The 383,502-nt window shown below is 70.4% G+C and carries 348 protein-coding genes, 11 tRNA genes and 2 other RNA genes (1 of these 361 cut by a window edge); 129 read left to right on the forward strand and 232 right to left on the reverse strand.

From position 1 onward, the window contains the following. The 8 genes in view from gmk to pyrR are tightly spaced (each overlapping or abutting the next) and all read right to left on the reverse strand, a layout consistent with a single transcriptional unit that may run on beyond the window. Positions 1–739, reverse strand: partial view of a guanylate kinase gene (gene gmk / locus N1028_RS08760; protein ID WP_259526668.1) — the 5' portion only. 188 nt of this gene lie to the left of the window's left edge; the window shows 739 of its 927 coding nt (coding positions 1–739); it begins with the start codon at positions 737–739; its stop codon lies beyond the left edge, outside the window. Then, positions 736–1,620 (reverse strand): orotidine-5'-phosphate decarboxylase, encoded by an 885-nt coding sequence (pyrF, locus tag N1028_RS08765; RefSeq protein ID WP_259526669.1) that lies wholly within the window; start codon positions 1,618–1,620, stop codon positions 736–738. The genes gmk and pyrF overlap by 4 nt, the downstream gene beginning before the upstream one ends. Then, entirely contained in the window at positions 1,617–4,898 is a 3,282-nt protein-coding gene (gene carB, locus N1028_RS08770; RefSeq protein ID WP_259526670.1) for a carbamoyl-phosphate synthase large subunit, read from the reverse strand. Before carB ends, pyrF begins: the two co-directional genes overlap by 4 nt. Then, positions 4,898–6,058, reverse strand: coding sequence for a glutamine-hydrolyzing carbamoyl-phosphate synthase small subunit (carA, locus tag N1028_RS08775; protein ID WP_259528060.1), 1,161 nt, complete (start codon positions 6,056–6,058; stop codon positions 4,898–4,900). Before carA ends, carB begins: the two co-directional genes overlap by 1 nt. After that, positions 6,058–6,585: a PH-like domain-containing protein gene (locus tag N1028_RS08780; protein ID WP_259526671.1), complete on the reverse strand. Its 528-nt coding sequence runs from the start codon at positions 6,583–6,585 to the stop codon at positions 6,058–6,060. Before N1028_RS08780 ends, carA begins: the two co-directional genes overlap by 1 nt. After that, positions 6,585–7,910, reverse strand: coding sequence for a dihydroorotase (locus N1028_RS08785; RefSeq protein ID WP_259526672.1), 1,326 nt, complete (start codon positions 7,908–7,910; stop codon positions 6,585–6,587). The genes N1028_RS08780 and N1028_RS08785 overlap by 1 nt, the downstream gene beginning before the upstream one ends. After that, on the reverse strand, positions 7,907–8,863 hold the full coding sequence (locus N1028_RS08790) for an aspartate carbamoyltransferase catalytic subunit (RefSeq protein WP_259526673.1): 957 nt from the start codon (positions 8,861–8,863) through the stop codon (positions 7,907–7,909). The genes N1028_RS08785 and N1028_RS08790 overlap by 4 nt, the downstream gene beginning before the upstream one ends. Next, positions 8,860–9,399: a bifunctional pyr operon transcriptional regulator/uracil phosphoribosyltransferase PyrR gene (gene pyrR / locus N1028_RS08795; protein ID WP_259526674.1), complete on the reverse strand. Its 540-nt coding sequence runs from the start codon at positions 9,397–9,399 to the stop codon at positions 8,860–8,862. The genes N1028_RS08790 and pyrR overlap by 4 nt, the downstream gene beginning before the upstream one ends. Positions 9,400–9,584: 185 nt before the next feature. On the opposite strand from pyrR, the gene N1028_RS08800 reads away from it, so the two are divergent. Next, complete coding sequence (locus N1028_RS08800; RefSeq protein ID WP_259526675.1) at positions 9,585–11,534, forward strand: choice-of-anchor I family protein; 1,950 nt, start codon at positions 9,585–9,587, stop codon at positions 11,532–11,534. A gap of 143 nt (positions 11,535–11,677) precedes the next feature. Here N1028_RS08800 and nusB read toward each other — a convergent pair whose 3' ends face one another. The 14 genes from nusB to N1028_RS08870 all read right to left on the reverse strand — a co-directional run bounded on the left by nusB (position 11,678) and on the right by N1028_RS08870 (position 24,128). Further along, the gene (gene nusB / locus N1028_RS08805) at positions 11,678–12,088 is read right to left on the reverse strand and encodes a transcription antitermination factor NusB (protein WP_259526676.1); all 411 of its coding nucleotides are present in this window, start codon (positions 12,086–12,088) and stop codon (positions 11,678–11,680) included. Positions 12,089–12,097: 9 nt separating this feature from the next. Beyond that, entirely contained in the window at positions 12,098–12,658 is a 561-nt protein-coding gene (efp, locus tag N1028_RS08810) for an elongation factor P (protein ID WP_259526677.1), read from the reverse strand. A gap of 69 nt (positions 12,659–12,727) precedes the next feature. Beyond that, positions 12,728–13,168: a type II 3-dehydroquinate dehydratase gene (locus N1028_RS08815; protein WP_259526678.1), complete on the reverse strand. Its 441-nt coding sequence runs from the start codon at positions 13,166–13,168 to the stop codon at positions 12,728–12,730. An 11-nt stretch (positions 13,169–13,179) separates the two neighbouring features. Next, positions 13,180–14,271: a 3-dehydroquinate synthase gene (aroB, locus tag N1028_RS08820; protein WP_259526679.1), complete on the reverse strand. Its 1,092-nt coding sequence runs from the start codon at positions 14,269–14,271 to the stop codon at positions 13,180–13,182. Then, entirely contained in the window at positions 14,268–14,777 is a 510-nt protein-coding gene (locus tag N1028_RS08825) for a shikimate kinase (RefSeq protein ID WP_259526680.1), read from the reverse strand. Before N1028_RS08825 ends, aroB begins: the two co-directional genes overlap by 4 nt. Beyond that, entirely contained in the window at positions 14,774–15,985 is a 1,212-nt protein-coding gene (gene aroC / locus N1028_RS08830; protein WP_259526681.1) for a chorismate synthase, read from the reverse strand. The genes N1028_RS08825 and aroC overlap by 4 nt, the downstream gene beginning before the upstream one ends. Positions 15,986–16,021: 36 nt before the next feature. Then, entirely contained in the window at positions 16,022–16,885 is an 864-nt protein-coding gene (locus tag N1028_RS08835) for a shikimate dehydrogenase (RefSeq protein WP_259526682.1), read from the reverse strand. A gap of 7 nt (positions 16,886–16,892) precedes the next feature. Further along, entirely contained in the window at positions 16,893–18,143 is a 1,251-nt protein-coding gene (mltG, locus tag N1028_RS08840) for an endolytic transglycosylase MltG (RefSeq protein WP_259526683.1), read from the reverse strand. Beyond that, complete coding sequence (ruvX, locus tag N1028_RS08845; RefSeq protein WP_259526684.1) at positions 18,136–18,609, reverse strand: Holliday junction resolvase RuvX; 474 nt, start codon at positions 18,607–18,609, stop codon at positions 18,136–18,138. The genes mltG and ruvX overlap by 8 nt, the downstream gene beginning before the upstream one ends. Positions 18,610–18,612: 3 nt before the next feature. Then, positions 18,613–21,279, reverse strand: a complete 2,667-nt coding sequence (gene alaS / locus N1028_RS08850) for an alanine--tRNA ligase (protein WP_259526685.1) — start codon at positions 21,277–21,279, stop codon at positions 18,613–18,615. Between the two features lie 8 nt (positions 21,280–21,287). Further along, a complete protein-coding gene (locus N1028_RS08855) occupies positions 21,288–21,482 on the reverse strand; it encodes a hypothetical protein (RefSeq protein ID WP_259526686.1) in 195 nt (64 codons plus the stop codon). Positions 21,483–21,524: 42 nt separating this feature from the next. Further along, positions 21,525–21,881: a DUF948 domain-containing protein gene (locus N1028_RS08860; protein ID WP_259526687.1), complete on the reverse strand. Its 357-nt coding sequence runs from the start codon at positions 21,879–21,881 to the stop codon at positions 21,525–21,527. A gap of 76 nt (positions 21,882–21,957) precedes the next feature. Beyond that, the gene (gene rpsD, locus N1028_RS08865) at positions 21,958–22,587 is read right to left on the reverse strand and encodes a 30S ribosomal protein S4 (protein WP_259526688.1); all 630 of its coding nucleotides are present in this window, start codon (positions 22,585–22,587) and stop codon (positions 21,958–21,960) included. A gap of 191 nt (positions 22,588–22,778) precedes the next feature. Continuing rightward, on the reverse strand, positions 22,779–24,128 hold the full coding sequence (locus N1028_RS08870; protein WP_259526689.1) for a replication-associated recombination protein A: 1,350 nt from the start codon (positions 24,126–24,128) through the stop codon (positions 22,779–22,781). A gap of 72 nt (positions 24,129–24,200) precedes the next feature. On the opposite strand from N1028_RS08870, the gene N1028_RS08875 reads away from it, so the two are divergent. From N1028_RS08875 to N1028_RS08885, 3 genes are all read left to right on the forward strand, one after another. Further along, on the forward strand, positions 24,201–25,007 hold the full coding sequence (locus N1028_RS08875) for a peptidylprolyl isomerase (protein ID WP_259526690.1): 807 nt from the start codon (positions 24,201–24,203) through the stop codon (positions 25,005–25,007). Between the two features lie 81 nt (positions 25,008–25,088). Then, positions 25,089–26,318: a DUF349 domain-containing protein gene (locus N1028_RS08880; protein WP_259526691.1), complete on the forward strand. Its 1,230-nt coding sequence runs from the start codon at positions 25,089–25,091 to the stop codon at positions 26,316–26,318. 97 nt (positions 26,319–26,415) lie between these two features. Further along, on the forward strand, positions 26,416–26,976 hold the full coding sequence (locus N1028_RS08885; protein WP_259526692.1) for a hypothetical protein: 561 nt from the start codon (positions 26,416–26,418) through the stop codon (positions 26,974–26,976). On the opposite strand, the gene N1028_RS08890 is transcribed toward N1028_RS08885, so the two are convergent. The 16 genes from N1028_RS08890 to N1028_RS08965 all read right to left on the reverse strand — a co-directional run bounded on the left by N1028_RS08890 (position 26,963) and on the right by N1028_RS08965 (position 40,656). Beyond that, a complete protein-coding gene (locus tag N1028_RS08890) occupies positions 26,963–29,218 on the reverse strand; it encodes a RelA/SpoT family protein (RefSeq protein WP_259526693.1) in 2,256 nt (751 codons plus the stop codon). The genes N1028_RS08885 and N1028_RS08890 overlap by 14 nt on opposite strands. A 35-nt stretch (positions 29,219–29,253) precedes the next feature. Continuing rightward, positions 29,254–30,255, reverse strand: coding sequence for a protein translocase subunit SecF (secF, locus tag N1028_RS08895; RefSeq protein WP_259526694.1), 1,002 nt, complete (start codon positions 30,253–30,255; stop codon positions 29,254–29,256). Continuing rightward, positions 30,255–31,976, reverse strand: coding sequence for a protein translocase subunit SecD (secD, locus tag N1028_RS08900; RefSeq protein ID WP_259526695.1), 1,722 nt, complete (start codon positions 31,974–31,976; stop codon positions 30,255–30,257). Before secD ends, secF begins: the two co-directional genes overlap by 1 nt. 68 nt (positions 31,977–32,044) lie before the next feature. Next, a complete protein-coding gene (gene yajC / locus N1028_RS08905; RefSeq protein WP_259526696.1) occupies positions 32,045–32,485 on the reverse strand; it encodes a preprotein translocase subunit YajC in 441 nt (146 codons plus the stop codon). 78 nt (positions 32,486–32,563) lie between these two features. Next, entirely contained in the window at positions 32,564–33,598 is a 1,035-nt protein-coding gene (gene ruvB / locus N1028_RS08910) for a Holliday junction branch migration DNA helicase RuvB (protein ID WP_259526697.1), read from the reverse strand. Then, on the reverse strand, positions 33,595–34,218 hold the full coding sequence (ruvA, locus tag N1028_RS08915; RefSeq protein ID WP_259526698.1) for a Holliday junction branch migration protein RuvA: 624 nt from the start codon (positions 34,216–34,218) through the stop codon (positions 33,595–33,597). The genes ruvB and ruvA overlap by 4 nt, the downstream gene beginning before the upstream one ends. Continuing rightward, a complete protein-coding gene (gene ruvC, locus N1028_RS08920; protein ID WP_259526699.1) occupies positions 34,215–34,829 on the reverse strand; it encodes a crossover junction endodeoxyribonuclease RuvC in 615 nt (204 codons plus the stop codon). Before ruvC ends, ruvA begins: the two co-directional genes overlap by 4 nt. A gap of 14 nt (positions 34,830–34,843) precedes the next feature. After that, a complete protein-coding gene (locus tag N1028_RS08925) occupies positions 34,844–35,602 on the reverse strand; it encodes a YebC/PmpR family DNA-binding transcriptional regulator (RefSeq protein WP_259526700.1) in 759 nt (252 codons plus the stop codon). A gap of 46 nt (positions 35,603–35,648) precedes the next feature. After that, the gene (pdxT, locus tag N1028_RS08930) at positions 35,649–36,269 is read right to left on the reverse strand and encodes a pyridoxal 5'-phosphate synthase glutaminase subunit PdxT (protein WP_259526701.1); all 621 of its coding nucleotides are present in this window, start codon (positions 36,267–36,269) and stop codon (positions 35,649–35,651) included. Beyond that, positions 36,259–37,158: a pyridoxal 5'-phosphate synthase lyase subunit PdxS gene (pdxS, locus tag N1028_RS08935; RefSeq protein WP_259526702.1), complete on the reverse strand. Its 900-nt coding sequence runs from the start codon at positions 37,156–37,158 to the stop codon at positions 36,259–36,261. Before pdxS ends, pdxT begins: the two co-directional genes overlap by 11 nt. Before the next feature lie 27 nt (positions 37,159–37,185). Next, positions 37,186–37,740 carry an HIT family protein gene (locus tag N1028_RS08940; RefSeq protein WP_259526703.1) on the reverse strand — a complete coding sequence of 185 codons (555 nt, stop codon included), beginning with the start codon at positions 37,738–37,740 and terminating at the stop codon, positions 37,186–37,188. Beyond that, entirely contained in the window at positions 37,740–39,683 is a 1,944-nt protein-coding gene (gene thrS / locus N1028_RS08945; RefSeq protein ID WP_259528073.1) for a threonine--tRNA ligase, read from the reverse strand. Before thrS ends, N1028_RS08940 begins: the two co-directional genes overlap by 1 nt. Before the next feature lie 102 nt (positions 39,684–39,785). Then, entirely contained in the window at positions 39,786–40,289 is a 504-nt protein-coding gene (locus tag N1028_RS08950) for an alpha/beta fold hydrolase (RefSeq protein ID WP_259526704.1), read from the reverse strand. Between the two features lie 87 nt (positions 40,290–40,376). Next, positions 40,377–40,448: transfer RNA gene (locus N1028_RS08955), tRNA-Val, on the reverse strand. Positions 40,449–40,474: 26 nt separating this feature from the next. Next, a tRNA-Cys gene (locus N1028_RS08960) sits at positions 40,475–40,548 on the reverse strand. Positions 40,549–40,584: 36 nt separating this feature from the next. Continuing rightward, positions 40,585–40,656 (reverse strand) — tRNA-Gly (locus N1028_RS08965). A gap of 141 nt (positions 40,657–40,797) precedes the next feature. Here N1028_RS08965 and N1028_RS08970 point away from each other — a divergent pair. The 4 genes from N1028_RS08970 (at position 40,798) to N1028_RS08985 (ending at position 44,171) form a co-directional block, all read left to right on the forward strand. Next, positions 40,798–40,873 (forward strand) — tRNA-Val (locus tag N1028_RS08970). Position 40,874: 1 nt separating this feature from the next. Further along, positions 40,875–42,038 carry an acyltransferase family protein gene (locus tag N1028_RS08975; protein WP_259526705.1) on the forward strand — a complete coding sequence of 388 codons (1,164 nt, stop codon included), beginning with the start codon at positions 40,875–40,877 and terminating at the stop codon, positions 42,036–42,038. Next, positions 42,031–43,224, forward strand: coding sequence for a hypothetical protein (locus tag N1028_RS08980; RefSeq protein WP_259526706.1), 1,194 nt, complete (start codon positions 42,031–42,033; stop codon positions 43,222–43,224). The genes N1028_RS08975 and N1028_RS08980 overlap by 8 nt, the downstream gene beginning before the upstream one ends. A 164-nt stretch (positions 43,225–43,388) precedes the next feature. After that, positions 43,389–44,171, forward strand: a complete 783-nt coding sequence (locus tag N1028_RS08985) for an EI24 domain-containing protein (protein WP_259526707.1) — start codon at positions 43,389–43,391, stop codon at positions 44,169–44,171. 35 nt (positions 44,172–44,206) lie between these two features. On the opposite strand, the gene N1028_RS08990 is transcribed toward N1028_RS08985, so the two are convergent. Both N1028_RS08990 and zapE read right to left on the reverse strand, forming a co-directional pair. Next, the gene (locus N1028_RS08990) at positions 44,207–45,418 is read right to left on the reverse strand and encodes an ammonium transporter (RefSeq protein WP_259526708.1); all 1,212 of its coding nucleotides are present in this window, start codon (positions 45,416–45,418) and stop codon (positions 44,207–44,209) included. Positions 45,419–45,553: 135 nt separating this feature from the next. Continuing rightward, on the reverse strand, positions 45,554–46,588 hold the full coding sequence (gene zapE, locus N1028_RS08995; RefSeq protein WP_259526709.1) for a cell division protein ZapE: 1,035 nt from the start codon (positions 46,586–46,588) through the stop codon (positions 45,554–45,556). Between the two features lie 103 nt (positions 46,589–46,691). Between zapE and N1028_RS09000 the strand changes: the two genes are divergently transcribed. Continuing rightward, on the forward strand, positions 46,692–47,591 hold the full coding sequence (locus N1028_RS09000) for a sulfurtransferase (protein WP_259526710.1): 900 nt from the start codon (positions 46,692–46,694) through the stop codon (positions 47,589–47,591). A 16-nt stretch (positions 47,592–47,607) separates the two neighbouring features. After that, positions 47,608–48,039, forward strand: coding sequence for a SufE family protein (locus N1028_RS09005; protein WP_259526711.1), 432 nt, complete (start codon positions 47,608–47,610; stop codon positions 48,037–48,039). Here the strand turns inward: N1028_RS09005 and N1028_RS09010 are convergent. Then, positions 48,036–49,241, reverse strand: coding sequence for an alpha/beta hydrolase family protein (locus N1028_RS09010; RefSeq protein ID WP_259526712.1), 1,206 nt, complete (start codon positions 49,239–49,241; stop codon positions 48,036–48,038). The genes N1028_RS09005 and N1028_RS09010 overlap by 4 nt on opposite strands. Positions 49,242–49,309: 68 nt before the next feature. On the opposite strand from N1028_RS09010, the gene N1028_RS09015 reads away from it, so the two are divergent. From N1028_RS09015 to N1028_RS09030, 4 genes are all read left to right on the forward strand, one after another. Next, the gene (locus tag N1028_RS09015; RefSeq protein WP_259526713.1) at positions 49,310–49,906 is read left to right on the forward strand and encodes a DUF3000 domain-containing protein; all 597 of its coding nucleotides are present in this window, start codon (positions 49,310–49,312) and stop codon (positions 49,904–49,906) included. Further along, positions 49,899–51,164: a ribonuclease D gene (locus tag N1028_RS09020; RefSeq protein WP_375163389.1), complete on the forward strand. Its 1,266-nt coding sequence runs from the start codon at positions 49,899–49,901 to the stop codon at positions 51,162–51,164. The genes N1028_RS09015 and N1028_RS09020 overlap by 8 nt, the downstream gene beginning before the upstream one ends. 72 nt (positions 51,165–51,236) lie before the next feature. Beyond that, entirely contained in the window at positions 51,237–52,442 is a 1,206-nt protein-coding gene (locus tag N1028_RS09025; RefSeq protein WP_259526714.1) for a thiolase family protein, read from the forward strand. Beyond that, positions 52,439–54,574, forward strand: coding sequence for a 3-hydroxyacyl-CoA dehydrogenase NAD-binding domain-containing protein (locus N1028_RS09030; RefSeq protein ID WP_259526715.1), 2,136 nt, complete (start codon positions 52,439–52,441; stop codon positions 54,572–54,574). The genes N1028_RS09025 and N1028_RS09030 overlap by 4 nt, the downstream gene beginning before the upstream one ends. 85 nt (positions 54,575–54,659) lie before the next feature. Here N1028_RS09030 and N1028_RS09035 read toward each other — a convergent pair whose 3' ends face one another. After that, a complete protein-coding gene (locus N1028_RS09035; RefSeq protein ID WP_259526716.1) occupies positions 54,660–55,520 on the reverse strand; it encodes a hypothetical protein in 861 nt (286 codons plus the stop codon). A gap of 102 nt (positions 55,521–55,622) precedes the next feature. On the opposite strand from N1028_RS09035, the gene N1028_RS09040 reads away from it, so the two are divergent. Further along, positions 55,623–56,162, forward strand: coding sequence for a dihydrofolate reductase family protein (locus N1028_RS09040; protein WP_259526717.1), 540 nt, complete (start codon positions 55,623–55,625; stop codon positions 56,160–56,162). Here N1028_RS09040 and dxs read toward each other — a convergent pair. From dxs to dut, 6 genes are all read right to left on the reverse strand, one after another. Then, the gene (gene dxs / locus N1028_RS09045) at positions 56,144–58,114 is read right to left on the reverse strand and encodes a 1-deoxy-D-xylulose-5-phosphate synthase (RefSeq protein WP_259526718.1); all 1,971 of its coding nucleotides are present in this window, start codon (positions 58,112–58,114) and stop codon (positions 56,144–56,146) included. The genes N1028_RS09040 and dxs overlap by 19 nt on opposite strands. Before the next feature lie 63 nt (positions 58,115–58,177). Then, complete coding sequence (locus tag N1028_RS09050) at positions 58,178–61,015, reverse strand: aconitate hydratase (protein ID WP_259526719.1); 2,838 nt, start codon at positions 61,013–61,015, stop codon at positions 58,178–58,180. Between the two features lie 139 nt (positions 61,016–61,154). Further along, positions 61,155–63,560 (reverse strand): HAD-IC family P-type ATPase, encoded by a 2,406-nt coding sequence (locus N1028_RS09055; RefSeq protein ID WP_259526720.1) that lies wholly within the window; start codon positions 63,558–63,560, stop codon positions 61,155–61,157. 3 nt (positions 63,561–63,563) lie between these two features. Beyond that, positions 63,564–64,340 (reverse strand): DUF3159 domain-containing protein, encoded by a 777-nt coding sequence (locus N1028_RS09060; RefSeq protein WP_259526721.1) that lies wholly within the window; start codon positions 64,338–64,340, stop codon positions 63,564–63,566. Then, positions 64,340–65,029, reverse strand: a complete 690-nt coding sequence (locus N1028_RS09065; protein WP_259526722.1) for a DUF3710 domain-containing protein — start codon at positions 65,027–65,029, stop codon at positions 64,340–64,342. The genes N1028_RS09060 and N1028_RS09065 overlap by 1 nt, the downstream gene beginning before the upstream one ends. Beyond that, the gene (dut, locus tag N1028_RS09070) at positions 65,026–65,484 is read right to left on the reverse strand and encodes a dUTP diphosphatase (RefSeq protein WP_259526723.1); all 459 of its coding nucleotides are present in this window, start codon (positions 65,482–65,484) and stop codon (positions 65,026–65,028) included. The genes N1028_RS09065 and dut overlap by 4 nt, the downstream gene beginning before the upstream one ends. Positions 65,485–65,523: 39 nt before the next feature. On the opposite strand from dut, the gene N1028_RS09075 reads away from it, so the two are divergent. Beyond that, positions 65,524–65,985 (forward strand): DUF3093 domain-containing protein, encoded by a 462-nt coding sequence (locus N1028_RS09075; RefSeq protein ID WP_259526724.1) that lies wholly within the window; start codon positions 65,524–65,526, stop codon positions 65,983–65,985. Here the strand turns inward: N1028_RS09075 and N1028_RS09080 are convergent. Further along, entirely contained in the window at positions 65,982–66,275 is a 294-nt protein-coding gene (locus N1028_RS09080) for a DUF4193 domain-containing protein (RefSeq protein ID WP_066038695.1), read from the reverse strand. The two genes, N1028_RS09075 and N1028_RS09080, sit on opposite strands and share 4 nt — an antisense overlap. 200 nt (positions 66,276–66,475) lie before the next feature. Here N1028_RS09080 and sepH point away from each other — a divergent pair, with 200 nt between their 5' ends. Continuing rightward, positions 66,476–67,672: a septation protein SepH gene (gene sepH / locus N1028_RS09085; RefSeq protein ID WP_259526725.1), complete on the forward strand. Its 1,197-nt coding sequence runs from the start codon at positions 66,476–66,478 to the stop codon at positions 67,670–67,672. A gap of 34 nt (positions 67,673–67,706) precedes the next feature. On the opposite strand, the gene N1028_RS09090 is transcribed toward sepH, so the two are convergent. Beyond that, positions 67,707–68,786 carry an alkaline phosphatase family protein gene (locus N1028_RS09090; RefSeq protein WP_259526726.1) on the reverse strand — a complete coding sequence of 360 codons (1,080 nt, stop codon included), beginning with the start codon at positions 68,784–68,786 and terminating at the stop codon, positions 67,707–67,709. 145 nt (positions 68,787–68,931) lie between these two features. Between N1028_RS09090 and N1028_RS09095 the strand changes: the two genes are divergently transcribed. Further along, positions 68,932–71,409, forward strand: coding sequence for a DNA gyrase/topoisomerase IV subunit A (locus N1028_RS09095; protein WP_259526727.1), 2,478 nt, complete (start codon positions 68,932–68,934; stop codon positions 71,407–71,409). A 6-nt stretch (positions 71,410–71,415) separates the two neighbouring features. Here the strand turns inward: N1028_RS09095 and N1028_RS09100 are convergent, their stop codons facing one another. Continuing rightward, positions 71,416–71,646, reverse strand: coding sequence for a DUF7455 domain-containing protein (locus N1028_RS09100; protein WP_259526729.1), 231 nt, complete (start codon positions 71,644–71,646; stop codon positions 71,416–71,418). A gap of 215 nt (positions 71,647–71,861) precedes the next feature. Between N1028_RS09100 and N1028_RS09105 the strand changes: the two genes are divergently transcribed. Further along, complete coding sequence (locus N1028_RS09105) at positions 71,862–73,949, forward strand: DNA gyrase/topoisomerase IV subunit B (protein ID WP_259526731.1); 2,088 nt, start codon at positions 71,862–71,864, stop codon at positions 73,947–73,949. A 24-nt stretch (positions 73,950–73,973) separates the two neighbouring features. Here the strand turns inward: N1028_RS09105 and N1028_RS09110 are convergent, their stop codons facing one another. The 5 genes from N1028_RS09110 to N1028_RS09130 form a co-directional block, all read right to left on the reverse strand. After that, positions 73,974–74,714, reverse strand: coding sequence for a type 1 glutamine amidotransferase (locus tag N1028_RS09110; RefSeq protein WP_259526733.1), 741 nt, complete (start codon positions 74,712–74,714; stop codon positions 73,974–73,976). After that, positions 74,711–76,057 carry a MurT ligase domain-containing protein gene (locus N1028_RS09115; protein WP_259526745.1) on the reverse strand — a complete coding sequence of 449 codons (1,347 nt, stop codon included), beginning with the start codon at positions 76,055–76,057 and terminating at the stop codon, positions 74,711–74,713. The genes N1028_RS09110 and N1028_RS09115 overlap by 4 nt, the downstream gene beginning before the upstream one ends. Before the next feature lie 4 nt (positions 76,058–76,061). Next, the gene (locus tag N1028_RS09120; protein WP_259526746.1) at positions 76,062–77,372 is read right to left on the reverse strand and encodes an RNA polymerase sigma factor; all 1,311 of its coding nucleotides are present in this window, start codon (positions 77,370–77,372) and stop codon (positions 76,062–76,064) included. A 200-nt stretch (positions 77,373–77,572) separates the two neighbouring features. Next, positions 77,573–78,886: an MFS transporter gene (locus N1028_RS09125; protein WP_259526755.1), complete on the reverse strand. Its 1,314-nt coding sequence runs from the start codon at positions 78,884–78,886 to the stop codon at positions 77,573–77,575. Positions 78,887–78,922: 36 nt separating this feature from the next. Further along, entirely contained in the window at positions 78,923–79,855 is a 933-nt protein-coding gene (locus N1028_RS09130; protein WP_259526757.1) for a proteasome assembly chaperone family protein, read from the reverse strand. An 85-nt stretch (positions 79,856–79,940) separates the two neighbouring features. On the opposite strand from N1028_RS09130, the gene N1028_RS09135 reads away from it, so the two are divergent. The 3 genes from N1028_RS09135 (at position 79,941) to sucB (ending at position 84,609) form a co-directional block, all read left to right on the forward strand. After that, positions 79,941–81,506 carry a leucyl aminopeptidase gene (locus N1028_RS09135; RefSeq protein WP_259526764.1) on the forward strand — a complete coding sequence of 522 codons (1,566 nt, stop codon included), beginning with the start codon at positions 79,941–79,943 and terminating at the stop codon, positions 81,504–81,506. 91 nt (positions 81,507–81,597) lie between these two features. Continuing rightward, complete coding sequence (gene lpdA, locus N1028_RS09140; RefSeq protein WP_259526766.1) at positions 81,598–82,971, forward strand: dihydrolipoyl dehydrogenase; 1,374 nt, start codon at positions 81,598–81,600, stop codon at positions 82,969–82,971. Between the two features lie 111 nt (positions 82,972–83,082). Continuing rightward, a complete protein-coding gene (sucB, locus tag N1028_RS09145; RefSeq protein ID WP_259526768.1) occupies positions 83,083–84,609 on the forward strand; it encodes a 2-oxoglutarate dehydrogenase, E2 component, dihydrolipoamide succinyltransferase in 1,527 nt (508 codons plus the stop codon). 14 nt (positions 84,610–84,623) lie between these two features. Here sucB and N1028_RS19755 read toward each other — a convergent pair whose 3' ends face one another. Then, a complete protein-coding gene (locus N1028_RS19755; protein ID WP_310795583.1) occupies positions 84,624–86,192 on the reverse strand; it encodes a BUD32 family EKC/KEOPS complex subunit in 1,569 nt (522 codons plus the stop codon). Positions 86,193–86,344: 152 nt separating this feature from the next. Here N1028_RS19755 and N1028_RS09155 point away from each other — a divergent pair, with 152 nt between their 5' ends. The 7 genes from N1028_RS09155 (at position 86,345) to N1028_RS09185 (ending at position 92,797) form a co-directional block, all read left to right on the forward strand. Further along, the gene (locus N1028_RS09155) at positions 86,345–87,058 is read left to right on the forward strand and encodes a DUF4191 domain-containing protein (RefSeq protein ID WP_259526770.1); all 714 of its coding nucleotides are present in this window, start codon (positions 86,345–86,347) and stop codon (positions 87,056–87,058) included. Positions 87,059–87,065: 7 nt separating this feature from the next. Continuing rightward, positions 87,066–87,476 (forward strand): RDD family protein, encoded by a 411-nt coding sequence (locus N1028_RS09160; RefSeq protein ID WP_259526772.1) that lies wholly within the window; start codon positions 87,066–87,068, stop codon positions 87,474–87,476. Positions 87,477–87,591: 115 nt separating this feature from the next. Next, on the forward strand, positions 87,592–89,016 hold the full coding sequence (gene glnA, locus N1028_RS09165; protein ID WP_259526781.1) for a type I glutamate--ammonia ligase: 1,425 nt from the start codon (positions 87,592–87,594) through the stop codon (positions 89,014–89,016). A 72-nt stretch (positions 89,017–89,088) separates the two neighbouring features. After that, on the forward strand, positions 89,089–90,057 hold the full coding sequence (locus N1028_RS09170; protein WP_259526783.1) for an AraC family transcriptional regulator: 969 nt from the start codon (positions 89,089–89,091) through the stop codon (positions 90,055–90,057). Between the two features lie 133 nt (positions 90,058–90,190). Then, positions 90,191–90,967 (forward strand): SDR family oxidoreductase, encoded by a 777-nt coding sequence (locus N1028_RS09175; RefSeq protein ID WP_259526789.1) that lies wholly within the window; start codon positions 90,191–90,193, stop codon positions 90,965–90,967. Between the two features lie 49 nt (positions 90,968–91,016). After that, complete coding sequence (locus N1028_RS09180; RefSeq protein ID WP_259526798.1) at positions 91,017–92,276, forward strand: styrene monooxygenase/indole monooxygenase family protein; 1,260 nt, start codon at positions 91,017–91,019, stop codon at positions 92,274–92,276. Next, positions 92,273–92,797 carry a flavin reductase family protein gene (locus tag N1028_RS09185; RefSeq protein WP_259526800.1) on the forward strand — a complete coding sequence of 175 codons (525 nt, stop codon included), beginning with the start codon at positions 92,273–92,275 and terminating at the stop codon, positions 92,795–92,797. Before N1028_RS09180 ends, N1028_RS09185 begins: the two co-directional genes overlap by 4 nt. 3 nt (positions 92,798–92,800) lie before the next feature. On the opposite strand, the gene N1028_RS09190 is transcribed toward N1028_RS09185, so the two are convergent. The 3 genes from N1028_RS09190 to N1028_RS09200 form a co-directional block, all read right to left on the reverse strand. Next, complete coding sequence (locus tag N1028_RS09190) at positions 92,801–95,794, reverse strand: bifunctional [glutamine synthetase] adenylyltransferase/[glutamine synthetase]-adenylyl-L-tyrosine phosphorylase (protein ID WP_259526802.1); 2,994 nt, start codon at positions 95,792–95,794, stop codon at positions 92,801–92,803. Between the two features lie 16 nt (positions 95,795–95,810). Next, positions 95,811–97,148, reverse strand: a complete 1,338-nt coding sequence (locus N1028_RS09195) for a glutamine synthetase family protein (RefSeq protein ID WP_259526804.1) — start codon at positions 97,146–97,148, stop codon at positions 95,811–95,813. Positions 97,149–97,252: 104 nt separating this feature from the next. Next, positions 97,253–99,190: an alpha/beta hydrolase gene (locus tag N1028_RS09200; RefSeq protein WP_259526824.1), complete on the reverse strand. Its 1,938-nt coding sequence runs from the start codon at positions 99,188–99,190 to the stop codon at positions 97,253–97,255. A gap of 99 nt (positions 99,191–99,289) precedes the next feature. Here N1028_RS09200 and panB point away from each other — a divergent pair, with 99 nt between their 5' ends. The 4 genes from panB (at position 99,290) to rnpB (ending at position 101,527) form a co-directional block, all read left to right on the forward strand. Next, entirely contained in the window at positions 99,290–100,123 is an 834-nt protein-coding gene (gene panB / locus N1028_RS09205; RefSeq protein WP_259526836.1) for a 3-methyl-2-oxobutanoate hydroxymethyltransferase, read from the forward strand. A 42-nt stretch (positions 100,124–100,165) separates the two neighbouring features. Then, complete coding sequence (locus N1028_RS09210) at positions 100,166–100,357, forward strand: SPOR domain-containing protein (RefSeq protein WP_259526838.1); 192 nt, start codon at positions 100,166–100,168, stop codon at positions 100,355–100,357. Then, positions 100,354–101,145: a polyphosphate--glucose phosphotransferase gene (gene ppgK / locus N1028_RS09215; RefSeq protein WP_259526842.1), complete on the forward strand. Its 792-nt coding sequence runs from the start codon at positions 100,354–100,356 to the stop codon at positions 101,143–101,145. Before N1028_RS09210 ends, ppgK begins: the two co-directional genes overlap by 4 nt. Before the next feature lie 14 nt (positions 101,146–101,159). Further along, positions 101,160–101,527: RNase P RNA component class A (gene rnpB / locus N1028_RS09220), an RNA gene on the forward strand. A gap of 15 nt (positions 101,528–101,542) precedes the next feature. Here rnpB and N1028_RS09225 read toward each other — a convergent pair. The 3 genes from N1028_RS09225 to N1028_RS09235 all read right to left on the reverse strand — a co-directional run bounded on the left by N1028_RS09225 (position 101,543) and on the right by N1028_RS09235 (position 104,018). Continuing rightward, positions 101,543–102,277 carry a zinc ribbon domain-containing protein gene (locus N1028_RS09225; protein WP_259526844.1) on the reverse strand — a complete coding sequence of 245 codons (735 nt, stop codon included), beginning with the start codon at positions 102,275–102,277 and terminating at the stop codon, positions 101,543–101,545. A 61-nt stretch (positions 102,278–102,338) separates the two neighbouring features. Continuing rightward, positions 102,339–103,154, reverse strand: coding sequence for a Nif3-like dinuclear metal center hexameric protein (locus N1028_RS09230; protein WP_259526854.1), 816 nt, complete (start codon positions 103,152–103,154; stop codon positions 102,339–102,341). Between the two features lie 9 nt (positions 103,155–103,163). After that, the gene (locus N1028_RS09235; protein ID WP_259526862.1) at positions 103,164–104,018 is read right to left on the reverse strand and encodes an SDR family NAD(P)-dependent oxidoreductase; all 855 of its coding nucleotides are present in this window, start codon (positions 104,016–104,018) and stop codon (positions 103,164–103,166) included. A 129-nt stretch (positions 104,019–104,147) separates the two neighbouring features. Between N1028_RS09235 and N1028_RS09240 the strand changes: the two genes are divergently transcribed. Beyond that, the gene (locus N1028_RS09240) at positions 104,148–104,438 is read left to right on the forward strand and encodes a hypothetical protein (protein ID WP_259526870.1); all 291 of its coding nucleotides are present in this window, start codon (positions 104,148–104,150) and stop codon (positions 104,436–104,438) included. Positions 104,439–104,467: 29 nt separating this feature from the next. Here N1028_RS09240 and secA2 read toward each other — a convergent pair whose 3' ends face one another. Together secA2 and N1028_RS09250 are read right to left on the reverse strand one after the other, a co-directional pair. Further along, complete coding sequence (gene secA2, locus N1028_RS09245; protein WP_259526879.1) at positions 104,468–106,789, reverse strand: accessory Sec system translocase SecA2; 2,322 nt, start codon at positions 106,787–106,789, stop codon at positions 104,468–104,470. Between the two features lie 31 nt (positions 106,790–106,820). Further along, positions 106,821–106,893, reverse strand: a tRNA-Val gene (locus N1028_RS09250). A gap of 46 nt (positions 106,894–106,939) precedes the next feature. Here N1028_RS09250 and N1028_RS09255 point away from each other — a divergent pair. Beyond that, positions 106,940–107,644, forward strand: coding sequence for a hypothetical protein (locus N1028_RS09255; protein WP_259526881.1), 705 nt, complete (start codon positions 106,940–106,942; stop codon positions 107,642–107,644). A gap of 38 nt (positions 107,645–107,682) precedes the next feature. On the opposite strand, the gene N1028_RS09260 is transcribed toward N1028_RS09255, so the two are convergent. From N1028_RS09260 to N1028_RS09270, 3 genes are read right to left on the reverse strand one after another with little or no spacing between them, the layout of a single operon-like run. Beyond that, a complete protein-coding gene (locus N1028_RS09260; RefSeq protein WP_259526883.1) occupies positions 107,683–108,552 on the reverse strand; it encodes a hypothetical protein in 870 nt (289 codons plus the stop codon). Next, entirely contained in the window at positions 108,549–109,187 is a 639-nt protein-coding gene (locus N1028_RS09265) for a SatD family protein (protein ID WP_259526885.1), read from the reverse strand. The genes N1028_RS09260 and N1028_RS09265 overlap by 4 nt, the downstream gene beginning before the upstream one ends. Positions 109,188–109,241: 54 nt before the next feature. Next, positions 109,242–109,715: a peroxiredoxin gene (locus N1028_RS09270; RefSeq protein ID WP_259526887.1), complete on the reverse strand. Its 474-nt coding sequence runs from the start codon at positions 109,713–109,715 to the stop codon at positions 109,242–109,244. A 207-nt stretch (positions 109,716–109,922) separates the two neighbouring features. On the opposite strand from N1028_RS09270, the gene aceE reads away from it, so the two are divergent. The 6 genes from aceE to N1028_RS09300 all read left to right on the forward strand — a co-directional run bounded on the left by aceE (position 109,923) and on the right by N1028_RS09300 (position 117,673). After that, entirely contained in the window at positions 109,923–112,649 is a 2,727-nt protein-coding gene (gene aceE, locus N1028_RS09275) for a pyruvate dehydrogenase (acetyl-transferring), homodimeric type (protein WP_259526895.1), read from the forward strand. A gap of 44 nt (positions 112,650–112,693) precedes the next feature. After that, positions 112,694–113,926, forward strand: a complete 1,233-nt coding sequence (locus tag N1028_RS09280; RefSeq protein ID WP_259526897.1) for a PucR family transcriptional regulator — start codon at positions 112,694–112,696, stop codon at positions 113,924–113,926. A gap of 93 nt (positions 113,927–114,019) precedes the next feature. Continuing rightward, the gene (locus N1028_RS09285) at positions 114,020–114,955 is read left to right on the forward strand and encodes an ACP S-malonyltransferase (protein WP_259526899.1); all 936 of its coding nucleotides are present in this window, start codon (positions 114,020–114,022) and stop codon (positions 114,953–114,955) included. A 47-nt stretch (positions 114,956–115,002) separates the two neighbouring features. After that, positions 115,003–116,007, forward strand: a complete 1,005-nt coding sequence (locus tag N1028_RS09290) for a beta-ketoacyl-ACP synthase III (RefSeq protein ID WP_259526900.1) — start codon at positions 115,003–115,005, stop codon at positions 116,005–116,007. A gap of 53 nt (positions 116,008–116,060) precedes the next feature. Beyond that, the gene (locus N1028_RS09295; protein ID WP_259526901.1) at positions 116,061–116,309 is read left to right on the forward strand and encodes an acyl carrier protein; all 249 of its coding nucleotides are present in this window, start codon (positions 116,061–116,063) and stop codon (positions 116,307–116,309) included. A gap of 125 nt (positions 116,310–116,434) precedes the next feature. Further along, entirely contained in the window at positions 116,435–117,673 is a 1,239-nt protein-coding gene (locus N1028_RS09300) for a beta-ketoacyl-[acyl-carrier-protein] synthase family protein (protein WP_259526908.1), read from the forward strand. Positions 117,674–118,028: 355 nt separating this feature from the next. On the opposite strand, the gene N1028_RS09305 is transcribed toward N1028_RS09300, so the two are convergent. After that, the gene (locus N1028_RS09305; protein ID WP_259526910.1) at positions 118,029–118,532 is read right to left on the reverse strand and encodes a DUF3145 domain-containing protein; all 504 of its coding nucleotides are present in this window, start codon (positions 118,530–118,532) and stop codon (positions 118,029–118,031) included. A gap of 177 nt (positions 118,533–118,709) precedes the next feature. On the opposite strand from N1028_RS09305, the gene N1028_RS09310 reads away from it, so the two are divergent. Then, positions 118,710–119,273 carry a PadR family transcriptional regulator gene (locus N1028_RS09310; RefSeq protein WP_259526911.1) on the forward strand — a complete coding sequence of 188 codons (564 nt, stop codon included), beginning with the start codon at positions 118,710–118,712 and terminating at the stop codon, positions 119,271–119,273. Here N1028_RS09310 and N1028_RS09315 read toward each other — a convergent pair. From N1028_RS09315 to N1028_RS09330, 4 genes are read right to left on the reverse strand one after another with little or no spacing between them, the layout of a single operon-like run. Next, a complete protein-coding gene (locus N1028_RS09315; protein ID WP_259526912.1) occupies positions 119,211–121,532 on the reverse strand; it encodes a transglutaminase TgpA family protein in 2,322 nt (773 codons plus the stop codon). The two genes, N1028_RS09310 and N1028_RS09315, sit on opposite strands and share 63 nt — an antisense overlap. Next, positions 121,529–122,857 (reverse strand): DUF58 domain-containing protein, encoded by a 1,329-nt coding sequence (locus N1028_RS09320; RefSeq protein WP_259526915.1) that lies wholly within the window; start codon positions 122,855–122,857, stop codon positions 121,529–121,531. Before N1028_RS09320 ends, N1028_RS09315 begins: the two co-directional genes overlap by 4 nt. Next, a complete protein-coding gene (locus N1028_RS09325; protein WP_259526923.1) occupies positions 122,854–123,912 on the reverse strand; it encodes an AAA family ATPase in 1,059 nt (352 codons plus the stop codon). The genes N1028_RS09320 and N1028_RS09325 overlap by 4 nt, the downstream gene beginning before the upstream one ends. Then, positions 123,909–124,331 (reverse strand): hypothetical protein, encoded by a 423-nt coding sequence (locus N1028_RS09330; RefSeq protein WP_259526932.1) that lies wholly within the window; start codon positions 124,329–124,331, stop codon positions 123,909–123,911. Before N1028_RS09330 ends, N1028_RS09325 begins: the two co-directional genes overlap by 4 nt. 110 nt (positions 124,332–124,441) lie before the next feature. Between N1028_RS09330 and glsA the strand changes: the two genes are divergently transcribed. Beyond that, positions 124,442–125,374, forward strand: coding sequence for a glutaminase A (gene glsA / locus N1028_RS09335; RefSeq protein WP_259526949.1), 933 nt, complete (start codon positions 124,442–124,444; stop codon positions 125,372–125,374). A 5-nt stretch (positions 125,375–125,379) separates the two neighbouring features. Here the strand turns inward: glsA and N1028_RS09340 are convergent, their stop codons facing one another. The 4 genes from N1028_RS09340 to N1028_RS09355 form a co-directional block, all read right to left on the reverse strand. Next, a complete protein-coding gene (locus tag N1028_RS09340) occupies positions 125,380–125,739 on the reverse strand; it encodes a DUF2200 domain-containing protein (RefSeq protein ID WP_259526951.1) in 360 nt (119 codons plus the stop codon). 26 nt (positions 125,740–125,765) lie between these two features. Next, positions 125,766–125,839: transfer RNA gene (locus N1028_RS09345), tRNA-Ile, on the reverse strand. A 31-nt stretch (positions 125,840–125,870) separates the two neighbouring features. Further along, entirely contained in the window at positions 125,871–127,154 is a 1,284-nt protein-coding gene (locus N1028_RS09350; RefSeq protein WP_375163390.1) for a glycosyltransferase, read from the reverse strand. A gap of 67 nt (positions 127,155–127,221) precedes the next feature. Then, positions 127,222–128,136 (reverse strand): DMT family transporter, encoded by a 915-nt coding sequence (locus tag N1028_RS09355; protein ID WP_259526953.1) that lies wholly within the window; start codon positions 128,134–128,136, stop codon positions 127,222–127,224. A 42-nt stretch (positions 128,137–128,178) separates the two neighbouring features. On the opposite strand from N1028_RS09355, the gene def reads away from it, so the two are divergent. Further along, positions 128,179–128,760 (forward strand): peptide deformylase, encoded by a 582-nt coding sequence (def, locus tag N1028_RS09360; RefSeq protein ID WP_259526965.1) that lies wholly within the window; start codon positions 128,179–128,181, stop codon positions 128,758–128,760. Between the two features lie 27 nt (positions 128,761–128,787). Here the strand turns inward: def and N1028_RS09365 are convergent, their stop codons facing one another. From N1028_RS09365 to dusB, 8 genes are all read right to left on the reverse strand, one after another. Then, on the reverse strand, positions 128,788–129,093 hold the full coding sequence (locus N1028_RS09365) for an AzlD domain-containing protein (RefSeq protein WP_259526973.1): 306 nt from the start codon (positions 129,091–129,093) through the stop codon (positions 128,788–128,790). Further along, complete coding sequence (locus N1028_RS09370; RefSeq protein WP_259526975.1) at positions 129,090–129,788, reverse strand: AzlC family ABC transporter permease; 699 nt, start codon at positions 129,786–129,788, stop codon at positions 129,090–129,092. The genes N1028_RS09365 and N1028_RS09370 overlap by 4 nt, the downstream gene beginning before the upstream one ends. Positions 129,789–130,010: 222 nt before the next feature. Continuing rightward, a tRNA-Asn gene (locus N1028_RS09375) sits at positions 130,011–130,083 on the reverse strand. 86 nt (positions 130,084–130,169) lie between these two features. Then, positions 130,170–131,180: a D-isomer specific 2-hydroxyacid dehydrogenase family protein gene (locus N1028_RS09380; RefSeq protein ID WP_259526977.1), complete on the reverse strand. Its 1,011-nt coding sequence runs from the start codon at positions 131,178–131,180 to the stop codon at positions 130,170–130,172. Next, entirely contained in the window at positions 131,177–132,139 is a 963-nt protein-coding gene (locus N1028_RS09385; protein ID WP_259526984.1) for an ATP-binding cassette domain-containing protein, read from the reverse strand. Before N1028_RS09385 ends, N1028_RS09380 begins: the two co-directional genes overlap by 4 nt. 24 nt (positions 132,140–132,163) lie before the next feature. Continuing rightward, complete coding sequence (gene dnaG, locus N1028_RS09390) at positions 132,164–134,146, reverse strand: DNA primase (RefSeq protein WP_259526986.1); 1,983 nt, start codon at positions 134,144–134,146, stop codon at positions 132,164–132,166. A gap of 4 nt (positions 134,147–134,150) precedes the next feature. After that, a complete protein-coding gene (locus N1028_RS09395) occupies positions 134,151–135,479 on the reverse strand; it encodes a deoxyguanosinetriphosphate triphosphohydrolase (protein WP_259526988.1) in 1,329 nt (442 codons plus the stop codon). After that, on the reverse strand, positions 135,472–136,656 hold the full coding sequence (gene dusB, locus N1028_RS09400; protein WP_259526995.1) for a tRNA dihydrouridine synthase DusB: 1,185 nt from the start codon (positions 136,654–136,656) through the stop codon (positions 135,472–135,474). The genes N1028_RS09395 and dusB overlap by 8 nt, the downstream gene beginning before the upstream one ends. Before the next feature lie 81 nt (positions 136,657–136,737). Here dusB and N1028_RS09405 point away from each other — a divergent pair, with 81 nt between their 5' ends. Then, positions 136,738–137,223, forward strand: coding sequence for an aminoacyl-tRNA deacylase (locus tag N1028_RS09405; protein ID WP_259526997.1), 486 nt, complete (start codon positions 136,738–136,740; stop codon positions 137,221–137,223). Here the strand turns inward: N1028_RS09405 and N1028_RS09410 are convergent. From N1028_RS09410 to leuA, 7 genes are read right to left on the reverse strand one after another with little or no spacing between them, the layout of a single operon-like run. Further along, on the reverse strand, positions 137,210–137,377 hold the full coding sequence (locus tag N1028_RS09410; protein ID WP_259526999.1) for a hypothetical protein: 168 nt from the start codon (positions 137,375–137,377) through the stop codon (positions 137,210–137,212). The genes N1028_RS09405 and N1028_RS09410 overlap by 14 nt on opposite strands. Beyond that, the gene (locus N1028_RS09415) at positions 137,374–138,045 is read right to left on the reverse strand and encodes a DsbA family oxidoreductase (protein WP_259527001.1); all 672 of its coding nucleotides are present in this window, start codon (positions 138,043–138,045) and stop codon (positions 137,374–137,376) included. Before N1028_RS09415 ends, N1028_RS09410 begins: the two co-directional genes overlap by 4 nt. Before the next feature lie 52 nt (positions 138,046–138,097). Beyond that, positions 138,098–138,907, reverse strand: coding sequence for an isoprenyl transferase (locus N1028_RS09420; protein WP_259527002.1), 810 nt, complete (start codon positions 138,905–138,907; stop codon positions 138,098–138,100). A 28-nt stretch (positions 138,908–138,935) separates the two neighbouring features. Then, on the reverse strand, positions 138,936–139,703 hold the full coding sequence (gene recO / locus N1028_RS09425) for a DNA repair protein RecO (RefSeq protein WP_259527016.1): 768 nt from the start codon (positions 139,701–139,703) through the stop codon (positions 138,936–138,938). Between the two features lie 28 nt (positions 139,704–139,731). After that, the gene (locus N1028_RS09430; RefSeq protein WP_259527026.1) at positions 139,732–140,271 is read right to left on the reverse strand and encodes a septum formation family protein; all 540 of its coding nucleotides are present in this window, start codon (positions 140,269–140,271) and stop codon (positions 139,732–139,734) included. Between the two features lie 24 nt (positions 140,272–140,295). Continuing rightward, the gene (locus N1028_RS09435) at positions 140,296–140,967 is read right to left on the reverse strand and encodes a GAP family protein (protein WP_259527028.1); all 672 of its coding nucleotides are present in this window, start codon (positions 140,965–140,967) and stop codon (positions 140,296–140,298) included. A gap of 38 nt (positions 140,968–141,005) precedes the next feature. Further along, entirely contained in the window at positions 141,006–142,772 is a 1,767-nt protein-coding gene (gene leuA, locus N1028_RS09440; protein ID WP_259527029.1) for a 2-isopropylmalate synthase, read from the reverse strand. Positions 142,773–143,003: 231 nt separating this feature from the next. Between leuA and N1028_RS09445 the strand changes: the two genes are divergently transcribed. Then, positions 143,004–143,438, forward strand: a complete 435-nt coding sequence (locus N1028_RS09445) for an OsmC family peroxiredoxin (protein WP_259527032.1) — start codon at positions 143,004–143,006, stop codon at positions 143,436–143,438. After that, complete coding sequence (locus N1028_RS09450; RefSeq protein WP_259527034.1) at positions 143,435–144,322, forward strand: TIGR01777 family oxidoreductase; 888 nt, start codon at positions 143,435–143,437, stop codon at positions 144,320–144,322. Before N1028_RS09445 ends, N1028_RS09450 begins: the two co-directional genes overlap by 4 nt. Positions 144,323–144,347: 25 nt before the next feature. On the opposite strand, the gene N1028_RS09455 is transcribed toward N1028_RS09450, so the two are convergent. The 11 genes from N1028_RS09455 to rpsO form a co-directional block, all read right to left on the reverse strand. Beyond that, entirely contained in the window at positions 144,348–144,800 is a 453-nt protein-coding gene (locus N1028_RS09455) for a tetratricopeptide repeat protein (RefSeq protein ID WP_259527036.1), read from the reverse strand. Continuing rightward, positions 144,797–145,639, reverse strand: coding sequence for a 4-hydroxy-tetrahydrodipicolinate reductase (gene dapB, locus N1028_RS09460; RefSeq protein WP_259527041.1), 843 nt, complete (start codon positions 145,637–145,639; stop codon positions 144,797–144,799). Before dapB ends, N1028_RS09455 begins: the two co-directional genes overlap by 4 nt. 52 nt (positions 145,640–145,691) lie before the next feature. After that, positions 145,692–146,294 (reverse strand): histidine phosphatase family protein, encoded by a 603-nt coding sequence (locus N1028_RS09465; RefSeq protein WP_259527043.1) that lies wholly within the window; start codon positions 146,292–146,294, stop codon positions 145,692–145,694. After that, positions 146,294–147,658 (reverse strand): M16 family metallopeptidase, encoded by a 1,365-nt coding sequence (locus N1028_RS09470; RefSeq protein ID WP_259527045.1) that lies wholly within the window; start codon positions 147,656–147,658, stop codon positions 146,294–146,296. Before N1028_RS09470 ends, N1028_RS09465 begins: the two co-directional genes overlap by 1 nt. A 317-nt stretch (positions 147,659–147,975) precedes the next feature. Next, entirely contained in the window at positions 147,976–150,267 is a 2,292-nt protein-coding gene (locus tag N1028_RS09475) for a polyribonucleotide nucleotidyltransferase (protein WP_259527047.1), read from the reverse strand. Between the two features lie 252 nt (positions 150,268–150,519). Next, positions 150,520–151,125 carry a hypothetical protein gene (locus N1028_RS09480; RefSeq protein WP_259527049.1) on the reverse strand — a complete coding sequence of 202 codons (606 nt, stop codon included), beginning with the start codon at positions 151,123–151,125 and terminating at the stop codon, positions 150,520–150,522. 12 nt (positions 151,126–151,137) lie between these two features. Next, positions 151,138–151,839 carry a class I SAM-dependent methyltransferase gene (locus N1028_RS09485; protein ID WP_259527060.1) on the reverse strand — a complete coding sequence of 234 codons (702 nt, stop codon included), beginning with the start codon at positions 151,837–151,839 and terminating at the stop codon, positions 151,138–151,140. Positions 151,840–151,848: 9 nt separating this feature from the next. After that, the gene (locus tag N1028_RS09490; RefSeq protein WP_259527062.1) at positions 151,849–153,036 is read right to left on the reverse strand and encodes a type III polyketide synthase; all 1,188 of its coding nucleotides are present in this window, start codon (positions 153,034–153,036) and stop codon (positions 151,849–151,851) included. A gap of 26 nt (positions 153,037–153,062) precedes the next feature. Continuing rightward, positions 153,063–153,746 (reverse strand): FMN reductase, encoded by a 684-nt coding sequence (locus N1028_RS09495; RefSeq protein WP_259527071.1) that lies wholly within the window; start codon positions 153,744–153,746, stop codon positions 153,063–153,065. 1 nt (position 153,747) lies between these two features. Beyond that, entirely contained in the window at positions 153,748–154,905 is a 1,158-nt protein-coding gene (locus N1028_RS09500; protein WP_259527074.1) for an LLM class flavin-dependent oxidoreductase, read from the reverse strand. Between the two features lie 113 nt (positions 154,906–155,018). Beyond that, positions 155,019–155,288, reverse strand: coding sequence for a 30S ribosomal protein S15 (gene rpsO, locus N1028_RS09505; protein ID WP_259527083.1), 270 nt, complete (start codon positions 155,286–155,288; stop codon positions 155,019–155,021). A gap of 144 nt (positions 155,289–155,432) precedes the next feature. Here rpsO and N1028_RS09510 point away from each other — a divergent pair, with 144 nt between their 5' ends. Next, on the forward strand, positions 155,433–156,491 hold the full coding sequence (locus N1028_RS09510) for an isopenicillin N synthase family dioxygenase (protein WP_259527085.1): 1,059 nt from the start codon (positions 155,433–155,435) through the stop codon (positions 156,489–156,491). Next, a complete protein-coding gene (locus N1028_RS09515) occupies positions 156,488–157,813 on the forward strand; it encodes an MFS transporter (protein ID WP_259527087.1) in 1,326 nt (441 codons plus the stop codon). The genes N1028_RS09510 and N1028_RS09515 overlap by 4 nt, the downstream gene beginning before the upstream one ends. A 9-nt stretch (positions 157,814–157,822) precedes the next feature. Here N1028_RS09515 and N1028_RS09520 read toward each other — a convergent pair whose 3' ends face one another. The 8 genes from N1028_RS09520 to N1028_RS09555 all read right to left on the reverse strand — a co-directional run bounded on the left by N1028_RS09520 (position 157,823) and on the right by N1028_RS09555 (position 167,544). Then, complete coding sequence (locus tag N1028_RS09520; protein WP_259527091.1) at positions 157,823–160,078, reverse strand: HelD family protein; 2,256 nt, start codon at positions 160,076–160,078, stop codon at positions 157,823–157,825. A 90-nt stretch (positions 160,079–160,168) separates the two neighbouring features. Further along, positions 160,169–160,543 (reverse strand): FKBP-type peptidyl-prolyl cis-trans isomerase, encoded by a 375-nt coding sequence (locus N1028_RS09525; RefSeq protein WP_259527092.1) that lies wholly within the window; start codon positions 160,541–160,543, stop codon positions 160,169–160,171. A 55-nt stretch (positions 160,544–160,598) separates the two neighbouring features. Beyond that, positions 160,599–161,774 carry a PrsW family intramembrane metalloprotease gene (locus N1028_RS09530; RefSeq protein WP_259527094.1) on the reverse strand — a complete coding sequence of 392 codons (1,176 nt, stop codon included), beginning with the start codon at positions 161,772–161,774 and terminating at the stop codon, positions 160,599–160,601. A 63-nt stretch (positions 161,775–161,837) separates the two neighbouring features. Beyond that, positions 161,838–163,202, reverse strand: a complete 1,365-nt coding sequence (locus N1028_RS09535; RefSeq protein WP_259527101.1) for an FAD-binding oxidoreductase — start codon at positions 163,200–163,202, stop codon at positions 161,838–161,840. Next, positions 163,199–164,674, reverse strand: a complete 1,476-nt coding sequence (locus N1028_RS09540) for an aspartate ammonia-lyase (protein ID WP_259527104.1) — start codon at positions 164,672–164,674, stop codon at positions 163,199–163,201. Before N1028_RS09540 ends, N1028_RS09535 begins: the two co-directional genes overlap by 4 nt. A gap of 8 nt (positions 164,675–164,682) precedes the next feature. Then, on the reverse strand, positions 164,683–166,086 hold the full coding sequence (locus tag N1028_RS09545) for an aldehyde dehydrogenase family protein (RefSeq protein ID WP_259527106.1): 1,404 nt from the start codon (positions 166,084–166,086) through the stop codon (positions 164,683–164,685). Positions 166,087–166,109: 23 nt separating this feature from the next. Next, positions 166,110–166,346 (reverse strand): hypothetical protein, encoded by a 237-nt coding sequence (locus N1028_RS09550; RefSeq protein ID WP_259527108.1) that lies wholly within the window; start codon positions 166,344–166,346, stop codon positions 166,110–166,112. Between the two features lie 10 nt (positions 166,347–166,356). After that, the gene (locus tag N1028_RS09555; protein ID WP_259527110.1) at positions 166,357–167,544 is read right to left on the reverse strand and encodes an inorganic phosphate transporter; all 1,188 of its coding nucleotides are present in this window, start codon (positions 167,542–167,544) and stop codon (positions 166,357–166,359) included. A 57-nt stretch (positions 167,545–167,601) separates the two neighbouring features. Here N1028_RS09555 and N1028_RS09560 point away from each other — a divergent pair, with 57 nt between their 5' ends. Further along, on the forward strand, positions 167,602–169,725 hold the full coding sequence (locus N1028_RS09560) for a S9 family peptidase (RefSeq protein WP_259527111.1): 2,124 nt from the start codon (positions 167,602–167,604) through the stop codon (positions 169,723–169,725). Between the two features lie 120 nt (positions 169,726–169,845). On the opposite strand, the gene N1028_RS09565 is transcribed toward N1028_RS09560, so the two are convergent. Continuing rightward, positions 169,846–171,960, reverse strand: coding sequence for a DEAD/DEAH box helicase (locus N1028_RS09565; RefSeq protein ID WP_259527113.1), 2,115 nt, complete (start codon positions 171,958–171,960; stop codon positions 169,846–169,848). Between the two features lie 119 nt (positions 171,961–172,079). Further along, entirely contained in the window at positions 172,080–172,415 is a 336-nt protein-coding gene (locus N1028_RS09570) for a DUF6804 family protein (RefSeq protein ID WP_259527123.1), read from the reverse strand. Between the two features lie 39 nt (positions 172,416–172,454). On the opposite strand from N1028_RS09570, the gene N1028_RS09575 reads away from it, so the two are divergent. Genes N1028_RS09575 through N1028_RS09585 form a run of 3 tightly spaced genes read left to right on the forward strand, consistent with a single transcriptional unit; the run spans position 172,455 to position 175,196 of the window. Beyond that, positions 172,455–172,853, forward strand: a complete 399-nt coding sequence (locus N1028_RS09575) for a hypothetical protein (protein WP_259527126.1) — start codon at positions 172,455–172,457, stop codon at positions 172,851–172,853. A 4-nt stretch (positions 172,854–172,857) separates the two neighbouring features. Continuing rightward, a complete protein-coding gene (locus N1028_RS09580) occupies positions 172,858–173,862 on the forward strand; it encodes a carbohydrate kinase family protein (protein WP_259527135.1) in 1,005 nt (334 codons plus the stop codon). Next, a complete protein-coding gene (locus tag N1028_RS09585; protein WP_259527137.1) occupies positions 173,859–175,196 on the forward strand; it encodes a M20/M25/M40 family metallo-hydrolase in 1,338 nt (445 codons plus the stop codon). The genes N1028_RS09580 and N1028_RS09585 overlap by 4 nt, the downstream gene beginning before the upstream one ends. Before the next feature lie 9 nt (positions 175,197–175,205). On the opposite strand, the gene N1028_RS09590 is transcribed toward N1028_RS09585, so the two are convergent. The 8 genes from N1028_RS09590 to N1028_RS09625 all read right to left on the reverse strand — a co-directional run bounded on the left by N1028_RS09590 (position 175,206) and on the right by N1028_RS09625 (position 182,047). Then, on the reverse strand, positions 175,206–175,790 hold the full coding sequence (locus N1028_RS09590; RefSeq protein WP_259527138.1) for an SGNH/GDSL hydrolase family protein: 585 nt from the start codon (positions 175,788–175,790) through the stop codon (positions 175,206–175,208). A 28-nt stretch (positions 175,791–175,818) separates the two neighbouring features. Next, entirely contained in the window at positions 175,819–177,342 is a 1,524-nt protein-coding gene (locus N1028_RS09595) for an SDR family oxidoreductase (protein WP_259527140.1), read from the reverse strand. A 66-nt stretch (positions 177,343–177,408) separates the two neighbouring features. Continuing rightward, entirely contained in the window at positions 177,409–178,638 is a 1,230-nt protein-coding gene (locus N1028_RS09600; RefSeq protein WP_259527147.1) for an MFS transporter, read from the reverse strand. A gap of 35 nt (positions 178,639–178,673) precedes the next feature. Continuing rightward, on the reverse strand, positions 178,674–179,609 hold the full coding sequence (locus N1028_RS09605) for a bifunctional riboflavin kinase/FAD synthetase (RefSeq protein WP_259527149.1): 936 nt from the start codon (positions 179,607–179,609) through the stop codon (positions 178,674–178,676). Then, complete coding sequence (locus tag N1028_RS09610; RefSeq protein WP_259527150.1) at positions 179,606–180,016, reverse strand: hypothetical protein; 411 nt, start codon at positions 180,014–180,016, stop codon at positions 179,606–179,608. The genes N1028_RS09605 and N1028_RS09610 overlap by 4 nt, the downstream gene beginning before the upstream one ends. Positions 180,017–180,067: 51 nt before the next feature. After that, positions 180,068–180,436, reverse strand: a complete 369-nt coding sequence (locus N1028_RS09615) for a hypothetical protein (RefSeq protein WP_259527152.1) — start codon at positions 180,434–180,436, stop codon at positions 180,068–180,070. Then, positions 180,433–181,407: a tRNA pseudouridine(55) synthase TruB gene (truB, locus tag N1028_RS09620; protein ID WP_259527154.1), complete on the reverse strand. Its 975-nt coding sequence runs from the start codon at positions 181,405–181,407 to the stop codon at positions 180,433–180,435. The genes N1028_RS09615 and truB overlap by 4 nt, the downstream gene beginning before the upstream one ends. A gap of 25 nt (positions 181,408–181,432) precedes the next feature. Then, positions 181,433–182,047: a nucleoside/nucleotide kinase family protein gene (locus N1028_RS09625; protein WP_259527156.1), complete on the reverse strand. Its 615-nt coding sequence runs from the start codon at positions 182,045–182,047 to the stop codon at positions 181,433–181,435. A 53-nt stretch (positions 182,048–182,100) separates the two neighbouring features. On the opposite strand from N1028_RS09625, the gene N1028_RS09630 reads away from it, so the two are divergent. Further along, on the forward strand, positions 182,101–182,976 hold the full coding sequence (locus tag N1028_RS09630; RefSeq protein ID WP_259527157.1) for an iron-sulfur binding domain-containing protein: 876 nt from the start codon (positions 182,101–182,103) through the stop codon (positions 182,974–182,976). Here N1028_RS09630 and rbfA read toward each other — a convergent pair. The 5 genes from rbfA to N1028_RS09655 all read right to left on the reverse strand — a co-directional run bounded on the left by rbfA (position 182,973) and on the right by N1028_RS09655 (position 189,684). Further along, complete coding sequence (rbfA, locus tag N1028_RS09635; protein ID WP_259527168.1) at positions 182,973–183,443, reverse strand: 30S ribosome-binding factor RbfA; 471 nt, start codon at positions 183,441–183,443, stop codon at positions 182,973–182,975. The two genes, N1028_RS09630 and rbfA, sit on opposite strands and share 4 nt — an antisense overlap. A gap of 143 nt (positions 183,444–183,586) precedes the next feature. Beyond that, complete coding sequence (gene infB / locus N1028_RS09640; RefSeq protein WP_259527170.1) at positions 183,587–186,433, reverse strand: translation initiation factor IF-2; 2,847 nt, start codon at positions 186,431–186,433, stop codon at positions 183,587–183,589. Positions 186,434–186,523: 90 nt separating this feature from the next. Next, positions 186,524–186,796 (reverse strand): YlxR family protein, encoded by a 273-nt coding sequence (locus N1028_RS09645; RefSeq protein WP_259527180.1) that lies wholly within the window; start codon positions 186,794–186,796, stop codon positions 186,524–186,526. A 64-nt stretch (positions 186,797–186,860) separates the two neighbouring features. Then, positions 186,861–187,859 (reverse strand): transcription termination factor NusA, encoded by a 999-nt coding sequence (gene nusA, locus N1028_RS09650; protein WP_259527195.1) that lies wholly within the window; start codon positions 187,857–187,859, stop codon positions 186,861–186,863. Between the two features lie 61 nt (positions 187,860–187,920). Beyond that, entirely contained in the window at positions 187,921–189,684 is a 1,764-nt protein-coding gene (locus N1028_RS09655) for a proline--tRNA ligase (protein WP_259527206.1), read from the reverse strand. 106 nt (positions 189,685–189,790) lie between these two features. Here N1028_RS09655 and N1028_RS09660 point away from each other — a divergent pair, with 106 nt between their 5' ends. Then, positions 189,791–190,306 (forward strand): methylated-DNA--[protein]-cysteine S-methyltransferase, encoded by a 516-nt coding sequence (locus tag N1028_RS09660; RefSeq protein WP_259527212.1) that lies wholly within the window; start codon positions 189,791–189,793, stop codon positions 190,304–190,306. A 9-nt stretch (positions 190,307–190,315) separates the two neighbouring features. Here N1028_RS09660 and N1028_RS09665 read toward each other — a convergent pair whose 3' ends face one another. The 23 genes from N1028_RS09665 to N1028_RS09775 all read right to left on the reverse strand — a co-directional run bounded on the left by N1028_RS09665 (position 190,316) and on the right by N1028_RS09775 (position 213,589). Next, positions 190,316–191,053 (reverse strand): YaaA family protein, encoded by a 738-nt coding sequence (locus N1028_RS09665; protein WP_259527214.1) that lies wholly within the window; start codon positions 191,051–191,053, stop codon positions 190,316–190,318. 86 nt (positions 191,054–191,139) lie between these two features. After that, on the reverse strand, positions 191,140–191,406 hold the full coding sequence (locus N1028_RS09670) for a F0F1 ATP synthase subunit epsilon (protein ID WP_259527217.1): 267 nt from the start codon (positions 191,404–191,406) through the stop codon (positions 191,140–191,142). A 2-nt stretch (positions 191,407–191,408) separates the two neighbouring features. Continuing rightward, a complete protein-coding gene (atpD, locus tag N1028_RS09675) occupies positions 191,409–192,869 on the reverse strand; it encodes a F0F1 ATP synthase subunit beta (RefSeq protein ID WP_259527232.1) in 1,461 nt (486 codons plus the stop codon). A gap of 24 nt (positions 192,870–192,893) precedes the next feature. Continuing rightward, entirely contained in the window at positions 192,894–193,796 is a 903-nt protein-coding gene (locus N1028_RS09680) for a F0F1 ATP synthase subunit gamma (RefSeq protein ID WP_259527241.1), read from the reverse strand. 2 nt (positions 193,797–193,798) lie between these two features. Beyond that, entirely contained in the window at positions 193,799–195,436 is a 1,638-nt protein-coding gene (gene atpA / locus N1028_RS09685; protein ID WP_259527253.1) for a F0F1 ATP synthase subunit alpha, read from the reverse strand. A 53-nt stretch (positions 195,437–195,489) separates the two neighbouring features. After that, entirely contained in the window at positions 195,490–196,287 is a 798-nt protein-coding gene (locus tag N1028_RS09690; RefSeq protein WP_259527255.1) for a F0F1 ATP synthase subunit delta, read from the reverse strand. Positions 196,288–196,291: 4 nt separating this feature from the next. Continuing rightward, complete coding sequence (locus N1028_RS09695; protein WP_259527261.1) at positions 196,292–196,843, reverse strand: F0F1 ATP synthase subunit B; 552 nt, start codon at positions 196,841–196,843, stop codon at positions 196,292–196,294. A gap of 31 nt (positions 196,844–196,874) precedes the next feature. Further along, complete coding sequence (atpE, locus tag N1028_RS09700) at positions 196,875–197,063, reverse strand: ATP synthase F0 subunit C (protein ID WP_173181709.1); 189 nt, start codon at positions 197,061–197,063, stop codon at positions 196,875–196,877. Positions 197,064–197,157: 94 nt separating this feature from the next. Continuing rightward, positions 197,158–197,940: a F0F1 ATP synthase subunit A gene (atpB, locus tag N1028_RS09705; protein ID WP_259527274.1), complete on the reverse strand. Its 783-nt coding sequence runs from the start codon at positions 197,938–197,940 to the stop codon at positions 197,158–197,160. A gap of 182 nt (positions 197,941–198,122) precedes the next feature. Further along, positions 198,123–198,593 carry a Cg1360 family ATP-synthase-associated protein gene (locus N1028_RS09710; RefSeq protein WP_259527283.1) on the reverse strand — a complete coding sequence of 157 codons (471 nt, stop codon included), beginning with the start codon at positions 198,591–198,593 and terminating at the stop codon, positions 198,123–198,125. Between the two features lie 3 nt (positions 198,594–198,596). Then, positions 198,597–199,793, reverse strand: coding sequence for an MraY family glycosyltransferase (locus tag N1028_RS09715; protein WP_259527285.1), 1,197 nt, complete (start codon positions 199,791–199,793; stop codon positions 198,597–198,599). A gap of 3 nt (positions 199,794–199,796) precedes the next feature. After that, a complete protein-coding gene (locus tag N1028_RS09720; RefSeq protein WP_259527292.1) occupies positions 199,797–200,447 on the reverse strand; it encodes an L-threonylcarbamoyladenylate synthase in 651 nt (216 codons plus the stop codon). 53 nt (positions 200,448–200,500) lie between these two features. Then, the gene (locus N1028_RS09725; protein ID WP_259527295.1) at positions 200,501–200,689 is read right to left on the reverse strand and encodes a PLDc N-terminal domain-containing protein; all 189 of its coding nucleotides are present in this window, start codon (positions 200,687–200,689) and stop codon (positions 200,501–200,503) included. A gap of 22 nt (positions 200,690–200,711) precedes the next feature. Continuing rightward, positions 200,712–201,638 carry a peptide chain release factor N(5)-glutamine methyltransferase gene (gene prmC / locus N1028_RS09730; RefSeq protein WP_375163403.1) on the reverse strand — a complete coding sequence of 309 codons (927 nt, stop codon included), beginning with the start codon at positions 201,636–201,638 and terminating at the stop codon, positions 200,712–200,714. Beyond that, positions 201,635–202,714: a peptide chain release factor 1 gene (gene prfA / locus N1028_RS09735; RefSeq protein ID WP_259527297.1), complete on the reverse strand. Its 1,080-nt coding sequence runs from the start codon at positions 202,712–202,714 to the stop codon at positions 201,635–201,637. Before prfA ends, prmC begins: the two co-directional genes overlap by 4 nt. After that, complete coding sequence (rho, locus tag N1028_RS09740) at positions 202,714–205,101, reverse strand: transcription termination factor Rho (RefSeq protein ID WP_259527306.1); 2,388 nt, start codon at positions 205,099–205,101, stop codon at positions 202,714–202,716. The genes prfA and rho overlap by 1 nt, the downstream gene beginning before the upstream one ends. Positions 205,102–205,288: 187 nt before the next feature. Then, positions 205,289–206,236: a homoserine kinase gene (thrB, locus tag N1028_RS09745; RefSeq protein WP_259527307.1), complete on the reverse strand. Its 948-nt coding sequence runs from the start codon at positions 206,234–206,236 to the stop codon at positions 205,289–205,291. Continuing rightward, positions 206,233–207,354, reverse strand: a complete 1,122-nt coding sequence (gene thrC / locus N1028_RS09750; RefSeq protein ID WP_259527308.1) for a threonine synthase — start codon at positions 207,352–207,354, stop codon at positions 206,233–206,235. The genes thrB and thrC overlap by 4 nt, the downstream gene beginning before the upstream one ends. Further along, complete coding sequence (locus tag N1028_RS09755; protein WP_259527309.1) at positions 207,354–208,706, reverse strand: homoserine dehydrogenase; 1,353 nt, start codon at positions 208,704–208,706, stop codon at positions 207,354–207,356. The genes thrC and N1028_RS09755 overlap by 1 nt, the downstream gene beginning before the upstream one ends. Continuing rightward, complete coding sequence (lysA, locus tag N1028_RS09760; protein ID WP_259527322.1) at positions 208,703–210,154, reverse strand: diaminopimelate decarboxylase; 1,452 nt, start codon at positions 210,152–210,154, stop codon at positions 208,703–208,705. The genes N1028_RS09755 and lysA overlap by 4 nt, the downstream gene beginning before the upstream one ends. Positions 210,155–210,280: 126 nt before the next feature. Continuing rightward, positions 210,281–211,072 carry an LmeA family phospholipid-binding protein gene (locus N1028_RS09765; protein WP_259527323.1) on the reverse strand — a complete coding sequence of 264 codons (792 nt, stop codon included), beginning with the start codon at positions 211,070–211,072 and terminating at the stop codon, positions 210,281–210,283. Between the two features lie 45 nt (positions 211,073–211,117). Beyond that, a complete protein-coding gene (locus tag N1028_RS09770) occupies positions 211,118–212,776 on the reverse strand; it encodes an arginine--tRNA ligase (RefSeq protein WP_259527325.1) in 1,659 nt (552 codons plus the stop codon). 18 nt (positions 212,777–212,794) lie between these two features. Then, a complete protein-coding gene (locus N1028_RS09775; protein ID WP_259527334.1) occupies positions 212,795–213,589 on the reverse strand; it encodes a transglutaminase-like domain-containing protein in 795 nt (264 codons plus the stop codon). An 81-nt stretch (positions 213,590–213,670) separates the two neighbouring features. Between N1028_RS09775 and N1028_RS09780 the strand changes: the two genes are divergently transcribed. Together N1028_RS09780 and N1028_RS09785 are read left to right on the forward strand one after the other, a co-directional pair. Next, positions 213,671–213,743, forward strand: a tRNA-Arg gene (locus N1028_RS09780). A 96-nt stretch (positions 213,744–213,839) separates the two neighbouring features. Beyond that, positions 213,840–214,049 (forward strand): hypothetical protein, encoded by a 210-nt coding sequence (locus N1028_RS09785; protein ID WP_259527343.1) that lies wholly within the window; start codon positions 213,840–213,842, stop codon positions 214,047–214,049. Here the strand turns inward: N1028_RS09785 and N1028_RS09790 are convergent. Then, positions 214,046–215,335 carry a C40 family peptidase gene (locus tag N1028_RS09790; protein ID WP_259527347.1) on the reverse strand — a complete coding sequence of 430 codons (1,290 nt, stop codon included), beginning with the start codon at positions 215,333–215,335 and terminating at the stop codon, positions 214,046–214,048. The two genes, N1028_RS09785 and N1028_RS09790, sit on opposite strands and share 4 nt — an antisense overlap. A 138-nt stretch (positions 215,336–215,473) precedes the next feature. Continuing rightward, entirely contained in the window at positions 215,474–216,208 is a 735-nt protein-coding gene (locus N1028_RS09795) for a gamma-glutamyl-gamma-aminobutyrate hydrolase family protein (RefSeq protein WP_259527364.1), read from the reverse strand. Between the two features lie 96 nt (positions 216,209–216,304). On the opposite strand from N1028_RS09795, the gene N1028_RS09800 reads away from it, so the two are divergent. The 6 genes from N1028_RS09800 to N1028_RS09825 all read left to right on the forward strand — a co-directional run bounded on the left by N1028_RS09800 (position 216,305) and on the right by N1028_RS09825 (position 223,412). Next, on the forward strand, positions 216,305–218,434 hold the full coding sequence (locus N1028_RS09800; protein ID WP_259527373.1) for a TPM domain-containing protein: 2,130 nt from the start codon (positions 216,305–216,307) through the stop codon (positions 218,432–218,434). Positions 218,435–218,494: 60 nt separating this feature from the next. Further along, entirely contained in the window at positions 218,495–219,238 is a 744-nt protein-coding gene (locus N1028_RS09805) for a PspA/IM30 family protein (RefSeq protein WP_259527381.1), read from the forward strand. Between the two features lie 6 nt (positions 219,239–219,244). Further along, complete coding sequence (locus tag N1028_RS09810) at positions 219,245–220,078, forward strand: arginase family protein (protein ID WP_259527382.1); 834 nt, start codon at positions 219,245–219,247, stop codon at positions 220,076–220,078. Between the two features lie 21 nt (positions 220,079–220,099). Then, complete coding sequence (locus N1028_RS09815; RefSeq protein WP_259527385.1) at positions 220,100–221,545, forward strand: dihydrolipoyl dehydrogenase family protein; 1,446 nt, start codon at positions 220,100–220,102, stop codon at positions 221,543–221,545. Further along, positions 221,545–221,919, forward strand: coding sequence for a Fe-S oxidoreductase (locus N1028_RS09820; RefSeq protein ID WP_259527396.1), 375 nt, complete (start codon positions 221,545–221,547; stop codon positions 221,917–221,919). The genes N1028_RS09815 and N1028_RS09820 overlap by 1 nt, the downstream gene beginning before the upstream one ends. An 89-nt stretch (positions 221,920–222,008) precedes the next feature. Further along, a complete protein-coding gene (locus tag N1028_RS09825) occupies positions 222,009–223,412 on the forward strand; it encodes an HNH endonuclease signature motif containing protein (protein ID WP_259527398.1) in 1,404 nt (467 codons plus the stop codon). A 106-nt stretch (positions 223,413–223,518) separates the two neighbouring features. Here the strand turns inward: N1028_RS09825 and N1028_RS09830 are convergent, their stop codons facing one another. Genes N1028_RS09830 through N1028_RS09855 form a run of 6 tightly spaced genes read right to left on the reverse strand, consistent with a single transcriptional unit; the run spans position 223,519 to position 227,906 of the window. Continuing rightward, the gene (locus N1028_RS09830; protein WP_259527401.1) at positions 223,519–223,899 is read right to left on the reverse strand and encodes an SIP domain-containing protein; all 381 of its coding nucleotides are present in this window, start codon (positions 223,897–223,899) and stop codon (positions 223,519–223,521) included. Positions 223,900–223,924: 25 nt separating this feature from the next. Beyond that, positions 223,925–225,358, reverse strand: coding sequence for an amidase (locus tag N1028_RS09835; protein WP_259527404.1), 1,434 nt, complete (start codon positions 225,356–225,358; stop codon positions 223,925–223,927). Between the two features lie 16 nt (positions 225,359–225,374). Continuing rightward, positions 225,375–225,965: a GNAT family N-acetyltransferase gene (locus N1028_RS09840; protein WP_259527406.1), complete on the reverse strand. Its 591-nt coding sequence runs from the start codon at positions 225,963–225,965 to the stop codon at positions 225,375–225,377. 4 nt (positions 225,966–225,969) lie between these two features. Beyond that, positions 225,970–226,662: a uracil-DNA glycosylase gene (locus N1028_RS09845; RefSeq protein ID WP_259527411.1), complete on the reverse strand. Its 693-nt coding sequence runs from the start codon at positions 226,660–226,662 to the stop codon at positions 225,970–225,972. Between the two features lie 15 nt (positions 226,663–226,677). Further along, on the reverse strand, positions 226,678–227,433 hold the full coding sequence (locus tag N1028_RS09850) for a type 1 glutamine amidotransferase family protein (RefSeq protein ID WP_259527415.1): 756 nt from the start codon (positions 227,431–227,433) through the stop codon (positions 226,678–226,680). After that, positions 227,400–227,906, reverse strand: a complete 507-nt coding sequence (locus N1028_RS09855; RefSeq protein ID WP_259527418.1) for a phosphoribosyltransferase — start codon at positions 227,904–227,906, stop codon at positions 227,400–227,402. Before N1028_RS09855 ends, N1028_RS09850 begins: the two co-directional genes overlap by 34 nt. Here N1028_RS09855 and N1028_RS09860 point away from each other — a divergent pair. Next, positions 227,905–229,374: an MFS transporter gene (locus tag N1028_RS09860; protein WP_259527434.1), complete on the forward strand. Its 1,470-nt coding sequence runs from the start codon at positions 227,905–227,907 to the stop codon at positions 229,372–229,374. The two genes, N1028_RS09855 and N1028_RS09860, sit on opposite strands and share 2 nt — an antisense overlap. Here N1028_RS09860 and N1028_RS09865 read toward each other — a convergent pair. After that, positions 229,346–230,116, reverse strand: coding sequence for an SDR family oxidoreductase (locus N1028_RS09865; RefSeq protein WP_259527436.1), 771 nt, complete (start codon positions 230,114–230,116; stop codon positions 229,346–229,348). The two genes, N1028_RS09860 and N1028_RS09865, sit on opposite strands and share 29 nt — an antisense overlap. A gap of 65 nt (positions 230,117–230,181) precedes the next feature. On the opposite strand from N1028_RS09865, the gene N1028_RS09870 reads away from it, so the two are divergent. The 6 genes from N1028_RS09870 (at position 230,182) to N1028_RS09895 (ending at position 237,529) form a co-directional block, all read left to right on the forward strand. Further along, positions 230,182–231,213 (forward strand): acyltransferase family protein, encoded by a 1,032-nt coding sequence (locus N1028_RS09870; protein WP_259527438.1) that lies wholly within the window; start codon positions 230,182–230,184, stop codon positions 231,211–231,213. 88 nt (positions 231,214–231,301) lie between these two features. Then, positions 231,302–232,627: a bifunctional o-acetylhomoserine/o-acetylserine sulfhydrylase gene (locus N1028_RS09875; RefSeq protein WP_259527441.1), complete on the forward strand. Its 1,326-nt coding sequence runs from the start codon at positions 231,302–231,304 to the stop codon at positions 232,625–232,627. 376 nt (positions 232,628–233,003) lie between these two features. Continuing rightward, positions 233,004–234,209 carry a homoserine O-acetyltransferase MetX gene (gene metX, locus N1028_RS09880; protein WP_259527454.1) on the forward strand — a complete coding sequence of 402 codons (1,206 nt, stop codon included), beginning with the start codon at positions 233,004–233,006 and terminating at the stop codon, positions 234,207–234,209. Between the two features lie 136 nt (positions 234,210–234,345). Continuing rightward, positions 234,346–235,509, forward strand: coding sequence for a sensor histidine kinase (locus tag N1028_RS09885; RefSeq protein ID WP_259527462.1), 1,164 nt, complete (start codon positions 234,346–234,348; stop codon positions 235,507–235,509). Next, positions 235,506–236,801: a hypothetical protein gene (locus tag N1028_RS09890; RefSeq protein WP_259527464.1), complete on the forward strand. Its 1,296-nt coding sequence runs from the start codon at positions 235,506–235,508 to the stop codon at positions 236,799–236,801. The genes N1028_RS09885 and N1028_RS09890 overlap by 4 nt, the downstream gene beginning before the upstream one ends. 20 nt (positions 236,802–236,821) lie before the next feature. Next, positions 236,822–237,529, forward strand: a complete 708-nt coding sequence (locus N1028_RS09895; protein WP_259527467.1) for a response regulator — start codon at positions 236,822–236,824, stop codon at positions 237,527–237,529. Between the two features lie 26 nt (positions 237,530–237,555). On the opposite strand, the gene N1028_RS09900 is transcribed toward N1028_RS09895, so the two are convergent. Then, complete coding sequence (locus tag N1028_RS09900) at positions 237,556–237,876, reverse strand: thiamine-binding protein (protein WP_259527478.1); 321 nt, start codon at positions 237,874–237,876, stop codon at positions 237,556–237,558. After that, positions 237,824–239,107, reverse strand: coding sequence for a glycosyltransferase 87 family protein (locus N1028_RS09905; RefSeq protein WP_259527480.1), 1,284 nt, complete (start codon positions 239,105–239,107; stop codon positions 237,824–237,826). The genes N1028_RS09900 and N1028_RS09905 overlap by 53 nt, the downstream gene beginning before the upstream one ends. A 112-nt stretch (positions 239,108–239,219) precedes the next feature. Between N1028_RS09905 and N1028_RS09910 the strand changes: the two genes are divergently transcribed. Continuing rightward, positions 239,220–239,909, forward strand: a complete 690-nt coding sequence (locus N1028_RS09910; RefSeq protein WP_259527482.1) for a YceI family protein — start codon at positions 239,220–239,222, stop codon at positions 239,907–239,909. A 23-nt stretch (positions 239,910–239,932) separates the two neighbouring features. On the opposite strand, the gene N1028_RS09915 is transcribed toward N1028_RS09910, so the two are convergent. Beyond that, positions 239,933–240,811: an ADP-dependent NAD(P)H-hydrate dehydratase gene (locus N1028_RS09915; protein ID WP_259527484.1), complete on the reverse strand. Its 879-nt coding sequence runs from the start codon at positions 240,809–240,811 to the stop codon at positions 239,933–239,935. An 18-nt stretch (positions 240,812–240,829) separates the two neighbouring features. Here N1028_RS09915 and N1028_RS09920 point away from each other — a divergent pair, with 18 nt between their 5' ends. Continuing rightward, positions 240,830–241,918: an NADH:flavin oxidoreductase/NADH oxidase gene (locus N1028_RS09920; RefSeq protein ID WP_259527493.1), complete on the forward strand. Its 1,089-nt coding sequence runs from the start codon at positions 240,830–240,832 to the stop codon at positions 241,916–241,918. A 39-nt stretch (positions 241,919–241,957) separates the two neighbouring features. On the opposite strand, the gene N1028_RS09925 is transcribed toward N1028_RS09920, so the two are convergent. The 3 genes from N1028_RS09925 to guaB1 are packed head-to-tail and all read right to left on the reverse strand — an operon-like array spanning position 241,958 to position 245,769. After that, positions 241,958–242,992 (reverse strand): hemolysin family protein, encoded by a 1,035-nt coding sequence (locus N1028_RS09925; protein ID WP_259527494.1) that lies wholly within the window; start codon positions 242,990–242,992, stop codon positions 241,958–241,960. After that, the gene (locus tag N1028_RS09930) at positions 242,985–244,280 is read right to left on the reverse strand and encodes a hemolysin family protein (protein WP_259528109.1); all 1,296 of its coding nucleotides are present in this window, start codon (positions 244,278–244,280) and stop codon (positions 242,985–242,987) included. The genes N1028_RS09925 and N1028_RS09930 overlap by 8 nt, the downstream gene beginning before the upstream one ends. 37 nt (positions 244,281–244,317) lie before the next feature. Beyond that, the gene (guaB1, locus tag N1028_RS09935; RefSeq protein ID WP_259527496.1) at positions 244,318–245,769 is read right to left on the reverse strand and encodes a GMP reductase; all 1,452 of its coding nucleotides are present in this window, start codon (positions 245,767–245,769) and stop codon (positions 244,318–244,320) included. A 145-nt stretch (positions 245,770–245,914) separates the two neighbouring features. On the opposite strand from guaB1, the gene N1028_RS09940 reads away from it, so the two are divergent. Next, positions 245,915–249,727, forward strand: a complete 3,813-nt coding sequence (locus N1028_RS09940; RefSeq protein ID WP_259527502.1) for a multifunctional oxoglutarate decarboxylase/oxoglutarate dehydrogenase thiamine pyrophosphate-binding subunit/dihydrolipoyllysine-residue succinyltransferase subunit — start codon at positions 245,915–245,917, stop codon at positions 249,725–249,727. Between the two features lie 77 nt (positions 249,728–249,804). On the opposite strand, the gene N1028_RS09945 is transcribed toward N1028_RS09940, so the two are convergent. After that, positions 249,805–250,047, reverse strand: a complete 243-nt coding sequence (locus tag N1028_RS09945; protein ID WP_259527511.1) for a zf-HC2 domain-containing protein — start codon at positions 250,045–250,047, stop codon at positions 249,805–249,807. Further along, the gene (locus N1028_RS09950; protein ID WP_259527513.1) at positions 250,044–250,646 is read right to left on the reverse strand and encodes a sigma-70 family RNA polymerase sigma factor; all 603 of its coding nucleotides are present in this window, start codon (positions 250,644–250,646) and stop codon (positions 250,044–250,046) included. The genes N1028_RS09945 and N1028_RS09950 overlap by 4 nt, the downstream gene beginning before the upstream one ends. 108 nt (positions 250,647–250,754) lie before the next feature. Between N1028_RS09950 and aroA the strand changes: the two genes are divergently transcribed. From aroA to N1028_RS09970, 4 genes are read left to right on the forward strand one after another with little or no spacing between them, the layout of a single operon-like run. Next, entirely contained in the window at positions 250,755–252,113 is a 1,359-nt protein-coding gene (gene aroA, locus N1028_RS09955; RefSeq protein ID WP_259527521.1) for a 3-phosphoshikimate 1-carboxyvinyltransferase, read from the forward strand. Between the two features lie 10 nt (positions 252,114–252,123). Further along, positions 252,124–253,200 carry a ribosome small subunit-dependent GTPase A gene (rsgA, locus tag N1028_RS09960; RefSeq protein WP_259527529.1) on the forward strand — a complete coding sequence of 359 codons (1,077 nt, stop codon included), beginning with the start codon at positions 252,124–252,126 and terminating at the stop codon, positions 253,198–253,200. 9 nt (positions 253,201–253,209) lie between these two features. Further along, complete coding sequence (locus tag N1028_RS09965) at positions 253,210–254,061, forward strand: inositol monophosphatase family protein (protein ID WP_259527531.1); 852 nt, start codon at positions 253,210–253,212, stop codon at positions 254,059–254,061. Between the two features lie 4 nt (positions 254,062–254,065). Next, positions 254,066–254,587 (forward strand): septum formation family protein, encoded by a 522-nt coding sequence (locus tag N1028_RS09970; protein WP_259527532.1) that lies wholly within the window; start codon positions 254,066–254,068, stop codon positions 254,585–254,587. A gap of 32 nt (positions 254,588–254,619) precedes the next feature. Here N1028_RS09970 and N1028_RS09975 read toward each other — a convergent pair whose 3' ends face one another. Both N1028_RS09975 and N1028_RS09980 read right to left on the reverse strand, forming a co-directional pair. Continuing rightward, a complete protein-coding gene (locus N1028_RS09975; RefSeq protein ID WP_259527533.1) occupies positions 254,620–256,134 on the reverse strand; it encodes a S1C family serine protease in 1,515 nt (504 codons plus the stop codon). A 65-nt stretch (positions 256,135–256,199) separates the two neighbouring features. Continuing rightward, a complete protein-coding gene (locus N1028_RS09980; RefSeq protein ID WP_259527542.1) occupies positions 256,200–256,646 on the reverse strand; it encodes an META domain-containing protein in 447 nt (148 codons plus the stop codon). Between the two features lie 49 nt (positions 256,647–256,695). On the opposite strand from N1028_RS09980, the gene N1028_RS09985 reads away from it, so the two are divergent. Together N1028_RS09985 and N1028_RS09990 are read left to right on the forward strand one after the other, a co-directional pair. Next, complete coding sequence (locus N1028_RS09985) at positions 256,696–257,358, forward strand: histidine phosphatase family protein (protein ID WP_259527545.1); 663 nt, start codon at positions 256,696–256,698, stop codon at positions 257,356–257,358. A 10-nt stretch (positions 257,359–257,368) separates the two neighbouring features. Beyond that, on the forward strand, positions 257,369–257,869 hold the full coding sequence (locus tag N1028_RS09990; protein ID WP_259527547.1) for a MarR family winged helix-turn-helix transcriptional regulator: 501 nt from the start codon (positions 257,369–257,371) through the stop codon (positions 257,867–257,869). Between the two features lie 55 nt (positions 257,870–257,924). Here N1028_RS09990 and ssrA read toward each other — a convergent pair. Further along, positions 257,925–258,322: a transfer-messenger RNA gene (ssrA, locus tag N1028_RS09995) on the reverse strand. A gap of 162 nt (positions 258,323–258,484) precedes the next feature. Between ssrA and N1028_RS10000 the strand changes: the two genes are divergently transcribed. Together N1028_RS10000 and N1028_RS10005 are read left to right on the forward strand one after the other, a co-directional pair. After that, positions 258,485–259,171, forward strand: a complete 687-nt coding sequence (locus N1028_RS10000) for an SIMPL domain-containing protein (protein ID WP_259527549.1) — start codon at positions 258,485–258,487, stop codon at positions 259,169–259,171. Further along, on the forward strand, positions 259,171–260,112 hold the full coding sequence (locus N1028_RS10005) for an SDR family NAD(P)-dependent oxidoreductase (protein WP_259527555.1): 942 nt from the start codon (positions 259,171–259,173) through the stop codon (positions 260,110–260,112). Before N1028_RS10000 ends, N1028_RS10005 begins: the two co-directional genes overlap by 1 nt. Positions 260,113–260,181: 69 nt before the next feature. On the opposite strand, the gene smpB is transcribed toward N1028_RS10005, so the two are convergent. From smpB to prfB, 4 genes are all read right to left on the reverse strand, one after another. Then, on the reverse strand, positions 260,182–260,658 hold the full coding sequence (gene smpB / locus N1028_RS10010; RefSeq protein WP_259527574.1) for an SsrA-binding protein SmpB: 477 nt from the start codon (positions 260,656–260,658) through the stop codon (positions 260,182–260,184). 59 nt (positions 260,659–260,717) lie between these two features. Then, positions 260,718–261,632, reverse strand: coding sequence for a permease-like cell division protein FtsX (ftsX, locus tag N1028_RS10015; protein WP_259527584.1), 915 nt, complete (start codon positions 261,630–261,632; stop codon positions 260,718–260,720). Beyond that, positions 261,629–262,744, reverse strand: a complete 1,116-nt coding sequence (ftsE, locus tag N1028_RS10020) for a cell division ATP-binding protein FtsE (RefSeq protein WP_259527586.1) — start codon at positions 262,742–262,744, stop codon at positions 261,629–261,631. The genes ftsX and ftsE overlap by 4 nt, the downstream gene beginning before the upstream one ends. Before the next feature lie 102 nt (positions 262,745–262,846). Next, complete coding sequence (gene prfB / locus N1028_RS10025; RefSeq protein WP_259527588.1) at positions 262,847–263,956, reverse strand: peptide chain release factor 2; 1,110 nt, start codon at positions 263,954–263,956, stop codon at positions 262,847–262,849. A gap of 71 nt (positions 263,957–264,027) precedes the next feature. Between prfB and N1028_RS10030 the strand changes: the two genes are divergently transcribed. From N1028_RS10030 to N1028_RS10040, 3 genes are all read left to right on the forward strand, one after another. Further along, on the forward strand, positions 264,028–265,272 hold the full coding sequence (locus N1028_RS10030) for an MFS transporter (RefSeq protein WP_259527590.1): 1,245 nt from the start codon (positions 264,028–264,030) through the stop codon (positions 265,270–265,272). 28 nt (positions 265,273–265,300) lie between these two features. Continuing rightward, positions 265,301–265,382 (forward strand) — tRNA-Leu (locus N1028_RS10035). Positions 265,383–265,406: 24 nt separating this feature from the next. Next, a complete protein-coding gene (locus N1028_RS10040; protein WP_375163407.1) occupies positions 265,407–266,168 on the forward strand; it encodes a DedA family protein in 762 nt (253 codons plus the stop codon). A gap of 24 nt (positions 266,169–266,192) precedes the next feature. On the opposite strand, the gene N1028_RS10045 is transcribed toward N1028_RS10040, so the two are convergent. The 4 genes from N1028_RS10045 to murI all read right to left on the reverse strand — a co-directional run bounded on the left by N1028_RS10045 (position 266,193) and on the right by murI (position 269,454). Further along, positions 266,193–267,059, reverse strand: a complete 867-nt coding sequence (locus N1028_RS10045) for a cation diffusion facilitator family transporter (RefSeq protein ID WP_259528112.1) — start codon at positions 267,057–267,059, stop codon at positions 266,193–266,195. Between the two features lie 198 nt (positions 267,060–267,257). After that, entirely contained in the window at positions 267,258–267,854 is a 597-nt protein-coding gene (rdgB, locus tag N1028_RS10050; protein WP_259527605.1) for an RdgB/HAM1 family non-canonical purine NTP pyrophosphatase, read from the reverse strand. 5 nt (positions 267,855–267,859) lie between these two features. Then, a complete protein-coding gene (gene rph / locus N1028_RS10055) occupies positions 267,860–268,612 on the reverse strand; it encodes a ribonuclease PH (protein ID WP_259527611.1) in 753 nt (250 codons plus the stop codon). Next, on the reverse strand, positions 268,609–269,454 hold the full coding sequence (murI, locus tag N1028_RS10060; protein ID WP_259527613.1) for a glutamate racemase: 846 nt from the start codon (positions 269,452–269,454) through the stop codon (positions 268,609–268,611). Before murI ends, rph begins: the two co-directional genes overlap by 4 nt. An 89-nt stretch (positions 269,455–269,543) precedes the next feature. On the opposite strand from murI, the gene N1028_RS10065 reads away from it, so the two are divergent. Further along, a complete protein-coding gene (locus N1028_RS10065) occupies positions 269,544–270,806 on the forward strand; it encodes a nicotinate phosphoribosyltransferase (RefSeq protein ID WP_375163406.1) in 1,263 nt (420 codons plus the stop codon). An 8-nt stretch (positions 270,807–270,814) separates the two neighbouring features. Here the strand turns inward: N1028_RS10065 and N1028_RS10070 are convergent, their stop codons facing one another. Genes N1028_RS10070 through N1028_RS10080 form a run of 3 tightly spaced genes read right to left on the reverse strand, consistent with a single transcriptional unit; the run spans position 270,815 to position 273,923 of the window. Continuing rightward, positions 270,815–271,108, reverse strand: a complete 294-nt coding sequence (locus N1028_RS10070) for a DUF3039 domain-containing protein (RefSeq protein ID WP_259527622.1) — start codon at positions 271,106–271,108, stop codon at positions 270,815–270,817. 35 nt (positions 271,109–271,143) lie between these two features. Continuing rightward, positions 271,144–272,715: an ABC transporter permease gene (locus tag N1028_RS10075; RefSeq protein WP_259527624.1), complete on the reverse strand. Its 1,572-nt coding sequence runs from the start codon at positions 272,713–272,715 to the stop codon at positions 271,144–271,146. Continuing rightward, positions 272,691–273,923: an ABC transporter ATP-binding protein gene (locus N1028_RS10080; RefSeq protein WP_375163402.1), complete on the reverse strand. Its 1,233-nt coding sequence runs from the start codon at positions 273,921–273,923 to the stop codon at positions 272,691–272,693. Before N1028_RS10080 ends, N1028_RS10075 begins: the two co-directional genes overlap by 25 nt. A 183-nt stretch (positions 273,924–274,106) precedes the next feature. Between N1028_RS10080 and N1028_RS10085 the strand changes: the two genes are divergently transcribed. The 4 genes from N1028_RS10085 (at position 274,107) to N1028_RS10100 (ending at position 276,769) form a co-directional block, all read left to right on the forward strand. Beyond that, positions 274,107–274,799, forward strand: coding sequence for a phosphocholine cytidylyltransferase family protein (locus tag N1028_RS10085; protein ID WP_259527626.1), 693 nt, complete (start codon positions 274,107–274,109; stop codon positions 274,797–274,799). A 21-nt stretch (positions 274,800–274,820) separates the two neighbouring features. Then, positions 274,821–275,642, forward strand: coding sequence for an ABC transporter permease (locus tag N1028_RS10090; RefSeq protein ID WP_259527628.1), 822 nt, complete (start codon positions 274,821–274,823; stop codon positions 275,640–275,642). Next, on the forward strand, positions 275,642–276,373 hold the full coding sequence (locus tag N1028_RS10095) for an ABC transporter ATP-binding protein (protein ID WP_259527630.1): 732 nt from the start codon (positions 275,642–275,644) through the stop codon (positions 276,371–276,373). Before N1028_RS10090 ends, N1028_RS10095 begins: the two co-directional genes overlap by 1 nt. Positions 276,374–276,454: 81 nt before the next feature. After that, positions 276,455–276,769: a hypothetical protein gene (locus N1028_RS10100; RefSeq protein ID WP_259527632.1), complete on the forward strand. Its 315-nt coding sequence runs from the start codon at positions 276,455–276,457 to the stop codon at positions 276,767–276,769. An 18-nt stretch (positions 276,770–276,787) separates the two neighbouring features. Here N1028_RS10100 and N1028_RS10105 read toward each other — a convergent pair whose 3' ends face one another. The 3 genes from N1028_RS10105 to N1028_RS10115 form a co-directional block, all read right to left on the reverse strand. Beyond that, positions 276,788–277,096 carry a helix-turn-helix domain-containing protein gene (locus tag N1028_RS10105; protein ID WP_259527634.1) on the reverse strand — a complete coding sequence of 103 codons (309 nt, stop codon included), beginning with the start codon at positions 277,094–277,096 and terminating at the stop codon, positions 276,788–276,790. A 110-nt stretch (positions 277,097–277,206) separates the two neighbouring features. Beyond that, positions 277,207–279,609, reverse strand: coding sequence for a GNAT family N-acetyltransferase (locus tag N1028_RS10110; RefSeq protein ID WP_259527641.1), 2,403 nt, complete (start codon positions 279,607–279,609; stop codon positions 277,207–277,209). After that, positions 279,606–280,118, reverse strand: coding sequence for an SRPBCC family protein (locus N1028_RS10115; RefSeq protein ID WP_259527643.1), 513 nt, complete (start codon positions 280,116–280,118; stop codon positions 279,606–279,608). Before N1028_RS10115 ends, N1028_RS10110 begins: the two co-directional genes overlap by 4 nt. A gap of 90 nt (positions 280,119–280,208) precedes the next feature. On the opposite strand from N1028_RS10115, the gene N1028_RS10120 reads away from it, so the two are divergent. Further along, a complete protein-coding gene (locus tag N1028_RS10120; RefSeq protein WP_259527644.1) occupies positions 280,209–280,499 on the forward strand; it encodes a hypothetical protein in 291 nt (96 codons plus the stop codon). Here the strand turns inward: N1028_RS10120 and N1028_RS10125 are convergent. Further along, positions 280,459–284,190, reverse strand: a complete 3,732-nt coding sequence (locus tag N1028_RS10125) for a TM0106 family RecB-like putative nuclease (RefSeq protein WP_259527646.1) — start codon at positions 284,188–284,190, stop codon at positions 280,459–280,461. The two genes, N1028_RS10120 and N1028_RS10125, sit on opposite strands and share 41 nt — an antisense overlap. Before the next feature lie 92 nt (positions 284,191–284,282). Here N1028_RS10125 and N1028_RS10130 point away from each other — a divergent pair, with 92 nt between their 5' ends. After that, positions 284,283–285,626 (forward strand): M18 family aminopeptidase, encoded by a 1,344-nt coding sequence (locus N1028_RS10130; protein ID WP_259527653.1) that lies wholly within the window; start codon positions 284,283–284,285, stop codon positions 285,624–285,626. A 1-nt stretch (position 285,627) separates the two neighbouring features. Then, positions 285,628–286,422 carry an SGNH/GDSL hydrolase family protein gene (locus N1028_RS10135; protein ID WP_259527655.1) on the forward strand — a complete coding sequence of 265 codons (795 nt, stop codon included), beginning with the start codon at positions 285,628–285,630 and terminating at the stop codon, positions 286,420–286,422. A gap of 18 nt (positions 286,423–286,440) precedes the next feature. On the opposite strand, the gene N1028_RS10140 is transcribed toward N1028_RS10135, so the two are convergent. Next, positions 286,441–287,022, reverse strand: a complete 582-nt coding sequence (locus N1028_RS10140) for a hypothetical protein (protein ID WP_259527658.1) — start codon at positions 287,020–287,022, stop codon at positions 286,441–286,443. Positions 287,023–287,024: 2 nt separating this feature from the next. Next, on the reverse strand, positions 287,025–287,480 hold the full coding sequence (locus N1028_RS10145) for a DUF3817 domain-containing protein (RefSeq protein WP_259527660.1): 456 nt from the start codon (positions 287,478–287,480) through the stop codon (positions 287,025–287,027). Between the two features lie 160 nt (positions 287,481–287,640). On the opposite strand from N1028_RS10145, the gene N1028_RS10150 reads away from it, so the two are divergent. From N1028_RS10150 to N1028_RS10160, 3 genes are read left to right on the forward strand one after another with little or no spacing between them, the layout of a single operon-like run. Further along, positions 287,641–288,102 (forward strand): SRPBCC family protein, encoded by a 462-nt coding sequence (locus N1028_RS10150; RefSeq protein ID WP_259527662.1) that lies wholly within the window; start codon positions 287,641–287,643, stop codon positions 288,100–288,102. Positions 288,103–288,152: 50 nt separating this feature from the next. Then, complete coding sequence (locus N1028_RS10155) at positions 288,153–288,593, forward strand: YybH family protein (RefSeq protein ID WP_259527664.1); 441 nt, start codon at positions 288,153–288,155, stop codon at positions 288,591–288,593. Next, positions 288,590–289,258, forward strand: coding sequence for an HAD family hydrolase (locus N1028_RS10160; protein ID WP_259527666.1), 669 nt, complete (start codon positions 288,590–288,592; stop codon positions 289,256–289,258). The genes N1028_RS10155 and N1028_RS10160 overlap by 4 nt, the downstream gene beginning before the upstream one ends. A 37-nt stretch (positions 289,259–289,295) precedes the next feature. Here N1028_RS10160 and N1028_RS10165 read toward each other — a convergent pair whose 3' ends face one another. Further along, positions 289,296–290,216: a LysR family transcriptional regulator gene (locus N1028_RS10165; protein WP_259527668.1), complete on the reverse strand. Its 921-nt coding sequence runs from the start codon at positions 290,214–290,216 to the stop codon at positions 289,296–289,298. A 102-nt stretch (positions 290,217–290,318) separates the two neighbouring features. Between N1028_RS10165 and N1028_RS10170 the strand changes: the two genes are divergently transcribed. Continuing rightward, positions 290,319–291,683, forward strand: a complete 1,365-nt coding sequence (locus N1028_RS10170) for an MFS transporter (protein WP_259527670.1) — start codon at positions 290,319–290,321, stop codon at positions 291,681–291,683. After that, positions 291,680–292,459 (forward strand): 3-hydroxybutyrate dehydrogenase, encoded by a 780-nt coding sequence (locus tag N1028_RS10175; protein WP_259527677.1) that lies wholly within the window; start codon positions 291,680–291,682, stop codon positions 292,457–292,459. Before N1028_RS10170 ends, N1028_RS10175 begins: the two co-directional genes overlap by 4 nt. Before the next feature lie 317 nt (positions 292,460–292,776). On the opposite strand, the gene N1028_RS10180 is transcribed toward N1028_RS10175, so the two are convergent. Further along, positions 292,777–293,442 carry a GIY-YIG nuclease family protein gene (locus tag N1028_RS10180; protein WP_259527679.1) on the reverse strand — a complete coding sequence of 222 codons (666 nt, stop codon included), beginning with the start codon at positions 293,440–293,442 and terminating at the stop codon, positions 292,777–292,779. A gap of 67 nt (positions 293,443–293,509) precedes the next feature. Between N1028_RS10180 and N1028_RS10185 the strand changes: the two genes are divergently transcribed. Beyond that, entirely contained in the window at positions 293,510–294,520 is a 1,011-nt protein-coding gene (locus tag N1028_RS10185; protein WP_259527681.1) for a putative endonuclease domain-containing protein, read from the forward strand. Then, positions 294,517–295,119 carry a DnaJ family domain-containing protein gene (locus tag N1028_RS10190; RefSeq protein ID WP_259527686.1) on the forward strand — a complete coding sequence of 201 codons (603 nt, stop codon included), beginning with the start codon at positions 294,517–294,519 and terminating at the stop codon, positions 295,117–295,119. Before N1028_RS10185 ends, N1028_RS10190 begins: the two co-directional genes overlap by 4 nt. Positions 295,120–295,232: 113 nt before the next feature. Here N1028_RS10190 and N1028_RS10195 read toward each other — a convergent pair whose 3' ends face one another. The 9 genes from N1028_RS10195 to N1028_RS10235 all read right to left on the reverse strand — a co-directional run bounded on the left by N1028_RS10195 (position 295,233) and on the right by N1028_RS10235 (position 305,812). Continuing rightward, positions 295,233–296,663 carry a hypothetical protein gene (locus N1028_RS10195; RefSeq protein WP_259527691.1) on the reverse strand — a complete coding sequence of 477 codons (1,431 nt, stop codon included), beginning with the start codon at positions 296,661–296,663 and terminating at the stop codon, positions 295,233–295,235. After that, positions 296,653–297,498 (reverse strand): TIGR03943 family putative permease subunit, encoded by an 846-nt coding sequence (locus N1028_RS10200; protein ID WP_259527693.1) that lies wholly within the window; start codon positions 297,496–297,498, stop codon positions 296,653–296,655. The genes N1028_RS10195 and N1028_RS10200 overlap by 11 nt, the downstream gene beginning before the upstream one ends. Further along, complete coding sequence (locus N1028_RS10205) at positions 297,491–298,636, reverse strand: permease (protein WP_259527695.1); 1,146 nt, start codon at positions 298,634–298,636, stop codon at positions 297,491–297,493. Before N1028_RS10205 ends, N1028_RS10200 begins: the two co-directional genes overlap by 8 nt. 19 nt (positions 298,637–298,655) lie before the next feature. Next, complete coding sequence (locus N1028_RS10210) at positions 298,656–299,168, reverse strand: SRPBCC family protein (RefSeq protein WP_259527697.1); 513 nt, start codon at positions 299,166–299,168, stop codon at positions 298,656–298,658. After that, positions 299,165–299,515, reverse strand: coding sequence for an ArsR/SmtB family transcription factor (locus N1028_RS10215; protein WP_259527713.1), 351 nt, complete (start codon positions 299,513–299,515; stop codon positions 299,165–299,167). Before N1028_RS10215 ends, N1028_RS10210 begins: the two co-directional genes overlap by 4 nt. A gap of 55 nt (positions 299,516–299,570) precedes the next feature. After that, complete coding sequence (locus N1028_RS10220) at positions 299,571–301,109, reverse strand: MFS transporter (RefSeq protein WP_259527715.1); 1,539 nt, start codon at positions 301,107–301,109, stop codon at positions 299,571–299,573. Further along, a complete protein-coding gene (locus tag N1028_RS10225) occupies positions 301,106–301,669 on the reverse strand; it encodes a TetR/AcrR family transcriptional regulator (protein ID WP_259527718.1) in 564 nt (187 codons plus the stop codon). The genes N1028_RS10220 and N1028_RS10225 overlap by 4 nt, the downstream gene beginning before the upstream one ends. Before the next feature lie 43 nt (positions 301,670–301,712). Then, the gene (locus N1028_RS10230) at positions 301,713–303,857 is read right to left on the reverse strand and encodes an acyltransferase family protein (protein ID WP_259527720.1); all 2,145 of its coding nucleotides are present in this window, start codon (positions 303,855–303,857) and stop codon (positions 301,713–301,715) included. Between the two features lie 146 nt (positions 303,858–304,003). After that, positions 304,004–305,812 (reverse strand): CYTH and CHAD domain-containing protein, encoded by a 1,809-nt coding sequence (locus N1028_RS10235; protein ID WP_259527722.1) that lies wholly within the window; start codon positions 305,810–305,812, stop codon positions 304,004–304,006. 71 nt (positions 305,813–305,883) lie between these two features. Here N1028_RS10235 and N1028_RS10240 point away from each other — a divergent pair, with 71 nt between their 5' ends. Beyond that, a complete protein-coding gene (locus N1028_RS10240; protein ID WP_259527724.1) occupies positions 305,884–306,807 on the forward strand; it encodes an aminodeoxychorismate lyase in 924 nt (307 codons plus the stop codon). On the opposite strand, the gene N1028_RS10245 is transcribed toward N1028_RS10240, so the two are convergent. Further along, on the reverse strand, positions 306,780–307,163 hold the full coding sequence (locus N1028_RS10245; RefSeq protein ID WP_259527726.1) for a winged helix-turn-helix transcriptional regulator: 384 nt from the start codon (positions 307,161–307,163) through the stop codon (positions 306,780–306,782). The genes N1028_RS10240 and N1028_RS10245 overlap by 28 nt on opposite strands. Positions 307,164–307,269: 106 nt before the next feature. Between N1028_RS10245 and N1028_RS10250 the strand changes: the two genes are divergently transcribed. Further along, complete coding sequence (locus N1028_RS10250) at positions 307,270–308,133, forward strand: SDR family oxidoreductase (protein ID WP_259527728.1); 864 nt, start codon at positions 307,270–307,272, stop codon at positions 308,131–308,133. Between the two features lie 48 nt (positions 308,134–308,181). Here N1028_RS10250 and N1028_RS10255 read toward each other — a convergent pair whose 3' ends face one another. The 3 genes from N1028_RS10255 to budA all read right to left on the reverse strand — a co-directional run bounded on the left by N1028_RS10255 (position 308,182) and on the right by budA (position 310,535). Further along, on the reverse strand, positions 308,182–309,156 hold the full coding sequence (locus tag N1028_RS10255; protein ID WP_259527738.1) for a TIGR03557 family F420-dependent LLM class oxidoreductase: 975 nt from the start codon (positions 309,154–309,156) through the stop codon (positions 308,182–308,184). A 73-nt stretch (positions 309,157–309,229) separates the two neighbouring features. Beyond that, positions 309,230–309,781, reverse strand: coding sequence for an MOSC domain-containing protein (locus N1028_RS10260; protein ID WP_259527747.1), 552 nt, complete (start codon positions 309,779–309,781; stop codon positions 309,230–309,232). Positions 309,782–309,800: 19 nt separating this feature from the next. Continuing rightward, on the reverse strand, positions 309,801–310,535 hold the full coding sequence (gene budA / locus N1028_RS10265) for an acetolactate decarboxylase (RefSeq protein WP_259527749.1): 735 nt from the start codon (positions 310,533–310,535) through the stop codon (positions 309,801–309,803). 48 nt (positions 310,536–310,583) lie between these two features. Here budA and N1028_RS10270 point away from each other — a divergent pair, with 48 nt between their 5' ends. Together N1028_RS10270 and N1028_RS10275 are read left to right on the forward strand one after the other, a co-directional pair. Continuing rightward, the gene (locus tag N1028_RS10270; protein ID WP_259527751.1) at positions 310,584–311,444 is read left to right on the forward strand and encodes a hypothetical protein; all 861 of its coding nucleotides are present in this window, start codon (positions 310,584–310,586) and stop codon (positions 311,442–311,444) included. A gap of 86 nt (positions 311,445–311,530) precedes the next feature. After that, positions 311,531–311,779, forward strand: coding sequence for a hypothetical protein (locus tag N1028_RS10275; RefSeq protein ID WP_259527752.1), 249 nt, complete (start codon positions 311,531–311,533; stop codon positions 311,777–311,779). A 19-nt stretch (positions 311,780–311,798) separates the two neighbouring features. On the opposite strand, the gene N1028_RS10280 is transcribed toward N1028_RS10275, so the two are convergent. The 5 genes from N1028_RS10280 to N1028_RS10300 form a co-directional block, all read right to left on the reverse strand. After that, entirely contained in the window at positions 311,799–313,082 is a 1,284-nt protein-coding gene (locus N1028_RS10280; RefSeq protein ID WP_259527755.1) for a CDP-glycerol glycerophosphotransferase family protein, read from the reverse strand. A gap of 116 nt (positions 313,083–313,198) precedes the next feature. Then, positions 313,199–314,044 carry a glycosyltransferase family 2 protein gene (locus N1028_RS10285; protein ID WP_259527763.1) on the reverse strand — a complete coding sequence of 282 codons (846 nt, stop codon included), beginning with the start codon at positions 314,042–314,044 and terminating at the stop codon, positions 313,199–313,201. A gap of 50 nt (positions 314,045–314,094) precedes the next feature. Next, the gene (locus N1028_RS10290) at positions 314,095–314,931 is read right to left on the reverse strand and encodes a CDP-alcohol phosphatidyltransferase family protein (protein WP_259527766.1); all 837 of its coding nucleotides are present in this window, start codon (positions 314,929–314,931) and stop codon (positions 314,095–314,097) included. A 2-nt stretch (positions 314,932–314,933) separates the two neighbouring features. Continuing rightward, complete coding sequence (locus N1028_RS10295; protein ID WP_259527768.1) at positions 314,934–316,034, reverse strand: glycosyltransferase family 2 protein; 1,101 nt, start codon at positions 316,032–316,034, stop codon at positions 314,934–314,936. A gap of 101 nt (positions 316,035–316,135) precedes the next feature. Next, the gene (locus N1028_RS10300) at positions 316,136–317,938 is read right to left on the reverse strand and encodes a S1C family serine protease (RefSeq protein ID WP_259527778.1); all 1,803 of its coding nucleotides are present in this window, start codon (positions 317,936–317,938) and stop codon (positions 316,136–316,138) included. A 135-nt stretch (positions 317,939–318,073) separates the two neighbouring features. Between N1028_RS10300 and N1028_RS10305 the strand changes: the two genes are divergently transcribed. Next, the gene (locus N1028_RS10305; RefSeq protein ID WP_259527780.1) at positions 318,074–319,270 is read left to right on the forward strand and encodes a pyridoxal phosphate-dependent aminotransferase; all 1,197 of its coding nucleotides are present in this window, start codon (positions 318,074–318,076) and stop codon (positions 319,268–319,270) included. 51 nt (positions 319,271–319,321) lie between these two features. Here N1028_RS10305 and N1028_RS10310 read toward each other — a convergent pair whose 3' ends face one another. The 6 genes from N1028_RS10310 to N1028_RS10335 are packed head-to-tail and all read right to left on the reverse strand — an operon-like array spanning position 319,322 to position 326,000. Next, positions 319,322–320,176 (reverse strand): carbon-nitrogen hydrolase family protein, encoded by an 855-nt coding sequence (locus tag N1028_RS10310; RefSeq protein ID WP_259527782.1) that lies wholly within the window; start codon positions 320,174–320,176, stop codon positions 319,322–319,324. Beyond that, on the reverse strand, positions 320,173–321,210 hold the full coding sequence (locus N1028_RS10315) for a zinc-binding dehydrogenase (protein WP_259527804.1): 1,038 nt from the start codon (positions 321,208–321,210) through the stop codon (positions 320,173–320,175). Before N1028_RS10315 ends, N1028_RS10310 begins: the two co-directional genes overlap by 4 nt. 9 nt (positions 321,211–321,219) lie before the next feature. After that, complete coding sequence (locus N1028_RS10320) at positions 321,220–322,470, reverse strand: cytochrome P450 (protein ID WP_259527806.1); 1,251 nt, start codon at positions 322,468–322,470, stop codon at positions 321,220–321,222. Next, positions 322,467–323,477, reverse strand: a complete 1,011-nt coding sequence (locus tag N1028_RS10325; protein ID WP_259528118.1) for a 3-oxoacyl-ACP synthase III family protein — start codon at positions 323,475–323,477, stop codon at positions 322,467–322,469. The genes N1028_RS10320 and N1028_RS10325 overlap by 4 nt, the downstream gene beginning before the upstream one ends. Further along, positions 323,477–324,586 (reverse strand): NAD-dependent epimerase/dehydratase family protein, encoded by a 1,110-nt coding sequence (locus tag N1028_RS10330; RefSeq protein WP_259527809.1) that lies wholly within the window; start codon positions 324,584–324,586, stop codon positions 323,477–323,479. The genes N1028_RS10325 and N1028_RS10330 overlap by 1 nt, the downstream gene beginning before the upstream one ends. 46 nt (positions 324,587–324,632) lie before the next feature. Continuing rightward, complete coding sequence (locus N1028_RS10335) at positions 324,633–326,000, reverse strand: F390 synthetase-related protein (RefSeq protein ID WP_259527811.1); 1,368 nt, start codon at positions 325,998–326,000, stop codon at positions 324,633–324,635. A gap of 136 nt (positions 326,001–326,136) precedes the next feature. Between N1028_RS10335 and N1028_RS10340 the strand changes: the two genes are divergently transcribed. Further along, on the forward strand, positions 326,137–326,868 hold the full coding sequence (locus N1028_RS10340; RefSeq protein WP_259527813.1) for a GAP family protein: 732 nt from the start codon (positions 326,137–326,139) through the stop codon (positions 326,866–326,868). Positions 326,869–326,947: 79 nt separating this feature from the next. Here the strand turns inward: N1028_RS10340 and N1028_RS10345 are convergent, their stop codons facing one another. Together N1028_RS10345 and N1028_RS10350 are read right to left on the reverse strand one after the other, a co-directional pair. Then, positions 326,948–328,537, reverse strand: coding sequence for a family 14 glycosylhydrolase (locus tag N1028_RS10345; RefSeq protein ID WP_259527815.1), 1,590 nt, complete (start codon positions 328,535–328,537; stop codon positions 326,948–326,950). A 50-nt stretch (positions 328,538–328,587) separates the two neighbouring features. Then, positions 328,588–330,264 (reverse strand): M20/M25/M40 family metallo-hydrolase, encoded by a 1,677-nt coding sequence (locus tag N1028_RS10350; RefSeq protein WP_259527818.1) that lies wholly within the window; start codon positions 330,262–330,264, stop codon positions 328,588–328,590. Between the two features lie 115 nt (positions 330,265–330,379). Between N1028_RS10350 and N1028_RS10355 the strand changes: the two genes are divergently transcribed. Further along, the gene (locus tag N1028_RS10355) at positions 330,380–330,694 is read left to right on the forward strand and encodes a hypothetical protein (protein WP_259527826.1); all 315 of its coding nucleotides are present in this window, start codon (positions 330,380–330,382) and stop codon (positions 330,692–330,694) included. Positions 330,695–330,703: 9 nt separating this feature from the next. After that, positions 330,704–331,750 (forward strand): DMT family transporter, encoded by a 1,047-nt coding sequence (locus tag N1028_RS10360; protein ID WP_259527828.1) that lies wholly within the window; start codon positions 330,704–330,706, stop codon positions 331,748–331,750. On the opposite strand, the gene N1028_RS10365 is transcribed toward N1028_RS10360, so the two are convergent. The 3 genes from N1028_RS10365 to N1028_RS10375 are packed head-to-tail and all read right to left on the reverse strand — an operon-like array spanning position 331,632 to position 336,131. Beyond that, positions 331,632–334,367, reverse strand: a complete 2,736-nt coding sequence (locus N1028_RS10365) for an MGH1-like glycoside hydrolase domain-containing protein (RefSeq protein ID WP_259527836.1) — start codon at positions 334,365–334,367, stop codon at positions 331,632–331,634. The two genes, N1028_RS10360 and N1028_RS10365, sit on opposite strands and share 119 nt — an antisense overlap. 16 nt (positions 334,368–334,383) lie before the next feature. Continuing rightward, positions 334,384–334,836, reverse strand: coding sequence for a Fe-S cluster assembly sulfur transfer protein SufU (gene sufU, locus N1028_RS10370; protein WP_259527849.1), 453 nt, complete (start codon positions 334,834–334,836; stop codon positions 334,384–334,386). Next, positions 334,836–336,131 (reverse strand): cysteine desulfurase, encoded by a 1,296-nt coding sequence (locus N1028_RS10375; RefSeq protein WP_375163405.1) that lies wholly within the window; start codon positions 336,129–336,131, stop codon positions 334,836–334,838. Before N1028_RS10375 ends, sufU begins: the two co-directional genes overlap by 1 nt. Positions 336,132–336,284: 153 nt before the next feature. Between N1028_RS10375 and N1028_RS10380 the strand changes: the two genes are divergently transcribed. The 10 genes from N1028_RS10380 (at position 336,285) to N1028_RS10425 (ending at position 346,547) form a co-directional block, all read left to right on the forward strand. Continuing rightward, complete coding sequence (locus N1028_RS10380; protein ID WP_259527861.1) at positions 336,285–336,626, forward strand: PadR family transcriptional regulator; 342 nt, start codon at positions 336,285–336,287, stop codon at positions 336,624–336,626. A 1-nt stretch (position 336,627) separates the two neighbouring features. Further along, positions 336,628–337,017: a DUF1048 domain-containing protein gene (locus N1028_RS10385; protein WP_259527868.1), complete on the forward strand. Its 390-nt coding sequence runs from the start codon at positions 336,628–336,630 to the stop codon at positions 337,015–337,017. After that, the gene (locus N1028_RS10390; protein ID WP_259527877.1) at positions 337,014–337,784 is read left to right on the forward strand and encodes an ABC transporter ATP-binding protein; all 771 of its coding nucleotides are present in this window, start codon (positions 337,014–337,016) and stop codon (positions 337,782–337,784) included. The genes N1028_RS10385 and N1028_RS10390 overlap by 4 nt, the downstream gene beginning before the upstream one ends. Then, on the forward strand, positions 337,781–338,545 hold the full coding sequence (locus tag N1028_RS10395; RefSeq protein ID WP_259527879.1) for an ABC transporter permease: 765 nt from the start codon (positions 337,781–337,783) through the stop codon (positions 338,543–338,545). The genes N1028_RS10390 and N1028_RS10395 overlap by 4 nt, the downstream gene beginning before the upstream one ends. A gap of 278 nt (positions 338,546–338,823) precedes the next feature. Beyond that, positions 338,824–338,913, forward strand: a complete 90-nt coding sequence (locus N1028_RS10400) for a potassium-transporting ATPase subunit F (RefSeq protein ID WP_259527888.1) — start codon at positions 338,824–338,826, stop codon at positions 338,911–338,913. A 1-nt stretch (position 338,914) separates the two neighbouring features. After that, on the forward strand, positions 338,915–340,591 hold the full coding sequence (kdpA, locus tag N1028_RS10405) for a potassium-transporting ATPase subunit KdpA (protein ID WP_259527898.1): 1,677 nt from the start codon (positions 338,915–338,917) through the stop codon (positions 340,589–340,591). Then, the gene (kdpB, locus tag N1028_RS10410; RefSeq protein ID WP_259527909.1) at positions 340,588–342,717 is read left to right on the forward strand and encodes a potassium-transporting ATPase subunit KdpB; all 2,130 of its coding nucleotides are present in this window, start codon (positions 340,588–340,590) and stop codon (positions 342,715–342,717) included. Before kdpA ends, kdpB begins: the two co-directional genes overlap by 4 nt. A 29-nt stretch (positions 342,718–342,746) precedes the next feature. Continuing rightward, on the forward strand, positions 342,747–343,349 hold the full coding sequence (gene kdpC / locus N1028_RS10415) for a potassium-transporting ATPase subunit KdpC (protein WP_259527921.1): 603 nt from the start codon (positions 342,747–342,749) through the stop codon (positions 343,347–343,349). Between the two features lie 28 nt (positions 343,350–343,377). After that, positions 343,378–345,858 (forward strand): DUF4118 domain-containing protein, encoded by a 2,481-nt coding sequence (locus tag N1028_RS10420; RefSeq protein ID WP_259527925.1) that lies wholly within the window; start codon positions 343,378–343,380, stop codon positions 345,856–345,858. Next, entirely contained in the window at positions 345,855–346,547 is a 693-nt protein-coding gene (locus tag N1028_RS10425) for a response regulator (RefSeq protein ID WP_259527927.1), read from the forward strand. The genes N1028_RS10420 and N1028_RS10425 overlap by 4 nt, the downstream gene beginning before the upstream one ends. Here the strand turns inward: N1028_RS10425 and N1028_RS10430 are convergent. Beyond that, on the reverse strand, positions 346,498–347,289 hold the full coding sequence (locus N1028_RS10430) for a TetR/AcrR family transcriptional regulator (protein ID WP_259527935.1): 792 nt from the start codon (positions 347,287–347,289) through the stop codon (positions 346,498–346,500). The genes N1028_RS10425 and N1028_RS10430 overlap by 50 nt on opposite strands. A gap of 126 nt (positions 347,290–347,415) precedes the next feature. On the opposite strand from N1028_RS10430, the gene N1028_RS10435 reads away from it, so the two are divergent. Continuing rightward, complete coding sequence (locus N1028_RS10435) at positions 347,416–348,330, forward strand: NAD-dependent epimerase/dehydratase family protein (protein WP_259527946.1); 915 nt, start codon at positions 347,416–347,418, stop codon at positions 348,328–348,330. 88 nt (positions 348,331–348,418) lie between these two features. Here N1028_RS10435 and N1028_RS10440 read toward each other — a convergent pair whose 3' ends face one another. Together N1028_RS10440 and N1028_RS10445 are read right to left on the reverse strand one after the other, a co-directional pair. Continuing rightward, the gene (locus N1028_RS10440) at positions 348,419–349,843 is read right to left on the reverse strand and encodes an HNH endonuclease signature motif containing protein (RefSeq protein ID WP_259527948.1); all 1,425 of its coding nucleotides are present in this window, start codon (positions 349,841–349,843) and stop codon (positions 348,419–348,421) included. Between the two features lie 146 nt (positions 349,844–349,989). Then, a tRNA-Met gene (locus N1028_RS10445) sits at positions 349,990–350,066 on the reverse strand. 150 nt (positions 350,067–350,216) lie between these two features. Here N1028_RS10445 and N1028_RS10450 point away from each other — a divergent pair. After that, positions 350,217–351,398 carry a Na+/H+ antiporter NhaA gene (locus tag N1028_RS10450; protein ID WP_259527950.1) on the forward strand — a complete coding sequence of 394 codons (1,182 nt, stop codon included), beginning with the start codon at positions 350,217–350,219 and terminating at the stop codon, positions 351,396–351,398. A 34-nt stretch (positions 351,399–351,432) separates the two neighbouring features. Here the strand turns inward: N1028_RS10450 and N1028_RS10455 are convergent, their stop codons facing one another. After that, positions 351,433–352,026, reverse strand: coding sequence for a hypothetical protein (locus N1028_RS10455; protein ID WP_259527952.1), 594 nt, complete (start codon positions 352,024–352,026; stop codon positions 351,433–351,435). A 35-nt stretch (positions 352,027–352,061) separates the two neighbouring features. Next, entirely contained in the window at positions 352,062–353,327 is a 1,266-nt protein-coding gene (locus tag N1028_RS10460) for an ammonium transporter (protein WP_259527954.1), read from the reverse strand. Positions 353,328–353,517: 190 nt separating this feature from the next. Between N1028_RS10460 and N1028_RS10465 the strand changes: the two genes are divergently transcribed. Together N1028_RS10465 and dacB are read left to right on the forward strand one after the other, a co-directional pair. Next, positions 353,518–354,720, forward strand: coding sequence for a serine hydrolase domain-containing protein (locus N1028_RS10465; RefSeq protein WP_259527956.1), 1,203 nt, complete (start codon positions 353,518–353,520; stop codon positions 354,718–354,720). Next, entirely contained in the window at positions 354,717–356,339 is a 1,623-nt protein-coding gene (gene dacB, locus N1028_RS10470; RefSeq protein WP_259527973.1) for a D-alanyl-D-alanine carboxypeptidase/D-alanyl-D-alanine endopeptidase, read from the forward strand. Before N1028_RS10465 ends, dacB begins: the two co-directional genes overlap by 4 nt. On the opposite strand, the gene N1028_RS10475 is transcribed toward dacB, so the two are convergent. Continuing rightward, positions 356,333–357,040: a response regulator transcription factor gene (locus N1028_RS10475; RefSeq protein ID WP_259527975.1), complete on the reverse strand. Its 708-nt coding sequence runs from the start codon at positions 357,038–357,040 to the stop codon at positions 356,333–356,335. The genes dacB and N1028_RS10475 overlap by 7 nt on opposite strands. Then, a complete protein-coding gene (locus N1028_RS10480) occupies positions 357,028–358,773 on the reverse strand; it encodes a sensor histidine kinase (protein WP_259527991.1) in 1,746 nt (581 codons plus the stop codon). Before N1028_RS10480 ends, N1028_RS10475 begins: the two co-directional genes overlap by 13 nt. 191 nt (positions 358,774–358,964) lie before the next feature. On the opposite strand from N1028_RS10480, the gene phoA reads away from it, so the two are divergent. After that, a complete protein-coding gene (gene phoA / locus N1028_RS10485; protein WP_259527994.1) occupies positions 358,965–360,881 on the forward strand; it encodes an alkaline phosphatase in 1,917 nt (638 codons plus the stop codon). A gap of 210 nt (positions 360,882–361,091) precedes the next feature. Here phoA and N1028_RS10490 read toward each other — a convergent pair. The 3 genes from N1028_RS10490 to N1028_RS10500 all read right to left on the reverse strand — a co-directional run bounded on the left by N1028_RS10490 (position 361,092) and on the right by N1028_RS10500 (position 365,344). Continuing rightward, a tRNA-Met gene (locus N1028_RS10490) sits at positions 361,092–361,165 on the reverse strand. Between the two features lie 48 nt (positions 361,166–361,213). After that, entirely contained in the window at positions 361,214–364,153 is a 2,940-nt protein-coding gene (locus N1028_RS10495; RefSeq protein WP_259573083.1) for a UPF0182 family membrane protein, read from the reverse strand. 114 nt (positions 364,154–364,267) lie between these two features. After that, the gene (locus N1028_RS10500; RefSeq protein WP_375163404.1) at positions 364,268–365,344 is read right to left on the reverse strand and encodes a YlbL family protein; all 1,077 of its coding nucleotides are present in this window, start codon (positions 365,342–365,344) and stop codon (positions 364,268–364,270) included. A gap of 337 nt (positions 365,345–365,681) precedes the next feature. On the opposite strand from N1028_RS10500, the gene N1028_RS10505 reads away from it, so the two are divergent. Both N1028_RS10505 and N1028_RS10510 read left to right on the forward strand, forming a co-directional pair. Further along, the gene (locus N1028_RS10505; RefSeq protein ID WP_259527999.1) at positions 365,682–367,100 is read left to right on the forward strand and encodes a zinc-dependent metalloprotease; all 1,419 of its coding nucleotides are present in this window, start codon (positions 365,682–365,684) and stop codon (positions 367,098–367,100) included. A gap of 96 nt (positions 367,101–367,196) precedes the next feature. Next, positions 367,197–368,060 carry a hypothetical protein gene (locus N1028_RS10510; protein ID WP_259528001.1) on the forward strand — a complete coding sequence of 288 codons (864 nt, stop codon included), beginning with the start codon at positions 367,197–367,199 and terminating at the stop codon, positions 368,058–368,060. Here N1028_RS10510 and N1028_RS10515 read toward each other — a convergent pair. Continuing rightward, positions 368,023–369,777, reverse strand: a complete 1,755-nt coding sequence (locus N1028_RS10515) for an ATP-dependent helicase (protein ID WP_259528129.1) — start codon at positions 369,775–369,777, stop codon at positions 368,023–368,025. The genes N1028_RS10510 and N1028_RS10515 overlap by 38 nt on opposite strands. Positions 369,778–369,836: 59 nt before the next feature. Continuing rightward, positions 369,837–370,967 carry an NAD(+) diphosphatase gene (nudC, locus tag N1028_RS10520; protein ID WP_259528018.1) on the reverse strand — a complete coding sequence of 377 codons (1,131 nt, stop codon included), beginning with the start codon at positions 370,965–370,967 and terminating at the stop codon, positions 369,837–369,839. Positions 370,968–371,027: 60 nt separating this feature from the next. On the opposite strand from nudC, the gene N1028_RS10525 reads away from it, so the two are divergent. After that, positions 371,028–372,089 (forward strand): phosphotransferase, encoded by a 1,062-nt coding sequence (locus N1028_RS10525; protein ID WP_259528028.1) that lies wholly within the window; start codon positions 371,028–371,030, stop codon positions 372,087–372,089. A 62-nt stretch (positions 372,090–372,151) separates the two neighbouring features. On the opposite strand, the gene N1028_RS10530 is transcribed toward N1028_RS10525, so the two are convergent. After that, on the reverse strand, positions 372,152–375,682 hold the full coding sequence (locus N1028_RS10530) for an ATP-dependent DNA helicase (RefSeq protein WP_259528030.1): 3,531 nt from the start codon (positions 375,680–375,682) through the stop codon (positions 372,152–372,154). Further along, positions 375,679–379,179, reverse strand: coding sequence for a UrvD/REP family ATP-dependent DNA helicase (locus tag N1028_RS10535; protein ID WP_259528038.1), 3,501 nt, complete (start codon positions 379,177–379,179; stop codon positions 375,679–375,681). The genes N1028_RS10530 and N1028_RS10535 overlap by 4 nt, the downstream gene beginning before the upstream one ends. A gap of 201 nt (positions 379,180–379,380) precedes the next feature. Here N1028_RS10535 and N1028_RS10540 point away from each other — a divergent pair, with 201 nt between their 5' ends. The 3 genes from N1028_RS10540 to N1028_RS10550 all read left to right on the forward strand — a co-directional run bounded on the left by N1028_RS10540 (position 379,381) and on the right by N1028_RS10550 (position 381,219). After that, positions 379,381–379,605: a DUF3107 domain-containing protein gene (locus N1028_RS10540; protein WP_259528045.1), complete on the forward strand. Its 225-nt coding sequence runs from the start codon at positions 379,381–379,383 to the stop codon at positions 379,603–379,605. 10 nt (positions 379,606–379,615) lie between these two features. Further along, positions 379,616–379,936, forward strand: coding sequence for a hypothetical protein (locus tag N1028_RS10545; protein ID WP_259528047.1), 321 nt, complete (start codon positions 379,616–379,618; stop codon positions 379,934–379,936). Between the two features lie 281 nt (positions 379,937–380,217). Beyond that, positions 380,218–381,219, forward strand: a complete 1,002-nt coding sequence (locus N1028_RS10550) for an IS481 family transposase (RefSeq protein ID WP_259528050.1) — start codon at positions 380,218–380,220, stop codon at positions 381,217–381,219. Here N1028_RS10550 and N1028_RS10555 read toward each other — a convergent pair. Continuing rightward, positions 381,216–381,932, reverse strand: coding sequence for a ferritin-like fold-containing protein (locus N1028_RS10555; protein WP_375163401.1), 717 nt, complete (start codon positions 381,930–381,932; stop codon positions 381,216–381,218). The genes N1028_RS10550 and N1028_RS10555 overlap by 4 nt on opposite strands. 209 nt (positions 381,933–382,141) lie before the next feature. On the opposite strand from N1028_RS10555, the gene N1028_RS10560 reads away from it, so the two are divergent. Then, on the forward strand, positions 382,142–383,502 hold a 1,361-nt coding region (locus tag N1028_RS10560; RefSeq protein ID WP_259528052.1), incomplete at its 3' end, for a DEAD/DEAH box helicase.

The following is a 383,502-nucleotide window of genomic DNA, read 5'->3' on the forward strand; positions in this document are numbered from 1 at the left end:
GGCCGATCAGCCGGCGCACAAGCTCGTCCCAGGTGGGTGGCAGCAGGAAGACGAGCACGGCCTCGGGCATGGCGGCCTTGACCTGTCGCGCGCCCTGGATGTCGATCTCGAGCAGCACGCTCCGCCCGGAGGCGAGCGCATCGTCGATGGGCGGCCGGGGTGTGCCGTAGCGCGACTTGTTGTGCACGACGGCCCATTCGAGGAACTCCCCCGCGTCGACCATGCTGTCGAAGCGCTCGTCGTCGAGGAAGTAGTAGCTCACGCCCTCGACCTCGCCCGGTCGCGGAGCCCGGGTGGTGGCCGAGACCGACAGGCAGACCTCCGGATAGTTCTCCCGGATGTAGGTCGAGACGGTGCCCTTGCCGACGGCCGTGGGGCCGGCGAGCACCACGAGCCGGGTCTCGCCGTCGCGCTCGATCTGCGGAGCGCGCTGCGAGAGGTACTCGCGGAGCCGCTCCTGCTGGTGCACCCCGAGCCCTGCGAGCTTCTTCGTGGGCGCGATGCCGAGGCGTTCCATGATGCGCTCGACCCGCACGGGGCCGAGGCCGGGGATGCTCTGCAGCAGGTCGCGCACGCGCATGGTGGCTTCGACGCTCTCGGTGCTGCGGAGGGCGTTGTCGAGAACCGACACGGCGCTCAGCCGGCGCTCGTTGACGGCCCGCTTGATCGCGGCCCGCGCGCGGCGGGCGGCCACGGCGGCCCGGGAGGCGGCGGCGCGGTCGACCTCGGGCGGATTCACGCGATCACCTCCGCCAGGGCGTCGGCCTCGGCCGTGATGGCGTCGGCGAGTGCTGCGGTGCCGAGCGTGCCGCGCGAGCCCTTCTCCAGGATGGAGCGGGAGACCGCCACGATCACGTCGGGTGCGAGCGGGCCGAACACGTGCGGGATGGCCGAGAATTCCGCGCCCTGGAATCCGAAGCCCGGTGCGAGCACCGGAGTGGTGGAGAGCCCGCGGAGGGACTCTGCCGTGAAGCCGTACTCGTCGAGTCGCTTGGTGGCACCGAGCACGAGCCCGAAGTCGCCGAGGCGGGTGCGGTCGGTGTTGCGCGCGGCGACCTCGTCGGCCACGATCCGCGAGACGGTCGCCCCGGAATCGGACCGGGCCGTCTGAAGCGTGCGCGACTCGGGGTTGGAGGTGGCGCTCAGCACGAACACGCCCTTGCCGGCGGCCTCCGCCTCGTCGAAGAGGCCCGAGAGGGCGCCCACGCCCGTGAACGCCGTCACGGTGAGCGCGTCGACCTCGAGGGGCGAGCCGGCACGCAGCCACGCCGCCGCGTAGCCGTCGTTCGTCGAGCCGATGTCGCCGCGTTTGGCGTCGCCGATCACGAGCAATCCGGCAGCCCTGGCGATCGCGAGCACGTCCTCGAGCGCCCGGAAGCCGGCCGATCCGTGCGCCTCGAAGAACGCGACCTGCGGCTTCACGATGCCGGCGCGGCCGGAGGCCGTCACCGCCTCGATCACCGTCAGGCCGAAGTCGCGCGCGCCCTCGGCGTCGGGCGTGTAGCCCCAGGCCTCGACGAGGTACGGATGCGGATCGATGCCCACGCAGAGGTGACCCTTCGAACCGAAGGCCGCGTCCAGCCTCACCCCGAAGGAGGCGGTCGAGGAGGAGCCGCTCATCCGCGCGCGCTCCGGGCCAGGGCGTACTCCTGAAGCGAGGTCACCTCGAAGCCGTCCTTGAGGGCGTCGAACGAGGCCACGGCGGCGCCGAGCTGCGCGATCGTGGTGAACAGCGGCTTGTCGGCGGCCACGGCGGCGGCGCGGATCTCGTACCCGTCCACGCGGGCCGAGCGGCCGCTCGGGGTGTTGATCACCATGTCGACCGAGCCGTTGTTGATGAGGTCGACGACGGTCTCGCCCTCCCCCTGGTCCGAGAACTTGGCCACGATCCTGGCGTGGATGCCGTTGCGGTTGAGCACCTCGGCGGTGCCCTCGGTGGCGAGGATCTCGAAGCCGAGCTGCTGCAGCCGGAGCACCGGGAGCACGATGGCGCGCTTGTCGCGGTCCGAGACCGAGACGAACACGGTGCCCGAGGTGGGCATCCCGCCGTAGGCGGCATCCTGGCTCTTCGCGAAGGCGCGCGGGAAGTCGCGGTCGATGCCCATGACCTCACCGGTCGAGCGCATCTCCGGCCCGAGCACCGAGTCGACGATGAGCCCCTCCTTGGTGCGGAACCGCTTGAACGGCAGCACGGCCTCCTTCACGGCGACCGGGGAGTCCAACGGCACGACGGAGCCGTCCTGCACGGGGAGCATCCCCTCCTCCTTGAGCGCGGCGATCGAGGTGCCCACCATGAGCCGCGAGGCGGCCTTGGCGAGCGGGATGCCGAGCGCCTTCGAGACGAACGGCACGGTGCGGGAGGCCCGCGGGTTGGCTTCGAGCACGTAGAGGATCCCGGCGCCGATGGCGAACTGCACGTTGAGCAGGCCCCGCACGCCGATGCCCTCTGCGATGGCGAGGGTGGCGTCGCGCACGCGGTCGATCTGCGTGCGGCCGAGGGTCACGGGAGGAAGCGAGCAGCTCGAGTCGCCGGAGTGGATGCCGGCCTCCTCGAGGTGCTCCATGATGCCGCCGATGTAGAGCTCGTGCCCGTCGTAGAGCGCGTCGACGTCGATCTCGATCGCGTCGTCGAGGAACCGGTCGACGAGCAGCGGGTTGGCCTGGCCCACCATGCCCTGACCCGCGATCCGCTCGAAGTAGTCGGCGAGGGAGGGTGCGTCGTAGACGATCTCCATGCCCCGGCCGCCGAGCACGTACGAGGGGCGCACGAGCACGGGGAAGCCGATCTCCTCGGCCACGGCCACGGCCGACTCGTAGTCGGTGGCGGTGCCGTTCTTCGGCGCCAGCAGCCCCGCCGCGTCGAGGATGCCGGAGAACAGTCCCCGCTCCTCGGCGAGGTCGATGGCGGAGGGCGTGGTGCCGAGGATCGGCACGCCAGCCTCCTCGAGGCCCTTCGCGAGCCCGAGCGCGGTCTGTCCGCCGAGCTGCACGACCACGCCCACGAGCTCGCCGGACTGCGACTCGGCATGGATGACCTCGAGCACGTCCTCGAGCGTGAGCGGCTCGAAATAGAGCCGGTCGCTCGTGTCGTAGTCGGTCGAGACCGTTTCGGGGTTGCAGTTGATCATGATCGTCTCGAACCCGGCGTCATGCAGGGCGAACGAGGCGTGCACGCAGGAGTAGTCGAACTCCACGCCCTGGCCGATGCGGTTCGGGCCGGAGCCGAGGATGACGACCTTGCGGGCGTCGGAGGGCTCGACCTCGGTCTCGAGGTCGTAGCTGGAGTAGTGATAGGGCGTGAGGGCGGGGAACTCTCCGGCGCACGTGTCCACGGTCTTGTAGACGGGGCGGATGCCGAGGATGTGGCGGACCTCGCGCACCTCCTTCTCGCCGAACCCGCGCAGGGTGGCGATCTGGGCATCCGAGAAGCCGTGCTCCTTGGCGAGCGTGAACATCGCGTGGTCGGCGTTCTCCGAGGCGGCGATGGCCTCGGCGACCTCGTTGATGAGCACGATCTGGTCGATGAACCAGGGGTCGATCTTGGTGGCCTCGAAGACCTCCTCGTTCGTCGCTCCCGCCCGGAGGGCCTGCTGCACCGTGATGATGCGGCCGTCGGTGGGCACCGCGGCGATCGCGAGCAGCTCGTCCTTGTCGCCGGGCTCGCCCTCCCAGTGGAACGAGGATCCGCGCTTCTCGAGCGAGCGCAGCGACTTCTGCAGCGCCTGCGTGAAGTTGCGGCCGATCGCCATCGCCTCGCCCACCGACTTCATGGTGGTCGTGAGGGTGGGGTCGGCGGCCGGGAACTTCTCGAACGCGAACCGGGGCACCTTCACCACGACGTAGTCGAGCGTGGGCTCGAAGGAGGCCGGGGTCACCTTGGTGATGTCGTTGGGGATCTCGTCGAGCCGGTAGCCGATGGCGAGCTTGGCGGCGATCTTGGCGATCGGGAAGCCCGTGGCCTTCGACGCGAGCGCAGAGGAGCGCGAGACCCGCGGGTTCATCTCGATCACGATGATCCGCCCGTCGGCCGGGTCGACCGCGAACTGGATGTTGCAGCCGCCGGTGTCGACGCCCACGGCCCGGATGATGTCGATGCCGATGTCGCGGAGCTTCTGATATTCGCGGTCGGTCAGGGTGAGCGCCGGCGCCACCGTGATGGAGTCGCCCGTGTGCACGCCGACGGGGTCGACGTTCTCGATCGAGCAGACGACCACCGTGTTGTCTGCGGTGTCGCGCATGAGCTCGAGCTCGTACTCCTTCCAACCGAGGATGGACTCCTCGAGGAGCACCTCGGTGGTGGGGCTCTGGTGCAGGCCATCGCCGACGATGCGGCGGAGCTCCTGCTCGGTGTAGGCGAAGCCCGATCCGAGGCCGCCCATGGTGAACGAAGGGCGCACGACGAGCGGGTAGCCGAGGTCTTCGGCGAAGCCCACGGCCTCCTCGACGGTGCGCGCGATGTGCGAGCGCGCCACGTCGGCGCCCGCGTCGAGCACGAGCTGCTTGAAGATCTGGCGGTCCTCGCCCTTGTTGATGGCCTCGAAGTTCGCGCCGATCAGCTCGACGTCGTACTTCTCCAGGATGCCGTGCTCGTGCAGCTGGATGGCCGCGTTGAGCGCCGTCTGGCCGCCGAGGGTCGGCAGGATCGCATCCGGCTTCTCCTTGGCGATGATGGCCTCGATGACCTGCCAGGTGATGGGCTCGACGTAGGTGGCGTCGGCGAAGTCGGGGTCGGTCATGATCGTGGCCGGGTTCGAGTTCACCAGGATGACGCGCACGCCCTCCTCGCGCAGCACGCGGCAGGCCTGGGTGCCCGAGTAGTCGAACTCGACGGCCTGACCGATGACGATCGGGCCGGATCCGATGACGAGGACACTCGTGATGTCGTCTCTCTTGGGCATTACTGGTCGTCTCCTTCAGAGAGTGCGGGGGTGCTCTTCTTGGCGAGGATCATGTCGCGGAAGCGGTCGAAAAGGTACATGGAGTCGTGCGGGCCGGCCGCGGCCTCGGGGTGGTACTGCACCGAGAACGCGTCGAGGTCGAGGCAGCGGATGCCTTCCACCACGTCGTCGTTGAGGCTCACGTGGCTGACCTCCACCCGGCCGAAGCCGGCGGGCGAGTCGACGACGCCCTCGCGGGGCGCATCGACCGCGAAGCCGTGGTTCTGGCTCGTGATCTCGACCCGGCCGGTGACCTTGTCGAGCACGGGCTGGTTGATTCCCCGATGGCCGAAGGGCAGCTTGTAGGTGCCGAAGCCGAGCGCGCGGCCGAGCAGCTGGTTGCCGAAGCAGATGCCGAAGTAGGGCAGGCCTCCGCGCAGCAGGTCCTGCAGCAGCTCCACGTGGGTCTCGGAGGCCTCCGGGTCGCCGGGGCCGTTGGAGTAGAAGAGCGAGTCGGGCTCGAGGGCGCGCACCTCGTCGGCCGTGATCGACTCGGGCAGCACCTCCACGTCGAAGCCGCGCTCCGCGAGGTAGTTGAGGGTCGAGGTCTTCACTCCGAGGTCGAGCACGGCGACCGAGCCGATCCGCTCGCCGACCGCGGGCACCTGGTAGCGCTCGCGGGTCGACACCACGGTCGAGAGCTTCTGGCCGGCCATCCCGGCGCCCGAGCGCACGGCGTTCAGCTGCTCGGTGGCGCTCAGCTCGTACTCGGCGCCGGAGAAGATGCCGGCGCGCATGGCGCCGAGGCTCCGGAGGTGCCGGGTGACCGCGCGGGTGTCGATGCCCGAGATGCCCACCACGCCGTCGGTCTCGAGGTCGTCGTCGAGGGAGCGCTGGGCCCGGAAGTTCGACACGACGCGCGAGGGGTCGCGCACGACGTAGCCGGCCACCCAGATCTTCGACGACTCCTTGTCGGTGTCGTTGACGCCGGTGTTGCCGATGTGCGGAGCCGTCTGCATGACGATCTGGCCGGCGTAGGAGGGGTCGGTGAGGGTCTCCTGGTAGCCGGTCATGCCGGTGGCGAAGACGGCCTCGCCGAGGGTGCGGCCGCGCGCGCCGTAGGCACGGCCCTCGTAGCGTCGTCCGTCTTCCAGCACGAGTACGGCGGGTTCGGTGGTGATCACGACGAGGGTCCTTCCTGTTGCGGGATGATCGAGTTCGTGGAGTCGATCAGAGTGGTCGAGTCGCCCAGCTGCGTCGGCCGGAGGTAGCTCTCGACGTCGACGGGGCCGGTGGCGGAGTCGTAGGTCCAGTCCAGGCGCACGAGGCCCCCGGATTCGACGACGCGGTCGATGGCCCAGGTGGAGGTGCCGATCGACCGGATGCGAGCTGCCGGGATGAAGGTCTCCGGCTCCCCCGGGATGGCGATCGCGACGCCGCCGCCGAAGACCGAGGCGATGCCGCGACCGCGGAACGCGAGGCCGGGTATGGTCAGCCGTTCGAGCGGCTGGCCGGCGAGGGTGGTGGCGACGTAGAGCACGGCGCTCTGCGCGAGGGCCGTTCCCCGCCCGGCGGCACCGGTGTCGTCGGTCGCGGGAGCCCCGAAGGCGGCCTGTCGGCGCTTCCGCGCGCGCCACGCGAGCACCATGGTGAGGAGGATGGCGAGGCCGAGCGCCGTGACGATGGCACCCCAGAGGAGTCGTTCCATCAGCGCATCCCCTCTGCCGTGTCGCCCGCGGGGGCGAGCACGCCGTCCCGGAGGGTCGGGTAGCCGTGGTGGAAGGTCCAGCGCACCGAGCCCGAGAGCGTCACGCCCTCGTAGGGGGTGTTCGTGCTGCGGCCGTGCAGGCGGTCGAGCGCGAAGCTGCTCGAGGCCGCCGGGTCGACGAGCGTGATGTTGGCGGGAGCGCCGTCTTCGAAGGAGTGGCTGTGGTCGTCGAGCCGGCCGATGCGCGCCGGGGCCGTGGAGAGCACGCGGGCGACGCCCGCCCAGTCGAGGAGGCCGGTGTCGACGAGCGCGGTCTGCACCACGGGCAGAGCGCTCTCGAGTCCGACCATGCCGAACGCCGCGGCATCCCACTCGCACTCCTTGCTCTCGCGCGGGTGCGGTGCGTGGTCGGTCGCGATGATGTCGATCGTGCCGTCGGCGACGCCTTCGCGGAGAGCCTGCACGTCCTCGTCCCGCCGCAGCGGCGGGTTCACCTTGTAGCGCGCGTCGTAGCTCCGGATGAGCTCCTCGGTGAGGAGCAGGTGGTGCGGGGTCGCCTCGGCGGTCACCTGGACGCCGCGGGCCTTCGCCCAGCGCACCACGTCGACCGATCCGGCGGTCGAGAGGTGGCAGATGTGCAGCCGCGCACCCACGTGCTCGGCCAGCAGCACGTCGCGGGCGATGATCGACTCCTCGGCCACGGCGGGCCAGCCCTTGAGGCCGAGCTCGGAACTCAGCGCGCCCTCGTTCATCTGCGCGTTCTCGGTGAGCCGCGGATCCTGGGCGTGCTGCGCGATGACGCCGTCGAAGGTCTTGACGTACTCGAGCGCACGGCGCATGAGCAGCGAGTCGTGCACGCACTTCCCGTCGTCCGAGAACACCCGCACCCCGGCGCGGGACTGCGCCATGGCGCCGATCTCGCTCAGCCGCTCGCCGGCGAGGCCGACCGTCACGGCGCCGATGGGGCGCACGGTCGCGTAGCCCGCGGCACGGCCGAGGGCCTGCACCTGCTCCACCACGCCCGCGGTGTCGGCGACGGGCTGCGTGTTGGCCATCGCGAAGACGGCCGTGAAGCCGCCGGCCGCGGCGGCGCGGGTGCCGGTCAGCACCGTCTCGCTCTGCTCGAAGCCGGGCTCGCGGAGGTGGGTGTGCAGGTCGACGAGGCCGGGGAGGGCCACGAGGCCCTCGGCGTCGACCACCGTGGTGCCGGCGGGAGCCGAGGTGCCGAGGGCGGCCGACATGATCCGGCCGTCCTGCACGAGGATGTCGGCGACCGCGCCGCTGGGAAGGGTCGCGCCCTTCAGCAGGTGGGTGCTGCTCGTCATGCCAGGGCCTCTCGTTCGCCGGACAGCAGGAGGTAGAGCACTGCCATTCGGATGGACACCCCGTTCGCGACCTGCTCGAGCACGGTCGACTGGGCGGAATCCGCCGCGGCGGCCGAGATCTCGAGGCCGCGGTTCATCGGTCCAGGGTGCATCACAATGCTATCCGGGCCGAGGGCCGTGAGGCGCTCGTCGTCGAGGCCCCACTGGCGGGCGTACTCGCGGGCGTTCGGGAAGTACGCGGCGTTCATCCGCTCGCTCTGGATGCGCAGCATCATCAGCACGTCGGGCCTGATGCTGCGGAGCGTCTCGTCGAGGTCGAAGCTCACCGCGGCGGGCCAGCTGCCCACGCCGAAGGGCACGAGGGTGGCCGGGGCCACGAAGGTCACCTCGGCGCCGAGGGTGCGCAGCAGCCACAGGTTCGACCTGGCCACGCGGGAGTGCAGGATGTCGCCGACGATCACGACCCGGACCCCGTCGAGGTCCTTGCCTCGGCTGGATCCCGGGTGCAGTCGCCGGCGCATCGTGAACGCGTCGAGGAGCGCCTGGGTGGGGTGCTCGTGGGTGCCGTCGCCGGCGTTCACGACGCCCGCGTCGATCCAGTCGCTCTGCGCGAGCACCTGCGGGGCGCCCGAGGCGTGGTGCCGGATGACGACGCCGTCGGCGCCCATCGCGGCGAGGGTCTGCGCCGTGTCCTTGAGGCTCTCGCCCTTCGAGACGCTCGAGCCCTTGGCGCTGAAGGTGATGACATCGGCCGAGAGCCGCTTCGCCGCGGCCTCGAACGAGATGCGCGTGCGCGTCGAGTCCTCGAAGAAGAGGTTCACGACGGTCTTGCCCCGGAGGGTGGGGAGCTTCTTGACCTCGCGGGTCTGCACGTCGGCCATGTCCTCGGCCACGTCGAGGATGTGGATGGCCTGGTCGCGCGTGAGGTCGCGGGTCGAGAGGAGGTGTCTCATCCTTCGATCGTCACCTCCTCCGCGCCGTCGATCTCGGTGAGGTGCACGTTGATGCGCTCGTCGCGGGAGGTCGGCAGATTCTTGCCCACGAAGTCGGCGCGGATGGGCAGTTCTCGGTGACCGCGGTCGACGAGCACGGCGAGGCGCACCGCGCGCGGGCGGCCGAGGTCGTTCAACGCGTCGAGAGCGGCCCGGATGGTGCGGCCCGAATAGAGCACGTCGTCGACCAGCACCACCGTGGCGCCGTCGATCCCCCGCCGCGGCACCTGGGTGGGGGCGGGCGTGCGGGTGGGGTGCTTGGCGAGGTCGTCGCGGTACATCGTGATGTCGAGCGAGCCCACCAGATCGGCGGCGCTCGCGGCCGACGGCTCGATCCGGCCGATCTCGGCCCCGATCCGCTCGGCGAGCACGGCTCCTCGCGTGGGGATGCCGAGCAGCACGAGTTCGTCGGCCCCCCGGTTGGACTCCAGGATCTCGTGAGAGATCCGAGTCAACGCCCGGGCTATGTCAGCCTGCTGCAGCACTGTGCGCGCCATGCGACCGACCTCCTTTCCCGTCTCTCGTACGGCCTTTAAAGGATGTCCATGTCTTCGCCCTCCACCCTATCAGCCGCGGTGGGGCCGCCCGTCGCCGCGTTCAGCGCCGCGACACCTCCGGGACACGCCGCGTTCACCCGCGTGCGGTGCGCTGGTCGGATCCCCATCCCGACCTGAGGAGAACCATGCCCCGTCGTCCCGCCCTCGCCGTGCTCGGCACGTGCGCCGGTGCCGCCCTCGTCGCCGGAGCCGCGTTCGGCGCGGCAGCCGCGGTGCAGGCCGCGCCCGTGAGCGAGCCCATCAGCGTCAGCGCCGATGACGCGCGTCTGGCCCTCGACCCGATCTCCGGTTACGAGACCGGGGTGTTCGACGAGAGCGCCGCCGAGATCGTGCAGTTCCACGCCGGCACCGACCGGGCCTTCGTGGTGAACGCGCAGGCAGGAGTCGCCGAGGTCCTCGACTTCTCGGACCCCGCGGCTCCCGTGAAGCTGCACGACCTCGTGACCGCGGGTGTCGTGGCCGGTGACGGCTCCGTGGTGCCGCCGAGCGCCGTCGCCAACTCGGTGGCCGTGCGCGCCGACGGCCTCGTGGCGCTGGCTGTCGAGAACGACCCGAAGACCGACGCCGGCTGGGTCGTCTTCTTCGACGCCGCCGGCGATGGAGCATCCGCCCTCGGCGCCGTCCGCGCCGGTGCGCTGCCGGACATGGTCACCTTCTCCCCCGACGGCACCACGGCGCTCGTGGCGAACGAGGCGGAGCCCGCCGAGGACTACTCGGTCGATCCGGAGGGATCCGTCTCTGTGATCGGACTGCCCGCCGAGCTAGCAGCGCCCCTGCAGGCTGCGGTGCGGACGGCCGACTTCCACGCGTTCGAGGCCGGGGGCACGAAGGCCCTGCCCGAGGGCGTGCGGATCTTCGGCGGCATCGAGGGCTCGGCCTTCCCGGTCTCGGAGAACCTCGAGCCCGAGTACATCACGGTCGCGGGCGACGGGCTCACCGCCTACGTCTCGATCCAGGAGGCGAACGCGCTGGGCGTCGTCGACCTCGCGTCGGCGACGATCACGGACATCCTGCCGCTCGGCACCCAGGACCACCTGAGCGTGCCGATCGACGCCTCGGACCGCGACGACGCGGTGAACATCGCCGCCTGGCCCGTGAAGGGCTTCTTCATGCCCGACGCCATCGGCAGCTTCGAGTCCGAGGGCGAGACCTTCGTGGTCTCGGCCAACGAGGGCGACAGCCGCGACTGGGACGGCTTCAGCGAGGTCGCCAGGGTCAAGGACCTCGGCTCCGACGGCCTTGCACCGGTGTGCGAGCCGCTGGCGTCGTTCGTGACCGATGACCAGCTCGGCCGTCTCAACGTCACCACCGCGAACGGCCTCGACGAGACGACAGGGTGCTATGCGGAGCTGTTCTCCTTCGGCTCGCGCTCATTCTCGATCTGGTCGGCCGACGGCACCCAGGTCTTCGACTCGGGCTCCGACTTCGAGGAGATCACCGCCGAGGCGCTGCCGGAGGGCGTCTTCAACTCGAGCCACACGGATGTCTCGTTCGACAACCGCAGCGATGACAAGGGCCCCGAGCCCGAGGGCCTCGCGATCGGCACGATCGACGACCGCACCTACGCGTTCATCGGCTTCGAGCGTGTGGGTGGCGTGATCGTCTACGACGTGACCGACCCGGCCGACGCGTCGTTCGTCACCTACGTCAACAACCGCGACTTCTCGATCGAGGATCCGTCGGTCTCGCCTGAGGCTCTCTCGGCCTCGGGCGACCTCGGCCCCGAGGGGCTCGACTTCGTGCCGGCCGCGGACTCCCCCACGGGTGAGCCGATGCTCCTCGTGGGCAACGAGGTCTCGGGCACCACCACGGCGTTCGCCGTCGACGTGCTGGTGGAGCCCGTGCCGTCGCCGTCGCCCGAGCCCACCGTCACGCCCGAGCCCACGCCGACCTCCGACCCGACCCCGACGGCGTCGCCGACCCCCTCGGCGCCTGCCTCTCCCACGGGCGCGCCCGGCGCAGGCGGCTCCCTCGCCGCCACCGGCACCGACCCGCTGCCGGGCATCGCGGCCGTGGCAGCGCTCTTCGCCGCGGGCCTCGCCGCCCTCACCCTCACGCGCCGCCGCCGGGCCTGACCCCGAATACGGATACGGGAGCGGCCCGGCAGCGCTGGTCGCTGCCGGGCCGTATCTCTGTACCCGAGGTGGGACGCCGGCCGCGTCGGCGACCGGCGCCCCACATGTCCCGTGCGCCGCAGAGACGGCGGCGCACAGCAGAGTCAGCCCTGCTGGGCTACCTTGGCCAGCACGCCGTTCACGAAGCCGGCCGAGTCGTCCGTCGAGAGCGTCTTCGCGAGCTCGACCGCCTCGTCGATCGCGACCCCGGAGGGCACCTCGTCGTTGTAGAGGATCTCCCACACCCCGATCCGGAGCAGCGCCCGGTCGACCGTCGGCATCCGCGCGATCGACCAGCCTTGCGCGTAGGTCTCGATCGTCTCGTCGATCTCGGCGAAGTTCTCGACCACGCCGTCCACGATGTCACGGGCGTAGAGCCACGACGTCTCGCGGTCGGGCTCCCCCGCCGCGCGGCCCGCCTCGGCGGCGAGCGACTCCGTGATGGGGATCTGCCGCACGTCGGCGGCGAAGAGGATGTCGAGGGCCCGCTTGCGGGCCTTCGTGCGTGCGCTCAACGCGGTCGCCTAGTTGACGCGGCCGAGGTAGTCGCCCGTGCGGGTGTCGACCTTGACCTTGGTGCCGATCTCGAGGAACAGCGGGACCTGGATCTCGTAGCCGGTCTCGACGGTGGCGGGTTTGGTGCCGCCGGTCGAGCGGTCGCCCTGCAGGCCGGGCTCGGTGTAGGTGATCTCGAGCGTGACCGAAGCGGGCAGTTCGACGTAGAGGGGCTCGTCGTCCGTGAGCGCGATGGTGGCCATCTGCTGCTCGAGCATGAAGTTCGCGGCCTCGCCCACGATGGCGCCGGGGATGGTGATCTGGTCGTAGTCCGTCGTGTCCATGAACACGTAGTCGTCGCCGTCCTTGTACAGGTACTGGAAGTCGCGGCGGTCGACGTTGGCCGTCTCGATCTTCGCTCCGGCGTTGAAGGTGCGGTCGACGAGCTTGCCGGTGCGCACGTTCTTGATCTTGGTGCGCACGAACGCGCCGCCCTTGCCCGGCTTGACGTGCTGGAACTCGATGACGTTCCAGAGCTGACCGTCGATGCTCAGCACGGTGCCGTTCTTGATGTCGTTCGTTGAAGCCATGAAAGAAGTGATCCGTTTCGAAGAAGAAGTCGTCAGACCGGCGTTTCGGTCCTCGAAGAGTGTAGCGGCTCAGCCTCCGGGCGTGAGGAGAGCGACGAGGGCGAGGCGGTAGGAGCCGAAGCCGAAGCCCGCGATGACCCCCGTGGCCACCCCTGAGATCACGCTGGTGTGCCGGAAGGTCTCCCGGGCGTGCGGGTTGGAGATGTGCACCTCGATGAGGGGCAGGCCCGCCTTCGTCACGAGTGCCGCCGCATCCCGGAGCCCGTACGAGTAGTGCGTGAACGCGGCCGGGTTCAGGATGACGGGGGTCGCGGTGTCGACGGCCTCGTAGAGCCACGAGATGAGCTCGGCCTCGTCGTTGGTCTGCCTGAGGTCGATCGACACCCGGCCGGCGGCCTCGGCCGTGAGCGCGGCCTCGAGGGCGCCGAGATCCTGCGAGCCGTAGACGTCGGGCTCGCGGCTGCCGAGGCGCCCCAGGTTGGGGCCGTTCAGAACCAGTACGGATGCCATCGGCTGCTCCTTCAGGATGCGATCTCTTGGTACGCGGTGAACAGCATCGAGCTGTCGGGACCCTGCAGCACGGTGGGCCGCGCGAGGTCGTCGAGCACGATGAACCGCAGCATGCTGCCACGCGCCTTCTTGTCGCGCTGCATCGTGGCGAGGAGGGTCGGCCAGCGGCCGGCCGGGTACTCAGTCGGCAGGGTGAGCGAGGTCAGGATGCGACGGTGACGGTCGACCACCTCGTCCGACAGCGAACCGGTCAGTCGGCCGAGCTCGGCCGCGAACATCATGCCCACCGCCACGGCGGCCCCGTGCCGCCACTGGTAGCGCTCGGCGTGCTCGATGGCGTGGCCGAGGGTGTGCCCGTAGTTGAGGATCTCGCGGAGGCCGGCCTCCTTGAAGTCGCTCGAGACCACGCGGGCCTTGACCGTGATCGACAACTCGACGAGCCGGCGGAACTCGGGGGTCGCCGGGTCGGTCGCGGCGTCGAGGTCGGCCTCGATGATGTCCAGGATCTCGGGCTCGGCGATGAAGCCGCACTTCACGACCTCGCCGAAGCCGGCGAGGATCTCGTTGCGGGCGAGCCCTTCGAGCTGGTCGAGGTCGGCCACCACGAGGCTCGGTGCATAGAAGGCGCCCACGAGGTTCTTGCCCTCGTTGGTGTTGATGCCGGTCTTGCCGCCCACGGCCGCGTCGACCATGCCGAGCAGGGTCGTGGGCGCCTGCACGAGCGTCACGCCGCGGAGCCAGGTGGCGGCCACGAAGCCGGCCACGTCGGTGACGGCGCCGCCGCCGAAGCCGATCACGGCATCCGTGCGGGTGAAGTCGGCCTGCCCCATGACCTGCCAGCAGAAGGCGGCGACCTCGACCCGCTTGCCGGCCTCGGCATCCGGGATCTCGGCGAGCAGCACCTCGTAGCGGCCGAGCAGCGACTCGCGGAGGGCCGCGGCGCGGGCCCCGAGGGTGGGCGGGTGCACGATGAGCACCTTCTGCACTGCGGGGCCGAGGCCGTCGGACACACGGTCGAGGATGCCGCGGCCGACGAGCACGTCGTAGGAGTCGACGCCGGTGACAGGGATGACGGTGGTGTCGGGACTGGCGGTGTCGGTCATCGTGCGTTCTCCTGGCTTGCGGTGCGGCTGCGGACCCAGCCGGCGAGATCGGCGGCCACCTGGTCGGTGGGCCGGTCGGAGGTGTCGACCACGTGGTCGGCGAGGCGCTCGTAGAGGTCGCGGCGCTTCTCGTAGAGCGCGATCCATGAGGCGAGGTCGGGCACGAGCGGGCGCTTGCCGTTGCCGAGCCGCGACTCGACGGCGTGCGGCTGCACCGTGAGGAGCACCACAGGGAGAGCCGCGATGTCCCGCTGGGTTTCCGGATCGAGCACCGCTCCCCCTCCGAACGAGACGACGGCCGAGGTGTCGAGAGCTCGCACCACCTCGGCCCGTTCGAGCGAGCGGAAGTGCGGTTCGCCCTTCGACGAGAAGATCTCGGGGATGGGGCCGTGGGCGGCCACGATGAGCTTGTCGGTGTCGACGAACGGCACGCCGAGCAGCCTCGCCACGCGCTTGCCTATGCGGGTCTTGCCGGCGGCCGGCGGGCCGATCAGCACGACCGTCATGCGCGGACGATGCCGGTGCGGAGCGCCTCGGGGATGGCGGCGAGGTACGACTCGAGGTTGCGCCTGGTCTCGCCGACGGAGTCTCCGCCGAACTTCTCCAGCACGGCGTTCGCGAGCACGAGCGCGGTCATGGCCTCGGCGACGACACCCGAGGCGGGCACGGCGCAGACGTCGGAGCGCTGGTGGTGCGCCGCCGCCTCCTCGCCGGTCGCGACGTCGATCGTGTGGAGGGCGTGGGGCACGGTCGCGATGGGCTTCATGCCGGCGCGCACGCGCAGCACGGTGCCGGTGGACATGCCTCCCTCGGTGCCGCCTGCACGGTCCGTCGAACGCGTGATCTCCCTGTTGCCGACGGGGCCTTCGCGGTAGAGCTCGTCGTGCGCCTCGGAACCGCGGCGGCGGGTGGTCTCGAAGCCGTCGCCGACCTCGACGCCCTTGATGGCCTGGATGCCCATGAGCGCCGCGGCCAGCTGCGAGTCGAGCCGGCGGTCCCAGTGCACGTGCGAGCCGAGCCCGGGCGGAAGGCCGTAGGCGAGCACCTCGACGACGCCGCCGAGGGTGTCTCCGTCCTTCCGGGCGTCGTCGATCTCGGCCACCATGAGCGCGCTCGTCGCGGCGTCCCAGCAGCGCACCGGATCGGCGTCGAGGGCGTCGACGTCTGTCGGCAGGGGCAGCGGGCTGCCGTCGGGCACCCGCACCGGTCCGATCGCGAGGGTGTGGCTGACGAGCGTGATGCCGAGCTCGCCGAGAAAAGCCCGGGCCACGGCGCCGAGCGCCACCCGGGCGGCGGTCTCGCGGGCGCTCGCGCGTTCGAGAATGGGGCGCGCCTCGTCGAAGTCGTACTTCTGCATGCCCACGAGGTCGGCGTGACCGGGGCGCGGACGCGTGAGGGGGGCGCTGCGACCCTTCCCGGGGAGCTCCTCGGCGGGGGCCTCGACGGCCATCACGTCGGTCCACTTCGGCCACTCGGTGTTGCCGATGCGCACGGCGACGGGGCTGCCGAGGGTGCGGCCGTGCACGACGCCGCCGGACATCGCCAGCTCGTCCTGCTCGAACTTCATCCGGGCCCCCCGGCCGTAGCCGAGCTTGCGGCGCGCCAGATCGGTGCGCAGGTCATCGAGGGAGACGGGGATGCCGGAGGGGAGTCCTTCGACGATCGCGATGAGTTCTTGACCGTGGGACTCGCCGGCGGTGAGCCAACGGAGCATATTAGAGATCTTCCCACAGACGAGGAAGCCTCTCCGTCAGGGCAGGTCCACGGCTCCCAGGAGCTCTGCCGTGAGGGGCTCCTCATCGGGGAGGGGGACGAGGGGGTCGCCGTTCACGAAGATGCGGACCTGGGCCACCGCCTGGTGGACGAGCATGGCGAGGCCCGGGATGGTGGGGCTGCCCGCGGCCTCCCAGACGCTCGCGAGCTCGCTCGGCCAGGGGTGGTAGGCCACGTCGAGGAGGGTCGACGAGCCGGGCGCCGCCGCGCCCTCGAAGCGGGTGTGGGCGCCCACACCGCCGGGGAGGGTGCTGATCGTGACGTCGGGAGCGAGCGAGAGCACCGCGGGGTCGTCGAGAGCGACGACGGCCGAGGTGAGGCCCGCCGCGCGCGCCGACTCCACGACGTCCGCGGCCTTCGACGGTGTGCGCAGCACGATGTCGACGTGCTCCGCCCCGAGCTGCGCCGCGGCCACGACCGCCGAACGGGCCGTCGCGCCCCCGCCCACGATCACCGCGTGGGTCGCGAGCGAGATGCCACCGCGTCGAACGGCCTCGGTGATGCCGTGCACATCGGTGTTGAATCCCGAGAGCCGCCGCTGGTTGCCGTCATGCTCCAGCAGTACGGTGTTCACGGCCCCCGTGGCTCGCGCCATGGCGTCGACCTCGTCGACGAGCGGCAGCACGGTCTCCTTGAGCGGCATCGTGAGTGACAGCCCGCGCCAGGAGTCGTCCAAGCCTCGCACGAACCCCTCGAGCGAGTCTGCGGGCATCTCGACGGCCTCGTACTCCCACGGCAGCCCGAGGGCGGCGTAGGCCGTGCGGTGCAGCAGGGGCGAGCGGGAGTGCCCGATGGGCGACCCGAGCACCGCGAGGCGACGTGCGGAGCCGAGGTGCGTCATCCGGTGCCTACTCGATCTCGGGGTGCGCCGCCCACCACGCCTGCAGCCGCTCCACGGCCGCCGCGTGCTGGTCGACCGTCTCGGAGAACACCGTCTCGCCGGTGTCGAGGTCGACCGTCACGAAGAAGAACCACGGGCCGTCGGCCGGGTTGAGCGCGGCGTTGATGGCGTCGTCACCGGGGTTGGCGATGGGGCCGGCGGGCAGCCCCGGGTAGAGGTAGGTGTTGTAGATGTTCGCGGGGTCCTCGCGCTCGGCCTGCGTGGTCTCGACGCGGCTGTGGCCGGCGCCGTAGGCGATGGTCGCATCCGACTCCATGTTCCAGCCGGCGTCGAGCCGGTTCTGGAACACGCGGGCCACCTTCGCCATGTCCTCCACGCTGCCCGCCTCCTTCTGGATGAGGGCGGCGAACGAGAGCACACGCAGCCGGTCCTCGGCGGGCACTCCGGCCGCGTCGAGCGACTGGAACGTGCGGTTGACCATCGTCGTGATCATGGTCTCGGGGGTGTCGCCCGGCTCGAAGGTGTAGGTGGCCGGAAAGAGGAAGCCCTCGATGCTCGGCGCCTCGGCCGGCACGCCGAGGGCGGCGTAGTTCGCGCCCACGGCCTGGAACTGCTCGATCGGAAGGCCCGTCACGTCGGCGAGCTCCTGGTAGATGCCGGCGGCACTCGAGCCCTCGGGGATGGTGACGGTGTTGTCGACCTTGTTGGCGGGGTCGAGCAGGGCGTCGAGCGCGGAGCGGGCGCTCATCTGCTCGGCGAGGCGGAACGTGCCGGGATTGAACACCGGCTCGGGTGTGGTGGAGACCAGCTCCTGGTAGAAGGCCGACGAGCTCTTCACGACTCCGGCCGACTCCAGGTTGTCGCCGATGACCTCCCCGACGTCGCCGGAGTTGATGACGAACATCACCTCTCCGGTGCCGGTGCCCTGGTAGTCCTCGACCTCGTTGCCGGCGAGGGCTGTCTGGATCTGCGACCCGAAGGTGTTCCAGACGAAGACGCCGCCCCCCACCAGGAGGCCGACGGCCACGACCGTGAAGATCAATCCGCCGACCCAGCGGCGCGGTTTCTTCTCGCGCCCGCCACCGGCTCCGCCTCCGCCCACCCGGCCACCCCGCCGGCCGCCCGAGGCGGCCTGGGGGGCACGCGCCGCCTCCGACATCCGGGCGTCGCGCCGCGAGCGCGGCACGTTCTGAGGCCTCTCGGGCTCTCGGAAGAACTCGGCGAACGGGTGGTCTTCAGGTGGCTGTCGGTCAGTCACGGCCTTTTCCTTGGCTCGGGGCGATGAGGATGCCGGGCGGGTTTCCCGAGGAACGCTCACTGTCCAGAGCGTGCTGCACGAGTATAACCGCGGCGACCTGATCGATCACGGGGCGGGATGTTCGGGTGTTCCTGCCGCTCCGGTGCAGAGCAGCCTGGGCTGAGACGGTGCTGAGCCGCTCATCGATCATGCGCACAGGGATCCCGCCGTCTGCCAGAAGCACAGCGAAGTCCCGGGCGTCCTGGGTCGAGGCCGTCTCGCCGCCGCTCATCGACAGCGGGAGCCCCACCACGTACTCGAAGGCGTCGAGCTCCGCGGCGATCTCCCGGATGCGTGCCAGGTCGGAGCCGTCGGAGGAACGCGGCACGGTCTCGACCGGGGTCGCGAGCATGCCGTGCAGGTCGGTGCGCGCGACGCCGATGCGGGCCTTGCCCACATCGACGCCGATCCGCACTCCTGACCGCATCCGCTACCCGGCGACCGCGCGCGAGACGGCCTCGAGGGCCGCGCCGATCGCCTGGGTGTCGGTGCCGCCGCCCTGGGCGAGGTCGTCCTTGCCGCCCCCACCGCCGCCGAGCACGCCCGCGGCGAGCTTGGCCAGGGCGCCGGCCTTGGCGCCCGAGGCGCGAGCGGCCTCGGTGGTGGCCACGATCACGACGGGCTTGTCGCCGGCCACGGCGGCCAGTGCCACCACGGCCGCTCCGGTCCCGGATGCAGTGAGCGCCTCGCGCACACCGGTCACGAGCTGGCGCAGCTCGTCGGCCGAGCGGAGCGTGCCGACGTTCTCGGCGACCAGCGTGACCGTTCCCGCGGGCTGCGCCGTGGCGGCTAGATCCGGGATGCGGGTGGCCAGGGCGCCGGCCTCGAAGGCTGCGATCTTCTTCTCGGCGGCCTTGAGGTTGGCGCTGAGATCGGCGATGCGGCCGGCGAGCTCGTCGCGCGGGGCCTTGAGCGACGAGGTGAGCTGCGCCACGAGGGCGCGTTCGGCGGCGAACTCGCGGAACGCCTCGAGGCCCACGAGGGCCTCGACGCGACGGTTGGTCGAGCCGATCGACGACTCGCCCTGCAGGTTGATCATGCCGATCTGGGCGCTCGAGGAGACGTGGGTGCCTGCGCACAGCTCGCGCGACCACGGGCCGCCGATGTCGACCATCCGCACGACGTCGCCGTACTTCTCGCCGAAGAGGGCCATGGCGCCCATCGAGCGCGCCTCGTCGATCGGCAGCTCGCGCGTGACCACCTCGAGGTCGGAGCGGATGGCGATGTTCGCCTTCTCCTCGATCTCGGTGCGGGTCTCGAACGAGAGCGGCTGGTTCCACGAGAAGTCGAGCCGCATGTAGCCGGCCTTGTTGTAGGAGCCGGCCTGGTGCGCCTCGGAGCCGAGGGTCTCGCGGAGCGCCGCGTGGATGAGGTGGGTGGCCGAGTGCGCCTGGGTGGCGCCGCGGCGCCAGTCGCGATCCACGACGCTGCGTGCGGTGTCGCCCACGGCGATCTGGCCGCTCGTGACCTCGGCCCGGTGGCTCACGAGCCCCTTGACCGGCTTCTGCACGTCGAGCACGGTGAGTTCGAAGCCCTGGCCCACGATCGTTCCGGCGTCGGCCTCCTGGCCGCCGGACTCGGCGTAGAGCGCGGTCTCGGCGAGGATGACCTCGACCTGCTCCCCCGCCACGGCGCTCGCGACCGAGACGCCGTCGAGGATCAGGCCGAGCACCGAGCCCTCGGCCTCGAGCTCGTCGTAGCCGCGGAACACCGTCTCGCCGAGGGCGCGGAACTGGCTGTAGACGGTGAGGTCGGTGATGCCGAGCTTCTTGGCCTTGGCGTCGGCCTTGGCGCGCTGCTTCTGCTCGGCCATAAGCGACTCGAAGGCCACTCGGTCGACCGTGATGCCCGACTCCTCGGCGATCTCGAGCGTGAGGTCGATCGGGAAGCCGTAGGTGTCGTGCAGGAGGAACGCGGTGTCACCCGGGAGCTCGGTGGCCCCGCCCTGCTTGGTGGCTCCGACGGCGAGGTCGAGGATCTGGGTGCCGCCCGAGAGAGTGCGCAGGAACGACTCCTCCTCGGCGTAGGCGCCGCGCGAGATGCGGGCGTAGTCGGCCTCCACCTCGGGGTAGGCGGCCTTCATGGCGTCGCGCGAGGCGGTGAGCAGCTCGGGCATGGTGGGGGCGTCGACGCCGAGCAGGCGCATCGAGCGCACCGTGCGGCGGAGGAGGCGGCGCAGGATGTAGCCGCGGCCCTCGTTCGAGGGCGTCACGCCGTCGCTCATGAGCATGAGAGCGGATCGCACGTGGTCGGCGACCACGCGCATCCGCACGTCGTCGTCGTGGTCGGCCCCGTAGCGCCGGCCGGAGATCTCGGCGGCGCGGTCGAGCACCGGGCGCACCTGGTCGATCTCGTAGAGGTTCTCGACGCCCTGCTTGAGGAACGCGACGCGCTCGAGGCCCATGCCGGTGTCGATGTTCTTGCGCGGCAGTTCGCCGAGGATCTCGAACTCGGTCTTGGAGGTGCCCTCGCCACGCAGGTACTGCATGAACACGAGGTTCCAGATCTCGATGTAGCGGCTCTCGTCGGCTGCCGGGCCGCCCTCCACACCGTAGGCGGGGCCGCGGTCGAAGTAGATCTCGGAGCAGGGACCGGCGGGGCCGGGCTGGCCGGTCGACCAGTAGTTGTCCTCTTTGCCGAAGCGTTGGATGCGGGAATCCGGAACCCCCGCCACCCGCTTCCAGATGTCGATCGCTTCGTCGTCGTCCTCGTAGACCGTCACCCACAGGTCGCGCTCCGCGAAGCCGAGGCCGCCGTCGGCCTCGCTCGAGGTGAGCAGCTCCCAGGCGTAGCCGATCGCGCCCTCCTTGAAGTAGTCGCCGAAGGAGAAGTTGCCGTTCATCTGGAAGAACGTGCCGTGCCGGGTGGTCTTGCCGACCTCCTCGATGTCGAGGGTGCGGATGCACTTCTGCACGCTCGTGGCACGCGGGTACGGCGCGGGGACCAAGCCGGAGAGGTAGGGGATGAACGGGACCATGCCCGCCACGGTGAACAGCAGCGATGGGTCGTCGGAGACGAGGGAGGCCGAGGGCACGACGGTGTGCCCCCGATCGCCGAAGAAGGTCAGCCAGCGGGAGCGGATGTCAGCGGTCTGCACCTCGCGGACTACTTGGCGTCGGCGATGGCGGAACGGAGCTCGGCCTCGCGCTCACGGTAGCCGTCGACGAGCGAGTCGCCGAACTCCTTGGTGCGCTTGTCGAGGTCTTTGAAGAACTGCTTGCCGCTCTTCGTCTGGTTGAACTGGTGGGCTGCCAGGAACCCGATGCCGATTCCGGCGATGAGCCACAGGATCTTCTTCATGTCGTTCTCCTCGTGCGAGTCGGTGCGAAAGCTCCGACCAGTTTAGTCCCGGCGGCGGATGCCCACGAGCGCGGTGCGCACGGCGGCGCTGAAGCCGGCGAGCTTGATCAGGGGCCCGCCGACGGAGGCGGCGAACAGCGCCACGAGCGACGAGACGTTGCCCGTGACCTCTTCGACGTTCTTCGTGATCGAGTCGACGCGGGCGAGCTGCCGGTTGGCCTCCTGCACCGTGACGGTCGACTCGGAGAGGATCGGCGTGATGCCGTCGCTGACGTCCTTGATCGAGTCGCGGGTCTGGTCGAAGACTCCCCCGAGCTTGACCAGCGGGATGGCGAGGAGTCCGACGAGCACGGCGAACACGCCCGCTGCGATGAGGCCGGCGATGTCTCCACCAGTCATTGTGAGTGCCCTTCGTTAGACAGAGAAAAGCGGGCCACCCGTGGGTGACCCGCTCTCCAGTATGCCGTGTCCGCTGTTAGCGGGCGGCGTAGTACTCCACGACGAGCTGCACTTCGCAGGTCACGGGGACCTCGGCGCGCTTCGGGCGGCGCTCGAGGCGCGCCTGGAGCTTGTCGAGCTCGACCGAGAGGTAGCCCGGGGTCTTCGGCAGGAGGTCGATGTGACCACCGGCGGCGGCGACCTGGAAGGGCTCGGTGCCCTCGGAGCGGGTCTTGACGTGGATGGTCTGACCCGGCTTCACGCGGAAGGAGGGGCGGTCGACCAGCTGGCCGTCGACCAGGATGTGACGGTGCACGACCATCTGACGGGCCTGAGCGGTGGTGCGGGCGAAGCCCGAGCGCAGCACGAGGGCGTCGAGACGCATCTCGAGGAGCTCGACCAGGTTCTCACCGGTCAGGCCCTTGGCCTTGCGGGCCTCCTCGAACGCGATCTTCAGCTGCTTCTCGCGGATGCCGTACTGGGCGCGCAGACGCTGCTTCTCGCGCAGACGGACGGCGTAGTCGCTGTCCTGCTTGCGCTTGGTGCGGCCGTGCTCGCCAGGAGCGTAGGGGCGCTTCTCGAGGTACTTGGCCGCCTTCGGGGTGAGGGGGATGCCGAGCGCCCGGGAGAGGCGGGTCTTGCTGCGCGTACGCGACTTGGTAGCCACTTACGTCCTTTCGTAGAAACTCTTACAGGATGGATGTGCGCACGGGTGCGCGTGACTCCACAGGAGTCGAAGTAAGAGGGATGTGCCGGGCGGTCCGGCTAAAGGACGCGATCCCGTCATCGAGCATCGATCGGCAGCCGCTCCGAAATGACGCTGATTAGGCGTCTGCAAGATTAGCACAGCAGCGGGCGTCAGTTCGGCTTTCCCCGCGTGATGTCGCGGAGTTTCTGCAGGCGCGCCGAGACCTCGCGCTCGTGGCCGTGGTCGGTGGGGTCGTAGTAGGTCTTGCCCACCAGTTCATCCGGCAGGTACTGCTGCTTCACCACTCCCACGTCGCTGTCGTGCGGGTACTTGTAGCCCTTGCCATGGCCGAGGCGCTTGGCGCCGGCGTAGTGGGCATCCCGCAGGTGCTTGGGCACCCGGCCGAAGTTGCCGGCCTTCACGTCGGCGATGGCGGCGTTGATGCCCATGTAGGAGGCGTTTGACTTGGGGGCGGTGGCCAGGTAGACGACCGCTTCGGCGAGCGGGATGCGCCCCTCGGGCATGCCGATCATCTGCACGGCCTCCGCGGCCGCCACGGCGATCGGCAGCGCCTGCGGGTCGGCGATCCCGATGTCCTCGCTCGCGAGGATGATCACCCGGCGGCAGATGAAGCGCGGATCCTCCCCCGCCTCGAACATGCGCGCCAGGTAGTGCAGGGAGGCGTCGACATCGGAACCCCGCACCGACTTGATGAAGGCGCTGATCACGTCGTAGTGCTCGTCGCCGTTGCGGTCGTAGCGGAGGAGGGCCCGATCGACCGACTGCTCGAGCACGGCGCCGGTGATGAGGGGCACCTCGTCGTCGTCGCCCTCGTCGACCCCGGCCAGGGCCGTGGCGGCCGAGGCCTCGAGGGCGGTGAGCGCCCGACGGGCGTCGCCCGACGCCATCCGGATGATCGCGGCGCGCGCCTCGGGATCGAGGGCCACCCTGTCGTTCAGGCCCCGCGCATCCGTCACGGCCCGGTCGATCAGAACGCCCAGGTCGTCGTCGGTCAGCTGCTCGAGCGTGAGCAGGAGCGAGCGCGAGAGCAGGGGCGAGATGACGGAGAAGGAGGGGTTCTCGGTGGTGGCCGCCACGAGGATGACCCAGCCGTTCTCCACGCCCGGCAGCAGCGCATCCTGCTGGGCCTTGGTGAAGCGGTGGATCTCGTCGAGGAAGAGCACGGTCGACAGTCCGTAGAGGTCGCGGTTGCGGAAGGCCTCCTCCATCACCTGCCGCACGTCTTTCACACCGGCGGTGACGGCAGAGAGCTCCACGAACTTGCGACCCGAGGAGTGCGCGATCGCCTGCGCGAGCGTGGTCTTGCCCGTGCCGGGAGGCCCCCAGAGGATGACGGAGACCGAGCCGCTCGTGCCGCCCGTGTCGGTGGCGAGATTGACGAGGGGCGAACCCGGCCGCAGAAGGTGCTTCTGACCGGCCACTTCGTCGAGACTGCGGGGTCGCATCCTGACAGCGAGCGGGACTGCCCCGGAGTGGAGTCCCGGTTGCTGATGAGCCATACGTCTAGGGTACTGTGATGGGCCGACACGCCCCGTCGTGACGGCGGTACACCAGGACACACAGGAGGACCCGTGGCACCCAGCAATCAGGAGCGAGCTGCTCGTGAGGCACGGACGCGGCTCCGCGACTACCAGGCGCGCCAGCAGGCGCACTCGGAGCGCATCAGCCGCCGCACGCGGGACAACATCGTCGCCGCCGTCGTGGTGGTGCTGCTGATCGCCGGTGTCACGGCGGCGCAGATCTTCTACTTCAGCGGTGGCCCCGGCGCACCTGTGGCCTCGGCCACCCCGACGCCGGGCGCGACCGACGCCCCCGACGACGAGGCGGCCCCGGAGGGCGAGAACACCGGTGACGTGCCGGCGACGACCATCGCCGAGGACCGCACCTGGACCGGCACCCTCACGATCGACGGCGTGCCGCTCGGCATCTCGCTCGACGGCGCCGCAGCCCCGCAGGCCGTCTCGGCATTCGTCGACCAGGCGAAGACCGGCTTCTTCACCGACACGAGCTGCCACCGCCTCACCACGAGCGGCATCTTCGTGCTGCAGTGCGGCGACCCCACCGGCACCGGCACGGGCGGCCCCGGCTACAACTACGGCCCGGTCGAGAACGCCCCCGCCGACGACGTCTACCCCGCCGGGACCCTGGCGATGGCCCGGCAGGGCGGCAACGGCTACAGCATGGGCAGCCAGTTCTTCATCGTCTACGACGACTCCACGATCCCGTCGGACGTCGCGGGCGGCTACACCGTGCTCGGCACGGTCACGAGCGGCCTGGATGCGCTGAAGACCGGTGTGATCGACGAGGGCACCGCAGACGGTGCGGCCGACGGCAAGCCCGCAGCCCCCTCGGTGATCGAGAGCGTCACCGTCGAGTAGCCCGGCCCGCTCTTCAAAGCCCGCGGCGCCGTGCAATAGGCTGGTGGCCGTACTCCAGACATCGTCGACAGGAATGGTTCCGTGACCGATAGCGAACAGCAACCGTGGGGGCGAGTCGACGACGACGGCTCCGTCTACGTCCGTGAAGCCGAAGGCGAGCGCCTCGTCGGGCAGTATCCCGATGGCACGAAGGAAGAGGCCCTGGCCTACTTCGAGCGCAAGTTCACCGACCTCGCCGGCCAGGTGACCCTGCTCGAGCAGCGCGCCAAGCGCGGCGCTCCGGCCGCCGACATCGCCAAGGCCGTCAAGTCGATCAGCGCCTCGGTCGAGTCGGCGAACGCCGTCGGCGACCTCGCCGCCCTCAAGACCCGGCTCGAGGCCCTCTCGTCCACCGTGTCGGAGATCACCGAGAAGCAGACGGCCGAGGCGCAGGCCGAGGTGGCGCAGGCCGTCATCGACCGCACCGCGATCGTGGTGGAGATCGAGACGCTCGCCGCCCACGACCCCGCCAAGGCGCAGTGGAAGGCGGTCACGTCGAAGATCGACGAGCTGTTCGGCCGCTGGCAGAAGCACCAGCAAGAGGGGCCGCGCATTCCACGCGGCGAGGCCCAGGATCTCTGGAAGCGCTTCCGCGAGGCCCGTACGTCGTTGGAGACCCAGCGCAAGGCGTTCTTCTCCGAGCTCGACCAGGTGCACCGCGATGCGCGCACCCGCAAGCAGGCCCTCGTGGAGCGCGCCGAGGCGCTCTCCGAGCGCGGAACCGACGGCATCCCCGCTTACCGCGACCTGCTCACCGAGTGGAAGGCCACCGGTCGTGCCGGCAAGAAGTACGACGACGCGCTCTGGGACAGGTTCAAGGCCGCCGGAGACGTGCTCTACTCGGCTCGCGGCGAGGTCGTCGCGCGCGAGGAGGGCGAGTTCGGCGAGAACCTCACCGCCAAGCTCGCGCTCCTCGAGGAAGCGGAGCCGCTGCTCAAGGAGACCGACCGCCTGAAGGCGCGGGAGGCCCTGACCTCGATCCAGCGGCGCTGGGACGAGATCGGCAAGGTCCCCCGCGACCAGGTCAAGCCGGTCGAGGATCGCCTCCGCAAGGTGGAGGCCGCTGTGCGCAAGCTCGACGAAGACCACTGGCAGCGCAACAACCCCGAGAAGAAGGCCCGCTCTGAGGGCCTCGCCTCGCAGCTGACCGGTGCCATCGAGAAGCTCCAGCGCGAGATCGACGACGCGAAGACGGCGGGCGACAGCCGCAAGGTCAAGGAGCTGCAGGAGGCCCTCGACGCCCGCAAGGTCTGGCTCGACGCGCTCGGTTAGACCACCGGTTGCTCCACAACTCCAGCGGGTCGGGGCAGTTCTCCACAGATGACAGGATCGATGCCGGTCGGGTTCTCCCGGCCGGCATCATTCGTGCATGGCCCCCTCGCTCCCGCTGCTGCTCGATCACCGGTCGCTCCCCCGCCCGGAGCTCGCGGCCGTCGCTCTCGATGGTGAGGTGAGATGCCTCGGCGACGCGTATCTCCCACTCGACGTGGTCGAGACGCCGGGGCTCCGGGCCGAGTCGGTGCGCCGACTCGTGCCAGAGGGGCTCATCCTCGAGCGCCGATCAGCGGCCTGGCTGCTGGGCGCGCATCCGCTCTTCGAGGTGCCGCTCCAGCTCTGCGTGCGGTCGACGCGGCGCATCCGGTTTCCGCCCTCGGCGGAGAACGTGGTGCGTCAGGTGGTGATCTCGGCCGCGGAATGCGTCTCGGTCGGCGGGCTCGTGGCCACCGCTCCACTCCGCACGGCACTCGATCTCGTGCGGTGGGAGGAGGAGTTCGACGGGCGGCTGGCCATGGCCGTCACCACCCTCCTGCTCGCTGCCTCGACGACGCCGCACCACGCAGCGCGCCTCCTCGGGGCCTCTCCGCACCTGCCGCACAAACGCCGGGCGCTCGAGCGGTTGCGGAGGTCCGGTTCGCTCAGCCGCCGGTGACGCGGTAGACGTCGTAGACGGCGTCGATGCGGCGCACCGCGTTGAGCACGCGGTCGAGGTGCGTGGTGTCGCCCATCTCGAAGACGAACCGGCTGATCGCGAGCCGATCGCTCGAGGTGTTCACCGAGGCGCTCAGGATGTTCACGTGGTGCTCCGAGAGCACGCGGGTGACATCGCTCAGGAGGCCCGAGCGGTCGAGGGCCTCGACCTGGATCTGCACGAGGAAGACGCTCTTGGAGGAGGGCGCCCACTCGACGTCGATCATGCGCTCGGGCTCGTTGAGCAGGGAGGCCACGTTGTGGCAGTCGGCCTGGTGCACCGAGACCCCGGAACCTCGCGTCACGAAGCCCACGATGTCGTCGCCCGGCACGGGCGTGCAGCACTTCGCGAGTTTCACGAGGATGTCGGGGGCACCGCGCACGAGCACGCCGGAGTCGCTGTGGGTGACCCGCGGGCGGTTGCCCACGAAGACGTCGAGATCGGAGTCGTCGCTCTCGACCTCGGTCTGCAGCGAGGCGAGCACCTTCTCGATCACCGACTGGGTCGAGATGTGCCCTTCGCCGATGGCCGCGTAGAGCCCTGAGACGTTGTCGTAGTGCAGCTGCGAGGCCACATCGGCGATCGAGTCCTGGTTCATCAGCTTCTGCAGCGGCAGGTTCTGCTTGCGCATCGCCCGGGCGATGGCGTCCCGGCCCTGCTCGATCGCCTCGTCGCGCCGCTCCTTGGTGAACCACTGGCGGATCTTGTTGCGCGCACGGGGGCTCTGCACGAAGCTGAGCCAGTCCTGGGAGGGGCCGGAGTCGGGGTTCTTGGAGGTGAAGACCTCCACCACGTCGCCCGAGCCGAGGGTGGAGTCCAGCGGCACGAGCCGCCCGTTCACCTTCGCGCCCATGGTGCGGTGCCCCACCTCGGTGTGCACGGCGTAGGCGAAGTCGACGGGCGTGGCCCCGGCCGGAAGACCCACGACCTTGCCCTTCGGCGTGAAGACGTAGACCTCCTTGGCGCCGATCTCGAAGCGGAGCGAGTCGAGGAACTCCCCCGGATCGACCGTCTCGGCCTGCCAGTCGGAGATGCGCGCGAGCCACGCCATGTCGGTGTCGGAGGAGGCGGCGGGGGCTGCTGCGGCCTTGCCGCCGTTCATCCGCTCCTTGTACTTCCAGTGCGCGGCCACACCGAACTCGGCGCGCTGGTGCATCTCGTTGGTGCGGATCTGGATCTCGACGGGTCGGCCGCCCGGGCCGATCACGGTCGTGTGGAGCGACTGGTAGAGGTTGAACTTCGGGGTGGCGATGTAGTCCTTGAAGCGGCCGGGGATGGGATTCCAGCGCGCGTGGATGGAACCCAGCACCGCGTAGCAGTCCCGCACCGTGTTGACGAGCACGCGGATGCCCACGAGGTCGTAGATCTCGTCGAACTCGCGCCCGCGCACGATCATCTTCTGGTAGATCGAGTAGTACTGCTTGGGCCGCCCGGCCACCTTGCCGCGGATCTTGCCCGACTTGAGATCGTCGTTGACCGCGTCGATGACCGCCTGCACGTACTCCTCGCGCTGCGGGGTGCGCTGGCGCACGAGATTCTCGATCTCCACGTAGAGCTTGGGGTAGAGCACGGCGAACGAGAGGTCCTCGAGCTCCCACTTGATCGACTGGATGCCCAGCCGGTGCGCGAGCGGCGCGTAGATCTCGAGAGTCTCCTTGGCCTTCCGCTGCGCCGAGTCGGTGGGCACGAAGCCCCAGGTGCGCGCGTTGTGCAGCCGATCGCAGAGTTTGATGATGAGCACGCGGATGTCGCGCGACATCGCCACGATCATCTTGCGCACCGTCTCGGCCTGCGCGCTGTCGCCGTACTTGACCTTGTCGAGCTTGGTGACGCCGTCGACGAGCATCGCGACCTCGTCGCCGAAGTCGTGGCGCACCATGTCGAGGGAGTACTCGGTGTCTTCGACCGTGTCGTGCAGCAGCGCCGCAGCGACGGCCTTCGAGCCCAGGCCGAGCTCGGCGAGGATCTGGGCGACGGCCACCGGGTGCGTGATGTAGGGCTCGCCGCTCCGGCGCTTCTGCCCGTCGTGCGCGCGCTCGGCGGCCGCGTAGGCGCGCTCGAGAACCGTCAGATCGGCCTTGGGGTGGTTCGCCCGCACCGTGCGGATGAGGGTGTCGACCGCGCCGGCGGGCTGGGCGCGCGAGAACAGGCGCGGAACCAGGCGCCGCAGGGTAGCGGTCGACGTGGTGGTGGTTTCCGTCATCTCAGGCCTCCACCTCGATTATCCCCTACGGATGACTAGGCGGTGACCGTCGCCTTCGATGCGCGCTCGCGATCGGTGAGCACCGCGGCGTCGTGCTTCTTGATCTTGGCCTCGCCCTGGCGGAACTGCACGTAGAGCGGCGCCGCCACGAAGATCGTGGAGTAGGTGCCCACGATGATTCCGATGAGCAGGGCGAGCGAGATGTCGCGGAGCGTCGAGGCCCCCAGCACGAACGATCCGATGATGAGGATCGAGGCCACCGGCAGCGCGGCCACGACCGATGTGTTGATCGAGCGCACGAGGGTCTGGTTCACCGCGAGGTTCACCATCTCACCGAACGTCTGCGTGCCCCGCTCGCCGAGCGCCTCGGTGTTCTCGCGGATCTTGTCGAACACCACCACGGTGTCGTAGAGCGAGTAGCCGAGGATCGTGAGGAAGCCGATGACGGCGGCCGGCGTGATCTCGAGGCCCGTGATGCCGAAGACACCGGCCGTGATGATGAGGTCGTGCACGAGCGAGATCAGCGCGGCGGCCGCCATCTTCCAGGTGCGGAAGTAGATGGCCATGAAGATGGCCACGAGCACGAGGAAGATCACGAGCCCCCGGATCGCCTGCCCGGTGATGTCGGCCCCCCAGGTGGCGCCGATGAACGAGACCGTCACATCGCTCGTGGGCACGTCGTACGCGGTGGCGAGGGCCTCCTGCACGGCGGCGGCCTGCTCGTCGTCGAGCTCGTCGGTCTGCACGCGCACGGCATCCTGGCCCAGGGTGCTCACTCGCACCGTGCCGCCCGCTTCGACCTCCTCGACCGCGTCGCTCGCGAGGTTCTGGTCGAGGGTCGAGACCTGCGAGACCGTGAACTCGGAGCCGCCGCGGAACTCGATGCCGAACTCGAACCCGCCGCGCACGAACGGGCCGACGATGGCGATCAGGATGAGGATGGCCGAGATGAGGTACCAGAGCTTGCGCCGGCCGATGAAGTCGATCGAGCGCTTGCCGGTGTAGAGGTCGTTTCCGAAGTCGGAGAAGCTGGCCATCAGGAGTTCTTCCCCTCATCGGTGGGCTTGGTGGAGGAGGTGCCGGCGGTCGCTCCGGAGAGCTCGGCGGCCTTGCGCTCGGCGATGGTCTGCCGCTTCGCGGCCTCCCGGCTCGACGAGCCCTTCTTGTCGGACTTCGCCGCGGCGCTCGGTGCCCGGAACTGGGCCCGGCCGCGGTACACGGCACCGAGGGCGCGGGGGTCGAGGCCGCTGAGCTTGTGCCCGTCGCGGAAGAACGGACGCTCGGAGAGCAGCGTGACGAGCGGATGGGTGAACATGATCACGACGATGATGTCGACGATCGTGGTGAGACCGAGCGTGAAGGCGAAGCCGCGCACGTTGCCGATCGCGAGGATGTAGAGCACGGCGGCGGCGAGGAAGTTCACGGCGTCGGAGGCCGTGATCGTGCGGAGCGCACGCTTCCAGCCCGACTGCACCGACGAGGTCAGAGCCTTGCCGTCTCGCAGTTCGTCTCGTATTCGCTCGAAGTACACGATGAAGGAGTCGGCCGTGATTCCGATCGCCACGATGAGGCCGGCGACACCGGCGAGCGAGAGCCGGAAGTCGATGCGCCAGGACATCAGAGTGACGAGGAGGTAGGTCATCGCGAAGGCGACCACGAGGGAGGCGATCGTGACGGTGCCGAGCGCCCGGTACTGGATGAGCGAGTAGATGATGACCAGGAGCAGGCCGATGGCACCGGCGATGAGGCCGGACAGCAGCTGGGTCGAGCCAAGGGTGGCCGAGATGCGCTCGGACGACTCGGTGTTGAACCCGATCGGCAGGGCGCCGAACTTGAGCTGGTCGGCGAGGGCCTTGGCCGACTCCTGCGTGAACGAGCCCGAGATCTGCGCGCGGCCATCGGTGAACGCGCCACCCGTGGTGGGAGCCGTGATGACCTTGCCGTCGAGCACGATCGCGAACTGGTTCTGCACGCCGGTGAGGCCGAAGAGGCGGGTGGTGACGTCGGCGAACTTGGCGGTCCCCTCGTCGTTGAACGTGAGGTCGACGACCCAGCTGCCCGTCGAGGCGCCGTTGGAGGTCGTGCCGACACCGCTCGTGGCATCCGAGATGTCGGCGCCCTCGATCTCGACCGGGCCGAGGAGGTACTTCACGCCGTTCTCGTCGCACGTCACGAGGGGCTGGTCGGTGGGCGCCTGGCCCGCGTCGTCCGCCTCGGTGGAGGCGCAGTCGAAGCTGTCGTACTGCGCCTGCAGCGCCGGGGTGACCCAGGCGAGGTCGCTCGCGTTGGTGGGGCTCACCGTGGGAGTGGTCTCGAGCGCCGGGTCGGGCGTCGCGCCAGGGGTCGAGGTGGTGGCCGAGGAGGCGACGCCCGCGAGCAGCACCGGCCGGAAGTCGAGCTTGGCCGACGACTCGATGCGGTCGAGGGTCTCCTGATCGGGCTGGCCCGGGATCGACACGACGACGTTGCGGCCGCCCTGCGTGGTGACCTCGGCCTCGGAGACACCGCTTGCGTCGACGCGCTGGCGGATGATGGAGACGGCCTGCTCGAGCTGCTCACCGGAGACCTGATCTCCCGACTCGAGCTGCGGGGTCAGGATGACCTGGGTGCCGCCCTCGAGGTCGAGCGCGAGCTTAGGCGTCCAGGTCGCGTCGCTCCACAGCACACCACCTGCGATCGTTCCGACCAGGACCGCGAACACCACGGCGAGCCAGACAAGAGTCTTCCACGCCTTCTTGACGGCAGTAGATTGTGCCACCTCTGTTACTCAGCTTTCTATACCGCTCGTGCCTCGTCGCGAGAGCGTGGATGGAGGGGACGAGAGTGTTACTCGTCGCCCTTCTTGTCGGACTTGTCGGCGGGCTTGGTGAAATCGATCGCCGGCTTGTCGGCGGACGAGGTGGAAGCGGTGGTGTCGGTCTCGACCTCGTCGAGACGCTCGCCGAACTCGGGCTCGCCGTCGGCGGAGTGGTCGATGACCTCCTGCGACGGGGCGATCGGCGACTCGGTCACGACGCGCGTGACGGTCTGGCGGTGCACCTTTAGGACGGTGCCCGGGGTGGTCTCCAGGAGGACCTGGTTCTCCTCGTCGTCCATCTCGAGGATGGTTCCGTAGAGGCCGAAATTGGTCATGACCTCAGCGCCGACCGCGACCTTGCTCTGCAGCTCACGGGCCTGCGCCTGGCGCTTGCGGCTGTTGCGGAACATGAAGATCACCAGGACGGCGAGGACCGCCAGCATGATGATTGTCAACGGATCGAATGCCATGGAGAAGGCGCCTTCCAGAGGGGTGAGGGGTTGCGGTCGGGCATCATCCTAGGGGGGACGCCTGTAGACCAGCTTGAATTATAGGTCATCGCCGAAGAGCACGTCTGCGTTCCTGCTGAAACCGAAGTGCGCCCAGCCCGCCTTGGTGGCGATGCGCCCCCGTGGGGTGCGCGAGAGCAGCCCGATCCGCACGAGGAAGGGCTCGACGACCGCCTCGATCGTCTCGGCCTCCTCGCCGACCGAGACCGCGAGGGTGTTCAGGCCCACGGGGCCCCCGTCGAAGCGCTCCAGGATGATCGACATGACCGCCCGGTCGAGCCGGTCGAGGCCCAGCTCGTCGACGTCGTAGAGGAGCAGCGCGGCCCGAACGGCCTCGAGGGTGGCGCCGGTGCCTGCCACGAGGGCGTAGTCGCGCACTCGGCGGAGCAGGCGGTTGGCGATGCGGGGCGTGCCGCGTGAACGTGACGCGATCTCCCCGAGCGACTCCTCGTCGATCCGCACCCCGAGCATGTCGGCGGCGCGATGGAGCACGCGCACGAGCTCGTCGGTCTCGTAGAACTCCAGGTGTGCGGTGAAGCCGAAGCGGTCGCGCAGCGGATTCGGCAGCAGGCCCGAGCGGGTCGTGGCGCCCACGAGGGTGAACGGCGCGAGGTCGAGCGGGATGCTCGTGGCGCCGGCCCCCTTGCCCACCATGATGTCGATGCGGAAGTCCTCCATGGCGAGGTAGAGCATCTCCTCGGCCGAGCGCGCCATGCGGTGGATCTCGTCGATGAAGAGCACCTCGCCCGGCACGAGCGAGGACAGCACGGCGGCGAGGTCTCCCGCGTGCTGGATGGCGGGCCCGCTCGTCAGGCGCAGCGGCCGCCCGCTCTCGTGCGCCACGATCATGGCGAGGGTCGTCTTGCCGAGGCCAGGGGGGCCGGCGAGCAGGATGTGGTCGGGGGTGCGGTTCTGCATCGCGGCGGCGTCCAGCAGCAGCTGCAGCTGGCCGCGGACCTTCCGCTGCCCCACGAACTCCTCGAGCGACTTGGGGCGGAGGGCGCCCTCGAAGGCCACCTCGGAGTCGGACTCCACATCGGGCCGCACGGGACTGTCGTCGAAGGCGGGCGTCATCGCGAGTCACCGCTCTTGGGCGAGGGGCCGAGGATGGCGAGCGCAAGGCGCAGCAGCCCCTGCACGTCGGCGGCCTCCTGCGGCGAGGCGCTCTCGAGCGCCTGCTCGAGAGCCGATGACGCACTGCGCTCGGGCCAGCCGAGGCCCACGAGGGCGCGCTCGACGTTGGCGCGCACGTGCGGCGGCGGACCGCTCGGAATCTCTGTGGTCTCCACGGCGCGCGCGGCGATCTTGCCGGTGAGCTGGAGCACGATGAGCTTGGCCGTCTTCGGACCGATGCCGGAGACCTTGCGGAAGACTGAATCGTCCTCCCGGGCCACCGCGGTGGCGACGTCGGACGGCGCGAGCTCGGAGAGCACGCCGAGGGCCGACTTGGGGCCCACTCCCGTGACCCCGGTGAGCAGCGTGAAGATGTCGAGGGAATCCTGGTCCGGGAAGCCGAAGAGCGAGAGGCTGTCCTCCCGCACGATGAGGGAGGTGAGCAGGGTCGTCTCGGTTCCGGTGCGGAGGGTCAGCGCGTGCCGCGCGGTCACCGCCACGGCGAAGCCGACTCCCCCGACGTCGATCACGGCGGTTCCGCCTGCCACGGAGAGGACGGTTCCGCGGAGCGCACTGATCATCGGGCCAGCCTATTGGCCGCCGACCGACGGGCCGTGCCTTGCTCGGCGGCGCGCCACGCCTGCTGGGCCGCGGTGAGTCCGGTTGCTGCGCCGCTGCCCGGCACGCCCTGTGCACCCTGCGCGGCCGATCCGCTGCCGAGCGGCACGCGCCAGGCGTGGCAGATCGCCAGCGCCAGCGCATCCGCCGCGTCGGCCGGCTTCGGCACGCTTTCGAGCCGCAGCACCTTCGCCACCATCGTGCCCACCTGCTTCTTGTCGGCCTGACCGTAGCCCGTGATGGCGGCCTTGACCTCGGACGGGGTGTGCAGTCCCACCGGCAGCGAGCGGCGCGCTGCCGCGAGCAGGGCGATGCCACTGACCTGTGCGGTGCCCATGACGGTGCGCACGTTGTGCTGGGCGAACACGCGCTCCACGGCCACGCTGTGCGGGGAGTGCTCGTCGATCAGCGCCTCGATGCCCGCCGAGACGATCAGCAGACGCTCGGCGAGCGGCATGTCGGGCGGCGTCTGGATGACCGAGACGTGCACGAGCGTTGCGGTGCGCGTGGCCGTGACGTCGACGATGCCCACGCCGCAGCGGGTCAGGCCGGGGTCGATTCCCAGCACCCGCATGGGGCCTCCCCCGCTCAGTCGTTCTCGAGTTCGGCCTGCACCTCGGCGGAGATGTCGAGGTTCGTGTAGACGTTCTGCACGTCGTCCGAATCCTCGAGCGCGTCGATCAGGCGGAACACCTTGCGGGCCGTCTCGGCGTCGGCCTCCACCTGCAGGCTCGCCACGAATTCCACGTCGGCGGAGTCGTAGTCGATCCCGGCCTCCTGCAGCGCGGTGCGCGCGGCGACCATGTGCGAGGGGTCGGTGAGCACCTCGAACGACTCGGCGCGGTCGGTGACCTCTTCGGCCCCCGCGTCGAGCACGGCGAGCAGGATGTCGTCCTCTGTCAGTCCGTCGGCGTGGCCGACGGTGATGACGCCCTTGCGGCTGAAGTTGTAGGCCACGCTGCCCGGGTCGGCCATGGTGCCGCCGTTGCGCGTCATCGCGGTGCGCACGTCGGCCGCGGCGCGGTTCTTGTTGTCGGTGAGGCACTCCACGAGCAGGGCGATGCCGTTCGGGCCGTAGGCCTCGTAGATGATCGTCGTGTACTCGATCGACTCACCGGTGAGTCCGGCACCGCGCTTGATCGCCCGATCGATGTTGTCGTTGGGGACCGAGGTCTTCTTGGCCTTCTGCACCGCGTCCACGAGAGTGGGGTTGCCGGCCATGTCGGCGCCGCCGATCTTGGCGGCGACCTCGATGTTCTTGATCAGCTTGGCGAACGACTTGGCACGGCGCGAGTCGATGATCGCCTTCTTGTGCTTGGTGGTCGCCCATTTAGAGTGTCCGGACACGAAAATCTCCTTCAGGAATCAGGGACGAGTCTACGCGACGGCGCGCTCAGGAGCCGCTGGCCCGCGCCGCGACCTTGTCGAGGAAGTAGCGGTGGAAGCGGTAGTCGGCCGTCATCTCCGGGTGGAACGAGGTGCCGAGGAGGTTGCCCTGCTCGACCGCCACGACCGTGCCGTCCTCGAGCCTGGCGAGCGCCCTCGCCTCGGCCCCCAGCTCGGTCACGACGGGTGCCCGGATGAAGACCGCGTGCATCGGGGGATCTCCGAGCACGGGCACATCCAGATCGGCCTCGAACGACTCGGTCTGCCCGCCGAACGCGTTTCGGCGCACGGCCACGTCGAGCCCGCCGAAGCTCTGCTGACCTCGGATGGCGTCGACCAGGCGATCCGCGATCATGATCAGGCCCGCGCACGTGCCGTAGACCGGCATGCCGTCCGCGATCCGCTCCTTGACGGCATCCGCCACGCCGAAGCTCCGCGAGAGCTTGTCGATCACGCTCGACTCGCCGCCGGGAATGACGAGACCGGAGACCGCCAGGGCCTCCTCGGGCCGACGCACCGCGATGACGTCGGCGCCGAGGTGCGTGAGCACCGCGACATGCTCGCGGAAGTCGCCCTGGAGGGCGAGCACACCGACCGGGCGGGGATCCCTCTCGGCGCTACCAGCCACGCTCGGCGAGGCGGTGCGGCGCGGGCACGTCGGAGACGTTGATGCCCACCATGGCCTCGCCGAGACCGCGCGACACCTCGGCGATCACGCTCGGGTCGTCGAAGAAGGTCGTGGCCTTCACCACGGCGGCCGCGCGCTTCTCGGGGTTGCCCGACTTGAAGATGCCCGAGCCCACGAACACGCCGTCGGCGCCGAGCTGCATCATCATGGCCGCGTCGGCCGGGGTGGCCACGCCGCCCGCGGTGAAGAGCACGACGGGGAGCTTGCCGGTCTCGGCGATCTCGACCACGAGGTCGTAGGGCGCCTGCAGCTCCTTGGCGGCCACGTAGAGCTCGTCCTTCGACATCGACGACAGCGCCGCGATCTCGGACTTGATCTTGCGGATGTGCTTCGTGGCCTCGGAGACGTCGCCCGTGCCCGCCTCGCCCTTGGAGCGCACCATGGCGGCGCCCTCGTTGATCCGGCGGAGGGCCTCACCGAGGTTGGTGGCGCCGCAGACGAAGGGGACCGTGTAGTCCCACTTGTCGATGTGGTTGACGTAGTCCGCCGGCGACAGCACCTCGGACTCGTCGATGTAGTCGACACCGAGCGCCTGCAGCACCTGCGCCTCGACGAAGTGGCCGATGCGGGCCTTCGCCATGACGGGGATGGAGACCTCGGCGATGATCGCCTCGATCAGGTCGGGATCGCTCATGCGGGCGACGCCGCCCTGCGATCGGATGTCGGCGGGGACGCGCTCGAGGGCCATGACGGCGACGGCGCCGGCATCCTCCGCGATGCGGGCCTGCTCGGCGGTCACGACGTCCATGATGACGCCGCCCTTGAGCATCTCCGCCAGACCGCGCTTCACGCGGTTGGATCCGAACTCGTGTGTGGTGCTCTCGCTCATCATGTCCTTTCAGAAACCAGATGAATTCTACTGCTCGGAGGCGTGCTCCTTCGGCCAGGCGGCCTGGATTCCCGCCCGCACGTCGCCGAGCAGCTGCGGCAGCGCCTTCGTGCGGGCGATGATCGGGAAGAAGTTGGAGTCGCTCATCCAGCGCGGCACGATGTGCTGGTGGAGGTGCCCCGCCACCCCGGCACCCGCCACGCGGCCCTGATTCATGCCGATGTTGAATCCATCGCACCGGGAGATCTCGGTGAGCACGCGCATCGCCGTCTGCGTGAGGCTCGCGATCTCGGCGACCTCCTCGGCCGTCGCCAGGTCGTATGTCGCCACATGACGATACGGACACACGAGGAGGTGGCCGGAGTTGTACGGGAAGAGGTTCAGCAGCACATAGGCGTGCTCGCCGCGGGCGACGATGAGCCCCTCCTCGTCCGTCAGCGAGGGTGCCCGGCAGAAGGGGCACTCGTCGATGTGCGGCTGCTCCCCGCCCTGGATGTAGACCATCCGGTGCGGGGTCCACAGGCGCTGGAACTCGTCGGGGATCGCCGCGAAGTCGCCGGAGTCCTCGACCGGTCGGTCCATCAGAGCTGACCCGCTGTGGTCACCTGCTGGTGCGACGCGACGCTCGCCACGATCCGCTCGACGGCCTCGTCGACCGCCACCCCGTTCTCCTGCGAGCCGTCACGGAAGCGGAAGCTCACCGAGCCCGCCGCCGTGTCGTCGGAGCCCGCGATGAGGAGCACAGGCACCTTGTTCTTGGTGTGGGTGCGGATCTTCTTCTGCATGCGTTCGGAGGTGTCGTCGAGCTCGGCACGGATGCCGCGCTTCTTCAGCCGGCGCACGATCTCGGCGAGGTAGTCGGCGTGGTCGTCGGCGATCGGGATGGCGACGACCTGCGTGGGCGCGAGCCACACCGGGAACGCACCTGCGTAGTGCTCGAGCAGGATGGCGAAGAAGCGCTCGATCGAGCCCAGCAGCGCGCGGTGGATCATGACGGGCTGCTGCTTCGTGCCATCCGGAGCCGTGTATTCGAGCTCGAACAGCTCCGGCTGGTTGAAGTCGAGCTGCACGGTCGAGAGCTGCCAGGTGCGGCCGATCGCGTCGCGCGCCTGCACGGAGATCTTCGGGCCGTAGAAAGCGGCTCCCCCGGGGTCGGGGACGAGCTCGAGACCGGAGTCGACCGCCACCTGGCGGAGGGTCTCGGTCGCCTCGTCCCACAGTTCGTCGGCACCCACGTACTTCTCGGGGTCCTTCGTCGAGAGCTCGAGGTAGAAGTCGTCGAGACCGTAGCCGCGGAGCGTTTCCAGCACGAAGTCGAGCTGCCGCGCCAGCTCGTCCTTCACCTGGTCGGGGGTCACGTAGATGTGCGCATCGTCCTGCGTGAGGCCGCGCACGCGGGTGAGGCCCGACAGGGTGCCGCTCTTCTCGTAGCGGTAGACGGTGCCGAACTCCGCGAGGCGCAGCGGCAGCTCGCGGTAGCTGCGCCCGCGGGCACGGAAGATCAGGTTGTGCATCGGGCAGTTCATGGGCTTCAGGTAGTAGTCCTGGCCCTGCCTCGTGATGTTGCCCTCGGCGTCGGTCTCCTCGTCGAGGTGCATGGGCGGGAACATGCCGTCCTTGTACCAGGTGAGGTGCTGGCTGGTCTCGAAGAGGTTCTTCTTCGTGATGTGCGGGGTGTTCACGAGCTCGTACTCGTGCGCGATGAGTTGGCGGCGCAGGTAGTCCTCGATCTCAGAGCGGATGATGCCGCCCTTCGGGTGGAAGACCGCGAGGCCCGACCCGATCTCATCCGGGAACGAGAACAGGTCGAGCTCGCTGCCCAGCTTGCGGTGGTCGCGCTTGGCCGCCTCCTCGAGCCGGGACTGGTAGGCGCGCAGCTCGTCTTTCGTGGGCCAGGCGGTGCCGTAGACCCGCTGCAGCTGCTTGTTCTTCTCCGAACCGCGCCAGTAGGCGGCGGCGAGGCGGGTGAGGGCGAAGCCGTTGCCGATCTGGCGGGTGGAGGGCAGGTGCGGGCCGCGGCAGAGATCTTTCCAGACGGTCTCGCCGGTCTTCGGGTCGACGTTGTCGTAGATCGTGAGTTCGGCGCCGCCGACCTCGACCGACTCGTTGTCGCCGCCCAGGGCGTCGTCACCGTCGGCGGCCGCGGATCCGCCCTTGAGGCCGATGAGCTCGAGCTTGTAGGGCTCGTCGGCGAGCTCGGCGCGTGCCTCGTCTTCGGTGACGACTCGGCGCACGAACCGCTGGCCGGCGCGCACGATGCGCTCCATGGCCTTCTCGATGGCCTTGAGGTCTTCGGGCGTGAAGGGAACGGCCACATCGAAGTCGTAGTAGAAGCCGTCGGTCACGGGCGGGCCGATCCCGAGCCTGGCCTCCGGGTTGATCGACTGCACGGCCTGCGCCGCCACGTGGGCGGCGGAGTGGCGCAGGATGGCGAGCCCGTCGGGGCTCGAGATCTCGACGGCCTCGACGGTGTCGTCGTCGGTCACCGTCGTCGCGAGGTCCTTCAGTTCGCCGTTGACCCGCATGGCCACGACGGCCCGGTCGGTGAAGAGATCGAATCCTGTTGCCACGGGTGAGGGCTCCTGCCTGCGTCGAAGAGAACCACCCAAGCCTACCGGGGGTCGGGGTCAGTCCCAGTCGAGGTAGTCCTCGATGGCCCAGGCGGTCTCGCCGGCGTGCGAGGAGGGGAAGGCGTGCCCGGCGCCCTCGATCGTGACGACGCTCACGAGTCCGGGCGCCGACTCCTTGAGCGACTCGCCGTTCGCCGGCGGCGTCACGTCGTCGGCCGCGCCCTGGATGACGAGCACCGGGATGCCCTCGGCCAGCGCCGGCATGGTCTCGGCCGACTCGACGCCGAGAAGGATGACGCCGTTCACGCGGTCGTGGTGCTCGAGCGCCACGAGACGCGCGAGGGTGCCGCCGTAGCCGTGTCCGCCTATCCAGGCATCCGCCACCTCGAGCTCGTCGAGCACGCTCACCACGTCGTGCACCGACTCGGCGGCGATCCGCACCACGCGGAAGTCCTCCCCGGCGATCGAGTGCGCGAGCCCGGCGAGGGTGGCGATGCCCTCACCCTGCTCGGCCAGCAGCACGACGGCGGGCCCGGAACCCTCTTCAGCAGAAGCGGTCATGACTCGACACCTTTCCTCGTGGGGTGGGGAATGGAAAAAGGCCCCCAAGCATTCTCGGGGGCCTATCTCTGGGGGCCTATTTCTTTGTGGGCGATACTGGGATCGAACCAGTGACCTCTTCCGTGTCAGGGAAGCGCGCTACCGCTGCGCCAATCGCCCAAAGGTGGTGCTTCTGAGAGACCGAGTGGAGGTGGCGACGGGATTTGAACCCGTGTGGACGGCTTTGCAGGCCGCTGCCTCGCCTCTCGGCCACGCCACCGAATGTGGATTTCCCACAGACGAGTAACTTCACTCGAGCGGATGACGAGATTCGAACTCGCGACCCCAACCTTGGCAAGGTTGTGCGCTACCACTGCGCCACATCCGCATTTCCACCCGCATTTCTGCGTGCGGATTAGACATTAGCCGACTCCTCGGGAGATTGCCAAATCGCCGCCGGCACCGCGTGTCGTATCCCGCGGCGTTCACGAGCACCCCTCCGCATCCGCTACTATCGGTAACTGCCCCCGGGCGATTGGCGCAGTTGGTAGCGCGCTTCCTTCACACGGAAGAGGTCATCGGTTCGAGTCCGGTATCGCCCACCAGATGGTCGTTCAGAGCAAGATCCCCTCGCTGGACGGCCTCCGAGCCGCCTCGATCGTGATCGTCCTGATCGGGCACGGTCAGACTCTGGGTGATCCGTGGCCCGGTCACGTGGGCGTGACGGTGTTCTTCTTCCTCAGCGGATTCCTCATCACGACGCTCCTGCGACGGGAGTACGAGGCCAACCAGCGCATCTCGCTCGGCCGCTTCTACCTCAGACGGGCCCTCCGCATCCTGCCACCCGCCTGGATCGCGATCACCCTGTGCGTCATCGTGGGCGCCGCGGGCATCCTGCCCTCGACGATGAACATCTGGGGCACCCTCTCGGAGTACCTCAACTACACGAACTACTACCTGGTCTACGCCGACCAGGTGCACGGCGAGCGGACCTTCGGGCTGCCTCCGGAATCCACGCAGCTGTGGTCGCTCGCGGTCGAAGAGCACTTCTATCTCGTGTTCCCGCTCCTGCTCATCGTGCTCACCGCTCTGCGGATCCGGATGCGCACGATCGGCTGGGCGCTGCTGGCCGCGGGCGGGGCCGTGCTCGTCTGGCGCCTCGTGCTCTCGCTCGAGGGAGCGGGGTTCTACCGGCTCTACGTGAGCACCGACACGAAGTTCGACGGGCTCGTGATCGGAGCGGCGATGGCGCTCCTGTTCAACCCGGCGCTCGGCGACCGTCCGCCGTTCGGCATCCCCGAGTGGATCGTGAACCGGGTGCTGGCGCCGGTGGGCGTCGTGGTCTTCGTGATCGCGGCCATCTCGCCGGAGGCTCCTCGGCTCGCCGTCGCCGACTCGGCCATCTGCCTCGCGCTCATCCCGGTGTTCTGGTTCGTCATCACCCGGCCCACGAGCGTGGCCGGGCGCGTGCTCAACCACAGGTGGGTCGCCCATCTGGGCGTGCTCTCCTTCTCCGTCTACCTGCTGCACCGGCTCGTGCTCGGGCTCGTGCAGCTCGCGGGACTCGAGCCGTGGCTGTCCGACCTCAGCGCCTACCTGCTCGTCCTCATCCCGGCGCAGCTGATGTTCCTCCTGGTGGAGCGGCCGCTCGGTCGCGTGCGCCGCGACTTCGAGGCGCGACTGCGGCCATCAGGGTGCGTCTCGCCGGCGGGGGTCCGGGGCGAGGCTACCGTGGAGAGCATGTCGGCGACCGTGAGGGCTCATGAGTGAACTGGACCGGCTCCTTCTGCTGCGCAGAAGGCGCCGGTGGCCCCTCGTGGTCGCGGTGAGCCTGCTGTGCGCCGGAATCATCGTGGGAACGGGCGCCGGTCTGATCGCCGTGCAGCAGCTGCAGGAGCAGGTGGCCGGACTCGAGGCGGAGCTCGCGACGTCGCGGTTGCAGGATGCTGCGGCGGAATCGGGCGAGACGGCCGGGCCGGGAACCCTCGCTCCGGCACTGGATCCCGAGCAGGTGGTGGTGGAGGAGACCGACGGTGTCACCTCCTTCACCGATCTCTCCACCGGCCTCCGCACGGTGGTGCAGCCCGTCGACCGCTCGAAGCTCACGATCGTGGGCTCGTCGACCATGCGGGAGATGGCCGGCGACTTCGGGGAGTTCGCCGACCGGCACGACGCCGCGCTGATCGATGCCACCGGCGGCGGCCTGCTGGCCGAGCACATGCTCGCCGAACTCGGCTCCCGCCGACTCGTGACCGACGCCGTCGACATCCCCGCCTCGGGGCAGACGACCCTGACCTCGCCGAACGTTCCGGCCGGCATCCAGGGTGCGTTCCGCCTGAGCGGGCACTTCGAAGGCTACGGATCGGCGGCCGGCACGATCTCGAAGACCGAGGGCCCCGCGACCGTGTGGACCTTCGAGCGGGACGAGGACGGGCTGGCCGTCCGCATCCCGGCGGGCACGGAGTTCGTGCCCGACCTCGGCACCCAGGGCCGCGACGGGATCGCCGTGCTCAACATCGGCAAGAACAACCTCGCCGCGAGCGACGGGGTGGGCGCTTCCGACGTGGACGAGCTGGTCTCCTGGACCGAGGACGCCTACAGATACCTTTCGGCCACGGGCAAGTACGTGCTCGTGGTGGGCCACTTCCAGAACTCCGCGACGGCCGCCGACTCCCCCGCCCGGGCCCGCATCCAGCAGTACAACGACGCCCTGCGTGACAGGTTCGGCCCGCGCTTCTTCGACCTCGAGGCGGTCGTGACCTCCGACGACATCTGGAAGGCCACCGGCATCGCTCCCACCGCGGCCGACCTGGCCGAGCAGCGCGCAGGCAACAAGCCGGACGGTCTCTCGCGGCGGGTCGACGGCGCCGTCGATCCCTACCACCTCGACCCTGCGGTGGCGAGCACGATCGCGGGGCTCATGCAGTCGCGCATGATCGATCTCGGCTGGTACTGAAGCGGCACGAGCAGAGCCGACCGGGCTACCGTGGTGCCCATGCCACCGACGCACCGACCAGAGCCCTTCGCCCCCGGACTGAGAGCGGCGAGGTTCATCCCGCCGGTGTCGGTTCACACGGAGTGGATCCGTGTCGTCGGCGCCGCCCTCGAGGAGCACGCGTCATGAGCGCCTCGCCCGTGCGTGAGCTGTTCGGCGGCGCGGGGCTGCTCGGGCGGGGGCTCGGCACCTGGGCGCGTGCGCCACGGCTCATGCTGCTTGGCGCTGTTCCCGCCCTGATCGTGGCCGGCGTCTACACGGTGGGCCTCGTGGTGCTCGCCATCAACGCCCCCGCCATCGCAGACTGGGCCACACCCTTCGCCGACGAGTGGGACGAACCGTGGCGCTCGACCGTGCGCGTCTCCGCCGCCCTCGCGCTCGTGGCGGCCGGAGTGCTGCTCGTGGTGTTCACCTTCACAGCCATCACCCTCGCAGTGGGAGACGCCTTCTACGAGCGGATCTGGCGCGACACCGAGGAGCGCCTGGGCGACGCCCCGGCCGACCCGCAGGCCGGCTTCTGGCGGCTGCTCTGGCGGGGCCTCGTGAACGCTCTGCGGCTCGTGGCGCTCAGCATCGGCATCGGCCTCGGGCTCTTCGTGGTCGGGCTGCTGCCCGTCGTCGGCACCGTCGCGGCCGCCGTGCTCGGCGCGTTCTTCGGCGGCTGGGTGCTCGCCCTCGAGCTCACGGGCTTCGCATTCGACGCCCGCGGACACGCCCTCCGCGACCGGCGCCGGATGCTCGGGGTGCGCCGGGCGCGCACGATCGGGTTCGGCGCCGCCGTCTACCTGCTGTTCCTGCTCCCCCTCGGTGCTGTCTTCGTGATGCCGGCCGCCGTCGTGGGAGCGACCATGCTCGCACGCGATGCGCTCACGGGGAACGCCGAAGCGGGGCGCCACCCTGAAGGATGACGCCCCGCCGATCAGGTGATGGTGAGTGAGCCGACTCAGTCGTTGACGAGGGCGTAGCCCTCTTCCCCGTGCACCGTGGTGTCGACGCCCGCAACCTCGTCCTCGTTCTTGATCCGGAAGCCGATGGTCTTCTGGATGACGAAGCCGATGACGAGCGCTCCGATGAAGGAGTAGAGCAGCACGGCGATCGCCGCGACGGCCTGCGAGGCGAGCTGGCCGAGGTCGCCACCGGTGAAGAGGCCGGTGTCGATGGCGAAGAGGCCGAGGTAGAGCGTGCCGATGAGGCCGCCGACGAGGTGGATGCCCACGACGTCGAGCGAGTCGTCGAAGCCCATCTTGAACTTCAGCTCGATCGCCAGGGCGCAGACGGCCCCGGCGACGACGCCGAGCACGAGGGCCCAGCCGGGAGCGAGGTTGGCGCAGGCCGGGGTGATCGCGACGAGACCAGCGACGGCACCCGAGGCGGCACCCACCGAGGTGGCCTTGCCGTCCTTGATCTTCTCGATGATGAGCCAGCCGATGATCGCCGCAGCGGTCGCACCCAGGGTGTTGATGACGATGAGGCCGGTGTTCTGCAGGTCGTTCAGCCACTCGGCGCCGGCGTTGAAGCCGAACCAGCCGAACCAGAGGATGGCGGCGCCCAGCATGACCAGCGGCACGTTGTGCGGCTTCTGGATGCCCTTCTGGAACCCGATGCGCTTGCCGAGCACGAGTGCGAGCGCGAGGGCCGCCGCACCGGCGTTGATGTGCACCGCGGTGCCACCGGCGTAGTCGATGACGCCGGGGAGACCGGTGAGGTCGCCCCAGCTGAAGATCCAGCCGCCGCCCCAGACCCAGGCCGCGACGGGGAAGTAGACGAGAGTGGCCCAGATGCCGGCGAAGATCATCCACGCGCCGAACTTGGCGCGGTCGGCGATGGCGCCCGAGATGAGGGCGACCGTGATGATCGCGAAGGTCGCACCGTAGGCTGCGCCGACGAGGCCCTCGTTGTCGGTCGCGAGGGCGCTCAGGCCGAAGTCGGCGAACGGGTTGCCGGCGAAGGCCCAGGGCGACTCGACCGCGCTCATGCTGAAGCCGTAGAGGATCCACAGGACGCTCACGAGGCCGAGGGCGCCGAAGCTCATCATCATCATGGAGACGACGCTCTTGGCCTTGACCAGACCGCCGTAGAAGAATGCGACTCCGGGAGTCATGAACAGCACGAGTGCTGTCGCTGTCAGCGCCCAGGCGATGTTTCCGGTATCCATAGGTTCTCATACCTCTCTGTTGTGCAAGCGGCCCCGCGGGCCGGTTACAGCATGCAGCGGTGAGGTTTCAGAACATGCAGGGCTGTGTTTCAGCCGTGTAACGCGAAGGTGTCCCCTGTAACAACCATGTTTCCGTCAGAGCGACGCGGACGCGATGAGGCGGGACACCGCGCGCAGGTACTTCTTGCGGTAGCCGCCCTCCATCATGTCGCCCGCGAAGACGCCGTCGAGCGGCGTTCCCGAGGCGAGCACGCGGATCTGGGCGTCGTAGACGCGGTCGACGAAGGCCACGAAGCGCAGCGCATCCGTCTGGTTGGAGAAGGGTGCCACGTCGCCGAGCGCGATGACGTCGACTCCCTCGATGAGCTTGACGTAGCGGGAGGGGTGGATGGTGCCGAGGTGCTGCACGAGCGATCCGAAGTCGTCGAACGTGATGCTCTCGCCGGCCGCGAGCCGCGCATCGACCGCGTCGGCCAGAGCGGCATCGGTCTCGAAGGCGACCGCGTGCCCCTCGAGGTCGCGGCGCCGGAAGTCGAGGCCGTCGATCCGCACGATGTCGAAGCGGTCGGCGATGGCCTGGATCTCGCGCAGGAAGTCGCTCGCCGCGAACCGGCCCTCGCCGAGCGCGTTCGGCGGGGTGTTCGAGGTGGCGGCGAGGCGCGTGCCCTTGGCCACGAGCTCGCCGAGGAACCTGGTCATGAGCATGGTGTCGCCCGGGTCGTCGAGCTCGAACTCGTCGATGGCGATGAACTTCGCGCCCGAGAACAGTTGTACGGCGTTGGCGTAGCCGAGGGCGCCGATGAGAGCGGTGTACTCGATGAAGGTGCCGAAGTACTTCTGGCCGGGAGCGGCGTGCCAGAGCGCGGCGAGCAGGTGGGTCTTGCCCACGCCGAAGCCGCCGTCGAGGTAGATGCCGGGCTTGGCGACCGGCGTCTTCTTGCCGCGGCCGAAGAAACCGCCCGCCTTGGCCGGCTTCCAGCCCTCGGCGAACGCCCGGATCTTGGCCAGCGCCTCACCCTGCGAGGGGTAGTCCCGGTCCGGCCGGTAGCTGTCGAACGAGGCCGTGTCGAACTGGCGCGGCGGCACGAGCGTGCGAGCTAGCTCCTCCCCCGACATCGAAGGGGTGCGCTCTGTCAGGCGCGGGGCGACGGCCTGCCGCTCATCAGTCATCCGGGGCATCCTGTGTGTAGAAGTGTGACCCGCCGGTGCAGCGGCCAGCTCTGAAGACGTAGATTCGTCTGGGGGTCCTTCTACCCTAACTGGAGGTTGTGTGATGACAGTCGAGATCGATCGCTCGGAGAAGTTCGCCGGCTATGCCCACCCGGAGCGCCTGGTGAGCGGCGACTGGCTCGAGGCGCACCTCGGCGAACCGGGCCTCGTGGTGGTGGAGTCGGATGAGGACGTGCTGCTCTACGAGACCGGCCACATCCCCGGATCCGTCAAGATCGACTGGCACACCGACCTCAACGACCCCGTGCAGCGCGACTACATCGACGGCGAGGCCTTCGCGGCGCTCCTGGGCGCCAAGGGCATCTCGCGCGATTCGACCGTGGTGATCTACGGCGACAAGAGCAACTGGTGGGCCGCCTACGCACTCTGGGTCTTCACCCTCTTCGGTCACGAGGACGTGCGTCTGCTCGACGGCGGGCGCGACAAGTGGATCGCCGACGGGCGCCCGATCACGACCGACCGGCCCTCCCCCGCACCCGTGGAGTACCCGATCATCGACCGCCGCGACGACGAGATCCGCGCCTTCAAGGAGGACGTGCTCGAGCACCTCGGCCGCCCCCTCGTCGACGTGCGCTCGCCGGAGGAGTACAGCGGGGAGCGCACCACCGCGCCCGCCTACCCCGAGGAGGGCGCCCTGCGGGCCGGACACATCCCCACCGCGGCCAACGTGCCGTGGGCGAAGGCGGCCGCCGAAGACGGCACCTTCCGCCCGGTGGCCGAACTCGACGCCGTCTACCGCGAGGGCGCCGGTCTCGCCGAGGGCGAGCCCGTGATCGCCTACTGCCGCATCGGCGAGCGGTCGAGCCACACCTGGTTCGTGCTCACCCACCTCCTCGGCTTCGACGACGTCAAGAACTACGACGGCTCGTGGACCGAGTGGGGCAGCGCCGTGCGCGTGCCGATCGTCACGGGCTCGGAGCCTGGCACCGTCCCCGTCAAGTAGCGGGATACTGGAGGGGATGACTGAGCCGAACCTGCCCCAGGCCCTCGCCGAGATCCGCGACGACTTCCTCGCGCTCGAGCAGCGCGAGCGGCTCGAGATGCTCCTCGAGTTCTCGAACGAGCTGCCCGAGCTCCCCGAGCGCTACAGCGAGCATCCCGATCTGTTCGAACGGGTCGAGGAGTGCCAGTCGCCCGTGTTCATCTTCGTGGAGGTCGAGGGCGGCATCGTGCGGCTGTTCGCCACGGCGCCCAAGGAGGCGCCGACCACGCGCGGCTTCGCGTCCATCCTCGTGCAGGGCATCGACGGCCTCACGGTCGAGGAGGTGCTCGGCATCCCCGACGACTTCCCCAACACGCTCGGACTCACCGCCGCGGTGTCGCCGCTGCGCATCCGGGGCATGACAGCTCTGCTCGGCCGCACCAAGCGCCAGGTGCGCGCCCGCGTCTAGAGCGCGAGCTCCTCGAGGAAGCGCGCGATCGCACGGTTCCAGGCCGCGCGGTCGTAGTTCCAGAGCTTCGTGTGCCTCGCCACCGAGAACGGCACCAAGGTGACGAGGTCGGGCCTCGCCTCGGCGAGCTGGCGGGAGCCCGTGGAGGGCACGTAGCCGTCGTCGTCGCTGTGCAGGATGAGCACCGGCACGTCGACCTCTGCGGAGCGCTTCACGAAGTCGAGGCGATCGAGGTCGAGCGGCTGGTCCTGCCCGGTGACGATCCCGCCCCAGCGGTGCGTGATGGTGGCGAAGGCGGCGTCGCCGATGAGCTCGGGCACGTGGCGAGCGCGACCGTGGAAGCGCAGCACGTCGTGCCAGTCGACCGCGGGCGACTCAAGCACGATCGCGCGCACGATGTCGCGGTGCACAGCTCGCCCCATGGCCTGCAGGGTGATGGCGCCACCCATCGACCAGCCCATGAGCACCACGTCGGTGGCACCGTGGTCGACGGCGTAGGTGAGGGCGGCGTCGAGGTCCTGCCACTCGGTGTCGCCGAGGGCGTACTTGCCGTCGTGCGACCGCGGGGCCTCGCCGTCGTTGCGGTAGGAGATGTGCAGCGAGCTGTAGCCCGCTTCGCGGAACACGGGGACGGCGCGGATGGTCTCGCCGCGGCGGACTCCCCGGCCGTGCACCTGGATGACCCAGCGCGTCGAGGGCGCCCCGGATGCCTCGGGCGCGGGGGGCACGAACCACGCGGGGGCGGGCCCCACCGGCGTGAACACCTCCACCTCGTCGACGGGCACGTCGAACTCGCGTGGGTGGATGAAGAACCAGCCGCTGATGCGCCCGGCCCTGGCCGCGCGCAGGTCGCCGTAGTCGACCTTCAGCACCGTGCGCCGCACGACGCCGTCGGCGACCTCGCGCACCTCGCCGAGGCGGGCGTGCCCGGTGTCGCCCGAGAAGCGCAGGCTGTAGACCCCCGGGAGGATGGAGTCGGCGGTGACGGAGAGCGAGACGACGTCGGCCTCCTCGTCGTAGCCGAGCACCTTCACGTCGTCGACGGGCTCGGAGGGCGTGACGATGGCCTTCGACATGAGTGCCGTCACGATTGCACCGGCGGCCGCGGCGAGGGCGGCTGCGGTTCCCGCGGCCAGGGCGACGACGGTCCAGGCCGGCACGCGGGCCGGTGCGGGGGCGGAACCTCGGTGCTGTGGCGTCACGACCATCCTTCGCGGTGCATCCGGCGTGCCTTCGCCGCGCGGAACCTAAAGAACTCTAGTCTGCACACGTGTCCGATTCCCCCTTCACCCCGGATGTCCCGGCGGCATTCGGTGCGGCCCTCGACTCGCTCCGGCGGGCCGACACGCGCGAGGAGCTCGTCGTGCACGAGATCCCGGCCCCCGCCAAGCTCGCGCCGCACTCGGTGGCTCTCGCGGCCGACGTGAATCCGGCCCGGCACGGGGCCGACTCCGAGCTCGGCACGGGGCGGTTCATCCTGCTCCACGACGCCGAGCGACCGGAGGCCTGGGGTGGCGAGTTCCGGGTGGTGTGCTTCGCTCAGGCCCCGCTGGAGACCGAGATCGGACTCGATCCCTTCCTCGCCGACGTAGCATGGTCGTGGCTCGTCGATGCGCTGGATGCGCGCGGCGCCAACTACACGAACGCATCCGGCACCGCCACGAAGATCATCTCCACCGGCTTCGGCGAGCTGTCCAGTCAAGGCGACGGGGCTCAGATCGAGCTCCGCGCCTCCTGGACTCCCACTGACCACAACCTCCAGGCCCATGTCGAGGGCTGGAGCGAACTCCTCTGCATGCTGGCCGGTCTGCCACCCGTCGTGGATGGTGTGACGATGTTGCAGACCAGACGAGCGCGACGTGACTGACGAGAAGCAGAACCACACCACAGACCAGCCAGGTGGCATCCCGACCCCCGAGCGGCCGGAGGTGCCCGTGCGCACCGTCATCTCGACGGTCGACGACTTCCACGACGCGGTCGAGGCGATCGCGCTCGGCGAGGGCCCTGTGGCCGTCGACGCCGAGAGGGCGAGCGGGTTCCGCTACTCGCAGCGCGCCTACCTCATCCAGCTCTACCGCCGCGGGGCGGGCAGCTTCCTGTTCGATCCGCCCGCGATCGGGGAGTTCGCTCCCCTGCAGTCGGTCATCGGCGACGAGGAGTGGGTGCTGCACGCGGCGAGCCAGGATCTGCCGTGCCTCCGCGAGGTCGGTCTCGATCCCGTGCGGGTCTTCGACACCGAGCTGGGAGCGCGCCTGCTCGGCATCCCACGGGTGGGCCTCGGCTCCGTCGTGGAGGACCTGCTCGGCATCCACCTCGCCAAAGAGCACTCCGCCGCAGACTGGTCGACGCGACCGCTGCCGGCCTCGTGGCTCGAGTACGCGGCCCTCGACGTCGAGCTGCTGATCGACCTGCGCGACTCGATGGCGGTGCTGCTCGAGCAGCAGGGCAAGCTCGAGATCGCCGCGCAGGAGTTCGCGGCCGTGGTGGCGAAGGAGGAGAAAGCACCTCTCGCCGAGCCCTGGCGCCGACTCACCGGGGTGAGTGCCCTGCGGCCCGACAAGCACCTCGCCGCCGCCCGGGAGCTGTGGCTCGCGCGCGACGAGCTCGCGCGCGCCACCGACACCGCGCCGGGTCGCCTCGTGCCGGACGCCTCGCTCATGGTGGCGGCACGTGCTCTGCCCACCTCCCGCCGCGAGCTCGCCGGCCTCAAGCAGTTCTCCGGCCGGGCCAGCCGCAGCGAGATCGACCGCTGGTGGGCCGCCATCGAGCGTGCCCTCGCGACCGACGACATCCCCGTGCACCGGCGGGCGACCGACACGCTGCCGCCGCCGCGGAGCTGGGCCGATCGCAATCCTGAGGCCGACGTGCGGCTGAAGAACGCCAGGGCCGCCCTCACAGCGGTCTCGGAGGAGCGCAGCATCCCGCTCGAGAACCTGCTGACCCCGGATTTCCTCCGTCGCCTGGCCTGGAAGGGCGTCGAGCCGCTCGCCCTCGAGACGGTGCAGGAGGAGCTCGCCGCGCTCGGCGCACGACCCTGGCAGATTGAGCTGAATGCACAGCCGATCCTGCAGGCCTTTGTGGAAGCCCGCCAAACGGGCGAGACGCCGCCGATCGCCGAGTCGTAGAAAGAATCAAACGATTCCTCGCGGTCAGGGGCCTCTTCTAGGATCGAATCCGATCCAATCCCAGGAGGCATAGTGGCCGAAAGATCTGAAGTCGTTTTCGTCGATGGAGTGCGCACCCCGTTCGGGCGCGCGGGCGAGAAGGGCATGTACTGGCAGACCCGAGCGGACGACCTGGTCGTGAAGGCGATGACCGGACTGCTCGAGCGCAACCCGAACGTGCCGAAGGACCGCATCGACGACGTCGCGATCGCGGCGACCACGCAGACCGGTGACCAGGGGCTCACCCTCGGCCGCACAACGGCGCTGCTCGCCGGCCTCCCCCAGTCGGTGCCGGGCTTCGCGATCGACCGCATGTGCGCGGGTGCCATGACGAGCGTGACGACCCTCGCGGGCGGCATCGCATTCGGCGCCTACGACCTCGTGATCGCGGGAGGTGTCGAGCACATGGGCCGGCACCCGATGGGATTCGACGCCGACCCCAATCCCCGGTTCCTCGCGGAGCGGCTCGTCAGCGGAGAGGCGCTCAACATGGGCAACACCGCCGAGCGCATCCACGACCGCTTCCCGCAGCTCACCAAGGAGCGCTCGGACCGCTATGCGCTGCGCAGCCAGCAGAAGGTCGCGGCGGCCTACGAGGCCGGCAAGATCCAGCCCGACCTCGTGCCCGTCGCCGTGCGCAGCGCCGCCGGCTGGGGGCTCGCCACGCGCGACGAGGCGCCTCGCCCCGAGACCACGATGGAGGGCCTCGCCGGCCTCCGCACCCCGTTCCGGCCGCACGGCCGGGTGACCGCGGGCAACTCGTCCGGCCTCAACGACGGCGCGACCGTCTCGCTGCTCGCGAGTGCCGACACCGCCAACGAGCTCGGTCTCTCGGTCAAGATGAAGCTCGTCTCGTTCGCCTTCGCGGGCGTCGAGCCCGAGATCATGGGCATCGGCCCCGTGCCCTCCACCGAGAAGGCGCTGCGCAAGGCGGGGCTCTCGATCGACGACATCGGGCTGTTCGAGCTCAATGAGGCGTTCGCCGTGCAGGTGCTCTCGTTCCTCGACCACTTCGGCATCGACGACGACGACGCACGCGTGAACGAGTACGGCGGGGCCATCGCCATCGGCCACCCACTGGCCTCGTCGGGCGTGCGTCTCATGATCCAGCTCGCCCGGCAGTTCGAGGAGCACCCCGAGGTGCGCTACGGCCTCACCGCGATGTGCGTGGGCCTCGGCCAGGGCGGCACCGTCATCTGGGAGAACCCGAACTGGAACAAGAAGGCGAAGAAGCGATGACCGACTACTCCACGATCGATTTCTCGGACCTCGAGGCGCTCTCGGCCGACGAGGTCGTGACCCACTCGTACGTGCGCGACGTGCCGCTGAAGAGCGGCAAGACCCTCGCGCTCATCACGCTCGACAACGGGCGCGACCACACCCGCCCCTCCACGCTCGGCCCGCTGGGCCTGCTGGAGTACCAGAAGACCCTCGAGAGCCTCAAGGCGCGTGCCGCGGCCGGCGAGATCCACGCGGTGGCCGTCACGGGCAAGCCGTACATCCTCGCGGCCGGAGCCGACCTCAGCCGTGTCGGCGACATCCCGAGCCGTGATGCTGCGAAGAAGATGGCGCAGCTCGGCCACTGGGCCTTCGGCACCATGAAGCAGATCGGCGTGCCGAGCTTCGCGTTCATCAACGGCCTCGCGCTCGGTGGTGGTGTGGAGGTGGCCCTCGCCGCCGACTACCGCACGATCGACTCGTCGGCCGCCGCCGTCGCGCTTCCCGAGGTCTTCCTCGGCATCATCCCGGGCTGGGGCGGCGCCTACCTGCTGCCGAACCTCATCGGCATCGAGAACGCGCTCAAGGTCGTCATCGAGAACCCTCTGAAGAACAACCGCACGCTCAAGGCGAAGGATGCGTTCGAGCTCGGCATCGCCGACGCGATCTTCTCCCCCTCGAACTACCTCGAGGACTCGCTGAACTGGGCAGACGGTGTGCTCTCGGGCGCCGTGAAGGTGAAGCGGTCGAATGAGCCGGGCAAGGTCGAGCGCCTCGTGAAGTGGGACGCCGCGGTGGGCATCGCACGCAAGATGCTCGAGAGCCGCATCGGCACGGTCGCCAAGTCGCCCTACCGGGCCCTCGACCTGCTGAAGGCCGCGAAGTCGGGCACCGCCGAGGAGGGCTTCGAGCGCGAGGACGAGGCTCTCGCCGACCTCATCGCGGGAGACCAGTTCCGGGCAAGCATCTACGCTTTCGATCTCGTGCAGAAGCGTGCCAAGCGGCCCGCCGGGGCGCCCGACAAGGCGCTTGCGAAGCCCGTCACGAAGGTCGGCATCATCGGCGCCGGCCTCATGGCCTCGCAGTTCGCGCTGCTTTTCGTGCGCCGGCTGCAGGTGCCCGTCGTGATCACCGACCTCGACCAGTCGCGCGTCGACAAGGGCCTCGACTACATCCGCGGCGAGATCGCGACGCTGCTCGGCAAGGGCCGCATCTCGCAGGACGAGTCGAACCGCCTCAACGCCCTCGTCTCGGGCACCACCGACAAGGCCGATTTCAACGACGCCGACTGGGTGATCGAGGCTGTATTCGAGGAGCTCAGGGTGAAGCAGGACGTCTTCGCCGAGATCGAGAAGCACGTCTCCGAGACCGCGGTGCTCGCCACGAACACCTCGTCGCTCTCGGTCGAGCAGATCGGTGCGAAGCTCGCGCACCCCGAGCGGCTCGTGGGCTTCCACTTCTTCAACCCGGTGGCCGTGATGCCGCTGATCGAGGTCGTGAACACCCCGGCGACCGATGAGGCGACGCTTTCGACCGCCATGGTCGTGGCCAAGAACCTCAAGAAGAATGCCGTCATCACCCGCGACACCCCCGGGTTCGTGGTCAACCGCATTCTCGCCAAGGTGCTCGGCGAGGCCATGCACGCGGTCGACACCGGCACGCCGTTCGAGGTCATGAACCGCGCGCTCGATCCGTTCGGCCTGCCGATGACGCCGTTCGAGCTGCTCGAGCTCGTGGGGCTCAAGGTGGGGGCGCACGTGCTCGACACCCATCACGCCGCGTTCCCCGAGCGGTTCTTCGAGAGTGCCAACCTGCACGCGCTCGCGGAGCACGGCAAGATCTTCGACCGCGACGGCAAGGGCAAGATCACCGGCTTCGACAAGAAGGCCGTGAAGATCGTCTCGGGCGGCACCACCCCCATGACGGAGGAGGAGATCCTCCGCCGCGTGGAGGACGGCCTCGCCGACGAGGTGCACCGCATGCTGGAGGACGACGTCGTTCACGCGGCGGAAGACATCGACCTCTGCCTCATCCTCGGCGCCGGCTACCCCTTCCAGATGGGCGGCCTCACGCCCTACCTCGACCGCGTGGGAGCTTCCCAGCGAGCCTTCGGCGGCACCTTCCACACCCCGCCGATCGTGGGAGTCGACTGACGTTCGCGCTCTCTCGGACCGAGTGGCCGCCGCAGCTTCTCCGAGTGCGGCGGCCATCTCGTTCTCACCCTTTTCGCAGGGGGGTCTAGAGGATGTCGGCGATTGCTAGGCCGGGCTCCAACGCCGAGAGGGCGCTGACTGCCGAGATGGTCACGGCGGCCACGGCCAGCAGAGCAAGGAACACTCCGACGGCAGCGAGCATCCTGCGTGTCCGTGCAGAGGAGCCTCCGCTCAGGGACCGCCGCCTCCAGCACGTCACGCTCCCCGCACACGTGACCCCGGCCACGGCAAACGCACCCACTGCCAACGCTCCGTGGTACCGGGTAATCTCAGCTAGCAGCACCGTCAGGACCGGCGACTCTCCTGATGGGTTTGTGGGGTCGAGAGCGGCCGCGACGATCGAATCGATGGTGGGTGCGATCGTCGTCTCGGCGCCGCTCCCGGGCAGCACCTGAAGAAGCGACACCAGCGGTGCGGCTGCGGACTGGACGTTTGCGAGGAGCACAACGACCACGAGGGACCCGACGATCATCGCCCCCGTTGCTGCGACGAGGAGGCCTGCAGCACCCTTCCGGGCTCGCAGGTACCGCTGCCAGAGAGCAATCGACATCATTGCGATGACCGTGATCAGCAGCGCGGTGATCACCACCTTGATGAGATGCCACTGGAACCAGTAGCTCATGAGCTCGCTCAGCAAGGCGGGAAAGCCCTTCTCGCCAGCACGCCAGTATTCATCCAAAGCCGTCGCGACGGAGTTCTCCAGTGCGGCGGGCTCGGTGTACGCGCCGTAGCTACCGCGCAGAAGCGCAACCGGTGCGATGACGAATCCGGTCACGAGTGCGACCGTCGCCGCGAGCAGTCCGATGATGGCGGGCCAAGAACGGAGTCGGCCAGGATCGCTGCGTTCTGTTCTCGTGTTCTCACCTGGATTGATTTCACTATTCATGCCGTCATTATGGAACATGATGAACCCTCATGTCGTGGTACGGCGGGACCATAGTGGTCTGCCGAGACGGCTGGTGTCGGTGGGCATTCGTATGCTTCGGGCATGACGACGACGACGCAGTACTACGTGGCCTCGAGTGTGGATGGGTTCATCGCGGATCGGGAGGGGAAGCTCGACTGGCTGATGCAGTTCGGGTTCGAGGAGTTCACGGCGGGATACGAGGCGTTCCTCGCCGAGGTGGCCGTGGTGGTGATGGGGGCGGAGACGTACGAGTTCGTGCGTGCGGAGGGGCACGCCTGGGCCTACCCCGAGCAGACCGCGTGGGTGCTCACGCGACGTGACCTTCCGCGGATGGAAGGCGGCCACATCCGCTTCGCCCAGGGGGATGTCCGCGACCTGCACGCCGAGTGGGTGGAGGCGGCGGCCGGCCGCAACATCTGGATCGTGGGCGGCGGCCAGGTCGCGGCTCAGGTGGCCGACGCCGGGCTGCTCGACGAGATCGTGCTCACCACGATGCCGGTCGTGCTGGGCGCGGGCACTCCCCTCCTGCCCGTCGGCACCGCCACCGGAGCGCTCGAGGTGAGCGGCACCGAGGTGCTGCCGAGCGGGGCGATCGCCTCGCGCTACCGCATCACCCGCTGAAACGGGCCGGTGTCGGCGTCGGAGGCCTTGGGGGCGTCCGGATCTTCGCTGATGGGCCGGGCGATCGGGATCTTGTCACCGCGCACCTGCGCGATCACGTCCTCGGCGATCTGGGCAGGCGTGAGCCCGACCTTCCGCAGGATCTCGTCGCGGCTCGCGTGGTCGATGAACTCGTCGGGCAGGCCGAGCTCGGTCACCGCCGTGTCGACCCCCGCATCGCGGAGATCCTGCCGCACGCGCGTGCCGATGCCCGCCACGCGCACACCGTCCTCGATCGTGATGACGAGCCGGTGCGCATCCGCGAGCTCGATCACCGAGAAGGGCACGGGCACGACCCATCGGGGGTCGACGACGGTCGTGCCGATCCCCTCGGCTGAGAGCAGGTCGGCGACCTCCAGGGCGATGCCCGCCATGGTGCCCACGGCCACGATGAGCACGTCGCCGCGCTCGTCCTCGCGCAGCACGTCGACGCCGTCGCCCGTGCGCCGCACCGCCGGCAGCTCGGGGCCGACTGTGCCCTTGGGGAACCGGATGACGGTGGGTGCGTCGGTGACCCGCACGGCTTCGGCGAGCTCCTCGCGCAGGCGCTCAGCGTCACGCGGGGCGGCGAGGCGAATGCGGGGCACGATCTGCAGCAGCGCGAGATCCCACATGCCGTGGTGGCTCGGCCCGTCGGGCCCGGTGATGCCCGCGCGGTCGAGCACGAAGGTGACACCGGCCTGGTGGAGCCCCACATCCATGAGCACCTGGTCGAAGGCGCGGTTCACGAAGGTGGCGTAGAGCGCGACCACGGGGTGGAGTCCGCCGAAGGCGAGCCCGGCGGCACTCGTGACGGCGTGCTGTTCGGCGATGCCGACGTCGAAGACGCGCTGCGGGAACCGCTCTGCGAACTTGTGCAGGCCCGTGGGCCGGAGCATCGCGGCGGTGATGCCCACGATCGTGTGGTCGTTCTCGGCCTGCACCACGATCTCGTCGGCGAAGACGCTCGTCCACGACGGCGCACCGGAGGGCGCCGAGAGCGGCTCCCCGGTCTCGGGGTCGATCTGGCCGACGGCGTGGAACTGGTCGGCGACGTCGGTGAGAGCGGGCTGGTATCCACGCCCCTTCTCGGTGATCGCGTGCACGATCACGGGAGCCGCGTACTCCTTGGCCTGCCGGAGGGCCTCCTGCATGGCCACGAGATCGTGCCCGTCGACCGGACCGAGGTACTTGATGTCGAGGTTCGCGTAGAGCGCGGAGTTGTTGGTGACCCGGCTCAGGAAGCCGTGCAGTCCGCCGCGTGCTCCGCGATACAGCGCGCGAGCCGGAGCGCCGAGGCGATCGAACAGCTTGCGGCTGGACTGATGCAGGTCGTGGTAGCCCTTCTTCGTGCGCACGCCGTTGAGATAGCGGGCCATGCCGCCGATCGTGGGCGCGTAGGAGCGGCCGTTGTCGTTGACGACGATCACGAGGTTTCGCGAGTTGTCGTCGCTGATGTTGTTGAGGGCCTCCCACGTCATGCCGCCCGTGAGAGCACCGTCGCCCACGACGGCCACGACGTGCCGATCGGTCTGGCCCGTCATCTCGAAGGCGCGGGAGATGCCGTCGGCCCACGAGAGCGAGCTCGACGCGTGTGAGGACTCGACGACGTCGTGCGGGCTCTCCGAGCGCTGCGGATACCCGGCGAGACCACCCGCCTGCCGGAGCAGGGAGAAGTCCTGACGCCCCGTCAGGAGCTTGTGCACGTACGACTGGTGGCCGGTGTCGAAGACGATCGCATCCCGAGGCGAGTCGAACACCCGATGGATGGCGATCGTGGTCTCGACCACACCGAGGTTCGGGCCGAGGTGACCGCCGGTCTTCGAGACCTCCGCCACCAGGAACGCACGGATCTCGGCCGCGAGGACCTCGAGCTCCTCCGGGGAGAGAGCGTCGAGGTCCCGCGGTCCGCCGATCCTCTTGAGCAGGCTCATACTGTCCACCTTCCCATGACGGCGTGATCTTGAAGTCTACGCCGCCAGGGAATCAGGCAACGATCAGACGAGGCTGCGGAGCACGTACTGGAGGATGCCGCCATTGCGGTAGTAGTCGGCCTCACCCGGCGTGTCGATGCGCACCACGGCGTCGAACTCCACGGTCTCCTTGCCGGCGGGCGAGTGCTCGCTCGGCGTGGCGACGACGCGCACGGTCTTCGGGGTGCGGCCCTCGTTGAGCTCCTCGATCCCTGAGATCGAGACGACCTCGGTGCCGTCGAGTCCGAGCGACGCCCAGCTCTCACCGGCCGGGAACTGCAGCGGCACGACGCCCATGCCGATGAGGTTCGAGCGGTGGATGCGCTCGAAGCTCTCGACGATCACGGCCTTCACTCCGAGAAGGGAGGTGCCCTTGGCCGCCCAGTCGCGCGAGGATCCCGAGCCGTACTCCTTGCCGCCGAAGATCACGAGCGGTGTGCCCGCGGCCTGGTAGTTCTGGCTGGCGTCGTAGATGAACGCCTGCGGAGCATCCGGCTGCGTGAAGTCACGGGTGTAGCCGCCCTCGACGCCATCGAGCAGCTGGTTCTTCAGGCGGATGTTCGCGAACGTGCCGCGGATCATGATCTCGTGGTTGCCGCGGCGCGAGCCGTAGGAGTTGTAGTCCTTGCGGGCCACTCCGTGCTCGTCGAGGTACTTGCCTGCGGGGCTGTCGGCCTTGATGTTGCCGGCGGGCGAGATGTGGTCGGTCGTGACCGAGTCGCCGAGCTTCGCGAGCACGCGGGCACCCGCGATGTCGCTGACGGGCGTGGTCTCGATCGTCATGCCGTCGAAGTACGGGGGCTTCCGCACGTAGGTCGACTCGGAGTCCCATTCGAAGGTGGGGCCCGTGGGGGTCGGAAGCGAACGCCAGCGCTCGTCTCCCTCGAACACGCTCGCATACTGGTGGGTGAACATGCCCGTGTTGATCGAGGTGTCGATCGTGGACTGGACCTCGGCCGAGTCGGGCCAGATGTCCTTGAGGAACACGTCGTTCCCGTCCTGGTCCTGACCCAGCGCGTCCTTCTCGAAGTCGAAGTTCATCGACCCGGCCAGCGCGTAGGCGATGACGAGCGGCGGCGAGGCGAGGTAGTTCATCTTCACGTCGGGCGAGATGCGGCCCTCGAAGTTGCGGTTGCCCGAGAGCACGGCCGTCACGGCGAGATCGTTGTCGTTGATGGCGGCGCTGACCTCGTCGATCAGCGGACCGGTGTTGCCGATGCAGACCGTGCAGCCGTAGCCGACCGTGTAGAAGCCGAGGGCCTCGAGGTCGCCCGTGAGGCCGGCCTTCTCGTAGTAGTCGGTGACGACCTTGGAACCCGGCGCCAGCGTGGTCTTGACCCACGGCTTGGCCTTGAGTCCGAGCTTGTTGGCGTTGCGGGCGAGCAGGCCTGCGGCGAGCATGACGCTGGGGTTCGAGGTGTTGGTGCACGAGGTGATCGCGGCGACCGCGACGGCTCCGTGGTCGAGCGTGTACTTGTCGCCGGATGCCGTGGTCACCTTGGTGGGCTTCGAGTACGCCTCGGGGGCATGGCTCACGTGGGTGTGCGAGTACTCGTGGTCGTCTCCGTCGTCTTCGGCGGTGAAGCCGATGGGGTCGGAGGCCGGGAAGGTGCCCTCGAGCGAGGCGTCGACCTTCGAGAGGTCGTGGTCGCTGTTGGCGTAGTTCTCGAGGTCGCGGATGAAGGTCGACTTCGCGACCGACAGCTCCACGCGGTCCTGCGGGCGCTTCGGGCCGGAGATCGAGGGAACGACCGTGGCGAGGTCGAGCTCGAGGTATTCGCTGAAGACCGGCTCCTCGTCGGGGTTGTGCCAGAGCTTCTGCAGCTTGGAGTACGCCTCGACGAGTGCGACCTGCTCCTCGCTCCGGCCGGTGAGGCGCAGGTAGTCGAGGGTGACGTCGTCGATGGGGAACATGGCGGCGGTCGAGCCGAACTCGGGGCTCATGTTGCCGATGGTGGCGCGGTTGGCGAGCGGCACCTGGCCGACGCCCTCTCCGTAGAACTCCACGAACTTGCCGACCACTCCGTGCTTCCGGACCATCTCGGTGATGGTGAGCACGACATCCGTGGCCGTGACGCCTGCGGGGATGGAGCCGTTGAGCTTGAAGCCGACGACCTTCGGGATGAGCATCGAGACGGGCTGGCCGAGCATGGCGGCCTCGGCCTCGATGCCGCCGACGCCCCAGCCGAGCACACCGAGGCCGTTGACCATGGTGGTGTGCGAGTCGGTGCCGACGCAGGTGTCGGGGTAGGCGCGGTTGACGACGTTGCCGAACGCGTCCTTCACCTCGCGGGTGTAGGTGACGCGCGCCAGGTACTCGATGTTGACCTGGTGCACGATGCCGGTTCCGGGCGGAACGACCTTGAAGTCGTCGAACGCCGTCTGGCCCCAGCGGAGGAACTGGTACCGCTCGCCGTTGCGCTCGTACTCGATCTCGACGTTGCGCTCGAGGGCGTTCGCCGTGCCGAAGAGATCGGCGATGACCGAGTGGTCGATCACGAGCTCGGCGGGAGCGAGCGGGTTGATCTTGGTGGGGTCGCCACCGAGCGAGGAGACGGCCTCGCGCATGGTGGCGAGGTCGACGATGCAGGGCACTCCGGTGAAGTCCTGCATCACCACGCGGGCGGGGGTGAACTGGATCTCGGTGTCGGGCTCGGCCTGGGGGACCCAGCCGCCGAGCGCCTTGATGTGGTCGGCGGTGATGTTCGCGCCGTCCTCGGTGCGGAGGAGGTTCTCCAGCAGCACCTTCAGGCTGAAGGGGAGCTTCTCGTGGCCGGGGACCTTGTCGATCCTGAAGACCTCGTAGGACTGATCTCCGACATTCAGAGTGTCTTTCGATCCGAAACTGTTCACTGCCGACACGTCGACCTCACCTTCGCTGACTCACGACAATCTTGGTTCGCGAGAGGGGTGAATGGCTAGCAAGGGCAACCTAAGGCCGCTCTGCCCTGCCGTTCACGCCCGATTGATTTATCTTGACGTCAAGATAAATATAGCACCATCACTCCCGGTCGAAGACCAGGTCGCGCCGTCGGGCCACGCGATACCAGAGCTCGACTCCGGCGGCTCCGACGGCACCCGCCACCAGCGCGATCATCAGGGCGAGCGGATCGCCGAGCTCGAGCTGGAAGAAGTCACGGGCGGTCGGCACCACGAATGCGAGCGCGAAGGCCACGGCGACCGCGAGCACGAGGCCGAGCCGCCACGAGGTGAGGGGCCTCGCCAGCACGCAGAGCACCCAGAGCGACACGATGAAGAGCGAGATCGTGGTGAGACTGCGCGCTTCTGCGAGCGGCACGCGCTCCTGCAGCACGGCGAAGGCGGCCACGACCGCGGCCGAGGCGATGACCCCCGTGGGAATGGAGAAGGCGAGAACGCGCTTCAGCACTCCCGGCCGGTAGCGCCGCCGATTGGGCGCGAGCGCCAGGAAGAAGGAGGGGATGCCGATGGCGAGCGAGGAGACGAGGGTCATCTGTCGCGGCAGGAACGGGAACTTCCAGAGCAGTACCGCCGAGACGAGTGCGAGCACGATGCCGTAGACGGTCTTGGCCAGGAACAGGTTCGAGACCCGCTCGACGTTGGCGATGACGCGCCGAGCGTAGGAGAGCACGGTCGGCAGCCGGTCGAAGCGCCCCTCGAGCAGCACGATGCGGGAGACCGCCCGGGTGGCGGGGGTCGCATTGCCCATCGCGATGCCGAGATCGGCGTCCTTGATGGCCATCGCGTCGTTGACGCCGTCGCCCGTCATGGCGACCGTGCGGCCCTCGGCCTGGAGGGCATGCACCACGCGGCGCTTCTGCTCGGGCGCCACACGGCCGTAGATGCTCGAATCCCGGAGTGCCCGATCGAGTTCGTCGTCGGCCGTCAGCGCGCTCGCGTCGACCGCGTCGTGCTCGAGGCCGAGCTCCCCCGCGATGCGGCCGACGGTGACCGGGTTGTCGCCCGAGAGCACGATGACACGCACGTCCTGCTCGGCGAAGAAGTCGAGGGTGGGTCGCGCGTCCGGTCGCACCGACTCATGGAACACCACGATCGCCGCCGGCCGCACGCCGGCCTCGAGCGGGCCGCCGGCGGGCTCGTCGGCCCAGTCGCCTGCCCGCCCACCGGCTCTGGCCAGAGCGAGGGTGCGTCGGCCGAGCGCGGCGATCCCCTGGGCCGTGCCGAGGGCATCCGGATGCGAGGCGAGCAGACGCTCGGGGGCGCCCAGCAGCCAGGTCTGCTCGGTCCCCGTGGCCTGGTCCACCACGGTGATCGCGCTGCAGGCGCGGCGGGAGCTGAACGGAAGGCGCTCGGCGACGGAGGGACCGGTGCCCTCGGCCGCCTCGGGATAGCGCTCGCGGAGAGCGAGCGCCGTCTGGTTGGCGGCGACGTCGTGGGCGATGAGGCCGAGCACGGTGTCCACGGCTCCCTCGGGCACGGCGTCGTCGACCACCACGAGCCGCTCGAAGCCGATCTCGCCCGTGGTGAGGGTGCCCGTCTTGTCGAGGCAGAGCACGTCGACCCGTGCGAGCACCTCGACGGCCGCGAGCTCCTGCACGAGCACCTTCTGCCGGCCGAGCTGGATGACGGCCACCCCGAACGCGAGGCTCGTGAGCAGCACGAGCCCCTCCGGGATCATGCCCACCACGCTCGCGACGGCGTCGAGACCGGCCTGCCGCCAGGTCTCGACCGGCACGACGGCCAGATCGCCGAGGTCGCCACCGGCGTAGGTGAGCACGCGGCCCACGAGCACGACCACGATCACCGGCACGAGCAGCCAGGTGAGGTAGACGAGGATGCGCGTGGTGGCCGCCCGGAGCTCGGAGTGCACGAGGCTGTGCTTGCGGATCTCGCGGGTGAGGGTGTTGGCGTAGGAGTCGGCGCCCACCGCGGTGACCCGGGCCTCGGCGGTGCCGGAGACGACGAACGAACCCGAGAGCACGGGGTCGCCGGCGCTCTTGGCGATGGGCTCGGACTCCCCCGTGAGCATCGATTCGTCGACGAGGAGGTCGGCCACCTCGCCCAGCCGCGCATCCGCTGTGATCTGGTCGCCCGGTCGCAGCAGCATGAGGTCGCCGAGCACGACCTGCTCGGGCTTCAGCACGACCGTGTCGCCCGCACGCCGCACCGCGGTCTCGGGCGCCGCGAGCAGCGCCAGGCGCTCGAGGCTCGCCTTGGCCCGCAGCTCCTGCACGATGCCGATGAGCGAGTTGGCCACGACGATGCCGAAGAAGAGGCCGTCGCCGAGGTCTCCGAGCAGCAGCACCGCGACGAAGCACACCGTGAGGATGCCGTTGAAGAACGTGAAGACGTTCTCGCGCAGGATGCTGCCGACCGAGCGGGACGTCGTGTCGTCGGCGACGTTGGTCTGCCCTGCGGCGATCCGCGACGCCACCTCCTCGAGGGAGAGGCCGGGATCGCCGGGCACGGCTCAGCCTGCCGGGGTGGCGGTGGGCTGGGGCTTCGAGTACGCGGTGCGCACGAGCAGCCAGGTGACCCAGAGCACGACGGCGTAGAACGGCACGCCGAGGATGAGCTTGACCGATCCGAGGAGCTCGGTCTGGCCTGCGAAGTAGAGCGGCAGCTCGGCGATCAGGCGGATGGCGAACAGCCCCACCCAGCACCAGCTCGCCACGAGCACGACGCGCCCTTTCGCCGTGTCCTTGCGGTAGCCGCCCGGGTCGTTCGCCAGCAGGCTCACGATGATCCCGATGAGCGGCCGCCTCGCGAGGATGGAGATGAGGAAGACGACCAGGCACACGATGTTGATGCCGATGCCGAGCACGAAGTTGTCCTCCGCGCGGCCCGTGAACAGCGCGAGCGCCGCGGAGACGCCCACACCGAGGAGTCCGGCTACCGCCGGCATGACAGCGCTCCGCATGACCAGTCGCGCGATCACGAAGACCACGGAGACCGCGATGGGCGCGATCACGGCGAGCGGCAGGTTCTTGGTGAACGTGTAGAGCACGAGGAAGCCGAGGCCGGGCAGGATCGACTCCACGAGCCCGCGCACGCCGCCGATCGCACGCAGGAGCGAGGCCCCGGTCGGGGTCTCCCCCGGTGCGACCTCGCTGATGCCGGCCTTCCGGGCGGCTTGGGCGAAGGCCTCGTGGAACGTCGGCGGCCGGTCGGTGCCGTCGACCTCGCTCGTGTCGGCGACGGTCTTGTCGACGGCGCTCGGGGTGTTCTCGTGGGCGGGATCCGTCATCAGCTGCCCGCGGGCTGCGCCCCGCCGGTGGCGGCGGTCTTCGGGATGGTGAGGGGGATGAGGTCCCGCGGCGGCATCGGCTGCGAGCCGCGCACCACGACGACGCTGCGGAAGAGCTCCTCGACGGCCGTGCGGGCTGCGGGGTTCTGGATGGCCTCGCCCGCGATGACACCGCGGAGGAGCCAGCGCGGTCCGTCGACGCCGACGAAGCGGGCCACGCGCAGGCCCTGGCTGCCGTCGGGAGCCGTGGCGGGGACGCCGGCCACGAGCTCGGGCCCGAACGGGCCGTTCTGCACCGTGCTCTTGCCACCCTGCTTGAGTATCTGGTCCTCGATCTGCTCGCGGATCTCGTGCCAGAGACCGGTCGAGCGGGGTGCGGCGAACGCCTGCACCTGGAGCGTCGACTTGGCGTAGTCGAGGCCGACCGCGACGACGCGATTGGTCCCCTCCTCGACCTCGAGGCGGAGGTGCAGCCCCTCACGGGGAAGGATCTTGATGCCGCCGAGATCGACGTAGGGGCGGGCGGGGTTGGCCTCGGAGGCGTCGAAGGGCCCGTCGGTGGCGCGGTCGGCGGGTGCGGACTTCGCGTCGCGGTCGATCACGTCGGCGACGTCGGTGCTCTCGACCTCGGTGGCCGGTTCGGTCGCCTCGGAGTCGGGCTTGATGTCTTCGGGCTCGTTGTCGGTCATGACTGGTTTCCGTTCGTGGGCGACGAGTATCCGGTGGAGCCGAACCCGCCTTCGCCCCGATCGCTCCCGGGGAGCGTCTGGACGGGCACGAACACGGCTCGCGTCACCGGCATCACGATCAGTTGCGCGATTCTGTCGCCGACGGCGATATCGTACGGCACCCGGCTGTCGGTGTTCAGGAGGATCACCTTGATCTCCCCGCGGTAGCCCGCGTCGATCGTCCCGGGAGAGTTCACGACGGTGATGCCGTGCTTGGCCGCGAGACCGCTCCTCGGCACCACGAACCCCGCGTGGCCGTCGGGCAGGGCGATCGACACGCCCGTGCCGACGAGCCTCCGCTCACCGGGCTCGAGGGTCACCGCCTCGGCCGAGAGCAGGTCGGCGCCCGCGTCGCCGGGATGCGCGTAGGAGGGCACGTTCGCCGCGGAGATCAGGATCTCGATGGAGGAAGTCACCCGTCGAGGCTAGTGCAGAAAGGATGATCGAATAGAGGCATGTCGCACTATCGGGAGAGACTCTCTCCGTCGCTCTGGGTTCTCGCCTCGACCGCGCTCGTCATCCCGGCGAGCATGATCGTGTTCGCCCCGCTGCCCGGCGTGCCCGGGCTGCTCGTGGGGCTCGTCGTGGGACTCGTGCTCTACGCGGGAGTGCTCGCCCTGCTCATCGGGCTCGCTCCGGTGATCGAGGTCGAGGGCGGCAGACTGCGCGTGGGCCGGGCGGCCATCCCGATCGAACTGCTCGGCGACTGCGAGGCCTTCGCGCGCGAAGAGGCGACGGCCGAGCGCGGCCCCCGGCTCGACGCGAGGGCGTACCTCTGCATCCGCGGGTGGATCGGGCCGGTCGTGAGAATGCGAATCGCCGACCCGCAGGATCCGACACCGTACTGGTTGGTGTCGACCCGGCGGCCCGGCGATCTCGTCGAGGCGCTGAAAGGCGCTGGTCGGAGAGCGGCCTAGGAGGCGCACTCGACGCAGATCGCGCCGAGCTTCTCCTCATGGTCGATCTGCGAGCGGTGCTTCACGAGGAAGCAACTGACGCAGGTGAACTCGTCGGCCTGCGGAGGCAGGACGACGACGTCGAGGTCGAGGTCGGAGAGGTCGGCTCCGGGCAGCTCGAAGCCACCCGGGTTGTCGGCGTCGTCGACGTCTACGACTCCGGACATCTTGTCCGGCACCCGCTCCTTCAGCGCTTCGATCGAATCCGAGTCGTCATCGGTCTTGCGCGGTGCGTCGTAATCAGTCGCCATGCCCATCCACTTCTAGAAAACAGCCCATTAACCAAATCGGCGGCGTTAGTTTGCATCAAACGGGCGGGAATAGCAAACCGTCGCATGAGTAATGAATACTCACGCCGCCTGCAACTTGCGGCACGCCCGGAACATTCCCCGACGGCGCCCCCTCCTCGTGGCATCCTGACAGCGAACGCGACCCTTGGAGGCCTTTCACCATGCAGGATTTGACGGTTGTCGGAGTCGAGAACGGGGCACTGATCGTCTCGAGCGACGGCGGTGAGCGCTATCGCATCGTCATCGACGAGCTGCTCCAGTCGCGGCTGCGACAGGGCATCGCCTCGGCGGAGGGCGGCAAGAAGGTCTCCCCGCGCGAGATCCAGACCCATGTGCGGGCCGGACTCTCGGCCTTCGAGGTCGCCGAGCTCACGGGCGCGTCGGTCGAGTACATCGAGCGATTCGAGGGCCCCGTGCTCGCCGAGCGCCAGTTCATGGTGGATTCCGCTCTGCGCGTACCCGTGCAGCCGACCTCCCCCGCCGACCCCCTCGGCGAGGAACCGCTGTCGACCTTCGGTGACGCGCTCGAGGAACGGCTCGAGGGGCTCACCGCCCAGGACGTCCGCTGGGCGAGCTGGAAGGACGAGACCGGCTGGATCGTCAAGCTCACCTTCACCTCGCGCGAGATCGAGCACGACGCCCGCTGGCAGTTCGATCCCAAGCGCCACGTGCTCACCCCCCTCAACAACGAAGCCACCACCCTCTCCCGGCACGGTGAGCTGGCCGAGGGCCTCATCCCGCGCCTGCGGGCGGTGTCGTCCACCGTCGACGCCGCCGACCCGGCCGACGCGCGCTTCGACAGCGGGGCGTTCTCGCCGCTCGAGCACCCGGCCGCGCAGGCGATCTCCCCGGCCTCCCCGGCCTCCCCGGCCGAGGCTGCCACAGCGGCTCAGCCTGCGGCCGAGCAGCCGCCCGTGCGATCGGATGCCGCTGGGGCAGGTCGCAAGGAGCAGGGCCGACCGTACGACGGCTTCGCGATCAAGCGCACGCCCGACACGGGCGAGACGGCCGACCACAATCAGACCGCCGATCTCCTGGAGGCGCTCCGCCGCCGCCGGGGCGAGCGTGAGTCCGCCGCGTTCGAGCCCGAGGCGCCCGAGATCGCCCAGGCCCGCGACGACGACGAGCGGCAGTCAGAAGCCGGTGTGCACCCCGCGTTCGGTGGCCCGAGGGCCGTCGCCGACGTCCCGGACACGCCGTTGGAAGGGCTCGAGGCCGAACTCGGTTTCTCTTCGTCGTCCGAGCCCGAGGCGCGCCAGCCCTCCCCCAAGCAGGGTTCGGCGAGGCGCCAACGTGCCTCCATGCCCAGCTGGGACGAGATCGTCTTCGGAGCGCGCAGCGAGGACGACCCGGCCTAGGCAGGACACCTAGCCCGAGCGCGGCTCGACCGGGTCAGAGCGCGAAGGCACCGGCCCGCAGGAGCGGCACGAGCGTCTCCTCCGAGGTCAGCGAACCGTGCTGGCCCACCATGGAACGGCCCGTGACATCGCCGTCGCGGCCGTCGTAGTAGGCCACGAGTTTGCGGGCGGCCACCAGAACGTCGCCGATCCGGGGCAGCACCGCGTCGTCGACCTCGCCGAACCAGCCCGCCTGGATCGCCTCCTCACGGGTCGCGATCCAGGCTCGGGAGTCTTCGCGGCGGTGCCAGGCGTCGGCGAGCCGCGTGCGCGCATCCGGAGCCGACCCCTGCTCGAGGTAGAGCTGCACGCAGCGCGGGTCGCCGCCCACGTGGCGAACGCCCTGCACGAGTTCGGGCACGTCGCCGAAGATCACGTGGCTCGAGGCGGGCACATCGACTATGCCGTGGTCGGCGGTGAGCAGCAGGCCCTCGCGCCGGCCAAGGCGTGCCGAGAAGCGGGCGTACTCCGCGTCAAGCGCCTCGAGGGTGGCCAGCCACCGGTCGGACTCCCAGCCCCGCGCGTGCGCGATCTGGTCGAGCTCGGGAACGTAGAGGTAGACGAGGCGTCGCCCGCCCTGGTCGAAGAGGGCACGTGCGGCGTCGAAGCGCTCGGCGATGGATCCGGCCGCCACGTAGTCGGCGCCGCGCAGGATGGCGTGGGTGAGACCGGAGTCGGCGTACTTCGCCGGGCCGATCGTGCTGCTCGGCACGCCTTCTGCGGCGAGCTGCTCGAAGATCGTGGGCAGCCGCTGCCAGGTGGCCGGGCGCATGACGTCGGACCAGCCGGAGAGCTGGTTGACCACGGCGTCGGCCTCCGGCACGAGCGCGGTGTAACCCACGATGCCGTGCTGCCCCGGCCGGCCGCCGGTGGTGAGCGAGCTCAGCGCGGCCGCCGTGGTGGTGGGGAAGCCGCTCGTGATGGTGGTGCGCTTGAAGAGACCGGATGCCATCGCGCGAGCATGGCCGGCCCGGGCGCGGAGGGCGGCGGAGCCCAGCCCGTCGACCAGCACCACGACCACGCGGTCGGCCGCGGGGAGCTCCAGCACGCCGCCGCCGCCCTCCAGAGCGGCCACGCAACTCGGCAACACGTCGGCCAGAGTCGGCTCTGCTGCCTGCCGCGTCGGTAGCATGGTGGACATTCGGCCAAGTCTGGCACACGACCCCCCGACCCCACCCGCCCTTGACGCGGTGTGCGGACGGCCTGCGAGAAAAACAGGAATGACGAGAGCAACGGACGATCCCACCGGAACGAGCGACGAGAAGATCCTCAACGTCGACGTCTCGACGGAGATGCAGGACTCGTTCCTCGAGTACGCCTACTCGGTCATCTACTCCCGGGCACTGCCGGATGCGCGCGACGGCCTGAAGCCCGTGCAGCGCCGCATCCTCTACATGATGAGCGAGATGGGCCTCCGCCCCGAGAAGGGCCACGTCAAGAGCGCCCGCGTGGTGGGCGAGGTGATGGGCAAGCTGCACCCGCACGGTGACACGGCCATCTACGACGCCCTCGTGCGGCTCGCGCAGTCCTGGACCATGCGCATCCCGCTCATCGACGGCCACGGGAACTTCGGCTCCCCCGACGACGGCCCGGCAGCCGCGCGCTACACCGAGGCCCGCCTCGACGCCGTCGCGCTGCTCATGGTCGACCAGCTCGACGAGGACGTCGTCGACTTCGTCCCGAACTACGACAACCAGCTCACCCAGCCCGACGTGCTGCCCGCAGCCATCCCGAACCTGCTCGTCAACGGGGCGAGCGGCATCGCCGTGGGCATGGCCACCAACATGGCTCCGCACAATCTGATCGAGGTCGTCGCGGGCGCGCGGTACCTGATCGAGCATCCGAACGCCACGCTCGACGACCTGATGGCCTTCATCCCGGGCCCCGACCTGCCGGGCGGCGGCACGATCGTGGGGCTCGCCGGCATCCGCGACGCCTACGAGACCGGCCGCGGCGCCTTCAAGACGCGCGCGAAGGTCTCGATCGAGACCCTGGGGCCCCGCAAGACGGGCCTCGTCGTGACCGAGCTCCCCTACCTCGTGGGCCCGGAGAAGGTGATCGCCAAGATCAAGGACGGCGTGACCGCCAAGAAGATCCAGGGCATCAGCGACGTCACCGACCTCACCGACCGCATGAACGGTCTGCGCCTCGTGATCGGCATCAAGACCGGGTTCGACCCCGAGGCCGTGCTCGAGCAGCTCTACAAGCTCACGCCGCTCGAAGACGGCTTCAGCATCAACAACGTCGCGCTCGTCGACGGCGGCCCGCACACGCTCGGACTCCGCGACCTGCTGATCGTCTACGTGAACCACCGCATCGAGGTCGTCACGCGGCGCACGGCCTATCGCCTGGCGCGTCGACGCGAGCGACTGCACCTCGTCGAGGGGCTCCTCATCGCCATCCTCGACATCGACGAGGTCATCCAGGTCATCCGCGCCAGCGACGACACCGACCAGGCCCGCACGCGGCTCATCGACGTGTTCGAGCTCAGCGTGCTGCAGGCCGACTACATCCTCGAACTCCGCCTTCGCCGGCTCACGAAGTTCTCACGCATCGAGCTCGAGGCCGAGCGTGACAAGCTCCGCGAGGAGATCGCCCAGCTCGAGGCCCTCCTCGGCGATCCCGCCCTCATCCGCAAGGCCGTCTCGGACGAGCTCGACGAGGTCGCCGAGAAGCACGGCACGCCCCGCCGCACGCTGCTCACCGAGGCGCGCCCGTCGCTCGCCGGGGCCTCGAAGCGCGCCCAGCCGGTGCTCGAGGTGGCGGATGCCCCGTGCACCGTCTACCTCAGCACCACCGGCCGGGTGGTGCGCGTCGATCGCGAGGAGACCGAGGAGCTCCGCGCCGACGGCCTCACCGCGCCCGTCGTGGCGAGCCGCCGCAGCAAGCACGACGCGATCCGCAGTGAGGTCGTGACCACACGGCGCTCCGAGATCGGCGCCGTCACCGACACCGGGCGACTCATCCGCATGCCGGTCCTCGACCTGCCCGCCGTGCCCGCCAACTCGGTGCAGCTCGGTGCCGGCGTCAAGGCGGGCGACTACCTCTCGCTCGACGCCAAGCGGGAGAAGGTCGTCGGACTCGTCTCCCTCGACTCCACCGTGCCGATCGCCCTCGGCACCGCCCAGGGAATCGTGAAGCGCATCGCCCCCGGCGCCTACCCCGCGCGCCCCGACTTCGAGGTGATCGCTCTGAAGACCGGCGACGCCGTCGTGGGGGTGGCTCAGCACTCGGAGGAGGACGAGCTCGTCTTCATCACCTCGGATGCGCAGCTGCTGCGCTTCTTCCAGGCCAGCGTGCGGCCGCAGGGTGTGGCCGCAGGCGGCATGGCCGGCATCAACCTCGGCGCCGGCGCCTCGGTGATCTGGTTCGGCTCGGTGCCCGACACGGGCGACGCCGTGGTCGTGACCATCGCCGCGAGCACGTCGACCCTCGCAGGAGCGGATGTCGGCACCGGCAAGGTCTCCGAGTTCACCGAGTTCCCGCCCAAGGGCCGGGCGACCGGCGGCGTGCGCGCCCACCGCTTCCTGAAGGGCGAGGACACCTTGACGGTCGCGTGGGCCGGTCCCGCGCCCGCACTCGCCGTCGGACACGACGGCGCCGCCCGGACCCTTCCCGAATCGGGAGCCCGGCGCGATGCGTCCGGGGTGGGTCTGAGCGGCGTCGTGGGTTCGGTGGGAGCGGCCCGGCGCAGCTAGAGCGACCTACTTGTCGTTGAGCTTGGCCGACTCGTCGTGCCAGCCCGTGGCGATCTGGGAGAGCTTCTCCTGGTACTTGCGGCCGTGGTGGGCGCAGAACAGCAGTTCTGCTCCGGACGGCATGTCGACACGCACGTAGGCCTGCGCACCGCAGCTGTCGCAGCGGTCGGCTGCGGAGAGCTGGTAGGCGTTCTCGAGGTCGGAAACGGCGTTGGTCTCTGCGGCGACTGACTGCATGGTCTGCTCCTCTGGCGACTCGGGCGTTCACTGGCTTGGTAGTGCAATCAAAGCACTCTTCTCCGGGAGCAGACCGCCAAACGGGTGTGTTTCGCTCTGCGCGTAGTGAGAACGTGCCCGAGGGTGTGGCGCACGGGGCGGGCGGCCCGGACCGGTTAGCCTTGTGGACTGGGACGCGGAATCCGCTCCCCTGCACGACCTTCTAAGGAGAACCGGTGGCCTCACCGTCCGACTACTCTGCCCGGCACCTCTCGGTGCTCGAAGGCCTCGAGGCCGTGCGCAAGCGGCCCGGCATGTACATCGGCTCCACCGACTCCCGAGGTCTCATGCACTGCCTCTGGGAGATCATCGACAACGCAGTCGACGAGGCCCTCGGCGGCCACGGCACCGAGATCGACATCGTGCTGCACGCCGACGGCAGCGTGACCGTGCGCGACACGGCCCGGGGCATCCCGGTCGACATCGAGCCGAAGACGGGGCTCTCGGGCGTCGAGGTCGTCTTCACCAAGCTGCACGCCGGTGGCAAGTTCGGCTCTGGCTCCTACGCGGCGTCCGGCGGGCTGCACGGTGTGGGCGCCTCCGTGGTGAACGCCCTCTCGGAGCGACTCGACGTGGAGGTCGACCGCGGCGGCAAGACCTGGGCGATGTCATTCCACCGGGGTGAGCCCGGGGTGTTCGACGACAAGGGCGGCGAGCCGAGCCCGGATGCGCCGTTCACACCGTTCGAGAAGCGCAGCGAGCTCCGCGTGGTGGGCAAGACCGCCCGCAACGTCACCGGCACCCGGGTGCGCTACTGGGCCGACCGCCAGATCTTCACGAAGGGCGCGGAGTTCCAGACCGACGACCTCACGGTGCGCGCGCGCCAGACCGCGTTCCTGGTGCCCGGCCTCAAGATCGCCATCGACGACGAGCGCGGCGAGGAGCCCCGCTCGGAGTCGTTCCGGTTCGAGGGCGGCATCTCGGAGTTCGTCGACCACCTCGCGGCCGACGCGCCCGTGACCGACATCTGGCGCATCGAGGGCACGGGCGAGTTCAAGGAGACCGTCCCGGTGCTCTCCGACTCCGGCGCGATGATCCCCACCGAACTCATCCGCGAGTGCGCCGTCGACATCGCGCTGCGCTGGGGCATCGGCTACGACACCTCGTTCAAGAGCTTCGTGAACATCATCTCGACCCCGAAGGGCGGCACGCACCAGGCCGGCTTCGAGACCGGTCTGCTGAAGTTCCTGCGTCAGACCGTCGAGGCGAACGCCCGTCGGCTCAAGGTGGGCAACGACAAGCTGGAGAAGGACGACGTGCTCGCCGGTCTCACCGCGGTGCTCACCGTGCGCATTCCGGAGCCGCAGTTCGAGGGTCAGACCAAAGAGATCCTCGGCACCCCCGCGGTGCGGAACATCGTCTCCCAGGTCGTGACCAAGGGACTCAAGGAGCGCTTCGCCTCCCCCAAGCGCGACGACAAGACGCAGTCGGCGCTCGTGCTCGACAAGGTCGTGGCCGAGATGAAGTCGCGTATCTCCGCGCGGGCGCACAAGGAGACGCAGAGGCGCAAGAACGCGCTCGAGTCGTCGTCGCTGCCCGCGAAGCTCGTCGACTGCCGTTCCTCCGACGTGGTCAACAGCGAGCTCTTCATCGTGGAGGGCGACTCCGCGCTCGGCACCGCCAAGCTCGCTCGCAACAGCGAGTTCCAGGCGCTGCTGCCCATCCGCGGCAAGATCCTCAACGTGCAGAAGGCCTCGGTGGCCGACATGCTCTCGAACACCGAGTGCGCCTCGATCATCCAGGTGATCGGTGCCGGCTCCGGCCGCTCGTTCGATCTCTCGGCGGCGCGCTACGGCAAGATCATCCTCATGAGCGACGCGGATGTCGACGGTGCGCACATCCGCACCCTCTTGCTCACCCTGTTCTTCCGCTACATGCGGCCGCTGATCGAGGACGGCCGGGTCTACGCCGCCGTCCCGCCGCTGCACCGGGTGGTGGCGATCAACCCCGGCTCGAAGCCCAACGAGACCATCTACACCTACTCGGAGGCGGAGCTCGCCGCCGTGCTCGGTGCTCTCAAGAAATCGAACCGCCGCTACCAGGACCCGATCCAGCGCTACAAGGGGCTCGGTGAGATGGACGCCGACCAGCTGGCCTCCACCACGATGGACAAGCGCCAGCGCACCCTCCGCCGCGTGAACGTCTCGGACGCCGCGGCCGCCGAGCGCATGTTCGAACTCCTCATGGGCGACGAGGTGGCCCCGCGCAAGGAGTTCATCATCGCCGGCTCGGGCGACCTGAGCCGCGAGAGAATAGATGTGTAGGCGCGCCGCAGCCTCTGCGGCGCGCTATTCAGACAGCGGCGCCGCCGCGATCGTGCCGCGCGCTTCACGTGCTCTGTCGTCGATCTCCCGGAGGCGCTCCGGGGCCGGGTCCGTGTAGCTGAGGCCTCGGCGGGTGCGGGCCGTGTCGAGGAGGGAGTCGGCCAGGCCCGGGTTGTTGGCGAGGATGGGGCCGTGCATGTGGGTGCCGAGGAGGTTGTCCTCCCAGAAGCCCTCCTCGAAGGGGGTCTCGGTGTTGCCGCGGCCGTAGACCACTCGGCCGAGCGTGCCGTGCGGGCCGACGTCGACGAACGATCCGCGGTTCTCGAAGCCCACGACGGTGCCGAGCCGGGGCGATTCCACCACGAAGTCGCCCACCACACGCGTGCCGCCGTGCCGGGTGGCCACCGGGAAGACACCGGCGCCCTCGAGCACGTCGCCGCCCTCGAGCGCGATGGTCTGGCCGAGCAGCTGGAACCCGGCGCCGATGGCGAGGAAGGGCCGACCATCCGCCGCGAGCTCACGGAGCTCTGCGGCCACGTCGAGCACGAGCGGATGCGCGAGCAGCTGGGCCGAGGTGGGGCCACTGCCGATGAAGACGAGGTCGGCCTCGCCGAAGCCGGCGGAAGCGCCGCCATCGTGCCGCGTGATCTCGACGGGCAGACCGCGCCACTCGGAGCGCAGCCGCAGGATGTCGACGTTCCCGCTTTCACCGTTCAGGCCGAGAAGACGCGGGAACAGGTGCAGGATCTTCAGCGAAGCGCTCATGCCGCTCCCCCGCCCTCGAGCTCCTTGAAACCCAGGATCTTGCGGATCAGCATCATCTGCTCGTAGTTCAGGATCATCACCTTGTGTCCGGTGGCGGGCTTCGGCCGGGCGAGGAACGCCTTCAGCGCGCGGCGCACGTCGAGGTCGACCTCGCCGACCGGGATGCCGAGGTAGCCGAAGCGCACGGCGAACTGCCACGCCTTCGATCCGGTGATTCCGTCGACGTGGTCGAGCGCCGAGAAGTCGATGTCGTAGATCCACGACGGATCGGGCGTGCCCTCGTCGACGGCGAGGAAGACCTGCTCGGGCGCGCCCTCGAGCGAGTCGAGGTTGAGCTGCAGGCTCGCCGGGTTCTTCATCATGATGATCTCGATCTGCTCACCGGCGACCTCGAGCATCTCGCCCCGGCCGTAGACGGTCTCGAGGGTGTCGAGGGCGCGGGTCACGAGCTCGGGCCGGAACCGTTCGCCGAGCACGCTGCGCGCGGTCGCGGCCGCACCGGCGGCATCGAGCGCGTAGTGCATGCCGCGGGCCGGCAGACGGACCTCGATCTCGGTTCGAGAGGGCGCATCTCCTGCGGCGTCGCTGTCGCCGGTCTCGCCGTCCGCGGTCCACGGGTCGATCGCGAGGGTGGCTCGGGCGCCGTCGAGCGCCACGACCTCGACGGCCGCAGCCCGGGAGCCCGGAACGGCCGATCCCTCGTCGAAGCGATCGGCCGAGGCCACACCGTGGCTCGCGTCGTCGACGAGACTCGGCACTCCGCCGAAGAAGCTGACCCGCCGACCGGAGCGGCCGGGGATCCGCGCATCCATGTCGACGAGGAAGTTGTCCTCGCGGTTGAGGATGAGTCCGTCGGTCGAGGCGGTTGCGACCCGTCCGAGCATCGTCGCCACGCGATCCGGTTCGTGGTACCGATTGAGCTGATCGATCTGGATGTTCAGCAGCAGCACCGTGCGCGGCTTCAGCAGTTCGGCGAGCCGCGTGCCGTAGCCTTCGTCGATCTCGAGGATCGCGATGTCCTTGTTCAGCCGCCCGCCCGCCGAGACCTCCGAGAGCAGAGCCGAGGCGATCCCCTGCGGGAGGTTGCCCCCGGAGGGGTTCGTGAAGACGCTCAACCCGTGCGCCCGGATGATGGCCGCGAGCATGTTGGTGGTGGTCGACTTGCCATTGGAGCCGGAGACGGCCACGACGCCGTGCGGGATGCGCGCGATCGTGCGCTCGAGGAAGCCAGGATCGATGCGGAGCGCGATGTTGCCGGGGATGGCCGAGCCGCCGCCGCGAAGGCGCGCGGCGACCCTGACGGCCCGCCCCACGAGGACGGCTGCCGTGGTGCGGAGTGCCATCGGCCTACTCGAGGTAGTCGCGCAGCGACTGCGATCGCGACGGGTGGCGCAGTTTCGCCATCGTCTTGGACTCGATCTGGCGGATGCGCTCACGCGTGACCCCGAAGGTGTCGCCGATCTGGTCGAGGGTCTTCGGCATGCCGTCGCCGAGGCCGAAACGCATGCGGATGACGCCGGCCTCGCGCTCGGAGAGCGAGTCGAGCAGCGACTCGAGCTGCTTCTGCAGCATCGTGAAGCCCACCGCGTCGGCCGGCACGACCGCCTCGGTGTCCTCGATCAGGTCGCCGAACTCGCTGTCGCCGTCTTCACCCAGCGGGGTGTGCAGGGAGATCGGCTCACGACCGTACTTCTGCACCTCCACGACCTTCTCGGGCGTCATGTCGAGCTCTCGGCTGAGTTCTTCGGGCGTGGGCTCGCGGCCGAGATCCTGGAGCATCTGGCGCTGCACGCGGGCGAGTTTGTTGATGACCTCGACCATGTGCACCGGGATGCGGATGGTGCGCGCCTGGTCGGCCATGGCGCGCGTGATCGCCTGGCGGATCCACCAGGTGGCGTAGGTCGAGAACTTGAAGCCCTTTGTGTAGTCGAACTTCTCGACCGCACGGATGAGGCCGAGGTTGCCCTCCTGGATCAGGTCGAGGAACTGCATGCCGCGACCGGTGTAGCGCTTGGCGAGGCTCACGACGAGTCGGAGGTTGGCGCCGAGCAGGTGGCTCTTGGCGCGCTGGCCGTCTTTCGCCACCCACTGCAGCTCGCGCTTGGCCGAGGGGCTGAGGTTGTCGGTGTTCGCCAGCTTGTCCTCGGCGAACAGTCCCGCCTCGATGCGCATGGCGAGCTCGACCTCTTCGGCCGCGTTCAGCAGCGCGACCTTTCCGATCTGCTTGAGGTAGTCCTTGACCGGGTCGGCGGTGGCGCCCGTGATGGTGGTGGAGTAGACGGGGACGTCGTCCTCGTCGTCGACGAGAGAGAGCACGAGTGCGCCCGTGGGCAGCGCCTCCGCGGCGGCGGGGGCCTTGGTCGCGCCCTCCTCGCCCTCTTCGGTCGACTCGGCTGCGGCGTCGTCGGCCACCACCTCGACCTCGTCGGTGGTCTCGTCGACCTCGGCCTCCTCGCCGGGCTCGACCTCGTCCTCCTCGTCGTCGGCGGAGGCCTTGGCCTTCGTGGCACGCTTGGGGGCGGCCTTCGCCTTGGCGGGCGCCTTCGCAGCCGCCTTCTTCGCGGGAGCGCGCTTGGCAGCGGGCTTCGTGGCAGCCGACTCGACCTCGTCAGGCGCCGTTGCCTGCTCGAGAGTGTCTGCGGTCTTGGGGGTGGCCATTAGTTCACCTTTCATGCCACGCGACCGGTGCTGGGATGAGATTCCCCGGCGTGAACGCCGGCCGCATGAAGATGTTTTTGGACAGTACTAAGACCCATGTCAAGTGCCGGATCGCTGCAGCCTCGACTACGACTGCATCCGTACACAGGAACGGGTCTTCATTATCAATTATTGCACGGAAAGAACAGCCCTCTCGCCGTTCACGCCCCCCGGCGCCTCCACGCTCGATACAGTGCAACCCAGATGGGGCCCACGGATATTCCCTCGTCCTCCTCGAGCTTGCGGCGTGTCCGCCGCCTGGCCGAGAGCAGCATCACCACGCCGAACCCGACCACCGCGTACTGCACCGCGAAGGCGAGGCGGAAGGCGTCGAGGTCGTAGAGCTCGTCGCTCCAGCCTGCTGAGAGCTGGGCGTCGAGGATGACGCCGATCAGGAACATCGTCACGAAGCTCGCCAGGAACCCGCCGACGTTGACGATGCCGTTGGCCGAACCGAGCGAGCGGATCGGGTTGAAGGAGCGCGCGAAGTCGAAGCCGATGAGCGATCCCGGCCCGCCCGCACCCATCGTGACCACGAGCACGACGATGAGCCAGGTGGGGGGCACCCCCGGCCAGAGCAGCACGGCGCCCCAGACCAGCCCGAGCAGCGCCGTCACCCCGAGCACGAGGTTGGAGCGACGGAGCGGGAAGCGCGCGGTGAGGATGCCGAGGATGGGGCCCGCGATGAGCCCGGTCACCACGATGGTGACGAGCAGGATCGACGCGGTGGTCTCGGGGATGCCGAGGGCCGAGACCATGAACGGGAATCCCCAGAACAGAGCGAAGACCGTGCCGGAGGACTGCGTGACGTAGTGCGACCAGAAGCCGAGCTGCGTGCCGGGCCGGCGGATCGTCTGGCGGAGTCCATGGAGAGCGTCCTTGATCGACGCAGCGCGCGTCTCGGCCGCTTCCGCCGGTCGATCGGCGAGAAAGGCGATGGTGAGCACGAAGCCCACGAACGAGACCGACGCCGCAGCCGTGAACGCCGTCGTCCAGCCCTGCTCGTGCAGCAGCCAGGCGAAGGGCACGGCCGAGAGGATCTGCCCGATGGCGCCGACGTTGCCCGTCCACTGCGACAGCAGGGGCACGGTGCGGCCGTTGAACCACGAGTTGATGAGCCGGATGAGGGAGATGAAGATGGCGGCGTCACCGGCGCCCACGAGCATCCGGCCGGCGATCGCGAGCTCGATGGCGGGGGCGAACGCCACGACGAGCTGGCCCGCGACCATCACGCCGGAGCCCGCGCAGATAAGCAGCTTCGGGCCGACACGGTCGATCAGGAGCCCGATCGGGATCTGCAGGCCCGCGTAGACGGCCAGCTGGAGCACGGCCAGTGCCGAGAGCAGCGCCGCCGTGGTGTCGAAACGCTCGGCGGCCGAGACCCCCGCGACGCCCAGCGACGAGCGCTGCAGGACGCCGGCCATGTAGGCGAAGACGCCCACGGCGAAGACCAGCCAGGCGCGTCTCGAATTCATCGCTCGGAGTCTACGCCCGCGGCCCCTTGCGGCGACCTACCCCGCGGTGCCGGGCGGGAGGTCGTCGCCCGAGCGGTTGCCGGCGAGGAATCGCTGCAGTTCGTCGGCGATCTCATCGGCCGAGGGCAGTTCGCCGTCGACGTCGGTGAGCGGCGAGCGGATGCTCGTGCCCTCCATGTAGGTGTCGTGGCGCTCTTCGAGGGTGGTGACCAGGCGGGCGAGCTCGGCGTTCGAGTCGACCTGCTCGTCGATCTTCGAGGCGAACAACCGGCCCTCCTCGCGGAGCTGATCGGTGGGGAAGATCAGCCCGGTGGCCGCGCTGATGGACTCGATGGCCACGAGGGCGGTGGCCGGGTACTCGGTGTCGGCGAGGTAGTGCGGCACGAGGAGCACGAAGCCCGCGATGGGGTGACCGAGCTCCTGCAGCCGGTACTCGACGAGGTGCAGCGCGTTGGCCGGTGCCTGGGTGCTCGGCCGCCAGACCGAGAGGGCGTCGATGAGCTCGATCCGGTTGCCGCTCACGGTGACGTTGATGGGCCTCGTGTGCGGCACCGGCATGGGGATGGCGTGCACCCACGTGGTCGTCTTCACCTTGAACGTCTGCACGAGCTCGATCATGGCGGCCGCGAAGCGCTCCCACTGGAAGTCGGGCTCGAACCCGTTGAGGAAGAGGAAGCGGTGGCCGAGCTCGTCGCTCATCAGGTAGAGCCTGAGGGTCTGCGGCTGGTAGTCGCTCAGGTGGTCGTGGTCGAACGTGATGATCGGGCGCCTGGCGCGGTAGTCGAGCAGCACGTCGGCGTCGAACTCCGCGATCACCCGGTTGTCGAGCGTGTCGAGGAGATAGTCGCCGAACTGCGAGACCGCTGCGCCGGCATCCGTGAACCCGGTGAGGCCGGCCACCAGGTCGAGTCCCTCGGGAACGAGGCCGCTCTCGGCGACGATGTCGTACAGCCCACTGGGTCGATCCATGCTCCAACTCTAAACCGGGCTGTCGGAGCGACCTTCCGATGGCGGCATGCCGAGAGCGAACAGGGAGCGGGAATACGATGGCGGGATGACTTCGGCCACGCTCTCGATCCGCTCCTCCGACCAGACCACGACCGACGGCGAGGTGCTCGTGCTCGCGGCGCATGCGCCGACCGAGGGCTCGGGGCTCGTGGTGCTCGGAGCCGCCGACGCGGTGGTGTCGGCCGTCGCCGCCTCCCTCGAGGCCATCGGCTTCGGGGGCAAGAAGGACGAGTTCGTGCGACTGCCTGCTCCGGCGGGGCTGACGGCGGCGAGCATCGCCGTGGTGGGTCTCGGCACCGCCTCGCCCGACGTCGACGCCCTCCGTTACGCCGCAGGAGTCGCGGGCCGTCGCACCACAGCCAAGGACGCCGTGGTGATCTCGTTCGGCCTGGAGTCGTCCGAGCAGCTCGTGGCGGTCGCCGAGGGCGCCGGCCTCGGCTCCTACGACTTCACCGACTACCGGGGCATCGGTGCCGAACCTGCCGACGGTTCGCCCGCCGAGGCGGCCGAGCCCGTGGGAGAGGAGGCGGGGTCTGCGACCTCGTCTCCGCGCGCCCGTTCCATCTCGATCGTGTCGGCCCTCGACAGCCAGGCCGCGGCCGCGGCGCTCGAGCGGGCGCTCGCCTCCGTCGACGCGGTCGCCCTCGTGCGCGACCTCGTGAACATCCCGGCGCTCGACCTCTACCCCTCGGTCTACGCCGACCGCGTGCAGGAGCTCGCGGCTGGCCTCCCGCTCGACGTGACGGTGTGGAACGAGCAGGAGCTCGTGGCCGAGGGCTTCGGCGGCATCGCCGGGGTCGGCCAGGGCTCCACCCGGCCGCCTCGGCTCGTCAAGGTGGCCTACTCCCCCGCCGGCGCCGCCAAGCACCTCGCGTTCGTGGGCAAGGGCATCACCTTCGACACCGGCGGGCTCTCGCTCAAGCCGCCGGTGTCGATGATCGGCATGAAGTACGACATGGCCGGATCCGCCACCGTGCTCGCCGCCGTGCTGGCCGCCGCCCGGCTCGAGCTGCCCGTGCGCATCACGGCCTGGCTGTGCCTCGCCGAGAACATGCCCTCGGGAACCGCCATCCGCCCCGGCGACGTGCTCACGATCAAGGGCGGCCGCACCGTCGAGGTGCTCAACACGGATGCCGAGGGCCGGCTCGTGCTCGCCGACGGCCTCGTCGCCGCGAGTGCCGAGCAGCCCGACGCCATCGTCGACGTGGCAACCCTGACCGGGGCGGCGGTCGTGGCACTCGGCAACCGCTATGTCGCGGCCATGGGCGATGAGGCCCTCGTCGCCGATGTGCTGGGCGCGGCGAAGAAGGCCGGCGAATCGATCTGGCCGATGCCGCTGCCTGCCGAGCTCCGGCCGCTGCTCGCCTCGGACATCGCCGACATCGCGAACGTGAAGCCCGGCAACACGGCGGCGGGGATGCTCGTCGCAGGCGTCTTCCTGCAGGAGTTCGTGGGGAAGCGGGAAGACGGCAAGACGATCCCGTGGGCTCACCTCGACATCGCGGGCCCCGCCCAGAACAAGGACGGCGGCTACGGCTACACCGTGAAGGGACCGACCGGAGTGACCGTGCGAACCCTCCTCGGGCTTGCCGAGTCCTTCTCCCGTGGGTAGTAAGCTCGCAGGGGCGAAAAGATATCGCTCCATTTCCGGTGCACGTCGCACTGACGCTGCACGGATCCTGACGCACGAGGGAGTTGCATAGGTGTCGGACCAGAACTTTGACCTTGTTGTTCTCGGCGGTGGCAGCGGCGGCTACGCGGCCGCACTGCGCGCAAGCCAGCTGGGCTTCTCGGTGGCGATGATCGAGAAGGACAAGGTAGGCGGCACGTGCCTCCACCGTGGCTGCATCCCGACCAAGGCGCTGCTGCACTCGGCCGAGGTGGCCGACGTCTCGCGCGAATCCGCCAAGTACGGCGTGAACACGACCTTCGAGGGCATCGACATCGCCGCCGTCACCGCCTACCGCGAGGGCATCGTCGCCTCGAAGTTCAAGGGCCTCGAGGGTCTCGTGAAGGCGCGCAAGATCACCACCATCGCGGGCGAGGGGCGTCTCACCTCCCCCACGACCGTGCAGGTCGGCGGCGACACCATCACGGGCAAGAAGATCGTGCTGGCCACGGGCTCCTACTCGCGCACGCTCCCGGGCCTCGAGATCGGCGGCCGGGTCATCACCTCCGAGCACGCCCTCGCGCTCGATTTCATCCCCAAGAAGGTCGTCATCCTCGGCGGCGGCGTCATCGGCGTCGAGTTCGCGAGCGTGTGGAAGTCGTTCGGCGTCGACGTCACGATCATCGAGGCGCTCCCCCACCTCGTCCCCAACGAGGACGAGGCCATCTCGAAGCAGTTCGAGCGCGCGTTCCGCAAGCGCGGCATCGCCTTCAACCTCGGCACCCGTTTCTCGGGCGTCACGCAGGACGACAACGGCGTGGTGGTCTCCCTCGAAGACGGCAAGACCTTCGACGGCGATCTGCTGCTCGTGGCCGTCGGACGCGGTCCGGCGACCCAGGGTCTCGGCTTCGAGGAGGCCGGTGTCACGGTCGACCGCGGCTTCGTGATCACGAACGACCGCCTCGAGACGAGCGTTCCCGGCGTCTACGCCGTGGGCGACATCGTGCCCGGCCTGCAGCTGGCCCACCGCGGCTTCCAGCAGGGCATCTTCGTGGCCGAGGAGATCGCGGGGCTCAACCCGCAGGTGGTCGAGGATGTCAACATCCCCAAGGTCACCTACTCCGACCCCGAGGTCGCCTCCGTGGGCCTCACCGAGGCGAAGGCTGCCGAGAAGTACGGCGCCGACAAGATCACGGCCTACGACTACAGCCTCGCGGGCAACGGCAAGAGCCACATCATCGGCACGACCGGATCGGTGAAGGTCGTGCGCGTCAACGACGGCCCCGTCATCGGCATCCACATGATCGGCGCCCGCGTGGGTGAGCTGATCGGCGAGGGCCAGCTGATCGTGAACTGGGAGGCCTACCCCGAGGACGTGGCCTCGCTCGTGCACGCCCACCCCACGCAGAACGAAGCACTCGGCGAAGCGCACCTGGCCCTGGCCGGGAAGCCGCTGCACGCCATCTGATCGGAACCCTCCGCGCGGCGGCTCACACGATGAGGCGCCGCGCGGCCCGAGCAGCACAAGGTCCGGCCCACTAGGCTTGAAAACGAACGGTTCCAAAAGGAGACAAAGGTCATGAGCGAATCCGTCAACCTTCCCGCACTCGGAGAGAGTGTCACTGAAGGAACGGTCACCCGATGGCTCAAGAACGTCGGCGATCGTGTCGAGGTTGACGAGCCCCTTCTCGAGGTGTCGACCGACAAGGTCGACACCGAGATCCCCTCGCCGGTGGCGGGTGTGATCGAGGAGATCCTCGTGCAGGAGGACGAGACGGTCGAGGTCGGGACCGCGCTGGTCACGATCGGCGACGGATCGGGCGGCGGTTCCGCCGCTCCCGAGGCTCCCGCCGAGGAGGCTCCTGCTGCCGAGGCCGAGGCTCCTGCGGCCGAGGCGCCTGCCGAGACCGCTCCCGCTGCTCCGTCCGAGGAGGCCCCGGAAGAGGTCGTGACCTCGTCGGTCGACGCTCCGGCACCCGCCGAGGAGACCCCGGCCGAGGCTCCCGAGCCCGTTCAGGAGGCTCCGGCACCTGCCGCCCCTGCTCCCGCGGCCGCACCGGCTGCTGCTCCCGCTCCCGCTCCTGCCCCCGCTCCGGCCCCGGCTGCTGCTCCGGCCCCCGCTGCTGCTCCGGCTCCTGCCGCTGCTCCTGCTCCGGCCGCCGCGGCGCCCTCGGCTCCCGCAGCCGGTGGCTCGAACGCCGGCTACGTCACCCCGCTCGTGCGAAAGCTCGCCCACGACAAGGGAATCGACCTCTCGACCGTCACGGGCTCGGGCGTCGGAGGCCGCATCCGCAAGGAGGACGTGCTCGCCGCCGTCGAGAAGGCGGCAGCACCTGCGGCCTCGCCCACTTCTGCCGCTCCCGCCAAGCGTGCTCCCCTCGAGGTCTCGGAGCTCCGCGGCACCACGCAGCCGATGTCGCGGCTCCGCAAGGTCGTGGCCGAGCGCGCCGTGGCCTCGATGCAGGCGTCGGCCCAGCTGACCACGGTGGTGAAGGTCGACGTCACGAAGGTCGCCGCCTTCCGCACCGCGGTCAAGGACCGCTTCCTCGAGAAGACCGGCACCAAGCTCTCCTTCCTGCCGTTCTTCGCGCTGGCCGCGACCGAGGCGCTGAAGGCCTACCCGGTCATCAACGCCACCGTCGACGGCGAGTCGATCGTCTACCCCGACCACGAGGGCATCAGCATCGCGGTCGACACCGAGCGCGGTCTCCTCACCCCCGTGGTGAAGAACGCCGGCGACCTCGACATCGCGGGCTTCGCCGCCCAGATCGCCGACCTCGCCGCCCGCACCCGTGACAACAAGCTGAAGCCCGACGAGCTCTCCGGCGGCACCTTCACGCTCACCAACACGGGTTCGCGCGGTGCGCTGTTCGACACCCCGCTGGTGTTCCTGCCGCAGGTGGCCATCCTCGGCACCGGCATCGTCACGAAGGAGCCCACGGTCGTGACCGTCGACGGCGCCGACGCGATCGCGGTGCGCTCGATCGTGTACCTCGCGCTGAGCTACGACCACCGCATCGTCGACGGAGCGGACGCCGCGCGCTTCCTCACCGCCGTGAAGAACCGCCTCGAGGACGGCGACTTCGAGGGCGACCTGGGCATCTAGCCCTCGCCGCCGTCTCACGGGCCCACCGGCCCGTACGATCGCAGTCTCCAGCCGGCCCCGCCCCTCACCACGAGGAGCGGGGCCGCTGCCGTTCCCGCCCCGTCGACCGGCGCGCCCTCCTCCCCGGTCACCTCGACGAGCGCGAAGTCACCCACGCGCTGCACCAGGCGGAGGATCTCGGCCCCGGGTTCGACCGGCAGCTTCCTCCGTTCGCCCGAATCCGGCTGCATCTCCTCCAGGTCGGCCGTCAGCGCCGGCGACCCCCATTGATCCACCCCGTCGAGGCACGCGGCGTCCCCTGCCGCGAAGCACTCAGCCCGCGCCCGCAGCAGCGCCGCTGTCGCCGCCACCGGATCATCGCCGCTCACCGCCGAATCCGCCCCCGAGGTCGGCGCCGCATCCTCCACCGGCCCGTCAGCAGCCCGCTCGCGATCGACGGCCCCGTCGGCCCCACCGTCCCCTCCAGCGCCGCCGTCACCCTCAGCCCCACCGTCCCCTCCAGCTCCACCGTCACCCACGGCCCCATCGTCACCCTCGGCCCCACCGTCGCCCTCAGCACCCCCCTGTGCCACCGCACCGCTCTCCACCGCGCCGCCTCCGCCATTCCCACCCTCAGCGCTCTCACCCCCGGGCAGCAGCACCACGACCGCCGTGACCACCACAACCACCAGCACGGCAGCGAGCCCGGCCTTCGCCAGCACGCGTCGCGGCAGCCGCCGAGCCCAGCCGCCTGGCGCGGCGCGCACGGCACGCAGGAGTTCACCCACTGCTGCCAGCGCAGGATCGACGGTCTCGGCGATCCGCGGCGCGTCACCGGCACCCACCGGTGCGCGGGCGCGCTCATCCGGCCACGCCCACTCCGCCTCGAGCTCGGGTGCGAGCTCGGCGTCGGCGGGCGGCGCGTCGGCGGGTGCGACGCTCGCGACGGCGACGGCGGTCGCGCCTTCCTCGACGACGGGCCGATCCCGATCCCGATCCGGACTTCGATCCCGACCCCGCGCTCGCGCGAGCCGCGAGACCCACGCGACGTCGCGGCCCACGGCGTCGTCGAACCCCGGCGCCCCGTGCGCGACGGCGCGACCGAACCCCACGAGAGTGACCGCTGCGTCGGCTCCGACGAGCACCGATCCGGGATCGAGACCACCGTGCGCCCAGCCGGCCTCGTGCAGCTGCCGCACCGCGGCACCGATCATCCGCACCACGGAGTCGTCGCGGTCGCCGGATGCCCGCAGCACCTCACGCAGCGGCCGGCCCCCGCACCGCATGAGCACGAGAGCGGGTCGCCCCTCCTCGTCGCCCACCACCTCGAGCAGCCGCGGCATCGCCGCGATCGGCCGCGCCGAGAGCACGTCGAGCTCGGCGAGGTGGCTCGCGGTCGCGAAGCGGGCGTGCCGCACCGACGTGCCCGGCCCGCCCAACCGCACCTTCACCACGACGGAGCGGGCCTCGGACGATCCCGGCTGCTCCGCGCCGGCCACGGCGGCGAACACGTTCGCGCGCTCCCCCACAGAGAGCACCTCCGTGAGGGTGTACCCACCCACCACGGGCACCCGGGACTCCGAAGTCGTGTCAGCACGTCGCATCCGCCCAGGGTGCCCCGAAATGCGCAGCAGAGGGTCGCCCAACGCGTTCCGGTGGACGGCCCCACGCGCCGCCGCCGCTGTGCAGGAGCAGACGCACGCCCGCCGCGAACAGGTGGCGCGGGCGGAGGGGCCGACGAAGTATCCTTGGAGGCATGGCACGCAAGACCGACTCCGCACCGAAGAAGCCCAAAGAACCGGGTCGCATCAAGCAGATGTGGCAGGTCTTCAAGATGACCCGCCGCTACGACTCCAACGCGGTCTGGATCATGGCGCTCGGTTTCGCGCTCCCGGTGCTCGCCGGCGTGGCCCTCGCGCTCATCCTCTCGCGCGACAACGTCTTCGGGCTCGTGATGTGGATCCTCGCGGGCGTGCTCGCGGGGCTGCTCGCCGCTCTCATCATCCTCGGCCGCCGTGCGGAGCGCGCCGCCTACAAGCAGATCGAGGGCCAGCCCGGTGCCGTCGGCGCCGTGCTGCGCAGCTCGCTGAAGCGCAGCTGGACAGGCAGCGAGATGCCGATCGCCGTGAACGGCAAGTCGCAGGATGCGGTCTACCGGGCCGTCGGCCGCGGCGGAGTCGTCCTGATCGGGGAGGGCCCCCGCACGCGCACCACCAAGATGCTCGAGGAGGAGCGTCGGAAGGTTCTCCGCATCCTCCCCAACGTGCCCGTGACCTTCCTCACCGTGGGCCCGGATCCCGACGCCGTGCCGCTTCACCGCGTGGCCGCGAAGATGGCCCGCCTGAAGCCCGCTCTCACCAAGCCCGAGGTTCTCGCGGTGTCCAACCGCCTCACCTCGCTCTCGTCGTCCCCCCTGCCCATCCCCAAGGGCATCGACCCGATGCGGATGCGCCCCCAGCGCGGTCGCTGAGACCCGGGTGACCACCACCTCCGGCGGAGCCGCCCCGAGCGACTGGCCGGGCGAGCGCCTGGGCTTCAACCGCGAGGGGCGCGGCTCCGTGGCGCGCCCGGGCCGCCGCATCCTTGCTCTGCTGATCGATTTCGCCTTCTGCTACGTCATCTACGTCGCCTTCTTCTTCGAGAACCCGTGGGCGTCGAGTGTGATCTTCCTGATCGAGCAGGTCGTGCTCATGGCCACGCTCGGCGGCGGTCTCGGTCACCTGCTGCTCGGGATGCGTGTGGTGCGGCTGAACGGGGCGTACGCCGGCTGGTGGCGCCCGATCGTGCGCACCGTCCTCCTCGTGCTCGTCGTCCCCGCCGTGATCTGGGATTCGGATCAGCGAGGCCTGCACGACGTGTTCTCCGGCACCGTCCTGGTGAAGCGCTAGTCGTAACATCCCGGAAACAAGGGTGACACCGACGGGTAACGGCTTACCGCTAGCCTTACCTGTGGCTACATCTTTGTAGTTTTTTCCTGTTCCAAGCCATTTGGAGATCTCTCACATGTTCAGTGATTCTTCCGAGGTGCTCAAGTTCATCAAGGACACCGACGTCAAGTTCCTTGATATCCGCTTCACCGACCTTCCCGGTGTGCAGCAGCACTTCAACATTCCCGCCTCCACCGTCGACGAGGAGTTCTTCGCCGTCGGTCAGCTCTTCGATGGCTCGTCGATCCGCGGCTTCGCGTCGATCCACGAGTCGGACATGCAGCTCATCCCCGATGTCTCCACGGCTTACGTCGACCCCTTCCGGGCCGAGCGCACCCTCATCCTGGTCTTCGACATCTACAACCCCCGGAACGGTGAGATCTACAGCCGCGACCCGCGTCAGGTCGCCAAGAAGGCCGAGAAATACCTGGCATCGACCGGCATCGCCGACACGGCGTTCTTCGCTCCCGAGGCCGAGTTCTACATCTTCGACGACGTGCGCTACGAGGTGAAGCAGAACTCGAGCTTCTACTCCGTGGACTCCGACGAGGCCGCCTGGAACACCGGACGCGTGGAGGAGGGCGGAAACCTCGCCAACAAGACCCCCTACAAGGGCGGCTACTTCCCCGTCTCCCCCGTCGACCAGCACGCCGACCTCCGCGACGACATCTCGCTGAAGCTCATCGACGCCGGTCTCATCCTCGAGCGCGCCCACCACGAGGTCGGCACCGCCGGCCAGGGCGAGATCAACTACCGCTTCGACACCATGGTGCACGCGGCCGACGACATCCTGAAGTTCAAGTACATCGTGAAGAACACGGCGAACCTGTGGGGCAAGACCGCCACGTTCATGCCGAAGCCGCTCTTCGGCGACAACGGCTCGGGCATGCACACCCACCAGTCGCTCTGGAACGACGGCACGCCGCTGTTCTACGACGAGGCCGGCTACGGCGGACTCAGCGACCTCGCCCGCTGGTACATCGGTGGCCTGCTCAAGCACGCTCCCGCGGTGCTCGCCTTCACGAACCCGACGGTGAACTCCTACCACCGCCTCGTGCCCGGCTTCGAGGCCCCCGTGAACCTGGTCTACTCGGCCGGAAACCGGTCGGCGTCGATCCGCATCCCGATCACGGGCACCAACCCCAAGGCCAAGCGCATCGAGTTCCGCGCGCCTGACGCCTCGGGCAACCCGTACCTCGCGTTCGCCGCGCAGCTGATGGCGGGCCTGGACGGCATCCAGAACCGCATCGAGCCGCACGAGCCCGTCGACAAGGACCTGTACGAGCTTCCCCCCGAGGAGGCCAAGAACATCCCGCAGGTCCCCGCATCGCTCGATGCCGCCCTCGACGCTCTCGAGGCCGACCACGAGTTCCTCACCAAGGGCAACGTCTTCACTCCCGACCTGATCGAGACCTGGATCTCGTACAAGCGCGAGAACGAGATCAAGCCCATCGCCCAGCGCCCGCACCCGTTCGAGTTCGAGCTCTACTACGGCGTCTGATCCGCTGATCATGTCGAAGGCCGCATTCTCCTTGGAGGGTGCGGCCTTCTTCGTGTACACATGGCGTGAGAGATGAACACGCCGCTGAAGCACCACAACGTCTTCCAGACCCCGGATCTCGCCGAGGCCAGGAACGAGGTCGCGCGCGTCTTCTGCGACCACAGGCTCACCATGACCGACCCGCGCGGCCGCCTCGACACCGTGCTGAACGGCGCCCTCGTCGGCGAGGTGGGGCTGAACTACCTCCGCTACGGCGACGAGGTGCGCATCTCGCCCGGTCGCCTCGACGACTTCTACCTCGTGCAGATCCCGCTCGCGGGCCGCGCGGCCGTGAAGGTGGGCGACCACACGGTGATGTCGGATCGCCGCCGCGCCTCGCTCATCTCGCCCACCGAAGCGGTCGACATGCTGTGGTCCGACGGTTGCGAGCAGCTCATCGTCTACCTCGACCGGCACGCGGTCGAGCGGATGGCGGGAGCGGGTGATGAACCCGGCCCGGTCGTCTTCGCCCCCGGCGTCGACCTCGACGCGCCGGCGGTGCGCAGCTGGCTGCGGATCGTGCACCTCATGCGCGACGAGATCGAGGCCGGCGACACCGTGCTCACCTCGCCGCTCGCGCACGCCCACTTCGAGCACCTCCTGATCGGCGGGCTGCTCGCGGCGCAGCCCAACAGCGCACTCGTGGAGGAGCGCTCCCCCTCCTGGCGACCGGGCGCACCCAGCCGGGCCGTGCGCCGCGCCACGGAGCTCATCGAGGCCGAGCCCGAACGCGCCTGGCGGGTGGCCGAGCTGGCCTCCGCCTCCGGCACCACCGTGCGTCAGCTGCAGGAGTCGTTCCAGCGCGAACGCGGAGCGAGCCCCATGGAACTGCTCCGCCGCACCCGGCTCGAGCGCGCACGCGCCGAACTGCTCGAGGCGGATGCCACGCGCAGCACGGTCTCCGAAATCGCCACGAAGTGGGGCTTCTTCCACCTCGGCCGGTTCTCGGTGCAGTACCGCGAGACGTTCCAGGAGTCCCCCTCGCAGACCCTCGCCCGCTGACTCCCGGCGTCCGTGACGAAGCGTTAATCGCAATCCGGATAGCCGGCGCTCCGTTCGGATAGTCACCGCCCGCCTTCTTGACGACCATGGGTCCACCGCGCATCCCGCGGCCCCGTCGTCGAGAGGACCAGCAGTGTTCGAAGGCAAGACCGTCATCGTCACAGGCGCCGCCACCATCATCGGAGCGGCGGTCGTGGCCGAGTTCGCCGAGGCCGGTGCGCACGTCGTGGCCGCCGACATCGACCGGGAGGGTGGCGAGGCCGTGGCGGCCGCCCATCCGCGCACCCGGTTCGTCGAGACCGACATCCGCGACGACGCGCAGCTCGAAGCCCTCGTGACCGAGGCCCTCACGGCCACCGGTTCACTCGACACCGTGGTCAACCTCGCCTGCAGCTACGGCGACGACGGCGCCGAGAGCGACCGGGCCACCTGGCTCGACACCCTGAACGTGAACGTGGCCAGCGCGGCGATCCTCGGCGGCATCGCCCGCCCGCACCTGGCCGCCTCCCGCGGCAGCATCGTGAACTTCGGCAGCATCTCGTCGAAGGTCGCGCAGACCGGTCGCTGGCTCTACCCCGTGAGCAAGGCCGCCGTCGTGCAGCTCACCCGCTCGATGGCGATGGACTACGCGCCCGACGGCATCCGGGTCAACAGCGTCTCGCCCGGCTGGACCTGGTCGGCCGTGATGGACCGGCTCTCGGGCGGCGACCGGGTGAAGACGGATGCCGTGGCCGCCGACTTCCACCTGCTGCGCCGCGTCGGCGACCCCGAGGAGGTGGCGGCTGTCGTGGCTTTCCTGGCCTCGGCGAAGGCCGGCTTCGTCACGGGGGCCGACTGGGCCGTCGACGGAGGCTACTCCGCCATGGGGCCCGAGCAGTCGGTGCCCGCCATCCCCCGACTCGCCACCTAGGCGAGCCGGCCCCGCAACTCCCCTTCCACTCGCACACGAAAGGCACTCCATGAGCACGAAGACCTTCACCATCGTCGGAGCCGGTCAGGCCGGCCTCCAGCTCGGCATCGCCCTGCTCGGAGACGGCCACGCCGTCTCCATCGTCTCCAACCGCACCCCCGTCGAGATCGCCGAGGGCAAGGTCACGTCGAGCCAGTGCATGTTCGACACCGCCCAGTCGTACGAGCGCGAGCTGGGGCTGAACTTCTGGGACGAGATCACGCCTCCGGTCGAAGGCATCGCGTTCACCGTTCCCCACCCGGCCGGCGACGGCACCAAGGCCCTCGACTGGGCAGGTCGCCTCGACGCCGTCGCCCGCTCGGTCGATCAGCGGGTGAAGATGCCGCGCTGGATCGACGAGTTCATCGCCCGCGGCGGCGAGTTCGTGATCGGAGACGCCGGTGTCGACGACCTCGAGCGCTACGCAGCGTCGAGCGACCTCGTGCTCGTGGCCGCGGGCAAGGGCGAGATCGCTCGCCTGTTCGAGCGCGACGCCGAGAAGTCGCCTTACGACGCACCGCAGCGCGCCCTCGCCCTCACCTACGTCAACGGGCTCACTCCGAGGGCCGAGCACTCCGCGGTGGCCTTCAACCTCATCCCCGGCGTCGGCGAGTACTTCGTCTTCCCCGCCCTCACCACCACGGGGCCCTGCGAGATCATGGTGTTCGAAGCCGTGCCAGGAGGCCCGATGGACCTCTGGAAGCCCGGCATGACCCCCGAGGAGCACCTCGCCACCTCGCTGCACGTGCTCGAGACGTTCGTGCCGTGGGAGGCCGAGCGCGCGCGCGATGTGACCCTGACCGACGACAACGGAGTGCTCGCCGGCCGATTCCCGCCCACGGTGCGGAGGCCCATCGCGACGCTGCCGAGCGGAGCCACCGTGCTGGGCCTCGCCGACGTCGTGGTGCTGAACGACCCCATCACCGGTCAGGGTTCGAACAACGCCAGCAAGTGCGCCGAGAGCTATCTCACGAGCATCCGCGAGGAGGCCGCCGCCGGTGGAGCGTTCGACGACGCGTTCAAGCAGGGCGCGTTCGACCGGTACTGGGAGAACGCTCAGCACGTCACGCGCTGGACGAACGCACTGCTGGCTCCGCCGCCCCCGTTCGTGCTCGAGGTGCTCGGAGCCGCCGGGCAGTTCCCGGAGATCGCGCACCGCTTCGCGAACGGATTCGACGACCCGCGCGACTACGGAACCTGGTTCCTCGACCCCGAGGGTTCGGCCACGTACGTGCGCGAGGTCGCCGAGCGGGCAGGGGTGGGCGCGTGAGCCCCGCAGAGGGCGGCATCGACGTCGAGGCCTTCAAGCGCGGCATGCAGACCCTCGCCGGCCACGTGACGGTCCTGACCGCGCGGGATGCCGACGGCAGCCCGGTCGGCATCACCGCGACGGCGGTGTGCAGCCTCACCGCCGAACCGCCGTCGCTCTTGGCGAGCATCAACCGCTCGACCTGGCTCGGCACGGTGCTCGACCGCTCCGGATCGTTCGGGGTCAACATCCTCTCGCACAAGCAGGTGCGGGTGGCCGAGGTGTTCGCGGGCATGGATCCGCACCTCACGGGATCGCGCAAGTTCGAGGCCGGCAGCTGGACCGACGGGGTCAACGGGAGCCCGTTGCTCGACGAGGCCCTCGCGGCCTTCGACTGCACCCTCGACCAGCTCGTGGAGCGCTCCACCCACCTCGTGGCCTTCGGGCTGATCTCCGAGAGCCGGGTCTCCGAGGGCCCGGCCGATCCGCTGATCTACCACCGGAGGCTCTTCGGCACGATGGCGACGGCTGCGGCGGGATAGTTCCTATTGTCCGTAGAACAGGCGCTCGAAGACCGCTCGTGAGCGTCGGGTGACACCCAGGTAGTCGTCCTCGAGGCGGGAGGCGGAGCCCGGCGGGTACTCCAGCAGGCGCGCCACCCCCTCGAGTTGGCGACGGTCGGTCGGGAGCACGTCCGAGGTCTTGTTGGTCCAGAGCGTCATGGCCGAGCGCGCACGAGAGGCGAACAGCCAGGCCTGTTCGAGCTTGCGGGCGTCGTCGTGGCCGATGAGCCCGCCCGTGTGCTCGGCGGCGAGGGCCTCGAGGGTCGAGGTGGTGCGGATGGCGGGCTGCGCGGCGGCGTGCTGCAGCTGCAGCAGCTGCACGAGCCACTCGACGTCGCTGAGCGAACCGCGGCCGAGCTTGAGGTGGCGGGCCGGATCGGCACCCTGCGGAAGCCGTTCCTTCTCCACGCGGGCCTTGATCCGCTTGACCTCGCGCACCTCGGTCTCCGAGATGGAGGCCGGGTAGCGCACGGTGTCGGCGAGGGCGTGGAAGTCGTCGATCAGGGCCTGATCGCCCGCGACCCCGTTCGCCCGCAGCAGGGCCTGCGCCTCCCAGGTGAGCGACCAGCGCGCGTAGTAGCTCGCGTAGGAGTCGAGCGAACGCACCGACGGGCCGTTCTTTCCCTCGGGCCGCAGGTCGATGTCGAGGTCGAGCGGCAGTCGGTGGTCCTCGGTGAGGCGCTTGAGCTCGTTCACGATGAACTGGGCCACCGATTGCGCCGTCTGGGCGTCGACCCGCACGGCGCGGTAGACGTAGAGCACGTCGGCGTCGCTCCCGAAGCCGAGCTCCCCGCCGCCGTACCGGCCCATGCCGATGATCGCGAACTCGATGCCGTCTCCCGACGCGGGCGCCGCCCACTGCCGGATGCTCGCGAGCGTGCCGCGGAGGTGGGAGGTCGTCACGTCGGTGAGTCCCGTGCCGAGCTCCTCGACCGTGCAGAGGCCGAGGATGGACGAGATCGCGAGCCGCAGCACTTCGCGGCGCCGCACGGTGCGGAGGGCCTGCGCCGCGGCATCCGGTGTGTCGTGCCGCGCCACGATGGCTCGGGTCTCCTCCTCGAGCAGCGCCCGGGAGCGCGGGCGCAGCTCCTCGTCGTTCTCGAGCCAGGCGGCCGCCTCCGGGATGCGCTCGAGCAGCTCCCCCACGAAGCGCGAGCCCGAGAGAACCTGCGTGAGCCGCGCCGCGGCACCGGATGAGTCGCGCAGCATGCGGAGGTACCAGTACGTCTCGCCGAGGGTGTCGGAGAGCCTGCGGAAGGCGAGCAGCCCGTAATCGGGGTCGGCGCCGTTCGCGAACCACTGCAGCATGACCGGCAGCAGCGTGCGCTGGATCGACGCGCGCCGGGAGACGCCCGAGGTCATCGCCGCGATGTGACCGAGCGCACCGGAGGGGTTCGTGAAGCCGATCGCCGCGAGCCGGGCCTCGGCCTGGGCGCTCGAGAGGGCCAGCTCGTCGGGCGAGAGCGCTGCGACGGCGGCGAGCAGCGGGCGGTAGAACAGCCGCTCGTGCAGGGTGCGCACCCGCACCTTGATCGCGTCCCAGCGCGTGATGAGCTCGCTCGCGCTGGCGGCGAGGCCGCTGCCTCTGGCGAGCACGCGCTGCTCGGTCTCCTCGCGGGGCATGAGGTGGGTGCGGCTGAGCTGACGCAGCTGCAGTCGGTGCTCGAGCAGGCGCAGGATGCGGTAGTCCTGGCCGAACTCGACCGACTCGACGCGCCCGATGTAGCCGGCGTCGGCGAGGGCCTCGAGGGCCTCGAGCGTGCCGCGCTGGCGCACGCTCTCGTCGCCCTGGCCGTGCACGAGCTGCAGCAGCTGCACGGTGAACTCGATGTCGCGGAGTCCGCCGGGACCGAGCTTCAGCTGGTACTCGACGTCGGCCGACTTGATGTGCTCGGTCACGCGCTCGCGCATGCGCTGCACCGACTCCACGAAGTTCTCCCGGGAGGCGCTCGACCACACCTGGGGGGCCACGATGCGGGTGTACTCCTCGCCGAGCGCGAGGTCGCCGGCGAGCGGGCGGGCCTTCAGCAGCGCCTGGAACTCCCAGTTCTTGGCCCAGCGGTCGTAGTAGGCGGCGTGCGACTCGAGCGAGCGCACGAGAGCGCCGGCCTTGCCCTCGGGCCGGAGGTTCGGGTCGACCTCCCAGAGGCCGGGCTCGATGCCCGCCTCGCCGATCCCGCGCATCGTGACCATCGCGAGCCGGGTGGCGATCTCGATCGCCGTGCTGGAGGGCACGATCCCGGAGTCGTCCGGCTCGCCCACGAAGATCACGTCGACGTCGCTCACGTAGTTGAGCTCGCCCGCACCGGCCTTGCCCATGCCGATGATGGCGAGCCTCGTGGCCCGCACCTGCTCCTCGGGGAACTGCCAGAGCCCGTTGCCCTTCGTGACCAGCTGGCGGCGCGCCACGGCGAGAGCGCCCTCGAGGGCGCCCGCGGCGAGGTCGGCGAGGGCTCGGGCCACGAGGCCGAGGCCGGCCACGGGGTTCGGCTGCTCGAGGTCGAACGCGGTCACCTGGGCGAGCAGCACCCGGTAGCGGATGCGCAGGGCGATCCACGCGTCCTCCCCTACGAGCGTGGACAACCCGTCGACCGCACCGACCGACTCGAGGAGCGACGCCTTCGCGGACTGCGCATCCGGAAGCGTCAGGGTCGGCTCCGCGAGAGCCGTGAGCTCGAGCGGGTGCCGGAGGAAGAAGTCGGCGAGCCCCGAGGAGGCGCCGAACACGCGGATCACCCGATCACGGAGCACCGCATCGGCGAGCGTCGCCCGCGCCACCTCCGGAGCGCGCTGCTCGATCCGGATGATGCTCGCGAGGGCCAGATCCGGATCGGCCGCGCGCGAGAACGCCGGCAGCAGGTCGTCGAGCCCCAGCTGTATCCGCTCGGCGAGAGCGCGCAGCTGCTCACCGGACCCGCCCAGATCGGCGAAGCCGGCCCGGGCGAGATCGGTGAGCGTGGTGGTGGAGCGGGGCATCGGAGCGGTCAGCGGCTCAGAGGATCTCCAGGTTGGACTCGAGCTCGTAGGGTGTGACCTGCGCGCGGTAGGCCTTCCACTCCTGCCGCTTGTTCAGCAGCACGTAGTTGAAGACCTGCTCGCCGAGCGTCTCGGCGACCAGCTCGGAGTCCTCCATGAGGCCGATCGCCCGGTCGAGCGAAGCCGGCAGCGCGTTGTAGCCGAGGGCCTTGCGCTCGGAGTCCGTGAGGCTCCACACGTTGTCCTCCGCCTCGGGCGGCAGCTCGTAGTCCTCCTCGATGCCCTTGAGACCCGCCGCGAGCAGCAGGGAGTAGGAGAGGTAGGGGTTGGCGGCGGAGTCGATCGCGCGGTACTCGATGCGCGAGGACTGGCCCTTGTTGGGCTTGTAGAGCGGAACGCGCACGAGGGCGGAGCGGTTGTTGTGGCCCCAGCAGACGAAGCTCGGAGCCTCGTCGCCGCCCCAGAGCCGCTTGTAGGAGTTCACGAACTGGTTGGTGACCGCCGTGATCTCGGGGGCGTGCTTGAGCAGCCCCGCGATGAAGTTGCGGCCGATCTTCGACAGCTGGTACTCGGCACCGGCCTCGTAGAAGGCGTTCGCGTCGCCCTCGAAGAGCGAGAGGTGCGTGTGCATGCCCGAACCGGGGTGGCCCGAGAGCGGCTTCGGCATGAACGTGGCGTAGACACCCTGCTCGATCGCGACCTCCTTGATGACCGTTCGGAAGGTCATGATGTTGTCGGCCGTCGTCAGCGCGTCGGCGTAGCGCAGGTCGATCTCGTTCTGGCCGGGGCCCGCCTCGTGGTGGCTGAACTCCACCGAGATCCCCAGGTCTTCGAGCATGCGCACCGAGCGGCGTCGGAAGTCGTGCGCCGTGCCGCCGGGCACGTTGTCGAAGTAACCGGCCGAGTCGACGGGCTCGGGGCCGCCCGGGCCGTACTGCGACGACTTGAGCAGGTAGAACTCGATCTCAGGATGCGTGTAGAACGTGAAGCCGCGATCGGCCGCCTTCGCGAGGGTGCGCTTCAGCACGTTGCGGGGGTCGGCCACGGCGGGCTGGCCGTCCGGCGTCGTGATGTCGCAGAACATCCGCGCGGTGGGGTCGATCTCGCCCCGCCAGGGCAGGATCTGGAAGGTCGTCGGGTCTGGATGCGCGAGCACGTCGGCCTCGAAGGATCGAGTCAGACCCTCGATCGCGGAGCCGTCGAAGCCGAGACCCTCGGCGAACGCGCCCTCCACCTCGGCGGGCGCGATGGCGACGGATTTCAGGGTGCCCACGACGTCTGTGAACCACAGTCGCACGAACTTGATGCCTCGCTCTTCGATCGTGCGAAGAACGAAGTCCCTTTGCTTATCCATCGGCGCAACAAACCCTCTCTCCGGCACTGGTTCATGCCGCTATCAGGCTAGTGGCTCCGCCGGGACTTCGCTGAGCGTCGGCGGGAAACCGACCCGCCTGTCGGCTAACTCGGGAGGACGACGATCCAGACGAACCAGATGATCATCGCGAGCCACACCAGGGTGGCCAGGGCGGCCAGGGCCGCGGCGGCACGGCTGCCGAGGCGCCACACGGGGATGAGCCCGAAGAACCCCACACCGAGCAGAATGCCGAGCCACGGGGTGACGGGCGGCACGCCCAGCAGGGCGAGGCCGGGCTGGCCGCTCAGAGCCGACGTGACCGTGATCCACACCGCGGCGAGGAAGGCCACTCCGGTGACCGGCGCGATGCCGCTCGCGATGAGCATGCCGATCGGCTCCCGGCGGAGGCCCTGCACCAGGAGGGCGATCAACCAGCCCACGAGCCAGAGGCCCGAGAGGGCGGCGAAGATGAGCGGCACCGTCAGCTCGAAGGCGTTGCGATCCTCCATCGCGCGCACCACGGAGTCGAAGCGGGAGGTCGGGTGCACCTCGTCGGCGGCGATCACCGCCGTGGCGTCGACGGAGGTCGTGCAGGTCGTCTCCACGGGCGTGCCGGGTGCCGCCAGCCAGGTCGCGAGCTGGTCCAGGGCGCACTCGTCGGCCGTGGCACCTGCCCGGCCGCCGGACTGGACGGTCACGACCTGGTTGTTCGGAAAGGAGGCGAGACCGGACTGCGCGGCGCCGACCGAGATGAGCGGATCGGTGTCGCTCGCGAAGATGAGGGTGGGTTGTCCCACCGCTCCCGTCACCCTGTCCTCGGGTGCGGTGGCCGGGAGCCCGAGCGCGGCGCACACCTCGTCGGTCGCCGTGAAGTACGTCAGCACCGGCAGCGGCGTGGGCTCGGCGCCCTCGACTCCCTCCTCGGCCGGCAGCACCGGGTCGGCCGACCAGTACGGCTGCTCGTCGCGGCACGACTCGATCCAGTACTGCCCCAGGTCGGTCTCGCCGAGCTGCTGCAGCACGCGCGCCACGAACGGGTTGATCGCATCCCGCTCGCCGTCGGCGAGGCGCGCGAGGAGCTCCGGCACCGCCGCGGCCGTTCCGGGGTCGTAGAGGGCCTGCTGCACGAGGGTCACGACATCCGACCCCGTGAGCGAGTAGTAGCGCTGCTTGCCCGAGTAGGGATTCGTCATCAGGCCGCCGACAGGGTCATCGCTGAAGAGCCCGGCGGCCTCGGTCAGGTCGGCGTTCAGGTCGGGGTACTCGCCACCGGAGCGCTCGGAGAGCTTCGTCAACGAGTCCGAGAGGGCCAGGTACGCGTCGCCCTTGAGGTCGCGGTCGAGGGGGCTGAAGCCGTCGAGCACCACGGCATCCACGCCTGCGGCGTCGCGGGCGGCCACGAGCTGCATGACCTTCGTCGACCAGCCGTCGCCGTACAGGGTCCAGACCGGGTAGCCGAGTGCCAGCCGCAGGTCGATCACGTCGTTCGCGTGGGCGATCCTGTAGTAGGAGTTGACGGTGCCGGTCTCGCTGAAAGCGGTGACGCAGTCCTTCATGGCGGCGATCACCTCGGTCATCTCCTCGGACGGCGTGTCGTCGGTGGTGAAGGTGTTCACGTACGCGGCCGATGCGGCCGGGCACTCCAGCGGATCGCTCGAGTCGAGCCCGCCGCGCTGAGCGAGCACGACGATGTCGCGGGTCGAGCCGATCCGCTCGTCTGCCGCCAGGGCCTCGGCCACGGCGGTACCCGTCTGTCCGGGGCCGGAGGGCATGGTGACCACCGGCGTGCCGGTCGCGGTTCCGGACGACGCCGGGAAGACCGTGTACGGCAGGTCGATGGTGCGCGAGGCCGGATCGGACCGGTTCTCGAGCACGGTGAGCACGCCGCAGACGGCGGTGGAGGGGAGTTCGGCGGCACAGTCCTGTTCGGCGACCGTGGCCGCCTCGGCTGCACTCGCCGGCAGCAGCACGGTGCTCCCGGCCAGCACCAGGGCGCCCACGGTGGCGCCCAGCACGAACTGCGCAATAGATCGACGGCCCACGTCTTCCTCTCGGCCCGGGGTCTGGAATTCACGCATTCGGGTTACGCGCCCCCAACCTAACGCATCACCCGCCCCCGGCCGCGGAACTAGACTGTCGACATGCCTGAGCTGACGTCGTCGTCCGAGAAACCCGTCGCGAAGCGAGTCAGGACCCGTCACTTCCAGACCGCGAAGGATGCGGGCATCCTCATCACGGGCCTCACCAGCTACGACATGCTCTCGGCGCAGATCTTCGACGAGGCCGGGATCGACTTCCTGCTCGTGGGCGACTCGGCGGGCAACAACGTGCTGGGCTACGACACCACCGTCCCCGTGACCGTCGACGAGCTGATCCCGCTCGCCCGTGGTGTCGCGGGTGCCGTGAAGCGCGCCTTCGTGGTGGCCGACATGCCGTTCGGCTCCTACGAGAACAGCGCAGAGGAGGCCCTGCACACGGCCGTGCGCTTCATGAAGGAGTCCCGCGCCCATGCCGTCAAGCTCGAAGGCGGCGTGCGCAGCGCCGACAAGATCCGTCGGATCGTCGATGCCGGCATCCCGGTCATGGCCCACATCGGCTTCACCCCGCAGAGCGAGCACGGTCTCGGCGGGCACATCATCCAGGGGCGCGGTGAGGGGGAGGCGGCTCTCATCGCCGACGCGCTGGCCGTCGAGGAGGCCGGTGCCTTCGCCGTCGTGCTCGAGATGGTCCCCGCCGAGGCGGCCGGGCGCGTCACCGAGGCGCTGCGCATCCCCACCATCGGAGTCGGCGCAGGCCCGCACGTCGACGGACAGTTGCTCGTCTGGACCGACTTCGCCGGCTTCTCCACCGGGCGCATCCCCAAGTTCGTCAAGCAGTACGCCGATCTCAGGGGCGTGCTGACGGATGCGGTGACCCGCTTCCGCGACGACGTCGCCGAGCGCAGCTACCCCGGCCCCGAGCACAGCTACGACTGACCGACCTGCACGACCCACCACCCCACCATCCACGGAGGAATGATGAGCGACGACCCGTCGACCCAGTACTGGTACAACATGAAGACCGGAGAGGTCGAGAAGGGCTACCAATCCTCCGTCGTCGATCGCGTCGGTCCGTTCAGCACCCACGAGGAGGCGGAGCACGCCCTCGAGAAGCTGCGCGCGAACAGTGCGAAGTGGGCCGAGGACGACGCGGCAGACGACCGCCGATGACCGCGAACACGCCGGACACGGTCGCGGTCGGGATCGACATCGGCGGAACCGGGATCAAGGGCGCCATCGTCGACGTGACGACCGGTGAGCTGCTCACCGACCGCAAGAAGCTCCCGACGCCCGAGGGCGGCGAGCCCGACGCGATCGCGAAGACGGTCCTCGATCTCGTCGACTCGCTCGGCGAGATCCCCGCCTCGGCGTCCGTCGGCGTGTGCTTCCCCGCCGTCGTGCGGAGCGGCGTGACGATGTCGGCGGCCAACGTGTCGAAGAAGTGGATCGGCTTCGAGGCCGAGAAGCTCTTCGAGAAGACGCTCGGGCGCGACATCACCTTCGTGAACGACGCGGATGCGGCGGGCTTCGGTGAGGTGCGCTACGGCGCCGCCAAGGGACGCGGCGGGCTCGTGATCGTGACGACGCTCGGCACCGGCATCGGCACCGCCCTCATCTACGACGGCGTGCTCATCCCGAACGCCGAGCTCGGCCACCTCGAGATCGAGGGTGTGGACTACGAGACGAAGGCCGCCTACTCGGCCAAGGAGCGCGAGGACCTCAGCTGGAAGAAGTGGACCGCGCGGCTCCAGAAGTACTACTCCACCGTGGAGAAGCTCCTCTCGCCCGACCTCTTCATCGTCGGCGGTGGCGTCTCGAAGCACTACGACGAGTTCCTGCCGCAGCTCGACCTGCAGACCGAGATCGTGCCCGCGACACTCCGCAACAACGCGGGCATCCTGGGGTCGGCCTGCCTGTCGACGATCCGGGCGACCGTGCTGAAGGACATCCTGCAATAGACTCGGTGAGGTGAATGGGCCGGCAGACGGTCGCGTCGTCGTGCTCAGGCACGATGCCGAGGAACGTCCGGGCTCCACAGAGCAGGGCGGTGGGTAACACCCACCCGGGGCAACCCGCGAGACAGTGCCACAGAGAACAGACCGCCACGGGCTCCGGCCCGCGGTAAGGGTGAAACGGTGGTGTAAGAGACCACCAGAGGCCGCGGTGACGCGGTCGGCTCGGTAAACCTCGCCCGGAGCAAGGTCAACAGGATGTGCCAACGCTGCTCGCTCAGCATCCGGGTAGACCGCTCGAGGGCTGCGGTGACGCAGCTCCTAGATAGATGGCCGTCACGGGGCTTCGCGCCTCGGACAGAACCCGGCGTACCGCCGGCCCATTCACCTCACAGCGGCGGCCTCAGAGGCCGGACTCCTCCGTGCGCACGAGGATGCAGTTGCTCTCGGGGTCGAACACGACCTCGTCGCCGGGCGCCGAGCGGATGGCGGCGAGATCCGACTCGGTGAGAGCCATGTTGCTGCCGAGGGAGACCCCGCGGGTCAGCAGGGCCGCCCCCACGCCGTAGCGGTCGCGCTGGCGCTCGTAGAGGGCGAGCAGATCGCTCTGGATGCCGCCGGCCACCGCCGAGCGCTCCGAGACGGCCGCGGTGAGCTGGTTGGCCAGTCGCTCCTTCTGCTCGTCGCGGGCCGCCGCGAGCAGACGCTCCTCGGTGGCGATGTCGTCGCGCCTGGCCACGATCGCCGCGAGCCGCTCCTCGATCTCCTCCATGCGCTCCATCACCGCGAGCTCGATGTCCTCGAGGTTCGAGCGCCGCACCTTGAGCGAGGCGATCTCGTGCTCGAGGCCCTGGATGTCCTTCGACGAACTCGACACCTGGAGGCGCTCCTCATCGCGCTTCGCACGCGCCGCGACCGTCTCGATGTCGCCCTCGACGCGCGCGATCTCGGCCTTCGCATCCTCGAGCTCTCCGTTGACGCCCGCCCACTCCTTGCGGGCCGCCGCGGAGTCGCGCTGGAGCTCCGCCAGCCGCGCCTCCTGCGGCAGGGATCGCAGCGCGTGCTGGAGCTGCGCGACGCGGTTGTCGGCGGCCTGGAGGTCGAGCAGCTTGCGCTGCTCGGAAGCGGGAGCCTTCATCGGGGGTCCTTCGTGTGGGGAGGGGTGGAGAGCTGGGCTGAGGGGGGCTGGGCTCTGGCGGTCACTGCGTGACCACGAAATCCCAGGGGTCGGTGCGGAGGTCGCTGACGGTGAACTCGACGCCCGGCAGCGCTTCGGCGAGAGCAAGGGCCGCGCCGTCGAGCCACAGCCACTCGCTCGCCCAGTGCGAGACGTCGATGAGGGCGGGGCCGCCTGCGTGCAGGCTCTGCTCGCGCGACTCGGAGGCGGGGTGGTGGCGGAGGTCGGAGGTGATGTAGAGGTCGGCCGCGCGCACCGCCGGGTGCTCGAGCAGCGAGTCGCCGGCACCGCCGCAGAGGGCGATCGTGGAGACCGGCTGGTCGTACTCTCCCGACACCCGCACGCCGCCCGCGGTGGCGGGCAGGATCTCGCCGAGGGCGAGGGCCACCCTGCCGAGCGTGCTGGGGGCGGGCAGCCGGCCGACCCGGCCGAGTCCCGTCCCGGGGCGGGCGCCGGGCTCGAGGGGGGTCTGCTCCAACAGTCCGAGGCGGTTCGCGAGGGCCGAGGAGGTGCCGTCGTCGACGATGTCGGCGTTGGTGTGCGCGGCGATGAGGCCGCAACGGGCCCGGATGAGCTTCGCGAGCAAGGAGCCCTTGAACCCGGACTCGGCGATGGTGGTGACGCCCCGGAGCAGCAGCGGGTGGTGCACGAGCAGCGCGTCGCAGCCCTCGTCGACGGCCTGGTCGACCGTGGCGGCCACGGCATCGACCGCCAGCAGCACGCGCCGCACGGTGTCGTCGCCCGCGCCGGTGACGGGGCCGGGCGCATCCCACGACTCGGCGAACTCGGTCGGCCAGAGACGCTCGACGGCGGCGTGGAGATCGGAGAGCGTGGTCACCCGACCAGACTAGTCGGCGGGGAGGCCGACCACCTCGGCCGCGCGGTCCCAGAGGGCACGCTGCAACGTGGCATCCGTCGCCTGTTTCGCCGTGCGGCCGTGCGGCTTCAGCCGGTCGAAGTAGGCGCCGGAGTCGGTCGGCACGGGCGACGCCTCGGCCAGCGCGATGAGAGGCGTCGCCCCCACCTCGGCGGTGATCCCCCAGCGGCTCCCGGTGAGGGCGTTGCCGAGCTTGATGAGCGGTGAGGTGGCGCCGAAACCGGTGTTCACGGCACCCGGATGCACGGAGAAGGCCTCGATGCCGGCCGGCGCGCCGCGGCGGGCGAGCTCCTTCGTGAAGAGGATGGCGGCGAGCTTGGCAGTGCCGTACGCGCGCCAGCCGCCTCGCCAGGGATGGTGCGCGTAGTCGAGGTCGTCGATATCGATGCGGCCCCAGCGGTTGGCGACGCTCGCCGTGGTGACCACCCGCCCGCGACCCGGTTCCCCGGTGGCCGCCGCGCGCTCGAGCTCCGGCAAGAGGAGGCGGGTCAGCAGGTAGTGCGAGTAGAGGTTCGTCTGGATCGTGGCGTCGTGGCCATCGACCGTGAGGGTGCGCTCCGAGATGAGGCCGCCGGCGTTGTTGAGGAGCACGTCGATGCTGTCGGTGCGCTCCTGGAGCGCCGCGGCGAGCCCGCGCACCTCGGCGAACGAGGCGAAGTCGGCCACGAGCGCTTCGGCGCCGAGCTCGTCGGCAACGCTGCGCGTGCGTTCGGGGTTCCGGCCGACCACGATGACGCGCTCCCCCGCTTCGGCGAAGTGACGGGCGGTCACGGTGCCGATGCCCGAGCTGGCTCCGGTGATGACGATCGTGCGCTGCTGACTCATCCTCCCGAGCCTAGGCCGCATCAGGGCATCCGGGGCGTGGCCCTCCCGGGACGAGGCGGACCGGCCTACAGTGAAGAGCGCAAGGCCGCACCGCCGACGGCACGGCCGCCCCGACGGAAGGACCGCCCCATGGCACTCGAACTCGACGAGACCACCCTCGATCACCGCGACAACGTCTACACCCTCACCGGTGGCGCGCCCTCGTGGGCGATCACCCGCGACGGCGTCACCCTGGGCCACCTGGTCATCAAGTCGCCCGCCGGTGAGGAGGGCGAGCCCGTCTACGAGATCCGCACCGTAGAGGGCACGCCGGGCAACCTCTTCGGCACCGACTGGGAGCAGATCGTGAAGGCGCACCTCAACGACGCCGATCCCGCCATCGCCGCCCCCTACTCCGGCGAGTCCGGCGCCTCCCAGTAACCCACCTCACACAGCAGTCCGGCCCGGGTTCAGTGCAGGAAGCGCCGGAGGGACGTGGTGGCGCGGTTCCACAGCCGATTCTCCGGTGAGCCGAACGGATCCTCCGACACCATGTAGGTCCAGGTGGAGCCGGGGCGGAGGAACCGCAGCACCGCACCGTCGATGTCGTGCGCGGCCACCGCCTTGGCGAGGGTCGAGCCGATCCCGGATGCCACGGCTGGCAGGAAGGCCGCGAACTCCTGCTGTGCGATCTTCACGAATTCGTCGTGCGGGCTGTCTCGCCCCAGGGAGCGCAGATGGATGCCCTCCCGGGCCTCCGCGAGGAGCGCCGCGTGCCGGCACCACGACTCGTCGAGGTGGAACAGGGCCACCCGGCTGGCGAAGGCGTCGGCCGCCGACTCGCCGAACTCCCGCTCCAGCGTCTCGAGGTCGGCTGCAGATGCAGCGGTGAGCAGGATGCCGGCATCAGGTGCACGAAGGCCCTGTTCGAGCACCTCGGTGCGCAGGCGCAACACCGCCGCGCGCTGCCGTGCCGGCGTCTCGGCGAAGCGGAGGGTGGCGGCGCGCTGCTGCTCGCGCGAGACCTCGCTCATCCGCTGGGCGTGGCCGAGGATGCCGGCGGCCCGGTCGAGGCCACCGGACCGGACGGCGGCGGAGTGCTCGTCGGACACGAGCTCGAGGTTCGTCTGCACCACCGCGTCGTCGAGGCTCGCGAAGAAGCTCGTCGAACCGGGATCGCCCTGCCGGCCGGCGCGCCCGCGGAGCTGGTCGTCGAGCCGGCCGTTGTCGTAGCGCTCGGCGCCGATCACGCAGAGGCCGCCGAGCGCTGTGACCCGGTCGCGGTCGCCCTCATCGGCACCCCCGAGCCGGATGTCGGTGCCACGGCCGGCCATCTGGGTCGAGATCGTGACCCGGCCGAACTCACCCGCCCGCGCGATGATCGCTGCTTCCTCCGCGTCGTTCCTGGCATTGAGCACGGCCGTGGCCACGCCGGCACGCCCGAGGTCGTCGGCGAGCTGTTCCGACGCCGCGACACTGGCCGTGCCGACGAGCACAGGGCGGCCCGTCGCATGTTCCGAGCTGATGTGCTCGAGCAGGGCCGCGTGCTTCTCGTCGCGGGTGCGGAAGAGGCGATCGGGGTGGTCGATGCGGCGCGAGGGCAGTCGGGAGCCGATCTCGCCGGTCGTGAACCCGTAGCCCTCCGCCAGGAGCGGCGCCACGGCCAGTGCCGTGCCGCTCATGCCGCACACCGTGCGGTGGGATGTGATGAGCGCACTCACGGTGATCGAGTCCAGGACCTCGCTCACGGCGCTCGGCCGAAGGCCCTCCTTCACCTCGATGGCCTCGTGCAGCCCGTCCGGCCAGCGCTGCGCGACCGCCACCCGGCCCCGTGCAGCGCTGATCAGCTCGAGTCGACCCTCGCGCACCAGGTAGTCCACATCCCGCTGCACGAGCGCCCGGGCGTGCAGCGCGATGTTCACGGCGGTCAGGTGGTCGTGCGCGGCCGAGTCGAAGAGATTCGCCACGCCGAGTCGGCGTTCCACCTCGGTCGTGCCCGCCTCCGTGAGCGAGACGTTGAGACGATCGGTGTCGACCTCGAAGTGCTCGTGCTCCTCGAGCTCCGCCACCGCGGCCGCGATGCGCGGCGAGTCGATGCGGTGCTCGCCCTCGGCGGTGGCCGCGGCCAGCACGAGCGGGGTGCTCGCTTCGTCGATGAGAACCGCGTCGACCTCGTCGACGATCGCCACATCCGGCCGCACGAGCGGCCCCTCCGCGCGCTCGACGCGGAACCGGTCTCGGAGCGTGTCGAAACCGAGCTCCGCGGCCGACACGTACACCACGTCGGCCGCATAGGCGAGACGCCGCGACTCCTGCTCCTGGTCGGCCGAGACCCACCCGACCGTCGCGCCGAAGGCTCCGAAGAGCGGGCCCATCCACTCGGCGTCCCGACGCGCGAGGTAGTCGTTCACCGAGATCACGTGCACCCGTCGGCCCTGCAGCACGAAGCCGACGGCTGCGATCGCGCCGGCAAGCGTCTTCCCTTCTCCCGTGGCCAGCTGCACCCCGTGGCCGCCGAGCAGGGCGAGGGCCGCGATCAGCTGCGTGGAGAACGGTCGCTGTCCGAGAGTGCGCGCACTCGACTGACCGGCCACGCGGCAGAAGAGCCTCAGCTCGTCGTCGCTCCAGCGCCGCCCGCCCGCCTCCCGCAACGCGGCGACCACGGCCGCGTCGGATGATTCATCAGCGGGCGGCGTCGACGCGACGAGTCGCTCGAAACGATGGAAGCTGGCGACCCCGCCGATCCCGAGAAAGGCCCGGAGGCGGGTGAGCGAGGGCCCCGAGATGAGCATGGGTCATCTTACAACGCGACGCGCCGAGGAGTGGGCCCTACCGGGATCGAACCGATGACATCCACGGTGTAAACGTGGCGCTCTACCAGCTGAGCTAAAGGCCCCCTCGCGCCGAGGCGCCCCAAAAGCATACAGGCCTAGACTGCGGATGTGCCTCAGCAGCCCTCCGCCTCCATCCTCGCGGAGCGCGCCCAGGCCGAGCACCGGTGGCCCGCGGCGATCGGGGTCATCGCCATCCTCGTGAGCTACGCCGTGCTGCCCGACCATCTGTTCGGCGTCATCCGGTACGCGGTGGTCGCCGTGTGCGTGGCGCTGCTGGTGGCCGTGATCGTGATCAATCCGCACCGGATGGTGAAGCAGACCGCCTGGTCGCGGCGTCTCGGGCTCGTGCTGGTGCTGGTGATCGGCGCCACGAACCAGCTGCTGCTGGTGCTCCTGATCTCCCTGCTCGTGCAGAACTCCCAGGACGGCCCGACGCTGCTCCTCGCGGCTCTGCAGATCTGGGTGACCAACGTGATCGGCTTCGCGCTGCTCTACTGGGAGTTCGATCGCGGCGGCCCGGTCGTGCGCACGCAGCGCTCGCGCGGGCACCTGCCTCCCGCCGACTTCCGGTTCCCCCAGGACGAGGATCACGACGCCTCCCCCGAAGTCGCCGCCCACTCGTCGAAGTCGAGCAATTGGCTGCCCGGCTTCGTCGACTACTTCTACTTCTCGCTCTCGAACTCGATGGCATTCAGCCCCACCGACACGATGCCGCTCACGCACCGCGCCAAGCTGTTGATGGGCCTCGAGGCCTTCGCGGGGTTCGTGCTGCTCGCCCTCGTGATCGCGCGCGGCGTCAGCCTGCTCGGCTGATCCCAGATATAAGCTCCCACCTTATATACGCCCTATTATTAGCCCTGAGCTGATATCCAGAGGGCTCCCGCGGCCAGGATCGCGAGCGACCAGCTCACGAGACTGCCCACGAGGAAGTACTCGGCCTTCGATCCGCCCGGTCCGTCCTGCGAGATCTCGGGAAACCGCACGATGCCCTTGGCGGCGAGGATGCCCGCCACGATCGGCAGCGCCCCGGCGAGGGTGAGACCGACGATGAGCAGCCGCTCCAGCGGCCCGATGATGCGCCCGCCCCGCAGATCCTCCACCACGACGGGGGCCGCCTCGCTCTCGGGAGCGGCCCTCCGCGACCACCAGCGCGCCGCTTCCCGCCGGGCAGGGGCGGCAGACTCCGGAGCGCGCGCCTCCGCGACCGCTCGGCCGAGTCGAGCCTCCTCCATGGCCGGCCGGAGCGCCGAGCGGACCACGATGTTCGCGCTCTCGACCAGGAACAGCGCCGCGCCGATCCCGAGCACCACCGTCGTCGGCGGCAACGCGGCCACGGCTCCCGCCGGTGAGCCTGCGAGAGCGTCGGCGAGGAAGCCCGACAGCCCCGACGGCACGGGATCCACGAAGGCGGTGGCGACGAGCGCCACGACGACGACCACCGCGGGGAGTGCCCGGGCCCGCGACACGCGGGACGACCGCGACCGGCGACCGTTCTCGACCGACGGCTCGGTCCGGGTGCTGAGAAGCCAGCCCACGCCGAGCAGCAGCGGCACGGCGAGCCACCACGGAGGCACTCCGAGTCCGGTGGCGGCGAGCACGAGCGCCGCGGCCCAGACGAGCCCGATCGCCAACACCGTGACGGGCATCGGTGTCTGCCGGAGCCCTGCCCGGATGATGTCGGCCGAGCCGATGACGACCAGGATGAGCGCACCGACGATCATGACAGCTCCTTCAGCTGCGCCACCGCGGCCAGCAGGTTCATGCCTCCAGAGCGACGGAGGGCCTGGGACACGGCGCCCTGCGAGATCCCCTCGATCTCGGCGAGCTCGCTCTGCACCCGTCCGCTCATGGTGCCGAAGGTGAGGCGGCGGGCCCGCTCGCTCATGGCGCCGACGACGTGGTCTCGAGCGAGGAGGTACGCGTTCACGGTGGCCTCCAGCGCCTCGTCACCCGGCCCGGCGCGGAACCAGCCCCGCAGGCTCGGTGTGCGCGAATCCTCCCGGTCGTGGGCCTCGTCGATGGCCTCCCGCGCGCGCCACCAGCCCGAGCCGTCCTGGATCGGGCCCGACGCTCCCGCGCCCACCTCATTGACCTCGCCGAGGCCCAGTCCGAACCGGCAGTCGACTCCCTCCGGGAGGGCGAGCCGGGCCGCGAGCGTCGCCTCGAGGGCGATCCCGACCGACGGGTACACCGCCTGGAACTCGTCACCCACCGTGGCGCGGATCGGCGATCCGACCGCGATGAGCTCGTCGACCTCGGCGAAGGCGCCCTGGATTCCCGCTTGGACCACCGGACGGTCGACCATCGTGCGGGATCCGACGATGTCGACGATCACGGCCACGCTCTGACCACTCATGAATATTAGCCTAGCGCTAATAATCGATGAATATAAGCTGTGGGCTGATATCGATCAGACGCGCGCGGGGCTGAGGTCCTCGACAGCGGCGCGGTACGCCTCGATCGAGCGGGCCTCACCCGGTGCAGTAATGAAGCTGGCCCGGATGATCCGGTTCGTGTCGATCAGGAAGGTCGCCCGGTTGGCGAAGCCCTTCTCGTCCAGGAACACCCCGTAGTCCTTCGCCACATCGCCGTGCGGCCAGAAGTCGGCGACGAGCGTGAAGTCGTACCCCTCCTTCTCGGCCCAGGCGCGGAGCGTGGCCTTCGAGTCGACCGAGATGCCGATGAGCTCGACGTTCGCATTCTTGAACATCGAGAGGTTCTCCTCGAGGGCGCAGAGCTCGCTCGTGCAGACGCCCGAGAAGGCGAGGGGGAAGAACACGAGCGCCACGGGCTTCTTGCCCTGGAACTGACTCAGGCGAATCCGCTCGCCGTACTGATTGGGGAGATCGAAATCGGGAGCGAGAGTGTCGTTCTCCAAAGCCATGAGGCTTCCTTTCCACTGCCGGTCGTCGTTCCGGCAAACGCGTCCTCGATACTAGACCCGGCGCGCCGATACACCAAGCAGTCCCGGATCGGCACCGGGCATCGGCGCCGGAATAAGTCACTAGGCTGTTCTGTGGCGTTCGGCTCCACTATCCCGGAGCAGGCGCCCGCCACGTAACGATCTGTACACAACAGAAAGAGGTCGCCGGTGACTGTCAACGACCAGGACCCATACTCGGCCGGACATTCCGATTCGGATCCCGACGAGACCGCCGAGTGGAACGAGTCCCTCGACGCCCTCGTCGAAGCACGTGGCCACGGCCGCGCGCGGGACATCATGCTCAGCCTGCTGAAGCGGTCCAAGGAGCTGCACCTCAACGTTCCGATGGTGCCGACGACCGACTACATCAACACCATCGCTCCGGAGAACGAGCCGGAGTTCCCGGGCGACGAGTCGCTCGAGCGCAAGTACCGCGCGTGGATCCGCTGGAACGCGGCCATGACCGTGCATCGGGCGCAGCGGCCCGGCATCGCGGTCGGCGGCCACATCTCGACCTACGCGTCGAGCGCGGCGCTCTACGAGGTGGGCTTCAACCACTTCTTCCGCGGCCAGGACCACCCGGGCGGTGGCGACCAGATCTTCATCCAGGGCCACGCCTCCCCCGGCACCTACGCCCGCGCCTTCCTCGAGGGCCGCCTCGACACGCACCAGCTCGACGGCTTCCGCCAGGAGAAGTCGCACGCCGGCGGGGGCCTCAGCTCCTACCCGCACCCGCGCCTCATGCCGCACTTCTGGCAGTTCCCGACGGTGTCGATGGGCCTCGGCCCGATCAACGCGATCTACCAGGCGCAGCTGGGCAAGTACATCACCAACCGCGGCATCAAGGATGCGTCGGACCAGCAGGTCTGGGCCTTCCTCGGCGACGGCGAGATGGACGAGGTGGAGAGCCGCGGACAGCTCCAGGTGGCGGCCAACGACGGCCTCGACAACCTCAACTTCGTGATCAACTGCAACCTGCAGCGTCTCGACGGCCCGGTGCGCGGCAACGGCAAGATCGTGCAGGAGCTCGAGAGCTTCTTCCGCGGCGCCGGCTGGAACGTCATCAAGGTGGTCTGGGGGCGTGAGTGGGACGACCTGCTGGGCCGCGACACCGAGGGCGCCCTGCTGAACCTCATGAACACGGTTCCGGACGGCGACTTCCAGACCTACAAGGCCGAGTCCGGCGCCTACGTGCGCGAGAACTTCTTCGGTCGCGACCCGCGCGCGCTCGAGCTCGTCAAGGACTACACCGACGACCAGATCTGGAACCTCAAGCGAGGTGGCCACGACTACCGCAAGGTCTACGCCGCGTTCAAGGCCGCGAGCGAGCACAAAGGCCAGCCCACCGTCATCCTGGCGCACACGATCAAGGGCTATGGCCTCGGCCCGGCCTTCGAGGGCCGCAACGCCACGCACCAGATGAAGAAGATGACGCTCGACAACCTCAAGACGTTCCGCGACCAGATGCACATCCCGGTCACGGATGCGCAGCTCGAGGAGAACCCCTACCTCCCGCCCTACTACCACCCGGGCGAGAACGACGAGGCGATCCAGTACATGCACGAGCGCCGTCGCGCGCTCGGCGGCTACCTGCCCGAGCGCCGCACGAAGCACACGGCCTTCACGATGCCGGACGACTCGAGCTACCAGACCCTGAAGAAGGGTTCCGGCACGCAGGAGATCGCCACCACGATGGCCTTCGTGCGCCTGCTGAAGGACCTCACTCGGGCGAAGGACTTCGGCAACCGCGTCGTGCCGATCATCCCGGACGAGGCGCGCACCTTCGGCATGGACGCCTTCTTCCCGTCGAACAAGATCTACAACCCCAAGGGCCAGACCTACACCTCGGTCGACCGCGAGCTGCTGCTGGCCTACAAGGAGAGCCCCCAGGGCCAGATCATCCACGTGGGCATCAACGAGGCGGGCGCCCTCGCGGCGTTCACCGCGGTGGGCACGAGCTACTCCACCCAGGGCGAGCCGCTCATCCCGATCTACGTGTTCTACTCGATGTTCGGCTTCCAGCGCACGGGCGACGCCCTGTGGGCGGCAGGCGACCAGATGGCGCGCGGCTTCGTGATCGGCGCCACCGCCGGCCGCACCACCCTCACGGGTGAGGGCCTGCAGCACGCCGACGGCCACTCGCTGCTGCTCGCGGCCACGAACCCCGCGGTCGTGACGTACGACCCGGCCTACGGCTACGAGCTCAACCACATCGTGCGGGCCGGTCTCGAGCGGATGTACGGGGGCGAGCACGAGGATCCGAACGTCATGTACTACCTGACGGTCTACAACGAGCCGCACGTGCAGCCGGCCGAGCCCGACGGCCTCGACGTCGAGGGACTGCTCCGCGGCATCTACAAGCTCAAGTCGGGAGGCGACAACGGGCCCAAGGCTCAGATCCTCTCCTCCGGTGTGGCCGTGCCGTGGGCCCTCGAGGCCCAGAAGCTGCTCGCCGACGACTGGGGCGTGTCGGCCGATGTCTGGTCGGTCACGTCGTGGACCGAGCTCCGCCGTGAGGGCCTCAAGGCGGAGGAGCACAACTTCCTCCACCCGAACGACGAGAAGCGCGTGCCCTACCTCACCACGAAGCTCCAGGATGCCGGTGGCCCGTTCGTGGCGGTCACCGATTACATGCACGCGGTGTCGGACCAGATCCGCCAGTTCGTGCCGGGAGACTACGCCACGCTCGGTGCCGACGACTTCGGCTTCTCGGACACGCGTCCGGCTGCGCGACGCTACTTCAAGATCGACGGCCCCTCCGTGGTGGTGCGTGTTCTCGAGCAGCTCGCCGAACGCGGCGAGGTCGACCGGAACGCGCCGTCCTGGGCCATCGAGAAGTACCGTCTCTACGACGTGACAGCCGGCACCTCCGGCTCGGCGGGCGGCGAGAGCTGATCCGCCACCGATGAGCACACGATCGATCGCGGTCGGGAGCGCCGATGGCTAAGACCAAGGCACAGACCCTGGCCTGGCTCCGCACCATCTCGGGCGAGCTCTCGACCGCGACGATCAAGAAGCTCGACGCCACGCTGCCCTGGTACGGCGACATGCCGCCCGGGCGGCGCTCGGCGGTGGGGCTCGTGGCCCAGGCGGGCATCAAGTCGTTCATCCAGTGGTACGACGACCCCACCACCACCACGTGGATCGCGGCCGACGTGTTCGGCTCCGCTCCCCGGGAGCTCCTGCGCTCGGTGAGCCTGCAGCAGACACTGCAGCTCATCCGGGTGGTCGTGGAGGTCGTGGAGGAGCGCGTGGCGGGTTCCGACCCGTCGCTCCGCGAGGCGATGCTGCTCTACTCGCGCGAGATCGCCTTCGCGGCGGCCGACGTCTACGCGAGGGCCGCCGAGGCCCGCGGGCTCTGGGACGCACGGCTCGAGGCGCTCGTGGTCGACTCCATCCTCTCCGGGGAGTACGACGACGAGCTGCCGAGCCGGATCGCCGCACTCGGCTGGCACGGCCACGGTGAGGTGAGCGTGCTCGTGGGCACGACCCCGCGCCAGCTCGACGTCGACCAACTGCGTCGCACGGCTCGTCACCTCAGCGCCGACCTCCTGATCGGCGTGCAGGGCGGGCGGCTCGTGCTCGTGATCGGTCGCGCGTACCCGGCCGACGGCGCCGCGCTCGACGGGGGCGGGCCCGAGGACGACGAACTTCCCGGCAACGCTGCGGGCCCCGACGAGGTGCTCTCGTTCCTCGACATCGCCACCCAGCTCGAGCCCGGCTTCGGTCCGGGTTACCTCGTGCTCGGCCACGAGGTGCCGAGCCTCGTCGACGCCTCGAGGAGCGCCAAGGCGGCCCTCGCCGGCTTCGCGGTGGCGAAGGCCTGGCGGAACGCGCCCCGGCCCATGCTCGCCGACGATCTGCTGCCCGAACGAGCCCTCGCAGGCGATCCGCTCGCGCGCTCCACCCTCGTCAACCGCGTCTATCGCCCGCTGCAGGACCAGTCGCCCGAGCTCATGACGACGCTCTGGTGCTACCTCGACAACGGCCGCTCGCTCGAGGCCACCGCACGCGAGCTCTTCGTGCACCCGAACACCGTGCGCTACCGCCTGAAGCGCGTCACCCAGGTGATCGGCTGGGATGCCACGGGCGCTCGCGAGGCGCTCATCCTGCAGTCGGCGCTCATCCTGGGCTCGATGAACGACCACGACTCCCCCACGCCGCGTCGGTGACGCCCCGCGTGTATGCCTTTCCGACAATGTCTTTCGTGATCTGCTGTATGCGATCGACACAAGCAATCACCGAACCTTTGGGAGACTGAACTGATGATCGTCGTCGTATGCCCGGGCCAGGGCTCGCAGACCCCCGGCTTTCTGGAGCCCTGGATCGCTGAGCCGTCATTCCGCGACACCCTCGAGGAACTGGGCGACGCCGCCCGGGTCGACCTCGTGCAGCACGGCACCGTGAGCGACGCCGACACGATCCGCGACACCGCAGTGGCCCAGCCGCTCATCGTGGCTGCCGGCATCCTGACCCTCGACGCCCTGTTCGACGGTCTCTCCAACACCGCCGGCCGGCGCGAGCGCGTGGGGGGCATCGCCGGTCACTCGGTGGGCGAGATCACCGCCGCCGCCGGCGCCGGCATCCTCACCAAGGGCGACGCCATGCGCATCGTCGGTGAGCGTGGCCGAGCGATGGCCGATGCGGCAGCCGTGACCTCCACCGGGATGAGCGCGGTCGTGGGCGGCGACCAGGCCGAGCTGCTCGCCCTCTTCGAGGAGGTCGGCGTCCTTCCCGCCAACTACAACGGCGGCGGACAGATCGTGGTGGCCGGCGCCCCCGACGCCCTCGCGCGTCTCGCAGAGAGCGTTCCGCGCGGCGTGCGCGTCGTGCCGCTGCAGGTGGCGGGCGCCTTCCACACCCACTTCATGGCCCCCGCCGTCGACCGCCTCGCGGCCGTCGCCGCCTCGGTGCACCCGTCCGATCCGACACTGCCGATCTGGACCAACAACGACGGATCGCGCGTCGACTCGGGCGCCCGCTTCGTCGAGCTCCTCGTGGGCCAGGTCTCCTCCCCCGTGCGCTGGGACCTCGACATGGAGGCCTTCGCCGCCGCCGGGGTCACCGGCCTCATCGAGGTCGCCCCCGCCGGCGCCCTCACCGGTCTTGCCAAGCGCGGCCTCAAGGGCGTGCCCGCCGTCGCCGTCAAGACCCCCGACGACCTCGCGGCCGCCTTCGACCTCCTCGACCAGGCCGCCTGAGCGACCGCCATCTCACCCGACACACGGAAGGCCTCGCGGTAACCCCCATGACGCAGCCCACCCTCAAGCAGAGCTCCGGCCCCCAGTTCACCCGCATCCACGCCATCGGCGCCGCCCGCGGCGACCTCTCGGTCGTCAACGACGACCTCGTCGGCCCGATCGACTCCTCCGACGAGTGGATCCGCCAGCGCACCGGCATCGCCGAGCGCAAACGCGCCTCACACGACGTCTTCGCCGTCGACCTCGCCGAGGCCGCCGCGAAGGAGGCCATCGAGGGCGCCGGCATCCTGCCCTCCCAGATCGGCGCCATCCTCGTCTCCACCATCAGCAACCCCGTCATCACGCCCTCGCTCGCCACGCACGTGGCCGAGCGGATCGGCGCGCCGCTCGCGGCGGCGTACGACATCAGTGCGGCCTGCGCCGGCTACGCCTACGGCATCGGCCAGGCCGACTCGCTCATCCGGGCCGGCCTCGCCGAATACGTGCTCGTGATCGGCGCCGAGAAGCTCTCCGAGTACGTCGACCCGGCCGACCGGTCGATCTCGTTCCTCTTGGGAGACGGCGCGGGCGCCGCGGTCGTGGGCCCGAGCGAGAGCGTGGGCATCGGGCCCACCATTTGGGGCTCGGATGCGACCAAGCGCGACGAGATCTTCATGACCGGCACGAGCATCGGCTTCCGCGACCAGGAGAACGAGTGGCCGACCCTCCGACAGAACGGCCAGGCCGTGTTCCGCTGGGCTGTGTGGGAGATGGTCAAGGTCGCCAAGGAGGCCCTCGAGGCCGCCGGCGTGACCGTGGACGACCTCGCCGCCTTCATCCCGCACCAGGCCAACATGCGCATCATCGACGAGTTCGCCAAGCAGCTGAAGCTTCCGGAGACCGTCGCCATCGGCCGCGACATCGAGACCACCGGCAACACCTCCGCCGCGTCGATCCCGCTCGCCACGCACAAGCTGCTCGCCGAGAACCCCTCGCTGTCCGGAGGGCTGGCGCTGCAGATCGGCTTCGGCGCCGGTCTCGTGTTCGGCGCGCAGGTCGTCGTCCTGCCCTGAATCCACTGACTACACTGAATCTCGGTCAAACCCACACCTCAAGGAGAAGAACAATGGCACTGTCCAACGAAGAAGTACTGGCCGGGCTGGCCGAGCTCATCAACGACGAGACCGGCATCGCGACCGACACTGTCGAGCTGGACAAGTCCTTCACCGACGACCTCGACATCGACTCCATCTCGATGATGACCATCGTCGTGAACGCCGAGGAGAAGTTCGACGTGAAGATCCCCGACGAAGAGGTCAAGAACCTCAAGACGGTCGGCGACGCCGTCACCTTCATCGTCGCCGCCCAGGGCTGACACCGCCCCACCTGCGCCTGGCCGGCAGGATCACGTTCTTCAGATCCGATCCTGCCGGCCTCCCGCGCCCTGCAGCACCCGCCGTTCCCGGCACCCTGGACTGACCACCCACAGAAAGTTTCACCATGAGCACGAAGAAGATCGTCGTCACCGGCATCGGCACGACCTCCCCCCTCGGCGGCACCGCCCCCGAGAGCTGGAAGAACCTGCTCGCAGGCGAATCAGGCGCCAGCACGCTCACCCAGGACTGGGTCGCGGAGCGCGAGCTGCCGGTCACCTTCGCCGCTCAGGCCCGTGTGCCCGCCTCGGAGTCGCTCGAGCGCATCGAGACCAAGCGCCTCGACCCCGGGAGCCAGTTCGCGCTCATCGCCGCCCGTGAGGCGTGGGAGGACGCCGGAGCCCCCGAGGTCGTCCCCGAGCGCTTCGGCGTCGACTGGGCCACCGGCATCGGCGGGGTGTGGACCCTGCTCGACGCCTGGGACACCCTGCGCGAGAAGGGCCCCCGCCGGGTGCTGCCCATGACCGTGCCCATGCTCATGCCCAACGGCCCCGCTGCCGCCATCGAGATGTCTCTCGGCGCCCGGGCCGGTGCCCGCACCGTGGTCTCGGCCTGCGCCTCGAGCACCGAGTCGATCGTGAACGCCTGGGAGCACCTGCAGGCCGGCTACGCCGACATCATCGTCGCGGGAGGCTCCGAGGCCGCCATCCACCCGCTGCCGATCGCCGCCTTCGCCTCCATGCAGGCCCTCTCCAAGCGAAACGACGACCCGGCCACGGCATCCCGCCCCTACGACCTCACCCGCGACGGCTTCGTGCTCGGCGAGGGTGCGGCCGCCCTCGTGCTCGAGACCGAGGAGCACGCCCTCGCTCGCGGCGCCACGATCTACGCCGAGCTGCTCGGTGGCGCCGTCACGAGCGACGCGTACCACATCACGGCTCCCGACCCCGAGGGCTCGGCAGCGGCCCGTGCGATGCTCGCCGCCGTCGCGACCGCCGGCTACTCGCTCGAAGATGTGGCGCACATCAACGCCCACGCCACCTCGACGCCCGTGGGTGACATCGCCGAGTACAAGGCCCTCCTGCAGGTCTTCGGCGACCGCCTGCACGAGATCCCGGTCTCCGCCACGAAGGCCTCCACGGGCCACCTCCTGGGTGGCGCCGGCGCCATCGAGGCCATCTTCACGGTGCTCGCCCTGCACGAGCGCACCGCTCCCCCCACCATCAACCTCTCGGAGCAGGACCCGGAGATCCCCCTCGACGTCGTCCGCGAGCCGCGGCAGCTCCCCGAGGGTGAACTCGTGGCGATCTCGAACTCGTTCGGCTTCGGTGGGCACAACGCGGTAGTGGCATTCAAAACGGCTTAGGGATCGATCCCCTGCTTGTTCGGGGGTGACATGAGCTGTGCTGGTGCTGCGCCGCCGCTTCTGCGGCGCAGGCGACATGCGATGCCGCCGTCGAGTGACGTCGCTGCGCGGCGCCCCTCGGCGACGGTATCGCTCTGGGTCAACGAGTAGGGCCCGCCACCTGGTCACCTCGTGAGAACGACACGGAGACGCGACGGGCCCTACTCGCCACCTGATGAGTCCCTCGGAACGAGACTGAAACGCGACGGGCCGTACTCGACGACCCAGAGCGATACCGGTGCCGGAGGACGCGGCGCAGCCACGTTCTCCGACACCGGCATCGCATGTCGCCCGCGCCGCAGGAGCGGCGGCGCGGCTAACCAACCCGGTGGAGGTACACCACCGGGCTCATGTCGCTGGCGTAGCGGAAGGGCTCGAGCTCGTCGTCCCAGGCCTGGCCGAGGGCGAGGCGGAGTTCGCGGTGGAGTTCGAGGGCGTTGGTGCCGGCGAGTTCCATGGCGTTGCGGATGCGGTCCTCGGGGATGACGGTGTTGCCCGAGGAGTCGACCTGGGCGTAGTGGATGCCGAGGTCGGGCGTGTGCATCCAGCGCCCGCCGTCGTGACCCTCGCTCGGGTCCTCCGTGACCTCGTAGCGGAGGTGCTCCCAGCCGCGCAGGGCCGAGGCGATGGCGGCGCCGGTTCCGGGCGCGCCCTCCCAGAAGAAGTCGGCGCGCTGCGAACCGCGCAGCACGGGCTGCTCGATCCAGTCGAAGTTCACTGCACGACCGATGGCGCGACCTGCGGCCCACTCGACGTGGGGGCAGAGCGCGCGAGGAGCGGAGTGGACGTAGACCACTCCGCGTGCAACGGTTGCCGCCATTTTCATCTCCATTCGTGAGGTACGTCTTCCCCAACGACCTGTGAACGGGATGGAACGGGCTGTGCAGTTGTGCTCACATCTTGCCAGAGCGGATCCGCGAATCACAACCGTGTCATCCCGCCGCGCCGGAACTCTCAGACATATACTCAGTGAATATTTCGAGGAGAGGCGGTGCGGATGTCGGTGCGCTCAGGGATCCTCGCCGTGCTCGGCGAGTCGGAGCTCTACGGACTCCAGCTGCACACCGAGCTCGAGGCACGCACCGGTCGCGTCGGCAGCATCAACGTGGGCCAGATCTACTCGACCCTCGAGCGCCTCGGCACCGCGGGCCTCGTGACGATCACGGGCAGCACCGACGACGGACTCCCCCTCTACGGGCTCACCGCCGAGGGCCGTCGAGCAGCGGATGCCTGGCTCGACGACCCGACCCTCGGCGGGGTCTCGGCGTGGGGCGACATGGTGTTCAAGGTGCTGCTGGCGTCGAGCCTCCGCGGTGCCGACGCCCGCCCCCTGCTGCAGGGCTACCGGGCCGCCTGGCGTGCTCTGCCTGCGCCCGGCGACACCGGCGCCCTCGGGGAGGCCACGGGACTCGCCCGACAGCACCTGGCCGAGGCGGCGCTGTCGTGGCTCGACGACCTCGAGCGGATGCCCGACGGGCTCGCCGGGTTGCGGCGGCCGCTACGGAACGAGCGCCCCCGCCGGGGTCGGCGACCGTCGGCGCCGGAGCAACGAGACCGGTAGCAGCCGTGCGATCGTGCGATCGCGCGCGGTGGCCTCGGCCTCGAGGGCTCCGATCACCGTTCGGAGATCGTCGGCGAGTCCGGAACGGGTCGCGTCGTCGGCCGATCCTGGCCGGGCGTACTGCTCCCACTCCACGCCGCGCCAGAGACGCGCGAGCGGCTCTTCCGGCACGAGGTGGTCGCCGGCGAGCCTGGTCGCGAGGTCGTCCAGGGTGTCCCCCGCCGAGCGCTGCACCCGCAGGTCGTCCAGGGTGTCCTCCAGCTCGATCCACGCGAGGGTCGCGGGCAGTCCGGTCGAGGCCAGCTCGCGCACCCTGCGGGCGCGTCGTGCCCGGCGCAGCAGCAGAGGCGCCAGCACGATCAGAGCGATGCCGCCGAGCACGGCGAGGAAGGTGCCCCAGCCGCGCACCTGGGCGAGCACCGCCTGCTCCGCCGTGGCGGTCGCCGGGGCGTCCTGCTCGGTGTCGGGGCGTTCGGCCGGGTCGGTGGTCTCGGTCTCCGGGGCCTCGGCCGCGGCGCCCGGGTTGCCGGCGTCGGACTGCGCGTAGTCGGGCAGGCTGTAGTCGGGAGGTGTGAAGTCGAGTCCGGGCGTGGGCTCGAACGGCAGCCAGCCCACCCCCTCGAAGTAGAGCTCCGGCCAGGAGTGCAGCTGGTCGGTGTAGACCTCGTAGAGCGCGCGGCCGCCCTCGGAGGTGCGATCTGCCGACTGACCGGGCGCATAGCCGATCGCGATCCGGGAGGGGATCCCGAGGGTGCGCGCCATGACCGCCATCGACGCCGCGTAGTGCACGCAGTAGCCTTCTTTCGCGGCGAGGAAGGCCGGGATCATCTGGGCATTCCCGCCCTCGTAGGCCGTGGCATCCGGGGCGGTGAGCGTGTACGAGAACGCATCGGAGCGGAAGTACTCCTGCAGCGCGACGGCCTGGTCGTAGTTGGTGGCAGCACCCGCCGTGACGGCCGCGGCGGTCTGCGCCACGATCGGGTCGAGGCCCGTGGGCACCTCGAGGAACCGGTCGAAGCCGTCCGGCACGATGCCGCCCGCGTCGGCGAGCTGCTGGGCGGTGGGCTGGATGTCGAGGCCCGTGACCTCGTAGTTGAGGCCCTGGGTGTCTCCCCGCAGCTCCGTGACGGTGAAGCTGCCGGGTGACAGCATCCACGTGCCGATGAGCTCGTCGACCTGCTGGGTGGGATACGGCAGCGGGAGCCAGTCGCTGCGGAGGCCGGCGATCGACACGGTGGTGGCCTGCGCGGTGACCGGCACGTCCGGAGCAAGGCCCTGGGGGGTGCCGAAGGGCCCTCCCCGGTAGCGATCGGCTTGGTAGGGCCGCTCGGGCTGCCAGGTGTCGGTGGAGAAGTCGGCGAGGTTGACCATCTTGAGGTAGAGGCCGTCCTCCGCGTCGGTGGAGTAGGTGAGCGAGAGCATGGGGTCGCTCCGGCGGAGATCGCGGCCCAGCTGGATGGTCGGGTCGACTCCGCTGGAGTAGACCGACGGGAAGCGGCTGGACGACCCGTCGTCGGCGAGCGACTCCGCGGTCAGTCCCGGAACGACGGCCGGGAGCGCGATCATGGCGGCGAGGGCGCCGGCGCCGACCGCGACGGCGAGCCCCGGGTTGCGCCCGCCGCGCCCTGGCCGAGGGGCTCGGCCGATCCGGGAACTGCACCAGATCACGAGGAGGAAGGCCGCGGCGGTCAGCACGTAGAGGAGCAGATCGGGAGTGCCTTCGGTGATCAGCGGGGTGACCGCGAGCAGGGCGAGCGGTCCCACGCCCGCCAGCACCGGCGTGCGCAGTCCGCTCGCGAGCTCGTCGGAGATGATGGCGATGAGTCCGACGGCCATGACGAGCAGCTGTGTGATCGGCCCCTCCGCGATCGCCGGCGACTCCTGCTCGGCGATGGAGAAGCGCGCATCCGCGAGGTCGGCCGCGATGTCGCGGAGCGTGTCGAAGGTCGGCACCACGAACCACAGGGTGTCGACCGCGTACAGGAGGATGACGAGGGCTCCCCAGACGATGGCGGAGACCGCGACGACGGTGATCTCGGGCGCCCCCCTGTCTCGCAGCACGGCCGAGACGCCGAGCACTGCCACGATCATCGCCATGGCGGCGAACCACCAGGTGACGCCTTGGAGGAGCGGGGCGAGCCCGCTGAGGGCGATCCCGAGGCAGAGGGCGACGGCCAGCGTGCTCAGCCACGCACCGCGGCGCTCAGCGGCCCGCGCGCCGAAGCGCGCGGCCATGCCCGGTCGGCCTGTCGCGCTCATCCGAGCCCCCTTGCGTCGCCGAGCGCCTTCCAGAGGGCCGTGAGCCGCTCGTAGGGTCCGGCCTCGACCACGGTCCAGCCTGATCCGCGGAGTTCTGCGGCGACGGCGGGGTCGCGCTGCTCGCCCACCACGAAGGCGACGGCGTGCGACGACATGGTCGCGAGGTCACGGATGCGTGCGGCCGCTCCGGAGGCGCCGGAGACCACGGCGAACACCGGCGGCGCATCGGGTGAGGTGAGTGCGGCCTCCTCGACCGCGATCCTGAACGCGATCGGATCCTCGGCGGTGCCGGGTTCCGCCCAGGCGAGATCCTGCACCACCCGCTGCGCGCCGAAGGGCGCCGTCTGCACTTCGGCGACGTCTGAAGCACCCGTCGCCACCCCCGTGCGGGCGGCGGCTCCGATCATCCGCACGCCGAAGCCCTCGTTCATGAGGTGCAGAGCGATCGACGCGGCGGTGCTCACCGCCCACTCGAACGAGTCGTCGATGAGGGCACGGCGCGCCCGGCGCCCGGCCCCCGCGGTGACCTGCGCGGCGCCCGGCACGGCGAACGAGGCCGGATCGAGCACGATCACCGCATCCTGGTCGTTGCGCTGGTCGTCTTGTCGCACCATGAGCTCGCCGTGCTTCGCGGTAGCGGGCCAGTGCACGCGGCGCATCGAGTCGCCGGGCAGGTACTTGCGGGCGATGACGTCCTGCTCCCCCGCGCCGACGAGGCGCCGCGAGACCTGCTCGGCGCCGTCGCCGGAGGACAGCCGCAGGTCGATCCGCGCGAGCTCGTAGACCGTCGGAGTCACGAGCACGACGTCGCTGCCGCCGAGCTCGGCCCTGCGCACGGCGCAGCCGAAGGGATCGGAGAGCGTCACCTCGAACGGGCCGATGCGGTGCGCACCGCGCACCCGGGTGTCGAGGTCGTAGCGCAGCACGTTCAGCCCGGGCTCGTCGAGGGTGGCGGAGGCGTAGCCGGGCAGCACCGGCAGAGGGGCGGGGCGGGAGGGGCGGAGGGGCGATGCGGCGTGCTCGGTCCAGACGCCCGCCGGGGTGCGAACCCGGCCCCAGTTCTGCAGATAGAGGGCCACGGAGATCCGCTGGTCGACCACGCCCGACTCGGGATCGAATCGGCGGCGCACGGTCACCGCGAGGCGGCGGAGCGCCACCCAGGCGAGCGAGAACACCGGGACCGCGATCAGGAAGCAGGCGAGATACGCGAGCTCCTGGCGCCGCAGCACCTGGGTGAGCACGAAGACGACCACGGCGGCGGCCACGAGACCCCAGCCCCGAGCGGTGAGGCGCGCCCAGCCCCGTCGATGCGGGCGGGCCGTCATGCCGAGCGGGAGCGGGTGAGCGGCACGGGCGTGGCGGCGATGATGCCCCGCAGCGCCTCGGCGATCGCCTGGGTGCCGCCGCCGCGCGCATCCCCGGCCGCGCGCCGGGTGGCGACGATCCGGTGGGCGAGCACGGGCACGACCAGCTGGTTGACGTCGTCTGGCACCACGAACTCCCGGCCGTTCAGGGCGGCGAGCACCTTGGCGGCGCGCACGAGGTGCAGGGTTCCGCGGGGGCTCGCGCCGAGGCGGAACTCGGGGTGGGTGCGGGTGGCCTGCACGAGCGACACGACGTACGACTCCACGGCGCGGCTGACGTAGATGGCACGCGCCGTGGCGATCAGCTCGGCGAGACGGGTCTTGTCGACCACCGCGGTGAGGCGATCGAGCGGGCTCTGGGTCTCGCGGTGGTGCAGCATCGAGAGCTCCGCCGCGGCATCCGGGTAGCCCATCGAGAGCCGGGCCATGAAGCGGTCGCGCTGGGCCTCGGGGAGGGCGTAGGTGCCCTCCATCTCGATCGGGTTCTGGGTGGCCACGACGATGAAGGGCGGCTCGAGCGGATGCGTGGTGCCGTCGACCGAGACCTGGCCCTCCTCCATGCACTCCAGCAGGGCGGACTGGGTCTTCGGCGAAGCGCGGTTGATCTCGTCGGCGATCACGATGTTGGCGAACACGGCGCCGCGCTTGAACTCGAAGGCGTGGTCGCTCTGGTTGTAGATCGAGACACCGGTGACGTCCGAGGGCAGCAGGTCGGGCGTGAACTGGATCCGGCTCACCGTGCAGCCGACGCTCGTGGCGAGGGCCTTGGCGAGGGTGGTCTTGCCGACACCCGGCACGTCCTCCACGAGAAGATGACCTTCGGCGATGAGCACGATCAGGGCGAGGGTGGCCGCCTCGGTCTTGCCGTCGATGACGCTCTCGAGGTTGGCCAGGATGGCCCCGGTGTGCTCACCGAACTCCTCGAGGGTCAGTGGAGCGGTGCGCCCTGGCTGGCCGGGCTGCCCGTGCTGGCCGGTGCGCTCCGGCGCGGGGGCATGGGCTTGTTCGGGGGTCATGGGCGGCGCTCCCAACGTGCGGCGAGGAGGAACAGGGTTCCGATGAGGGCGGCGAGGCCCACGGCGATGAGCCAGGGCGACACCTGGGTCACGATGACCAGGATCAGGTAGTCGGGTGTGATTTCGCTGGATCCGGAGCGGTCGAAGCCGAGCACGAGGCTGTTGATGCCGGCGATGCCGACTGCGAGGAGCAGCACGCTCACGATCCAGATGGTCACGACGAACCGGTCGACGAGAGGGCGCGGGCGCCTCGCAGCCGCGGAGCCCTCGCCTGTCGGCCGCGCGGAGGGCGACACCCCGGGCTCGAGGCCGAGCCGCTGGAGTCCCCCGCCGTCGTCCGCCTCCGTGAACCCCGGCTGGAACGCCGCGTCGAAGCGCGAGTCGAAGCCCTCCTGCATCCTGCCGTCCGAGTTGCGCACCGTGCTCCTGCCGCATCGCGATGAGTCTTCAGCCTATTCGGAGCCCGGCCCGGCTGCGACTGCCCGGCCGCGCCGATCCGCACTCGGGGCGCCTGTGTCAGGCTGAGCGGATGAGCCGATCCGCCGACCCCCGCCGCTACGACCTGCAGCAGCTCCGAGCCCGCGTGCTCTCCGAGCACGGCGGTGAGGTCGACGACAGCATCCCGCAGCTGGCAGACGCCGATCCGGGGCTCTGCGGCATCGCGATCACGCTCCCCGACGGCACCGTGCGGGCCTCCGACGAGGCGGATTCGCTCGTCAGCATCCAATCGGCGGTGAAGCCGTTCCTGTTCGCGCTCGCCCTCGAGGACACCGGAGGCGAGGCGTTCGACCTCGTCGGCATCGAGCCGACCGGCGAGGCCTTCGACGCCCTCAAGCTCGAGACCGGGACCGGCCGGCCGCCGAACCCCATGGTCAACGCCGGAGCGCTGCTGACCGCCGCGCTCGTCGACGGCGATGACGCCGGGTCCAGGAGCCGGCGCATCCTGCACGGACTGTCGGCCTTCGCCGCGCGGCGCCTCGAGACCGACGACGACGTGGCCCGCAGCGAGCACGCGCTCGGCGACCGCAACCACGCCCTCGCGCACCTGATGCGGGCCGAGGGCACGCTCGAGGTGAGCGCCGATGACACCGTGGAGGTCTACGCCCGTGCGTGTGCCGTGCTCGTCGATGCGGTCGCGCTCTCGGTCATGGGAGCGACGCTCGCGCTCGGCGGGGTGAACCCCGTCTCGGGCGAGCGGGTGGTCTCGGCGCGGGTGGCGCGCGACGTCGTCTCGGTGATGGCCACGTGCGGCGTCTACGACGGCTCGGGCCGGTGGATGCGGGCGGTCGGCGTCCCGGCCAAGTCGAGCGTCTCCGGGGCGATCGTGCTGTCCGCTCCCGGGCGCCTGGGCGCGGCCGTCGTCAGTCCGCCGCTCGACGAGCAGGGCACGAGCGTGCGCGGCCGCGTGGCGAGCGAGCTGCTGAGCTCAGCCCTCGGGCTGCACGCCTTCGGCGCGGAGTAGCCGGGTCAGCCCTTCGGCACGCGGAGGATCGACTCCATCTTCTTGCCGCGCCCCACTTCGTCGACGAGCTTGTCCATGTAGCGGATCCTCTGCATCAGCGGGTCGTCGATCTCCTCGACCCGGATGCCGCAGATGAGCCCCGTGATGAGGGTCGCGTTCGGGTTCATGGCCGGCGCGTCGGCGAAGAACGCCTCGAGCGTGACCTCGTCGTCGAGAGCCGCTTGGAGCCCCGCCTCGTCGTAGCCCGTGAGCCACCGGATGACCTCGTCGACCTCGGCGCGGGTGCGGCCCTTGCGCTCGGCCTTCGCGACGTAGTGGGGATGGATGGCGGCGAACGGCGTTCCGAAGATGCGGTGCCCGGCCATGAGCGTCCTCCCTCTGCCTCGAGTCGTAGGGCGGACGGGACTTGAACCCGTGACCGACGGATTATGAGTCCGCTGCTCTGACCAGCTGAGCTACCGCCCCGTGCGGGCACCGCCGGAGCCGTGCCCGAGGACTACGATACCCGGTCCGGTCCGGGCTTGGACCCGGGTGCCGACGGCGGCACCACGGCCGGATCGGTGACGGGCTCACCGCGGTAGAGGTGCTCGAAGGTGGTGAGGGTGCGCTGGATGTCGTGCGCCGCGACCACCGAGAGCGAGGCGTTCTTGAAGGTGTCGAGCTCGTCCTGCGGCAGGCGGAGGATGCGCTCGAGCTTGTCGGCCAGGTCCTGGGCGTCGCCGGGGGTGAAGAGGTAGCCGTTCTCGTCGTCGTGCACGAGGTGCGGCAGTGCCATCGCGTCGGCCGCCACCACCGGGAGGCCGCTCGCGAGCGCCTCCATGGTGGCGATCGACTGCAGCTCGGCGATCGAGGGCATCGCGAACACGCTCGAGCGCGTGTAGGCGCGCCGGAGCTCCTCCTCGGTGACGTAGCCGGTGAAGGTCGTGCGGTCGCCGATGCCGAGCTGCACGGCCATGGCCTGCAGGTTCTTCAGCTGGTCGCCGCCGCCCACGATCTCGAGCTTCACGTCGAGATCGGCCGGAAGCAGCTGCACGGCCTTCAGCAGCACGTCGATCTGCTTCTCGCCCGCCACGCGGCCGACGAACAGGATGCGGTTCTCGCTCCGCGGGGTGAAGTCGGGCACGTAGTTGTCGACGTTGATGCCGCACGAGATGGCGTAGACGTTGCCGATGCCGGTGGCCTTCTCGAAGAAGTCGGCGGCCCGGCGGGTGGGCGCCGAGACGGCCTCGGCGCGGATGAAGGAGCGGCGCGCGGCCGCCCACGCCAGCCCGATCGCCCAGTTCTGCAGGAACTTGGGGATGCCGGTGAAGGCCAGCATGTTCTCGGGCATCACGTGGTTGGTGCCCACGATGCGGATGCCGCGCTTCTTGGCCTCGTCGCTCAGCCCACGGCCGATGATGATGTGCGACTGGAAGTGCACGACGTCGGGCTTCACCTCGTCGATGATGCGGGCGCTGTTCTGCTTGATCCGCCACGGCAGGGCGAAGGTGAGCCAGTCGTGCGGGTACCAGCGCCAGCTGTAGAGCCGGTGCACGGTGATCTCCTGGCCGTCGTAGACCTCGGTGTGCGCCCCGGTGGGGAGCTTCGACGAGGGAGCCACCACGTGCACCTCGTGCCCGCGGGCGGCGAGGCCGGAGGCCAGGTGCTCGGCGAAGCGGGCCGAGCCGTTCACATCGGGCGAGAAGGTGTCGCCGCCGATCAGGATCCGCAGGGGCCGATCCGTGGTGCCCGGCGTCGAGTCGGCGCCGTCCTGGGGATTCGGAACACGGGAGTCTGTCAAACCGTCGTCTTTCTGGGTGTGGATCTGGGTCACCTGGTTGATTCGGGCGTCAGGTGAAGAACTTACCCTAGCGCTTGGCCTGAGGGTGGTAACGGGCCAGTCCGAACACGCCGAGTGTGGCGACCGCACCGAACACGAGGAACAGGATGCCGGCCCACAGCGGCGCCTGCGACGCCTCGCCGAGCACCAGGATGCCGATGCCCACGGCGACCAGCGGATCGACGACGGTCAGACCGGCGATCACCAGATCCGGCGGCCCGGAGGAGTAGGCGTTCTGCACGAAGTAGCCGCCGAGCGCGAACGCGGCGAGCAGCCCGATGAACGCCAGCACGGTGAGCCAGTCGAACTGCCCCTGGAACAGGCGCGAGATGAGCACCTTCGCGAGCGTCGCCACGAAGCCGTAGAGCACGCCCGCGCCGATGATGTAGGCGATCGCCTTGAACCCCTTGCCGAGCACCACGAACGCCGCCGCGAAGACGACCAGCACGATCGCCAGGATGATCAGGATCGTGATGAGGTTGCCCGCCGTCACGGGCTTGTCGACGGCGGTGAACGCGGCCACGAGCACGAACAGTCCCACGCCGCCCACGCACAGCACGATCGAGATCACCGAACTGCGGTTGAGACTGACCTTGCTGATGCGGGAGTTGAGCACGGCCGTGATCACCAGGGCGACCGCACCGAGCGGCTGCACCACGATGATGGGCGAGAAGCCGAGGCTCGTGAGCTGGAACACCACCGCGAGCCCGAGCATGAGGGTGCCGAGCACCCACGAGGGCCGGGCGAGCAGAGCGAACATCTGGCGGGCGTTCAGGCCCTTCGGCGACTCCCCCGTTGCGGCCTCGACCTTGGCGACGCCGCGGTGCTGGAACTGGGCCCCGAGGCTCAGGAAGACGGCGCCCACGAGAGCGATCGGGATGCCGATGAACTGCTTCGGATCGAGAGCGATCGGGTCGCTCAGCACGAGCAGTTCAGGATGCACTCGACGACAGTACCCTCCCGCCGTCGTGGATAGGCTTAGCGAATGGCCGTTCTCCCGATTCGGATCTCCGGTGAGCCGGTTCTGCACTCGCCCGCAGAGCCCGTGCGCGAGATCGACGACACGCTGCGCACCCTCGTCGCCGACATGTACGAGACCATGGACGCAGCTCCCGGGGTCGGCCTCGCCGGACCCCAGGTGGGGGTGCCGCTCCGGCTGTTCGTGTTCAGCTACGTCGAGCCGGGCGACGAGGCAGAGGCCGACGTCGTCTACCGCGGGGTCGCCATCAACCCCGAGCTCTTCATCACGCCGACCTCCACCGAGCCGGCCGATCCCGACACCGAGTCGGAGGGCTGCCTCTCGTTCCCGGGCGAGCGCTTCCCGCTCGTCCGCGGCGACGCCGCCATCCTGCGCGCGGTGGATCTCGACGGGGAGCCGTTCGAGATCGAGGCCGAGGGGTGGCTCGCCCGCATCTTCCAGCACGAGTTCGACCACCTCGAGGGCCGGCTCTACGTCGACCGCCTCGATCGGGTCTACGGCCGCGTGGTGCAGAAGATCGAGCGCAAGCGCGGGTGGGGCGTGCCGGGGAACGCCTGGCTACCGGGCGTCGACGACCTAGACGCGTAGCGCGCTCGAGGCGGCCGGTCTCGCGCTTCAGGTGACGGCGCGGATGGGGGCGGCCACGGCCGCTGCCGCGATCACGACCACGACGAACGGCACCCGCAGCGCGTAGAGCACAGCGGCGACGGCCACAGCCGGCAGCCGGGCGTCGACCTGGATGCTCTGACCCGCTCCCAGGGTCTGCACGGCGATGAGGGCCGCCAGGAGGGCGGCTGTGAGCAGGTTCGCCGTGCGGGCGACCGTGGGGTGCTCGAACGCGCGCGGAGGCACCAGGTAGCCGACGGTCTTGAGCGCGAGGCACACGATCGAGGCCAGGATGACGATCTGCCAGGTGGTCATGCCGTCGTCCCCTTCCGCGCGAAGAGGTTGAAGCCGCCGATCACGATCGCCACGACCGCAGCGACGATCACCGGCAGTCCGGGCATCAGCCACGGCGTCAGGAGGGTCGCCACGACGGCCGCACCCACCGCGACGGCCTGGGTCTGCCGTTCCTTGAGGCGGGGCCACAGGAGCCCCAGGAAGGCCGCTGCGGCGGCGGCGTCGAGCCCGTAGGCGCTCACGTCGCCGAGCAGGTCGCCGATGAGCGCCCCGATCAGGGTGGTGAGGTTCCAGCCGAGGTAGATCACGATCCCGGTCACCCAGAACCCGTACCGCTGCGCCGGGAGGGAGGACTGGGCGCTCGCCACCGCAACGGACTCGTCGATCGTGAGCTGGGCCGCCGCGGCGCGCCGGAAGAAGCCCGGGCCGATGATCGGCGCCATCCGGATCGAATAGAAGACGTTGCGCGTTCCGAGGAGCGCTGCGCTCGTGACGGCCGCTCCCCCGGCTGCCAGGCCGCCGGAGGCCAGCACGCCGATGAGGGCGAACTGCGAGCCGCCCGTGAACATGACGAGGCTGAGGAAGCAGGTCTGCCAGATGTCGAGGCCTGAGACGGTGGCGAGGGCGCCGAACGAGATCCCGTAGGCGGCGGTCGCGAAACCCACCGCGAGGGCGGCTCGCAGAGCTTTCTTCTCGTCTGCACTGCGCTCGCCCACCCGACGATGATGACAGACCCGCCGACCCGGACCCGACCCAGGGTGCCGCTGCGAGGCATCCGGGGGCCATGAATCGCGGATTGGCAACCCCTGAGGGCGGCCGCTCCGCGGGATTGGCCGATGGCCAGGATCTTCGCCGCGAAGGCCGACGAGCTCGTCGATCGCGGTGAGACCGTGTCGGCACACGGAAAAGACCCCGCGGGTGGAGCCGCGGGGCCTTCGCTCCCCGACTTGGACTCGAACCAAGAACCTGCCGGTTAACAGCCGGCTGCTCTGCCAGTTGAGCTATCGAGGAATGCTGCCGAAGAAGCGTCAATTACATTACCACCGTTTTCGACCACCCTCGGACACGGCACCCGGAATCGACCGCTGAGGAGCGACTCAGTACCCCGACGCCGGGTCGACCCGGCCCTGGAAATCGCCCTCCGAGAGGAAGGCGCGCACGTTGTGGCGGAGTCGCTCGGCGAGGAGCAGGGACGTCATCTCCGGCGTGTCGGCGGTGTGCGGGGTGATGATCGCGCCGGGAGCGCTCCAGAGCGGATGCCCGTCCGGCAGCGGCTCCGGATCGGTCACGTCGAGAGCGGCTCCGGCGATCCGGCCGGCCATGAGGGCCTCGACGAGGGCATCCGTCTCGATCAGGCCCCCGCGAGCGATGTTGACGACGTAGGCCGAATCACGCATGAGCTCGAACTCCCGGGCGCCGAGCATCCGGCTCGTGCCCTCGGCGGTGAGTGCCGCCGCCAGGACGACCACGTCGGCCTCGGGGAGCACCTCGTGCAGGAGGTCGCTCGACACCGTGCGGCCGGCCGCGGCGACCGGGTCGCTCGAGCGCCGCACCACCGTCGACCGCACCCCGAACGGCTCCAGCAGCCGCAGGAGCTCGAGCGCGATGCCCCCGGCTCCCACGATCACGACGTTCAGACCGTAGAGGGACGTGCCGGCTTTGGGGCCCCAGCTGCGGGCGCCCACCCGCGTCGGGAGATCGCGCAGCAGCGCGAGCATGAGCGTGAGGGCGTGCTCGGCGACGGGCTGGGCGTAGGCGCCCTTCGCGCTCGTCCAGATCAGGCGAGGGCGCGGCGAGGCCGCCTCACGGGCGAGCACGTCGGCGAAGGCGTCGACCCCGGCCCAGGGCAGCTGCACCCACTCGACACCGGGATGCGCGTCGAACGCGCGCGCGAACTCCTCGGCTCCCGCCTGGTCGAGCCAGACGATGCCGCGGGTCTCGGGCGAGAGCTCGGCGACGGTGCCGCCGGCGGACTCGATCGCCCGGGCGAACAGCGGCGACGGTGTCGGGAGGATGGCGATCGGCCCGGGTGTGGGCCGTTCGTGGTCGGGGACGACCTCCGTGCGCGCTGACAGGACCGCGCGGTGCTGCGCCGGACGAGAAGTCATCGGGCGTCGTCCCCGTCGCCGGCGACTCCCCCGGCGATCCCGTTCTCGCCGGCCGCAGCATCCTCGATGTCGTAGTCGTCCTCGAACCGGTCGTCCTCGAACTCGTCGTCCTCGTCGTCCTCGACTTCGTGGTCGTCCGCGTGCAGCTCCTCGTGGTCGTGGAGCTCCGCGGCGAGACTCGCCACGTAGGGATGACGCGGGTCGTCGAAGACCTCGTCCATGGTCCCGAGACCCACCACGACGCCCTCATGGATGACGGCGACGCGGTCGACCGCCCGCCGCAGCGACTCCAGGTCGTGGCTCACGATCAGGGCGCTCGCGCCTCGCGACCGCTGCAGGCCGGCGATGACGTCGATGACCGCGCCGCGCACCGAGACGTCGACCCCGGCGGTGGGCTCGTCGGCGATCAGCAGCACGGGGTCGAGGATGAGCCCTCTGGCCACGGCGACGCGCTGGCGCTGGCCGCTCGAGAGCTCGTGCGGCTGCTTCAGCATCGTGCCGACCGGAAGCAGGAGCGCGTCGACGAGGGTGGCGGCCCTGAGGCCCGCCTCGTTGCGGTCGAAGCGCTTGTCGCGGAGGAACAGCGGCTCGGCCACGAGCTCGGCGACCGTCATGTTCGAGGTCAGCCGGGAACCGGCGTCCTGGGCCACGTAGCCCACACCGAGGGTGAACTCGGCGAGCTTGCGGCGCTTGAGGCCGCGCATCTCGTAGCCCAGCACCTCGAGGCTGCCGCCGACCACGCGCGGCGAACCGTCGTTGCCGGTGCGCACCGCGGCCTGGCCGGAGGCGACCTGGGCGAGAGTCGACTTGCCCGATCCGCTCGACCCCACGAGCCCCACGATCTCGCCGGGGGCGACCGTGAGGGTGACGCCTCTGACGGCCGTGTGCGCCGCACTCACACTGTGTGCGGGGTACTCGATGGTCACGTCGGAGGCATGGAGGATGTGTCGGTCGGCCATTGCACAGAGCCTAGGCGCTCACCACTATTCCGCCAGGAAGGCGCGTCGGTCGGCCTCGAGTTGCACGAGCTGCACCTGCACCTCGCGGTAGGCCGCGGGGTCGGCCACCGCGTCGGTGCGCTGCAGGCGGCCGAGCAGCAGCTCCTTGCGGCGAAGGATGTCGCGCTCGATGAGGGAGATCGTGATGCGGCGGAGGTAGAGCTCGACCTGCCGCTCGGGGCGCTCGGGGATGGGCGCCACGGCGAGCTGCTCCACGAGCGAGCGGTACTCCTCGGGCACGTCGTTCTGCACCACCGTCATCCAGTCCGGCCGCTCGAAGGAGTCGACGTTCCGGCCCACCGAGTCGCGCACCGCGGCGAGGGCGGGGTGGCTGAAGCCGCAGACGCTCGCCTGCACGAGGAGGTCGCGGCCGATCGCCACCGGTGCCTGCAGGATGGCCATGAGGGCGTCGCGCTCGGTGCGCACGGCCGTGGTGGAAGGCAGCTGGGTGAGCGACACGCTCGGCCGCTGCTCGATCGGTGCGAGGCTCGTGACCGAGTCGATGAGCGGATCGGCCGCCGGCGACGTGGCACCCGGCCCCCCGGACGCACCGGAGCCGCCCGCAGGTAGTGCCGCGCGGTCGCGAGGGTCGACACGACCACTGGGGTTGCCGGCGCGGTCGCCCGACCGGTCTCCCCCGCGCTCGTTGCCGCTGCGGCCTCGCGCCACGGCCGCGTTGACCTCGTCGAGCTCCAGGCCGAGCATCTTCGCGAGCTGCCGCGCGTAGCCCGGCCGCACCGCGGGGTCGCGGATCTCGGCCACGATGGGCGCCGCATCGCGCAGCGCCGCCACCCGCCCCTCGACCGTCTCGAGGTCGTAGGCCGAGAGCTTCTGCTTGATGACGAACTCGAACATCGGCCGCTTGCCCTTGACCAGCCGCCGCACGGCGTCGTCGCCCTTGGCCAGGCGGAGGTCGCACGGGTCGAGACCGTCGGGCGCGACGGCCACATAGGTCTGAGCAGCGAAGCGCTGCTCCTCGCTGAACGCGCGGAGGGCGGCCTTCTGGCCCGCCGCATCCGGATCGAAGGTGAACACGACCTCGCCGAGGCCCGCCGAGTCGTCGGCGAGCACACGGCGCATGATCTTGATGTGGTCGACGCCGAACGAGGTGCCGCAGGTGGCGACGGCGGTGGTGACGCCCGCGAGGTGGCAGGCCATCACGTCGGTGTAGCCCTCGACCACGACCACCTGGCGGCTGCGCGAGATGTCGCGCTTGGCGAGGTCGAGCCCGTAGAGCACCTGGGCCTTGTGGTAGACCGGCGTCTCGGGGGTGTTGAGGTACTTGGGGCCCTTGTCGTCGTCGAAGAGGCGGCGCGCGCCGAAGCCCACGGTCTGACCCGTCTGGTCGCGGATGGGCCAGATCAGCCGGCCACGGAAGCGATCGTAGGTGCCGCGGTCGCCCGCGCTCAGGAGCCCGGCGGCGGTGAGCTCGGCCTCGGTGAAACCGCGGCCCTTGAGATGCTTGCCCAGGTTGTCCCACCCCTGCGGGGCGTAGCCCACGCCGAAACGCGCAGCGGCCTGGGCATCGAAGCCGCGCTCCCCCAGGAAGGCGCGGCCGGCGTCGGCCCCCGGAGCGGTGAGCTGCTCGGCGAAGTACTCCCGGGCGGCCTCGTTGGCGGCGAGAAGGCGCGCTCGGTTGCCCTGGTCGCTCGGCGTGCCGCCGTCTTCGTAGTGCAGCTGGTAGCCGATCTTGGCGGCGAGTCGCTCGACGGCCTCGGAGAAGGTGACGTGGTCCATCTTCTGCAGGAAGGTGAAGACGTCCCCGCCCTCGCCGCAACCGAAGCAGTGGTAGAAGCCCACCTGCGGGCGCACGTGGAAGCTCGGTGAGCGCTCGTCGTGGAACGGGCAGAGCCCCTTCATCGAGCCCACGCCCGCGCTCTTCAAGGTGACGAAGTCGCCCACCACATCGGCGATGTTGGTGCGCGAGCGCACCTCGTCGATGTCGCCGCGGCGGATCAACCCTGCCATCGGGCTACGACGCGTTCCGGCCGGCCAGCGAGGGCGGCAGCGCCGCCCGCCCGGCAGAGGAGCCGCACAGCCGCTCGTGCCAGAGCACGGCGGTCTGGTCCGTGAGGCTCGCGACCTGGTCGACCACGACCCGGCGCCGTGCGGTGTCGTCGTCGGCTCCACGCCAGTCTCCCGCGAACGCCGCGTCGAGCGCGCTGCCACCTGACTCCCAGAGGGCGTCGGCGAGTTCCATCAGCAGCGTGCGCTGGTCGAGGTAGAGCGGCTGCCTGGCGTCGTTCGACATCACGAACACCGACACGATGCCCTTGAGCGTGGCGATCTCGGCGGCGACCCAGTCGGGCACCACGACGTTCGCCTTGTAGCGCGTGATGCTCGGCGTGGGGTAGGCCTCACGGGTGGCCCTCGTGGCCGCCCCGGCGAACCGGCCGATGAGCTGGCTCGTGAGGTTCTTGAGCTTCGCGTGGGCCTGCCGCGAGTCGTCCCACTCCGAGAGCCAGACCTGCAGCGAGTCGAGGCGCTCGAAGGCCTCGGAGAGCTCGTCGAGGGTGAAGCCGCCGCCGGCGCGCGCGTGGACGCTCCGCACGAGCGCCTCGTGGTCGACCCGGGCGCCGAGCACCTCGACCTCGATGTAGCCGTTCAGCACGGCGTCTTCGAAGTCGTGCACCGAGTAGGCGATGTCGTCCGACAGATCCATCACCTGGGCCTCCACACAGAGCGTGCGCTCGGGTGCACCCTGGCGGAGCCACTCGAAGACCTCCACGTCGTCGTCGTAGACGCCGTATTTGAGCCGGCCGCTCGGATCCTCGACCGGGCTCGCCGCGGTCCACGGGTACTTGCAGCTCGCATCGAGACTCGCACGGGTGAGGTTGAGGCCGTAGCTCTGGCCCGTCTCCCCCATGACCTTGGGCTCGAGCCGGCTGAGGATGCGCAGGCTCTGCGCGTTGCCTTCGAAGCCGCCGATCGACCGCGCCCACTCGTTGAGCGCCCTCTCCCCGTTGTGCCCGAACGGCGGATGCCCGAGGTCGTGCGCGAGGCACGCCGAGTCGACCACGTCGGGATCCAGGTCGAGGCTCGCCGCGAGCTCCCGGCCCACCTGCGCCACCTCGAGCGAGTGGGTGAGCCGGTTGCGCGCGAAGTCGGCGACCACGGCGGGGCTCAGCACCTGGGTCTTGGCGGCGAGACGGCGCAGCGACGACGAGTGCAGGATGCGCGCGCGGTCGCGCGCGAAGTCGCTGCGTCGGGTGTAGTGCTCTTCGGGGAGGAGCCGCTCGGCGTCGGCGTCGGCGTAGCCCTTGGTGGGCGCATAGGTCGTGAGGTCGAGGGCGTCAGCCACCGCTGTGTTCCCGTTCTGCCGCGGCGAGGTCGGCCCGTCCGGCCCGTTCGAGGTCTCGGGAGGCCAGCCAGTTCTCGGGCAGCGCCGGCTTCTTCGGGCTGCCGGCACGACCGCGCGGTCCCTCCGCATCGCGGCCCGGGTAGGGCTCGGACCAGTCGAGGGTGGCGAGGATCTCGTCCATCTCGTCGAGCGAGCCGACCGTGCTGAGCGAGGCGCGCACCTCATGACCGGCCGGATAGCCCTTGAGGTACCACGCGACGTGCTTGCGGATGTCACGGCACGCCCTTCCCTCGTCGCCGAAGAACTCCACGAGCAGCTCGGCGTGCCGGCGCAGGGTCTTCACCGCGTCGCCGAGCGAGGGCGCCGCACGGAGCCGCGCCGCCTCCTCCTCCGAGATCTCGCCCGCGCGTGCCCGGAACGCAGCAGCGAGGTCGCCGAACAGCCAGGGGCGCCCGAGGCAACCCCGGCCCACCACGACGCCGTCGCAGCCCGTCTCGTCGACCATGCGCAGAGCATCCTCCCCCGACCAGATGTCGCCGTTGCCGAGCACCGGCACGCTCGAGACGGTCTCCTTGAGGCGGGCGATCGCCGACCAGTCGGCCTGGCCGCTGTAGAAGTCGGCCGCGGTGCGCGCGTGCAGCGCGATGGCCGCGACCCCTGCGCCCTCGGCGGCCTTCGCGGCCTCGAGGTAGGTGAGGTGGTCGGAGTCGATGCCCTTGCGCATCTTGACCGTCACCGGAATGTCTCCGGCCGCGTCGACCACGCGCTCCACGATCTCGCGGAACAGCCCCGTCTTCCACGGCAAGGCGGCTCCCCCGCCCTTGCGGGTGACCTTGGGCACCGGGCAGCCGAAGTTCATGTCGATGTGGTCGGTGCGGTCTTCGGCCACCAGTATGCGGGCGGCCTCGGCCATGGTGGCGGGGTCGACCCCGTAGAGCTGGATCGAGCGCGGTGTCTCGGAGGGGTGGTGCGTGATGAGGCGCATGGTGGCCTCATTGCGCTCGACGAGGGCGCGGCTCGTGATCATCTCGCTGACGTAGAGGCCGGCACCGAACTCCCGGCAGAGCCTGCGGAACGCTGTGTTGGTGATGCCGGCCATGGGCGCGAGCACGACCGGCACGTCGAGCCGGATGGGCCCGATCGAGAGCTTCTGGTCGGTGAGTGCTGAAGTGGACATCGGTATCGATTCTCCCAGACGAGGGCGGTGCTCCGGACGATTCCGGGAATCCTGTGGACGAAGCGGGCGTTGGCTCAGGATGTGAGTGACAAGACGGGGACCGACCGGGTACGCGAGCACGCCGATCAGCTGGGGCTGGAGGTGGAGATCGTGGAGCGCCCGCAGGCCGGTTCGCTGCAGGAGGCGGCGGAACTCCTGGGCCTTTTGCCCTCGGGCATTCTCAAGAGCCTCGTCGTGAAGCGCCACGACGGCGACTTCCTGTTCGCCCTCATCCCGGGAGACCGGCAGATCAGCTGGCCGAAACTGCGCTCCCTCGTGGGCGTCAACCGCCTGGCCATGCCGCACCAGGACGTCGCGCTCGAGGCCACGGGCTACGAGCGGGGCACGATCACCCCGCTCGGCAGCACGACCGCATGGCCGGTCTACCTCGACGAGTCGTTCCGCGGCCGCCGGGTGGCGATGGGCGCGGGAGCGCACGGCCACAGCGCGTTCGTCGAGGCGGATGCCCTCGCGGCGGCCATGGACGCCACGGTCGCCGACATCTCGGAGCCGGTCACTCCGCGCTGACTCCGGCGTGCTCGGGGGTCTGGAAGTCGGCCTCCGTGGTGCCTGAGTCAGCTGCGGGCTCCGTGGTGCCTGAGACAGCTGCGGCCCCCGGGATGGCGCAGCTGTCGCCCTCGCAGTTCATGCCCGCGCCGCCGACCATCGTGAGCCCGGTCATGCCCCCACCTCGGTGCGCTCGCCCGCGACCTGCTCGAGCACCTGCACGAATGCGGCGGCCTCCTGGGCTCCCGAGATGCCGTAGCGCCCGTCGATCACGAAGAACGGCACACCCTGGATGCCGTAGGCCTGGGCCTGCCGCTGGTCGGCGTGCACGTCCTCGAGGAACTCGTCCGAGTTCAGCGACCGCAGCACGTCCTCCCGGTCGAGCCCGATCTCGGCGGCCAGATCGGCGAGGTCCTCCACCCGGCCCACGTGCCGGCCGTCGACGAAGTACGCCTTGAGGAGGCGCTCCTTCGCGGCCAGCTGCACGCCGTGCGCTTTGGCGTAGTGGATGAGCTGGTGCGCCTTCACCGTGTTGGTGTGCTTGACCTCGTCGAAGTCGTAGTCGAGTCCGACGGACGCGGCGATGCCCGTGACGCGCTCGAGCATCTGGGTGACCTGCTCCACCGGCATGCCCTTCCGCGCGGCGAGGTAGTCGGTGGTCGAGCCGTCGAAGTCGACCGGTGTGTCCGGAGAGAGCTCGAAGCTGTGGTACTCGATCTCGACCGGCAGGGCGTCGACGCCGGCGGAGTACTCCTCGAGCCCGTGCTCGAGCTTGCGCTTGCCGATGTAGCACCAGGGGCAGGCGATGTCGGACCAAATGTCGATCTTGATGGAATCACTCACGACAGACCCAACGCGCGAGGCGGCATCCCCATTCCTCGCCGGCCGCCAGCCGTCAACCGTCGGTCTTCGGCGCGTCGACCGCGCCGCCGAAGCGGCGGTTGCGGCCGGCGTAGTGCTCGATGGCCTGCCAGAGGTCGACACGGCTGAAGTCGGGCCAGAGGCGATCGAGGAACACCATCTCGGCGTAGGCCGACTGCCACGGCAGGAAGTTGGAGGTGCGCTGCTCCCCCGAGCTCCGCACGAAGAGGTCGACATCGGGCAGGTCGGGCACGTAGAGGTGCTTCTGGATCAGCTTCTCGGACACGGCAGAGGGCCGGATGCGGCCGGCGGCCACGTCGTCGGCGATCGCGCGCACGGCATCCGCGATCTCGGTGCGGCCGCCGTAGTTGACGCACATCGTGAGGGTGAGGGTGCTGTTGTGGGCCGTCATGCGCTCGGCGAGCTGCAGCTCGTTGATGACGCTCGCCCAGAGCCTCGGCTTGCGGCCGGCCCAGCGGATGCGCACACCCCATTCGTTCAGCTGGTCGCGCCGGCGGTGCAGCACCTCGCGGTTGAAGCCCATCAGGAAGCGCACCTCCTCGGGCGAACGCTTCCAGTTCTCGGTGGAGAAGGCGTAGACGCTCACGTGCTGCACACCGATCTGGATTGCGCCTGCCACGACGTCCAGGAGCGCCGCCTCGCCGGCCCGGTGACCCTCGATGCGGGTGAGGCCGCGATGGTTGGCCCACCGGCCGTTGCCGTCCATGACGATCGCCACGTGCTCGGGCACCGAGGCGAGGGGCACGGCCGGCGGCTGGAGGCCGGTCCAGTCGAGTGCGCGGAACGGCTCGGCAGGCGGCGGGGACTTGCGGACTCGGCTCACGGACACTCTTTCGCCATCGGGGGCACGGTCAGGAGACCGGCCGGGCGGCGCGGGGCCGGTGGTCCGGGCCCTCGATCCGCTCGACGTGCTCGAGCGAGCGGAGACCGCGCTCGAGGTGCCACTGGGTGTACGCCGACACGATACCGCTCGCGCGTGCGCGGGTGCCGGGAGCGGCCGCGTCGACCACCGCCCAGTCGCCCGTGAGGAGCGCGGCGAGCAGCTCGAGGGTGCCCGGATCGAGCCGAGGGGTGCCGGGAGGCGCCACCTGGTCGCTCACGACGCCGCCGAGCTGCACCACGAACGCCGAGTGCGGCCCCGCCTCGCCCGTGACGGCGCAGTCGTGGAAGCTCGGGGCCCAGCCCGCCATCGAGAGCGCCCGCAGCAGGTAGGAGTCGAGGGTCGACGTGACGCCGTGCTCGCGCCGGGCGAGCGAGCGGAGCGCCCCGACCAGCAGCAGGTACTGCTGCAGCGAGGGCTCGTGCTCGGTGACCTTGTCGGCCGTCTCCACCATGGCGCTGGCTGCCGTGTAGCTCGCGTAGTCGGCGGTGATCTCGGCGCCGTACGAACCGATGGTCACGGCCTGGGTGATGCTGTCGAGCGAGCGGCCCTCGTAGAACTGCACGTCGGCCACCATGAACGGCTCGAGCCGCGCCCCGAACTTCGAGGCGGTGCGCCGCACCCCGCGCGCGACGGCGCGCACCTTGCCGTGCTGCCGCGTCAGGAGCGTGACGATCCGGTCGGCCTCACCCAGCTTGTGGGTGCGCAGCACGACGGCTTCATCTCGGTAAACGGGCACCCGTCCAGTATCGCTCCTCGGCTCCCGCTCAGCGCAGCGCCCCGCGCAGAGAGCCCACCGTCTGCACACCGGGATCGCCGATGAGGCACGAAACACGGCGATCACCCAACATCCAGGAGTTCGCAGTGGGATGAAAGGTCATCAGGTCGAGCACCGAGTCATCGAAAGCGAGGCCGACGAACTCCGCATAGGGCCCCTTGCAGGCTTCCTCTGCTTCCGTCTTCGTGCCGATCAGATCGAATTCCGCCGATGTCAGCTCGAGGCTCGCAAAGACCTCGAAGTCGTGTGGTGCCCCGCAGTCCACCTTCGGAACATCTTCGACGAACAGATGACCGTCGTCGTTCAAGCACTCCCCGACGTCGAGCGAGAAAACGCTCTCGGTCGACGTCTCGGTCGACGGCGGCGCAGTCGCCTCAGGCATGGCCGTGTCGGCTGGCGTGGACACAGAAGACGGCGTTGTCTGCGTGGCACCACCGGGCGGTGCGGTCGGATCCGAACACGCTGCGAGACTGCCGGCGACCAAGACGAGACTGAGGACGTTGATGACCAGGAAACGAGATGCTGACATTTCCTCAGTATATCAAGATGTCGCTCAGAGAGCTTCGAGGGCCCGCCCGAGCTGCAGCGCGCCGAGGATGACGAAGAGCACCATCATGATGAGGCTGTTGTGCCGGATCAGCGCCGCCTTCGCCGAGGCGAGGCCGCTCGAGACGGTGCTCGAGTGCGAGGCCCCCACGACGGAGAGCACGATCAGGCCGAGGCACGACAGAAGTGCGAAGACCGCGGAGGCCACGACCACGAGCGGCCACTCGAGATCGGCCGTGCCGATGGCGGCGCCCGCGGCGATCGCGACCGGCACGTTCTTGATGTTCGCCACGCCGAGGAGCACCCCGAGCCCGGCCGCCTTGACCACGCCGAACGAGTCCATCGCCGCGAGCCACTTCGGCTCGGCGGGGGTGGCGCCCTTCCGGGGCCGCTTCTTCCAGCTGCGGTAGGCGAGGTAGAAGAACAGCGCCGCGAAGGCGAAGCCGATCACGATGTGGAACAGCTGCGCGAAGAACGAGTCGTTCTGGGTGGTGCCCTTCGATCCCGAGGCGAGGCCGAGCGTGAGCGCGAAGAAGGCCACGGCGAACGCTGCCGTGAAAGCGACGGCGTTCGCCCGGCCCTTCGGCCCGAGCAGCAGCGTGATCACGGCCACGAGCGGCATCGGCGAGATGATCACCGCGAAGGCGAGCGGGAGGATCTCCCCGAGCACTGTCAGCATGCGCTCATGCTAGTGCCCGGGGAGAACGTCCCGCGGGGTCAGACGGCGGCGAGCTCGCGGTCGGCGTCGCGCACCCGGAGGGCGCGGTTGACGGCCGAGACGACGGCCTTCAACGACGCGGTCGAGATGTCGGCGTCGATGCCCACGCCCCACAGCCGCGTGCCGTCGACCTGCAGCTCCACGTAGGCCGCGGCCAGCGCGTCGCCCGAGGCGCTCAGCGCGTGCTCGACGTAGTCGTAGAGCTTGATCTCGATGCCCTGCTCGCTCATCACGTTGAGGAACGCCGCGATGGGTCCGTTGCCGGTGGCGCCGGTCTCGACGACCTGCTCGCCGTTGCGCAGCTCGACCTCGAGCGAGACGGATCCCGAGAGGTCGCTGGCCGTGCGGGTGCGGGTGAGCTCGAACCGGCCCCACTTCTCCTCGGCGCGGTCGGCGGGAGCCGGCAGGTACTCGTCCTGGAAGATCGTCCAGATCTGGTCGCTCGTGACCTCGCCGCCCTCGGCATCCGTCTTCGCCTGCACGACGCCGGAGAACTCGATCTGCAGCTTCCGCGGCAGGTCGAGCGCGTGGTCGGTCTTCAGCAGGTAGGCCACGCCGCCTTTGCCCGACTGCGAGTTGACCCGGATGACCGCCTCGTAGGAGCGGCCCAGATCCTTCGGGTCGATCGGCAGGTAGGGAACGGCCCAGACCAAGTCGTCGACGTCTTTGCCCTGGGCGGCGGCGTCGGCGGCCATCGCCTCGAAGCCCTTCTTGATCGCATCCTGGTGCGAACCGCTGAAGGCCGTGTAGACCAGGTCTCCCGCCCACGGGCTCCGCTCGTGCACCTTGAGCTGGTTGCAGTACTCGGCGGTGCGGCGCACCTCGTCGAGGTCGCTGAAGTCGATCTGGGGGTCGATCCCCTGGGTGAACAGGTTGATGCCGAGCGCCACCAGGTCGACGTTGCCCGTGCGCTCTCCGTTGCCGAAGAGGCAGCCCTCGATGCGGTCTGCGCCGGCCAGGTAGCCGAGCTCGGCCGCGGCCACGGCCGTGCCGCGATCGTTGTGCGGGTGCAGTGAGATGATGACGTTCTCGCGGTGCGCGAGGTGCCGCCCCATCCACTCGATCGAGTCGGCGTAGACGTTGGGGGTGGCCATCTCGACGGTCGAGGGCAGGTTGATGATGACCTTGCGCTCGGGCGTCGGTTCGAAGACCTCGAGCACCTGGTTGCAGATGTCCACCGCGAACTCCAGCTCGGTGCCCGTGTAGCTCTCGGGAGAGTACTCGTAGTTGACGTCCGTCTCCGGGATCGACTTCTCGGCCTCGCGGCAGAGCCGGGCGCCCTCGAGGGCGATGTCGATGATGCCCTGCTTGTCGGTGCGGAACACGACGTCGCGCTGCAGGATGCTCGTGGAGTTGTAGAGGTGCACGATCGCCTGCTTCGCGCCCTTGATCGACTCGTAGGTGCGGTTGATCAGGTGCTCCCTGGCCTGGGTCAGCACCTGGATGGTCACGTCGTCCGGGATCGCGTTCTCCTCGATGAGGGAGCGCACGAAGTCGAAGTCGGTCTGCGAGGCGCTCGGGAAGCCGACCTCGATCTCCTTGTAGCCCATCTTCACGAGCAGGTCGAACATGATGCGCTTGCGCTCGGGGCTCATCGGGTCGATGAGGGCCTGGTTGCCGTCGCGGAGGTCGACGGCGCACCAGCGCGGCGCCTCGGTGATGCGCTTCGCGGGCCAGGTGCGGTCGGGCAGATCGACGGCGATCTGCTCGTGATAGGGCCGGTACTTGTGGATCGGCATGGCAGAGGCTGCCTGATTGTTCTTCATCGGTGCGTTCCCTCGTGGGTTGTGGTGTGGTCAGCCAATGGCGAACTCCGCGACGAGGGAGGCCTGAGAACTAGGACTCGTCGCGGCAGCTAAGAAGGAACAGACCGAAAAGCACGAGATCAGGCTAGCACGGCAGGTCCGGCGCCCGCGTGCCTGCGGGCCGCGCGGCCCGAGCTCCAGCGGAATCCCGGCCGGGACGCCTAGTCTGGAGCCACCGACAGGAGGCACGACATGGCTGTGACCAGCGAAGCGACCACCGTCTGGCACGGTGACCTGACCAGCGGGGCGGGGACCGTGACCCTCGACAGCTCCGGCGCCGCGAGCATGGCGGTGAACTGGAGAGCGCGGAGTGAGGGCGTCGCCGGCGACGCCGCCGTCTCGACCCCCGAGGAGCTCCTCGGCGCCGCGCACGCCTCGTGTTTCTCGATGGCCTTCGCGAACGCCTTGGCCGAGGCCGGCACTCCCCCGGAGTCGCTGCAGACCACCGCCGCCGTCACCTTCGACGTCGCCTCGGGCATCACCGGCAGCCACCTCCTCGTGAGCGCGATCGTGCCCGGGATCGACGAGGCCGCGTTCCAGCGGATCGCCGAGGAGGCCAAGGCAGGCTGCCCGGTCTCGCGAGCCCTCGCCGGTGTCCCGATCACCCTGGAAGCGAGCCTGGCATGACGAAGACCGTCCTGATCGCCGGTGGCTCCGGCTTCATCGGCACCGAGCTCGCCCGGCAGCTCGAGGCCGAAGGACACACCCCGCTCATCCTCGTGCGCCGGCCCGCGCGCACCGCCACCGAGCGCAGCTGGGATCCCGAGGCGGGCTGGATCAAGACCTCGATCATCGACGGCGTCGACGCCGTCGTCAATCTCTCCGGGGCGTCGATCTCGCGACTGCCGTGGACGCTGCCGTACAAGCGCGAGATCCTGCAGTCGCGGCTCCAGGCCACGGGCACCCTCGCCGAGGCGATCCGGCGTTCCGACTCCCCGCCCGCCGTGTTCCTGAGCGGCTCCGCCGTCGGCTTCTACGGCGACCGCCCCGGTGAGACCCTCACCGAGTCCTCCTCTCAAGGCACCGGATTCCTCGCGAAGGTCACCGACTCCTGGGAGCGCGCCGCCGCCCCGGCGGCGGAGGCGACCAGGGTCGTGACGATGCGCACAGGCCTCGTGATCGGCAAGGGCGGTGGGGCACTCAAGCCGCTGGCCCTGATCGCCAAGGCGGGTCTCGCCGGCCCCCTCGGCTCCGGAGAGCAGATCTGGCCGTGGGTCAGCCTCCGCGACGAGGCAGCCGCCGTCCGGCACCTGCTCGACTCCTCGCTCGAGGGCCCGGTGAACCTCGTGGGGCCCCGGCCCGTGGCCGCCGCCGTGGTCGTGCGTGAGCTCACCGAGAAACTCGGCAAGCCGTACTGGCTGCCGGCTCCCGCGTGGGCGCTCAAGGCGGCGCTGGCCGACGCCGGCCGCGACCTGCTGCTCGCCGATCAGGACGTCTCGAGCCAGAAGCTCATGGCCGACGGCTTCGAGTTCGCCGACGGCACGATCGGTTCGGCGCTCGAACAGCTCTGATTCCCCTCCGGGCCTCAGCCGAGCATCAGCTCCGGGCCCTTGGCGTGCGCTCGAGGGCGATGGCGGTGCGGAGCGCCTGACGGGCGCGCCTCCGATCGCCCGAGGCATCGTAGGCGAGGCCGAGCCTGAACCAGGCGCGCCAGTCGGTCTCGTCCTTCTCCACGGCGTCCCGATAGAGCCCGAACGAGGCGTCGGCCGCGTCGCGCTCGGGGCGACCGCTCGCCCGCCTGGGCAGGTCGTCGACCGGAAGCTCGCCCTCGCGGTCCAGCTGCTCCACGAGCCGCTGGGTGCGGGCACCGAACATGAGTTCGCGCACGAGCGCCCACGCGCCGATGATCGGCAGCACGATGAGCGCCACCCCGATGACGATGCCGATCGGTTCGCCCGTGAGCACGAAGAGCACGGCCCGCTGAGCGACCAGCACGAGGTAGATCGCCAGAAGCACGGCCGTCAGGAGTGCGGCGACACGCCCCTTCACGGGTTCACGCTGGTGGCACCGGCGGCCTGCCCCGAGACGTTCTCGGGACCGGTCGCCGGACCGGCACCGTCGGCCACGGCGCCCTCTCCCGTCGGCGCAACCCCGCGACCGTCGAGATCGATGAGCTTGTCGAGCCCCACGACGACTCCCCGCGCCGAGACCGCGGCTCGGAGCGCCACACCGATCCCCGTGGCGTAGGCCGTGGGCGAGATGGTCTCGTGCGTGATGGTCAGCACCTCCCCCGTGCCGCCGAACACGACGTCCTGCTTCGCGACGACCCCGGCGAGCCGCAGGCTGTGGATCGGTATGCTCGCGACCTGCTGCCCGCGGGCCCGCTGGTCGGTATGTGGAGCGGAGACCGGTCCGATGGCTGCTCGCGCATCGCCCATCAGCTCGGCGGTGCGCACGGCGGTGCCGGAGGGCGAGTCGACCTTCGTGGACGCGTGGGCCTCGATGATCTCGATCGAGTCGTAGAAGCGGGCGGCCATTGCGGCGAAGGAGGTGGCGAGCACCGAGCCGAGCGAGAAGTTGGGCACCACGACGACTCCGGATGCCGGGGGGTCGCCGAGCAGGCGACGAAGCCCCTTGAGACGGTCGGCCGACCAGCCCGAGGTGCCCACGAGCACCTGGCGGCCGTTCGCGACGGCGAACTCGACGACCTTCTGGCTGACGCCGGGCACGGTCACATCGACCACGAGTTCGGCAGCGAGCATCTCCTCGAGTGGGCTGCGGGAATCCAGCGACGCCACGAGCTCGAACTCGGCCGAGTCCTCCACGATGTCGGCGATAAGCCGCCCCAGCTTGCCCGTTGCGCCGACGACGGCGACCTTCGTAGTCATGCCACCAATCTACCCGGCGGGCGTGAACGACCGCCCGGATCGGCGGGTGCGCTCAATAGGGCTGGGGGTCGTTCATGCCCGTGCGCAGCTCGACCGGCAGGTGACCGAGGTCGTTGTAGGCCACGAGCTCCGGCAGGCGCCCCGACTTGAAGCGGATGATCGTGAGCCCGCCGTGCGCCTGGTTGAGCCCCGCCCAGCGCCACTCCGGCGCATCCATCGCCTCGCGCACGAACCAGGCGATCACGAAGTTGTGGGTGATCAGCAGGTCGTGCGTGGTCTCGCGCGCCGGAGTCAGGAACTCGGCCACGGCATCCGACATCTGCGCCTGCCCGGCCTCGAGCTCGGCCTCGGTGACGGAGTTGAAGAAGGCCTCGAAGGCGTGCGGCATCTGCGGCGAGTAGCCGGAGGGCACGCAGTCGAACAGCAGCGCGCTCGGCTGCGGATCGAGCGCCGGCAGGTGCTCGGACATGATGTGCGCGGTCTGCTCTGCCCGCTGAAGAGGCGAGTGCCAGACGTTGTCGAAGGGAACGCCGCCGAGCCGGTCGGCGATCAGCCGGGACTGGCGCTGACCGCGGGGCGAGAGCGGGCCGTCGGCCACGCCGTGCTCGGCGTCGAGCTGCTCGCCGTGCCGCACGAGGTAGAGGGTGTGCGCCATCAGACGGTCACCGCCGGCGAGAAGGCGTCGGCGTCGACGGGGCCCACGGCGGCGATCCCCATCGGGCCGTCCGCGAGCTCGCGGGCGAGACGCTGCACGTCGTCGCGGGAGACGGCGTTCAGGCGCCGCACGCTCTCGTCGAGGTCGACGAACTCGCCGAGCGTGAGCTCGGCACGGCCGAGCCTCGACATGCGGGTGTCGCTGTCCTCGAGGGCGAGGGCGGCCGATCCGGAGAGCTGGCCGTGCGCCCGGTCGAGCTCGTCGGCGGTGATGCCGTCGTCGGCGAGGCGGCGGAGCTCGGCGAGCATGAGCTCGGTGACGGTGCTCTCGCGACCGGGCGTGCAGCCGGCCGCCATCATGAACACGCCCGCATCCGAGTAGGAGGCGGCGTAGGAGTAGACCGAGTAGGCGAGGCCGCGCTTCTCGCGCACCTCCTGGAACAGGCGCGACGACATGCCGCCGCCGAAGACGGAGTTGAGCACGGCCATCGTGGTGCGGCGATCGTCGCCCGCCACGATGCCGGGCATGCCGACCATCACGCTGGCCTGCTCGGTGGGCTTCCGCACGACGGTCACGGGGGCTATCTCCCCCGGGGTCCATGCTGTGGTCGAGCGACGGGGGCGCGGAGCGGCCGGGGTGTCGAGATCCCACGACGAGAGCCGGAGCGAGGCCTCCACCGCACACACGAGCTCGTCGTGGTCGACGGCGCCGGCCGCCGAGACGATGAGGTCGTTCGGGCGGTAGCCGGCGGCATAGTGCTGCCAGACCGCGTCTCGGGTGACGGCGCGGATGGCGTCGGGCGTGCCGCCCACGGGCCGACCGAGCGGATGCCCGGCGAGCACGGCCTCGAAGATCTTCTCGCCGACGAGGTCGCCGCCGTCGTCCTCGGCCATCGCGAGCTCCTCGAGGATGACGCCGCGCTCGTTCTCGAACTCGATCGGGTCGAGGAGCGACGAGGTCACCATGTCGGAGAGCACCGAGACCGCCATCGGCAGGTCGGCGTCACGCACCTTGGCGTAGTAGCAGGTGTACTCCTTGCTCGTGACGGCGTTGTGCTCGCCGCCCACCGAGTCGAAGGAGATGGCGATGTCGAGGGCCGTGCGCGACGGCGTGCCCTTGAACAGCAGGTGCTCGAGGAAGTGCGTCGACCCGTGCCGCGAGGGCAGCCCGTCGACAGCACCGAGCTCGTCCCGCGACCCGGCCCCGATCCAGTAGCCGATCGTCGCGCTCCGGCTGCCGGGCACGTGCTCCGTGAGCACCCGCACCCCGCTCGGAAGGATCGTTCGCCGCACGAGTCCCTCGGCGACAGTGCCGATGGACAGTTCCGGAACATCAAGAGGCAGAGGTACAGCGCCGGTGGTCATTGGAGTGAGTTTAGCTGGCTTTGTTTCCGCGCCGCCGCTCCTGCGGCGCGGGCGACATGCGGTGCCGGTGTCGTTCGACGTCGCTGCGCGGCGCCGCCCGGCACCGGTACCGCCCTGGGTACAAGAAAAAGGCCCGTTGCGTGGTGTGCCACTTCCCTAGTGTTGGGAACGGGAACACCACGCAACGGGCCTTTTTCGATGACCCAGGGTGAGGGCGTGGCCGCGAAGCGACCGCACCCTCACATGTCGCGCGCGCCGGGCAGGGACCGGCGCGCACTGGGGACGGCGCGCGAAGCACGCCGCCCCCAGCAGCAAACTCAGCCTTCGGCCGGAGCCTCCGGGCCCTCGCTGGCGGCCGCGCTGCTGTCGGTGTCGCCGGTCTCGGCGAGCACCGGGGCGAGCGAGAGCTTTCCGCGGTCGTCGATCTTCGTGATCTCCACGAGGATCTTCTGGCCCACGCCGAGCACGTCTTCGACGTTCTCGACACGCTTGCCGCCGGCGAGCTTGCGCACCTCGGAGATGTGCAGCAGGCCGTCCTTGCCCGGAAGGAGCGAGACGAAGGCGCCGAAGGTGGCGATCTTCACGACGGTTCCGAGGAACTGCTCGCCGATCTCCGGGTTCTGCGGATTCGCGATGGCGTTGACCTGGGCGCGGGCGGCCTCGGCCGACGGACCGTCGACAGCGCCGATGTAGACGGTGCCGTCCTCCTCGATGGAGATGTCGGCGCCGGTCTCGTCCTGGATCGCGTTGATCGTCTTGCCCTTCGGGCCGATCAGCTCGCCGATCTTGTCGACGGGGATCTGCACCGAGATCACGCGGGGCGCGGTCGGAGCCATCTCGTCGGGCGCGTCGATGGCGGAGTTCAGCACGGCGAGGATCGCGTCGCGCGCGGCCTTCGCCTGCTTCAGCGCACCGTCGAGCACCGAGGTGGGGATGCCGTCGAGCTTGGTGTCGAGCTGGATCGCGGTGATGAACTCAGCTGTTCCGGCCACCTTGAAGTCCATGTCGCCCAGAGCGTCTTCCGCACCGAGGATGTCGGTGAGCGCCGCGTAGCGGGTCTCTCCGTCGACCTCGTCCGACACCAGGCCCATGGCGATGCCGGCGACGGGTGCGCGAAGCGGCACACCGGCGTTCAGCAGCGACAGGGTCGAGGCGCAGACCGAGCCCATCGAGGTGGATCCGTTGGACCCGAGGGCCTCGGACACCTGACGGATGGCGTAGGGGAACTCGTCGCGCGCGGGCAGCACCGGCACGAGGGCGCGCTCGGCGAGGAAGCCGTGCCCGATCTCGCGACGCTTCGGCGAACCCACGCGGCCGGTCTCACCGGTCGAGTAGGGCGGGAAGTTGTAGTGGTGCAGGTAGCGCTTGTGCGTGATCGGGCTCAGCGAGTCGATCTGCTGCTCCATCTTCAGCATGTTCAGCGTGGTGACGCCCAGGATCTGGGTCTCACCGCGCTGGAAGATGGCGGAGCCGTGCACGCGCGGGATGACCGCGACCTCGGCGTCGAGCGGCCGGATGTCGGCGAGGCCGCGGCCGTCGATGCGAACGCCGTCCTTCAGGATGCGCCCACGTACGACCGTCTTGGTGACCGACTTGTAGGCGGCGGAGACCGTCGGCAGGATGTCGGCGTCGAGCTCGCCCGCTTCGACCTTCGCGGCGATGGCGGCCTTGACGCGGTCCTTCAGTGCGTCGTCGGCGTTCTGGCGCTCGATCTTGTCGGCGACCTGGTAGATGCCCACCAGCTCGTCGTAGGCGAGAGCGGCGACGGCGTCGTATGCGGCCTGGGTGTAGGGCAGGAACACGGGGTACTCGCGCACCGCCTTGTTGGCCTGCTGGGCCATCGAGGCCTGGGCCTCGACGAGCTGCTTGATGAAGGGCTTCGCTGCCTCGAGGCCCTCGGCCACGACGGCCTCGTTGGGCTTCGTGGCTCCGGCCTTGATGAGGTTCCAGGAACCCTCGGTGGCTTCGGCCTCGACCATCATGATGGCGACGTCCTGCGAGCCGTCGGCTGCGGTCACGACGCGACCGGCGACGACGATGTCGAAGACGGCCTCCTCGAGCTGCGAGTGCTTCGGGAACGCGATCCACTGGTCGGGCTCGGTGCCGTAGCCGGGCATGAGCGCGAGGCGCACCGCACCGATCGGGCCCGAGAACGGGATGCCTGAGATCTGCGACGACGCCGAGGCGGCGTTGATCGCGAGCGAGTCGTAGAACTCGTCCGGAGCGATCGAGAGCACGGTGATGACGACCTGGACCTCGTTGCGGAGGCCGTTGACGAACGACGGGCGAAGCGGCCGGTCGATCAGGCGGCAGACGAGGATGGCCTCGGTGGAGGGGCGGCCCTCGCGGCGGAAGAACGAGCCGGGGATCTTGCCGGCGGCGTAGGAGCGCTCCTCGACGTCGATCGTGAGGGGGAAGAAGTCGAAGTTGTCCTTCGGGTTCTTCGAGACGCTCGTGGCGGACAGAAGCATGGTGTCTTCGTCCAGGTAAGCGGCAACGGCGCCCTGAGCCTGCTGCGCGAGGCGGCCGGTCTCGAAGCGGACGGTGCGGGTGCCGTACTTGCCGTTGTCGAGAACGGCTTCGGCGAATTTGATTTCAGGACCTTCCAAGAGGTCTTTCTCCTTTGTTTAGCGTCGCGGCCCCGTGTGGGCGTGCGACTCCTCGCGTGGGAGCAGGCGGAAACAGCAGGGATGTTGAACGTTCCCTGAACTTGTGCGTTGAAGGGCGACGCTGTGACTGAACACATGCTGGCCACCAGTAGAAGAACTCCGGATGCACGACGTGCGCCGGAAACCCACCACCGAGGACCAGCTACCTGCCGGCCTGCTCTCAACCCCTCCACTCTACCAGTGAAGGGGGCGTTAGCCGAGGAACGCTCGCGCCGGCACGTCGATCTCGACCCGGAACGGCCGCTCGGCGCCCACGACACGCACGGGCACGACGGCTGCGGCGCCGCGTGCGGCGAGCGGCCGCACCAGCGCGTCGACCCTGCCGTCGATCTCGGGCGGGAGGAAGCCGGCCCGGTAGACCGCGCCGTCGTCGGCCACGAGGTCGACGGCCACCTGCAGACGCCGGCCGAGCCAGCGACTCGCATCCGGAGTCAGCACGCCCGTCGGCTCTCCCGCCGACTTCGCCCTCGCCGCCTCGATGGCCGTCTGCCTGCGCTCCGACTGCAGCACACGCACGCTCCGGGGGTCGGAGTCGTCTCCATCGAGCGGCACGAGCTCGACCCCCTCGACCGAGCGCAGGGTGTTCTCGCTGTCGCGGCCGTTCGGGCGCAGCAGGGGGACCATCAGCAACCCGGCGGCGGCCACAGCGACGACCAGCAGCGCGACCACGGCGATCGCGCCACCGAGACCCCAGTCGGCGCGCACGAGGAATCCGGAGACGATGGCGAGCAGCAGCACGACGGCGAAGAGGAAGACCTCCCAGCGCCAGAGCGGCTTGCGGCGGGGCGAGGGATGCATCCCCCTAGTCAATCAGTCGGCGACGGGCCCCGTGTACGTGAGCAGATTGCGGTAGGGAGCCTGCGACTCCACCTCCCACTCCCGACGCGCCGCCACGCGGAGCTCGGCCGTGGTGTAGCTCCGGCGGATGGAGATGAGACCGTCCTCACGGATGAAGGAGCCGTGGAACAGCGCGACGGTCACCGCCGAGAACGCGAGATACGCCCCGGGACTCCGCCTGATGTCGCTGTGCAGGGCCACCCGTCGGCAGAGCAGCTCGCAGTCGATCAACAGGTCGGTGAGCTCGGTGGCCGAGAGGTGATGCAGCACGTGGTTGGAGATGACGAAGTCGAAGCGCTGGGCCCGCTCGACGAGCTGGCTGCTGAGGGCGCGCAGGAAGATCACGCCGTCGGGGTTCGGCACCGACTCGGCGTAGTCCATGGCGCGTGGATCCGGATCGATCGCCGCCACCTGCAGCTGCAGCCCGTCCTCGTTCGCCCAGCGGGCGAGAGCTCGGGCGATGTCTCCGCCGCCGCAGCCCACGTCGAGCAGCGTCGACGGCGTCTCGGCGCTCAGCAGGGGCCGGATGCGCTCCTTGTAGGTGTCGTGCCAGCCCGCGATGAGGCGGTTGACCGTGGCGAACTGCTCGTAGGTGCGGGTGAGCAGTGCCGGATCCGCGGCCGGGTCGTCCATCCGCTCACGCAGGTCGACGGCGCGGCGGCGCAGATCGGGCATGCCCAGCACTCAGGCCGCCTCCCCCACGGCGAGCCCCGCCTCGTGCCCCGCCTCGTCTCCTGCCGCAAGGCGGGCGGCGGACCCGGGTCGTGCGGTGAACAGACCCGTCTCGACGGTCAGGCCCGGCCCGAACGCCATGGCGCAGACCCGCTCTCCCCCGGCCACCGGCGCCGCGGCATCGGCGAGGATGCGCTCGAGCACGAAGAGGATGGTGGCGCTCGACATGTTGCCGTAGCGCCGGAGCACGTCGCGGGAGGGCGCGAGCTGCTCATCGCTCAGGCCGAGCTTGGTCTGCACCCGGTCGAGGATGCTGCGCCCCCCGGGATGCACGGCCCAGCGCTCCACCGCAGTCGACGACGTGCCGGCGAGCAACGGCTGGAGCGCACCCGTGATGTGCTCGTCGATGATCTTCGGCACGTAGGAGCTCAGCACCATTTCGAAGCCGTGGTCGCCGATGGTCCAGGCCATCGCGTCCTCGCCCACCGGGGTGAGGGTCGTCGAGAAGGAGTCGAGGTCGAGGACGGCTCTCGGCCCCGCAGCGGCGTCGGCGGGCTCTCGGGCCGTCACGAGCGCGGCCGCCGCGCCGTCGGCGAAGACGGACGACGCCACGATCTGGTCAGGGTCGCTCGACGAGCGCACGTGCAGGGTGCAGAGCTCGACGCTCACGACGAGCACGACGGCCGACGGGTCGGCTTCGCAGAACGCCTTGGCCATCTTGAGTGCGGGGAAGGCGGCATAGCAGCCCATGAAACCGACATGGAATCGCTGCACGCCAGGATCGAGCCCGAGTCGTCGCACGAGCACGTAGTCGGGTCCCGGCGAGAAGAAGCCGGTGCAGGAGACCGTGATGACGTGGGTGACGTCGGCGGCGCCGAACCCGGATCCGTCATCGAGCGCCTCGCGCGCGGCACGCACGGCGAGCTCGGCGGCCTCCACCGTGTAGAGCCCGTTGCGGGCGGCGGTGCCGGGCGTGAGCAGGGTGCGCTCCGCGTCGATGAACGCGCCGTGCCCTCCCTCCTCGAAGTCGGACACCACGGTGTGCCGGGTGTCGATGCCCGAGGCGTCGAACGAGGTCGCGACGAGTCGCTCGCCCAGCCGGCCGAGGCCGGGCTGGGCGGCGAACAGGTCGCGCACCTGCTGCTGCCGGATGACCGTCGCCGGCACGGCGGTCCGGATGGTCCTCACGCTCACAGCCATACCTTCACTGTAGGCATGATCGCCGGCTACTGTGCTCCGAAACCTCCGACGGCGCTCCCGCCGGCCCCGCCCGGGCTGAACCCGGTGGCGAGGGCGAACGGATCGCGCTCCTGACCCGAGCGGGTCGACGCGGCCACGGCGGCCGCCAGCTCACCGGCGGCCCGGTGGATGCGGTCGGGCAGCGTGGGGAAGCCGTCGTCGGCAGAGCCGGAGCCCCAGTCCTCGGCGGCCGCGAACACGCTCGTGGGCAGCACGGGTGCGCGCAGATAGCTGAACAGCGGCCGCAGCGCGTGGTCGAGGGCGAGCGAGTGGCGGGGAGTGCCGCCGGTCGCAGCGATGAGCACCGGGAGCCCTGTGAGGGCGGTGTTGTCGACCACGTCGAAGAACGACTTGAACAGCCCCGAGTAGCTCGCCGTGAAGATGGGGGTCACGGCGATCAGCCCGTCGGCACCTGTGAGGGCGTCGATCGCCTCCTGGAGCTTCGTGCTCGGGAAGCCGGTCACGAGGTTGTTCGTGATGTCGTGCGCGAGGTCGCGCAGCTCGATCACGGTCACTTCGGTCTCGACCCCGCGCTCCCCCAGGTCGCCCACGGCCGCCTCGGTGAGGCGGTCGGCGAGCAGACGGGTGGAGGAGGGCTGGCTGAGGCCGGCGCTCAGCGCGACGATCCTCTTGGTGCCTGCGCTGCTGCTGGTTCCGGTGCTGCCGGTCATATCAGGCTCCCTGGCCGACGCGCGCGGCCTCGGCGGCCACGCTCGACTGGGCCTCGGCATCCTGCACGGCCTTCGCGACGCGACGCGAGGCCATCCGCTCGATCTCCGAGGCGTGCGTGGGGCCGTCCGGAACGTGCGCCGGGCGCTTGGCGTCGAGCTCCTTGCGGAGCACGGGCACCACGAGCTCGCCGAGCATGTCGAGCTGCTCGAGCACGGCCTTCAACGGCAGTCCGGCGTGGTCCATCAGGAACAGCTGGCGCTGGTAGTCGCCGAAGGTCTCGCGGAACGTGAGCGTGCGGTCGATCACCTGCTGCGGGCTGCCGACGGTGAGCGGGGTCTGCTCGGTGAAGTCCTCGAGGCTCGGTCCGTGCCCGTAGACGGGCGCGTTGTCGAAGTACGGGCGGAACTGCTTCACCGCGTCCTGCGAGTTCTTGGCCATGAAGACCTGCCCGCCGAGGCCCACGAAGGCCTGGTCGGCGGCGCCGTGGCCGTAGTGCTCGAAGCGCTGGCGGTAGAAGGCGATCAGGCGCTGGAAGTGCTCCTTGGGCCAGAAGATGTGGTTCGCGAAGAAGCCGTCGCCGTAGTAGGCGGCCTGCTCGGCGATCTCGGGGCTCCGGATGGAGCCGTGCCAGACGAAAGGCGCGACGTCGTCGAGCGGGCGGGGCGTCGACGTGAAGCCCTGCAGCGGCGTGCGGAACTGGCCCTCCCAGTCGACGACCTTCTCGTCCCAGAGCCGGCGCAGCAGCGCGTAGTTCTCGATGGCGAGCGGGATCCCCTGGCGGATGTCCTTGCCGAACCACGGGTAGACGGGGCCGGTGTTGCCGCGGCCCATCATGAGGTCGACGCGGCCGTCGGCCAGGTGCTGGAGCATGGCGTAGTCCTCGGCGATCTTCACCGGGTCGTTCGTGGTGATGAGCGTCGTGGCGGTCGAGAGCAGGAGCTTCTCGGTCTTGGCGGCGACGTAGCCGAGCATCGTCGTGGGGCTGGAGGGCACGAACGGCTCGTTGTGGTGCTCACCGAGGGCGAAGACGTCGAGGCCCACCTCCTCGGCCTTCTGCGCGATGGTCAGGATGGCCTTGATGCGCTCGTTCTCGGTGGGGGTGGTGTTGTTCGTGGGATCCGTGGTGACGTCTCCGACGGTGAAGATTCCGAACTGCATCTCGACTCCTTAGATCAATGCGTTTGCATGGATAACGCGAGAGCCGCGATTCTATTCCCGGAACGCGAAGAGGCCGCCATCCCGAAGGATGACGGCCTCTTGACGTCTGAGAACTAGCGACGAAGGCCGAGACGCTCGATGAGCGAGCGGTAGCGGTCGATGTCGATGTCCTGGAGGTAGCCCAGGAGGCGACGACGCTGGCCCACGAGGAGCAGCAGGCCACGACGCGAGTGGTGGTCGTGCTTGTGCTCCTTGAGGTGCTCGGTGAGATCCTTGATGCGACGGGTCATCATGGCGACCTGCACTTCAGGGGATCCGGTGTCACCGGGGTGGGTCGCGTACTCTTCGATGATCGCCTTCTTGACGTCTGATTCGAGTGCCATAGATGGGATCCCCTTTCTCTCGTTGCGCGGTGCCTGGCAGCCTGATGCTGTGGCTCTCTTGATCCGCGGCCGTTCTCACGGCAACCTGTAGAGCTTACCAGACACACAGACGTAACAATCCTGGGGCGGACGTACGATTTCTGTATGACCGGTTCCACCCTCGCGACTGCCACCCTGCCCGTGCTCGACCTCTCCCGGCTCGGTTCCGGGGGCACGGAGGCCGAGTCCTTCCGACGCGACCTCCGCGAGGCCACCCACGACTACGGCTTCTTCTACCTCGTGGGGCACGGCGTGCCGCACGAGCTGATCGAGCGCGTCATCACCACCGCCCGCCGCTTCTTCGACCTCCCCGAGGCCGACAAGCTCGCCATCGAGAACCTGAGGAGCCCGCACTTCCGCGGCTACACGCGCGTGGGCGGCGAGCTCACGCAGGGGAAGGTCGACTGGCGCGAGCAGATCGACATCGGGGTGGAGCGCGAGCCCGTGCTGCGCACCGCCGACACGCCCGACTACATGCGCCTCGACGGCCCGAACCAGTGGCCGGCGGCCCTGCCCGAGCTCCAGGAGACCGTCGCCGAGTGGTACGACGAGCTCAACCGGGTGGCCCTCACGCTGCTGCGCGCCTGGGCGGTCTCGCTCGGAGCCGACGAGGGGGTCTTCGACGCCGCCTTCGCCGAGCGGCCCTCCACCCTCATCAAGATCGTGCGCTACCCCGGCAGGAGCGATCCGGAGCCGAAACAGGGTGTGGGCGCGCACAAGGACTCCGGGGTGCTCACTCTGCTCCTCGTCGAGCCGGGCAAGGCGGGCCTGCAGGTGGAGAAGGACGGCGAGTGGATCGACGCGCCCCCGCTCGAGGACGCGTTCGTGGTGAACATCGGCGAGCTGCTCGAGGTGGCCACCGACGGCTACCTGAAGGCCACGGTGCACCGCGTGATCTCGCCGCGCATCGGCGACGACCGCATCTCGATCCCGTTCTTCTACGCCCCCGCTCTCGACTCCACGGTGCCGCGCATCACGCTGCCGCCCGAGCTCGCGGCCCTGGCGCGCGGCATCACGGTCGACCCCGGCAATCCGATCTTCACGACCTACGGGGAGAACTCGCTGAAGAGCCGGCTGCGCGCGCACCCTGACGTCGCGGCGATCCACCACGCCGACCTGGTCGAGCAGAACGCCGCCGCCGCCGCTCAGAACAGCCGGGCGTGACGCCCGCGAGCGGGCAGGCCAAGCGCCGCAACCACTTCGCCGACCTCACGCCGCTGAAGGCGAGCCCGGCCTTCGCGCGGTTGTGGGCCGGTCAGGCCATCGCCGGCATCGGCAGCCAGATGACGATCGTGGCGGTGGGTCTCGACGTCTACCGGCTCACCGACTCGACCCTCGCTGTCTCGGGCGTCGCCCTGTTCGCGCTCCTGCCGATGATCGTGGCCGGGCTCTACGGCGGCATGCTCGCGGATGCCTTCGACCGCCGCAAGGTCGCGCTGATCGCAGCGATCGGCGCGTGGGTGGCCACCGGAGTCCTCGCCCTCCTGGCCTGGACCGGGGCCGACAGCGTGCCGGCCCTCTACGCGCTCGCGACGATCAACGCCGTGGCCGCCACGGTCATCCAGGCCACCAGGTCGGCGATCTACCCGCGCATCCTGCCGCGGGAGCTGCTGCCCGCGGCGGCCGCGCTCAACGGCATCACGATCGGCGTGATGGTGACCGTCGGCCCCGCCCTCGCGGGCGTGCTCGTGGCGACCGTCGGCTTCGGCTGGACCTACTCGATCGACGTGATCCTCTTCACCGCCGCCTTCGTGGGCATCGCGAGCCTGCCGAAGATCCTGCCGGAGGGGCAGATCCACAAGCCGGGGCTCGAGTCGCTGCGGGAGGGCTTCGCGTTCCTCAAGCGCGCCCCGAACATCCGGGCCCAGTTCCTCGTCGACATCGCCGCCATGACCTTCGGGCAGCCGCGCGTGCTCTTCCCCGCCATCGGGGCGCTCATCCTGGGCGGCGGGCCGATCACGGTCGGCATCCTCACGGCCGCCTCGGCGGTGGGGACGATGCTCGCGAGCATCTTCTCCGGCCGGCTCGGCGGCGTGCGCTGGCAGGGCCGGGCGATCGCGCGGGCCGTGCAGGCCTACGGCGTGTTCGTGGTGCTGTTCGGTGTCGTGATCCTCGTGGCGACGATCACCGGATCCGCCGACTCGGTGGGCCTGGAGTTCTCGGAGGCGAACCTGCCGGCCCTTCTTCTCGCCTCCCTCGCCCTCGTGGGCACGGGAGCCGCCGACGAGATCAGCGCCATCTTCCGCACCACCATGATGCAGACCGCCGTGCCCGACAACATGCGCGGCCGCCTGCAGGGCGTGTTCACCGTGGTGGTGGCGGGCGGCCCCCGCGTCGGGGACCTCTATGTGGGCGTGCTGTCGGTGTTCGCGGCGCTCTGGTTCCCGCCTCTGCTCGGAGGTCTCGTCATCGTGGCGCTGGCCGCCCTCATCCTGCGGCTCGTGCCCACCTTCCGGGGCTACGACGCCCTCGACCCCCGCCCCTGATCCGAGCGATCAGAGCGCGACGGGAGCCTGTTCGCCGGGAGCGAGGAGCAGCGTGAGGCGCTGGGTGGGGCGCGTCATGGCGACGTAGAGGGCGGAGGCGCCGCGCGTGGATTCGGCGACGATCGCGGCGGGCGCGACCACCAGCACCGAGTCGAACTCGAGGCCCTTCGCGTCGGCCGGCGTGAGCAGGGCCACGGGGCGGGACAGACCCGCGACGCCGACCCCGAGGGTGTCGCCGAGACGGTCGGCGAGCAACCCCGAGAGCTCGGTGAAGCCCGACGCAGGGGCGATCACGGCGGTCGTGCCGCCGGACGCCGTCATGGAGCCGAGCTCGGCGACGAGCAGTTCGCGCTGCTCCGCCTCGTCCGTGGGCGCGAGCGCGAGCACGGGCCAATCGGTCGTGCGCACCGATCGGGATCGGGTGACCACGAGGCCGTTCGCCTCGGCCACCCGCTCCGCGGCGTCCACGATCTGCGACGGCGTGCGGTAGTTGACCGTGAGCTCCTCGAGCCGCCAGGCGTCGCCGATGAGCGGTGACAGCGTCGACTCCCAGCTCGTCGACGACGCGGCGGAGGACGCCTGCGCCACGTCGCCCACGATCGTGAACGACTTCACCGGCGACTTGCGCAGCAGCACCCGCCACTGCATGGGAGAGAGCTCCTGCGCCTCGTCGACCACGATGTGCCCGTAGGTCCAGCTGCGGTCCGAGGCGGCGCGCTCGGCCGTAGTGAGCGAGGCCGTGCTCTCGGCGAAGCCCGCCACCACGTCCTCGGCCGAGACCATGCCCGACACGTCCATGTTGCTGATGGCGCGCTTGGCGTTCTCGAGGTCGCGCTTGTGCTGCGCCTTGGCGGCGCGCTTGGCGGCGGAGTCGGCCACGTCGTACGAGCCGAGCAGCTCGGCGGCCTCGTCGAGCAGCGGAACGTCGGCGAGCGTCAGCTCGGAGCCCCTCGGCCGGCGCAGCAGCTCGCGCTTGGCCTTCGACCAGTGCCCCGTGAGCGACGCGAGCCACTGCGGGCGCGCATAGAGGTCTTCGAGGAGCCTCTCGGGCGTGAGCGGGATCCAGGCGGTGTTGAGCGCCACCCGCACGTCGTACGCCGTGCGGAGGTCTTCGCGGAGGTAGGCCTGGTCGGCGTCGTCGACCGTGCTCCCCCGGCGGCGCAGCTGATCGGCGAGCTGGCGGGTGAGCTGGTTCAGCACGATCTTCACGAAGGTCACCCGGCCCTCGTTGTAGGGCTTGCCGGATTCGCGGGCCTTCGCGATGGCATCCGCGATCACCTGCGGCTGCAGCACGATCCGCTCGCCGTTGACCTCGAGGTCGATCGGCTCGGCGGGCACTCGCTGCCGGGAGCGCATGGCTCGGCGGATGAGCCCCGCCATTTCGGCGGAGCCCTTGAGCGCCGCCACCGCGGGCGCGTCCTCGGCCGTGATGTCGTGGCCCGGGTAGAGCTGGCCGAGGCTGGAGAGCACCACTCCGGTCTCGCCGAGGCTCGGCAGCACGGCGTTGATGTACTGCAGGAAGGCACGGCTCGGGCCCACGACGAGCACGCCGCTGGAGCCCAGGCGATCCCGGTGCGTGTAGAGCAGGTAGGCGGCGCGGTGCAGCGCTACGGCGGTCTTGCCGGTGCCCGGCCCACCCTGCACCACGAGCACGCCCGAGAGGTCGGAGCGGATGACGCGGTCCTGCTCGGCCTGGATGGTCGACACGATGTCGTGCATCTGACCGGTCCGCTGCGCCGAGAGCGCGGCGAGCAGGGCCCCCTCGCCCTGGAGCTGCGTGGTGTCGTCGTCGAGGAGGGTGCTGTCGAAGACCTCGTCCTCGATGCGCACGACGTCGCGGCCGCGAGTGGTGAGGTGGCGCCGGGCTCGAGCCCCGAGCGGGGTCGCGGCGGTGGCCTGGTAGAAGGCGCGAGCCTGGGGCGCCCGCCAGTCGAGCAGCAGAGGCTCGAGGTTCTCGTCGCGAAGGCCCAGCCGGCCGATGTAGCGGAGGGTGGAGGCGGAGCCGCCGGGCGACGCCGGATCGGGCGCCTCGAGCAGTTCGAGCCGGCCGAAGGCGAGCCGCTCGCCCACCTCGCGCAGCTGCGCGATGCGGTCCTCGTAGACCCGCGCGAAGGCGTCCCGTTCCGAACGGGACTGGTGATTGCCGCCCACGCTCTCGCGGCGCACCTGGGCGAGCTCGCGCTCGGCATCGGCCTTCAGACGATCGAGGCGGGCGTAGAGCCCCCCCACGTAGTCGCGTTCGCGATCGAGTTCGCTCTCCGCCACGGCACCTCCCGGAATCCGGCTATCAATCCTACTCGCCGGATCCCGGTCGGATGTCGCGAACGGGTGGTGACCGCCTGGCGGCGAGCCGGGTTACGGGACGGAGATGAGGTCGATCACGAAGATGAGCGTCTTGCCGGCGAGGAAGTGACCGCTGCCGGCGGGGCCGTAGGCAAGGTGCGGCGGGATCGTGAGCTTGCGGCGGCCGCCGGCCTTCATGCCGGGGATGCCGTCCTGCCAGCCCGCGATGAGGCCGTTGAGGGGGAACGAGATGGTCTCGCCGCGCCCCCAGGAGGAGTCGAACTCCTCGCCGGTGTCGTACTCGACACCGAGGTAGTGCACCTCGACGGTTCCGCCGGGAACGGCCTCGGCGCCGTCGCCCTCGATGATGTCGACGATCTCGAGCGTGGTGGGGGCCGGCCCCTCTGGGGCGTCGAGCTCGGGCTTCTGGAGGTTGGAATCAGTCATGCATCCATCCAAGCCCACCCCGTTCCCGAGTGCAAAAGCCGCGGCCGGATGCGGGTCAGCGGTTCGCGGGGAGCGCAATCGCGAGCGCGCGCCGGTCGGCGGCGAGCTGCTCCAGCAGCGCCGCCTCGTCCTGCTCGGCAGGGTGCGCTCGGCCGATGGAGCCGCGGCCCGAGAGCATCCGCTGCCGGGTGAAGGCGAGCCGGGTGGCGGTGCGGATGAACGAGCGCATCGCGGGCCCGCCCGTGCCGCCGGGGAAACCCTTCGCGAAGCGCAGGGCCTGCGCCCGCCCGGCCCCGGTCGAGAGCAGTTCGACCTCCTGCTCGCTGAACCAGCCCGCCGCAGCGTACTCCTCGAGGCGGGCGCGGGTGAGCCTGGTCTCGGCACGTCGCAGCAGCACCACGAAGACGATGGCGAGGGCGAACAGCGGCACCTGCACCACGAAGTAGAGCAGGAAGAAGCCCTCGATGCCCTCGACGATGAACGTCGAGCCGTTCCAGAGCGCGTGCAGCCCGATCGCGAGGGCGAGCCCCGCCACGAAGATCAGGGCGCCGCGCCAGAACCGGCCGCGCACCGCGAAGCCGAGAGCCACGCCCGTGCAGGCGGTGAACATGACGTGGGCGAAGGGCGACATGATCCCGCGGAGCAGGAACGTGAAACCGAGGCCCACCCCGCCGGACTCGATCAGGGCCTGCCCGAAGTAGAGGATGTTCTCGGTGAAGGCGAACCCCGCGGCCACCGTGGCGCCGTAGACGAGGCCGTCGACGGGCCCATCGAACTGGCGCCGGAAGAACAGCAGCAGGATGAGGATGCCCGCGGCCTTCGCCGACTCCTCCACCACGGGCGCCTGGATGACGGATCCCCACAGCTCGCTCGTGGTGGCCGTGCCGTCGCTCGCCACGAGCACGATCACCTGCACGCTGAAATCGGCGATGAGCGCGATGGCCACCGAGGCGGCGGCGCCCCAGAGGAACGCGAACCACAGCGCGGGCCGCGGCTCGGGCTCCCACCGGTCGATCAGGGTGATGGCACCCACGACCACCGCGAGCGGCAGCAGCGCGAGGATGCCGCTGATGACGAACGCCGCGGGCCCGAGCCCCAGCACGAGGTAGCCCGACACGGCGAGGAACACGAAGCCGAGCACGATGAACCCGATGATCGCGAGCACGAGCGTGGTGGTGTTCGAACGGCGGGCGGCGGCCGCCGACGCGGGCGGCAGGTCGATGTACGTCACGAGCAATCCTCACAGTCGGCAGGGCGCCAGCGTAGCGCAGCGCCCCCTCCCATTACACCTTGCTCAGTACACCTTGCCAGGATTCAGGCGCCCCAGAGGATCGAAGGCCGCCTTGATCCGGCGTTGCAGCGCGAGGCCTTCGGTGCCGAGCTCGCCCTCGATCCAGCGCTTCTTCAAGAGCCCCACCCCGTGCTCCCCGGTGAGGGTTCCGCCGAGCTGCACGCAGGCCTCGAACAGCGCGTCGGCCGCGGCCCACACCTCGTCCGGCACGCCGACGGCGCCGGGCGGCAGCACGAAGTTGGGGTGCAGGTTGCCGTCGCCCGCGTGCGAGACGGTGGGGATCGCGATCCGGTGCTCGCGCGAGATGCGCTCGATGGCGGCGAACATGGCGGCCAGGGCCGACCTCGGCACGCAGACGTCTTCGACGAGCACCTCGCCGCGAGCCTCGAGCGCGGGGTGGAAGCTCCGCCGGAACGCCAGGAGCGCCTCACCGGACGCGGCGTCGTGCGAGACCTCGACTCCCCCGCCGCCGGCCTGCTCGATCACCGCGAGCACGCCGGCCGCCTCGGCGGCCGCCCCGGGGCCGTCGGTCTGCACGAGCACGTAGGCGGCTCCCGGATGCGCGGGCGAACGCCCCAGGTAGGCGGAGACGGCGGCGACCGCCTCTGCGTCCATGAGCTCCATCACGGCCGGCCGGAGCCTCGCCGCGGTGATCGCCGCGCAGGCGGCTGCGGCGGCGGTGACGTCGGAGAAGAAGGCCGACACCGTCTCGACCTGGCCGGCGGGAATCGGGCGGATGCGCACGGTCGCCTCCACGATCACGGCGAGCGTGCCCTCCGAGCCGGTCAGCAGGGCGGTCAGGTCGAACCCCGTGACGCCCTTGACGGTGCGCCGGCCGGTGCGCAGCACGCTGCCGTCGGCGAGCACCGCCGTGAGTCCGAGCACCGCCTCTCGGGTCACGCCGTACTTCGCGCAGAGCAGACCGCCGGCGTTCGTGGCGATGTTGCCGCCGATGGTCGAGATGGCCTTGCTCGCCGGGTCGGGCGAGTAAATGTACCCGTGGGGTGCGAGCGCATCACTGAGGTGCTGGTTGATGACGCCCGCCTCGACCACCGCGAGCTCGTCTTCGAGCGAGACCTCGAGGATGCGGTTCATCCGCCCGAGACCGAGCACGACCGATCCCGGTGTGGCCGTGGCACCGCCGGCCAGCCCGGTCCCGGTCCCGCGGGGCACCACGGGAGCACCGTGCTCATGGGCGATCCGCATCGCGGCCTGCACCTCCTCGAGCGACTGCGGCTCCACCAGGGCGAGCGCGCCGCCCTCGGACCACCAGCCCGACTTGTCGGTCGCGAGCATCCGGAGCACCTCCGGATCGGTGACCACCCGGTCGCCGAGCGCCTCCTGCAGAGCGGCTGCGACGCCGCTCATGCCCGCGGATCCGACGGATCCGACGGATCACCCAGGTCTCGGCCATCCACGATCGGGATGGCCGAGGTGACGGCCTCGAGACCGGACAGCCGGGCGGGCGAGATGAGCTTCGTCACGCGCTCCCTCGTCATCAGGTCGGCCTCCACCACGAGGTCGGCGATGTTGCGATGCGTGAGCAGCGCGGTCTTGGCGAGCGCCGAGGCTGCCGCGTAGCCGATGTACGGGGTGAGGGCCGTCACGACTCCCACCGAGGTCGAGACCATCGTGTCGAGCCGGTCGAGGTTGGCGGTGATGCCGTCGACGCAGTTGATCCGGAGCGTGCGCCAGCCGCCCGTCATCCAGGCCAGGCTCTGCAGCAGGGAGTGCGCGATCACGGGCTCGAACGCGTTCAGCTGGAGCTGACCGCCCTCAGCGGCCATCGTGACCGTCACGTCGGCCCCTGCGACCGAGAACGCCACCTGGTTGACCACCTCGGGGATGACCGGATTGACCTTGCCGGGCATGATGCTCGAGCCGGCCTGCCGGGGCGGCAGCGTGATCTCGCCGAGACCGGCCTGCGGACCGCTCGAGAGCAGCCGGAGGTCGTTGCAGATCTTGGAGAGCTTGATCGCGGTGCGCTTGAGCACGCCGGAGAGGGTCATGAACACGCCGGTGTCGCTCGTGGCCTCCACGAGGTCGGCGGCGGTGACGTGCTCGAAGCCCGTGATCTCACGGAGGTGCCGGCAGACCGTGGCGGCGTAGTTCGGGTCGGCCGTGATGCCGGTGCCGATCGCGGTGGCCCCGAGGTTGATCTCGGTCAGAAGCGGCACGGTGTGCCGCAGCCTGTCGTAGTCCTCGGTGAGGGTCGTGGCGAAGCCGTGGAACTCCTGGCCGAGGGTCATCGGCACCGCGTCCTGCAGCTGCGTGCGCCCCACCTTCAGCACGTTCGCGAACTCGACGCCCTTGGCCGCGAAGGAGTCGCGGAGGAGCGCCTGCTCGGCCATCAGCCGCTCGAGCGAGAACACCATCGCGAGCTTCACGGCCGTGGGGTACACGTCGTTGGTGCTCTGACTGCGGTTGACGTCGTCGAGCGGATGCAGAAGGTCGTAGCGGCCGGGAGCGTGGCCCTGGGCCTCGAGGGCCACGTTCGCGATGACCTCGTTGGCGTTCATGTTGGTCGAGGTGCCGGCGCCGCCCTGGATCACGCCCACCACGAACTGGTCGTGGAACTCGCCCGCCCGGATGCGCGTGCAGGCCTCGTCGATCCACGCGGCCTTCTGCGCATCCAGCACCCCGATCTCGAGGTTGGCGCGCGCGGCGGCCTGCTTGACGATGGCGAGGGCGTTCACGAGATCCGGGTAGACCGAGATGGGCCGGCGCGAGATCGGGAAGTTCTCCAGCGCCCGGAAGGTGTGGATGCCCCACAGGGCGTCGGCCGGGATCTCGACCGCGCCGAGCGAGTCGATCTCGGTGCGGGTGGGTGAATCGGTCACGGTGCTCCTCAGCTCAGACGGCGCAGGAGACCCCGGATGAAGCCGTCCTTCTTCTCGGTGAACGGCGGGTACACGAGCCGCATCGTGTCGGGCGCGAGCCGCTTGTGCAGCACGGCCTTCTCGTGGCTGAAGGTCTCGACGCTGCGGCGTCCGTGATAGGCGCCCATGCCACTCTCCCCCACGCCCCCGAACGGGAGACCCGGCACCGAGAGGTGGGCGACGGGGATGCCGAAGCCCACGGCTCCCGAGGAGGTCTCGGTGAGGATGCGCTTCGCCGCCTGCCTGGACGACGTGAACGCGTAGAGCGCGAGCGGCTTCTCGCCCGAGCGGATGAAGCGGATCGCGTCGTCGAGTCCGGTCACCTCCACGATCGGCAGGATCGGTCCGAAGATCTCCTGCTGCATGACGGGGGCGTCGCGGGCGACGTCGCCGAGCACCGTGGGCGCGAGGTAGCGGGTGCGCGTATCGCTCCGGCCGCCGGTGATCACCTTCTCCCCGCGGAGGAGGCCGGTGAGGCGTTCGAAGTGGCGGTCGTTGATGATCCGGCCGTAGCTCGACGACGTGCGGGGATCGCCGTCGTAGAGCTCGGCGATGGCCTGCACGAGGTGGGGCGCCAGCTGCTCGGCGACCTCGCGGGTGGCGAGCAGGTAGTCGGGCGCCACGCAGGTCTGGCCGGCGTTCATGAACTTGCCCCACGCGATCCGCCTCGCCGCCGCGGACAGGTCGACCGTGTCGTCGACGTAGACGGGCGACTTGCCGCCGAGTTCGAGGGTGACCGGTGTGAGGTGCTCGGCCGCGGCCTTCATGACGATGCGGCCGACCGTGCCGTTGCCGGTGTAGAAGATGTGGTCGAAGCGCTCGGCGAGAAGCTCCGTCGTGATGTCGACGCCTCCCTCGATGACCGCGACGGCCCGCTGGTCGAGGTGCAGCGGCACGAGCTCCGCGAGGAGCGCGGAGGTGGCCGGGGCGAGCTCGCTCGGCTTCAGCAGCACGGCGTTGCCGGCGGCGATCGCTCCCACCACGGGGCCGAGCAGGAGCTGGAGCGGGTAGTTCCACGGGGCGATCACGAGCACGACGCCGAGCGGCTCGAGCATGGTCGAGGCCGAGGCGGGTGCGAGCCCGAGCGGCACGGCCACGCGCTTCGGGCGCAGCCAGCTCTTCAGGCGCGAGAGGGTGTGCTCGATCTCGGAGAGCACGACCCCCACCTCGGTGAGCTGGGACTCGGCGGGGTTCTTGCCGAGGTCGGCGAACAGGGCGTCCTCGATCGCCGCCGAGTTCTCCTCGAGCAGGCGCTTCAAGGCTCTGAGCTGGCCGAGTCGCCAGCTCAGCGGGCAGGTGATGCCCTGGGCGAAGCTCTCGCGCAGCACGGGCACCACGGGGGTTCTCGGAACGACCGTCGACTCCAGAGTCATGTCCCCATCGTAGGAGGGCCGCGCTATCCGTGGAAGAAGGGGACGATCAGATAGATGCCGTAGAGCACGGCGCACGCGCTCAGGCCGAAGCAGACGTACGACAGCACGGTCGCGTACGTCGGGCGCACGGGCTCACCCGACTGCGGGTGGGGCCTCGTGAGGCTGCCGAAGCGCAGACCGAAGGAGTACAGGCTCACCACGAGCGCGGTCGCCACGAGCGAGGCCACCGCCACGATGCCGAACGCGGCCCAGTCGATCATGTCGTGCTCCTCATCGCCGGGCTTTCCGCTTGCGCTTCGTGGCCTTGGGCCCACGCACCACGACGCCAGCCTGGTCGACCTCGCTGATGGCGTTGCCCGAGTCGACCTTGTTGCGGCGCGAGATCACGAAGATCCCCACGATGATGACGAGGCCCACCACGAGGTCGATCAGGAGACCGGCGGGGCCGATGCCCGCCACGAACGCGGCGAGGGCGCCCATGAGGGCCGAGGCGGGCAGCGTGAGCATCCAGCCGATGCCGATGCGGCCAGCGGTGCGCCAGCGCACAGAGGAGCCCTTGCGGCCGAGGCCCGATCCGATCACCGAGCCGGAGGCCACCTGGGTGGTGGAGAGGGCGAAGCCGAGGTGGCTCGACGCCAGGATCGTGGCGGCCGTGCTCGTCTCGGCGGCGAAGCCCTGGGCGGGCTTGACCTCGGTGAGCCCGGCCCCCAGGGTGCGGATGATGCGCCAGCCGCCCATGTAGGTGCCGAGTGCGATGGCGACGGCGCACGAGAGGATGACCCAGAACGAGGGCCCGCTGCCGGTCTCCTGAAGGCCGGCGGCGATGAGAGTGAGGGTGATCACGCCCATCGTCTTCTGCGCGTCGTTGGTGCCGTGGGCGAGCGCGACGAGCGAGGAGGAGAAGATCTGGCCGTAGCGGAAGCGCCCGCGCACTCCGCCCTTCGAAGAGGAGGCGGGCATTCGGGTGATGGCGTAGGCCAGGCGCGTGGCGACGAACGCCACGAGACCGGCCACGACCGGGGCCACGAGAGCCGGCAGGATGACCTTGCTCACGAGCACCGAGTAGTCGACGACGCCGAAGCCCGCGCCCACGACCGCGGCGCCGATGAGGCCGCCGAAGAGGGCGTGCGATGAACTCGAGGGCAGGCCGAACAGCCAGGTCACGAGGTTCCAGACGATCGCGCCGATGAGCCCCGCGAAGATCATCTCCGGCATGATCTGCACGCCGCCGTCGCCCTCTTTGATCAGGCCACCCGAGATGGTGCGCGCGACCTCCGTGCTGAGGAACGCTCCGACGAGGTTGAGCACCGCCGCCAGGGCCACCGCGACCTTGGGCTTCAGCGCTCCCGTGGCGATCGGCGTGGCCATCGCGTTGGCCGTGTCGTGGAAGCCGTTCGTGAAGTCGAAGAACAGCGCGAGCACGATGACCAGCACGACGACGGCCACGGCGAGATCCACCGTGCGATGATGTCACCCGCACCGACCCCGGTCAACTCGACGCCGTAGGCTGAACGGATGCGCGACACTGCTCCGAAGGCCCCCCGGATCCCCCTCGAACGCACACATCACGGCGACACGGTGATCGATCCGTTCGAGTGGCTGCGCGACAAGGAGAACCCTGAGGTGATCGCCTACCTCGAGGCCGAGAACGCCTGGACCGAGCAGGAGACGGCGCATCTCGCGGGGCTCCGGCAGACGGTCTTCGACGAGATCAAGGCCCGCACCCAGGAGACCGATCTCTCGGTGCCCGTGCGCGATGGTGCCTACTGGTACTTCACCCGCACCGCCGAGGGCAGCCAGTACGGCGTGCACTGCCGCGCGCCCATCACGGGCGCGGGCGACTGGACCCCGCCGACCGTCGCCCCCCGTCAGACCCTCCCGGGCGAGGAGGTCGTGCTCGACGACAACGCCGAGGCGGCCGGCCACGAGTTCTACTCGCTCGGCTCGTTCGACGTGAGCCCCGACGGGCGCCTGCTCGCCTACGCCGTCGACACCGTGGGCGACGAGCGCTACACGCTCCGGATCCGCGACCTCACGACCGGAGAGGATCTCGCCGACGAGGTGCGCGACACCTTCCCGGGCGCGGTCTTCTCGGGCGACGGCGGCAGCGTCTACTACCCGACGGTCGACGACTCGTGGCGACCCGACACCATCTGGCGGCATCCGCTCGGCGGGGCGGCGGGAGCCGACGAGAAGGTGTTCACCGAGCCCGACGAGCGCTACTGGGTGGGCGTGGGGCTCACCCGCAGCAAGAAGTACCTCGAGATCGCCGTCGGCTCCAAGATCACGAGCGAGGTGCTGCTGCTCGACACGACCGATCCGGATGCCCGGTTCGAGACGGTCTGGCCGCGCGAGGAGGGCGTGGAGTACTCGGTGGAGCACGCCGTCGTGGGCGGCCGCGACCGGCTGCTCGTGCTGCACAACCGCAACGCCCTGGGCTTCGAGCTGCTCGAGGTCGACCCCACGCGACCGGCCGATCCCGAGGGCTGGCACACCGTGCTGGCCCACGATCCGGCGGTGCGGCTGGAGGACGTGGACGCGTTCGCCCACCACCTCACGATCGACTACCGCCGTGACGGCCTCACCCGGGTCGCGGTGCTGCCGCTCGCCCCGGAGGCCGAGCACATCGACGGAGCCGGCTTCGCCGAGCTGACCTTCGACGAGCCGCTCTACTCGGTGGGGACCTCGGGCAACCCCGAGTGGCTGCAGCCGACCATCCGCTACGGCTACACGTCGTTCGTGACCCCGTCGTCGGTGTTCGACTACGACGTCGCCACGGGTGCGTCGACGCTGCTCAAGCAGCAGCCCGTGCAGGGCGGCTACGACCCCGCGGAGTACGAGCAGAGCCGGGAGTGGGCCACCGCCGCCGACGGCACGCGCGTGCCGATCTCGCTCGTGGCACGCACCGGGCTGCTCGGGTCGGGAGAGCCGCAACCGCTCGTGCTCTACGGCTACGGCTCCTACGAGGCGTCAATCGATCCCGGCTTCTCGGTGCCCAGGCTCTCGTTGCTGGACCGGGGCGTCGTCTTCGCGATCGCCCACGTGCGCGGCGGCGGTGAGCTCGGCCGGCACTGGTACGAAGACGGCAAGACGCTCACCAAGCGCAACACCTTCACCGACTTCGTCTCCTCGGCCGAGCACCTCATCGGCACGGGGCTCACCGCTCCGGATCGGCTGGTCGCCCAGGGCGGGAGCGCCGGCGGGCTGCTGATGGGTGCGGTGGCGAACCTCGCGCCGCACCTGTTCGCGGGCATCCTCGCGCAAGTGCCGTTCGTCGACCCGCTCACCTCGATCCTCGACCCGTCGCTGCCGCTCACGGTGATCGAGTGGGACGAGTGGGGCGACCCGCTGCACGATCCAGAGGTCTACGCCTACATGAAGTCGTACTCGCCCTACGAGAACGTCACCGAGCAGGCCTACCCGCGCATCCTCGCCGTCACGAGCCTCAACGACACCCGCGTGCTCTACGTCGAGCCCGCCAAGTGGGTGGCGCGCCTGCGCGAAGTCGACGCCCCCGTGCTCCTCAAGACCGAGATGACGGCGGGCCACGGCGGCGTCTCAGGCCGCTACGCCCGCTGGCACGAGGTGGCTGAAGAATACGCCTGGCTCCTAGATGTGCTGGGGAGAACCACTCCCTGATCCACCCACTTCCACGGAGACACATACGCAACGGGCCCTACTCGTTGACCCAGGGTGAGCGCGTGGCCGCGAAGCGACCGCACGCGAACATGTCGCGCGCGCCGGGCAGGGACCGGCGCGCTAGCCAGCCAGCGCGCTCCTCAGCAGGCTCACCAGCGCATCGAGCTGCACGCTGTCGGTCGAGCCGATCGCCGCATCCGAGCCGTCGAGGGCTCGGGCGGCGAGGCCCTGCTTGGAGTCGATGAGCTCGGCGATGCGGGTGTCGATGGTCTGGGCGGCGATGATGCGCCACGCCGTCACGGGCTCCTCCTGGCCGATGCGGTGCACGCGGTCGATGGCCTGGGTCTGCTCGGCCGCGGTCCACGAGAGCTCGGCGAGCACGACATTGGAGGCGACCTGCAGGTTGAGGCCCACGCCGGCCGCGGTGAGCGAGCAGACGGCCACGGAGACGTCCGGGTCGGTGTTGAAGGCGTCGATCTCGCGCTGACGCAGAGTGGCCGACTGGTCGCCGCGGATCGAGACCGTCTTCAGCTCCCGCTTGGCGAAGAGCTCCTCCGCCGCGTCCATCACGTCGATGTGCTTGGCGAAGAACACCACCTTGCCCACCGAGCGGGCCAGCTGCGCGGCGTAGTCGGCGGCGAGGCCGGCCTTCGCCGTGCCGATCCGGCGCACCATCGTGAACACGTTCAAGCCGTCTTCGGTGCTCTTGGTGTCCTCGAGCTCCTGGCGCGCCACGAGGCGCATGAGGTCGTCGTCCGGCAGGTCGTCGACCTCGTCGCCGCGCGACGCGGCGCGGGCGGCGATGAGACGGCGGTAGCGCGTGACCAGCCGCGCACCGAGCTCGCGCTCCGCCTCGCGGATGGAGCGGCCGAGGTCGTCGTCGAGCTCCACCGGCAGGTCGACCACGCGCTTGGCCGGCAGGTCGGCCGCCACGTCGATCTTGCGGCGGCGCACGATCCCCATGTCGATCACGGCCTCGCGGGCCTCGGCGAAGAAGCCCGTGTCGGCGGGCGTGAGGCCCACCTCCTCGAGGCGCTCCATCAGCACGGGCGTGGGCTTCGCGCCGTCGATCCAGCCGAGGAACTGCCAGATGGCCCGGAAGTCGTCGACGTCGTTGATGAGAGGCGTTCCGGTGAGCGCCATCATGAGCGGGTTGCCGCCGGGGGCGGTGTGCCGGATGCGATCGGCCAGCGCGAGCACGTTGCGCGAGCGCAGCGACGACATGTTCTTGATGAAGTGCGCCTCATCGACCACCATGCCGCGGAAGCCCATGGTGCCGAGCCACGAGAGGTGGCGGTCGAGCACCTCGTAGTTCACGACGACCACGTCGGCGAACGCATCGAGGTTCTCACCGTCTCCGTTCACCACCGTGGCACGGCGGTGCGGAGTCCAGATCTCGACCTCGCGTGCCCAGTTCATCTTCACGACGTTGGGCACGACGGCCAGGAGCGGGTAGGCGTCGGCGACGGATGCGGCCAGCAGCGACTGGGCCGTCTTGCCGAGTCCGGGCTCATCCGCCAGCAGGAACGTGCGGTGCCCTGCCTGCACGCTCTGCAGGAAGCGGGACTGGTGCACCATGAGGTCGCGCCCGGGGGGCGAGAGGCGGTCGATGGTCGGCGCCTCGGGCAGCTCCATGCTCGCGGCGTTGCCGCCGGCGCCGTACTCGAAGGCGCGGTAGAGCGGGCCGAGCAGCTCCCAGTTGCTGAGGCGTCCGACGCCGTGGGGCCGGGCGGGGGTGAGATCCGGAGCCATGAAGGGGTTGGCGAGCTGGCGGGAGCGCACCGAGGTGGGCACGACCTGGCGCTCGGCGAGCTCGGGCGGCACCACGGTCGCCGTGGGGGTGATGACCTCGGGCTCGTCCTCCGGGACGTCGTAGCCGGCGTCTTCGAGGTACTCGCGGCGGAGCTTCTTGGCCGCGGGCGAGAGCGCCGCGTCGTTCTCGAGCAGCGCGATCAGCGAGGTGTCGCGCGCGGCGGTGCGGGCGAGGATGGAGGCGATGCCGTCGAGCCGCTTGAGCTGCTCGGACCGCTCGGAGTCGCTGAGTGCGGTGTCGGACTTCAGCGACGCGCGCTCCTCGCGCATGAGCAGCGCCACCACGAGGAACTTGGTGCGGTTGGAGGGCGCGACCTTCCCGCGCTGGGCGGCGGCCTCGACCTCGCGCACCTTGCGGGCGAGGATCGGGATCAGACCCGTGTTGTCTGCAGTGCGTGTGCGGCGGTTGCCCGACCTTGACATCGTTCTCCTGGGGAGTGAGGCGGAAGACGGGAGCCCCGTGCGCCTGAGCAACGAGACGTGGAGCCTCGGTCGGTGCAGAGAAGGGCGGTGCACATGAGTGGGACGGCCCGTCGAGGCCTTCAGTCTACGCGATGCACCTTGATGAGCAGACCACTGGCCACGAACACGATCGCCCCGGCCACGTGCGCGATCTGCCAGCCGACCAGCGGCAGGTCGATCGGGAGCACCGGGTTCCAGAGCACCGCGATGGCGGCGAGCAGCGGCACCCACCACCACTGCTTCGCCTGCACGGCGAACACGACCATGATGAGCGCCAGGATGGCGACGACGTAGCGCGCGAGGGTGAACCAGTCGCTGTCGACCACGGCGAGGAAGGCGACGAGGGCGATCGCTCCGAGGATGCCGGGGGCGAGGGCGGGGCGGGTGAAATCCGGGGCGGTCTGTCGCGAGCTCATGTCTCGCCAATCCTACGCGGCGGGCGATATGTTGAGAGCATGACTAATCCTCTGGGGTCCTCGAATCCTCCGTTCGCCGGGCCCGAGGGCCTGTGGACGGCCGATCCGGTCGAGCTCGCCGCCCGCCTGTTCACCTCGGTGTTCGCGGGCCAGGGCGCCGTGCCGCTCCCCCAGAAGGACGTCTCTGACGTGTACTCCGCTCTCGCCGCACTCGGCGGCTACTCGCTCCCCGACGTGCGCTCCGGCAACACGCAGCCTCTCGGCCTCACCGTGCAGCTCGCCCAGGAGTGCATCCTCATCTGGGAGCGCGCCACGGTGGCCACCCGCCTCTCCGCCGGCAGCGGGCCGGTCTCGCACACCATCACGATGCTGCGGTTCGGCCCCGGAGTGCTGCAGTCGGCCGATCCGGTGGCCGCCCTCAAGGCCCGCCTGACCTGATCCGATGGGATCCAGAGCCACCGCCCCCGCGTCTCGTTCCCTGACGCCGGGTGGCGTCGTCGTCTTCGGCGACGTGATCGACGACGTGATCGTCACCCCCGCGCACGAGATCCGCCCCGACACCGACACGACCGCGTCGATCGAGCGGAGGCCGGGCGGCTCGGCGGCCAACGCGGCGGCCTGGTTCGCGCACCTGGGCGAGCGCACCGACTTCTTCGGCCGGGTGGGCGTCGCCGAGGTCGAGCAGCATGCGGCACTGCTCGAGCAGCACGGTGTGCGGGCACACCTGGTCGGTGACCCCGAGCGCCCCACGGGCACGATCGTGATCATCCTCGAGCAGGACCGCACCCGCACCATGCTCACCGAGCGCGGCGCCAATGCCCTCACGAGCGGAGCCGACCTCGACCGCGCGCTGATCGGCCCAGGCACGCACCTGCACTTCACGGCCTACACGATCTTCAGCGAGGCGCTCGACGGCAGCGATCCGGCCGAGCGCTACTCCCTCCTCATCCGCGAGATGCAGGCCGCGGGCGCGACCGTCTCGGTGAACCCCGGATCGGCCGGCTTCATCGCCGATCACGGTGCCGGCCGGCTGCGGGCCGCCATGGCGGGCGCCGACGTGCTCATCCCGAACCTCGACGAGGGCCGGATGCTCACGGGCCGGCACGAGCCGGACGCCGTGGTCGAGGCGCTGCTCGCCGAGCACCCGCTCGTGGCCCTCACCCTCGGCCGCGACGGCGTGCTCGCCGCCCGCCGCAGCGGTGAGCGCGTGCGGGTTCCCGCGCTGCAGCTGACCCCCGTCGACACGACGGGCGCCGGCGACGCGTTCAGCGCGGGCTTCGTGTGCGGACTCCGCTCCACCGGCGGAGTGCAGCACGGCGACCTCCGGGCCGCGGCCGAAGCCGGGGTCCGCACCGCCGCCGAGGCCGTCGGCCGGGTGGGAGCGCGCCCGGTGCCCGGGGTCTCGCCCGCGTCGGTGCGCGCGGCGCCCGTTCCGGCGGCGTCGTGACCGAGCGCGACGAGGAGGCCCTCGAGCGGCTGCGATCGCTGCTCGCCCTCCCCACCATGTCGCGGCTCGACATCGCCGAGGTCGACCGCCCGGTCTTCGAGACCTTCCGCGAGCGGGTCGCCGAGCTCTACCCCGCCCTGCACGCCGAGCTCGAGCGCGAGGTCGTGGCCGGCGGCACCCTGCTCTACCGCTGGGCCGGCCGCGAGCCCGGCCCCGCCGCCGTGCTCATGGCGCACTACGACGTCGTGGCTGCGGATGACGAGGGCTGGACGCATCCGCCCTTCGCCGGCGTGGTCACGGGCACCGGATCCGAGCGCCTGCTCTGGGGTCGCGGGACGCTCGACGACAAGGGCTCGGTCGTGGCGATCCTCGAGGCGGTCGAGCGCCGGGTGGCCGAGGGGCATCGGCCCCGGCACGACGTGCACCTGCTCTTCGGTCACGACGAGGAGACCCACGGCACGGGAGCGGCCGCCGCCGCCGACCTGCTCGTGGGCCGTGGCGTCGAGATCGGTCTCGTGCTCGACGAGGGCGGCGCCGTGGTGGAGAAGCTCTTCCCCACGGTCGACGACCCCGTGGCCGTGGTCGGCGTGAGCGAGAAGGGCACGACCAACTTCACCCTCACCGTGGAGCAGCACGGCGGTCACGCCTCGACTCCCCCGCCCCTCACGGCGACGGCCCGATTGGCGCGCGCCATCACGCGGCTCACGGCGCGCCCGCTCCGGGCCCGGATGAACGACGTCACCGTGCAGATGGTGCAGACGCTCGGGGCGCACGGTCGCGGCCCTCTGCGCTTCGTCTTCTCCCGCGCCCGCGTCTTCCGCCCGCTCCTCACCGCGGTGTTCGCCCGGATGAGCGACGAGACGGCCGCGATCGTGCGCACCACCATGGCGGTCACCCAGCTCTCGGGCTCGCTCGCGGCGAACGCCCTGGCCGAGCGCGCGCGGGCCGTCGTGAACGTGCGGATCGCGATCGGCTCGACCGTCGACTCGACCAGGCGCCACATCGAGCGCGCGATCGGCGACCCTCTCGTGCGGGTCGACGTCGAGGACGCCAACGAGCCCGCACGGGTCTCGAGAAGCGAGGGCCCCGTCTGGGAGCTGCTCTCCGACGCCGTCACCGCCGCCTACCCCACGGCAATCGTCACCCCCTACGTGCAGACGGGGGCCACCGACTCGCGTCGCTTCGCGCCGCACAGCAGCACGGTCTACCGTTTCAGCCCGTTCGAGATGTCGGCCGAGGAGCGCGCGACGCTGCACGCCCGCAATGAGCGGATGCACGTGACGACGTGGTTCACCGGCATCCGCTTCTTCGAGGGGCTGCTCGGCCGCCTGTAGCCCGCGGCTCTAAGCGTTGCCGAGCTCGCTGAGGTCGGGCAGCCGGATCGGACGGCTGGCCGGCGGCAGGTCCTGCACCCGCTCGATCGCCGGGCGGAGCTCGGAGAGCCAGGCTTCGTAGCCGGCATCGTTGAGGTGCAGCCTGTCTTCGGTGTAAGCCGGGTTCAGCTCGCCGTCCGGCTCCGCCATGACGGGCCAGAGATCCAGGTAGTGCGCGCGCACGGTGGCAGCGAACTGCCAGACGTGGCGGTTGATCTCCTTCACGAACTCGGCGTACTCGCGCCCGCGTGGCAGCACCGACTGCAGCAGGATGCGCGCATCCGGCAGTTCGTTGCGGAGGGTCACGAGAATCGTCTCGATGTTCCGCACCACGTGCTCCACGGCGCGGCGGTTCGCCACGTCGTTCGTGCCGATCAGCAGCACGACGGTGTCGGGCTGTTCAGCCGCCACCTCGTCGAGCCGCTCGATCAGTCCCTCGGTCGTGTCGCCCCCCACACCGAGGTTCACGGCCTCGAGTTCGGGGAACCATTCCTGCCAGCGGCCTCCCTCGGTGAGGCTGTCGCCCACGAAGACGGTCTTGGAAACTGCGCTCATCAGAACCTCCGGTTGCGTGCGGGCCAGTCTACGCGGCCTCTCCCGCGGCCGCCGCCAGGGCGGTCTCGGTGATGCGATTGGCCATGCCGTTGAAGATGACCCCGTGGAAGGGCAGGATGGCGAACCAGTACAGCCGGCCGCCGAGCCCGCGCGGGAAGAAGATGGCGCGCTGTTCGTAGACCGAGCCGCCTCCGCCGTCGTCGGCGTCGCGCGCCCGCATCTCGAGCCAGGCGCGCCCCGGCACCTTCATCTCGGCCCGGAGCCGCAGGAACTCGCCGCGATCGATCTGCTCCACCCGCCAGAAGTCGAGGGCGTCACCGGTGTTGAGCCTCGTGGCGTTGCGGCGCCCTCGTCTGAGGCCCACGCCGCCCACGACCTTGTCCATCCAGCCGCGCACGGCCCAGGCGAGGGGGAAGGAGTACCAGCCGTTCTCGCCGCCGATGCCCTCGATCACGGTCCAGAGGTCGGCGCGGGTCGCCTTCGTGCGACGCTCCTTCTCGTCGAGGTAGACCGTATGGCCCGCCCAGTCCGGGTCGCTCGGCAGCGGATCGCTCACGGCGCCGTCGACGAGCGCGTCCTGCCAGCTCGTTTCGACCTCGCCTGCCTTCATGCGCTGGAGTGCGAGGCGCACGGCCCGGCGGTAGGGCGTCAGTCCGCCCTCGGGGTCGGGGATGAAGCGGCGGATGTCGTGCTCGTGCGTGACGCAGTCGAATTGGAGCGACGCGATGATGGGCATCGCGAGCGCGCGCGGGATGGGCGTCACGAGGTTGACCCACTGCGACGCGAGCCACGGGGTGAGCACCGGGAGTGCGGCGATCGCCCGCTGCTTCAGACCCGCCTCGAGGGCGTAGCCGTTCATCATCTGGCCGTAGCGCAGCACGTCGGGGCCGCCGATGTCGAAGGTGCGGTTGAGCTCGGCCGGCAGGTCGGCGGAGTGCACGAGGTAGTAGAGCACGTCGCGCACGGCGATCGGCTGGATGCGGTTGCGCACCCACTTGGGCGCGGGCATGTAGGGCAGCACGTCGGTGAGGTGCCGGATCATCTCGAACGAGGTCGATCCCGATCCGATCACGACACCGGCCTGGAGTGCCGCCGTCGGCACGCCGGAGGCCATCAGGATGCGGCCGACCTCGACGCGTGAACGCAGGTGCGGCGACAGGTCGTCGACGGGCTCGCCCGAGCCGGGGTGGGCCTCGGGGTGGAGGCCCCCCAGGTAGACGACGCGCTTCACGCCGGCCGCGGCCACGGCCTTCGCGACGTTCTCGGCCGATTCGCGTTCGACGGTCTCGAAGTCGTGCTTCGCGCCGCCCATCGAGTGCACGAGGTAGTAGAAGACGTCGACGCCCTCGCACGCGGCCGCGAGCGACTCCGGATCGCCGAGGTCGCCCTCGACGACGTCGACGTCACCCGCCCACGGCACGTCGTCGAGCTTCAGCGGCGTGCGCACGAGCACCCGCACGCGGAAGCCGGCCTCCAGCAACCGCGGCACCAGCCGGCCCCCGATGTATCCCGTAGCCCCCGTGACCAGTGCCAGCCGTGCGTCATCCGTCATCTGCCTCACGCTACGCCGGGCCGGCAGGAGCCGCTCGGGGCACCGGCGGATGCTCAGGCGTGAGGGTCAGCGCCGCGGCCTGTGGTCCTCGAGCATGCGGGGCCGCGCCACCACGATTCCCGCGAACCCCATGCCGACCGCGCTCGCGACGAGCAGCAGGAGGGGTGCCGTCCACGCCCCGGTGAGCTCGTGCAGAACGCCGACGAGCAACGGCCCGGTGGCCGAGAGGGCGTAGCCGAGGCTCTGCACGAACGAGCTCAACGCCACCGCGCCCTCGTGGGTGCGCGTGCGCAGGTTGATGAGCACGAGCGCGAGCGGGAACAGCAGGGCACCGAGGCCCGCGAGGGTCACCCACAGCCACACGATGCCCGCTCCGGGTGCGAGCAGCAGACCGCCATAGCCCACGATGTAGGAGGCGACCCCCGCGGCCACGAGCCAGCTCACCTTCTTCAGCCGGACGGCGAGCACGGGCACGACGAGCGACGCCGGAAGGCCCGTGACCGAGTAGAGCGACAGCAGCGCCCCCGCCTGCCCGGCGCTCACGCCGCTGACGTCGACGAGCACAGCCGGAAGCCACGTGAACATCGCGTACGAGTTGATGCCGGTGAGCCCGAACACGAGCATGAGCGACCACGCGAGCGGTGATCGCCACACTCCTCCGAGCGCGCGCGGCTGCGGTTCGTCGACCGGTGCGCGCCTGCCCCTGGCCCGGGCGGCGAGGGTCACGAGCGGTACGAGGGCGAACAGGGCGAGCACAGACCAGACTCCGACCGCGATGCGCCAGCCCGCGCCGTCGGCCACCTGCACGGCCACGAGGGGCGGGATGGTCGCTCCGAGCGCCATCGTGGTGGCGTAGACGGAGGTGACGAGCCCGATGCGATCGGGGAAGTACGTCTTCACGAGCGGCGGCAGGAGCACGTTGGCCACGCCCATTCCCGCGAACGTGACGGCACTCGCCATCGCGAGCACGGCGTAGGAGTCTCCCGCCGCCCGCAGCAGGTGGCCCGCGAGCATCACGACGAGAGCGCCCACCACCACGGGCTCGAGCCCGAACCGGCGATGCAACGCGGGAGCGAACGGCCCCACGGCCGCGAAGCACAGCGGCGGCAGCATCCCGAGCAGGCCGATGCCCACCGAGCCGAGCGGGATGTCGACGGCGATCTCGTCGAAGATCGGCGACAGCGCCGCGACCGCCGTGCGGAGGTTCAGTGCCACGAGCACGATCGTGATGAGGGCGAGAGCGCGGCCTCGCCAGAGCGGAGCCGGCGCCGCCGGACGAGGGCCGGAGCCGCTCACGGACGGCTCATCGCAGCGAGTTGATCACAGCGGGTTCAGCGCCCCGCGAGGATGGAGCGCACCCCGGCGACGTCGTCGTCCATCTGCGCGATCAGCGGCTCGATCCCTGCGAACCGCACCTGGCCGCGGATGCGCGCCACGAACGAGATGTCGACGATGTGGCCGTAGAGGTCGAGCTCCTCGTCGAGCACGTAGGCCTCGACCTGCTTGGGCGGAACGCCCGTGAAGGTCGGGTTGCTGCCCACCGAGATGGCGGCCGGGTAGCGCTTCTCGCCGTCCGTCAGCCATCCGGCGTAGACGCCGTCTGCGGGGATCAGCCCCTCCGACTCGGGCGAGAGGTTGGCCGTGGGGTAGCCGAGCTCGCGGCCGCGGGCGGCGCCGTGCACGACCTCGCCGCGCACGGAGGGCGTGCGGCCGAGCATCTCGCCGGCGCGCTCGACGTCGCCGTCGGCCAGCAGTTCCCGGATCCACGACGACGACACCTTGCGGGCCTCGCCGGGGCGCACCTCGGGGATGAGATCGACCTCGAAGCCGAGCTCCGCACCGAGCGCCCTGAGCATGTGGATGTCGCCCTCGCCCTTGGCCCCGAACCGGAAGTCCTCACCCACCATGACCACCCGCGTTCCGCACACGTCGCGGAGCACCCGGGTGGCGAACTCGCGCGGGGTCATCGAGGCGAGCGCCTCGTCGAAGGAGAGGAAGAGTGTGACGTCGACGCCGGTGCCGGCGAGCAGCTCGAGCCTCTGGGCGTTGGAGACGAGTGCGTGCGGGCGCGCGGCTGGGTCGAGCTGGGCGAGCGGATGCCGGTCGAACGTGATGACGATCGACCGCAGATCCTTCTCCTCCGCCACCCGCAGCAGCTCGCCGATCACGGCGCGGTGCCCGGCGTGCACGCCGTCGAACTTGCCGATCGTGACCGCGGAGGGGCCGAGGTCGCCCTGCACCTCGGAGAGGTCGAAGTACGTTCTCATCGCGACCGCCGCAGCCACAGCATGCCGAGCACGGGGAGCACGAGGGGCACGAACAGGTAGCCCATGCCGTACCACGACCACACGGAGGCCTCGGCGAACAGCTCGGGCAGGAAGAGGCTGAGCGTGCCCACCGTCAGCACGCCCACGAGCTCGAAGGTGATGGCGATCCACGCCACCCGGTACCACACCGGCCCGGGCGCGATGAGGGCGATGGTGGCGACGATGTAGACGACGGCGGCGACCGCCGAGAGCGAGTAGGCGAAGGGGGCCTCGTCGAACTTCGCGATGAACTCGTAGACCGAGCGGCCGGTGGCGGCGAGGGCGAGGATGACGTAGACGAAGATGAGCACCCGGCCCACGCCGCGGGCGCGGGTCGTGGGGGCGGGAGCGAGGGTGTCGTGGGCCATGGCGTTACGAGTTTATGGCACCGGGGAGGTGGTGAGGCCCCGGCCCGGCACTCAGGCGACCTGCACGAACCAGATGGCGTTCATCCGGTAGACCATCACCGCCACGGCGAGGCAGAGGGCGCCCAGGATGACGGTGCTCCAGCGGCTGCGCTCGATCAGCGCCCAGAAGCCTCCGGCGATCGGCAGCAGCACCGCCGACACGAGGTAGATGTAGAACTCGAGCACGTCGCCCGTGGCGTCGTTGCCAAAGGCGGGCGCGGCGATGGCCACCACGAGCTGCACGATCAGCAGCAGCTCCACGAGCGCGGCGATGCCCATCACGAGATCGTTCGGCTTCTTGCCCGCGAGGCCAAGGATGACCGCGAGCAGCCCGCCGACGCTCGCTATGGCGACCTGCACGATCGTGAACCACTCGATCACGGCTGGGCCTCCTGGTACTCGTCGGGCGGGAAGTTCACGACGCTCTTGCCTGTGCTGCCGCGCCTCTCGACGAGGCCGAGAAGCCGACCGGCAGGGGTCACGGCGGCGAGGAGAACCCCGTCCGCCTCCGCGGCCGGCACGCGGCCCTCTGGCAGGGCGATCCGCTGGCCGTGCCCGAGCGCGGTGGCCTCGGCAGCGTCGACGTCGAGGCGCGGGAAGAGCCGGACGGCCACGTCGGCCGCGTCGAGGAGCTCGAGCGCCTCACCGTGTTCACCGCGCTCGAGCAGATCGTCGAGGGTGCGGGCATCGGCCACCGCGAAGGGGCCGATGCGGGTGCGTCGGAGGGCCGTGAGGTGACCGCCCACGCCGAGCAGCTCCCCCACGTCGCGCGCGATGGCGCGGATGTAGGTGCCAGAGGAGCAGACCACGCGCACGTCGACGTCGAGGAACGGACCCTCATCGGTCTCGCCGCGACGGGCCTCACCGAGCAGCTCCACCTCGGAGATCGTGACGGTGCGGCCCTCGAGCACCACGTCCTCCCCCGCCCGCACGCGCGCGTAGGCGCGCTTGCCGTCGACCTTGATGGCGCTCACCGAGCTCGGCACCTGCACGATCGTGCCGTGCTGCGTCTCGAACGCGCGGGCCACGGCATCCGGTGTCAGGTCGCCGAGCGAGCCGGCGGTGGCACCGGGCAGGAGCTCGCCCTCGGCGTCGTCGGTGGTGGTGGCGGCCCCGAGGCGCACGGTGGCGAGGTACTCCTTGTCGAGCCCCACCACGTAGGTGAGCAGCCGGGTTGAGCTGTTCACACCGAGCACGAGGAGGCCCGTGGCCATCGGGTCGAGAGTGCCCGCGTGCCCCACCTTGCGGGTGCCGGCGAGCCGGCGGGTGCGCGCCACGACGTCGTGACTCGTGTGCCCTGCGGGCTTGTCGACGAGCAGGATGCCGCTGGCGGTTGAGGACGGGGATTTCACGCCTGCGACACTAACAGTCGCCGGCTCAGCACGAGTCGGCGAACACGCGGCGCGGATGCGCGGGGTCGGCCAGGTCGATGATCGCCTGGGCGCCGAAACGCGGGCCGGCCTCGGCCTGGTAGAGCCGGTCGGCCTCGCGCACCTCCTCGCCCTGGGCGAACCAGAGGCTCTCGACGTAGGCGGTGTAGTTGAACTGGCCCGAGAGGCCCGGCCGCTGCAGGAACGGCCCGTCGAGCACGAGCACGGCGTCGGCGGGTGCCGTGAGCCAACGGGACTCGGCCGGCACGTCGCGAGCCGCGTCGAAGGCCTGGGTCTGGAAGCCCGCACTGCCGCCGAACCGGAACGGCTCGATCAGCACGCGCTTCAGGGTGTCGGTGTCGTAGCGGTCGAAGTAGTACCCGGCGCCCGAGTCGGTGCCGCGGAGCTCCCGGGCCGCACGCGGCCGCTGGAAGCCCTCGAGCGACGCCCGCACGGAGTGCACGCCGGAGCGCTCGAACGAGCCGGCGAGCTCGTCGGCGAACGCCGCGGTGGAGTCGAGGCCGTCGACGGCCACGATCACCCGGCCCAGGCGGTAGTTGTGCCGGATCTCGGCGCTCAGCGCATCGGTGAACTCGCTCGCGGGCGTGGCTGGCGTGACCATGCTCCGAGTCTAGGCACGAGAGCGGCGCGGCCCGTCGCCCGTAGGCTGGGAGGATGCCCGCCACCGCCTTCGCCGCCGCGGTCGTCGACTGGTTCGCGCTGCACGCGCGCGATCTCCCCTGGCGTCGCCCCGGCTTCCCGCCGTGGGGCACGCTCGTGAGCGAATTCATGCTGCAGCAGACGCCCGTGGTGCGGGTCATTCCGCGTTTGGACGAATGGCTCACGCGCTGGCCGGAGCCCGCCGCCCTAGCGGCGGAGGCCCCCGGCGAGGCCGTCCGCGCCTGGCAGTCGCTCGGCTACCCGCGGCGGGCGCTGCGACTTCACGCCTGCGCGGTCGCCATCACGACAGAGCACGGCGGCGTCGTGCCCCGCGACGTGCCGACGCTTCTCGGTCTCCCGGGCATCGGCGACTACACCGCGCGGGCGATCGCGGTGTTCGCCTACGGCGACCGGCACCCGGTGGTCGACACGAACATCCGCCGCGTCGTCGCCCGGGCCGTCGAGGGGCTCCCGGATGCCGCGGCGCCGAACGCGAAGCGAGACCTGCCGGCCATGACCGCGCTGCTGCCGGCCGACGACGGCGAAGCCGCTCGCTTCAACGCAGGCATGATGGAGCTCGGTGCCCTGATCTGCACGGCCCGGTCGCCGAAGTGCGAGCTCTGCCCGCTCGCGGCGCAGTGCGCCTGGCGGGCCGCAGGCTACCCCGAGACCGAGGTGGCCAGACGGCCGGTGCAGAAGGCCTACGAGGGCTCGGACCGGCAGGCCCGGGGAGCCGTGCTGCGCGTGCTGCGTGCCACGGCGCATCCGGTGCCCGGATCGAGGCTCGGCGAGGCCGTGACCGATCCCGCGCGCTACGGACGCGCCGTGGCGGGGCTCCTCGCCGACGGCCTCATCGTGGCCGTCGGCGACGACGTGTTCGCGCTGCCCTAGGCCCTGTCGGCCTCGGTCTCGTCGGCGTCCTGATCCTCGTCGCCGATCACGCGCGGCTTCACATAGGGATCCTCGTCGCCGGCGTACTGCGCCGACTTCGCGAGCCCCTCGACAGCGGCGTCGCGACTGCGGGCCTCGGCCAGCAGGTCTTCGAGCACCTTCGCGTTCTCGGGCAGAGCATCCGCGATGAACTCGAGCGACGGCGTGAGGCGTGCCGTGATGTTCCGGCCCACCTCGCTCCGCAGCATGCCGGTCGCCGACTTGAGGGCGGCGGCCGAGTCGGCACGCTCCTTCTCGTCGCCGTAGACGGTGTAGAAGATCGAGGCGTGCTGCAGATCCCCGGTCACCCGAACGTCCGTGATCGTCACGAACCCGAGACGCGGATCCCGGATCCCCTTCTCCAGCCGCTTGGCCACGATCACCTTGATACGATCCGCCATCTTGGCGGCCCGAGCCGGATCAGCCATCCCATTTCCTTCTTCCCTACAGAACCATCTATCGAACATGAGGGAGCCCGGGGAGGTCCGGTTTTCCTCTGACGCGCCTTTGGGCGAAGCCCAATCCTAAGCGTCAGAGGGAAACCGGACCTCCCCGGGCTCCCGACCACGAGCTACACCCGCGGCTTCTCCTTCATTTCAATGGTCTCGATCTCATCACCGATCTGGATGTCGTTGAACTTGCCGAGACCGATACCGGCCTCGAAGTCCGTGCGCACCTCGGTGACGTCGTCCTTGAAGCGACGCAGCGATTCGATGGCCAGGTTGTCCCCGACCACGACACCCTCGCGGATGACGCGCGCCTTGGCGTTTCGCGTGATCGTTCCCGACCGCACGATGACACCGGCGATGTTACCGAACTTCGACGAGCGGAAGATCTCGCGGATCTCGGCCACACCCGACTGCACCTCTTCGAACTCGGGCTTGAGCATGCCCTTGAGCGAGGACTCGATGTCGTCGAGAGCGTTGTAGATGACCGAGTAGAAGCGGATGTCCACGCCTTCTCGGGCAGCACGCTCGCGCGCCTTCGTGTCGGGCCGCACGTTGAACCCGATGATGATCGCGTTGTCGACCGTCGCCAGGTTGACGTCGGACTCCGTGACGGCACCCACACCGCGGTGGATGATGCGCAGCTGCACGCTGTCGTCGACCTCGATCTTGAGCAGCGACTCCTCGAGCGCCTCGACGGCACCGGAGACGTCACCCTTGATGATGAGGTTGAGCGCCTCGACCTTGCCTTCTTCGAGGGCACGGGTGAAGTCCTCGAGCGAGATGCGCTTGCGGGCCTTGGCCAGCGAGGCGTTGCGCTCGGCGGCTTCACGCTTCTCGGCGATCTGACGCGCGGTGCGGTCCTCCTCGGTGACGAGGAAGGTGTCGCCGGCACGGGGCACGGACGAGAGTCCCTGCACCTGGACCGGACGGGACGGGGTCGCCTCCGTGACGGTCTCGCCGTTCTCGTCCACCATGGCACGAACCCGCCCGTAGGCGGTTCCGGCCACGATCGCGTCGCCCACGCGGAGCGTTCCCGACTGGATGAGCACGGTCGCGACGGCGCCGCGGCCCTTGTCGAGCTTGGCCTCGATGGCCACACCGCGAGCATCCTTGTTGGGATTCGCGCGCAGGTCGAGCCCGGCGTCGGCGGTGAGGAGCACGGCGTCGAGCAGGTCCTGGATGCCGATGTCGTTGCGCGCCGACACGTCGACGAACATGACGTCTCCGCCGTACTCCTCGGCCACCAGGTTGTACTCGGTGAGCTGCTGGCGCACCTTGGCCGGGTTGGCGTCGGGCTTGTCGATCTTGTTGACCGCGACCACGATCGGCACGTTGGCCGCCTGGGCGTGGTTCAGCGCCTCGATCGTCTGCGGCATGATGCCGTCGTCGGCCGCGACCACGAGGATCGCGATGTCGGTCACCTGCGCACCACGAGCACGCATGGCGGTGAACGCCTCGTGGCCCGGGGTGTCGATGAAGGTGATCGGGCGCTCACGGCCCTCGTGCTCGGTGACGACCTGGTAGGCACCGATGTGCTGCGTGATGCCACCGGCTTCGCCGGCGACCACGTTGGCGTTCCGGATCGCGTCGAGAAGACGCGTCTTTCCGTGGTCGACGTGACCCATGACGGTGACGACGGGGGGCCGGATCTCGAGCTCCTCGTCGGTCTCGTCCTCCAGCTCCTGGTCGAGGTCGATGTCGAAGCCCTCGAGCAGCTCGCGGTCCTCCTCCTCGGGGGAGACGACCATGATCTTGTAGCCGAGCTCTTCGCCGAGCACCTGGAAGGTGGCCTCGTCGAGCGACTCCGTGGCCGTGGCCATCTCACCGAGGTGGAACAGCACGGTCACGAGGTTTCCGGGGCTCGCGTCGATCTTGTCGGCGAAGTCGGTGATCGACGCGCCACGACGCAGGCGGATGACGGTGTTGCCGTCGCCGCGGGGAACACTCACGCCACCCAGCGACGGGGCCTCGCGCAGCTCGAACTCAGCCCTCTTCGTGCGCTTGGACTTGCGGGCCTTGCTCTTGCCGCCACCGCGACCGAACGCACCGGCGGTTCCACCACCGGGACCACGGCCGCGACCACCGGCACCCGGACGCGGCGCGAAGCCGCCGGGGGCGCCACCGGCGCGGAAGCCGGGGCTGCCGGGAGCGGGGCGTGCGCCGCCGCCCTGGGCAGCGCCCGGACGGAAGCCTGCACCGGTGCCCGGACGCTGGAAGCCACCGGGGCCACCGGGGCGGGGAGCACCCGGACGCGGGGAACCGGGGCGGGGAGCACCCGGACGCGGAGCGCCCGGACGAGGAGCACCGGGCCGCGGGATGCCGTTGCCGGCTCCTGCGCCCTGCATGCCCTGCTGGCTCGCGAAGGGGTTGTTGCCGGGGCGCGGGGCACCGGGGCGGGGGCCACCGGGACGCTGCATGCCCTGCTGGCTCGCGAACGGGTTGTTGCCGGGGCGCGGGGCACCGGGGCGCGGCGGGGCGTCGCCGGAGGCCGGGGTCGCCGCCGAAGCGGAGGGTGCGGGAGCCGCGGGAGCACCCGGGGTGGGTGCCTCGGTCGGCGCCGCGGGTGCCTGGGCAGCGGGTGCTGCCGGGGCGGCGGGTGCTGCCGGAGCCGACGCGGCGGGCTTCTCGGCAGGGGCCGGAGCCGCTGCCGGGGCGGCCGGAGCGGCGGCGGCCGGAGCCTCCGGAGCAGCGGGTGCCGCGGGGCCGGGTCGGGCACCGGGGCGAGCGCCACCGGGGCGCGGGCCAGAGGTCTTGGGTGCGGGAGCAGCAGCGGCGGCCGGTGCAGCGGCACCGGTCGAACCGGCGCCCGCCTTGATCAGTGCCTCTTTGAGTCGACGGGCCACGGGGGGCTCGATCGACGACGACGGGCCCTTGACGAACTGGCCCATCTCTTTGAGGGTTGCAAGGGCTACCTTGCTGTCGACACCGAGCTCGGCGGCGACTTCATGTACACGTGGTTTTGCAGCCACAATTCTCCTGTCTGAGGCCTACCCCAGACAGGGCAGGCCGCTAAAAACGGACGGGTCTCATTTCGAGCCGCTCATCGGTCTAGTTGCCACTCATGGGTTCACGGTGCCGTTCAGCCTGTTCTCTAATGTCGATGTGTCGAGGGAGCCCTCGACACGGAGCGCACGCCCGAAAGCACGCCGCGTGACCGCGGTCTGGAAGCATTCGGATGAGGGATGAAGCCAAGCGCCCCGGCCGGGAAGCGAAGCCGTCTCGTCGACGACCAGAACTTTCCCTGTAGGGACGAGGTCCCTGGCCACGACCCTCAGAAGAGAGGATCGCGTGGTGCGCGCGCGACATCCGACGCACGTTCTAACGGGTTCCATCGTACTCCATATTCCCGGGCGGCCGTTCGACGAACCGCCCGGGACTCACCCGGTACCGGGTGGTTCAGTCCTCGTCGAGGATCGAATCCGGTTGGATATCGATCTTCGCGCCGGTCAGTTTGGCCGCGAGACGGGCGTTCTGCCCCTCCTTGCCGATCGCGAGCGACAGCTGGTAGTCGGGCACGAGTGCTCGCACGGCCTTCGTGGCCTGGTCGATCACGAAGGCGCTCGACACCTTGGCCGGCGAGAGGGCGTTGGCCACGAAGGTCGAGAGGTCTTCGGAGTAGTCGACGATGTCGATCTTCTCGGCGCCGAGCTCCGACGTCACGGCGCGCACGCGCTGGCCGAGCTCGCCGATGCAGGCGCCCTTGGCGTTGATGCCGGGCTCGGTCGCGCGCACCGCGATCTTGGTGCGGTGGCCGGCCTCGCGGGCCAGCGACACGATCTCCACGACGCCCGAGGCGATCTCGGGCACCTCGAGCGCGAAGAGCTTGCGCACGAGCGACGGGTGGGTGCGCGACACGGTGATCGCAGGCCCCTTCGGTCCCTTGGCCACACTCGTGACGTAGACCCGGATGCGCGAACCGTGCGCGTAGGTCTCGCCGGGAACCTGCTCCTCGGGGGGCATGATCGCCTCGATCGTGCCAAGGTCGACGTGGATCATCCGCGGGTTCGGGCCCTGCTGGATGACGCCGGCGATGATGTCGCCCTCGCGGCCCTTGAACTCGCCGAGCACCTTGTCGTCGCCGATGTCGCGGAGCCGCTGGTTGATGACCTGTTTGGCCGCGAACGCCGCGATGCGGCCGAAGTCGCTCGGGTTCTCCTCGGCCTCGCCGATCACCACGCCGTCCTCGTCGACCTCGGGCACGAAGATCGAGATGTGCCCGGACTTGCGGTCGAGGTGCACGCGCGCCGAATCGGTGCCGTCTTCTGACGCGGCAGGCCGGTCGGTGTGCTTGAGGTATGCCGTCAGGATCGCCTGCTCGATGATCCCCACGAGTTCCTCGAAGGGAATCTCTCGTTCACGTTCCAGCAAGCGCAAGACGCTGAGGTCGATGTCCACTTCCGGCCTCCTCTGTTCAGATCTGAAGACCGCCGATGACTCCGGCGGTCAAACGTAGAGACTACCCGAAGCTCGCCGCCACGGCATCCAGGGCGACCTGGGTGCGCTCCCCGGTGGCCCGGTCCCAGCGCTCCACCACGCCCTCGGCGACGCCGCGGCCCACGATCACGATCTGCGGCACGCCGATCAGCTCGGCGTCGCCGAACTTCACGCCGGGCGACACCTTGGGCCGGTCGTCGAAGAGCACGTCGAGGCCCTTCGCCTCGAGATCGGCGACGACCCTCTCAGCGGCCTCGTAGACCTCGGCGTCGCGGCCTGTGGCGATCACGTGCACGTCGAAGGGCGCCACGGCGGGGGGCCAGATGAGGCCCTTCTCGTCGTTGTGCAGCTCGGCGATGATGGCGAGGATGCGGGTGATCCCGATCCCGTAGGAGCCCATCGTGACGGTCACGAGCTTGCCGTTCTCGTCGAGCACCTTGAGCCCGAGGGCCTCGGCGTACTTGCGGCCGAGCTGGAAGACGTGGCCGATCTCCATGCCGCGCGCGAGCTCGACGGGTCCTGAGCCGTCCGGAGCGGGGTCGCCCGCACGCACCTCGGCGATCTCGACGGTGCCGTCTGCGGTGAAGTCGCGGCCGGCGACGAGGCCGAACACGTGCTTGCCGTGGCTGTTGGCGCCCGTGATCCAGCCGGATCCATCGACCACCCGAGGGTCGACGACGTAGCGGATGCCTGTGCTGCCCTCCTCGCCGAGCACGGCACCCTCAGGCGACCAGGGCCCGATGTACCCCTTCACGAGGCCGGGGTGCTTGGCGAAGTCGGCCTCGGTGGCCGCCTCGATCTCGGCGGGCGCGAACGCCACCTCGGCGCGCTTGAGGTCGACCTCGCGGTCGCCTGGCAGGCCGATCACCACGAGCTCGCGGGTGCCGCCCGGCTGAGAGAGCGCGAGCACGACGTTCTTCAGCGTGTCGGCGGCGGTCCAGGCCCGGCCGTCGGGTCGCGGATGCGCGCTGTTGGCCCGGTCGACGAGCGTCTGGATGGTCGGGGTGTCGGGGGTGTCGAGCACCTCGGCCGGGGTGAGGCCCTCGAACGAGCGGGACTCGGGCACGAGGGTCGTGAAGGCCTCGACATTGGCCGCGTAGCCGCCGGCCGAGCGCACGAACGTGTCCTCCCCCACGGGGGTGGGGTGCAGGAACTCCTCGCTCTTGGAGCCGCCCATGGCCCCGGCATCCGCCTTCACGATCACGTACTCGAGACCGAGCGCGGTGAAGATCCGCTCGTAGGCATCCCGCTGCGCCTGGTACGACGCGTCGAGGCCGGCGTCGGTGTAGTCGAAGGAGTACGCATCCTTCATCGTGAACTCGCGGCCGCGCAGGAGGCCCGCGCGGGGCCGTGCCTCGTCGCGGTACTTGTCCTGGATCTGGTAGATCGAGAGCGGCAGGTCCTTGTAGCTGTTGTAGAGGTCCTTCACGAGCAGCGTGAAGACCTCCTCGTGCGTGGGCGCGAGCACGAGACCGGCGTCCTTGCGGTCGGCGAGGCGGAACATCGCGGGGCCGTACTCCTCGTAGCGCCCGGTGGCCTCGTAGGGCTCCTTGGGCAACAGGGCCGGGAAATGCACCTCGAAGGCGCCGGCGGCGGCCATCTCCGCCCGGACGATCGCCTCGATCTTCGCCTTCACCCGGAGGCCGAGCGGCAGCCACGCGAAGATGCCCGGCGCCTGGCGCCGGATGTAGCCGGCGCGCACGAGCAGCCGGTGGCTGGTCACCTCCGCGTCGGAGGGATCTTCACGGAGGGTTCTGAGGAAGTACGAAGACAGGCGTGTAGGCACGAGTCGAGTTTAGCGAGTCCTGCACAGCCACCCGGATGCCGCGGGGCCGTCCCCAGAACAGCCCATGACGGACCGGACCTCGCCGTGTGCTCTCTACCGTCGACGCATGGACACTCTCACCCAGCTGCGCTCCGCCTCCCCATACCTGCAGCGCTGCAGCACCCCCATCGGGCGCATCGAGGTCGCGAGCGACGGCGATGCGGTCACCGCGGTGGCCGTGGAGCACAACGGCGTGCTCCCCCACGACGGCCTCGCGTTCGACTCGAACGCGGTGGCCGACGAGGCGGTCGCCCAGCTGCTCGACTACTTCTCCGGGTTCCGCCGACGGTTCACGGTGCCGCTGCTGCACAGGGGCACGCCGTTCCAGGTGGCGGTGTGGCAGGAGCTCGCCGCCATCCCCTGGGGGCACAGCTCCACCTACGGCCTCATCGCCTCCGCCGTGGGCAAGCGCGGATCGGGTCGCGCGGTGGGCGGCGCCATCGCCATGAATCCCACACCGCTCCTCGTCGGCTGCCACCGCGTGCTCTCGGCCGACGGCCGGGCCACCGGGTGGAGCTGGGGGCAGGGGGTGCGCACCAAGTCGTGGCTGCTCGGGCTGGAGGGCATTCCGCACGAGATCTGACGAGGGGCTTCAGACCTCGAGCACGAGCTCCCCGCCCGAGGTCGACAGGCGATGGCCGGCCCCGGCGCCCCACGCGATGAGCGAGTCGACGTCGGCGAAGTCGACCCCGTTCTCCGCAATGGCGCGCACGAGCGTGCCCTTGCCCTTCTTGTTGAAGTGGTTGAGGGCCCGGGCTACGCCATCCGGCCCCCGGCTCACGACCCGCAGGAACCAGCTGCCCGCGGGGGCAGGGCCGAGAGCCACGTACGCCTCGGAGCGGAGGTCGAGGATGAGCTCCCCCTCATGACGCGCGAGCTCCTTCGCCACGGCGGCAGCCCAACGGGTCTTCACCGACGGGGCATCCAGGCGCGAGTCGTGCGAGAGCCGGTAGGCGGGGATGGGATCGCCCGCGCCCACGAGGCCGAAGAGCGCGGAGTGGATCCGCACGTGCAGCTCGGCAAAGGCCCGCGCCTCCGCGGACAGCGACTCGGCACCGAGCGCCTCGTAGAGCACCCCCGTGTAGCGCTCGAGCGCAGGCATGGTCGGCGCCTTGGACAGGGTTCGATTGCGCTCGACCTCGAAGGTGAGCTTCTGACCGAGCTTCAGGCGCTTCATCGTCTCCTCGGGATCGCGAGCGAGCCGCGAGACGTCGCGCACGAGCGCGCGACGCGTCGTCGTGAAAGCCGGATGCGACAGGGCGGCGTAGTCGAGCGGCGCCGGGTCGCCCCCGTCGCGCTTGGTCTCGGAGGGAGGCAGGAGGATCAGCACGAGCAGACCCCTTTCACGTCGAAGACCGCCGCATCCGGCTCACGAGGAGCGGGAGGCGGCGGTCTGGGACCGACGAATCGTGGAGGTTACTTGATCAGTTCGGCGTCTCGCGCCACGATCGTGACGGTGTCATTCTCGACCGAGAGGAACCCGTCGTCGGCGCGCGCCACGAGGCGTTCGCCCGAGGTCGCATTGACCCGCACCTCGCCCGCGGCGAGGATCGCGAGCAGCGGCTCGTGACCGGCCAGGATGCCGATCTCGCCCTCGACCGTCTTGGCGATGACCATCGACGCCTCGCCCGACCAGATCTGCTGATCGGCCGACACGACGCTGACGTTCAGAGGAGAGGCCATGATCAGCCGTTCTCCTTCTGGATCTGAGCCCACTTCTCCTCGACGTCGCTGATCGAACCGACGTTGAAGAACGCCTGCTCGGCCACGCTGTCGAAGTCACCCTTGGTGATCGCGTCGAACGACTCGATGGTGTCCTTCAGCGGAACAGTCGAACCCTCGACGCCCGTGAACTTCTTCGCCATGTAGGTGTTCTGCGAGAGGAACTGCTCGATGCGTCGTGCGCGCGACACGGTCACCTTGTCCTCCTCGGAGAGCTCGTCGACACCGAGGATGGCGATGATCTCCTGCAGCTCCTTGTTCTTCTGGAGGATCTGCTTGACGTTGGTGGCCACGCGGTAGTGCTCGGCACCCAAGTAGCGGGGGTCCATGATCCGGCTGGTGGAGGTCAGCGGGTCGATGGCCGGGTAGAGGCCCTTCGAGGCGATGGCTCGCGAGAGCTCGGTCGTAGCGTCGAGGTGGGCGAACGTCGTGGCCGGCGCGGGGTCGGTGTAGTCGTCGGCCGGCACGTAGATCGCCTGGAGGGAGGTGATCGAGTGACCACGGGTCGAGGTGATGCGCTCCTGGAGCACACCCATCTCGTCGGCGAGGTTCGGCTGGTAGCCCACCGCGGAGGGCATGCGGCCGAGCAGCGTCGACACCTCGGAGCCGGCCTGCGTGAACCGGAAGATGTTGTCGATGAAGAGCAGCACGTCCTGGTTCTGCACATCGCGGAAGTACTCCGCCATGGTCAGGGCCGAGAGGGCCACGCGGAGTCGCGTTCCCGGCGGCTCGTCCATCTGGCCGAAGACGAGGGCGGTCTTGTCGAACACGCCCGCCTCCTCCATCTCGTGGATGAGGTCGTTGCCCTCACGGGTGCGCTCACCGACACCGGCGAACACCGACACACCGCTGTGGTTCTGCGCGACGCGCTGGATCATCTCCTGGATGAGCACGGTCTTGCCGACGCCCGCACCACCGAAGAGGCCGATCTTGCCACCGAGCACGTACGGCGTGAGGAGGTCGATCGACTTGATGCCGGTCTCGAAGAGCTGGGTCTTCGACTCGAGCTGGTCGAACGCCGGCGGGCGGCGGTGGATGGGCCAGCGCTCGGTGATCTCGATGGTCTCGCCGGGCTCCGCGTTCAGCACCTCGCCGATGACGTTGAACACGCGGCCCTTGGTGACGTCGCCCACGGGCACCGTGATGGCGGAGCCGGTGTCGCGCACCTCCTGGCCGCGGACGAGGCCGTCGGTGGGGTTCAGGGCGATGGCGCGCACGAGGTCGTCGCCGAGGTGCTGGGCGACCTCGAGGGTGATCTCGGTCGAGACGCCCGCGACGTTCAGCGTGGTCTTCAGTGCGTTGTAGACCTCGGGAATCGAGTCGTGCGGGAACTCGATGTCGACAACCGGGCCCGTGACGCGCGCAACACGACCGACGCCGGCCGGCGTCGAGGCCACGACTGGCGCGGTAGCAGTGTCAGTCATTGTGCTTTCTCTTTTCTTCGGTGCTTACTTGGCGGTGGCCAGTGCGTCGGCCCCGCCCACGATTTCGGAAATCTGCTGCGTGATCTCACTCTGACGGGCGTTGTTCGCCAGCCGGGTGTAGTCACGGATAAGGTTGTCGGCGTTGTCGCTGGCCGACTTCATCGCCTTCTGACGCGCTGCGTGCTCGGACGCCGCCGACTGCAGCATGGCGTTGTAGATGCGGCTCTCGACGTAGATCGGGAGCAGCTTGTCGAGCACGGTCTCGGCGTCCGGCTCGAACTCGTACAGCGGGTAGACGTCGGTGGACGGCGTCTCGGGGACTTCGCCCTCGACGATCTCGAGCGGCAGCAGGCGAACGACCTCGGGAGCCTGCGTCACCATGCTGACGAACCGGTTGAAGACGAGGTGGATCTCGTCCACGCCGCCCGCCTGGTCGTCCAGGTTGTACGAGCCGACGACGCTCTCGGCGATCTCCTGGGCCGTCTCGATGACCGGCTGGTCGGTGCTGCCGGTCCACGACTTCACGCTGTCGCGCTTGCGGAAGTTGAAGTACGCCACGGCCTTGCGGCCCACCAGGTAGTACGAGACGGTCTTGCCTTCGCTCCGGAGCAGCTCGGCGAGCCGTTCCGCCTCCTTCAGCACCGACGAGGAGAAGGCGCCCGCGAGGCCGCGGTCCGAAGTGAAGATCACGATCGCGGCACTGTCGAGCTTCTCGCGCTCGCTCGTGAGCGGGTGGTCGACGTTCGAGTAGGTGGCGACCGCCGAGACGGCGCGGGTGATGGCCCGCGAGTACGGCTCGGAGGCCTTCACGCGCGACAGCGCCTTCTGGATCCGCGACGCGGAGATGAGCTCCATCGCCCGCGTGATCTTCTTGGTCGTCTGGGCCGACTTGATCTTCGACCGGTAGACCCTGAGCTGTGCACCCATGGTTAGCGGCGACCCTTGACGATCTTCTCCTGGCCGACTTCCTCCGCCTTGGTGGCGTCGAACTTCTCGGTGCCGACCGAGGCGAGGGGCTTGCCCTCACCGGTCTGGAACTCGAGCTTGAACTGGTCGATCGCCTTGTCGAGCGCGGCAGTCGTCTCGTCGTCGAGCTTGTTGGTCTCGCGGAGGGTGGTCAGGATGTCGCTGGTGCGCCCGATGTAGTCGAGCAGCTCGGCCTCGAAGCGCAGGATGTCCTCGACGGGGACCTCGTCGAGCTTGCCCTTGGTGCCGGCCCAGATCGAGACGACCTGCTGCTCCACGGGGAACGGCGAGTACTGCGGCTGCTTGAGCAGCTCGGTGAGGCGGGCGCCTCGGGCGAGCTGACGACGCGAGGCCGCGTCGAGGTCGGACGCGAACATCGCGAAGGCCTCGAGCGAGCGGTACTGCGCGAGCTCGAGCTTCAGCGTTCCGGAGACCGACTTGATCGACTTCACCTGGGCGTCGCCACCGACTCGCGAGACCGAGATTCCCACGTCGACCGCGGGACGCTGGTTGGCGTTGAAGAGGTCGGACTGGAGGAAGATCTGGCCGTCGGTGATCGAGATCACGTTGGTCGGGATGTAGGCCGACACGTCGTTGGCCTTGGTCTCGATGATCGGCAGACCGGTCATCGATCCGGCACCCAGCTCGTCGGAGAGCTTGGCGCAGCGCTCGAGCAGACGCGAGTGCAGGTAGAACACGTCGCCGGGGTACGCCTCGCGTCCCGGCGGACGACGCAGGAGGAGCGACACGGCGCGGTAGGCCTCGGCCTGCTTCGACAGGTCGTCGAAGATGATCAGGACGTGCTTGCCGCCGTACATCCAGTGCTGGCCGATGGCCGAACCGGTGTAGGGGGCGAGGTACTTGAAGCCCGCGGGGTCGGAGGCGGGAGAGGCGACGATGGTGGTGTACTCCATCGCTCCGGCGTCTTCGAGCGCGCCCTTCACCGAGGCGATGGTCGAGCCCTTCTGGCCGATCGCGACGTAGATGCAGCGCACCTGCTTGTCGGTGTCGCCCGACTCCCAGTTGGCCTTCTGGTTGATGATCGTGTCGATCGCGATGGCGGTCTTGCCGGTCTGGCGGTCGCCGATGATCAGCTGGCGCTGGCCGCGGCCGATCGGGATCATGGCGTCGATCGCCTTGATGCCGGTCTGCATGGGCTCGTGCACGCTCTTGCGCGCCATGACGCCAGGCGCCTGGAGCTCGAGCTCGCGGCGGCCCTCCGAGGCGATCTCGCCGAGACCGTCGATCGGGTTGCCCAGCGGGTCGACGACGCGGCCGAGGTAGGCGTCGCCCACGGGGACCGACAGCACCTCGCCGGTGCGGGTGACTTCCTGGCCCTCTTCGATGCCGGTGAACTCACCGAGCACCACGACACCGATCTCGTCCTCGTCGAGGTTCTGGGCGAGGCCCAGGGTTCCATCGGCGAAGCGGATGAGCTCGTTGGCCATCACACCGGGCAGACCCTCGACGTGGGCGATGCCGTCGGCGGCGTCGATGACGTAGCCGACCTCGGTGGTCGAGGTCTTGCCGGGCTCGTAGGCCGCGACGAAGTCCTTGAGAGCGTCGCGGATCTCATCGGGGCGGATCGTAAGTTCAGCCATCGTTTTCCCTTTTCTGGTGGGGTCGTACCCCAGTGTGTTCCTGTGCCCGCGGGTTAGCCAGCGAGCTGAAGTCTCAAATCGTTGATGCGCGTCGCCACGCTGCCGTCGATGACGTCGTCACCGATCTGGATGCGCACGCCGCCCATGACCTTGGGGTCGATGACCTGGTTGAGCTGCACCGAGCGGCCGTACTGCGCCGCCAGGGTCTTCGCCAGACGCTCGCTCTGCGCGGCACCGAGCGGCGTCGCCGTGGTGACGGTCGCCACCGCGGAACCCGACTGGTCGGCCACGATCGACGAGGCGAAGCGCACGAGCTCGCCGATCCGACGACCGCGCGGCTGGGTGACCAGCTGGCGCACGATCGCGACGGTCTGAGCCGAGGCCTTGCCGCTCAGCAGGCGCTCGACGAGTGCCCGCTTCTGATCGGTGGAGCCGAGCTTGGAACCGAGGGCGAGCTCGAGCTCCGCGTCGCTGGACACAGCCCTCGCGAACTCGAACAGCTCCGCGTCGACCGCCGCCGAGGCGGGGGCCGAGCCGGCGACGGCCCGGATCCCGATCTCCTCGATTCCGGCGAGCAGGTCGGAGTGACTCGACCAGCGGCTTTCGGCGATGCTCACGAGGAGCTCGACGGCCTTGGGGTCGTAGCCCGTGCCGAAGAGCTTCCGCACGAGCGCCGCCTTGGCGCTGTTCTCGGCTCCGGGGTCGGAGAGGGCTCCGAGCAGGTGTGACGAATCGCCGATGATCCGACCAGCGGCGAAGAGCTCTTCTCCCGTGGCCAGATCGACCGCGGAGCCGAGGCTCGCGAGGCGAGCCTTGGCGTTCCCGAGGGCTACTCTGGTCGCGCTACCCATGTGCTTACTTCTTTCCCGCGGTGTCGGAGGCCTCGAGGTCGGCGAGGAAGCGGTCGACGAGCGCCGTCGCCTTCGCGTCGTCGGAGAGCGACTCCCCCACCACGCCGGAGGCGAGGTCGATGGCGAGCGAGCCCACCTCGGAGCGCAGCGACACGAGGGCCGCCTGACGGTCGGCCTCGATCGCCACCTGGGCGTTGGCCTTGACGCGTTCGGCGTCGGCCTGGGCCTGAGCGTTGATCTCCGAGCCGATGCGCTGAGCGTCGGCACGGGCCTGCTCACGGATCTTCGCTGCTTCGGAACGAGCCTCGGCCAGCTGAGCGGTGTACTGCTCGAGTGCGGCCTCTGCTTCGCGCTGGGCGACGTCGGCCTTCTCGATGTTGCCCTCGATCGCCGCAGAACGCTCGTCGAGGAGCTTCTTCATGCGAGGCAGAACGAGCCTCCAGAAGAAGAAGAGGATGACGACGAAGCACACCGCGGACCAGATGATGTCATATGGCGCCGGGATGAGCGGGTTCGACGTTTCGCCCTCGGTCGCAGCCAGAACTGCTTGAAGCATTCCAGCCTCCTTATCGATCGAAGATGGGCTACTAGGAGGTGAAGATGAAGTACGTCGCGATACCGATGAACGCGAGCGCCTCGGTGAATGCGATACCGATGTACATCAGCACCTGGAGGCGGCCGGCGAGCTCGGGCTGGCGGGCGACACCCTCGATGGTCTTGCCGACCACGATGCCCACGCCGATGGCGGGGCCGATCGCTGCGAGGCCGTAGCCCATGGTCGCGACGTTGCCGGTGACCTCAGCGAGGATCGATACATCTGCCACGTTTGTTTCCTTCCGTGATGGTGGTTCAGGCGGTCGCCTGGAACCCTTAGTGTTCCTCAGCCAGCGCGAGCTGGATGTAGACAGTGGTGAGTAGGGCGAACACGTACGCCTGGAGCACGGCGACGAGGATCTCGAACAGCGTGAACACGAAGCCGAACGCCAGCGTTCCGACACCGAACAGGGCGTAGAAGCCACCGGCGGTGAAGAAGAAGAACTGCGTGGCCGCGAAGAAGAGCACGAGCAGCAGGTGACCCACGACCATGTTCATGAGCAGTCGCAGCGTGAGCGTGATCGGGCGCAGGATGAAGGTCGAGAGGAACTCGATCGGCGTCACGATGATGTAGAGCGGCTTCGGCACTCCGGGCGGGAACAGCGCGTTCTTGAAGAACGCTCCCGGGTGCTTCTTGAGGCCCGCGTAGATGAACGCGAACCAGGCCACCACGGCCAGCACCAGCGGCATGCCGATGGTCGAGTTCGCCGAGATGTTCAGGAACGGGATGATGCCCGTGATGTTCATGAACAGCACCGCGAAGAAGATCGTTGTGATCAGCGGAAGGAAGCGACGGCCGTCCTTCTTGCCGAGCAGGTCTTCGGCGATGTTCACCCGGGCGAAGTCCAGGCCCATCTCGACGACCGACTGGAACCGGCCGGGCACGATCTTCATGCGGCGCGTGCCGAGCCAGAAGATCAGGATGATCGCCAGCACCGCGAGGATGCGGATGAGGACGATCCGGTTCATTTCGAACGGCGTGCCAGCGAAGAAAATGGCGTCCGGGAAGAACTCCTCGATCGACGGACCGTGGAAACCACCATCGTCGGAGGTTGCCATGGGGGCTAGCAGGTTCACAGCGTTAGCTATCAGCGCTATCTCCTGTTTCGGGGCGTGGAACTCCGAGAGTTCTCGCGACGACGAACGGTGGGGGGTTTTGCTGCGTCATGGCGTAGAACACGCTTCCTGCAGGCAGACTAACCCTATCAAGACAAAGGGTTGCCTGACTAATCGAGATCGGCTCACTCGCCGCTCGGGAGCCGCACGTCGGACGCGTAGGACATCCGGCTGCGCGCCACGACCACGACATCCACCACGAGGGTGCCGAGCACGGCGGTGACGATGCTGAGGAAGAGGACGACGTCGTTCAGCCACGGCTGGCCGCGGAGCACCACGACGAGCACGATGAAGAGCACGAACTTCACGATCCACGAGCCGAGAACGATCACGAAGAACAGCGTCGTGTAGAGCGGTGAGTCGTTGAACCGGTTGGCCACGAGGATGCTGCCGGCCGTGACACCCGCGAACACGAGCACCATGGCGGTGCCGATCAGGGCGCTCCAGGCTCCGGGCCAGCCCACCACGAGGTAGCCGATCACTCCCCCGACCACGGCGATCACGAGCGCGAGGATGGCGTCCCACTTCAGGATGGTCGAGAAGACCGAACTGGAGGCGGGCTTGGGGTAGTTGCCGCGGATGATGGGGTCTGACACGGTCTAGTGCTCCTTGATGTCGTCGGCGGCCGCGTCGAGCGGGTCGTCGCCGGCACGGACCTCGGCCTCGAGGGTGCCCGCGTCGGCGGACTGGGCCTTGATCTCGCGCCGCTTCAGCGGGCTGAGGGGGGCGAGGGTCAGAGCGGCGCAGACCACGATGCCCACGCCGAGGAAGATGAAGGCGATCCAGTAGGGCTGCAGCACGAACAGCAGCAGGCAGCCGACCGAGATCACCGTGGTCCAGGCGTAGAAGATGAGCACAGCCTGCAGGTGCGAGTGCCCCATGTCGAGCAGGCGGTGGTGCAGGTGCTTGCGGTCGGCGCTGAACGGGCTCTTGCCCGCCCGCAGCCGCCGGAAGATCGCGAGGCCGAAGTCGAGCAGCGGGATGACGAGGATCGCGAACGGCAGCAGGATCGGCAGGAACGCCGGGAGCAGCTGGGAGCGGCCGAGCTGCGCGGGGTCGATCTGCCCGGTGACCGCGATGGCGCTCGTGGCCATCAGGAGCCCGACGAGCAGGGCGCCCGCGTCGCCCATGAAGAGCTTGGCCGGGTGGAAGTTCAGGGGCAGGAAGCCCGCGCACGCCCCGATCAGCACCGCCGTGATGAGGGAGGCGAGGTTGAAGTAGTCGGTGGGCGACGTGTCCTGGGCCAGCAGGTAGCTGTAGATGAAAAACACACCGTTGGCGATGAGCGCGACGCCCGCCACGAGGCCGTCGAGGCCGTCGATGAAGTTGATGGCGTTCATGACGAGCACGACCGCGAGGATCGTGATCACGAGCGACATGCCACTCGACCCGATCGTGAGGCCACCGATCGGCAGCGAGACGATCTGCACGCCCTGCCAGGCGAGCAGGAAGGCGGCGATGATCTGGCCGGCGAGCTTGGTGAGCCAGTCCAGGTCCCAGATGTCGTCGGCCACGCCGATCAGCACGATGATGAGGGCGGCGCCGAGGATGGCCCAGACCTTCCCGGGCTCGGCGAAGACGAGCCGGAACCAGCTGATCTGCGAGGCCACGCCGATGGCGATCACCACGCCGAGGAACATCGCGATGCCGCCGAGCCGCGGGGTGGGCCTCGTGTGCACGTCACGTTCGCGGATCTTGGGGTAGAGCCGGTAGCGGTTGCTGAGCTTGTAGATGACGAAGGCGAGGCCGAAGGTCACGACGGCGGAGACGAGGGCGACGAGGAGGTAGAAGCGCATGGGTCAGGCGCCTGCCAGGAGGTCGCCGACGACCTCGCGCAGGGCGTCGTCGCTCACCGCGCCGTGGCGCACGATCCGGAACGAGGCCGGATCGGTGGCGTCGAGGATGGTGGAGGCGCTGCCGCCGTCTCGCGCTCCCCCGTCGAGGTAGACCGAGACGCTGTCACCGAGCATGACCTGGGCCTCCGCCGCGGTCATGGCGGCGGGCTGCCCCGTGAGGTTGGCGCTCGAGACCGCGAGCGGCCCCGTCTCGGCGAGGAGGGCGAGGGCGATCTCGTCGTCGGGCATGCGCAGGGCGACGGTGCCGCCCGTCTCGCCGAGATCCCACGCGAGCGAGGGCGTGGCGCGGAGGATGATGGTGAGCCCGCCCGGCCAGAACGCCTTCACGAGGTCGCGCACGGCATCCGGGATGCCCGTGGCCAACGCGTCGAGGGTGGCGAGGCCCGGGATGAGCACGGGCGGCGGCGACTGCCGGGTGCGGCCCTTGGCGTCGAGCAGGCGCTGCACGGCGGAGGGGGTGAAGGCGTCGGCGGCGAGGCCGTAGACCGTGTCGGTGGGCAGCACCACGAGCTCGCCCTTGGCGATCGCGGCCCGTGAGAGGCGCATCCCGGTGAGGAGCTCCGTCGGCGCGGAGCAGTCGTAAAGTGCAGCCATCTCGCTGTCCATGATAGCCGGAGCCGTCTTCCGCCCTCGGGCGGAGGCGACGGCTACTTGGAGACCCGGCCGCGGCCGAAGATCAGCCAGAGGATGGAGCCGAGGATCGAGAGGAAGAACGCCACCAGGATCCAGACGAACTTGCCGACTCCCCCGTGGTTGGGGTTCTTGACGATCGAGACGACCGTGACGATGAAGATGATGAGGCCGACGACGCCGAACGTGAATGAGATGGGTTCCATGAGTGCCTCCTGGCGTGGGGTTCTAGCGTAGCGCCGTGGTGGCGCGATCACGGCCGGTGAGATCGCGGTGGGTCGCGGTGGCGCGCCAGCCGTCGGCCTCGAGGAGCGCGCGGATCTCGGCGCCCTGGAGCTCGCCGTGCTCGATCACGAGGGTTCCGCCCGCGCGGATGAGTCGCGCGGCGGTCTGCGAGACGCTCCGCACGACGTCGAGCCCGTCCTCGCCGCCGTAGAGGGCGTGCTCGGGGTCGTGCAGCCGCACCTCGGGGTCGCGCGGGATCGCGCCGAGCGGGATGTACGGCGGGTTCGAGACGACGACGTCGAAGCGGCCGCCCTCCTCGGGCAGGGCGTCTGCGAGGTCGATGAAGATCAGGCGGGAGTTCGCTGCTCCGACGCGGCGGAAGTTCTCCTTGGCCCAGATGAAGGCGGCGGTCGAGTTCTCGACGGCCACCACGCGGGCGTGCGGCACCTCGGTGGCGAGGGCGAGCGCGATGGCGCCGCTGCCCGTTCCGAGGTCGACGGCGGCGGGGCCGGCATCCGCCGAGAGCAGTGGGTCCCCCGCGGGCACGACGGCGCGCAGGGCGTCGATGGCGAGGCCGGCCACGAACTCCGTCTCGGGCCGGGGCACGAAGACGCCGGGGCCCACCGAGAGCTCGAGCGAACGGAAGTGCGCGGTGCCCGTGATGTGCTGGAGCGGCTCGCGAGCGGCCCGGCGCTCCACCGCCTCGACGATCGCGAGGGTCTCCTCGGGGCCGATCGGGGCATCCGTCACCGCGAGCGACTGCACGCGGCCGCGGGAGGCGCCGAGCACGTGGCCGATGAGCAGCTCGGCGTCGACCTGCGGGTCGGCGATGCCGCTCGCGGCGAGGATGTCGACCGCGCGCTCGAAGAGCGAACGCACGGTCACGGGACGATCGACACCCGGGCGCTCGGTGATGACGCCCGCCGTCACGAGTCGGTCCCGATGGCCGCGAGCCTCGACTCCTCGTCGGCCGTGATGGCCGACTGGATGATGGGCTCGAGCGCGCCGTCCATCACCTGGTCGAGGTTGTACGCCTTGTATCCGGTGCGGTGGTCGGCGATGCGGTTCTCGGGGTAGTTGTAGGTGCGGATGCGCTCGGAGCGGTCGACCGAGCGGATCTGGCTCTTGCGGGCCGCACTCGCCTCGGCGTCGAGCTCCTCCTGCTGCTTGGCGAGGATGCGGGCGCGGAGCACGCGCATGCCGGCCTCGCGGTTCTGCAGCTGGCTCTTCTCGTTCTGCATCGAGACCACGATGCCGGTGGGGAGGTGGGTGATGCGCACGGCGGAGTCGGTCGTGTTGACCGACTGGCCACCGGGCCCGGAGGAGCGGAACACGTCGATCTTGAGGTCGTTGGGGCTGATCTCGACCTCTTCGGGCTCGTCGACCTCGGGGAAGACGAGCACGCCGGCGGCGGAGGTGTGGATGCGGCCCTGCGACTCGGTCGCGGGCACGCGCTGAACGCGGTGCACTCCGCCCTCGTACTTCAGGTGCGCCCAGACGCCCTCGGCCGGGTCGGCGGAGCGGCCCTTGACCGCGATCTGCACGTCTTTGTAGCCGCCCAGGTCGCTCTCGGTGCGCTCGAGGAGCTCGGTCTTCCAGCCCTTCGACTCGGCGTAGTGCAGATACATGCGCAGGAGGTCGGCCACGAAGAGCATGCTCTCGGCACCGCCCTCACCACCCTTGATCTCCATGATCACGTCGCGGGCGTCATCCGGGTCGCGCGGGATGAGGAGTCGCCGGAGCGTCTCCTCCTTCTCCACGAGCGACTCCTCGAGGCTCGGGATCTCCTCCGCGAACGCCGGATCCTCGTCGGCGAGCTCGCGCGCCGCCTCGAGGTCGTCGACGTTCTGCTGCCACGCGGTGTGCGCGGCCACGATGCGGCTCAGCTCGGCGTAGCGCCGGTTGACCCGCTTCGAGCGCGCCGGATCGCCGTGGAGCGCGGGATCGGACAGCTGCTGCTGCAGGTCGTCGTGCTCGGCCTGCAGGGCCGCGACGGACTCGAACATCAGTCGGCCTTGTGGCCAGCGTGCCCGTTGCCGTTGCTGTGGCCGCCCGCGGGAGCGGGCATCGACTTCTGCACCTGCATGAGGAACTCCACGTTCGAGGAGGTCTCCTTGAGACGGCCGAGGACGATCTCGAGCGCCTGCTGCTGGTCGACGCCCGCGAGGGCACGACGGAGCTTCCACGTGATCTTGGTCTCGTCGGCGCCCATCAGGAGCTCCTCGCGGCGGGTGGACGACGCGTTGACGTCGACGGCCGGGAAGATGCGCTTGTCGGCGAGCTGACGGGAGAGGCGGAGCTCGGAGTTGCCCGTTCCCTTGAACTCCTCGAAGATCACCTCGTCCATCTTCGAGCCGGTCTCCACGAGCGCGGTCGCGAGGATCGTGAGCGATCCGCCGTTCTCGATGTTGCGGGCGGCCCCGAAGAAGCGCTTCGGCGGGTACAGCGCCGAGGCGTCGACACCTCCGGAGAGGATGCGGCCGGACGCCGGCGACGCCAGGTTGTAGGCGCGGCCGAGGCGGGTGATCGAGTCGAGCAGCACGACCACGTCGTGACCGAGCTCGACCAGGCGCTTGGCGCGCTCGATGGCGAGCTCGGCGACCGTGGTGTGGTCTTCGGCCGGACGGTCGAAGGTCGAGGCGATGACCTCGCCCTTGACGGTGCGCTGCATGTCGGTGACCTCTTCGGGCCGCTCGTCGACGAGCACGACCATGAGGTGCACCTCGGGGTTGTTCGTGGAGATCGCGTTGGCGATCTGCTGCAGCACGATCGTCTTGCCCGCCTTCGGGGGCGCCACGATGAGACCGCGCTGGCCCTTTCCGATCGGTGCGACGAGGTCGATGATGCGCTGGGTCAGCTTGCCGGGCTCGGTCTCGAGGCGCAGGCGCTCCTGCGGGTAGAGCGGGGTGAGCTTGCCGAACTCGACGCGGTTCTGCGCCTCCTCGACGGGCAGGCCGTTGATCGACTCGATGCGCACGATCGCGTTGTACTTCTGGCGGCCGTTGGAGTCGTTCTCCCGCGGCTGGCGGATGGAGCCGACGATCGCGTCGCCCTTGCGCAGGTTGTACTTCTTGACCTGGCCGAGCGAGACGTAGACGTCGCTGTTGCCCGGGAGGTAGCCGCTGGTGCGCACGAAGGCGTAGTTGTCGAGGATGTCGAGGATGCCGGCCACGGGGATGAGCACGTCGTCTTCGCTGATCTCGGGCTCGATCTCGTCGCCACCGGTCTGGCCGCGGCGCTTGCGGTCGCGGTAGCGGCTGCGGGCGCCGCGCTCCTCGCCGGCATCGCGGTTGGCGTCACGGTTCGAGTCGCGGTTGCCGTCGCGGTTCTGGTTGCCCTGACCGCGGTCGTCCTGCAGGTCCTGCTTCGGCTCCGCCGCACGAGCGCCGCCGTTCTGGGCGCCGCCGTTCTGGCCATTCGCGTTCTGGCCGTTCGCGTTCTGGCCGGCCCCGCCGTTCTGGGCCCCGCCGTTCTGGCCGCCGCCGTTCTGGTTCTGGCCGCCGTTGCCCTGATTTCCGGCGTCGGCGTTGTTCGAGCCGCCGCGGTTGCGACGATTGCGGCCACGGCCACGGCCCTCGCGGGGCTCCGACTGCTCGCCCTGCTCGTTCTGGCCCTGGTCGCCCTGGTCGCCTCGGCCCTGGTCATTGCGACCCTGATCGTTCCGGCCCTGCTCGTCCTGGCCCTGCTCGTCGTCCTGCGGGGACTCCGCGGCGGGTGCCTCGGTCTGCTCTGCCGCGGAGGCCTCGGCACCGGCACGCTGCGCGGCGATGCGCTGCTCGCGGGTGGGGCGCTCACGACGGTTCGTGCGGCGCTCGGTCGGCTGAGCCGTGGGCTCGGCTTCGGTGCCGGCCTGCGACGACGCTGCAGCTGCAGCATCGGTGCCGGGCTCGGTGGAGACGGCCGCCTCGGGCACCAGCGGCGCCTCGACGCCCTCGGTGTGGTTCACGTGGCCGCCGGCCGGAACGCGGTCGGTCGACACGCGCTCGGTGGTGACGCGACGCGAACGGCGCTTGGGCGACACGGGGCCCTCGGGCAGATCGATGACGATCGGCTCCTTGGGCGCGCTGGCGGCGGGAGCCGAGCGCAGCAGCTCGTCGGGCACGATCGGCCCGTCGAAGAGCGCCGGTGCGGCGGGCTCGGCAGCGGCGGCCTCGACCACGGCGGGCTCGACCACAGCGGCCTCGGCCACAGCAGGCTCTGCCGCGGCGGGGGCCTCGAGGGTGATGGCCTCGGGAAGGGCCTCGACGGCGCCCTCCTGGACCTTGCGGATGGCCTCGACCAGCTCGCCCTTGCGGAGCTTGGAGGCTCCGGCCATGCCCAGCTGCGCGGCGATGGCCTGCAGCTCGGAGACCTTGAGGGTCGAGAGTTCGGGGGTGGTGTTGACGTCAGTCACGGAGATTCGGTGTCCTTCCCCTGTCGGCTGAGAAGAGCCAGGCAGAGAACTGGCGGCGTGAGGGTGAACCTGGGCTGCGCACGATCTCGACGGTGAACCGCCATGGTCGTGCGAGGAGCCGGATACGTTGCTGCACGCGGCAGTAATGAATTGGAAAGCGACCGGGACGGGATTCAGAGCCAGTAGGCTATTCGACTTCGTCCGGGTGCGTTATCACTGTAGCACCTTTGAAGTCCACGGCCAGAACGAGCGAACGCCAGGGTGTCGCGGTGCGCGCGGCCACGAGATCCGCGGCGGCGAGCCGCTGGCCCGGGTCGCTGCAGAGCACGAGGATGCTCGGCCCCGCCCCCGAGACGACGGCCGGGAAGCCCTCGGCCCGGAGCGCCTGGATGAGCCGGTCGGTCTCGGGCATCGCGCTCGCGCGGTAGCTCTGGTGCAGCTTGTCCTCGGTGGCCGCGAGCAGCAGCTCGGGACTCTGGATGAGCGCCGCGATCAGGAGGGTCGAGCGCGAGACGTTGAAGATGGCGTCGGCGTGCGGCACCGACTCCGGCTGGAGGCTCCGGGCGAGCGCCGTCGACATCGTCTCCTCGGGCACGAGCACGAGCGGCGAGACACCGCGGTGCACGATGAGCTTCTTGAACTGCGGGCCCTCGGGCGTGACCCACGCGATCGTGAGTCCGCCGAACAGCGCGGGGGCCACGTTGTCGGGGTGCCCCTCGAGCTCGGTCGCGCGGGCGAGGAGGCCCAGCGGGTCGATCTCGACGATGCCCTCGAGCAGGCCCTTCGCGGCCATGACGCCCGAGACGATCGCGGCGCCGGAGGAGCCGAGGCCCCGCCCGTGCGGGATCACGTTCTTGGCGGTGAGGTGGAGCCCCGGGAGCTCCTGCCCGTAGGCGGCGAAGGTGTGGGCGATCGCGCGCACCACGAGGTTCGTCTCGTCGGTGGGCACCTCGCCGGCGCCCACGCCGTCGACCTCCACGAACGCGCCCGGCTCATCGCGCACGGCGACGGTCAGCTCGTCGTAGATCGCGAGCGCGAGGCCGAGGGTGTCGAACCCGGGGCCGAGGTTGGCCGTGGTGCCCGGAACCCGGACGGTGACCCTCCGGCCCGCGAGCGAGCCGTCGGCGAAGCTCACGAGGCCGCCTTCTGAAGGCCCAGCACTCCGGCGATCTCGGCGGCGTCGACCGACACGACCGTGGGCTTCACGTCGTCGCCGTCGGCGGTGCGGAGGGCCCACTGCGGATCCTTGAGGCCGTGACCGGTGACGGTGATCACCACGGTGGCGCCGGCCGGGATGACTCCGGCCTCGGAGCGCTCGAGGAGACCAGCCACGCCGATGGCGGAGGCGGGCTCGACGAAGATGCCGACCTCGGCCGAGAGCAGGCGGTGGGCGGCGAGGATGTGCTCGTCGGTGATGGCGCCGAAGTAGCCGTCAGTGGCCTCGCGCGCGGCGAGGGCGAGCTCCCACGAGGCGGGGTTGCCGATGCGGATGGCGCTCGCGATCGTGTCGGGGTTCTTCACCGGGTGACCGAGCACGATCGGGGCCGAGCCCGCGGCCTGGAAGCCGAACATGCGGGGCAGCTTCGTGGTGACCCCGCGCTCGAGCTCCTCGGTGTAGCCGCGGGAGTAGGCGGTGTAGTTGCCCGCGTTGCCGACCGGGAGCAGGTGGAAGTCGGGCGCATCCTGGAGCACCTCGACGACCTCGTAGGCCGCGGTCTTCTGGCCGTTGATCCGATCGGGGTTGACCGAGTTGACGAGGTGCACGGGGTAGTTCGCCGAGAGGTCGCGGGCGAGGTCGAGGCAGTCGTCGAAGTTGCCCTGCACCTGGATGAGCTCGGCGTTGTGCGCGATGGCCTGGCTGAGCTTGCCCATCGCGATCTTGCCCTCGGGCACGAGCACGGCGGCCGTGATGCCGGCGTGGGTGGCGTAGGCGGCGGCCGAGGCTGAGGTGTTGCCGGTGGAGGCGCAGATGACGGCCTTGGCGCCGTGCTCGACGGCCTTGGAGATGGCCATCGTCATGCCACGGTCCTTGAAGGAGCCCGTGGGGTTCATGCCCTCGAACTTGATGTAGACGTTCGCACCCGTGCGCGCGGAGAGCGCGGGGGCCGGGACGAGCGGCGTGCCGCCCTCGCCCAGGGTCACGATCGGAGTCGCCTCGGTGATGTCCAGACGGTCGGCGTACTCATGGAGGACACCCCGCCACTGCCGTGAAGGAATGCCGCGGGAGGGGATGCTGGGGGTGCTGTCGGCCACTAGGGCGTGTCTCCTTCAACTCGTAGGACTGATTCCACCCGAACGACGGCGTCGTTCGCGGAAACAGCCGCCACCGTGGCCGAGAGGGCCGCGTCGGTGGCTTCGTGCGTGACAATCACAAGGGTAGCGGTGAGCGGCTCGTCGACCGACCGCGACCCGTCGGCGGCGATGGGCGCGGTGGCGACCGTCTGCTGCACGGCCTCCACCGAGACGCCGTGCTCGCTGAACAGACCGGCGATCTGCGCGAGCACGCCCGGCTTGTCGGTGACCACGAGCGTGAGCTGGTAGCGCGTGGTGACGGCGCCGATGCCGAGCACGGCGAGGTTGGCGTGGGTCGACTCGCCCACACCGGGGCCGCCAGCCACGTGGCGGCGCGCAGCCGACACGAGGTCGCCGAGCACCGCCGAGGCCGTCTCCACTCCCCCGGCGCCGGCGCCGTAGAACATGAGGTCGCCCGCGGCCTCGGCCTGCACGAACACCGCGTTCTTCGCGTCGTGCACAGCGGCGAGCGGATGGCGGCGGCTGATCAGGGCGGGGTGCACCCGCGCCACGACGCCCTCGACGCCCGTCTCGGCATCCGTGAGCCGCTCGCAGATGGCGAGGAGCTTGACGACGTAGCCGGCCTTCTGCGCCGCGTCGACCTGGGCGGCCGTGACGGTCGTCATGCCCTCGCGGTGCACGGATTCCACGGGCACGGCCGTGTGGAAGGCGAGGCTCGCGAGGATGGCCGCCTTCTGGGCCGCGTCGAAGCCCTCGACGTCGGCGGTGGGGTCGGCCTCGGCGTAGCCCAGGTCGGTGGCGATGGCGAGGGCGTTCTCGAAGCTGTCGCCCTCCACGTCCATCCGGTCGAGGATGAAGTTCGTCGTGCCGTTGACGATGCCCATCACGCGCACCACGCGGTCGCCCGCGAGCGAGTCGCGGAGGGGGCGGATGATCGGGATGGCACCGCCCGCGGCGGCCTCGTAGTAGAGCTGCGCGCCGACCTGGTCGGCCGCGGCGAAGAGCTCGGGACCGTAGGTGGCCAGCAGGGCCTTGTTGCCGGTGACGACGTCGGCGCCGGAGGCGATCGCGAGGTGGATGTACTCCCGGGCGGGCTCGAGGCCGCCCATCAGCTCGATCACGATGTCGGCCGACCGGATGAGGGTGTGGGCGTCGGTCGTGAGCAGGTGGCGCGGGATGTCGAAGTCGCGGGGCGCGTCGACGTCGCGCACGGCCACTCCCACGAGCTCGAGGCCGGCGCCCACGCGCGAGGCGAGCTCGTCGCCCTGTTCGAGCAGGAGCCGGGCCACCTGGCTGCCGACGGAGCCGGCGCCGAGCAGGGCGACACGGAGATTGCGGTACTCGATCTTCATCGTTCGTCTCCACGGGTGGTGGCATCGGTGCCGGCTTCTTGAAGGAAGGCCGCGTCGCGGGCCAGGAGGTCGTGCTCGGTCTCGCGGCGGATCAGCACGCGCGCCTCGCCGCCCCCGACCGCCACGACCGCCGGCCGGCCGAGGTAGTTGTAGTTGGACGCGAGGGAGTGGCAGTAGGCGCCGGTGGCGGGCACCGCGAGCAGGTCGCCCGGAGCCACGTCTCCCGGAAGGTACGCGGCGTTCACCACGATGTCGCCGCTCTCGCAGTGCTTGCCGGCCACCCGCACGAGCGCCGGGTCTGCGGAACTCGAGCGCCCGGCGATCCGCACCGTGTAGTCGGCTCCGTAGAGGGCCGGCCGCACGTTGTCGCTCATTCCCCCGTCGACGCTCACATAGCGGCGCACGTGATCGGTGGCGCCACCGTCGACGCCCGGCACCTGCACCAGCACGTCCTTGGTGGTGCCGACCTCGTAGAGCGTGACCCCGGCGGTGCCGATGATCGTGCGGCCTGGCTCGAACGCCAGAGCGGGCACGGTGATGCCGAGGCGCTCGCACTCCGTCGCCACCGCGTCGGCGATGCCGTCGGCGAGCAGCTCGATCTGCTCGGGGTCGTCGGCCTCGGTGTAGGCGATGCCGTAGCCTCCGCCGAGGTTGAGGCCGGGAACGTCGCCGCCCTCGAGCAGCTCCGCGTGCACCTCGAGCAGGCGCGCGGCCGACTCGCTGAAGCCGTCGACGCCGAAGATCTGCGACCCGATGTGGCAGTGCAGGCCGAGGAACTCGAGCGAGGCGTGCGAACGGATGGCGGCCGCGAACTCCACGGCCTGATCGAGCCGCACGCCGAACTTCTGGTCTTCGTGGGCCGTCGCGAGGAAGTCGTGGGTGTGCGCGTGCACGCCGCTGTTGACGCGCAGCCGCACCTTCTGCACGACGCCGTGCCGAGCGGCTGCCGCGGCCACCCGCTCGATCTCGAGGGCGCTGTCGATCACGATCACTCCGACGCCGCTCGCGACCGCGCGCTCGATCTCGGCCACCGACTTGTTGTTGCCGTGCAGCCCCATTCGGGCGGGGTCGACGCCAGCGGCGAGGGCCACGGCGAGCTCTCCGCCGCTGCAGACGTCGATCGAGAGGCCGGCCTCGGCCATCCACCTCGCCACCTCGATGCTGAGGAACGCCTTGGCGGCGTAGTAGACGGTGGCGGTCGTGCCGATGCGGGCGGCTGCGGCGTCGAAGGCGTCGCGCACCTCGACGGCGCGCTCCCGGGCCTCGCGCTCGTCGACCACGTAGAGCGGCGTGCCGAAGCGCCCTGCGAGCTCAGCGGCGGTGACACCACCGATGGCGAGCGCTCCGCCGGCGTCGCGCACGGCGGTGCGCGGCCAGATCGGTGCGACGAGCGCGTTGGCATCGGCCGGATGGCCGAGCCACGCGGGAGCGAGCGGGCTGGAGGTCATGGATCAGATCCCTTAGCTGTGTCGGATGGCACAAGGGGCGAGCGGACCTGGCTTGGTCCCTGAAGCCGGCTCCGAGGTGTGTGCACTCGGATGTACCGATCCTAGCGGGTCGGCGATCCTTGCGAGTCAGGGGCAGGTGCCGAACGTGCTGAGGCTCTCGCCGTCGGCCACGAAGTCCTCGGCCGAGAGCCGCACCGTCGCGGTGCCGCCGTCGATCGCGATCTCGTCGATCTCGGCACCCACGGGCAGGTAGTTCGCCACGCACAGCGGGATGGGGTTGTCGGCCACCGTGCCGAGCAGCTCGTCGAGGTCGATGTCGAGGCTGCCGGCGCCCTGGCTGAGGGTGGCGGCGACCGGCACCACCACGACCTCGGTGCCCGAGCCCTCGACCGTGCCGGTGACGGTGTAGCCGAGCGAGAAACCGAACAGGCTCACCGTGCCGTCGAACGAGACCTGGCCGCCGTCGCCGAGCTTCAGCGTCGCGTCGCCGGGCAGCGTCGCCACCTCGTCGACCGCCGCCTGGTCGAGCGACAGCGTGGCCTTCACATCGTCGATCGGCTGCGAGAGGTCGGTCGGCACGCCGGTCGCCACGACGTGGGCCGAGAGCGGGATGCCGCCGGCCGTGATGGCGGGCGCGTCGAGGTCCACCCGGTCCAGCCGGCCCGTGACGACCTGGGCGAGGAAGGAGGTGCCGCCGATGGTGACGTCGATGTCGCCCTCGACGTTCTCAGGCAGCTGCGACGAGATCTCGTCGGCGGCCCTGCCCTCGGCATAGGAGCGGAGGGCGATGTCGGCGATCACGACCGCCACCACGAGGAGCACGAGCACACCGAGGAGCACCCACGGCCACCGCTTGGCACGGCGCTTCGGCGGCTGGGTGGGAATCGGCTCGTAGGGCAGGATCGGCGCGGTGCTCATGCCGTCATCCTCCCACGCAGGGCTCCACGGCCCAGGCCGGCGTCGTCACATCCGGTCGGGCGCGGAGACGCCGATGAGGTCGAGACCGTTGCGGATGACCTGGCCCGTCGCATCGTTCAGCCACAACCGCGTGCCGTGCACGGGTGCGATCTCCTCGTCGCCGAAGGGGAGCACCCGGGTGGCGTCGTACCAGCGGTGGAAGTGCCCGGCGAGCTCCTCGAGGTAGCGGGCCACGCGGTGCGGCTCGCGGAGCTCGGCGGAGTGCGCCACGATCCGCGGGAACTCCTGCAGGGCGCCGATCAGGGCCGTCTCAGTGGGGTGCACGAGGAGGCCGGGCTCGAAGGCCTCACGGGTGACCCCGGCGGCCTCGGCGTTGCGGGCCACCGAGCGCGTGCGGGCGTGCGCGTACTGCACGTAGAAGACGGGGTTGTCGTTCGAGCGCGAGCGCAGCTGCTCGCCGTCGAGCGAGAGCGGCGAGTCGGCCGGATACCGGGCCAGCCAGTAGCGCAGGGCGTCGGCGCCGAGCCAGGAGAGCAGGTCGTCGAGCTCGATGATGTTTCCGGCGCGCTTGGAGAGCTTCGCGCCGTTGAGGTTCACGAGCTGGCCGATCAGCACGCTGAGGCTCACCGACGGGTCGTCTCCGGCCGCAGCGGCCAGGGCCTTGAGGCGCCCGACGTAGCCGTGGTGGTCGGCGCCCAGTAGGTAGATCTTCTCGGCGAAGCCGCGATCCTTCTTGCTCAGGTAGTAGGCGGCGTCGGCCGCGAAGTAGGTCACCACACCGTTGCCGCGGGTGAGCACGCGGTCCTTGTCGTCGCCGAAGTCGGTCGTGCGCACCCAGACGGCGTCGTCGGCCTCGAACACGTGGCCCTGGGCGCGCAGACGCTCCTCGGCGTCGTCGATGGCCGTGCGGCCGGTCTCCGCATCCGGAGCGTGCAGGGTCTGTTCGGAGAAGAACACGTCGAAGTGCACGCGGAAGCTCTCGAGCGACTGCTTGATCTCGGCCAGCTGGAACTCGTAGGCGAGGTCCCGAGCGAGGGCGACCGCCTCGTCCTGCGGCTTGTCGAGCAGGTCGGGAACGGCCTCGAGCACGCGCTGGGCGAGGGTCTGGATGTAGGGCCCCGGGTAGCCCTTCTCGGGGGTCGGCTCCCCCTTGGCGGCGGCGAGCACCGAGAGGCCGAAGACGTCCATCTGGCTGCCGGCGTCGTTGATGTAGTACTCGGTCGTGACCGCGGCTCCGGATGCCTTGAGCACCCGGGCGATCGAGTCGCCGAGTGCGGCCCACCGGGTGTGGCCGATGTGCAGGGGTCCCGTGGGGTTGGCGGAGACGAACTCCATGTTGATGACGTGGCCGGCGAGCACCGAGTTGTGCCCGTAGGTGTCGCCCGCCTCCACGACCGAACGCGCGATCTCGCCCGCGGCCGCGGTGTCGAGACGGATGTTGATGAAGCCGGGGCCTGCGACCTCCACCGAGGCGACGCCGTCGACGGCCTCGAGCGCCGGCACGAGCTCGAGCGCGAACTCGCGGGGGTTGCGGCCGAGCCGCTTGGCGAGCTTCATGGCGATGTTCGAGGCCCAGTCGCCGTGGTCGCGGTTGCGCGGGCGCTCCACGACCGTGTCGGCCGCCGTGATCGTGACGCCCTCGGCGCCGGCGAGGTGGGGGCTCACGATCGTGAGCAGAGCGGCGGAGAGGGCTTCAGGAGTCACGGCGAACCATCCTACCGCTCACCCCAGCTGCACCAGGTCGCGCACATCGTCGGTGGGCAGCTCGTCGACGACGGCGCCGACCTCGAGCCGGTCCAGCCGCAGGAAGCCTCCGTTGTTGGTGAGGAACGCCGTGTCGGAGGCGTCGCGCCCCGTCGCGATGCGCACGAGGCTCTGCCTGGGTGCGAGGGTCGTGGCGTCGACGACCTGCCAGGCGCCGTCGATGTAGGCCTCGGCCACGGCGTGGAAGTCCATCGGCGACAGGCCGGGCGCATAGACCGAGGCGAGCCGCGCGGGCACGTCGAGCGCCCTGAGCAAGGCGATCACGAGGTGCGCGTAGTCGCGGCAGACGCCCTGGCGGAGCAGCAGGGTCTGCACCGCGCCATCGGTGGGGGCGCTCGAGCCGGGCACATAGCTCAGCTCCGAACCCACCCAGGAGCTCACGGCCTCGAGCAGATCGCGGCCGTGCAGGCCGTGGAACTCCGCCACCGCGGTCGGCAGCAGCGTGTCGGACTCGCAGTAGCGGCTCGGCCGCAGGTAGCGGATGAGGTCCATCGGTTCGACCAGGGCGGGCGCAGCACGCCCTTCGAGCTCGGCCTCGTACCGCACGGCCAGGGTGCCTGCCGGCACGTCGAATGTGTGCAGGCGAGTGCCGTGGGAGTCGAGCACCTCCTGGGCGGTGACGAGCTCGTCGCCCACCCGGAACTCCAGGAGCTCCCGGCGCGGGGCGACGCCCTCGGCGACGGCGACGGAGAAGACGACTGTGGTGGCCTTGTCGACGGTGGCCTCGATGGAGGCGAAGACGGTGCGCAGCATGATCCCGATCCTGACACGGCCGAGAGCGGGACGGTGACCAGGCGGCCGCCAAGATCCTGCTAACCTTGACGAGCACCCCGGGCCCCCATAGCTCAGGGGATAGAGCGTCTGCCTCCGGAGCAGAAGGCCGTAGGTTCAAATCCTACTGGGGGCACCTTCCCTCCATTCCGCGTCCCTCCATTACACTGTGGCCCACGCGGACCACCCATCCGCGTGACCAGGCAATCCGTCGATGGAGAAGGACCCGTTCATGCCCGCTGTAGAGACCTACCGCGCCCACAACATGTGGCACAACCGGATGCAGGGCGAGGAGATCGATCTCTCGTCCCACGTCATCCGCACCCAGGCCATCGCCGAGGGCCGCACCTGGGCCCGCACCCGGCAGTGCGACCACATCGTGCTGAAGGCCGACGGCACGATCGAGTCGGTGACGCCGTTCGCCAGAACGCCCGCGGTCTAGACCAGGCGGACGAAGTAGTAGCTGCCCCAGAGGCCGTTGGCGTGGGTCACGTAGCGGCCCCAGTCGGGCGAATGGATGACGCCGCCGTGGCCGTCGTAGATGCCGATGTGCGAGCCCGGCCAGACCACGAGGTCGCCTGGGGCCGCATCCTGAGCCGACACCCGCACGCCCATGGCCGCCTGACGGCTCACGAGCCGCGGCAGCTGGATCCCGAACTGGCCGTAGACGTACTGCGTGAGACCGTCGCAGCCGAAGCTGTCGCTCGGGTCTGCGCCGTAGCCGTAGGGCACGACGCCCACGAACTGCTCGGCGTAGTCGACGACGGCCTGGCCGCTGTAGGACTGCGAGGGCGGTGCGACGTTGACCGGGGCCGGCTCGGGCGCGGGTGCGGGAGCCGGGCCGCCGCCTCCGCCTCCGCCTGAACCCGAACCGCCCGCGTCGTCGGCGGCCTGGCGCTGACGCTCGGCCTCGGCCGCCGCTTCGGCTCGGGCCTGCTCCTCGGCGAGCTGGCGCTCCCTCTCGACCCGCACACCCTCGTTGAACTGCTCGGTCGTGAGCGCGGTGTTCTGCTTCAGAGCGTTCAGCTGCACGGTGAGCTCGGCCTCGTGCGCCTCCTGCTCGAGCAGCGCGCCCTGCACGTCGGCCTGCGCGTCGCGAGCCGACTGCAGCGAGGCGGCGGCCTCGGCGGCGAGTCCCTCGAGTCGCTGCTTCGCCACGACGGCCTGCTTGCTGAGGGAGTCCGCCGTGTTCGCGTCCTGCTCGGCCTGGTCGAACACGGTCTTGCTGGTCTCGCTGAGCTTCGACATGGCGCCGAGCTGGTAGAGGAGGTCGTCGCTGTCGTCGCCCGAGACCATGAGCTGCGAGGTGAGGTCGTTGCCGGCACTGCGGGCGAACTGGGCGGCCAGCGAGGCGGCGCGCTTGCTCGAGGTCGCGGCCTCGGCCTCCGCCTCGGTGGCCTGGGCCGCGAGGCCGTCGGCCTTGCGCTGGCCCGCCGCGAGGGCGTTCTGTGCCGACTGGTCGACCTGCCACGCGGCGTCGGCCACCGCCTGAGCAGCCTCGACCTCGGCCTGGAGACCTGCGATCAGGCCCTCGATCTCCGCGATCTGCGAGGCCTTGGCGCTCTCGTCGTTCTGCGCCGCCACCACGTCGTCCCAGCTCGGGTAGTCGGTGGCCACCGCGGGCGAGGCCACGAGCAGCGTGGCGGCGAGCACGCCGGCGGAGATCAGGGCACAGGGTCCGGCCAGTCGGCGCGGAGCGCGGAAGGCGGATGATTCGGTGCGGCGCATGGGTCTCCCCCGGTGATCGGATCTGCTGATCGTGAACACTCTCGTCACACGAGTCACAGCAACAACATCGACCACAGTAGCAACACGCCGGGCATCATGACAGCCCGAATCCTGTCGGAGGGGTTATAAGGGGGCGCCTCAGGCGGCGAGAGCGGCCGCGCGCGCGACAGACGCCAGGATCGAGACGAACTGGCCATCGGCCGCCCCCACGTCCTCGGGGTGCCACTGCACGCCCACGATCGGCAGTCGCTCGTGCTCGACGGCCTCGATGATCCCGTCGGCCGCGGTGGCGGCGATCCGGAGACCCGAGCCGAGCCGGTCGACGGCCTGGTGGTGGGCGCTGCGGGTGGCCACCCGGCGGCCGAGTCGGGCGGCGAGCACGGAGCCTGCACTCAGCTCCACGTCGTGATCGCTCATCACGCGATGCACCGGCACGCTCTCGTGGCGGTGCGATGAGCCGTCGCCGAGATCCTGCAGGAGCGTGCCGCCGAGCGCCACGTTGATGATCTGATGGCCCCGGCAGATGCCGACGAGCGGGGTGGAGCGCTCGACCGCGCGGCGCACGAGAGCGAGCTGCGCCTCGTCGGCGTGCTCGAGGTGCAGCCCCTCGCGAGCGTAGCCTCGGGCGGCACCGTAGTACTCGGGCGCGATGTCCTCACCGCCGAGCACCACGAGGGCGTCGGATCCGTCGGTGCGCCGGAGCACCCCGTGCTCACCCTCCACGGCCGCTTCGACCACATCGACGTCCCAGCCCGCCCGGGCGGCATCGCGTGCTGCGCGCTCGAGCAGGAGCTTCGAGTACGCCCCGTACTCGGGTGCGTGGGGCCGCTCGCGCGTCACGACGACGACGCTGAGACGGGTTCCGGTGGGCACACGACCATCCTTCCGGCCCGACGCCACCTGCGCATCCGCCCGCGTCATGAAGAGAAACATGGCGACGACACCCCACCCCCTCCTAGAATCTGGGCAATGAGAGTCCCGCACCGCACCCGCCGAGCGGCCACTCGCCGCCCGTTGTCCGCCGTCTTCGCCGCAGCCGCCGCAGCGGTCGCCGCCACGGCCCTCCTCGTCGTCCCCGGGGCACTGCTCGCTCCCCCGTCGGCCCACGCCGGAGACCCCGTCTCGTTCGACGGCCGCTACGTCGTCGACGAGACCGGCGTCCTCGGATCCGATGAGGGCGAGGTGCAGGATGCCGTGCAGCAGCTCGCCACCGAGCAGGGCGTCAACCTCTTCGTGGTCTTCACCGACAGCTTCGAGAACCCGTCCGACCGGGGGGCCTGGACCGACGAGGTCGCGTCGACCAACCAGTTCGGCACCAACGACGTGCTGCTGGCGGTGGCGGTCGACGATCGTCTCTACCAGCTCTCGGTCGACGGCGGATTCGCGCTCGACGACGATCAGCTCGAGCGGATCGAGACCGAGGACATCATCCCGGCGCTCCGGGTCGACGACTGGGCCGGCGCGGCCGTGGCCGCCGCAGAAGGGATCGATCGCGAGCTCGGCGGATCCGGGGGCGAGGGCGCCGTGACGCCCGGCGGCATCCCTGCGGCGGTCTTCTGGGTCGTCGCGCTGGTCGTGATCGTGCTCGTCGCCGCCCTGGTGATCGCCCTCGTGGTGCGTCGTCGACGCAAGATCGACTCGTCGGTCTCGGCCCAGGCGGCCGAGGCCGGGCCGAGTCTGAAGGAGCTCGAGCAGCGGGTGGGCGCCGTGCTCGTCGACCTCGACGATGCCGTGACCTCGAGCGAGGAGGAGCTCGGTTTCGCCGTGGCGCAGTTCGGCACCGAGGCCACCGCCGCCTACACCCAGGTGCTCGCCGCGGTGAAGAAGAAGCGCAGCGAGGCCTTCGCGCTCAAGCAGCGCCTCGACGACGCCGAGCCCGACACCGACGAGGAGCGCCGCACCTGGTCGGAGCAGATCATCGCGATGTGCGACGAGGCCTCCGACGAGCTCGACGCCCAGGTCGACTCCTTCGCCGCGCTCCGCGAGGTCGAGCGCGATCCGCTCTCCGCCCACACCGCGGCCGCCGCCGAGCTCGCGGCGCTCTCGGCCGAGACCACCGAGGCGAAGACCAGGGCCGCGCGGCTCTCAGAGCGCTACGACGCCCACGCGCTGCAGTCGCTCGACGGCAGCGTGCCGCAGCTCGAGGGCCTGCGCGTGCTCGCCGAGAACGCTCTCGCGGCGGCCCGCACCGAGATCGACGCCGGTCGCACCGCGGAAGCCGCCCTCGGCATCCGCGCCGCCCGTCAGGCGGTGGGCCAGTCGCGCACGATCGTGGCGGCGATCGCCTCGCTCGAGTCCGAGCTCGACCAGGCCGCAGGAACGCTCGCCGCAGTCGTCGCGGACGCCGAACGGGACATCGCGGAGGCCGCGCGCCTTCAGGCCGCGGGCCAGGCCCAGCCCCAGCTGGCCTCCCTCGCCCAGACCGTGAGCGTCGAGCTCGACCGCGCCCGCGGCATCGGGGCGCGCGATCCGCTCACGGCCCGTGCCGCCCTCGAGGCTGCCGACGCGCCCCTCGACGCCGCCCTCGCCTCCGTGCGCGACGAGCAGGAGCGAGCCGCGCGCCTCATCGTGCAGCGCGACCGCGCCATCGCCACCGCGCAGAACGAGGTCGGGCAGGCTCAGAGCTTCCTGCAGACCAGGCGTGGCGCGGTGGGTCCGGATGCCCGAACGCGGCTCTCCGAGGCGCAGCGCCACCTCGACCAGTCGCTCGCGCTCGCCACGACCGACCCCGAGGCGTCGCTCCGCGAGGCCACGACGGCGTCGCAGCTCGCGAGCCGGGCGACCTCGTCGGCTCGGCTCGACGTCTCCAGCACGCTCGACAACTACAGCAACTACGGCACGTCGTACGACGGCGGCGGGCGAGGAGACGACAGCTACGACGGCGGCCTGCTCGGAGGCATCCTCGGCGGCCTCCTCGGCGGAGACGGCGGCGGCAGCAGCTGGTCCGGCGGATCCAGCGGCGGCTGGGGTGGCGGGAGCCGCGGAGGCGGCTACAGCAGCCGATCCTCGAGTCGGCGCAGCTCGAGCTCGAGCTCGGGCTCGCGGCGTTCCAGCGGCGGCCGCTCGTCCGGCCGGCGCGGCGGCGGAGGCCGTTTCTGACCCTCGCGGCACCGGCCGCTTCCCACTCCATCACCTGAACCAGAACAGAAGGAGAACACGATGTCCAACAAGCAGTCGATCTTCGGCCGCATCGCGCAGCTCGCGAAGGCCAACATCAACGCCCTCATCGACCAGGCCGAGGATCCGCAGCTCATGCTCGACCAGCTCGTGCGCGACTACACCACCAACATCGCCGACGCCGAGAGCGCGATCGCCCAGACCATCGGCAACCTCCGCCTGCTCGAGGACGACCACCGGGAAGACGTCGCCGCTGCCGCCGACTGGGGCCGCAAAGCCCTTGCCGCGAGCACGAAGGCCGACGAGTTCCGCGCGGCGGGGAGCGCGGCAGACGCCGACAAGTTCGACGCCCTGGCGAAGGTGGCCCTCACCCGCCAGCTGCAGTCCGAGAACGAGGCGAAGGACGCCGAGCCCTCGATCGCGTCGCAGACCGAGTCTGTCGAGAAGCTCAAGTCGGGTCTCGCCGCCATGAAGGAGAAGCTCAACCAGCTGAAGACCCGCCGCGACAGCCTCGTGGCCCGCGCCAAGACCGCGGAGGCCCAGGGCAAGGTGCAGGATGCGCTGAAGAACATCAACGTGCTCGACCCCACGAGCGACCTCGGCCGCTTCGAGGACAAGATCCGCCGCGAGGAGGCCCGGGTGCGAGGCCAGGAGGAGCTCAACGCCTCGAGCCTCGACTCCCAGTTCGAGAGCCTCGAGGACCTCGGCGAGCTCACCGAGGTGGAGGCCCGGCTCGCGGCGCTCAAAGCGGGCTCCGGCCAGAAGACCGTCACCGACGGCCAGTAGTCGGCGGTGAGCGCGCACTTCGTCGTCGTCCCGGCCTGGCAGGGCTCCGGCTCGAGCCGCGCCATGCGGCTGATCGACGGCGCCGACGCCATCCGGGGCGACCTGCCGGCGGCCTCCACCACGGTGGTGGGGGTGCCGGGGGGCGCGGGCGAGTCCCTCGGCACGGGCGTGCACCGCTACTCCTCCATCGCGCAGATCGCCGAGTCGGTCGCGGCCGCCCTCGAGGAGCTGCCCGCGACGGACGCCCTCCCGATCACCGTGGGGGGCGACTGCGGAGTCGAGTTCGCGGCCATCCGGCATGCCCTCTCCCGCCATCCGGACACGGTGGTGGTGTGGTTCGATGCGCATCCGGATCTCAACACCCCCGAGTCGTCGCCCTCCGGCGCCTTCCACGGCATGGTCGTGCGCACGCTCCTCGGCGGCGGCCCGGCGGAGCTCGCCCCCGAGCCTCTGCTCGAACCGGGCAGGCTTGTGCTCGCGGGCACGAGGTCGCTCGACGACGCCGAGGCCGACCATGTCGCCGAGGCCGGGATCGTGCTGCTCCCGCCCGCCCGGCTCGCCACCCCGGAGGCGCTCGTGGCCGCCGTGCGGGCCACGGGGGCGACCTCGGTCTACCTGCACGTGGACCTCGACGTGATCGATCCCGCCGAGATCACCGGGGTGGCGTTCCCCGAGCCGTTCGGCGTGCGCGTCGCCGAGCTCACCGAGGCGATCCGCGCGGTGCGCGCGGAGTTCCATCTCGTAGGCGCCGGGATCACCGAGTTCGCGCCCGCGGACCCTTCGGCGGCGGTCGACGACCTGCCCGCCATCTTGCGCATCGTCTCAGCCCTCGTACGCTGAGCAACCGGAACAGGAGCCCACATGAGCAGCGAATACGACGTCATCGTGATCGGAGCCGGGGCGGTGGGCGAGAACGTCGCCGATCGGGCCGTGCAGGGCGGCCTCACCGTCGCCCTCGTGGAGGCGGAGCTCGTGGGCGGAGAGTGCTCCTACTGGGCCTGCATGCCCTCGAAGGCTCTTCTCCGAAGCGGGGAGGCCGTGCGCGCGGCTCAGCGGGTCGGTGGCGCCTCGGCCGCCGTCACGGGCGACCTCGATGTGCAGGCCGTGCTGAAGCGCCGTGACTCGTTCACGAGCGAGTGGAACGACTCCGGCCAGGTCGAGTGGGTGCAGGGCGCCGGCATCGACCTCGTGCGCGGCCACGCCGTGTTCACCGGCCCCAGGGAGCTGAGGGTCACCGCGGAGAGCGGGGCCGAGAGCATCCTGCGGGCGCGCCACGCCGTCGTGGTCTCGACGGGTTCGACGGCTCTGCTGCCGGATGTGCCCGGCCTCGCCGACGCGGCGCCCTGGACGAGCCGCGAGGCCACGAGCGCCCAGACGATCCCGGCCCGCCTCACGATCGTCGGCGGAGGGGTCGTCGCTGCCGAGATGGCCACGGCCTACGCCACCCTCGGCGCAGCCGTCGACCTCGTCTCGCGCGGCACCCTGCTCGCCGGTCAGGAGCCCTTCGCGGGAGAGATCGTCGCCGCGTCGCTCGAGGAGCTCGGCGTGACGCTGCACCTCGATCACTCCCCCGCCTCGGTCGAGCGCGGTGCCGACGGCGTCGTGCGCACGACGCTCGACGACGGCTCGGTGCTCGAGGCCGAAGAGATCCTCGTGGCCACGGGGCGGCTCCCCCGCACGGGCGATCTCGGGCTCGAGACCATCGGGCTCACGCCGGGCGACTGGCTCGACACCGACGACAGCCTGCGCGTGCTCGGCTCCGACGGCCGGCCCTTCGACGGCGGCTGGCTCTACGCCACCGGCGACGTCAACCACCGGGCCCTGCTCACGCATCAGGGCAAGTACCAGGCGCGTGCGGCGGGCGACGCGATCGCGGCCCGGGCCGCCGGCGACGAGGTGCACGATGCTCCCTGGGGGCGGCACGCCGCCACAGCCGACCACCGCTCGGTGCCGCAGGTCACGTTCACGGATCCGCCCGTCGCCTCGGTCGGCCTCACCGCTAAGGCGGCCGAGAAGGCCGGCCTCCGCACCCGCGTGGTGGACTACGAGATCGGCAGCGTCGCGGGCGCGAGCGTGCACAGCGACGGCTACACCGGCACCGCGCGCATGGTCGTCGACGAAGATCGGCAGGTGATCGTGGGCGTGACCTTCGTGGGGCCCGACGTGCAGGAGCTCCTGCACTCCGCCACCGTGGCCGTGGTGGGCGAGGTGCCGCTGTCACGGCTCTGGCACGCGGTGCCCTCCTACCCCACCATCAGCGAGGTCTGGCTGCGGCTCCTCGAGGGCTACGGCCGGCAGAGCGCCTGATGGAGCGCGTGCGAGCCGTGCTCTACGCCGCGCCCGTGGCGAGGGCCGGTTACCTCTACGCCACGGGGGTCGGCCTCGTGCTCGGCACCCTCTTCGGCACCGGGAGGTTGCGCCGGGTGGACGGCCTGTTCGTGGCCACCGGGATGCCGCGCTGGGCTTTCCGCAAGGGTGGCACGTGCGTGGGCGGGGTCTACCTCACCGACACGAACGACGCCCCCCACGTGCTCCGGCACGAGGCCGTGCACCGGCAGCAGTGGAAGCAGTACGGGATGGTGTTCCCCCTGCTCTACGCCTTGGCCGGAACGAATCCGCTCACCAACCACTTCGAGATCGAGGCGGGACTCGAGGACGGCAACTACCTGCCGCGGCGCTAGGTAGCTTGCCTCTTCTCTGAACCGCCGCACGACGCCCACCCGCGCAAAATAAACGAGCTTTGATCAGGTATTTCTGATAGAATCTCAGCATGCTGACAGCCGCTCGACTCCGAGAGATTGCGGACGACCTTCGGGTCGTCGCGCGGGAGATCGGCGCGGGGCTGGCCGGGGTTGGTGATGACGAGCTGCTTGAAGTCATGGGGGCGATCGAGGGGGTCGGGCGGGTCGTCGGGGCCGTGCAGGTGCGGGTTGCCGGGGAAGTCGGGGTGCGTTCGCGGCGGGAGCTCGGCGACGAGGGGCTGAGCCGGGCGCAGAACTTCACGAGTGCGGTCAAGCTCGTCGCGAGCGTCACCGGGGCGTCAGCACACGAGTGCAAGGTGCGGCTCGAGATCGGGCGGAAGCTCCGCGGGGCCGTGCTTCTGGGTGGCGGGGAGGGGCCGGCGCCGTTCCCGCTCGTGACGCAAGGGCTCGACGAGGGCGCGCTTGGGGTCGAGACGGCTTCGGTCATCGTTCGGCACTGCGGCGCACTTATGGAGCGCGGGTGCTCCCCCGACCTCGTGGCACGTGCCGAGCAGACGCTCGTCGACGAGACCGTCGCGCTTCGGCTGACTGCAGATCAGACGGCCAAGCTCGCCATCCGCCTGCGCGAGGTCATCGACCCCGACGGTGCTGAGCCTCGGGACGAGGTGCACCGGCTGCAGCGCTCGCTCACCATCGCGCAGGCTCACGACGGCATGATCCGCGGGCGGTTCGCGCTCACGCCCGAGCAAGGCGGGGTCTGGCTGGCGAGCATCCAGGCGATGCAGAGCCCGCGCGTGATCGGTTCTTCGGCCGGCGGACCGCGGTTCGTCAGCGACTCCGAGTTCGTGGCGCAGACCGCCACCGCCGACACCCGCACGCAGGTGCAGAAGAACGCTGACACCGTCACCGAACTCATCGCACGTGCCGCCGGAGCTCCCGACATGCCCCACATCAACGGCGCCACCACCACGGTCAACGTGCACATCTCACTCGACGACCTCGAGGCGGGGCGCGGGGTCGGCTGGATCGACGGCATCGACGAACCCGTCCCCGCCTCCACCGTGGCGCAGCTGCGCTGCCACTCCCCCGTCGCCGCCACCCTCTTCGGCGATCGGGGCGAGGTGCTCCACCACGGCAAGTCGAAACGGCTCTTCACGGCGGCCCAGAACCGGGCCCTCGCGGCGCGGGACGGCGGGTGCGTGTGGCCGGATTGCGATCGGCCTCCGTCGTTCTGCGAGACGCATCATGCGGACGAATGGGTCTCCGACGATCATCCACCGGGGCGCACCGACATCGACAACGGGGTGCTGCTCTGCCACTTCCACCACAGCCACCTGCACCGGTCGGCCTGGAAGCTCGTGATGCTCGGAGGGGTGCCGCACATCGTGCCGCCTCGATGGGTCGACATCGAGCAGGTGCCGATCCCCACCAGCCGCCGACGCACGCGCGGACCACGGCACGAAGCTGCCTGAGCGAAGCCCCGCTGCCCGAGGGCCCCGATCGCGCGCTCCCGGTGGAGGCTGGGTCCAACGCCACCCCTGCCACGTCACACGACGGCGAGGCCCGGCCACACGAAGCCTAGCGCTCGAGAAGAGCCGCGTCCCCCGTGAACCAGACGCACATCTCGTCGCCGTCGAGCTCGGCGTCGCCGGTCGACATCTCACCCATCCAGGCCGAGACGGCGCGCTGCACAGCCTGACCGGGAGCGCAGGCGAGGCCCGAGCCCATCGGGCCGGTGCGCACGTCGCGCGGGAGCCAGGTGACGGTCACGCGCTCGGGCGTGGCGATCGGGTCGATGTCGGCGGCGCTCGGCACCTCGACGAACACCTGCCCGCGGGCCTTCTCCCCGAGGAGGGCGACGACCGTGCGGATCGACTCGAGGTCGGCTTCGGTGCCGGCGATGAGCACGCGGCCGGTGGCGCGGGAGACGTCGGTGGCGTCGGAGGCGATCGTGAACATTGAAGTCAGTATAGGCATACCTAACTTAGGATTGCCACACCTCAGGATGCACGTGCTCCCAGCGCAGCCGGCGCTCGAGCTGGCGGCCCAGTGCGAACAGCGTCGCCTCCCCGCCTGGGCGTCCGATGAGCTGCGCGCCCATCGGCAGTCCGCCCTCCGTGCGGTGCACGGGCAAGGTGATGGCGGGCAGCCCGCTCACGTTCACGAACGACGTGAACGGCGTGTACTGCACCTGCTGTGCGAAGTTGTGCTCGCCGTCCTCCTGGTCGTACCAGCCCACCGGCCGGGGTGTCAGCGCGAGGGTGGGCGTGAGCACGGCGTCGAACCGATCGAACTGGTGGATTATGGAACGCTCGAAGGCGCTGAGGGTGGCGAGCGCCGATGCCAACTGCGATGCGGGCACCGCGCGGCCCCGGTGCATGAGCCAGCGCGTGAGCGGCTCGAGGAGGTGTTCGGTGGAGTCGTCGGCGGGGATGAGTGAAGCACCCACCTGCCAGATGGTGCGGAACGCCCCGGGGTACTCGGGAGCGGGCTCGAGGGAGAACTCCTCCATGCCGTGCCCGAGCTCGACGAGTCCGTCCCGCGCCACAGCCAGGGCCGCGCGCGCCTCGGGCGACACCGTGATGTCGTAGTCGGTCTGCCAGGGCGAGTCCGTCGTGAGCCCGATCTGGAAGCGGCCCTCGCCGCGCACCGCCGCGCCGAGGTACTGCCCGTCGTCGTACTCGGGAGCGCGCAGCGCGAAGTGGTGCCGGATGCGCCCGCCCCGCCGGGCGATCATGCCGTCCAGCAGCAGGGCGGCATCCGTCACCGACCGGGCGATCGGCCCGCCCACCCCGAGGCCGGCGAGGGAGTCGATGCCCGATTGGGCCGGCACGAGGCCGCGCGAGGGCTTCAGTCCCACCAGGCCGCACGCGGCAGCGGGGATGCGGATCGATCCGCCACCGTCGGAGCCGGGAGCGAACGGCAGCAGGCCGGCGGCCACGGCCACGGCTGCTCCCCCGCTCGACCCACCCGCACCGAGTGCGGTGTCGTACGGGTCACGCGCCGGTGGGGCGACGAGGTTCTCGGTGTAGCTCGGAAGGCCGAACTCCGGGGTCGCGGTCTTGCCGAGACTCACGGTTCCCGCGGCGTCGAGCTGCTGCGCGATCTCGTCGCTGGACTCCGGCACGAACTGCTCGAACAGCCGGGAGCCGAACGTCGTGCGCACACCGGCACGGCGGGTCAGATCCTTGTCGGCCGAGGGCAGCCCCCACAGCGGCGCCGTGCGGTCCTCCGACGTGTCGAGCGCATGGGCCCGCCTGCGCGCCCGCTCGGCGGTGACCGTGTGGAACGCTCCGAGCTCGCCGTCGAGCCGCTCGATCCGCTCGAGGTAGTGCTCGGTCACCTCCAGCACGCCGAGGTCGCCGCGCTGCAGCAGGCGGTACTGCTCGAGGGCGCTGAGGTCGTGGATCTCGGTCATGCTCTCGTCCCGCCTCCTACTTCAGCGACTTCTGCAGCAGCACCGTGCCGAGCCAGTGCCCGAACTTGAAGCCGACTCGGCCGAGGCGCCCGACCTCCTTGAAACCGAAGCCCTCGTGCAGTCGGATGGAGGCATCCGCACCCTGGTCGGCGATCACCGCGAGCATCTCCTTGATTCCGGCCTGCTTCGAGCGGTCGATGAGCTCCTTCAGCAGCGCCTTGCCGAGGCCCTTGCCCGTGGCGGCGGGCCCCAGGTAGATCGAGTTCTCGACCGTCCGACGGTAAGCGGCCTTCTGCTTCCAGGCCGAGACGTAGGCGAAGCCGAGGATGGTACCGGCAGGAGATTCGGCCACGAGGAAGGGGTAGTCGAACTTGCGGGTCCAGGTGAACTTCTGCCGCCACTCCTTGAGGGTCATCGCGTCTTCGTCGAACGTGACGACGGTGTTGGCGACGTAGTGGTTGTAGATCTCGCGCACGTACGGCAGATCGGTCTCCACGGCGTCGCGGATGGAGAACTCGAACGGCACCTCGAGCGGCGGCTTCTCGGTGGGGGCCGGCCGGAGCTTCCTCGGCAGAGTGCGACGCGGCTGGTACTCCTCTTCCAACATCCGTTCAGCCTACGCGCCAGTCCACGGGATCCGCGCCCTGCTCGGCCAGCAGCGCGTTCGCCCGACTGAACGGCTTCGATCCGAAGAAGCCGCGCCTGGCCGACAGCGGGCTCGGATGCGCCGAGACGATCGAGGGCACATCGCCGAGCAGCGGCACGAGACCCGCGGCGTCGCGCCCCCAGAGGATCGCGACGAGGGGACCACCGCGGGCGGCGAGGACCTCGATGGCGTGGCCCGTCACCTCCTCCCACCCCTTTCCCCGGTGCGAGCCCGCGACCCCCGGGGTCACCGTCAGCACGCGGTTCAAGAGCATCACGCCGTACGCGCCCCAGGCCGAGAGGTCGCCGTGGTCGGAGGGCGGGATGCCGAGGTCGTCGTCGAGTTCGCGATAGATGTTGCCGAGACTCCGCGGCACGGGCCGCACCTCGCGGGCGGTCGCGAACGAGAGTCCGATCGGGTGCCCGGGGGTCGGATACGGATCCTGCCCCACGATGAGCACCCGCACGCCCGCGAGCGGAGCGCGGAACGCCCGCAGCACATTCTCCCCGGCAGGGAGGTAGCCACGGCCGGAGGCGTTCTCGGCGCGGAGGAAGTCGCCGAGCGCCGCGATCCGCTCAGCGACGGGGGCGAGCGCCTCGGCCCAGCCGGGGTCGATGGCGCCGGAGCGAGCGAGCTCGGGAAGGGACAGGGGTGACACGACGGTGGGATCGCCTCAGGAGGCGCCGGCCGTGGAGACGCGCACGCTGCCGGAGTCGGGCGTGATCTTCCAGACCGAACCGCGGCCGAGCACCTGGAGCGGACCCTCGCCGATCACGAGAGCGGTGTGCTCGTCGATGGCGACTCCCCCGTCGACCACGCCGGCCTCCGTGGCCGCGATCAGGCGCGACACCGAGCCCCACTGCGCCGCGTGCACGTCGACCGCGAGGTCGATCAGGCCGATGCCGGGGGCCACAGTGAGCTGTTCGAGGTCTTCGGCCGCCTCCTCGGCGCCGATCTCGACGGTATCGATCTTCCAGCCGCCCACGACGGCCTTCTCGGCCGCGATCGCGGCTCCCGCGGAGAACCCCAGGTAGGGCACCCCGGAGGCCACGAGCCGCCTGAGCTCGCCGAACGAAGGCTCGAGCGAGGCGCGGTAGGCGGGCGTCAGGCCACCCCAGACGACGATGCCGTCGACCTCGGCGAACGACGCGGGCTCGATGGGCGTTCCCTCGGGCGCAAGCACGGCGACCGCATCGATCTTGCCCAGATGCTCGAACGCGGTCACGAGTTCGGCGAACCGCTCGGGGCCGTCGCCATCGCGCACGAGCACGATCGCGAGCCGAGCGCCCTCGATCTTGCCGGCCGCCTCGGCGTGCGCCGCGAGCTCCTCGAAGAACGGACGGTAGACGGCGCCGTCGTCCTCCATCGGCCAGCCGCCGCCGACGAGGTGGATGCTCACGACGCGCTCACGGGAGGGTGCGCCGACCACGGGAACACGATCCAGCGGTCGGTCGTCTTCCAGTGGAAGTCCGGTGCGATCACGGAGCGCGGCTTGATGAACAGGGTGGCCGACTTCACCGTGATGTCGACCTTCTCGAGCAGCTCCACCACGAGAGCGAGGGTGCGGCCCGAGTCGGCGACGTCGTCGACGAGCAGCACGTTCTTGCCGATCAGGGGCTCGTTGTCGAGCAGGGGCGGCAGGATGATCGGCTCGGGCAGTGTCTCCTCCACGTCGGAGTAGAACTCGACGTTGAGGCTGCCGCAGCTCTTCACCCCGAGCGCGTAGGCGAGGGCGCCGCCCGGGATGAGCCCGCCGCGCGCGATGGCGATCACGAAATCGGGCTCGAAGCCGGACTCGACGATGTCCTGCGCGAGAGCCCGGGAGGCCTCGCCGAACTCGAGCCAGCCGAGCACCTCCCGTTCCGGTGTCGCGGTGTCCTGGAGGTCTACGCTCGGTTCCATGCAGGTCAGGCTACCGGACGCGTCGCGCTCCGCGATCGGGGTCACCGCCTCGCTCATCGGGTTCCTCTTCCTCGTCGAGATCACGAGCGGCATCATCCAGGGCTTCTACGTGCCGCTGATCCCGGATCTGGTCGAGCACCTCGGCATCCGCGATGCCGACTTCAACTGGTTCGAGGCGGCGCAGCTGCTGCTCTCGGCCATCGTCGTGCCCGTGCTCGCGAAGCTCGGCGACATGGTCGGCCACAAGCGCATCCTGCTCATCTCGACCGTGCTCACGGCGGCCGCGAGCTGGTGGCTGGTCGTGGCGGGCGACTTCACGTCGTTCCTCATCGCGTGGGCGCTCCAGGGCTTCTACGTGGTGTGGCTGCCGCTCGAGGTGGCGCTGATCTTCGATCGCGGCCGCCGCACCGGCCGGGCCGCGTCGCAGACCAGGCGGGCGGCGGGCCTGCTCGTGGTCGCGCTCGAGGCCGGAGCCATCATCGGGGCGCTCTCCAGCGGCCAGATCTTCTCCGCCGTGGGCGAGAACGTGCCGCTCACGATGATGCTCCCGGCCGTCGCCGTGACGCTCGTGTTCTTCGCGATCCTGTTCGGGGTGCCCGAGTCGACGCCGAGCACGGGGCGACGGCTCGACCTGGTGGGGTTCACCATCCTCACCCTCGGCCTCCTGCTCGTGACGAGCGGGCTCACCTTCCTGCGCATCAACGGGCCCGAGACCTGGTGGGTGTGGGCGCTCATCGCCGTGGGTGTGCTGTCGTTCCTGCCGTTCGGCGCCTACGAGCTCCGGCAGAAGGATCCGGCCATCGACATCCGGATGCTCGCCAAGCCGCAGATGTGGCCCGTGCAGCTCACCGCGGGCCTCGTGGGCATCAGCCTGCTCGGCGCGCAGGCTCCGCTGGCCACCTTCGCGGGCACCGATCCCGTCAACGGGTACGGGCTCGGGCTCCCGGCCTCGTCGATCTCCTACCTCATCGGCGCCTACCTGATCTCGATGATCGTGGGCGCCCTGCTGTTCCCGCTCGTCTCCCAGCGCACGAGTCCGCGGGTGGCGATGATCGTGGCGACCGTGCTCGTGGCCGTCGGCTACGGGCTGTTCCTGCCCTTCCACACCGAGACCTGGCAGGTGTTCGCGAACATGGCGATCGCCGGTCTCGGATCGGGTGCCCTCGTGGGAGCCCTCCCCGCAGCCGCCGCGGCCGCCGCCCCCGAGGGGCGCACGGGCATCGCCGCGGGCCTCACGAACACCACCAAGACGATCGGCGGATCGTTCGCCTCGGCGGTGTTCGCGCTCGTGCTGCTGCACGGCGCCGCCAGCGCGGTCACCGCGACGGCGTCGAGCCTCAGCGGCTACCTCGTGGTCTGGTCGATCTGCGCGGGCGGCGCGCTCGTGGCAGCCGTGCTCCTCTTCTTCGTGCCGAAGCTCGCCTTCGCCGACCCCACGGTCACCCCTTCACCTTCAGCTCGCCCCTAGCAACCTTGTAGGGGGCCGACTGGGCGACGGGCTTGATCACCACGAGATCGAGGCTGATGTGCGGTGGCAGCTCGAGCATCGCGACCATCGTGGCGGCCACGTCGTCGGCGGTCAGCGGATCGGGGACGTTCGCGTAGACGGAGTCGGCGCGATCCTGGTCGCCCTTGAACCGGTTGAGCGAGAACTCTTCGGTGTGCACCATGCCGGGGGCGATCTCCAGCACGCGGATCGGCTCGCCCGAGAGCTCGAGCCGCAGCACGTCGAGCATGGCGTGCTCGGCGAACTTGGCGGCGTTGTAGCCGCCACCACCCTCGTAGGGCGTGTGGCCGGCGATCGAGGTGACGGTGAGGATGTCGGCCGAGCCGCCCGGCTCGACCGAGGCCCGCAGGAGGGGCAGGAGGGCCTGGGTGACCTGCTGCACGGCGATGACGTTGATCTCGTACATCCAGCGCCAGTCGTCGGCGGAGCCGCCCTCGACCGGATCGAGCCCCATGGCCCCGCCGGCGTTGTTGACGAGGGTCGAGACGCCGCCCGTGGCCTCGAGGAGATCGCGGAGGGCCACGATGTCCTCCGGCTTCGTGAGGTCGGCCACGAAGTACGACGCGCCCGTCTCCTCGGCGAGCTGCTTGAGGCGGTCCTCCCGGCGGGCGACTCCCACCACGTCCCACCCGTGCGCGCGCAACAACCGCACGGCCGCCGCCCCGATCCCCGAACTGGCCCCTGTGACAACCGCGCGCTTCATCTTCAGTCCTTCCGTGGCCGGGGCCGTCCCGGCCCCATCGACACCATCAAAGGTAGTCTGGAACCGTGCCGCCCCCAGCTCAGCGGGTTCCGCTCTGGGACAACGCCCGATTCGTCGCCATCACGCTCGTCGTGGCGGGGCACGCCATCCTCAAGCTCATCTCGGAGTCCGACGTCTCCTACGGCGTCTACCTCTTCATCTACGCCTTCCACGTGCCGGTGTTCGTGGCGGTGGCCGGCTACTTCGCGAAGTCGGACGCGCCGGGACCTGCGCAGTTGAAGCGCCTCGTCACCGACCTCGTGCTGCCGTACCTGATCTTCGAGGCCATCTGGACCGGCATCCACTGGATCCTCGACGGCCGGCCACGGATCGACTTCGTGAGCCCGTCGTGGACCCTGTGGTTCCTGCTCGCCCTCATCCTGTGGCGGGTCGTGCTCCCCTACCTCGCGCTCCTGCGCTTCCCGCTCGTGATCTCGGTGATCGTCTCGGTCGCGAGCGGCTACCTGCCCGCCCTCGGAGGCGTGCTCGCCCTCGACCGGGCCCTCGGGCTGCTGCCGTTCTTCGTGCTCGGCTGGAAGCTCCGACAGCTCCCGCTCGCCGACCTCTGGCTGCGCGCGTCGACGCGCGTGGTCTGGGGTGTGCGGGCCGTGTCGATCGGCCTGTTCACCGCTCTCGCCCTGGTGATCGCGAGCGACATGGGGTTCTGGCGCGACGTGAAGATCCGTCGTGTGCTGCTGTTCCAGGAGGCGTACCCGTCGTTCGGCTACGACGAGTGGTGGGCCGGAGGCCTGAGGCTCGCCGCCATCGTCGTCGCCGGTGTCCTCGTGATCGCGTTCCTCACGCTCATCCCCCGCCGCGGCACCTGGTTCTCCCCGCTCGGCCAGGCCACGATGTACGTCTACCTGCTGCACAGCTTCGTGCTCTACCCGCTGCGGGAGTCGGGCTGGCTCGACGGGGTGCTGCCGTGGTGGGTGCTGCCGGCCATGATCGTGTTCAGCGTGCTGGTCGCCGTGGGGCTCTCCCAGCCCCTCGTGCGGAAGATCTTCCGGCCGCTCGTGGAGCCCCGGGCCGAATGGCTGTTCCGGCGGTCCGCGTAAGGTTACGCCGAGCGTCGGGCGTCGTTGCGCGCGTGGACCCCGCGACCGTACGCTTCCAGCAGTTCCGATCCGACCTTTGGAGACCTCCATGACCGACAACGCTGCGAACTGGAAGTTCGAGACCAAGCAGATCCACACCGGCGCGCAGCCGGACCCCACCACCAACGCCCGCGCGACGCCGATCTACCAGACCACCTCGTACGTCTTCAACAACGCCGACCACGCGAAGAACCTCTTCGCCCTCGCGGAGTTCGGCAACATCTACACGCGCATCCACAACCCCACGCAGGACGTCGTGGAGCAGCGCGTTGCCGCGCTCGAGGGCGGGACAGCAGCGCTGCTGGTCGCCTCGGGCCAGGCCGCTGAGACCTTCGCCGTGCTCAACATCGCCCAGGCCGGCGACCACATCGTCTCGTCGTCGTCGATCTACGGCGGCACCTACAACCTCTTCAAGTACACGCTCGCGAAGCTCGGCATCGAGACCACGTTCGTGGAGGACCAGGACGACGCCGAAGAGTGGCGCCGGGCCGTGCGCCCCAACACGAAGCTCTTCTTCGCCGAGACCATCGGCAACCCCAAGATCAACATCCTCGACATCGGGCTCGTCTCCACCGTCGCCCACGAGTCGGGCGTGCCGCTCATCGTCGACAACACGATCGCGACCCCCTACCTCATCCGCCCGCTCGAGCACGGCGCCGACATCGTGGTGCACTCGGCCACGAAGTTCCTCGGCGGCCACGGCACCGTCATCGGCGGCATCATCGTCGACGGCGGAAAGTTCGAGTGGTCGAAGAACGTCGAGAAGTTCCCCGGCCTCACCGAGCCCGACCCGTCCTACCACGGGGTCAGCTACACCGGTGCCCTGGGCGACCCCATCGCCTACGTCATCAAGGCGCGTGTGCAGCTCCTCCGCGACCTCGGTGCCGCGATCGCCCCGGCCAGCGCCTGGCAGCTCATCCAGGGCATCGAGACGCTCTCGCTCCGGATCGAGCGTCACGTGCAGAACGCCCAGGAGATCGCGGAGTGGCTCGACAACCACGACGACGTCGCGACCGTGTACTACGCGGGGCTCCCCTCGAGCCCCTGGTACGCGGCAGCGAACAAGTACGCCCCGAAGGGCGTCGGCGCCGTGCTGTCGTTCGAGCTCAAGGGCGGCGTGGATGCGGGACGCACCTTCGTGGAGAGCCTCTCGCTCTTCAGCCACCTCGCCAACATCGGCGACGTGCGCTCCCTCGTCATCCACCCCGCCTCCACCACCCACAGCCAGCTCACCCCCGAGCAGCAGCTCACCGCGGGCGTCACCCCCGGCCTCGTGCGCCTCTCGGTGGGCCTCGAGAACATCGACGACCTCAAGGCCGATCTGGAGAGCGGCCTCGCAGCCGCCCGCGACGTGGTCCGGGCCAACGCTGTGTGATCTACCGCGCCGCCGCCTCTGCGGCGCGGGCGACATGTGAGGCCGTCGTCGTTCCGCGTCGCTTCGCGGCGCGGCCCGGCGACGGTCTCACTCCGGGTACAGGAGAAGGGCCCCTTGCGTAACATTCGGCAAGGGGCCTTCCCCATGCGCAAGACTTCCTTCGAGGCCGCCCGCGATGGTCCCACCCCAGGTCCCCTCGCAAGGAGCCCCACCCCAGGTCCCCTCGCAAGGAGCCCTACCCCAGGTCCCCTCGCAAGGGGCCCTACCCACCCGACCCAGAGCGGCACGGTTGCCGCGAAGCGCCGCGCAGCGACGCGTAGCGACAGCCGCGCCGCATGTCGCCTGCGCCGCAGAGGCGGCGGCGCAGAAAGAAAACATGGACTGGCAGACGAACGAAGACACCGTACCCTCCGGCTTCATCACCGATGCGCAGATCAGGTCGGTGCTCGGAAAGCCCCCTGCGTCGGGCGCGTGGCGGGAGGGTGACCCCGTGGGGCGGCGGCTGTTCGCCGATGTCGGTGAGTTCGTGTTCGAGAACGGGGTGCGGCTGCCGCAGACGCGACTGGCGTACCAGACCTATGGCACGCTCTCCCCGGAGCGGGACAACGCGGTGCTCGTGCTGCACGCGCTGACCGGCGACAGCAACCTCAACCATCCGGCCGAGCCGGGACATCCGACCGACGGCTGGTGGCCGGGGCTCGTGGGGCCCGGCCTGCCGATCGACACCGACCGCTGGTTCGTGGTGGCGCCGAACATGCTGGGCGGCTGCCAGGGCTCGACGGGCCCCTCCTCGATCGCCCCCGACGGCGCGGAGTGGGGCGCGCGCTTCCCGTACACCACCATCGCCGACCAGGTGCGGGCGCAGCACGCCCTCTCGGAGGTCCTCGGAATCGATCGCTGGTTCGCGGTGGTCGGCGGTTCGATGGGCGGCATGCAGGTGCTCGAGTGGGGCGTGCGGTATCCGGATGCCATGGACCGCATCGCCGTGATCGCCGCGCCCGCGCTCAGCTCGGCCGATCAGATCGCGCTGAACTCGGTGCAGGTGCAGGCCATCCGTGCCGACGCGGCCTTCCACGGCGGCGACTACTACGACGCGGCCGACGGCGAGGGCCCGCACCAGGGCCTCGCGCTGGCAAGGCGGATGGCGCTCTTGAACTACCGCAGCCCGAGCGAGCTGAACGGCCGGTTCCAGCGCAGCTGGCAGAGCGGCATCAGCCCGCTCGGCGGTGGTGGCCGCTTCGCGGTGGAGTCATATCTCGACTTCCATGGCAACAAGTTCACCCGCCGCTTCGACGCGAACACCTACATCACGCTGGTGGAGGCCATGAACTCGCACGACATCGGCCGGGGACGGGCGGGGATCGTGCCGGCTCTCGAGTCGGTCACGGCGCGGGCGCTCGTGGTGGGCATCGACAGCGACCGGCTGTTCCCGGTGGAGGACCAGGCCCTCATCGCCCGCTACCTGCCGAACACCCTCGACGGCGACGAGCCCGTGGTGATCGAGTCGAAGTTCGGCCACGACGGGTTCCTGATCGAGTTCGACGAGGTGGGCCGGGAGATCGCGCGACTCTTCGCGGAGTGACGAAAATGCGGCCGGGGATCCCACTCGCGTGCGGATCCCCGGCCAATTCCCCCCAGAACTGATTCGAGATTACCGACACCTGTCGAGTTGCTCTCGCCCCAATTCAGGGGGTAGTCCCCGCCGATAGGATGCAGACGTGCCCCGGACCGAGCGCGAACGCCACAAGCTCCTCACGCGTACAGCGCGCAATCTCGGTCTCCTCTTCGCCGGATCGTCCTTCATCACCGTGGTCGTGGCGAACGTCGCCGACCTGGGTCCGGTCGCCCCGGCCCTCGCCCTGATGGTGCTCACGGGGTTCGGCTTCTACCTCGTCGGTTCGACCCGCACCCCCGTGATGCCGGTCGCCACCTATGTGATCTCGCTCGCCACCCTCGCGGCGTTCTGCCTCCCGGGCGCCGCCGTCTCCGACACCGCCACGACGAACGGCATCACCCTCTTCGCCTCCACGGCCATCCCGTCGCTCATCGCCACTCTCGCCGCACACCCGCGGTTCCTCTGGCTCGTCATCCCCGCCTATGTCCCCGTGCTCGTGCTCGTGGTGGCCGCCACCTGGCCCACGGGGCGAGGGGCGTTCGTGATCGCCTCGGTGCTCGTGGGCTGGACCGCTCTGTTCGTGGCGGCGTCGTGGTTGTCGGCGAGCCTTCGGCGAGCCTTCCTCGGCATGGCCCGGCTCGGCCGCGCCCACGCCGTCGAGCGCCAGTCGAGCGAGCTCGAGGCGCAGCGTCGGCACGGTGCACGGCTGCTGCACGACACCGTGCTCGCCACGCTCACCCTGCTGGCCCACTCGGGGATCGGCGTGCAGCCCGAGGCGCTCCGCAACCAGGCGGCGGAAGATGCGCGGCTGCTCCGCCAGCTCCGCCTCGGGGGCACCCCGATGCCGCGCTCCTCCGGCGGCTACACCCTCGAGCGCGTGGAGACGGGCGATCTCGGCCACACCCTCGAATCGGTGAAGCAGCGCTTCGGCAGGATGGGCCTGCAGGTGGCGTGGCACGGATCTGGTCAGATCCTGCTGCAGAGCCACGTGCTCGACGCCTTCCTGCTCTCGCTCTCGGAGTGCCTGGAGAACGTGCGGCGGCACGCCGAGGTCGGTTCGGCCGACGTCACGATCACCGAGGACGACACGACCGTGCGTGCGATGGTGACCGACGCGGGCGTGGGCTTCGACCTCGACGCAGTCGATCTCGAACGACTGGGGCTCGCCGAATCGGTCATGGCGCGCATCCGCGACGTCGGAGGCAAGGTGCGGCTGTTCTCCTCCCCCGGTTCCGGGACGACCGTCGTGCTGGAGGTGCCGAAATGACGGAGCCTCCAGCCCTCCGGCAGCGACCGGGCTCCCGCGGCCGCACGCGATCGGGCCGTGCGGATGCGCCCGCCGACGGCATGCTCACCCAGCTGGTGCGCGCCCGCAGGATGGGCCCGCGCGCGGTCGACGAGGTGCGCCAGAACATCGAGCGCGATTCGCGCCTGGGGCTCGGCTACCTCGGGATCGGCGCCGTGATCGTCGGGCTCATCCTGATCTGCCGCGGTCTCGTGTCGCTCGGCTGGACCTGGCAGGTCAACGACGGGCGGGTGCTGTCGGTCATCGCCTGGGTGATGGTGATCGCCGCCTTCGCCTCCGCCGTGCTGCTCGCCCGCCGCCGCCGGGGCAACCTCCCGCGTTCGGCCTTCGCCCTCGTGCTCGCGGTGGACGTCCTCGCCCTCGTCCTCGACGAGATCGCTCTCCTGCAGAGCGACGGACTCAGCTACGGAACGGTCGGCATCGGCGTGGGCGCCACACTGCTCGCGAGCGTGACCTTCCGGCCGGCCACCGACGTGCTGATCGCCGTGAGCGTGCTGACCGGGCTCTCGCTCGCCTCGATCGTCTGGTTCGCCATCGCCGTGCCGGGCAGCGCGGGTGTCGCGATCGGCCAGCTCATGCTGACGGTCGTGCCGGTCTACGCCGGCATCGTCGTGGTGCGCTCGTTCGGCAACCTGGTGCAGCGCGAACTCGACCGCACGGTCGCCGAGAGCACGATCGGCGCGCCGCGCTACGGGCTCGGCCTCCTCGCCTCGTCGGAGCTCGCCCGCCTCGACCTCGCGGCGGAGGAGCTCCTGCAGGACGTCGCGACCGACCGGGTGCCCCTGCCGCTCGACAAGGAGCTCGCCGGCACCGCCTCGAGCCTCGCCACCGACCTCAGGCGGCTGCTCGTGGCCGGGCGGCGGGAGACCTGGCTGCACCACGCCATCGCGGAATCGGAGTACCTCGGCCCCGTCGTGACCCTGAGCGATCCCGACGGTCTCGCCGGCTACCTCGAGCCCGTGCAGCGCGACGGCCTGCTCTCGGCGATCTGGCTGATCGTCGACGAGTCCGGTCGTTCGACCCCCACCATCGACCTCGAGATCGGCCGACCGGGTTCCGTGGGACAGGCGCGCGTCGACGATAGGATGGTGCTCCCGATAGCCATCTCGATCGGCGGGATATCCCGTCGCCGCATCGATCCGGCCGTCTGGTCTGCTTTGTCCCGAGTCGGACAGTACTCGCTGGAGACCCGCACGGGCCGCCTCCGGGTCAGCGTCGACGCCCATGTCATCGTGCCGGACGCCTCGCGCTGATCCGGCCGGAAGGAGCACCCGTGTCGATCACCCGCGAGCCGATCCGCTTGGCCATCGTCGACGACCACCGCATGCTGCTGGGGGCTCTCACCGAGTGGATCCGCGGCGCCGCCGATGACATCAGCATGGTCGCCGCCGTCACCACGTGGCCCGAGCTGCTCACGCACCCGGAGTTCCCGGTCGACGTGGTGCTGCTCGACCTCGACCTGAAGGACAATCTGCCGGTCTCGGTCAAGCTGCGGGCGCTCAAGTCGGCCGGAGTCAAGACGGTGCTCATGAGCACCTACTCCGAGCCCGTCGTGGTGCGCGAGGCCATCGCGGCCGGAGCACTCGGCTACCTCGTCAAGAGCGAGGAGGCCGACATGATCGTCGAGGCCATCCGCGCGGCCTCGGCCGGCGACAGCTTCATCTCGACCGAGCTCGACCTCGCCCTCGCCGCCGACGACCTCGAGTCGGCCCCTCGCCTGAGCGCGCAGGAGCGTCGGGTGATGGCGCTCTACGGCGGCGGCGAGCCCGTGAAGCAGGTGGCCAAGGCGCTCGACATCTCGGAGGAGACGGCCAAGTCGTACCTCAAGCGCATCCGCGAGAAGTACCGCCTGGTCGGGATCGACGTGGGCACGAAGGTGGCCCTGCGCAAACGCGCCATCCAGGACGGCCTGCTGCCGCGCGACGAGTACCTCGGCAACCAGAGCGCCGACGACTTCGAAGACGACGTGCTGCCGAGCTGAGCTGAGCGGCAGGGCGAGGCCGGGCGCTAGGGCTGGGCCTGGGAGCGCTCGTCGAGCGCCGCCTCGAGCCGCTCGACCTTGCCTGTCAGTTCGCCCGACCGGCCGGGACGGATGTCGGCCTTCAGCACGAGCGACACCCGCGGTCCGTAGGCCTGCACGGCCAGGGTGGCGCGCTTGACGACGTCGAAGACCTCGTCCCACTCCCCTTCGATGGTCGTGAACATCGAGTCGGTGGAGTTCGGAAGCCCGGAGGCCCGCACGACCTCCACGGCCGCGGCCACCGCGTCGTGCACGCTAGCGTCGGGAGAGGTGCCCCCGGAGGGTGCCACCGAAAAGGCCACCAGCATGTTCGTCTCCTCGCGTCGTGGTCCTCCTACTCTTCCACAGCATCCGGATCGCGATCACGAGGAGCGCGACGCTCAGCACGTTGCGGATCGTGAGCACGACGAGCATGAGCGGGTCGAGGTAGAGCAGCCAGTCGTAGGCGATCGGGTAGATCACCTGGGTGAGCCCGCCCATCACGAGCGCCATCAGCGCCGGCAGCTGGAACCGCCTGCCCTGCGTGACCAGGCCCAGGATGACGGGGGCCGCGAGCCACACCATGAACTGCGGCGAGCCCACCTTGTTGAACACGATGAGCGCCATCACGAGGGCGAGCGAGAGCGGCGGCAGCACCGCGGTGGGTGAGGTCCCGGAGGCGACGACGACGACGGCCAGGGCGAGCACCGCCGCGACGGCGACCACGAGCAGCGGCGTCATCACGGCCGCAGCCGCCTCGCTGCCGGGCCCGGTGACCTGGAAGGTGAGGATGTCGAAGTCGTAGTAGACCCGGCTCGGATCGGCGATGCGCGCCATCCACATCCAGATCGTCGACACGGGCGACTCCACCTGGAGCCCGCGCCCCGTCTGCTCGGTCACGAAGCTGAAGACGTTGAGGCCGGAGCCGAACGCGAGGGCGCCGGCAGCGACCGCCACGAGGGTGCTCGCCGCGGCGATCGCGAGCCTCAGCCGGCGGCGCACCGCGACCACGCAGGCGGCGATCAGCACGGCGGGCCACACCTTCACCCAGGTGGCGAGGGCGAGCAGCACGCCGGCGACCACCGGCCGGTTGCGGGCGAGCAGGAGGCCGACGATCGCGAGGTCGACCGTGAACACGTCGATGCGCCCCACCGCGACGGGGCCGACGAGCAGCAGGAAGACGATCCACCACCAGGCGGCCACGATCCGGAGGCCGCCCGCGGCACGGGTGGGCCCGGCACCGGCGAGCAGGAAGGCGAATACCGCGGCGTCGGCCATCGTGACGATGAGCATCCACCCCACCCCGTAGAGCGCAGGTCCCAGCACGAGCGAGGCGAGCATGGGGAGGAAGGCGAGGACGGGATAGACCCAGGGTCCGTCGATACCGAGGCGGTAGCCGTCGAGGGACTGCTGCACCCACGGCAGGTAGACGTTCGTGACGTCTCCGAACGGCAGTCCCGGGTGCGTGAGGCCCACGGCGCCGAGCCAGACGTGCGCGGCGAGGAAGACGATCCACAGGATCACGGGCGAGCCGGCGAGTCGACGCACGTGATTCTGCACGACGGTCATCCTATTGCCCGCTCATTCCCAGCCGGCGACCACCTTGCTTTGTTCTACTGGTGAAGACGCCCCGCCGCGCCCCGATCCGGGCCGCCCCGACAGGAAGATCCGAGTGAACAAGCCTGCCAAGTACGCTGTCGCCCTCGTGGCGGCGGTCGTCGCCGTCGGTGCCGTCGCCGTCGTGGCGGTCCCCATCCTCGCCCGCGGGAGTCTGCAGAGCTCCGCAGCGTCTCAGCGCGTGGTTCCGACCGTCATGGCGGTGCCTGAGAACGCCGTCGCGACCCCCACCGCCACGACCTGGCGGCTCGGTCCAGACTCGAGCGTGGGCTACCGCATGAGCACGGTCGACGGGCTCGAGGTCTCCGGCAGCACCACCGAGATCGAGGGCGTCATCAGCCGCGCGGGCGAGACCGTGACCGACGCCGAGTTCATGCTCGACCTGTCGAGCCTCGTGAGCGAGGGCGACGCCCGCACGATGCTGCTGCAGGCCCTCGTGGCCGCGACCGGCGGCAACTCCACGGCATCGTTCGTGCTCACCGAGCCGATCGACCTCACGAGCGCGACCACCACCGTCGACGGCGAGGAGGTCGTGCCGATCACCGGTGTGCTCACCGTGCGCGGCGTGAGCAACGAGGTGCACGCGGATGCGACGGTCGACTTCGGCGACACCCGCGGCACGGTCACGGCCAGCATCCCCATCGACCTCGCGTCGTACGGGATCTCGCTCGTGGGATTCGGCGTGGTGCAGGTCGAGGACATCGCCTACATCGACATCGATCTCGAGGCGCAGCCCGGGCGCTGACGTCCTGCGCGGGATCGGCCGGCTCAGCCGAGCAGCCTCGCGATGATCCTGGGCACCGCCCTGGCGATGTCGAGCGCGGGCACGGGGCCCCCGTCGGCGGCCAGTTCGGCGGCTCGGGCGTGCACCCAGGCTCCCGTGGCGGCGATGGCCACGAGCCGCGCGGGCTCCTCGAGCACCGCCTCGGACTGCGCGGCCACGAGCGCGCCCACGATGCCTCCCAGCACGTCGCCCGAGCCGGCCGTGGCCGCCCAGCTCGTGGGCGCCTCCACCCGCGCGGCGACCGGCACGTCGCTCGGCGCCGCCATCGAGCTGGGGGCCGCGACGTGGGTGATCCGCCCCTTCAGCAGCACCACGCAGCCCGAGAGGTCAGCGGCGCGCTGGGCGGACGAGGCCGGGTCGACCCGCACGCTCGCGCGGTCGGTCCGCACCCCGAACGCGGCGAGCAGGGTCGTGAGTTCGCCCGCGTGCGGGGTGAGCACGGTCGCCGCCGGCGCCCGAGGCGCGAGATCGAGGGCTCCCGCGTCGAGCACGAGCGGCACGCCGTCGCCGAGGGCGTGCTCGATCCGCTTCCTGGCCGCGTCGTCGCGCTCCGCCGCGTCGGTCCCCGAGCCGATCAGCCAAGCCTGCACACGGCCCGGCTTGGTCACGGCCTCCGGGCGCGCGCTCAGCACGAGGTCGCTCGGCCGCTCGTCACCGAGGTAGCGCACCATACCGGCGCCGGCGCGCACCGCGGCCTCCACGCCGAGAACGGCGGCACCGGGGTAGCTCGCCGATCCGGTGACCACCCCGAGCACACCCCGGGTGTACTTGTCGTCGTCGGCCCGTGGCGCCCGCACCCAGGCCGACGCCTCGAGTTCGTCCCACCCCCGCCAGGACACCGCGGAACCCTCGTCGCTCGCCATGCCCTCAGAATAGAACGCGTGACCGAATCCGCACTCTTCCGCCCGCTCGCCCTCCGCTCCGTCACCCTCCGCAACCGCGTCTGGGTGGCACCGATGTGCCAGTACTCCGCCGACGAGCACGACGGCATGCCGAGCGACTGGCACCTCGTTCACCTCGGCTCGTTCGCCATCGGCGGTGCGGGCCTCGTGCTCACCGAGGCCACCGCCGTCTCGCCCGAGGGCCGGATCTCGCCGGAGGACCTGGGCATCTGGAACAGCGAGCAACAGGCCGTCTTCTCCCGCATCACGGCGTTCATCAGGGCCCAGGGCGCTGCGGCCGGCATCCAGCTCGCCCACGCCGGACGGAAGGCCTCGACCTACCGCACCTGGTCCGAGGTGCAGGGCACCGTTCCGGAGTCGGAGGGCGGGTGGCCCACCGTCGCCCCCTCTGCGGTGGCCTTCGACGGCTACGAGCGGCCCCGCGCCCTCGAAGCCGACGAGCTGCCGGGCATCGTCGACGACTTCCGTGCCGCCGCCCGGCGCGCCGTCGACGCGGGATTCGAGGTGATCGAGGTGCACGCCGCGCACGGCTACCTGCTGCACCAGTTCCTCTCGCCGCTGTCGAACGAGCGCACGGATGCCTACGGCGGATCGCTCGAGAACCGCGCGCGGCTGCTGCTCGAGATCGTGCGCGCCGTGCGCGCCGAGATCGGCGACGACCTCGCCCTGCTCGTGCGCTTCTCGGGCACCGACTGGGTCGAGGGCGGTTGGGACGCCGAGCAGACCGCCACCGTCGCCGGCTGGGCAGCGGAGGCGGGTGCCGACCTCTTCGACATCTCCAGCGGCGGCCTCGTACCGGCCTCGATCCCGGTGGGGCCGCTCTACCAGGTGCCCCTCGCGACCGAGGTCAAGGAGCGCGCCGGCGTCGCCGTCTCGGCCGTGGGCCTCATCACGACCGCTCAGGAGGCGGAGGGCGTCGTGGCCTCCGGGCGGGCCGACGCCGTGATGCTGGCGCGCGAGCTGCTGCGCGATCCGCACTTCCCCCTGCGGGCCGCGGGCGAGCTCGGCGCCGAGATCGACTACTGGCCGGCGCAGTACCTGCGCGCTCGGCCCCGCCGCCCCCGCTAGCGGGGCGGAGCCCGGCGGGGTCGCACGGCCGCAGCGCGGCTAACGCCTGGTGGCGTCCTCGACCTCGCCCACGAGCTCCTCGATGATGTCTTCGAGGAAGAGCACGCCCGTGGTGCGGCCGGATTCCGAGAAGGCCCTGGCGAGGTGCGCACCGCTCTTGCGCATGGCGGCCAGCGCGTCCTCGAGATCGGTCTTCTCATAGAGCGAGGGCAGCTGACGGATGCGCTTGGCCGGGATCGGGTCGTCGAACTCGTCGTCGTCGAGGTCGATCACGTCCTTCAGGTGCACGTAGCCTGCCGGCAGTCCGTCCTGGTCGAGCAGCACGTACCGCGAGAAGCCGTGCTTGGCGACGGCCCGCTCGACATCGGCGGGAGTCGCCCCCGCAGGAAGGCTCACGAGCGACTCGAGCGGCAGCGCGACCTCCTCGACGCGCTTCGAGGTGAACTCGAAGGCGGCGGTGAGTGTGCCCGTCGTGTCCGAGAGCATGCCCTCCCGCTGCGACTGCTCCACGATCGTCGACACCTCGTCGAGCGTGAAGGCGCTGGCGGCCTCGCTCTTGGGCTCCACCCTGAACAGCCTCAGCACGCCGTTCGCCGTCGCGTTCAGCGCCACGATCACGAACCGGAACACGCGGGCGACGCCCACCAAGGGTGTCGCGAGCAGCAGCACCGCGCGGTCGGGCACCGAGAACGAGATGTTCTTCGGCACCATCTCACCGAGCACCACGTGCAGGAACGACACGAGCACGAGCGTGATGATGAAGCCCACCGTTCCCACGGCCTCCTCGGGCAGCCCCGTCAGGTGCAGCGGGCCCTCGAGCAGGTGGTGGATGGCGGGCTCGGAGACGTTGAGGATGAGCAGGGAGCAGACGGTGATGCCCAGCTGGGTGGTGGCGAGCATGAGCGTGGCGTGCTCCATGGCCCAGAGCGCCGTCTTGGCGCTCGCCTTCCCCTGCTCGGCGAGCGGTTCGATCTGCGAGCGGCGCGCCGAGATCACGGCGAACTCCGCGGCCACGAAGAAGGCGTTGCCGGCCAGCAGCACGACGAGCCAGACGATCCCGAGCCAGTCAGACATCTGCGGCCTCCTCCTCGGCGGGGATGTAGCGGAGGCGGTCGATCCGGCGGCCGTCGAGGCGCTCCACGCGGAGCGCACCGCCCGGCAGGCCGACCTGGTCGCCGACGGCGGGGAGGCGGCCGAGCTCGCTCATCACGAAGCCGGCGACGGTCTCGTACGGACCGTCCTCCGGCACCGCGATCCCGGCCTGGTCGGCGAGCTCGTCGGGCCGGAGCATGCCGGGGAAGGTGGTGTCGCCGCGGCTGTGCACCACGCCGGCGCGGGTTCGGTCGTGCTCGTCGACGAGCTCCCCCACGAGCTCCTCCACCAGATCCTCGAGGGTCACGACACCCGCGGTGCCGCCGTACTCGTCCATCACCACGGCCATCTGGTATCCGCGACCGCGGAGTTCTCCGAGCAGCACGTCGAGCGCCATCGTCTCCGGAACCCGGATTGTCTCGGTCATGATCGCGGTCACGGGCACGTCTGCGCGGCGGTCGCGCGGGATCGACACCGCCTGCTTCACGTGCACGAGCCCCACGATGTCATCGATGTCGTCATCGATCACGGGGAAGCGGGAGTGGCCCGTCGAGCGGGCGAGGCCCAGCACGGTCGTCGCGGTGTCGTCGCGCTTGACGCTCACGATGCGGGGTCTCGGCGTCATGGCATCCGAGGCGTCGTGAGAGGCGAACAGCAGTGTGCGGTTGAGCAGGGTGGCGGTGTCGACCTCGAGGGTGCCCTCGAGCGCCGAACGCCTGACGAGCGAGGAGAGCTCCTCGGCGGTGCGCGCTCCTGAGAGCTCCTCCTTCGGCTCGATGCCGATGAGCCGCAGCAGGGCGTTCGCGCTGTTGTTGAGAAGGGCCACGGCCGGCCGGAAGACCATGGTGAAGGCGAGCTGGAACGGCACCACGATGCGGGCGGTCTTCAGCGGCAGGGCGAGTGCGAAGTTCTTGGGCACGAGCTCACCGATGATCATCGACAAGAGGGTCGCGAAGACGATGCCGATCGTGGCGCTGAGCGGAGGCACGAGGCCCTCCGGCAGACCGATCGCGAGGAACGGCTCGCGCAGCAGGCTCGAGATGGCCGGCTCCATGGTGTAGCCCGTGAGGAGGGTGGTGAGGGTGATGCCCAGTTGAGCGCTCGAGAGGTGGGTGGAGGTGTGCTTCAGCGCCGAGATGGTCGGCGTGAGGCCCTTCTCACCGCGAGCGGTGCGCGCCTCGAGATCCGACCGGTCGAGGTTGACGAGCGAGAACTCGCTCGCGACGAAGAGGCCGGTGCCCACTGTGAGCAGGAGACCGACCCCCACCATGATCCACTCGAAGAGCACCCGCTCAGTGTAGCTCCGGTCACCAGCTGACCGGCAGCGCCTTGCCCTCCTCGTAGCCCGCCGCCGACTGGATGCCGACGAGGGCCCGGTCGTGGAAGCTCGCCACGTCGGCAGCCCCGGCGTAGGTGAACGACGAGCGGACGCCGGAGGTGATCATGTCGAGGAGGTCCTCGATCGAGGGCCGCAGCGGATCGAGGTAGATCCGGCTCGACGAGATGCCCTCGGCGAAGAGGGTCTTGCGCGCGAGCTCGTAGGCGTCCAGGCGGCCGAAGCGCTCCTGCACGGCCTTGGTCGAGGCCATCCCCCAGCTCTCCTTGTAGAGCCGGCCCTCCGCATCCGCCGCCAGCCGGCCCGGCGCCTCGACGGTGCCCGCGAACCACGAGCCGATCATGACCGAGGCGGCCCCGGCGGCGAGGGCGAGGGCGACGTCGCGCGGGTAGCGCACTCCCCCGTCGGCCCAGACGTGGGCCCCGCGCTCCTTCGCGGCCGCCGCCGTCTCGAGCACGGCGGAGAACTGCGGCCGGCCGACCGCGGTCATCATGCGGGTCGTGCACATGGCGCCCGGTCCCACGCCCACCTTCAGGATGTCGGCGCCCGCGTCGACGAGGTCGTTCACGGCCCGTGAGGTCACCACGTTGCCGGCCACCACCGGCACGCCGAGCTTCGCCTCGCGGATGGCCTTGAGCGCGCGCAGCATCCCCTCCTGGTGGCCGTGCGCGGTGTCGACCACGAGCACGTCGACGCCTGCCGACACGAGCGCTCGGGCCTTGAGCGCGACGTCGCCGTTGATGCCCACGGCCGCGGCCACGAGGAGGCGGCCGTCGGAGTCGACGGCGGGCCGGTAGATCGTCGCACGCAGCGCGCTCGTGCGGCTGAGGGTTCCGACGACCGCGCCGTGCCGCACGATCGGTGCGAAGTCGAGGTCGGCGGCCACCATGGCGTCGAACGCGTCCCGTGGGCCGTCGATGTCGTCGGCCGAGATGCTCGTGAGCGCCCCGTGGTGCGCCGCACCCTGCAGCAGATCGCCGAGCCGGGCGTCCGGGAGCGCCGTCGCCAGGCGCACGGCCGGGATGCAGCCCTCGTAGTGGTCGCCGTCGTGGATCACGAGTCCCTGGCCCGGCACCGCCGGCACCTGGCGGAGCGCCTCCTCGACGGTCTGGCCTGCCTGGAAGGTGAAGGGCGTGTCGAAGGCCACCGACTGCTCCTTAACCCAGCGGATGGCGGCGTCGAGCTCCTGCAGCGGGAGATCCTGTGGCAGCACCCCCAGACCGCCGCGACGAGCGAGCGATGCCGCGAGCCTGGGCCCGGTGACCGAGTTCATGTTGGCCGACACGATCGGGATCGTGGCTCCGGTGCCGTCGGTCGGCGCGAGCGAGACGTCGAGCCTGCTCGTGACCGCGGAGCGGGAGGGCACGAGGAAGACGTCCGAGTAGGTCAGATCGTCGCGGGAAGGGTCACCGTAGAACTCCATGCGACCCACGCTAAACCCGCCGCCTCTGGTCTCGGGACTCCGCCCGTGGGTTTAGGCTTGAACGTGCACGTGTCCACGCGTGAAAGCAGCGCAGCAGACACCGACACGTGCCATCGTGAGGCAAACGGGAAGTGGGCGATCGGCTTTGGCTAGCCAAGTGACGGGAACGAGCACCGACGACGGCGCATCGGGAGAATTCGGGGCCAACGAGTGGCTCGTCGACGAACTGTACGAGCAGTACGTCGCCGACAAGAACTCGGTCGACAAGTCGTGGTGGCCGGTGCTCGAGAGCTACCGCGCGAACACGGGCGGCGCATCCACCGCCTCCGCCGCTCCCGCGAGCGAGGAGCCCGCGTCGAACGCGCCCGAGGGTGCCACGGGCAGCCCTGAGGCCCCCGTCACCGCGACACCGCCCGCCCAGACCGAGTCCGCGCAGATCGCCGAGGCCTCCTCGGCGCGGCCCGCGACGCAGCCCATCGCGAAGACCACGAGCATCGAGGCGCGCCCCCAGCCGATCCCGGCGGAGGCCCCCTCCACCCGGAGCGTCTCGGCGGAGGACGCCGCGAAGGACGACGCGGCCGCGGCCGAGAAAGACGTCGTGACCCCGCTGCGCGGCATGGCCAAGTCTCTCGCCACGAACATGGACGCGAGTCTCACGGTCCCCACCGCCACGAGCGTTCGCTCGATCCCGGCCAAGCTCATGATCGACAACCGCATCGTGATCAACAACCACCTGCGCCGCGCCCGCGGCGGCAAGGTCTCGTTCACGCACCTCATCGGCTGGGCCCTCGTGCAGGCGCTCAAGGAGTTCCCGAGCCAGAACGTCTACTACGACGAGGTCGACGGCAAGCCCTCCGTGGTGGCTCCCGCCCACGTCGGTCTCGGCATCGCGATCGACATGCCCAAGCCCGACGGCTCGCGCGCCCTCCTCGTTCCCGGCATCAAGCGCGCCGACACCATGGGCTTCAACGAGTTCCTCGCCGCCTACGAGGACCTCGTGCGCCGGGCCCGCGCCAACAAGCTCACCGGAGCCGACTTCCAGGGCACCACCCTCTCGCTCACCAACCCGGGCGGCATCGGCACGGTGCACTCCGTGCCGCGACTCATGAAGGGCCAGGGCTGCATCATCGGCGCCGGCGCCCTCGAGTACCCGGCCGAGTTCCAGGGCGCCTCGCCGCGCGTGCTGAGCGACCTCGGCATCGGCAAGGTCATCACCCTGACCTCCACCTACGACCACCGCGTCATCCAGGGCGCGGGCTCCGGCGAGTTCCTCAAGAAGGTGCACGAGCTGCTGCTCGGGGAGCGCGGATTCTACGAGAACATCTTCGCCGAGCTCCGCATCCCCTACGAGCCCATCCGCTGGGCGGCCGACATCTCGGTCGACGAGGCGAGTGCGATCGACAAGACCGCGCGTGTGCAGGAGCTGATCAACGCGTTCCGCGTGCGCGGCCACCTGATGGCCGACATCGACCCGCTCGAGTACCGCCAGCGCACCCACCCCGACCTCGACATCGCGAGCCACGGCCTCACCTTCTGGGACCTCGACCGCGAGTTCGTGACCGGCGAGTTCGGACTCTCCCGCCAGGCCTACCTCCGCGACATCCTCGGCGTGCTCCGTGACTCCTACTGCCGCAAGATCGGCATCGAGTACATGCACATCCAGGATCCCGCCGAGCGGCGCTGGATCCAGGAGAAGGTCGAACGCCCCTACGCCAAGCCCGGCCACGACGAGCAGATGCGCATCCTCGCCAAGCTCAACGAGGCCGAGGCGTTCGAGACCTTCCTGCAGACCAAGTACGTCGGCCAGAAGCGATTCTCGCTCGAGGGCGGCGAGTCGACGATCGCGCTGCTGGACGCCATCATCCAGGGCGCCGCCGAGGAGGGTCTCGACGAGGTCGCCATCGGCATGGCGCACCGCGGCCGACTGAACGTGCTCACGAACATCGCAGGCAAGACCTACGGCCAGATCTTCCGCGAGTTCGAGGGCACCCAGGATCCGCGCACCGTGCAGGGCTCGGGCGACGTGAAGTACCACCTCGGCACCGAGGGCACCTTCACGGCCTCCGACGGCAAGGAGATCCCGGTCTACCTCGCCGCCAACCCCTCCCACCTCGAGGCCGCCGACGGCGTGCTCGAGGGCATCGTGCGGGCCAAGCAGGACAGGAAGCCGATCGGCACGTTCTCGACCCTGCCCATCCTCATCCACGGCGACGCGGCCCTCGCCGGCCAGGGCATCGTGGTGGAGACCCTGCAGATGTCGCAGCTGCGCGGCTACCGCACGGGCGGCACGATCCACATCAACATCAACAACCAGGTGGGCTTCACGACTCCCCCGTCGGAGTCGCGCTCCTCGGTCTACTCGACCGACGTGGCGAAGACCATCCAGGCGCCCATCTTCCACGTGAACGGCGACGACCCCGAGTCGGTCGTGCGGGTGGCGCAGCTCGCGTTCGAGTTCCGTCAGCAGTTCCACCGCGACGTGTTCATCGACCTCATCTGCTACCGCCGACGCGGGCACAACGAGGGCGACGACCCCTCGATGACCCAGCCGCTGATGTACAACCTGATCGAGGCCAAGCGGTCCGTCCGCAAGCTCTACGTGGAGTCGCTCGTCGGCCGCGGCGACATCACCGAGGAGGAGTACGAGGCCGCGCACCGCGACTTCCAGGACCGCCTCGAGCGCGCCTTCGCCGAGACGCACGCAGCCCAGACCTCCTCGATCCCGGTCATCACGGCCGACACGCAGGCGGTCTCGGACCTCGAGCGCCCCGAGGCGCAGCGCGACGACAGCACGACGGCGCCGTTCGAGACCGCGGTCTCCGAATCGGCCATCCGCCTCGTGGGCGACGCGTTCGACAACAAGCCCGCCGGCTTCACGGTGCACCCGAAGCTGCAGCAGCTTCTCACCAAGCGCGTGGAGATGAGCCGCAACGGCAACATCGACTGGGCGTTCGGCGAGCTGCTCGCCCTGGGCTCCCTCCTGGTCGAGGGCACTCCGGTGCGTCTCGCGGGTCAGGATGCGCGGCGCGGCACGTTCGTGCAGCGCCACGCCGTGCTGCACGACCGTGAGAACGGTCAGGAGTGGCTGCCGCTCGCGAACCTCGCCGACAACCAGGCCCGGTTCTGGATCTACGACTCGCTGCTCTCGGAGTACGCGGCGATGGGCTTCGAGTACGGCTACTCGGTGGAGCGGCCCGATGCCCTCGTGCTCTGGGAGGCGCAGTTCGGCGATTTCGCCAATGGCGCGCAGACCATCATCGACGAGTTCATCTCGTCGGCCGAGCAGAAGTGGGGCCAGCGCTCATCGCTCGTGCTCCTGCTCCCGCACGGTTACGAGGGTCAGGGCCCCGACCACTCGTCGGCCCGCATCGAGCGGTTCCTGCAGCTGTGCGCCGAGAACAACATGACGGTGGCGCGGCCCTCCACGCCGGCGTCGTACTTCCACCTGCTCCGCCGCCAGGCGTACGCCCGGCCGCGGAAGCCTCTCGTGGTGTTCACCCCCAAGGCGATGCTGCGGCTCCGCGGAGCCACGAGCTCGGTGGAGGACCTGACGGCCGGCCGCTTCGAGCCCGTCATCGACGACGCCCGCATCACCGACCGCGACGCGGTGAGGAAGGTGCTGCTGCACTCCGGCAAGATCCACTACGACCTCGCGAGCGAGCTGCAGAAGAACCCGAACGACGCCATCGCCCTCGTGCGCGTGGAGCAGTTCTACCCGCTGCCGCTCGAGGAGATCAACCGGATCATCGCCGGCTACCCGAACGCCGAGCTGGTGTGGGTGCAGGACGAGCCGCAGAACCAGGGCGCCTGGCCCTTCATCTGCACAGAGCTCGCCAGCCGCCTCGACGGCCGCACCATCACCGTGGCCTCACGACCGGCGGCGGCCTCCCCCGCGGCCGGAAGCGCGAAGCGGCATGCGGTAGAGCAGGCAGAGCTCATCGCCAAGGCGCTGAGCTAGCCCCAGCCCTCCGCCGAAACGTCAGAATCCGCACCACACCCTCGCGGGTGGTGCGGATTCTGACGTGTGGGCGGGCGCTAGTGGGACTGGAGGGTGCGCAGCCGGGCCAGCAGCTGGTCGCGGAGTTCCTCCGGGGCCGTCTCCTTGCAGGCGCGCTGGACCGTCTGGGTGAGGACGATGCCCACGTGCAGCTCGGACTGGCAGCCCTCGCAGGTCTCCAGGTGGGCTCGGATGTCGGCCGCGTCGGTGCGGCAGATCTCGTTGCGCAGATACTCCTCGAGCTCGGCCCTGGCCTTGTCGCAACCGCAGTCGTTGGTCATTTCTTGCTCCCTCTGGCGGGCGCGGCGGTGGCCTCGAGGCCCCGCTCTCGCGCGTAATCGGTGAGGAGACCCCGGAGCAGTCGCCGGCCACGGTGCAGGCGGCTCATCACCGTGCCCACAGGGGTCTTCATGATGTCGGCGATCTCCTGGTAGGAGAAGCCCTCGACGTCGGCCAGGTAGACGGCCAGACGGAAGTCTTCGGGGATCGACTGCAGCGCCTCTTTGACATCGCTGTCGGGGAGGTGGTCGATGGCCTCTGCCTCGGCCGATCGGCTCGACAGAGAGGCGGTGACCGACTCGGCGGTGCCGAGCTGCCAGTCCTCCATATCGCTCGTCGAACCCTGGTAGGGGTCACGCTGCTTCTTGCGGTAGAGGTTGATGTAGGTGTTGGTGAGGATGCGGTAGAGCCAGGCCTTGAGGTTGGTGCCCTGCTCGAACTGGCCGAACGCCGCGTAGGCCTTCACGAAGGTCTCCTGCACGAGGTCCTGCGCATCGCTGGGATTGCGGGTCATGCGCAGGGCCGCGCCGTAGAGCTGATCGAGGAAGGGGATGGCCTGTTCCTCGAAGAGGGCGCGGGGATCTGGGGTGGGAGTGCTCATCGAGCCCAAGTCTACGACCGGGGCTGCGAGCTCCGGTGGGTTCAGTACTGCAGTTGCCGTCAAGCGCTGTTCCTCCAAGAATCCGTCGTCCGACTACTCTGATAACCGATGCCTGTTTCGAGATATTCCGTGCCGCAGTTCAACCCGTATGGCGACGACTCCCCGGTGTCGCACGACGAGCACTGGCCGGCTCCCCGTGCCACCGCGCCGATCCACGCGGTCCTCTCCCTGCCCGGTTCGAAGTCGCTCACCAACCGGGAGCTCGTGCTCTCCGCTCTCGCCGACGCGCCGTCGATCCTGCGCGCGCCCCTGCACTCCCGCGACAGCGACCTCATGGTCGAGGCGCTCCGCTCGCTCGGCACCACGATCGAGGAGGTCGACGGCTCAGGCGGCTTCGGTCCCGACCTGCGCATCACCCCCGCCGAGGAGCTCTTCGGCAGCACCACGATCGACTGCGGCCTCGCCGGCACCGTCATGCGGTTCCTTCCCCCCGTGGCCGCTCTCGCCCTGGGCCCCACCACGTTCGACGGAGACGAGGGTGCGCGTCGCCGCCCCATGGCCACGACCATCAGCTCGCTGCGCGATCTCGGTGTCGACATCGGAGACGACGGCCGGGCCGCACTGCCGTTCACCGTGCACGGCAGCGGCCGCATCCGTGGTGGCTCCCTCACCATCGACGCCTCCTCGTCGAGCCAGTTCGTGAGCGGGCTCCTGCTGGCCGCCGCGCGCTTCGACGAGGGCCTGGAGCTCCGGCACCACGGCGACCGCCTGCCGAGCCTGCCGCACATCGAGATGACGCTCGCCGCCATCCGGGCCCGCGGTGTGCGGGCGGTGTCGAACGAGCCCGGCTCCTGGAGCGTCGAGCCAGGCGCCATCGCCGGCGCCGACGTGGCCATCGAGCCCGACCTCTCGAACGCTGCGCCTTTCCTCGCGGCCGCGATCGTCACGGGCGGTTCCGTCGCCATCACGGGCTGGCCGTCGTCGACCACCCAGGTCGGGGCCGACCTCGCGGAGCTGCTGCCGTTGTTCGGCGCCACCGTCGAACTCGAAGGCGACCGCCTGACGGTCACGGCCGGTGACCGCATCCGCGGTGTGTCGATCGACCTCTCGACGGGAGGGGAGCTCGCGCCTCCGCTCGTGGCTCTCGCCGCCCTCGCCGACGAGCCGAGCGAGATCACCGGCATCGGCCACATCCGCCACCACGAGACCGACCGGCTGGCCGCTCTCGCGACCGAGATCAACAACCTGGGCGGTGAGGTCACCGAGCTGCCCGACGGACTGGCGATCACGCCGCGCCCGCTCCACGGCGGCCTGTGGTCGAGCTACGCCGATCACCGGATGGCCACGGCGGGTGCCCTGATCGGCCTCGCGGTCGACGGCGTGCTCGTGGAGGACATCGCGACCACCGCCAAGACCCTCCCCCAGTTCCCGGAGCTCTGGCACGGGCTCCTCACAGCAGGCGCGTGAGGGCTCGCCGATGAGCTGGTGGAGCGACGTCGACGACGAGGACGACGAGGGCGAGTACGGCGACTTCGACGAGTCGTCGATCCGTACGCGTCCGAACCCCAAGGCCAACCGCCCGCGCACGAAGACGAGGCCGAGCCACGACGACGCCGTGGCCGGTCGCGTGATGACCGTCGACCGCGGCCGGTTCACCGTGCTGATCGGCGAGGACACCCCCGAGGAGCACGCCGTCACCGCGTCGCGGGCCCGGGAGCTCGGCCGCACCGCGATCGTGACGGGCGACCACGTCGACGTGGTGGGAGACACGAGCGGCGAGTCGGGGTCGCTGGCGCGGGTCGTGCGGGTGAAGGAGCGCACCACCCTGCTCCGCCGGAGCGCGGACGACTCCGATGACGTGGAGCGCGTGATCGTGGCGAACGCCGACCAGATGCTGATCGTGGTCGCCGCCGCCAACCCCGAGCCGCGGGCCCGCCTGATCGACCGCTACCTCGTGGCGGCGTTCGACGCCGGGGTCACCCCCATCCTCTGCATCACCAAGACAGACCTCGCCGATCCGGCGGAGCTGCTCTCCGAGTTCGCGGCCCTCGACCTCCGCGTCGTCACACTCTCGCGCGACGACGTGCCCGTCGACGAGCTGACCGAACTGCTCGTGGGCAAGAGCACCGTGACGGTGGGGCACTCGGGCGTCGGCAAGTCGACACTCGTGAACGCGCTCGTGCCCGGGGCGGATCGCGCCACCGGGGTGGTCAACACCGTCACCGGCCGCGGTCGCCACACGTCCTCCTCCACCGTCTGCCTCCGGCTGCACTCGGGCGACGGGCGCACGGGCTGGATCATCGACACCCCGGGGGTGCGCTCGTTCGGCCTCGGGCACGTCGATCCCGCCAACATCCTGCGCTCGTTCGTGGCGACAGCCCATCTGCCCGAGACCCCTCCCCCCGGCGGCATCCCGCTGACCGAGGCGCACGACTGGGAGATCGTCGACCGCGTGGAGGCCGGCGAACTCGGCGAGAGCGGACGCGCCCGGCTGCACTCACTGCAGAAGCTGCTCGACACCACGGGGCCCTCGGGCCCGGCGGGCGGGCGCTAGCCTGGATCGGTGACCCAGGACAACGACCACGCCACCGCCCCGCACGTCGCCGACGACCTCGAGCTCGCGCTCCGGCTGGCCGACCACGCCGACTCGATCTCACGGAGCCGTTTCCGGGCCTTCGACCTGCACGTCACCGCGAAACCGGACCGCACGCCGGTGACGGACGCCGATCGTGCCGTCGAGGAGGCCCTCCGCGCCGTTCTCGCCGCCACCCGCCCGGGAGACGGCATCCTGGGCGAGGAGTTCGGGGAGGACGCGGGCGTCGACGGATCCGGATCGTCCCGCCAGTGGATCATCGACCCGATCGACGGCACGGCGAACTTCATGCGCGGCGTGCCGGTCTGGGCCACCCTCATCGCGCTCGCGGTCGACGGCGTGCCCGTGGTGGGTGTCGTGAGCGCGCCCGCCCTCGGCCGGCGTTGGTGGGCCGCCCACGGGCTGGGAGCCTTCACGACCGACGTGCAGGGCGACGGTCCCGACGAGGTGAGGGCGCTCCGGGTCTCGGGCATCGCCGAGCTCGCCGACGCCTCCCTCAGCTACAACAGCTTCAAGGGCTGGGACGAGGCGGGCCGGCTGCCCGAGCTCACCGCGCTCACCCGGGAGGTCTGGCGCACCCGCGCCTACGGCGAGATGTGGTCGTACATGATGGTGGCTGAGGGGCAGCTCGAGATCGCTGCCGAGTTCGACCTGCAGCCCTACGACATGGCGGCCCTCGTGCCGATCATCGAGGAGGCCGGCGGCCGGTTCAGCTCCGTCGACGGCGTGCCGGGGCCGTGGAGCGGCAGTGCCCTCGCGACCAACGGTCATCTGCACGACGCCACCCTGTCGCTCGTCTCCCGCGAACTGGGCCAGGATTGAAGACATGACGAAGCTCTCCGGCACGACGGTCCGCGCCACCACCACGATCCTGTCCTCCGCCGCTCTGCTCGCCCTCGGCCTCGCGCTCGGCGGCTGCTCGGCCCTGTTCCCGCCCTCGGCGCCGCCGGCCACCGACTCCGCCACGGGCGAGGAGATCGATCAGACCGACACCGACGTCTTCACCCTCGCGGTGGGCGACTGCCTGAACGACACCGCGTCCGAGGAGGTCACCGAGGTGCCGATCGTCGATTGCGCCGACGAGCACGACTTCGAGGTCTACGCCGAGTTCGAGGTGTCGGGCGATGAGTTCCCCGGCATGGAGGCCATCGACTCCGAGGCCGAGGAGACGTGTCTCGCGGAGTTCGAACCGTTCGTGGGGATCTCCTACGACGAGTCGATGCTCGGATACACGTACTTCTCCCCCACCGAGGAGTCGTGGACCCAGGGCGACGACCGTCTGGTCTCCTGCATCGTGGGCGACCCCAGCGGCAAGACCACAGGATCGCTCGCCGGCGCCGGGATCTGACCCGGCACCGACGCTGAACCCGCTCGCGCCGATCAGAAGTCGGCCGCGAAGCTGCCCATCACCTGTTCGATCGCGGGCAGGTCGCTCTCGGCGGCGATCGTGACCGTCACCACGATCACGAAGCTGCCGTCGGCGGGCTGGGCGGCCACGACCACGTAGTCGCTCGAACCTCCGCAGGCGGAGAAGTACTGGTAGCGGCCCTCGTAGACCCCGTCCGAATACGCATCCTCCGTCACCGGCGTGCACTGCCCGGTCAGCGAGGTGAGCGATGCGAAGACCGCCTCGGGCGTGAGGTCGGGGGCCGCGGGGGCTGCCGACACCGTGACCCCCGACGTGGCCCAGGACTCCTCGAACTGCGCGAGATCGGTGCTCGCCCTCACGTCGAGGAACTCGTGACCGCCGATTCCCGTGAACGAGCTGCCGTCGACATCGGCCCAGTCGGCGGGGACGTCGACACTCAGCACTCCGGAATCATCGGTGACCGTGACGTATGGCCGGTCGTCGTCGCCCGTCACGCTGCCGATGCCCGGCACTTCCACCGGCTCGAGCGGCTTGCCGTTGAACTGGCCGCGATAGAGGGCGTCCTCCGAGGGCCGGTAGACGTCGACGTCGATCGTGCCGTCGGCGCCCTGGGTGCGGACGACGTCGCAGTACTCCTCGAGCGTGCCCTCCTCGGCGAGGCTCGTGCCCGCCATGCGCAGCAGCAGGTCGCCCGGGAGGATGCCCGCGCCGTCGGCGGCGGAACCGGCCTTCACCGAACTCACCCAGACGCCGACCGCACCGTCCTCCTGCGGGGGCAGCGCCTGCGCGTTCACGCCCAGGCTCTCGACGTCCTCACCGTCGATCAGCCGCTTCAGCACCGCCTGCGCCTCGTCGCGGTGGATGGCGAAGTTCGAGTCGAGCTCGCCGATGCTCGCGTAGTTGATGCCCACGACCTCACCGTCGGCGTTCACGAGCGGGCCGCCGGAGTTGCCGGGGCGGATCTTCGCGTCGTGCTCGATCACGTGGTCGAGCGACGCCCAGGCCGACTCCCCCGCAGTGTCGTTCTTCGACACGATCCCCTGGGTGAGAGTGAAGTCCGGGTCGCCGAGCGGGAAGCCCGCTGCGTAGACCTGCTCACCGGTGGCGATCTCACCCTCCTGCCAGCCGAGGAACGGGAACCCCTCACCGTCGACCCGCACGACGGCGAGGTCGAGGCACTCCGATGATCCGAGGATCTCGGCGTCGTGCGCCGAATCCGCTCCGCCGACCTGCACGCTCATGGTTCCGGCACCGGCCACGACGTGGTTGTTCGTGACGGCGAGGCCGTCCGCCGAGATGAGGAATCCCGATCCGGTGCCCGCCTGCTCGGCGGAGGCGCCGTTCTCCGGGTCGGCGAACGTGCCTTCGGCCTCGATGCGGATGGTGGCCGACTGCACGGCGTCGAAACCGGCCGCGCCCGCCTGCCCGCCGCCCGAGCATCCACTCAGCACGGCGCTCGTGGCGATGAGCACGACGACCGCCGATGTGCGTGAGACGGCCACCCGGGATGTCGAGGGTCGGAACATGGGCTCTCCTCCGATCGAAGCACTGAGAATGCCTCAGCAACGACGATCATACAGAGAGCTGACGATTATTCGATAGATCCTTCTGGCGCCGGCACCAGGGTTACGAGCGTCTCGCCCGCCTCGTCGGCGAGCACGAGGGATTCGCCGTCGAGGTAAGCCGCACGGGAGCTGGTGAGGTACTTCGGCAGCGGAGCCCCCTCGCAGCCGATGAGCGTGCTGAAGCCTGCGGCGGTGGCCGTGATCGCGCCGTCCCCGCCGACGCTCCACGAGCCTGCGCCCCCGTTGCAGCCGTCCGAGCCCTTCCAGGATCCGTCGTCCGAGAAGGTGAGGTAGGGCTCGTTCGGTGCGGTGGTGTAGGTCTCGCCGGTCACCCAGGATCCGACGAGGTCCGATTCGGTAGCGGGGGTGCCTGGGCCGCCGGACGCGCCACTCGACGCGCACGCACTCAGGGCGGTGGCCACGAGGCCGATGCCGATGGCGATCACTGATCTGCGGATGATTCCGGATGTCATGTGGTTCTCCTCTGATCACCGCCCACGCTAGCAACATAGGCTGGACGCAATGCGACTCCTCCTGATCCGTCACGGCCAGACCATCGACAACGTGCGCGGCGCCCTCGGCACCGCTGTCCCCGGCCCCGGCCTCACCGCCCTCGGCCGCACCCAGGCGTCGGCCGTGCCGGCCGTCCTCACCGGCGAGCGGATCGACGCGATCGCCGTCTCGAGCATGCAGCGCACCCACGAGACGGCCGCGCCCCTCGCCGCCGAGCGCGGCCTCGTGCCCACCGAGCATCCGGGACTCCGCGAGATCACCGCGGGAGACCTCGAGCAGCGCACCGACCACGAGGCCGTCTCCACCTACCTCGGCACCCTGATGGGGTGGTGGACCGACCTCTCCGGCCGCTTGCCAGGGGGCGAGAGCGGCGAGGAGTTCTTCGCGCGCTACGACGGCGTCATCCGCGAGCTGGCCGCAGCGCATCCGGGCGGCACCGTGGTGGTGTTCAGCCACGGCGCCGCCATCCGCACCTGGGCATCGTGGTCGTCGTCGAACCTCGACGCCGCCTTCAGCCGCTCGCACGGGCTCGAGAACACCGGCATCGTGGTGCTCGAGGGATCGCCTGGCGAGGGGTGGGTCGCGACGACCTGGCAGGGCGAGCCGCTCGGTGGCGAGGCGCTCGACGACGCCACAGCCCCCGACCCCACCGGGGAGCCGCTCGGGCACTAGAGTCGGAACGATGAACGATTCCGCAGTGTCGCTGGATGCCCGTCAGTTCTCGGTCTGGGCTGACTTCGTGCTCGCGCACACGAGGGTGATGCGGCTGATCGAGCACTCCATCCGCAAGGAGGCCGGGCTCACCTGGGCCCAGTACGACGTGCTCTACAACCTCAACGCCGAACCGGGTTCCGCACTCTCGATCGGCGACCTCACCCGCACGCTCCTCTACAGCAGCGGCTCCGCGTCGAAGCTCGTGGCCGCCATGCAGCGCGGTGGGCTGATCGAGCGGGAGCAGTCCACCGACGACCGCCGCGTCATCCTCGTGCGGCCGACCGCCGAGGGTTCGCAGGCGTTCGAGAGAGCCACCGCCGAGGTGCTCCGTGTGGTGCGCGAGGAGTTCGCGGCACACCTGTCCGACGAGGAGCTGCCGGTCGTGGCGGCGTTCCTGCGGCGCCTGAGGGAACAGGATCCCAAGCTGCGCAGGCCGCCCTACGACCTGCCGGTGGCGCTCGACGCCTGACCGGCGGAGCGGATGCGCGGAGAACCGCGTGGCAAGAGAGTGCGACGACGACCGATGGTGGAGATGGGGGGAATTGAACCCCCGTCCATCGCTGTGATTCCACGCCTTCTACGGGCGTAGCCTGTACAGACGTTCTACTCGGCCCCGACCTTTGCTACAGGCACCTAGGTCGACGGGCCCAGCCACAGTGCAAGTCCCGCGTGACCCTGAGACACAGTCACGCAGCAATCTCTCTGGATAATGCCGGAACCCGGGTAGAGAGCATTCCCGGACCGACAGTTGCTATTTAGCTAGAAGGAAGACCTACGCTGCGAGAGCGAAGGTGGCCTTCTTGGCCGCAACAGTGCTGTTTGAATTGGCACTTATGTTTTGCGGAGGGCGTTAACGAGATAACCCCGCATCCTCGACCCGCTTCTCGTGGTTTCGCAGGCGATGTCGAAACCGATCATCCCCGTGCAGGTCGTCGTCGCACGCTCTTGAGTTACCAAATTCTGATCCGACGATGTGCACCGTGACGATCTGCACCGTGTTGGTGGCCATCTGAACCAGCCCTCTAGTCTACGACGGATTTCGGACGACGGGGGACATGCAGGTGCATGGAATATCGTGGAACCCATGCAGGAGACCATCATCACGGTAGCGGGATCGAGTCGGCTGCGCCGCAATCCCGAGCGCGCCAGGGTGCGCATCGGGATCGGCTTCGAGGGCTCGAAGCGCGACAGCGTGCTGGCGGCCACGAGGGCGGCGCACGAGTCGCTCACCGGTTCACTCGAGACCCTCCTCGACGAGCAGCACGGGCCCGTGATCGTGTGGAGCTCGGAGGAGATCCGGGTGTGGGGTCAGCGGCCGTGGAGCCAGGACGGCACGCGGCTGCCGGTGGAGTTCCACAGCGCTGTGTTCGTCGACGCCGAGTTCGACGACTTCGAGGCCCTGTCGGAATGGATCGACGTGGTCGCCATCCGGGAGGGCATCGCGATCGACGGCATCGACTGGCTGCTCTCGCCCGAGACCGAGCACGAGGTGCAGAGCGAGGCGAGGCGGAGCGCGGTGGTCGACGCGCTCGAGAAGGCGCACGAGTACGCGGAGGCGCTCGGGCTCGGTGAGGTGCGGGCCCTCGCCGTGGCCGACCCCGGCCTGCTCGAGAGCTCCGCGATCGCACCCCTCGGCGCGCCGGAGATGATGGCCCTGGGCCGCGCCATGCCGGCGGCGGGCGGCGGCGGCATGGAACTGCGCCCCAGTGCGATCGCCGTCGAGGCCACCGTGCACATCCGCTTCGCCGCCTCGCCCGCGGCCGCCCTCTGATGGCCGCCGCGCGGCCACTCAGGGGTCTCGCCGGCCGCACCGTCGTGGTGACGGGAGGCACCGGCGGCCTCGGCTACTGGGCCACCGAGCAGCTCGCCGCCGCGGGCGCCTCCGTGGTGATCGCGGCGCGCACGCCCGAGAAGGGCGCGGCAGCCCTCGCCTCGCTTGCTCGGCGCGTTCCGGGTTCGGATGCGCGCTTCGTGCGGCTCGACCTCGCCGACCTCGCGTCGGTGGCCGAAGCGGCCGAGGAGCTCGCCGGGCTCCCCCGCATCGATGCCCTGATCGCGAACGCGGGCGTGCTGTCGTCGAAGGGCCGGCAGCAGACCGCCGACGGTTTCGAGATGATGGTGGGCACGAACCTGCTCGGCCATTTCGCTCTCATCGGCCGCCTGCTGCCCGCCCTGTCAGCGCCCGCCGGTCAGGATCATCCGGCCAGGATCGTGCACCTCGGCAGCATCAGCCACGAGTTCTTCCGGCTCGACCTCGACGACCTCCAGGCCACCTCCGGGCGGTTCCGCGAGTTCCGCACCTACGGCCGCTCGAAGCTCGCGGTCATGACCTACGGCTTCGAGCTCGACCGGCGGCTTCGCCTCGCGGGCTCGACCGTCTCGAGCATCGTGGCGCATCCGGGGTTCGCGGTGGACGAGCTGTCGCCGCATCGCGACATCCTGCCCGCGCCCAAGCAGGGAACGCCCGTGATCCGCGCCGCGTACCGCCTCGTCGGTCAGGGCAAGGACGCGGGCGCCTGGCCGCTCGTGGCCGCCGCCGTCGACGCTCGGGCCGAGGGCGGCCAGTACTGGGGACCTGATGGCTGGCGGCAGCTGAAGGGCGCTCCCTCGGTGGTCGATGCGAAGCCCTACGCCCGCGACCCGGCGATCGGGCGCGCCCTCTGGGCCGCCGCCGAGCACCTCACAGGCGTCTCCCCCGACCTCCCCGGCTGACCCTCTGCCGAAACGTCACTTTCCACGCACAGATGCGCGCGGATGTGTGGGAAGTGACGGTTCGGCAGATCAGTCGCCGAGGTTGCGGCGGCTCGAGATGGCGCGGTCGGCCTCGCGCTTGTCCTGGCGTTCACGGAGCGCCTGGCGCTTGTCGTACTCGCGCTTTCCCTTGGCGACGCCGATCTCGACCTTGGCCCGGCCATCGAGGAAGTACAGGGAGAGCGGCACGAGGGTGTAGCCGCCCTCCTTGGTCTTGTGCGAGATCTTGATGATCTGCTCCTTGTGCAGCAGGAGCTTGCGCTTGCGACGGGGCGGGTGGTTGTTCCAGGTGCCCTCGTTGTATTCCGGGATGTGCACGGCGTCGAGCCACGCCTCTCCCCCGTCGATGAAGGCATAGCCGTCGACGAGCGAGGCCCGCCCGGCCCGCAGCGACTTGACCTCGGTGCCGGTGAGCACGAGACCCGCCTCGTAGGTGTCCTCCACCGTGTAGTCGTGGCGCGCCTTGCGATTGGTCGCGACGACCTTCTGTCCGCGTTCGCGGGGCATGACGCCTCCTGACCTGAGGGGAATGGATGAGCTGCCGCGAATGACGGCAGCCCACCATTCTAGACCTTGAGGTAGCGCGTGATCGCGAACTTCGCCGAGAGCGCCGCGAGCACAGCACCCACCAGGATCAGGATGGGTATCACGATGAACGAATCGGTGTCGCTCACGAACGATGTGAACGGCAGCTCGACCGCCAGATAGCCCTGCACGAAGAACCGCACGATCGCCCAGATCGCGGCTCCCGCGAGCACCGACCCGATCAGCGACGCGATGATGCCCTCGAGAATGAACGGGGTCTGGATGAACCTGTTCGACGCACCCACCAGGCGCATGATGCCGAGCTCTCTTCGGCGCGAGAAGGCGGAGAGGCGGATCGTGGTGGCGATCAGCAGCACGGCCGCCACGAGCATGAGCGCCGCGACGCCGATCGCGGTGAAGCTGGCCGCGTTCAGGATGGAGAAGATCTGCTCGAGATAGCTGCGTTGATCGACCACGCTCTCGACGCCCGCGAGCCCTGAGAGGCTCTCGCTGAGCACGGCCGACTGCTCCGGATCGACGAGGTTGACCCAGTACGTCTGGTTGAGCAGGTCGGCCGTGACGTACTCGGTCACGGCGTTGCCGGCGAACTGCTCCTGGAAGTTCTCGAACGCCTGCTCGTGGGTCTCGAAGTAGTACTGATCGATGAACGGCGCGAGCGTGGGCGAGTCGAGCTGGGCCTGCACGGCCGCGATCTGATCGGGGCTCGCTTCTCCGCCCGCGCAGTTCTCGCCCCCGGAGGTGGCGGTGCACATGTAGATGGCCACCTGGGCGCGGTCGTACCAGAAGCTCTTCATCTGGCCGATCTGCATCTGCAGCAGGATGGCGGCGCCCACGAAGGTGAGCGAGATGAAGGTCACGAGGACGACCGAGACCACCATCGAGACGTTGCGGCGGAGGCCGGTGCCGACCTCGCCGAGGATGAGTGCGAATCTCACGTCGTGGGCCCCACGTTCTGGTCTTTCGCCGGATCCGCCGCGGCGCCGGGGGCGCGGAGGCCGAGTTTCTCGGCGAGGGTGAGCGATTCGGTGGCAGGGTCGTGCGGCTCGGGCTGCACGGGAGCGGTCTGTGCGGGAGCGGCCTGGGCGGTCTGTTCAGGAGCGCGCTCGACGACCTCCTCGACGACGGGAGTCTGGGGACCCGTCGCCTGAGGGGGGTAGCTGTACTGCACCGGCGCATGCTGCTCGAGCGTCTGCACGGGCTGCGACTGCGCGGCCTGGGCCTGCGCCGCCTGGGCGGTCTGCGACTGGACAGCCTGTGCGGCCGCGGGCTGCACGTGCGGCTGAGCGGGGCCGACGGGCCGCACGAGCCCCTCGCCGAGCGCGATCTCGGCGGTGAGGCCCGAGTCCTGGAGGGCGATCTCGGCGGTCATGCCGTAGCCGCCGCGATCCTCGTCGCGCACGATCTGACCGGAGACCAGCTCGATCACGCGGCGCTTCATGTGGTCGACGATGGCGTTGTCGTGGGTGGCCATGACCACCGTGGTGCCGCCCGCGTTGATCCGCTCGAGCACCGTCATGATGCCGGCACTCGTGGAGGGGTCGAGGTTTCCCGTCGGCTCGTCGGCAAGGAGGATGGCGGGCTTGTTGACCACCGCACGGGCGATCGCCACGCGCTGCTGCTCACCACCGGACAGCTCGTGCGGAAGGCGGTTGGCCTTCTCGGCGAGGCCCACCATCTGGAGCACGTCGGGGACGGCCTCCTGGATGAAGCCGCGCGACTTGCCGATCACCTGGAGCGTGAACGCGACGTTGTCGAACACGTTCTTGCCGGGCAGCAGCCGGAAGTCCTGGAACACGACACCGAGGTTGCGGCGGAAGTAGGGCACCTTGCGGTTCGAGATCGCATTGAGATCCTGGCCGAGGACGTGGATGTTGCCGTTCGTCGGGCGATCCTCTTTGAGGATGAGCCGGAGGAAGCTGGACTTGCCGGAGCCCGAGGCTCCGACGAGGAAGACGAATTCGCCGCGCAGGATCTCGAGGTCGACGGCATTGAGCGCCGGCCGCTTGGTCCCGCGGTAGGTCTTGGTTACGTGATCAAACCGAATCATGACGTGATGACTCTAAGCAGGCCCCTGCCGATTCCCCGGCGCGACGCGCGAGAGTCGCCGATTCATAGGATTCACATGAATCAGCGCCTCGACGGATCGGTGTCAGTCGTCGTGCTTGGTCTTGCGCCAGCGGATGCCCGCGTTGATGAAGCCGTCGAGGTCTCCGTCGAACACGGCCGAGGGGTTGTTGACCTCGTGCTCCGTGCGGAGATCCTTGACCATCTGGTAGGGCGCGAGCACGTAGCTGCGCATCTGGTCGCCCCAGCTCGCCGTGATGGTGCCGGCGAGCTCCTTCTTCTGAGCCGCCTCCTGCTCGCGCTGGATGATCAGCAGTCGCGAGGCGAGCACGCGCATGGCCGCCGCCCGGTTCTGGATCTGGCTCTTCTCGTTCTGCATCGACACCACGGTTCCGGTGGGGAGGTGGGTGATGCGCACGGCGGAGTCGGTCGTGTTGACCGACTGGCCACCGGGCCCGGAGGAGCGGAACACATCGACCCGGATGTCGTTCTCCGGGATCTCGATGGCCGCGGCCTCCTCCATCAGCGGGATGACCTCGACGGCCGCGAAGCTCGTCTGGCGCTTGCCGGCAGCACCGAAGGGACTCATCCGCACGAGCCGGTGGGTGCCGGCCTCGACGCTCAGGGTGCCGAAGGCGTAAGGGGCATCGATCTCGAAGGTGGCCGACTTGATGCCCGCCTCCTCCGCGTAGCTCGTGTCCATCACGGTGGTGGAGTAGTTGTGCTTCTCGGCCCAGCGGAGGTACATGCGCATGAGCATCTCGGCGAAGTCGGCGGCGTCGACGCCGCCCGCGCCCGAGCGGATGGTGATGACGGCCGGCCGCGCATCCCACTCGCCGTTCAGCAGGGTCTGCACCTCGAGGTCGCCCAGGACCTTCTGGATGGAGGTGAGCTCGACGCGGGCCTCCTCGGCCGACTCCTCGTCGCCCTCGTCGTTCGCGAGTCCGATGAGCACCTCGAGGTCGTCGAGCCGCGACTCGATCGAGTCGATCTTCGCGAGCTCTCCCTGCCGGTGGCTGAGCGCACTCGTGACCTTCTGCGCCTTCTCGGTGTCGTCCCAGAGGTCGGGAACGCCGGCCTCCTCGCTCAGGCGCGCGATCTCGGCTCGGAGCCCGTCGACGTCGACGACCGATCGGATGTCGCCGAAGGTGGTGCGGAGCTGCTGGATCTGTTCACTGAGGTCTAAGTCGAGCATTATGCAGCCAGTCTAGCGATGCACCGAATCGAGCGGCCGGCCGGATCGTTCATCCGGGTAAAGTAGTCGCAATGACGACAGGCGATGCGGGCGAGGGATCCGGCGACGGATTCCGGTTCCGCTCCATCGCCCTCCCCGCCCTGCTGCCGTCGCTGCTCTTCGGGATCGGCGAAGGCGCCGTCATCCCGATCATCCCCGCCGTGGCCGTGGGCCTCGGCGCCGATCTGGCGGGCGCCGGGCTGATCGCCGCCATGATCGTCGTGGGGCAGCTCGCAGGCGACATCCCGAGCGGCGCCCTCGTGGCCCGGATCGGCGAGAAGCGCTCCATGATCGCCTCGGCCGTGCTCTCGGTCGCCGCCATGACGGTCGCCCTGTTCGCCGCCTCGGCCGCGCTGTTCGGCGTCACGATCTTCGCCCTCGGACTCGCGGCCGCCGTGTTCGCGCTCGCCAGGCAGGCGTTCATGACCACGTTCGTGCCCATCCGCATCCGGGCCCGTGCCCTCTCCACGCTCGGCGGATCGTTCCGCGCGGGCTGGTTCATCGGCCCCTTCCTCGGAGCCGGGGTGATCGCCCTCACCGGCACGGCGAGTGCGGCCTTCGTGGTGCACATCGTCTGCGCGCTCGCGGTGATCGTGGTGCTGCTCGTCATCCGCGACCCCACGGCCGGAGAGCCGAGACCCGACACCGGGGCGCTGCTCGTGGCCGCCGAGACGCACGGGCTGTTCCGCACCATCTGGCAGAACCGGGGCGCCCTCGTGCGGATCGGCAGCGGCGCGAGCGTCGTGGGCGCGCTCCGGGCGAGCCGGATGGCGATCCTCCCCCTGTGGGCCGTGAGCATCGGCCTCCCGGAGGAGACCACCGCGGTCGTGATCGGGATCGGCGCCGCGGCCGACTTCGCCCTCTTCTACACCAGCGGCCAGATCATGGACCGGTTCGGCCGGCTCTGGAGCGTCGTCCCCTCGATGGTGGGGATGGGGCTCGCGCTGATCGTTCTCTCAATCACCCACGACCTCCCGGGGGCCGTGGGTTGGTTCGTGGCCATCGCGATCCTCATGGGGGTGGCCAACGGGGTCGGCAGCGGCATCATCATGACCCTGAGCGCCGACCTCGCGCCACGCGCGAATCCCGCGCCGTTCCTCGGTGCGTTCCGGTTCACCGTCGACGCCGGCGCCGCCCTTGCCCCGGTGGCCGTCTCGGCGATCGTGGTGGTCGCCTCGCTCTCACTCGCGACCGGCATCATGGGTGCGATCGGCCTCCTCGGCGCGGGCATCCTCATCCGGAACGTGCCCCGCTACCTGCCTCACAGGCCGCGCTGAGAAGCTCCCCTACACTGGACTCGTATCTGCGGGAGTGGTGGAATTGGCAGACACGCAGGATTTAGGTTCCTGTGCTTTCGAGCGTGAGGGTTCAAGTCCCTTCTCCCGTACTCGCGAACGACTGGAGAGCCGTGATTTCCGCAGTGCCGCAAGCCCTCATCCCGTGGCTCGACCCCAACACGCTGCTCGGCGGTGTGTTCGGCCCGGTGGCACTGCTCGTGGTGTGCGCCATCGTGTTCGCCGAGACCGGACTGCTCGTGGGCTTCCTCCTCCCGGGCGACACCCTCCTGTTCTTCACGGGTGTGCTGGCCGTCGGCGGCAAGTTCGGCATCGACATCTGGTGGGTCTGCCTGGCGATCTCGCTCGCCGCCTTCCTCGGCGGTGAGGTGGGCTACCTGATCGGGCACAAGCTCGGCCCCAGGGTGTTCGAGCGCAAGGAGTCCGGCCTGTTCAGCGTGCGCAACGTCGAGCGCACCAACGCCTTCTTCGAGCGCTTCGGCGCCCTCGCGGTGATCATGGCGCGCTTCGTGCCGATCGTGCGCACCTTCGCTCCGATCGCCGCGGGCGTCGGTCACATGAACTACAAGAAGTACTCGCTCTACAACGCCGTCGGCGCCCTCATCTGGGGCTCCGGGATCACTCTGCTCGGCTTCGGTCTCGGCCAGATCGAGCCCGTGCGCGAGTTCACCGAGAAGTACCTCGACGTCGTGCTGATCTGCGTGGTCGTGCTGACGATCATCCCCACCGTCTTCCACTACCTCCGCGAGCGCAGCAAGGCCAGGAAGGACACGGAGGCGGCCATCGAGGAGGAGATCGAGATCACCGGTGCCGCCGAGCGCCTGACTCTCGAGCCCGAGGTCTTCGGCGGCGACGTCGACACCCGCCCGAAGCCGTAGTTCCAGCCTCGGCCGCGGCGCTCCTCAGGAGTGCTGGTTCTCTTCGTGCCGCGCGTGCTCCGCGGGTTCGAGCTGGAACGTGGAGTGCTCCACGTCGAAATGAACCGTGAGACAGCGGCCGAGGGCGTCGAGGAGGGGACCGCTCGCGCCCCGCGCGAACACCTCCTGCTCGACCACGACGTGGGCTGAGAAGACGTACTGACCGGGCGTGATGGCCCAGACGTGCACGTCGTGCACCGCCACCACCCCCGGCTCCTCGAGGATGTGGTCGCGGATGCCCTGCACGTCCATCGCCGACGGCGCCGACTGGTTGAGCACCCCCACGACGTCGCGGAGGAGCGAGACCGCCCGCGGCACGATCATCGCGGCGATCAGGAGCGACGCGATCGCGTCGGCCTTCTCGAAGCCGGTGGTGAGGATGACCGCGGCGGCGATGATGACCGCGACCGAGCCGAGCAGGTCGCCGAGCACCTCGAGGTAGGCGCCGCGCATGTTGATGGAGGTCTTGGCGCCACCGCGGAGGATCATCAGCGAGACGAAGTTGGCGACGAGGCCGATCGCGGCCACCGCGAGCATGAGCCCGCCCTGCACCTCGCCACCTTCGGCCGAGACGAGACGCCCGATCCCCTCGACCGTGACGAAGGCGGCCACACCGATGAGGATGAGGCTGTTGATGAGAGCCCCGAAGACCTCTGCCCTCCGGTAGCCGTAGGTGTGCCTGTCGTTCGCCGGCCGGGCCGCCACGATCGTGGCGATGAGGGCGACGATCAGTCCGATGAGGTCCGAGAGCATGTGGCCTGCGTCGGCGAAGAGCGAGAGCGAGCCGGAGAGGAAGGCGCCGACGGCCTCGACCACGAGCACGGTGGCCACGATGGCGATCGCGATGGTCAGACGGGTGCGGTTGGCCCCGGCACCGTGGTCGTGACCGGCGTGGCCGGATTGACCATGCTCGTGGGCGGATGCGCCGTCATCCGGCGCTCCGTGCGAGAGCTCACCTCCGCAGTCGGCGGGGCGGTGCTCCGCTGGGCTCGGGGAATCGCTCACGGTTCCACGGTAGCCGCCCGCGAGAGCGCCCCGCCACCGATCGGTCTAATCAGGAATGAGGGTCGTTCTCAGCAGCGGGATGGCGGCCTCGAAGGCCCGCCCGCGGTGGCTGATGGCGTTCTTCTCGGCGGCCGTGAGCTCGGCCGCCGTGACCTCGTGGCCCACCGGCACGAAGATCGGGTCGTAGCCGAACCCGCCTCCGCCGTGCGCCTCGGTGGCGAGCGCACCCGGCCAGATCCCCTCCACCACGTGCTCGGCACCGGAGGCGGGCACGACGAGCGCGATGGTGCAGGCGAAATGGGCTCCGCGGTGCTCGGGCGCGATGTCGGCCATCTGATCCAGCAGCAGCGCGAGATTCGCCTCGGCGCCCTTGCCGTGCCCTGCCCAGAGCGCAGAGAAGATGCCGGGAGACCCGTTCATCACATCGACGCAGATCCCCGAGTCGTCGGCGAGGGCCGGCAGTCCCGTGTGATGGGCGGCCGTGCGCGCCTTGATCAGGGCGTTCTCGGCGAAGCTCGTGCCGTCCTCCACGGGCTCGGGACCGTCGTAGGCGACGATCTCGAGCTCGGGCAGCACCGATCCCAGGATGGCCTGGAACTCCTCCACCTTGTGGGCGTTGTGGGTGGCGAGCACCACGCGCACGGCGGCTACTCCCCCACCCCGGCAGCGGTCTCGAGTGCCGAGCGCTGCAGCGCCGCGAGCTCCTCGGTGCCCTTGAGTGCGAGGTCGAGCAGCGAGTTCAGCTCGGCGCGGTCGAACGGCGCGCCCTCGGCCGTGCCCTGCACCTCGACGAAGAGACCGCGGCCGGTCACGACGACGTTCATGTCGGTCTCGGCACGCACGTCCTCGACGTAGGCGAGGTCGAGCATCGGAGCGCCGTCGATGATGCCCACCGAGACCGCCGAGACGGTGTCGAGGAGAGGCGTCGACCGCTGGCCGATGAACTTCTTGCCCCTCGCCCACTCGATCGCGTCGGCGAGAGCCACGTAGGCGCCCGTGATGGCGGCCGTCCGGGTTCCGCCGTCGGCCTGCAGCACGTCGCAGTCGATCACGATGGTGTTCTCACCGAGCGCCTTCATGTCGACCACGGCCCGCAGCGACCGGCCGATCAGCCGCGAGATCTCGTGGGTGCGGCCGCCGATCCGGCCCTTCACCGACTCGCGATCCGTGCGGTCGTTCGTGGCTCGCGGAAGCATCGCGTACTCGGCGGTGACCCAGCCCTTGCCCGAGCCCGACTTCCAGCGCGGCACACCGTTGGTGAACGAGGCGGTGCAGAGCACCTTCGTGCGCCCGAACGAGATCAGCGCAGACCCCTCGGCCTGGTCGCTCCAGCCCCGCTCGATGGTGACGGTGCGGAGCTCGTCGACGGTGCGGCCGTCTTTGCGGGTGGCTTCGGTCATGGTGTGCTCCTCGTGTTCGGGGATTTCGGGGCGATGGGGATGGTGCCGGTCTCGACGAGCTCGACCGAGGAGACCTCGGGGCCGAGGAACTGGTCGGCGAGGCGGAGGAACTCGTCGGCGCTGGTGCCGGTGGCCTCGTAGCGGTAGACGGGCCTGGCGGGCGACGTGCGCTCGATGCCGCTCCTCACGAGGGTGCGGTAGACGTCGTTGGCGGTCTCGGTGTCGCTCGAGACGAGCTGCACGCCATCGCCCACCACATAGGAGATCGCGCCCTTCAGGAAAGGGTAGTGAGTGCAGCCGAGCACGAGCGTGTCGATCCCGCTCTCGACCAGTGGCCGCAGGTAGTGCTCAGCGAGGGCCACGAGCTCACGGCTCGTGGTGTCGCCCGCCTCGACGTAGTCGACGAACTCGGGGCAGGCCCGACTGAAGAGCTCGAGGTGCGGGGCCGCCGCGAAGGCGTCGTCGTAGGCGCGCGAGAGGATGGTGCCTGCGGTCGCGATCACGCCGACCCGGTGGTTGCGGGTGACAGACACCGCAGTGCGGACGGCCGGTTGGATGACCTCGATGACGGGCACGCTGTAGCGCTCGCGCGCATCCCGGAGCATGGCCGAGGAGGCCGTGTTGCAGGCGATCACGAGCATCTTCACGTCCTGCTCCACGAGATCGTCGAGAACCTCGAGGGCGAAGCGGCGCACGTCGGCGAGCGGCTTGGGCCCGTAGGGCGAGTGCGCGGTGTCGCCGACGTAGAGGAGCGACTCCCGCGGCAGCTGGTCCCGGATCGCGCGCGCCACCGTGAGCCCGCCGACGCCCGAGTCGAAGATCCCGATCGGCCTGTCACTCACGGTAGACCAGCCTAGCCGCCTAGGCTCGGAGGGTGAACGCGCCTCTCGCCGACTCCACCGCCCTCCTGACGGATCGCTACGAGCTCACGATGGTCGACGCGGCCATCCGGGCCGGTACCCACGACAGGCAGACCGTGTTCGAGGCCTTCGGCCGCTCACTCCCGCACGGCCGCCGCTATGGCGTGGTGGCGGGAACGGGCCGACTGCTCGAGCTCATCTCGGCCTTCCGCTTCGGCGACGCCGAGCTCGACTATCTGCGCGAGAACGACGTGGTGGGCGGAGCCACCCTCGACTGGCTCGCCGACTACCGGTTCACGGGGCAGATTCGCGGCTACCGCGAGGGCGAGGCCTACTTCCCCGACTCCCCGCTGCTCGTGGTGGAGTCGAGCTTCGCCGAGGGCGTGCTGCTCGAGACGCTGATCCTCTCGGTGCTCAACTACGACACCTCGGTGGCAGGAGCGGCCGCCCGCATGGTCTCCGCCGCCCGCGGTCGGCCCGTGGCCGAGATGGGATCGCGCAGGACGGGCGAGCGCTCGGCCGTCGCCGCCGCCCGAGCCGCCTACATCGCGGGCTTCGGCGCCACCTCCAACCTCGAGGCTGGCCGCACCTGGGGTGTGCCCACAATGGGCACGGCGGCGCACGCCTTCACGATGCTGCACGACTCCGAGGAAGAGGCGTTCCGGGCGCAGGTCGCCACCCTCGGCGCCGGCACCACGCTGCTCGTCGACACCTACGACGTGCCGGAGGGCGTGGCCACCGCCGTGCGGGTGGCCGGCACCGGTCTCGGCGCGGTGCGGCTCGACTCCGGCGACCTGCTCACGCTCGTGGGGGCGGTGCGGCAGCAGCTCGACGATCTGGGGGCGACGGGCACGCGGATCACGGTCACCAACGACCTCGACGAGTACGCGATCGCGGCCCTCGCCGCCACGCCCGTCGACTCGTTCGGGGTGGGGACGTCCGTCGTGACCGGCTCCGGGCATCCGGCCGCCGGTCTCGTGTACAAGCTCGTGGCGCGGGAGGACGCGGAGGGCCGCTGGGTCTCGGTGGCCAAGAAGTCGGCCGACAAGGCCACCCACGGCGGGCGCAAGCATCCGGTGCGCATGATCGACAGCTCGGGCACGGCCGTGACCGAGACGGTCTTCGTGGGCGACGCCGCTCCGGATGACGCGCCGGGGCGCCCTCTGCACGTCGAGCTCATGGCCGACGGGGCCGCCGACGAGCGCTATCTCGGTGCGGCCGGAGTCGTGGCGGCACGCGGCCACCGCGAGGTCTCCCTCGCCGAGCTGCCCGACCAGGCGTTCCGGCTGGCGTCGGGCGCACCGGCGATCCCGACCGTGTTCGAGGCCGTCTAGAGCTCGCTCTACTCGTCGAGCAGGCGCTCGTAGATCTCTTTGCAGGTGGGGCAGATCGGGAACTTCTCGGGGTCGCGCCCCGGAGTCCACTTCTTGCCGCAGAGCGCCTTGACGGGCTTGCCGGTCATCGCCGACTCGAGGATCTTCTCCTTCTCGACGTAGTGCGAGAAGCGCTCGTGGTCGCCCGGATCGATGTTCTCGGTGTTCAGGAGCTCCTCGAGCTCCCGGTCGAGAGTGGTGGTTCCGCCGCCGCCGTCGGGAAGGGCTCCGGGCTCGGAGGTGCGATCGAATGCGCCAGTCATGACGTCGATTCTAACCGCGCACAGCGGGCAGTGCGTCAGTTGCGCAGGGCGGCGGCGAGGATCTCGGGACCCCGGCGATTGAAGATCGCGGCGCCCCCGCCCACGCCGACGACGAGCACGAACACGCCGATGCCGAGGCCCGTCCAGAGCGACAGCCAGTAGTACTCCGGATCGACGAAGACCCCGAGCACGGCGAACACGATCGCGGGGGTGGACAGCGCCACCGTGCCGAGGAACGAGAACACCTGGGCCAGCACGCTCGTGGCCCCGGTGGCCTGCGGCTGCGAGAACGCGCTGTCACCCGGCCGGCTGGCCGGATACGGGAAGCGCGCCGAGAAGAGGCTGCCGAGGCCGAGCCCCACGAGCACGAGGCACGTGCTCGTGCCGAGCACCGCCGGCAGCGCGTCCAGCTCGTCGGCGAAGAGCACGCTGAGGAACGACCCGATGCCGATCAGCGGGATGGCGATGAGCACGACCGGGACCATCCGCCCCACCCGGTCGGCGAGGCCCAGGCGGCCGGTCACGACGTGCAGCCAGACCGCGGTGTTGTCGAAGGCCACGTCGTTGTGCACGACCCAGCCGAGGAAGACGCACATGAGGGGCACGGGCAGGAGGGCGGTGTACTCGATCGGCAGTCCCACGAAGACGAACACGATCACGGCGACCAGCGGCACGACGGGAACGATCACGAGCTGGGCGTAGTAGCGCGGGTCGCGGCCCCAGTAGGTGAGCGAACGGGCCGCGATGGCGCCCAGCGGGGTCGTGGGAGTGCGTGCGAACCAGCCGAGCCCCGAGTGCTCGCGCACCTCGACGTCGCGGCCCGGCGTGACCAGCATGAGGGCGACGAGGCCCTTCCAGGCCAGCCACAGCAGAGCGACGGTCGCGACCGCGATGAGGAGCTTGAGCACGGCCGAGACACCCTGGCCCGAGGCGGCGTCGGCGGGCACGGCCCAGACGGCGCCGAGCGGGGTCCAGCCGAGGATGCCCTCGAGGGTGGTGAAGAACCCACCGCCGTCGGCGCCCCAACCGGTCAGCCCGAGCAGCACGAGGCCGGGCACGATGACGACGATCGCGAGCACGGCACCCGCCGCCCCGAGGTCGCGGGCACGGCGGGTCGCGAACACGAAGGCCGAGAGGGAGAGCGAGAGCCGGGCGCCCAGCACGCAGGTCACGGCCGCCACGAGGCCCGCGACGACGGCCAGCAGCGCGGTGCCTGGTGACGCCGACCAGGTTGCCGCCGTGGCGAGCGACACGATCGTGACGACGATCGCCGGGAGGCTCACGAAGGCCACCGCGGCGAGCCCCAGGGCGATGCGGTCGGCCGTCAGCCCCATCAGGGAGAAGGAGCGCGGATCCATGCCGTCGCGGAGCGACAGCAGCAGGGGTGCGAACCAGAAGATCGCGACCACGACGGAGCCGCCGAGCACGACGGCGTTGCGGGCGAGGTCGGCGGAGGCGTCGCGGAGCATCACGAGGGCCACGACGGCCGCCACGGTGACCACCAGGGCCAGCACGGTGCCGATCACGACTCCCGTGAGCTCGGAGGTGCTGCGCTTGAACGTGTTGCCGAGAAGCCTCAGCCTCAGTCGGAGGAACTCAGCAGCCATTCCATCCCCTCAGGGCTCTTGCGGCCGCCGGCCAGCTCCACGAAGCGCTGCTCGAGCGTTCCGTCCTCCCGCACCTCGTCGACGGTGCCCTTGGCGAGCACCCTCCCCTCGACGATGATGGCGACCCGGTCGCAGACCCGCTGGATCATGTCCATGCTGTGGCTCGAGAGCACGACGGTGCCCCCGCCGGTGACGTACTTCTCCAGGATCTCGACGACGTTGGCCGCCGACACCGGATCGACCGACTCGAACGGCTCGTCGAGCACGAGGATGCGCGGCGAGTGGATCATGGAGCAGGCCAGCGCGATCTTCTTCGTCATGCCCGCCGAGTAGTCCGAGACCAGTCGGCCGAGCGCATCCTCGAGCCCGAAGGCCGTGGCGAGATCCTCGCTCCGCTGGCGGACGGTGGCGGAGTCGAGGCCCCGGAGCGATCCGGAGTAGTGCAGCAGCTGCCGGCCGGTGAGCCGGTCGAAGAGGCGCAGCCTGTCCGGAAGCACTCCGATGAGGCGCTTGGCGGCGGCCGGGTCCCGCCAGACGTCCTGCTCGAGCACCGTGACGACGCCGCCGTCGGGGCGCAGGAGGCCCGTGACCATGGAGAGCGTGGTGGTCTTGCCCGCACCGTTGGGGCCGACGATGCCGTAGAACGAGCCCTGCGGCACGTCGATGTCGACACCGGCGACGGCCGTGGTGCTGCCGAACTTCTTCGACAGGCCCGAGATCGACAGGGCGATCTTCGACGGATCGAGATCGCGGACGACCGACGGCGGAAGGATCGGGGTGGTGCGCGGCTTGGCGGGGGTGCGGGGCGTGCGCGGGGTTCGAGGCGCGCGCGCGGGTGCCTCACCTGCCGCGGTGGCTGCGGGCTTCCTGACCGGGGCCTTGCGCTGCACGGGCTTCCGCGGTGCGGCTGGCTTCTTGGCTGGTGCCGCCTTCTGCGCGGCGGAGGCCTCGAGCTCAGCCTCGACCAGATCGTCGACGACCATCTCGTCTGTGCCCGTGGTCTCGGTGCCTGTGGTCTCGACGACCACGTCCTCGACCTTCACGGCGGGCCGTTTGGCCGCCGGCCGGGAGGCGGGCTTGCGGGCGGCCGGCTGCCGCGGCGCAGATGCCTTCGCCGTCGATGCGGAGGCCTTGGCCGGAGTCCGCCTGGGAGTGCGGGGTGCGCTGGAGGCACCCTGCGCTGGTGGAGTGTCGGACTCTGAGCTCACCGGATAAACCTATCAATCCTCTGTCGCGTGCACTGCGCCCCGCGGCGTGCATCACGAAAGAGACACGATACATCCCTTCTGCGTCCGGTAATTTTCGGGTCATAGTACGGTGAGTAGTCGAACGAGGCAATCGCGGGCCAGCAACGACCCGGTGAACATCTCGTTGAACGAAGAGGAGTCAACATGACCACGCAGGTCGTCATTCTTGCCGCGGGCATGGGCAGCCGGCTCGGCCGATCCCTCCCCAAGCCGCTCACCGAGCTGAGCGACGGCCGCACCATCATGGGCCAGCAGTTCGACAACATCCACCACGCCTTCGGCTCCAACGCCAAGGTGACCATCGTGGTGGGTTACAAGCTCGAGCACATCATCGAGGCGTTCCCCGAGGCATCCTTTGTCTACAACGAGGAGTACGACCAGACGAACACCTCCAAGAGCCTCCTCCGCGCCCTGCAGGCCTCCACCTCGGGCGGCGTGCTCTGGATGAACGGCGACGTGGTCTTCGACCCCGCCGTGCTCGACCGCGCGGTCTCGATGATCGCCCGCGACCAGTCGTTCGTGACGGTGAACACCGCGAAGGTCTCCGACGAAGAGGTCAAGTACACGACCACCGCGGAGGGCTACATCGACGAGCTCTCCAAGACCGTCGTCGGCGGTCTCGGCGAAGCGGTGGGCATCAACTACATCTCGGCCCGCGACAAGGCCTCGTTCATCCGCCACCTGCAGCGTGTCGGAGACCAGGACTACTTCGAGCGCGGCCTCGAGCTCGCCATCGAGAAGGACGGCCTGCTCATCGAGCCCGTCGACATCTCAGACCTCTACGCCGTCGAGGTCGACTTCGCAGAAGACCTGGAGCGCGCGAACCTCTTCGTGTGACAGAGTTAGCCTCGATCCATCATGAAGGGGCTTGCACAGGTGAGCGTTGCTACACGTGCGCCGTTGGCCCGTAAGGGCGGCAGCTGGTCGCGCTACCGGCATTCGCTGCTGCTCCTCACCCGGCGAGACCTGCGCGTGCGGTACTCCACCTCCGCGCTGGGCTACCTGTGGTCGATCCTCGATCCGCTCGTCATGGCCGGGATCTACTGGTTCGTCTTCACGCAGGTGTTCCGCCGACCGGTCGGCACGGAGCCCTACATCGTGTTCCTGCTCACGGCATTGCTGGCCTGGATGTGGTTCAACGGCACGGTCTCGGATGCGACGAGGGCGTTCCTGCGCGAGGCGAAGCTGATCCGCTCCACCAAGATCCCGCGCACGATCTGGGTGAACCGGCTCGTGCTCTCGAAGGGGATCGAGTTCCTGGCGAGCCTGCCCGTTCTCGCCGCCTTCGCCGTCTTCGCGGGGGCCACGGTCGACTGGGAGCTGCTGCTGTTCCCGCTCGGCATCCTGCTGCAGGCCACCCTCACGGTGGGGGTCGCGCTCATCGTGGCACCGCTCGTGGTGTTCTTCCGCGACCTCGAGCGGGCGGTCAAGCTGGCTCTGAGGTTCCTCTTCTACGCCTCCCCCATCATCTACGGCACGCACGACCTGCCCGAGGCGCTGCAGCCGCTTGCGGCGTTCAACCCGCTGAGCGGCGTGTTCTCGCTCTACCGGGCCGGCTTCTTCCCGGACCAGCTCGACTGGTACCAGGTGGGGGTGGGGGCCGCGATGTCGGTCGTGCTGCTGGCCATCGGGCTGCTCGTCTTCAAGCGGTCCGAGCGCTCCGTGCTGAAGGAGATCTGATGGCCGTGATCGAGGTGGAGCGCGTGGGGATCCGGTTCAAGCGCAACAAGCGTGCGCGACGCAGCTTCAAGGACCTCTTCGCCGGCAGCACCCGCCGTTCGCGCCCGGGCGAGTTCTGGGCGCTGCGGGACGTGAGCTTCACCGTGCAGCCCGGGGAGGCGATCGGCGTGATCGGCCGCAACGGGCAGGGCAAGTCGACGCTGCTGAAGCTCGTGGCCGAGGTCGTGCTGCCGGACGAGGGCCGCGTGCGGGTGCACGAGGGGGTGGCACCACTGATCGAGATCACGGGCGGTTTCGTCGAGGACCTCTCGGTGCGCGACAACGTGTATCTCACGGCGGGCCTTCACGGCATGACCAGGCGCGAGGTCGACGAGCGGTTCGACGACATCATCTCGTTCGCCGAGATCGGCGACTTCCTCGACACCCCGTACAAGCACCTCTCGAGCGGCATGCGGGTGCGCATCGCGTTCTCCGTGATCTCGCAGCTCGAGGAGCCCGTCATCCTCGTCGACGAAGTGCTCGCGGTGGGCGACAAGGGGTTCCGGGAGAAGTGCTACCGGCGCATCGAGGAGCTGCTCGCCGGCGGGCGCACCCTCTTCTTCGTCTCGCACAACGAGCGCGACCTCCGGCGCTTCTGCACGCGCGGGCTCTACCTCGACGGCGGGAGGCTCGTCTTCGACGGGCCGATCTCCGAGGCGCTCGACCGCTACTCCTCCGACACATCGGGCTGATCGGGACGGGTTGTCCACAGGGGACCCCCGGAGGGGGCTTTTCGGGCCCTGATCGTCGGTGGTGGGGTTTCTACTGTCGGCATGGCAAGCAGTCAGGTCTTCTCCTCCCCCACTCCGCCCTCCGAATCCGTCGCCTATCCCGTGCCGCTGCGGCTCGACCGCAGCGGGGCGCCGGAGTGCTACGGCCTCCGCAACGTCAGCGACGAGCCGCTCCGTGGGCTGTCGTTCAGCCTTCTCGGCAGCGGGCTCATGCGAGCGACACCACCGCTGCTCCTGGCGCCCGGGCACGAGATGACCCTGCGCATCCGGGGCTCGACGCTGCCGGAGTCGGCGATCCTCATCATCCGCTGGTTCCGGCCGAACGGAGACGAGTACCTCTGGCGGGTGAGCTTCTGAGAGCGCCGCCGTCCGCGATCAGAGGGGCTGGTCGCCCTGCTCGCGGGCACGGATGAGGTCGGCCACCGTGACCTTGTGCGGCCGGTCGGGCAGCATGTCGGCCGTCATGCCGTCGAGGAGCACCGCGGGGTTCAGGTCGAGCGCGCCGGCTATGCGGAGGATCGTGTGCAGTGACGGGTTGGCCTGGCCGCGTTCGATCTTGCCGAGGTTCGTGAAATGCAGGCCCGCGAGGTCGGCGAGCTCCATCTGGTTGATGGCGAAGCGCTGGCGCTCTTCACGGATGCGGGAGCCCAGCAGGCGGGAGGCATCGGACGGCGCGGAACTCACCCCTCATGCCTACCTGCCCCATGCTCTCGCTACCAGAGAGCCTGAGCCGCTGGCCTTTGTGCCGCATGTGTGCAGACCGCGCGGCTTCGTTCGCTACGGCGCTCTGGTGTTCACAGGCCGTTGCGCTGCACGAGCGGCACGGCGATGCGGCGCACCACCAGGTCGAGCACGGCCCAGCCGGCACGGCGCGGCCACGGGAGGTGCCGGGTGTAGACGGCTGTGCACTCGAACTCCGCGTCGGCCCCACGGTTGCGCTTGAAGGCGGCCACACCGCTCGAAGCGTGGAGGTCGACTCCCGCCTCGTGGGCGGTGCGGGCGATGGCGTAGCTGAGCATGCGGTAGAGCCCGAGCTCCTGGGGCAGCGCCGTGTCGTAGCCCACGACGGGCGCGGCGAGCAGCCCGTGGGCGATCGTGTAGCCGAACGCGGCGTCGATCCTCCCGCCGCGCTCGAGCAGCACGAAGCGCAGCAGCCCGCTCCGCTCGGCCACGGCGATGAACTCCGGGGTGTATCGGGGGTTGAGCGAGGAGTACTTGTCGACGTAGAGGAGGTCGTAGAGGTCGGCGATGCGGCGGCGGGTTGCTTCGTCGGAGGCGCCGGTGGCGTCTCGAGGTGCCTCTCGCACGCTGTAGCCGGAGGTCTCGAGCAGGGCGCGGTCGCGGCGGGAGTCGCGGAGGCCCTGCCACTCCGTGCCTCGCGTGGGCAGGAAGAGCACGCTGCGGGAGGGGATCAGGCGGTACCCCGCACGGCGGAGGGTGTCGGGGAGCCTGGTCCCGCGACCGTGCACGCTCCGCCAGCCGATGGCGAGGCGCGGGTGGCGGGCCGTGAGCTCGGCGGTGAGGGCTCTGACGGTGGCCTCAGACACGTCGGGCTGCAGATTCGTCGAGACGAGGGCGTTGCCGACGAGCGCGATGTCGTCGAGGCGGGCGGGGCGCGTGACCAGGTCGAGCGCGTCGATCGCTCGGGCAGCGAGGGCTCGCACCACGGGCGAGTCCAGCGCGCCGAGCTCCTCGCGGGCGTAGTGGATGAAGTGGGAGTGGGGTGAGACGACGTAGCTCGGCGGAGCACCGGGGTGGGTGTGGTTCTGCGCGGTGCCGGCGTGCGGCTCGTGAGGCCGCGTCGCGCGCGGCCTCGTGAGCGGGAGCGTCAGACCCCCGGCGTCGACGGTTTCGAACCGCACGGCGATGGTGGGGGCCAGGTGCTCGGAGCCGCCCGCCCGCTGAGCGCCCTCGACGAGACGGGACGCCCACCCGGCGGGAGGGGACGTGCCGTCCGCGGCCATCTGCTCGCCGCGGTCGGGGTCCTCCGGGAGAGGCTCGCCGTTCCACTCGATGTCGTGCGTGGAGGCGGCCAGCAGGCTCACGCCGGAGGCCCGGGCCGCGGCGGCCTGCACGGCGAGCGACCGGAGGAGGGTGCCGATCGGGAGGCGGTCGCGTCGCGGACGCAGCACATCGGGGAACCGGAGCTGCCGGAGGTGGCGGCGGAGGTCGGTGCCGCTGCGGATTCCGGCCGGGCCGTAGAGCGCGTGCGGGATCCCGAGCCGGGCGGAGGGTGAGCTCGGGTGGGTAGGGTTCCGCGACGGGTCGGCGGGAACGAAGGCGGAAGGGAGGTCGTCTGCCGCGGTGAAGAGATGGAGACCGGAGGTGGCGCGCGGGTTGCATTCGAGCACGTGGGGGTCACCGGATCCGGTGGCGATCAGGTCGAGACCGAACTGGCCGGTGATCGCGAGGTGACCCGCGAGCTGCTCGGCGTAGCGCTCGGCCGCCCGCACAGCGCCGGAGAGGGTGGCCGACGTGTCGTGGGCGTCGAGGCGTTCGAAAGCGACGCCCGCCCCGGTGCCGGCGCGCCAGACCGGACGGTAGGCGGAGAACGCGGTGAGGGTACCCCCGACCGCAATCGCGTGCACGCAGAACTCGGTGCCGTCGAGGTGCTCCTGCACGAGCCAGGGATGCTCGGGGGTCGGGGCGGGCACGTCGGGCAGGGGCGCGCCCTCGCGCACACGTCGCGTGAGCGCTCCGAAGCGGGAGTACGCCGGCTTCACCACCACCGCGGTGCCTGGCCGCTCTCGGCGGCCTCTCGCGAGGCGCCGCCACCCGATGCCCGAGTCGACCACGGTGGTGCCGGGGTGCGGGATGCCGAGCTCGGCGAGGAGCGAGGCGAACAGCGCCTTGTCGTGGAGCCGCCGCAGCACGGGCAGCGGTGGCGCGAAGACCCGGCCGCGGAGGCCCGGAACGGTTCCGGTGTCGCGCACGGCGGCGAGGTGGAAGACCTCCTCGCAGGTGGGCACGATGAGGCCGACGGCGTGCCGCTCGGCGATGCCCGCCACCGCGCGGGCGAACTCCCAGGGGGCGAAGCGCGCCGGCGGCACGCGGTAGGCGGCGCCCACAGAGGCCGACGCCGAGGTGAGCGCGGGCTGGCTGTCGGCGACCACCACGAAGTGGCCGGCGTCGTGGAAGCGGCGCGCGAGGTCGAGCGTGACCGGAGCCCGGGATCCGGTGAGCAGGACCGCTGTCATGCGCCCTCGGCGACCCGTGCGCAGACGAGGAGGCTTCGGCGCATGTAGCGGCGCCAGATGGGTCCGATGAGACGCTCGACCACGAAGCGGCGGCGGGGCAGGGGGACGTACTCGTAGGTCCAGCGGATGCGGGACCCGGACGATGTGGGTTCGAAACGCCAGCGCGCCGAGGCCCCGGAGACGAGATGGGAGAGGGCGCCGGTGAAGTCGGTGACGCGGTAGTCGAACTCGCCTGCGGCAGGCGGGGCGGCGGCAGGCGGGGCGGCGCGCTCGGCGGGCGGGGCGTGGCGGAGGAGGTGCTCGCGGAAGGTTCCGCCGTCTGAGAGGTGGACGGTGCGGCGGGAGCCCGGGGTCGTCCAGGCTCCGGTCTGGTCGGAGATGCCGGTGACCGCGGGGAGGACGAGGTAGCCGGTGAAGAGATCGGCATCGTCGCGGGGGACGACTCGGTCGAATGCGAGGCGCGCCGAGACGGCGGTGTCGACGACCTCGGTGAACACGACCGGCTTCATCTGCCCACCGTACTGCGCGCACCGACAGCGCACGCCCGGTCGGCTGCGCGAGACCGGCGCACTGCGGCGCTCGACCCCTACGCTGGTGCCATGCCTTCGTACCGCGTGACCATGATCGTCGGAACGCTCGAGCTCGGCGTCAAGCCCGAGACCGTGCTGCCCACTCTCACCCAGGCCATCGCCGACTTCACCACGGTGGAGTCGTCCGACATCGCGATCGTCTCCGGGCGGCCGCGCGTGACCGTGCGGTTCACGGCCGACACCGACGAGGCCGCGTTCCTCATCGCCGAGCAGGGGATCGACGGTGCCCGGGTGTCGGCCGAGCCGATCGCCTGGCAGGTCAACCGGCAGGTGCACGGTCGGTGGGAACCGCTCGCGTGAGCCGCAGGAAGCCCGAGAGGGTCGCGAGTTCGGCGGCGTTCCCGGGCAGATGGTCGACGAGCGCCGGCGAGTACACCAGGTAGGCCGCCCACTTCGCTCGGGAGATGGCGACGTTGAGCCGGTTCTTCATGAGCAGGAAGCCGATCCCCCTCGGCACCTCGGCCGCCGAGGAGGCCGCGAGCGTCACGATCGCCACCGCCGCCTCGCGGCCCTGGAACTTGTCGACCGTGCCGACGGACACACCGTCGAGCCCGCTCTCGGCGAGCGTCTGCCGCACGAGCTCGACCTGCGCGTTGTAGGGAGCCACGACGATGATGTCGGAGGCCTCGATCGGCCGGCCGGGCGGCTCCTCCCCCGGATCGTGCCACGTCAGCCCGAGAAGACCGCGCACGATCCGCGCGACGAGAGCGGCCTCATCCGGTGACTGGGTCGAGTTGCCGATGTGCTGAACGGGCTCGAGATGCAGGCCCGGCTCGACACCCTCGAGCCGCCTGTCGGTGGTGGCGGGCAGTTTCGAGTGCAGCTCGCCCTCGTAGGACAGGTCGCTCACGGGAGCGCAGACCTCCGGATGCATGCGCCAGCTGACATCGAGGAAGTAGCCGAGGTGATGCGGCAGCACGTCGTGCCCGTCGGTGAGCCAGCCGAGCGCGGAGGAGTCCACGGGCTCCGGGTGCGTGCCCTGGGTGACCTGCGGCAGCTGCTGCGGATCGCCGAGGAGGAGCAGGTTGCGGGCCGCGACACTCACGGCGATCGTGTTGGCGAGCGAGAACTGGCCGGCCTCGTCGATCACGAGGAGGTCGAGACTTCGGCGGCCCACGCGACCCGTGTTCGTGAAGTCCCAGGCGGTGCCGCCGATGACCGCGCCCGCATCGTGCCGTTCCGCGTGCGCGAGGAAGCGGCCGAGCGCATCCCGCCCCGACAACGCCGTGAAGCGAGCGGCCGGCGAGTCGCTCGACTTGCCCACCGCGGCGGGGTCGACTCCGGCGCCGACGATCGCGTCGAGCATGTTCTCGACCACGGCGTGCGACTGCGCCACGACCCCCACGCGCCAGCCGTGCTCGCGCACCAGGTCGGCCACGACGCGGGCGCCGGTGTAGGTCTTGCCGGTGCCGGGCGGGCCCTGCACGGCCAGGAACGAGTGGTCGAGGTCGAGCAGCGAGTCGCGGATGGCGTCGATCGTGCCGCGGGGCCCGTCGCCGACGGGTCGGAGCGTTGTCGAGGTGGGCGGGGCCGAGTCCACCGCGACGGAAGGTCGCAAGGTTCGGGGTGGGCGGCGGCGGAGCAGGTCGAGGGCCGGGTCGGCGGGGAACTCCGGGAGGGCGGCTGCCAGGGTGGCGCCCCACTCCGAGATGGCCGCCTGCAGGGAGTCGGTCTTGGGCGGTGCGGAAGGAGCGACGGCGATCGGGACGGCGTCGTAGGGCAGGTCGCCGACTCTGAGGGCCTCGGTGAATACGAACTGGGTGAGGCCGTTCTCGAGCTCGAGCACCTCGTCGAGGGTGGTGCGGGCGTGAGCGAGGCGGTCGGTGGCACGGGCGCGCGGATCCGGCCACGGATGCGGAGGGTCGTAGACGAAGAAGCGGCCGGACGCACCGGGCTCGAGCCGGCTGCCGGGCGCGAGCACGCCGCGCAGCCGGATCTCACGACGGTCGGCCTTCTGCCGGCCCTCCCGGTACCACTCGCGATCGACGCGGGTGTGCGTGACCTCGAGCACGTCGCGCGTGTCGGACCACTCCTCGAGCGGCCGCTCCAGACGACCGTAGTGCTCCCACCAGAACGACTTGTCCTCCCGGCGGTGATAATCGATCGCGGCGGCGGCCAGAGCGATCGCCGTCCTGTCGTCACCGTCGATGCCCGGCTCCTCCCCCGCGTCGACGCGATCGAGAAAGGCGCTGAGCGCCTCGTGCACCGGGCTCGCCGCGAACGTGAAGCCGTCGGGGCCCACGCTGCCGTCGGTGCCGCTGCCGGCCGTGCCGTGCGGGCCGGGGCCACCGTCGCCCCCGAGTGCGTCGAGGTGCGGGGCGGGTGCCGCCACAGAGGGGTCGAGACCGTTCTCGGCCGCCCGGTCGAGCAGCCAGTCGCGGAGCCGCAGGGTGGAGACGCAGTCGTACTCGTTGTAGTCGGCGATCTCGCCGAGCAGGGTCGCGGCCGCCTCCGCCTCGCCCTCGTCGCGGAGCTCGGCCCAGCGGGCGTACGCGGTGATGGAGTCGGCGGCGTTCGTGACACCGCTGTCGCGGAGGAGGTCGCCCATGTAGAGCGGCTCGAGCTTCTTGAGGCTGTAGGAGCGCGTGCTCACGCGGAGGCTCTTCTTGACGATCGGGTAGAGGTCGACGAGCACACCTCGGCGCAGCAGCTCGTCGAGCTGCTCCTCGCCCACGCCGTGGCGCGCGCACAGCGACTGCAGGTGAGCACGCTCGTAGTCGGCGTAGTGGTAGACGTGCAGGCCCGGATGCTCGTGCAGGCGCTCGGTGAGGTAGTCGAGGAAGGCCCGGAGCGCCTCCCGCTCCTCGGCGTGGTCGTGGGCCCAGAACGGCCGGAACACCGTGCGGGGATCGATCCCGCCCGGCTGCGGCAGCCCGAGCAGGCCGGCATCCGGAGCGGACGACCCCGACGAGGTATGTGCCGACGCCTCGTGCTCGATGACCCCGAAGAGGTAGTCGAGGCCCCACTCCGGCCCCGCGTTCTCCGTGTAGAGCGGATCGCCCTCGAAGTCGAAGAAGATATCGGCCGGATCGGGAGGCGGGAGCGCTCCGAGGGCCGCGGGAGCGAACACCCGGTAGGCGAGGCCAGAGCGGCCCTGCACCTGCATCGCCGCCTGCTCGCGGAGCGCCGCCAGAGTCGTGTCGGCGAGACCCTCGACGGGCCCGGTGGAGGAGGCGAACGCCGTGAGCGTGGGCAGCCCCGCGGCGCGGAGCCGCTCGCGCTGGCCGAGGCGTAGCCCGGCGACCAGCAGCACATCGTCGTGCGCCTCCACCTCCGGCGCGCAGACGTCGCAGCGGCCGCACGCCGTGTATCGTTCATCTCCCCAGGCGGCCGGCGCAACACCCTCGCGCGACCTGTCGTCGAGCAGCGCCTCGAGGCGTTCGCGCCGATCGCGGTAGACCGGCAGGATGTCGCGCAGCTGGTGGGTCGAGCGCGATCCGTCGCCGAGCAGCAGGTGCACCTCCGGCCCCGTGGGCACCCCCAGGCGCTCGAGCTGGTCGGCGTACGCCGCCAGCTGGAGCAGTGCCGTGATCTTGGCGTGCCGCGCGAGCTTGGTGTCGTAGACCTCGTAGACCGGGCCTGCGGATGCCTGCCCCGCCTTCACGAGGAAGTCGGCGAAGCCGAGGAAGCGGCCGTCGAAGAACGTTCCCTGGAACACCACGTCGGCGCCCGCTCGGAGCGCCTCGAGCGTGACCTCCTGCTGATCGGCGAGGGCCTCGGGCGTGGTGCGCTCGGGTCTGTCGATCTCGGCGACCCCCACGGCCGACTCGGCCACGAACGGCCCGAACTCGGCACGGAACCGCTCGAGCGTGCGCAGCTCGTGCGCATCGCCCAGCCGAGCGGTGCGCTCGAGCATCTCGTCGGTGCTCTCCGGCGGTGGAGCGACTCGGCCGAGCTTGGCGTCGAGCCGCCGCACGAGGGCGAACTCGCACGACGCGGCGGCCGTGAGGTCGGTGGCGCTGTAGAGAACCGTGCCGCCCGTGAGGATCATGCGACTCCTTCGATCCCCAGAAGGCTACCGGCAGCCTCCGACACCGCCCCCGGGGCCGCCGCAGCGGCAGGATGGAGTGGTTGGATGGACGGATGCCCGACACCGCCGCCCACATCGCCGATCTCGCGGCGTTCATCCAAGCCTCCCCCTCGTCGTACCACGCCGCCGCCGAGGTCTCCCGGCGACTCGTGGCCGCCGGCTCCGAAGAGCTGCACGAGACGGAGGCCTGGACCGCGCGACCGGGCCGCCACCACGCGCGGCGCGACGGTGCCGTGATCGCCTGGACGATCCCTGAGGGCGCTGAGCCAGGCAGCCCCTTCCGCATCATCGGCGCGCACACCGACTCCCCCGGCTTCAAGCTCAAGCCCCGCCCCACGATCGGGTCGAATGGCTGGCTGCAAGCGGGCGTCGAGGTCTACGGCGGCCCGCTGCTGAACTCGTGGCTCGATCGCGAGCTCGAACTCGCCGGCCGCCTCGTCGACCGCGACGGCCGCGAGCACCTCGTGCGCACCGGGCCGTTCCTGCGCATCCCGCAGCTCGCCGTGCACCTGGACCGCGAGGTCAACAGCGGCCTCACCCTCGACCGCCAGCGCCACACCGCACCCGTGTTCGGGGTGGGCGACGTGTCGCAGGCCGACCTCGTCGACATCCTCGCCCGCCGTGCCGGTCTGGGCGGCGGCGCCGACGTGGCCGGCTACGACCTGCTCACGGTCGACTCCGCGGCTCCCGCGCGCTTCGGCCTCGACGACGCGCTCTTCGCGGCGGGCCGGATGGACAACCTCACCTCGGTGCACGCCGGGCTCGCCGCCCTGCTCGCGACGGGGAACGGCGGCAAGGAGAAGGGCGGGGCGGGGAACGACGCCGCGGAGAGCGGTGCGCCCATCCCGGTGCTCGCCGCCTTCGACCACGAGGAGCTCGGCTCGGAGTCGCGCTCGGGTGCGAGCGGCCCGTTCCTCGCCGACGTGCTCGCGCGCATCACCGCCGGCCTCGCCGCCCGAGATGCTGCAGACCATGAGAACGCCGCCGCCGAGCTGCACGCCCGCGCCCTCGCCGCCTCGTGGTGCATCTCCTCCGATGCGGGTCACGCCGTGCACCCCAACTACCCCGAGCGCCACGACCCCGCCAACCGGCCACAGGCCGGCGGCGGCCCGCTACTCAAGATCAACGCCAACCAGCGCTACGCCACGGATGCGCACGGCGCCGCGCTCTGGCACAGGGTCTCGGCGGCCGCCGGCGTGCCGGTGCAGGAGTTCGTCTCGAACAACACCGTGCCCTGCGGATCGACGATCGGGCCGCTCACCGCCACCCGCCTGGGCATCCGCGTGGTCGACGTGGGTCCGCCGCTGCTCTCCATGCACTCCGCCCGCGAGCTCGCCCACGTCGACGATCTCGCGGGGCTCGCCGGAGCCCTCACCGCCTTCCACCAGGGTGCGTAGCGTGCGTCGCCGCGCCCTCGTCGCATCCGTCGTCGCCGCCGGTGGGGCCGTGGCCGGCATCGCCGCCTGGGTGCGCTACCTCGCGCGCCGTCAGCATCACTGGAGGGGTGTGCTCTCCGATGCGATCCCCGTGCACTCGCTCTACTGGCGCGAGCAGGCCGCGAAGGAGGGCGAACTGCTCTACGTGGCCGTCGGCGACTCCGCGGCCCAGGGCATCGGTGCGAGCCGGCCGGCGCACGGCTACGTCGGCTTCGTGGCGAAACACCTGCGGGAGCGCTCGGGGCGCACCGTGCGCGTGGTCAACCTCGGCATCTCCGGCGCGCGGCTCCGCGAAGCCATCGAGAAGGAGCTCCCCCGGCTCGCGAAGCTCGACCCCGACGTGCTCACCGTGAGCATCGGCGCCAACGACATGGCCGACTTCGACCCCGAGCGCTTCCGCACCGAGATCGCCACGATCCTCGATGCGCTCCCCTCGCACGCGATCGTCGCCGACCTGCCGAGCTTCTACTTCCTGCCGGCCGAGCGCACGGTGCTCGTGGCGAACCGGATGCTCCGCGAGGCGGCCGCCGCCAGGGGTGTCCGCGTGGTGCCGCTGCACCGCCTCACGCACCGGCAGGGCCTCTGGGGCGTGAGCACGCAGTTCGCGGGCGACCTCTTCCACCCCAACGACCGCGGCTACCGGATCTGGGCCGCCGCCTTCACGCACGCGATCGACGACCGCCTCCGGCAGCTGGGCGAGCGCGCCTCCGCTGGAGCCGCCGGGTCGGGCGGCGCTGCGTCCGACGTTCAGCACTGATCGCTCAGCGCCGCATTCTCAGCGCTCGGCGCCCGTGCACCGCGACTCGCTCGAGAGCGAGATCCGCAGCCCGCCGTCGAGAGGCCGCACCGAGACCCTGAGCGGCACGAGGTTCGTGCCCACCAGTGACACTCGCACGCCTCCGCCGCCGATGCCCTCGGCGGCCACGCTCCAGCCGCGCTCCTCGTAGGCGGCGCGCACCTCCCGCGCCCAGTCCTCGGCTGACGCGATCCCGGTGGCGGTCACCGTGCGCTCGAGCGCGAACTGCTCCTCCGGCGAGCCGTCGGGGCACTCCTGCACCACCGAGTCGTCCGAGACCGTCGTGGCCCCGCCCGGCAGGAGGGTGAGGAGCGTGTCGACCTCATCGGTGACCTCGGCGGTCACGCCCTCGAGCGTCGTCGGCACACCTGTGCGGGCGGTCGAGACGCCGATCCACACCACCGCCACGAGCACCGCCGCGACGCCGAGCGCCACGAACGTCGCCGGCCGCAGCAGCCCCGCCCAGCGCTCGCCCCGGGGCGGCAGCTTCGGGAGCTTGCGGGCGGGCACGAGCCGGAGGTTGCGCAGGCTCGCGCCGCGCTCGTCGTCGCCGGTGCTCACGCTCAGCCCGCGGGGGGTCCGGCCACGAGCGCCACCGTCGTGAGCAGGGCCACGACCACGACGAGCACCACCACGAACAGCCAGGGCCGGTTGAGGAACCAGCGCAGCAGCCGGTCGATCGGATGCGCGTCGCGCGGATCGTCTGTCGCCTGCAGCCGCCATCCGCCCGCCAGGAGCCCTCGGCGCTCGAGCACGATGTCGGTCACGACCGTGCCATACGGCGGGATCGCCGTGGCCGCGGCCACCACGATGACCCACCACCGCCAGCGCTGGTTGAGGCCCACCACGACGCACGCGGCGACGAAGGCGATGAACACCACCCCGTGCGCGAGGCCGATGGCGAAGAAGAACGGGACCTCGGCCGAGAACACGTAACGCGCGAGCATGGCGGCGATGAGGGCGGTCCAGGTGATCGCTTCGGCGATCGAGACGGTGCGGAAGACGGTGCGGGGAGACATCCCGACACAGCCTACCGGTTCACCCCGAGCCGTCTCCGGCCCCGCTCCCGCTCGCCCTGGGGCCGCGCCAGGCCCGCTAGCCCCACGACCGGAGTAGACAGGAGGTGCGCCCCCGCCCTCGACGGCACCGGGGACCAGCGCCGACGAAGGAGGATCGACGATGATCGACACCGACAAGGGCTTCACCCTGACCCGCGAGTACGACGCCACACCCGACGAGATCTGGCGGGCGTGGACCGAGCCCGCCCAGGCGGCCGAGTGGTGGCATCCGTCGGGCCTGCACACCCCCATGGAGTCTGTCTCGATCGACGCGCGCGCGGGTGGTCGCTACGCGTACACGATGGTCGACGACCTCAGCGGCGAGGAGCACCCCACCGGCGGTGTCTACCGGGAGGTCTCGGCGCCCGAGCGACTCGTGTTCACGTGGGGCGAGCCCGACGCGGATCCGGACGACGCCCTCCTCGTGACCGTCACGATCGCCGACCTGGGCGAGCTCAGCCGGATGACGTTCGACCTGCGCGGCTACGACGGCATGAGCGGCGACGAGTTCATCCAGGACGGCTGGGAGAGCGCGCTCGACGCCCTCGCCCAGCACCTCGGGCAGTCGGCCGTCGCGGGCTGAGGTGCACTCCCCGCGCGGCCGCTAGGCTGTCGGCGGCGGAGGGAGAAGTCGTGGGTGAGCAGGTGTCCGGCGGGGTCGATCCCGCGTTCCAGGCGGCCATCGAGCGCGTGGGCCGGGCGCTCGCGGCGATGGGAGAGGGCGATCCGAAGCCGTTCCGCGCCTGCTGGGCACCGGATGCCGACACCACGCTCTACGGCGCGTTCGGCACGCTCGAACGCGGGCACGACGCCATCGACGCCACCCTCGGCTGGGTGGGCACGCGCTTCAGCGGCGGTGCCCTCGAACCGAGCTACGACGCCGTGCACGCGAGCGGCGACCTCGGCTACACCGTGGGGCTCGAACGCGGGGTCGTGCGCGTCGACGGCGGCGAGCCGCGCGAGATCGTGATCCGGGTGACCCACATCTACCGCCGCGACGCCGCGGGCGAGTGGCTGCTCGTGCACCGGCACGGCGACCACCCGCCGGCCCGCGAGTTCAGCAGCGCCCGATGACCGGCCGCCCGCTGCTGCTGCTCGACCTCGACAACACGCTCGTCGACCGCGCGGGCGCTTTCGCGCAGTGGGCCGGGCTGTTCGCCGCCGAGCACGGGCGGGAGGACGACGCGGCGTTCATCGTGGCGGCGGACCGCAACGGCCACACACCGCGCCCGGTGCTCGCCGCCACCGTGCTCGGGCGGTTCGGCCTCGACACCGACCCCGCGACCGTCGAGCGGATGGTCGACCGGCTGCTCTACGAGCACGTCGACTTCGTGGAGGTCTACGACGGCCTCGCCGAGCACCTCGAGGTGCTGGCCGACGACGGCGTGCGGCTCGCGATCCTCTCCAACGGGCCGGTCGAGCAGCAGGGACGGAAGCTCCGCCGCACGGGGATCGACCGGCGCATGGTCGACACCGTGATCTCGGAGGGCGTGGGGGTCAAGAAGCCAGACGAGCGCATCTTCCGGATCGCCCTCGAGCGCGCCGGCGGGGATCCGGCCGGCACCTGGATGGTGGGCGACGATCCCGTGAACGACGTCGCCGGTGGGCGCGCGGCCGGGCTCCGCACCGCCTGGGTGGGGCACGGGACGGTGTGGAGCGAGCGCGGTGACGCCGCGGCGCCGCCCACCCTCGAGGCCGCGACCACGCGCGAGGTGCTCGACCTCATCCTGGATCGCTGAGCCGACCGCCTCGCTCGCCTCGACGCGCATCCGCCGGTCAGAGCGGGTGAGCGCGCGGCTCCCCGTGGAGCGCATCCGCCATGGCCGCCGTGCGGTCGCGGAGCGCCGCCACCACCGCCGCGACCGCCGGGCGGTCGAGCGAGTCGGGCCGGAGCACCATCCAGTAGGGCAGCACCTCGGCGATCTCCTCGGGCAGCACGCGCACGAGATCCGGATGCCGGTCGGCCACGAAGCAGGGTAGGAAGCCGATGCCGGCACCGGCGCGGGTGGCCTCGACATGCACGAACACGTTCGTGGAGGTGAGCGAGTCGCGCATGCCGGGCACGAGGCGTCTCGGGGCGTCGAGATCGTCGACCTGCAGCATCGAGTCGATGAAGTAGACGAGGGGATGCGCCACCAGCTCGTCGCGCGTCTGCGGCGCACCGTACTCGGCCAGGTACCTCTCGGAGGCGTACATGCCGAGCACGTACTCGCCGAGCAGCACCGCCTCGGCCCGGTGCACCTGGGGGCGCCCGACCACGACCTCGATGTCGAGGCCCGAGCGCTGCTGCAGCGCCCGACGGGTGACCGTGACGATCTCGACCTGCAGCTCCGGATGCTCGCGCTGCAGGTCGGCCACCGCCGGCGCGGCCACGAGAGCGCTGTAGCCGTCGGTCGCCGAGAGCCGCACGACCCCGGTGAGCTTCGGCCGCAGGTCGGCGCCGGAGATCTCGGCGGCGAGGCCGTCGAGCGCCTCGGAGACCCCGTCGGCGGCACGCAGCGCCCGACGGCCGAGCTCAATCGGCTCCCACCCGCCCGCGGCGCGCGAGAGCACGCGGCCGCCGAGGGCGCGCTCGAGCGACTGGATGCGCCGGGAGACCGTGGTGTGGTTGAGCGCGAGCTCGTCGGCGGCACCGGTGAAGCGCCCGGTGCGGACTACGGCGCGCAGCACGAGCAGGTCATGCGGATCGACGGACATGTCTGCAATTATGCACAGCAGGTGTTCCGAACTGGTCATTGTCGAGGCTGCGATCTGCACGAATACTCGTCAGCAGTCAACGACGACCACTGAGGAGACCACATGACCGTCACCGATCCCGTCCGCACCGAACGAGCGCCCTCCGGGTTGAAGAAGGTGGTGGCCGCCTCGATGGTGGGCACCGTCGTGGAATGGTACGAGTTCTTCCTCTACGCCACCGCCGCGAGCCTCGTCTTCGGAGCCGTGTTCTTCCCGAACGCGGGCAGCCAGCTCGACGGCATCATCGCGGCGTTCCTCACCTACGCGGTCGGCTTCATCGCGCGGCCCCTCGGCGGCATCGTGTTCGGGCAGATCGGCGACCGGCTCGGGCGGAAGCACACGCTGCAGGTCACGATCATCCTGATCGGCGTCGCGACGTTCCTCATCGGCTGTCTGCCGGGCTTCGACACCATCGGCTACTGGGCGCCGGCGCTCCTCGTGGCGTTGCGCTTCATCCAGGGCTTCGCGCTCGGCGGCGAATGGGGCGGGGCCGTGCTGCTCGTGGCCGAGCAGAGCCCCGACCGCTCGCGCGCCTTCTGGTCGAGCTGGCCGCAGGCCGCCGTGCCGGTGGGCAACCTGCTCGCCACGCTCGTGCTGCTCGTGCTCTCGACCGTGCTGCCCGACGACCAGTTCCTCGGCTGGGGCTGGCGCATCGCGTTCTGGCTGTCGGCGCTCATCGTGCTCGTGGGCTACTACATCCGCACGCACGTGAACGAGGCGCCGATCTTCCTCGAGGCCCGAGCGCTCGTGGAGTCGGAGCAGGCCGCGAGCTACGGCGTGTTCGAGGTCGTGAAGCGCTACCCGAAGGGCGTGCTGAAGGCGATGGGGCTGCGGTTCGCCGAGAACATCCTCTACTACATCATCGTGAGCTTCTCGATCGTCTACCTCGTCACCGTGCACGAGTACGACACGAGCTCGCTGCTGCTGGCCCTTCTCATCGCGCACGCCGTGCACTTCGCGGTCATCCCGCAGGTGGGGCGGCTCGCGGATCGGGTGGGCCGGAAGCCCGTGTACTTCGCCGGCGCCGTGCTCGGTGCGACGTGGGCGTTCTTCGCCTTCCCGATGTTCGACACGCTGAACCCCGTGCTCATCGTCGTCGCCATCACGATCGGGCTGTGCTTCCATGCCCTCATGTACGCCGGGCAGCCCGCCATCATGGCCGAGATGTTCCCCACCCGCATGCGCTACTCGGGCGTCTCGCTGGGCTACCAGGTGACCTCGATCGTGGCCGGTTCGCTTGCGCCGATCATCGCATCCGCTCTGCTGCAGCGGTTCGACTCGTGGGTGCCGGTGGCGCTCTACATCGTGCTCGCGTGCGCCGTCACGGCCGTGACGGTGCTCACGCTCAAGGAGACCCGCGGAGCCTCGCTCCGGGCGGTCGACGAGGCGGATGCCGAGCGCTTCGGCCTGCGCGGCGCGAAGCGATGAGTGCTCCGGAGCGGACCCTGGCGCTCCGGGGCAGGCGCGCCCTCGTCACCGGCGGCGCGAGCGGCATCGGCGAGGCCGTGGTGCGGGCATTCGCGGCGGAGGGGGCCTTCGTGGTCGTCGCCGATCGCGACGGCCCGCGCGCCGAGGCTCTCGCCGCCTCGGTGGGCGGGGAGGCGTGGACGATCGACCTCGGCGACGCCGCCGCCCTCACCGACGACTCGCTGCAGCCCATGCTGGAGGGGGTCGACGTGCTCGTCAACAACGCGGGCATCCAGCACGTGGCCCCCATCGAGGAGTTCGAGCCGGAGTGGTTCCGGCAGATCCTGACGGTGATGCTCGAGGCGCCGTTCCTGCTCGTGCGGGCCGCACTGCCCGGGATGTACCGGCGCGGGTGGGGGCGGATCGTGAACGTCTCGTCGGTGCACGGGCTGCGGGCCTCGGCCTTCAAGAGCGCCTACGTGGCGGCGAAGCACGGGCTCGAGGGACTCTCGAAGGTGACCGCGCTCGAGGCCGCCGCGTACGGCGTGACGAGCAACTGCGTGAGCCCCGGGTACGTGCGCACCTCGCTCGTGGAGAAGCAGATCGCGCAGCAGGCCGCGGCGCACGGGTTCGCGGAGTCGGAGGTGCTGGCGCGGGTGATGCTCACCGAGAGCGCGATCAAGCGGCTCGTGGAGCCCGAGGAGGTGGCGGCGCTCGTGCTGTGGCTGGCGTCGCCGGCCGCCGCCATGGTCACGGGCTCGAGCTACACGATGGACGGCGGCTGGTCGGCCCGCTGACCCGGCCCCCGCCCTGGCCGCGGCCGCCTGTAGTGGCCCACCCGGAGTCGCCGACTTGGCAGAAGATGTGCGTAAGAGCGCCGACTTGACACAAGATGTGCCAAGTCGGCGCTTTTAGGCGCCACTTCTGTCAAGTCGTGGGAGGGACCTGCGCCGAGGCCGAAGGCGAGCGCGTGGGCCGACAGCCGGGCCCGAACGGCGGACTTCGCCAACTGTGCACTCGATCGGCGTAGGAGGGGCGTCGGGTGCACCCTCGGGTGGCGAAGTCCGCGGGGGCAGGGGCGGGGCGCGCACAGGCCCCTGCGTGCGTGGGCGGATCAGCCGGCGAGGGCGACGGCCTCGCTGCGCCAGCGGGCGAGGAGGGCCCAGGGGTCGTCGACGCCCGCCGACACCAGTGCCACGTGGGCGAGGAGCGCGTCGTCGGCCGCGAACCACTCGCCGCCGAGACGCGAGGCGGCGAACTCACGGTGCCGGCGCTGCTCGAGGGTGCGGTCGCCGCGCTCGAAGGCGAGGAGCTCGTCGTGCCGGAGCTGGGCGAGCCGGCCGCGCGGATTGGCCGAGGTGCCGATCTTGATGCGGTCGCGCCAGCGCAGGTAGTAGACCACGTCGACCCGGATGGGCGCAGCACCCTCGGGCACCTCACCCCACCGCCACTCGCACACCGCGCACAGCCACCCCGAGGGATAGCGCACCCCGAGCCGGGAGCCGCAGGCCGCGCACGGCCCGGGCAGCGCATCCGTGACCCCCACGTCTGCCGCCACGCGCTCGTAGGCGGCGACGAGGTGCTCGTGGCAGAGCGGCAGCACGAGCCCGGGCTCTTCGTGCGCGGACTCGACGGGGCGTCCCGGATCAGCGGGGCGGCCCGGATCAGCGAGGCCGCCCGAATCGTCGGGGCGGAGGCTGGAAGAATCGACCGGCCCGCCGCAGGGCTCGCCGTGCTCCACCGCCGTGCAGACGACGGGGGGTGCGGGCGTGTCGTCCATGGGGGAAGGCTACGACGGACCACCGACATCGGCACCGGATGTCGGTGGTCGCGTGCAGGGTGAGGGGGTGCCCGAGAACATCCAGGCCTGGTGGGAGCGCCGGCAGCGCTCCAAGGGTGCCGACGTGCCCTACGCGGTCGGCACGTACCGCGCGGCGTGGGCGTCGTATCCGATGCTCGTGCGGCAGTACCGACCGGAGTTCAACGACGGGCGCACGCTGAGCCAGATCCCGCCAGGGGCCGACGTCTACCTGGTGTGGCTGTGCGACACGGGGCACCGCTTCGTCGCCACGCCCGAGGAGCAGCGCTCGCGCCCGGGCGGCCGTCGCCGCCGCTCGGTCTGGTGCCCCGTGTGCGCGGAGCTCGCCGCCCCGCGTCGAGCGCCCGCTCTTCCCGACGCCGTGCGCGAGCCCTGGAAGCTTTCGTCGGGGCCACCCCCGGCCGATCATCCGACCCCAAGACCACATCAGCTCATCGCACCGGACCCATCCGTGCCGAATCCGCCCGCACCGGATCCACCCGTGCCGTATCCACCCGCCTCGCGGGCCAGGGCGAGAACGCCGTCACGGCCGCGGGCCGCCCCGCCGGCCCGACCGCCCGGGGAACCGTTCTTCAGCGCGCAGGCTCCGCGGCCGGCCTCGGCGGTCGAGGCCGATCTCCGGCAGCGGCTGGCGGCCCGGCTGGAGCTCGCCCTCGAGCTCGACGCCCCGGGGTTCGCCAACGCGGTCGCCGTGGGGCGGCCGTTCCACGGCCGGCACGAGGTGTGGCCCGACATCGTGCTCGCCGAGCTGCGGGTCGCTATCGAGTACGACACGGTGGGGCGGTTCGGCCTCGAGCACGTGGGGCCGCGGGAGGAGTCCGATCGGCAGAAGGACAGGCTGCTGCGCGCCGCGGGGTGGGAGGTCGTGCGCATCCGGTGCCGGCCGCTCCTGCCCATCGGTCCGCACGACCTCGAGGCCTCCGGCGTCACCGGTCGACTCGTCGACCGCATCCTGGAGCGCCTCCGCGAGCTGCGCGGCCCGCTCTTCGTGAATGCGTACCTGGCGCCCTCGGCCGATCGTCCTACGCTGGAAGGGTGACGGAGAAGGAGAACCGGGAGCTCGCCGACCCGCGGTTGAAGGCCGCCCGCTACCGCTCGGGCGGAGGACTGCCGGAGGAGGGCGAGGCCGACGCCGGCCGCCCCACCATGGAGCAGCGCGACCAGATCGTGGAGGTCGAGATCGCCCAGGCCATCCGGCGCGGCGACTTCGACCACCTCCCCGGTGCCGGCAAACCGCTGACCGGGCTCGGCGGCACCTACGACCCCGACTGGTGGATCCGACGCAAGATCGAGCGCGAGCGCCTCACGGGCCTCGGGCCGCCCGCTCTCACCCTGCGCACCGAGAACGCCGAGCTCGACGACCGGCTCGACCGGGTGGGCTCCGAGGCCGAGGTGAGCGAGATCCTCACCGACTTCAACCGCCGCGTGATCGAGGCCAGGCGCCAGCTGCAGGGCGGCCCGCCGGTGGTGACTCCCCCGCGCGACATCGACGTCGAGCTCGAGCGCTGGCGGGAGCGCCGCGCCGCGCGGGTGGCCGAGGCGGCCGAGGCCCGCGCCCGCCACCAGGCCGAACTCGACGCCCTCCCCCGCCGCGAACGCCGCCTCCGCCTCCGCGCCGAGCGCCGCGCCTCCCGCTGAGCTTCACTTCTCCTCCCCGACCCTCTGCCGAACTGTCACTTTTCACGCCTAGACGGCGCCGGATGCGTGAGAAGTGACGGTTCGGCAGAACAAGAGCTGAGGGTGGGGGTGGGTCAGGTGCACCAGTCGGGGAGGAAGCCCGGGACGCTGCGGGTGACCGCGCCCGAGGCGAGGTCGACGAACGACGTGGTCATGTCGCTGTAGCCGGGGAGCGCGTAGCCGTCGCTGAGGCTGCCCGAAGCGATGGTCTCGACCGCGAGGTACTGCCCGTTGGGCGAGAGGCAGAAGGTGCGCACGCGCGATCCGGGGACGGGCGACCGGTACAGCTCCCGCGTTCCCGAGGCGTCGGCTACCAGGATGACCGACGACTGCACCGCCTGCGCGCTCGAGTAGTCGATCTCGTCGTAGCGCCGCACGCTCCCGCCGTCCAGCAGCGCCACGATCGTGCCGGGGTAGAGCGCAGGATCGACCGTCGCCTCCGCGAGCGGCATCGGAGCGACGTCGCCCGTGCTGAGGTCGATCGACGACACGCCCGAGGGATCGGCCACCACGAGGGTGACCCCGCCCGGCAGGAAGCCCCGGATCTCGGCGTGCCGGCCCAGCGCCGCCGGCTCCCCGCCCGCGAGCGGATCGAGCAGGTAGAGCTGCTGGTCGACGCCCTGCGCCACGATCGACGAGGTGCCGGGCACGAACCGCCAGTCGACGACCCGGAGCGGCTCCCCACCGAACCCGAGAACCTCCTCTGCCCGCCCCGACCCGACCTGCGGATCGAACACGAACAGGGCGTTCTGGTACTCCCTGCCGGAGGCATCCGCACCGCCGCTCACCGACACACCGAACAGTCCCGCGCTCGGCGACGAGCGCAGGTTCTGCAGCCGCGCGCCCACGGGCGTGTGCACTCCCTCGACCGCCGAGTCGCCCACCGTGAGCGCGAGCGACCCCGCGCCCTCCTCGTCGAGCACGATCGCCACGGTCACGTCGCCCGCCACCGCGAACTGCTGGATGCGCGGTGCCTCGAAGATCACGTCGGTCCCGGCTCCCGAGGCCACGGTGAGACCGCTCGCGAGCACCTGGTCGGCGGGCTTGTCGGGGCCGGCCGCCGCCCCACCGCGCCGGAGCAGGGTGTGCACCGTCGCATCCGGTGTCGAGAAGTCGTAGGCGAGCGATCCGGGAAGCCCCGTCGAGGTGCCCTCGACGCCGGAGACACGCACGCTGTAGTCGGTGCCGTAGCGCAGCATGCCCGTGAAGGTGAGGGTCACGCCCGCCTCGTCGACCCCCACCTCGAACGGCGCCGCCGGGGTGACCGAGACGTCGGCCGCTGTGATGGGCTCGATGGGCTGGTCGGGCTGCAGCACGAGGCGCTGGCCGGGGCGCTGGATGGCGGTTGCGGCGTTGATGGCCGCGGAGTCGAGGTGCGGACCGCGGAGCACCGCGGCGGCCCCGAGCACTCCCGCCGTGAGCGCGAGCGCGACCACCGTGGCGATGCTCGCCCGCTGGTAGCGGCGCATCCGCAACCGGTCGGAGCGGTCGGCCTCAGTAGACATACGGCTCCGCCGGCTCGTCGGTGGGCGCGAGCTCGGCCGGCTCGAGCACGATCGCCTGGGCGCTCGAGGTGCTCGGGTTGGGCCCGAAGCCGCCGGATGCCGTCACCCAGCTGTCGACCGGGTACGTCTCCTCCCAGCCGGGCAGGTACACCGGCACGCCCACGGGCTGCGCGTCGACGGCGCAGCAGGTCACGACGAAGCGCGCGACATAGAACACGTTCTCCGGATCCTGCGGGTCGGGTGTCACGAAACCGGTCACCTCGGCCGTCTTGTCGGCGAAGTACTCCTCGCCGGCGCCCTGGCGCATGAGGGAGGCCCAGTCCTTGACCGTGAAGCCGGCGGTGTCGCTCGCGACCAGCTGGGCGGTCTCGGAGGCGTTCGCCACGGCGACGGAGTTGTTGAGGTCGCGCTGGTCGACGGTCGCCGTGGTGAGCGTCTGCGGCGGCACCACGAGCAGAGCCACCGCGGTGCCCGCGATCACGAGCACCGTCATGACCGACCAGAAGAGCTGCCGGCGCGGGGCGGTCCCGGAGCCCGTCGCTTCGTGGCCCTCGGCATCCGCGAGCCCGTCGTGGTCGTGCCCGTCGTGCCCATGCCCGTCATCACCGTCGTGCCCGTGCCCGTGCCCGTCGTCGCCGTCGCGCACCCCCGGCAGCACGGCGAACGCAGCGATCACGGCCACCCCGGCGATCACCGCCATCACCACCGTGAACTCGAAGTACCGCGGGTGGATGTAGAGTCCGAGCCGCCCGGTGGCAGCGAGCCACACGATGGCCACGATGCCCACGAGGCTGAGCAGCACGCCACGCCAGCGGGAGAGGAGTCGTTCACGCAAGGAGGTTCACCCCGAATCCGAGTGCGAGGCTCGCCAGCCCGACCACGATGAGCAGTCGCACGAGGGTCGCCGTGGTGAAGGTGGTGCGCAGCAGCGTCACCATCTTGATGTCGAGCATCGCGCCGAACACGAGGAAGGCCACGATGCCGCCCGGCAGGAAGGTCCCGCCGAACGAGAGGATGAAGAACGCGTCGACGTTGGAGCAGATCGCGATCACGAACGCCAGGATCATGAGGGCCAGCACCGACCAGATCGGGTTGCTGCCGAGGGCGAGGAGGATGTCGCGCGAGAGCCCCACCTGGATGGCGCCCGCGATCGCCGAGCCCACGACGAGCGCGGGGAGCATGGCCGAGGTCTCCTCGGAGAACGCCACGACGGCGCCGCGGAGCTTGACCTTCTGGGCGGCCCGGCCGGCGGGGCTGAAGACGCCCGCGAGACCGCGGCGCGCACCAGCGCCCGCGGCCGCGTGCGAGTGGCCGGCGTGCGCCGCCTCGTGCTTGCACGCGGCGCTGAAGCCCGGCGTCAGGAGGTCATCGGGCCGCGGGTGCAGGCTGAACAGCCAGCCCACGAGGTTCGCGATCACGAACCCGCCGACGATGCGGCCCACGAGGATCCCGTCGTCCCAGCCGAACGCCTGGTAGGTCGTGACGATCGTGACGGGGTTGAGGATCGGTGCCGCGAGGAGGAACGTCATCGCCTCCGGAACGCTGAGCCCCTTCATCATGAGGCCTCGGGCGAGCGGCACGTTGCCGCACTCGCAGACCGGCAGCAGCACCCCGAGCAGCGACAGCGCCGCCCGCCTGAGCACACGCCGACGTGGGAGGAGCCGGTGGATGACCGTGTCGGGCACCCAGAACCGCACGACGACCGAGAGCAGGATGCCGAGGAACACGAACGGCAGCGACTCGATGACGACGCTGATCGAGAGGGTGACGAAGTCGCTCAGCCGGTCGGGGATGACCGCCGTGTCCCAGCCCGAGCTGACGATGCGCAGCACAAGCAGCACGGCCGCGAGCACCGCGGCGACCACGAGCCCGCGGATCGCGAAGCGCGACCCCGATCGCGGACCCGGCCCGGTTTCCGGCTCCCGGCGAGGGGTTCCCGGAGCAGCCGTCGCACCACCGAGCTCTCGAGTCACCGGACCAGCGTACGGGGCGCTACCCCTCCACCAGCTGAGCGAGCTGGCGCGTCACGGTTCCCCACCCGTCGTGGAACCCGAGCTCATCGTGCATCGCCCGGTCCGCCGGATCCTTGTGCATCGCCCGCGCCCGGTAGAGGGTGCCCTGCGGATGATCGGCGAAGGAGATCTCGGCGGTGACGAACGGCTGGGCGGCCGGTCGCCAGCCACCCACGAGCGCTGTCGTCCAGACGATCCGCGACCCCTCCTCGACCGCGAGCACGCAGCCGGTGATGTGGGGCGCGAACTCCGCGCCGTCTTCGCTGATGAGGGTCTCGAACGATCCCCCGGGCCGCAGCTGCAGCTCCGCCACCCGGCACCGAGCCGGAGCGGGCACCCACCACGCCTCCAGCCGGCGCGGATCCGCCCACGCCCGCCACACCGTCTCCCGCGGCGCCGCGATCACGCGACTCACCTCGAGATCGAGCTCGGGGTCGAGCACTGCATCTGCTCCAGCGGCTGCCCCTGCCCCTGCTCCTGCTGCCTCCGTCATGATCCGTCTTCCCTTTCGTCGTCCGTCCCGCTCAGCACGAAGCGCTCGAGGCGGTCGGTGCGGGACTCCCACACCGCCCTCTCCTCGGCGAGCCACCCGTCCACCGCCGCGAAGGCGTGCGGTTCGAGCACGCACTCGCGCACCCTCCCCCGCTTGACGGTGCGGATGCATCCGCTCGTCTCGAGCACCCGGATGTGCTTGAGGAACGAGGTGAGAGCCATCTCGAACGGCTCCGCGAGCTCTCCCACGCTCGCCGGTCCCGTACCGAGGCGGCGCACGACGGCGCGGCGGGTGGGGTCGGAGAGCGCGTGGAAGACCTCGTCGAGACGTTCCGCATACTGAGCCATGCGGCTAACTTAGCGGGCGTGACACTGAGCCGCAAGGCTCAGCTATGAATCGGGGTCAGCGGGTGCGCAGGCGGCGGAAGACCACCCAGACCACGACTGCCGCCATGAGCGCGAGGGCTGTGGCTGCGGCCGTGAGCACACCGACCCCGCTCTCGAACGCGTGCTGCGCGGAGGCGAGCAGCGCTGCCCCGAGGTCGGCCGGCAGCTGCTCGGAGACCGACACGGCACCGCCCAGGGTCTCCCCCGCGGCGTGCGTCTGCTCGGCCGTCAGCCCGGCGGGCACCGAGACCTGCGCGCGGTAGAACGCCGTCAGCACCGTGCCGAGGGTGGCCGTGCCGATCACGGCACCGAGCTCGTAGGCCGTCTCGGAGATGGCGGAGGCCGCTCCCGCCTTCGCGGGCGGCACGCTCGAGACGATGATGTCGTTCGAGAGGGTCTGCGACAGCCCGATGCCGAGCTCGAGGAACCCGAAGGTGATCACGATGGCCGCGATGCTGAGGTCGCCCCGCATCACGAACGCGAGGCCGAACCCGAACGCCACGAGCAGGAGCCCCACGAGCAGCAGGTTCTCGGGCCGGAACCGGCGCGCGAGCTTCACCACCCCGAGCCCCGAGACCACCGAGATCAGGGCCCCGGGCAGCAGCACGAGCCCGGCCACCAGAGGGCTCAGCCCGAGCACGAGCTGGAGGTGCTGCGAGACGAAGAAGATGAACGCGATGAGCGCCACGATCGAGAGGAAGTTCGCGAGGATCGACGCGGTGAACGGCCCGTGGGCGAACAGCCTCATGTCCAGCAGCGGATTCTCGCTCCGCAGCTGCCGCCGCACGAACCAGGCGACGCCGACGACGCCGAGCACACCGGCGGCCGCGGCCGGCCCCCACTGCGCGAGATCGCCGAAGCCGTCGTGCGCGAGCGTCTTGATGGCGTAGACGATCCCGAGCATGCCGAGGAACGACACGACCACGCTCGGGATGTCGAGAGGGCCCGGATGCGGATCCTTCGACTCGGGGATGAGGAAGGGCCCGAGCACGAGCAGTGGGATGAGGATCGGCACGGCCACGAGGAACACGGCGCCCCAGGGGAAGGCCTGCAGCAGGGCTCCGCCGATGATGGGCCCGAGGCTCGAGCCCACGGCGAACGCGGCCGCCCAGATGGCGATCGCGAGCCGCCGGCGGTCGGCGTCGGGGAAGATGTTGCGGATGAGCCCGAGCGTCGAGGGCATGAGCATGGCCCCGAAGAAGCCGAGTGCGGCGCGTGCCGCGACGAGCAGCTCGGCCGTGGGCGAGAAGGCCGCCACCACGGAGACGACGGCGAACCCGGTGGCGCCGATGAGCAGCAGTCGCCGCCGACCGAACCGGTCGCCGAGCCCACCCATGGTCACGAGGAGCGAGGCCAGCACGAGGGAGTAGATGTCGATCATCCAGAGCTGGGTCGACGCATCCGGTCGCAGCTGCTCGGTGATGGTGGGCAGCGCGAAGCTCAGCACCGTGTTGTCGATCGAGACCAGCAGCACGGGCAGCAGCAGGATGGCGAGCGCGAACCAGGCACGGCGCGGCGTGCCCGCCTGCGTGGCGGCGGGGTGGAGCGTGGTCATGAGGTGCTTTCGGTGGTGGAGGAGGTGCGCGACGGAGTCGGGCCGGATGCGGCGCGTGAGAAGTGCTCGATCAGGGCGTCGCGCTCCTCGGCGGGCACGGGCGTGCCCATGACCGAGTTGAGCAGCAGCCCGTCGCCCACGAGGCGCACGATGAGCGCCTGGAACGGGTCGCCGAACTCGGCGGTGAGGGCGCGCGTGAGGTCGACGACGAACGCGTCGAACGACGGATGACCCTCGATGCCCGCGGCGCGCATGGCCTGGTAGCAGGTGAAGATCACGAAGAAGTCGTCGAGCTCTCCCGAGTCGGGCACCGAGGTCTCGAGGTAGGCCCGCGAGACGGGCGCCGACAGGCGGGCCCGCTCGAAGGTCTCGGTGGTGCGCAGGCCCACCATCTCGACGAGTGCGCCGAGGAGCGCGGGACGGTTGGGGAAGTGGTGGGTGAGCCCGCCCTTGGACACGCCGGCGGCCTTCGCCACGGCATCCATCGAGGGCAGCGCGCCCGCGCGGATGGTGAGCTCCCGCATGGTCTCGAGGATGTGGGCACGCGCGTCTGACTGCATGCTTCCACACTAACAGACCGACCGGTCGGTCTGTTCGTGTGCGCTACAGCAGGCCTTGGGCTGCGAGCTCCCAGCGGATGGAGGGAGCGACCTTCTTGGCGTACTCCGGTGTCATGTGCACCTGGTCGTACTTCGTAGGGGTCGTCCCGGCGAAAGCCGGGCAGTAGCCCTCGGCGCAGCTGAAGCCGAGCGAGCTCACGACGTGGTCGCCGGTCCCGGAGGCCGCGACCGCCGCTTCGAAGCTCGCCTGGAAGTCGCTCCACGCCGGATCGATCCCCGTGGTGCAGTCCTGCGGGCTCGTCACGGGCGAGTAGCACGCGCCGAGATTGCCGCCGAGGGGCGGCGGCGCGAGGTGGACGACGCGGCCGGGCACGCCGTACTGGGCCGACTCCGCGAGGGTCGATGCGACGAGGTCACCGGTCGAGAGCGGCCGCCGGTCGGTCGTGTTGCCGAGTGCATAGGCGTTCGAGACCACCACGAGCTGGGGCTGCTCGGCGGCGATGCGCTCGGCGATCTCCTGCTTGCGAGCGGGGCACGCATCCATCACGCCGGCACCGTCGTTCTGCACGAGCACATCGGTGAAACGGCAGCCGTAGAGCCCAACGGTGGTCACCCGCCACTGGCCCCCGCTCGACTCTGCGATCTCCTTGAAGGCCGGCGCGTAGGCGAGGGCTGTGGAGTCGCCCACGAGGTAGAGGCGGTTCGGCGCGTTGCCGTCGCCCCAGCTGCAGCGGTCGAAGTCGGGGCTGCCGCCCACGGCGAAGCATCCGGCGGCGGGGTTGCGGCTCGAGCCGTCGGCGATCGCCTGGTCCATCGAGGGCGAGAGGTCGCCCGGCCACTCCGTGGCGGAGGCGGCGTTCCAGAGCTCGATCTGCAGGGCGTCCTCGGGGTTGACGGTGGCCGGATCGGCGGCGGGATCGCCCGGGGCGGCGCCGGGCGCCTGTTCGCCCGCGGCGGGGGCGTCGGGCTGCGGCAGCGCGAGCGGCCCGCTCCCCCGCGCCGACAGCTGCACGGTGACCGCGACGGCCACCACGATCACCACGAGGCCGAGCGACGAGAGGATGAACTGCGCGCCGAATCGCTCGCGCCAGGACTGCCAGGCCTCCGCGGCGGCTTCGCCCCGCGCCCGCAGCCACGGCGACCGGTGCAGCGGCTGCTCCACCAGGAAGTACGACACGAGCGCGAGCGCGAGACCGAGCCCCAGGATGAGCAGGTCGCCCTGGAGGCTCCGCACCGGCATGAGCACGGCGAGGAACACGAGCACCGGGAAGTGCCAGAGGTAGAGCGAGTAGGAGATGTCGCCGAAGAACCGGCTGACGGGATTCGTGAGCGGGAAGAGGAGGTGCTTCGGCGTGCGGCCGAGCCCCGAGACGAGCACCGCGGCCGTCGCGAGCACGGGCAGGGCCGCCCACGGCGCCGGGAAGAGCACGGTGTCGTCGATCACGAAGAACGAGACCAGGATGCCTGCGAGCCCGGCCCAGCCCAGCACGGCCCGGAGAGCGAGCGGCAGGCGCGCGAGCAGGGGCGCCGCCGTGGCGAGCAGGGCGCCGAGCCCGAGCTCCCAGACCCTCGTGAGGGTGGAGAAGTAGGCGACCGGAGCGTCGGCGGCGCTCTGCCAGAGCGCGAAGGCGAACGACGCCGCCACGAGCACGGTGAGCAGCAGACCGGCCGCCGCCCGCCCGCGCTTGCGGAACAGCAGCAGCACCACGAGCAGCAGCACGGGCCAGATGATGTAGAACTGCTCCTCCACCGAGAGCGACCAGAAATGCTGCAGGGGCGACACCGCGTCGTCCATCGCGAAGTAGTCGGTACCCTCGGCCGCGAACCGCCAGTTCGACACCAGGAGGAACGACGACGCGGCGTCCCACGCGGTCTGCACGAAGCGCGGCTGGTTGAACAGGAACCAGGCGGCCATGGTCGTGGCGGCGAGCACGAGCACCGCGGCAGGCGCTATGCGGCGAAGGCGCGTGGCCCAGAAGCGCCGGAGGGAGAGCCGGCCATGCGTCTCGTGGTCGCGGATCAGCACGCCGGTGATGAGGAATCCGGAGATCACGAAGAAGACGTCGACCCCCACGAAGCCGCCGCGCGGCCAGCCCAGCACGTGGGCGAGCACCACCGCGACCACGGCCACGGCCCGCAAGCCCTGGATGTCGGAACGGAAGCGGTCTTCTGGCACGTCTGTCTTCATGGCGGAGATCACACTAGCGCCCTTCCGCGACGTGTCCGGTCACATCCCTCGCTTTCCCGACAGCTGTCGGTGAGCGCTGCCATCGTCGCAGCGTCTCGGCTGGGACCGCCGAGCGGCGTCAATCGAGCGGGGTCAGTCGAGCGGGGTCAGTCGACGGCGCGGCGGAGGGCTCGGCGCGCGGCGGCGGCCTCGTCGAGGGCCTCGGCGGCCCGGTCGAGGAAGCGCTGGTAGAGCACGCCGTAGGTGAAGCCGGATTCACCCGCCGCCTCGGCCCGCCCGGCCGTGAGGAGCACGTACTCGGCGAAGACGGCGGCGTCGCGGTGGTCGCCGAGGGCATCCTGGAGCCGTTCTGCCGTGGCCGAGGTGGCGCGCGCATCCGTCGCGCCCGTGCCGGTCTCGAAGTCGGCGACGTAGCGGAGGCGCCGCGCGGCCTTCCGCGAGCGGTGCAGGCCCGCCGTGGCCTTCGCCGACTCGAGGATCGACGCCCCGGGGGTTCCGCCTCCCGGCACCGCCGGTGCTGCCGCGTCGGCGCTCACGGAGCGTCGCACCGCGCGCTTCGACGCCTTGCGGAGAGCCTTCCTCGCGGCCGCCCTGTCGGCCTTCTGCGCAGCATCCGATGCCGCACGGGCCTCCTCGGCGGCTTTCCTGGCAGCCTTCGCCTTCTTGCCGCCTCCCCCGCCGGCCTTGTCCTTGTCCTTCGACTTCGACTTCCTGCCGCCCTTCGCAGGTGCGACAGATTCGTCGCCCGAGTCCGGGTCGGAGGCGCCTGCCGGCCCCACCAGCACCTCGAGCGAGTCGAGCAGGCGCAGGTACGGCTCGTCCGACAGGTGCGCCCGAAGGCCGTCGAGAGCCCGAGCCCGCTCGTCGGCCGTGCCGTCGATCAGCCGGCGACGGGCATCCGCGTCGTCGCTGCCGCGCAGCGCTTTCACGGCGTCGAGCGCCTCCCCTGCGAGCGTGGCCCGCACCTCGAGATCGCGGGCCTCGCCGAGCACCTGGCCGAGCCGCTGCAGACCGGCACGCACCTCCTCCGTCTGCTCCGGCAGATCCGCTCGGCGCACGGCGAGGACCGTCTTCAGCCGGCGCACCGCCACGCGCATCCGATGCACGGCTTCGGGCTCGTCGGCACGCACCGCCGGGTCGAGTTCCCGGATGCGCTCCACCAACTCCCGCAGCCCTGCTCCCAGGGGGCCGTCCACCGGCTCGGGCGTCACCGCGTGGAGCCCTCCGGAGGCGGGGGCGTCGGAGCCTGCTTCGGGCATCGCGTCGTCGAGCGCGGTCCCGGGCTCGCCGAGGCCCGTGCGCCCGAGCGCCTGGGCGAGCTTCGAGACGCTCGGCGAGTGCCGGGCGCCGGCGGCCAGCAGCACGGCCTCCACCTGGTCGAGGAGGCCCCCGCGCTCCTCCGCGGTCGCGGGAGCTGCCGGGCCGAGCTCGGCCTCCCATTCGCGCCAGGCGCGCACGACTCCCGCACGAGCGTCGGTCGCGGTGACGGTGTCGTCGGCGATCTCGACCACGACGGCACCGGATGCGTCGACGAGCTCGGTGATGCGGCGCACGGTCGACAGTCGGGCGAGCGGGGTGAGCTCGTGATCGCGCACGTGCACGATGACGGCCTCGCGCACCCCGGCCGGCACCTGGGGGTCGGACTCGGCCCCCTCGCGCGGCAGCGCCGCCGGTGGTTCGAGCGGCCACTGCAGCTCCTCACGCCCCTCGGCGGCGGGCAGCTTCACGTGCCATCCGGCGTCGTGCCCGCCCTGCCGGCGGCGCAACGCGATCCGCTGCTGCGAGAGCGCACCATCGGCGGTATCGAAGTACACCGCCTCGAGCTGCACCGCTTCCAGGGCTCGCACCTCGAGTTCGCCGCCCTCGCCCACGGCGATGCCCTTCAGCTCCGGCAGGGGCGTCGACTCGTCGACGGCGTACTTGCGTTCGATCTCGATCTGCGTGGTGTGGTCCATGGCTCGGTCGGTCTCTCCTGGTGTCGGCGCGTGCGGCGGCGGGTTGGTGTGCGGCGGAGCACACTGAGGATGTGTCCACGCCCGTTCTCATTCTGGTCAACAAGCCCGCCGTCGGCATCGACGTCCCGGTCAGCACTCAGCCGGAGTTCGAACGCCGAGACCCTGGTGAGCCCCAGCTGAGCGTGCTCGACCTCGGCACCACCCGAGGAGACGGCGTCTTCGAGACCGTCATGGTGTCGGAGGGGCGGGCCCCCGCGCTGGCCGCGCACCTCGACCGGTTCCGGGCATCCGCGCTGCTGCTCGACCTGCCCGAACCCGACCGGGAGGTCTGGGGGCGCGCGGTGGAGGCCGCGATCGCCGCCGCCGAGGCAGAAGCAGAAGTAGAAACAGATACAGCGGGGCTCGGCGTGCTCGCGGTCAAGCTCGTGCTCACCCGCGGCATCGAGGGATCGGGCCGCCCCACCGGCTGGGTGCTCGCCCAGCTCGCCCGCGACTTCACGGCGGTGCGCCGCGAGGGCGTGCGCGTCGTCACTCTCGACCGCGGCTACCGGCACGACGTGGGCCGCACGTCGCCGTGGCTCCTTCAGGGCGCGAAGACGCTCTCCTACGCCATCAACACCGCAGCCCTCCGCGAGGCGGCGAGGCGGGGCGCAGACGAGGTCGTCTTCACGAGCTCGGACGGCTTCGTGCTCGAGGCCCCCACCGCGAGCGTGCTGCTGCGCGAGGGCAACCGCTTCTCGACCCCGTCGGCAGAGGTCGGCATCCTGCCGGGCACGACGCAGCGGCGGGCGTTCGAGTTCCTGCGCTCGCGCGGCCATGATGCCGACGCCGTGCGACTGCGGGCCAGCGACCTCCACCGGGCGGACGCGGTCTGGCTCGTCTCGGCCGTGCGCCAGGCCGTGCCCGTGACCGAGCTCGACGGCCGCGCGCTCGAGGTCGACCACGCCCTCACCACCGACCTCAACGCCTACCTCTCGGCGCGCCAGGCCTCCTGACTCTCGCCCACGCGGCCCACGTTGGCGCCCACCCACTGCACGAGCGGGATGAGCACCTGTCCGAGCTCGGCGCCGAGGGGCGTGAGGCTGTAGTCGACGCGTGGCGGCACGGATCCGGCGGAGGCGCGCAGCACGAAGCCGTCGGCCTCGAGGGCGCGAAGTGTCTGCGCGAGCATCTTCTCGCTGATGCCCTCGACATAGCGCCGCAGCTCCCCCCAGCGCATCGGCTGCTGCGCGAGTGCGACGAGCACGAGAACCCCCCACTTGCTCGTGACGTGATCGAGCACCTGACGACTCGCGCAGTTCGCCGCGAACGGGTTCGCCTCCCCGATGACCTGACCGATCGAATCCACCATGCAGACAACTTACCAAAAAGTGGGTACCTTCGTCTGGGAAGCATCAGGACCGGGCCGCCGTTGCACCCGGATGACGGGCTGCGGACGCAGTCCACGAAAGGAAGCAATGACCATCGTCGTCACCGGCGCCACCGGACACCTCGGCCGCCTCGCCATCGATCACCTCCTCGCCCGCGGCGTGCCCGCCGACGGCATCGTCGGCGCCGGCCGCGACCCGCAGAAGCTCGCCGCCCTCGCCGACGCCACGGGCGTGGGCACCGCCGTGATCGACTACTCCGACCCGGCCTCGCTCGATGCGGCCCTCGCCGGTGCATCGACGCTCGTCCTCGTCTCCGGCAGCGAAGTGGGCAAGCGCGTCGAGCAGCACGGCAACGCCATCGAGGCCGCGAAGCGCGCCGGAGTCGAACGCCTCGTCTACACGAGCGCGCCGAAGGCCACCACGAGCGCCCTCGTGCTCGCTCCCGAGCACAAGGCCACCGAGGAGCTCATCGCCGCGTCGGGCCTCGCCGCCACGATCCTCCGCAACAACTGGTACAACGAGAACTACGCCAACGCCTTCGCCCAGGCCGGCGCCACCGGTGTGCACCTCGCCTCCATCGGCCAGGGCACCGTGGCGAGCGCCTCGCGCTCGGACTACGCCGAGGCGATCGCCGCCGTGGTCACGGCCGACGACCCCCAGGCGCACGCGGGCGCCGTCTACGAGCTCTCGGGCGACACGGCGTGGACGGGCGAGGAGTTCGCCGCCGCGGCCGCGCGCGTGCTGGGCCGGGAGGTCGTGTTCTCCGACTCCACGCCCGAGGAGCACCTCGCCGCGCTCACCGCTGCGGGCCTCGACGAGGGCACCGCGGGCTTCGTGGTGACCCTCGACGGGAACATCCGCGACGGGCTGCTCGGCGAGACCTCGGGAGACCTCGGCCGTCTGATCGGCCGCCCGACCGTCACGCTCGAGGAGTACTTCCGCTCCGTCTGAGCCGGCTCCGGAGCTCCGCGCGCTCGTCTGCGCGCGGAGCTCCTTCCGTCACAGCGCGCGGAGCTTCTCCAGCAGCGCGGGCGCGGCCTCGGCCAGGAACTCGTCCTGCCCCTCGTCGCCCACCTGCACGAGAGCGACATCCGTGAACCCCGCCTCGAGGTAGGGCCGGAAGCTCTCAGCGATCTCATCGAGGTCCGGTCCGCAGGCGATCGAGCCTCCCACGTCCTCCGGACGCACGAACTGACTGGCCGCGGCGAAGCCCGCAGGCGTCGGCAGGTCGGCGTTCACGCCCCAGCCGCCGCCGAACCAGCGGAACTGCTCGTGGGCCTGCTCGACCGCCGCCTCCTTCGACGTGGGGTGCCAGCAGATCGGCAGCTGCCCGATCGAGCGCGACGCCGCACCGGATCCGGACGCGGCGGCCCAGCCCTTCACGAGCTCCTCGTCCGGCTCGACGGCGATGAGGTGGTCGCCGAGCGGGGCGAACCGCTCGATCGACTTCTCGCCCGAGACCGCCAGCCCGATCGGCACGCCCTCCTCGGGCAGATCCCAGATGCGCGCGGAGTCCACTCGGAAGTAGGCTCCGTCGTAGGTCACGAGCTCACCGGTGTGGAGCTCCCGGATGATCTGCACCGCCTCCTCGAGCATGTCCTGTCGCGCGGCGACGGCCGGCCAGCCCTCGCCCACGACGTGCTCGTTGAGGTTCTCGCCCGAGCCGAGGCCCAGGATGAAACGACCCTCGGCCAGCAGCTGCAGCGTGGCCGCCTTCTGCGCCACGACGGCGGGGTGGTAGCGCACGGTGGGGCAGGTCACGTAGGTGGCGAGCTCGACCCGCGAGGTGGCCTGGGCCACGGCGCCGAGGAGGGTCCAGGCATAGGGCGCGTGCCCCTGCTCGGTGAGCCACGGCGAGTAGTGGTCGCTCGACACCTCGAAGTCGAAGCCCGCTTCCTCCGCGGCCACGGCGTAGCGCACCAGCTCCCGGGGGCCGCTCTGCTCGGTCATGAGGGTGTAGCCGAATCGAACCATCGTCGTCTCCTGTCCATCGGGTGTCACGTGCTTCCACCGTGACACTCGACGCCGCGACCCGCAGGGGGTTGCGTCAGACGAGAGTCGGTTCTCTGAGCGAACGCGCCGCCGTGCGGAGCACGGCGGGGCCCAGCACGAGCACGCCGTCCGACAGCGGCTCCGAGCGCACGCCGCCCCGGCCCCGCAGCGCCCTGTGCGCACCGGGGGCGAACACGACGTCCATCCAGGCGCACGGGTTCGCCGGGCGGTGGCCCTGGAACTGCACGGCACCCTGGCCGGAGTCGAGACTGAACGCCGCTCCCCTCAGGGCATCGACGTCGAACCCTCGCAGCACGATGTTGCGGCGGGCGAGCGCCGGATCGGGCGAGCGGTCGAGCCCCAGCGCGAAGGCCACGTGGTCGAGTGACTCGGCCGCCATCACGGTCACCGCGGCCGGGCGGTGCGCACCGTGCCCGAAGAACCGATCGCCCACGATCCCGCGCCCGGCCCGCACCTGGATCCGCTCGCGGCTCTCCTGCTCCCCCGGTGCGGCGTTCCGGGGCCCGTCGGAAGGTCGGCCCTCGTAGCGATGCCTCGACGATGCCAGGAGGTGCTCGATCTGCACGTCGAACTCCCGCTCCTCCATCAGGGCCTGCGATCCGGAATCACTGCTGGTGGTCCGATTCGACGTGCCGGATGACATCGTCGGCGCCCGGCAGGTCGAGCTCGGCCGCGAGGAACTCGGGCGAGCTCGGCAGCTGCACGCTCACGCCGTAGTAGCTCTCCACGGCGAGGTCGCCCGTGGCGGTCGCGAGCCCCAGCACGTGCCCGCCCTGCTCCCCGTCGGCCGAGACGAAGTGGAAGTGCGCGCCAGCCACGGTGACGCCCTGGAACACCTGCGGCGCGAGGAAGCCCAGCAGGGTGCCCGTGACATCCGTCAGCACGACCTCCCGCTGGTCGTGCACGGCCTCGGCGAGCGGCAGATAGGGCTTCGACTGCCGCTTGGCCTCGCGCAGGCTGATCGCGGCGAAGTGGGCGTCGAACCGCACGGCGTGGAAGATGTTCGCGCTCACCACCCGTCGCCGCACCTCGGCCTCGAGCTCGGGCAGCGACTCGACGGCCTCCACGAGCTCGGTGCTCCCGGCGGTGAAGTCGACCACCTCGGCGAAGGCCACCTGCTCCGAGGGATCGAGGACGCTCATCGTGCCGTCACCGTGGAAGATCCGGAACACGCCGTCGAGCACCACGAGCTCGCCGTCCATGTGGTCGCCGCAGCCGAGCCCGAAGCCGCCGGCCCTGCCGACCTCCTCCACGCTGAACACGCCGTCGAACAGGCCCGCCACGAGAGCGTCGACGATGGAGAACTGCTGCAGGAGCTTGGGAGCGGGCGAACGGCGCATGAGGGGCATTCTCGCGCACTCTTCAGCAGAACGCACCAGAGTGGAGTCATGGCAACCCGAACCGAGCGCAACATCGACCGCGTGCTGAGCGTGCACCGGCCGGTCGTCCTCGCCCATCTCCGCAGCATCCGGCGCCTGCACCCGAACGCGTCGCCCACCGAACTCCTCGTCATCCTCGAGCGCCGCTACGTGGCGGCCGTCACCACCGGCGGCGCCGCGGTGGGGGCGAGCTCGATGCTGCCGTTCGTCGGCACGGGCATCTCGCTCGGGCTCAGCGCGGTCGAGACCGCCGGGTTCCTCGAGACCACGGCGCTCTTCGCCCAGTCGGTGACCGAGGTGCACGGCATAGCGGTCGACGATCCGGATCGCGCCCGCGCCCTCGTGATGACGCTCCTCATGGGCAAGGCCGGAAGCGACCTCCTGAAGCAGATCGCGGGTCAGGCCACCGGCGGGGTGACGCGCAATGCCTACTGGGGCCAGGTGGTCACGAGCAGCCTCCCCCAGTTCGTCGTGGGTCCCGTGGCCGACCAGCTCAAGAAGCAGTTCCTCAAGCGGTTCGCCGCAGGTCAGGGCGCCAACGTCGTGGGGCGGGCGATCCCGTTCGGCATCGGGGCGGCCATCGGCGGCGTCGGCAACCTCGTGCTCGGCCGCACGGTGGTGACCAGTGCCCGGACGGCGTTCGGGATGCCGCCCTACACCTTCCCGCCCGAGCTCGCGATCACGATGAAGGCGCCCGGCGCGCCCAAGGCCCTCACGCGGAAGCGCGTGAAGTCCGAGAAGCAGCTCGGATCGGGCGGCCGTCGCCGGCTCGCCCTTCCCGGCCGGCGCAAGGCGATCACCGGGACGACCACCGAGGCGCCGGGTCCGCTCGACGGATCCGACACGCGGGTGCCTGACATCCGCATCTGAGCGACGCCGATTCACAGGCAAGTGGTAGCCTGGAGGTCGAGTGAGGCACGCATGCCCGCTCAGACACGAGCGGAAGAGGGGGCGGCATGACGATCCGGTCGACGCTCGCCCGCGCTGCAGCCGTGGTGTTCACCACAGCGGTGCTGCTCGGCTCGGGCACCCTCGCGGCGTCGGCCGCCGCCCTGGCCGGCCACGACGCCGACCCGGAGCCCGCGCTCGCGCAGACCGGCTACGACTTCACGCCGATGCTCGTCACGGCCGCGGTCTTCCTGCTGATCGCCGGCGTCACGGTGATCGTGGCGAAGTACGCGGTCTCTCGCTCCAGCCACAGCTAGCTGCTCCAGCCACAGCTGGCTAGAGGTCGTCGCGCTCCTCGGCGCCGTGCATCTGGTGCACGTCGACCGGCTCGTCGCGAGCGTGCAGCGCGGCGTTCCTCGTCCACTCCGCGAGCAGCTTCTCGATGGCCTCGTGGAAGCGGCGGGTGGCCGTTCCGGGCGTCGTGTCTCCGAAGTAGTGCCGCACCCAGCGGCCGAGACGCACTCCCGCCGCCGAGTCATGCGAGACCTGGTCTATGCGGTCGCGCACGCTCCCGGCCTCCGAGGCCAGCAGCCACTCGCAGTCCGAGAGGTAGCCGCCCGTGTCGATCTGGGCGTCCTCCGCAACCGGCCGGGTGATCAGCAGCGGCTTGCCGGTGGCGAGGCGGTCGTAGACCATCGCCGAGATGTCGACGATCGCGACGTCGGCGGCGGCGAGCTGCCAGCCGAGCTCGGCCCCCGTGTCGTAGACGTGCTGAGCCGAGGGATCGGCGCGGTTCGCCGCCGCGATGGCCGCCACGATGGCACGGTTGGCCGCGCCGTACGCCGGGTCAAGGACTCCGCTGCGGGGATGCGGACGGTAGATCAGGCGGTGCGAGGGCGAGGCCAGGATGTCGTTCACGAGGGCCACGCCGTGCGTCGCGACCGAACCGTAGGCGGCGGCCGAACGGTCGCCCTCCCAGGTGGGCGCGTAGAGCACGACCGTGCGGTCGTCGGGCTGATAGGGCGTGAGCCCGGTGTAGTGGTCGGCCTGCGGGCGGCCGATCGGGAGGGCCCGCTTGTCGAAGTCGTAGTCCCAGAGCACGCGCTCGAGGCGGGCGATGGCGGCGTCACCGGCGACGAACGAGTAGTCGTAGGCCTTGAACTGGTTCGTCGTCATGTACATCTTGTCGCTCTCGCCGTGATTGATGAACACGTGCCAGCGGCGGCCGTAGCGCATCATCTGGAAGTTGCGGGAGTTCTGATTGACGTAGAGGACGACCTTGAGCTCGTGCTCCTCGAGGAAGTCCTCGAGATCCTGGACCTTGCGCACGTAGGCCACGGGAACGGGCGACTCCTCGAGCAGCGCGCTCGTGCCGTCGGGGCTCCGGCTGAGCACGACCACCGGATGCGTGCGGTCGAGCTCGGCGAGCGGCGCGTACCACTGACGCATCTGGTAGAGGTTGACGGCGCCGTCGGCGAAGTACACACCGATCTCGAAGCGGCGACTGGGCAGCGGACCGCGCTCGGCGAGCTGGGAGGCCAGGCGGGAGCGCACCGCGCGCCCCGCGAGGAGGTCGCGGACGACCTTCAGACCCAGTTTCGCATCGCTCAGCACACCCACCCGTCAAGGCTAACCACGCCTCGGCGCCGGCCCGACCGGTTCAGCGGATGCGCGGCGCTTCTTTAGTCAATCGTGACCTTGGGGCGAACCCTCCGGGCGAGCGGCGGGCGGCGGTGTCAGACGATCGGCGGCCGGCCCGCGCGGGTCATCCGCAGCACGGTGCGCCACGACATCGGGCGCCGCTCCCCCGCGTTCGTGCGCCAGCCCTCGGTCCAGCCGCCGAACCAGGCACGGAGCGCAGCGGGGCGCTGGGCCCAGCGGAGGATCTGGATGCCCGTCCAGCTCGCGACGTAGAGCGGCACGAGCACGGCGGGCAGGTTGCGCTTGGCCAGCCACACCCGGTTGCGGGCGTTCAGGCGGTAGTAGTAGCTGTGCCTCGTGGGCTCGATGGCGGGGTGGTGCGCCACGAGGTCGCCCGCATACCAGGTGCGCAGGCCCTGGTCCCAGACCCGCCAGGCGAGCTCGATGCCCTCGTGAGCGTAGAAGAAGGATGCGGCCCAGCCGCCCGTGGCGTCGAAGACCCCCCGGGGCAGCAGCGTGGCGCCTTCCCACACCGAGAACACGTCCCCTGACGCATCCGGCTCGCCCTTGCGGATGCGCGGCACCCAGCGGCGCGGGTTCTCTCGGCCCTCGGGGTCGACGACGCGCGGCTGCAGCAGCCCGATGCCCGGATCGGCCCGGATGAGCGCGATCGCGTCGGCGAGGAACGTGGGCGAGGGCAGGCTCGCGTCGTCGTCGAGGAAGAAGATCCACTCACCGGAGACGACGGCGGCTCCCGCGTTGCGGCCGGCCGGGATGCCGACGTTCTCGGGCAGGGCCAACGTGCGCACCGCATCCGGGAGCCCCTCGGGCACCCAGCCGTTGCCGACGCAGACGATGTCGAGCTCGACCCCCTGCTGGGCGAGGAGCGAGAGTGCTCCACGGCGGAGGTCCTCCGGCCGCGTGCCCTGCGTGAGCAGCACGACGCCCACCGTTGGGGGCGCTGGCTCCGGCACCGACTCGGGCGAGGTGCTCAGGAGCGCACCCGCTTGGAGGCCATGATCGCCACGAAGTGCCCCACGAGCGCGAGGACCGACAGCGGCACGAGGGCGATCAGCAGGATGCGGTCGGCGAGCACGCCGCCGATGAACAGGCCCACCACGGCGAACGCGAAGATGAGCATCGTGAGCTCGACCGAGTGATAGAGCCGGTGGAAGGGCACGAAGCGGGCGGCTCTCCTGAGTCGGGCGACGAGGGCCTGCGACGGCTCGGACTCGCCCTGCTTGTCGGCGAGCTTGTCGAGCCCGGCGTTGGCCCGCGCCACGTGCACCATGTCGTTGAGGGCCTTGTTGAGCACGATCACGAGGGCCAGCAGGAGGCCGAGCGTCGTCCAGAGGAAGTCCTCCGGGGCGTCGAACGGCAGTCCGGCAGCGCGGAGGCCGAGGGCGATCGGGATGAGCGACTCGGTGGTGTAGTGCCCCACCTTGTCGAGGAACACGCCCGCAGGAGACGAGGTGCGGCGCCAGCGAGCGACCTCGCCGTCGCAGCAGTCGACGAGCATCTGCAGCTGGCCCAGGATGAGCGCGAGGGCCGCTCCGCCGATGCCCGGGATGAGCAGGGCGGCGGCGGTGGCCCAGCCCGTGAGGATCATCAGCCCCGTCACCCCGTTGGCCGAGATCGAGGTCTTCAGCAGCACCCAGGTGACGTAGGGCGAGAGGTTGCGGAGATAGAGCGACGCCGTCCAGTGCTCGGCGTTGCGGCGGCCTCGCACCTCGGGCGGCTGGGCGACGGCCTTGAGCTCGGCGATCGACGACGGCCGCCCAGCTGTGGGCCGACCGGCCGGGGGGCGACCGAATGGGGATTGCGACACTGTCACCTTCCCGTGTGCGCTGTGATGTTCTTGGTCAGCGTGAGGAAGCCGAGGATGAATCCCAGCCCCCAGCTGAAATGGATGCAGGGCAAGACTACGAGAAACAGTGCACCCGTGCGACCGCCGGCCTGCCGGGCGGCCCCGAGGGCCGCGACGATCACGAAGAGCGTGTAGACGGCGGGCACGACGAAGCCGAGCAACAGCCACGTGCCGGCCGCCCCGCCGACGGCGGTCGTGATGACGCCGACGATCCCGGCGACCAGACCCAGCACCACGACAGCCACGGTGATGGGCGGCACGAAGTACTTGAGGGCGTTGGCCGAGAAGAAGCGGCGCGCGAGCTCGCCGCGCCAGAGCCCGGTGGAGAAGAACTGCCGCACGAGCCGCTCGAGCGAGGGCCGGGGGCGGTAGGTGACGACCAGGCGCGGCGTGAACCAGACCACGCCGCCGGAGGCCCGGAGGCGCCGGTTCAGCTCCCAGTCCTGGCCGCGGCGGATGTCCTCGTTGAACAGGCCCACGCGGGTGAGCCACTCGCGCCGGAAGACGCCGAGGTAGACGGTCTCGGCGGGGCCCTCCTCGCCGCCCACGTGGTGGGCGCCGCCGCCGAGGCCTGCCTTCGAGCCGTAGGCGATGGCCACGGCGGTCTCGAACGGCGTCGTGCCCTCGGCCTTCATGATGCCGCCCACGTTGGCGGCCCCCGTGCGGAGCATCGCCTCGACCGCGATGCGGGTGTAGTCGCGCGGCAGCAGGGAGTGCGCGTCGACCCGCACGACGATCGGGTACTGCGACGCCTGGATGGCGACGTTGAGGCCGGAGGGCGTCGACCCTGTCGGGTTCTCGATCACGCGGATGCGCGGGTCGACCTCCGAGAGCCGCTCGACGAGCTCGGTGGTGCCGTCGATCGACGGGCCCAGGGCGACGATCACGTCGAACGGCCCCTCGTAGTCCTGGTCGAGCAGGCTCGCGATGGCCGCTTCGACGTGCACGACCTCGTTGAGCACGGGCATCACGTAGGAGACTCCGGGACGGCCGCCCAGCTCGGAGGGCTCGGCGCTCGGCCCGGGGGTCGGTCCGTCGTCCGGTCCGGTGTTCGGCTGGGTCATCGCATCCGCTCGTCGTCTCTGGCCCGCACACGGAAGACGGGCCGGGGGGCCGCCGTCGCGAGCGACGACGAGCCTACCAGCCCGCTTCGGTGGTGCCGGGATTACGGCGTGAGCTCACCCAGGGTGACCGTCACGGTGTCCGAGGACGAGCCGCGGGTGTAGGTGACCTCGGCCTCGCCGCCGGCCGGCAGGGTGCGCACGAGGGCGGTGAGGTCGGTCGAGTTCGAGACCGGCAGGCCGTTGAACGAGGTGACGATGTCGCCCTCGCGGAGCCCGGCCGCCTCGGCCGCGCCGCCGGCCGTGACCGTCTGGATCTGTGCGCCCGCGGTGGTCGCGCCGTCCGCTGCGCTCGCGTTGCCCACGGTCGCGCCGAGGAGGCCATGGGTGGCGGCACCGTTCGCGATGATCTCGTCGGTGACGCGCTGCACGAGGTTCGACGGGATCGAGAAGCCCACGCCGATGCTGCCGGCGGTGCCCGACGAGCTGCCGGCACTCGCGATGGCCACGTTGATGCCGATGAGCTTGCCCTCGGAGTCGAGCAGCGCGCCGCCCGAGTTGCCGGGGTTGATGGCGGCGTCGGTCTGGATGACCGAGAGCGAGATGGTCGACTGCTGGGTGGTGGGGGCCTGCGGCTGGCCCTCCTGGCCGCCCTGGCCCTCCCGGCCGGGGAGGTCGAAGTTCCAGAAGTCGTACGGGCCCTGCTCGCCCTGCTCGCCGTCTTCGTCGGGCACGGAGTCGCTCTCGGTGTCCGGAACCGCCGAGGAGGCCACCGTGATGCTGCGGTTCAGCGCGCTCACGATGCCGTCGGTGACGGTGCCGGCGAGGCCGAGGGGCGCACCGATGGCGATCGTGGTGTCGCCCACGTTGAGCTCGGAGGAGTCGGCGAACTCGATCGGGGTGAGTCCGCTCGCGTCGGTGAGCTTGATCACGGCGAGGTCGGCGATCGGGTCGGTGCCGACGATCGTGCCCACGAAGAGACGGCCGTCGTCGGTCTGCACCTGGATGGTGGGGGTCGACGCCGCGCCGTCGAGGGTGACGACGTGGGTGTTGGTCACGACGTAGCCGTCCTCGGAGAGGATGACGCCGGATCCGGTGCCCGCACCGGCGTCGCTCGAGACCGAGATGGTGACGACCGAGGGAGAGGCCTTGGCCGCGACCGCGGTGACGAGGGTGGCGTCCTCCGGGTCGTTGACCGTGATGCTCGTGGGGCTCGAGGCGGTGCTGGAGCCGCCGCCGCCGTTCTGGCTCGCGACCCAGGCGGTGACGCCGGCGCCCGAGGCTCCGCCGATCAGGGCGCCGATGGCGAGGGCGGCCACGAGCGCCACGCCGCCGCGGCGCTTCTTGGGCTTGGGGGCGCGCGACTGGTCGGTGTAGGCGCCGGAGGCGGCGTACATGGCCGAGTTGAAGGTGGGGTCGGGCACGGAGCCATAGGCCGCACCGCCCTGGGCCGGGGTGCCGAAGGAGCCGTTGCCGTAGTTGGCCGTCTGCTGCGCGTGGGGGGCCTGGGCCGCGTAGGGCTGGGTGGGCTGCTGGCCGTAGGGCTGGGTGGCCTGCTGGCCGTAGGGCTGGGTGGCCTGCTGGCCGTAGGGCTGCGGCTGCTGCGGGGTCGGCTGCTGCGCGGTGGGCTGCTGCGCCGTCGACTGCTGGGCGGTCGGCTGCTGGGCGGTGGGCTGCTGGGCGGTCGGCTGCTGCGGGTAGGTCGGGGTCTGGGGGTGGGTCTCGGTCGGCTGCACTGCCGGAACCTGCGCCTGCACCGGCGGCACGACGGGAGGCACCACGGCGGTGGTGGCGTCGGACGCCTCGACGCGGGCGTTCTCGGTGTTCTGCGAACCCTCGGTGTTCTGCGAACCCTCGGTGTGCTGCGAACCGTCGGGGTTCTCGGGGTTCTCGGTGCGGTCTGACATGTGTGCTCCTTCCAAGCACTCGCAAGCTTCCTCACCCAAGCTGGGCGTTCTCTATGACCAGGCTGTATGCCGACTGCCGTCTCCATAAGACCACGCCATCAAAGGGGTGTTCGGAGCGGGCGCTAGGTTGGAGGCATGACCATCTCCGGATCCTGGCAGCGCACCGCGCGCGGCGCGGGCCTGCTCTCCCCCGACGGCAGGATCGCCTCCACCATCTTCGCCGAGATGAGCGCGCTCGCCCAGGCCACCGGTGCCATCAACCTCGGCCAGGGCTTCCCCGACGAGGACGGCCCCGCCGAGGTGCTCGAAGCGGCCCGCCGCGCGATCGCCGACGGCATCAACCAGTACCCGCCGGGCCTCGGCATGCCCGTGCTCCGGCAAGCCGTAGCCACCCACCAGCAGCGTTTCTACGGCCTCACGGTCGACGCCGACCGTGAGGTGCTCATCACGGCGGGTGCCACCGAGGCCCTCGCCGCCACGATCCTCGCGCTCGTCGACGAGGGCGACGAGGTCGTGACCCTCGAGCCCTTCTACGACGCCTACGGCGGCCTCATCGCCCTCGCCCGCGGCGTGCACCGCACCGTGCCGCTGCGGCTCCCCGGCTTCCTGCCCGACCACGACGAGCTGCGGGCGGCCGTGACCGACCGCACCAAGGTCATCCTGATCAACAACCCGCACAACCCGACGGGCACGGTGCTGCCCCGCGAGACCCTCGAGCTGATCGTGGAGCTCGCGCACGAGCACGACGCCGTGATCGTGACCGACGAGGTCTATGAGCACCTCGTGTTCGGCGTGCAGCACATCCCCGTCGCGACCCTGCCGGGCGCGCGCGAGCGCACCGTCACCATCTCGTCGGCCGGCAAGACCTTCAGCACCACGGGCTGGAAGATCGGCTGGATCGTGTCGACGCCCGAACTCGTCACGGCCGTGCTCGCCGTGAAGCAGTTCCTCACCTACGTCAACGGTGCGCCGTTCCAGCCGGCGGTGGCCGTGGGGCTCGGGCTGCCCGAGTCGTACTTCCGCGAGACCGCGGGCACCCTGCAGGCGAAGCGCGACCTGCTGTCGCAGGGCCTCGAGAAGGCCGGCTTCGACGTGACGGTGCCGAACGGCACCTACTTCGTCGTAGCCGACGCGGCTCCCCTGGGCTACCGCGACGCCGCGACGCTGTGCCGGGAGCTGCCCGCACTGGCCGGCGTGGTGGCGGTGCCGATCAGCGCCTTCTGCAGCGACGAGCACGCCGGGGAGTACGCGAGCCTCGTGCGGTTCGCCTTCTGCAAGAAGGTCGACGTGCTCGAGCGCGCGGCCGCGCAGCTGGCCAGGCTCGGGCGCTGACACGCGGGTACAGTCGCACGGGTACAGTCGCGCGGGTACAGTCGCACGGGTTCAGTCGCGCGGAACGACCTCGAAGCGGCGGAGCGCGAGAGCCGGGTTGACGCGCCGCACCTCGTCGATCCGCGCGGGGTCGACCCACGCGACCGCCACGTCCTCCCGCTCGCCGAGCGACGCGATCGTCACGCCCATCGGGTCGACCACGAGGCTCGATCCGACGCCGACCGGCGGCGTCTGGTCGGCGGCCGCGACGTAGACCGTGTTCTCGAGGGCTCTGGCGGTCACGAGGCTCCGCCAGTGGTGCTCCTTGAGGGGGCCGCGCACCCATTCGGCCGGCACCGCGAGCAGGTCGGCGCCCGCGTCGACGAGGCGGCGCGACACCTCCGGGAAGCGGATGTCGTAGCAGGTCTGCATGCCGATGGTCACGCCCTCGATCGAGAACGTCTGGGGCTCGGCGATCGACCCGGCCTCCACCCAGTCGCTCTCCCGGGCGCCGAACGCGTCGTAGAGGTGCAGCTTGCTGTAGCGGGCCACGATCCCCTCGCCAGGAGACACGGCGACGAGCAGGTTGGCGAACCGTGCCGGATCGTCGGCCGTGGCCGTGAGGCCGGCGATGAGGTGCACGTCGAGCTCGTCGGAGAGGGCCGAGAGGGCGGTGACGAAGGGGCCGTCGACGGGCTCGGCGTTCTCGACGAGGGCGGGGCCGAGCGGATCGGCGAAGTACGACGAGTACTCGGGCAGCACCACGAGCGAGGCTCCTCGGGTCGCCGCGGTGCGCGCGAGGCGGGAGATGACGTCGAGATTGCGGGCCTTGTCGTCGTTCGGTGCGAACTGCGCCACCGCGACGCCGAAGCCGAGGCCCGTGGTGAGGTCGTCGCCGTTGCCGTCGCCGTTGCTCGCGCCGATCATGACAGTCTCGCCATCGCCTTGATCGCCCGGCGTTCGTCCATGGCCGCGTAGGCCTCGGACAGGTTCTCGAACTCCACCTCGAGGTCGAACACGCGGCCGGGCTCGATCGTGCCGGCGAGCACGTCGTCGAGCAGCCCGGGGATGTAGGTGCGCACGGGCGCGACCCCGCCGGCGAGACCGACGTTGTTCGTGAAGGCGATCCCCACCGGGAACTCCACGCCGTGAGGAACGCCCACGAACCCCACACGGGAACCGGGGCGGGCGATCGCGAAGGCGGTGTTGACCGACTCGCCGGTGCCCACGCACTCGAGCGTGGCATCCGCACCGATGCCCCCGGTGAGCTCGACGACCGCCCCCACGGCGTCCTCACCACGGAGGTCGACGAGGTCGGTGGCGCCGAAGGCCGTGGCGACGGCCTGCCGGGCGGGGTTCCGGCTGAGGGCGATGATGCGCGAGGCGCCGAGGCGGCGGGCTGCGAGCACCCCGGAGAGGCCGACGGCCCCGTCGCCGACCACCGCGACCACGGATCCGGGCACGACGCCGGCGCTCACGGCGGCGTGATGGCCCGTGCCGGTGACGTCGGTGAGGGCGAGCAGGTGCGGGATTAGGGCGTCGTCGGGGCGGCCGCCCGGAACCACCACGAGGGTGCCGTCGGCCTGGGGCACGCGCACGAGCTCGCCCTGACCGCCGTCGACACCGCGGGAGGCGTAGACGCCGCCGTGGATGCAGGAGGTGGGCACGCCGTGCAGGCAGTGCACGCAGGTGCCGTCGCTGTAGGTGAAGGGCGAGATCACGAAGTCGCCCACGGCCACGCCGCCCACGTCGGTGCCGATCTCCTCGACCACGCCGATGAACTCGTGGCCGATCCGGGTGCCCGCCTTGCGGCGCGTCTCGCCGCGGTAGTACCAGAGGTCGGAGCCGCAGACGCAGGTGGCGACCACGCGCACGATCGCGTCGGTGGACTGCGTGATCTCCGGGTCCGGGACGTCCTGCATGGTGACCGAATAGGCGTCGTTGAAGACGAGTGCGCGCATGCGCCCAGCCTACCGGCGCGCCCTCTGCCGTCTCGCTCGGAGCACCAGTCGGGAGTAGCCGGGGATGAGGGTGCCGCGTTGGGCACGTCGTGCGGTGACGGAGAGGGGCGCGCGGGCCTCCGCATCGAGCACGGCGTTCAGCACGAGGCCGATCTGCGCCATGGCGAGCGGGGCGCCGAGGCAGAAGTGGGCTCCGGCACCGAACCAGAGCTGCTTGAGGTCGGCGGCGGGGTTGGCCTCCGGGTCGAAGGGCACGGCGGCGCCCGTCCCTGCCCGGCGGTTCGCGAGGAAGGTCGCGAGCACGAGCCTGTCTCCCGGCCTCACAGCGACCGCACCCACCCGCGCGTCGACGGCGACGCTGCGGAGCATCACCGGGGAGGGGGTCGTGACGCGGAGGCCCTCGCCGATGGCGGGACCGAGCAGCGAGCGGTCGTGGGCGAGGCGTGGGAGCCAGCCGGTGTCGGCGAGGATGGCGAGCATGCGCGGGAGGTAGGAGACGAGCGTCTCGGTGCCGGTGAGCACGAAGGCACCGACCGCGCCCATGGCCTCGTCCTCGCTCAGGCCGAGCTCGCGCATCCGCGCGGGGACGGTGTCGGCTGTGGGGCCGGCGTCGGCTGCGGGGCCGGTGCCGGCGTCGCGGTAGGCGGCGCGGGCGTGCCGCGTGAGGTCGTCGAGCACCTCGCGGGCGTGGCGCACCTGGGCCGGTGTGAAGCGCGGCCGGGAGAGGCGCACGAAGCCCGTGACCGCCGAGACGCGGGCGAAGAGCTCCTCGCCGCCGGGGATCGAGCCGCCGGTGGTGCGCTCGAGCCCCACGAGGCGGCTGATCACCTGGCCGGAGGCCTCACGCACCTCGGCCACGAGGTCGACGGCCTCGCCCGCGACGAGGCGTTCGGTGAGCAGGGCGGTGGCCGGGCCGATCGTCTGGCGGGTGAGTTCGTCGACGTAGGCGGGCGCGAAGAGCGGGGCGAGGCGGCGCCGGAGGGCGAGGTGGTCGGCGCCCTCCATGTTGAGCAGCACAGAGGGCCCGAGCACCGGGGTCCAGAGGTCGGCGGGCGAACCGGGACCGGTCTTGGTGAAACTCGTGGTGTCGAGCAGCACCGAGCGGAGGAGGGCGGCATCGGTCACCACCACGCCGACCTTCGGGATGCGCTGCACCGGGCGGGCGAGACGCGAGAGCAGCGGGTAGACGAGCGGATGCGCCGCGCGCTGCACGCGCTCCTCCCACGCCCGCTCGGGGCCGGGTGCCGGCTGCCGGCTCACAGGCGCACCACCATGGCGCCGAGGGAGATGCCGCCGGCGAGGCCCACGAGTCCCACGAGGCTGCCGGGCCCCACGGTGCCGCTCGCGAGGGCCAGCTCGAGCTGGAGTGGGAGCGTCGCCGAGGCGAGGTTGCCGTGGCGGGCGATGGTGACGACGGTGCGGTCGCTGTCGAGACCGAGCACCCCGGAGATGGTCTCGTGGTAGGCGAGCGCCACCTGGTGCACGGCCACGAAGTCGAGCTGGTCGACGCCGAAGCCGAGGGAGGCGAGGGTCTCCTGCACGAGGCCGACCCCGAGCTCGGCGAAGGCGCGCTGCAGGGCGCCGCCGTCCATGTCGAAGTAGCTGCCGCCCTGGGCGTGCGGGTTGACCGAGCCGCCGGTGGGGAGGGTGCCGACGGCCCAGTGCTCGGAGCGCGCCACGAAGCGGCTGCCGAGGATGCCAGGGGCGACGTCGGTCGTCTCGGGGTCGCCGGCTTCGAGGATGACGGCGGCGCCCGCGTCGCTCATCGTGTAGCCCGCGAAGGATCTCAAGAACTGCGCCTGACTGTCGAGTCGCCAGCGCACCGCGTGCGAGGGCTGCTCGCCGCTCGCGATGAGCACTCGCCGGTACTGCCCCGTGGCGATGAGGGCCTCGGCCACCTGCATCGCGTTGAGCACGCTGTTGCAGGCGTTCTTCACGTCGAGCACGGGGCAGTCGAGGCCCAGCTTCGCCGAGACGATGTGGCTCGTGGCGGGCTCGATGAGATCCTGGCTGGCGGAGGCGAAGATCAGCAGGTCGATCGCACCGGGCGAGCGCTCGAGCGCCGTGCGGGCGGCGGCCACGGCGAGGTCGGAGGTCTGCCAGCCGTCGGGCCGCAGGTGCACCCGCTCGACCCCGGTGAGCCGACCGATGAGGCCCGTCGCGAGGTGCAGCCCGGGGTTCTCGCGGCGGAGGCGCTCCTCGGTCTCGACGGTGGAGCGCGTCTCGGGCGGCAGGTGGCTCGCCACGGCGGCGATCCGGGCGCGCATCACGAGGTGGCCCCACCTGCTGCGTCGGCCCGGCCGGTTCTGCCGGCGAGCCCGTCCGTGAACGCGGCCAGAGCGGCGTGCACGGTCACCGGGGGCGGACCGAGGAGCCGGTGGCAGGCTCGGCCGTCGAAGGTCTTGGAGTACGCGTACACGATGACCGAGTATCTCGTGATCGGGGGTTCCGTGCGCCGACGGGTGAGTCGCCATCCCGTCTCCACGACGGTCGCAGCCGCGAGAGCGAGCGCCCTCGGCACCTCGCGCGCGGGGTACGGCACCCCTGCAGCGCTCAGGATGCCCCGGACCGCAGGCTCGAGCTCCACGGTCTCCCCGCCGGTGACCGTGAGGGTGCGGCCGAGCACCGCGGGCTCGTGGCAGGCCCGCAGGAGGTACTCGACGAGCGTCTCCACAGGCACGAGATCGCAGACGACGGGCCATCCCCGCCGCGGCCGCTCACCGAGTCCTGACCGGTCGGCATTCACGACGGGGGTCGGGCCACGCTCGGCCCGGAGGCGCGGAAACCTGCCGCGGCGCGCCGCCTCCACGATGCGCGGGAACAGGGTCGTGTCGCCCGGGCCGAACACGGCACGTGGCCGGAGCACAACCCAGTCGCCTCCTGCGGCGCGGACGAGCTCTTCGGCGGCGTGCTTGGTGGCCGCGTAGTGGTTCACGAACGGCCGACCGGCCGGCGCGTCGTCCGGAACCTCCAGCTGGTCGTGGGCGCGGTAGAGCACCGACGCCGTCGACACGAGCACCACCCGCGGTCGTCGAGGCAGCCGCGCGGCGTGGTCGAGCACCGCGCGCGTGGCCTCCACGTTCTCCCGTTCGAACTCCGCCCGCGTGCCCCACGGACTGCTCCGCGCGGCGGCGTGCACGATCACGTCGGGCCCGGTGCCGACCTGGCCGTCCGAGGGCCAGCGGAGGGCCGCGAGCCGGGACGCCGCATCCGGGCTCGTGAGGTCGAGAGAGCGGTAGTCGGCGTCGTCGAGCCGGCGGCGGCCGATGCCGATGGCCTCGATGCCGGGCTCACGACGCAATCGCCCCATCAGGGCACCGCCGACGAAGCCGGAGGCCCCCGTCACCAGCACCCGCGTCGCCGTCGTGTCGGTCATGCGGCCCAGCCCATCACGAGATCCATGCCCCGAACGGTATGCCGGCTCATCCGCGAGCCGGTTCGCGCACGATCCGACGCGCCTTGACGGTCGGATCCGCAGCCTCCCAGGGATCGAAGACGACGACGGCGCGCCCCTCATGAGACTGCAGGAGGCGCTCGAGGAGGTCGTGCACCCGCGCCTCGGCTCCGGGAGCCGGGCTCGCCAGGGAGACATGCAGATCGAGTCCGCGCTGCCGGATGCGCCAGTCGGCATACGCGTCGGAGGCGGCGGCCATGGCCTGGCGCACGACATCCGGGAACAGCTCGACCTCGCGCAGGCCGCACTCATGAGGAAACCGCAGCACCGCATCCGCTCGCCCGTCGACGGCAGCGAGCACGGTGGTGACCCGCCCGCACGGGCAGGCGGGCGCCGCGGGATCGACGCGCAGCACGTCGTCGAGCCGGTAGCGGGCGATGATCTGGGTGCGGCGGTCGAAGTCGGTCACGATCGGGGTGAAGCGGGTGCGTTCCGCGTCGAGCCACTCGCGCTCCACGTGCACGGATTCCTCGTTGAGGTGCAGGGAGCCGTGCTCGCAGGTGAGGGCGAGCAGACCCTCCGTCGCCTGGTACACCTGCCGCGGCGTGCGGCCCCACTCCCTCCGGATGCGCTCCGCCACCTCGGGCTCCAGCACCTCCGCCACCGAGATGACGAGCCGGGGCCGGATGCGCAGCCTGCCGTCATGGGCACGCTCAGCCAGCGCGCCGAGCACCGAGGCGGGGGCCACGAGCACATGGGGGCCTGCGCCCGCCGCCGCGCTCGCATCGAGCGCAGCCACGTGGGTGTCGAAGGGCTCGGTGAGGTCGTGGAACGAGAAGCGGATGCGCGAGCTCGCCACCGACTCGTAGAGGTTGCCGCCCGCACGCAGGAAGAACGCGATGCGCACAGGGGGCGCCCACAGCCGGAGCAGCTGCCCCACGCTCCGCCGATCGAGCACGCGGGCGAGCACGGTGCCGGCCCACAGCATCCGCTCGCGCGGGCTCACGAGGAAGGCGCCGCGGCGCCCGGACGTGCCGCTCGAGAGCCCCACCGTGAGGTCTCCCGCCACGAGGGGCGCGAAGTCGCGCGTGCGCTCGGCCTCGAGCGCCACCCCGAGTGCGTCGGCCAGCCGCACCCCGCGGGAGTTGAGCCCGTCGAAGTGCTCGAGCAGCACCCCCTTGTCGACCACGGGCAGAGCGCTCAGCTCCACCCCGGCGGGCTGGGCGACCCCGGCGTAGTGGGGAACCGTGCCGAGGCGCCGGAGGAACCGCGCGAGTCGCCGGCGCTGCCACGCGTCGAAGCGCGCACGGGAGCGGAAGCGATAGCCCCAGCGCGCTCGCACGAACCGCGCGAGCAGCACGGCCACGAGCGCACGGTCATTCCAGGAGCGCGGCACCCGGCCATGCTATTCGAGCCGCCCGCGCGGACTTCGCCACCCCTGCCACCCTTCGGGCAGCAGGGGGCCCCGGACGAGCGCAGCGTTGGCGGAGTCCGCGCTCAGGCGCCGACCGGGCGCCTCCTAGAATGACGGGATGGCGCCGATCATCGGACACATCCTGCCCCTCGCCCTCGGCGTGGCGCTCAGCTCGGTGCCGATCGTCGTGATGGTGCTCATCCTGCTCTCGCCCCGCGGGCGATGGTCGGGCCTCGCCTACCTCATCGGAGCGGTGGTCGGGCTCGCCGGGCTCACCGTGCTGTTCACGGCCGTCGCCTCGCTGCTGCCTCCTCCCCCGTCGGCCGACGAGAGCCCGCTGTTCGGCAGCATCGAGCTCGTGCTGGGCGCCGCGCTGCTGCTGCTCGCGATCATCCGCCTCGTGCGCGCCAGGCGGGCCCGCCGGGCCATCACCGGGTCGCCGCTCTCCGCCCTCGACGAGCTGGCCTCCCTCGACGACGCCCCTCCCCCCGGTGCGACCCAGCGGTGGATGAACAAGGTCACGACGCTCGGCCCCCTTCCGAGCCTCGGCGTGGGCTTCGTGCTCATGCTGCGGCCGAAGAACCTGCTGCTCACGATGGCCGCCGGTGTCGCGATCGCGGCGGGCGGAGAACCGCTCGCCCCCACCACGATCGCGATCGCGATCTTCGTGGTGCTCGGCATCTCCACCCTTGCCGCGCCCATCATCTTCGCCGTGAGCGACCCCGAGCGCACCCGTCGGCCCCTGCAGGAGATCCACGAGTGGATCGACCGCAACAGTGCCGTCGTGACCACGATCGTGCTCCTCGTGCTCGGCACCGTGATCGTCGGCAGCGGCCTCGCCCGCTACTGACCCCGCCGCCCGCCGAGACGTCACTCCTCACACTTCGGCCCGCGGAGTGGTGTGGAAAGTGACGTCTCGACGGATGGGGTCACGAGAAGTCGCGGAGGAAGCGCTCGAGCTCGAGGCGGCCCGTGGAGCCCGGCACCACGACGTCGGCCAGGCGCAGCAGGGTGATGCCGCTGTAGGCCGGCGCGGGGCCGGAGAACGCGTCGCGGATGTGCAGCCAGCCGACCGTGGACGGCGTGCCCACCTGGCGCAGGTTGTCGGCGAGGGCGTTCTCGCCCTTCAGGGTGACCCCCGCACGCCGGGCGGCGTCTCCCACCCAGGTCACGAGCGACGCCGCATCGGAGTAGGCGTGGTCTGCCCCGTCCCATTCCCGGCCGTCCGGCATCTCGAGCGCCGTGAAGTGCAGCCGCACGTCGTGCGCACCGGGCCCCGACGACAGCTCGTCGACGATCGCCAGGAGCGGGTCGTAGCCGTGCCCGGTCGACGCGGAGGCGTAGTCCTGGTCGGTGTGCACGAGCCCCGCGGCGATCTCGGGCACTCGCTGCATGGGGCTCGTGGCCATCGTCTGCCAGTGCACGCCCGGGATCTTGAGACCGAGCGGCACCGTCGCGAACTCCTCGTCGAACGCCGCCGAGGCCCGCTCGACGACGTCGCGGCCGTGCGAGAGCAGGCTCTCGCTGTACCAGCGCGTGAAGTCGCGCCCGTAGGCGAGCGTGCGGTATGAGCCCGAGGTGATGAAGCGCTCGTGGTCGGTGGGCGGCGAGATCGCGGAGTAGGTGAGGCCGGGGATGCTCCACGCGGCCCCGACGCCGGCGACCGAACCGTAGCGCGCCACTGCCCAGTCGGCGAAGTCGCGCACCGCCGCGGGCGTGTAGCTCTGGAAGGTGCCCCGGTTGGGGTAGCCCGCCGGGTTGCCGGGCACCTTCGAGTCGTGCGCCGCGTACGACGGGTAGCGGAGCTCCCCGGCCGGACCCGTGCCGATCGTGATCTCCTGGATCGAACCGGTGTAGTCCGTGGCGCCCGAGCCGAAGTGCTGCTCGAACGCCTCCATGAACTCCTGCTGCTGGTGAAGGGTGCGATCGACGCCCGCGCCCCACGGCGCCGGCGCCTCGCGGTTGGCGTTGCCGTACTCGCTCACGAAGTGGTTGTCGGCCGGCACGGGCGTGCTGCAGCCGGCGATGCCGCAGATGCTGACGGGCTCCCAGACGAACGAGGGCACCGAGATGTCGCAGTCGTCGCCCACGTTGCTCTTGCACTCGTGGAACGACATGAGCGGCACGAGATCGAGCCCGGCCCCGGTGATGGCCGCGAACGCCTTCTCGTAGTACGACCAGTCGTAGACCCCGAGGGTGGGCTCCACCGCTCCCCACCAGACGTCGATCGCCACCGCGTCGACGCCCTGGGCAGAGGCCACGGCGAGCGATGACGTGAAGGCCCGCCACTCGGGCCCGCCCGTGGCCCAGTCGTCGACCCAGAGCGGTGCCATCACGTTGACGGTCTCGGCCGGGCCGGATGACAGCAGAGCAGAGCCCGGATCGGCGCTGCGCGGATCGAGGGCGGGTGGGGCGGCCGAGGCGCCGGGCACGAACAGGCCGCCGGCGACGACGCCGGACACGACGAGGGCGGCGGCCGCTGATGCGAGCCCTGATCGGGAGGGGATGCGGATTCTCATCCCCACACGTTAGGTTCGCGCGGCCACCGCCTCGTCTGAGTACTTTGCACCTACTCCTGGTCGGCGACCGCCTGGGTGGGGCGGCGCATCCGCACCGCCACGAGGGCGACGCCGGCGGCCAGCACGAGCGTGGCGAGCGGCAGCAGGTTCAGCGCCTCCGCGTTCGCACCGGTCGCGGCGAGCTCACCGCCGGGGCCACCGGCAGGGCCCGTGGTGGGCGTCGGGGTCGGGGTCGGGGTGACCGTGGGGTCGGGCGTCGGCACCACGGGCGGCAGCACGCCGTTGATGGCGGACGTGTCGTTGGCGAGCGATCCCGTGACCGACGCGATCGCGCCGATCATGATCCCGAGCGCCTCGGTGTTGACGTTCGAGATGTCGTCGCCGGCCGTGTGGTAGTTCGGGTCCTGGATGATCCCCTCGGTGCCGCCGAAGAGCGCCACCTGCTCCGCCGTCTTGACGTCGTCGGCCCCGGTGAAGAGTCCGGATGCCGGCACCCCGTAGGTGATGAAGGCGTCGTAGTCGCTCCGGGCGTCGAAGGCCGTGTCGATCCAGGGCTGACCGCCGGCGTCGAAGTAGTCGGTGAAGGCCTTCTCCGTGGCGATGGAGCCCTCGGGCACCTCGACCGGCGCCTCGAACGTCGACTGGTCGGCGTCGTAGACGCTGATCACGTAGTTCGGCGAGGCCACCATGTCGAAGTTGAGGTAGGTCGCGATCTCGTCGAGCTCGGCCGGGTCGTTCTCGGCGAGGTCCTCCACGTAGTGGGTGGAGCCCACGAGGCCCACCTCCTCGGCACCCCACCAGGCGAACCGCACCTGGTTGTTCAGCTCGCCTGAAGCGGCCAGCTGCACCGCGGTCTCGAGGATGGCGGCCGATCCGCTGCCGTTGTCGTTGATGCCCGCGCCTTCCGGCACCGAGTCGAGGTGCGCTCCGAGCATGACCGTGTTGTCGGCGCGGCCCGTGGAGGTCTCGGCGATGATGTTGAACGTGTCGACCGAGGTCGTGGTCTCCTGCAGCTGCAGGTCGACGGTCTGCGGCCCCTCCGCGAGGGCGGCGAGCACCGCCTGGCCCTCGGCCTGGGTGAGCCCGACGGCCGGGATGTACTCAGGCAGCTGCTCGCCGAGGGTTCCGTTGAGCGGCCCCTCCTCGCTGTTGTAGACGAGCACGGCCACCGCGCCGGCCGCGGCCGCAGCGAGATCCTTCTCGGCGAAGGAGCAGATGCCGCGGCTGACCACGGCGACCTTGCCGGTGGCGTCGACATCGCCCCACTCGTCGACGTTGCAGCCCGTCGCTGTGGCCGGAGCCACGAGCTCGGCCCCCACGATGCCCGCCTCGGGGGTGGCCGTCGTGCCCTCCATGGGGATCCGGTCGCCGTCGACCGTGTCCAGGTTCTGCGTGGTGCCGAGCAGCGTGATGGAGAACGCGTCGATCGACTGCGAGGTGGCCTGGAACTCCTGCCGCACCGGCGAGTAGCCCGCCGCGGTCAGCACCTCCTCGATGTAGGCGCCGCTCGCCTCGTAGCCCGAGGTGCCGATGGCGCGGTTGCCGTCGTTCGCATCCGCGATCGCCTGCAGGGCCTCGAGGTGCGCGTACACGCCCTCGACCGTGACCCGGCTCTCGAGATCCGCCGGATCGACCGCGAATGCGGCCGACCCACCGGCACCGGCGGCCGCCAGGACGACCCCCGATCCGATCCCGAATGCTGCGAGTCTGCGCTGACTTCTCTTCACGTGGTGCTCCCCTTGTCGCGTGAACGTTTGTCGAAGGTTACCCCCGTCCTGGGGGCACAAAGCAAGCCCCTCGACAAGTGGTTACACGACCGAAACAGGGACGTAGACTCCGGGCATGGATGACGACCCGACGAAGATGGGGAACCAGCCCGCTCTCACCACGTCGAGCGGCACCGTGTGGCTCGTGACGGGAGCCATCACGGCGGTGATCTCGATCGTGCTGCTGTTCTCGCTGCAGCAGGTGAACTCGAGCGGGATCGCCATCGCCGGGATCGTCGTGATCGCGTTGCTCTACGTGGCGATGGTGGAGGTGCGACTGCTCGTGCGCGGGCTGCGGCTGCGCCTGATCCTGCTCGCGATCGGCTTCGGGCTGCTCACGGCGGTCGCCCTCGGTTCCGTGCTCGTGATCGCCGCATCGCAGATTGTGTAACAATATGTCATGGCCCCCGTGCTCGCCGTGCTCCTCGCCGCCGTCTGCTTCGGCACCACGGGCACCGCACAGGCCTTCGGGCCCGAGGGCGCGTCGTCGGTCTCGATCGGCGCCGCCCGCATCCTGATCGGCGGCGGTCTGCTCGCGGCCCTCGCCCTGCCGGGCCTGGTGCGGGTGCGCCGGTCACGCCGGGAGCGCGAAGGGGCCCGGACCGGCTCCGCACCGCACGCCCGGCGCCTGCCCTCCTGGGTGCTCGTCGCCATCGGCGGCCTCGGCGTGCTCGCCTACCAGCCCGCCTTCTTCCTCGGAACGGCCCAGAACGGCGTGGCCGTCGGCACGGTCGTGGCCCTCGGCTCGGCACCCGTGCTCACGGGGGTGCTCGACTGGCTCCTGCACCGCCGCTTCCCCGGCCTCGTCTGGCTCCTCGCGACCGTCATCGCCACCGCCGGGGTCGTGCTCATGAGCGGCCTCCCCGCCGAGTGGCTCGGCATCACCGGCGCCGGCACCGGACAGTCCGCCGCCACCGCCATCAGCCTCCCCGGCATCCTCGCCTCGGTGGGCGCCGGCGCGTCGTACGCCGTCTACACCCTCGCCGCGAAGGCCCTGCTCGACCGCGGCTGGGCACCCACGGCGTCGATGGGGGCTGTCTTCGGCACCGCCGCGCTCCTCAGTGTGCCGGTGCTTCTCACGAGCGACATGAGCTGGCTCGCCACCCCCGAGGGCGTCGCCGTGGCCCTGTGGCTCGGTGTCGTCACCACCGCCGTGGCCTACGTGCTCTTCGGCTGGGGCCTCGCCAGGCTGAACGCGTCGACCGTCTCCACCCTCACCCTCGCCGAGCCCCTCACCGCCACGATCCTCGGGGTCGCCGTGCTCGGTGAGAGCCTCGGCGCCCTCTCGGCCACCGGGCTCGTGGTGCTCGCCGCCGGCCTCGTGGTGCTCACCGCCCCGGGCTGGCTGCCGGATCGGCGACAGGGCCCGGGAAAGAGCCGGAAGCTGGATGCCGCGGGCCGCCGTCGGCAGCGAGAAGAGGCTGCGGCCGGGTCTTCCTCGTCATGACGACGTGGGCCACGAGTGCCGTCCACCCCGTCTGGTGGGAGGCCCCGAGGCCCTGACCCGTGTCACCGTGGAAGTACTCGTAGAAGAGGATGCCGTCGCGCCAGCGGGGGTCGGTGGACAGCAGCGGATACCGCGCATCCGAGGGCCGCGGCCCACCGCCCGGCGCCGACGGGTCTCCGACGAACAGCGACAGCAGCCGGGAGGACAGGTCGTCGGCGACCTGACCGAGCGTGTGCGTCTGCCCCGACCCCGCCGGGTACTCGATCCGGTGCTCCTCGCCGAGGCTCACGTCGTAGCCGCGCAGCGACTCGATGATCATGACGTTGAGCGGGAACCACACGGGGCCCCGCCAGTTCGAGTTGCCGCCGAACAGTCCCGAGGTCGACTCCCCCGGCTCGTAGTCGACCACGGCCTCGACGCCGTCCACCTCCACCCGGAACGGGTGCTCGCGGTGCCAGGCCGAGATGCTCCGGATGCCGTAGGGCGAGAGCATGGTCGCCGGGTCGAGCGCCTGGTGCAGCACGCGCTCGAGCCGCTCGGGCTCCACGAGGGCGAGGAGGCTCCGGAAGCCGCCCTCCTCATCGCCGCGGATGTGCACGAGGCGTGAGAACCCGGGGTTCCGCTCGAGGAACACCTGGCCGCGGTGCACGAACTCGTCGAGCCGTCCCATCCGCGCCCGGTCGAACACGAGCGCCGCGGTCACCGGGATGAGCCCCACGAGCGAGCGCACCTTCATCGGCACGGAGCGGCCGTCGGCGAGGTGCAGCACGTCGTAGTAGAAAGCGTCCTCCTCGTCCCAGAGACCGGCGTCGTTGGCGGAGTCGGCGATCACGAGGAAGTGCTCGAAGAACTTCGTCGCCACGTCTTCGTAGGCCGGGTCGTGGCTGGTCAGCAGGAGGGCCATCGACAGCAGGTGCAGCGCGTAGGTCGCCATCCACGCCGTCGAGTCGGCCTGCTCGAGCACGCCCACCTCGGGCGGCAGCGTGGAGCGGTCGAGCGGCGCGATGTTGTCGAGGCCCATGAAGCCGCCCTCGAAGAGGTTGTTGTCGCCGTGGTCCTTGTTGTTGGTCCACCAGGTGAAGTTCATCAGGAGCTTGTGGAACACCCGGCCGAGGAAGGTGAAGTCGCGCCCGCCGTCGATCTCGAACACGCGGAGCGCCGCCCACGCCTCGATCGGCGGGTTCGCGTCTCCGAAGTCCCACTCGTAGGCCGGCAGCTGACCGTTGGGGTGCATGTACCACTCGCGCAGGATGAGCACGAGCTGCTGCTTGGCGAACTCCGGATCGATGTGGGCGAGGGTCACGCAGTGGAACGCGAGGTCCCAGGCCGCGAACCACGGGTACTCCCAGGGGTCGGGCATGAGGATGACGTCGTGGCCGGCCAGGTGCCGCCAGTCGCCGTTGCGGATGCCGCGGCGCTCGGGAGGAGGGGGCGGCGAGACGGGGTCGCCCGCGAGCCAGCGCCGCACGTCGAAGTGGTAGAACTGCTTCGACCAGGTGAGCCCGGCGAACGCCTGGCGCGCCACCACGGCCTCGGTGGTGGTCGTGGCCGGCGGCAGCACGGCGGCGTAGAACTCGTCGGCCTCCCGGGCCCGCTCGGCCACCATCCGGTCGAAACCCGCGTCGCCGTCATCGGCGAACGGATGCGACGCCCCGGCATCCGCCACCCGCAGCCGGATCCGCATGGTCGCCCTGGCCCCCGGCGCCACGGTGAGCACCCGGTGCAGGGCGGCCTTCGTGCCCTCACCGGCCGGGTTCACGGTGGGCAGTCCGCCGACGACGTGGTCGTTGATCCCGTCCTTCGGATACGCCGTGCCGCCCATCTCGCCGAAGAGCCGGCCCACGTTGGTCTCGTTCTCACAGAGCAGCACGGCGTCGTCGCCGTCGGACTCGATCACGAGGTCGTCGCCGTCGGCGCGGTGGAGCGCCGCAGACCCCGGTCGCGACGAGCGGATGACGGGCTTCGGCGCCGGATCCCCGCCCCACGACCAGGTGTTGCGGAGCCACAGCGTGGGGAGCAGGTGGATGGTGGCCGCCTCAGGACCGGCGTTCTCCACGGTGATCGTCATGAGCAGGTCGTGCGGGCCCGCCTTGGCGTAGTCGACGGTGACGGCCCAGTAGCGCCCGTCGTCGAAGATCCCGGTGTCGACGAGCTCGTACTCCGGCTCGTCCTTCGAGCGCCGGGCGTTCTCGTCGACGAGCTCCTCGTAGGGGAAGGCGCGCTGCGGGTAGTGGTAGCGCCAGCGCTGGAACGAGTGCGTGGGGGTGCCGTCGAGGTACCACCAGTACTCCTTGGCGTCTTCGCCGTGGTTGCCCTCGGGGCCGGAGAGCCCGAACATCCGCTCCTTGAGGATGGGGTCGGCTCCGTTCCAGAGTGCGAGACCGAGGCACCAGCTCTGACCGGCGTCGCAGAAGCCGGCCATGCCGTCCTCGTTCCACCGGTAGGTGCGCGAGCGGGCGTGGTCGTGCGGGAAGAAGTTCCAGGCGTCGCCGTCGGCGCTGTAGTCCTCGCGCACCGTGCCCCAGGCGCGCTCGGCGAGGTAGGGGCCCCAGTCGCGCCAGCCGCCGGCCGCCGCCTCGGCGAGTCTGCGGTGCTCGGCGGTCTGCGGAACGCTCATGCTGCGATCCTAGGGCTCAGCGCACCGCCAGAGCGTGCTCGAGCGCCACCCACGGCAGCATCGCGCACTTGATGCGCGTGACGTAGCGGGAGACCCCGCCGAGCGCGACCGCGTCGCCGAGCAGCTCCTCGTCGCCCTCGAGCGATCCCTTCGACTGCATGAGCTCACGGAAGGCGCCGACCCGCGCACGGAGATCCTCCTCGGGCAGCTCGTGCACGAGGTCGGCGAGCACCGAGGCGGAGGCCTGGGAGATGGAGCAGCCCTGCCCCTCCCAGCTGATCGACTCCACGGTGACCGGGTCCCGGCCATCCGCCGACCGGTGCACCCGCAGGGTGACCTCGTCGCCGCAGGTGGGGTTGACCTGGTGCGATTCCCCCGAGGAGCCCTCGCGCAGGCCGAAGCCGTGCTTCTGCTTCGCGTGGTCGAGGATGACCTGCTGGTAGAGCGTCTCGAGCTCGCGCGAGGCCATCAGGCGACCCGGAAGAACGCGCGCACGCCGGCCACGGCGTCGAGCGCCGCGTCGATGTCGGCGGTCGTGTTGTAGAGGTAGGCGCTCGCCCGCGTGGTGGCGGTCACGCCGAAACGGCGGTGCACCGGCTGCGCGCAGTGGTGCCCCACTCGCGCGGCGATGCCGCGGTCGTCGAGGAACTGACCCACGTCGTGCGCGTGCACGCCGTCGACCACGAAGCTCGCGAGCCCCACCCGCTCCACCCCCGGCGCAGGTGCCGGGCCGAGGATGCGCACGCCCTCCACCCTCGAGAGCCCCTCGAAGAGGCGGAGGCCGAGCTCGGCCTCCCACGCCTCGATGCGGTCGAGGCCCACGGCGTCGAGGTAGTCGATCGCGGTCGCGAGCGCGATGGCCTGCGACACCCGCTGGGTGCCGGCCTCGAAGCGGAGCGGCGCGGGCAGGTACTCCGACTCGATGAGCCCGACGGTCGTGATCATCGACCCGCCCGTGAGGAAGGGAGGCAACGCGTTCAGCAGCTCCGAGCGCCCGTAGAGCACGCCGATGCCGGTGGGCGCGAGCATCTTGTGGCCCGAGAACACGGCGAAGTCGACGTCGAGGGCAGGCAGGTCGAGCGGCAGGTGGGGCGCCGACTGGCACGCGTCGAGCACCACGAGCGCCCCGTGCGAGCGCGCGAGCGCGACGATCTGCGAGACGGGGTTGACGGCGCCGAGCACGTTGCTCACGTGGGCGACGGCGACCAGCCGGGTGCGCTCGCCGATCACGGCCGCCGCCTCGTCGAGGTCGATCCGCCCGTCGTCGGTGAGGCCGATCACCCGCAGGGTCGCTCCCGTGCGGAGGGCGAGCTCCTGCCAGGGCACGAGATTGGCGTGGTGCTCGAGCTCGGTGGTGACGATCTCGTCGCCCGGACCGATCCGGAACCGCTCCGCCGCCTCTCCGCCACGGCCGAGGGAGGCGTTGGAGATGCCGTAGGCGATGAGGTTGAGACCCTCGGTGGCGTTCGAGGTCCAGACGATCTCATCGGACCGTGCGCCCACGAACCGGGCCACGCGCTCGCGAGCCGCCTCGAACAGCTCCGTGGCCTCGCCGGCGAGCGTGTGAGCGCCGCGGTGCACGGCCGCGTTGGTCTCCTCGTAGTAGGCCCGCTCCACGTCGATCACGGAACGCGGCTTCTGCGAGGTGGCGCCCGAGTCGAGGTAGATGAGAGGTTCGCCGTGCACCTCGCGGCCGAGAAGGGGGAAGTCGGCGCGGAGCCGCAGGGCCTCCGCGTCGTCGATCGGGGTGGTCGTCGCGGTAATCGTCACAAGGGTTGCAAGTCTACCGGCCCGCCCCGCATTCCGGCCGGGCGAGGGATCGCGGTATTCGGTGTTGCTATCTACTGGTACTCGGCGTTACTATCTACTCGTAGTCAGCGACACAGAGTAGCCAGTGCAACACAGCGAGGAGGCCGCATGGCCAAGCAGATGACCGAGATGCTGAAAGGCACCCTCGAGGGGATCGTGCTCGCACTGCTCTCCGATCGGCCGGCCTACGGCTACGAGATCACGGCGCGGCTCCGCGAGCAGGGCTTCGCCGACATCGTGGAGGGCACGATCTACGCCCTCCTCGTGCGCATCGAGCAGCGCGGCCTCGTCGACATCGCCAAGGTGCCCTCGGAGAAGGGCCCGCCGCGGAAGGTCTACTCGCTGAACGCCGCCGGGCGCGAGCACCTCGCCGAGTTCTGGAGCAGCTGGACGTTCCTCACCGAGCGGATCGAAGGGATCCGCCGGCCCACCATCGAAGGAGAGAAGTGACATGGCAGCGAAATGGATCGAGGTCCTGACCGGGCCCCTCGAGCAGAAGAAGCAGTACCGGCAGGCCACCGCCAGGATCGCGGCCCTGCCTGCACCGTACCGGGACGCCGCGAAGGCGATCGGCCGTTACGTGATGTACTACAGCGGCACGACCGACGGCGACACGCTCACGACCATGATCGGCGACCACGCCGACCTCTGGGAGCGCGCCGCCGTCGACGGCACGCCGGTGCGCGAGATCGTGGGCGACGACCCCGTGGGGTTCGCCGAGGAGTTCGCCGCCGCCTACGCGGGGGCGCACTGGATCGACAAGGAGCGCGCCCGCCTCACCAAGGCCATCGACGCCGCGGTCGAGGGCACCACGGTCGAGGGCACGGAGGCGGAGGAATGACCGCCGCAGCCACCACCCCCGCCGCGGTCCGGATCGAGGGCCTGACCAAGTCGTTCGGCGACGTGCACGTGCTCCGGGGGGTCGACCTCACCGTCGAGCCCGGCACGATCCTCGCCCTGCTCGGCTCGAACGGAGCCGGCAAGACCACTCTCGTGCGCATCCTGTGCACCCTGCTGCAGGCGGATGCGGGCACGGCCGCCGTGCACGGCCACGACGTCGCCGCGTCGCCTGCCGAGGTGCGCGAGTCGATCAGCCTCACCGGGCAGTTCGCGGCGATCGACGAGGTGCTGAGCGGTCGGGAGAACCTCGTGCTCGTGGCACGCCTCCGCCACCTGGCCGATCCGGGTGCCATCGCCGACGCGCTCCTGGCCCGCTTCGCGCTCGGCGAGGCCGGCTCCCGCCGGGCCGGCACCTACTCGGGCGGCATGCGCCGGCGGCTCGACATCGCCATGAGCCTCATCGGCGATCCGCCGGTGGTCTTCCTCGACGAGCCGACCACGGGCCTCGACCCGCAGGCCCGCATCGAGGTGTGGCAGGCGGTGAAGGAGCTCGCGGCCGCCGGCACCACGGTGCTCCTCACCACGCAGTACCTCGATGAGGCGGAGCAGCTGGCCGACCGCATCGCCATCCTGCACGAGGGCGTGATCATGCACAGCGGCACCCTCGCCGAACTCCGACGGCTCCTCCCGCCCGCCACGGTCGAGTACGTCGAGAAGCAGCCATCGCTCGAAGACGTGTTCCTCGCGCTGACGGAGGCCGGACGATGACCACCCATGCCCTCGGCGACACCGCCGTGCTCACCGGCCGCTCGCTCCGCCACATCCTGCGGAGCCCCGACACCATCCTCACCACGGCGGTCACGCCGATCGCGCTCATGCTCCTGTTCGTCTTCGTGCTGGGCGGCGCCATCGACACCGGGGGCGGCGTGTCGTACGTCGACTACCTGCTGCCGGGCATCCTGCTCGTCACCATCGCGTCGGGCATCGCCTACACCTCCTACCGGCTGTTCCTCGATCTGCAGAGCGGCATCCTGGAACGCTTCCGCTCCATGCCGGTCGCCCGCTCGAGTGTGCTCTGGGCGCACGTGCTCACCTCCCTGGCCGCCAATCTCGCCTCGGTGGTGATCGTCACCGGTGTGGCACTGCTCCTGGGCTTCCGCAGTGGCGCCTCGGTGGCCGCGTGGCTCGCGGTCGCCGGCATCCTCGTGCTCTTCACGCTCGCCCTCACCTGGGTGGCCGTGATCGCCGGACTCTCGGCGAAGAGCGTCGACGGCGCGAGCGCGTTCAGCTATCCGCTGATCTTCCTGCCGTTCATCAGCTCCGCCTTCGTTCCCACCGACACGATGCCGGCACCTGTCGCCTGGTTCGCCGAGAACCAGCCCGTCACCTCCATCGTCGACACCATCAGGGCGCTCTTCGCGGGGCAGCCCGTGGGCGGTGGGATCTGGATCGCTCTCGCCTGGCTCATCGGGATCCTCGTGGTGGCCCACACCGCGGCGATCCTCATCTACCGCCGCCGGTTCCGCTAGCCGCGGCGAGCGCCGACGGGGCCCCGGCCGAGCGCCGCTCGGGGCCCCGGCCGACAGGATTCCGTTCGGGTTCGGGGGGTCCGGGGTGCACCGGCGTCAGGATCCCGTTAGGACGGCCGGATCGCCGCGGATGGGCGGGCAGGATCGACCTCCGTACCCGCGCGCCCACTCCGGGCGCCGGTCGGAGGGAGAACATCCGTGCTCGACGTCGTCTACATCGTCGCGATCCTCGCCGTCTTCGGCGTGGTCGCTCTGGTCGCCCGGGGGGTCGGGAGGCTGTGATCGTGCTCGAACTCGCCGCAGCCCTTCTCGGGGTGGCCGCCGTGGCCTACCTCGTGGTCGCCCTCGTCAAGCCCGAGAGGTTCTGACATGGAGGCCTGGCTCCTCGTCGCCCAGGTGGCGACGCTCGCACTCATCCTGGCGGTGCTGTATCGCCCGCTCGGCGACTACATCGCGTGGACGTTCAGCTCGGCGAAGGATCTGAAGTTCGAGCGCGGGCTCTACCGTGTGGTGGGCGTCGATCCCTCGGGTGAGCAGTCCTGGGGCGCGTACCTCAGGGGCGTGCTCGCCTTCTCCCTCGTCGGAGTGCTCTTCGTCTACGCCCTCCAGCGGCTGCAGGCGGTGCTGCCCTACTCGCTCGGCCTCCCCGCCGTGCCCGAGGGGCTGTCGTTCAACACGGCGGTCTCGTTCGTGACCAACACCAACTGGCAGTCGTACTCCCCCGAGGTCACGTTGGGCTACACGGTGCAGCTCGCCGGGCTCGCCGTGCAGAACTTCGTCTCGGCCGGTGTCGGGCTCGCCGTGGCGGTCGCCCTGATCCGGGGCTTCTCGCGCCGGAGCACCGGCACGCTCGGCAACTTCTGGGTCGACCTCACCCGGGCACTGCTCCGCATCCTGCTGCCGCTCGCCGTCGTGTCGTCGGTCGTGCTGCTCGCGGGCGGCGTCATCCAGAACCTGAACGGTTTCACAGAGGTGACCACCCTCACGGGCGGCACCGCGACCGTGCCGGGCGGACCGGTGGCCTCGCAGGAGGCCATCAAGCTGCTCGGCAACAACGGCGGCGGCTTCTTCAACGTCAACTCCGCGCATCCGTTCGAGAACCCCACGCCCTGGACGAACCTGTTCCAGATCGTGCTCATGCTCGCCATCCCGTTCTCGCTCCCCCGCGCGTTCGGCAGGATGGTCGGCGACAACCGGCAGGGTTATGCCATCCTCGCCGCCATGGGCACCCTGTTCGTGGTGTCGCTGGCCGCGCTCACCACGTTCGAGATCATCGGATCCGGCACCGGCCCGCAGCTCGCGGGTGGTGCGATGGAGGGCAAGGAGCAGAGGTTCGGCATCGCCGCCTCGACGCTGTTCGCCACGACGTCGACGATCACGTCGACGGGTGCGGTGAACTCGATGCACGACAGCTACACGTCGCTCGGCGGCATGATGACGCTGTTCAACATGATGCTCGGCGAGATCGCTCCGGGAGGCATCGGGGCGGGGCTCTACGGCATCCTGATCATCGCGATCATCACGGTGTTCATCGCGGGCCTGCTCGTCGGCCGCACCCCCGAGTACCTGGGCAAGAAGCTCGGGCCGCGGGAGATCAAGCTCGCGAGCCTCTACATCCTCGCCACCCCCACGCTCGTGCTCGTGGGCACCGCGCTGAGCTTCGCGGTGCCGGCCATCCGCGACGACGTCGAGTCGACGTCGATCTGGAACCCGGGCCTGCACGGCTTCACCGAGGTGCTCTACGCCTTCACGAGCGCCGCCAACAACAACGGCTCCGCGTTCGCGGGCCTCACGGCCAACACCCCGTGGTTCAACACGGCGCTCGGCGTGGCGATGCTGCTCGGGCGGTTCATCCCGATCGTGCTCGTGCTCGCCCTGGCGGGCTCGCTCGCCGCGCAGGGCTCCGTGCCCGTCACCGCGGGCACGCTGCCCACCCACCGCCCGCAGTTCGTGGGCCTCCTCGTGGGCGTCGTCCTCATCGTCGTCGCCCTCACCTACTTCCCCGTGCTCGCACTCGGACCTCTCGCCGAAGGGCTCCCCCGATGACCTCCCTCCCTCGCCAGCTCGCCGCGTCGCTCCCCGGAGCAGTCCGCAAGCTCGATCCGCGCGAGATGTGGCGGAACCCCGTCATGTTCCTCGTCGAGGTCGGGGCCGCCTTCACCACGGTGATCGCCATCGCACAGCCGTTCCTGCCGGTGGTCGAGGGGCCGCAGGCCACCTCGCTCGCCTTCACCTGGGCCATCGCGGTGTGGCTCTGGCTCACCGTGCTCTTCGCCAACCTCGCCGAGAGCGTGGCCGAGGGCCGCGGCAAGGCGCAGGCCGCCACTCTTCGCTCGACGCGCACGAGCACGATGGCCGCGAGGGTCGAGGCCTACGACGCCGCCGGTGATCCCGCCGCCCTGACGGCCCGCACCGAACAGGTGTCCTCCGCCGACCTGAAGCTCGGCGACGTGGTCGTCGTGGTCGCGGGCGAGCTCATCCCCGGCGACGGCGACATCGTCGAGGGCATCGCCTCGATCGACGAGTCGGCCATCACGGGCGAGTCCGCCCCGGTGGTGCGGGAGTCCGGCGGCGATCGGAGCGCCGTCACGGGCGGCACCCGCGTGCTGTCGGACCGCGTGGTGGTGACCATCACCTCGAAGCCCGGCGAGACGTTCGTCGACCGCATGATCCGTCTGGTCGAGGGGGCCTCCCGGCAGAAGACGCCCAATGAGATCGCGCTCAACATCCTGCTCGCGAGCCTCTCGGTGATCTTCCTCATCGTGGTGCTGACCCTCGGCCCCATCGCGGGGTACTCGGATGCCGCACCGTCGATCGCGGTCATGGTCGCGCTGCTCGTGTGCCTCATCCCCACCACGATCGGCGCTCTGCTCTCGGCCATCGGCATCGCCGGCATGGACCGGCTCGTGCAGCGCAACGTGCTCGCGATGTCGGGCCGCGCCGTCGAGGCCGCGGGCGACGTGACGACCCTGCTGATGGACAAGACGGGCACGATCACCTACGGCAACCGGCGCGCCTCCGACTTCGTCGCCCTCACCGGCGTCGACGCCGTCGCGCTCCGCGACGCCGCCGCCCTCTCGTCGCTCTCCGACTCCACCCCGGAGGGGAAGTCGATCGTCGACCTCGCTTCGGAGCAGGGGTTCGAGCGGCCTGCGTCGGTCGACGGCGAGATCGTGCCCTTCACCGCGCAGACCAGGATGAGCGGCGTCGACTTCGCCGACGGCCGCCAGATCCGGAAGGGAGCGGGCTCCGCCGTCACCGCGTGGGCCAGGGAGACCGGCACCGTGCAGACCGGCACCGTGCAGACCGGCACCGTGGAGACCGACACCGTGGGCCACGTGCTCTTCGACGAACTCGAGCAGCAGACCGACCGCATCGCCGGCCTCGGCGGCACCCCGCTCGTGGTGGCCACCCGGGAGCCAGGGCAGCCGGCGCGGATCCTCGGGGTCGTGCACCTCAAGGACATCGTGAAGGAGGGCATGGCGTCACGCTTCGCCGAACTGCGCTCGATGGGCATCCGCACCGTCATGATCACGGGCGACAACCCGCTGACCGCCAAGGCGATCGCTGCGGAGGCGGGTGTCGACGACTACCTCGCCGAGGCCACCCCCGAGGACAAGCTCGCGCTGATCCGCAAGGAGCAGGAGGGCGGCCGGCTCGTGGCGATGACCGGCGACGGCACCAACGACGCCCCGGCGCTCGCCCAGGCCGACGTCGGGGTGGCGATGAACACGGGCACGTCGGCGGCGAAGGAGGCCGGCAACATGGTCGACCTCGACTCCGACCCCACGAAGCTCATCGACATCGTGGCGATCGGCAAGCAGCTGCTCATCACCCGCGGGGCGCTCACGACCTTCTCGATCGCCAACGACGTGGCGAAGTACTTCGCCATCATCCCGGCGATGTTCGCGGCCGTCTTCCCGGGCCTCGGGCTGCTCAACGTCATGCAGCTGCACTCGCCGTCCTCGGCGATCCTGTCGGCCGTCGTGTTCAACGCGCTCGTCATCATCGTGCTGATCCCGCTCGCCCTCCGCGGCGTCACGTACCGGCCGATGTCGGCGTCGCGCATCCTCAACCGCAACATCCTCGTCTACGGGCTGGGCGGGGTGATCGCGCCGTTCATCGGCATCAAGATCATCGACCTCGTCGTCAGCCTCATCCCCGGCTTCTAGAGCCCCGCAGAACAGAACAGGACATCCTCATGGCCACCACCCGCGGGTTCGCCCGCCCCTACGGAGTCGCACTCCGCTACCTGCTCGTCGCCACCGTGGCGCTCGGCATCGTCTACCCCGTCGTCATCCTCGGCGTAGGACAGCTCGCCCTGCCCGCCCAGGCCAACGGCTCCCTCGTCTCGGTCGAGGGCGAGCCCGTCGGCTCCGCGCTCATCGGCCAGTCGTTCACCGATGAGAACGGGGAGGCGCTCCCCGAGTGGTTCCAGTCGCGGCCCTCCGCCGCGGGCTACGACGGCGGCGCCTCGGTGGGCTCGAACTACGGCCCCGAGAACCCCGACTTCCTCGCCGAGATCGAGGCCCGCCGCGCCGCGATCGCCGAGAGCGACGGGGTGTCGGAGGACGACATCCCGGTCGACGCCCTCACCACCTCCGGCTCCGGCCTCGACCCGCACATCAGCCCGGAGTACGCGTACCAGCAGGTCACCAGGGTGGCCGACGCGCGCGGGCTCGGCGAGACCGCCGTGCGGGGCCTCGTCGACGCGGCCGTCCAAGGCCGCGACCTCGGCTACCTCGGTGAGCCGGCCGTCGACGTGCTCGAGCTCAACGTCGCGCTCTCGCAGCTCGGCTCCTGACGCCTAGGCTTCCGAGCATGGAGGAACGATGAAGCAGGGACGGCTCCGGGTGCTGCTCGGGGCCGCTCCCGGCGTGGGCAAGACCTACGCGATGCTCGAGGAAGGGCGGCGGCTGCGCTCCCAGGGCAAGGACGTGGTGGTCGCCGTGGTCGAGACCCACGGGCGGGCCGCCACGAAGGCCATGACTCTCGGCTTCGAGATCATCCCCCGCACCCTCGTCTCGCACCGCGGCGTGGAGCTCGACGAGATGGACCTCGACGCCGTCCTCGCCCGGGCTCCGCAGTACGCCCTCGTCGACGAGCTCGCCCACACCAACGCCCCCGGGCTCGCGCACGAGAAGCGCTGGCGCGACGTCGAGACGCTCCTGGATGCCGGCATCAACGTCATCTCGACCGTCAACATCCAGCACATCGAATCGCTCAACGACGTGGTGCAGCAGATCACGGGCGTGCCCCAGCGCGAGACCATCCCGGATGCGGTGCTGCGCGAGGCCGACCAGATCGAGGTCGTCGACCTGGCCCCGCAGGCCCTCCGGGACCGTCTCTCCGAGGGCGTCGTCTACCCGGCTGCGCGCATCGACGCCGCGCTGTCGAACTACTTCCGGCTCGGCAACCTCACCGCGCTCCGCGAGCTCGCCCTGCTCTGGCTCGCCGACGAGGTCGACTCGTCGCTGCAGAAGTACCGCACCGAGCATGGCATCGGCCAGAAGTGGGAGGCGCGCGAACGCGTGGTCGTGGCACTCACGGGCGGCCCGGAGGGCGAGACCCTGCTGCGGCGGGGCTCCCGGATCGCCGCCCGCTCGGCGGGCGGACAGCTGCTGGCCGTGCACGTCACGAGCCAGGACGGCCTGCGCCCCTCCGACCCCGGGGCGCTCGCGGCGCAGCGCTCGCTCGTGGAGAGCCTCGGCGGCACCTTCCACCAGGTGGTGGGCAGCGACATCCCGAAGGCGCTCGTAGAGTTCGCGCGGGCCTCGAACGCCACCCAGCTCGTGATCGGCGTGAGCAGGCGGAGCCGTCTCTCGGCTCTCCTGACGGGCGCGGGGATCGGCTCGACCGTCATCCGCGAGTCCGGCGACATCGACGTGCACATCGTCACCCACGCCGCCGCCGGCGGCCGGCGCTTCGCCCTCCCGCACCCGCACGGATCGCTCACCGTGCGCCGACGCGTCTACGGCTTCGTGCTCGCCCTCGTCGGCGGACCGCTCCTGACCTGGCTGCTCACCCTCTTCCACAACGAGGAGTCGATCACCTCCGACGTGCTGAGCTACCAGCTGCTCGTCGTGGTGGTGGCGCTCGTCGGCGGCATCTGGCCCGCTCTGTTCGCCGCGGTGCTGAGCGGGTTCACCCTCGACTTCCTGTTCGTCGACCCGCTCTACACCGTGCACATCAACGAGCCGCGGCACGCCCTCTCGCTGCTGCTCTACGTCGTGATCGCGGTGCTCGTGTCGATCGTGGTCGACCAGGCGGCGAGGCGGTCCCGCGCGGCGAGGCGCTCGGCCGCCGAGTCCGAGCTCATCGCGGGCGTCGCGGGCGAGGTGCTGCGGGGGCAGGACGCGTTCCAGGCCTTCGTGACCCGCACCAGGGAGGCCTTCGGACTCACGGGCGTGCGCATCCTCGTGGGAGACCGCGTGCTCGCCTCGGACGGGGAGCCCGCCCGCGACGACGAGCCCGATCGCGTGCCGATCGACCCGGAGGCCACGCTGGAACTCCACGGCCGACCCCTGCAATCGGCCGACCGGAGGCTGCTCGGGGTGATCGTGACCCAGCTGGCGACCGCTCTCGAGCACGCCGGGCTCGAGGAGACCGCGCGCGAGATGGCACCGCTCGCCGCCGCCGACAAGGTGCGGAGCGCCCTGCTGGCGGCCGTCGGCCACGACCTCCGCCGGCCCCTGGCAGGGGCGACCGCCGCCGTCACCGGGCTCCGGAGCTCGGGCCCTGCGCTCTCGGCCGGCGACCGAGACGAGCTGCTCGACACCGCCGAGACCTCGCTCAAGCAGCTCACCGACCTGCTCACGAACCTTCTCGACGTGAGCCGTGTGCAGGCCGGAGCCCTCGCCGTGACCCTCGAGCCCGTCGACCTCGTCGACCTCGTGCCCACGGTGCTCGAGGAGCTGGGCGTGGGGCCCGAGTCGGTCGACCTCGACCTGCCGGCCGATCTCCCGCACCTCGAGGCCGATCCGGGGCTGCTCGAACGCGTGCTCGTGAACCTGCTCTCCAACGCCCTCAAGTACTCCCCCGATGGTCAGAACGCGGTGGTCGCCGCCTCGGCCTTCCACGACACCGTGCAGATCCGCGTGATCGACCGCGGGCCAGGGGTGCCGGAGGATCGTCGCGACGACATCTTCGTGCCCTTCCAGCGCCTCGGCGACACCGACAACTCCACCGGACTCGGGCTCGGCCTCGCGCTCTCGAAGGGCTTCGTGGAGGGCATGGGCGGCACGCTCGAGTTCGAGGAGACCCCGCGCGGCGGATCCACCATGGTCGTCACCCTCACGGCGGTGTCCGCATGAGGATCCTGATCGCTGACGACGACCCGCAGATCCTGCGCGCGCTGCGGGTGACCCTCGGGGCGCAGGGCCACGAGATCCTCACGGCGGGCGATGGCCTCGCCACCATCGCGGCCGCGTCCACGCACCCGCCCGACCTCCTCATCGTCGACCTCGGCATGCCGCACCTCGACGGCATGGAGGTCATCCGCACCGTGCGCGGCTGGTCGCAGCTGCCGATCCTCGTCGTCTCGGGCCGCACGGATGCCGCCGACAAGGTCGACGCGCTCGACGCCGGGGCCGACGACTACGTCACGAAGCCGTTCGCCATCGACGAGCTGCTCGCCCGCGTGCGCGCCCTCACCCGGCGGAGCTCGGCCGCTGCGCCCAGCGCGCCGGTCGTGACCCTCAGCGGTGTCACCGTGGACCTGCTCGCCCACGTCGTCACGCGCGAGGGACAGCGGAACGCCATCCGGCTCACCCCGACGGAGTGGAAGATCCTCGAGCTGCTCGTGCGGAACCCGCACCGGCTGCTCACCCATGGCGACCTCTTCACCCAGATCTGGGGCACCGCCGACGTGCGGGAGACCGGCTACCTGCGCCTCTACATCGGCCAGCTCCGCAAGAAGCTCGAGCCCGACCCCTCGCACCCGCGACACATCCTCACCGAGACGGGGATGGGCTACCGTTTCGAACCGGATCCGCCTCGGTGAGCCCGAGGTCGGCGGCGAGTCGGTCGATCACGATCTCGAAGTAGTCATCGGGCTGCGAGACCGACCCCACGAGGTGGCCGAAGAGCTCGAACGAGATCGTGCCGAACACCGTCGTCCACCCCATGAGCGTGCGCACCACGAGCTCGGTCGGCGCGTCGGTGTGCATCAGCCCCCGCTGCTGGGCGAAGCCGATCGCGCCGGCCACGGCGGAGGTGTCGTGGGCGGCGCCGCGAGCAGCGGGCGTCGCAGAGCCTGCCTCCTTGGCATCCACCACGATCCGGAGGATCACCAGGATCACCCTCGTCGCGGGCTCCACCGTGGCCTGCGGCGCCGCATAGCCAGGCACGGGAGATCCGTAGAGCAGCGCGTAGTCGCCCGGATGAGCGAGTGCCCAGCCGCGCACGGCGAGCCACGCCGCGCGCCAGCGGCCGACCACGTCGCGGCGGTCGGCCACGGCCGCCTCGGCCTGCTCCACAGCGGCCCCCAGCTCGTCGTAGGCGAGCACGAGCAGGGCGGTGAGCAGCTCGTCGCGGCTCGCGAAGTAGCGGTAGACCGCCGACGACACCATCCCCACGTCGCGCGCCACGGCCCGGAGCGAGAGCTCCCCCGGGCCTGACTCGGTGAGCCGGATGCGTGCCGCCGTCAGGATCTCGGCCGTGATCTGCTCGCGGGCGCGCTCCCGCACGGTGCGGGCGCGGGGCACGGGCGAGGGGGCCGGTGCAGGGTGGTCGGCAGGCGTCATCCGACCACTCTGGCCGCAATCGAGAGCATCCGCAACAAATGAGAGCACTGCTCTTGTTTCCCGATCCTCGATATGTCAGGCTCATGGACAGAGAGCACCGCTCTCGTTTTCCAGAAGGAGTCGCCCATGTCGGATCGCCATGTCATCGTCGGAGCCGGCCCCGTGGGCCGCCACCTCGCCGCCCAGCTCGCCGAGCGGGGCTCCGAGGTGGTCGTCGCCACGAGGTCGGGCACCGATCCGGGGCTCGCGGGGGTGCGGGGCATTCGTGTGGATGCGAACGACGCCGACGCCCTCTCGGCCGTCACGGTCGGCGCATCCGCCCTCTACAACTGTGCGAACCCCGGCGACTACACGCAGTGGGACACCACCTGGCCGCCATTGGCCGCGGCGCTCCTCAGCACGGCCGAGCGCACGGGACCCGTCTACGCGATCACAGGCAACCTCTACCCCTACGGTCCCGTCGACGAGCCGATGCACGAAGGCCTGCCCGACGCCGCCGTCGACCACAAGGGCGTGCTGCGGGCCCGCCTCTGGGCCGACGCACTCGAGGCGCACGACGCCGGGCGGGTGCGCGCCGTGGAGGTGCGCGGCTCCGACTACATGGGCACCGGCGTGGGAGTCAACGGCCACATCAGCCGCCAGCTCCCCGCCGCCCGCAGGGGCAAGCGCGCCCGGGTGCTCGGCGACCCCGACATGCCGCACACCTTCACCGATGTGCAGGATGTCGCCCGGCTCCTGATCGCCGCGGCCGACGACGAGTCGTCGCACGGGCGCCTCTGGCACGTCCCCTCGAACCCGCCCCGCTCGCAGCGCCAGGCGCTCGGCGACGTGCTCACGGCCGCCGGTCTCTCGCCCGTGCCCGTGAGTCCCATCCCGCCGCTCGCGCTGCGCGCCGGAGAGCTCTTCTCGCCGATGCTCCGCGAGCTGAAGGAGCTCTCGTACCAGTGGACCCGCCCCTACGTGCTCGACGACTCCGCCGCCCGCGCCCACTTCGCGCTCGAGCCGACCCCCTGGGAGGAGGTCTGCCGCCGCACCTCGTGACCACTGGCGCGGCGCGGGGAACTCGAGCCGCTCCTCGCCGTGCGTCGTTTCTGCCGGCAATCGGGCTACGCGCCTCGGCAGAGCAGCTCTATGCAGCGGGGCGCTGCCGTGGGTGCAGGGCGGTTCTTCGGCGAGTGGTGGGGACCGGGATCTGGTCGACGTCGATCCAGGCGGGTGGAACGAGATGGGGGACGCCGTTCCGCATGGTCAGCTTCCAGGCCGATCTGTGGAGGTGGGAGTGATGGAAGTGGCACAGGAGCACGCCGTTGTCGATGTCGGTGCGGCCGGGTTCGTGATCGGGGTGCTGCCATTCGTCGGCGTGGTGACTTTCGCACCAGGGTGGCGGTCTGTCGCAGTCGGGCCAGACGCAGCCGCCGTCGCGTGCGGCGAGGGCGCGGTTCTGGGCCGGAGTGAAGAGCCGCTGCGTCTTGCCGTGGTGGAGGATCTCTCCCCGGTCGCCGAACACCGTGGGGGCGACACGAGAGCTGCATCGCAGCTGCTGGATGGACGAAGCGGGGACGGGTTCGTGGATGCCATCGATCCAGCCGACACCTCGCCCTTCCTGGAGGTCGGCGAGGGTGACGTGCACGTTGACCGTGGTCGTGGCTCCGCCGAGGCGCGGCATGTCGGTTGCGCCGGCCGCGCGGGCGATGAGCTCGGTGACCGCGTCGACGTTCTTCTGCGCTTGTGTGCGCGTGTCGGCGGTGGCGGTCCGCGCGAGGAACGCGTCTTCGGCCTCGCCTGACCCGCCTGCTCCGCCTGACCCGCCTGCCTCGACGAAACGCGGACCCGTGACGCGGGGGCTCGACAGCGCGTCGATGCTCGCCATCCACAACCCGCCCTGCTCGGGGGTGAGAGCGAACCGACCCCGGATCATGCCATCCGCCGACCGGCTGTAGGTCAGCGACCGCTGCTGCTGATGGACATCGTCGCGGGGCTCGGCACCATCGGGATCGAGGAGCTCCCGGAGATGGATCGATGCCTTGGCCACCTGATCCGGCGTGAGGTGTCGAGTGGTGGTCTCCTCGACGAGCAGCCCCTCCGCCTCCGCGATCACCTCCGCCGACAGACCTCGCTCGGCCAGCGCCGCACAGTGCCGACTGATGATGGCGGCCGCCTCGATCGCGAGCTCACCGTGCCGGAGCGCCTCGGAGATTCGAGGGAACGGCGGGAGACCGGCGCTCCCTCCGAGCAGAATGGCACCGCGAAGTCGTCGACCGAGTTCGAGGCGACTGCGGCTCTCCTGAGCCGACACCCCCGTCACTGCCGACACCAGCGCGACGGGGCTCGTGAAGTTCTGCGACCGGCTCAGCCCCTCATCTCCCAACTCGGCACGAGACCGAGCCCCGACCTCCCCCGCGTACCGCACCCGGGCATCGTCCACGAGCCTCCCGACGCTCTCGAGAACTGCCTGACCGGCCAGCAGATCGACGTCTGCGAGCCCGCCGAGTTCGGCACCCAGGACGACAACGAGATCGTCGAAGATCTCGCTGAGGCCGGTGGAGAAGGACATGCCCTATCCTACCATTTTTCCCTGATGAATGCTCGTTTTCGCAGCTGTCCACAGCCCCAGAGGGCACGCCGCGCAGCACGAGCCTCAGCACCTGGTCGCTCCGGACATGACGAAGGCCTGGTCTCTCGACCAGGCCTTCGTGCTAGTGGTTGCGGGGACAGGATTTGAACCTGCGACCTCTGGGTTATGAGCCCAGCGAGCTACCGAACTGCTCCACCCCGCGTTGCAGGATCCAGTCTACCCCACGCCGGAGGGGCACCCGACCGTCGCTGTAGGATCGATCCCGGAGAGCCGGGAAGTCTGGTCGGCGGGCGGTCACGCGATCGCTCACACCCTTCGCCGACGCCCGCTCTCCGGGCAGCTAGGACACCGCATGGGCATCATCCGCTCCGAACGCGTCGCCGCGTTCCTCCTTCTCGCCGCCGCCGCCCTCGGGCTCATCGCCGCCAACACGGCAATCGGTCCTGCCCTCCTTCGGCTGCAGGATGCGCACCTCGCCATCCCCGGCACGCCCCTCGACCTGTCGGTCGGCCACTGGATCAGCGACGGCCTGCTCGCCGTGTTCTTCTTCGTCGTCGCGGTCGAGCTCAAGAACGAGCTCACGGTCGGGCAGCTGAACTCGGTCTCGAAGGCCGTGCGCCCCGCCATCGCCGCACTCGGCGGCGTCGCGGTGCCCGCGCTCATCTACGTCGCCGTGACCGCGGGCTCCGGCTACGAGGGCGGCTGGCCCATCCCCACCGCCACCGACATCGCCTTCGCGTTGGGCGTGCTCGCCGTGTTCGGCAGGGGCATCCCGTCGCGACTGCGGATCTTCATCCTGGCCCTCGCAATCCTCGACGACATCGTCGCCATCGTCATCATCGCGGTCTTCTTCACCGCCGACCCCAACCTCGTGTTCCTCGGGCTCGCGGCGATCGGCGTTGCCCTCTTCGGCCTCGTCAGCCGTCTGCTCGGCGGCAGGCACCGGATGCTCGCCGTCGCGGTCATGATCGTGCTCGCGGCGCTCACCTGGTCACTGGTCTACCTCTCCGGCGTGCACGCCACGATCGCGGGCGTCGCGCTCGGACTCGTGATGGTGCGGAAGCCCGCCATGCACGTCCGCCACGCCCTCGAACCGGTCACGAACGGCGTCATCCTGCCGCTGTTCGCCTTCTCGGCCGCCCTCGTGGCCATCCCCCAGGTGTCACCGGCCGAGCTCGCCGCCCCGTTCTGGGGCATCCTGATCGCGCTGCCGGTGGGCAAGGTGATCGGCATCGCCCTCGGCGGCTGGCTGTCGAGCTTCGTGGGTCCACGCGAGAAGCGGCCGCACCTCACCCCCTACGCGCTGCTGACGGCCGGCGCGCTCGGCGGCGTGGGCTTCACGGTGTCGCTGCTCATGAACGAGCTCGCGTTCGCCTCCCGGCCCGAGGTGGCCGACGAGGGCACGCTCGCGGTGCTGCTGGGCTCGTCGATCTCGATCGTCGTGTCGGCCGTGCTGGTGTCCCGGCTGAGCGCCTACTACCGGCGCCTCCGGGTGCTGCGGGCCGACGCCGTCCGCCGCCTCTCCGGAGCCTGACGGGCCGGCCAGGGCTGCCTGCCGGGGCTGCCGGCTAGGGCTTCTGCTGCACGAGCGTGAGCACCTGCGCCGAGGCGACCCGGATGCGGTGGAGGCCCTGCGGGTCGATGAGGGTGGCCGCGTGGCCGGGCACGTCGGCGTCGTCGAGCAGCACGGCGTCGCGGAGCGTGACGATCCCGCAGGTGCCGGCGGCCATCACCGCGGCGCCCTCCACGGTCTGCAGCGTGAGCGTGGGGGCGAGAGCCGGAGACGACGCCGTGAGCACCACGAGCGAACTGGCACCGGCGGCACGGAGCTTGGGCCGTTCGAAGACGATCGTGGACGAGCGGATGGGGACGACGCGGCCGCGGCGGAGCACGTGGCCCGACCGCGTGTCGCCGACGGCCACCTGCGGCCCCGCGAGCCCGATCACGTAGTGCTCGGAGCCTGCGGAGGCACTGAGGATGCCCCGCGGCCCGCGCATGTCGACGATGCGCAGCTGCCAGCAGGGCTCGTGGTGAGGGCCCTCACCCGCCCAGATCTCGCGCACCGCTCCGCGCCCCTGCTCCAGCGGGAGCCTCCGGAGACCGGCGAGCAGCACGGGATCCCCGAACGCAGAAGTGCGCTGGATGTCAGATGACTCCGACATCCAGCGCACCCCCTGTTCGGTACTACGTGTTCGTACTACTTGGTGTCGACGAGGACGTAGCCCTCTTCACCGTGCACGACGGTGTCGATGCCGGCGATCTCGTCCTCGTTCTTCACCCGGAAGCCCATGGTCTTCTCGATCACGAAGCCGATGGCGAAGGCGAGCACGAAGGAGTAGATCAGCACGGAGAACGCGGCGATCGCCTGCACGAGCAGCTGCGATCCGTCGCCGCCCATGAAGAGTCCGGTGCTGTTGGCGAAGAAGCCGAGGTACAGCGTTCCGATCAGACCGCCGACGAGGTGGATGCCCACGACGTCGAGGGAGTCGTCGAAGCCCCACTTGAACTTCAGCTCGATCGCCAGGGCGCAGACGGCGCCGGCCACGACACCGAGCACGATCGCCCAGATCGGGTGGAGCGACGCACAGGCCGGGGTGATCGCCACGAGACCCGCGACAGCGCCGGAGGCCGCTCCCACCGAGGTGGGCTTGCCGTCCTTGATCTTCTCCACCAGGAGCCAGGCGAGCAGCGCGGCGGCGGGAGCGGCGATCGTGTTCACGAAGGCGAGGGCCGCGGTGCCGTCGGCGGCGAGCTCGGAGCCGGCGTTGAAGCCGAACCAGCCGAACCAGAGTAGGCCTGCGCCGAGGAGCACGAACGGCGGGTTGTGCGGAACGTTGACGCCCTTCTGGAACCCGACGCGCTTGCCGAGCACGAGAGCCAGCGCGAGTGCCGCAGCACCCGCGTTGATGTGCACGGCGGTGCCGCCGGCGAAGTCGATCGCGCCGACGCCGAAGACCGACTGCAGACCGTGCGTGATCCAGCCGCCGTAGGCGAAGCTGCCGTCTTCGGCGAGGCCGAAGTTGAACACCCAGCTGGCCACCGGGAAGTAGACGATCGTGGCCCAGATGGCGGCGAACACCATCCACGCGCCGAACTTGGCCCGGTCGGCGATCGCACCCGAGACGAGGGCCACGGTGAGGATGGCGAAGGTGGCCTGGAAGGCCACGAAGGCCAGCGGCGGGTAGAGAGCGCCCTCGGGCGTCTCGAGGGCTGCGGTGAGGCCGATGTTGGAGAGGTCGATCGCCCAGGGAGCAAGCGTGCCCTCGGAGCCCGGGAAGGCGATCGCGTAGCCGTAGATCACCCACAGCACTCCGATGAGGCCCAGGGCGCCGAAGCTCATCATCATCATGCTGATGACGCTCTTGGCCTTGACCAGGCCGCCGTAGAAGAAGGCCAGGCCCGGTGTCATCAACAGGACGAAGGCCGCGGCCAAGAGTAGGAAGGCGGTGTTTCCTTGATCCATTCGAACTGACCTCTCTGAAGGGACGCAGCGTCGGCGTCGGGTAACGCACACAGTGACAGGGCCGTGTTACGTGCGGCGGCACCGGATGTTTCCGGGGTGTTGCAGAATCGGCGATCGTGTAAACACTGGTGGCCGGGTGGAGGACACAGGTCTATTGCCCGGCTGTCGTCGATTCGGGAGCATGGGGGTCATGACGACCACCCGCACCTCCGCGCGCACGACCCGACTCCTCGGCGCAGCCGCCGTCGCCGCCACCGCCCTGCTCGCCGCCGGCTGCACCTCGGTGCCGGGCGCCGACGCGGGCCCCACCGTCTCCGCCACCGCCCGCCCGGCCGTGGAGCGCCCAGCTGCACCCGAGGGCGACCTCCCGGTCGAGCTGCAGGCCGAGCTGCAGACGGCTCTCGACGGCGTCATGTCGGAGTACGGCGTGCCCGGTGCCGTCGCCGGCGTCTGGATCGCCGGAGAGGGGTCGTGGACGACGGCCGCCGGTCTCGCCGACGTCGAGGGCGGCGTCGAGGCGACCACCGAGATGACCTGGCCCATCCGGAGCATCACGAAGTCGTACACCGTGACCCTGCTGCTCCAGCTCGCCGACGAGGGCGCCCTGAGCCTCGACGACACCCTCGACGAGTACGTCGAGGGAGTCACGGGCGGTGACGAGATCACCCTGCTCGAGCTCGCGAACATGTCCAGCGGCAACGCCGACTACGTCAACGAGGCGTTCGTCACCGACTGGCGGGCGGAGCCCGACCGCATCTTCACCCTCGCGGAGCTCAACAGCTACGTGGTGGGCCTGCCGGCCGAGTTCGCGCCCGGCACGGAGTACATCTACACGAATGCGAACACGAACCTCCTCGGCGGGGTGATCGAGGCGGTCACCGGCAAGCCCTACGCCGAGGTGCTCGACGAGCGCATCCTGCAGCCCCTCGGGCAGACGGGCACCACCTACATCACGGATGTGACCGACTGGGCCGGTCCGCATCCCACCGGGTATCTGCCGCGCGAGGGCGCCCTCGTCCCTCAGGACGAGAACCCCTCCATCCTCGGCGCCGCCGGGTCGCTCTTCTCCACCCTCGACGACGGGCGTGTGTGGGCCGAGACGCTCGGCTCCGGCACCCTGCTCGAGCCGGAGACGCAGGAGCTCCGCCGGATCGGCCACCCCATCCCGAAGCCGCCCTACGACCGCTACGCCGTGGGCATCGGCGAGACGAACGGCTGGTGGGGCCACAACGGCGAGGGCATCGGCTTCACCGCCGCGACCTTCCATGATCCCGAGTCGGGCGCGAGCATCGTCGTGTACATGAACGAGTCCGACCTGCCCGACAAGACGCATCCGGCCGACACGGCCTTCCGTGCCCTCGCCGAGGTGCTCGCGAACGGAGCGGGCGCATGAGCCGCGCAGCAGCCGCCCGCGGCCTGAGCGTGCTCACCGTGGCGGTGACCGCCGCTCTCGTGGCCGGCTGCACGGGCGGCGCCCCGGTCGGCACGACGAGCACCCCCGGCAGCGGTGGAGCGCTCTCCGGCGTTCCCGGTCTCCCGGATGCCGCGCTCGAGGTCATGAACCAGCCCCACTACGCGAGCGGTCGATGGGCGATCTCGGTCGAGGATCTCGACACCGGTGAGACCCTGATCGACCTCGACGCCGACAAGCTCGCCGAGCCCGGCTCGTTCGTGAAGACCTACAGCGCGGGTGCGGCCTGGGTGAAGTGGGGGCCGGATCACACGGTCACGACCCCGGTGAAGCAGTCCGGGAACGTGACCGACGGCACCCTCACCGGCGACCTCATCCTCGTGGGCCAGGGCGACCTCACGATGGGCGGGCGCACGAAGGACGACGGCACGGTCGACTTCACGAACCTCGACCACAACGACGCCAACCCGCTCCCGGGCGCCACTCTCACCTCGGAGGATCCGCTCACCGGGCTCGACGAGCTCGCCGCGGAGGTGAAGGCGTCGGGAATCGACGCGGTGAACGGCGATGTCGTGATCGACGACCGCCTCTTCGCGAGCGTGCTGCAGGGCAAGCCCGTCACACCGACCATCATCAACCAGAACCTCCTCGACGTGCTGATCACCCCGGGCACGGCCGGCGAGCCCGCGACCGCGGCGCTCACCCCCGCCGTCGCCCCGTGGAAGCTCGACAACCAGGTGCAGACCGTCGCCGCGGGTGAGAAGACGGCCATCAGCGCGCCCAAGCCCTCCCCCGCCGATCCGAACACCCTCGTCATCACCGGCACCATCGCCCAGGGCGACGACCCCTCGCTCAAGGTGTACGAGTTCGAGGACACGGCCTCCTTCGCCCGCACAGCGCTGATCGAGGCGCTCGGACGAGCCGGGGTCACGGTGTCGGCGAGCCCCGTGGCTGCGAACGCCGCCGGTTCCCTGCCCGATTCCGCCGCGGTCGCAGCCCTGCCGGCGGTCGCGGAGCTCGAGTCGCTGCCCCTCGGCGAGGAGATCACCTACGTCATGAAGATCAGCTACAACCGTGGCGCGCAGACCCTGATGTGCCGCCTCTCGGCCGACGCCGGCGAGCCCGACTGCGGCCCCGAGAACGGCATGGGCATGGGCGTGGCCGGAGAGAGCTGGGCCGAGGCCGGCCTCGACGTCCTGGGCGCCTCGCTGATCGACGGCTCGGGCCTCGAGGGCAACTACATCACTCCGGCCAATGCGGTCCAGATCCAGAGCATCATGGCTGCCCGACCGGATGCCGAGCGTTGGCGGGACACGATGCCGATCCTCGGCGTCGACGGATCCCTCGCCGCGGTGCAGCCCGACAGCCCCGCGGCCGGGAAGGTGTTCGCCAAGACCGGGACCCTGGTGAACGGCGACTCCTTCAACGGTCGCGTGCGCCTCAGCACCAAGACGCTCGGCGGGGTCATGGAGACCGAGGGCGGCCGGAACCTCGCTTTCACCATCATCGTGAACCAGGGCTTCTACCCCACGATGGAAGGCGTCTTCGACGCCAACAACGACGTCGGAGCTGTCGCCGCGGCAATCCAGCAGGCCTACTGAGACCCGGCGGCGGGCGCCGCGGTGCCGGGCGCACCGGCCGTGCCCGCAGTGCCGGCCGCGGCCAGATAGCGGATGACGGCGAGCACCCTGCGGTGGTCGTCGGCCGCCACCGGCAGGCCGAAGGTGTCGTAGATCTTCGAGGTGTGCTGCACCACGGCCTTCTCCGACGTGCCGAGCCGCGCGGCGATGTGGGCGTTGCTCCGTCCCTCCGCCATCAGCCCGAGCACCTCGAGCTGGCGTGGAGTGAGGTCGCCGACCGGACCCCGGGTCTTGCTCGCGCGGGAGACGAGCACCGCCACGACGTCGGGATCGAGGGCCGTGCCGCCGGCCTGCACCCGCCGGAGGTCTTCGGTGAAGGTGCGCACGTCGGCGATCCGCTGCTTCAGCAGGTAGCCCACTCCCCCGTCGCGCGGTTCGAGCAGCTCGGTCGCGTAGCGCCGCTGCACGTGCTGCGAGAGCACCATGACGGCCACCCCGGGGTGCGAGCGGCGGATGCGCAAGGCGGCCAGGAGCCCCTCGTCGGTGTGGGTGGGCGGCATGCGGATGTCGGTCACCACGAGGTCGGGCTCGAGGCGCGCGACCTCCACCTCGAGCTCGACCGCGGTGCCCACCGCGGCGACGACCTCGATCCCCTCGTTCTCGAGCAGGTGCACGAGCCCTTCCCGCAGCAGCACTTCGTCTTCGCCGATCACGACGCGCATGGCAGCTCCACTCTCAGTTCGGTCCCGGCTCCCGCCGGGGAGATCAGTTCGAACGCTCCCCCGAGCGCGTCGACGCGGTCGGTGAGCCCCTTGAGCCCCGACCCGTCCTCCACGCGTGCTCCCCCGCGCCCGTCGTCTTTCACGCTCAGCCGCAGCACGCCCTCGGAGCGGGCCAGTGTGACCCGCACGGAACGCGCCTCGGAGTGCTTCACGGCGTTGGTGAGCCCCTCGGCCACGATCAGGTAGGCCGAGCGCGCGGTCGTCGGGTCGAGGGCGCGGTCGTCGACGTCGCTCACCAGGGTGGCAGGGATGTCGAGCCGGTCGACGAGGTCTTCGGTTGCGGCGGTCAGCCCGCGCTCGACGAGCGCCGAGGGCAGCACGGCGTGCACGAGGCGGCGGAGATCGGCGGCGGCGTCATCGATGCGCGAGCGCAGGGCGGTGGCCGCGGCCGTGGTCGAAGGGGGTGCATCCCGCGAGTTGGCGATCTGCTGGGCGTCGAGCGCGAGCAGCACGAGCTGCACCTGGAGGCCGTCGTGCAGGTCGCGCGCGATGCGGCCCCGTTCCCGGTCGGCGGCCTCCACGATGCGCAGCCGCGAGAGCTGCAGCGCCTCGTTGCTCGCCACGAGCGCCGAGGTCAGCCGCTCCCGGTCCAGAGCGATCGCGAGCACCCGCCCGGCCCGGCGCACGGCCTCCGGATCGGTCAGCATGCGACCGTCGTAGCCGATCGCGCCCACGAGACGCGACTCCACGTGCACTTCCTGCCAGAGCCGCGGGGGCGCCTGCTCGTGCTCAGGCACCTGGGCGCCCGCGGCGTCGACGAAGGTCCCCTTCTCCTCCGACCAGTACGCCACCCGCAGCGAGTCGTCGCCGAGCGACCGGGCGAGCGCCTGCGCGACCGACGCGCCCGTGGAGCCAGCGTTCCCGAGCCACGCGCTCAGTGCATCCGCCTCGGCCGTCTGGGCGAAGCCGCCGCGCAGCACGCCGAGGAGGAAGGCGATGGGGATCCCGGCGAGAACGATCAGCTGGGTTCCGCCGATCACCACGCCGTCGGCACCGAGGAGTGCGAGCACGTTCGCCGAGACCGGGATGAGCACGACGGCGAGGATGCCGTAGAGGTAGAGCGGCAGCAGCACCCTCACGTTCTGCGGATCGGCCGACCGCAGCCGCCTGATCAGGAACACGGCCGTCGCCACCATGACCCCGAAGCCCACCGTGCTCTGCACGAGGACCGCGACCGACCGGAGGGCGGACTGGTCGGCGGGCAGGAGGTAGAGCGGCATCTGCAGGAGAAGGGTCACCCCGTACGCCGTGGCGACCGTCGTGACCGAGAAGGCGCCGTGCAGCCGGCCGGAGGGGAAGGCGTGGAGCAGGTGCACGGTCACGGCGAGGATGAAGGTGGCGAACACCGTGCTGATCTCCGTCAGCACCGGCAGCCCCAGGTTGCCGGCCCCGCCCACGAACACCGCCACGGCGCCGGCGAGCAGCAGGCCGCCCGTGCCGCTCATCGGCCGTCGCCACCAGGCGATGACGCCGGCGGCGGTCCAGATGGCGTACACGGCGGTGAAGGCGGCCGGTATCCAGAACGGCACCGGAGCGACCGCACCCACGGCCAGCTGGAGCCCCCCGCACACGAAGGCGAAGACCGCGAGCAGGATGAGCGCGGGTCTCAGCGCGTCGGCACGCACAGCGCGCAGCCGCACACCGCCCGCCCTCTGTTCGGTCAGTCTGATCACGTCGCTCGGGTCACCACAGCGCGAGCCTAGGGGCGGCGAGGCGTCCCGCGGAAGGGACCTGGGTCCAGGTGCGGGCCCTCAGGCACCCTCCGTGCACCCCGTCCGGGGGGCATCTTCTCTCCACCGGCGCTTCACCCCGCCGTCTCGCCCTGTTCACTCGGCGTTCCGGCGACGGGCGTGGGCTGAGCAGCATGACACCCACCTCACACACCGGTCGCGCGATGCGCGCTCCGCTCGCGCTCTCCGCCGCGCTGCTCGTCGCGGCGAGCATCTGCATCCCCTCCACGGCGTTCGCCGCCGGCGACGACCTCTCTGCGAACGGCGGGGCCCAGCGCAACGACGGCGACAAGACCGCCCTGCTCCGCGACTCCATCGTTGACGGCCCCGCCAAGAACGTCATCCTGCTGATCGGCGACGGCATGGGCGACTCCGAGATCACGATCGCCCGCAACTACGAGTACGGGGCCGCCGGGGAGCTCCCCGGCATCGACGCACTGCCGCTGACCGGGCAGTACACGACCTATTCCCTCTACCGCGACGGCGAGAACAAGGGCAAGCCCGACGCCGTCCCCGACTCCGCGGCGACCGGATCGGCGTGGGCCACCGGCACGAAGACATTCGACAACGCCATCTCTGTCGACATCGACGGCAACCCCCAGGACACACTGATCGAGATCGCGAAGGCCAACGGACTGAAGACCGGCAACGTGTCCACGTCCGAGATCCAGGACGCGACGCCCGCGGTGCAGGCCGCCCACGTCGACGCCCGCAGCTGCTACGGCCCCGACAGCCCCTCGTGCGGCGACGACGCCCTCGCGGCCGGGGGCCTCGGCTCGATCAGCGAGCAGCTGATCGACACCCGCGCCGACGTCACTCTCGGCGGCGGCTCGACGAGCTTCGGCCAGACGGCGAAGGCCGGCCAGTGGAACGGTCAGACCCTCTTCGCCCAGGCGGAGGATCGCGGCTACCAGCTCGTCGACGACGGCGCGGCTCTCGCCGCCGTCGCGACCGCGGACCAGTCGCAGCCCGTTCTCGGCCTCTTCACCCCCGGCAACTTCCCCACACGTTTCGCGCCCTCGGTGGCGACCGTCGGAGGGGCCGACCTGCCGGCGGTGACCTGCGAGCCGAACCCCGACCGTCTCGCGACCGACCTCTCGCTCGCCTCCCTCACGACCAAGGCGATCGATCTGCTCGACACGGGCGACAAGGGCTTCTTCCTGCAGGTCGAGGGCGCCTCGATCGACAAGCAGGACCACGCCGCGAACGCCTGCGGCCAGATCGGTGAGACCATCGACCTCGACGAGGCCGTGCAGGCGGCCCTGGCCTTCGCCGAGGCCGACGGAGAGACGCTCGTGATCGTGACCGCCGACCACGCGCACACCAGCCAGATCGTCGACTCGACGCCTCCCACCAGCCTGAGCACGGCGCTCACGACGGCCGATGGCACCACGATGAAGGTCTCCTACGGCACCGCCGCCCTCGGCGGTTCGCAGCAGCACACCGGATCGCAGCTGCGTATCGCGGGCTACGGCCCCGGGGCCGCCCAGGTCGTGGGGCTCACCGACCAGACCGACAACTTCTTCACCATGGCGAACGCGCTCACGCTCGAGCGCGACACGGACGTCTTCAGCGCGGGGGCGACCGCGACCCTGACGCCCACCACTGTCCAGCCGGGCGGCGACCTCGTGCTCGATGCGGCCGGCTTCGGCGGCGACCGCCAGATCGACGCCGTCGTGCAGGGCGAGGCGGAAGGACTCGGCAGCCACGATCTCATCGACGGCGCCACGCGCTACGAGTTCAGCGGTCCTGCCGAGGAAGGCGCGCACGTGGTGACCCTCACAGGCCGCCAGAGCGGCAAGGTCGTCGAGGTGCCGTTCACCGTCGCGGCCGACGCACCCGCCACGCCGAGCCCGTCGCCCACGCCCCCTCCGGCAGCGCCCGCCCCCGACGGCGGCGCAGGAGGTGACTCCGGCTCGGCCGGTTCGGGTGCCTCGGTGCTCGGCTCGACCGGCGCCGTCGTGGCCCCTGTGCTCACCGTCGGGGCCCTTCTCCTCGCGGCCGGCGCCTACCTCTTCGCACGCCAGCGACGTCGCCAGCACACCGCCTGACGCCCCCCGAGAAACGAGAGAAGGCCCGGTCGCGATGACCGGGCCTTCTCTTCTTGTTGCGGGGACAGGATTTGACTCCCCACCGCGCCCTCCAAGCGCCGCATACGGCGCTCGGAGCCTCCGCACGGCGTGGGCCCACGAGCAGGGTCGCGTCCGGGCCCCGCGACGCAAAAAGGTGGGCCCGGTCGATGACCGGGCCCACCTTTATCGTTGCGGGGACAGGATTTGAACCTGCGACCTCTGGGTTATGAGCCCAGCGAGCTACCGAACTGCTCCACCCCGCGGCACAAGAAGCTAACTTAGCATGCGCCGCGGAGTGGTGCAACCACGAATCAGTCCGAGGCGGCGATGGCCTGCTCGATGGCGGCCTGCAGGCGCTCGTCGGCCTCGCCGTAGGCGGTCCAGTCGCCGGCCTTGAGAGCGGCTTCGCGCTCGGCGAGAGCCGTCTGCGCCGCGGTCAGTGCGGCCACGAGCTCCGGCGAGCCCGTGATCGGCGTCGTCGGCGCGGGGGCGGTTCCGGTTCCACCCTCGTCGGTCGTTCCGCCGTCGCCGTCCGGATCCGAGACCACCGGGTCGGAGCCGTCGACCGGAGTCACGTCGGTGTCGCCCGCCTGGGCTCCGGAGTCGCCGTCGAACAGGGCGTCGAGCGCCCCGTCGAGCGTGCTCTCGAACGCGATCTTGTTGCCGAACGACACCAGCACGCGCTGGAGCAGCGGGAAGCTCGTCTCACCGCGCGACTGCACGTAGACCGGCTGCACGTAGAGCAGACCACCGCCGACGGGCAGCGTGAGCAGGTTTCCGCTGATCACCTGGCTCTCACCCTGTCGCAGCAGGTTGAGCGCCGAAGAGACGGCTGGGTCGGACGAGAAGCTGTTCTGCACCTGACCGGGGCCGGGGATCGTGTCGTCCTTCGGCAGCGTCAGGAGCCTCAGCGCACCGTAGTCGCTCGACTTCGTGCCCTCGGCGTCGCCCGCGTTCGAGTCGACCGCGAGGTAGCCCGTAAGCACGCTCCGCGAGGTGTCGGCCCCCTGCTGGGTGAGCGGGATGAACGTCGAGTAGAGCGAGTACGACGGATCGTCCTGCGTCGGCATCTGCAGCGTGAGGTAGTACGGCGGCTGCAGCGTGGGGTTCGTCGGCGGAGTGGTCGGATCGTTGGGCGTCGTCCAGGCGTCCTCCTGCGAGTAGAAGGAGCCGGCATCCGTCACGTGGTACTGACCGAGGATCGAGCGCTGCACCTTGAAGAGGTCGGCGGGGTAGCGCACGTGGCTCATCAGGTCGCCGCTCATCTCGTCGATCGACTTGAGCGTCGACGGGTAGATCTTCTGCCAGGTCTCCAGCAGCGGATCCGTCTCGTCCCACGCGTAGAGCGTGACCGAGCCGTCGTAGGCGTCGACCGTGGCCTTCACCGAGTTGCGGATGTAGTTGATGTCGTCGACCGGGTACGCCGGGGTGGGCGTGTAGGTGTCGGCGATCGACTCGCTGAGCGACTGCACGCGCGAGTAGGGGTAGTTCGCCGAGGTCGTGTAGCCGTCGACGATCCAGACGACCTTGCCGTCGACGACCGACGGGTAGGGGTCGGAGTCGATCGTGAGGTACGGCGCGACCTTCGAGACGCGCTCGGCGGGGTCGCGGTCGTAGAGGATCTGCGAGTCGTCGTTCACCGCATCCGAGAGGAAGATCTGCTCGGACTGGAACTTCAGCGCGTAGACGAGCCGCTTGAAGATGTTGTCGAGCTTGGGCCCGCCTTCGCCGTCGAACGTCGTGTAGGTCTGCGAGGCGCCGTCTTCTCCGGACGGGTAGTCGAGCTCGATGTTGGGCGAGCCCTCGGGGCCGCCCACGATCGAGTAGGCGGGCGAGTCCTCGCCGAAGTAGATGCGCGGCTCGAAGTCGCCGAGCTCGCCCACGGTCGGGATGCCCGACTCGAGGAACACGGGCTGGCCGTCGCCCGAGCGCTGGTTGCCGTAGGCGGCGACCACGCCGTAGCCGTGGGTGTAGACGACGGTCTGGTTGTACCAGGTGGCCGAGGAGCCGAGGGCGTCGATGTCGATGTCACGCACGGTGACCACGGCATCCTGCACCTGGCCGTCGATGTTGTAGCGGTCGACGTCGAGCTGCGGCGGGAACTGGTAGTACTGCCGGAACTGCTGCAGCTGCTGGAACGACCGCGTGACGAGGGCGGGGTCGAGGATGCGGATGTTGGCCGTCGTCTCGGCGTCGTTGCGGAGCGCTCCCGCCTCGGCCGTGGTGGTGGCGTCGTAGGGGGTCTCCTCCACGTCGGCCACATCGTACGCGTCGCGGGTCATGTCGATGTTGCGCTGGATGTACTCCTGCTCGAGCGTGCGCTCGGACGGGTCGACCTGGAAGCGCTGCACGACCCACGGCGCGAGCGAGCCGAGGATCAGGGCGATCACGACGAGGAGCGCCGTGGCGATGATCGGCAGGCGCCAGCGGCCGATGACGGCGGCCACGATGAAGAGCACGGCCACGATGGCGGCGACGCCGGCGAGGATCTGGAGACCAGGGATGGTGGCGTTGACATCGGAGTACGAGGCACCCGTGATGAGCCCCGAGTCATTGGCGAGGGTGGCGAACTGGTCGAGCCAGATGCTCACGGCCTGCAGCAGGAGGTAGAGCGCGGCGGTGATGGCCATCTGGATGCGCGCGACCTTGGAGATGCGCACCTCGCGCTGGCTGAACCGGATGGCGCCGTAGAGGTAGCTGGTGGCGATGCCGGCGAGGCCCGCCACGATCACGACGGCCGAGGCGAAGCCCACGACGCCGCGGAGGAAGGGCAGGTCGTAGATGTAGAACGAGATGTCGAGGCCGAACTGCGGATCGGTCTGGCCGAACGCGGTGCGGTTGAGGTACTGCAGGGTGAGCTGCCAGCGCGACGCGGTGGCGACACCGGCGAAGAGGCCGAGCACGGCGGGCACGCCGAAGGTGGCGAGACGGCGGAGGGGCTCGATCACCTGCTGGTAGCGGTCGAGCTGCGAGTTGAGCTTCGCGTAGACCGGTCGCCGGCGGAAGGCGATCTCGATCGAGGCCCAGACCGGCAGCGCCATGGCGAGGAAGCCGATGACGAACATCACTCCCCCGGCGAGCCACTGCGTGGTCAGAACGCTCAGGAAGCCCAGCTGGTCGTACCAGAGGATCTCGGTGTACAGGGTGCTGAAGACGAAGAAGAGAATCGCCAGGACGACCACGATCGCGATGGCTATCGCGAGAGTGACTCTCGATCGTCGTGCGGGCTTCTCTGCTGTTTGCGAAGTCACGTGTGCCTCTGGGTCGCTGTGCTGTGTCCATCAATCCTAGACACCTGAATCCTAGGGAGGCGTCGCTGAGAGAGCGCTGTCGGCGAACAGCGCATCACCTGCGGACGTGCGGGACTACGAGCCCGCCAGGACCGCTTCGCAGGTCGGCAGTGCGCTCGTGTCGCCGCCGTCGGCGATGGTCTCGACAGCGGTCATCGCCTCGTCGAGGGTCGCGACCGCGAACACCCGGATGCCGTCGGGCACGTGGCCCACGACCTCGCCGCAGTTGGTGGCCGGTGCGAGGAACCAGTCGGCGCCGGCGTCGCGGGCGCCGAAGAGCTTCTGCCTGATGCCGCCGATGGGGCCGACCGTGCCGGCGTCGTCGATCGTGCCGGTGCCCGCGATGTTCTCTCCTCCGTTGAGCTCGCCGGGGGTGAGCTTGTCGATGATCCCGAGCGCGAACATCATGCCGGCGCTCGGACCGCCCACGTCGTCGAGCTGGATCACGACGTCGAAGGGGAACTCGTAGCCGTAGCTCACGCCGATGCCGATGACGGGGTCGGTGGAGCCAGGGGCGAGGCGGGGTGTGACCTCGACGCTCCGTGCGTCGTCGGAGGGTTCGCCGGTCTCGGGGTCGTCGGCCGACCGCACGACGAGGGTCGCGGGCGACTCGGTGCCGTTCGCGGCGAGCTCGGCCTTCAGCTCCTCGATGTCGTCGACCGGCACGCCGTTGACCGACTCGATCACGTCGCCGGTCCCGAGCACTCCTGCAGCGGCGCCGTCCTCCGTCACTCCCGCGACCGTCACCTCGCGGGTGTAGTCGATCCCCAGCTGGCCCAGGGCGGCGGCGATGGCCTCGGTCTGGCTGTCGACCATGAGAGCCGCGTTCTGCTCGTTGCGCTGCTCGGTGCTCACGGTCGGCGGGTAGATGAGGTCGATCGGCACGACGGCCTTGCTGGTGTCGAACCAGGCGGAGAAGATCTCGGCCCAGGACGGGCGCTGCTCCCTGGTGCCGCGCACCGAGACCGTGAGCATGTCGAGGGTGCCCGCCGTGGGGTAGGTCTCGGCTCCGTCGATCGAGATGAGGGGCACGTCCTCGCCATCCTGCTCCTGCGTGCCGAGGGTGTCGTAGACCGGGCCCGGCTGCTCGATCGCGTAAGGGGCGGGGAGGAAGCTCATGACGAGGCCGAGCACGAGAGCGACCAGGAGCATGGTCCAGCCGGTGCGGGCACGGCGAGACGAGCGGGGGCGTGCGGGCTCGTCGGCGCGGTACGGGAGGTCGCCGTCCGGGCGCTCGTCGGGAGACTCCACCGGGGGTGGGAACAGGGTCACGGGGTCCTCTCGCTGCGAACGGGCGCCTCCGCGGCGACGGGTCGGCGACCGGCGGTGCCGGTGTTCGCCACGGGCGCACGGCCGAGCGGTCAAGCTTATGCGAAAACCCAGCCTGGGCGGTGGGCCAGCCGTTAGCGTAGAAGCACTGTCTGACAGCGCGCATGGAACGTGCTCGGAGCCGACCCGGTGCCCGCTGTCGCCAATGAGGAGGAACACCGTGAGCGACCAGCCCCGCGACGATTCGGAGGACGAGTTCCGCGACATGCTGCGCGCGTTCCTGTCAGGCAACTCCGAGATCGACCCCTCCAAGCTCGCGAGCGCCGCGGGTCTCCCGTCCGATCCGGCGGCCGTGCAGCAGCTCATGGCGCAGCTCCAGAACGCCATGCAGGCCTCGACCGACGGCGTCAACTGGGACGCAGCGCGCACCCAGGCCGAGCAGATCGCCGGCACCGCGAGCCTCGCCGTGACCGACCAGACCAGGGCGGCGCTCGACCAGGCGCTGCACGTGGCGACGCTGTGGCTCGACGAGGTCACCTCGCTCTCGGACTCAGCGGTCGCCCCGCGCCTGCTGACTCGCGCCGAGTGGGCCACGGCCACCATCCCGGTCTGGACCCAGCTCGCCGAGCCCGTGGCCGTGAGCATCTCGGATGCTCTCACCTCCGTGCTCCGCGACCAGGCGCCCGAGGAGATGGCCGGCATGATCGCCGGCGCCAGCCAGATGATGCGCAACCTCGGCGGCACCCTCTTCGCCATGCAGCTCGGCCAGATCGTCGGCCAGCTCTCCAAGGAGGTCGTCTCCGGCGGCGACGTCGGCATCCCGCTGCTCGAAGAGGGCCAGGCGGCTCTCGTGCCGCAGAACGTCGCCGAGTTCGGCGAGGGCCTCGACATCCCCGCCGAGGAGGTGCAGCTCTACCTCGCCATCCGTGAGCTCGCCCACGCCCGCCTCTTCCGGCACGCGCGGTGGCTGCGACTGCATGTGATCTCTTCGATCACCGAGTTCGCGAAGGGCATCACGATCGACACCGAGCGACTCGAGGAGCTCGCCTCGAGCTTCGACCCCTCGAACCCCGAGGAGCTCCGCGACGCCATGGCCTCCGGCGCCCTCATCCCGCCTAAGACCGAGCAGCAGCTGCACGCCCTCGCGCGGCTCGAGACCACCCTCGCCCTGATCGAGGGCTGGGTCGACGTCGTCACCGCCCAGGCCTCGAGCCGGTTGCCCCGCTGGAACGCGATCGCCGAGACCGTGCGCCGCCGCCGCGCCACCGGTGGGCCCGCCGAGTCGGCCTTCGGGTCGCTCATCGGGCTCGAGCTCCGGCCGCGGCGTCTCCGCGACGCCGCAGCCCTGTGGCAGCAGGTCACGGATGCGGTGGGCCAGGAGAAGAGGGACGCACTGTGGTCGCACCCCGACCTGGTCCCCACGTCCTCGGATCTCGACGAGCCGGGCGCGCTCGTGGCGCGACTGCTTGCTCCGGCGCCGGAGCCGGACGAGATGGACCAGGCGCTCGAAGATCTTCTGCGCTCCGAGGAGTCGAAGGGGTCGGACTCGTCGTCGGACTCCGACTCCTCGTCGCCCTCGGACTCCTCGCCCGGCTCCTCGCCCTCGTCCGACGACGAGGATCAGCCGCCGGCCGTCTGAACCACCTCTCCTCCACCGGCGCTCGTCGGCTGAGGAGCTCGCACGCCGCCTGTGGAGAACTGCTCGGGGCCGTGGCCGGTGGTGCAGGATGCCGGGATGGCGCTCCGATTGAACCCCGATCATCCGCTCGTCTGGCGCACCCCGAGCGCCCTGCAGTTCGGCGTGGAGGAGCCCCTGCTCCGGCTCGAGACCGTCGACGACGCGCAGGAGACGGTGCTCGGGCTCACGGCCGGCGGGGTGTCGCGCCCCGTGCTCGGAGCGCTCACCTCGGCGAGACGGATCGGGGCGGGCCGGGTCGACGAGATCCTCGGCGAGCTGCACCCGGTGCTCGGCGAGCCGCTCCCGCTGGATCCGCTTCGCGGCCGCCGGATGGCGCTCGACGGGCACGGTGCGGCGGCGGCAGCCGTGGCACGACTGCTCGAGCAGCTCGGAGCCTCTGTGCGCCCCCTGCCCGGCCCACTCGAGGAGCCGCCGGTCGTGGATCCGGTGGCGCAGCCCGGCTCATCCCTGGAGCTGGCAGTGGTGCTCTCGCACTTCGCCACCGTGCCGCGGAGGGCCGCTCGATGGCTCCGGGCTGACGTGCCCCATCTGCTCGTGGAGTTCGGGGACAGGTCGATCAGGGTAGGGCCCGTCGTCGTGCCGGGGCGGGGGCCCTGCGCGATGTGCCTCGAGCTCTGGCGGGTCGATCGCGATCCGGCGTGGCCGGCCATCGCCATTCAGGCGGCCCGCCGCACGGCTCCGTCGGCCGATCCGCTCGGCATCGCGAGCGCCGCGGCGATCGTGGCGAGGGTCGTGGTCGAGCACCTCGGGTCAGCGGGCTGGGCCGACCGCGCCCTCCGGGTGCGCCGCCCGGGAATCCCTGCCGCTGAGCTCCCCGGTGCCGCCGATGCGGTGATCGGGTGCGGGATCTCGGTGGAGCGGGTCAGCCCCCATCCGCGGTGCGGATGCCGGTCTCCGTGAGGAAGCGCGAGGGGGCGCGCTCGCCCGAGCGACGCGATCCGATGGCCGCCCAGGAGAGCGCGAGACGCTCGCGCGCCCGGGTGATGCCCACGTACAGCAGGCGGCGCTCCTCGTCGACGCCCTCGAAGCCGCTCGCGTGCCCGATCGGCAGCAGCCCCTCGGAGACGCCCACGATGAAGACCGCGGGCCATTCGAGACCCTTCGCCGAGTGCAGCGTGGCGAGGGTGACCGCGCGGAGGGTGGGCTCGTGCTGAGACGACTGGCGGTGCAGGAGCTCCTCGGTGAACTGGCGGAACGTCGTGCCGGCCGGCATCGCCTCGGCGAGGCCCATGAGGGCATTGAGCGACTCCCAGCGGTCGCGCACCGCGCCGACGCCCTCGGGCGGCTCCTGCGACCAGCCGCGGGTGCGAAGCACGTCACTCACCGACTTGAACAGCGGCTCGTCGGCGATCGAGACCGACGCGGCGCGCAGCTCCATGACGGCGTGCTTGACGTCGGGCTGGTCGAAGAAGCGCGTGCCGCCCTTCACCTGCACGCTCACGCCCACCGCGGCGAGCGCTTGCTCGAGCGGGGCCGACTGGGCGTTCACGCGGTAGAGCACGGCGATGTCCTGCGGAGCGGTGCCTGCCGCGATCAGGCGGGCGATCTCGGCGGCCACGCCCTCCGCCTCGTCGACGTCGTGGCGGTAGGCGGTCACGACGGGTGCGGGGCGTGCGGGCGACGGGGCCGGCACGTCGTCGGCCGGCACATCGTCGGGCGTCGCGGGGTCGTTCTCGGGGGTTGCCGCGTGCAGCGTGAGCGCACCGGGCCGCCCTCGCATGAGGCGGTTCGCCGTGGCTACGATCTCGGGCGTCGAGCGGTAGTTCTGCTCGAGCATCACCACGGTGGCGCTCGGGTACTGCCGCTCGAAGCCGAGCAGGAAGTCGGCGCTCGCCCCGGCGAAGGAATAGATGGTCTGGCTCGCGTCGCCCACCACGCAGAGGTCCTGCCGGTCGCCGAGCCAGAGCCGCAGCAGGTGCTGCTGCAGCGGCGAGACGTCCTGGTACTCGTCGACCACGAAGAAGCGGTACTGCTCGCGCACCTGGATGGCCACGGAGGGCTCGGTCTCGATCATGCCTGCGGTCACGAGCAGCACGTCCTCGAAGTCGAGCTGGCGCCGCTCGTCCTTCAGCTGCTCGTAGCGCTCGTGCAGCGCGAGCATCTGCTCGACCGAGAGCGAGGAGGGCATCGGCCGCGAGCTCCGCGCCTTCAGCTCGTACTCGGCGAGACCGAGGTTGGCGACCTTCCGCCACTCGATCTCGCCCGCCACGTCGCGGAGGGTGGCGGTGTCGAGCCTCAGCCGGAGGGTCTCGGCGGCGTGCGCGATGGCCCTGGCCTTGTTCTCCACGATCTTCGGGGCCTCGCCGCCGATCACCTGCGGCCAGAAGTAGTTCAGCTGCGAGAGCGCCGCCGAGTGGAAGGTGCGCGCTGCCACACCGCCGGCGCCGAGCGGCCGGAGCCTCGAGCGCAGTTCGGCCGCGGCCCGGGAGGTGAAGGTGAGCGCCATCACGCGGTTCGGCGAATAGACCCCGGTGGCCACGCCGTAGGCGATCCGGTGCGTGATGGCACGGGTCTTTCCCGTGCCGGCTCCGGCGAGGATGCACACCGGCCCGAGCAGCGACCGCGCTGCCACCCGCTGCTCGGCGTCGAGAGCGCCGAGGAGCGCGTCACCGCTCAGGGCATCGGCGCTCGGGGCGTCGGGACTCAGGGCATCGGGACTCAAAGCGTCGGCGTCCGTCACGCGGGCTCCGGTTCCGGGAGGGGCCCGCCGTACCAGCGCTCGATGATGGCGCGCGCGATCGACGAGGAGCCCGGCAGCAGCACTCCGCTCTCCGGGTCGGCGATCTCGTCGCGCGTGAACCAGCGGAGGGCGAGGATCTCGTCGCCGTCCGGGCGCAGCACGGGAGGATGATCGGGCGAGACCTTCGCGAGGAACCCCACCATGAGCGACGCCGGGAAGGGCCACGGCTGCGAGCCGAGGTACTCGGGGTCGTCGATCACGACTCCCGACTCCTCGGCGATCTCACGGATGGCGGCGGCCTCGAGCGACTCCCCCGGCTCCACGAACCCGGCCAGCAGCGAGAACCGGTTGTTCTCCCACATCGCGTTGGAGCCGAGCAGCAGCCGGTCGTGCTCGTCCACGATCCCCACGATCACCGCGGCGTCGGTGCGGGGGAAGAGCTCGATGTCCTGCACGGGGCACCGGCGCACCCAGCCGCCGCTCTCCACGAGCGTCGCCGCCCCGCAGCGCGGGCAGTGGGTGTGGGTGGCGTGCCAGTTGAACATCGCGAGCGCCTCGGTGAACGCTCCGGCCTCCGAGTCGCCGAGGTCGGCGGCCACGAGCCTGAGGTTGATCCACACGGGTTCCGGCTCGCCGGCCTCGCGGGCGGCGGTGGCGAGCGCCTCCACCTGCTCGTCGCCGAGCGACACGGCGAACACCGGCGAGCCGCTCGGCAGGGCCCCGGCCACCGGCTGCTCGGTGACCGCCGCGACCGCTTCTGCTTCTGCTTCTGCGCCATCGCCACCGTCACGGCCGCCGGTCGTGCCCTCGGCCGCGCCGAGCGCCAGCCCGAGGTACAGCCGGATGCCGTCGGTCAGGATCGTCTCGACCACCACTCCGGGCAGCGCGGCCGGCGACACGAGGGCCACGCCGGCCCGCACGCGGCTCGTGGGCCGGTGCCCGAATCCGTCCCAGTTCTCCGGATCCGCGCCTGCGGCCGCGAGTGCAGTTCCCTTGTGCAGCACGAGCACGCGGGCCTCCTGGCTCGCCCAGCGGGCGTCGAGCAGGGCGTCGTCGCGGCGGGCCGCATGGTCGCGGTCGATCCGATGCCGGGCGAGGGGAAGCGAGGACTGGAAAGCTCGAGACATGATGGACCAATCGTGCGTGGCGGAAGCCGCAGCCGGGCGGCACCGCCCTACCCTGGGGTTATGGCGCGATCCCCCTTCACTCTAGCCGCGCTCGCGACCTCCGCCGTCGCGGGTGCCGACATCGTCACCACCCGGGAGCTCACCTCGTCGACAGGCGGCCGGTTCGACTCCGCGGTGGTGGGGCTCCGCTCCGGCGAGGAGTACGTGGTGCGCGTGCCGACCGGCTCCGACGCCGAGTCGGAGCAGTCCCGAGACCTCGTGGCGCTGAACGCGCTCACCCCCGGTGTGCGCTCCCGACTGCCCTTCCACATCCCGGCCTACGTCGGTCAGGCCCCCACCGGCGACACCCGCGCTGTGGTCTACGACTACATCCAGGGCCGGCCCGCCTCGCTCGACGACATCGGGGGCGAGGGCAGCGCCTCCGACTCGATCGGCCGCGCCATCGCCGCCGTGCACTCCCTGCCCACCTCGGTGGTGTCGGATGCCGGTCTGCCGGCCAACACGTCCGCGCAGATCGCCGCGACCTCCAAGAAGCTCGCCGACCGGGCCGGAGCCTCGGGCAAGGTGCCTCAGGAGCTGCTCACCCGCTGGGCCCTGGCCCTCGACGACAGCGCGCTCTGGCAGTTCCAGCCCACCGTCGTCAACGGCGCCCTCGCCCCGGAGTCGTTCCTCGTGGTGGGCGACCGGGTCACCGGCGTGCTCGGCTGGCAGAACCTGCGCGTGGGAGATCCGGCGCTCGACCTGTTCTGGCTGAACTCGGCCTCGAGCGCCTCGAGCGCCGAGCGCGTGCACGCCGCCTACGACGCCTCGCTCTCCAAGCCCGCCGACCACCAGCTGCAGAAGCGCGCCCGGCTCTACGCCGAGCTCGAGATCGCCCGCTGGCTCCTGCACGGCGTCGACTCCCGCGACGCCTCGATCGTGGCCGACGCCGAGTCGATGCTCACGGGACTCGCGGCGACCGTGCAGAACGACCTCCTCAATCCGCTCTCCACCGACACCGGCCAGGTGCTCGCGGTCGAGGACGTCGAGGCGCTGCTGGACCGCACTCCCGTGCCCGGCCGCTCGTTCAGCCCGTCGTCGCCCGCCGGTGCCCCGCACGCCAACCGCATCGCCGAGGACTAGGCGGCGAAGCGCCGGTTCTCGGGGCGCCGCTGTTCAGAGCGCCGGATCCGGTGCGCCGTGCCTCAGAGCACAGAGCCGAGCAGCAGCTGTTCGAGCTCGACGGCGCTGAACAGCCGCTCGGGGCGGATGACGGCGTCGTCGGCCACGAAGTAGAACGACGCATCGATCTTCTCCTCGTCGATCCCGCGCCAGCGCGCGTAGGCGAGCCGGTAGAGAGCGAGCTGCAGCTGCTTGAGCTCGAGGTCGGCGGCCCCGGTGGGCGCCTTCCCCGTCTTCCAGTCGACCACCTCGAAGCGGTCGCCCTCCTGGAAGATCGCGTCGATCTTGCACACCACCACACGCCCGGCCAGCACGAGGTGCACCTCGACCTCGACCTCCACGGGCTGCCGCGAGGCGTACGGCGAGCGCTCGAAGATGTCGATGAGTTCCTGCAGCCGCTCGTCCTCGCTCGCCTCGGCGGTTTCCTGCGGCTCGCTCCGCCCTGACGCCTCGTCCGGGCCGCCTTCGGCGCCGGCGAGCCCAGCGGCGGCGAGCCCAGCGGCGGCGAGCTCCTCCTGCGCCGTCGGCGCCAGCCCGCCGTCGTCCGTCGGCTCCAGCTCGTCGTCGTCCCACGGCTCCAGCTCGTCGAGGTACGCATCCAGCTCGTCGAGCCCGAGCAGCGCCGACTCGCCGCCCCGGTACCGGCTCTCCACCCAGCTGTGGAACCGCGTGCCGAGCCTGGTCTGCCGGAACGGTCGCTCGGGCATCGGCCGCTGCAGGCTCTTCGCCACCTTCTGCGGGTCGGAGACGTAGTCCTTGAAGCGCGAGGCCGGGATGCGCACGGGCACGTCGAGCACCGGGTCGGCCCCCCGTGCCGCCCGCTCGGCGAGCAGCACGTCGATCTCGTGGTCGTACGGCGTGCGGGCGCCGGGATCGGCGGCCAGCACCGCCTCCGCGGCCGCTTCGACCCGTGGCCGTCGGCCGCCGAGGGGATCTCTCGGCCAGACCACCCAGCTCTCCGACTCGGCGAGCGGGTTCTCCTCGTGCTCGGGTGACTCCGGCAGCGCCCCTGCGGTCACGACGCCGGCGGCCTCGAGCTCGCGCAGATAGAGCCCCGGCCCGCGTGGCTTCTTCACCCCCGTCGTCCAGAACGAGCCGGTCAGCAGCAGATCCGACTTCGCGCGGGTGACAGCCACGTAGATGAGCCGGCGCTGTTCGGCCGCGTAGTGCTCGCTGTTGGCCGCCCGGAACTCCTCCAGCGCCGCCTTCACCTCACCCTGCGTCTCAGCTCCGCGCCAGGCGAAGAACGGCAGCTCGGCCGAGTCTCCCCGGAAGTCGAACGGCAGTTCGCCGAAGCTCAGCCAGCCGAGGCGCGACATGGGCTCGCCGGGCAGCTCCCCCGCCACCATGCGCGGGATCGCCACGACATCCCACTCGAGCCCCTTGGCCCCGTGGATGGTGAGGATCTGCACGGTGCCGGGTTCCGGCTCCTCCGAGCGCGGCTCGAGCCGGTCGCGCTTCTCGGCCTCCTCGAGCCAGGAGAGGAAATCGCCGAGCCCCGCGGCGGGGTCGAGGGCGAGGAACGAGGTGAGCTGCTCGCCGAACGCGTCGAGCGCCGCCCGCCCGGCCGCGGCGTGCGGGCTCGCGAGCACCTCGATGTCGAGCAGCAGCTCCTGCTGCACGAGGTCGACGTAGTCGATCAGGCCGAGGCCGGCGCGCGTGCGCAGCGCGGCGAACTCGGCGGCGGCACGGCGCAGCCGCTCGAGCCCGGTCTCGCTGAAGCCCACGAGCGCGCCGTGCTCGGGGTTCGCCGTGGCGAGGAAGTCGAGCGCGTCGATCACCGACCTGTCCTCGTCGGCCACCACCGAACCGCGGATGCGATCGGCCACCTCGGCATCGAGCTTCTGGAACCGGTGGTCGCGCTGGGCGATCCACGAGGCGAGGGTGCGGAGGGCCATCAGGTCCTTCGTGCCGATCCGCCAGCGGGCGCCTCCGAGCACGCGCAGGAGGTCGGGCCCGGCGGTCGGGTAGTAGAGCACGCGCAGCATCGAGACGAGGTCGGCCACCGCGGGCTGGCCGAGCAGCCCGCCGATGCCGAGCACGTGGTAGGGGATGCCCCGGGCATCCAGCGCCGCCGTGAACGGCTCGATCTTCTTGACCGAGCGGCACAGCAGCGCGGCCGAGCGCGTGCGACCCTGCGCATCCGGGACCGCCAGCTGGGCGGCGAACCACGCCGCCACCTCCTGCGCCTCCTCGGCGACCGTCTCGCGGAACCCCACGTCGAGCGCGCCCTCGAGCACACCGGGCCGCGGGCCGAGCTGCTCCACCGGCACGCCCGACGTGGCCGAGAGCGGCTGCACGAGCGTGTTGGCTGCATCGAGCACGACGCGAGGGTTGCGCCAGCTCGTCGAGAGGGCGTACGGATGCGTGCCGCCGTGCACGGGGTCGGCTCCGAAATCGCTGCCGAAACGCGCCAGATTGGCCGCGCTGGCTCCGCGCCAGCCGTAGATCGACTGGTGCGGGTCGCCGACCGCCATGACAGCCTGCTCGCGGAACAGGCGGGAGAGCAGGCGGGTCTGCACCACGCTCGTGTCCTGGTACTCGTCGAGCAGCACCACCTTGAAGCGGTCGCGGTACTCCTCCACCACGCGCGGCGTGCTCTCGACGATCGCGAGGGCGAGCGCGATCTGGTCGGAGTACTCCACGTAGCCGCGCCGCACCTTCTCGGCCGCGTAGGTCTCGGCGAGGTCGACGAGCAGCGGCAGCATCGAGACCTGCCCGACGGCCTTCACGATGTCGGCGAGCACGCCCTTCGTGCGCGCGGTGCCCGCGGGAAGGCCCACGAGATCACCGAAGCGCTCCGCGTAGGCGATGACCTCCGTGGGCCGCACCACGTTCTCGGCGAGCGCGCGACTGAGGCCGAGCACGGCGGAGGCGACGACGTCGACCGACTTGTCCATCTCGCGGAGCCGCTCGTCGTCGCTCGCAACCACGACCGTGCGGGCCAGCTGCCAGGCCGAGGCCTCGCTCAGCACGGCCGCCTCGCCCTCGCGGCCGATCACCACGGCGTTCTCCCGGAAGATGCTGTTCGCGAAGGCGTTGTAGGTGGCGATCGTAGGGGCGTCGAACGGATCGAAGACGAGGTCGGTGATGCGGGCGTCGGCGAGCTGCTGCAGGCGCTTGCGGATGCGCTCGGCGAGTTCGCCCGCGGCCTTCCGGGTGAAGGTGAGGCCGAGCACCTCGGGGACCCCGACGAGACCGTTCGCGATCAGCCAGACCACGCGGTTGGCCATCGTCTCGGTCTTGCCGCTGCCGGCGCCGGCCACCACGATCCGCGGGTCGAGCGGCGCCTCGATCACGGCGCGCTGCTGCGCGGTGGGTGGCGGGAGCTCGAGCAGCTCGGCGATGCGGGCGGCCGAGAGGCGCGGGGCCGGTGCGTCGGTGTCGTCCCGAACGTCCGCGTCGTTCCGCGCGTTCGTTCCCGGCCCGCCACCGGGTGCCCCCACCTCACCTCGTGCATCCGGACCATCCACCCCACGAGCCACGGCCGGCTCGGGCGGCCGGAACGTCTCGGGCCGGTCGAGGTCGTCGAGATCGAACAGTGCGTCGCTCATTCGGAGACCGCCTTGATCAACTGGATGCGGTACTCGTACCGGTTCTGGAAGTCGCGCTCCTCGGGCTCGGCCACACCGCGGAAGGTCGCGGCGGCCATCCCCTCGGCGACGGCCTCGATGCGCGCCGCGATCTCGGTCAGCTCGGGCTCACCGAGCGCATCCTGCCGCCGGATCGTGTAGCGCGAGGGCCGCTCCCCCTTGGCCACGTAGAGCAGCTCGGCGCCGCCCACCTCGCCGCCCACGAACGGCTCGGGCGCTGCGGAGACCTCGGCCGCGCCACCGGCTGCGACCTGGCCCTCCACCTGAGGCGCAGCGTCCTCCGCTGCGTCCCCCTCCAGCTCCACATCCTTGGTCCGCAGGGCGCGCCGCTGCACGGCGAGCTGGTAGGTGGCGAGCTGGGCGTGCCGCGGCATGTCTCCACGGGCCGCCGGGTACTTGCCCGTCTTGAGGTCGATCACCACGACGGTGCCGTCGGCGCGCCTCTCGATCCGGTCGATCGAACCATTGACCTCGGCCCGGCCCTGCCGCAGCCGGAACCCCGCTTCGGCTCCCACGAGCTCGCCGCCCGAGACCGAGAACCCGCGAAGGTAGTCCGAGAGCCCCTCGAGTTTGGTGCCGAGGGCCCGGCGCTCGCGCTCCTCGATCCACGGGGCCTCGAAGCGCAGCTCCTTCCACCGCTCCTCCGAGCGCCGCAGCAGCTCCTCGGGGCTCGGATCGGTCTCGGGGTCGGCCGCGAGCTGCTCCATGACCGAGTGCACGATCGTGCCGATGCCGGCCGCGAGCCCCTTGGCGCCCCCGGCCACCTGGTCGACGAACCACATCAACGGCGACTCCTCGAACGCCTCGATGCGGGACGGCGACACCCGCACCACGGCCTCGGGGTCGTCGGGGTCGACCACGGGCTCTTCGGTCGACGCGGGCAGCAGACCGTACCAGCTGCGCGGATGCGCGCCCGCGACCTCCTCCGCGGCCAGCCGGGCGAGTGCCGACGCCGCACGCAGGTCGCCCTCCTCCGCGAGGCGCCTCCGGAGGTGACCCGTCAGCCCCCGCAGGGAGAGCGGATGCCGCACGGGCTTGACGGTCTCGGCGTCCGGTGCGAGGGCGAGGAACGCCGAGGGCTGCTCGTCGTCGTTCGCGACCCCGCTCAGCACGGTGACGCGGCGCGATCTCGAGACCGCGAGGGCGAACATCCGCAGCTCGTCCGAGAGCACCTCGGCGCGGGAGTCCTCGGTGCGGGTGGGGGCCGCAGCGGGCTCGGCGAAGCGGCCGGATGCGGCGGACGAGTCGGATGCGAAGGGCGAGCCGGATGTGACGGGCGAGTCGGATGCGACGGAACGCTCGTCGAGCACCTGGTCGGTCGCGACGCCTGGCGCACGGGTGCGGGTCTCGCCGAAAGTCCCGTCTGCCCGACGCTCCCGAGCCTCGAGGCGGGCCTCGGTGGCGACGGCGCCGAGGCGCTGGGCGTGCAGGAGGGAGCCGCGGAGGCGGAGGTTCGGCCACACCGACTCCTGCAGCCCGGCGACCACGACCACCTCGACGTCGAGCCCCACGGCGCCGCTCGGTGTGGTCACGAGCACGGAGTCGGCACGGGAGCGCGGCGAGAGCGTGTCCTCCGGCACCTCGGCGGTGAGGAACTCGTCGATGAAGAGCTCCGCGGGCCGCTCGGGCTCGCGCTCGACGGCACGGCGGGCGGCGGTGAAGAGCGCGACCGCACCGTCGAGGTTGCGGTTGGCCTCGTCGGCGAGGATGCCGGTGCCCGCGGCGAGCGCGCCCCAACGCGTGGCGAGGCCGGTGCGCTGCCAGAGCTCCCAGAGCAGCTCCTCCACGGTGGCGCCGGCCTCGAAGCTCGAGCGCAGGGCGGCGAGCGTGGTGCCGAGGGCCGCGACGCGCCGGGCGGGGGCGGAGTCGATGGTGGCGAGCACGCCCGGGGTGAGCAAGGCCTCGCAGAGCAGCTCGTCCGAGTGCCGAGATCCGCCTGCGGCGAGCTCGTCGTGCCGCAGCGCGAGCCGCAGCCTGCGCAGCCCCACGGCGTCGACGCCGCAGAGGGGCCCGAGGATGACGGAGCTGGCGGTCTCGGCAGTGAGCTCGAGCCGGCCGATACCGAGCGCGAGCCCCTCGGCGAGGTGCCGGGCGGCGTAGTCGTCGCGGAGCGCCTGCACCGCGGAGAGGGTGCGGGTGGGCACCTCGGCGAGGGCGAGCCCGCGCGCGATCGCGGGCACGAGCGATCCGGATCGCACGATCACCGCCATCTGCGACCACTCGGTGCCCTCGAGCAGGAACCGCTCCCGCAGCAGCCGCGCGATGGTGGCGATCTCGGAGGTGCGGTTGTCGGCCTGGATGCGCAGCACCCGCGCCTCGCCGCGCTCGGCGGCGTTCGAGGCCGCGGCACCGGATTCCGCGCCTCCTCCGGCGCCGGGCTCGACCGTGCGGCGCTGGAGCCCGGCGGCCGCGGTGCCGATGCGCTCGGTCACGCGCTGCGAGAGAGAGCGGAGGTCGCCGTGCTGGCGGTATGTGGTGCCGAGCACGATCGTGGGGGCGGTCGGCACGCCGAGCGTCTGCCCCAGCTGCCCGAGCGCACGCACGTCCGACCCTCGGAAGCCCGCCGTGGCCGTGTCGGGATCGCCGAACACCACGACCGCCGCGCCGCCGCGGGCGAACTCGCGCACCAGGTTCACAGCACCCACCGAGTATTCCGGGAAGTCGTCGGCCACCACGAGCCGGATGCCACCGCGCGTCGCCGCTGTGCCGTCCTGCTCGGGCGTCGGGCCCTTCGCGTGCTCGACCCGCAGGATCCGCCGCGCCTCGGCGAGGAGCTCGGCGGAGTCGAGGTGCGCGACGTCGTACGACTCGAGCGCCCGGTGGTACTCGGCGAGGAACTCCCCCGCCGCCACCCACTCCGCGATCCGCTCGCGCCGCCCGAGCTCGACCAGCCCCTCGGCCGACACACCGTTCTCGGTGGCGCGCATCATGAGCTCGCGGAGCTCCGTGCGGAACTCCCTCAGCCTCCGCACCTGGGGAGGCAGCGACTCCGGCCAGCGCACGCCGTTCCGCCCCGCCTCGGCATCCTCGATGCCGCCGAGCAGCAGCTCCGCCACGATCCGGTCCTGTTCGGCGCCTGTGAGCAGGGCCACCGGGCGGGCGGCGGCGACCGCGCCTCCCGTCGCCTCTCCTACGCGGCCGTCTCTCCCCATGCTTTCCCGCGCACCCCGCCGCACGATCTCGAACGCCGCCGAGTTCGCGGTGCGGGCCAGCGGCCCGTTGCTCGGTACCCCCAGCCGAAGCGCCACCTGATCGCGGAGTCGCGTCGCTCCCTGCCGCGACGAGGCCAGCACCAGGATCTCCTCCGGCGCCATCCCCAGCCGGCCCACCCGATCGGCCACGAGCTCGAGCAGCACCGTCGTCTTCCCGCTCCCCGGCGCGCCCACCACCGCGAACGACGAAGCGGCAGGCGCCTCCAGCACCTGCTGCTGCCTCTCATCAAGTCGAACCTCGCGCACCCCGACAAACTACCCTTCCCCACCGACACCGACGCGCCACCGCAGACCTCGTCCGATGCCCAGCGGCCACTCGTCCTCCACAGCCCTGTTCGCTCTCGGCACCATCCCCACTCCGCGCCACTCCACCGATCCGCCCTCCCGCTTGCCGTAACCTGAACACGTGATCGCAACCCAGATCACAAGACGTGAAAGGCACTTCCTGTGGACATCCGTATCGGCATCGCCAACTCGCCCCGTGAGCTCAACTTCGAGTCGACCCAGTCCCCCGCCGAGATCGAGAAGATCGTGGCCGACGCCCTCGCCTCCAGCGGCACCCACGTGTCGTTGACCGACAACAAGGGCAAGGTCTATGTCGTGCCGACGGCCGCCCTCACCTACGTCGAGATCGGCAGCGAAGAGTCGCGCCGAGTCGGCTTCGTCGGCTAGCCTCCGAGCCATGGAACTGCTGTTCATCACCCTCGGCGGCGTCATCCTCGGTCTCGGGGCGCGCTACCTCCTGCCCGATCGCGATCGTCACGGCGTCGTGCTCATCCCCGCTCTCGGCGGTGCGGTCGCGGCGGTCGTCTGGGTCGCGCTCACCTGGGCCGGCATGCCGTGGGACGGTGGGTGGATCTGGGTCATCAGCCTCGTGGTCACCGCGGTGGCCGTCGTGGTCGCCGACCTCCTCATCGGCCGCCGTCGCAAGGCGCACGACGAGGCCCGCCTCCAGGCCCTCCTCTCGGGCAAGGCCCCCCTGGCCCCCACCGCCGCGCGCTGACCCGCGGCGCGCATCCTGCCCCTCGTGGGCACCGCACCGCGCCTCCCATCCAGCCCCAGCGCACGACCACCAGCCGAGCCGTCACTTCTCACGCCTAGGAGCACACCGTCGCGTGGATGTGACGGCTCGACTGCGTCGAGGGTCGCGTGGGCGAGGCGCCTGGGTGGCAGGGGCGCGAGCGCTAGGTGTAGTTCCCTGGGACGTTGTGAACGCGTGAGTTAGCGAAGACCTCCGGGCAGGATGTGGGTTACCACACACACATTCTGAACACGGAGGTCTTCGTGACTCACGCTAATGCACCCCTGACGCCTGTTGGGAGGGCTCGTCTCGCAGCACTGATCAACGAACAGGGCTGGTCGATTCGGCGGGCGGCTGAACGATTCCAGGTCTCACCGGCAACGGCGTCGAGATGGGCGACTCGGGCGCACGCTGGTGCGCCGATGACGGATCGCTCGTCACGGCCGCGTTCCAGCCCGAAGCGAACGCCGATGAAGATGGAACGACGAATCGTCGGGTTGCGCTTCACTCGCCGGTGGGGCCCTCATCGGATCGGCTACCACTTGCAGGTGAACCGGTCCACCGTCGAGCGGGTGTTGCACCGGTATCAGATGCCGATTCTGAGTCACCTCGATCGGGCCACCGGGCTGCCAGTCAGGCGACCGGAACCGGTCCGTTACGAGCGCGAACACCCGGGCGAGCTGATCCATGTCGATATCAAGAAACAGGGCCGTATCCCGGACGGAGGCGGATGGCGGGTCCATGGTCGCGGTTCCACGCAAGACCGAGTCAGCGGCGCCGCCCGCCGCCGCCAGACCAGATCGGGCGGACGCGGTTCCCGCGGCTACCGGTTCCTGCATCACGCCGTCGATGACCACTCACGCCTGGCCTACTCCGAGATCCTCGACGACGAACGCAAAGAGACCGCCGCAGCGTTCTGGACACGAGCGAAAGCGTTCTTCGCCGACGCCGGGATCACCGTCTCGGAGGTCATGACCGACAACGGCGCCTTCTACCGCTCCCACGCATTCGCGGCAGCCCTCGGCCCTGATATCAAGCACCGACGCACCCGTCCTTACCGGCCGCAGACCAATGGAAAAGTCGAACGCTTCAACCGAACCCTCGCCCAGGAATGGGCCTACGCCGCCACCTACGACAGCGACGAAGCCAGGGCCGCTACCTACGACACCTGGCTCCATCACTACAATCACCACAGACCCCACACCGGCATCGGCGGCAAAACACCATCAGAACGCGTTCACAACGTCCCAGGGAACTACAGCTAGGCGGTGAGGCCGAGGCCGTCCATGCGGCGGGTGTGCGAGGCGATCATCTCGGTGAACACCGGCTCGATCCGCTCCTCGTCCGAGACGGCGTTGCCGGTGAGGTGGATGGCGGAGCGGCAGACGAGCAGCGTGTCGCCCACGACCCGGCGCCCCCACATCGCGAGCCTCGGCCCGAGCACCTCGTCGTGCGCGATGGCCGCCGAGAGGATGTCGGTGATGGCGCGCCGCCCGGTGTCGGCATCCAGGATCGCCACGCACCGCGGCCCGATGTCACCGGGCAGTCCGGCCGCGAGCAGGGTGAAGAAGTCGTCGAGGATCCCGGCGGTCAGATACACGCTCGCGAGCTGCTCGTACCAGTCGGCGCCCTTGACGACCAGTCGATAGCGGTCGATGCCCGCGGTGAACGGCTCGATCACCTCGGAGGGCTGATCGACCCGGCGGCGGATCTCGGCGACGAGCCGCTCGTGCTTGTCGAGCGCCTGGCTCGCGCCGGATGCGAGGGCCTGCTTGTCGGCCACCGTGGGGGCCGCGGCGATGGCATCCGACACCTCTTCGAAGATGGCGAGCTGCACGTAGGCCGCCTGGCCGAGGTAGGGCAGCACCTCCGGCGTGAGCTCCGCGAGGTTCACCTTGGGGTAGCTCGTGACGTCTTCCCGGGGCTTCAGCCGCGGGATGTCGATGCGCACCTTCGGGCGGCGGAGGAATCCGAACACGACGTTCATCCTAACGGTGCGCACCTCTGCCCAGAGGCCGCCGCACGGCGCGCTGCCGCCCCCCGACCCCTCCATCGACTAAACTCGACCCGGGCCCTGACGAAACTCGGGGCAATCGCCGCCGTCCGACGCCATCGTCGGTCATCCGCTCCGCTGCATCGCAGCACCGTTCTCCCACGGCGGCCTCGCGCTTACGACAGGTATCCACAGTGACTTTCAGTGAACTCAACATCGACCAGGACATGGTCGACGCCCTCGCCGCCAAGGGCATCCTCGAGCCGTTCCCCATCCAGGAGCAGACGATCCCGCTCGCCCTCGACGGCCAGGACATCATCGGCCAGGCGAAGACGGGAACCGGCAAGACCTTCGGCTTCGGCCTCCCCCTCATCCAGCGCCTCGGTCTCGACCCCGAGCCCGGCGTCAAGGCCCTCGTCGTCGTCCCCACCCGCGAACTCTGCGTGCAGGTCACGGAGGACCTCGAGATCGCCGCGGGCAACCGCCCCACCAAGATCGTGTCGATCTACGGCGGCAAGGCCTACGAGGGACAGATCGAGCAGATCAAGGCCGGCGCGCAGATCGTGGTCGGCACCCCCGGCCGTCTCCTCGACCTGGCCGGCCAGCGCCTGCTGAACCTCGGCGCCGTGCAGGAGATGGTGCTCGACGAGGCCGACAAGATGCTCGACCTCGGCTTCCTCGCCGACATCGAGAAGCTCTTCGCCCAGACCCCCGCCGGCCGCCACACCATGCTCTTCTCGGCCACCATGCCCGGTCCGATCGTGGCCCTCGCGCGCCGCTTCATGAACCGGCCCATCCACATCCGCGCCACCGACCCCGACGAGGGGCTGACGCAGGCCAACATCAAGCACCTCATCTACCGCGCCCACAACATGGACAAGGACGAGGTGATCGCACGCATCCTGCAGGCCGAGGGCCGTGGCAAGACCGTCGTCTTCACCCGCACCAAGCGCGCCGCCGCGAAGCTCGTCGAGGAGCTCAACGACCGCGGCTTCAACGCCGCTGCCGTGCACGGCGACCTCAACCAGGAGCAGCGCGAGCGCGCCATGGCCGCCTTCAAGGCCGGCAAGAAGGACATCCTCATCGCCACCGACGTCGCGGCGCGCGGCATCGACGTCGACGACGTCACCCACGTGATCAACCACACGATCCCGGATGACGACAAGACCTATCTGCACCGCGCCGGCCGCACGGGCCGCGCCGGCAAGACGGGCATCGCGGTGACGTTCGTCGACTGGGACGACCTGCACAAGTGGGCGCTCATCAACCGCGCCCTCGAGTTCGGCCAGCCCGAGCCGGTCGAGACCTACTCCTCCTCGCCCCACCTCTTCACCGATCTCGACATCCCCGAGGGCACCCGCGGCCGTCTCAAGGCGAGCACCCGCTCGGCCGAGGCCGGCACCGGCGGTGGCTCGGGCTCGGGTGACCGCGGCGGCCGAGCCGGCTCCCGCGGTGGCGAACGCGGCGGCCGTGACGGAGCCGCCCGCGGCGAGGGCCGTGGCGACGGCGCCCGCAGCGGCGACAGCGGTCGCGGCGAAGGCGGCGGCGCTCGTGG

It is taken from the genome of Herbiconiux oxytropis (assembly GCF_024979315.1).
Lineage (GTDB): Bacteria > Actinomycetota > Actinomycetes > Actinomycetales > Microbacteriaceae > Herbiconiux > Herbiconiux oxytropis.

Coding starts and splice junctions, on each gene's coding strand:
- pyrF (WP_259526669.1), bottom strand. CDS start 1,620: ATGAGCGGCTCCTCCTCGACCGCCTCCTTCGGGGTGAGGCTGGACGCG.
- carB (WP_259526670.1), bottom strand. CDS start 4,898: ATGCCCAAGAGAGACGACATCACGAGTGTCCTCGTCATCGGATCCGGC.
- N1028_RS08780 (WP_259526671.1), bottom strand. CDS start 6,585: ATGGAACGACTCCTCTGGGGTGCCATCGTCACGGCGCTCGGCCTCGCC.
- N1028_RS08785 (WP_259526672.1), bottom strand. CDS start 7,910: ATGACGAGCAGCACCCACCTGCTGAAGGGCGCGACCCTTCCCAGCGGC.
- N1028_RS08790 (WP_259526673.1), bottom strand. CDS start 8,863: ATGAGACACCTCCTCTCGACCCGCGACCTCACGCGCGACCAGGCCATC.
- pyrR (WP_259526674.1), bottom strand. CDS start 9,399: ATGGCGCGCACAGTGCTGCAGCAGGCTGACATAGCCCGGGCGTTGACT.
- N1028_RS08800 (WP_259526675.1), top strand. CDS start 9,585: ATGCCCCGTCGTCCCGCCCTCGCCGTGCTCGGCACGTGCGCCGGTGCC.
- efp (WP_259526677.1), bottom strand. CDS start 12,658: ATGGCTTCAACGAACGACATCAAGAACGGCACCGTGCTGAGCATCGAC.
- N1028_RS08815 (WP_259526678.1), bottom strand. CDS start 13,168: ATGGCATCCGTACTGGTTCTGAACGGCCCCAACCTGGGGCGCCTCGGC.
- aroB (WP_259526679.1), bottom strand. CDS start 14,271: ATGACCGACACCGCCAGTCCCGACACCACCGTCATCCCTGTCACCGGC.
- N1028_RS08825 (WP_259526680.1), bottom strand. CDS start 14,777: ATGACGGTCGTGCTGATCGGCCCGCCGGCCGCCGGCAAGACCCGCATA.
- aroC (WP_259526681.1), bottom strand. CDS start 15,985: ATGCTCCGTTGGCTCACCGCCGGCGAGTCCCACGGTCAAGAACTCATC.
- N1028_RS08835 (WP_259526682.1), bottom strand. CDS start 16,885: ATGACGCACCTCGGCTCCGCACGTCGCCTCGCGGTGCTCGGGTCGCCC.
- ruvX (WP_259526684.1), bottom strand. CDS start 18,609: ATGCGGTCAGGAGTGCGGATCGGCGTCGATGTGGGCAAGGCCCGCATC.
- N1028_RS08855 (WP_259526686.1), bottom strand. CDS start 21,482: ATGAAGAAGATCCTGTGGCTCATCGCCGGAATCGGCATCGGGTTCCTG.
- N1028_RS08860 (WP_259526687.1), bottom strand. CDS start 21,881: ATGACTGGTGGAGACATCGCCGGCCTCATCGCAGCGGGCGTGTTCGCC.
- N1028_RS08870 (WP_259526689.1), bottom strand. CDS start 24,128: ATGGCTCATCAGCAACCGGGACTCCACTCCGGGGCAGTCCCGCTCGCT.
- N1028_RS08885 (WP_259526692.1), top strand. CDS start 26,416: ATGGCCCCCTCGCTCCCGCTGCTGCTCGATCACCGGTCGCTCCCCCGC.
- N1028_RS08890 (WP_259526693.1), bottom strand. CDS start 29,218: ATGACGGAAACCACCACCACGTCGACCGCTACCCTGCGGCGCCTGGTT.
- secF (WP_259526694.1), bottom strand. CDS start 30,255: ATGGCCAGCTTCTCCGACTTCGGAAACGACCTCTACACCGGCAAGCGC.
- yajC (WP_259526696.1), bottom strand. CDS start 32,485: ATGGCATTCGATCCGTTGACAATCATCATGCTGGCGGTCCTCGCCGTC.
- ruvB (WP_259526697.1), bottom strand. CDS start 33,598: ATGACGCCCGCCTTCGACGACAGTCCCGTGCGGCCCGATGTGGAGTCC.
- ruvA (WP_259526698.1), bottom strand. CDS start 34,218: ATGATCAGTGCGCTCCGCGGAACCGTCCTCTCCGTGGCAGGCGGAACC.
- ruvC (WP_259526699.1), bottom strand. CDS start 34,829: ATGCGGGTGCTGGGAATCGACCCCGGCCTGACCCGCTGCGGCGTGGGC.
- pdxS (WP_259526702.1), bottom strand. CDS start 37,158: ATGAGCGAGAGCACCACACACGAGTTCGGATCCAACCGCGTGAAGCGC.
- N1028_RS08940 (WP_259526703.1), bottom strand. CDS start 37,740: ATGGACCGACCGGTCGAGGACTCCGGCGACTTCGCGGCGATCCCCGAC.
- thrS (WP_259528073.1), bottom strand. CDS start 39,683: ATGCGGGTCAACGGCGAACTGAAGGACCTCGCGACGACGGTGACCGAC.
- N1028_RS08950 (WP_259526704.1), bottom strand. CDS start 40,289: ATGACCGCTTCTGCTGAAGAGGGTTCCGGGCCCGCCGTCGTGCTGCTG.
- N1028_RS08975 (WP_259526705.1), top strand. CDS start 40,875: ATGGTCGTTCAGAGCAAGATCCCCTCGCTGGACGGCCTCCGAGCCGCC.
- N1028_RS08980 (WP_259526706.1), top strand. CDS start 42,031: ATGAGTGAACTGGACCGGCTCCTTCTGCTGCGCAGAAGGCGCCGGTGG.
- N1028_RS08985 (WP_259526707.1), top strand. CDS start 43,389: ATGAGCGCCTCGCCCGTGCGTGAGCTGTTCGGCGGCGCGGGGCTGCTC.
- N1028_RS08990 (WP_259526708.1), bottom strand. CDS start 45,418: ATGGATACCGGAAACATCGCCTGGGCGCTGACAGCGACAGCACTCGTG.
- zapE (WP_259526709.1), bottom strand. CDS start 46,588: ATGACTGATGAGCGGCAGGCCGTCGCCCCGCGCCTGACAGAGCGCACC.
- N1028_RS09000 (WP_259526710.1), top strand. CDS start 46,692: ATGACAGTCGAGATCGATCGCTCGGAGAAGTTCGCCGGCTATGCCCAC.
- N1028_RS09005 (WP_259526711.1), top strand. CDS start 47,608: ATGACTGAGCCGAACCTGCCCCAGGCCCTCGCCGAGATCCGCGACGAC.
- N1028_RS09030 (WP_259526715.1), top strand. CDS start 52,439: ATGACCGACTACTCCACGATCGATTTCTCGGACCTCGAGGCGCTCTCG.
- N1028_RS09035 (WP_259526716.1), bottom strand. CDS start 55,520: ATGAATAGTGAAATCAATCCAGGTGAGAACACGAGAACAGAACGCAGC.
- N1028_RS09040 (WP_259526717.1), top strand. CDS start 55,623: ATGACGACGACGACGCAGTACTACGTGGCCTCGAGTGTGGATGGGTTC.
- dxs (WP_259526718.1), bottom strand. CDS start 58,114: ATGAGCCTGCTCAAGAGGATCGGCGGACCGCGGGACCTCGACGCTCTC.
- N1028_RS09060 (WP_259526721.1), bottom strand. CDS start 64,340: ATGACGGATCCCGCCCACGAGAACACCCCGAGCGCCGTCGACAAGACC.
- N1028_RS09065 (WP_259526722.1), bottom strand. CDS start 65,029: ATGACCGACAACGAGCCCGAAGACATCAAGCCCGACTCCGAGGCGACC.
- N1028_RS09075 (WP_259526724.1), top strand. CDS start 65,524: ATGTCGCACTATCGGGAGAGACTCTCTCCGTCGCTCTGGGTTCTCGCC.
- N1028_RS09080 (WP_066038695.1), bottom strand. CDS start 66,275: ATGGCGACTGATTACGACGCACCGCGCAAGACCGATGACGACTCGGAT.
- sepH (WP_259526725.1), top strand. CDS start 66,476: ATGCAGGATTTGACGGTTGTCGGAGTCGAGAACGGGGCACTGATCGTC.
- N1028_RS09095 (WP_259526727.1), top strand. CDS start 68,932: ATGACGAGAGCAACGGACGATCCCACCGGAACGAGCGACGAGAAGATC.
- N1028_RS09100 (WP_259526729.1), bottom strand. CDS start 71,646: ATGCAGTCAGTCGCCGCAGAGACCAACGCCGTTTCCGACCTCGAGAAC.
- N1028_RS09110 (WP_259526733.1), bottom strand. CDS start 74,714: ATGAGCGCTTCGCTGAAGATCCTGCACCTGTTCCCGCGTCTTCTCGGC.
- N1028_RS09115 (WP_259526745.1), bottom strand. CDS start 76,057: ATGGCACTCCGCACCACGGCAGCCGTCCTCGTGGGGCGGGCCGTCAGG.
- N1028_RS09120 (WP_259526746.1), bottom strand. CDS start 77,372: ATGGCCACCCCCAAGACCGCAGACACTCTCGAGCAGGCAACGGCGCCT.
- N1028_RS09125 (WP_259526755.1), bottom strand. CDS start 78,886: ATGAATTCGAGACGCGCCTGGCTGGTCTTCGCCGTGGGCGTCTTCGCC.
- N1028_RS09130 (WP_259526757.1), bottom strand. CDS start 79,855: ATGGATCGACCCAGTGGGCTGTACGACATCGTCGCCGAGAGCGGCCTC.
- N1028_RS09135 (WP_259526764.1), top strand. CDS start 79,941: ATGACTTCGGCCACGCTCTCGATCCGCTCCTCCGACCAGACCACGACC.
- sucB (WP_259526768.1), top strand. CDS start 83,083: ATGAGCGAATCCGTCAACCTTCCCGCACTCGGAGAGAGTGTCACTGAA.
- N1028_RS19755 (WP_310795583.1), bottom strand. CDS start 86,192: ATGCGACGTGCTGACACGACTTCGGAGTCCCGGGTGCCCGTGGTGGGT.
- N1028_RS09155 (WP_259526770.1), top strand. CDS start 86,345: ATGGCACGCAAGACCGACTCCGCACCGAAGAAGCCCAAAGAACCGGGT.
- glnA (WP_259526781.1), top strand. CDS start 87,592: ATGTTCAGTGATTCTTCCGAGGTGCTCAAGTTCATCAAGGACACCGAC.
- N1028_RS09170 (WP_259526783.1), top strand. CDS start 89,089: ATGAACACGCCGCTGAAGCACCACAACGTCTTCCAGACCCCGGATCTC.
- N1028_RS09180 (WP_259526798.1), top strand. CDS start 91,017: ATGAGCACGAAGACCTTCACCATCGTCGGAGCCGGTCAGGCCGGCCTC.
- N1028_RS09190 (WP_259526802.1), bottom strand. CDS start 95,794: ATGCCCCGCTCCACCACCACGCTCACCGATCTCGCCCGGGCCGGCTTC.
- N1028_RS09195 (WP_259526804.1), bottom strand. CDS start 97,148: ATGGATAAGCAAAGGGACTTCGTTCTTCGCACGATCGAAGAGCGAGGC.
- panB (WP_259526836.1), top strand. CDS start 99,290: ATGCCTGAGCTGACGTCGTCGTCCGAGAAACCCGTCGCGAAGCGAGTC.
- N1028_RS09210 (WP_259526838.1), top strand. CDS start 100,166: ATGAGCGACGACCCGTCGACCCAGTACTGGTACAACATGAAGACCGGA.
- ppgK (WP_259526842.1), top strand. CDS start 100,354: ATGACCGCGAACACGCCGGACACGGTCGCGGTCGGGATCGACATCGGC.
- N1028_RS09225 (WP_259526844.1), bottom strand. CDS start 102,277: ATGAAGGCTCCCGCTTCCGAGCAGCGCAAGCTGCTCGACCTCCAGGCC.
- N1028_RS09235 (WP_259526862.1), bottom strand. CDS start 104,018: ATGAGTCAGCAGCGCACGATCGTCATCACCGGAGCCAGCTCGGGCATC.
- N1028_RS09240 (WP_259526870.1), top strand. CDS start 104,148: ATGGCACTCGAACTCGACGAGACCACCCTCGATCACCGCGACAACGTC.
- secA2 (WP_259526879.1), bottom strand. CDS start 106,789: ATGCTCATCTCGGGGCCCTCGCTCACCCGCCTCCGGGCCTTTCTCGGG.
- N1028_RS09260 (WP_259526883.1), bottom strand. CDS start 108,552: ATGATCGTCGGTGCGCTCATCCTGGTCGTCATCGGCTCGGCCGACATC.
- N1028_RS09265 (WP_259526885.1), bottom strand. CDS start 109,187: ATGAGTGGTCAGAGCGTGGCCGTGATCGTCGACATCGTCGGATCCCGC.
- N1028_RS09270 (WP_259526887.1), bottom strand. CDS start 109,715: ATGGCTTTGGAGAACGACACTCTCGCTCCCGATTTCGATCTCCCCAAT.
- N1028_RS09280 (WP_259526897.1), top strand. CDS start 112,694: ATGGCTAAGACCAAGGCACAGACCCTGGCCTGGCTCCGCACCATCTCG.
- N1028_RS09285 (WP_259526899.1), top strand. CDS start 114,020: ATGATCGTCGTCGTATGCCCGGGCCAGGGCTCGCAGACCCCCGGCTTT.
- N1028_RS09290 (WP_259526900.1), top strand. CDS start 115,003: ATGACGCAGCCCACCCTCAAGCAGAGCTCCGGCCCCCAGTTCACCCGC.
- N1028_RS09295 (WP_259526901.1), top strand. CDS start 116,061: ATGGCACTGTCCAACGAAGAAGTACTGGCCGGGCTGGCCGAGCTCATC.
- N1028_RS09300 (WP_259526908.1), top strand. CDS start 116,435: ATGAGCACGAAGAAGATCGTCGTCACCGGCATCGGCACGACCTCCCCC.
- N1028_RS09305 (WP_259526910.1), bottom strand. CDS start 118,532: ATGGCGGCAACCGTTGCACGCGGAGTGGTCTACGTCCACTCCGCTCCT.
- N1028_RS09310 (WP_259526911.1), top strand. CDS start 118,710: ATGTCGGTGCGCTCAGGGATCCTCGCCGTGCTCGGCGAGTCGGAGCTC.
- N1028_RS09315 (WP_259526912.1), bottom strand. CDS start 121,532: ATGAGCGCGACAGGCCGACCGGGCATGGCCGCGCGCTTCGGCGCGCGG.
- N1028_RS09320 (WP_259526915.1), bottom strand. CDS start 122,857: ATGACGGCCCGCCCGCATCGACGGGGCTGGGCGCGCCTCACCGCTCGG.
- N1028_RS09325 (WP_259526923.1), bottom strand. CDS start 123,912: ATGACCCCCGAACAAGCCCATGCCCCCGCGCCGGAGCGCACCGGCCAG.
- glsA (WP_259526949.1), top strand. CDS start 124,442: ATGAGCCGATCCGCCGACCCCCGCCGCTACGACCTGCAGCAGCTCCGA.
- N1028_RS09340 (WP_259526951.1), bottom strand. CDS start 125,739: ATGGCCGGGCACCGCATCTTCGGAACGCCGTTCGCCGCCATCCATCCC.
- def (WP_259526965.1), top strand. CDS start 128,179: ATGGCCGTTCTCCCGATTCGGATCTCCGGTGAGCCGGTTCTGCACTCG.
- N1028_RS09365 (WP_259526973.1), bottom strand. CDS start 129,093: ATGACCACCTGGCAGATCGTCATCCTGGCCTCGATCGTGTGCCTCGCG.
- N1028_RS09380 (WP_259526977.1), bottom strand. CDS start 131,180: ATGACTTCTCGTCCGGCGCAGCACCGCGCGGTCCTGTCAGCGCGCACG.
- N1028_RS09385 (WP_259526984.1), bottom strand. CDS start 132,139: ATGGCCGACCGACACATCCTCCATGCCTCCGACGTGACCATCGAGTAC.
- dnaG (WP_259526986.1), bottom strand. CDS start 134,146: ATGGCAGGGTTGATCCGCCGCGGCGACATCGACGAGGTGCGCTCGCGC.
- dusB (WP_259526995.1), bottom strand. CDS start 136,656: ATGTCCACTTCAGCACTCACCGACCAGAAGCTCTCGATCGGGCCCATC.
- N1028_RS09410 (WP_259526999.1), bottom strand. CDS start 137,377: ATGACCGGGCTCACGATGGTCGGCGGCGCGGGCATGAACTGCGAGGGC.
- N1028_RS09430 (WP_259527026.1), bottom strand. CDS start 140,271: ATGTCAGCATCTCGTTTCCTGGTCATCAACGTCCTCAGTCTCGTCTTG.
- N1028_RS09435 (WP_259527028.1), bottom strand. CDS start 140,967: ATGCTGACAGTGCTCGGGGAGATCCTCCCGCTCGCCTTCGCGGTGATC.
- leuA (WP_259527029.1), bottom strand. CDS start 142,772: ATGAAGAACAATCAGGCAGCCTCTGCCATGCCGATCCACAAGTACCGG.
- N1028_RS09445 (WP_259527032.1), top strand. CDS start 143,004: ATGGCTGTGACCAGCGAAGCGACCACCGTCTGGCACGGTGACCTGACC.
- N1028_RS09450 (WP_259527034.1), top strand. CDS start 143,435: ATGACGAAGACCGTCCTGATCGCCGGTGGCTCCGGCTTCATCGGCACC.
- dapB (WP_259527041.1), bottom strand. CDS start 145,639: ATGACTACGAAGGTCGCCGTCGTCGGCGCAACGGGCAAGCTGGGGCGG.
- N1028_RS09465 (WP_259527043.1), bottom strand. CDS start 146,294: ATGGCGCACACCCTCTACCTCGTGCGGCACGGCGAGCAGCTCGACGCC.
- N1028_RS09470 (WP_259527045.1), bottom strand. CDS start 147,658: ATGACCACCGGCGCTGTACCTCTGCCTCTTGATGTTCCGGAACTGTCC.
- N1028_RS09480 (WP_259527049.1), bottom strand. CDS start 151,125: ATGCATCCCTCGCCCCGCCGCAAGCCGCTCTGGCGCTGGGAGGTCTTC.
- N1028_RS09485 (WP_259527060.1), bottom strand. CDS start 151,839: ATGCCCGATCTGCGCCGCCGCGCCGTCGACCTGCGTGAGCGGATGGAC.
- N1028_RS09490 (WP_259527062.1), bottom strand. CDS start 153,036: ATGGCTGTGAGCGTGAGGACCATCCGGACCGCCGTGCCGGCGACGGTC.
- N1028_RS09495 (WP_259527071.1), bottom strand. CDS start 153,746: ATGACCGGCAGCACCGGAACCAGCAGCAGCGCAGGCACCAAGAGGATC.
- N1028_RS09500 (WP_259527074.1), bottom strand. CDS start 154,905: ATGCAGTTCGGAATCTTCACCGTCGGAGACGTCACCACGGATCCCACG.
- rpsO (WP_259527083.1), bottom strand. CDS start 155,288: ATGGCACTCGAATCAGACGTCAAGAAGGCGATCATCGAAGAGTACGCG.
- N1028_RS09510 (WP_259527085.1), top strand. CDS start 155,433: ATGACCGGTTCCACCCTCGCGACTGCCACCCTGCCCGTGCTCGACCTC.
- N1028_RS09525 (WP_259527092.1), bottom strand. CDS start 160,543: ATGACTGATTCCAACCTCCAGAAGCCCGAGCTCGACGCCCCAGAGGGG.
- N1028_RS09535 (WP_259527101.1), bottom strand. CDS start 163,202: ATGAGCGGCGTCGCAGCCGCTCTGCAGGAGGCGCTCGGCGACCGGGTG.
- N1028_RS09545 (WP_259527106.1), bottom strand. CDS start 166,086: ATGACTCTGGAGTCGACGGTCGTTCCGAGAACCCCCGTGGTGCCCGTG.
- N1028_RS09550 (WP_259527108.1), bottom strand. CDS start 166,346: ATGATCGACTGGGCCGCGTTCGGCATCGTGGCGGTGGCCTCGCTCGTG.
- N1028_RS09560 (WP_259527111.1), top strand. CDS start 167,602: ATGCGCGACACTGCTCCGAAGGCCCCCCGGATCCCCCTCGAACGCACA.
- N1028_RS09565 (WP_259527113.1), bottom strand. CDS start 171,960: ATGTCAAGGTCGGGCAACCGCCGCACACGCACTGCAGACAACACGGGT.
- N1028_RS09570 (WP_259527123.1), bottom strand. CDS start 172,415: ATGAGCTCGCGACAGACCGCCCCGGATTTCACCCGCCCCGCCCTCGCC.
- N1028_RS09575 (WP_259527126.1), top strand. CDS start 172,455: ATGACTAATCCTCTGGGGTCCTCGAATCCTCCGTTCGCCGGGCCCGAG.
- N1028_RS09580 (WP_259527135.1), top strand. CDS start 172,858: ATGGGATCCAGAGCCACCGCCCCCGCGTCTCGTTCCCTGACGCCGGGT.
- N1028_RS09590 (WP_259527138.1), bottom strand. CDS start 175,790: ATGAGCGCAGTTTCCAAGACCGTCTTCGTGGGCGACAGCCTCACCGAG.
- N1028_RS09595 (WP_259527140.1), bottom strand. CDS start 177,342: ATGACGGATGACGCACGGCTGGCACTGGTCACGGGGGCTACGGGATAC.
- N1028_RS09605 (WP_259527149.1), bottom strand. CDS start 179,609: ATGAGAACGTACTTCGACCTCTCCGAGGTGCAGGGCGACCTCGGCCCC.
- N1028_RS09610 (WP_259527150.1), bottom strand. CDS start 180,016: ATGGCCCACGACACCCTCGCTCCCGCCCCCACGACCCGCGCCCGCGGC.
- N1028_RS09625 (WP_259527156.1), bottom strand. CDS start 182,047: ATGGTCACGCCAGCCACGCCCGCGAGCGAGTTCACCGATGCGCTGAGC.
- N1028_RS09630 (WP_259527157.1), top strand. CDS start 182,101: ATGCCCGCCACCGCCTTCGCCGCCGCGGTCGTCGACTGGTTCGCGCTG.
- rbfA (WP_259527168.1), bottom strand. CDS start 183,443: ATGGCTGATCCGGCTCGGGCCGCCAAGATGGCGGATCGTATCAAGGTG.
- N1028_RS09645 (WP_259527180.1), bottom strand. CDS start 186,796: ATGGAACCCGTTAGAACGTGCGTCGGATGTCGCGCGCGCACCACGCGA.
- N1028_RS09660 (WP_259527212.1), top strand. CDS start 189,791: ATGGACACTCTCACCCAGCTGCGCTCCGCCTCCCCATACCTGCAGCGC.
- N1028_RS09670 (WP_259527217.1), bottom strand. CDS start 191,406: ATGGCCTCTCCTCTGAACGTCAGCGTCGTGTCGGCCGATCAGCAGATC.
- atpD (WP_259527232.1), bottom strand. CDS start 192,869: ATGACTGACACTGCTACCGCGCCAGTCGTGGCCTCGACGCCGGCCGGC.
- N1028_RS09680 (WP_259527241.1), bottom strand. CDS start 193,796: ATGGGTGCACAGCTCAGGGTCTACCGGTCGAAGATCAAGTCGGCCCAG.
- atpA (WP_259527253.1), bottom strand. CDS start 195,436: ATGGCTGAACTTACGATCCGCCCCGATGAGATCCGCGACGCTCTCAAG.
- N1028_RS09690 (WP_259527255.1), bottom strand. CDS start 196,287: ATGGGTAGCGCGACCAGAGTAGCCCTCGGGAACGCCAAGGCTCGCCTC.
- N1028_RS09695 (WP_259527261.1), bottom strand. CDS start 196,843: ATGCTTCAAGCAGTTCTGGCTGCGACCGAGGGCGAAACGTCGAACCCG.
- atpE (WP_173181709.1), bottom strand. CDS start 197,063: ATGGGCTACGGCCTCGCAGCGATCGGCCCCGCCATCGGCGTGGGCATC.
- atpB (WP_259527274.1), bottom strand. CDS start 197,940: ATGGCAACCTCCGACGATGGTGGTTTCCACGGTCCGTCGATCGAGGAG.
- N1028_RS09715 (WP_259527285.1), bottom strand. CDS start 199,793: ATGCGCTTCTACCTCCTCGTCGCCCTCGTCTCCGCCGTCGTGACCTTC.
- N1028_RS09720 (WP_259527292.1), bottom strand. CDS start 200,447: ATGGCTGCACTTTACGACTGCTCCGCGCCGACGGAGCTCCTCACCGGG.
- N1028_RS09725 (WP_259527295.1), bottom strand. CDS start 200,689: ATGGAACCCATCTCATTCACGTTCGGCGTCGTCGGCCTCATCATCTTC.
- prfA (WP_259527297.1), bottom strand. CDS start 202,714: ATGTTCGAGTCCGTCGCGGCCCTGCAGGCCGAGCACGACGACCTGCAG.
- N1028_RS09755 (WP_259527309.1), bottom strand. CDS start 208,706: ATGAAGATCGAGTACCGCAATCTCCGTGTCGCCCTGCTCGGCGCCGGC.
- lysA (WP_259527322.1), bottom strand. CDS start 210,154: ATGACCTCCAGCCCGCTCGCTCCCGCGTGGCTCGGCCATCCGGCCGAT.
- N1028_RS09765 (WP_259527323.1), bottom strand. CDS start 211,072: ATGAGCACCGCGCCGATCCTGCCCTACGAGCCGATTCCCACCCAGCCG.
- N1028_RS09775 (WP_259527334.1), bottom strand. CDS start 213,589: ATGCTGCGCACCGTCTTCGCCTCCATCGAGGCCACCGTCGACAAGGCC.
- N1028_RS09785 (WP_259527343.1), top strand. CDS start 213,840: ATGCCCGCTGTAGAGACCTACCGCGCCCACAACATGTGGCACAACCGG.
- N1028_RS09790 (WP_259527347.1), bottom strand. CDS start 215,335: ATGCGCCGCACCGAATCATCCGCCTTCCGCGCTCCGCGCCGACTGGCC.
- N1028_RS09800 (WP_259527373.1), top strand. CDS start 216,305: ATGAGAGTCCCGCACCGCACCCGCCGAGCGGCCACTCGCCGCCCGTTG.
- N1028_RS09805 (WP_259527381.1), top strand. CDS start 218,495: ATGTCCAACAAGCAGTCGATCTTCGGCCGCATCGCGCAGCTCGCGAAG.
- N1028_RS09815 (WP_259527385.1), top strand. CDS start 220,100: ATGAGCAGCGAATACGACGTCATCGTGATCGGAGCCGGGGCGGTGGGC.
- N1028_RS09820 (WP_259527396.1), top strand. CDS start 221,545: ATGGAGCGCGTGCGAGCCGTGCTCTACGCCGCGCCCGTGGCGAGGGCC.
- N1028_RS09825 (WP_259527398.1), top strand. CDS start 222,009: ATGCTGACAGCCGCTCGACTCCGAGAGATTGCGGACGACCTTCGGGTC.
- N1028_RS09830 (WP_259527401.1), bottom strand. CDS start 223,899: ATGTTCACGATCGCCTCCGACGCCACCGACGTCTCCCGCGCCACCGGC.
- N1028_RS09835 (WP_259527404.1), bottom strand. CDS start 225,358: ATGACCGAGATCCACGACCTCAGCGCCCTCGAGCAGTACCGCCTGCTG.
- N1028_RS09840 (WP_259527406.1), bottom strand. CDS start 225,965: ATGTTGGAAGAGGAGTACCAGCCGCGTCGCACTCTGCCGAGGAAGCTC.
- N1028_RS09860 (WP_259527434.1), top strand. CDS start 227,905: ATGCAGGTCAGGCTACCGGACGCGTCGCGCTCCGCGATCGGGGTCACC.
- N1028_RS09855 (WP_259527418.1), bottom strand. CDS start 227,906: ATGGAACCGAGCGTAGACCTCCAGGACACCGCGACACCGGAACGGGAG.
- N1028_RS09865 (WP_259527436.1), bottom strand. CDS start 230,116: ATGAAGCGCGCGGTTGTCACAGGGGCCAGTTCGGGGATCGGGGCGGCG.
- N1028_RS09875 (WP_259527441.1), top strand. CDS start 231,302: ATGACCGACAACGCTGCGAACTGGAAGTTCGAGACCAAGCAGATCCAC.
- metX (WP_259527454.1), top strand. CDS start 233,004: ATGGACTGGCAGACGAACGAAGACACCGTACCCTCCGGCTTCATCACC.
- N1028_RS09890 (WP_259527464.1), top strand. CDS start 235,506: ATGACGGAGCCTCCAGCCCTCCGGCAGCGACCGGGCTCCCGCGGCCGC.
- N1028_RS09900 (WP_259527478.1), bottom strand. CDS start 237,876: ATGCTGGTGGCCTTTTCGGTGGCACCCTCCGGGGGCACCTCTCCCGAC.
- N1028_RS09915 (WP_259527484.1), bottom strand. CDS start 240,811: ATGGCGAGCGACGAGGGTTCCGCGGTGTCCTGGCGGGGGTGGGACGAA.
- N1028_RS09925 (WP_259527494.1), bottom strand. CDS start 242,992: ATGTCTGACTGGCTCGGGATCGTCTGGCTCGTCGTGCTGCTGGCCGGC.
- N1028_RS09930 (WP_259528109.1), bottom strand. CDS start 244,280: ATGGTGGGGGTCGGTCTCCTGCTCACAGTGGGCACCGGCCTCTTCGTC.
- guaB1 (WP_259527496.1), bottom strand. CDS start 245,769: ATGGAGTTCTACGGTGACCCTTCCCGCGACGATCTGACCTACTCGGAC.
- N1028_RS09945 (WP_259527511.1), bottom strand. CDS start 250,047: ATGACCAACGACTGCGGTTGCGACAAGGCCAGGGCCGAGCTCGAGGAG.
- N1028_RS09950 (WP_259527513.1), bottom strand. CDS start 250,646: ATGAGCACTCCCACCCCAGATCCCCGCGCCCTCTTCGAGGAACAGGCC.
- aroA (WP_259527521.1), top strand. CDS start 250,755: ATGCCTGTTTCGAGATATTCCGTGCCGCAGTTCAACCCGTATGGCGAC.
- rsgA (WP_259527529.1), top strand. CDS start 252,124: ATGAGCTGGTGGAGCGACGTCGACGACGAGGACGACGAGGGCGAGTAC.
- N1028_RS09970 (WP_259527532.1), top strand. CDS start 254,066: ATGACGAAGCTCTCCGGCACGACGGTCCGCGCCACCACCACGATCCTG.
- N1028_RS09975 (WP_259527533.1), bottom strand. CDS start 256,134: ATGTTCCGACCCTCGACATCCCGGGTGGCCGTCTCACGCACATCGGCG.
- N1028_RS09980 (WP_259527542.1), bottom strand. CDS start 256,646: ATGACATCCGGAATCATCCGCAGATCAGTGATCGCCATCGGCATCGGC.
- N1028_RS09985 (WP_259527545.1), top strand. CDS start 256,696: ATGCGACTCCTCCTGATCCGTCACGGCCAGACCATCGACAACGTGCGC.
- N1028_RS09990 (WP_259527547.1), top strand. CDS start 257,369: ATGAACGATTCCGCAGTGTCGCTGGATGCCCGTCAGTTCTCGGTCTGG.
- N1028_RS10000 (WP_259527549.1), top strand. CDS start 258,485: ATGCAGGAGACCATCATCACGGTAGCGGGATCGAGTCGGCTGCGCCGC.
- N1028_RS10005 (WP_259527555.1), top strand. CDS start 259,171: ATGGCCGCCGCGCGGCCACTCAGGGGTCTCGCCGGCCGCACCGTCGTG.
- smpB (WP_259527574.1), bottom strand. CDS start 260,658: ATGCCCCGCGAACGCGGACAGAAGGTCGTCGCGACCAATCGCAAGGCG.
- ftsE (WP_259527586.1), bottom strand. CDS start 262,744: ATGATTCGGTTTGATCACGTAACCAAGACCTACCGCGGGACCAAGCGG.
- prfB (WP_259527588.1), bottom strand. CDS start 263,956: ATGCTCGACTTAGACCTCAGTGAACAGATCCAGCAGCTCCGCACCACC.
- N1028_RS10030 (WP_259527590.1), top strand. CDS start 264,028: ATGACGACAGGCGATGCGGGCGAGGGATCCGGCGACGGATTCCGGTTC.
- rph (WP_259527611.1), bottom strand. CDS start 268,612: ATGACCGAAGCCACCCGCAAAGACGGCCGCACCGTCGACGAGCTCCGC.
- N1028_RS10065 (WP_375163406.1), top strand. CDS start 269,544: ATGGTCGACGCGGCCATCCGGGCCGGTACCCACGACAGGCAGACCGTG.
- N1028_RS10070 (WP_259527622.1), bottom strand. CDS start 271,108: ATGACTGGCGCATTCGATCGCACCTCCGAGCCCGGAGCCCTTCCCGAC.
- N1028_RS10075 (WP_259527624.1), bottom strand. CDS start 272,715: ATGGCTGCTGAGTTCCTCCGACTGAGGCTGAGGCTTCTCGGCAACACG.
- N1028_RS10085 (WP_259527626.1), top strand. CDS start 274,107: ATGACCACGCAGGTCGTCATTCTTGCCGCGGGCATGGGCAGCCGGCTC.
- N1028_RS10090 (WP_259527628.1), top strand. CDS start 274,821: ATGAAGGGGCTTGCACAGGTGAGCGTTGCTACACGTGCGCCGTTGGCC.
- N1028_RS10095 (WP_259527630.1), top strand. CDS start 275,642: ATGGCCGTGATCGAGGTGGAGCGCGTGGGGATCCGGTTCAAGCGCAAC.
- N1028_RS10100 (WP_259527632.1), top strand. CDS start 276,455: ATGGCAAGCAGTCAGGTCTTCTCCTCCCCCACTCCGCCCTCCGAATCC.
- N1028_RS10110 (WP_259527641.1), bottom strand. CDS start 279,609: ATGACAGCGGTCCTGCTCACCGGATCCCGGGCTCCGGTCACGCTCGAC.
- N1028_RS10115 (WP_259527643.1), bottom strand. CDS start 280,118: ATGAAGCCGGTCGTGTTCACCGAGGTCGTCGACACCGCCGTCTCGGCG.
- N1028_RS10120 (WP_259527644.1), top strand. CDS start 280,209: ATGCCTTCGTACCGCGTGACCATGATCGTCGGAACGCTCGAGCTCGGC.
- N1028_RS10125 (WP_259527646.1), bottom strand. CDS start 284,190: ATGATCCTCACGGGCGGCACGGTTCTCTACAGCGCCACCGACCTCACG.
- N1028_RS10130 (WP_259527653.1), top strand. CDS start 284,283: ATGCCCGACACCGCCGCCCACATCGCCGATCTCGCGGCGTTCATCCAA.
- N1028_RS10145 (WP_259527660.1), bottom strand. CDS start 287,480: ATGTCTCCCCGCACCGTCTTCCGCACCGTCTCGATCGCCGAAGCGATC.
- N1028_RS10150 (WP_259527662.1), top strand. CDS start 287,641: ATGATCGACACCGACAAGGGCTTCACCCTGACCCGCGAGTACGACGCC.
- N1028_RS10160 (WP_259527666.1), top strand. CDS start 288,590: ATGACCGGCCGCCCGCTGCTGCTGCTCGACCTCGACAACACGCTCGTC.
- N1028_RS10165 (WP_259527668.1), bottom strand. CDS start 290,216: ATGTCCGTCGATCCGCATGACCTGCTCGTGCTGCGCGCCGTAGTCCGC.
- N1028_RS10170 (WP_259527670.1), top strand. CDS start 290,319: ATGACCGTCACCGATCCCGTCCGCACCGAACGAGCGCCCTCCGGGTTG.
- N1028_RS10175 (WP_259527677.1), top strand. CDS start 291,680: ATGAGTGCTCCGGAGCGGACCCTGGCGCTCCGGGGCAGGCGCGCCCTC.
- N1028_RS10180 (WP_259527679.1), bottom strand. CDS start 293,442: ATGGACGACACGCCCGCACCCCCCGTCGTCTGCACGGCGGTGGAGCAC.
- N1028_RS10195 (WP_259527691.1), bottom strand. CDS start 296,663: ATGTCTACTGAGGCCGACCGCTCCGACCGGTTGCGGATGCGCCGCTAC.
- N1028_RS10210 (WP_259527697.1), bottom strand. CDS start 299,168: ATGACGGAGGCAGCAGGAGCAGGGGCAGGGGCAGCCGCTGGAGCAGAT.
- N1028_RS10215 (WP_259527713.1), bottom strand. CDS start 299,515: ATGGCTCAGTATGCGGAACGTCTCGACGAGGTCTTCCACGCGCTCTCC.
- N1028_RS10220 (WP_259527715.1), bottom strand. CDS start 301,109: ATGACCACGCTCCACCCCGCCGCCACGCAGGCGGGCACGCCGCGCCGT.
- N1028_RS10225 (WP_259527718.1), bottom strand. CDS start 301,669: ATGCAGTCAGACGCGCGTGCCCACATCCTCGAGACCATGCGGGAGCTC.
- N1028_RS10230 (WP_259527720.1), bottom strand. CDS start 303,857: ATGAAGACAGACGTGCCAGAAGACCGCTTCCGTTCCGACATCCAGGGC.
- N1028_RS10235 (WP_259527722.1), bottom strand. CDS start 305,812: ATGGACCACACCACGCAGATCGAGATCGAACGCAAGTACGCCGTCGAC.
- N1028_RS10245 (WP_259527726.1), bottom strand. CDS start 307,163: ATGGTGGATTCGATCGGTCAGGTCATCGGGGAGGCGAACCCGTTCGCG.
- N1028_RS10250 (WP_259527728.1), top strand. CDS start 307,270: ATGACCATCGTCGTCACCGGCGCCACCGGACACCTCGGCCGCCTCGCC.
- N1028_RS10255 (WP_259527738.1), bottom strand. CDS start 309,156: ATGGTTCGATTCGGCTACACCCTCATGACCGAGCAGAGCGGCCCCCGG.
- N1028_RS10260 (WP_259527747.1), bottom strand. CDS start 309,781: ATGGAGGAGCGGGAGTTCGACGTGCAGATCGAGCACCTCCTGGCATCG.
- budA (WP_259527749.1), bottom strand. CDS start 310,535: ATGCGCCGTTCGCCCGCTCCCAAGCTCCTGCAGCAGTTCTCCATCGTC.
- N1028_RS10270 (WP_259527751.1), top strand. CDS start 310,584: ATGGCAACCCGAACCGAGCGCAACATCGACCGCGTGCTGAGCGTGCAC.
- N1028_RS10275 (WP_259527752.1), top strand. CDS start 311,531: ATGACGATCCGGTCGACGCTCGCCCGCGCTGCAGCCGTGGTGTTCACC.
- N1028_RS10295 (WP_259527768.1), bottom strand. CDS start 316,034: ATGACCCAGCCGAACACCGGACCGGACGACGGACCGACCCCCGGGCCG.
- N1028_RS10300 (WP_259527778.1), bottom strand. CDS start 317,938: ATGTCAGACCGCACCGAGAACCCCGAGAACCCCGACGGTTCGCAGCAC.
- N1028_RS10305 (WP_259527780.1), top strand. CDS start 318,074: ATGACCATCTCCGGATCCTGGCAGCGCACCGCGCGCGGCGCGGGCCTG.
- N1028_RS10310 (WP_259527782.1), bottom strand. CDS start 320,176: ATGATCGGCGCGAGCAACGGCGACGGCAACGGCGACGACCTCACCACG.
- N1028_RS10315 (WP_259527804.1), bottom strand. CDS start 321,210: ATGCGCGCACTCGTCTTCAACGACGCCTATTCGGTCACCATGCAGGAC.
- N1028_RS10325 (WP_259528118.1), bottom strand. CDS start 323,477: ATGCGCGCCCGGATCGCCGCCGTGGCGAGCCACCTGCCGCCCGAGACG.
- N1028_RS10330 (WP_259527809.1), bottom strand. CDS start 324,586: ATGACCGACACGACGGCGACGCGGGTGCTGGTGACGGGGGCCTCCGGC.
- N1028_RS10340 (WP_259527813.1), top strand. CDS start 326,137: ATGGCGCCGATCATCGGACACATCCTGCCCCTCGCCCTCGGCGTGGCG.
- N1028_RS10345 (WP_259527815.1), bottom strand. CDS start 328,537: ATGAGAATCCGCATCCCCTCCCGATCAGGGCTCGCATCAGCGGCCGCC.
- N1028_RS10355 (WP_259527826.1), top strand. CDS start 330,380: ATGGATGACGACCCGACGAAGATGGGGAACCAGCCCGCTCTCACCACG.
- N1028_RS10360 (WP_259527828.1), top strand. CDS start 330,704: ATGGCCCCCGTGCTCGCCGTGCTCCTCGCCGCCGTCTGCTTCGGCACC.
- N1028_RS10365 (WP_259527836.1), bottom strand. CDS start 334,367: ATGAGCGTTCCGCAGACCGCCGAGCACCGCAGACTCGCCGAGGCGGCG.
- sufU (WP_259527849.1), bottom strand. CDS start 334,836: ATGGCCTCGCGCGAGCTCGAGACGCTCTACCAGCAGGTCATCCTCGAC.
- N1028_RS10380 (WP_259527861.1), top strand. CDS start 336,285: ATGGCCAAGCAGATGACCGAGATGCTGAAAGGCACCCTCGAGGGGATC.
- N1028_RS10385 (WP_259527868.1), top strand. CDS start 336,628: ATGGCAGCGAAATGGATCGAGGTCCTGACCGGGCCCCTCGAGCAGAAG.
- N1028_RS10390 (WP_259527877.1), top strand. CDS start 337,014: ATGACCGCCGCAGCCACCACCCCCGCCGCGGTCCGGATCGAGGGCCTG.
- N1028_RS10395 (WP_259527879.1), top strand. CDS start 337,781: ATGACCACCCATGCCCTCGGCGACACCGCCGTGCTCACCGGCCGCTCG.
- kdpA (WP_259527898.1), top strand. CDS start 338,915: ATGGAGGCCTGGCTCCTCGTCGCCCAGGTGGCGACGCTCGCACTCATC.
- kdpB (WP_259527909.1), top strand. CDS start 340,588: ATGACCTCCCTCCCTCGCCAGCTCGCCGCGTCGCTCCCCGGAGCAGTC.
- kdpC (WP_259527921.1), top strand. CDS start 342,747: ATGGCCACCACCCGCGGGTTCGCCCGCCCCTACGGAGTCGCACTCCGC.
- N1028_RS10420 (WP_259527925.1), top strand. CDS start 343,378: ATGAAGCAGGGACGGCTCCGGGTGCTGCTCGGGGCCGCTCCCGGCGTG.
- N1028_RS10425 (WP_259527927.1), top strand. CDS start 345,855: ATGAGGATCCTGATCGCTGACGACGACCCGCAGATCCTGCGCGCGCTG.
- N1028_RS10430 (WP_259527935.1), bottom strand. CDS start 347,289: ATGACGCCTGCCGACCACCCTGCACCGGCCCCCTCGCCCGTGCCCCGC.
- N1028_RS10435 (WP_259527946.1), top strand. CDS start 347,416: ATGTCGGATCGCCATGTCATCGTCGGAGCCGGCCCCGTGGGCCGCCAC.
- N1028_RS10440 (WP_259527948.1), bottom strand. CDS start 349,843: ATGTCCTTCTCCACCGGCCTCAGCGAGATCTTCGACGATCTCGTTGTC.
- N1028_RS10450 (WP_259527950.1), top strand. CDS start 350,217: ATGGGCATCATCCGCTCCGAACGCGTCGCCGCGTTCCTCCTTCTCGCC.
- N1028_RS10455 (WP_259527952.1), bottom strand. CDS start 352,026: ATGTCGGAGTCATCTGACATCCAGCGCACTTCTGCGTTCGGGGATCCC.
- N1028_RS10460 (WP_259527954.1), bottom strand. CDS start 353,327: ATGGATCAAGGAAACACCGCCTTCCTACTCTTGGCCGCGGCCTTCGTC.
- N1028_RS10465 (WP_259527956.1), top strand. CDS start 353,518: ATGACGACCACCCGCACCTCCGCGCGCACGACCCGACTCCTCGGCGCA.
- dacB (WP_259527973.1), top strand. CDS start 354,717: ATGAGCCGCGCAGCAGCCGCCCGCGGCCTGAGCGTGCTCACCGTGGCG.
- N1028_RS10475 (WP_259527975.1), bottom strand. CDS start 357,040: ATGCGCGTCGTGATCGGCGAAGACGAAGTGCTGCTGCGGGAAGGGCTC.
- phoA (WP_259527994.1), top strand. CDS start 358,965: ATGACACCCACCTCACACACCGGTCGCGCGATGCGCGCTCCGCTCGCG.
- N1028_RS10500 (WP_375163404.1), bottom strand. CDS start 365,344: ATGCTCCTGGTCGCTCTCGTGCTCGGCCTCGTCATGAGCTTCCTCCCC.
- N1028_RS10510 (WP_259528001.1), top strand. CDS start 367,197: ATGGCGCTCCGATTGAACCCCGATCATCCGCTCGTCTGGCGCACCCCG.
- nudC (WP_259528018.1), bottom strand. CDS start 370,967: ATGTCTCGAGCTTTCCAGTCCTCGCTTCCCCTCGCCCGGCATCGGATC.
- N1028_RS10525 (WP_259528028.1), top strand. CDS start 371,028: ATGGCGCGATCCCCCTTCACTCTAGCCGCGCTCGCGACCTCCGCCGTC.
- N1028_RS10530 (WP_259528030.1), bottom strand. CDS start 375,682: ATGAGCGACGCACTGTTCGATCTCGACGACCTCGACCGGCCCGAGACG.
- N1028_RS10545 (WP_259528047.1), top strand. CDS start 379,616: ATGGAACTGCTGTTCATCACCCTCGGCGGCGTCATCCTCGGTCTCGGG.